Below are 461,373 nucleotides of genomic sequence, written 5' to 3' on the forward strand. Positions count from 1 at the left end.
AGCTCTCGCAACCGAAATTGATCGTGCAATAAAGTTCATGGCTGCGTGTGGTGCAGATTTTGATGCCCTGCGCACAACCGAGTTCTTTGTTTCGCACGAGGCGCTGCTCATGGACTACGAGCGCCCTATGACACGCATCGACTCACGCACGGGCACTCCCTACAACACCAGTGCTCATTTCGTGTGGATTGGTGAGCGCACCCGTGAACTTGATGGTGCACATGTCGACTTCCTTTCTCGAGTGCGCAACCCGATCGGTGTGAAGCTTGGTCCCACGACTGATGTCGACACCATCAGGCAACTCATTGACAAGCTTGACCCCAACCGCGAGCCTGGTCGCCTGACCTTCATTACACGGATGGGTGCAGGTAAAATTCGTGACGCACTGCCGCCCCTCCTGGAGGCAGTCAAGGCGAGCGATGCAAATCCCTTGTGGATTACGGATCCCATGCACGGTAACGGCATCACTACCCCTAACGGCTATAAGTCTCGCCGTTTCGATGACGTCGTCGACGAGGTCAAAGGCTTCTTCGAAGCTCACCGTGCTGTGGGAACATTCCCCGGTGGCGTTCACGTGGAACTCACCGGTGATGATGTCACCGAATGCCTCGGCGGTTCAGAGCAGATTGATGAAAATGATCTCGCTACCCGTTACGAGTCATTGTGTGACCCACGTTTGAATCACATGCAATCTCTGGAGCTTAGTTTTCTCATTGCAGAAGAGCTCAAAAAGTCCTAACAAGCACTTAAGCAACTGTGGCCACCATCGAAAGATGGTGGCCACAGTTATGTTTTCAGTGGGTTTTACTTCACAACTTTGTTGAAACCGGTAACTGGCTGAGCTTCGTCGAAACCTGCAACCTGCTTGCGGAATCCACGAGTGAGGATAGCCAAGTAAACGAGACCGATTCCTGCCCAGATCAAACCGCCGGTGAGCGCCTCGGGAGAGAGGTTCACCCACAGGATGATGGTGAGTGCAAGTCCAAGGCCTGGCATGATGATGAACTTGAAAATATCGCCACCTGTCTTGTGTCGGCCCTGGCGAATAGCGAACCAGCCCACAACCGAGATGTTGACGAAGCTGAACGCAATCAATGCACCGAAGTTGATGAAGTGGACGATGTCGGCCAAGGTAAGGAAAACTCCGGTGAGGCAGACGAGGCCGGCCAAGATGACATTGAAGGTGGGAGTGCTGGTTTTAGGGTTCACGAAACCAAAGACCTTCTTGGGGAGAACATTGTTTCGACCCATAACCAGCAACATGCGAGCAACAGATGCTTGTGATGCAAGAAGCGACGCAATGGTGGCGGCAAAGCCAGCTGCTGTCAGGATGACCTTCATGGTCTGACCTCCCACAAGCTCACCAATGATGGGGAGTGTGGAGTCATCTACGTACTGACGGTCACCACCTGGAGCAAAGACGTTCCAGTCGGGAAAGAGTGCTTGCGTGAAATAGGACGTGACGATAAAGATACCGCCACCAATCAGCACGGTGAGCATGATGGCTCGGGGCACAATCTTGGGGGTTCGTGCCTCTTCGACATACATGGTGACTGCGTCAAATCCAATGAAGCTGAAACAGACAATAGTTGCACCGAGGAGGACTGCACTAAAGTCAACGCCTTCGTGAACGAAGGGGTTCAAGGTGACGAGAGTACCGTCGCCCTCACCGCCAAGGAGCTGACCGATAACTACGGCGACGAAGGCAATCATGGCGAAGATTGCTATCACGAGAAGAATCGTGTTGACGTTGGAAGTTCCACGCATAGTGATGTAAATAATGGTCGTGGCGAGAACGCTGAATGCCACTACCCAAATCCAACCGGGAACCTCAGGGAAGAACGACTCCATGTAGCTCGCCACAATGATGATATTGACCAGTGGCAGCAACATGTAGTCCAGCATGGAGGTCCAACCGACCATGAAACCGACGTTGGGATGTATCGCGTTTTTAGCGTAGGTGTAGGCAGAACCCGCAGAAGGGAACTCTGCCGTCATTTTTCCGTAGCTGATGGCGGTGAAGACCATCACAATAAGTGCGACTGTATATGCGAGGGGAACAACGTTGTTTGTCCCTTCGGCAACCATTCCGAAAGTGTCGAAGACAACTGTGGGGGTCATGTAACCCAGACCCAGCGCGACAATTGCCCAGAGCCCTAGGTTTCTCTTCAGGGAAACTCGTTGGGGGCTACCAGGTACAAAAGATTCAGGCATGTTTTCTCTCTTCTTTGAGATCGTTTCCTCCCGCCAGAGTCACACTCTGATGGATTGCACTTACTCTAGTCCTGCTGACACGGCGTGATGAAGATTGATTTCAACATTGATGTTCGTGATTTCCCGTCTACGTCAGATCAAACCGGAGGTCGTTGTTCCTCCTTGTCATCTTCAATACTGTGTTTTTGTTGTGAATGGGTAAAGGATTGACGTGGAGAGCAGAAAGGAAGCTCTCACTTATCAATGAATGGAGGTCATTATGACTTTCGGACAAGCAATAAAAAGTGGATTTCAGAACTTCACCTCATGGAAGGGCCGTGCTACTCGATCAGAGTTTTGGTACTGGACGCTCTTCGTCTGGCTCGTACAGTTGCCCTTTAGTATTTGGTACCAGTCTTCGGTGAACATCAGCGAAAGTGGTAGTTTCAACCTCTTCACTCCCGCTTACTTCGTCCTCATCCTCGTGGCTCTGGTCTTCTTTCTTCCTAGCCTCGCAATGATGATTCGTCGTCTCCATGACACTGATCGTTCAGGCGGCTTCTATTGGATGGGACTCATCCCACTCGTGGGCTGGATCTTCATCCTCGTTTACATGCTTCAGCCAACTACACCAGGTGCTAACCGTTTCGATAGATAGCTCTCACGTCACGAATCCCCAGTGCATGTGCACTGGGGATTCGTGGTTAATCTTCACCGGAGATTTCTCTCTGAGCTAGAGCTTTTTGCTGAAGGCCGCCAAGTGACTTTCGCTCGCACTGCGCAACTTTTCAAGCACGGAGATGATGGTCCCATCCGATGTTGAGTTGATTGCAGAGGTTAGATCAGTGATGTCTGTTTCTTCGATGAGTACGCCCACTTTGTATGCCTCGGTCTGACTGGTCATTCCCTGCGCTACGAGTTGATCGTAAAGTGCCTGCAAATCGGGGTTGGTGAACACTCCGATTTCTTGAGATCGTGGATCTTCTAGTCCGTAGCTGGTGAGCAGTCCGAGAACCATGTCTTGGTGAGTAGTTTCGCTTGCAAGGATGTTAGTGAAAGTATTTCCTCCCCATTGGGTTGAAAGGACTGTGTAGACATCATGCGCCAGTTTTTCTTCCTCAATGAGGTAGAGCAATAAGTCATCGGTAGTTGGGGCGGGTTGTTGCTGTACTACCTCAGCGGTCTGTTCGTCGATTTGTATCTTGTCTGCATCCGTGAGAATTTCTGGGGCTTGAGTGGATGCCGAAGGAGACACCTGTGGCACTTGATTCATGCTGGCCACGCCTATAGAAATCCCGCCTGCCCCCACGAGGACTGCAATAACGCTGGCTGTGATGATTGTTGACTTCTTCATAATGTTCCCCTTCCGAAGGGCTATGACTTCAAGATACCCCCAGGGGTATAGAAAACCTTATGAGTCGCCTATGTAAATCCTATGAATCATGAACTACCGGGTAGGGGTGTAGTTGCAGCTGTCGCCAGGGCAATATTGCGGCGCTGTTCGAGAAAATCGTTTCTGCAGTTCACACCCCACACAGATGCCGAATGCGGTTTCAAGGAAAAGAACTGCCATGCAGATCCCACACATCACGAGAGCAACAGCGTTCGGTGCGTTGAATACGCCCAGTGCCAAACACGTGGGGAGTGCAATGCCAAGTCCCAATCCCCACGCAAAACGTTTCTGAGGTGCGCCGACAAATTCAGGTCGTTGATTCCGGACAATCATTCGTGCTACCGCCAGGGTGGGGGAGTATCGGGGCGTAAGGAAAAGTCTGATTACCATGTCGATCATGAAGAGCATTCCAAACGCACGAAGTGGTTGCATGATGCCCGTCGTCCACGCAATCAAGTATGCGGAGAACCCGATGATGAACAGTATCCCCGCGCTGGCACGCACCTCGCGTTCATTAAAGACGGGAATGTCGTATCCCTCAACAATCTCCCCGAAGGACGACCAGCGGCGCTGAGGATTCATCTGGGGTTCTGCTGTGTTGGTCATGATCTTCTTTCAGTGGGGCAAGATGGAGAAATGAGCGATAAATCTAAAGGTTCAGTTTTAGTAGCGGCGCAGTTCGTGCTGTTGGCCTTGCTGGTTGAACTTCCTCATGGGAGCCTCTGGTTTGTTTCAGATGTGGTCGGGGCGGTTTCTGTCGCAGTGTTGATGATGGGTCTGTTTGTCGCTCTCCTGGGAATTGTGAGTTTGGGAAATTCCCTCACTGCAACGCCAGTGCCTAAACGTGAAGCTGTTTTGCGAACCACGGGAATGTACACACTGGTTCGTCATCCCATTTATTCGGGCCTTATTCTGATTGGGCTTTCGATGATGATTCTTTCTGCTTCTGTGTGGGGCATTGTTCTGTGTGCTGCACTGATCGCAGTGCTGTCCTATAAATCTCGTTTCGAAGAAAAGCTATTGCTGGCAAAATATCCTGGTTATGCGGCCTATGCTTCCCGGGTCGGGCGACTTGTTCCGTTCGTGGGGCGCTTGAGGATCTAACGAATATTCTAAATATACCCCAGGGGGTATTAAAAAGTATGTATAAGATAGTCGCATGGCTTCTGTAGAACTCACCCAAGACAACTTTGACACCACCATTACCGAGAATGACATTGTTGTCGTTGACTTCTGGGCGGACTGGTGTGGCCCCTGCAAGATGTTTGCCCCCACTTTTGAGGCAGCGTCGGATAAATTTCCAGAAATCGTTTTTGGCAAAGTAGATACAGAAGCTGAACAGTCCCTTGCTGGTGCTGCGGGAATTCAGTCCATCCCTACCCTGATGGTGTTCCGTGAAAAGATTCTTCTTTTCTCCCAGGCTGGAGCACTTCCCCCGGCCGCTTTAGATGATTTGCTCGCCCAAGTCCAAGGTTTAGACATGGTCGCTGTTCACGCAGAGGTCGAGAAGCAACGTTCTGAAATGGAAGCCGAGTAGAAGTTTTTTCTTCTTGTTCATGAACACTCACAGGAGTGTTTGAGCCTGCTCTACTTAAACTGGTGAATTATGAGCGTGTTACCGGCAGCAGTGGTGTTCAATCCTGCTTTGCCAACGCTTGACACTTTGCGAAAGATAGTCGCCGCGGCACAAAAGCGGGCAGGACTTCCGGAAACACTCTGGATTCCAGCCTCTTTTGACAACGGCGGACTCCCGGCGTCGGTCGGAAATGTGTTGAGCAAGGTATCCGTGGTTCTTGTAGCTGGTGGTGACGGGCTTGTTCGTTCTGTCGCTGAAATCATCCAGGGCACAGATACACCTCTCGGGATAATCCCGATGGGGACAGGGAACCTCCTGGCTAGAAACCTAGGGCTTCCTGTTGTCGATCGAACGAAATGTGTGTCAATTGCCTTTGGAAAAAACCACCGTCAAATCGATCTAGCTCGAGCAGAACTCGTCGGGGAAGAAACCACGACGCATGTGTTTTCTGTCATGGCTGGAATTGGTTTAGACGCAGACATGGCAGCCGGAGCTAGCATCTCTAAAAAGAAACGTTTCGGTTGGCTTGCCTACGTCCGACCAATAGTGCGGTCCGTTGCTCAAAATCGTCAGCAAGAAATGTCGTTCATTCTGGATGATCAACCACCAGTTATCTTCAAAGCACACACGGTAATAGTGGGTAACTGCGGGACACTTACTGCAAACCTGCTCCTGATGCCTGATGCAGTTCTGGATGATGGCTTGTTGAACATTGTCGTGTTAAACCCGAAGTATCTCTCTGGCTGGACACATATTTGGTCGCGTCTCGCAATTGGGGGAGCACTCAACCAAACGAAAGCAGGTCGACGCATTCTTGATCTCGCCCCTGAAATCAAAACATTGCGTTATGACCAACTTCGATCTGTGACCATCACTCTGAAGGAGCGACAAACTGTCCAGTTAGATGGTGACAGTTACGGGAAGATTAATCGTATGACGGTGAGTGTTTTGCCGAAGGTGTTGACAGTTAAAGTGCCTTCCTAAGCCGAGTCGATAGGCAGGAGTTCTTTGTTATTGAGAGGAAATTTTGTCCACATTTCGTAAACTCAGTGCTGTATTTGTCGCACTCGGTATGTCTGTAGCGAGTTTGTCATTTTTTTCAGCGGTTCCTGCCTATGCCATTTCGTGTGCAGGCACTCCCTCTCAAATCTCCCTGTCAACAAACAATGCAAGTTGTGACTATCGGGGCTGGGATTTCACGGGCATGTCTATTTCTGGCGTTGATTTTTCCACTGCGTACCTCGCAGGAGCTCAATTCGGACCTAATGGACCTACATTCACCACCTTGAGTAGTGTCGCGTTCGGAAATAACTCCAGCCACGGTGTGAATTTCAATCACGCTCACATCACGGGTTCAACTTTCTATCTCTCTGATATGGCAAGTTCAGATTTCGCTGACACCGTTCTCACCGGCTCGACGTTTCACTTCGCCCACTTAGAAGGCTCCTCTTTCATCAATGCTGATTTCACGGGAGTAACAATCATCAATAGTTGGCTTGGTGGCGCAAATCTGTCTTATTCGAACATCACTCAAGCACAACTTGATGACGCCATATTGACCCCAGATACGATTTGTCCAGACACTTATCCTTTAGGTGAACATGTGGGTAATTGCTTTAGTGCGCTCAAAGCACCACTACCCACGGTCACCGCCCCGGTGATTGGATCAAACGGGTTCACCTTTGATATCACGAACAATGATCCGGACTATTACACCTTCACCGTTGCAGTAACTGCTGGCCCTGGTGTAGCAACATTAGGGACCCCTTCGGGTTCCACTCTTCCTGTGAATGTGACCAATGCCCCGCCAGGTTCCCAGACGGTGGTCACCATTACGGGATCTATCGGTTCCGGAGCCTCACAAGTAGTTAGTTCAACGACATACAACTACCAAGAACAGGTTGCCTCTGAGCTTGCTCGAACAGGTCTGAACAATGAAGAGATCCACTCCGGATTACTAGTGGGAGCTAGCCTTCTTGTTCTAGGAATGGGCGCACTAGTTATCTCGCGAAGAATCCGAACCTCAAACTAACCTTTTCGTTGCCATTGCAGGACAGTGTTCTTCGAGTGGGCGGTTTCTAGTCTTCCGAGTGAATACTGATGTAACCATCCGCATCCACTCGGATTGTTGTGCCATCATCCAGTTGAACAACGGGTCGATTCTCTAAATATGTCAGAGTCCAGTACCAGCCAGAAGTGTCCTGCTTGAGTGCAGAAAGCTCGCGTTCCACCTCAGCAATAGCTCCGAGCACAGCATGATCAAGACTGGCTGGTGCAGCTGTGTGGGCTGCCCATCTCGTTCCAAGTTGCATGCTTATTCGGCGACGGGTGCAAGTTCGATGTTGCTCACAGCCAGTTCGTCTGCTTCCACGAAATTGAGCTCTGCGATACGGCCGGTCGCCATGAGGTCACCCTGAGCTTGTTCTAGCAGCGAGATGAGTGCTTCTGGGGCAGCAATCGTTGCGGTCAGAACCTCAGTTTTTTGACTTGCGGAAGCTTCGGTCTTGGAACGTCGAATACCAATCAACGCTTCAGATGCAGCCTTGAGAACTTCAGGGTTTCCGATGACGTCGTTGCCAGGGGTTGGCCAGCTGGCACGGTGGATACTGTCTGTATTGAACCACGACCAAGCTTCTTCGGTAGCAAACGGCAATACCGGTGCAAGCAAGCGCAAAAACACCGTCAATGCTTGGTTGAGGGCGGCGGCAGCGGAGGCTTGTTCCGGGTGATCCTGGTTATAGGCACGTTCCTTGACCAGCTCGAGGTAATCATCAGTGAAGGTCCAGAAGAAGTGTTCCGTCACTTCGAGAGCCTTCGCGTGGTCGTAGTTCTGAAGAGCTTCTGTTGCTTCACGAACGACGTTGTGCAGACTCTCGAGCATGGAGAGATCTAGAGGATTAGTGATCTGCGTTCCTGCAGGTGCTGTGAAGCTCAAAATGAACTTCGATGCGTTGAGGAGTTTGATGGCCAGACGGCGTCCAATTTTGATTTGTGTCGGATTTTGTGGATCAAAAGCCGCATCCGTTCCTAGGCGACTACTTGCCGCCCAGTACCGCACGGCATCTGAACCGTGCTGATCCAACATGTCGGCAGGAGTGACGACATTACCTTTGGACTTCGACATCTTCTTACGGTCAGGGTCGACAATAAAGCCTGAAATGGCAGCGTTTGTCCACGGCTTCGTTCCGGACTGGAGTGCCGAACGCAACATGGTGCTAAACAGCCAGGTACGAATAATGTCCTGGCCTTGGGGGCGCAGGTCGAAGGGGGAGACAAGGTTCCACAGTTCCTCATCGCGTTCCCAGCCGCCTGCAAGTTGTGGCGTCAAGCTGGATGTCGCCCAGGTGTCCATGACATCAACTTCTCCTTGGAAGCCGCCGGGGATTCCTCGCTGATCTTCGGTGTAACCCTGAGGAACATCGGTTGAAGGGTCAACTGGGAGTTGGGCACGGCTGGCAATGAGTGGCTCATCGAAAACGGGGTTGCCATCTTTGTCGAGGGGGTACCACACGGGGATGGGCACACCAAAGAAGCGCTGACGAGAAATGAGCCAGTCACCGTTGAGTCCGTTGACCCAGTTCTCGTAGCGCACGCGCATGAAGTCAGGGTGCCAGGACATTTCTTGACCAAGGTCGATGAGTTTCTTCTTGAGCTCTTCATCCTTGGCGCCATTGACGATATACCACTGGCGGGTGGAGACGATCTCGAGGGGCTTATCGCCTTTTTCGAAGAATTTCACAGGGTGCGAGATGGGTTCAGGTTCGCCCAGCATCTCGCCTGATTCCTTGAGCATCTCCACCATGGCGGTTTTGGCGCTGAACGCAGTCTTACCGGCAAGCTCTGCATACGCTGCCTGAGCAGTGGGGGATTCGAGTCCCTCAGGTGCGTCAGAGATGAAACGGCCGTCGAATCCAATAACTGCACGGGTTGGCAAGTTCAGTTCACGCCACCACACGACGTCGGTTACGTCTCCGAACGTACAGATCATGGCAATACCGGTTCCCTTATCGGGCTGAGCCAGGTGGTGCGCAAGTACGGGAACTTCTACTCCGAAGACGGGTGTCTTCACGGTTTTACCAAAGTAGGGCTTGTAGCGTTCATCCTCTGGGTGTGCCACCAGGGCAACACAGGCGGGTAACAGCTCGGGGCGGCTGGTCATGATTTCGATATGACCACCATCTGGTTTGTGGAATGTCAGGCGATGATAAGCACCTGGCATCTCCTTATCTTCCAGTTCTGCTTGGGCTACAGCAGTGCGGAAAGTGACATCCCAGAGCGTTGGGGCCATTGCTTGGTATGCCTCACCACGTGCGTGATTGTTGATAAAAGCCAATTGGCTCGTGGTGATGGTGTCATCAGAAATCGTGCGGTAGGTCTGTGTCCAGTCCACTGAAAGACCGAGCTGGCGCCACACATCTTCAAACTGCTTTTCGTCTTCAACGGTGAGCTTTTCGCACAGCTCAATGAAATTACGGCGGCTAATGGGCAGTTGATCTGCTGCTTTGGAGCTCTTGTTGTCACCGCCTTCGAACGGAGGAACGAAGTTCTCGACATAAGCCAGGGTAGGGTCGCAGCGCACGCCGTAGTAGTTCTGAACGCGACGCTCGGTGGGTAGGCCGTTGTCATCCCATCCTGCGGGGTAGAACACTTCTTTGCCACACATGCGTTGGAAGCGTGCAATGACATCAGTGTGGGTGTAGCTAAAGACGTGGCCAATGTGAAGAGAACCAGAGGCAGTGGGTGGGGGAGTGTCAATCGAGTAGACAGTTGAACGGCTCTGGCCATCACGACGGAACCGGTAGAGACCCGTGTCTTCCCATTTCTTATCCCAGAGAGTTTCGAGTCCTTCTAGAGCCGGCTTATCAGGAACGTTGGCGGGCGTCATGGTCACAGGTATTTCTCGCTCTCTATGGGCGGCATCGTGTCAATGCCTCAGCAGGATTGCTGTGGCCTGATGCCTCAAATGGTGATGTTCCTACTGTACTAAAGCCCGTAGAATGGTCAGTAACGACACCGATCCGGCTATCACCGGGGAGTTTTCGGAAGAACGGCCTTCTGGGTCTAGTAGAACCGAACGGGACGAGCCCGTTATTGCTCACGAACAAGCGGTGAGATTCCTCACAAGCTCAGGTGGTACCGCGGAAGAAATTTCGTCCTGGCACAGTGTTTTACTCAAAAATAACTGGAGCTTCCCGTGACGTATCCCCGCCGTAACCCATTCGGTCAACAGGCAGACATTGTTCCTTCGCCCTCTTTCCCCGCTATCGAGGAGCAGATCCTTTCATTCTGGGAACAAGACGGCACCTTTCAGGCCTCAATAGACCAGCGTGCAGACGGTGATGAATGGGTTTTCTATGACGGTCCTCCGTTTGCTAACGGTCTTCCTCACTATGGTCACCTCCTCACCGGCTATGCCAAGGACCTGTTCCCTCGCTACCAAACCATGCGTGGCAAGAAAGTTGATCGACGTTTCGGGTGGGACACTCACGGTCTGCCCGCTGAGTTGGAAGCTATGCGCCAACTCGGCATCACAAAGAAGGAAGAAATTGAGGAGATGGGTATTGCTGCGTTTAACGCAGAAGCTCGTTCTTCCGTCCTTCGTTACACCGGGGAATGGCAACAGTATGTGACCCGCCAGGCCCGTTGGGTTGACTTTGAGAACGACTACAAAACACTCGATATCTCTTTCATGGAGTCCGTCATCTGGGCCTTCAAGCGTCTCTATGACAAGGGACTTGCCTACGAAGGCTTCCGTGTTCTGCCCTATTGCTGGAACGATGAAACCCCTTTGTCGAACCATGAACTGCGCATGGATGATGATGTCTACAAGATGCGTCAGGATCAGTCGGTCACCGTGACCTTCCCTCTGGCGGGGGACAAAGCAGCAGCGCTGGGCGTCGCTGGCGTCCGCGCTCTCGCGTGGACGACCACGCCCTGGACGTTGCCCACCAATGCTGCTCTGGCAGTAGGTCCCGCGATTCACTACGCAGTTGTTGCAGCAGGCCCCAACGGAGCAGCAGACGGTGCTTCCTCTGGTGATGCGGATTACCTCATCGCGGTCGATTTACTGGGCAACTATGCCAAGGACTTGGGTTATGAAGATGCGGCATCTGCGAAGGAAGCCGTCAAGGTCACAATTGTGGGCGCCGACTTAGAGGGTGTGACGTATCAGCGACTGTGGCATTACTACGCAGATGACGAGGAATATCAAGCCAACGCGTGGCAGATTCTCGTCGCTGACTATGTCACCACAGCAGACGGTACAGGGATCGTTCACCAGGCCCCTGCATATGGTGAAGAGGACCAAAAGGTCTGTGAAACCGCAGGAATCGGCGTGCGCGTCTCCGTCGATGACGGTGGAAAGTTCCTGTCACGATTCGCAGAAGTTGCCGGCTTACAGGTTTTTGAAGCAAATAAGCCCCTCACTAACCTGCTGCGTGAACAGAGTCGATTGATTCGTGTTGCCTCTTACGAGCACAGTTACCCTCACTGCTGGCGCTGCCGCCAACCCTTGATTTATCGTGCCGTCTCGTCGTGGTTTGTTTCTGTCACGACGTTCCGCGACCGCATGGAGGAGCTCAACCAGCAGATCAACTGGGTTCCCGACAACGTCAAGGATGGTCAGTTTGGTAAGTGGGTGGCCAATGCACGTGACTGGTCTATTTCCCGTAACCGTTATTGGGGTTCTCCGATTCCTGTGTGGAAATCAGACAACCCGGAATACCCACGTATCGATGTGTATGGATCACTCGATGAACTCGAGCGTGACTTTGGAGTGCGTCCCACCGACTTGCACCGCCCCTTCATTGACGAATTGACCAGGCCAAACCCCGATGACCCCACGGGTAAGTCCACCATGCGCCGCATCGAAGACGTCTTGGATGTCTGGTTTGACTCCGGTTCTATGCCCTTTGCTCAGGTTCACTATCCATTTGAAAACCAGGAATGGTTTGATAGCCACAACCCTGCAGATTTCATTGTGGAATACATCGGTCAAACCCGTGGCTGGTTCTACACCCTCCATATTCTTGCCACAGCACTTTTTGATCGCCCGGCATTCAAGAATGTAGTTTCACACGGAATTGTCCTGGGCAACGATGGGCAGAAAATGTCCAAATCCTTGCGAAATTACCCCGATGTTTCTGAAGTATTTGACCGTGATGGCTCGGATGCCATGAGATGGTTCCTGATGAGTTCCCCCGTGCTTCGAGGGGGCAACTTGGTTGTTACCGAAGAGGGCATTCGTGAGGGAGTTCGTCAACTTCTTTTGCCGTTGTGGAACAGTTACTACTTCTTTACCCTTTATGCCAACGCAGATAACTACGAAGCAACATGGCGCACAAACAGCCCACATGTATTGGATAAGTACCTGCTGGCCAAAACCCGTGACCTGATTGTAGAAGTCCAGGAACACTTGGATGCACTCGACTCCACCAATGCTGCAGAATCGTTGCGTAACTTCGCAGATGTACTCACCAATTGGTATGTTCGCCGTTCACGTGATCGATTCTGGACGGGCGGTGTTGCAGCGTTCGACGCGTTCGACACGTTGTACACCGTGCTGGAGACACTCTGCCGCGTCGCAGCACCTCTCCTCCCGCTCGTCACAGAGAACATCTGGCAAGGCCTCACGGGTGGGCGTTCTGTTCACCTCGAGGATTGGCCTGATGAGACGCTATTCCCCGCCGATCCCACCTTGGTGGCCTCGATGGATACTGTTCGTGAGATTACTTCCACAGCTCTGGCGTTGAGGAAGAAGGAAGGACTGCGTGTCCGACTTCCATTGGCCGACCTCACCGTGGTTTCTGAGTTGGCTGGTTCGCTCTTCCCCTTCAGCGACATTCTCCGAGATGAGTTGAACGTCAAACAGGTCCGGGTGGTCCTGCTCACGGAAGACTCCGCAGAGAACTATGGAATTACCCAAAAACTGAGCATTAATGCCCGTGCTGCAGGACCACGCCTTGGTAAGCAAGTTCAACAGATCATTCAAGCTGCGAAAGCAGGAGACTGGTCTGAATCTGGTGGTGTTGTTACTGCAGGCGGGGTTGAACTCGTCGAAGGCGAGTATGACCTCACGTTGGAAACAGGTGATACTGGGGAATCTACTCAGGCACTCGCGTTGCTTCCCAGTGGCGGATTTGTCCTGCTCAACACAGAGACCTCGGTCGAACTCGAAGCTGAGGGGTTGGCCCGCGATGTTATTCGTGCCGTACAAGACACCCGTAAGGCCGCAGGTTTTGAGGTTTCTGATCGAATCCACCTCGATGTGATTTGTTTCTCTAATGCCGATGCCGCTGCATTGCGACTCGAGACCTCTGCGGATATTGCTGGAGATACTCTTGCTTCAGAATTTGCGGTGCACGACACCACGTTCCATTCGGAGCTTGCTGGATACGCAGAAATTTCTCCTGCAGAGTGGCTCCCTTCTATAGCATCCACACCTGCAGAACACTTTGCTGTTATTCCTGCGGGGCAGTATGCCAACGAAGGTAGTTTCGTGGTGGCTGTATCCCGAGTGAATCGAGTAATTAATGTCTAGTGATGACCTCACTCCTGGCGGTTTTGCCAACGGTGATTTCTCTTCGGATGACGACTACGAAGGTCTCGATCCTGCTGAACAGGACGAATATGCCCGTGCTGCTCAATTAGTGTTTGCAGAACTCCAGACTCGCCTTGGTGAAGGTATGCCCCAGCCTAGGCTGGAACCCACCAGACGGGTCGTGGAGCTTTTGGGCGATGTTCACCGTGCCTATCCCGTTATCCACATTGCAGGAACAAATGGAAAGACCACGACGGCACGCCTTATCGAGAGCATTCTGCGTTCTTATGGCCTGACAACCGGCGTTTTCACTTCTCCACATCTTGTTTCCTTCAACGAACGCATCCTGCTCGACGGGGTTCCCGTTCGTGATGATGTGCTGGTGACGAACTGGTTGGATGTGAAGCCCTATGTCGAGTTAGTAGATAGCGAGCTGGAAAAGAAAGGTGAGCCACGTCTGACCTTCTTTGAAGTCATGACGATTTTGGCGTATGGCACCTTCGCGGACGCTCCCGTTGATGTTGCGGTGGTTGAAGCTGGACTGGGGGGCGAGTGGGATTCCACCAACGTCGCTGATGGTGTGGTTGCTGTCTACACTCCGATTGCTTTGGATCATACAGATCGTCTGGGGAAAGATCTAGATACTATTTCGCGAACCAAATCAGGAATTATCAAGCCTTCCTCGATGGTTGTCTCAGCTGCTCAAGATCCCATCGTGCAAGCAGTTTTAGAAGAAGCTGTTGACCTCACGGAATCGACCCTGACATTCGTCTCTACTTCTTCCTCCCCAGAAGTCGGTAACCCCATCGCGGTTGTATCCCGCGCCGTTGCTGTCGGCGGACAATTGGTGACCATTCAGGGTGCCGCAGGGCGTTACGAAGACTTGTTTCTTGCACTCTATGGTGATCACCAGGCTGAAAATGCAGCGCTGGCCATTGCTGCAGTGGAAGCATTCTTGGGTGGTGCCTCACAAGCGCTCGAGCAAGAAGTGTTGGACGAAGCCTTCGCAACAGTCACATCACCTGGTCGACTGCAGCTTGTCGCTGCTGAACCGACGGTGCTCGTGGATGCGGCTCATAACCCTCACGGTGCTCACTCGCTATCACGGGCACTGGGTACCTACTTCACTTTCGACGACGTGACCGTTGTGCTTGCCATCCTTGAAGATAAAGATGCTCAGGGGATTATCGAGGCGCTGGCTCCTGTTGCTTCGCGTTTCATTGTGACTACTGCTCCTACGGAGCGCACCAGGCCTGCCCGGGACTTGGGTTTTCTTGCTGCTGATCTGGTCGGAGAAGGCAACGTAATTATTGAGCCAGATCCAATTGTGGCTTTGGCCATGGCACGTGGTTATGCTGCCAACTCCGAACAGGGGGCAGTGGTTGTAACCGGTTCCATTACTTTGGTGGGTCTGACCATTGGTTTGGCTGCAGAGACGCAAGGATGGACATTGTGACTGAGACCTCAGAGCCCCCACAAGAACCCCGACGAGTTCGTTCAGCCCAAGCTTCCTTGGGGCAGGTAGTACTCGGGTTTGAGCTTATTGTTGTGGGTTTAGCTGCCCTCACGATTTTTGGACTGGGTGCTCTGCCAGCGTGGCTTGCTCTAGGTGGCGGTGCCGCATTATGTGCGCTGATGGTGTTCACCATTGCTTTGATGATGAAATACCGCTGGGCATTCATTCTCGGCTGGGCCGTTCAAGCCATTCTCGTTCTCAGTGGTTTTGCTGTGACCATGCTGTTCCTCATCGGAGCAGTCTTTGCAGGTATTTGGGCTTTCGCCATGACGGCGGGGGCAAAACTGGACTCTCAAAAGAAAGAAAAATAATGACTGCTATTGAAGAAACACTTGTTCTAGTTAAGCCCGATGGCGTTGCTCGAGGACTTACCGGTGAAATCTTGTCTCGCATCGAAGCCAAAGGTTATGCCCTCGTCGACATTCGCTTGGTGCAGGCAGATCGCGAACTCCTCGGCAAGCACTACGAAGAACACGTTGGAAAACCCTTTTATGAGCCACTGGTGAACTTTATGGAATCTGGTCCCGTTGTCGCGATTCGTCTTGCTGGTAACCGAGTAATCGAAGGGTTCCGTTCCTTAGCGGGGACAACCGATCCCACCACTGCAGCGCCAGGAACTATTCGTGGTGACCTAGGTCGCGACTGGGGTGCAGCAGTTCAGCAGAACCTCGTTCATGGCTCAGACTCCCCAGAATCTGCTTCTCGCGAATTGGCGCTCTGGTTTAAATAAATCAGTAGAGAATACAAAGAAAGCCCAGCATGTGCTGGGCTTTCTTTGTATTTGCGGTCACTGTTAGTGCATCAATTCTGCGGCTCGCTCTTCTGCATTAGCTGGTCGCTTGAGAATTAACGCGACAACAATCAGACCGAGAGACAGGATGGCACCAATGAGGAAAGCTGCCTGAATGCCTCCGGCCAATGCGGTGATCTCTGAGGCGCCACCTTCAGAGAGGTTGACCGATATCAACGTCATGACAGTGATGAATAACGCCGTGCCTGCAGCACCGGCAAGTTGCTGCAGAGTGCCAATTGTTGCACTGGCGTGGCTGTAAAGCTGAGGCGGTACTGAGCTCAGGGAGAGAGCAAAGAGGGGAGTAAAGAGGAAAGCTAACCCCAAACTCAGTAGCGTGTAGCTGGCGAAAACCATCCAGACTGATGTGTTCTCCGTAAACGACACCATGGACCAGAAGGCAAGGCTGACCACGATGGCTCCAGGAATCAACAAAATTCGTGGTCCACGATTGTCATAGATGCGGCCAACGACAGGTCCCAAAAGTCCCATGGCCAGACCGCCAGGCAACATCATGAGGCCGGTAACCAATGGTTCAACCAAGAGAACATTTTGCATGTATATGGGGATGAGGATGCCAGCACCGAAAAGAATCAACATTCCAATTGCGAGCAGGAACATTGCTTCGGTGAAGGCGCGCGATCGGAAGGTACGCAGGTCAAGAAGGGCACTATCCGTCTTCTGAAGCTTGGTCTGACGCAGAATAAACAGAACGAAGAAAATGATTCCAAACGCGAGTGGAATCCATGGCGAGAGTGAACTTACACCTCGGGCGGCATCCGCAAAAGCGCTGAGACCATAAATCAAGCCAGAGAATGCGAAAGCAGAGTAGACAACGGACCGGACATCAATAGGGATTCGCCGAGGTTCTTGGCTATTGGAGATATTGATCGCTCCAATGATGAGGGTCACAATTCCAATAGGAAGCATGATCCAGAAGAGCCATCGCCAGTCCAAGAAGCTTAAGACGATACCGCTGAAGGCAGGACCTAGTGCGGGCGCTGCAGAGAGCACCAAAGAAATTGTTCCGTTGATGCGGCCACGGAGATGTTCGGGAACAATCACCATGACGGTAGTCATGAGCAAAGGCAGCATGATGGCAGTGCCCCCAGCTTGCAGAATCCGTCCCAGCAGGAGGAATAAGAAATCTTGGGACAGGGCTGCGACGAGAGTGCCTGTAGTGAACAGAAGCATCGCCGCGATATACATACGTTTAGTACTGAAACGCTGGAGCAGGAATCCTGTGGTGGGGATGATGACCGCCATGGTCAGCATGTATGCCGTGTTGAGCCATTGTCCGGTGCTGGGCGCAATACCCAACTGGGTCATGATCTGAGGAAGTGCAACGCCGAGGGCTGTTTCGTTCAGAAAAACGACAAAAGTAGAAACCAATATGACGGTCAAGATGACCTTGTGTCGGGAGTCAAGTTTGTCGGAAAGTGGGAGGGACATTTCCGGGGAAGTCATTACTACAGAGTACCTATCCAGTCGAGTACGAGTTGAGCAATGAGGGCTTCAATGAGAAAGCTCACCAGAATGATCAACCCAACCCAGCTCAATAAAAGTGAACCGAGTTTTTGAGCATTTATTCCCCACACGCCGTGTTTCATGTTCCAGAAGGTTATGACCCAAAAGAAAGGGATGGTTGCAAACCACGTCACCATGCACCAGGGGCAGAGAGTTCCTAAAACGAACACGGACTGGCTAAACAGCCACAGGACAAACCCCAGTGCACCAGCAGCACCGATGTTGAGCCCACGCCAGAACCACGGAGCACAACGTGCTCCAGCGAGAAGTGCAATCGCCAAGGTGATGACTACGGACCACCCCATCAGACCTATGAGTGGGTTCGGGAAACCCAGAAGTGATCCTTGCCACGATGCAAGATTCTTGCCGCACTGAACAACGACACCAAAGTCACAGGAGGCGCTCTCGTCAGGGAACTGGAGCTGATGGATCTTTTCAACCGAGAGTGCGAATGCGGCTGTGAGTCCTATAGCCCCGGCAATGAGCATGAAGAACGCGAGCCCAGTCGGGCGTTTGGACTCGGCGATGGGAATACTCACCTTCTCATTATGGTCGTGGACTGGAATCTTTCACTCAGGAATCACGCAGGCTGTCCAAACCTGACATACTGGTAGAAGTGCGACGACAGCGTTCTCGTGCGACGTGACAATCAAGACTTTGCATAACAACGGTTATGCGCACGGGGAATCACCGCGATTGCCCGCCACAGTTCCAGAGCTACAAAGCCGGATTCTGTGGGAAGAATAAAAGATTTATAGCCCGAAAGCCTCGAGTCTTCGGCAAAAGAGAATAGTTACACCCCAGGTGGCGCGGTGACGCAGGGGGTAACGGGAAGCACACCACCCATGGTGAAAAACAACGAAGAAAACGTAAGCCTCGACTCCGACGCTGTCGAAGAATTGGTCACTGAAGTCGTGACCGAAGCTGCGGATGTCGCTGCAGAAATCATTGCCGAGGCTGTCTTGGTAGCCGAGGAGATTGTCGCTGAAGCTGTTGCCGAAGCCGAAGTTATCGAGGTAGCCGCAGAAGTTCTTGCTGAAGCTGTCCTCGAAACCGTTGTCGAAACCCAGCCTGTTGTCGCTGCGGTTGAATATCCCACCTTCGTGGCGAAAGACATCACGGACATCTTTTTCTTCGCACCCACTCTGCCAGGCTCTGAAGATCGGATCCCTACCCGTGACGGTCGTGACCGCATGGAAGATCGCCGCAACAACCGCACAAACCGAACGGAGCGCCCAGAGCGCGGTTCGTTTGGTCAACAGATTGACGACGATTCTGAAGAAGGTAGTTCAACACTTCGCCGCCGCGCCCGTCGCCGTCAGGGAGAAGACCGACCCGGTCAGGACGATCCTGCGAACACAGTAGTCCGCGTTCGCACTCCTCGTGCACCTGAACTCATTACCGAGCCACAGCGGATCAAAGGTTCTACGCGTTTAGAGGCAAAGAAGCAGCGACGACGAGATGGTCGCGATGCAGGTCGACGTCGCACCGTGGTGACCGAGAGTGAGTTTCTCGCACGCCGAGAGGCAGTGGACCGCGCCATGATTGTGCGGGAAATGGAAGACCGAGTACAGATTGGTGTTCTAGAAGACAACGTACTCGTAGAGCACTATGTCGCTCGTGCATCAGAAGCAAGCCTGATTGGCAATGTTTACCTCGGTAAGGTTCAGAACGTATTGCCGTCGATGGAAGCAGCCTTCGTTGATATTGGTCGTGGCCGAAACGCCGTACTTTACTCGGGTGAAGTTGACTGGGATTCGGTAGAAACCGGTAATCAGGCTCGTAAGATCGAGCACGCGCTCAAGCCTGGTGACAAAGTTCTTGTGCAGGTAACTAAAGACCCGGTTGGTCAAAAGGGTGCTCGTCTGACTTCTCAAGTTTCACTTCCAGGCCGCTACTTGGTTTACGTACCTAACGGTTCTATGAATGGAATTAGCCGTAAGTTACCCGATACCGAGCGCACCCGCCTCAAGCGCATCCTCAAGGAAGTACTTCCTGAAAACGTGGGAGTTATTGTTCGAACGGCCGCCGAGGGCGCTACAGAGGAACAACTCACCGTAGACGTCCAGCGCTTGACCCAGCAGTGGGAAGAGATTTCTCGCAAGGTAGAGACCGACAACGCGCCTGCGTTGCTCCACAGTGAATCTGATTTGCTCATCAAGATCGTTCGTGATGTCTTCAACGAAGACTTCCACCGCATGATCATTCAAGGCGAGATGGCCAAGAGCACTATTGAGAGCTACCTCAATCAGGTTGCACCGGAGCTGTTGGAACGTGTCTCTGCATATGAGGGAAATCGTGACAGCTTCGAGGAATACCGCATCACCGAACAGATTGAAAAGGCGTTAGACCGCAAGGTTTGGCTCCCTTCTGGTGGTTCTTTGGTTATTGACCGTACGGAAGCAATGACCGTAGTCGATGTCAACACGGGCAAGTTTGTTGGCTCGGGTGGAAACTTAGAAGAGACCGTCACAAAGAACAACTTGGAAGCCGCAGAAGAAATCGTTCGCCAGCTTCGACTCCGCGATATTGGTGGCATCATCGTGGTCGACTTCATCGATATGGTGCTGGAGACCAACCGCGACTTGGTCCACCGTCGCCTGATCGAATGTCTCTCTCGTGATCGCACGAAGCACCAGGTTGCTGAAGTCACGTCCTTGGGCTTGGTCCAAATGACGCGTAAAAAGTTGGGTCTGGGTCTTCTGGAAACTTTCTCGGAGGCCTGCCAGGTCTGTGCTGGTCGTGGCGTGATTGTTCACCACGAACCTGTTACTCGAGCTGGGAACAACGGTGAATCTAATGCCGCTGAGCCTCGTCGTCGCAGCAAGGGTCGTGGAAATAACCAGCCTGTAGCCCCTGCAGTGGTGGCCCACCCCATCCCTGAAGGCGCCAAGAACGCTTTAGCGCAGATCGCTGCCAGCACGTTGGGACACACCACTGAGGAACATGACGAAACTCAGGACGTTGAAGAAGTTGTCGAGATTCTCGATATCCCCGTGAAATCTGGTCGTGGCCGTAAGCCACGAGTCTCGGCAGAAAAGGCCGAAGTCATTCTCGAAAATGTTCTCGATGCACTGCCAGAGCCTAAAAAAGCTGGTCAGGGGAGAGGGCGTTCACGTCGAGTTTCTACTGCAAACATCTCGACAGGAGCCGACGGTGACGTCACTTCTGTTCCTCATGAGGCAGTAGGGGAGTAAATCGGTTGAAACCGTTGGTCGTGTTGGTTTGACCACGGTCTCAGATACGGCTATTCTTGAACCTTGGTGCGCATTCGATTCTGAATGTCCACGCACCAATCTTCTGCGGATAGTCCGGTTTGCCCAGGAATACAACGCAGAAACAATTCATTAGCTTTAAGAAATTAGGTAGCAAAGTGGTTTACGCAGTAGTGCGCTCCGGCGGTCGCCAGGAAAAGGTTGAAGTCGGCACCATTGTCACAATGGACCGTGTGAAGGCTGACAAGTCTGGCTCCATCGAGCTGCCCGCAGTCCTCCTCGTTGACGGTGACAAGATCACCGCTGACCAGGCTTCGCTGGCAAAGGTCAAGGTAACCGCAACGGTTCTCAACGACCTCCGCGGCCCCAAGATCATCATCCAGAAGTACAAGAACAAGACCGGTTACAAGAAGCGCCAGGGCCACCGTCAGGAGCTCACCCGCGTTCAGATCACCGGCATCAAGTAAGGCCTAGGAGAGACTCAAGATGGCACATAAAAAGGGTGCGAGCTCCACTCGCAACGGTCGTGACTCTAACGCACAGCGCCTCGGCGTCAAGCGCTTCGGGGGTCAGAAGGTTCTTGCCGGTGAAATCATTGTTCGCCAGCGTGGAACTCACTTCCACCCCGGCGTTAACGTCGGCCGTGGTGGCGATGACACTCTCTTCGCCCTCGCAGCTGGTGCTGTTGAGTTCGGTAACAAGGGTGGCCGCAAGGTCGTCAACATTGTGACTGTCTAACCACAGCGCATACAGCTTTAGAGGAAGGGCGAGCTTTTAGCTCGCCTTTTCTTTTTACTCGAGTATTACAAACGCCTGAGCATCGGCAGAAAGGTTTGCAGTCATGGCAACATTTGTTGACAAAGTAACTCTGCACCTCAAAGCCGGTCACGGTGGTAATGGTTGTGTCTCCGTCAAGCGTGAGAAGTTCAAACCACTTGCCGGCCCCGATGGCGGCAATGGCGGAGACGGTGGAGACATCGTTCTGTTTTCAGATCCACAAGTTACAACTCTCTTGAGTTTTCACCGTTCCCCTCACGTCAATTCACCTCATGGCGGCCCTGGAATGGGTGATCACCGTCAAGGGTTCAAGGGCGAAGAACTCGTACTTTCTGTACCCGTTGGGACCGTCGTGAAGGATCCTGACGGAACCGTGATCACTGACATGAACATTCCTGGAATGAGAGTTGTCATCGCTCCCGCTGGTCAAGGTGGTTTGGGTAACTCTGCACTGTCCTCGACTAAACGTAAAGCGCCCGGTTTCGCTCTCCTTGGAACAAAGGGTTTTGAAGGCGATGTAGTTCTTGAGCTCAAGACGCTGGCAGATGTTGCTTTGGTTGGCTATCCCTCTGCAGGTAAATCTTCTCTCGTCGCAGCACTGTCTGCTGCTCGTCCCAAGATCGCTGATTACCCCTTCACCACGCTCCACCCCAATTTGGGCGTTGTGCAAGCTGGAGACGTGAGGTACACCATCGCTGACGTTCCTGGCTTAATCGAGGGGGCATCTGAAGGTAAGGGATTGGGACTTGAGTTCCTCCGTCACGTTGAGCGGTGTACGGCTCTGCTGCATGTCATTGACTGCGCCACCATGGAACCAGGTCGCGACCCCCTCGCTGATTTGGATGTCATCTTGGGTGAACTTGCTGCTTACCCCGTTCCTGGAGACCAGGTTCCACTGTTAGAACGACCACAACTCATTGCTCTTAACAAGGTTGACGTCCCCGATGCCAAAGACATGGCAGACATGGTTCGTCCATTCCTCGAAGAACGTGGATATCGAGTCTTTGAAATTTCTGCCGTTTCTCACGAGGGGCTGCGTCAACTTTCTTTTGCACTTGCTGAACTTGTTGAAGCAGGACGTAAAGAAGCTGCCGCAAACGAGGTAGTTCCTGTCATCATGTTGCGTCCACGTGCCGTGGATGATCAGGGCTTCACTATTCGTGTAGAAGGTGGTTCAGGCGGAAATATATACCGTGTGATTGGCGCTAAGCCTGAGCGCTGGGTAGAACAGACCGACTTCAATAACGAAGAAGCTGTGGGTTATCTAGCTGATCGACTGAATAAAGCCGGCGTAGAAGACATGCTGTACAAAAAGGGAGCCGTTGCCGGTTCAACCGTCATCATTGGTGAAGGAAATGGACTTGTCTTTGACTGGGAGCCCACCATGACGTCTGCTGCAGAACTCATGACGGGACCTCGTGGAACAGATGAACGCCTTAACCAAAACAATCGTCGCACCAACAAGGAACGTCGAGACGACTACTACACTCTGATGGATGCAAAGCAGGAAGCCCGAGAAGAGCTTGTGCGTGAACGTGATGCTGGTATCTGGCAGGTGGATGAAGAGATCGCTGATGAGCATTAAAAGTCGTTCTGACATTCCTGCGGCACGCAGGATTGTGGTGAAGGTGGGTTCCTCTTCAATTAGTGGTGAGAACGCGCATCAGATTGAAAAGTTGGTTACTGCGCTTGCTGAAGCTCACGGGAGAGGTTCAGAAGTTGTGCTTGTTTCTTCCGGAGCGATGGCGACTGGTTTCCCCTACATCAACCTGACCAGTCGACCAACTGATCTCCCTACCCTGCAGGCTGCAGCTGCTGTCGGTCAGAGTCGCCTAATCTTCCGCTATCAAGAGTTGTTGGACAACTGGAACATCGTTGCTGGTCAAGTTCTCCTGACATCCGGTGATTTTGACAATGAGTCCACACGCTCGAATGCGGCACTGGCCATGGAGAAGCTTTTGGAGCTCCGTGTCCTCCCCATCGTGAACGAAAACGATACGGTGGCCACGCAAGAAATTCGCTTCGGGGATAATGACCACCTTGCAGCACTCGTCGCTCAACTGGTCACTGCAGATGTCTTAATCTTGCTTTCGGATGTCGACGGTATTTACACAAAGCCTCCTCATGAGCCGGGGGCAGAACGCATCGAACATGTTTCCTCTGGAGAACTCTTGGAACACGTTGAGTTTGGATCTATTGGTGCTGCTGGTGTGGGAAGTGGGGGAGCGGGCACAAAAGTTGCCGCGGCCCAATTTGCTGCCCAGTCTGGTACAGCAGTCTTGATTACCAATGCTGCACTTGTTTCTTCAGCTCTTCGTGGTGAGAACGTGGGTACCTGGTTCGACGCGGCCTCCAGCTAGTCCAACGAAGTAACATTGTGAAATGGTTGTATCCACACTTAGTCCTGCCCTCGTTTCGAAGCTAGAAGCTGCTCAGCGTGCCTCTCGTGTCCTCGCTACGCTCAGCACAGCGCAGAAAAACACAGCTTTAGCGGCGATTGCAGATGTTATTGATGCCAATCATGTGGCCATCCTTGAAGCAAATTCACTCGACATTGCTGCTGGTGAGAGCTCAGGTATGACGACGGGGCTCCTTGATCGCTTGCGTTTCACCCCCGAACGACTCACCGCATTAGCCGAGGCGGTGCGTGATGTGATCGGGTTGCCCGATCCCGTCGGGGTTGTCGTACGAGGTAATGACATGCCCAACTGCATCCATTTGACCGAGGTACGCGTTCCTTTTGGTGTGATCGGAGCTATCTACGAAGCCCGCCCTAACGTGACGGTCGATATTGCGGCCTTGTGTGTCAAAAGCGGCAATGCGTCGGTATTACGTGGGGGGAGCGCCGCAGAAAACACAAACACCGTTACCGTTGCGTTGATGCAAACTGCCCTTGCCGCAGCAGGACTCCCCGCTGAAGCGATTCAGAGCATCGATGATCTGGGGCGCGAAGGGGCTACTCAGCTCATGACTGCCCGTGGGTATGTCGATGTGTTGATTCCCCGTGGAAGCGCCAACCTCATCAACGCGGTTGTCTCTGAATCCAAAGTTCCTGTTATTGAGACAGGTGCTGGTGTAGTTCATATCTTCATTGATGACAGTGCCGATATTGCCCAAGCGGTGGAGATTGTTCACAATTCGAAGGTTCAACGCCCCAGTGTATGCAACGCCCTAGAGACGCTCCTCGTCCTCGACAGCGTGGCTGAAACTGCCCTACCACCTATTCTGAATCGTCTCGCTGAAGCAGGGGTCACACTTAAGGGTGATGATCGGACGCGTGAGATATATCCTGCAGCAGGAATAGTCACACCAGCGGATTACGCGACAGAACATATGTCGTTGGAGATGTCTATTCGGGTCGTTTCGAGCGTCGATGAAGCCATCGAGCACATTCGTATGTACTCCACCAAACACACTGAATCCATCCTGACGAACAATGTCACAAACGCAGAAAAATTCCTCGCGGAAGTAGATGCAGCTGTTGTCATGGTGAACTCTTCTACTCGTTTCACCGACGGGGGAGAATTTGGATTCGGTGCCGAAGTGGGCATCTCTACCCAGAAACTTCATGCCAGAGGTCCTATGGGTCTTCCGGAACTTACCTCCACTAAGTGGTTGGTCCGTGGTTCTGGTCACATTCGTGGCTAGAATTGAGTGAGATCACACCGAACCTTTGTGGAGTAATGATGAATGCACTAATTCTTGCTAGCGAGTCCGAAGTAACTTACCCACTCGTCATTCCGGCAATCGCATTCGCCATTATTGCTGCAGGAATCTTCACTTTCCTCGGCTTGGCTATGTACAGCTATAAGAACGTCGCAAACCGACACAGCCAGAAGTTCTCGTCGGCTGAAGACCACGGTGCTCACCACTAAACGAAGCACCCTGTGACCGTGACAGGTCCACATCGCCGGATTGGCATCTTGGGTGGCACCTTTGACCCTCCGCAAAATGGCCATATTGCCGTCGCACTTGAGGTTATACGCCGACTCGAACTCGAACTAGTACTCTTTGTACCTGCTGGATCTCCCTGGCAAAAAACTGAGGCTATCTCCGCTCAGCACCGTGTTGCGATGTCCCGTTTAGCAATCGCAGGACATAACTCGCTTGCACTGAGCACTGTCGATGTTGATCGTGACGGTCCGACCTTTACGGTCGATACGCTCCGTGACCTACGCCGTGAATACCCTGATGCAGATCTGTTTTTCATCCTTGGTGACGAAGCATTTGAAGGTATTGAAACGTGGAAATCCTTCGAAGAATTAGCTAACTTGGCTACCTTTGTTGTCGTTTCTCGCACCGGAACACCCGTAAAGGTTCCCGCGAAGCTTTCACCCAGCGTAAACTTGCTAGAAATAACGACGCTTCCCATTTCATCCACGCTGTGCCGTGAACGAATACAGGAGGGTAAGGCTCTCGAAGGCTTAGTCCCGTCAGCCGTCGCAGATTATATTTTTGACCACCAGTTGTATCGGAGACCACAGTGAGCGGTGACATGCCAGAAATCGTGCTCAACGAATTTGGTGACCTCTCGCGCAAGGCTCGACGAGAACTAGAAGCAAAGGGCATAGACCCCGACACGGCGGTTATCGAATACATCGCAGCCACTGGTCAAATTCCCGTTATTTCCGAAGAAGAAGCTGCGGCGGCCAAAGCTCACGCCCAGGTTGCGGCAGCAGAAGCCGCTCGTGAAACGACAGCGTCAGTTGAAGAACCTGCTCCTGCGTTGAGTGAAGAGGTCGTCGTTGAAAATGCTCTCGAGGCTTCAGCGGTGCCTCCGGTTTCTGACGCACTGGTTTCAGGTGAAACTGGACCGATTGAGCCCTTGGCTGTTTCTCCTGCGCTAGATTCTTCGACGCTTTCTGCAGTTGATGAAACTCTGGCCGCCGTTTCAGAGCACACAGGTGAGATTTCTACAGAATTTGATAACCTCGTCACGGCAGAGGAAGTAGAACCTTCCAAGGGGCCAACGTGGATCGAAAGCTTCCGCACTTCCCGCGAAGCGAAGAAAGCTGCGACTCTACTTGCCAAGCAAGAGAAGGCTGAAGCTGCTGCTACCGCTGCTGCCGCTGCGTTAGTTACTGCTCAAGCAGCAGAACAAGCAGAAGCTGTTCGCCTCGAACACGAGGAAGCAGACCGCATTGCCGAGCAAGAAAAGATGCTTGCGGAGCAAGAGGCAGCTGCAGAAGCTGCTGCGATCAAGCTCGCTCGGGAAGCCGAAGAAGCAGAACTTGAGGCACAGGCACTTTCTGTTGCAGACCAAGTAGCTCTGCATGAGACTGAAGTCGAGATAGTCGAGGTTTCTGACGACGTAGTTGAAACAGAAGCTCAAGCCCGTCCAGACTCTGATGCATCGGATGCAGATCTCACACTCGAATCTGAAATTGGTGAGGATGAGCGTGAAGAAGAGCTCGAGCCACAAACTATTTCTGAAGCCACTGCTGCTATTGCGATAGCAGAAGCAGTGGCTGCTGCTGAGGCAGTTGTAGAAGCCGGCGAAGTCAACATCGAATATGGCAACCTAGCTTCCGCTGTTCCCACAACCACGGGTTCAATTCCTGCAATCAGTAATGCATTGATTTTGCCTTCTCTTCCAGAAACAACGGGTTCTATTGCTCCGGTAAACCCCACAGGTGAAATTGTCATCACCGGATCGATTTTGATTCCATCCGCCGTCTCTCAGACAGGTGCCCCTTTTGATTCCATTGACACTTCTGAAATCGACGTCATCGCTGACGACGCAGAAGTTGCTCCCACGCAGGGGATGTCTCCTGTCAGTGCAGCATCTGCTGTCAGTGCATACAACGTCTCCAATACTGTCGTGACAACCCCGCGTGGTCTCAACGAGCGTTTGCCATTCATCCTCTCCATCACAGCTGCCGGTCTGGCTGTCGGAGTGGTTGCTCTATTCATTGCCGGTTATTTCTTAGGAATGTTCTAATTGGCTGCTACTGAAAACGCCCACCGTCTCCTCCAGATTGCTGCTACCGCTGCAGATGAGAAGGGCGGCTTCGATCTCGTTGCTCTGGATATCTCCGAGCCTCTTCCGCTCGTAGATATTTTTCTCCTCGTCACCGGTCGAAACGAACGAAACGTCATCGCAATTTCGAATGAAATTGAAGACAAAATGATCGAAGCTGGGGTGAAGACCATCCGACGTGAAGGCCGTTCTGAGGGGCGCTGGATTCTTCTTGACTTCGGAGACTTAGTCGTTCACGTCTTCCACGAAGAAGAGCGCATGTATTACGGCCTCGAACGCCTCTGGAAGGACTGCCCTGCAATCCCTCTTGAGTTCGCTCAGCACACAGAGGTGTAGTAATCTAAACAAGTTGTCTTGCTGAGAAGCGAGGTTACGGGTCTGTGGCGCAGCTGGTAGCGCACCTGCATGGCATGCAGGGGGTCAGGGGTTCGAGTCCCCTCAGATCCACCATGAAACGAGTGATCCTATGAACACTCTGGTGGACTTCGCTCTTTAGCTGGCCGGCTCTGTAATAGCTTCTAAGCCTCTTTTAGGGAACCAAGGAAAGAGCATGCTCACCCGACGCTGATACTGCGCGTATTCAGGGTATTTCGCCAGAGAAATCTCTTCGGTGAACTTGGTCGACCCGATAAATAAGATGGTGAGCAAGAAAGCTCCTACGACTGTCCACTGAGCAAGACTTCCCGCGGCTGCAGCCCCGAAGAGAAAAACAACCCACCACTGTGCTTGCTCAGAAAAGAAGTTGGGGTGACGTGAAATTCCAAACAACCCCGTGCTCATGAAACCAGGGTTGGGGATTCTTCCTGCTGCTTTTTCAGCACTCTTCCATTTGTGGAAGTTCCACTGTTGCTGATCCGCTACCGTCTCCATCAGCAGCAGGCCTAGGAACGCGATGGTGAGCCAAAAGTCGATCGGACTAAAAGGCGCTATTCCAGACTGGAGAATTGTCCATGCGGGCAAGGTAATCATCAGAAGCAGTGCGTTCTGGTAAATCACGATAAAAAATATGTTGAAGATTTCATACTGCCACCGTGGCATTCGCTGACGGAGTATTTCCCATCGGTAATCTTCGCCGCCCTTGGCATAGCCGCCCTTGCGTGCGAAGTTGAAGGTGAGGCGAGCTCCCCAGAGCGTCACAAGTACAGCTAAGACATTCAGGCGAGCGTCTGCGAAGTTAGCTCCTGCAGCGAACACCCACATGTACACAATGGGAATAATCGACCAAATGCGGTCTACCCACGAATGTTCGTTGGTGATGACTGACATGACCCAGGTCATGACGCAAACTGCTGCGCAAATCCACAGGTTAATGGTGAACACGTCCATGTGTTGAACCTCCTGAGAAGATTTTATTGTTGGTTTTACACAAAACCGGGCATTGTTGAGCTTTTGAACAGGGTGGGTTGCAACCAGTGTAGGCAGGGCTGCGTGATATGTTTTCGAGGTTCAAAGGATTGAAATGTCAGAAACTCTTCCCGCTTGCCCTCTCTGTTCTAGCGAATACACCTACGAAATGGGTGCTTTGCTCGTATGCCCAGAATGTGCACATGAATGGAACGTTGAGGAAGATCAAGCACATGATCCTTCCATCATCAAAGACGCTGTCGGCAACGTTCTTTCAGATGGAGATACGGTCACCGTCGTGAAGGGGCTCAAAGTGAAGGGTTTCCCACAAGACATCAAGGTAGGCACCAAAGTTCGTAATATCCGTTTAGTGCCCGGCGCTTCTAACGGTCACGACATTGACTGCAAAGTTGATGGCTTTGGTCAGATGCAACTCAAATCCAGCGTGGTTAAAAAGGTTCTCTAACCTCTAAACCAGATCGCGCCAATCCCGCACAGGTTCGTCTGCCCCGCGGGGGAGTACTGGTTCATCGAGATATTCAAAATCGGAATCATCTTTAATGATGCTGATGTTGGTAGAGATTGCACCTGTAGCAGGATGGATAACCAGTTCTTCATCTCTGCGGTATTGCAAAATGTTTTCAATGTAGTCACGTACTGCCTCGTTCAGAGGGACATCCCGTGCTTGCTGTTGGGAGATAAACCAGCGGTGTTCGAGAACTTGGTGAAAAACCTCTGCAGACTCCAGTTTGCTATCGAGATTTTCTGGAACACTGCGAATAACCGGTTCGAATACCCTGGTGAGCCACAGGTGAGCTACGACTTCCTCATCTAGGTTGAGCAAACTTACGGTTGCAGCATATGCATCGAGATCATTGAGAAGTCTTCGTGCTTGATTTTCTTCAGTGTCGAGCCCGGTGAGCCGTAACAATCTTCTGGCATGATGGCCCGCATCCACGACCTTCGGCTGAATTTTGACTTTGGTCCCTGTCTCATCCGTTTTGATAGAAAGTTCTTCGATATCAAAACCCAGCTCATTGAGCCGTTGCACTCGTTTGTTTATCTTCCACAATTCGTTCTGTTCGACGAGTTCAGGATCATTCAGTTCATGCCACAGGGTTTCGTATGATGCCATGATCCGGTCACTTGTGGCAATGGGATCTATGTTGGCGTCTAGCTTTCCACCGGCCTGGATATCCATTAATTCACCGGCAATATTAACGCGAGCGATGTCGAGGTCATGGTGACGTTGACCGGTGGTCAAGCTGTCATAGAGTCGGCCAGTTTCTGCATCGACCAGGTACGCCGCGAATGATCCGGCATCTCTCCGGAAGAGGGTATTTGAGAGGGAAACATCTCCCCAGAAAAAGCCAATGTTGTGAAGACGTACAAGCAAGAGCGCCAGGGAATCCACGAGACGCTGAGCAGTCTCAGGGCGCAGTGTGGTCGAGTACAGGGCACGGAAGGGCATTGAAAACTTGAGGTGCCGTGTGACGAGAGCTGAAGGCAACGCATTGCCTTCTTCATCTGTTCTGTTTTGAACAACAGCCACCGGTTCCACACACGGAACTTCGATTTTCAGAAGATTTCTCAGCATCGCATATTCGCCCTGGGCCATCTCATCCGTTGTTTCTTTGATGGCAATCACGGTTCCGTCCAATTGCGCAAAACGAACAATATGACGAGAAATTCCTTTAGGGAGAGCGGTGATGGTGTCTTCCGGCCAGCTCTCGAGTGGAATATCCCAGGGAAGAGTCAAAAGCCCAGGTTCAACGGTGGACGCGGTGATGTTCAAGGAGCCGCTCATCTGTGTCCTTAGGAATTAAGACTGTTGCCCGCGACCTTGAGCTAGATCGCGGGCAACAGTGCGTGTGATGGCGTGAAACGAGGTTCGTTTAGAGGACGACAGCGTCTGACAGGCGTTCACCGGAAGCAGTATCGAAGACGTGAATGTGCTTCTCAACAGGCATCACGTACACCTCGTCACCGCGGAGTGGGTGTGTGCGTCCATCCACGCGAATAGTAATGGTTTCTTCAGTCCCGTTGATATCGGTGTGGCCGTAGAGGTATCCATCAGCACCCAGTTCTTCGACGACATCGACAATAACTTTGAGGCCCTGGTCCTGTGACAGTGTGAGATCCTCGGGACGAATACCGAGTGTCACAACGCCGGTGGCCTTTTTGAGAACTTCAGGATCAACTGTGACTACAGCATTTCCGAATTTGACACCCTTGCCCGAAACCTCGGTAGGTAACAAGTTCATGGCGGGGGAGCCGATGAAGCCTGCCACAAAGGTATTGGCGGGGCGTTCGTACAGATCACGAGGAGTTCCAACCTGCTGCAGGATTCCATCTTTGAGAACCGCAATGCGGTCGCCCATGGTCAGTGCTTCAATCTGATCGTGGGTGACATACACAGTAGTGACACCGAGACGACGTTGCAGGGAAGAAATCTGGGTACGAGTCTGGACGCGCAGCTTTGCATCAAGGTTTGACAGAGGCTCATCCATCAGGAATACCTGAGGCTTGCGTACGATCGCACGGCCCATGGCCACACGCTGTCGCTGACCACCGGAAAGTGCCTTGGGCTTGCGGTCCAGGTACTGCTCGAGATCAAGAAGCTTGGCGGCTTCAAGCACGCGCTCTGCACGTTCTTCTTTGTTGACGCCGGCAATCTTGAGAGCAAAACCCATGTTTTCTGCCACAGTCATGTGGGGATAAAGGGCATAGTTCTGGAAGACCATTGCGATATCGCGGTCCTTGGGCGGGATATCGGTCACATCACGGTCGCCGATCAGAATGCGCCCGGAATTCACCTCTTCCAAGCCTGCAAGCATGCGCAGGGTCGTTGACTTGCCACAACCCGAAGGTCCGACAAGGACGAGAAATTCACCGTCAGCAACCTGGAGGTTGATGTTATCTACAGCCGGTTTATTGGTCCCGGGGTAGAGGCGAGTGGCGTTATCAAATGTAACTGTAGCCATGACTAATACTGCTCCTTCACCGGCAGGTACGTGCCGGACGATCCGTTGTGAATGGAATGTGGTAACCGTCGTTGGGAACCACAATATAAGTCTGTCACAAAAGCTGCTGATGGGAATATATCTGGGGTACCCCGACTTATCCTTGATGTATCTGTTGGGGATGAAGAATTGGGTGTTGCGTGGTGCATGAGGTTGAATTTGGTCTCAATACTTTTGGCGATGTGACGGTTGATCTGGAGGGACATCCCGTAGCTCCGGACCAAGTGCTTCGTAACGTAGCTGCCGAAGCGGTTCTCGCCGATGAGATTGGTCTCGATTTCTTTGGAATCGGGGAACACCATCGTGATGATTTCGCAGTGTCTGCCCCTGAAGTACTCCTCGGTGCGATTGCGTCGCAAACGTCCCGTATTCATTTAGGTTCAGCAGTGACTGTGCTCAGTTCTGACGACCCCATCCGAGTTTTCCAAAGATTTTCTACCCTCGATGCTCTTTCTAACGGTCGCGCTGAGATTATTGCTGGCCGCGGTTCCTTCACAGAGTCGTTCCCTCTATTTAGCTTTGATCTGTCAGAGTATGAATTGCTCTTTGAGGAAAAGCTGGACCTCCTCTCGCACCTTGTTCAAGGTGGACCTGTGACCTGGACTGGTTCAATCCGTACGCCACTCGAGGAACAATCGGTCTTTCCTCCCACTGCCTCCGGCAGGATTAAGACATGGATAGGTGTGGGTGGCAGCCCCCAATCTGTCGTTAGAGCTGCGCAGTACGGGCTGCCTCTAATGTTGGCAATTATTGGGGGAGATCCACTTCGCTTCCGCCCCTTTGTAGATTTGTACCACCAGGCACTGGCTCAGCTACAGGTTGACGTATTGCCCATTGGTCAGCATTCACCTGGTTTCATTTTTGATACAGATGATGAAGCTAAAAATCTGATGTTTCCGCATTATGCCGCGATGCATCAGCGGATTGGTCGTACACGTGGCTGGCCTCCACTTACCCGTGCACAGTTTGAACATGAGGCGAGTATGGATGGTGCCCTTTTCGCGGGTTCTCCAGAAACGGTTGCCCAAAAAATGGCGCGCAGTATTCATGGTCTCGGAATTTCCCGGTTTGACCTGAAATACAGCTTGGGAACCCTGCCCCACGAGCACCTTATGCGCAGTATTGAACTGTATGGAACTGTTGTCGTTCCACGTGTGCGTGAATTGCTCAGCGAGATGTCAAAATAACCCGCGTCATACTTGGTAAAGATACCCCTGGGGGTATATCATTGGGTTATGGAAAGACCTCGCAAGATAGTAGTAATTGGTGGAGTTGCCGGCGGAATGTCCGCGGCAACTCGTCTTCGTCGCCTGGACGAGAAGGCAAACATCGTTGTGTTGGAGCGGAGCGGTTTCGTCTCCTACGCCAACTGTGGGCTTCCCTATCACCTGAGCGAAACCATTGAAAAGCGTTCACTTCTTATCTTGCAAAACCCTGTCTCCTTAGGTGAGCGTTTCAACCTCGATGTTCGCGTACGACACGAGGTCGTATCGATTGACCGCGATGCGAAAACCGTCACTATCTATGACCGGGTCTGGAAAGTCACGTATGTCGAGAAATATGACTTTCTCGTTCTTTCCCCCGGTGCTGCTGCAACCATGCCCCAGGGGCCAGACTCCAAATGGATTTTGGCTATGCGCACGGTGGAAGACATGGATAAAGCAATTGCGTGGCTTTACCCCAATCCTTCTTCAGCTATCGTTCTCGGCGGTGGATTTATCGGCTTAGAGGTAGCAGAAAACCTTCTCAAGCGGGGCATGTCCGTAACTCTCATTAATCGCGGTCCACAAATCCTGAAACATCTTGATCCAGAAATGGCAGTTGCCTTGACGCAGCGTGTTCGCAATTCGGGAGTAGATCTTCGTGTGGGTCGCACCGTCGAAAGTTTCACTCGAAATTCAGTCACATTGGATAACGGTGATGTCATTGAAGCAGATGTAATTTTCTCAGCTATGGGTGTACAGCCTGAGATCAATCTTGCAGTTGAAGCTGGTTTGAAGATTGGCGCCAACGGGGGAATTTGGGTCGACGACCATCAACGCACTAGTGATCCTTCCATTTTTGCCGTGGGTGATGCTGCAGAGAAAATTGATGCCATCAGCGGCGATGAGAGGCTTGCTACCCTCGCGGGTCTGGCAAACCGACATGGTCACTCAGTGGCTAACGCCATAGCTGGAGCCACCACTATTCCTGCAACTCCTGCTCTTGGAACATCGATTCTTAGTTTCGATGGCATGGTTGCAGCCAATGTGGGCTGGAGCGAAAAATCACTTCGCACTGCGGGGCGGAAGATGCGAATCATTCATACTCATCCGTCGGATCACGCTGCGTACTATCCAGGGGCCCAAACCATGCGTTTGAAACTCCTAGTTGATCCTGAAACGGACCTTATTCTGGGAGCTCAGGGTGTCGGAGGGAATGGAGTCGACAAGAGAATCGACGTCATTGCAACCGCGATGTTTGCTGGAGTCACGGCTAGTAACCTTGCGCAACTCGAACTTGCGTATGACCCCCAACACGGTTCAGCCAAAGATCCGATTAATATGCTCGGATACGTCAACCGAAATATTGCAGAAGAACTCACCTCAGTTGTGGAATGGCACGAATTGGAAACCCTGCGTAACGACGGCGCCCTGGTGGTTGACGTTCGTACCGAAGGTGAGCATAAGTACGGCCATATCCCGGACAGCCTGAACTTTCCACTTGATTCATTGCGCGAACACATCAATGAGCTCAGAGGCAAGAACGTCATTGTTTATTGCCAAGTAGGCCAGCGAGGTCACACTTCTGCGCGTTTGTTAGCTCAAGAAGGAATACACGTAGCCAATCTCAATGGTGGCTACCTGACATATAAAGCCGGTTTGGCTTCAAAGGAGATGAAGTAATGCCCGAGATCACTGCTGCAGAACACAAGGCCATTGTTAACCGTCTCAAGCGCGCGCAGGGTCAGCTTGCCGCGGTGATTACCGCGGTGGAAGCTGGTGGAGACTGCCGTACCGTTGTCACTCAGCTCTCTGCTGTGTCAGGAGCTATCGATAAGGCTGGCTTTGCCATCATTGCCAAGGCAATGCAGGAATGTATGGCGACAGGGTCAGAGCAGGACGCCAACGCACCGACCGTTGCAGAGCTAGAAAAGCTTTTCTTGTCCCTGGCCTAGCTAAACTCCGAAGTGTGGGATCACGACGACGCCGAATACTTCGATGGCTGGGAGTCCTGACCGCTGTTGTATTGATTCTGGTCGGCATTGGTCTGCTCAATGTTCCGCGCGTGGAACCCCTTCGTTTCGGGGACCCTTCTGAATATATTCAGATGTCCGAACCGGTTAGCTACGAACCATGGGGATCTCACCCCGTCGACTTTTACGTCACGGAGACGTTGTCCGCTATGTCCCTGGAAGACAAAATCAGATCCCTCCTGATTGTGAACTACCCGGGTACTGATCTCGTAAACCTGCAGGATTACCTCTCTCGTTATCGTCCAAGTGGTTTCATTCTGATGGGCAGCAATATTCCGGCTACTCCTGAAGAACTCTCTAATTTGACCGCTGGCATTCGGGGGAGTGCAGAACTACCTCTCTTCATCGGAATCGATGAAGAAGGTGGCCAAGTGAAGAGATTGCCCTACGACGTCTTTGCTGGTGCTGATTTACTTCGTAACGAACCTCCCGAGGCTACAACTGCCGCTTTTCAACAACGCGGAGAGCTGCTCAAAAGAGTAGGTACGAACCTCAATTTTGGCGTCGTTGCGGACGTATCGGCAGATCCGCTTTCCTTTATCTATGGACGATCATTTGGTGCTGAAGGTGTGTCCGCGGGAGAACGTGTAGCTGCAGCGGTTGAGGCAGAAAATGTTTCCGTACTCTCGACGATTAAACATTTCCCCGGTCATGGAAGTGCGCCAGGCGATTCGCACGTTGGCGTTCCTTCATCCCCATTGACATATGAGCAATGGATAGCTTCTGATGCGCTGCCGTTTGAAGCAGGGATTAGTGCAGGTGCAGACATGGTGATGTTTGGACACCTCTCGTTCCCAGCAATCGATCCACTTCCTTCTTCTCTCTCACCTGCTTGGCACAGTATTCTCAGGCAACAATTGGGTTTTACCGGCATCATCATCACCGATGATATGACCATGCTTGAGAATTCCTCGCTTCCTGAGTACTCAGATCCCGTCACTAACGCTGTATGGGCAATAGCGGCCGGCAACGACATGTTGCTTTACGTTCCATCGGTCAGTTTTGATCCAGACACAGTTGTTGCAGGGGTTGCAAGCGCCGTGAGATCTGGTCGAATACCTGAGAGTCAAATTACCGATTCAGTAACCCGAGTGCTCACTCAACGTCGATTACTGTTTCCCGATGCAGAGAGATGGATTCCGCCCTGTGACGAGCGTTGCTTTGTATGGGGATATGTCGAGGTGAAAAAGGAAAAGGGTTAGTCCTCGAACCCTTCGGTGATTTCATCGCGTATTCGTCGAAGATTTTCCATGAGAAAACCGATAAGTACCCAGTTCAGTCCGGAAGGTGGACTGAGTTGAATGGGTTCTGTGAGGGCAGGAAGTTCCTCGGTGTCTGGATGGGATTGATTCGTAGCGGGTAACCCAGCATCACGCACCAACAGGCGGAGGTCATGACCTGAACGCATGAGCTCTTCTGCAATTTGAGCTATACCAGGCTCCGCGATCACGGAATCGTCGTAATGGTCTCGAACGCCGTGGGCTACCCCAATAACGCGCGTCACGATGATGGAAAGTTGCTGCAGGAGTGCAGCTTCCTTTTCAAGTTCCTCGGAATGCTTCCCTTTGAAAACATTAAAGCGGAGACCTTCTTGAGCATTGCGAAGGGTTGCTTGCGCGCTGTTGAGCTGGGGGCGGAGATCGCGTGCTCGGATGTATATGTTCTGAATGACCTCGTGGCTTGTGGACCTTCTGAGTACGCTGCCAATGTCCTCAAGGACTTCTGCGATGTTTGCACCGAGCGTAGCTATTGCCTTCTGGGAAGGCTCGATGTCGATGGGAGGAACGATGACGGCGTTAATCACGAACGCAATGGACGCCCCGATGAATGTCTCCACGATGCGACCTAATGCATATTCAGGTGTCGCCGAACCGATTGCTATCACCAGCATGGCTGAAATTGCAATTTGGTTTGCTGTTCCAGGTGTGAATTTGAAAGCCCATCCGGCAATGAAGGCAACGATGATGGCTAGGAGAACGAGCCATCCCTGACTGCCAAAAGCAAGACTTGCACCCAGGGCAATGGCCACCCCTAGAATGACGCCAGTACTACGTTCCAAAGCCTTTCCCAGCGATTGGTTGATGCTGGGTTGGATCACGATAATCGCCGCGATTGCAGCGAAGATGGGCTGCTCATGAGGGTAGATCGCAAGTGCAGCAAACCAAGCCAATAACGTGGCAACAATCGTTTTGACGAGTTGCAAAATCGGAATGCGCTTTTTCAGCTGAACAGTGGAAACAAGACTCACAGGTTCACCATATTCAAAGTGGTGGTGTGTGCATCGAGGGCTCGCGACGTGACGCCAATCTCAAGTCCAAGTATTCGTTCACAACTGAATAGATTTTCGGTGCATCCACAACAGTTTGTTGGTCCTCTGTGCACCGTGGTTACTTGCCTAGCATGCAGGTATGAAACGCCCTGTTGAAATATTCCGCTTCTTATGTGGACTAGATGATCGTGAACTTGCGGAGGGTTCCCGAGCACGTATTCGAATCCGTGTTGGGTCGGGTGCGGCGATTACAGCTGCACTACTTGTGCTCTCTGTTTCTGTTGGCATTGCTTTCGTTACCAATGCTCAGTCAACAAATGATTTACCAACAGAGCTATTGACAACAGCAACCCCGCAGGATGTTGAGCACATAACAGTAGAAACTTCACTGCTCACAGTCCATCTCAGTGGAGGCGTTACCGCACCTGGCATCTATTCACTGTCTTCTGGAAGCAGAGTCATCGACGCGATCATGGCAGCTGGCGGACTTCAAAGCGGTGTTGACGACTGTGGCGTGAACCTTGCCCGCGAAATTCGAGATGGTGAGCAAATTACCTTGGGGGGTGAATGTGCGGAGAACACGCAAAGCTCCTCGGACGTGGTGTCACTCAACGATGCGTCCGGAGAGGAACTTGATTCGTTACCTGGAATTGGCCCCACTCTTGCTCAACGGATAATTTCATGGCGAGACAGTAACGGAGGTTTTGCTTCTATTGAACAACTCAACGAAGTCCCAGGCATTGGTGACAAGTTATATGCAGGTGTGGCTGAACTCGTGACCTTGTGAAAATAGATCTCCGTCTTGCAATACCGGTTGTGAGTTCGTGGAGTGCAGTCGCACTTCTCCTACTGTTCCATGCCGAGCAGTCGGCTTCCCTGGTCATGTGGACCTGGTGCGTGGTCGTCCTCGCGTTCTTTGGTGGATTGTTGACATTTCGACATATTCCACACCTCTCGTTGTCTTTGTTGTCAATTGGGGCCGTCTGTATATCCCTCCTGATTCAGTTGCCATTTCATCCCCATGTTTCACCGTGGCAGGAGAACGTTGCCTCGACAAGTGGTACCCCAGATTGGGCTGCACAACTTCGGCAAAAATTTGTACTCGCCTCACAAGAGATGCCGGGGGTGGGTGGACAGCTCATTCCGGGACTGGGCATTGGCGATACCACGACGGTTTCACAATCACTCAGCGATGCCATGAAAATGGTCTCACTCACGCACATCACGGCTGTTTCTGGAGCCAATTGCATCATTGTTACGGCAGGTGTCTCGATGATTGCAGGCATGTGTGGTGCAGGGCGACGCATCAGGATCATCCTTGGCTTGTTGGCGTTAGTTATTTTTGTAGTTATTGTCACTCCACAGCCAAGTGTCATGCGCGCATCTGTCATGGCAGTTCTTGTGTTAATTGGTATGTACATTGGACGGCCTGGCACAGGAGTCGCGCTACTTTCTACCGCAGTGCTGATCCTGTTGCTCTGGAATCCATGGTGGGCACTTGAATATGGATTCATCTTGTCCGTCCTTGCTGTTTTCGGGCTCTTAGTCTTCTCGCAACCACTAGGACGTTCACTATCCAAGTGGATGCCGAGCCTCTTGGCGGAATTGATTTCAATTCCTTTAGCTGCGCAATTGATGTGTCAACCGGTCATCATTCTTCTCGCTCCAGCAATACCCGTTTATGGATTACTCGCAAATATCCTGGCCACTCCTGCCGCACCAGTTGCTACTGTGTGTGGACTTTTGGCTTTCCTCTCACTTCCTTTCTTTCCCGTCATTTCTCAGCTTTTGCTGTGGTGTGCATGGATTCCAGCACAATGGATTGGCAGTACAGCAGAGTTTCTTGCAGCTCTTCCAGCGGCTGCTATTCCGTGGATGAGTGGTCCGCTCGGACTTGTTTGCGCTGCCGCTGGCAGTGCACTGATGTTTCTCGTGTTGATTGCCAGAACGGCTTTTGTGCGAAGACTGTCCACTCTCGTGCTTGTCCTCTGCTTTGGCTGTGTCGTCGTATTTTCTGGAATATCAGGCATTCCTCGGGGTAACATTCCCCAGGATTGGAGTATCGCGGCATGTGATGTGGGACAAGGCGATGCCCTGATAGTGAAGAGCGCCAACGCTATTGCTGCTATTGATGTAGGCAGACGTCCTGCGCAGATGCAGAAGTGCCTGTCGACCTTAGGAATCACACATCTCGATCTGCTCGTGCTGACACATTTCGATAAGGATCATGTGGGTGGGCTTTCTGCCGTGACGGGAAAAGTGGATCACGTCATCTCGGGAGGTCCCGAAAATAGTGAAGATGAGGGATTACTGCGGGATTTACGGAGCCATGGCGCGACGGTTGAACGTGGCAGGAAGGGTATGTCTGGCACACTCGGTTCAGCCCAATGGAACATTCTGTGGCCTCAACCGGGTCAGACGGAAATGCAACAAGGGAATCCTGGCTCCGTCACCGTTGAAGTCGTCTTTCCTGAATTCAATGCTCTATTTCTTGGAGATCTCGGAGAAGAATCACAGCGTGCTTTACTGGAGGCCAACCCGGTCGGGCAGGTCGATGTCGTCAAAGTTGCCCACCACGGATCGGCAGATCAATACCCCCAGCTCTATGAGCGATTGAGGCCGTCCATTTCACTACTTTCAGTGGGAGCGGAAAACGATTACGGTCATCCACGCAAAGAGATACTAGAACTTCTTGAGAAATTAGATTCCAAGGTTCCACGAACGGACCATGATGGTCTGATTGTGATAAGTCCCGCTCCAGGCGGCTTGAGTATCTGGACAGAGCATTAGGCTGAAAACATGGCGGGAAAATCCAAGAATGCGATTGCTCAATACATTTGGAGTGATGCCATACCCGCACCCATCGTACTGATTACGGGTGCAGAGGGGTTTCTAGCCGACCGCGCAACGCAGAGGTTGCGTGAAAGCCTTAAAGTTGCCGATCCCTCTCTCGAAGTCAGCGATCTCGACGCAAGTTCTTATGTGTCAGGTGAACTTTTGACTCTCGCCAGTCCGTCGCTTTTTGGGGAACCGCGACTCATCCGCGTCAGTAACGTTGAGAAATGCAATGACGAATTTCTTCAAGAAATGTTGGATTACGTTACCTCACCGGACTCAGACACGACTGTCATTCTTCGACATGCTGGGGGAGTCAGAGGAAAGAAGCTCCTGGACACACTTCGTTCTGGTTCAGGGGGCGCTGTGGAAGTTGTCTGTGCTGAACTCAAAAGCGACAACGAAAAATTCGACTTTGCAGCCGCAGAGTTTAGGCTGGCCGGGCGAAAAATAGCTCCGAGTGCTCTTCGTGCTCTTGTCCAGGCCTTTTCAGGTTCTGGATCAGAACTTGCTAATGCATGTCAACAGCTCATCGCTGACGCTGAAGGTGACATTACTGATCGAACAGTTGAGGATTACTACGGAGGTCGAGTTGAAGCCACAGCTTTTAAAGTCGTGGATTCAGCAGTTGCAGGTCGCATGGGGGATGCACTGGTGACACTACGTCATGCCCTGCAATCGGGTGCAGATCCTGTCCCTATCGTGGCAACATTCGCCGCAAAGCTGCGCCTCATGGCCAAATTATTTGGAGAGCGACGCAGCTCAGGGGAGCTAGCTGGAGCACTGGGTGCTGCGCCCTGGCAGATTGATCGTGCACGGAAAGATCTTCAAGGGTGGACCGAATATGGGCTCGGTCGCGCGATTGAAGTAGTTGCAGAAACGGACGCCAACGTGAAGGGCGCATCGCGTGATCCGATTTACGCTCTGGAACGTATGGTCAATGTTGTGGCGAGCTACGGCCGCAGATAGTTAAGCGAAGAGGCCCCCACTTTCGTGGAGGCCTCTTCACAAGTGTTTCTTCTTAGAGAGAAGCTACCTGCTTCGCAATAGCTGACTTGCGGTTCGCAGCGTTGTTCTTGTGCAGAACACCCTTGCTTACAGCCTTGTCGAGCTTCTTGCCAGCGTTCTTCAGAGCTGATTCGGCTGCTGCCTTATCGCCTGCTGCAATAGCGGTCTTGGTTGCACGAACGGCGGTCTTGACTTCTGACTTCACGGCCTTGTTACGCTCGTGAGCCTTTTCGTTGGTGCCAATTCGCTTGATCTGCGACTTAATGTTTGCCACGTTAACCGTGTCTTTCACTCGTTGTATGTACGTATGGATTGTGTCGCACTAGAGGTAGAGGGCTCTTCGCGACGAATCATGTAGGGGAACTACACGTAAGCCAAGAATCAACACTACCAGTAAAGCAGTCAGTTGCTAAAACTGTGTCGTAGTTCGTGGGAGACTAGAGGTTCTATGTCTCCACGTTCAACGAACCCCCTGCAGCCTGCGTCCACGCAGCCAGCGAAGATTCGCAACTTTTGCATCATCGCTCACATCGACCACGGCAAATCAACCCTGGCCGACCGCATGCTCCAAATCACAGGCATCGTGGATGATCGGTCGATGCGTGCACAATACCTAGACCGCATGGATATTGAGCGTGAACGTGGCATCACCATCAAGAGCCAGGCAGTACGGATGCCCTGGGAGGTGGAGGGACAAACATATGCCCTCAACATGATCGATACACCAGGACACGTTGACTTCACATACGAAGTCAGCCGTTCTTTGGCGGCCTGTGAAGGAGCAATTCTACTCGTTGATGCAGCCCAAGGCATTGAGGCTCAGACTCTCGCCAACTTGTATTTAGCCATGGAGAATGACCTCACCATCATTCCCGTTCTCAACAAGATAGATCTGCCCGCTGCTGACCCAGAGAAATATGCCAAGGAATTGGCTGATCTCATCGGAGGGAAGCCAGAAGACGTGCTTCGCGTTTCCGGGAAAACGGGAATGGGAGTTGCCGAACTTCTAGACCTGGTCGTGGAGAAAATCCCTGCTCCGACCGGTGATGCAGATGCACCAGCACGCGCCATGATTTTTGACTCCGTCTACGACGCATATCGTGGCGTCATCACCTACGTACGTGTAATTGATGGGATGCTCAAGCCACGTCAGCGCATTCAGATGATGAGTACGAAGGCAACACACGAACTTATTGAGATTGGAGTTAGTTCACCCGAACCGATTCCCTCTCAGGGGTTGGGTGTCGGTGAAGTGGGGTACCTCATCACCGGCGTTAAGGACGTCCGTCAATCCAAGGTGGGCGATACAGTTACTGACTTTGCAAAGCCAGCTTCTCAAGCACTCCCGGGCTACACAGACCCCAAGGCTATGGTTTTTTCTGGCCTATACCCCATAGACGGTTCTGATTATCCGGTGCTGCGTGAGGCGCTCGACAAACTGAAGCTCTCCGATGCTTCTCTAAATTATGAACCCGAGACATCTGTGGCACTTGGGTTTGGTTTCCGCTGTGGATTCCTCGGTCTTCTTCACCTCGAGATCATCACAGAGCGCCTGGAACGCGAATTCGGTTTAGACCTCATCGCAACAGCACCTTCTGTGCCTTACGAGGTAACCACAGAGGATAAGAAAACCGTGACCGTCACAAACCCCAGTGAGTACCCCACTGGCAAGATCACTAGAGTGTCAGAGCCGTTAGTTCGTGCTGGAATTTTGACGCCCAAAGACTACGTGGGCACCATTATGGAGCTGTGTCAAAGTCGTCGAGGAAATCTGCTGGGCATGGAGTACTTCGGTGAAGATCGTGTCGAAATGAAGTACGAGATTCCCCTTGGTGAGATCGTCTTTGACTTTTTCGATCATTTGAAGAGCCGAACGCAAGGTTATGCCTCTCTCGATTATGAAGAGGCGGGCGAGCAAGACTCGGATCTGGTCAAGGTCGATATCTTGCTCCAGGGTGAACAGGTTGATGCGTTTAGCGCAATTGTTCATAAGGACAAGGCGTATGCCTATGGCCTCATGATGACTGAACGCCTCAAGAAACTCATCCCTCGACAGCAATTCGAAGTCCCTATTCAAGCTGCGATTGGTGCCCGCATCATCGCGCGTGAAACCATTTCTGCTATTCGCAAGGATGTTCTTGCGAAATGTTATGGCGGTGACATCACTCGTAAGCGCAAACTTCTGGAAAAGCAGAAGGAAGGTAAGAAGCGCATGAAGATGGTCGGCCGTGTGGAAGTTCCTCAAGAAGCCTTCATCGCAGCACTTCAGGGTGACGAAGAAGTGAAGAAAAAATAGTGACTTCTCCCAGAAGACGCACCTATAGTGGCGAGCGCGTTGTGAGCTACGGTTCTGTTGGTGCTACCCAAGCGGCTGACGTATTAATTTTCCCACCCGCAGGGTTCACTGCGGCTCAGCAGGAATTTCGGCTGGGCAGTGGTCAAGAACGTTTTGAAACCGCCAGCGCTGCTTTGATGACCTGGGGTGTTCCTCAGGGGGCACACCTCGAATTGATCTCTATAGATGAAGCGCAATCTGAAGGTTACAGCGGTTTACTGTTTAACGAGTTTGGTGCGCCCATTGCACCTACAGCTGATGCTTTAGAGCAGTTATTTGCATCCGATGGAACCCCCTATCTCTCGGCGGGAACCACCGTCGAACTCGGAAAGATGTGGTCACCGTCTCCGTTGGTAACCAGTCACCGAGTGATTTATGTGCAACGCGAAGAACGACGAATTGGCTATGCACTGGGGACGCTCGATTCCGCTCCTGTTATTGGCGAAGAATATTTCTCAGTTGAATGGCGCGAGGATGATTCTGTGTGGGCCGTGATGCGCAGTGTGACAGCGGTTGCGGAAGGGCGTAAGTATCGCTTCCTCGCTCCTCTGATCCGTTTTCGACAGTTGCTTCAGCGTCGACAATACGTTCGTTCACTTCTTCCTGCTAGAACGGCCTAGTTATGGCTGGGCCATTACCTGAGGGTAACCCCATGCCAACGGATGGCACACTGCCCGATGGTGTGAGCGTTGGTGCAGATCTGCGCTCGATGAGTGCATATGTGCACGTGCCGTTTTGTCGTGTTCGATGTGGCTACTGCGATTTCAACACTTATACCGCGACAGAACTTTCTGGTGTTTCGCAGGCAACATATGTTGATGAGCTCGAGAAAGAAATCATTCTCTCCGGTCGAGTTCTTGAGCGTGCAGGAATCACTGGAAGGCCGTTGAGTTCAGTCTTTTTCGGCGGAGGAACACCAACTTTGTTACCGGCTACCGATTTGGTTCGTGCGTTAGAGAGCCTGCGGGAGTTACATGGTGTTGTTCCTGGTGCGGAAATAACTACCGAAGCAAATCCCGACACCTTGACTTATGAATACGTTGAAGAACTCGCCCGTGCAGGGTTTACCCGAATCAGCATAGGCATGCAATCAGCCGTTCCTACTGTGCTTGCCACGCTCGATCGCACACACAATCCCCAGTCAGTAGCACCTGCTGTCGAAGCAGCGAGGGCCGTGGGACTTCAGGTCAGTGTGGATCTGATTTATGGCACCCCGGGCGAAACACTGTCCCAGTGGCGTGAATCATTAGAGTCAGCAATTGCGTTAGACACCGGTCATATTTCTGCTTATGCCCTCATCGTGGAGGACGGGACAGCTCTTGAACGACGTATCCGGCGGGGAGAGCTTCCTGCCCCTGATGACGACCTTGAAGCGGACATGTATGAGCTTGCAGATCAGCTGCTTGGAGCGGCCGGCTTCGAATGGTATGAAGTGAGTAATTGGGCAAAGTCACCAACTGAACGTTCTGTGCATAATCTGATGTATTGGCAAGGCCAGGACTGGTGGGGGTATGGCCCAGGCGCACATTCCCACATTGGTGGCACCAGGTTCTGGAACGTCAAGCATCCCGCGGCATATGCTCAGCAACTAGCACTGAATAACTCTCCATCAGCCGGCTGGGAACAGCCAGATCACGACGCCCGTGAATTAGAACGAATTTTGCTCGGCAGTCGCCTACGTGAAGGAATTTCAACCGATGGAATTCATCCAGAGACGTTGGTTCGCCTGAGTGGGGACGGTCTCATCGATTCTGATGCAGCCTCTCGCGGATTGTTGATTCTGACCTTGACTGGCAGGCTACGCGCGGATGACGTCGTACGTCGAGTAGCGTTTGAATAACTCAGAATTTATAGTCTCCTCCGGGTAGTATTAGCACTCAGAACTGTCGAGTGCTAGAACGTGGTGAAGGAGGCTTTCATGGTTTCGCAGCGTGGACTTGAAGTGCTGAGAGCCATCGTTCAGGACTATGTCTCGTCCCGAGAACCCGTCGGTTCTAAAGCTATTGTGGACCGCCATCAATTTGGCGTCTCAGCAGCCACGATTCGTAACGATATGGCTCTCCTCGAAGAAGAAGAGCTGATCGTTGCCCCGCATACTTCCAGCGGCAGAGTGCCCACAGATAAGGGCTATCGACTATTTGTGGATCATCTTGCAGAAGTCAAGCACATCAGTCCGGGGCAAAAGCAAGCCATTGATCGTTTCTTAGATGAATCCGTTGATTTTGACGAATTACTGGGTCGCACAGTCCGCCTGCTCTCTCAACTAACTAATCAGGTCGCCATTGTTCAGTACCCCACACTCGGTGCAACTCGTGTTCGCCACGTCGAGCTTGTCGCCTTGGGGAATCGTCGAGCATTGTGCATTGTGATCACCGACAATGGACGAGTCGAACAACGGCTCTTGGACTTAGATTCTGACCTTTCAGAAGAAGAACTATCTGATCTGCGGGCAAGTATCAATGCCCAGGTTTCAGGCAAATTACTTACCGAACTTTCTTCCTCTGTGGGGCTGCTCACAGCGACCGTGGGATCATCCTTGGTTTCTGCGACGCAACACATTGCTGAAGCGTTGACGGATAGTATTCAGGCCAACCGTCAGCAAAAACTTGTCATGGCAGGTACGGCAAACCTCGTTCGCACCGAAGATGATTTCCAGGGAAGCATTTATCCTGTGCTGGATGCCATTGAGGAACAAGTAATCTTGCTGAAATTGCTGACCGAGATGAAAGCTGATGCACGGGAAGTTGCTGTGAGTATTGGTCATGAACACAGCAATTCCGGCTTAGAACAAACGAGCTTGCTCGCTATGGGCTATACCTCGTCAGGTGAGTCAGCAACACTCGGTTTACTCGGACCCACACGCATGGACTATTCCAACAACATTGCCTCAGTTCGGGCTGTAGCTCGCTACCTCACTCGCGTTCTTGACGCACACTAATTTCAACCCAAAGGAGATGGCCGTTCGTGGCTGATCATTACGACGTACTCGGAGTTTCCCGCGAGGCAACCCCTGACGAAATCAAGAAGGCATATCGTCGGCTTGCCCGTGAGTTGCACCCGGATGTAAACCCAGATGCAGCAGCGCAGGAAAAATTTAAGCTCGTGACTCATGCCTACGAAGTGCTCAGTGACCCTGTTCAGCGCCAGCAATATGACCTCGGTCCACAAGCAGGTTTTGGCGGGAACTTTGGCGGTCAAGGATTCAACGATTTTGGAGATATTTTCTCCACCTTCTTTGGTGGTGGCCAGCAACGCGGTCCACGCTCTCGAATGGAGCGAGGGCAGGATGCACTTCTTCGTGTTGAGGTGACTCTTGCGGACGTAATTTTTGGTGTCCACAAGGACATCGACATCGATACCGCCGTCACGTGTGAAACCTGTTCGGGAACTTGCTGTCAGCCTGGTACCTCACCGCAGACGTGTGAGATTTGTGGCGGATCTGGCATGATTCAACGCGCAGTTCGTTCCTTGTTAGGTAACGTCATGACCACCAACCCGTGTGGTTCATGCCGCGGGTATGGAACAACAATCCCGGCTCCCTGCAGCACTTGCCAGGGGCAAGGTCGTGTTCGTGCGACCAAGAACATTCCCCTGGACATCCCTGCTGGCGTAGACACAGGAGTGCGACTCCACATGGCTAATGCAGGTGAGGCAGGACAGGCTGGTGGAGCCAACGGTGATCTCTACTTTGAGATTAAGGTCGCGCACGATGATGTTTTCTCACGTGACAACGATGACCTGTTATGCACTCTTGAGGTTCATATGACAGATGCCATCTTGGGAACAACCGTAACTGTGCCTGCCCTTGACGGTGATGTTTCGATTGAGGTGAAGGCAGGGACACAGGGTTCTGAGGTCATTACTGTCAAGGATCGCGGGATTACCCGACTTCGTGGCAGTGGACGTGGCGACCTCAAAGTAGGGGTACATATCGTGACTCCGACGAAACTTAATTCGAAAGAAAAAGAACTCATTCAGAACTTTGCACAGGGGCGAAAGCAGAATGCACCTCAGCTTTCTCACTTCCAGCAAGGTATGTTCTCCAAACTTCGAGATCGCTTCTTCAGTAACTAAATATGGCTCACTTCTATTTACTTGAAACTCTTGAGGTCACCACACCTGGATCTCTGGTCACACTCGATGGGGCAGAAGGTCGTCATGCGTCAACAGTTTCGCGCGTGCGCGTCGGTGAGTCCTTACTGGTGGGAAACGGTCGTGGGCTGACACTCTCGGGCACTGTCACAGATACCTCGAAAGATATCGTCATACTCAAGGTCGATTCCGTCGACCATGCTTCGCAGAGCAGTCCCCAGATCACCCTCGTACAAGCACTAGCAAAAACAGACCGAGACGAGCGAGCTATTGAAGCCTCCACTGAACTAGGAGTTGATGTTGTGCTCGCGTGGGCAGCTGAGCGCAGTGTGTCAAAGTGGGAAGGTCCCAAAATTGAGAAGGGGCTCGCTCGCTGGACCGCCATCGTTCGTGAGGCAACAAAGCAGTCCGTTCGGCCGTTTCTCCCTGTTGTCGAATCCCACGTTACGACAGCTCAAGTCTGTACACGGCTAGCTGGGTGCAATCTTCTGGTACTGGATCCGACTGGGGATGTGTCCTTGGGTTCTCTTGAGATCGATGAGCGTGACATTGCTCTGATTGTGGGGCCTGAAGGGGGGATTTCACCAGCTGAAATTTCTCGCTTCCGAGAAGCTGGTGCCACGATCGTCACGATGGGGGCGAATATTCTACGTACCTCCACCGCTGGTCCGGCAGCCCTTGCCATTCTCAACGCCAAGCTTGGCCGTTGTTAAGCTAGAACCATGACTGCAGACGCCACCTCCATATTCACAAAAATTGTGAACCGAGAAATCCCAGCAGACATTCTCTTTGAGAATGATCGCCTCATCGCTATTCGTGATATTGCACCTCAAGCTCCTGTGCATCTGCTCGTCATTCCTAAAAGCACAGAATTCGCAAACGTAACCGAACTTGGACTGGGTGATCCAGCACTTTTGGCAGAAATTGTGGCTACTGCTCACAATCTGGCCACACTCCACTCGAATGGGGAATATCGACTCGTATTCAACACGGGTGGCACAGCAGGTCAGACGGTGTTCCACGTTCATGCTCATGTGCTTTCTGGCGGTCTGGAGGAGCACACGCTTGCCTAAATCACCCTCCGATACCGATGTCATCACCATTGATGGCATTGACATGGTGCGGCTGCTGGGTGCTCAAGATCGCCTACTGACCAATCTGGAACGGCAATACCCCCTCGTGGATGTCCACGTGCGGGGTAACGAAATTCGGCTGACTGCACAGACCGATGAACCCCATGCGGAAGAACAGCTTGCAGCTGCTCGTTCCCTTGTGAAAGAACTACTCGCCATGGTGCGAAATGGCCAAGATTTGACTCCTCGTGATGTTGACGAATCGAAGTTCATTCAAGATGCCCACCCGCATACATCTCCTTCCGCGGTCCTCGGTGAAGACATTCTTTCCACGCGCGGAAAGACATTACGCCCGAAAACTGTAGGACAACAAGAATATGTTCGTGCAATTGAAGACCACACCATTACTTTTGGTATTGGTCCCGCGGGTACAGGAAAGACATATCTGGCCATGGCGAAGGCTGTTCAGGCTTTGCAGCGTAAAGAAGTTGAACGCATCATCCTGACCCGACCTGCCGTGGAGGCTGGTGAAAGATTAGGTTTCCTCCCAGGAACACTCACTGACAAGATTGACCCTTATCTTCGCCCCCTGTTTGATGCGTTGAATGAGATGTTGGATCCTGAGGTTGTTCCCAAACTAATGGCGCTCGGCACCATCGAAGTCGCACCTCTGGCCTACATGCGTGGTCGCACGTTGAACAATTCTTTTATCATTTTAGATGAGGCTCAAAACACGACTCCCGAACAGATGAAGATGTTCCTCACCCGTCTAGGCTTCGATTCCAAAATGGTCATCACCGGTGACATCACTCAGGTCGACCTTCCTGCTGCTGCGAGTGGTTTGCGCCTCGTGACAGGAATATTGAGTGAGATTGAAGATATTCATTTCGCTCGTTTGACCAGCGCCGATGTTGTTCGACACTCACTCGTCGGCCGCATCGTCGATGCATACAGCGAATACGACGAGAAATCGCTTGCGGCACGTCAGCGCAGAGAAACTAAGGAACGCAGCTCGTGAGTATTGAAGTAAATAACGAATCAACGTATGACATTGATGAAGCAGCTCTTCAACGTCTAGCCAGTTACTGTCTCGACGCCATGCGTGTGCACGCGGATGCAGAGATTGCCCTCGTGCTCGTAGATGAAGCCGCTATGGAACAACTCCATGTGCAGTGGATGGGGGAACCAGGGCCGACTGACGTATTGAGTTTCCCGATGGACGAACTTCGTCCAGGAAATGATGACAACATCACTCCTGCGGGCGTGCTGGGTGATGTCGTGTTGTGTCCACAGGTCGCAGAAGTTCAAGCTGAGGGTGCGGGACACAGCACCATGGATGAACTTCTTTTGCTCACCACGCACGGAATTCTGCATCTACTTGGCTTTGATCACGCTGAACCTGACGAAGAGAAAGAAATGTTCAGTTTGCAGCGCGATTTGCTTATCGGCTTCTCCATGTCAGAAAAGAAACGCTAAACCACGTGTCCATATTTTTGACCGTCCTCGGGCTGATTCTCCTCATCGGCTTCGGCGGTTTGATGGCAGCCACAGACTCTGCTCTGAATGTACTTTCCACCGACGATATCCGTGCGTCTGCACAAGGAAAAAAAGCAGAACGGTCGTTGATTGCCATTTCTAAAGACTTAGGTCCACACCGAACAATCACAACATTTGTGCGCATTCTTGCTGAAACGAGTGCCGCAGTAGTTGTCACTGTTTCACTTGTTTCCTCCGGCATCGATACCGGGTGGGCGTTACTTCTCGCCATTTTGATTATGAGTGTGGCCAGTTTTGTCTTGGCTGGATCTAGTCCACGCTCTGTTGGTCGTGCACATCCGGAAGCAGTTCTTTCTGTTTCGGCGCCCCTCATTCACTTCTTTCGGGTGATTCTGGGTCCTTTGGCTAATTTTCTTGTCACGATTGGTGACAAAGTTACCCCGGGACGTCCGGGCACATCATCATTTGCTTCAGAAGAACAGTTGCTGAGCATGGTTGATGAGGCGGTGAAGCACGACGTGCTAGAAAGTGAAGAGCGTGAGTTAATTCACTCCATCTTTGAATGGGGGGACACGATTGCACGTGAGGTTATGGTTCCCCGGATCGATATGGTGACGGTGGACGCCAGGGAAACTCTCTCTCATGCGACCAAAATATTTCTTGATTCTGGGTATTCGAGGCTTCCGGTCGTGGCTGACGATGTTGATGAAGTAGTGGGTGTGTTGAATCTTCGTGATGTTTCTCGTAAAACTTTTGAACATCCGGAACAACTTGCTTCTTTGTGTACCCAGGATTTAGCGCGGCCTGCCATGTTTATTCCGGAATCAAAAAAAGCAGATGACACGCTCAAACAAATGCAAGCAGAGTCCACTCATATTGCACTTGTTGTTGATGAGCACGGTGGAATTGCTGGCTTAGTCACACTTGAAGACCTCATCGAAGAGCTTGTGGGCGACATCTCTGATGAACATGACCGTGGTGCTCCAGAAGTCGAAATACTCGGCGAATTTCGATTCCGTGTCGCCACACGTCTACCTCTCGATGAGCTCGGTGAACTGTTTGGTCTGGAGTTAGATGATGTGGACGTTGACTCAGTTGGCGGATTACTTGCAAAAGAACTGGAACGATTGCCCGTCGTGGGCGATAAGGTCGTCGTGAGCGGTCTCATCATTGAGGCAGATCGCAGTGGTTCCCATCGGAAACGCGTCACGCGCGTGATTGTGGAACGGGATCAAGATTTGATTGATGCACAGAATGCCTTTGCGGCGGAGGGAAACTAATGGCTCGTCCGTCTAAAGCTGAAAAACGGGGAGATCTTCCTGAAGGTACTCTTCGTTCAGGATTCGTCTCTCTCGTCGGCCGTCCCAATGTGGGGAAGTCCACTCTGACGAATGCATTGGTGGGGGAGAAGGTAGCTATCACCTCTTCAAAACCACAAACCACACGTCACACGATTCGTGGAATCACGAACCGTCCGACAGGACAACTCATTTTGGTGGATACTCCGGGTATTCATCGTCCCCGCACATTACTCGGCGAACGTTTGAACGCATTGGTTCAGGCCACCCTCGGTGATGTTGATGTCATTGGGATGTGTTTTCCAGCTGATGAACCCGTCGGTCCTGGTGATCGGTTTATCAATGAACAGCTTGATAAATATCCCCGTGCGGTCAAGATAGCAGTCATCACGAAAACCGATGTGGCTTCAAAAAAGGCTACTGCTGCACGATTGTTAGAAGTTCAAGAACTCCGTGACTGGGCAGCCATCATTCCTGTCTCCGCTGTTGGTGATGATCAGGTCGATCTCCTTGCCGATGAGTTGATTGAACTTTTGCCCGTGGGGCAGGCGCTGTATCCAATGGACACCAACACTGATGAAGATATCGAAAAGCGAATTTCTGAGCTCATCAGAGAAACAATTCTTGAAGGTGTTCACGAAGAATTGCCCCACTCTCTTGCCGTCACCCTCGACGACATGATTCAAAGGGAAGACAAAGACCTTCTTGAAATCTATGCCAATGTCTTTGTGGAGCGAGACAGCCAAAAAGGCATCATCATTGGCAACGGTGGAGAACGTCTCAAGGACATCGGTCAACGATCACGAGCAGCGATTGAACCGCTCGTCGGCCAAAAAGTTTTCTTGAGCATTCGTGTGAAAGTAGCCAAGGATTGGCAGCGCGATCCTAAGCTCCTGCAACGATTGGGCTTCTAGTCCGTCAGTGGTAGCCTTGAAGTATGTCCTTTGGTCTGCTTCTTCTTAGCTGCCGCGACGAGTCTAAACTCTAGGCCCCACTCGTCGCGGAGATGCCCTATGGCTGACCACCACTCGCGAGGAGAATGAGCATGAAGAACACACAGACCCCCAGCACAATGCCCGTGCACAAGTACCGTCCGTATCACGAGTCTCTCGGCATTGATCTGACTGACCGCACCTGGCCTGGAAAGCGTATAGAGAAGGCACCCATGTGGTGTGCTGTCGACCTGCGTGATGGAAACCAGGCCCTCATTGATCCCATGAGCCCAGAACGTAAGCGAATTATGTTCGATCTTCTGGTGAAGATGGGGTACAAGCAAATTGAGGTTGGTTTCCCCTCTGCCAGCCAGACTGATTACGACTTTGTCCGCTCACTCATTGAGAAAAACGCCATCCCGGATGACGTCACTATTCAGGTGTTGACGCAGTCTCGTGAGGCACTCATCGAGCGCACATATGAATCAATTCGTGGTGCTAAACAGGCCATTGTTCACCTCTACAACTCCACCAGCATTCTGCAGCGTGATGTTGTCTTTAATGAAGACCGTGACGGCATCAAAGACATTGCCCTCTCAGGTGCACGTCTCTGTCGCGCAATGGAAAAGAACATTCCCGACACCACAGTGTTCTATGAGTACTCTCCAGAGAGCTTCACCGGAACTGAGCTGGAATACGCCGTTGAGGTGTGTAACGCCGTCCTTGAGGTGTTCGAACCTACCCCGGACCGCAAGGTCATCATTAACCTTCCGGCGACCGTAGAAATGTCTTCGCCGAACATCTATGCCGACTCGATCGAGTGGATGGGGCGTCACCTCGCTCACCGAGAGAACGTCATATTGTCGCTGCACCCGCACAACGACCGTGGGACTGCCGTTGCGGCCGCTGAGCTTGGCTATATGGCAGGTGCAGACCGCATTGAGGGCTGCCTCTTTGGGAACGGTGAGCGCACAGGAAACGTCGACCTCGTTGCGCTGGGAATCAACCTGTTTACTCAGGGCATTGATCCTCAAATCGATTTCAGTAACCTCGATGAAGTTCGTCGCACTGCCGAGTACTGTAACCAGATTAAAGTTCACGAAAGAAGCCCCTGGGCTGGCGACCTGGTATATACCGCTTTCTCCGGTTCACACCAAGACGCCATCAAAAAGGGTTTTGAACGCATGGCTTCCGATGCAGAGCAGCAGGGTGTCCATGTAGATAGTTTGGTTTGGGCTGTCCCTTACCTCCCTGTAGATCCTCAGGACCTGGGCCGGACCTACGAAGCTGTCATTCGTGTCAATTCACAGTCAGGCAAGGGCGGTGTTGCGTATTTGCTCAAGAAGGACCGCAATCTCGACCTTCCTCGTCGTCTTCAAATTGAATTCTCGGGCGTAGTGCAGCTGAAGACAGATGATGAGGGTGGTGAAATCACGAGTGACGAGCTCTGGACAATTTTCCAGGACGAGTATCTGCCCTCTGCAGATGTGGCACATAAGTGGGGCCGTTTTGAACTCACCGGAAGCCGCACTGAAAGTGATTTCAACGGAACCCTCAAGCTGTCCGTAGATTTGCGAGATGGTGAGACTATCTCCCGTCAGGACTCTGTCGGTAATGGTCCCATTGATGCTTTCCTCAAGTTGATGACACAGCACGAGATTGCTGTTGAGCTCTTCGACTATGTTGAACACACTCTGTCAGCTGGGGGAGACGCCAAAGCTGCCGCTTATGTCGAACTCAATGTCAACGGAACTCGACTCTGGGGCGTGGGAATCGATTCGGATATCTCAACAGCTTCACTGAAGGCCGTCGTGTCCGCGATTAACCGCGCAATTCGCTAGCTTCTCCTGTCGAGAATGGCATCTTCGATGTCCTCCTCGGTGGGTTGTGCCTGTCGCTTCTTTGCGTAAGCTGCAGCTGCTTTTTTGCCCTCTTCGGTGTCTTGGTTTTTGATACGTATTTCATTCCGCACTGCCCATCCAAGTCCGATGAAGGCAAGTACGCCAAACATGATCCATTGCAGCGCATAACTGAGGTGAGCCCCTTCATCCAGACTTGGTTTCAAGGCTGTCAGCGGAGCGTCATCACGCGGTGATGGATTTTCAGAATCAAGGAGTCCATAGGCGCCTATATAGGTGGGCTCTCCAAGTACTTCTGCGATGAGGGGGAGCTCAACCGTGGCTACCTGGTCATCGACCATGCCTCGACCGGGAATGCTGGGTTCACTTGCTTTGAGCCTTGCCACAACGGAGACTTCACCTTGTGGAGGCTCTGGAAGGAGGTAAGGATCCGTGGAGTCTGCATTTGCAGGAAGCCATCCCCGGTCCACGATGAAAATTTCTCCTGAATCAGTGCGCAGGGGCGTCAAAACTTCGACTCCGGCCTGCTGTTCTCGCGGGCGCGAACGGACAATCAGCTGTTCTTCCGGTAGATAGACGCCCGTCACCAGAATTGGTTTCCATTTGTCGTCTTCTGAGTACGAATATAGGTCGGGGAGTGCCTCAGAAAGGGGGACAGGTTTTGTCTCGTAGTTGGAAAGAACCCGTTCAATTTCAACTTGTGCTTCTTCACGACGTGCAAATTGCCACATCGAGAGAGCAACACAGGTACCTGCAAATATCGCTGTCACGAGGAGATAACTCAGCCAGCGACGAGTGAGTGCCACACGATACCAAGGAACACGTGGAGGAGGTGAAGCTGGTGTCAAGATGACTTCTCTTGATAGATCACGATAGTACTGGGACGCTCTACCGCGTGGTTTTTAGGCGCCATGCGGACATTGGCCGCGATCATGGCGAAATAGGGTAGGAATATTGCACCCGCGGCACAAACCACCAGCCACCAGCCACTCACAAACAACATGGCAATAATGCAGACCATACGGATACCCATCGTGATGGAGTATTTGATCATACGAATACGACGCTCGTCTGTAGGAGAGAGCGGAAGTGTTGTTGCTGACTGAAGTTTCTTCTTCATTGTCGGCCAAATCCTCACGGTTGGTGTGGTGTTACTAGCCTACGGCTAAGCTGGCTGACAGTACATCCGACTGGAGGAATAGTGACCGTTCGTACCGTTCTCATTACTGGTGGAAACCGTGGCATAGGTTATGCACTGGCTGAAGAGTTCATCGCTCAAGGTCACCGGGTTGCCGTGACTGCTCGCTCTGGAGAAGGTCCTGCAGGTTGCCTTACCGTTCGTGCGGATGTCACCGATGGTGCATCACTTGACAAGGCTTATGCGGAGGTGGAGGCGTCACTTGGCCCCATTGAAGTTGTGGTTGCCAATGCGGGAATTACCAAAGACACCCTTGTCATGCGGATGTCGGATGAAGAGTTTGATTCTGTAGTTGACACTAACTTGGGTGGAACGTTTAAGGTTGTCAAACGTGCTGTCAAAGGAATGCTCAAGGCACGATTTGGTCGAATCATCCTCATTTCCTCAGTTGTGGGGCTGTATGGTTCTGCCGGACAGGTCAATTACTCAGCTTCTAAGAGCGCACTGGTTGGTATGGCGCGTTCGCTCACCCGCGAACTAGGTGCTCGTGGCATCACGGCGAATGTCGTCGCACCTGGCTTTATTGAAACCGATATGACCGCAGCGCTCCCTGAAGATCAGCAGGAGCAATACCGCAAGAACATTCCAGCTGGTCGATTCGCACAGCCATCGGAAGTTGCCAAAGTGTGTGCATGGCTTGCTTCAGATGATGCTGGATACATTTCCGGAGCAGTTATCCCCGTTGATGGGGGATTGGGTATGGGACACTAAAGTCCAAACAGCGCCAACGCTTTGCTCAAATCTCGTTCGTTGAGAGCAACGTCTGCGTGCTCCTGAACGATAGGTTTTGCGCAGAAGGCAATACCGAGACCAGCGACACTCATCATGGTGAGGTCATTTGCGCCGTCACCGATGGCAACGGTTTGAGCGAGGGGAGTATTGGTCTCTTGGGCCCACGCGGCCAGAGTATCTGCCTTGGTTTGTGCATCAACAATGTCTCCGAGTACTTTTCCGGTCAATATTCCGTCGACAACTTCTAGTCGATTTGCTTTCCAAAAGTCCAGTCCCAAATTTTCGGCTAGTGGGTCCAGTAGCTCATGAAAACCGCCGCTGACTACACCCACGTGTCCACCGTGTGATTTAACGGATGTGATGAGTTCTTCTGCACCTCGCGTGACAGTAATCTGTCCTCTCACAGTGTCGAATACGCTTTCTGGGAGACCAGCAAGTGTGGCCACACGTTCCCGCAAGCTTTCGGCGAAATCCAGTTCGCCACGCATGGCCCGTTCTGTGACAGCGGTAACAAGTTCTAACGAACCTGCCTCTGCGGCAATAAGTTCGATGACTTCGTTCTCAATCAACGTGGAGTCAACATCAAGGACGACGAGGAAGCGCTGTGAATCCGTAGCGTGGATATCGTTACGGAACTCGGTCATGGCGCTACTCGTACTCCCTTACCAACTACGGTAATTCCTGATTCAGTCACGGTAAATCCACGAGCCCGATCACGATCGTGATCAACTCCAATGTGTGCACCGTTTTCAACAAAAACTTCTTTGTCCAGAATAGCCCGGCGAATATCGACGTCGGCCCCGATCTGCACATGGTCGAAGACGATGGAATCAGAAATTGTGGAACCTGAATCAACCTTGCACCAAGGCCCTAAGACACTGCGTTCAATAGTTGCACCGGAAAGCAGGGAACCCAACGACACAATCGAGTCCACGGTCGAACCCACACGTCCCTTGGCATCACGAACAAACTTTGCGGGAGGCGAATTCACCTGCATGGAGTAGATCGGCCAGTCGGTGTTGTAGAGGTTAAACACGGGCAATGTGGATATGAGGTCCATGTGTGCATCAAAGAAACTGTCGATACTTCCCACATCGCGCCAATAGTATTTGTCTCGATCGGTTGAGCCTGGAACCTTATTGCGATTGAAATCGTAAACTCCAGCCTGACCTTTGGCAACGAAGTAGGGAATGATGTCGCCACCCATATCGTGACTAGAATCTGGCAATTCGCCATCTGATTCAACGGCTTCAATTAGTGCATCAGCATCGAAGACATAGTTACCCATAGAGACGAGGACTTCTTTAGGCGAATCGGGCAATCCGAGGGCGTCCTTCGGCTTCTCACGGAAACGACCTATGGAGGTGACATCACTCTGGTCCACTTCGATGACACCAAACTGATCTGCAAGTTTGATGGGCTGTCGAATAGCTGCAACAGTTACTTTTTTACCGGAGTCAATATGAGCCTGGACCATCTGATCAAAGTCCATCCGGTACACGTGATCAGCACCGACAACAACGACGATGTCCGGTTTTTCGTCACGGATAAGGTTCAAACTCTGCAGTATGGCGTCAGCGCTTCCCGAAAACCACCTTTTTCCCAGACGTTGTTGTGCGGGGACAGAAGCAACGTAAGCACCCAGTAAAGAGGACATGCGCCAAGTCTGTGAAACGTGGCGGTCGAGTGAATGTGATTTGTACTGAGTCAGTACAACTATTTGTCGAAGCCCTGAGTTGATCAGGTTAGAAATTGCGAAGTCCACGAGTCGGTACTGGCCGCCAAAGGGCACAGCAGGTTTCGCGCGGTCTTCAGTCAGAGGCATGAGCCTTTTTCCTTCGCCGCCGGCAAGAACTATTCCGAAAACCTTCGTTGGCATGTCTTCACAGTAAAGCAACTATGTAACGGTTGTGAAACATCCAGTGAAAAGATTTCAAAAAGTCACTTTTTCTCTGTCCTGTTGTAGCGTTCTTCACATGCGCGTTGATTTGCTTACCAAGGAGTATCCACCTGAGATTTACGGAGGGGCAGGTGTTCACGTCGCCGAACTGGTGAAAGCACTTCGAAACTCCATTGACGTTCAAGTCCGGTGTTTTGGTGCACCTCGCGACGAATCGGGTGTTTACAACTACAGAGTTCCAGCCGAAATGTCATCGGCTAATGCTGCTCTACAAACCATCGGTGTAGATCTCCTCATGGCAAATGACACTGCCGGGGCAGATCTGGTTCATTCACACACCTGGTATGCAAACGAAGCGGGACGCGTCTCACAGTTGCTCCACGGCATTCCCCACGTCATCACAGCCCACAGCCTCGAGCCCTTACGCCCCTGGAAGGCCGAACAGTTGGGTGGGGGCTACCGGGTCTCCAGTTGGATCGAAAAAGCAGCGTATGAATCTGCTGATGCGGTCATCGCTGTGAGCGGTGGAATGCGAACAGATATTCTTCGCAGCTATCCCACCGTAGATCCAGCGAAAGTTCATGTTGTTCATAACGGTATAGATGTCACGGCCTGGGCGCCCACCAGTAATCCTGAACTCCTTCAACACTGGGGCATTGATCCAGCACGACGCTCGATCGTTTTCGTCGGCCGCATTACTCGTCAGAAGGGCCTGCCGTATCTCTTGGAGGCGGCTCAGCAGCTCCCTGAGGATGTTCAATTGATTTTGTGTGCAGGTGCACCGGACACTCCTGAAATACTCGCAGAGGTCACCACACGTGTTCAACAGCTTCAACAGAGCCGGGAGGGTGTGATTTGGATTTCTGATCATCTTCCTCGACACGAACTCGCCGCAATTTTGAGTTCAGCAACATCCTTCGTCTGCCCTTCGATATATGAGCCCCTCGGCATCGTGAATTTAGAAGCTATGGCATGTGGAATCCCTGTTGTAGGTACAGCGACAGGGGGCATACCCGAGGTGATAGATAACGGTGTGACCGGATGGCTCGTCCCCATCGAGCAAGTCCAAGATGGCACCGGTACACCGTTGAATCCAGAACTCTATGTGAATGACCTTGCACAAGCGATGATTTTTGCAGTGTCAGATCCACAACGTGCACAGCAGATGGGCGTCGCTGCGCGTGAACGTGCACGACTTCATTTTGATTGGACGGCAATTGCTGACCAAACACGGGCCATATACGACCTCGTCTGTCGCTAACTCTCGTTAGCATTGAGTCATGGTTCAAGTTCTGTCTTTCAACAATGCTTCTCTCGAGCGCGAGGGCAACACTCTCGTTAACAACTTGAACTGGCTTGTAACCAGCGACCAGCGTTGGATTATTCTTGGTGCAAATGGAGCAGGTAAAACCTCTGTTCTTGACCTCGCCGCAGCCTGGGACGTGCCAACTTCTGGACACGTCACAGTATTGGATGAAGATCTCACATCTGCTGATCCTGAATGGCTTCGCCCACGTGTCGGTTTTGCATCCTCGAGCATGTCCAAGCGCATCCCTGCAACAGAAACTGTCGAAGATGCCGTCGTGACCGCAGCTTATGCTGCTGCAGAACGTCGCGGTGAAGAATATGACGAGCTAGACCTGCGCCGCGCCCGCCGCGTTCTTAACGAATGGCGATTAGGAGATTTGGCCAACAGGACAGTGCTTTCACTCTCAGAAGGAGAAGCAAAACGTTTACAGATTGCTCGTTCCATCATGACGGACCCTGAGCTTCTGCTTCTCGATGAGCCCACAGCGGCCTTGGATCTTGGTTCACGCGAAGAGATTTTACAGATGCTTGGTTTCTTTGCTGGTAATCCTTCAGCACCGGCCATCGTCATGGTGACGCACCATGTGGAAGAGATTCCTTTGGGGTTCACTCACGTTCTTCTCATGAAAAATGGGTCAGCTGCCTACGCGGGACCGCTTGCCACTACTTTGACGAGCGAGAACCTCAGTGATGTTTTCGGAGTGAAAGTGACCGTGTTCAACAATGCTGGTCGTTATTCTGCACAAGCAACGCTCTAAGTTTCTGATAACATGGTGAGTCGGCCTCGTTCGATTCACGAACGGCTGAAAGTTTTTGTTCTTCACACCATGTGCTGAACAGTCTCCCTATTGAAGGAAATTTCCATGAAGTCTGACATTCACCCCGAATACGCACCCGTCGTTTTCCACGACCTTGCTTCGGGCGAGTCGTTCCTTACCCGTTCCACCGTGACCAGCTCGAAGACGGTGACCTGGACTGATGGCAACGAGTACCCCGTTATTGACGTGGAAATCTCAAACGCTTCTCACCCCTTCTACACCGGAAAGCAGCGCATCATGGACTCTGCCGGTCGTGTGGAGAAGTTCAACAAGCGTTTCGCTGGGTTCGGTCAGTAGGCTCGCACACCAGTATCAAGAAAGCCCGGTCATTGACCGGGCTTTCTTCTGTTAAGTCTTAGCGAACTGGCCAGAGACCGTCGCCCGGATAGACCGGCAAATTTTGGCTTCTGCGCCAGTTTGCGTAGCTTTCTGCTTGCTCCTGCGCCCAAACAACTTGAAGGTCGTGCAGCTCAGTGGCCGGATATGCAAGATCAGCCGCATATTTCTTACCAATTGCCTGTGCGACACGACCAGCAGCGATGGCATCGGCAGAAGCATCATGTGCATCAATGAGCTCAACTCCATAGTGGGCAGAGGCAGCTTCTAGAGTTCGTTTTCCCTTGCGATATTTGTCAACTTGCTTATCAATAATGAGCGGGTCAATAATCGGGCGGGGGAGTTCGAGAGGGTCGAAACCGTATCGTTTTGCTTCGCGGTCCAAAATGGTGAAGTCGTAAGCAGCGTTGTAAGCGACAACACCAATACCGGCATTCAAGAAGGCTTGGATCTTCGTTAATATTTCAAAGACAGAATCAGCTGCGGGGGCGCCCTCAGCACGCATTCGTTCCGTCGTAATCCCGTGCACCGCAGTAGCTTGTTCCGGGATATCGATTCCGCAGTTTATGAGCCAATCTGTGCGGTCTTCAACTTCGCCATAGGGGTTGAGGACACTCACATGCGCTGACACAATTCTGGTGGTATCAGGTTGGATACCGGTCGTTTCTGTGTCGAAAACGGCTAAAACATTGGCCCATTCGGGCAATCCTGTGTTACTCACCAGTTCACTCTAGGCTCTCCCACCGACATGAAGGTTGAAATAGCACGGTGCGCCTACACTTGAGGCAATGCCTGCTGTATCTCCCTTTGCTGCCACACTCGCTTCTATTCCCACCGCCGAAGCGTCCGTTGTGGTGAACGGCATCACAACCCAGTACTGGGAATATGGTCCAGCTACAGCACCTCTCCAGCTGGTGATGATTCATGGATTTCGAGGAGATCATCACGGTTTAGAGCCGATCGTTGCGGAGCTGGGGCCAGAAGTTCACGTGATCATTCCTGATCTGCCAGGTTTTGGTTCCTCGCAAGCACTCCCTTCGCCTGCGGATATCAACGCATATGCAGCGTGGCTGACCGGATTTCTTTCGGTAGTTCCCGGGGGAGAGCAAGCTGTTGTCCTTGGCCATTCTTTTGGTTCGATTGTGGTTGGCGCAGCGGCAGCCTCAGACTTAGTCAATCAACGCATCATTTTGATTAATCCCATCGCAGCTAATGCACTCACAGGTCCTCGTGGTGTGATGACTCGCTTAGCCGTCCTGTATTACAAAATCGCTGCAGCCCTTCCTGAAAAAGCAGGATTTTCTTTACTGAAAAACAGACACATTGTGCGCATTATGAGTAACACTATGGCTAAAACTCATGATCCCAACCTGCGCGAATGGATTCATGAACAGCACGATGCGTATTTCAGTGTTTTCGAATCCCGGGACTCCGTATTGGAAGCCTTCGAAACATCCGTCTCAAACGACGTCAGCCAATTTGCTCGCCGAATTCATCAGGATGTGTTGATGCTTGTGGCAGATCGTGACGATATCACTGCACTCCCTGAACAATATGAGCTTGCTGCTCGTATCCCTGGAGCCAGAATGGAAGTAGTCGCCGGTGTGGGCCACCTCGTTCACTACGAAGCCCCGGACTTTGCTGCGAAGCACATCCGAGAATTCTTGGGCATAGGTCGATCTTCATGAAGATTTTTTTCGACTGCAGATACGTCCGCACGGATCACCATGACGGTATTTCTCGTTTCAGTGCTCGTTTGGTGGAGGAGTTAGCTCCCCTTGCTCAGCAGGACGGCCACTCTTTAACCATGCTCATTAGTGATGAGCGTCAACTCTCACTTCTTCCACCCCTGGCCTGGGAAAAAGTATCTGGACCTACGAGTGGCCGTGAACCCTTCGTGGCTCGTCAGATCAACACCTTTTCGCCAGATATTGTTTTCAGCCCTATGCAGACCATCGGTGCTCGCGGAAAAAAGTATCCCCTCGTTCTCACCGTTCACGACCTCATCTATTACGCTCATCCCACACCACCTCGCCAGTTCAATTGGGCTGTTCGTGCGTTATGGCGGTTGTATCACACGGCATGGTGGCCACAAAGAATGCTTTTAGGACGCAGCAATGCCGTCGTAGCTGTCTCTGAGACAACAAAAAAGCTCATCGCTCAACACAAGCTGACGACAAAACCTGTGTATGTGGTTCCTAACGCTGCAGATTCTGCAGATTCCAATCACTCCACAGCCTCTGCTTCACACCGCGACAAATCCATCATCTACATGGGGTCTTTCATGCCCTACAAGAATGTGGAAACACTTGTTCGCGCCGTGGCGCTTTTGCCTGAATTCACCCTGCACCTCCTCAGTCGCATTTCTGACACAGACCAACGTCGCCTGAGCGCACTCGCGCCCTCAGCGCAGATTAACTTCCACAACGGCATCAGTGATGAAGAGTACTTTGAACTCCTCGGCCAGGCCACAGCACTTGTGACAGCTTCACGGGATGAAGGTTTCGGTATCCCGCTCGTGGAGGCAATGAGTGTGGGAACCCCTATTGTTGTCTCAGATATCGCAATATTTCATGAGATTGGTTCAACCGCAGCGTTATATGCGCCCTCGGATTCACCGGAAGAATTCGCCGAGCATATTCGCGCTCTCACGGATCCACAGTTGTGGCGCGAACGTTCTCAAGCCTGTCTTCGCCAGTCAGCACAGTTCAGCTGGAAAAACTCTGCGCAGAAACTACTCGATGTCCTCGTAGAGGTTGCTCGCGCCTAGTTTCGTTGCGAGCTCGCTCAGCACATCACTCGTGCCGTTTTCAATCTTGATAGTGGCTTTCTTGTCGCCTTTCGTTTCACCACGGTTCACGATGATGACGGGCATACGTTTGCGACGCGCCTGCTCCAATAGACGTAGTCCTGAGTTGACGGCGAGCGACGAGCCGGCAATGAGAAGAACATCAGCTCTTTTCACCAAGCTTGCTGCGGCGCCGAATATTTTCAGTGGGACGAACTCCCCAAAAAATACAACATCAGGTTTGAGAATTCCACTACACACCGTGCACTGGGGAATCACAACGTTGTCAAAATCTGTGACGTTCACGTCCCCATCCGGTGCCAACACAATGTTTCGCAGTTCGTCTAGCCAAGGATTGAGTGAACTCAGTGTTGTTTCGATGCCGGAGCGGTCGAATTGTTGACCACAATCCAGGCAAATGACGCGATCTAGACTGCCATGAAGATCAACAACGTGTGCGCTTCCAGCGCGGCGGTGAAGACCATCTACGTTTTGGCTGATGACTCCTTCAATAATGCCGGCTTGTTCCATAGCGGCCAATGCAAGGTGACCCTGGTTGGGCTCTGCCTCAGAGAAGTGCTTCCACCCCACGTGTGCACCAGCCCAGTAGCGCTGACGTGAACGGGGCGAGCTGAGGAAGTCCGAGATATTCATTGGAGTGCGTTTGGACGCACCTTTACCTCGATAGTCTGGGATTCCTGAGTCAGTAGAGACACCCGCACCCGTCAAAACCGCCACTCTTCGGCCAGCAATGAGCTCAACGAGAGAGTCAATACCCTCAACATGAGTACCCTGGGTCAAAATTGCGGCCATGGCCGCAAGCCTAAGACACCCGCGTTTCATTCATGTTTCGTCTTACTGGCAGACTGAACGCATGGCTTCCATCGTTCACATCGCTGATCTCGAACACGAGGGGCTGCAGGACTATGTCGGGTTGACGGACGTTGCACTGCGGAAAAATACTGAGCAGAGCAATGGTCTGTACATTGCAGAATCAAGCAAAGTTATCGAGCGTGCACTCCACGCAGGTCACCGCCCACGTTCTGTACTGCTGCAAGAACAGTGGTTGTCAGCTATTGAACCGCTTCTGAGCGATTTCCCTGAATGTACTGTTTTTGTTGGGTCGTCAGAGCTCATCGAGCAGATTACTGGTTTTGACGTTCATCGCGGGGCACTTGCATCGATGGAACGGCCAACTCTTCCTAATCCCGCTGATCTACTCGCTGCTGCGACTCGGGTAGTAGTTCTCGAAGACATCGTTGACCACACTAATGTGGGTGCAATTTTTCGTGCAGTTGCCGGCTTAGGCGCTGATGCCGTTTTCGTCACACCTCGGTGTGCTGATCCTTTGTATCGCCGCTCTGTTCGCGTTTCAATGGGAACTGTCCTTCAGGTGCCGTGGACGAGACTTCCGGAATGGACAGATGCGCGTGAGTTACTGCATGACGCTGGTTTTCATATTGCTGCTCTCGCCCTTGCGGAAGATGCTGTCACCTTAAGAAGTTTCGTGCTCAACCCGCCACACAAGGTTGCATTGGTTTTAGGGTCTGAGGGTGATGGTTTATCTCGTCAAGCTCTGGAGGTAGCGGACACCGTTGTGACTATTCCGATGCTGCACGGCGTAGATTCACTCAATGTGGCTTCGGCGAGCGCCGTCGCGTTATACGCACTGAACTCCTAGTCTTCAGTAAAGTTCTGGAGGTGCCTTCTCCTGCTGTATATCGTCGTCGCCGACAAGTGTTCTTTGGTGCTCTTTCGCTGCTTATAGGTTTTAGTGCCTTTCTCCTGATCGTAGCTCTGGCCCCGTTACCACCAGCGCTTGTGACCCTTTCTGTGCCCTCAACTATTTCTCAAGCACCTTCAAGCGTTGTATTGCCGCCTGTGGGCACTACTCAGGTTGTTGCGGATGGATTTGGTGTTATTGCTGAGTTCGGGCCTCTGGAAAAGCGCCCCATAGCCAGCATCACGAAGACAATTACCGCACTCGTCGTCCTCGATGCGAAGCCGTTGAGCGACGCAGAAGATGATGGTCCTTCTATCACTTTCACGGAAACGGACGTGGAAATCCTCCGCGAAACGAAAGCTATGTTGGGTTCATATGAAGAGCTCAGTGCTGGTCTCACTCTGAGCGAAAAGCAGGCGATGACGGTCATGATGCTGTCCAGTGCCAATAACTATGCAACAAGCTTGGCCGTGTGGGCGTATGGTTCGATGGATACATACCTTGCAGCGGCGCACGAATGGCTTGATGCCCATGGATTAACGGGGACGAGCGTCTCTGATGCAAGTGGACTCGACGATGGTTCAGCAAGCACGCCGTCAGATCTCGTCACCATTGGTCAGTTGGCCATGGAAAATCCTGCACTTGCCTCCATTGTTGGTACTGTTTCCGCCGAGATTCCAGGGGTAGGGCTCGTTCGCAATGGCAACAAGTTGCTGGGTACACATGGTGTCGATGGCATTAAAACAGGAACCACGCTTGCTGCTGGTGCGTGTCTGTTGTATTCCTCACATTTCGCAGTTGGTGATCACGTTATCCATGTCACAGGAACCACTCTTGGAGAAGACACTCATGCACAGTTGCGTGAAGATGTAGGGGCAATGCTCGACAGCATCCAGCAGAATTTCCACGAAGTTCCCGTACTTACTCAAGGCTCTGAGGTGGGGACCTTCACCACAGCGTGGGGCGAAACGGGAACACTGCTCGCCGCAGATTCACTGACCGAGCTTGTGTGGGCGGATACACCCATATCCGTTTCTTCAGAGTTGAATACTTTCTCCGGGGGAGAGTCGGGGAGCGCACAAGGCTTACTGACCATTTCATCAGGTGTCTCTTCACGGAGTGTTTCGGTTCTTCTGGGAACCTCAATTCATGACCCTGGTCTGAGTTGGCGCCTGTCACACCTGGGCGAACTGTTCTGATCTGTTTAGGATGGACACATCATGACGGCTGAATCGACTCACATTGGTTCCTTCGCCGCAGAACATCTCTCACCTGCGTATCCTTCCCGTGCACCTTGGGGAACAGCAGAAAACCTTCGTGCGTGGCAAACGGAAGCACTGGACGCATATTTCCTTCATCAGCCGCGAGATTTCCTTGCCGCCGCTACCCCGGGTGCCGGTAAAACTACGTTCGCACTCCGCCTCGCAACAGAATTACTGCGGCGTCGAGAAATTGACCGCATCACCGTAGTCACCCCCACAGAGCACCTCAAATCTCAGTGGGCTGAAGCTGCGCACAAGGTTGGCATTAAACTCGATCCGCATTTCACCAACGCGCATAAGCGCCACAGTAAGCAGTTTCATGGCGTTGCCGTGACGTATGCGCAGATTGCCATGAAAGCTCATGTTCACAAGGAGCTGACCGAATCTGGCAGAACTCTCGTGATTCTTGATGAAGTCCATCATGGTGGGGATGCACTGAGCTGGGGCGATGCCATCAGAGAAGCATTTGACCGCGCCACCAGACGCCTTTCCCTGACTGGTACCCCCTTCCGCAGCGATACCGCCCCGATCCCATTTGTGAGTTATCTTCCTGATCGGGATGGTGTCCTCGTCTCGCAAACTGATTATGACTATGGATATGGACGTGCACTCAGCGATGGTGTTGTTCGGCCTGTGATGTTTATGGTCTACGCCGGTTCTATGCGGTGGCGCACCAGGGCTGGTGAGGAGATGGAAGCTCGCCTGGGGCAGGACAACACGAAAGACGTCACTACGCAGGCATGGCGTGCTGCACTCGCACCTACAGGGGAGTGGATACCTCAGGTTCTACAAGCGGCGAATACACGTTTATCGGAAGTTCGGAACAATATTCCTGATGCTGCGGGTCTCATCATTGCCACTGATCAGGATGACGCCCGCGAGTATGCAAAAATTCTCCGCACCATCACCGGTGAAGAACCCACTGTTGTTGTGAGTGACGAGTCTGGTGGTAGTCAGAAAATTGACGATTTCTCTGCAGGAAGTTCTCGGTGGATGGTCGCCGTGCGTATGGTGTCGGAAGGCGTTGATGTTCCTCGATTAGCCGTCGGTGTCTATGCCACCAGCGCAGCAACACCTTTGTATTTTGCGCAAGCTATCGGTCGTTTTGTTCGTGCACGTCGTCGTGGTGAGACGGCAACAGTTTTTCTGCCAAATGTTCCTAGCTTGATGCAACTTGCAGAAGAACTCGAAATCCAACGTGATCATGCACTCGAACGTCGACTGAAACCTGGAGAAGATCCCGAGTATCCGGAAGCTTCAGAATTTGATCAAGCTCAACGCGAAGAATCAGCCTCTGATGAGCTGGGGGACGAGCTCAACGAGTTCGCAATATTAGGTTCAGATGCCAGTTTCGAGAGGGTGATGTATCAAGGAGAAGAATTTGGTGGTTATGCAGAGCCCGGCAGTCCGGAAGAATTTGATTTCCTAGGCATCCCAGGGATTCTCGAACCAGAGCAAATTTCAGAGCTTCTGCTTCAACGCCAACGCCGCCAGGCTCAGCGAGGAGCTCAACGCTCCTCAGATGTTGCGACTGCTCGAAACATCCCCTTGCATCGCAATCTTAAAGAACAACGCGCACTGCTGAATTCCCTCGTAGCTCTTTGGAGCAAACAAACGAACACCCCCCATGGAATCGTTCATACGGATCTTCGGCAAAGTTGCGGCGGTCCTGCCGTCGCGCAGGCGACCGTGGCGCAACTTCAAGCACGAATCGACCTCATGCGTCGACGCATTTACAGTCCACGTTCCTAACTAGATATAGAACTACTTTCTCAACACGCCACAACATCAAGTAGTTATCGAATGTTTTTCCCTTTCCCGGAGGTACTATTTCTGCATGTCTTGTATTCGATTTAACACTCCTGCACAACGTGCACAGCTCGATCGTTTGCGTGCAGATAAGCAATTAGCAGATACTGCAGTTGCTCAATTCCTCGGCCCTGAGTTTGGTGAAACGAAAATTAACCGCCTCAGGATTATGGCTGAAGATAAGAACCCCAAAATCCGTGAAAGCGTGGCGTTGAGTTACCACGTACCTGAAGAAGTGATGTGGGCATTAGCAAAAGACAAGAACGAAGGTGTTCGAATTTGTGTTGCCCGTAATGAGACCACTCCGTGTGACATCTTGAGATACCTCGCGTCCGATAAGAGTGAACAGGTGCGCAGTTGGGTCGCCGTAAATTTCTTCGTCCCGCAAGACACTATGGAAGCGCTTGCAGGAGATCAGAGTGAATCCGTGCGGAAGCTAGTGGCGTGGAAAGCTGATCTCGCTGAACAAGAGCTCGTTTCTCAGCATTAGGCAGTGTTATAACGCAAGAAATCCCCGACCATTCAACCGGGGATTTCTTATTGTGCGCGAAGGGGGACTTGAACCCCCACGTCCTTACGGACACTAGCACCTCAAGCTAGCGCGTCTGCCATTCCGCCACCCGCGCAGGTGTTGGTGTTTAACCACCGAATGACAACATTAGCACGAAGAAATATGCTCAATGTTCACGTCGCTGCGTCGAATGGACTTTGCCCCCGATAGTCTCGCCGGTATGGGTTTCTTTGAGGCGATATTTCTAGGCTTTATTCAGGGCCTGACAGAATTCATTCCGGTTTCTAGTTCAGCTCATTTACGAATTGTTGGTGAATTACTGCCGAGCGCTGTTGACCCTGGCGCAACTTTTACAGCCATTACCCAACTTGGAACTGAAGCAGCCGTCGTTGTGTACTTTTGGCGGGATTTGGTACGTATCGTGAAACAGTGGTTGTTCTCACTCGTGCGCAAGGTTCCACGCAATGACCCTGATGCTCGCATGGGCTGGCTCATCATCGTAGGTTCCATCCCCATCATTGTTCTAGGGCTTGTTTTTCAAGATCAGATTGAAACTACTTTGCGGTCACTGTGGATTGTGGCAACAATGCTCATTGTTTTTGGAATTTTGCTCGGAATCGCAGATGTTGTGGGGAAGAAAACAAAAAACCTCCAGCAGCTCACGGTCGGGAGAGGAATCATCTTTGGTTTCGCCCAAGCTCTTGCTCTCATTCCGGGCGTGTCCCGCTCTGGGGGAACGATTACAGCCGGTTTATTTATGGGCTTCAACCGTAGTTCTGCCGCTCGATACTCTTTCCTTTTGGCGTTACCTGCTGTCTTTGGAAGCGGCCTGTACCAACTAGTTAAGAGCTTTAATGAGCCTCAAGTATTCACGGGTATTGAAACATTAGCTGCCACCGTTGTTGCATTCATCGTAGGGATCGGTGTGATCGCATTCCTTATGAACTGGTTAGGAAAGCACAGTTTCTGGCCATTTGTTATCTACCGCATCGCGCTGGGGAGCACCCTCTTGGTGCTGCTTGGTGCAGGAGTTCTCCAAGGCTAAGGACCAGGAGGATTTTCTGGCGTACCGTCTAAAGGCTTATCTGTAGACCTCAGGAATCTTTCGAACTCTTGGGCTAGCGATTCACCTGACGCCTCGGGGGAGTCGACCATATCTCGAGCTTGTTCAAGCTGCGCAATATAGGCGGACATGTCTTCGTCTTCGGACGCAAGCTTGTTGATGTTTTCTTCCCAGGTTGCTGCCTCTTCGACAAGTTCACCGCGGGGAATCACGACATCGACAATTTCTTCGAGTTTGTCGATGAGAGCCAATGTTGCTTTGGGGCTTGGTCCCTGGTGAACGTAGTGGGGGACAGAAGCCCATATAGCGAGGGTGGGAATGTCTGCCTCTTCGGCAGCAGCGGCAATGACGCTCAGAATTCCAACGGGTCCTTCATAGGTGCTGCGTTCAACCTCAAGGGAGTGTCTCACCCCAGCATTTTCACTAGACACAAAGGTAGAGATTGGACGGGTATGTGGAACATCAGCGAGCATGGAGCCCAAGAGAACAATCGCCGAAATATCAGCGGCAAGTGCGACATCTAAGATTTCGTTTGTGAATGTCAACCAGTTCCTGCTGGGTTCGACTCCTTGGAGCAAATATATATTTCCAGCGTTTGCGCCGGTGACATCGAGGAGAGCATCTTCAGCAATGGAAGGAACAACATCAGCGGGGACCATGGGAGCATACAAAATCGATGTAGGCCAGGTCAGAGCGCGATTTCCATCATCATCGAAACCGATGGTCGGACGGTTGAATTGAAAGTCGTAATATGTTTCTGGATCGACGGTGTGTAGAGGGAAAACATCCAGCTGCTCTTGAAGAGTTCGCACGGCAGAGCTAGCAGCTTCACCCGCGTCATTCCAACCTTCAAAGGCAACGACAAGCAGCCGCCCCCGGAATGGATTGTGTGTTTCGCTCACTGCAGTGAACCCCGTTCTTTTCATCTCCAGAATACCGGGCTCATTGGACAAGTAGTCTTGAGATGTGAACACATCTGAATTTTCTGTTGAACTCCCAGAAGCCGTGCTCTGGGATATGGATGGAACAATCATCGATTCAGAGGAATACTGGATTCTTGCTGAAACAGAGCTTGTAGAACTGTTTGGTGGTTCTTGGAGCCATGAAGATGGTCTCAAGCTAGTTGGAAATGGACTTCCATTCACTGCTAAGCAACTTCAAGAAAGTGGCGTCACACTCAGCATTGATGAGATTATCCAAGCTCTGACAAGTCGTGTTCTTGAACTGTTAGACGAAGCAGTGCCCTGGCGTCCGGGTGCGGTTGAGCTCATGCATCAGATACAGTCACTGGGGATCCCGCAAGCGTTGGTCACGATGTCCATACAACGGATGGCGCGGACAGTAGCTGGATACATCCCCAACGCCCCGCTGGGAATTGTTATTGCCGGTGATGATGTGATGGAGCCTAAGCCTGCTCCAGAGGCCTATCTGCTAGCTGCCGAAAAGCTAGGGGTGGACATCACTCACTGCGTAGCAATCGAGGATTCACCCGCCGGATGTCGATCTGCAATTTCAGCAGGAGCGGTGACCCTTGGTGTGACTCACCTTGTGAGTTTAGATTCTGTGCCCACTACTCACACACTTCCCACCCTGGTTGGTGTCACCGCTTCAGATGTACTCGACCTCTTTGCCGCAACCGAGAAAGCTTCACGATGACTCATCACGAGACGCCCCGCTACATGCCTGGTCCATTTCGTGCAGGAGACAGATGTCAGCTGACCGATCCCAAGGGAAAAATCAACACGGTCTCACTCAAGCATGGAGATGAGTTTCATACTCACCGTGGTGTCGTTAAGCACGACGACATTATCGGCCTTCCAGATACCTCCGTTGTCCTCAATACTTCGGGGGTTGAATACCTCGTCATGCGTCCCCTTCTCATCGACTTTGTAATGTCGATGCCCCGTGGTGCAGCCATTATTTATCCCAAAGAAGCTCAGGCAATCTTGGGGCAAGCAGATATTTTCCCTGGTGCACGCGTTGTGGAAGCAGGGGTTGGCTCAGGAGCACTTTCGCTCTGGCTGCTGCGTGCTATCGGACCAACCGGATTTCTGTACTCTTTTGAACGACGAGAAGAATTTGCCGACATTGCCCGTGCAAACGTGTCCACATTCCACGGATACACACCTGAAAACTGGTCAGTTACAGTAGGTGATCTTCAAGATGCACTCCCCAAGACAGTCGCAGCTGGCCAAGCCGATCGCGTGGTTTTAGACATGCTCGCACCCTGGGAATGTGTGGAGATGGCAGCTGACGCACTGGTCCCGGGCGGAGTTGTTCTCATGTACGTCGCCACCGTGACTCAACTCTCACGTGTCGTGGAAGCTTTACGTGAATCAGGCCAATTCAGTCACCCACAATCAAGTGAAACCATAGTTCGTGGTTGGCACGTAGAAGGTCTGGCAGTTCGCCCAGAACATCGAATGATTGGCCACACGGCATTCCTTGTCTCTGCAAGGAAATTAGCTCCCGGAACTGTTCTGCCCGATCTCAAGCGACGTGCTTCGAAGAGCGACTTCAGTGCTGAAGACCTGGAAGCTTGGACTCCGGGAGTGCTGGGTGGGAGAGAAATTAGCGCGAAGAGTTTACGTAAACGCGTGAAGAATGCCACTGAAAGTGCTGAACTTTCTCAGGCAGCAGACAGCTAGTCTCCGCTTTTTCACAGGTTAATCACTTTATGCTGGACTCGTTCATAACAACCCGTGATGAACTTCATTTTTTGCGAGGAATTGTGCGTCGTACTATCGGAATTATTGCTGGAGTAGCTCTCATTGCTGGTCTCACAGCATGTTCGTCAGGCTCTGCAGCGGATCAATGCACGTCCCTCGCGAGTGAAGGATCGGCGGTGCAGTCCGTCAAGGTCACGGGAGAGTTTGGTGAAAAGCCAACTGCAGACTTCACAGCACCCTTATCGGCTGAGTCCACCGAACGCATGATCCTTTCTAAGGGTGACGGAAACCTTGCCGTCCCCAATGGAACTATTCAGGCGGACTTTACTTTTTACAACGGCACAACAGGTGAACAGTTAGGCCAAACCGCCTATGACGGTTCAACACTCAATCCCTTGCCGCTCAATGACGACAATATGATTCACGGAATGGTTGCAGCCTTTCAATGTGCACCGGTAGGGAGCCAAATCGTCGCAGTTATGGCGCCCAATGATTTGCTCGATCCCTCCGGCAACCCTATTGCCGGTCTTGATGGAAAAACCTCTATCGTGATCGTTGCCGATTTGGTTTCCGCCAGTATTTCTCGCGCTAACGGTAAAGATCAGACTGCTCCTGATGGGCTCCCCAAGGTTGTCCTCGATCCTAATGGGGTTCCCGGGATTACTATCCCATCTACAGATGCCCCCAAGGACTTGAAAGTAGCTGTACTCAAGAAAGGCGACGGAGCTGTTGTCACGGCTGACTCTACGGTAACCGTGCACTACACAGGCGTGACATGGATAGACGGCAAGGTATTCGATTCCAGCTGGGCCAAAAACACACCACTGACTCTTCAACTCTCAAACTTTGTTCCTGGATTCCAACAGGCACTTGAAGGACAGACCGTTGGATCTCAGATTCTTGCGGTTATTCCTCCCGATCTTGCTTATGGCGAAAACGGTCAAGGGACCATTCCTGGTGGAGCGACATTAGTCTTTGTTGTTGACATTCTGGCGACGACTCCCTAACAGATATGTCACGCGCGGGAGCATCTCAAGTCAAGAAAGAAGACAGACTTTTTAGTCTGATTCTTGCCCTTGTGTCTTCCCGCGAAGGACTTACGAAGTCCGACATTCTTCAGACAGTTCGCGGCTACAGCGATGTGTACGACTTCAACGTTAATTCGGCGCTCGACAAAATGTTTGAACGCGACAAGTCAGAACTTCGTTCCATGGGAGTCGTTATCGATACTCTCGAGCTTGCTGAGGAAGAAGGCGAAACACACAACATTCGCTATTCCATTTCTCGAAATAATTATGACTTGCCTGACACGATTCGGTTCACCCCCGAGGAACTTACCCTCCTCAATGTTGCGGCAACGGCATGGCAAGAGGCATCTTTGTCCGCAGACTCTCGTCACGCGCTAACGAAGATTAAATCCTTGGGGATTTCTGCAAACGATCCACTCATTGGTGTTGCACCGCATATCCGTACCGATGATGTAGCTTTTGAAGTTATTGAGGATGCTCTTCAAAATGAGCTCATTCTGAGATTCAGCTATCTCAAACCGGGACAGTCACAACCGCAGACCCGAACTGCCGCTCCGCTGGCCATGTTGAATTGGCGGGGTCAATGGTATGTGCTCGCTCATGACCTCGATGCAGATGCACAACGAACATTCTTACTTCGTCGAATCGTTTCAGCTCCACAGCGCATTCCACAACGGACGTTTCCTCGGATTCCTGCTTCATATGCCCAGCAGCTTGAACAGGAACTTGTAGAGCGTTCTTTGGCCAATAAGGCGACGATAACCGTCATTTCAGGGTCGGATGCTGAAGTCAGACTTTCCTCACTGCTAGATGTCAGCATTTCCGGAACAAAATTGACATTTGGATATTCAGATCTTGAATTGCTTGCCGAAGAACTTGCTTCGTATGGTGACGAAGTAAACATCGCGTCACCCGAAGAATTGAAAGTAGCTGTCCAGCGTCGTTTCCAGGCCGTTCTCCTGGCACATTCGGAGAGTGGACTATGAGCGTTTCACGGCCGCGTTTAGAAGCTGCGGATCGCGTCACGCTTCTCATGTCTTTTGTTCCTTATCTTTTAGATCAGGGACCCGTCAGCGTTGACCAGATAGCTGAACACTTTGACATTTCCACCACTGAAGTTTCAGGACTCGTTCAACTCCTTGCCCTTTCAGGTTTGCCCGGTGGTGACGGTCTGTATCAACATCAGGACCTCTTTGATATCAATTGGGACCTTTTTGAAGAAGAGCAGATTGTTGAACTCTGGAATCACGTAGCTGTGGACGCAACTCCCAAGTTTTCATCTCGTGAGGCTGCTGCACTTGTTGCAGGCCTGCAGTACATCTCAGGCATCATTCCAGATTCCGACAAGTCCGTACTTCAGGCGTTACTCGCCAAGATCGCAGAGGGTGCTTCCGCTCACCCAGAAAACATTTTAATTTCGGCCGCACCTGTCCCCGTTGATTTAGAAATTATTCGTGATGCAGTTCGCACTGACAAAAGCATTACGTTCAGTTATCTCAATAGCCGAAGTGAGCGTCTAGACCGTGCCGTAGATCCGATCCGTCTCGATCTTGTTGGTCAGACGTGGTATTTACGTGGATGGTGTCACGCGCGTTCAGCACTGAGAACCTTTCGTCTTGACCGAATGAATAACCTCGCCTTATCCGGTGAACCACGTGTCTCTACTCTCACCGACGCGGATTTACCTGCTGAGTTGTTTGATGTTTCAGCAACAGATATTGAAGTGATTTTCCTCGTCAATAAGAAAGCATTGCCTTTTCTTTCCCCCTATAAACCACGAGTAGTTGCCTCTGTCAGTGATGACGAAGTCACAGTTGCAGTTGGTTTTGCAGATATGGGGGCTGTTCCTAGATTTGTGATGCAACTCCCAGGTGCCATCACCGTTCAATCACCTCCAGAGGCGAGAGAGCTGGTTATTTCCTGGGCGAAACGCTCACAGAGAACCGATACCCCGTAAACTAGAACAACACCTCGCAACTCAAAGGAAGACACGATGCTAGGAAATCTCTCCGGATGGCACTTGCTCATCATCATCGCCATTGTTCTGTTGCTTTTTGGTGCACCCAAGCTTCCTGGTCTAGCACGTTCTCTTGGTCAGTCCATGCGTATCTTCAAGTCTGAAGTGAAGCAGATGAAGGATGACGAGAAGCCTGCAGACACCGCATCTGAATCAAGCGACTCGTCCAAGTCCGCTTAATACGTTCGTGGCGGCCCGTCAGCGTCGTACGAACGACAAAGGAAGAATGTCCCTGGGTGGACATCTAGTTGAGTTGCGAAAAAGGCTCTATTTAGCTGCCGTATTCATCGTCGCCGGTGCAGTTGTCGGTTGGTTTCTGTCTGACTACATTCTGGATCAACTTCGAGAACCTGTTTTTATGGTGGGAGTCGACCAATCACGTGTTGCGACGCTCAACTACGACAGCATCACCGGAGCCTTTGATCTCAAACTCCAGATAGCTTTGACCGTGGGGCTAATAATCTCGAGCCCCTTCTGGCTTTACCAAATATGGGCCTTTTTTATGCCCGGCCTCACGAAGAAAGAATCAAAGTACACACTTGGATTTTTCTTCAGTGCAATACCCCTATTTATAGCTGGCTGTGCTGCAGGATGGTATGTCTACCCCCACATTGTGGTCCTGATGACCAGTTTTGCGCCGAGTGAAGACGCAACCATCCTGACGGCTAAGGGATATTTCGATTTTGTCCTCAAACTCGTCATTGTTGTGGGCATAGCATTCGTTTTGCCTGTGTTTCTCGTGTTATTCAACTTCGCTGGAATAATTAGCGCCAAGAGCATCCTGAAGTCCTGGCGGATAGCTGTTTTGCTTATTGCTCTATTCACAGCAATTGCTACTCCTGCCGCTGACATACTTTCGATGTTCCTCTTGGCTATTCCGATGGTTTTGTTATATTTCATGGCCGCAGGAATAGCCTGGCTTCACGATCGCCGCCTGGCAAAGAAAAGAGCCATTATGGAAACCGATCTTCCGAGCCAGCTCCCACCCACAGAAAAGCTGTCAGCCTAGTTGTGGCTGAGCTTTCTGCAGCTGAGCGTTTTGCGCAGGCGCAAGTTCGCAACAAAACACCATTAGTTAATGCGTTTCGGGAGAAGCGACCCTTTGATCTTGACCCCTTCCAAATAGCGGCCGCCAATGTGTTGGAAGCGGGAAATAGTGTTCTTGTAGCGGCTCCTACGGGTGCTGGTAAAACAGTGGTCGCTGAATTTGCCGTGTACCTCGCTATGAACAGCACCAGTGACAAGGTTTTTTACACAACTCCCATGAAGGCACTATCGAATCAAAAATACAACGAGTTTGTAGCGGAGTGGGGTGCTGAAAACGTCGGTATCTTGACCGGGGACACCAACGTCAATTCCAGCGCTCGAATCGTGGTGATGACCACGGAAGTTTTGCGAAACATGCTTTATGCAGATAGTGACCTTCTGACCAATCTCCGGTTTGTCGTGATGGATGAAGTTCACTATCTCGCAGATAGATTCCGGGGTGCTGTCTGGGAAGAAGTGATCATTCACCTGCCTGAGTATGTGCGCCTTGTTGGTTTAAGTGCGACCGTTTCGAACGCGGAAGAATTCGGTGATTGGCTCCAAGCAGTTCGCGGAAATACTGACATCATCGTCTCTGAGGACAGGCCTGTTCCACTCGACCAGCATGTATTAGTCGGAAATAAATTTATTGATCTCTTCGATTCAGCAGGTGCTGCAGCTACACATCGAGTGAATCCGGAACTCATCAAGCTTGCACATTCCACTCAACGCGCTCCACATATCCGCGGAGGAGGACGAAATTCACATCGTGGCGGAAAACAAAACCGTCACAATTTCTCACAGAATGCTCCGATTCAGGGTCGTATGGATCGTGCGGACATTATTGAAATGTTGGGGGAGAAGAACCTCCTTCCCGCCATTTCCTTCATTTTCAGCCGTGCTGGTTGCGATCAAGCAGTGTCTCAGGTGCTTCGCTCAGGCGTGAAACTTACAACAAAAGAGGAACGCGAAGAAATCCGGGACATCGTCGAAGAGCGTTGTCGCTCCATTGCAGACGAAGACCTCGGTGTTCTGGGCTATTGGCAATGGCTCGAAGGTTTGGAACTTGGTGTTGCCGCACACCATGCCGGTCTCCTTCCCGCCTTCAAAGAAGTTGTCGAAGAGCTGTTTCAGAAGAAACTCGTCAAAGTAGTTTTTGCCACAGAAACTCTCGCGCTGGGCATCAATATGCCGGCTAGAACGGTCGTACTTGAGAAGCTTGAAAAGTTCAACGGAGAAGCTCGTCTTCCTCTGACCCCCGGTGAGTACACTCAGCTCACCGGTCGTGCTGGACGTCGCGGTATCGATGTGGAAGGTCACTCCCTCATTCAGTGGTCACAGACCCTTGACCCACAAACGGTGGCCAATCTCGCAAGTCGTCGGACGTATCCCCTGAACTCTAGTTTTCGCCCAACTTACAACATGGCAATCAACCTGATTGAGCAGTTTGGTCGCTCTCGAACCCGAGATATTTTGGAGAGCAGTTTCGCTCAATTTCAAGCTGACCGTGCTGTTGTTGATCTCGCAACCAAGGTGAAGCAGCACGAGACCACTCTTGAAGGCTATGCAGAACCTATGCGTTGTCATCTCGGGGATTTTGCCGAATATGCAGCCCTTCGCAGGCAGCTCACAGATCTTGAAAAGCAAACGGAAGCCGGCTCTCGTGCGGCAAAGGAGAAACGCAGTACCCAACTGAATTCCTTGCGTAAAGACATGAAGTCACATTCGTGTCATCACTGTCCCGATAGAGAGCAACATGCTCGTTGGGCCGAACGGTGGTGGCGCCTCAAGCGAGATATTGACAAATTAGTTCAACAAATCAATACCCGCACGGGAGCAGTGGCACGCATATTTGATCGAGTGTGCTATGTTTTGGTTGACATGGATTACCTCATGAAGGATCCCCAAGGCACAGAATTTTCTCTTACTCCCAAGGGTGAATCTCTGGGAAAAATATACGGCGAGCGTGACCTTCTCATCGCAGAGAGTATTCGCCTCAAACTTTGGGAAGCGCTCGATGCACCCGGACTTGCGGCCATGGCGTGTGCAATTGTTTTCGAACCTCGACGTGAGGAAGGAATCATCAACGAACGATATCTGCCACGGGGCACCTTTATCGATGCACTTCATCAAACCCAAGAACTCTGGTCTGATCTAGAGGAACTTGAAAATTTCCATAAACTGCCCGGGACCAACCCCGTCTCAACTGGGCTCTGTTTAGCAATGCACAAATGGGCGAAGGGTTCTCGTTTAGATGATGTCCTTTTCGACGCAGATATGCCTGCTGGTGACTTTGTGAGATGGGCTAAACAAACTATCGATCTACTTGATCAACTTTCTCAAGTAACCAGTGGTCAGCTTCAGAAAACAGCTCGTCTTGCTTTGGATCAAGTTCGACGCGGCATCGTTGCATACTCCACGGTGGGCTAATGAGAAAACTCAATCTCTGGCTTGCACTGGCAGTGGCAACACTCTCAGGTTTTGTCTTGCAGAGTGCCTTTCCTGCCCTCGGAATATGGCCCTTGTCCATTCTGGGTGTTTTCCTTGTGCTGTGGACGTTGCTGGGACGTAAGTTTTGGATGAGTGTGTTGTTAGGCACGATCGCCGGAGCGAGTTTCTGGCTTTCCCTCATTAACTGGCTGACCTTATATCTTGGACCTGTTCCCTGGTTGGCACTCGCTCTCTTACAAGCAATTTTTTTTGGATTCGGTGCAGGCCTCATCTCTCTAGTTCTCAATCGAGGTCCACAGCGGTGGCCGTCACGATGGGGCCGTGTCGGTCTTGTCAGCATCGTGATCGCTGGTCTCTGGGTACTTCGTGAGGGTGTAACCAGTGTGTGGCCCTACGGTGGTTTTTCCTGGGGAAAGATAGCGCAGGCTCAATCTCAGAGTTTTTATGCCCATGATGTGGCTTGGGTAGGTACGGCAGGGCTGAGCTTTCTTGTCGTGCTTGTAGCCACCTTAGTTTTTCAAGTACTTCGCGAGCGTTCGATCAAACTTCTGTTGATTCCAGCTCTTCTCATGGTGGTGATGATTGTTTTTCCCACCTTTGCCATTACCGAAATCGGATATTCCAGAATTCTTGCTGTTCAAGGCAATTCCAAAGCTGGTCTCTTTGATGAACACTACCCCGGTGAAATTTTCCAAGATCACGTCTCCGGTACCCTTCCTTTTGCCGGTGAAGATATCGACATGGTGGTGTGGCCTGAAAATGCTACAGATATTTCACCTGACAAGTCCGCGCTTATCTCTCAGACACTGACCGCAGTTTCCAACCGAATGGATGCCCCTCTCGTTACAGGGGTCATCACTTCGAACGACAAGGACGAAAATTTCAATTCCTCCATCGTCTGGACTGATTCTGTGCAATCTCAATACGACAAAATCCACCCTGTTCCTTTTGCTGAATACATGCCTGATAGGCCATTCTGGAGAACATTCCAGCCGGAACTTGTTGATTTAGTCACGCGAGATTATTCCTTCGGTACACGCCCAAATGTTGTCGACATCGGAGGAACTGTGGCCGGTATTTCAATTTGCTTCGACATCACAGATGATCAACAGGCCTATGACATGATCGCGGGGGGTGCCGAGGTTATTCTGGCCCAGACAAATAATGCGGACTTTGGAAAAACATCGGAAAATCTTCAGCAATTGGCTATAGCTCGATTAAGAGCTATAGAGACGGGTCGTTCAGTCGTGAACATTTCCACGGTCGGAACTTCCGCCATCATTTCACCGACGGGGGAGACGATGGATAGTATCCCTGCCTATGAACCAGGTGCCATGTTAGACAACGTCCCGCTCAGTACGACGATGACACCAGCAATGTCTTTCGGTAGAACAATCGAGTGGTTACTTTCGATGGTTGGTCTCGTCGGCTTGGCGCTGTGTCTGCTGCCGCGCAGACCCTAGAATTGGAGTCTGAGAGCTTGACGAGACTGGAGTGAAGATGGCGAAGGAAAACGATTCATTCGTTCACCTCCACGTTCACTCTGAGTATTCGATGCTCGATGGTGCGGCACGGGTTAAGCCCCTCATTGAGGCAGCAGTTCAGGCAGAAATGCCAGCTATCGCCATCACCGACCACGGAAACATGTTCGGCGCATATGACTTCTGGAATGCGGCCACCGATGCAGGAATAAAACCGATCATTGGTACGGAAGCGTATCTCACACCGGGCACACACCGTTCAGATAAAACAAGAATTCGCTGGAACAACGGTGGAGACGATGATGTTTCTGGCGGTGGCGCGTATACGCATATGACCATGTTGTCCTCCTCGACCGAGGGTATGCACAACCTGTTCAAGATGTCTTCTCTGGCCTCCCTCGAGGGCTATTACTTCAAGCCACGTATGGACCGGGAACTTCTCAACACCTACGGCAAAGGACTTATCGCAACCACCGGTTGTCCGGGTGGCGAAATCCAGACCAGACTTCGGATCGGACAATACGCCGAGGCCCGTGAAGCAGCAGCTGAATTTCGGGATATCTTCGGCGCCGAGAATTTCTTTGTCGAAATTATGGATCACGGTTTAGATATCGAACGTCGAGTTGTGACCGACCTCATCAAGCTATCCAAAGACCTTGGCTTACCTTTAGTTGCAACCAATGACCTGCACTACACACACGCTCACGATGCAGATGCACACGCAGCTCTGCTGTGTGTGCAGTCAGGTTCCACACTGGATGATCCCAACCGGTTCAAGTTTGAATCAAACGAGTTCTATCTCAAATCTGCAGCTGAGATGCGCCGACTATTTTCTGAATATCCCGAAGCATGCGATAACACGTTGCTTATTGCTGAGCGGTGTGAAACGAGTTTCACTAAACGAGACCTGATGCCACGCTTCCCCGTCCCTGAGGGGGAGACCGAGGCTACTTGGTTTGCAAAAGAAGTCGATGCTGGACTCAAGCGCCGGTTCCCTCAAGGCGTCTCAGATGCACACCTCGCTCAGGCCAAGTATGAAGTTGATGTCATCATCCAGATGGGTTTTCCCGGCTACTTCCTAGTTGTATCAGACTTCATTGCCTGGGCACGAAATCAGGGCATCCGGGTTGGACCAGGTCGTGGTTCGGCAGCTGGTTCCCTTGCGTCCTATGCCATGGGCATCACTGAACTCGATCCGATTCATCACGGACTCATTTTCGAACGCTTCCTCAACCCTGAACGAGTCTCCATGCCCGATGTGGATGTCGACTTCGATGATCGTCGCCGTGGGGAAGTCATTCGGTATGTCACAGAGAAGTATGGCGATGACCGTGTTGCTCAAATTGTTACCTACGGAACAATCAAGGCAAAACAGGCGCTCAAAGATGCCTCACGTGTTCTGGGTATGCCCTATTCCGTCGGGGAAAAGCTGACCAAAGCAATGCCTCCTGCCATTATGGGCAAAGACATTTCCCTGACCGAAATCATGGATCCGCAGGCAGCTCGATATAAAGAAGCGGCAGATTTCCGTTCTGTACTCGAATCTGATGTTGATGCACAAACTGTATTTGCAACAGCTCAGGGCATTGAAAACCTCAAGAGACAATGGGGTGTTCACGCAGCTGGTGTCATTATGTCCGCAGAACCTTTGATGGACGTTATACCCATCATGAAACGTGAAGACGACGGCGCCATCATTACCCAGTTTGATCAGCCACCCTGTGAGTCGTTGGGCTTGCTCAAGATGGACTTCCTCGGGCTTCGAAACCTCACCGTTATTCAAGATGCTTTGGTGAACATACAAAACAACAGAGGGATCACTGTCGAGCCAGAAGGCCTTGATCTTGATCTCGATCAGCCCACCTACGATCTTCTTTCTCGCGGAGATACTTTGGGAGTATTCCAGCTTGATGGTGGCCCGATGCGTGCCCTGTTACGTCAGCTCAAACCAACGTGTTTCGAAGATATTTCTGCAGTTATTGCGCTCTACCGCCCCGGCCCCATGGGCATGAATTCTCACACCAACTACGCGTTGCGTAAAAATGGTCTTCAAGATATTGAACCCATTCACCCCGAACTGGAAGAACCACTTTCAGAAATTTTGGGCACCACGTATGGCCTCATTGTCTATCAAGAACAGGTGATGGCCGTTGCCCAAAAAGTAGCCGGATTTACCCTCGGGCAAGCCGATGTTCTTCGTCGCGCTATGGGAAAGAAGAAGAAATCTGAACTGGATAAACAATTTGCTGACTTCGAAGCAGGGATGTTGACCAACGGATACTCTGCACCTGCAGTGAAGATTCTCTGGGACACATTGATGCCCTTCGCTGACTATGCCTTCAATAAGGCACACTCGGCTGGGTATGGTGTTTTGAGCTACTGGACTGCGTATCTCAAAGCCAATTATCCAGCCGAGTATATGGCTGCGTTACTCACGTCCGTGGGGGATTCCAAAGACAAATTGGGCATCTATCTTTCAGAATGCCGTCGTATGGGTCTCAATGTTCTGGCGCCTGATGTCAACGAATCAGATGGTGTGTTTTCTGCTGTCGGTTCAGACATTCGTTTTGGCATGGGTGCTATTAGGAACGTGGGATTTGGTGTCGTTGAACACATCAAGTCATCCCGAGCTAAAAAGGGACGATTCAGTACTTTCCACGATTTTCTGAAAAAAGTACCAGTCCAGGTTGCGAACAAGAAAACGCTTGAATCTCTCATCAAGGCAGGTGCATTTGATGCCATGGGAAACACTCGACGTGCATTGGTTGAAATCCACGAAGAAGCAGTCGAATCTGCCGTAAGTCTGAAACGTAATGAAGCGTTGGGCCAGGTAGATCTATTCGGTGATCTGTTTGAATTCGCAGAGGAAAATTCTCAAGTTCCAGAACGACCAGAGTTCACTAAACGCGACAAACTCGCCTTCGAACGTGAAATGTTAGGCCTCTATGTCTCTGACCACCCCCTGGCGGGTCTTGAACTACAGTTAGCTAAGCACGCCACCGTTACCATCAACGATCTCACCACAAGCGATCAAACTTTAGATGGAGATATCGTCACCCTGGCCGGGCTTGTAACTGAAGTTCAACGACGCATTGCTAAAAAAAGCGGAAATGCTTACGGAATTATTAAACTTGAAGACTTTGGTGGCGAAATGGACATCATGCTTTTGGGGCGAACGTATCAAGAATTTGGGCCCATGTTAGAAACTGACATGGTTCTCGCCGTCAAGGGCAGGGTAAACGTTCGTGATGACGGTTTGAACATCCAAGCAATGAGTATGTTTGTCCCGGATGTCGGACCGGTTGCCGGCGTTCAGGGACCACTAAATCTCGTCATACCTGAAATTCGCGCGACCAGTTCGACGATTGGTGAACTCTCAGCGGTCCTTGGACGTCATCCAGGGGAAAGTGAGGTTCGTCTTCGTCTGACCCGTGGAGCCACAGCACGCGTCTTTGAACTTCCAGCACGTGTGAGTGTCTCCAGCGATTTGTATGGGGAACTCAAGTCCCTCCTCGGTCCTGGCTGCCTCGGTTAGTCCCTTTAGACTAGGTATCTGATGATTCGTACCCTTGATCTGCGTGGTTCACGGCCTTCTCGTGCAGAATTTCTTTCTTTGATTCCCCGCAATGCTATCGATGTAGATGTTGCATCTGAGGTGGCTCGAGATCTTATTTCTGCAGTAATTGCCGAGGGATCTTCGGCGTTGAGAGAACAAGCTGATCGTCTGGATAAGGTTACCGACCACAACATACGTGTTCCCGCCGAACACATCTCTGAGGCACTCTCCGAACTTTCACCAGAACTTCGCGATTCTCTCGAGACAGCAATTGCGCGTGTTCGCTTAGGTTCGGCCGCACAGGTTCCGGCGTCAGTGGAAACCACTGTCGCTCCTGGCGCACGCATCCTACAAAGATGGCAACCTGTCGAACGGGTGGGTCTCTATGTTCCTGGCGGAAAGGCTGTCTATCCCTCTAGCGTGATCATGAATGTGATCCCCGCGCAAGTTGCCGGCGTTAACTCCATAGCTCTCGCTTCACCACCACAAGCGGCATTCGGGGGTCGGATTCACCCCACCATCCTTGCCGCAGCCGGATTACTAGGGATTGCTGAGGTCTACGCGATGGGGGGTGCTGGAGCAATTGGTGCATTTGCTTATGGCGTTCCCGATCTCGGCCTGGAACCAGTCAATGTCGTAACCGGACCAGGAAATGTTTATGTTGCTGCCGCAAAACGAGTTGTACGTGGTTCGGTCGGTATCGACTCAGAAGCTGGTCCAACAGAAATATTGGTGATTGCGGACAGCTCAGCACAGCCTCGCCTGGTTGCAGCAGATCTTATTTCACAAGCTGAACACGATGAGCTTGCGTCGGCTGTTCTCGTAACTGACTCGGAAGAGCTTGCCACAGCTGTTGCAGCAGAAATAGATCTTCAAGCATCGGGAACTGCACATGCTCAACGTGTTCACACCTCGCTAGGGGGAGTTCAGTCTGCCCTCGTGCTCGTCGATGATCTCGATGTAGCCGTTGATTTCTCTAATGCTTACGGCCCTGAACACCTCGAAATTCACACATCTCAAAACGCTGAGCTTGTTACCAAGATCACAAACGCAGGTGCCATATTTCTCGGGGACTTCACTCCCGTTAGTTTGGGCGATTACTCTGCGGGTTCCAACCACGTCCTTCCTACAGCCGGACAGGCACTTTTCTCCTCAGGTTTAGGGGCATATACCTTCCTTCGCCCTCAACAAATCATCGAATACAACAAAGAAGCCTTGAATGAAGTTGCTCAAGGAATTCGTGTTCTTTCCAACGATGAGGATTTGCCTGCTCACGGCGATGCTGTAGATATCCGCTTCCGTTCTGAGGACAATTAGAGACATGTATTGCCCCTTTTGCCGCCACTCCGATTCACGCGTGATTGATTCACGCACGAGCGATGATGGTTTATCTATTCGTCGTCGTCGCCAGTGCCCAGAGTGCAACGGTCGTTTTTCAACACTTGAAACTGCGTCACTTTCCGTGATTAAACGTTCCGGAGTTGTCGAAGCATTTTCTCGCGAAAAAGTAGTTGCTGGTGTTCGAAAAGCATGCCAAGGTCGACCTGTCACAGATGCAGATCTAGCAGTGTTGGCTCAAAAAGTTGAAGAAACTATTCGTGCAACTGGAGCTTCGCAAATTGAAGCAAACGAAATTGGTCTGGCTATTTTGCCCTCTCTCCGCGAACTCGACGAAGTTGCCTATCTTCGGTTCGCCAGTGTTTACCAAGCTTTTGAATCACTCGAGGACTTTGAAGCAGCGGTTGAGACCCTTCGTGGAGAACGAAAGAACAGTGACACTCCCGAATAATGGCTTCTCACAACGGCCAGCATGGCTTCTATAACTTCCTGTTTTCCAGTGTTCTTCGGCATTTTGATCCTGAAGATGCGCATCATCTCGGTGCCATCATCATCAAGTTAGCCGGCCTGCCCGGAGTTCGGTCAGTCAAGCATGCGTTCACACGGTCTAGTCCGGAACTTCACGTCCAGGCCCTGGGCCTGAACTTTGAGACACCTTTTGGCATGGCTGCAGGTTTCGATAAAGATGTCACGATGGTTTCGGGTCTCTACGCACTAGGTTTTGGCCATGTGGAGGTAGGTACTCTCACAGCACACAAGCAACCGGGCAATCCACGCCCCCGGCTCTTCCGCCTTATCGAAGACCGTGCTGTCATCAACCGTATGGGGTTCAATAACGGGGGAGCAGCGGCAGCAGTTTCACGTTTAGAGAAACTCCGACGACACAAACACAGGCCTGTCATCGGTGTGAACATTGGCAAATCTCGAGTCGTGGATGTTGAACACGCAACTGCAGACTATGTGAGCAGTGCCAAATTACTCGCACCTCTTGCCGACTATCTCGTTGTAAACGTCAGTTCCCCTAATACGCCTGGACTTCGTGGTCTTCAAGAATTGACACAACTAGAGCCACTTCTCTCTGCTGTCAAACAGGAGTCTGGATCTACACCGCTGTTAGTCAAGATTGCTCCCGATCTGACGGATGAACAACTCGATGAAATTGCGGCCCTCGCAGTTAAACTTGGCTTGGCGGGGATCATTGCAACCAACACAACTATTTCTCGAACTGGACTTAAGTCAGATCCAGACAAGGTTGAGAACATTGGTGCCGGGGGTCTTTCTGGAGCACCACTTGCTGCCAGATCTCTCCAAGTACTCAGACGACTTCGTTCAGTTGTGCCTTCTGAAATGTGCATCATCAGTGTTGGTGGAATTGAAACAGCAGAACAAGTCCAAGAAAGACTGGACGCGGGTGCAAACCTTGTTCAGGGCTATTCCGCCTTTATCTACAACGGGCCACTGTGGGCAGCCACAATTAACCGTGGTTTGAAAAAGATTGCGCGTTCGCGCTAGCTATTCAGGGTATTGGCGACGCGCTACCTGAGGCTTAGGGAGACGTAAGGGGCGCATCTGGAGACTGCGCATGCTGGCATACCAGCGAACTCCGCGGTCGATAGTTCCAAATTTCGCTTCCATACGCTTACGAATTTGGATGTTAAGAACTAGAACATCAAGCAGTGCGATGAAGAAGAACGCCCACAAGACAATGAACGAACTTTCCTGAACAGCAAGAATGGGGAGGAAAGTCATGATGATCACGATAAACATCAAGGGCACCATGAGCTCTCCCACGTTATAGCGGGCATCAACGAAATCACGGGCAAACTTTTTTTGAGGTCCACGGTCACGCAGGGGGAGGAAACGTTCGTCTCCTGAAGCCAAGCCGATACGTGCTTTGTTTCGTGCTTCATTTGCCCGTGAACGTTCCATACGAGCTGCTTCTTTGCGATCGTTGGGAACGAGAGGGCGCTTATTTGCCGCTTCACGCTCTTTGCGACTGGGTGTGGCGTGACCCTTACCGGCAGCGGTCTCTTCAGCAGAGAATTCTGCGGTGGGAGTTTCTTCAGACTTCTTGGCCACAATTTTCCTTTGTTCGTCGGTGTCGAACATAAGATTACCGGCATGGGCAGTTCATTTCCTGACGTAAAGACCGTAGTTGACGAAGCATTTCCTCATGCTCTGAGCGAACTGTGCAGGCTCGTCAGAATTCCTTCTGTTTCCTGGCCATCATTCGGACCAGAAAACGTAGTTCAGTCTGCACAAGAAATAGCACAACTCGCTCAAGGTACGGGTCTCTTCGAAAAAGTCGAAGTTCTTAGATCACTCACTTCTGATGGAGAGACTCTAGGTCAGCCTGCGGTCGTTGCACGACGAAACGCTACAGCTGGCATGCCCACGATCTTGCTCTATGCACATCATGATGTTCAGCCACCAGGGGATTCTTCGCTCTGGCTGAGTTCAGCCTTTGAACCAGTCGAACGAGATGGTCGTCTGTATGGTCGCGGTGCCGCAGACGATAAAGCAGGAATCATGTCCCACATCACAGCGTTACAACTTTTGCCAACAATCGTGGATTCACTGGAGGTTGGAATCGTTCTCTTCATCGAAGGGGAAGAAGAATTCGGGTCTCCCTCCTTTGATCGGTTCCTTGTTGATCATCACGACATGCTCGACGCAGATGTGATTGTGGTGGCTGATTCAGGTAACTGGGACACGACAACGCCCGCGTTGACCACCTCCTTACGCGGCAACGTGACATTTCAATTGACGGTGAGAACGTTAGATCATGCCCTGCACTCCGGAATGTTTGGCGGTTTAGTCCCCGATGCATTTTTGGCACTTACCAAAATTGTGAACAGTTTCTATTCAGAATCCGGCACCATTGCCGTCACAGGCTTGCTTCACACCGCACCAGAGACACCTGAATTCAGCGAAGAGCGAGTAAGAGAAGAAAGCGGTTTGCTTTCACACGTAACCACCATTGGGGAGGGAAGTTTTCTCAACCGTTTGTGGCACCAGCCATCGATCACCATAACCGGACTTGATATGCCAGACCTTGCTCACGCTTCAAACACCTTGATTCCTTCTGTCACAGCACGAGTTAGTGTTCGTGTTGCACCGGGTCAGTCTGCAGAAGAAGCGTTTAATGCTGTTAGCCAGCACATCAACCAACATGCTCCTTTCGGTGTACTCGCCGAGTTTTCTGAGGTCAGGTTGGGGGAGCCGTTTACCGCTGATGCAACTGGATGGGCATCTCGCGCTTATGCGACAGCACTTTCTGAGGTGTGGGATACATCCCCCGTTGAAATGGGAGTCGGAGGCTCTATTCCGTTCATCAATAGTTTCGTTTCTTCTTTTCCGGATGCTCAAGTACTTGTCACCGGCGTGGAGGATCCCGATTCACGTGCCCACAGTCCTAATGAATCTCTGCATATCGACTCATACAAAAAAGCTATAGAAGCAGAACTTCGATTTTTGGTCACGTGCAACTCCTTTTCGAACTAGCGTTCAGGAATATTTCAGGCCACTGCTAGGTTCACGAAATAGAATGTTAACGACACCCAAATGTTCTTCCAAGGAGTGGAAATGACTGAAACCGTCACCTCAAATACCAAAGCTCATGGCGTTGGACTCACAGACGCTGCGGCAGACAAAGTTCGCGCACTCCTGAGCCAGGAAGGTCGCGATGACCTCCGCCTGCGTATAGCTGTTCAACCTGGTGGTTGTTCCGGCCTGATTTACCAGCTGTATTTCGACGAACGCAGCATGGATGGTGATGCCATCGTTGACTTCGGTGGAGTTGAAGTTGCCGTCGATAAAATGAGTGTTCCCTATCTAGACGGCGCAACGATTGATTTTGAAGACACCATTCAGAAGCAGGGTTTCACTATCGATAACCCCAACGCTGAAGGCAGCTGCGCTTGTGGAGATTCCTTCCACTAACAATCTTCATTTTTGATTCTGGCGAGCGAAAATCGAGCACGTTGTTACACATTCACAGCTCTTTCTGAGGGTAGAGTTGAACATATTCGAAGCGTTGAGTTTTCGAATTTGAACAAGTGTTTGTGAAAGGCCAATGGTGCGTTCTACACGTCGAATCCGATGGGCAGCTATTCCTGTTGCTGCAATGCTCGTACTCGCTTTAACGGCGTGTACCGACCAGGAGCTCGCTGGCTACATGCCTGGTTTTATCTCTGGTGAGTCTCCTGTTACAAACCACACTCAGCTCATTACTGACTTTTGGGTCAACAGCTGGATTGTTCTATTCGCGATTGGTTTCATCACCTGGGGCCTGATGCTCTGGTCGATGGTCGTTTACCGTCGCCGCAAAACCGACACCGGTTTGCCCGTTCAACTTCGATACAACATGCCTATCGAAATTCTCTTCACCGTTATTCCCTTCATTCTTATCCTTGGTCTTTTCGCACTGACTGCACGTGACCAAGAAGTCATCGAACAGCGCTTCGAAAAGCCAGAGGTCACTATTCAGGCTTTTGGTAAGCAGTGGGCGTGGGACTTCAACTACACGAACGAAGATGTGTACTACTCCGGTATTCAGGTTCAGCCTGACAAGACCGAGGGAGCTCCTCAGGGCTCGATCGATCAAGCAACACTTCCAACCCTCTACTTGCCCGTTGGCAAGAAGGTTGAGATTCAGCTCAACGCACGCGATGTGATCCACTCCTTCTGGGTCATTGACTTCTTGTATAAGAAGGACATGATTCCCGGCAAGACCAACTACATGTCGATCATTCCTGAACGTGAAGGTACGTACGCTGGAAAGTGTGCAGAGCTCTGCGGAGAATTCCACTCTCAGATGCTTTTCCAGGTCAAGGTTGTTTCTCAAGCTGAATACGACGCATACATCGAAAGCTTGCGAGAGCAAGGCTTCGAAGGTCAACTCGGAACAGAGTATGACCGTAACCTCAACCAGGCGAATGTCGTTGCATCCGCTAACAAGTCCGAGTAGTAGGAGAACATTATGAGCGCAACTCTCACTCCCACACCTGTCGTCACCACGACCCAGAAACCTCAGACTGTTGGTGTCACACGTTCAGTCTCCAAGGGAAACATCGTTGTTCGTTGGTTGACATCAACTGACCACAAGATCATCGGTCATATGTACAACATCACAGCCGTGTTGTACTTCCTGCTCGGTGGCGTGATGGCACTGATCATTCGTGCTCAGCTCTTTGCACCTGGTCTGAATGTGCTTCAAACAAAAGAACAGTACAACCAGATGTTCACCATGCACGGCACAATCATGCTGTTGCTTGTTGCCACCCCATTGTTTGCTGGTCTGGCTAACGCAATTCTGCCGCTACAAATTGGTGCTCCAGACGTGGCATTCCCACGTTTGAATATGCTTTCCTTCTGGTTCTACTTCTTTGGTGCACTGATCACTGTTGGTGGATTCCTCACCCCTCAGGGTGCTGCAAGCTTCGGCTGGTTCGCATATGCGCCACTCTCAACATCGACCTTCTCACCAGGAATCGGTTCGAACATGTGGGTGATGGGTCTTGCCCTCGGTGGTTTCGGTACCATCCTTGGTGCCGTGAACTTCATCACCACCATCATCACGATGCGTGCCCCCGGCATGACCATGTTCCGCATGTCAATCTTTTCGTGGAACATTCTCATCACCTCAATCCTGGTGCTGCTTGTATTCCCTATTCTCGCTGTTGCCCTGTTCGCGCTTGCAGCTGACCGAATCTTCGGCGCACACGTCTTCGACGCCGCCACTGGCGGTGCCATCTTGTGGCAACACATGTTCTGGTTCTTCGGACACCCCGAGGTATATATTTTGGCTTTGCCATTCTTCGGTGTTGTCTCTGAGATCATCCCCGTGTTTAGTCGCAAGCCAATATTTGGTTACAAAACTCTTGTCTACGCGACTATCTCTATTGGCGCACTTTCCATGACCGTGTGGGCTCACCACATGTATGTCACCGGTTCGGTGCTTCTTCCCTTCTTCGCATTGCTCACCATGCTGATTGCTGTGCCAACCGGTGTGAAAATCTTCAACTGGGTTGGAACCATTTTCCGAGGCTCTGTCACCTTTGAGACTCCGATGATGTTTGCACTTGGATTTGTGTTCAACTTCGTCTTCGGTGGTCTGACGGGAATCATCCTGGCATCCCCAGTTCTTGACTTCGGCTTGTCTGACTCTTACTTCGTCGTGGCTCACTTCCACTACGTCATCGTCGGCGCTCTGATCTTCAGTCTTTTCGGGGCTTTCTACTTCTGGTGGCCAAAATGGACTGGAAAGATGCTCAACGAGCGTTTGGGCCAGTGGCACTTCTGGTTGTTCTTCATCAGCTTCCACATGACATTCCTCATCCAGCACTGGCTCGGTGTGGTTGGTATGCCTCGCCGTTACGCGACCTACCTTCCTGAGGATGGTTTCACCTGGATGAACCAGCTGTCCACTATTGGAGCCTTCCTCATGGCTGTCTCTTTTCTGCCTTGGGTGCTCAACGTGTACCTCACTGCACGTTATGGCAAGAAGGTAACCGTGGATGACCCATGGGGTTATGGACGTTCACTCGAGTGGGCTACGTCTTGCCCACCACCACGTCACAACTTCACCTCAATCCCACGCATTCGTAGCGAGTCTCCTGCGTTCGACCTGAACCACCCTGAACTCGCACCTAGCGGCTACGTCACTAGTAAGCCAGAACTCGTTGGAAAGGCCTAATATCCCATGAAAAGTAACGTTGTTATTCTTTTGGTCCTAGGTGGCTACTTCCTACTCTCTGGTGCCGCATACATCATTTGGAACGCCTTAGCAGGCAATGAATTTGAAGCAACTGGTTCGCTTGGACTTCTGCTGTCTGCGATTCTGGCCGGATTTATCGCGTTCTTCCTGAACATGGTCAATCGCTCTCAGGGCGGAATACTTCTGCCTGAGGATCACCCCACTGCAGATATTGATGATGCAGATCCAGACCTCGGACACTTCAGCCCTTGGAGCTGGTGGCCACTAGTTCTTGGATTCGCTGTTGCTCTGGTATTCCTCGGTCTTGCTGTTGGTTTCTGGATTATCTTCCTTGCGATTCCGTTCGTTTTGGTAGCAATTACCGGGTGGACTTACGAGTACTACCGCGGAAACTTCGCTCGCTAAACTCAAAACTTCATAGGGCCTCAGTTTCATTTCTGAGGCCCTATTTATGTTCCTAGTAAGAACCTCTCCAAATTTGTATTTGGCCCCCTAAAAACGCAGGGCATTGCTATTCAGCACATTTGTTCGGTTAAGTACTCAGCATCATGAAGAATGTGTGGTTTGGAGTATCTATAACTACTCCTCGGAACAATTCACTAGGCCAGATTGCAATGAATCAAAGTAGTTTGTTGATGTCCAACCGACTTCATCCTTAGCTGCAAGAATTCATTTCAGGTCTCTCACATATATTCTTTGACAGATTCTTCCATAGAGCATCACCTGAGAATTTGGACAGATTACATAACTCAGTGATGACAAACATTCCACACAATCCTGATTTCATAATGAATGAAGTTTGTACAAGTCATATATTGAACAGAAATTTACTGTACGGATTCCTTGAAACTACATTCCTGTTAGTTCGAAATGAACATTCAGACCCTGAGTACTAACTGGAAAATCTTTCAGTCAAACTTTGAGCACATATGTGTCACTACACATCTAAGCCCACTGGTTAACGAAGAATGCCCCTCCGGAGAGGGGCATTCTTTATGAACAGTTAGTGGTGTGAGTGCTCGAGAGCTAGCTTGTATTCGTTTTCCGTAACTGGTGCAATACGGTCTTCGAAGAAGAAGCGAGACAACGATGCACGCATGCGCATTCCACCAGTGATTTTGCCCTTGGGGTTAGGGCGAAGCATGATGGGTGCATTGTCGTTGTAGGAGACAAGCTGCCAACGGTCGTAAGCATCGAGTTGCTGGTGAACTTCAATGAACTCACCACCAGGAAGACGAACAATGCGACCTGTCTCGAAACCGTGAAGGAGAATCTCACGATCCTTCTTCTGCAGAGCTAGGGCAATGCGCTTGGTTACCATAAAGGCAATGATGGGCCCGATAATCAAGAGAATCTGGAGCGTGTTGATTACACCTTCCATCGTCACCTTGAAGTGGGTCGCAATGATGTCCGAGGATGCTGCAGCCCAGAGGACGGCGTAGAAGGTAACACCCGCAGCTCCAATTGCAGTTCGTACAGGAGCATTTCGAGGTCGATCCAGCAAGTGATGTTCGCGCTTGTCACCAGTTACCCACGCTTCCACAAACGGATAGGCGAAGGCGGCGGCAAGGAACAACACGAGAACAAGCACAGGAATGATGATGTTCCATGACCATGTGTACCCGAACCAATAAGTTTCCAGGTGCGGAGGCATCAGACGAAGAGCGCCATCGGCAAAACCGATGTACCAGTCGGGCTGTGTTCCAGCAGAAACAGGGGAGGGGTCGTAGGGGCCGTAGTTCCAGATCGGGTTGATTGTGACTGTTGCTGCAATCAATGCCACAACACCAAATACCAGGAAGAAGAATCCGCCCGCTTTCGCTGCGTACACAGGAAGAACTGGGAATCCAACAACGTTTTCTTCAGTCTTACCTGGGCCGGGGTACTGAGTGTGCTTGTGAATGATGACGAACATCAAGTGAAGCACGATAAAGATCAGAACAAAGGCAGGCAAAAGAAGGATGTGGAGAGAGTACAGACGGCCCACAATGTCATTACCAGGGAATTCTCCACCGAACAGCAGGAAGGTGATCCAGGTACCAACAACGGGGAGACCAAGAACCATTCCGTCAATAATGCGCAGACCGTTTCCGGAAAGAAGATCATCGGGTAGTGAGTAACCGGTGAAACCTTCTGCCATAGCCAGCACGAAGAGAACGAAACCAATCGACCAGTTCAGTTCGCGTGGCTTACGGAACGCACCGGTGAAGAATACGCGGAGCATGTGCAGACCGATGCTGGCAACGAAGAGCAGAGCAGCCCAGTGGTGAACTTGACGCATCAGAAGTCCGCCACGGATATCAAAGGAAATATCTAGTGTCGACGCCATAGCAGCAGACATTTCGATTCCCTTGAGGGGGACATAGGAACCCTCGTAGTGGACCGGAGTCATTGAAGCCTGGAAGAAGAACGTCAAGAAGCTACCAGAGAGCAGAATGATGACGAAGCTGTAAAGTGCTACTTCTCCCAAAAGGAATGACCAGTGGTCGGGGAAAACTTTACGACCAAACTCTTTGACAGCACCAGAAATACTGGTTCTCTCATCGAGGTAGTTGGAGAACTTGCCGACTACTCCGCTCTGTGCGGGTGCAGTTACGCTACTCATTTAGAACGCTCCCAGAAGCTAGGACCTACAGGTTCGGTGAAGTCACTCGTTGCGACAAGGTATCCCTCAGCATCAACGGTGATAGGAAGTTGGGGCAAGGGACGTGCGGCGGGGCCAAAGATCACAGCACACTCATTCGCAATATCAAACTGTGACTGGTGGCAAGGGCAAAGCAGGTGGTGCGTTTGCTGCTCGTACAATGCAACAGGGCAACCCACGTGGGTACAAATTTTGGAGTACGCGACAATGCCGTCGTAGGACCAGCTTTCACGCTCAGCACTGGTCCAGTTGAGGTCCTCTTTTTTCAAGCGAACAAGAAGAACAGCTGCCTTTGCTTTTTCATCGAGCATTTCGTGCTCAGGGAGATCAACAAGACCTTCAGGAATGACCTGGAATGCAGAACCGATAGTCAACTCGGATGCCTTGATAGGTGTTCCCTGCGGGTCACGAGTCAGGCGGGTGCCCTTCTTCCACATGGTGTGCTTGAGAAGATTGTTGGGGTCTTGGTCCATAGGAGCGAGACCACGGAAAAGTGCAATTGCAGGGAGTGGGAATGCAATGAGTGCACCAATAAGTCCGTTACGAATCAAGGTACGGCGGCTAAATCCTGATTCTTCGTCAGATTCACGGAAAATCTCTACAGCTCGAGCTCGAGTTTCCTCGGTTCCACGCACTGGGTGACGGTAATCAATCGCTTCCTTGTCGGCCATGACAGCCTTACCCCAGTGCACAGCGGCAATACCGATGGCCAAGAGAGAGAAGGCAATACCCAAGCCTAAGTACAGAGTGTTCATTCGAACTGAGTGAATGTTCTCAGGTTCGATGGGGAAGAACATGTAGGCGTACACAGCGAAAACACTGGCTGCAATAGAAATGTAGAACAACCAGTAGACAACACGCTCAGCGCGCTTTGCCGCCTTGGGGTCAAGATCAGTAATGCGTGGGCGGTGTGGGGGTAAGCCTGGGTTGGTGAATGCATCGGGGGATACAACACCAGTACCGGTTACTTCTGCACTACCTGCAGGAACGATGTCGGCTGTGCCGTTCTCGTTCTTAGCCATGGTTCTCCTTCAGGTTCTTTCTCAAAATTTCGAAAGTCTTAGTTGGACTTCGCTGTAATCCACACAGTGAGTGCAACGATTGCGCCCAAACCGAATATCCAGAGGAACAAACCTTCGGAAACTGGTCCGAGGTTGCTCAACTGAATACCACCGGCCGAGGGGTTTTCTTCAATGTAAGAGAGGTAAGAAATGATGTCTTTCTTCTCTTCAGGTGTGAGGTTGAGGTCGTTGAAAACAGGCATGTTTTGAGGGCCAGTCAACATTGCTTCGTACACGTGAACCGCAGCCACACCGGTGAGTTCAGGAGCGTACTTACCTTCGGTAAGAGCTCCACCTGCACCTGCCACGTTGTGACACATTGCGCAGTTGATTCGGAACAGCTCTCCACCGTTAGAAACATTTCCACCTTCAAGCTGTGATGCAGTGGGAATAGAGGGGCCCGGAGCAAGGGAGGCTACATAGGCAGCCAAAGCTTGGGTTTGCTCATCAGTGAACTGAACAGGCTTTTGTTCGGCTTGAGGACCTGACATCTGCATAGGCATTCGACCGGTGCCTACTTGGAAGTCAACTGCAGCTGAACCAACACCAATGAGACTTGGGCCATTCTCTGTGCCCTGTGCCTGCTGTCCGTGACACGTTGCACAGTTTGCGGCAAAGAGTTTCTGGCCTTCCTCGATGACAGCAGGGGAGGTAAGGTCCACAGCTGCATTTGCAGAGGCAGAACTAAATGCCGCATAAGCGCCGCCTGTTGCGACGAGACCCACCAGGATCAATGCAACAGAAGCAATTGGCCCGCGACGTCCGCGACGTCGCTGTGCTTTGTTGTCAGACATGTTCTTACGCATGAACTTCAATACCGTCCGTTAGTTATCTGAGTACGTAGATGACGAGGAAGAGGCCAATCCAGACCACGTCCACGAAGTGCCAGTAATAGGAAACAACAATCGCACTCGTTGCTTCTTTGTGTCCAAAGTTCTTGACCGCGAATGCGCGACCAATAACCAAGAGGAATGCAATCAGACCACCCGTTACGTGGAGACCGTGGAAGCCAGTGGTGAGGTAGAAGGCGGTTCCGTATGCATTTCCGTTGAGCGTAATTCCTTCGCTCACCAGCATGGCGTATTCGTATACCTGGCCGGTTACGAAGATCGCACCGAGTACATAAGTGAGGAAGAACCACTCCACCATGCCCCACTGAGAGGGCTTCCAACCGGTAGAACGTGACTGCAAACGCTCAGCAGCAAACACACCAAACTGAGCCGTCACGGAGGACGAAACAAGGATGATGGTGTTCGTCAAAGAGAACGGAAAGTTCAACAATGCCGAGTCAGTTGCCCACATTTCGGGGACGGCGGAACGCAGTGTGAAGTAAATCGCGAAGAGGCCTGCGAAGAACATAACTTCGCTGCCAAGCCACACGATTGTGCCGACCGCAACAGGGTTGGGTCGATTCACAGTTGCCGTTAGGGATGCTGGTGTAATAGTCGCTGCTGTCACCCTTCCATTATGCCGGAATACGAGTTGGGCTGGGCAGCAATCGACGTCCGCCACGCTGTGCAAGTACCCTGATAGACATGGTTCACTCATCTGCCTGGCCCGATCTCATCGCACAGCTCATCGACGGTAGTGATTTATCGATTGAACAGGCGGACTGGGCCATGAACCAGATCATCACGGGAAACGCCACAAACACTCAAATCGGAGCATTTCTCACCGCACTGCGCGCAAAAGGTGAATCAGTGGATGAAGTCTTAGGTTTTCGCGACGCCGTTCTTTCAAATGCACTCGAACTCCCTGTTTCGTCACGTGCTCTGGACATCGTGGGCACCGGGGGAGACCGTCACAACAGCGTGAACATCTCAACAACTGCATCCATCGTCGCTGCAGCTGCAGGAATACCTGTTGTCAAACATGGCAATAGGGCTGCAAGTAGCGCCTCTGGCTCCTCAGACGTCCTGTCTGAGCTTGGAATCAATCTGTCTCTCACGAATGTTCAAGTAGCCGACGTACTCGAAACTGCTGGCATTACATTTGCCTTTGCTGCCGCCTTTCATCCTGGATTCCGCCATGTTGCAGAAGCACGACGAGAACTCGGAATCCCGACAATTTTCAATGTTCTGGGGCCACTGTGTAATCCTGCCCGCCCTGACGCTTCCGCCGTGGGAGTAGCTCAACTCGACAGGATTCCCTTGGTAACAGGGGTTTTCCAATCGCGGGATGCGACGGCACTGGTATTTCGTGGAGACGACGGGTTGGACGAACTGACAACAACCGGTCATTCACATATCTGGGAGATCTCTCGAGGACAAATTGTGGAACATGATCTTGATCCACTAGAACTTGGTATTCCTCGAGCAAATCTTGCTGATTTCCGCGGGGGTGAACCTTCTTACAATGCAGAAGTCTTGAAAGACACCCTGACCGGAACGACAGGCCCAATTCGTGACATCGTTTTGCTCAATGCTGCAGCAGGAATGACAGCATTTGAACTGGCTCAAGATTCAACTCAGGTCCTTCGCCCCATCAAGCTCCGTCTCGCTGAACAGCTTGAACGTGCTGCTGCGGTCATCGATTCGGGTGCAGCAACATCAAAACTGGAGCAATGGGTTTTGGCGACAAATAGCTATAGCTGAACAGAATCTTCGTCGATCCAGTTCAAGCTTCGTTGAACAGCTTTATTCCACACCCGAAGCCGTGATTCTCTTTCTTCCTGAGTGAACTGTGGAAGCCAGCGTTTTTCTTCTTTCCACAGAGTACGAAGTTCATCTGTAGACGACCAGAACCCCACAGCCAGGCCAGCTGCATACGCCGCGCCTAACGCAGTTGTTTCAGCCACGACAGGTCGAATAACGGGAACCCCCAAGATGTTGGCTTGGAACTGCATCAGGGTTTCATTCGCGATCATTCCGCCGTCAACACGCACTTCAGAAAGGGGGACACCCGTATCAGAATTGGTTGCCTGAAGTACTTCCTGCGTCTGAAAAGCAACTGCCTCAAGCGCTGCACGGGCTATGTGCCCTTTGTTCACAAATCGAGTAAGTCCAACGATGACACCACGGGCATCTGGACGCCAATGGGGAGCGAAGAGACCACTGAAGGCTGGCACGAAGTAGGCACCACCATTGTCTTCGACACTGAGTGCAAGGGTTTCGACTTCTGCAGCAGAAGAAATAATTCCTAAGTTGTCACGGAGCCACTGTATGAGAGAGCCAGTGACGGCTATTGAGCCCTCAAGTGCGTAATGTGCTGGTTGAGTACCGAGCTTGTATGCGACTGTGGTCAACAATCCATTTCGTGAATGAATAATTTCTTCGCCCGTGTTGAAGATCAGGAAATTCCCAGTGCCGTAGGTGTTTTTTGCTTCTCCAGCTGTAAATGCAGCCTGACCAAACGTGGCTGCTTGCTGGTCTCCAAGAATCCCAGAAACAGGAACGCCTGGGAGAATCTCAGAACAATGACCATAAATCTCAGATGAAGATTTAATTTCGGGGAGCATTGCGCGGGGGATCGAAAACGCCTCAAGGAGCTCTTCCTCCCACTGAAGCGTTTCAAGGTTCATCAAATACGTGCGGGAGGCATTGGTGACATCAGTAATGTGAACCCCACCGTTGATTCCACCAGTTAAGTTCCAGACAAGCCAGGAATCAATAGTTCCAAAGGCTAATTCGCCTCTCTCCGCTGATGTCCGTGCACCCGGGACGTGTTCTAATATCCATGCGATTTTGGACGCAGAGAAATATGTCGCAAGTGGCAGGCCAGTAACGGAGGAATATCTTGATACATCTGAAACTTCTGAACCATGCACCGTCGCTACATCATCAACTATGTACTGCGATCGCGTGTCCTGCCAGACAATAGCGTTATAGACGGGACGTCCAGTTTGTGTGTTCCACACCACTGCAGTTTCGCGCTGATTGGTGATCCCGACAGCAACTATTGCAGAACTTTCCATACCCGCTTGGGAAACCGCTTCAGTAATAACTGTTTGCGTATTCGCCCAAATCTCGAGGGGGTCATGTTCGACCCATCCACTTTTAGGAAATATTTGGGTTGTTTCAAGCTGACCAGTGCCGCGTTTCATACCATCATGATCAAAAACAATGGCCCGAGTGCTCGTGGTGCCATTATCAATTGCGAGGACATATCGCTCAGTAGTCATGCCGAGACGCTATCAGGACTCACGCCAAATAGCTCTCTGCTTCTTGAGTATTCACGGGACGAGCCGCTCCTGCAAAAAATACAGCGGCCGCGACGCAAGCTGCCAGTAAGTAAAACATGTTGAGTAAACCCCACGATTGACCGACGAAGCCAAGTAGAGGAGGGCCGACTAGAAAAGCGATGTATCCAAAGGTGGTTACTGTTGCTACGCGTCCAGACGAGTTTTCGCCGTCTGCAGCTGCAGAGATGAACAAAGGGAATCCCAATGCGACGCCAGCACCCCAGAGGCCGGCACCTACCCATGCCAGATAAATAGTGGGGGAGAGGATCACTACAAGTATCCCCACCACTCCCGCGAGTCCGAAGGCCCGGAGGGCAAAAACACGACCAAATCTATCCACTAGCTTTCCACCAGTAAACCGAGTAACAACCATCGCAGCGGTCATGATGGCAAAAGTTATTCCTGCAGTGGTTGTGTCCAATTTGTAATCATCAACAACAGAGAGGGCTAGCCAGTCATTTGAACCGCCTTCTGCCAGTGAAAGTCCCATGATTCCGAGCCCCAAAAAGACAATCCGCTTGTCAAGCAGAGGCGTTTTTCTCACAGTCCTCGTTGAAGGCAAAATATTTACTGACTTCTCTAGGCGACCAGTTGCTACAGGTAGTTTTTTGTAGGTCCACCACGCAATTACTGTTGTTCCGATTGCTAAAACGAGTACCTGGAAAACTAAGGGAAAATCGGTGACAATCGCCGCTGTTCCAATTCCGGCTCCGGTCAGGGCACCCAAACTATATGCACCATGTAACTGGGGAAGCAGACTTTTGCCTCGACGCTTTTCTAGTTCTGCACCCTCAACGTTGATACCGACGTCGCCAATTCCGTAACCTAAACCGCTGATAAGTCCACCGAAAGCAACACCGACCGGGCTCGCTATAACGAGTGACAGACCTTGAATTGTTTGTCCGATACCTAAAACTGTGAAACCGAGTATTACAGCAGTTCGTGCTCCAAACCTTGCAATAAATCTGCCGGCTAGTAAAAGCGATGTCATTGCACCCACGGAACTGGCAAACAGGACCCAGCCGAGAATCGCTATCGAGACTTGAATCGAGCTTCTCACTTCAGGAAGTCGAACCAGCCAGGCTGACATTCCAATCCCAAAAATATAGAAATAACTTGTCAGCACAGTTATAGATCGCTGAACAGACGGGGTGACCGTCATGATTTTTGATCAATCTGTTGAACGTGTTCTTGTGTGGATTTGTTGGCAAATAATCCAGCTAGGACCAATAACGCAGGAACGATGAACGCCGTAAAGAGTCCTAATGACTGACCAATGAATCCAAGAATCGGCGGTCCTGTCACGCCCGTTACGTTGCTGGAAACAACAAGAACATTAACTCGCGACGACGAAAGACGAGGTTCTCGAGACACTGCTGCGACCGACATGGGGAAACCAAGTGAATTACCTAACCCCCAGAGTGCAGCTCCTATGAGGGGGAGAGCAATGAAGTTTGTAGCCACCACGATGAAAATACCAACTGCGGTAATCACACCAAAGATCGCTAGAGCGCGAGATCTTCCGAGGCGGTCAACAACTGGTCCACCGGTCAACCTTCCGATCATCATTGTTCCTGCAAATACGGTGTATGCCCCTGTCGCAATGGCAGCACCGAGGCCAGCATCAACCAATGCGATCGGTAGCCATGAACTTGCGGTTGCTTCTGCGAGTGTAAAGCCGACAACAATAAAGGCGACTGCCAACGTTCGGGGTTCTTTCCACACTGAGAGCCGTTCCGTTCGTGAAGGGATCGTTTGAATGTCAGAGGTACTCATGTCTGAGGCAATGTGACGCCCAGAATCACGGGGGAGTCTCACACTCACAACAATGGCGAGTATGGACAGCGCCACTGAAATGACAGTAAACATCAGAGAAAATGAGAGGTTGAGAATGATTGCGAGGGTTCCCAATGCACCACCTACAAGCGTTCCAACGCTAAACGCACCATGAATAGAGGGAAGAAGGCTTTTCGAGGACGAACGATCAACGTTTGCACCCTCGATATTGATGGCTAAACCCGTCGCACCGCCAGCAATACCAAATATTGAGATGAATACAGTGGCAGAGAAAACATCACCTTGTTCAGCAGCGAAACCTACTCCGGCAAGAGCAGCTCCCGCAAGAGGAAAACCAATCAATGTGGCAATTCGGGTACCAAAACGAGCAATAATTGGCCCACAAAGAAATAGGCCGAGTAGTGCACCTGCAGACATAACAAAAGCAAAGAGCCCCATTTGTGCCGTATCAAAGCCAAGTTTTTGTTGAACTTCAGGTGTTCGAGCAACCCAGGTGGCAAAGAACAAACCCTGTATTCCAAAAATAGTAAAAACGAGCCAGTACCAGGACCGGCCGGATGTCTCTGTGCGTCTCTTCACCGCTCAAGCTTAGGTGAGAGGGGACAACCTTGGGATCGAGGGTGCTACTCGTATAGAAATCTAACTGGGTAGCCTAGTTATCGCTTTCCCGGCCATTCCTTCCTCCAGAAGGTGCCAGAGACTCACAACGTCAGCTTCATCGGAGGTCGCAGCGTGCCTCGAAGGGTCGAAGTGGCGCCACCGTCGTTCCGACTTCACCGCGCCGCCCATTGCGCCGCGGGTGTCTCTAGTGACGAACTACTTGCCTTGCCGTCAGGCATCGGCACGCGAAGCAGAGTGGAGTTAGGGGCTCTCGCGAAGATTCGCATGAGGCGGGAGTTACGCGCAGACCATCGGATGAGCCTGAAGGCCACTATCGGGGTGTCTGGACTTGCTACTGATCGCAGGGAATCGTTCCTGGGTCGCAATCGCGATCCGTTTCCGCGGTGGTGGCGTGGATGAGTATTGTGTGTCCGACGTGTTCGAGGCCGATCTCCAGGAGATCACGCACGTGGGAGTCCGCAATCGTGTAGTGGGCGACGCGACCGGTTCTGTGGACTTCGACGACTCGGTGGGCGCGGAGCAGCCGCAGTGCATGCGACACGGCGGATTCGCTGAGGTTGATGGCTGCTGCCAGGTCACGGACGCACATTGGTCCGTTCAGCAGTGAGATGAGGATGCGCGCCCTGTTAGGTTCGCCGAGTAGTCCGAACACGTCGGAAAGATCCGCGACGTCCTCAACGGATGGCATGCTTGCCCGGACTAGAGCGACGTGTTCGGCGTCAATCGTTCTCATCGGAGCGAGCGAATCGCGCCCGTTCTCCGTTGGTTTTGCCTGTACCCTGCCCATAGTCACAGCGTATCGGTTCCGGTCAGACCGGGTTATCTGCCTCTGCGAAGTTGGCAGGCTCACATTGGATCGTGGCATGGGACACGTGATACCGGTCTCGCAGTAACAGGACCACGGAGTCCAACACCTCACTGTAGTCCGCGCCGGGCTTGACGACTACGTGCCCGCTGGCACTTTCCATACCCGACGTGATGGTCCAGATGTGAAGGTCGTGCACCGCCGCGACTCCGGGCAGCTCGGCAATTTCAGCTCCGATTTTGTCAATGTTCAGGTTCGGTGGGGCAACTTCCATGAGGATGCGTAGTGCTTGGCGGGTGAGCTTCCATGAGCGGGGCAGGATGAACAATCCGATCCCGACCCCGATGATGGGGTCGGCGTATGGCCAGCCGGTCGTGAACAGGATGATGGCCGCGACAATGACCCCGACCGAACCGAGCAGGTCGCCCATCACTTCAAGGTAAGCACCTTTGAGATTCAGGCTCTCTTTGGAGCCGGCCGTCAAGAGTCGGAAGCTGATCAGGTTGATCATCAAGCCGATGACGGCTAAGACCAACAAGGGAAGGCCGGGTACCGAGGGCGGGTCGCTGAAGCGCTGGATGGCTTCGAATAGCACGTACCCGGCTACGGCGAACAAGAGGATTCCGTTGGCGAGTGCAGCGAGCACTTCCAGCCTGTAGAACCCGTACGTCCTCTGGCTCGTGGTGCGCCGTGAGGCCAGGGTGATCGCGGCGAGTGCCATGCCGAGTCCGAGGACATCTGTGCCCATATGTGCGGCATCGGAGATCAACGCGAGAGAGTTGACTTGGAAGCCGACGACGAATTCCACGATCATGTAGGCAGCGGTGAGGCTAAAGGCGATGAGCAGCGGCTTGCGATGTTTGCCGCCGGCGCTCACAGCGGAGGGGTGTGCGTGTTCAGATCCCATCAGCGTCTTTCTCCTTCACAGCGTCCGCACGGCTTTTTGCTTTAGACTACCTTTACGTATGAACAGTCTTGCATACATTGTGCGCGAGCTTAAAATGCCCTCGCGCTCTGGAATGCACAACGAGAGGACGACGAGATGCAATGCCCAACCGACGGCTCGACGCTGGCTATGAGCGACAGGTCCGGAGTGGAAATCGACTACTGTCCCCAGTGCCGGGGCGTGTGGCTTGACCGAGGCGAGCTGGACAAGATCATTGAACGTTCGGTGACGGAGTCATCCGGCCGCTTCGGTGATCCGTCACCTGACAGGCGGTCCCGCGACGATCACGGTGGTCCTGGCCACGGCGACTCGGGGCGAGGCGGATACTCCTCCGGTCGAGGCCGAAAGAAAGAGAACTGGCTCGGCGAACTTTTCGGATAGGCGAGAATCAGTCGACCGAAAGTCCGGGGCTGTCGCACGACTGGGGTATCGGCGCCTGTCTCCGGTGCGGGAGCTGGTTGGCCTCGCGTGCCATCTGCGGCAGGGGCTGCCAGCAAGCGGGTTCCCGGATGGGTCGAATGGGTCCTTCTACCCGACGGGACCGATATAATCGATACATGACGATTATATCGATGCAGGAAGCGGTTGATCTGGGGCCGGCGGTCGCGTTGTTCCGATCTCTCGGGGACCCCGCCCGGTTGGCTATTGTTCAGCGTCTTGCGCGGGGTGAGGCGACCGTGAGCGACTTGATAGTGGATCTGGGACTGGCTCAGTCGACTGTATCCGCCCACGTCGCGTGCCTTCGCGATTGCGGTCTCGTGGCGGGCCGGCCGGAGGGGCGGAAAGTGATTTACTCACTGACCCATACCGAGTTGATCGATCTGCTTGCGCAAGCCGAGACCCTGCTGGCGGCGACCGGCAATGCGGTCAGCCTGTGCCCGGTCTACGGGACACTCAGCGCTGGGGCGGATAGCGCCGCCTCCACTGTCGGGCTGGCGAACCGGTGAGTACGGCACCGGACCACGGCAGTGGTGCCCTCTCGGACGGCGAGGTCGATTCAGACGAGGAGCCGACAAGTTTCTGGCAGGTCACCGAGTTCCGGGCAGCTGCTCTCGCCGGTGTTCTGCTGCTCGCGGGGTGGATTGCCACACTGGCCGATGCCCCAGTGTGGGTATCCCTGCCGCTGGCGGTAGCCGCACTGCTGATCGCCGCCTGGACGTTCGTCCCGTCCACACTGAAGGATCTCCTCAAGGGGAAGATCGGCGTCGGGACGCTGATGACCATCGCCGCCGTCGGCGCCGTCGTCTTGGGTCAGGTCGAGGAAGCGGCCACTCTAGCGTTTCTGTACGCGATCTCGGAGGGGCTCGAGGAGTACTCGCTGGCACGAACTCGACGGGGACTGCGGGCTCTCCTTGACCTGGTGCCCGCCGAGGCCCGGGTCCTGCGGGCTGGTACCGAGGTCTCCGTCGCACCGACAGACTTGATTCTGGGGGACCGGATGGTGGTCCGCCCGGGCGAACGGCTCGCAACGGACGGTCGCATCCTGATCGGCCGCACCTCGGTCGACATGTCCGCGCTGACCGGCGAGTCCCTCCCCATCGAGGTTGGTCCCGGCTCCCAGGTGTATGCCGGGTCAATCAACGGAACAGGACCCCTCGAAGTCGAGGTCACCAGCACCGCGGACGACAACTCTCTGGCGAAGATCGTGCATATTGTCGAGGCAGAGCAGTCCCGCAAAGGTCCAAGTCAACGCCTGGCCGATTCGATTGCCAAACGCCTCGTACCCGGCATCCTCATCGCTGCAGCCCTCATCGCCGCCTACGGATTCATCGTTGGGGATCCGCTGCTGTGGATCGAGCGGGCCCTTGTCGTCTTAGTCGCAGCTTCTCCGTGCGCCCTGGCTATCGCTGTTCCGGTGACGGTGGTCGCTGCAGTCGGTGCAGCCAGCAAATTTGGTGTGCTGATCAAGGGTGGTGGGGCGCTCGAAGCGCTCGGGAAGATCCGCACTATCGCCCTGGACAAGACCGGCACCCTCACTCAGAACAAGCCCGCTGTGATCGAAGTCGTGACGAAACCTGGGACGACCACGGAGCGCGTGCTGGCGATTGCTGCCGGGCTGGAAGAGCGCAGTGAGCACCCGCTGGCCCGCGCTATCCTGACGGCCTCGCCAAATCGAATTGCCGTGTTGGAGGTAAACAGTGTTCCCGGTGCCGGCCTGGAAGGGACCGTTCACGGCAAGCAGGTCCGCCTCGGGCGGCCGGGCTGGATTGACGCCGGTAGCTTGAGCGACGATGTCACGCGGATGCAGCAAGCCGGTGCCACGGCCGTTCTGGTTGAGGAGGACGGTGAACTTCTGGGCGCAATCGCCGTCCGAGATGAACTGCGACCAGAAGCCGCGACTGTCATTGCCCGGCTCACTGCGGCCGGCTACCGGACAGCCATGCTCACGGGGGACAACACGCTCACGGCGCAGGCCCTGGGGTCCGCGGCCGGGATCACTGAAGTTCACGCCGAGCTTCGCCCGGAAAACAAAGCGGACATCATCCGCGCTCTGCAAATACGCCAGCCGACCGCGATGGTAGGCGACGGTGTCAACGATGCCCCCGCTCTCGCGACGGCGAATGTGGGCATTGCGATGGGCGCAATGGGTTCAGACGTTGCTATCGAGACCGCCGACATTGCTCTCATGGGCGAGGACCTCCAGCACCTTCCTCAAGTCCTCGAACACGCCCGGCAGACCCGGCGCATCATGCTGCAAAACGTGGGTATGTCCTTGCTCCTGATCGCGGTTCTGATCCCACTTGCGCTTTTCGGTGTCCTGGGTTTGGCAGCCGTCGTGCTGGTCCACGAGCTCGCGGAGATCGTCGTCATCGGTAACGGCGTCCGCGCGGGACGGATCCGAAGAACCATCATCTCGGACCCCGCAACGACCAACAGCTCACGCACGCTGACGGCGACATTGTGACCGTTGCGAAAGCCGATACGGCGCCCGACCTGCGACGGCTGGGGCTCGTCATCGGGGCGGCGAGCCTCGCCGCCGGCGTTGACCTAACAGTGAAAGCCGTAGTCAGCACCCAGCTGGCCAGCGGGACGGTCATCGACTGGGGCGTGCTGAGCATTCAGCTCGTCTACAACCCTGGGGTAGCCTTCAGCCTCGGTTCCACTTTGCCATCCTGGGTGATTTCAGTTCTTACCGGAGCGATCATTGTCGCACTCGGTGGATATCTGATCACCCGATCACAGACCTTGACTGCGCTCTCCAGCCTGGGCGCAGCTCTCCTTCTGGGCGGTGCTCTCGGCAACTTTATTGACCGCCTCGATGGCGGAGGCGTGGTCGACTACCTGCACACGGGATGGTTCGCCACATTCAACCTCGCGGACGTATTCGTCACCGTCGGAGTCGCAATGCTCACGCTGGGCACGCTCGTTGGTCAACGGAATCCGACACGCACCCTTTCCGGGCAAAACGCCGGCTCTCGGCCCTCGCGCCGGTGAACTCACAAGTGCCCTCGTGCCACACGCTTTGAAGTCGCGACGTAGGGGACACTCGACAGCGCTGGCCACAACGCCCGTCGGACAACTCGAGGTCTGTGCCGTGCTCGTGAACGGTTGGTGAGCGCGAGTTCGGCTGTTCGTGGGGACCCCCACCGAGGACGCACCTATAATGCTTTGCCTGGAGACAAGTCCGCAAGGCTCGTTCGCTGAAGATGCCCGCTGAGCGGGCGCCGACCACAGAGACGGGCACTGTCTTCACTTTGTCCGAACCAGGTGGCAGATCTGGACTGTCACGTCACAGGAGGACGCTCGTTGGCGAATCGCGGGTTCTTGTCGATGACGTAGCTGGACCACGGGACTGTCGCGGCAGTCGCATGCTTGGACATGATTTGTTTGCTGTAGCCGAGCATCCGAGACAGCGATGTGGGGTCGATCTCCTCGACGAGTCCTCGTATGGTCGTGTTCCGGACGCCCTGAATGTCGATTCCGATGCCGCGCAGCTTCAGCACCAGAGTGTTGGGGGAGCGGGGCTTGCCCGCCCGCTGCCCTGGGAATAGCCAGTTCGTGCCCGAGTTGACTGTGCCTTGGTGTTCACGGCTCTCCAGGTGCGCGAGGAACAAGGGGATGAATGGCTCCGGGATCGGCGCCGGGTAGCGGCCGAGCTTGAGGGTGACTCCGGTCGGCTTCACTTCGACATCGTCGAGGGTGAGCATGCAGAGCCGGCCGATTGGGACGCCATACAGCAGGAAGATGAGGGCGGCGACTCGGATTGACTCGCTGATGTTGACGGCCTCGATGAGTGTCTTGATGTGTTTCAGTCGCTCGTCCTGGGTCAGCATGGGGGTCGTCTGAGCGAGGCGTACTGGAACATCGACGCCTTTCACCGTCCGTTCCTTGCGGAGATATCGGACGAAGTTCCGAATCTGCTTGCGGGTTGAGGGTCCCTCAGAGAGGTATTCGTCGATGTGGACCTGACCCATCGTCGCGGCAGTTCGCCCGTGTTCGTCCAGGAGCCAGCGGAGGAACTTTCCGGCCTCGGTGATCTCCTGCTTGGCGCTACGCGCGGCGTAGTTCATGTTCTTCGTTTCGGAGGACTCGCTCTTTAGCCTGCGGAGGTGGTGCCACTTCGCGAACCGCTCAATCGGGGAGTGAATCTCCGGACTGCCTTCGAGCTCGTGGAGCCGTTCGTCGAGCCACTGCTCGAAGATGGCAAGCTGCCGGTCATCCTGCGCCGGGAGCATTCGATTGTGGGTAAGGATCGCCCGGAGGTGCTCGACGGAGTGAGTCTTTGGCAGAGTGTCGAACGCCTCGTGGGACAAGCTGACTTCCCGGTTCCCGATGCGGCGAAGGAGGTCGGATGACGCCCCTCCATTGCTGCGGAGCCAGGTGTAGATGCTTTCCGGCCGCCCGACAGAGGTCAGAACAGCAATCAGCCGTTTCAAGCGCAAGTCCGGAGGTTCATTCGGCTTGAGTAACGCGGTCAGGTCTGCGGTGAGAACGCAGACGATACAGTGCCCGCCTCGGAAGCGCTCGGCCTCGCGGCCGCAATTAGCACAAGTCAAATTGGTCGTGATCCCGGCGCACTCCCGGCAGATGTCCTTGCCCGTGTCAAGACGGCCGGGCAACATCCGGTGTTCACCGCAGAGGGGGCATTCGCCGTAGGTGTGGGAAGCCTCAGTGAAACAAATGCCGCAGATGCGTCCGTCGGGCCAGCGAACCCGGATCTTTCCAACCTCGCGCCCACACCTGTCACAGGTATAGCCGGTCCTCGCGCTCCGCGGCCGTCCGCGAGGCTTGAAGTCAGTCATCTTCTGGGCGACGAATGCGCGCCCGGACCGGACGGTACGCCTCCAACAAAGGGACATCCGTGCCCTGGCCAACAGCAGCTCGGTCCCGCTTGGTCTTCACATCGACACTGGTGTACGTGAACATGTCGCTGGCTTCGACCGCGAAGATGTCGCAGAGGGCTGCCAACACCTGGAACGCGATCCGGTCCGGGTCCTGAGACACGAGCCTGTAGATCTGTGACTCGGACAAGGTGATGCCGCGGTCGCGGAGCGGGTCAACCAGGTCACGGCTGTTGCGCATCCCAGCACGTGCCATCAGCTCCCGAACTCGGAACTTGTACTCGATCTGGCGTTTCATCGCGCTACCTTTCCGGTTGACCGCTTTGGTTTGAGGAGAAGGCTTCCCCTGCTGTTAAGCATGTCCTTGGTGAGGACTCTTTCCATCTCCTTCACGGCGAAGTCAGCCGAGGGGAGTGTGTAGATGGTCGTAGTGGACGTGTTGACATGGCCGAGCTGCATCGAGATGAATTTCTCGTCATAGCCATAGACCGTGATCATGTGCGTGGCGTAGGAGCGCCGAAGGCCGTGGATGTCAAGACCGGGTTCCAGCCCCAGCTCCTTCACGTAGCCCTGGAACCGAAGGAGCAGATCATTCTCGGCGACGACACCGCCTGTCGAGGTGGGGAACAGGTGTGTCATCGGTTGACCGAACCGGGGGAGTCCGTTCTCGACCCAGTCGGCAACTGCCTCGGCGGCCCAGTCGACCAGCGTGAGGACGGAGCGTTGCTTCTTCGGAGCGCCCTTGTTCGACTTGCCATTGCGAACCCTCACGATCCCATAGTCGCCGAAGTACGGAGCCTTGGCGCTGCGGGAGAAATCGACCAGGTCCAGCTTGCGCATCTCGTCATGGCGAAGCCCCCAGCCATAAACAACTTTGAGGGCGACGGCGTCTCGCCACGCTGCCAAGCCACCCTTCCTCCTTGACCTGAGGATGCGTTCGACCTCATCATCGGCTAGGTCGAAGAAGTCCTGAAGCTCGGCCATGTCGAATGCCCGCTTCTCGGGGCCCATGGTCGCTTCCTGGGTGTGCTTCGCCTTGTTCAGGTCGGTGATGACCTGCGACATGGACGTACCGAACATCCGGCCACACGTCTCGTTCCACTGGTATATGTCGCTCGTGGCGTAGGCGCAGAACAACGAGATGTCGCTCTGGTACGCACGCGCCGTTTCCTGGGAAAGGTTTTTCACCCCGCGCAGGTGAGCGAAGTAGTCGTCCGCGTCCCTGGGCGTCCACTCCCACGGGAACTTGCCACTGAACTCGGCAAAGCCCACAACGGAGGCAATCCGGCGCTTGACCGTCTTCTCGGTGAAGTTCTTGGTGAACTGCTGTCGCTTCCAGCCGGTCAGGACCTGCTCCAGGAACGCGTCTCGGTCGGGCCCACGATCCGGAAACTGAAGGAACGACAGTCCGCCCATTTTGTCGACCAAAATGCCTCCAAGTCGTCTGCAGTTTTTGCAGTCTAAGAGCAAAAAATGCAGAGCACAAGAGGGAATGCCTGATCAAATTTGGTTTCAGGGCTCGCACTGTGAAGGACAATTCGAAGCAGTTGCGAAGCGCCTACGCGGCGCACATTGAAGAAACAAGTCCTGATCAACATGCTTTAATGCGAACCAGTGGAGGGGATACCGGATTTCCGGTCAAGAGCATACTTTGCTAATACCTATTTTACTAACTGACATAATGTGTATTATCGGATATTACAAGCTCAAATACTGTGGGCCACACACGCCACCACGGTAAGTCTGAGACCAACAGAATTCTTCACGGTACTGAAAGTATCCGAAAGCTTCAAACAGGCCGCGCCTGGCATTAATGCGCAGCAATTCAAATTCCTTTTGGTACAAAGATGCCCAAAGGAAGTTCCGTCAGGAGCGATTCTTTGACCATGTTGTGATCAGTGTGGATCCTTCGAGCCGAACACGTGGGATTACCTCCGCCCCCGCCATATCCAGACCACAATCCGGACAAACTGACATAATTCGAAAATATAGAACAGGGCTTTTGGGCATACGAGTTCATCGTAGATTTTGCGAGACAGTGGGTACCGCTTGTTGGAGCAGGAGGTGAGGGAGAAACCACTGCCTGAACACCTCAAGAAGTATTCTCGTGTATCAAATACCAATAAACACGTTCTGAGGGATTTATAGTGTGAGGTGCGAACTTCGCAACAAAAGGAGTTATATGTCTACCCCATCCCCTCAATCAGGCTTCACGTTCTACGGTGATGGCCACGAAACCTCCAAGCAGGCTGTCAAGGTACTTCAGACTGGACTGTGGATTGGTGCTGTTCTTGCTGGAGTTTTCGGTGTGATTATTCTCGCCCAGCCCAAGGCTTCACTCATCTTGATCGCCATCTTGCTAGGACTCTATTTCCTTATCCGCGGACTCGTTCGACTTGTCGTTGGAATCTTTGCACCCGGTCTCACTGCTGGTGGGCGCACATTTAGCATCATCCTTGGTGTGATTTTAGGCGCAGTCGGCATCATTGCGCTCAGTAACCCTGGCACAGCAATTGAAATCCTGGGCATCCTCATTGGTTTGTCATGGATCCTGGACGGTATCGCCGCCCTGATTGAATCAGGTCGAGCAGCATCCCGCGGTTTTGCAATCTTCGCCGGCATCGTTGGAATTATTGCTGGTGTTGTGATGCTGTTTGCACCCATTATTGGGGTCGCAGTAATCATGTACATCGTCGGTATCTTCCTAGTACTGCTGGCCATCATTCAGATCATCGGCGCCATTGTTTTGGGCGTCAAAGCCAAAAAAGCTGGAATCTAAACTCAACCTTCATAAGAAAATGCCCCCGGTCCTCCGGGGGCATTTTCTGTATGTTCATTAGAAATCTTTGAGAGCACGCTCTACTAAATCTGTGAGGGGCTCGGGTGAATATGGCTCGCCCGAAGATTTCAACTCCTCGATATGCCACCAGCGCACAGAAGAGATGTCAGTAAATTCATTTTCCATCCAGTTGTCACTGATTGGCTCAAAAGTTGGTGTGCGAAGAACGAAATATTCACTGTGTGTGGTCTGAACGTGTCCATCGTTGAAGACAGAGGTACCTTCAGTGGTCCAGAACGGCTCCCCCACACTGTCGACCCTGAGACCTGTTTCCTCAAAAAGCTCACGAACGGCCGCTTCAGCATGAGTTTCATGATCCTCCACTCCCCCGCCGGGTGTGATCCACCGCGTGTGTGGAACCATCAAATTGGGGGAATGAGTCAAGAGCAACAAAAGGCGGTCAGCATCATCTAGAAGAATGACTCGAGAAACGCGTCGATGCGCAGGACGGGACATGATCACTCAGCGACGAAGGAACTTACGTCGCCCACAAGGCGCGTGTTGTCAGCTGGAACGGGTTCAACTGCAGCGAGGGCTACTTCTGCAGCGAATTCGCTCACGTTGTACAGCTTTCCTGCAGATTCCTTCCGGGCGTTGATCGCACCAGGGTTGGCTCGCTCAAGAAGTGTGGCGGTGATGGTGCCTTCAATCATGTCTCCGGAAACCACCGTGAAACCGATGCCACGTTCTTCAAGTTCGGGAATCATGTCACGGAGAGCATCTTCACCTGCACGCTTGGACAGTGCGACGGGAAGGTATTCATCCATAGTCGGTGTTGTCCTAATAAAGTGGGCTTGGTGGCTGGTGACGAAGACCACACGTGCTCCATCAACGAGAACTTTGAGAGCTGCCCTGAGAAGATTGACTTGGGAATCCCGATTTAACTTCATGGCATAGTCTTCGCCCATGCCGGATTCCATGCCGCCTGAAGCGTTCATGACAAGAATGTCGAGCCCACCAAAAGCCTGCTGAGCTGCAGAAAACATCCCTTCTACAGATGCAAGATCAGTTAGGTCTGCCCCCACAGCTATCGCCTCTCCCCCATTAGCCTTAATGGAATCGACAATCTTCTGTGCACGTGCCTCTTTGTTCCGAAAGTTCACAACCACTGAAGCGCCAGCTTCAGCAAAATAATTGACAGTGTCAGCACCAATTCCGCGGGAAGATCCTGTAACAAGCACACGCTTTCCAACAAGTGAACCAGCAGCTAATGGGTTAGACACATTCGTCTCCTTCTTAAAAGTTTTCCTCATGCAGACTATCAAGGACACTGAGTGTTACCCTCGAGCCGTGCACCCCTATTTTTCTGGCCCCGTTCCACACATCTTTGCTCATCGAGGTTTAGCTGTGGATTGCAAAGAAAATACACGTGAAGCATTTGCTGCCGCGCTTTTGGCTGGTGCTACTCATCTCGAAACAGATGCGCACGGAACTGCGGACGGTGTGGCAGTACTGTTTCATGACGACGTACTGGACAGCAAGGAAATTTCCTCTTATACCCACGCCGAATTACCGGACTACATTCCAACCTTAGAATCTGTGCTCAACGAATTTCAGAGCGCACGATTCAATATTGATGTAAAGAACGAAGCGGCTATTGTTCCTGTTTCACAGGTGATAAAAAAACTTTCTTCAGAGGATCGAATCCTCATTTCTTCGTTCAGTAGTAGTCGACGTCGCAAAGTAGTTCAGAACTGTCCGGGGGTTGCGACTTCAGCATCAACTTTGCAATTTGCCCCGGCATTTATCGGCGCATTACTAGGGCAACAATGGATGGTGAACATCGTGCTCAAAAATTGCGATGCTGTACAAATTCCTGCTCGAGCTCTGGGCAGATCAACAGTGACACCTCGGCTTGTGCGTGCGTACCATCGTGCAGGTGTGCAGGTTGATGTATGGACGGTTAATGACGCTCAACAGATGGTCGAGCTTGTCGGGGCAGGAGTCGATGGCGTGGTGACAGATCGCGCAGATGTGGCCCGGGAAACCTTCCCAAAATAGTGACTATTTCTGTGCGAGCGTGCTTTTAATTGCCTGAGCTAATGCGGGACTTATCTGCGGAATAGCAGCAACTTCCTCAACCGATGCTTTTCGAAGCTGGGCTACCGAACCAAAATGGGAAAGAACAGCTTTAACCTTGGTGGGCCCCATGCCGGGAACTTCAGAAAGAACTGTATTGATGTCTTTCTTTCGGCTGGCGCGCTGGAACGAAATAGCAAAACGGTGAGCCTCATCACGGAGTTGTTGAAAAAGAAACAACGCTTCTGAATTTCGAGGAAGAATGATCGGGAACTTCTCCCCCGGCAACCACAATTCTTCGAGTCTTTTCGCGAGACCGACGAGGGGAATATGTGAGAGCCCAGCCTCAGATAAAGCTTGTGCTGCGGCATTGACCTGAGGTAGCCCGCCATCAACCACAAAAAGCCCCGGTGGATAGGAAAAGCTGGATGCTTTCTTCTCCTCATCAATGTCTTCACCGGTGAGATACGCAGCTCGACGAGCCAAAACTTGATTCATCGCATCAGTGTCATCTCGAGCCGATGCGATGGAAAACTTTCGATAATCAGACTTCTTGGCGAGTCCATCCTCAAAAACCACCATAGAAGCCACAATTTTGGTTCCACCCAAGTGTGAAATATCAAAGCATTCAATTCGTAGTGGAGACTCTGGCAGACCCAATGCTTCTTGGATGTCTCCCAACGCCTTTGTTCGTGTGACATAGTCAGCTCGCCGTTTTGTTTTGTATAACAAAAGCGCTTGTTGAGCATTATGAGTCACCGTAGCTGACAAAGCCGCGAGATCGCCTCGCTGGGCCACACGAAGTTTGACGGCAGCCGCACGTGAATCTTCTAAGCGTTCTCGTCTGAGTTCAGTGAGCCACGTAATGATGGCGGAACTGTCTAGGGGTAACTCAGGAACAATGACTTCACGAGGAGGAATGTCGGAATCGTCATATGCTGTTCGGAGCATATTATCAACCAGCTCACCAGAACTGACATCGAGTTCGGTATCTACATTCCACGAATGAACACCACGAATTCTGCCTTCTCGCACCACAAACATCTGCACGGCTGCAGAAAGTTCATCTCGGGCGAGGCCAAATATGTCGGTATCTACATCGTCCTCAAGGACAACAGAACTCTTTGACGCCACCGTTTCAAGAGCTTGTATGTTGTCCCTATATCGCGCTGCCAATTCATAGTCTTGCGCCTCTGAGGCGGATGACATCTTTTCTCTGAGCTCACGCACATGGCCGTCGTTTTTGCCTGCCATAAAGGCAGCGAGGTCGAGAGCAATGGAGCGGTGCTCTTCTGGTGTAACACGACTAGCGCAGGGCGCTGCACACCTGCCAATGTCTCCCAGAAGACATGGCCGCCCACTACGTTCAGCTTTCTTATAGACACCATCTGAACACGTACGTACGGGGAATACAGGAAGTATGAGATCCAAAGTCTCGCGAATGGCCCATGTTTTTGTGTAGGGACCGAAGTATCGAGCGTTGTCCATCTTGCGTGTTCTCGTCACGAGCACACGGGGAATTCGCTCCCCCAGGGTGATGGCGAGATAGGGGTAACTTTTATCATCACGAAACTGAATGTTGAATGGCGGATCAAATTCCTTGATCCAGGTGAACTCTAACTGCAGTGCTTCAAATTCTGAACCGACAATTGTCCATTCGACGCTCGCGGCACTCGTCACCATACGTTTTGTACGCTCATGCAACGTATGAAGTGGAGCAAAGTAACTTGTCAGTCGGGCTCGGAGATTTTTGGCCTTGCCTACATAGAGAATGCGACCCGTCTCATCCCGAAATCGATACACTCCTGGACTGGTGGGTATGTCCCCCGTTTTAGGGCGATACGGAACAGTATCTGCCATGACTATGCAGAAATAATTTCTCTGAGGAAAGTTGCTGTGTGGCTCACGGTGCTCTTGGAAACTTTTTCGGGTGTACCCACAGCAATAATCTCACCGCCACCGGCGCCACCTTCTGGACCTAAGTCGATAATCCAGTCCGCGCTCTTGATCACGTCGAGATTGTGTTCAATCACGATGACCGTATTTCCCTTTTCAACAAGGGAGTTCAGTACCAGAAGAAGCTTGCGAACATCTTCGAAATGAAGACCCGTGGTTGGTTCATCAAGGACGTAAATTGATCGACCGTTACTTCGCTTTTGAAGTTCTGTGGCTAGTTTTACACGTTGTGCTTCACCGCCCGACAAAGTCGTAGCACTTTGACCCAGTCGAACGTATCCAAGTCCGACATCAACGAGGGTCTGTAAGAAGCGATGAATTGAACTAATGGGTTGAAAGAATTCCGCCGCCTCGGCGATAGGCATCTCTAATACTTCGGAGATGTTCTTGCCCTTATAGCGAACCTGCAATGTTTCACGGTTATAGCGCTTCCCGTGACACACTTCACAGTCCACATAGACGTCAGGAAGGAAATTCATCTCGATTTTGAGGGTTCCATCCCCGGCACACGCTTCACAACGACCGCCTTTAACATTGAAGCTAAATCGTCCTTGTTGGTATCCCCGCGTCTTCGACTCTGTCGTTTCTGCAAAGAGTGTGCGGATCTTGTCGAAGACACCCGTATAGGTAGCTGGATTGGAACGTGGTGTGCGACCAATGGGATTCTGGTCCACGTGAATGACCTTGTCGAGATGTTCAAGACCAGTCACACGAACATGCTTACCTGCGACTGTCCTCGCACCGTTGAGCTTGTTAGCTAAGACTTTATAGAGAATGTCGTTGACGAGGGAAGACTTACCTGAACCTGAGACACCTGTGACGGCGGTAAATGTTCCCAGAGGAAAGTCCGCAGTAACTTTTTTCAGGTTATTTGCCTCAGCACCGACAACAGAGATCATGCGATCTTTATCGAGTGAACGACGCTTCTTGGGGATTTCAATGACAGTTCGTCCTGAGACATAGTCGGACGTCATCGACTCGGTGTTCTTCAGAAGGGACTCGTAGTCTCCTGAGTGAACCACGCGACCACCGTTCACTCCAGCGCCCGGTCCGATATCAACAATCCAATCCGCAGTGCGGATAGTGTCTTCATCGTGCTCCACGACAATCAAGGTATTACCAAGATCGCGAAGCTTGATCAGGGTATCAATGAGACGACGATTATCTCGCTGGTGGAGGCCAATAGAAGGCTCATCGAGTACATAGAGAACTCCTGTCAGCCCAGAACCAATCTGAGTTGCAAGACGAATGCGTTGCGCTTCTCCGCCAGAAAGAGAACCTGCAGAACGAGCAAGATTGAGGTAAGTCAAACCAACCTCGATGAGGAAGTCCAAACGAGCTCGAATCTCTCTGAGAACTTGTGCGGCAATCATCGCGTCGCGTTCGGACAGTGTCAAAGTGTCCATAAAATCTCGAGCTGCAGAAAGAGGAAGTTCGGTCATATCGGCTATCGACAGCCCATTGATTTTGACGGCAAGAACTTCATGTTTCAAACGCTGGCCATGACATTCCGCACAGGGAACTTCCCGAAGATATTCTGCCCAGCGTGCACGCTGAACATCAGTTTCTGCCTGCATGTATTGACGCTCAATATACGGAACAACACCTTCAAAACCTGAGCTGTACTGGACCTCACGGCCGTATCGATTTTTCCATTTCACTCGAACGTTGAAGTTATTTCCCGTCATCACTGCTTCACGTATCTCTTCGTCGAGTGATTCCCACGGAGTATCCAAGGAGAAGTCAAGATCTGACGCAAGACCCAGGAGAAGCTTTTCGTAGTACTGAAACAATCCCTTTCCTTGTGTGGCCCAGGGAATGATCACGCCGTCATTGATGCTCAATGACGGATCTCCAAGAAGTAAATCTTCGTCGACAGACATCTTTGTGCCCAAGCCAGTACACACCGGACATGCACCAAAAGGTGAATTGAACGAAAAAGTTCGTGGTTCAATCTCAGCAAGTTGAATGGGATGTGCGTTGGGGCAAGATAACTTTTCGCTAAACGATTGCCACGCTGCATCACCTGATTGATCAACAAAATTGATATCTACAGTCCCATTGCTCAATTTGAGAGCTGTTTCTAAAGAGTCAGTGAGACGAGAAAGTAAATCAGGGCCTGCGACGAGACGGTCGATCACGACAGAGATGTCGTGCTTGTAGCTCTTTTTGAGCGGAGGAGCTTCAGCCAGTTGTACAACGTCACCATCAACCACAGCGCGTGAATACCCACTGGCCATCAGCTCTGCAAAAAGGTCAACAAATTCTCCCTTTTTCTGGGATACCACAGGTGCCACAACCTGATATCGCGTTCCTTCTTCGAGATTCATGAGTTGATCAGCAATTTGCTGCACCGTCTGTGACTGAATGACTTCACCACACTCCGGGCAGTGAGGTACTCCGATACGCGCCCAGAGCAGACGCATGTAGTCGTAGATTTCGGTGATGGTGCCGACAGTAGATCGAGGGTTACGGTTCGTAGATTTCTGATCAATCGAGACGGCAGGAGACAGGCCTTCAATGAAATCAACATCTGGACGATCAACTTGCCCCAAGAATTGCCGAGCGTAAGCGGAAAGTGACTCTACGTAACGTCGTTGTCCTTCAGCAAAGATGGTGTCGAAAGCCAGGGACGACTTCCCCGAACCTGATAAGCCCGTGAAAACAACGAGGGAGTCTCGTGGAATCTCTAGGTCAACGTTCTGCAGGTTGTGCACGCGTGCGCCCTTCACACTGAGATGTGAGTGAGCGTAGAGGGGCTTAGGCATGTCCTGCTTCTTTCATAATGCGGAGTTCACGTTTGAGTTCGGAGAGTTCATCGCGCAATCTGGCAGCGAGCTCAAACTTTAACTCTGCAGCGGCAATAAGCATTTGTTCGTTGAGATCACCAATAATGTTTTCGAGTTCGGTTGCTCCTGCTTCTCCAATGCGAGGAGTGAGGAGTGTAGAAATACTAGGCCTGGTAGCACCCGACTTTGTCTTCTTGTTACCTCTATCAGATAGCAGCTCTGCTGTATCAGCTTCTTCGCGTTGCAACATTGCTGTGATGTCGGCAATTTTCTTTCGCAGGGGCTGAGGATCAATACCTCGTTCAAGGTTGTAAGCAATCTGCTTGTCTCTCCGGCGTGTAGTTTCGTCAATTGCTTGAACCATCGACTTTGTCATCACATCGGCATACATGTGCACTTCACCAGAGACGTTACGGGCAGCACGACCGATTGTCTGAATGAGTGATGTCGCAGAGCGGAGGAATCCTTCTTTGTCTGCGTCCAGTAAGGAGACGAGGGAAACCTCAGGAAGGTCAAGACCCTCGCGGAGCAAGTTAATGCCCACGAGAACGTCATAAACGCCTTGACGGAGTTCTGTGAGAAGTTCGACCCTGCGCAGCGTATCGACATCTGAATGCAGGTAGCGCACTCGAACACCTGCTTCGGTCAAGAAGTCGGTCAGTTCTTCGGCCATCTTCTTCGTCAGAGTGGTCACAAGAACTCGTTCATCTTTGGCCGCACGAACGCGGATCTGCTCCAAAAGATCATCGATTTGGCCTTGGGACGGCTTCACAACAATTTGTGGGTCGACCAGCCCTGTCGGACGAATAATTTGTTCGACAACTCCGTCGGCAATACCCATCTCATATTTTCCGGGGGTCGCCGACAGATAGACCGTTTGCCCCACACGTTCTTTGAACTCATCAAAACGTAAAGGCCTGTTATCCATTGCAGAAGGGAGACGGAATCCGTGTTCAACAAGTGTGCGCTTGCGTGACGCGTCCCCTTCATGCATTGCGCCAATTTGTGGAACAGTCACGTGCGACTCATCGATGACGCACAAAAAGTCATCAGGAAAGTAGTCCAGTAAACACTGGGGTGCTTCTCCCGGTTCGCGTACATCGATATGCCGGGAGTAGTTTTCAATTCCGGAACAAAAGCCGATCTGCTGCATCATTTCAAGGTCAAAAGTTGTTCTCATGCGCAAGCGCTGAGCCTCGAGGAGCTTGCCCTGTTTTTCGAACTCGGCCACACGTTCTTCCATCTCTTCACGAATAGTGATGATGGCTTTCTTCATGATGTCTTCACTGGCTACATAATGCGAGGCAGGAAAGACAGAAATCATCTCGAGTTTTTCTACCACATCACCTGTGAGAGGGTGAAGGCTATAGAGGGCTTCAATTTCATCACCAAACATTTCAATGCGAACAGCAAGCTCCTCGTACATCGGAATGATTTCAATAGTGTCTCCGCGCACACGGAAGTTTCCTCGTGAAAAATCAATGTCATTTCGGGCATATTGCATTGCGACAAACTGGCGAAGAATAGCTTCCCGTGGAATGCGCTCGCCTACTACGAGGGTGATCATTGCATCTAAGTACTCCTGAGGAGCTCCCAGCCCGTAAATACAGGACACGGTAGAAACAACAACCACATCACGACGTGTGAGCAAAGAATTGGTTGTTGAGTGGCGCAGACGTTCTACTTCCGCGTTGATCGAACTATCTTTTTCAATGAATGTATCGGTCTGAGGAACGTACGCCTCTGGTTGGTAGTAGTCGTAGTAAGACACAAAATACTCAACGGCGTTGTCGGGAAGTAATTCACGAAATTCGGTGGCAAGTTGAGCTGCAAGAGTTTTATTGTGGGCCAAAATCAACGTGGGGCGTTGGACTGCTTCAACAAGCCAGGCAGTGGTGGCGGACTTACCTGTTCCTGTGGCTCCAAGTAGGACGACATCAGTTTCACCGGCATTGACTCGTCCAGCTAACTCAGCGATAGCAGTGGGCTGATCGCCACTTGGGGAATATTCAGAAACGACCTTGAAAGGCTTCTCAGATCGTCTCGGTTCCACTCCCCTAGTCTATGTTCGCTAGCTGGTTCCAGAGAGCGTCAACTTGAGCATATGTGTGGTTGATGTTCCCCGACGTATCAATCACGTGATTGGCAATTTTGAGGCGTTCTTCTTCCGGCGCTTGCGATTGAATGCGGGACAACGCCTCGGACTCCAACATGCCACGATGTTCCATCAAGCGTTCAACGCGAATACTTTCGGGAGCACTAGCTACAACTATCGCATCGAAGGAATATCTTGAGTTAGCCTCCACTAAGAGGGGAACGTCGTAGACAACTACGCTCCCCACAGGAGCTTGGGCAAAGAGTTCTGAGGTACGGCGGTGAACAGCAGGGTGAACGATTGAATTGAGCATTTCTCGTTGTGTCTCATCTGTAAAAACAATTTCTCCCAAAGCACTTCTGTTGAGGCTTCCATCCGAGTTCAGCACTCCAGCTCCAAAATGGGCGATGATTTCCGCTAGGGCAGGTGTCCCCGGTTCAACAACTTCACGAGCAATCTGGTCTGCGTCAACAATATGAGCACCATGTTCAGCTAAGCGACGGGCAATCGTCGACTTCCCCGAGCCAATTCCACCAGTGAGACCAATCAACGTCATGGCATCAGCTTAAACGAGTAATGGGTGGACCCTGTAAAGGATCCACCCATTAGCTTCATATTGTTAGTTGTTTGCGAGCTTCTCTCGAAGTGCAGCAAGTGACTCGTCATCTGCAAGCGTTCCAGCTGAAGCTGCTTCGCTCGAGAAGGAGGTACTTTCTGCTGCCGCAGCTGGTGCGTCAGGAATGTTGGCTTCGGCCTCGTTCGTTGCCTTGACCTGTAGCTTGTGCTGCTCCCAACGAGCCTGAGCTGCTGCGTAGTCCTGTTCCCACTTCTCACGTGCAGCATCAAAGCCTTCACGCCATTCGTTGGTCTCAGGGTCAAAGCCCTCAGGGTACTTGTAGTTGCCGCTCTCGTCGTACTCAGTGAGCATTCCGTAGAGAGCAGGGTCAAATTCGGTACCTTCGGGGTCAACACCCTCGTTAGCCTGCTTGAGGCTGAGCGAGATGCGACGACGCTCGAGGTCGATGTCAATGACCTTGACGAAGACGTCATCACCCACAGAAACAACCTGCTCTGCGAGTTCAACGTGCTTGCCAGAGAGCTCAGAGATGTGAACAAGACCCTCGATGCCATCTGCAACGCGGACGAACGCACCAAAGGGAACCAGCTTGGTGACCTTACCTGGTGCAACCTGACCGATTGCGTGAGTGCGAGCGAATACCTGCCATGGGTCTTCCTGAGTTGCTTTGAGCGACAGCGAAACGCGCTCGCGGTCCATGTCAACTTCGAGAATCTCGACGGTAACTTCCTGACCAACTTCAACAACTTCAGAAGCGTGCTCAATGTGCTTCCAGGAGAGCTCAGAAACGTGGACGAGACCGTCTACGCCACCAAGGTCAACAAATGCACCGAAGTTGACGATCGAAGAAACGACACCCTTGCGGATTTGACCCTTCTGGAGGTTAACCAGGAAGGTGCTGCGGCTTTCGGACTGAGTCTGCTCAAGAAGTGCACGGCGAGAAAGAACAACGTTGTTACGGTTCTTGTCCAGCTCGAGGATCTTGGCCTCAATGTCCTGACCGAGGTAAGGAGTGAGGTCGCGAACGCGGCGGAGTTCAATGAGAGATGCGGGAAGGAAGCCACGAAGACCGATGTCTACGATGAGGCCACCCTTGACAACTTCAATAACCGAACCGGTTACGATGCCATCTGCATCCTTGATCTTCTCTACATCGCCCCATGCACGCTCGTACTGTGCGCGCTTCTTGGAGAGGATGAGGCGACCTTCTTTGTCTTCCTTCTGAAGAACGAGTGCCTCTACGGTGTCGCCAACCTTGACGACTTCGGAGGGGTCTACATCGTGCTTGATAGAAAGCTCGCGTGAAGGGATAACACCTTCGGTTTTGTATCCAACGTCGAGGAGTACCTCGTCGCGGTCTACCTTGACAACAGTGCCTTCAATAAGGTCACCATCGTTGAAAAACTTGAGGGTCTTTTCGACAGCGGCGAGGAAATCCTCAGCAGAACCGATGTCGTTGATTGCAACCTGAGTGGCTGCTTTCTTTGCTACAAGCGTCATGTAAAACGTGCTCCAGTATTTACTTACTTCAGGCCTTCAGACACAGCTAGCTGGGTAATTGTCTTCAGGGCAGGCGAATAGTGCGCACAAATGTGCATCTCTCAGGTTACTTGAGGAACGCTATCCGCACAAACTCGCGGAAAATGACGTTAGTGAGCTGCGTCGTTCCAGTTCAGTCCGATGCCCAACTGAACATCGAGCGGGACCCTGAGCTGGGCAGCATGAGCCATCCGTTCAACAACAATCTTTTCGACTTGCTCACGTTCGCTTTCGACAACTTCAAGAACGAGTTCATCGTGAACTTGAAGTAGTAGTTGGGATGTGAGTTCTAAAGCGATGAGATCCTGTTCAATCCCGACCATCGCAATCTTCATGATGTCTGCTGCGGTTCCTTGCATTGGAGCATTCAGCGCTGCACGCTCAGCATTATCCCGGAGTACACGGTTGGGGCTAGCTAAGTCAGGGAATGGACGCCTCCGTCCAAACAGTGTCTCGGTATAGCCCTGAGACCTCGCCTGTTCGACGACACTGCGCAGATAATCTCGTACTCCCCCGAAACGTTGGAAATAGTCAGCCATAAGTTTTTTTGCAGCACTGTTATCAATACCGAGCTGACGAGCAAGGCCAAATGCACTGAGGCCATACGCCAAGCCGTAACTCATCGCCTTCACCTGACTGCGCATCTCGGAAGTGACATCTTCCGGGGCAACACTGAAGACACGAGCGCCGACAAAGCGATGGAGGTCCTCTCCCGAGATAAAGGCCTCAATGAGACCCTCATCTTCACTGAAATGAGCCATGATGCGCATTTCGATCTGTGAATAGTCAGCGGTCACGAGGGTATCGAAGCCTGAACCCACTTCAAATGCCTCGCGAATCCGGCGACCATCAGCTGTGCGGATAGGAATGTTTTGCAAGTTGGGGTTTGCAGATGACAAACGCCCCGTGCTCGTTCCTGTTTGTCCATAGGTCGTGTGAATTCGACCGTCTGGACCGATTGCTTGGATAAGCGTTTCCACGATCTGCTTGAGTTTGGTGACATCTCGATGCTCAAGCAAGAGCCCCAGGAATGGGTGCGGGTTTGTCGCCTGCAAATCTGCCAACGCCGTGGCATCTGTGGTGTAGCCCGTCTTGGTCGCACGCGTCTTCGGCATTTCTAGTTGATCGAAGAGAACTTCTTGGAGCTGCTTCGGAGAGGCAAGGTTTACCTCGCGACCAATCACCGTGAAAGCTTCTTGTTTTGCCTTCTCTGCTCTGTCACATAGTTCAGCTGACAGGGATTCAAGTTTAACTTTATTGACAGTAACTCCACGATTTTCCATCGCAGCGAGGGTAACAAGGGTGGGTATTTCGATTTCAAGGAAAAGAGCCAGTGTGGCAGCATTCATCTGCGCTCGGATAGCTGTATCTAATCGCTGAATGAACCAAGCACGACCAGCAACATCAAGTCCATCGTCATCAGGCACAAGCTGATTCGGATCTGGGATAGGCACAATTTCAGAGAGGTAATGGCGGACAAGATCAGCAAACTCACGCTTTGAAGAATCTGGACGAAGTACCCAGTCGGCTATCTCTGTATCAAATCCGAGGTTCTCGACAACAACACCCAGCCGAAAGAGTGCTTTTATCTGATCCTTTGCCCCCTGGAATATTTTGGGCGTTGGTCCTGCAAACCAATCCACTAGCGGTTGAATATCTGCTAAAACTGGTGACCACGGAATCACAACTGTCTCGGTTTCGGTGGCTAGACCAACGGTTGCAATGGTGTTGTTGAAAATTTCAAGTTCCACACCAATGCCCTGCGGAGAGGCATCTGAAGCACGATGAAGCCAGGCGCGGAGTTCTTCATCGAGGAGGGTCTGAGACCGCGGGGCCGAAGGAGCGGGTTGTGGTTCTCGAACGACATCATCAAGTGATGCCACGCTAGAAGCAACAATGACAGCGGGTTTCGTGGACGACGAAGCCGACACAACCTCTGAGCTGAGAGAAAGAACCCGAGTCAACAAAGATTTGAATTCAAGTCGACCAAACACTTCACGCACAGCATCTGCGTTGATGTCGTGCAATTCAAGATCTGTAGGACCTACCGGAAGTTCTACATCATTGACGAGACGGTTGAGTTTCCGGTTCCGAATGGCGTTGTCTTTGAATTCACGCAGACTTTCACCGACTTTGCCACCGATCTCATCGGCTCGACGCAAAATCTCATCTAATGAGCCAAATTCGTTAATCCATTTAACGGCCGTCTTCTCTCCCACCTTGGGAACACCGGGAAGATTGTCGCTGGTCTCTCCGACAAGCGCAGCGATTTCAGGATATTGATGGGGCTGGATTCCATACCGTTCAAAAACCTTCACCGCGTCGTAGCGAGTGAGCTCAGAAACTCCCTGCTTCGACGGATACAGCAAGGTGACATTGTCATCGATGAGCTGAATAGCGTCGCGGTCACCTGACACCACCAAAACCTTAAAGTTTGATGCAGAGCCCTGGGCCGCAAGGGTGGCAAGAATGTCGTCGGCTTCGTAATCTTCCTTGGTTACCGTCGTAATGCCCATGGCGTGCAAAGCATCCTGAAGTAAAGGAACCTGACCAATAAATTCGGGGGGCGTCTCTCCCCGTGTTCCTTTGTAGTCGGGATACTCCCGTGTGCGGAAGGAAAACCGGGAAATATCGAAAGCAACAGCTAAATGGGTGGGCTTTTCTTTCGCGAGAAGATTCAACATCATCGAGATAAAACCATGTATGGCGTTGGTGTGTTGACCGTCAGCCGTTTTGAAGCTGTCTACCGGGAGGGCGTAAAACGCCCGAAAAGCAAGCGAGTGCCCATCAATAACCATGAGGGTAGGCTGGGCATTATTCGACACGTTCCCAGCCTACACAGCGCACAAGTCCCAGCTCACGAGGAATATCTATGTCTTCCACCTACGTTCGCCCACCTGCACTAGATCTCACTCAATTTCGTGGATTCACTGCAGGACCCCTGATGGACAAGATGGGTGTTCAATTCCATGAATTATCTGCTGAATATTCCGTCGCCACCATGCCGGTTGAAGGAAATACTCAGTCAATTGGAATCCTTCACGGTGGTGCTTTTGTCGTCCTCGGGGAAGGTTTGGGATCGATTTCTGCGACCATTCATGCCGGTGAAGGAAATGGTGCCGTCGGTATTGAAGTGAGCGCGACACACAGCAAGAGTATTTCTTCCGGAATTGTGATCGGGACGTGCCGCGCACTTCACCTAGGAAATACCCTCACGACACACGAAATTGTGTGCACGGATGAGAATGGTAACCGCCTGTCGACGGTGCGCATCACGAACTATCTCAAAAGACGCACGGCGTAGTTACTTCTTTTTCTGCTCTCCACCAAGCTGGTCAACGATGGTGACCGCAACATCCTTCATGGTGAGACGACGATCCATAGAAGCCTTTTGAATCCAACGGAATGCTTCAGGCTCGGTTAAGCCCATCTTTTCGTTGAGTATTCCCTTTGCAATGTCGACAATTTTGCGCGTTTCGAAGCGCTCAGAGAGATCTGCGACCTCGTTTTCTAATGCAACTATCTGTGCCCAACGAGACAAGGCAATTTCCACTGCAGGAAGCAGATCGTTGGGCGTGAAGGGCTTCACGACATATGCAAGTGCACCGGCTTCCGTTGCGCGCTCAACGAGTTCTTTTTGGCTGAATGCAGTCAGGAGTACGACCGGAGCAATATGCTCCTTGTTGAGCAAATCAGCAGCTGTGATGCCGTCCATTTTGGGCATTTTCACGTCCATAATGACCAAATCAGGAAGCAATTCCTTGGCCAGTGCGACTGCAGCTTCACCATCACCTGCCTCACCGACGACATCGAAGCCGTTATCACGGAGAGTTTCGACAATATCCATACGGATAAGTGACTCATCTTCGGCAACAACAACACGTCGTTTGGTGGGAGTCTGGATCTCTTGGTCAGCCATAGCTCAAGCCTAGGATATTCTTGAAGAGTTACGAGCCGAATTGGCGGAATGGCAGACGCGGAGCACTCAAAATGCTTTGTCTTCGGACGTGTGGGTTCAAGTCCCACATTCGGCACCAGAACAACAAATGCCCCTCAGATGAGGGGCATTTGTGTTTCACAATGTTTGACCTTTACAAATTTGCATAGGCAGGGGCAGCCTGGTTGCGTGCATCTCCGACCATGTGAACACGAAGGTCATTTGTGGAACCAGCAATTCCCGGAGGGGAACCCGCAATAACAACAACCTTGTCACCTGGTTCAGCCAAACCCTGACCAAGAAGAAGCTCATCTACCTGGCCAAACATGGCGTCGGTGTGGGTAACTGGGTCTACCAAGAACGACTTCACCCCCCAGGTCAATGCCATACGGCGACGAATGTGTTCGTGTGGGGTGAGAACAATCATGGGGATATCCGAGCGAAGGCGGGCCATGCGTCGTGCAGAGTCGCCTGATTCGGTGAAGACACACAGGTATTTCGCGTCGACGAACTCTGCTACTTCCTTGGCAGCGAGGGTAATGGCCCCGCCCTGCGTGCGTGGCTTAGTTCCTAGTTCAGGAATGCGCTCGAGACCGTGATCCTCAGTTGACTCAATGATGCGTGCCATGGTGGCGACAGTGATGGTGGGATAGTCACCGACGCTGGTCTCACCGGAGAGCATGACAGCGTCAGTACCATCAAGGACAGCGTTTGCACAGTCAGATGCTTCAGCACGGGTAGGACGCGGGCTAGAAATCATGGATTCAAGCACTTGTGTTGCCACGATAACGGGCTTAGCCCACCGACGAGCAAGCTCTACAGCACGCTTTTGAACAATAGGAACAGCTTCGAGGGGAAGTTCAACACCGAGGTCACCACGGGCAACCATGATGGCGTCAAAGGCATCGACGATTTCTTCGAGATTATCGACGGCTTGAGGCTTCTCGATCTTCGCAATAACAGGAAGGCGAATTCCCTCCTCATCCATGATTTCGTGCACACGCTTAATGTCTGAAGCATCACGCACAAAGCTCAGAGCGATAAAGTCGGCACCAAGTCGGAGCCCCCACCGAAGATCTGCCTCGTCCTTATCGGAAAGGGCAGGAACGTTCACGGCGACGCCAGGTAGGTTGATGCCCTTGTTGTTTGAAATAGGACCAGCTACTTCAACGACGGTGGTCACGACGGTGCCATCGGTTTCCAGAACGCGGAGGGTAACCTTGCCATCGTCGATCAGCAGAGGATCACCGGGCTTCACGTCATGTGGGAGTCCCTTGAAAGTGGTGGAACTCAATTCCTTGGTGCCGATGATGTCATCGATAGTGATTTTGAAGATGTCACCCTCAGCAAGGTCGTACGGACCACCTTCAAACTTTCCAAGACGGATCTTGGGTCCCTGAAGGTCGACGAGAACAGCGACAGGCTTTCCTAGATCGGAAGCAGCTTTGCGTACGTTGTTATAGACCTCTTCGTGCACGTCATACGTGCCGTGAGAGAGGTTCATGCGTGCAACGTCAACACCAGCCTCAATAATTGATTTGAGGCTGTCATAGCTGGAAGTTGCAGGGCCAAGGGTTGCAACAATTTTGGCGCGTCTCATGAAATGTCTCTTTCTTTCAGTTGTGCCATGCCGTGGAGGGATACGGCGAGTGAGTTACAGGATTGCGAAACCGCGATCTGTGGGTGAAACAGGTGAGGGAAGCAATGTGTCTCCTTCAAGGTAGCGGTCAACCGCAGCTGCTGCGGCACGACCCTCGGCGATAGCCCAGACGATGAGTGACTGACCGCGGCCAGCATCACCTGCGACGAAGACGCCTTCTTCAGCTGTGGCGTAATTGTCGTCACGGCTGATGTTTCCGCGATCGGACAACGACACGTCGAGTGTTGAGGCGGCAATGTCACGTTCCGGGCCCGTGAAGCCGAGTGCAAGGAGAACGAGATCTGCGGGGATTTCACGTTCTGTTCCTGCTTTAGGAACACGTGCGCCATCCTTGAATTCCGTTTCAGCAACGCGAACGGCTCGAACATTACCCTTGCCGTCGTTGAGGAACTCGACAGTAGATACGAGGAACTCGCGAGTTCCGCCTTCTTCGTGTGCGCTGGAAATCTCAAACAAGTTGGGGAAAGTGGGCCATGGCTGGTTGGACGGGCGTTCTGCGGGTGGCTGCTGACCAATAGCAAGGTTCGTCACTGATGCAGCGCCATGACGGTGTGCCGTACCAATGCAGTCCGCACCGGTGTCTCCACCACCAAGAACAACAACATGCTTACCCTGCGCGTGAATCTGGTCTTCGACAGTTTGTCCGTCAACCGCACGGTTGGACTGTACGAGATAGTCCATCGCAAAGTGAACACCGTTGAGGTCTCGGCCTGGAATGGCGAGGTCACGAGGAATCATCGCGCCAGTTGCCACAACAACAGCGTCATATCGCTGCTTGAGGTCTTCCCAGCTGATATCCGTACCGATGTTCACGCCTGGACGGAAGCGAGTTCCTTCAGCTTCCATCTGCTCTATGCGGCGATCAATATGAATCTTTTCCATCTTGAAATCAGGGATGCCGTAACGCAGTAGTCCGCCAATTTTTTCGTCTCGCTCATAGACGGCAACTGTGTGACCGGCACGGGTCAATTGTTGTGCAGCAGCAAGACCGGCAGGACCAGAACCTATTACTGCAACGGTCTTTCCAGACAAACGCTCAGGAATAAGTGGAGTGACCCAGCCTTCTTCAAACGCCTGGTCAATAATCGAGACTTCAACCTGCTTAATGGTCACCGGAGGCTGATTGATACCGAGCACACAAGATGATTCACACGGTGCTGGACAGAGGCGGCCAGTGAACTCTGGGAAGTTATTGGTTGCGTGCAGTCGATCAATTGCGTCGTGGTCATCTCCACGCCACGTCAGGTCGTTCCATTCGGGGATGAGGTTCCCCAAAGGGCATCCTTGGTGGCAGAAAGGCACACCACAGTCCATGCAACGTCCTGCTTGACGCACGAGTGTGTCACGATCACCAGCTTCGTAGACTTCTTTCCAGTCCATCAAGCGGATGGGAATAGGTCGACGAGCAGGAACTTCACGCTGTTGGGTTTTTAGAAAACCTTTGGGATCAGCCACCGGTCACCTCCATAATCTTCTGCCAGGTTGCATCACCATCGGGATCAATACCGGCAGCTTCAGCCTCCTGACGGACTTCGAGCACAGCTGCATAATCGCGAGGAACGACCTTGACGAATTCGCCCACGGTCTGCGAGAAGCCAGCGAGAAGTTCGGCTGCACGAGGAGAACCCGTTTCTGAAAGATGGTTTTCCAAAACATCCTTGAGAATCTCTGCATCTGCAGATCCCAGTTCTTCCAGGCGGAGTTCGCCTGAGGTGAGGGAGTCTGCATTGACTTTGTTGGTGTCGAGTTGGTGAATGTATGCGGTTCCACCAGACATACCAGCGCCGAGATTACGACCTGTCATACCCAAAATTACGGCAAGTCCACCGGTCATGTATTCGAGAGCGTGGTCACCTACACCTTCAGCAACAGCGGTGGCACCAGAGTTGCGAACAAGGAAGCGCTCCCCTACCAAACCACTGATGAAGATTGATCCGCTTGTTGCACCATAACCAATAACGTTTCCGGCGATGACGTTCTGATCGGGCGCAAATGAAGCTTTCTCAGATGGCTTCACAACGATACGTCCACCAGAGAGACCTTTACCGACGTAGTCGTTCGAGTCGCCGATCAAACGCAGTGAAATGCCTGCAGGAACGAAAGCACCAAAGGACTGACCTGCGGTTCCCGTCAACGTAATGTCGATGGTTCCCTGAGGAAGACCGTTTTGACCAAACTTCTTTGTCAGTTCGTGGCCCAGCATGGTTCCTACAGCTCGTTCTGTGTTGCGGATAGGAAGTTCGATCGAAACTGGTTTTCCATCTGTGAGCGCAACACGAGACAAGTTAATCAATTCGTTGTCGAAGTGCTCTTCCAGTTCGTGATCTTGTGCACGGCCACGGATACGAGGCTCGTCTTCAGCAAATGAAGGTCCAACCAAGATGGGTTCGAGCTCGAGTCCATCTGACTTCCAGTGTTCGACAGCAGCGTTGATGTTCAAAAGGTCGTTACGACCGATGATTTCATCGAGGCTACGATAACCGAGTTCAGCAAGGTATTCACGAACCTCCTGAGCAATGAATTCAAAGAAGTTCACCACGAATTCAGGCTTGCCCGTGAATCGTGCACGTAGTTCAGGGTTCTGTGTAGCGACACCCACAGGACAGGTGTCCAGGTGGCACACACGCATCATGACGCAGCCCGAAACAACCAAGGGCGCGGTAGCGAAACCAAACTCTTCCGCACCCAACAGGGCTGCCACGATAACGTCGCGTCCAGTCTTTAGCTGGCCATCAACCTGAACCGATACGCGGTCACGCATGCCGTTAAGCATGAGAGTCTGCTGGGCTTCGGCGAGACCAAGTTCCCACGGAGTACCGGCGTGCTTGAGTGAGTTCAGAGGACTTGCTCCGGTGCCACCGTCGTGTCCAGAGATCAGAATCACGTCTGCCAGTGCCTTGGAGACACCAGCAGCGACAGCACCAATACCGGATTGGCTAACTAACTTCACGTGAACACGTGCTGCAGGATTTGCTCGCTTCACATCGAAGATAAGTTGCTTGAGATCTTCAATGGAATAGATGTCGTGGTGGGGAGGTGGTGAAATCAGACCTACACCGGCTGTCGCGTGACGAGTACGAGCAATCCACGGGTACACCTTGTTGTTAGGGAGTTGTCCGCCTTCACCCGGCTTTGCACCCTGTGCCATTTTAATTTGGATGTCATCAGCATGAGTCAGATACATACTGGTGACGCCAAAACGGCCAGAAGCAACCTGTTTGATGGCAGAACGACGAGTGGGATCGAGTAGACGTGCAACGTCTTCTCCGCCTTCACCCGTGTTGCTCTTGGCGCCAATCGAGTTCATGGCAATAGCCAAAGTCTCGTGAGCTTCAGGAGAAATCGAACCGTAACTCATCGCCCCCGTGGAGAAACGCTTCACGATGGATTCGATCGATTCAACTTCATCCAGGGGAACAGCTGGACGATTGCCGCTCTCAAGTGCAAAAAGACCACGAAGTGTCATGAGTTCACGGCTCTGATCGTCGACAAGTTTGGTGTATTCGCGGAATACATCGAAACGACGTTCACGGGTGGAGTGCTGGAGCTTAAAGACTGTTTCTGGGTTGAACAGATGCGGTGCACCGTCGCGACGCCACTGGAACTCTCCACCGGTGGTGAGGCGTTCAGTAGTGAGAGGTGCACCATCCGAAGGATAGGCAGATGCGTGACGCGACAGGTTTTCAGCAGCGATGACATCAATGCCGACACCACCGAGCTTGCTGTTAGTTCCGGTGAAGTATTGGTCAACCAATTCCTGAGACAGGCCTACAGCTTCAAAAGTTTGTGCGCCAGTGTAGGAAGAAACGGTAGAAATACCCATCTTGCTCATCACCTTGAGCACACCCTTACCCAGTGCTTTGATGACGTTTTTTGTTGCTTTCTCTGCGGTTACCCCGGTGACGTATTCGTCACGTACGAGCTGCTCACAGGTTTCCATGGCGAGATAGGGGTTCACAGCAGAAGCGCCGTATCCGAGCAAAACAGCAACATGGTGAACTTCTCGCACGTCACCGGCTTCAACCACGATGCCAACCTTGGTGCGGTTTTCAGTACGAATGAGGTGGTGATGCACAGCGGAAAGCATCAAAAGGGATGGAATAGGCGCCAAGTCTGCGTTCGAATCGCGGTCTGAGAGCACAATGAACTTAATGTCGTGAGCGATGGCAGCGTCTACTTCTTCACAGAGTTGCGCAATGCGCTTTTCCATGGCTTTGGGGCCTTTGTCAACGCGGTAGAGACCACTGAGCTTGATAGCTTCACGAGTGCCACCTGCAGAGTGGATGTGAAGAATTTTGGCCAGCTGGTCGTTATCAATGACCGGGAAGTCAAGGACTACCTGTTCAGTGTGTGCTGCGGTGGCGTCCAACAAGTTACGCTCGGGACCGAGACCTAGCTTCAGGCTGGTGACAACCTCTTCACGGATCGAGTCCAGTGGTGGGTTGGTGACCTGGGCGAATTGCTGCACGAAGTAGTCAAACAGCAAGCGTGGACGTGAGGAAAGAACAGCAATAGGAGTATCGGTTCCCATGGCGCCCAGAGGCTCAGCGCCCGTCTTGGCCATGGGGGCAAGCATGATGCGGAGCTCTTCTTCGGTGTAACCAAAAGTTCGCTGACGACGAGTCACTGAGGAACGAGTGTGAGCAATATGTTCACGTTGTGGCAGCTCTTCGAGATCAATACGAGATTCGTCAATCCACTCCTGCCAAGGACCAGATGAAGCGAGTTCTGACTTGATTTCGTCATCGGAAATGATGCGGCCGGCAACAGTGTCAACCAAAAGCATCTTTCCAGGCTGCAAGCGGCCCTTCTGGACTACCTTGGCCGGATCAATATCGTAAACGCCGATTTCAGATCCCACAACGATGAGGCCGTCATCGGTGACAAGATAACGTCCGGGACGAAGGCCATTGCGGTCCAGTGTTGCACCCACCAAAGAACCATCGGTGAAACAGATGGCAGCAGGTCCATCCCAGGGTTCCATGAGGGACGAGTGGTATTCATAAAACGCACGTCTGGTGGGTTCCATATCGGGCTGGTTTTCCCATGCCTCTGGAACCATCATCATGATGGCGTGAGGAAGTGGGCGTCCTGCCAATGTGAGAAGCTCAACAACTTCATCAAACGAGGCTGAGTCAGAAGCACCAGGGGTGCAAATAGGAAGTAAATCCTTGATGTCGCCCAGTAGCTCAGATTCCAGTTGGGACTGACGCGCACGCATCCAGTTGCGGTTCCCCTGAACAGTGTTGATTTCACCGTTGTGACAAATGAAACGGAACGGGTGAGCCAATGGCCATGAAGGAAAAGTGTTCGTGGAGTAACGAGAGTGCACGAGGGCAAGCGTGGAGGCAAAACGCACGTCACTGAGGTCAGGATAGAACGGCTCGAGCTGAAGCGTCGTCACCATACCCTTGTAAACCATGGTGCGAGAAGACAGCGAAGCGAAGTAGATTTCACATTCTCGCTCAACTCGCTTACGCAGACGGTAGACCAAACGATCTAATTCGATGCCGGAGAGTGATCCCTGGGCAGCTGTGACAAAGGCCTGTTCAATGGCAGGCATCGCTTCACGAGCAAGCTTTCCCAGGTTGTCCGGCGCAGTGGGAACAACTCGCCAGCCCAAGACCTTCAAACCCTCCGAGTGAGCGAGTTCAGAAAAACGTGCCTGGATAGCCTCGCGTGCTGCTGTGTCGAGGGGAAGGAAAGCGTTTCCGACCGCATACGTACCCGCAGTTGGGAGATCGAAACCTGCAACCTCACGCAAGAAAGCGTCAGGAATTTGGGTCAAAATTCCGGCACCGTCACCGGTACCAGCATCGGAACCAACAGCACCACGGTGCTCAAGATTACGAAGGGAGCTGAGTGCAACATCAATAATGTCGTGACCGGGAATACCGCGAAGTGTCGCGACCATGGCGAGGCCACAGGCATCTTTCTCTAGAGCGGGGTCATAGAGACCTTGGGCAGCGGGTGCCAATGAAAAGCGTTGATAAGGAGTCGCGAGCGACATAGGAACCCTCCTCTCGAAAACGGTTACTCGGGAGGGACGACATTGGCCCTAAAGTCATCTGGAAAAGTGAAGCTAGTGAGAGCTTGTCGCCCTTTGAACTTCTTGACCGCTTGTGGCAGAAGAAGAGTTGAAGTGTGAGCCTTGACGGGGGCTACGTTGCCCTGATCCGTTTGCCGATACTTACCCTTCTAACTTTACAGTAGGAGCGCCATCAACATACACACTGAGCTCTCTACCTGGGTGGCGTCTGTTCTGGATCAGAATGATCAACAGGCCGATCAGAATTGCTGCTAAAGCAGCCCACACATTCGTTCGAATCGTCAGGAAAGTATCGCTGGGGTCAAGACGGTACGTTTCAAAGATTGATCGACCAATTCCATACCAAATCAGGTAAACACCAAATGCCTTACCCCAACGCAAGTAAACCTTCTTTTCAAGAGCGACGATGATGATCACACCGACCAAGTTCCAGATAATTTCATACAGGAACATGGGGTGAAAGAGAGTTCCTTCGGGCAATCCTGCGGGGAAAGCAGCATTGGTCGCTTCGATTTCCAGCCCCCAGGGAAGAGTTGTAGGAACACCGAATAATTCGTGGTTGAAATAGTTCCCGAGACGACCTGCCGCTTGGGCCACCAGCATGGCTGGGGCAAGAGCATCTGCAAATGACCAGAAACGAATACCCGTCTGTTTGCAACCAATCCAGGCGCCTACAGCTCCACCTAAGAGTGAACCGAAGATGGCGTTGCCGCCCTCCCAGATGTAGAACACCCGAAGAAGGTCAGCACTCTCATAAAAGTAATCGCCACTGTGAGTGAAGACGTGGTAGAAACGTGCACCGATAATCCCTAGAGGTACCGCCCAGAGAATGATGTCGAGAACAGATCCACGTGCTGCACCGCGACGGGTGAGCCGGACGTCAGTAATCCAGGTAGCCAAGATAATGCCGAGCAAGATGCACAGCGCATAAATGTGGACCCGGATAGGACCCAGATCAAAGAACTGAATATCTGGACTGGGAATACTGGAAAGAATATGCACGTGCTTAGTTTAGAGAACGCAGGGCGGTTACGAAGCGGAAGGCTTGCCGTGAGCGAGTCCTTGAGCAGTCAGGGCAACTGCGGCAACTCCCCCATCATTGAGCGACTTCACAAGAGCGGAACCGACAATGGCGCCGTCACCGTAGCTGAGGACTTCAGCTACCTGTTCACCGGTGGAGATCCCTACACCGACACCCACATACTCAGCACCAACTGCACGAAGACGTTCGACGAGGGTTTGTGCTGCAACATCAACATCAGCACGTGCACCCGTGATCCCCATGGTGGAGACCGCGTAGACAAAACCGCGACTCAGTTCGACGGATTGCCGCAGACGTTCGTCAGTAGATGACGGGGCCGCTAGAAAAACGCGGTCGAGGTCATATTTTTCGGATGCAGCGATCCATTCAGCTGCCTCGTCTGGGATGAGATCTGGCGTAATGAGTCCTGCTCCGCCAGCTGCAGCAAGATCTGCGGCAAACTTGTCAACACCATATTGGATGACGGGGTTGAAATACGTCATGAGCAAAACTGGAGCAGACACGCGCTCAGTAATCTGCCGGACAGCTTCGATAGCTTGAGGAAGCTTAAATCCCTGTGCGAGGGCAATCTGCGTTGCTTCCTGAATTACGAGACCATCCATCACGGGGTCAGAATAGGGAACTCCGAGCTCCAGGATGTCTACGCCACTCTCGACCAGCGCGACTGCTGCTTCGACACTTTCTTCGAAGTTGGGGAAACCGATGGGGAGGTAACCAATGAGAGCTTTGCCTTTATCGAGCTGGGCTTCTACTTTCGAGCTCACTGTTCAACTCCGTCCAGAATGCCGAAGTATTTGGCGGCAGTTTCCATGTCTTTGTCACCACGACCAGAGTTGTTCACCAAAATGATGGCTTCAGGCCCCAGTTCTTTACCGAGTTGAAGTGCACCAGCGAGACCGTGTGCCGTCTCAATTGCAGGAATGATTCCTTCAGTGCGTGAAAGCAAACGTAACGCATCCATAGCTTCCACATCCGTGATGGGACGGTAATGCGCACGACCAAGATCCTTGAGCCAGGAGTGCTCAGGACCAACGCCTGGATAATCCAAACCTGCTGAAATCGAGTGCGACTCAACGGTTTGCCCATCTTCATCCTGCAGCATGTACGAGCGTGCACCATGGAGAACACCGGGTCGTCCCATAGTCAACGTCGCAGCGTGTTCGGGGGTGTCCACTCCACGACCTGCAGCCTCGAAACCGTAGAGCGCGACTTCTGGATCATCCAAGAAAGCATGGAAAATACCAATGGCATTAGAACCGCCACCCACGCATGCAGCAACAGCTGTAGGGAGTTGACCAGTGAGAGCAAGGACTTGCTCCCGAGCTTCTTCGCCAATAATTTTGTGGAAGTCGCGAACCATAGAAGGGAACGGGTGCGGACCAGCAACCGTTCCGAGCAGGTAGTGCGTGTTGTCAACATTGGTCACCCAGTCACGAAGGGCTTCGTTGATGGCGTCTTTGAGAGTCTTCGAACCGGTGGTCACAGGGATGACGGTTGCGCCCAACAGGCGCATTCGGGCGACGTTCAGGGCTTGACGCACCGTATCGACTTCACCCATATAGACAACACATTCAAGCCCAAATAGTGCTGCTGCTGTTGCACTCGCAACACCATGCTGACCAGCGCCAGTTTCAGCAATAATGCGGGTTTTACCCAGTCGCTTCGCAAGAAGCGCTTGGCCCAAAACATTATTGATCTTGTGGCTGCCGGTGTGGTTCAAATCTTCACGCTTGAGAATAATCCGGGCGCCACCTGCATGCACAGCAAAACGGGGAACCTCAGTAATGATCGAAGGTCGGCCCGTGTAGGTGCGATGTAGATCAGCTAGTTCTGCTTGGAAGCTCGGGTCAAGCTTGGCTAGTTCATAAGCGGCAGAGAGTTCATCCAAGGCGGCAATGAGCGATTCAGGAACGAAGCGACCGCCGTATTCACCGAAGTATGGTCCGAGTTCATCGCGCAGTGCCATTAAATCTCCAAGAAAGACGTCAAGGTTGCAGCAGGATCAGACGTTACAAGTGCCTCGCCGACGAGCACGACATCCGCACCTGCTTCACGGTAATGACGAACATCGTCCGCATTGCGTACGGCGGATTCTGCAACCTTGATGGTGCCTGTGGGAATCTCATCGACCAGAGTACCGAAGAGGTCCCTGTCGAGTTCAAAGGTGCTGAGGTTTCGAGCGTTCACCCCAACAAGTGCGGCTTCAATCTCGAGAGCACGATGAAGCTCTTCTCTGGAATGGGTTTCCACCAGAACGGTCAGCCCGAGCGAGAGTGCGAAAGTGTTGAGTCTGGAGAGGACGTCTTGTTCCAGAGCGGCAACGATGAGGAGGACGAGATCAGCACCCGCTGCACGAGCCTCGAGGATTTGATATTCCTCGGCAATGAAATCTTTACGCAAAACAGGAATATCAACCGCAGCACGTACGGCTCGAAGGTCTTCAAGTGAACCTTTAAATTTGCGGCCTTCTGTCAAGACACTGATAGTCGAGGCACCATGTGCAGCATACGTCTGAGCTAGAGCAGCAGGGTCAGGTATTGCAGAGAGATCACCACGCGACGGACTTGCTCGCTTAACCTCAGCAATAACCTTGATGCGGTCTGCAGGTGCGAGAAATTCAAGTGCATTGAGTGCAGGGATCTGATCTAAAGCAGCGCGTTCCACGTCGGCATAACTTACCGACTCTCGACGGGCAGCTGCATCTGCGAGAGCGCCAGCTGTCAGGTCGCTGAGCATTTAGTAGTGGTGAGGCTTAGGGGTGAACTTAGGACCCTTGACGCCGTACCCCATCTTGGCGAGAAGGAAGCCCAAGCCCCAACCGACGAAGACCAATACAACGGAAGCCCATACAAGCCACACAATTGCCAAAACAAAAGCAATAGTGCCGATAGCAAATGCTGCCAGCATGACGATGACAGCAGTCCATGCTGCGGGCGAGTGGCCCTCTCCGGGATCAACGATGTCGTTGCTCATGACGCTCCTCAGTGCGAAAAAGTACTCTTTTACTCTACTTGATAGTGGGGTCGTCGCCGTGGCTCAAAGAGTCCCACGCGTCAATATTTTGTGCAGAAATGTCTTCCATGAGCCCGGGTGATGAGGCATCTAGCTTCTGGAGTGTTGGTGTGGTCGAATTCTTCGAGGTTCGTTCGAATTTTCGACTAGCGGTTCCCCACTTTCCGGCGGTGAAGAAAATCAGGATGCCCAGCGGGAGAAATAACAACCCGATGACCGCAGTAACACCCGGCCATGCGGTCATAGAGGTTGAAACAACGAATGTACGAAGTGTTTCAACATCAGAGATAGCCGACAGAGTTGTCAAAGCGGGCGCTGCAGCCGAAATAGGATCTGCCCAGGGGGAAATAGTTGCCCAGAAAATTCCCATGCCGAGCAAAAATAGTAAAACGCCAAGAATTCGACGGAGCAGTATTCCCGCGAGTGCGAGTGCTGCAGTCAACGCAAAACCAGTTAATCCCAGGGCGCTCAGAGCACCAGCAACCTGTTGACCTGAGATATCGAGTGGCTGAGATTGGCCATCGGCAAAAGATACTTCGAATATGAACCAGGTTTGACTCCAGCCAATCAGAACCATGGCGGACAACAGGACTGCTGTCAGGAGACTCAGGCTCTTGAATCGGCGATAGTTCATGTCTACAACTTCTTCAACTGGTTTGCTATGGCAACCGCCCGTAATGGGGCTGCCGCTTTATTCTGAGTTTCGATGTACTCGGTTTCGGGAACAGAGTCCATCACAAGTCCTGCACCGGCCTGAACGTAGGCTTTGTGACCCATTAAAGTGACCGTGCGGATAGCGATCGCGAGGTCAGCATCTCCTGAAAAGTCGAAATATCCGACTACTCCCCCATAAACACCTCGCTGCGCAGGCTCTAAAGCATCGATAATTTCCAAGGCACGAGGCTTGGGTGCACCACTGAGTGTTCCTGCGGGGAATGTTGCTTTGAAGGCATCCACAGGTCCTAAACCAGGAGAAAGGTTTCCCTCAACAGAACTCACGATGTGCATGATGTGGGAAAAGCGCTCCACGCGCATAAATTCAGTAACTTCTACAGATCCTGCATCACATACTCGAAGTAAATCGTTTCTGGCCAAGTCAACCAACATGAGGTGTTCAGAACGTTCCTTGTCATCGGCAAGAAGATCATTTTCCAGTTCAAGGTCATCTTCTGGAGAGACGCCTCGCGGGCGTGAGCCAGCTATGGGATGTGTGAAGACGCGACCAGAAGCAACCTTAACCAAAGCTTCAGGACTAGAGCCGACGATAGAGAAAGCCTCCCCCGAGGGGGCCTCTAGAGCCAAAAGGTACATATAGGGGCTGGGGTTGAGGCTTCTCAGAACGCGGTAAACATCTTCCGGCGTGGCAGAATTTTCTACATCAAAACGCTGAGAAATGACGACCTGGAAGACATCACCGTCAACAATGTGGGCCTTAGAGGAGACAACCGACTCAAGAAATTGCTGCTTGGGAGTTCGCAAAGTAGGCGTAGGCATAACATCAAGATCAATGGTGGCTAAGCCGACCGAGCCGGCTTGAGCGAGTCGACTTTGCAACTCGTCCAAACGGGTTTGTGCAGCGTCAAAAAGTTCCTCTGGAACAGCACCATTTTCGAGAGCTAACACATTTGTGATCAGGGTAACAGTGCCGTACTTGTGATCGAGCACAATCACTTCACGACTAAAGCTCAAGGCTTGGCGTGGAACAGAGAAGTCAGCAGGCGGAGCATCTGGAAGATTTTCTAATTCTCGAATGGCTTCCCACCCTATGAAGCCTACGAGAGCGCCGGTCAACGGCGGCAGACCTTCGATTCGAGGGGTCTTCCACCGTCGATATAACGCGTCCAATGCATCAAGACCCGTGTCAGGAATACTGCCACCAAATGCTTGATCAGTATCGAGTTCGCTCGACATCCACACAGGAGTTCCCTCGTCATCTGTAAGCACTCCATAACTACTCACCCCTACAAAAGAGAACCGTGACCAAATACCGCCCTGCTCTGCAGATTCCAGCAGGAAAGAACCGGGAACGCCTGATGCGAGTTTGCGGTAAATGCTGATGGGTGTTTCTGCATCAGCAAATAAAGTCCGGGTAACAGGAATGACCCTGTATCCCTGAGCAGTGAGTTTAGAGAACTCGGAAAAAGTAGTGTCGTGAGTCATGAATCAAACTCCTGAACAGGTGAAACATCAGTGGTGGCATGCATTTCGTAGTCATCGAAACAGCTGCGAGCACCGGTATGGCAGGCAGAACCAATTTGCTCCACAAGAACGAGCAAAGTATCCGCATCACAATCATGACGTACTTCACGTACATATTGCGCATGACCACTCGTGTCGCCTTTACGCCAGTATTCCTGACGTGACCGAGACCAAAACGTAACGCGTCCTTCGGTGACCGTTCGACGAACAGCCTCGGCATTCATGTATCCGAGCATGAGGACATCTTTCGTGTCTACATCTTGGATGATGGCTGGCAGAAGACCGCTGTCATCGAATTTCATGTTGTTGGTCTCTCCTGCACTCATACCCTCACCTCGTATCCTGCTGCTGCGACAAATTCTTTCACTTCACCAATAGTGACAGCTCCTGTGTGAAAAATACTTGCAGCCAGGGCTGCATCCGCACCAGCCGCAAAGGCTGGTGCAAAATCAGCAGCTGAACCAGCTCCACCACTGGCAATTACTGGAACAGAACTCATCTCACGCATCGCGGAAATAAGTTCTATATCGAAGCCATCCTTCGTTCCATCGGCATCAATCGAATTCACCAACAGTTCGCCAGCACCCCGTTCAATAGCTTCCTGAGCCCATGCAAGGGCGTCAATATCCGTGACCTGTCGTCCACCATGCGTCGTGACAACAAAACCAGAAACTGTCTCGGTACTGCGCGTAATGTCCAAGGACAGGACTAATACCTGGGCGCCATACCGTGTGCTGATGTCATCGATCAGTGATGGACGACTGATGGCGGCGCTATTAACCCCCACCTTGTCTGCACCACTGGCCAAAAGTTTGGACACATCCTCCACGCTGCGAACACCCCCACCAACAGTAAGGGGAATGAAGACAGCATCAGCAGTGCGAGCAACAAGATCAAACATGGTGGAGCGATTGTCCACCGTTGCCTTGACATCTAAGAACGTGATTTCATCCGCTCCTTGCTCGTAATATTTCTGAGCAAGTTCAACAGGGTCGCCCTGATCACGAAGGTTAAGAAAATTCACTCCCTTAACCACGCGACCTTCAGCCACGTCAAGACACGGGATGATGCGAACTGCGACAGACACGATTACAGGCGTGCAGCGTGAATAGCGGACACCAAAATGGCACGTGCTCCTAGGTCATAGAGCTTATCCATAACGTCATTTCGGTCGGCACGTGGAACCATGACGCGCACTGCAACCCACTCGGGGTCGTGCAATGGGCTCACTGTCGGAGATTCAATTCCCGGCGCAATTGCACAGGCAGCATCCAAGAGTTTCTTAGGAACGTCATAATCCATGAGTACGAACTGCTTCGCAACAAGTACGCCGTTAAGACGACGCATCAACGTGGAGATGCCGTCTATGCTTTCATCCCGGCTCACTAAGACTGCTGTGGATTCCAGAATCACTGGGCCAAAGATCTCGAGACCTGCCTTTTTGAGAGTTGACCCCGTGGATACCACATCGGCCACGGCATCGGCCACGCCGAGTCGAACGGCAGACTCCACTGCGCCATCGAGCTTAACAAGCTGAGATTGGACACCTGCCTGAGCCAAGAAAGTTCCCACCAATCCGGGGTAACTAGTGGCAACTCGCTGACCAGCAAGATCGGAAAGATCCTGGAATTGGCCTGCTGGTCCAGCAAAGCGGAAAGTTGAATCCCCAAATGACAGTTCGGCAATCTCCTGGGCTTCGGAGTGCGAATCGAGAAGCAAATCGCGGCCGGTGATACCCACATCCAGCGCACCAGAACCCACATAGGTGGCAATGTCCCGGGGACGCAAATAGAAAAATTCAACTCCGTTGCGCAGATCGGAGTAGTGCAAGTCGCGTGGATCGCGACGACCGGAATATCCGGCTTCGTAGAGCATCTCTGCAGAAATTTCTGCCAGAGAACCCTTATTGGGAACTGCTACACGCAACATATAAAAAACCTTAGAACGAGTGGAAAAATGATCGGAAGCGTTTAAAGATGATGGTTTACATCATCAAGAGAAATACCCTTAGCAATCATCAAAACCTGAAGGTGATAGAGCAACTGAGAGATCTCCTCGGCCGCAGCTTCCTTTGTTTCATACTCTGCAGCCATCCAAACTTCAGCTGCTTCTTCGACAATCTTCTTACCTATTGCGTGGACGCCTGCATCTAACTCGGCAACAGTGCGAGAACCGGCGGGGCGATTAACGGCCTTCTCGGTCAGTTCTTCAAAGAGAGAATCAAAGGATTTCACTCCTTAAGGCTACCCTGTGTGAACTAGTGATGGTGAGCAGAGTGTGCAGCTGAGCGTAAAGAAGCAATCGCTGCTTCAGGATTTCCTGAGTTGTAGACGCTAGAACCGGCAACAAACGTGTCTGCCCCTGCCTCTGCAGCGATAACAATCGTGTCGAGAGTGATGCCCCCGTCCACCTGAAGCCACACGTCAAGTCCCAGTTGGGCACGGGCCTCTCTCAATAAACCTAGTTTTGGCATGACATTCGCAATAAATGACTGGCCTCCAAAACCAGGTTCCACGGTCATCACCAGTATTTGATCGAATTCTGGCATCAGTTCCAGATACGGCTCAATGGGCGTTCCCGGTTTGACCGCGAGACCTGCGCGTGCGCCAATGTCGCGCAGACGCCGGGCAACAGCTACTGGGTTTTCGGTTGTTTCTGCGTGAAAAGTAACGGAGTAGGCACCTAACTCTGCATAACCAGGGGCCCATCTCTCAGGATCCTCAATCATGAGATGAACGTCGAGTGGGAGAGGAGAAACATCCTGGATCCTGCCAACCATCTGTGGGCCAAAAGTGAGGTTGGGAACAAAATGGTTATCCATGACGTCGACGTGGGCCAGGTCCGCCGTAGAGATTGCCTCAAGACCATCTTGCATGTTCACAAAGTCAGCAGAGAGAATGCTGGGATTGATTCGAATACCCATAGAGCGAGCCTATTCTGACTTAGTCAGCAAGGCGATGAACATGGCATCTGTACCGTGTCGATGTGGCCACAGCTGAACGGATTTCGAATCTCCGGCCAGGTCTAGGGCACTCATCGTTACTCCTGAAATGGCCTGACGCGCATCAAGTTCGGTAACTGTCGGGTATTTACGAAGTGCCCCCTCTACGACCCCCCTGGTCTCTGCTAAATGCGGAGAACAGGTCACATAAGCCAGCGTTCCACCCGGCTTCAACGCAAGAATTGCACTGCGCAGCAGTTCAGCTTGAAGCCCGGTCAGATCACCCACATCTTTCGGTGATTTGCGCCAGCGTGCCTCAGGACGGCGGCGCAAAGCACCGAGGCCGGTGCAGGGAGCGTCCAGAAGGATGCGGTCAAAAGTATTCGGCATAGTTTCACCGATCTCACGGCCATCCCCCGTTATCACTTCAACCCCTGGCAACACATCGAGTGCGTGACGGACAAGTTCTGCACGCGCAGGTATGACTTCATTAGCGATGAAGATAGCCCCAGACTCTTCTGCTTCAGCAGCAAGAAGCGCGGCTTTACCTCCCGGGCCAGCACACATATCGAGCCATTGTTCATGTTCGGAAGAATCAACACCTCGCGACAAAGTCAAAGCCGCTAACTGTGAACCTTCGTCTTGAACCCTGACCACACCCTCTCGTACACGAGCAAAACGTGTGGGGTCCCCGCCTGTGTTCAACGACATACCGACAGGTGAATAGGGAGTTGGTTCACCCTCCACTTCATCGTTCGTGTCGACGAAGCCAGGCAATTCGACGAGAGTGACTCGGGGATTGACGTTATCTGCTGCAAGAAGTGCTTCTAGTTCTTCACCACGACCTTCAGCCTCCAAACTCTGCTTGAGCGACCGCACAATCCACACGGGGTGGGAATACAGAACGGAGAGACGCTCTTCAGCATTAGAAATGTCACGAGTGACAAAGTCTTGCCAATCTTCCAGATCGTGCCTGCTGGTTCGTCGAAGAACCGCATTCACAAAGCCCACCGCGCCTAAAGAAGCCATATGTTCCGCCAGGTTGACACTCTCATCAACCGCGGCATGGGTTGCAACACGCATATTCAAGAGTTGATGAACACCGAGTCTGAGAATGTTCAACACAACTAAATCGATAGTTTCAATATCGCGTGCGGAAGCATTAGCAATGACTGTGTCGTAGAAGCCTTGCATGCGCAGGGTTCCATACGTCAGTTCAGTTGCAAGTCCTGCATCATTACTTGTCAGGCCAAACTCTTTAATCTTGGCGGGCAACGCAAGATTGGCATAGGCGTCGTCTTCATCGACGGCCATCAAAACTTCGAAGGCAACGAGGCGAGCTGGAGTGATGGGTCTCGAGCGTCGTGGTTGCTTTTTGCGCGGGCGTGTCTCTTCGGTCATGAAACTTCCACTTCTTTCACACGAAGTCCGCGGAACCAATCCGAAGCAGACATTGCTTGCTTTCCTGATGGTTGGACGGTGATGAGTTCGAGTGCTCCATCACGACACCCCAGAATGGCTGATTTCTCGAGGAAGCGGATGACACCTTCTGGCGCGGATATATTGCTTCGTGCCATCGAAATGATCTTGAGTCGTTCCGAGTTCAGCAGCACATATGCACCCGGTTCGGGCGTCACACCACGGTAGAGGTTATACACAACCTCAACCGGTGCGTGAGTGTCCAGATGACCGTCTTCTAATGAAAGCTTTCGCGCATAGGAGCTCTCTCCCGACTGAGGTGTGGCCACAGCCACATCTCTGTCGAGCAAGTCAACAACATCAAGAACCTGCGCAGAACCATGCTCACTCAACCGGGCAAGCAGTTCACCACTCGTCTCATCCGGATCAATGGCGAATGTTCGAGAATCAAAAACATCTCCAGCGTCCAATTCCTGAACGAGAGAGAACACCGTGGAACCCGCATCGGTTTCGCCAGAAATGATTTGCCACTGGACCGGTGCCGCACCACGCCAATGTGGGAGCTCCGAGAAGTGGAGGTTGATCCAACCCAAACGCGGGACATCCAGGGTCGCTTGAGGTAATAGTGCGCCATATGCGACGACAACTCCCAAATCTGCACCACTCGCTGTGATCTGTTTCTGGATGTCGTCATCGATCTTGTTGGCATACAACAGAGGAATTCCGGCATCGTGTGCAAGTTGTGCAACTGGAGATGGAGTGAGAACACGTTTACGACCTACAGGAGCATCAGGCCTCGTCAGAACAGCAACCACATCATGGGTACTATCGAGTAAAGCCCTCAGAGAGGGAACCGCTGCTTCTGGTGTTCCGGCAAAGATAATCTTCACGACACCAGCCTCACTACTTTTCTAGAGCGCATCGATATCCGGATCATCGAAACGCACTCTCAGTCTAAGGACTCGCTGTGCGTGTGTATTCCCAGTAGATGGCTTTTTCGATCGGGTGGCTGACCTGACGACACACGAACGCAAATAACTGGCCAAAGTTTCACCATCTTTGTATTCGAACATGATCAGTGCCCGGGCAGAACCATCGCCTAAACCAACAGGTCCCAATACTTTACTGCCCGTCAACAGCGGAAGTTCGTCACATGTCTTAGTCACAACGTCGTGTGCACCAGTAACCGAAGCAACCCGAACCACAGGCGGAAGTTTCAGACTGTGACGATCAGCGAGTTCTCGTTGAGCCCACGATGGCTGAGACCACTCGAGAAGCGTTGGTCCAAGTATGGGGCCTGCACCTGTGATGTAAATCGTGGAGTCTGTTCGAGCCAGCGCGATGGTGTTACTCCAATTGCGGAGGACGTCTTCCTCTGCACGCATCGCCTCACGACCACGCAGTCGTTCACCGTCCAACAACAAAACGGCTGAATATCCATGCTGCGCACGGGGCTCTGCTCCCGGGGTGGCGATAACTATGACTGGGGAGTCAGAAACTTGAGTCACAGTATGGTTACCGTCTGCAACGATAATCTGGACCCCAGGAAATGCTCGGCCAATTTCATCAGAGGTACGTTCACTTCCAGCAGCGACAGGTCGAAGAACGTGCGAACCACAGCCTGTGCAGGACCACGTGGAGGCCATTTGCCCACACCACCGACAACTCGCTACGCTCCCGCGCCTCGCGACGTGGAGGGGGCCTTGACAGGAGAGACAACGTGCTCGCTCACGGCATCCCCCACAAACCATCGCTGGGGCAAAACCAGGACTTGCCACCTGAATGAGAACAGGCCCTTTTTCCAGTGCTTTCTTGGCTCCAAGAAGTGCCTGTGCAGGAATTCTTGCGGAGGTGCCATCTTCGGAGAGATGATCAGCATCCGTCAGAACAACATGCATGGAGTGGGACGGAAAGACATCACATTCGGTCAGCCAACCTAAGTCGACCAATCGCTGAACTTCCAAAGAACGAGTATGACTGGCAAATATCAAGGAACAATCTGTCTGAGTTTGCCGTATCAATGCAACATCGCGGCTGTGCGTATAAGGAGCAAGGGGTTCTTCAAAATTGTGGTCACCATCATCCCAGACGACAATCAATCCGAGGTTCTGCGCAGGCGCCAGTACCGCAGAGCGATTGCCCAGAATGACGAGGGGTTCTGAGAGAGAACGAAGATAATTCGCGTAGCGTTCCTGCCCACTCAATCGGGCATCTACCCGAATGAAATGTGTTGCTAGCGTTGAGGCCGTGATGGCTTGTTCGAGCAGATCAATATCCCGAAAATCAGGGACAGAAATGATTGTGCTTCGATCTTGTGAGAGCTCACTCGCAGCGAAATGAATGAATTGTCGAACCCAGTTTGGGAATGATTCAGGCTCTCTAGGTGAGTTCTTGCCAGGAGGGACGTGGAGCGCATATCGACCGCCGAAATCTAGTTCGGCCCCTTTGAAATCTTCGCTTCCGGCGGGGACTGCACCTGTAAAGGGAATACGTTCTGCACGATTGGCGACGAAGGCTTTTTCAGTTCTAACGTAACGGGGTGCAACTGCCAGCCTGAGAACATCACTAGCTGAGCCAGCTTGACGGTCAGCTACTTGCCGGGCGAGTTCCAGAGTCTCGGGAAGAACAATCGGTATTGAGCTCACGAGTTTGTTAACAGACTGAAGCTCACCAGAAAATTCTGCTTTGTCGGAGACAGCAGTGACATAACCTTCAGCAAAGCGGCTGCCCCCACGGAGGGGAACTGAAACTTTGAAGCCCGGAGAAATCTGACCTATGAGATGTTCAGGAACCCGATATTCAAAGATGTGGTCAAGCTGAGGTAGTGGTGTGTCCAACAACACACTCACTACCTCAACTGGGGAGGGCAACTCCTAGAGACCGGCCTTGCGGCGCAGTTCGTCTACCTTGTCGAGCTTTTCCCATGTGAAATCAGGAAGTTCACGGCCAAAGTGACCATAAGCCGCAGTTTGACGGTAGATCGGACGCAGCAGGTCAAGTTCACGAATAATGCCCGCAGGGCTGAGATCAAATGAGTCTCGAATTGCGTTGATAATGATGTCATCATCAACCTTGCCTGTGCCGAAGGTTTCGACGTAGAGACCAACAGGCTGTGCAACACCAATTGCGTAAGCAATTTGAACTTCGAGCTTTTCAGCAAAGCCAGCTGCTACAGCGTTCTTGGCCACGTGACGCATGGCATATGCAGCAGAACGGTCAACCTTTGAGGGGTCCTTACCGGAGAACGCACCGCCACCGTGACGGCTTGCTCCACCGTAGGTGTCCACGATGATTTTACGACCAGTCAAACCAGCGTCACCCTTAGGTCCACCGATTTCGAACTTACCCATGGGATTCACCATGAAGCGAGTGTCAGTCGAATCAAAACCTGCTTCAGACAGAACAGGCTTGATGACGGCTTCCAGAACATCCTTTCGCAGCGAATCAAGTGATTCATCTGCCTGTGGAGCGTGCTGCGTAGAAACCACAACTGTCTCGACGGTGCGAGGAATAATTCCCTCGTAACCAATAGTGACCTGTGTTTTGCCATCTGGTCGCAAGTATCCGAGTTCACCGTTCTTGCGAACTTCAGTAAGGCGTTCTGCGATGCGGTGGGAGAGATAGATCGGTAGTGGCATTAACTGTGGAGTCTCAGTCGTTGCATATCCAAACATGATTCCCTGGTCGCCTGCACCCTGCTCCTCCTGGCCGAAAACCAAGTTGGCGATGTCGGGTGATTGCTGACCAATAGAAACAGAAACTCCACAACTCTCGCCATCGAATCCGATGTCAGAAGAGGTATAGCCGATGTCTTTGACAACGTTTCTGACGATGTCAGGAATTTCTGCATAGCCGTCGGTGGTTACTTCACCGGCTACATGAACCAGTCCAGTAGTGACGAGTGTTTCCACTGCAACGCGTGATGCGATGTCTTGGGAAAGCAAATTATCCAAAATGCTGTCGGAGATTTGGTCGCAAACTTTGTCTGGGTGACCCTCAGTGACAGATTCGGACGTAAAAAGGCGAAGTTCGCTCATTAATCCAGATATTTCTCAATACGTTCGGACAGTGTTGTTAGGCGAACGTGTCGAGTACCTTGTCCGCCACGGCCAGTTTTGACCCCGAAACTTCACTCAGGATATCGCCTGTGGAGTCCAGTACGGTCACAACATTACGTTCTGTGCCGAATCCTTGATCCCACCCCACCTGGTTAAGCACGAGAAAGTCACATCCTTTACGGGCAATCTTTGCTTGCCCTAACTCAAGAACAGATTTTCCAGGTTCACCGGTTTCTGCCGCGAAACCCATAATGATTTGGGACTGAGGCTTTGTTTTCACGAGCTCAACGAGAATATCGGGGTTTTTGACCAATGTGAGGTGAAGATGTTCGGAAGTTACGTCTTTCTTCAGTTTGTTTTCACTGACATCTTCTGCCCTGAAATCTGAAACCGCGGCAGCCATGATGACGATATCCATCGAGTTCCGTAATCTCATGACGGCATCTTGCATTTCTGCTGCTGTTGAAACTTCCTGAAGGGTGACCCCGGAAGGCGCAGCAACTTCCAGATGCGCGCCAATAAATGTCACGTTCGCGCCTCGCCGAAGTGCGCGTTCTGCCAACGCAACCGCTTGCTTCCCCGAAGAACGGTTGCCTATGAAACGAACTGGGTCCAGGGGCTCGCGTGTTCCACCACCGGTAATCAAGATGCGTTTTCCAACAAGATCTTGAACAGAAGGCACCACAACGCTATAGACAGCCTGAACTATCTCTTCAGGCTCGCTCATCCGCCCCGCACCGGAGTCAGAACCGGTCAGCTGACCAACCCCTGGTCCCACAACGATGACCCCGCGTTCACGCAAGACAGCAATGTTGGCCTGCGTCGAAGGGTTATCCCACATCTCGGTGTGCATAGCAGGGGCGACAACTAGAGGTCCACGGCGCGCAAGAATTGTGTTTCCCAGTAAGTCGGGTGCAAGCCCAGATGCTATCTGCGCAAGAGTATTAGCTGTTGCAGGGGCAACGACAACGACATCTGCCTGTTGCCCCAGCGCAACGTGCCGAACCTGAGCGACATCGTCATAGAGCCCAACATATACAGGGTTTCGACTGATTGCTTCGAGAGTGGGGCGTCCCACAAATTGGAGTGCAGCCTCTGTCGCGATGACGTCAACGTGATGCCCGTCTTTGACAAACTCCCGGACGACCGAAACTGCCTTATACGCAGCAATGCCGCCGGTAATACCGACGACAATGCGAAGTTGCGTGTGCGACACGAAGTGTCGATTCAGTGATTAGACCGCGAGAGGACGAGCGATGAGCTTGTCTTCGTTGATCTCGTGCATAGCTACGGACAGGGGCTTGTCGTCGATGTTGGAGTCAACAAGGGGTCCAACGTTGTCGAAGAGGCTTCCCTCGTGCAGGTCGGAGTAGTAGTCGTTGATCTGACGAGCACGCTTGGATGCAAAGATAACCAGTGCGTACTTGGATTCAACCTTCGAGAGCAGATCGTCGATGGGTGGGTTGATAATTCCTTCAAGCTTGGTAGCCATGTTTACTCCTTGTTAAGTCCCATTAAGTCTACGACCTGTTGGGCTGCTTCGCTGACGTCTCGATTAATAACTCGAACATCAAATTCTTCTTTCGCTGCTAACTCGCCATAGGCGGTCTGCAAACGTCGTTCTATTTCTTCCTCTGACTCTGTTCCTCGTTCGCGCAATCGACGCACTAATTCATCCCAATCTGGTGGAAGCAGGAAGACCAGACGTGCTTCGGGCATGCTGTGTCTTATTTGGCGAGCACCCTGGAGATCTATCTCGAACAGGACGCTCTTTCCCTCAGACAAGGCATTTTCAATGGGCCCACGGGGCGTGCCGTATTTATTCTGGCCGTGAACTTCAGCCCATTCCAGCAGGGATTCCGAATAAATCATGGCGTCAAATTCACCATGATCAATGAAGTAGTAATTCACTCCATCAATTTCGCCAGGGCGAGGATCCCGCGTCGTCGCAGAAATAGAAAGGTGAACTTGGGGGTGATGTTGCTTGATATGGTTGACCACTGTTCCTTTGCCCACTCCCGAGGGGCCAACAAGAACGACGGCTTTGGCGGGCCATGATTCGTTTCGTTTGCGCTGATAACTCAGAATCCAACGATGGAGTGTGGCTTTCTGGTGCTTTCCCAGACCCCCCAAACGCTTGCGTGGTGAGACATCCAACTCTTCCAAAATCCGGGGGATCTTGTTAACACCGACTCCGCGAAGAGACTTCAGGAAATCCGTGACGCGGATCGTGGCTTCCGATGAAGAAGGATCGATAGTGGCCACCGTGAAAACATCTAATGCGGAGCGACGTCCCTCAAAGACATCTGATTTGATGACGGCGCGCTTGCGCCTGGCAACAACTCCTGCTTGAGCTGCTGCCTGGCGGTCTACTTCCGGCATCACGTTAGGCAAGGGCAGAAGCTACCTCAGCTGCACGACGAAGCACGGCCTCCCCTACTTGTTCCCGACCCGCAGAGAGCACACTGCGGGTTTCAGAAACAATCAAATTTGTGGCTAGATTTCCGAATAAGCGCTGTGCATCTTCCACGCGAGCTCCCTGAAAACCGAAGCCTGGAGCCAAAACGGGCAGGGCTGGATAATCGTCAGGGTTGATACCCAAAGATTGAAGATCCAGCGTTGCACCCAAAACTGCACCAACTGAGTTAGCTGGTGTTGAGTCGGTTGCCCACCGAGCTACGTCACTGAGTTGGGCTGCTGCTACCGTCTTACCTTCGTGGATTCCTGAGGTCACACGTGCGCTCTGGAGCACAGCAGCCTCAGGGTTACTGGTAGCGGCGAGAACAAAGACGCCCTTGTTGTTACCAAGTGCATAGTTCACCGTCTGCGCTAGTGCGCCAGAACCAAGGTAGGGACTGACCGTGATGGCATCAGACTCAAGCGACCAACCTGGGGTCAACCAAGCCTGCGCATAGGCCTCCATGGTGCTGCCGATATCTCCTCGTTTGCAGTCAGAGATCACAAGAAGATCGGCTTCCCGAGCACGTCGAATGATGTACTCGAGTGCTTCCATACCCCGAGCACCGTGACGCTCATAGAAGGCTACCTGTGGCTTGATAATGCCCACCTGTCCTGCACACGCATCAATCACACGTAATGAAAACTCTCGCAGGCTGACTGCGGAGTCGTCATATTCCCATTCGTTAAGTAGGAAAGGATGTGGATCAATACCTACACACAGGTGCCCAAACTGCCCGAATGCAGTCTGAAGGCGATCACCGAAGCCGAGTTCACTCATGCGCGCGCCAAAGCCTCACGACGCTTGATGGCGTATTCCTGCAAACTGCACACATCAAAACCTTCGCGGATGGTGTCGATGGATGCAACTGCTGCGCTGACTTGAGCCATATTGGTGAACAATGGCTTGTCTGCAGCAATCGCTGAAGCACGAATCTCGTAGCCATCTGCACGAGCGGCAGAACCGCTGGGAGTATTGATAACGATGTCCACTTCGTTGCGATTGATAAGTTCCACAATCGTGTCATCACCAAGCTTGGCGCTGACCTTTCCAATTACCGTCGTGGGAATACCGTTGCGCTGCAGAATTTCTGCGGTGCCTTCGGTGGCCACGATGCTGAATCCCAGTTGCGCAAAGCGCAAAGCAGGCAAGATGATGTTGCGCTTGTCACGGTCCGCTACCGAGATGAACACAGTTCCAGAGGAAGGCAATCCACCGTAAGCGCCTGCTTGCGCCTTAGCGAATGCAATCGGGAAGTTCACGTCCATACCCATGACTTCACCGGTCGAGCGCATCTCAGGCCCGAGTAGCGAATCAACAACCTTGCCCTCTGGAGTGCGGAAGCGTTTGAAGGGAAGAACAGCTTCCTTCACAGCGATCGGTGCATCCATGGGCACTACTGAGCCATCTTGGATGGGGAGAAGTCCTTCTGCGATGAGATCACGGATGCTCTCCCCCACCATGACACGGCTTGCAGCTTTGGCGAGCGGAATACCCAATGCCTTAGAGACGAATGGGACGGTGCGCGATGCACGAGGGTTTGCCTCGAGCACATACAAAACACCCGCACCGATAGCGAACTGGACATTGAGAAGACCTTGGACGCCAATCCCTTGCGCAATGGCTAACGTTGCGTCACGAACACGATCCACATCCTTCTTACCCAAAGAAATCGGTGGCAAGGTACACGCCGAGTCACCTGAGTGCACACCGGCCTCTTCGATATGTTCCATCACACCACCGATATACAGTTGCTCTCCGTCATAGAGGGCATCCACATCAATCTCGATGGCGTCATCGAGGAAACGGTCCACCAGCAAGGGCGAATCCGGTCCAACAATGGCTTGACCATCAATGCGCACAAAATAGTCGCGCAATGTTGCAGTGTCGAAGACGATTTCCATTCCGCGACCACCGAGAACATAAGAGGGGCGGACCAGGACGGGATATCCAATTTCTTCAGCCACTGTGACAGCGGTATCGACGTCTGTCGCAGTTCCATTGCGTGGTGCAAGGAGGTTGGCTGCATCGAGAATACGACTGAATTCACCGCGTTCTTCAGCAAGGTCAATAGCCTCGGGCGTTGTTCCCAGGATGGGGACACCCGCAGCCTTCAGGCCTTTCGCCAATCCCAGTGCAGTTTGACCACCCAACTGAACAACTACACCAACCAGTTCACCTGATGCGCTTTCTGCATGAATGACCTCGAGAACGTCTTCGAGGGTCAACGGCTCGAAGTACAGGCGATCACTCGTGTCATAGTCCGTGGAGACGGTCTCTGGGTTGCAGTTAATCATGATGGTTTCATATCCAGCATCTGAGAGTGCAAACGATGCATGGACACAGGAATAGTCGAACTCCACACCTTGACCGATGCGGTTAGGACCTGAACCCAGAATGACGACCTTCTTGCGATCGCTGGGTACAACTTCCGTCTCGAGGTCATAGCTCGAGTAGTGATACGGAGTGAGCGCAGGGAATTCTCCCGCACAGGTGTCGACCGTTTTGAAGACGGGACGAATGTTCAATGAGTGACGCAGATCACGCACTTCCTGTTCGCCAAGACCTCGAAGTTCCGCGATCTGAGCATCCGAGAAACCAAAGTCTTTGGCATACCGAATGACAGAAGCATCAAGGGTGGTGGCGGCGTGAACTTCTGCCGCCACTTCATTGATCAGAATGATTTGGTCAATAAACCAAGGGTCAATCTTGGTTGCCTCGAATACCTGTGCGTTCGTTGCACCCTTCCGCAAGGCTTGCTGAACGGTCACGATACGACCGTCGGTGGGCACCTGAGAAATGGTGAGTAGCTCATCCATCGATCGAGTTTCCTCACCCCAGTGGAACGAGCTGCCCCGCTTCTCTAAAGACCGCAGTGCTTTCTGAAGTGCAGTTGCGTAGTTTCGACCGATAGCCATAGCCTCACCCACTGATTTCATGGTGGTGGTGAGAGTGGCATCTGCTGCGGGGAACTTCTCAAACGCGAAACGAGGAACCTTGACCACGACGTAGTCCAGAGTGGGCTCGAACGACGCAGGTGTGACTTTGGTGATGTCGTTGGGAATCTCGTCCAGACGGTAGCCAATAGCGAGCTTGGCGGCGATCTTGGCGATGGGGAAACCTGTTGCCTTAGATGCCAACGCTGAAGAGCGAGAGACTCGAGGGTTCATCTCAATCACAATCACGCGACCATCCGCGGGGTCGATGGCGAACTGAATGTTGCAGCCACCGGTGTCGACGCCAACGAGGCGAATAATCTCGATTCCAATGTCACGAAGGTTCTGGTACTCACGGTCGGTGAGTGTGAGTGCCGGGGCAACAGTGATCGAGTCACCGGTGTGCACGCCTACGGGATCAACGTTTTCAATCGAGCAGACCACGACAGTGTTATCAGCGGTGTCTCGCATGAGCTCAAGTTCGTATTCTTTCCAGCCCAGAATGCTCTCTTCGAGAAGAACTTCACTGGTGGGGCTGGAATGAATGCCATCGCCTGCTATGCGGAGAAGGTCTTCTTCGTTATATGCAAAACCGGAACCCAGTCCACCCATGGTGAACGAGGGTCGGACGACGAGGGGATATCCCAGGTCTTGTGCTGCAACGAGACATTCCTCAAGAGTGTGTGCGATATATGACTTGGCCACATCGGCACCGGAGGCAAGCACAAGATCCTTGAAGATCTGGCGATCTTCACCCTTTCGGATAGCTTCAACCTTGGCGCCTATGAGTTCAACACCGTGACGCTCCAGTGCGCCATTCTCGTGCAGTGCGATGGCTGCATTAAGGGCAGTCTGACCACCAAGTGTGGGAAGAATCGCGTCAGGTTTTTCCTTGATAATGATGGCTTCAATCACCTCAGGAGTGATGGGCTCCACATATGTCGCATCAGCGAAATCAGGATCGGTCATGATGGTGGCAGGGTTGGAGTTCACCAAGATGACGCGAATACCTTCTTCGCGCAGCACTCGGCAAGCCTGGGTGCCGGAGTAATCAAACTCACAGGCCTGACCGATGACGATTGGGCCTGAGCCGATGACAAGGACGGACTTAATGTCTGGACGACGTGGCATTAGTTCGATGCTCCCGTGGTAGTAGCGGACGCGAGGACCATGTCGCGGAAACGGTCAAAGAGATAGTTGCTGTCGTGAGGACCCGACGCAGCTTCAGGGTGGTACTGGACAGAGAATGCGTTGAGATCGAGGCAGCGGAGACCTTCCACAACCTGGTCATTGAGGCTGTAGTGGCTTACTTCGACGCGGCCAAATCCGGCAGGAGACTCGAGAACACCGTCGATGGGTGCATCGACGGCAAAACCGTGGTTTTGACTGGTAATTTCGACACGGCCCGTGGCCTTATCCAGCACAGGCTGGTTGATTCCTCGGTGACCAAAAGGAAGCTTGTAGGTCGAGAAACCAAGAGCACGTCCTAAAAGTTGGTTTCCAAAACAGATCCCGAAGAAGGGAATGCCTTCCTTGAGGACCGCTCGGAGCAGCTCGACGTGCTTGTCACTTGCAGAAGGGTCACCCGGGCCATTCGAGAAAAACAGTGCAGAGGGCTTCATAGCTAAAATTTCTTCCGCAGTAATACTCTGTGGAAGCACGTGAGCATCAAAACCGCGTTCTGCGATGTAGGTGACGGTGGATGTCTTCACACCCAAGTCCAGGATGGCAACGGAGCCTACCTTCTCCCCTACAGCAGGAACAATATATTCCTTGTCGGTGGAGACTTGTGCAGACAGGTTCTTGCCGGCCATCTGATCTGCACTGAGGACCTCTTCAAGCTGTTGCTGAGTATCACGTTCCGCTGCAGCGCCAGAGAAGATTCCTGCGCGCATGGCCCCTTTGGAGCGAATATGCCGGGTCACTGCACGGGTGTCAATGCCCTGGATACCCACAATGCCTTCGTGTTCGAGGTCATTGTCTAGGCTGCGCTCTGCACGGAAGTTAGAAACAACACGGGATGCATCACGCACGACATATCCGGCTACCCAGATACGGCGTGATTCCATGTCGGCATCGTTCATTCCGGTGTTGCCAATGTGGGGAGCTGTCATCAGAACAATCTGACCTGCGTAGGAAGGATCGGTCAGGGTCTCCTGATATCCGGACATACCGGTGGCAAAGACGATCTCACCAAAAGTTGTTCCCTCAGCGCCATAGGCTCGGCCTTCGTATCGGGAACCGTCTTCAAGGACGAGTACGGCATTGGGTGTCGTGAGACTCACGAGGAAACCTCTTTCGATGTTGCGTGCGGGAAGGTGGTCGTCAATGCGTTTTCACACGCCAGACGAATTTCTGGAGAGGAAATGCGGAAGTAGGAGGTAAATTCAACGGGTTCGCCCAGAGCGCTATCAAAGGCAGTCCAGGACAACGCGGTCAAGCCATCCTTTTCAACGACGCGATCAATGGTGACTTGTGATCGGTGAATTTGGACAATTTGGGCAGCAGGGATAAAGGTTTCTTGTTCACCACGGGGGGCGATGGTGAGTCCATCCGCACTGACCAAGAGCTGAGCATCGGCACGGAAACCAAGTCCTGGCAAGGCAACGCGCTGGAGGGGATCTGTAGCCGGAGTTGTTGACACATAGAGGCCAGAAAATTCCTGTGGAGCAACACGATGTCCGTTAACTTTCGCTCCCGGAAGAAGAACGTCGAACCGAGCATCCCGAGCAACACGCTTGCGCCAGGACATCAACATTCCAGTAATGGCCAGTCCGATAAGAACGACAACGACGACGATCACGAGAACCTTATCCACGGAGTACCTCCACAGCTCGAGCAGCGACAATCTCAGCATCGATCACGGTGCGGTTGTCAGCGGTCAAATACCCCTGATGGATGGTGGCGACGACCTGCCCCATCAGGTCAATGCCTAAGTATGGAGAATTGTGAGAAAGGCTAGCCAAATCTTCCACTCCGAAAGTGCGCTGTGCTGTGGGGTCTACCAAGACCAGTTCAGCTTGAATTCCTGCAGCAATCTTGTGGCCGTGTGAGGTGAGGCCACCGATGCGTGCTGGAGCCTCAGAAAGAACGCGGGCAACATCTGCCCAGTTCATCATTCCGGTCTCCACCATGGTTGTCTGAACAACCGCCAGAGCCGATTCCAAACCGACCATGCCAAACGCGGCAGCTCCCCATTCGCACTCTTTTGTCTCGACGGGGTGAGGTGCGTGGTCAGTCGCCACGATGTCGATGGTGCCGTCTGCCAATGCTTCACGAAGAGCATGAACATCTTCAGAACGGCGCAGTGGTGGGTTCACCTTGAAACGTGCGTCAAAGCTTTCAGCACGCTCATCGGTGAGGAGCAGGTGATGGGGGGTGACTTCAGCGGTGACGTTGATTCCACGTTTTTTAGCCCATCGAATGACATCAACGGAACCGGCAGTCGAGAGGTGACAAATATGAAGTCGTGAACCCACGTGTTCGGCGAGGAGGACATCACGAGCAATGATGGATTCCTCCGCCACAGCCGGCCATCCGGCAAGACCTAAACGTGCAGAAACCTCACCCTCGTTCATCTGTGCGTCGATCGTCAGACGAGGCTCTTGGGCGTGCTGTGCAATGACACCGCCAAAGGTCTTTACATACTCCAGTGCACGGCGCATGATGAGCGGATCAGAAACACACTTGCCATCGTCAGAGAAGACACGAACTTGGGCACGAGAGTGCGCCATAGCACCCAGTTCGGCAAGCTGAGTTCCTTCTAGACCTTTGGTGACAGCACCGATGGGTCGAACGGTCGCATATCCAGCCTCATCACCGAGGCGAAGTACTTGTTCAACCACACCCGCAGTATCCGCAATGGGTTGTGTGTTTGCCATAGCGAAAACGGAGGTGAAACCTCCGAGTGCTGCAGCCTGAGTTCCAGTGAGAACTGTTTCAGACTGTTCGAAACCTGGCTCTCGAAGGTGGGTGTGGAGATCTACAAGACCGGGCAAGGCGATGAGTCCCTGTGCATCAATCTTTTGAGCCCCAGCAGCAGAGAGTCCCATGCCGACTTCAATAACCTGCGTACCCTTAACCAGAATGTCTGCTTGAGTCCCATCGGCCAGCGTTGCGCCCTGAACCAACAGAGTGGGATTAGTCATGAGATACCTCGCGTTCGCCGGTGAGAACCATATATAAAGCTGCCATCCGGACTGAGACGCCGTTGGCGACCTGATCCAGAACAGTGGATTGGGGTGAATCTGCGGCGAGAGATGAGATTTCAAGGCCGCGGTTCATAGGGCCAGGGTGCATCACCATGGTCTTCTCCGGCAGTGACAGGAATCTTTCTGCGGTGAGTCCCCAGAGGTTTGAGTATTCTCGCTCATTCGGGAAGAACGCATCTTTCATGCGTTCCTGCTGTATGCGGAGCATCATGACGACATCAGGCGCAGTGGAGGCGAGAGCCTCATCCAGGTCATAACTCACGGTCACAGGCCACGTGTCAACCGCAGAGGGTAACAGCGTGGGTGAGGACACCAGTTGCACATGGGCGCCCAAGGTTTGTAGAAGCCAGATATTCGAGCGGGCCACTCGAGAGTGAAGAATATCTCCCACGATGGTCACAGAGACGCCGTCTAAGCCCTTGCCACGTGAACCGGCACCGTGCAGCCTACGACGCATCGTGAATGCATCAAGCAAAGCTTGTGTGGGGTGTTCATGAGTTCCGTCACCAGCGTTGATAACAGGGGCATCAATCCAGCCGCTGTGGGCCAACACCTGAGGTGCACCTGAGGCACCATGGCGTATGACGACGGCGTCGATCCCCATAGCTGCCAGAGTCTGAGTGGTGTCCTTGAGGCTCTCACCCTTAGAAACACTTGATCCCTTGGCGGCAAAGTTGATGACATCTGCAGACAGACGTTTTTCTGCAGCTTCAAAAGAAATGCGGGTACGGGTCGAGTCCTCAAAGAAGAGGTTGACGATCGTCTTTCCGCGGAGAGCTGGAAGTTTCTTCACTTCACGCTCATTGACGGCAGCCATGTCTTCTGCAATGTCGAGCAGCTGAATGGCGTCCTCGCGACTGAGGTCACGCGTACTCAGTAAGTGCTTCATGCAGACACCACTTCCTCAATTTCGACGCCGTCGACACCGTCGTGTTCTGTGAGGAGCACGTTGATACGTTCACCGTGGGCAGAGGGAAGATTTTTGCCTACAAAGTCGGCACGAATGGGAAGTTCCCGGTGACCCCGATCAGCCAACACTGCAAGTCGGACAGCCTGGGGTCGCCCCAAGTCAGTGAGAGCATCGAGTGCAGCGCGCACTGTGCGACCGCTATAGAGCACGTCGTCAACCAGGACGACGGTCATGTCATCGATAGAGACAGGAACCTCTGTCGGCGCTGAAGCGCGGGTGGGGTGCTGGTAAAGATCGTCGCGATACATCGTGACATCGAGTGAACCAACGGGCACAGATACGCCTGGAACGATGGATTCAAGAATTACCGCGAGACGGTGCGCCAGTGTCACACCACGAGTAGGGATGCCGAGAAGAACGAGGGACTGGGCTCCACGGTTAGATTCAAGAATCTCGTGAGCGATCCGCGTGAGTGCGCGGTGCATGTCAGTCGCCTGCATGATGGCTCGTGCAGTCATTCTGACCTCCTTCCCCGCCTCTCTGGACGGAAATTAAAGGATGTCGGTGTTGTTAAAAGTGTATCAGTTTGCGGTGGAAGCGATAGTAGCAAGCAGTCCATTGACGAATCCAGCGGATTCATCTGTAGATAAAGTCTTTGCAGCTTCGACCGCCTCATCTACCGCGACAGGCCCCGGAACCTCGGGGTTGTAGAGAATTTCCCACACTGCAATACGAACAATGGCGCGGTCTACAGCCGGCATGCGCTCTAACGACCAGCCACGAGCATACGTTTCGATAGTTTCATCGATTTCCACACTGTGGTCGATGACGCCGTCTAAAATTTCGCGTGCATACATCCATGATGCGGAACGCTCTGGTTCGCTTGCAGCACGAGCTGCCTCAGCTTCTAAAGCTTCCGAGACGGGGATATCCCGCACATCTGCAGAGAAAAGCACATCAAGAGCGCGCTTGCGCGCTTTAGTTCGTGCGCTCATGAATTAGTCGTTTACTCGACCCTGGTAGGAACCATCACGAGTATCGACCTTGACCTTGGTTCCCATTTCGAGGAACAAGGGAACTTGAATTTCGAAACCAGTTTCAACAGTTGCAGGCTTGTTACCACCGGTTGCGCGGTCGCCTTGCAGGCCAGGCTCGGTGTAGGTGATCTCGAGCACAACAGTTGCGGGGAGTTCTACATACAAGGGAGACTCTTCGTGCAAAGCAATCTGGACGTCCTGGTTTTCGAGCATGAAGTTCTTTGCATCACCCACAACAGCAGCGGACACAGAGAGCTGTTCATAGTTTCCCTTGTCCATGAAGACGTACTCGTTGCCGTCGTTGTAAAGGTACTGGAAATCACGACGGTCAACATTGGTGATGTCGATCTTGGTACCTGCGTTGTAGGTCTTGTCAACTACCTTGCCGGTCATGAGGTTCTTCATCTTGGTGCGGACGAAGGCACCGCCCTTGCCAGGCTTGACGTGCTGGAATTCGATAATGGTCCACAGACCACCATCAATGTTGAGAACGATGCCGTTCTTGATATCAGCAGTAGATGCCATGGGTGTTCCTTTACAGGCTAAAGATGTGGGCAAGTGGCCCAAGGGACAATTCTACGGTCTATTTAGCCGAGTGATGTTCAGTTCTGGCGGGTGAGCTGGGCGAGCGCCAAGCGGTAGGAATCGAAGCCGAAGCCGGCTATCACTCCCGATGCTACAGCGGAGATCACGCTGGTGTGACGGAACTCTTCACGGGCGTGTGGGTTCGAGATGTGGACTTCGATGAGGGGAATCTCTGCCTTTGTAACCATGGCGGCAGCATCACGCAAAGCATAAGAGTAATGAGTAAAAGCCGCCGGGTTCAGAATCACTGGTGTTGAGGTATCGACTGCTTCGAATAACCAGGACATTAGTTCAGGCTCAGAATCTGTTTGACGAAGATCAATCGTCACGCCGGGTGCATCTGCTTCAAGAAGAGCTCGCAGAGCATTCAAATCCTGATTTCCATAGACATCCGGTTCACGTGAACCAAGGCGACCTAAATTAGGGCCATTGAGGACAAGAATGCGTAACATGCTTCCAGCCTAACGGGAACTTAGGCGCAGATCTCTTGGTAGGCAGTGAACAGAATGGACGTGTCTGGCACGTTGAGGATTGTTGTTTTGCCTTCAGCAGTCAGAACGACAAAACGCAACATGGAGCCACGAGACTTTTTGTCCCGCTTCATGGTGGTGAGCAAGTGCTCCCAAGCTTCCGCCGTGTAGGTGATGGGGAGTGTGAGCGAAGAAAGGATGCGGCGGTGGCGCTCCACCACTTCATCAGGGAGGTTCTGCGTCATGCGGGAAAGTTCCGCGGCAAAGACCATTCCGATAGAAATGGCCGCACCGTGACGCCAGGTGTAACGCTCTGCGTGCTCTATCGCATGCCCCAGTGTGTGGCCGTAGTTCAGGATCTCGCGCTGTCCATTTTCCTTAAAGTCTTCGGAAACAACACGAGCCTTGAGTCCAACAGACAACTCGATGAGCCGCTTGAACTGGTCAGAAGTGGGGTCTGTAGCCACGTCCACATCTGCCTCAATGATGTCGAGAATTTCTGGGACTGCAATGAAACCGCACTTCACAATCTCCGCAAAACCAGCCAGAATCTCATTACGTGGCAGATTCTCCAACACATCTAGATCACACAAGACCGCATGAGGGGCATAAAAGGAACCCACCAGGTTCTTACCCTCCGCGGTGTTGATACCCGTTTTGCCCCCTACAGACGCATCCACCATCGCTAAAACAGTGGTGGGAACCTGCACTAATCGGACACCCCGGAGCCAGGTTGCGGCTACAAAACCAGCGAGGTCAGTAATCGCGCCACCCCCCAAGCCAATGACCGCATCAGATCGGGTGAAATCTGCTTGTCCGAGCACCTGCCAGCAGAACGCCGCTACTTCAATGCGCTTGGCATTTTCAGCATCGGGTACCTCTGCCAGGAGTACTTCCCGCTCCCCCATCAGCTGATCACGCAGTTTGTTGGCAACAGCGCCCATGGTGGGGGGATGAATGATGAGAACCTTGTTTACGCCAGCGCCGAGTGCTTCTGCAAAAGTACGTTCGGGGTTTGAAAGCATGCCACGACCGATGCTGACGGTGTATTCGCCGCCACCGGTGACACTAATTTTTGTGGTCGTCATGCTCTATTTTTCTCCTGCGGGATAGCCGGCGTTAATCCATCGTGAAACTTCTTCGGCAATTCCATCGAGATCACCACTAGAGGTGTCCCAGCTGACGTCTGCCAGCTTTTCATAGATCGGAGTGCGTGCTGCAACCAATCTCTTCCAGGATTCAACACCTCCCGAGAGCAGTGGCCGTTTGTCCCCACCAATGCGTTCTGCAACAGCTTCTTCACTGACAGTCAAGAGGACAACATGACTGCGAAGGAGATCGGATTGAGTATCTGGATCCAAAACAGCACCTCCACCCAGACTCACGACTGCTGATTCCGCAAGGGCGCGTTTAACGGCAGCACGCTCCAATGCGCGGAAGGCTGGCTCACCCTGGTTCGCAAAGATGTCTGAAATGGCGCCGTGTGTGGCCACGATTTCTTTGTCTGTATCAATGCGCTCTACACCCAACAACGCAGCAACGCGTTTAGCAATCTTTGACTTCCCAGAAGCAGGCGCCCCAATGAACACCACGAGTGCGCGGGGTTCAGTCATTAGTTGCTCTGGACGGTGTGAACTGAAGTAGGGATGTGTGCAAGGTAACTGTCGAGGTTGCGCTTGGTCTCACCAATGCTGTCGCCACCAAACTTTTCCAGCACCGCGTTGGCCAGAGTGAGAGCGACCATGGCTTCAGCCACAACACCGGCAGCAGGAACTGCACACACGTCTGAGCGCTGGTGATGGGCTGGAGCCGCCTCACCGGTAGAGGTGTCAATAGTGCGCAAAGCGCGCGGAACTGTCGCAATGGGCTTCATGCCAGCACGAACCCGCAGAACGGTTCCCGTCGACATACCCCCTTCAATACCGCCGGCACGATCGGTATCACGAGCAATACCTTCCTCGGTGGCAAAGAGTTCATCATGTGCTGCAGAACCGCGACGACGAGTGGTTTCGAAACCGTCTCCGACCTCCACGCCCTTGATGGCTTGAATACCCATCAGCGCTGCGGCGAGCTGAGAATCGAGACGACGATCCCAATGTACGTGTGAACCAAGTCCAGGGGGAAGACCGTAGGCCAACACTTCAACGACTCCTCCAATGGTGTCGCCTTCATCATGGGTCTTATCAACCTCGGCATACATCACATCACTGGTTGCCTTATCAAAGCAGCGCAGTGGATCAGCGTCCAGCGCACCAACATCGGAAGGTGTGGGGAGATCAGCTTCATCTGGCACAGAAATAGGACCAATAGCGACGGTGTGACTCACCAACTTGATGCCGAGTTCACTGAGGAATGAACGTGCTACGGCACCCAAGGCAACACGTGCTGCCGTCTCTCGAGCGCTTGCTCGTTCCAAAATGGGTCGAGACTCATCGAAGTCATACTTCTGCATGCCCACCAAATCAGCATGGCCGGGACGAGGGCGGGTTAGAGCTGCACCGCGTCCAGATTCGAGGACAGAATCATCAACGGGCGCTGGGTTCATAACCTCAGTCCACTTGGGCCATTCGCTATTTCCGACACGCAACGCGATGGGGCCACCCAAGCTTTTTCCGTGCCGAACACCGCCAGAGATATTGAGCTCGTCCTGCTCGAACTTCATCCGAGCACCGCGGCCATAGCCGAGGCGTCGACGCTGCAAATCAGCCTGAATATCTTCGGCTAGAACAGGGACACCGGCAGGCAATCCTTCGAGAACGGCAATAAGTTCTGGTCCGTGCGATTCACCTGCGGTAAGCCATCTAAGCATGTAACAAGTTTGTCATAGACCGGAGCTACCCTGATTCACTTTAGAGCGATGAGAGTCCAACTGAGGCAAACATTGCGTTCTTAATCACTTCTTCACGGGGTAGAACATCCACGGGCGATCCCGTCACGAATATGCGCACCTGAATCAATGCTTGATGCGCCAACATGCGTAAACCACTGACAGCTTCTCCCCCAGCAACATTCCATGCCGCACTTCGCGAACTGGGCCACGGGCTATATGCCACATCAAGCAACGTTGCCCGTGCCGTTCGCGGAAGTTGGTCCAAGCTGAAAGCAACTGTTCCGGGGAGCGTCGAGATCACGACATCTGCAGGAGTCAGAGATGACATGTCTTCCAGAAGATGTACTGTCACGTTCACCCCACAGTCCTGTCCAACCTGTTCCAAAAAGAAAGCTTTGGCAGGCGTCCGAGCAAGAACAGAAATGTGCTCAGCGCCCATTTCCGCAGCAGCCGCAACAGCAGAGGATGCTGTTGCTCCCCCGCCGACGATGACAACATGCCTGGCATGGGTTACTCCAGCATCCTGAAAAGCGTGAACAATCCCCGCCACATCGGTATTAAACCCAAGAATTTGATCAGGTGAGGCAAGGAAAAGCGTATTCACTGAGAGCGTTCTTTCCGCGAGAAGATCCAGTGAGGTGGAAGCCTCCAAGGCTGCAGTTTTATGGGGCATTGTCACGGAAATTCCACGAAGTTGTGCACCTGGACCGGCTAGAAAAGCTGGAAATGCATCTGGTTCCACGTCGATGGCTTCATAGGACCAGTCCAAACCAAGCACGGAGTATGCGGCGTGATGCAACGCAGGTGACTTGGAGTGTGCAATGGGATGTCCCACAACTGCCAACGATTGTGAACTCATAGGTTCAACCTACCCAACAGCGTCTGGGTTTTCTTCAAGCCACTGGTAATACTGCTCCACAGCAACTTCGTGCTCTGCAGCTGTTTCCGTGAACACAGTTTCACCGGTAGTGAGGTTGACCGTGACAAAGAAAAGCCATGGCCCGTCAGCGGGATTGTATGCAGCGTCAATGGCGACTGCACCGGGGTTTGAAATCGGTCCTACAGGAAGCCCTGGCAAGATGCGGGTGTTGTAGAGGTTTGATGTGTCGTCCAACGCCTTCTGGGTGATCAGCAAACAATCTTTGCCCACAAGTCCCGCGCCGTAACAGGTTGTCACATCAGAGCCCATGTTCATGCCCTGTTCGAGACGGTTATAGAAAACCCGAGAAATCTTGTAAGCGTCGTCAGGGTTAGGTCCCATTTCGCGCTGAATCACCGACGCCAGTCGAATGACGTCCCAGCGCTGCTCTAGTGGAACACCAGCAGCATCAAGTGCGGCAAAACATTCGTTAACCATCTGCTGGAGTACTTCGGTGGGGGTTATCCCAGGCGAAAAAGTGTACGTTGCGGGGAAAAGGAAACCTTCAAGGGTGGTGGCTTCGGAGGGTAGGCCATATTGTGCAGGATCAGCTGCCGCGGCTTGAAAATCAGCCAGCGGAATATTCAAGCTTTCGGCAAGAATTTTGAGGACATTCTTTTCGGTCGTTCCCTCCGGAATCGTCGCGGAGAGCTCAACTCGATTTGCAGGATCAAGCAACCCCTCAAGGGCGGACTGTGCAGACATCTCAAGCTTGAGGCGATAGACACCGGGAGTAAAGACAGGTTCTGGTTGTGTTTCAAGCAGCAATTGATAGAAAGCATCAAAAGTCTTGGTTACGCCAGCTTCGACCAAGTTGTTGGCGATTTGATCGCCAATTTCCCCCTCGTTGATGGTGAAGAGAACTTCTCCATGACCACCACCGGCATAATCATTTTGACTACCGCCCAAGAAACCCGAAAAGAAGAGTCCGCCCACGATGGCGCCCACCATGGCAACAAGAGCAAGGATCGCGCCGGCCACAATGAATGGTTTTTTCTTTCGAGGCAATGAAACGTCATCTTCCTCACGAAGCGATGCGCGGCGTGACGTGCGAGAAATCAGCTCTTCAGGGATGGGCTCTGTTGGTGCGGGGAAATTTTCGTCTGACATCACAGCCTGTTTCGGGGATTGGACTCGTTCGAGCCTACACAGCCTCGGTTCTACTGAGCTGGAAACTCGCTGAGCTCTTTTCCGGGAAGATTTCCCGAAGATCGCTCAGAATCCAGTGCGTGCTGCAAAATCATCACCGCTGCTACCTGATCAATCACTGAACGGGTCTGCTTTTGTTTTTTGCCAGCCGAGCGAAGAGCACTGTGAGCAGAGACTGTGGTGAGTCGTTCGTCGATCACACGACATGGCGTGTCCGCCTTCAGTGCAAGTTCACGAGCGACAATCAACGCATCTTCTGTTGAGGCGGTGTGCGCACCGCTCAAAGACAAGGGAAGTCCAATAATGACTTCCACGGCTTCGAGCTCTGTAATGATGGCAACAAGTTCCGCAATGGGTGCATCTCCCGTGCGTTGAATTGTCTGTACAGGTGTTGCAAGCAACCCATCACGATCGCTCCGAGCAACACCAATGCGGAGGGTTCCCACATCAATGCCGACACGAACTCCAGGACGCATTAGAGGCTTCGTAACTCCACAAGAATGCTTTCTAGTGCCGCACCAAGCTGTTCAGCCTGGGTGCCACCGCCCTGAGCCATATCGTCACGGCCACCACCGCCACCACCCAAGGTATGAGCAGCGAGCTTGGCCAATGCACCTGCTTTGGCACCAGCACTTCGAGAGGCTTCTGTCGTCGCAACAATGACAGCAGGTTTACCGTCAACGACAGCGCCCAGAGCAATAACAGTGTTCGTGGACTGGACCTTCTCGCGCACACCGGTGACCAAATTGCGTAAATCATCCACAGATGCAACTCCGGAAACGGTCTCCACAATTCCCGTCACTGCACCCACAGGTGCGGCTTTGGAAACAAGCGACGGAATTTGTTCACGAACTACTGCTGCTTCAAATTCTGCAATCTTGCGCTCTGCCGCCTTGAGGCTCGAAACTAGATCCGCGACTCGTGCTGTGACTTGTTCTCGGGGTGCTTTGAGTGACGAGCTGAGCTCGTGCACAATGGCGCGCTCCGCAGCAAGTGACTTGAACGCATCAGCGCCAACGAGTGCTTCAACACGTCGGTTGGACGAACCTACTGATGACTCTGAGACAAGGTTGATCAAACCAACCTGTGAGGAATGAGCGACGTGGGTACCCGCACAGAGTTCACGGGACCAGGGCCCCCCAATGTCTACCATGCGGACTGTCTCGCCATACTTCTCGCCGAAGAGAGCCATTGCACCCATCTTCTTCGCGTCGTCGAGTGCCATTTCACGGGTGACAACGTCATAGTCGGCGAGAATCGCATTATTCGAGATTTCTTCAATCTCAGAACGAGTTTCCGTAGAGAGTGCTTCGTTCCAGGAGAAGTCAAAACGCATATAGCCGGCTTTGTTCATGGAACCTGCCTGGTGGGCAGTCTCGCCGAGAACTTCACGCAGAGCTGCGTGAACAAGGTGAGTTGCCGAGTGGGCAGCAGCTGCGGCTGCACGGTAGTTCTTGTCCACAACCGTTGTGGCAGGTGCTCCAGCGGTTACGTGTCCGCTGCGCACCTCTACGGTGTGACTGACGAGACCCTTGACAGGCTTTTGAACATCAAGTACTTCGAGATCGAATCCATCACCGATGATCGAACCAGCGTCAGAAACTTGACCTCCGGATTCTGCATAGAGAGAGGTTGCTCCCACGATGACTTCAACCACATCACCGGCAACCGCAGACTGAACGGGCAAACCGTCTTTGAGAAGACCCAAAATACTGGTCTCTGTTTCGAGGTCAGAGTACCCGGTGAAAACAGTTTCACCCTTAGCTCGCAGGTCGGTGTAAATCGACAAATCGGCCAAGATGGACTTCTTTGCCTTGGCATCGGCCTTTGCGCGGGTGCGCTGATCCAGCATGAGCTTGTCAAATGCGGCACGATCGACGCTGAGGCCAGCCTCTTCAGCCATCTCGAGAGTGAGGTCGATGGGGAACCCGAAGGTGTCGTGCAACAAGAATGCGGTATCACCTGCTAGCGAGGGAGATCCGGCCTTTTTTGTATCTGAGACAGCAGTGTCCAAAATCGTGGTTCCAGATGCAAGGGTCTTGAGGAAGGTTTCCTCTTCGCCATAAGCAATCTGAGAAATACGTGCGTATTCGTTCTCCACGTCGGGGTATGCCGTCTTCATCGCATCGCGAGAGGTCGTGAAGAGCTCAGGGAAAGTTGCTGCATCAACGCCGAGCAATCGCATGGCGCGAACAGAACGGCGTAACAAACGACGCAGGATGTAGCCACGACCTTCGTTGGAAGCCTGAACGCCATCTGCCATCAACATCAGTGCTGAACGGACATGGTCCGCTACGACACGCAGACGAACATCGTTGTCGTGGTCTGCACCGTAGGTCACACCAGCAAGTTCAGCTGCGCGGTCGAGTACCGGGCGGACCTGGTCAATTTCGTACAGGTTTTCAACACCCTGTTTGAGGAATGCAACACGTTCGAGACCCATACCGGTATCGATGTTCTTGTTGGGGAGTTCACCTAAAATCTCAAACTCTGTCTTGCTCGTACCTTCACCACGGAGATACTGCATGAACACAAGGTTCCAGATTTCGATATAGCGATCCTCGTCGGCTACCGGGCCGCCTTCAATACCGTAAGCGGGACCACGATCGAAATAGATCTCCGAGCAAGGACCCGCAGGTCCAGGTTGTCCCGTGGACCAGTAGTTGTCTTCCTTACCACGGCGCTGAATGCGCTCGTCAGGGAGGCCTGCAGTTTTCTTCCAGAAAGCAATTGCTTCGTCATCGTCTTCATAAACGGTGACCCAGAGATCCTTCTCAGGAAAACCGAGACCCCCCTCGTTCTCGGAAGTGGTCAGCAACTCCCAGGCATACTCGATGGCCTGTTCCTTGAAGTAGTCACCAAATGAGAAGTTTCCATTCATCTGGAAGAACGTGCCGTGACGTGTGGTCTTTCCCACTTCTTCAATATCCAGGGTGCGAATGCACTTCTGGACACTGGTTGCACGGGGGTATGGAGGAGGTACAACACCGGAGAGGTAGGGAATGAAAGGAACCATTCCTGCAACAGTGAAAAGCAAAGTGGGATCATCGCTTACCAGCGAAGCCGAAGGAACTACCGTGTGACCACGGGCAGCAAAGAAGTCAAGCCAACGTTGGCGAATTTCAGCGGTCTGCATTATGAGTTGTTACGAGCTGCGCGGAGCTCTGCCTCACGCTCTTTGTAACCATCGATAAGCGCCTCTGTGAAGTCACGCGTCTTCGCATCGATGTTGGCAAAGAAGGCCTTGCCCTGTTCGGTCTGGTTGACCTTGTGGGCAACAACGAAGCCGGCGAGGATGCCGACAATGAGCCAAAAGAACTGCTTCATGATTTCTCCAGATGAACTGAGCAATTGCGAGCTCTCAGTCTACGCGAGCAATGGCTCAGGGTTAAAACGAATCAGGGCGCTGATTCCGTGAAGAATCAACGCCCTGATGAAGTGTGCTGTATTAGCGAGCTGCGTAGTACTCAACAACGAGCTGAACGTCACAGGTGACGGGAACTTCAGCGCGCTTGGGACGACGGACCAGCGTTGCGTGGAGCTTGTCGAGCTCAACGTCGAGGTATGCAGGCACGGGAGGAAGAACCTCTGCGTGTCCACCTGCAGCAGCAACCTGCAGTGGCTCGAGAACCTCGGAGCGAGGCTTGACGTGAATGAGCTGTCCTGGCTTCACACGGAAAGAAGGACGGTCAACGAGCTGGCCGTCAACCAAGATATGACGGTGAACAACGAGCTGACGAGCCTGTGCTGTGGTGCGAGCAAAACCCGCACGGAGCACGAGTGCATCGAGGCGCATTTCGAGGAGCTCAACCAAGTTTTCACCGGTCAGGCCCTGCGTCTTGCGAGCTTCCTGGAAAACGTTGCGAAGCTGTGCTTCGCGGATTCCGTACTGTGCGCGTAGACGCTGCTTCTCACGCAGACGAACTGCGTAGTCAGAATCAGCCTTGCGCTTGGTGCGACCGTGCTCACCTGGAGCATAGGGACGCTTCTCGAGGTACTTAGCTGCCTTGGGGGTCAGGGCAATGCCCAGGGCACGCGACAGACGGGTCTTGCTACGGGTACGTGACTTAGTAGACACAATTTCCTTTTCGATTGAACAAACAAAATGAACACGCTCAGTAAGAGCGAAAATCGAGGGGTTTGTCATGGTGCCCGGCTACAGGGCTATCCAGTTCTCTCGATCCCGTGTTGCAGCCGCGCTTCACGGTCGAAATAGACTCTGAAAGCTTATCACCCTCAGGAGTGTGGCTGTGACTTTCGCTTCGTAATGGCACGCAGTTTCTCTAACCGCGCCTTAACTTCTCGTTCAGCACCATGATCGGTGGGGTCGTAATAGATGGAAGCTTTCAATGTATCGGGCAAATATTGTTGTTCCACAACACCCAGGGGTGCATCATGCGGATAGAGATAGCCCTTTCCATGTCCGAGTTTCTTTGCACCTGCATAGTGGGAATCTCGCAGATGTTTCGGAACAGAACCAGATTTACCGTTTTGAACATCAGCTAAAGCAGCATTGATGGCATTGTAGGCGGCATTGGATTTGGGAGCCGTGGCCAGATAGATGACCGCTTCCGCCAGAGGAATCCGCCCTTCGGGCATTCCAATCAGAGCGACCGCTTCCGCGGCCGCTGTAGCCACACTGAGAGCATGAGAATCAGCTAAACCGATATCTTCGGCGGCTGAAATAATCAGACGCCTCGCGATGAATCGAGGGTCCTCCCCTGCAGAAATCATCCGAGCAAGGTAGTGAATAGCTGCGTCAGGGTCTGAACCCCGTATGGATTTGATGAAGGCACTGATCACGTCATAGTGCTCGTCACCGTTACGGTCGTATCGCAGCAATGCTCGATCAACTGCCGAAGAAACATGTTCAGCAGTGATGGCAATGACGCCGGTCTTCTTTTTACTCAGTTGCTGAGCAATACCTGCAGAGGCTTCTAAAGAGGTCAACACACGGCGCGCATCGCCAGAGGCAAAGCCAATAATGGCGTCCCGTGCTTCATTCTCGACAGAGAATTTTCCTGCTAAACCGAAGGGTTCATCCAACGCTCGTTGCAAAAGCGTGGCCAAAGCTTCGTCACTGAGGGGTTCTAAACGCAGCAACAAGGATCTGGATAGGAGCGGGGTAACCACACTGAACGAAGGATTCTCTGTGGTTGCGGCGATGAGAGTGACCCACCCATTTTCAACACCGGGCAGCAGCGCGTCTTGCTGTGCCTTACTGAAGCGGTGAATCTCATCAAGGAAAAGAAGAGTACGAACTCCGTACAGATCTTGTTGACTCTGCGCTTCCTCCATGACGGTTCGAACGTCCTTAACGCCTGCCGTCACCGCGGAGAGCTCTACACAGCGACGATCTGAAGAAGAGGCAATGGCATGTGCTAAAGAAGTCTTTCCTGTACCGGGTGGGCCCCACAGGATGACGGACACGGCGCTCTGTGATCCTGGAGCCGCCAAGGCCTGAAGCGGAGAACCAGCGGAGAGCAATTGATCCTGCCCAGCTACCTCACTCAGGCTCCGTGGACGCATACGAACAGCAAGCGGAGCGGTGTTTCCTCCGAGTGTCGATTCGCCTTGAGCCATGCTCTCAGATTAGCGTTGCTTGCTATGGCCAAGACCAATGACAACCGCGTATCCAAAGAAGCTCGGGACCGGATCAGTTCCTATGAAGCACGTAAAGCCGAGTTCGAACGAAACCGCAAGCTAAAAAAACGCCGGAACGGCATCATCGTAGGCTCCGTGAGCGGTGTTTTTGCCCTCGCTATCGGAATCGGTGTCACCGCAGCTGTTGTGACCGCGGTCAACCCTGCGCCCGTTCCTGTGCCCACAGCAACCGGAGTAGACCAAACAGCTCCCGACCCCTCCCTGAGTGAAAATCGAATCTGGACTGGGTCGATGAATATTGGCGGAGTTCCTGTCGGCTTCGAACTTGATGGAGCCGCTGCGCCACAAGCAGTCGCCAGCACCGTCTCTCTCATCACCTATGGCTTCTATGAAGGCATCAGCTGCCACCGCCTGACAACTGAAGGCATTTATGTTCTGCAATGTGGCGACCCCAACGGTGATGGTTCAGGCGGACCAGGTTATAGCTACGGTCCCATCGAGAATGCACCTGTCGATGATTTCTACCCCGCCGGGACGATTGCAATGGCTCGACAGGGAGGTAACGGAGAATCAATGGGGAGCCAGTTCTTCATTGTTTATGAAGACAGCATCATTCCTAGCGATGAGGCTGGCGGGTACACCGTGATCGGGCACATCACCAGCGGTTTACCTCAACTCATTACGGATATCACCAGCAAGGGAACAGCAACGGGCGGCCCCGATGGAGCACCTGCAGTTCCAGTGACGATGACCGCGGTTACCGTTCAATAACCTCACATTCCCCAGTTATCAGCTCGTGCCCTAGGCTTGAGGCTGGTTGTTCCCTATCCCAACGAGGTGGATTGTTATGTCTGAGAAGACAACGGCACGTGTCGACGAAGCCGGCCATGTATATGTCGTCGAAGCTACGGGTGAGCGTCTCATCGGCCAATATGCCGATGTGAGCCCTGAAGAAGCACTTGCGTTCTTTGAGCGCAAGTTCAATGACACAAACTCCGCACTCGTCCTTCTTGAACAGCGCGCAAAGCGTGGAGCTCCAGCTGCTGAACTCGCTGAGAGCGCCGGCAAGCTCAAGGATCAAATCGAATCTCGTAATGGCATCGGAAACTACGATGCACTTTCAGACCGCCTAACAAAACTCGTTGACTCCCTCGGTGAACTGACCGCAGCCGAGAAGGAAAAGAATGCAGCTGCGCTTGAAGAAGCCAAAGCAGCTCGCATGGTCATCGTTGAGGCAATCGAAAAACTTGCCACAACCGACCCCTCAAAAATTCAGTGGAAGCAAACAACTGCTCAGGTTGACGAGCTTTTTGCGCAGTGGCAGGCCTCTCAGAAAAACGGCCCCCGCTTGTCCAAGTCTGATTCCAATGAACTCTGGAAGCGTTTCCGCGATGCTCGCCAAAAACTAGACCAGCACCGCCGTGCATTCTTTGCCGACCTTGACTCGAAGAACAAGGGTGCGAAGTCCGCTAAAGAAGAACTCATCACCAAAGCAGAAGCTCTTTCCAGCCAAGGTGCTGGCGGAGTAGTCGCCTACCGCGCTCTACTGGACCAGTGGAAGCTGGCACCACGTGCCGGAAAGAAGATTGACGATGCCCTGTGGGCACGGTTCAAGGCTGCTGGTGATGCTCTCTATGCCGCAAAGAAAACTGAAGACGAAGCTGAAGATGCGTCGTTCGCTGGGAATCTCGAAGTTAAGCTCGCGATTCTGGCGGAAGCTGAAGGCCTTATCAACGCAACCGATCGTGTGGACGCTCGTGCCAAGCTGAACGCACTTCAGAGGAAGTGGGATGCTGCAGGGAAGGTTCCTCGTGCACAGCTCAAGCCCACCGAGGAACGCATGCGTAAAGTCGAGCAGGCAGTTCGAAAGTTGGAAGACTACCACTGGAATGCTTCTAACCCTGAAAAGCAGGCTCGTTCCGAAGGCCTCGCCGGACAGATTGAAGAGAAGATTGAGAAACTCCAGGCTGAACTGACCGCTGCACAGGCAGCCAAGAACTCCGCCAAGGTTACTGAACTCGAAGCTGCCATCACCACACAGAAGGAATGGCTTGCTGTCCTGAAGTAAGAGTTGTCCACACATCTTCTTATGAGGATGAAAAGGATTCAATCCATGCTGCACACTGTGCGCATGGGCTTCCTTTTTCATCCCCTCAACTTCGCCCCCGCAGAAATTTCGGCAATGCGACTCGACGGAGATATCACTCCAGAAGGGACATTTGTCGACACCCCAGATGATTGGATTTCCAGGGTTAACCGGGCACTCTGGGGCCATAGCAGGAATGCTGTACTCACCGGCTTATCAGCTGCCTGGGCGCTGGGGGGACATTCTGAACCCGAGATGCACACCGTGACAGCACTCCCTGGACACAGTCACGGAATGACTCCACGTATGAATTTCCGTTCAGAAGAGCGGACTCTCGGCAAGGAAGACGTGTGGTCAGTGGATGGACTCGGAGTAACCACTCCCCTCAGAACACTCAGCGATCTATTGAGGGATCCAGATGTCAGTCCGGAATACAGTAAACAGGTTTCTCGTGAAATCATGCAGGCACATCACATCACAGCAACACAATTACGCAACTACATTCTCGATATGAAATACGTTCCCTACAGTCGCTGGGCTCTCAAGCTCACTGACGCGATGGAGACGAATTAACCTTCGGAGACGCGATAGACGTCATAGACCGCATCAATACGGCGTACAGCGTTCAGTACACGATCAAGGTGAGTGACATCGCTCATCTCGAAAACAAAACGACTGAGTGCAAGACGGTCCTGAGAAGTACTCACTGTGGCAGAAAGGATGTTGACGTGGTGCTCAGAAAGGACACGAGTGACATCCGAAAGTAGACCTGATCGGTCGAGGGCTTCAATCTGAATCTGCACCAGAAAGACGCTCTTAGACGAAGGTGACCATTCGACTTCAATCATCCGCTCTGGTTCAGCAAGCATGTTGCTGACGTTGTGGCAGCTTGTTTGGTGGACGGAAACACCTTGACCTCGGGTAACAAAACCGGAGATAGCATCACCTGGAACAGGAGTGCAGCATTTGGCTAGTTTGACCAGAATGTCTGGAGCACCTCGCACGAGGACACCAGAGTCACTGTGACGGAGCGGCTTGGAGGGGCCTCGTGAGGGAAGAACGAATTCGACTTCTTCGGTATCTCCATCTTCGTGGATGCTTGCCAAGATTTTCTCGATGACAGACTGGGTCGATACATGCCCCTCTCCCACTGCTGCATACAACATAGAGACGTCCTCATACCGCAAAGTGCTCGCAACTTCCGAGAGGGAATCTTGAGTCATCAGCTTCTGAAGTGGAAGGTTCTGCTTGCGCATGGCACGAGCAATCGCATCTTTGCCCTGCTCAATGGCTTCGTCGCGTCGTTCCTTCGTGAACCATTGCTTGATCTTGTTTCTAGTACGAGTGCTCTTGACGAAGTTGAGCCAGTCCTGCGAAGGACCCGCATCGGGGTTTTTGGAGGTCAGAACCTCCACCACATCACCACTGGATAGTGTGCTTTCCAATGGAACAAGACGACCATTCACTTTGGCACCCATGGTGCGGTGACCTACTTCGGTGTGGACGGCATACGCAAAATCGATAGGTGTTGCCCCAGCAGGCAGTCCAATTACTCGACCCTTAGGAGTGAAGACATACACTTCCTTGGCGCCGATTTCGAAGCGGAGGGAGTCAAGGAATTCTCCGGGGTCTTCAGTTTCTGCCTGCCAATCAGAAATATGCGCCAACCACGCCATGTCTGTGTCTTGAACCGAGAGAGAGTCTTCGGTCTTCCCGTTATTCATCCGGTCTTTGTACATCCAGTGAGCCGCAACACCAAACTCGGCACGGTGGTGCATCTCTGGGGTACGAATCTGGATTTCGACGGGACGACCAGAAGGCCCCATCACGGTGGTGTGCAGAGACTGGTACAGGTTGAATTTTGGTGTGGCGATGTAGTCCTTAAACCGACCTGGAATCGGGTTCCAGCGTGCGTGTATAGAGCCCAAAATGCCATAGCAATCACGAACGCTGTTCACGATGACGCGGATACCAACAAGGTCATAAATCTCATCGAATTCGCGACCGCGGAGAACCATTTTTTGATAGATCGAGTAGTACTGCTTGGGACGCCCCTTGACTTCACCTCGAATACGGGCAGCTTTGAGGTCGTTCTCAACGTCAGCAATGACGGACCGAACAAAGGACTCTCGCTGAGGTGTGCGCTGAGCAACGAGGTTTTCAATCTCTTGATAGATCTTGGGGTGGAGCACGGCAAAGGAAAGATCTTCCAGTTCCCATTTCACGGTTTGAATACCGAGTCGGTGTGCAAGGGGGGTGTAGATCTCGAGGGTTTCGCGCGCCTTCTTTTGAGCAGATTCAACGGGCATGAAGCCCCAGGTTCGGGCGTTGTGTAAACGGTCAGCAAGCTTAATCACAAGAACACGGATGTCCTTGGACATGGCCACAATCATCTTGCGGACAGTTTCGGCTTGAGCACTGTCGCCGTACTTCACCTTGTCGAGTTTGGTCACTCCATCAACCAGCATGGCGACTTCTGCGCCAAACTGTTCCCGGCATTGCTCCAAGGTGTAGTCAGTGTCTTCGACCGTATCGTGCAAAAGTGCGGCAATGATGGTTTTCGGGCCAATGCCAAGTTCTGCAAGAATCTGTGCCACAGCTATGGGATGCGTGATGTAGGGCTCACCCGATCGGCGCTGTTGACCTTCATGCGCCTTTTTTGCGACTACATGAGCTTCTTCGAGCTGGAGCAGGTCTGCTTTGGGATGGTGCTGGCGTACGGTCTTCAGAAGTCGTTCAAAACCACCCGTGGGTTGTGCGCGGCTGAAAATTCTGGGCACAAGGCGGCGCAGAGAAGTTGAACCCGTTGTATCAACCATGGCACCTCCTAGAGGATTCCATTATGACGGGATTCCTCAGGCCTAGGCGGTAACGGACTCGGCCGCACCCTCTGTTTTGGCCTGAGCAGCGAGAACTTTCTTATCCGCTTTCTTGATGGAAGGCTCATTTTCACGCAATTGAACATACAGAGGAGTAGCCAAGAAAATGGTCGAGTAGGTTCCGATGAAGATACCGATCAGCAAAGCCAACGAAATATCGCGCAGCGTTCCGGCACCGAGCACAAATGCGCCGATGAAGAGAATTGCTGCCACGGGCAGGGCTGCAACGACCGAAGTATTGATGGAGCGTACCAATGTCTGGTTGACCGCCAAGTTGACCTGGGACGCAAATGTCATCCCTGCTTCCTTGGTAGTTCCCTGGGTATTTTCTCGAATCTTGTCGAAGACCACCACAGTGTCATAGAGCGAGTAACCCAGGATTGTCAGCAATCCGATGACAGCACCAGGAGTTACTTCAAATCCGGTGATGCCATAAATGCCGGCGGTAATGATGAGGTCATGCAGCAGCGCAATAATGGCCACCATCGACATCTTCCAGGTGCGGAAATATAAAGCCATGACAAGTGCAGCAAGCACAATGAAGACTAAAAGACCACGAATAGCCTGAGTGGTGATATCAGCACCCCAGCTCGCGCCAATAAAGGAACTTGTCACGTTGTCTACAGGAACTGCGTAGGAATCAGCTAACGCGACTCGAATTTCACGCGTCTGCAGAGCAGTGAGCTGTTCGGTTTGAACTCGGATAGCTACATCACCCAGAGTTGACACTTTAGGAACCATGCCAGGCTCAACTGATTGAACCGCTTGCGTTGCTTTGTCCTGCGACAAGTCAGAGACTTGAGAGACGACGAACTCACTACCACCAGTGAACTCAATACCGAAGTTGAATCCGCCCTTGAGAATGGGTCCAATGATGCTCACGAGAACAAGCACAATTGAGATGCTGTACCAAATCTTGCGACGACCAACAATGTTGATCGAACGTTCACCACTGTAAAGCTGGTTACCAAAACGAGTGAAACTAGCCATTAGTTCGCCTCCTTCGATCCCGAGGATTCCTGGGCTTTACGCTCTGCAATCGTTTGACGCTTGAGAGCTTCTTTCGAAGATTTCGCAATCTTTCCGGAGGTTACAGTCGCAGCTGGGGCAAATTGTGCTCTGCCACGATACACAGCACCCAATCCTTGGGGGTCAAGTCCTGACCACTTGTTCCCACCAGAGTAGAACTTTGTCTGACCCAGAATCTGGAGCATGGGGTGGGTAAACAGTGCCACCACAAACAAGTCCACGATCGTAGTCAAACCGAGAGTGAGGGCGAAGCCGCGCACGTTACCGACCGCCAAGATGAACAAGACCACAGCGGCCAAGAAGTTCACGGCGTCAGAAGCAACGATGGTGCGGATCGCACGCTTCCATCCCGCATCAACCGCTGATTCAAGTCCTCGCCCATCACGGAGTTCGTCTCGAACACGCTCGAAGTACACAATGAATGAGTCAGCTGTAATTCCAATGGCCACGATCAAACCAGCAACACCAGCAAGTGAGAGACGGTAACCCTCGCGCCAGGAAAGGATCGTCACCAAGAGGTACGTAATGATGGCTGCGATGGTCAACGACGCAACGGTAACAAGACCGAGTGCACGGTATTGAATCAGCGAGTAGATAACAACAAGGATGAGACCGATGGCGCCTGCTAACAGACCACTCATCAATTGGACGGACCCGAGTGTCGCCGAGATAGTGTCCGAAGACTGCACCTGGAAACCAATGGGTAACGCACCATACTTCAACTGGTCAGCCAGAGTCTTTGCGCTGTCCTGAGTAAATCCACCTGTGATTTGCGCATTTCCTGTCGTGATCGCAGCGTTTGTGGTGGGTGCAGTGAGCACCTTGCCATCCAAGACAATCGCGAACTGGTTCTGTGCGCCGGTCAGGCCATTCAATCGAGAAGTGACGTCACCGAAAGCAGCGGTTCCCTCCGCATTGAAGGAAAGATCAACTGCCCACTGCCCCGTGCTAGCACCGGTTGACGATGTGACCATACTGGCACCAGCGTCAGAGATATCAGAGCCGGGTACTTCAACAGGGCCGAGCAAATACTTTACTGTGTCGGAAAAGTCGCAGGTAATCAAAGGCTGATCTGCGGGAGCCGCGGCGTTGTTGTTGGACGAATTTGCCGCACAGTCATAGGCGTCATATTCAGCCTGAAGTGCAGGGGTGACCCAGTTGAGGTCACTACCGTTTGAGGGAGCAACAGCAGGGGTCGTAGAAAGGGTGGGGTCGACCGGAACAGGAGTCGCGGTTCCGTCAGCCCCGACCGCAGTGGATGTCGGCGCACCCGACAGCAAAACGGCACGGAAATCCAACTTTGCCGATGCCTCGATGCGAGCAAGTGTTGCATCATCAGGTTGACCGGGGATGGAGACAACAATGTTGTTGTTTCCTTGGGTATTGATTTCAGCTTCCGAAACTCCGGCAGCGTCTACACGCTGACGAATGATGGCAACAGCTTGAGTCATCTGTTCTTCAGAAACTGTTTGTCCACTTTCGAGCTGTGGAGCAAGAACAATCTGTGTTCCACCCTCAAGATCGAGAGCAAGCTTGGGCGTCCACGAACCACCACCCCAGATAACACCAGCACCATTGATAGCGATGAGACCTGCGATGAGGACTAGAAGCCACGTCAGAGAGCGCAATCCCTTGCGCATCGGTTGTGACTTAGCCATTACTTAGATTTTTTAGGCTTACGCTCACCGAACTGAGGGTCAATTTCAAGTGCGCCAGCTTCTGCCTCTGGGTTGAGTGCAAGGTTAGTGAGATCAGCACCAATTGCTTCACCTGCGGTGGGTGCAGCATCCTGCTTGTCTTCAACAACACGAGCGACGGCCTGACGGTGCATCTTGAGTGTGCTCTTGGGCGATGTCTCGAGAACAATAATGTTGTCGACATCATCGATGGACTTGATGGTTCCGTAGACGCCAAAAGTGGTCATGACGTGGGCACCCACAACAACCTTCTTCTGGAGCTCTGCAGCGTCCTTCTTACGCTTCTGTCCGTTGCGGAACATGAAGAAAACGAGAACGGCAAGTACAGCCACCATGAACAGTGTCATTGGATCCATGAAAAGTCCTTATTTCGTGCGCGGGGTACGGAATGTACCGCTTATTGAGTATAAGTCACAGAAGGGTCTGGTCGGCCGCCGGTGGCGTGAGATTCAGGTGTTTCCAAGCTTCTGAGGTTGCAACGCGTCCCCGAGGCGTGCGCACCATCAGCCCTTCACGAATGAGAAACGGTTCCACCACGGCTTCAATCGTCTCCGCATCTTCACCCAAGGAAACTGCGAGAGACGACACACCGACCGGTCCCCCGCCAAAGCGTTCCACGAGAGCACGTAAGACAGAAGTATCTAATCGGTCAAGTCCGCGAGGGTCAACGTCATATAAAGCCAGGGCGCTATCGACCGCCGTTCGAGCTTCTTCGTGTGGATGAACAGTCATGTAGTCACGAACACGTCGGAGCAAGCGGTTGGCAATACGTGGGGTACCCCGGGAACGCCCTGCAATCTCAGCGAGAGCAGGCTGGGGTATGTCCAGTCCCAGCAGGGACGCAGATCGAGTCAATACCTGCAGGAGTTCATCTGTTTCGTAGAACTCTAGATGACCGGTGAAACCGAAACGATCCCGCAGGGGATTCGCCAACAGTCCCGTTCGTGTAGTTGCACCCACCAACGTGAAAGGAGGAAGTTCCAGAGGAATCGAAGAAGCTCCCACTCCTTTGCCGACCATAATGTCTATCCGGAAGTCCTCCATGGCGAGGTAGAGCATTTCCTCAGCAGAACGTGCCATGCGATGAATCTCATCGATAAAAAGCACTTCACCGGGAACAAGGGAGGACAGCAATGCAGCGAGATCACCCGCGTGTGAAATCGCAGGACCACTCGACATCCTCAGAGCACGACCGCTGTCATGAGCAACAATCATGGCCAGGGTTGTCTTCCCCAAACCGGGAGGGCCAGCTAGCAGAATGTGATCAGGCGTGCGGGAATCCATCTCCGCAGCCCTGAGAAGAAGATCCAACTGTCCAACTACACGTCGCTGTCCCACGAATTCGCTCAAGGAAGACGGACGAAGTGCGCCCTCAAAATCTAATTCAGCAGGGTCGAGCGGTTCGGCGGAAGTCAGTTCGGAGGTCATGTTGCACTCCGCGACAGGGCAGCTAGGGCACGTTTGAGAACTGTCGATGTGTCTTCACCTGCAGAGATTGTTAGCGATTCAAGAGCTTCTCGAGCAATCCGTTCGTTCCACCCCAGACCAACCAAAGCCTGAATAACGGCAATAGCAACATCTGATTGGGCAGACACTTTCTGACCTGATGAAGAAGTCAACGTTAGCGCAGTGAGCTTTCCTGCGAGTTGAACCACAATGAGCTTGGCGGTTTTGGGCCCGATGCCCGAAACTTTCCTGAAGGCAGCATCGTCCTCGTTCACCACGGCAGTCAGGATTTCTGCCGGAGCTAATTCAGCCAACACCGCTAATGCAGAACGAGGACCCACTCCGGATACCGAGAGCAGCGCATCAAAGAGTTCTAAACTTTCAGGGTTTTCAAAACCAAAAAGAGTCATCGAATCTTCACGCACAATCAGTGAGGTCACAAAGGTGCATTCACTTCCGACGTCTAAATGTGTGCGATGGGTGGGAGTGATATGCACCGCGTAACCCACACCGTGCACATCAAGGGTGCAGACGTTTTCTCGCACCGCCACAACGGTGCCACGCAAAGAGGCGATCACCTGCCCAGCATAGGGTTCCTACCCGCGTTTCTTGGCCTGACGCTCCGCTTCACGCCAACGCTGTTGAGCAGGGGTGAGTGCTCCTGGGGAAGTCGTGACGGGTCCCCCACGCCACGCGTTACAAATAGCCAAAGCGAGAGCATCCGTCGCATCGGGAAGAAGTTTTCCTTCGGGAAGTATCAGCAGTCGGCCAACCATGGATGCAACCTGCACTTTGTTCGCTCGACCTGTTCCCGTCACCGACGCCTTCACTTCACTCGGAGTGTGTAAATCCACCGGAATCCCTCGTGATGCTGCCTCCACAAACGCCACGGCACTAGCTTGAGCCGTCCCCATGACAGTGCGAAGGTTGTGCTGAGCAAAGACTCGCTCCACAGCAATGCGCGCAGGTTGAAACTCGTCGATGAGGAGAGCCAGTTCTTTCTGCAGTTGGAGCAGACGCATGGGGAGCTCAAGGTCTTTATCGGTTGTGATGACGGTGACGTTTACCAAACGTACAGATCGATCTGCCAACGAGTCGATAATTCCCACACCACACCGGGTGAGACCCGGATCTACTCCGAGAATGCGCAAACTAGTCCTGCTCGAGCTCAGCGAGCACAGACTCACTCAGATCAAAGTTGCTGAACACGTTCTGGACATCGTCAGAATCTTCCAGGGCATCAATCAGCTTGAAGACTTTGCGTGCCGTGTCGGCATCAACTTCAACTTCAAGATTGGGGACGAATTCAGCATCAGCTGAGTCATAGTCGATACCCGCGGCTTGAAGAGCTTCACGCACCTTGACGAGGTCCTGTGGCTCTGATGTGATTTCGAACGATCCATTGTGTGTTTCGACATCTTCTGCCCCAGCATCGAGCACTGCCGACAGAATGGAGTCTTCATCAATACCTGCCTGGGCAGAGACACGAATGACGCCCTTGCGGCTGAAGTTGTAGGCCACGGAGCCGGGGTCCGCCATGTTGCCACCATTGCGGCTCATTGCAGTACGTACCTCGGCAGCTGCGCGGTTCTTGTTGTCCGTCAGACATTCAATGAGCAGCGCAACACCATTGGGGCCGTAACCTTCGTACATGATGGTGGCGTACTCTACAGAGTCACCGCTGAGACCAGCACCACGCTTGATCGCGCGATCAATATTGTCGTTGGGAACACTGGTCTTCTTAGCCTTCTGAACCGCATCTACGAGGGTGGGGTTTCCAGAAAGGTCAGCACCGCCGAGTTTGGCCGCTACTTCAATGTTCTTAATCAGCTTGGCAAACGACTTGGCACGACGCGAGTCAATAATCGCTTTTTTGTGCTTCGTGGTTGCCCATTTGGAATGTCCAGACATGCCTTAGATACTAGCTTTCTTCTCTGTGACGTATTGGGCTACGCGCCCAAGGAAGTATTCGTGAACGCGAGAATCTCCATTGACTTCTGGGTGGAATGAGATTCCCAACAGATTGCCCTGTTCAACCGCGACGATCCGGCCGTCGGGAAGTGCAGAAATAACACGTACGCCCTCCCCCACGCGCTCCACAATGGGAGCCCGAATGAATGTTGCAGGGACAGGATCCTTGGTTACACCTGGCATGTCGAGTTGAACTTCGAAGGAGTCAATCTGGGTACCGAACGCATTCCTCCGGACATCCACATGGAGGCCACCGAGTGATTCCTGCTCGGCAATGGCGTCCACAATGTTGTCGGACATCATGATCAACCCAGCACAGGTTCCAAATACGGGCATCCCGGCTGCAATCGCATCACGCAGGGGTTGCTGCATTCCGAACATCCGGACAAGTTTGTCCATGACGGAGGACTCACCCCCTGGAATGACCAATGCGTCAACCGTGCCAAGTTCCTCGGGACGACGAACTTTGACTACCTGAGCACCCAGTCCTTCGAGAACGTGAATGTGTTCACGCACATCACCTTGGAAGGCGAGAACACCAATCCGGAGGTGGCGGAAATTACCAGCCACGATCTGCGAGGCGGTGTGGTGCAGGAATGTCAGATACGTTGATGCCCACCATTGCCTCACCCAGTCCACGAGAAGTCTCGACGATGACCTTGGGGTCGTCGAAGAAGGCAGCAGCCTTCACGATGGCCTTGGCGCGTGCTGCAGGATCACCGGACTTGAAGATACCGGAGCCAACAAACACACCATCAGCACCGAGTTGAAGCATCATGGCGGCGTCAGCGGGGGTCGCGACACCACCAGCGGTGAACATAGGGACAGGGAGCTTACCCGCAGCAGCAACTTCGACCACCAGGTCGTAGGGGGCCTGGAGTTCCTTCGCGGCGACGTAGAGCTCGTCTTTGGACATCGAGGACAACCAGCGCAGTTCAGAGTTGATCTTGCGGATGTGCTTGGTGGCTTCAGATACGTCACCGGTGCCCGCTTCACCCTTGGAACGAATCATGGCCGCACCTTCGTTGATACGACGCAGTGCTTCACCCAGGTTGGTTGCACCACAAACGAAGGGGACATCAAATGCCCACTTGTCGATGTGGTTGATGTAGTCAGCAGGACTAAGAACCTCAGACTCATCGATGAAGTCAACGTTGAGCTGCGCCAACACCTGCGCTTCAACGAAGTGCCCAATACGAGCCTTAGCCATGACAGGAATCTTGACAGCTGCCTGGATACCTTCGATGAGATCGGGGTCACTCATACGAGCAACACCACCCTGCGCACGGATATCTGCGGGGACGCGCTCCAGCGCCATGACAGCAATCGCACCAGCGTCTTCAGCGATACGTGCCTGCTCAGCATTGACAACGTCCATGATGACGCCGCCCTTGAGCTGTTCTGCCAGGCCGCGCTTGACGCGGGTGCTACCGGTGAGAGGAGAGTTCTGCTTTTCAGTCATTTTCTACTGCTTCTTGTTAGGAGGTGAGAGGTGAAAGTTTAGTTCTGTTCGCGCCAGGCTGCGGCAACCGCATTGCGTACATCGCCGAGTAAAAGTGTGATCGCTTTGCTCTTGGCAATGATGGGGAAGAAATTCGAGTCAGTAGCCCAACGTGGCACTACATGCTGATGGAGGTGATCGGCGATACCAGCACCGGCTACCCGACCCTGATTCATTCCGATGTTGTACCCGTCATTCCGGGACACCTTCTTCAGTACGCGCATTGCTTCCTGTGTCAGACTAGCGATTTCTGCGGTCTCTTCAATAGTTGCCTCGTCATACATCGCAACGTGACGATAGGGGCAGACGAGCAAATGCCCGCTGTTGTAAGGGTAGAGATTCAACAGAACAAACGCGTGGGTTCCTCTGTGCACAATAAGGGCGTCCTCGTCAGACATTCCTGGAGCGAGACAGAAAGGGCAGTCTGCTTCGGCTGGTTGCTGGCCATTTTCGATGTATGCCATGCGGTGTGGGGTCCACAAGCGCTGGAATTCGTCGGGCACTCCAGCGAAAGTTGACGCGGCGCGGAGGTCCTCGCCGTCGAATTCACCCTCACCATAATGGGTCATAGATCGTCTGCCGTCATGATCTGACGGTGGTCTCGAACTGCAGCCACCAATAATGCAATTGCCTCAGCTACCGGAATCCCGTTGCGCTGAGTTCCATCGCGGAAACGGAAACTGACCGCACCGCGAGCTCGGTCTTCTTCCCCGGCAATAATCTGGACTGGAATCTTCTGAGCGGCCGCATTGCGAATCTTTTTCTGCATGCGGTCATCACTCGCGTCCAGCTGAACGCGCAAACCTTCAGCGGACAACTGGTCCAGAACACCGGCTAAATACTCTTTGTATTCATCTGCGACAGCAATTCCAATAGCCTGCACAGGAGAGAGCCACATCGGGAAGGCCCCGGCGTAGTGCTCGGTGAGCACGCCGAAGAAGCGCTCAATGGAACCGAACAATGCTCGGTGAATCATCACGGGGCGGTGACGGTTCCCATCGGGTCCGGTGTACTCAAGGTCAAAACGTTCCGGCAAGTTGAAGTCAAGCTGAATAGTGGACATCTGCCAGGTACGACCAATGGCATCACGTGCCTGAACGGAAATCTTGGGGCCATAAAACGCTGCACCACCAGGATCTGGAACAAGGGTCAATCCGGAGTCTTCTGCAACCTGGCGGAGGGTCTCGGTTGCTTCATCCCAGATGGCGTCGTCGCCGACATACTTCTTGGGGTCTTTGGTCGAGAGCTCGAGGTAGAAGTCATCCAAACCGTAGTCCCTCAGGAGCGAGAGGACGAAATTGAGTACCTGGGTGAGCTCTTCTTTCATATTTTCACGCGTGGTGAAAATATGTGCATCATCCTGCGTCATCCCGCGAACACGAGTGAGCCCGTGAACAACACCGGACTTTTCATAACGATAGACCGAGCCAAATTCGAACAATCGTAAGGGAAGTTCACGGTAACTCTTTGAACGTGACTTGAAAATCAGAATGTGGAATGGGCAGTTCATGGGCTTGAGGTAATAATCCACACCCTGGCGGGTCACCTCACCGGCCTCATTACGAATCTCATCCAATTTCATGGGCGGGAACATGCCGTCGGCATACCAATCCAAGTGCCCACTGGTTTCAAAAAGGTTCGACTTGGTGATGTGAGGTGAATACACAAACTCATATCCGCCTTGTTCGTGGCGCCGGCGTGAGTAATCCTCCATCGTGCGACGAATCACTCCACCCTTGGGGTGGAACACGGGCAATCCAGAACCAATTTCTTCCGGGAAACTAAACAGGTCAAGTTCTGAGCCGAGTCGACGGTGGTCGCGCTTGGCGGCTTCTTCCAGTCGTTCCTGGTAGGCGCGTAGTTCTGCCTTACTAGGCCACGCAGTGCCATAAATGCGCTGGAGCTGGGGGTTGTGTTCTGAACCACGCCAATATGCAGCTGCCAAGCGCGTCAGGGCGAACCCGTCCCCGATCATGCGAGTGTTGGGCACGTGTGGTCCTCGACACAGGTCCTTCCAGACTGTCTCCCCGGTTGCGGGATCGACGTTGTCATAGATGGTGAGCTCGTGACCGCCTACTTCAACGCTCTCGTTGTCATCGCCGGTGTTGCCACCCTTGAGACCGATCAATTCAAGCTTGTAGGGCTCTGCAGCAAGTTCTGCACGAGCTTCGTCCTCCGTAACGACGCGGCGCATAAAACGCTGTCCGGCACGGACGATACGAGACATGGCCTTCTCCAATGACTTCATGTCTTCAGGAGTGAAAGGTTCTGCCACATCGAAGTCGTAATAGAAGCCATCGGTCACGGGAGGACCAATGCCGAGCTTGGCCTCCGGGTTCACGCTCTGAACGGCTTGAGCGAGGACGTGAGCCGCTGAGTGACGCATAATACTCAGACCATCAGGAGAGTCCACAGAAACGGGCTCTACGAGGTCCCCCGGGGTCAGAACGTGTGCAAGGTCACGCAATTCACCGTTGACGCGCATGGCCACAATGCTGCGGTCTGTGTACAGCGCAAAGCCATCGCTGGAAGCTTGAACGGTTAGTGCACCGGAAACATCAGACACGAAGTGAACTCCTCTAGGAACTATCTCGACTACCCAGCCTAGCCAAAAGAAAAACCCCCGGAAATCCGAGGGTTTTCAGTGAGCGATACTGGGATCGAACCAGCGACCTCTTCCGTGTCAGGGAAGCGCGCTACCGCTGCGCCAATCGCTCAAAGCCACGTCCGAAAACGTGGTTTGGAGGTGGATACCGGATTCGAACCGGTGTGGACGGCTTTGCAGGCCGCTGCCTATCCTCTCGGCCAATCCACCGTAGGTGCTTTCACACACTAGATGAGTAAGTCTTAGGAATGACCACACTCGAGCGGATGACGAGATTCGAACTCGCGACCCTAACCTTGGCAAGGTTATGCGCTACCACTGCGCCACATCCGCGTTGCACTCTAATGAGTACTTTGGAACTTTATCGAGAAGTTACCTCGAACGCAAAACCTGACACGCAGGTTTAGTAGTCGTAGCCTTCTTCGCCGTGCATGACGCTATCGATACCGGCAAGTTCATCCTCGTTCCGAACACGGAATCCCATGGACTTATCGATAATCCAGCCGATGGCGAAGGAGAGCACGAAGGAATAGATCAGCACGCTGAACGATGCAATAGCTTGCTTACCCAGCTGGTCAAAGGATCCCGAGTACAGCAGTCCGACTTCGGTAGCAAAGAATCCCAGGAACAACGTTCCGATCAGTCCACCAACAAGGTGAATTCCCACAACGTCGAGGGAATCGTCAAAGCCAAATCTAAATTTCAATTCCACAGCCAGCGCACACAGCACACCAGTAATAAAACCGAGAACCAAGGCCCAGGTTGGTGTCAGATACGCACACGAAGGAGTAATGGCCACAAGCCCTGCTACCGCACCAGAAGCAGCACCCACAGAGGTTGCTTTACCGTCCTTGACTCGCTCCACGATCAGCCAGCCGATGATGCCGGCTGCAGGAGCAGCCATGGTGTTGATGAGAGAAATGGCGGCAATACCGTCTGCAGCAATGGCTGACCCAGAGTTAAACCCAAACCACCCAAACCACAGCAGGCCTGCACCTAACAGCACGAAGGGCACATTGTGTGGTTTGTGTATGCCCTTAGCAAAGCCGATCCGCTTTCCCAATACCAGAGCTAATGCCAACGCTGCGGCACCTGAGTTGATCTCTACTGCAGTACCTCCGGCGAAGTCTAGAGCGCCGACGTTGTAGACCAGCCAACCACCACTGACCATCTCACCGTCCACAATGGTGAAGTTGAAAATCCACGAGGCAACGGGGAAATACACCAGAGTTGCCCACACACCCGCGAAGACCATCCAAGCGCCGAACTTGGCTCGGTCGGCAATAGCGCCAGAGATGAGTGCAACGGTAATAATCGCGAAAGTGGCCTGGAAGGCCGCGAAAACCAAGGGGGGAACTGTTGCTCCGTCAGGGATCTCAATGAGGTTTTCAAGCCCAATGTGGGAAACATCAATACCGAAAACACCGGGAATACCGAAGAAGCTTGAGCTGTCATAGACAGGAAACGCAACCGCATAGCCATAAATAATCCAGAGCACGCCCACAATCGCCATCGAGCCGAAACTCAGCATCATCATGCTGATGACGCTCTTAGCGCGAACGAGACCGCCATAGAAGAAAGCGAGGGCTGGTGTCATCATCAGGACGAGAGCCGTGCTGATGATCAGAAAAGCGGTATTACCTGTATCCATGAGAGAACCTCCACAGGAGATTCAATGACACATGCGTTTCATCTGTGAAGCGAATATGTTTCGAACAGATTAACGCAGCCAGACCCTGCAGTACTCTGCAGGGTCTGGCGCTTGTGATTGTTTTTGCGTTGGAGGCTTACGCTTCCTGGAGCGAGTAACCCTCTTCACCGTGAACGATGGTGTCGATTCCGGCTAGTTCATCTTCATTCTTGATACGGAAGCCCATGGTCTTCTCAATGATGAGACCAATGATGTAGCTGAGTACGAAGGAGAAGATCAGGACGGTGAAGGCTGCAATAGCCTGCTTGCCGAGCTGGTCGAACGAACCAGAGAACAGGAGTCCCACGTCGGTTGCGAAGAATCCGAGGAACAGGGTTCCAATCAGACCACCGATGAGGTGGATACCCACTACATCGAGAGAGTCATCGAATCCGAACTTGAACTTGAGCTCGATAGCCATGGCGCAGAGTGCACCAGCAACCAAACCAAGAACGATGGCCCACATAGGAGTCAGAGATGCACATGCAGGGGTAATGGCCACCAGACCAGCAACCGCGCCAGAAGCCGCACCAACCGAAGTTGCCTTGCCTTCCTTGACACGCTCAACAACCAACCATCCGAGGACAGCAGCTGCAGGAGCAGCAATGGTGTTGATGAAGGCCAGCGACGCGATGCCATCAGCCGCAAGCTCGGAACCAGCGTTGAAACCGAACCAGCCGAACCACAGCAGACCTGCACCGAGCAAAACCAGAGGAACGTTGTGAGGCTTGTCAACGCCCTTAGCAAATCCGATGCGCTTGCCGAGAACCAATGCGAGTGCAAGAGCTGCAGCACCGGCATTGATGTGAACAGCGGTACCACCGGCAAAGTCAATCGCGCCGAGGTTGTAGGCGATCCATCCACCGTCTACGATTTTGCCGTCCACGATGGTGAAGTTGAATACCCACGATGCGACGGGGAAATACACAACAGTTGCCCAAATACCAGCGAAGACCAACCATGCACCAAACTTCGCACGGTCAGCAATGGAACCGCTGATCAGTGCCACGGTGATAATGGCGAACGTTGCCTGGAAAGCAGCGAAAGCAAGTGGTGGGAAGAACGCACCCTCAGGTGTCTCGAGGAGGCCTTCAAGACCGATGTAGGCGGTGTCAATACCAATTACGCCATCAATGCCGTAGAAGGTGTCCGTGCCATAGTTTGCAAATGCAATGGAGTAACCGTAGATAACCCAGAGCACGCCGATGAGTGCAAGTGAGCCAAAGCTCAGCATCATCATGCTGACGACACTCTTAGCCTTGACGAGACCGCCATAGAAGAATGCCAGGGCGGGGGTCATCAGGAGCACGAGTGCTGCGCTGATGAGTATAAAGGCGGTGTTGCCTTGATCCATTTCAACCTCTTTCACGAATGGTGACGGATGTTGCACCGTCTCTATTCATGAGTGTGAGGGGTGGGAGTTTCCGCACGAGTTCATTGAGGTGTCGTGCAGGTTACAAAATCACGTGTTGTGTTTCGTTCTGATTTCGCGTTAAGAGTTTGTCAGGGCGATCAATCGAGAGACGCAACGGAGATACTTCTTACGATAACCGCCGTGGACCATATCTCCGCCGAATACCTCAGACAGAGGAGTGCCAGAAGCGATGAGAGGGATCTGTGCGTCATAGACGCGGTCGATAAAGGCGACGAGACGCAGCGCATCTGTTTGATTCATAATGACGTGAACGTCACTCAGCGCGATCACGTCGATGCCTTCCAAGAGGCGAACATAAACAGAGGGATGCACGGTAGCAAGATGTGCCAGGAGTCCATCGAAGTTATCTTCCGTGACGAAATCCCCCACCTCCCGAGCGCTGCCAATCTGCGCAGCAAGTTCTGCAGGAGTGAGGACGCGAGAAATTCCCTCAGCCGTGCGCTGACGGTAGTCCGTACCGTCAATACGTAAGGTACGGAAGTTAGAGGCGAGGGCTTGAATTTCGCGGAGGAAATCTGCCGCCGCAAATCGACCCTCTCCTAAAGCGGCAGGAGGCGTATTACTCGTAGCTGCGATACGAGTGCCGCCGGCAACGAGCTCCCCCAGCATGCGGGTCATCATCATGGTGTCGCCCGGATCATCGAGTTCAAACTCATCAATACAGATCAAACTTGCACCTTTGAGCGCTTCGACTGCTTTGACATAGCCCAGCGCTCCGACGAGAGAGGTGTATTGCAAGAAGGTTCCAAAATACTTTTTACCTGAGGCAACGTTCCACGCAGCAGCGAGCAAGTGTGTTTTGCCCACACCGAAACCACCATCGAGGTACACGCCAGGGGGAAATTCTTCAACTTTCTTTGATCGCCCGAAAAGCTTGGCCTGCTTGATCACGGAGGTGTTTCGGCCCGCGAATTCTTCCAAGATCGTTCGTGCTTCTTCTTGGGAAGGGTAATCAGGATTCGGAATGTAGTTATCGAACCGGGCTTGCGTGAATTGAGGGGGTGGCACCAATGAGCTGACAATAGAACCCGCATCCAGGGTCGGATGGCGTTCAACTAGGGACAGGGCAGAAGTCATTGCCTGAAATATTCCTCAACATAAGCTACAAATTGGAGCAACGGGGTTGGCACAGTTCAGATGAGTACGTAGTCTCGAAGGTGCAGCACAAGCCTATTGGCAAAACCAAAACCCTCTTGTGTTGTCTTTCCCTTGAGATACGAAACTGGAGCCATGAGCGTACCCACTGATAGCAACGCAAAGTTCGCCGAATACGCACACCCCGAAGCAATCGTCAGCACAGAATGGCTGGCTGCCAATCTCACCAACCCAGATGTGGTTGTTGTGGAGTCTGATGAAGATGTTCTGCTCTATGAAATTGGGCATATTCCTGGTGCCGTCAAGATTGATTGGCACACTGACCTCAACGACCCTGTCCTCCGCGACTATGTCCACGGGGAAGCTTTTGCTGAACTTTTGAGCTCAAAGGGAATCACTCGGGATAGCACAGTCATTATTTACGGTGACAAAAGCAACTGGTGGGCAGCTTATGCACTCTGGGTTTTCAAGCTTTTCGGTCACGCCGACGTTCGCCTCCTGGACGGCGGCCGCGACAAGTGGATTGAAGAGGGACGCGAGCTCACATCAGAACAGCCTCCACTAACTCGGTCTTCCTACCCCGTCATTGAACGCAATGATGCTCCCATACGTGCTTTCCTGGCAGATACTCTGGCTCACATCGGCAAGCCCATGATTGATGTGCGGAGCGCAGAAGAGTACTCCGGAGAGCGAACCCACATGCCCGCCTACCCCGAAGAGGGAGCTCTTCGCGGTGGACACATCCCTGGAGCAGCAAGTGTTCCCTGGGCAAAAGCTGCGAATGAAGACAGCACGTTCAAGTCACGCGCCGAGCTCGAGGCTATTTACCTCGACGGTGCTGGCTTGAAGCCAGGTGACGACGTCATTGCCTACTGCCGCATTGGTGAGCGCTCGAGCCACACCTGGTTCGTCCTCAACTATCTCCTCGGCTTCACCGGTGTTCGTAACTATGACGGTTCCTGGACAGAGTGGGGTTCGGCTGTGCGCGTCCCCATCGTCAAAGGTGCGCTACCCGGTTCTCTCTAAGGACTAAGCAAGGTGGGAGTTGGCTTATGGCAACTCCCACCTTTCTTTATCCATCGAGATCTTGTGAACCTGAGAAGATAGAACCACCATGACTGATCTCCCTACTGTTCTTGCCCAAACCAAAGAAGATTTCCTCGATCTCGGCGACAAGGACAAAATCCAGCTGCTCATTGAATTTGCAGAGGAGCTGCCTGAACTCCCCGCTGAATATCAGGATCACCCTGAGCTGTTGGAAAAGGTCGAGGAATGTCAGTCTCCGGTTTATATCTTTGTTGACGTCACAGACGGGCTGGTTGCCGTGCACGCTACCGCACCGATCCAAGCTCCGACGACTCGTGGTTTTGCCAGCATTCTGGTTCAGGGGCTATCGGGCCTCAACGTTGAAGAAGCACTCGGGATACCAGATGACTTCCCCAGCACATTGGGCCTGAACACGCTGATTTCCCCCTTGCGTGTTCGCGGCATGACAGGAATGTTATGGCGTATGAAACGACAGATTCGCGAGAAAACATCCGCATAATGCTGGACAGCGCTGACAAGTCTGACCAGGCGCTCAGAGACATCTATGCCTGGCCCGACACACAGACTTTTAGACTCAACCTGCTAGCCACGCCAGATGGGATTGTAGGACCAGACGGCACTTCACATTCCCTGACGAATCCAGAAGACCGAAGAATCCTGCGCGCCATCCGAGCAGAAGCCGATGTGGTGATCGTCGGGGCAGAATCTGTCCGCACAGAAGGATGGTTCCTCCCCCCACACGGCAGGCTCATGGTCCTCTCCTCGACAGGATTTCTCCCTTGGGACACCTGTCCTGACTCCACCCGCGTGTTTGTGGCACCGAGCGCCTCCGCCATTGTCCATAACCTCGCGAAAACAGAAACACGCGTGTTATGTGAGGGCGGCCTCGAAACGGCGAAACTTATTGCAGAACGCATAGGTTTCGATGAGATTGCTCTTTCAACCACCGGTGACGATATCCCTCCGATGCTCAGCTTTCTCCACATCCAAGACGATTTTGCTCTCGCAAGCCAACTCATTAATTCTTTGCATCAGATGACTTTCCGTTATTGGCGGCGAGCCGTGGAGGGCCGCTCGTAGCTGGACTTTAGGGTCAGAGTGTGACTGATGAGCAGAGCCTTCCTGAGGCTTTCCGCCGTGCCGTGGAGAGCATCTCTGCAGTCTCTTTCCGTGACGAGCTCACCGTTCGAGAGATAACTTCACCAGCAGGTGTCGCTCCGTATAGCTTTGCTCTCGCTGCTGATGTCCTCATCGCTGAGCACGAACATGAATCTCAGCACGGTACAGGTCGCTTCATTTTGCTCTATGACCCCGAAGAACCAGAATCCTGGGGCGGTCCTTTCCGGGTCGTCGCCTATGCCCAGGCACCACTGGAAGCCGATATCGGACTGGACCCATTTTTAGCCAACGTCGCGTGGTCCTGGCTAGTGGACGCCTTAGAAAGTCGTGAAGCCCACTATTTCAACGCGTCGGGAACAGCAACCCGGATTCTTTCTTCTGGTTTTGGAGAATTAGCGGATGCTGGTGACGGCGCCCAGATTGAACTTCGCGCTTCATGGTCACCTGCCACACCCGAAATGGGCGATCAGGCTGATGCCTGGGGTGAGTTGTTGTGCATGTTGGCAGGGCTTCCCCCCACGGCCGATGCCGTGAGTCTCACCGCACGACGCAGGGAGCGTGGTTAGCGTTCGCGTTATCGCTTCTGCCGCAGAATTCCAGGAAGCCTGCGCCGTCATTGCAGCAGGCACAGGGCCTCTCGCCATTGATGCCGAACGAGCATCTGGTTTTACATACTCACAGCGCGCATACCTCATTCAGGTTCACCGCCGGGAAGCTGGAACATTCCTTTTCGACCCTCCTGCCATCGGGGACATGTCCGCGCTCTATGAACAAAATGCAGAACAAGAGTGGGTTCTGCATGCAGCAAGCCAGGATCTTGCCTGCTTACGCGAAGTGGGGATCACCCCCCAGCGCATTTTCGATACCGAACTTTCAGCACGGTTGTTGGGCATGGAACGTGTTGGTCTAGGCCCTGTCGTAGAGGCTTTATTGGGAATTCATCTTGCGAAAGAACATAGCGCGGCAGACTGGTCGACGAGGCCACTTCCTGAATCATGGCTCACCTACGCCGCCCTCGACGTTGAACTTCTTGTGGACGTTCGAGATGAAATTGAGAAGCTACTCACCGAAAGCAACAAGCTTGCCTGGGCGCACGAAGAATTCCAGGCAACACTCGACAAGCCCGAAAAACCTCTGAGCGCCGAACCGTGGCGACGTATCTCAGGTTTACACACGTTGCGCTCCCCCAAGCAGCTTGCAGTGGCACGCGCACTATGGAATGCCCGGGACGCTGTTGCACAAGCAAAAGATGTCTCCACAGGTCGACTTATTCCTGATGGATCTATCGTGGCCGCGGCACGAACCCACCTCACTTCCAAATCAGATTTGGCAAACCTCAAAGAGTTCAACGGCCGAGCAAGCCGCAGCATGATCGACACCTGGTGGGATGCCGTCCTGGTGGGACAGCAGGATGAGGAACTGCCTGTGATGCGCGTTCCCAGCGATACGCTTCCACCTCCACGTGCATGGGTCGATCGCAAGCCAGAAGCACTCGAACGCCTCCAGACAGCTCGCGAAAAACTCTCAGTTCATGCTGAGGAGCTCTCAATGCCCGTAGAAAACCTCCTCACACCGAGCATTTTGCGGGAACTTGCCTGGGCACCTCCTGAGCCCATCACGGTCGTCAGCGTGAGCGCAGCATTGAAGAAACATGGAGCCCGAGCGTGGCAAATTGCGCAAACATGTGCGCTGATTTCGAACGCGTTTGTGGAAGCAGACCAAAAACTCCCTGAGGAAGCTCCGGTTTCTTCGTAGGGTGTCACAGCGGGGTTTCACAGCAGAATCCCACGAATTAGCATCAAGATAGCAATGACGCATCGAGAGGACATCATGACTGCCGGAAATCGTGTCGTATTTGTCGACGGAGTGAGAACTCCTTTTGGACGTGCCGGCGAAAAGGGCATGTATTGGAATACCCGCGCTGACGATCTTGTCGTGAAAGCAATGTTGGGGCTTATCGAGCGAAACCCCACAGTTCCTCTCGACAAAATAGATGAAGTCGCCATTGCAGCAACAACCCAACAAGGCGACCAAGGTCTCACCCTTGGTCGCACAGCAGGTATTTTGGCCGGTCTCCCCCGTCACGTTCCTGGATATGCCATCGACCGCATGTGTGCCGGTGCAATGACTGCGGTTACGACGACCGCTGGCGGTATCGCGATGGGAGCATATGACATCGTTATTGCCGGTGGGGTCGAACACATGGGTCGCCACCCCATGGGCTTTGGCGCCGACCCGAACCCTCGATTCCTTTCTGAACGTATTGTGAGTGCCGATGCACTCAACATGGGTGCCACCGCAGAACGTCTCCATGATCGCTTTCCCGCACTTACCAAGGAGCGCGCAGATGCCTATGCACTGCGTTCCCAGCACAAGGTTGCTGCCGCATATGCTGCCGGACACATTCAGGCAGACCTGATTCCAGTCTCCGCAAAGACACCTGCCGGCTGGACCCTTGCCACTGTTGACGAAGCACCGCGTCCTGAAACCACACTGGAAGGTTTGGCTGGCTTGAAAACCCCATTCCGTTCACACGGAAGAGTTACTGCCGGTAATGCCAGTGGCTTGAATGACGGCGCGACGGTATGCATGCTGGCAAGTGAGCAGACTGCAACTGAGCTGGGCTTGAGTGTCAAAATGACGATGGTCTCTTTCGCCTTTGCCGGCGTAGAACCTGAAGTGATGGGTATCGGTCCCGTTCCCGCGACGGAAAAGGCTCTGCGCAAAGCGGGGCTGGAAATCTCAGACATTGGGTTGTTCGAAGTAAACGAAGCGTTTGCCGTTCAGGTGCTGGCATTCCTGGATCACTTTGGAATCGCAGATGATGACCCACGCGTCAACGAATACGGTGGCGCCATCGCATTGGGACACCCCTTGGCTAGCAGCGGGGTCCGCCTGATGATTCAACTTGCCCACCAATTCCAACGACACCCCGAAGTTCGCTACGGCATGACAACGATGTGTATTGGTCTTGGCCAAGGTGGCACAGTTATTTGGGAAAACCCACACTGGAACGGAGCCCGCTAATGTCGCAGTACGATTCCATTGATTTCACCGACCTCCTTGCCCTCAGTGACGCAGAGGTCGTGACGCACAGTTACGTGCATGATGTCCCCTTGCCCAGTGGCAAGGTTCTTGCCCTTGTCACACTGGACAATGGGATGGATTACAAGCGGCCCAACACCCTGGGTCCACAGAGCCTGCTCGAATTTGATCGCCTTCTCGTTACTCAAAGGGATCGTGCGGCAGCTGGAGAGATCCACGCAGTTGCCGTAACCGGCAAAGAATTCATCCTGGCAGCTGGTGCGGACCTCAGCCGCGTGAGCGCAGTCCCCAGTAAGGCCGTTGCGGTCAAGCTTGCCCAGCTTGGTCACCGTGCTCTGGGGCGTCTGGGGCAACTTGGTGTTCCTTCATTCGTCTTTATCAATGGCCTCGCACTGGGTGGCGGACTCGAGATCGCCCTCAATGCGGATTATCGAACCATTGATGCCAATGCCAGCGCAGTCGCCCTCCCCGAGGTGTTCCTAGGCCTCATTCCAGGCTGGGGTGGTGCGTACCTGCTTCCCAACCTGATCGGCATTGAAAATGCTCTCAAAGTGATCATTGAAAATCCTCTCAAGAACAACCGCATGCTCAAACCCCGAGATGCTCTGGAGCTTGGTATCGCAGACGCCATGTTTGGCTCCGCGCGCTTCTTAGAAGAGTCACTTCTCTGGGCGGACGCAGTCCTCAACGGGCAGCCCGTCTCACGCCCCAACCAGCCTGGCAAGATTGAACGCTTGGCTAAATGGAACATCGCCGTCAATATCGCGAGAAAGAGTGTCGAGGAGAAACTAGGGATGGTAGCAAAGTCCCCCTATCTCGCTCTTGAACTACTCGAGCAAGCACGTAAGGTCGACAAAGAGGCAGCTTTTGCTCGCGAAGACGAGGCAATTGCCAGTTTGATTGTCGGAGACCAATTCCACGCGTCAATGTATGCATTTGATTTGGTTCAAAAACGGGCGAAAAAGCCCGCTGGTGCTCCGGATTCGTCGCTTGCTCGCCCTGTTGGCAAGGTGGGAGTGATTGGGGCGGGACTGATGGCGCGCCAGTTTGCACTCCTCTTTGTGCGCAAGCTCAAAGTTCCTGTCGTGCTGACCGATATCAACCAAGACAAGCTTGACGAGGCGTTGGCCTACATCCACGCTGAAATTCAGGCCACCCACGACAAAGGTCGAATCAGTTCTGATGAAAACCAACGTCTTCAGGCACTCGTGAGCGGAACAACCAATCCTGCTGAATTCTCTGACGCTGATTGGGTGATTGAAGCAGTTTTTGAGGAACTCACTGTCAAACAGGATGTCTTCGCTGCCATTGAACAACATGTGTCTGAAGATGCCATTTTGGCCACCAACACTTCCAGCCTCTCTGTGGCCGAGATTGGTGCCAAGCTCTCCCACCCAGAACGTCTTGTTGGTTTCCACTTCTTCAACCCCGTAGCTGTGATGCCCCTGGTTGAGGTTGTTAACGCTCCTCAGACCAACGAGACAAGCCTTGCCACAGCCATGGCCGTGGCGAAGGAATTGGGCAAAACTGCCGTCATTACGACGGACTCCCCTGGTTTCGTGGTGAACCGCTTGTTAGCCCGTCTGCTGGGTGAAGCAATGCATGCAGTTGACCTCGGAACACCATTCAAAGTCGTGGATGAGTCTGTGGCACCTTTTGGCATGCCCATGGCACCGTTTGAGTTGCTTGACCTTGTCGGACTCAAGGTCGGTGCACACGTCTTAGACACCCACTTCGCGGCGTTTCCCGATCGTTTCTTCCGCAGCGATAACTTGCATAAGCTCGCCGAACACGGTTCTCTTATCGTGCGCGGACGCACCGACAAGATCACCGGTTACGACCGTGGTGCTGAAGCCATCGTGAAGGGCGGAACCACCCCGCTGACTGCTGAGGAGATTCGCTTGCGTATCGAGGATGGTCTCGCTGACGAAATTCACCGCATGTTGGAGGAAAAGGTTGTCTCGGCACCGGAAGATATCGATCTCTGCATGATCATGGGTGCGGGTTGGCCTTTCCAAATGGGTGGTGCAACACCATTCCTCGACCGTATCGGCGCAAGCCAGCGCGTGTTCGGGGGAACTTTCCACACCCCACTTATTGCAGGAACGAACGCTTAACGGTTAGTTGGAATCGGTTCGGAGCGACTGGTTCACTGAAGCTTCCTCGGGAAGTGGCCTGGCCACAGGGATTTTGCTTCCCAGAACCTGTGCAACCACATCTCGGGCAATGTCCTGTGCGGTGAGGCCTGCCTCAGCCAAAATCTCGTCACGTGTGGCGTGATCGAGGAATTCATCTGGAAGTCCAAGTTCATCAACGGCGGTGTCCACACCTGCACTGCGCAAATCTTGACGAATTCGGGTACCAATACCAGCAACACGAATACCGTCCTCAATCGTGATGACCAGGCGGTGGTCTCGCGCCATCTCGATGATGCTGGCGGGAACGGGAACAACCCACCGAGGGTCAACAACAGTGGCACCGATCCCCTGCTGCCCCAAACGTGCTGCAACGTCGAGACCCAATTTCGCAAAGGGGCCAATCGCCACAATCAGCACATCTTTGTGAGCGGCCTCGAGCAGAACGTCGACGCCATCCTCGCAGCGGCGCACAGCATCAATATCGGCGCTCACGGAGCCTCTGGGGAAGCGAACGACAGTAGGTGCGTCATGTACTGCAATTGCTTCTGCCAACTCCTCACGCAGGCGCGTAGCGTCGCGAGGGGCTGCCAGGCGAATGTGAGGCACAGTCTGCAGGATGGACAGATCCCACACGCCATGGTGGCTGGGACCGTCTGGGCCCGTCACACCAGCGCGGTCGAGAACAAAGGTCACGCCGGCCTTGTGGAGGGCAACATCCATCAGAATTTGATCAAAAGCGCGGTTCATGAATGTGGCATATAGCGCGACGACAGGATGCATGCCACCAAAAGCAAGTCCCGCAGCTGAGGTGACCGCATGCTGCTCGGCTATGCCGACGTCGATTACACGCTCAGGGAAACGCTCCTGAAGTTTGTGCAAACCGGTGGGACGGAGCATGGCGGCGGTAATGCCTACGATCTTGTCGTTACGTTCCGCCTGTGCAACGAGTTCTTCGGCAAAAACATCCGTCCAGCCCAGCGAAGTGGAAGTACTCAATGCTTTACCGGTTGCTGGGTCTATCTTCCCGACAGCATGGAATTGATCGTCGACGTCTTGGCGGGCAGGTTCATACCCTTTACCCTTTTCGGTAATCGCATGCACGATCACAGGTGCGCCATAGTTCTTGGCCTGCGTGAGAGCTGCTTCAAGCGCTTTGATGTCGTGGCCGTTGACCGGGCCTAAGTATTTGATATCTAGGTTGGCATAAAGGTCTTGGTTGTTGGTGAAACGACTGAGGAAGCCGTGCACACCGCCGCGCATACCGCGATAAAAGGCACGGGCATAAGGTCCCATTTTTGCAAACATGCGACTACTGGTGAAGTGGAGCTTGCGGTAGCTCGTGCGCGTGCGCATCTTGTCGAGGTAACGTGCCATTCCTCCAATAGTGGGGGCATAGCTTCGACCGTTGTCATTGACCACGATGATGAGGTTGCGCGCATTGTCGTGGCTGATGTTGTTGAGCGCTTCCCACGTCATACCACCGGTGAGAGAACCGTCGCCCACCACAGCAATGACATGACGATCAGTTTGACCGGTCATCGAATAGGCGCGTGAAATTCCATCTGCCCACGACAACGAGCTCGAGGCATGGGAACTTTCGACAATGTCGTGAATGGATTCAGAACGTTGAGGGTAACCAGCAAGACCCCCCTTTTCCCGCAGATGAGAAAAGTCTTGTCGACCAGTTAGAAGCTTGTGCACATAGGACTGGTGTCCTGTATCGAACACGATGGAGTCGTTGGGCGACTCAAAGACACGGTGAATAGCAATCGTCAGTTCCACGACACCTAAGTTGGGGCCGAGGTGTCCCCCAGAACGGGCCACTTCGCGCACCAAAAACTCCCGGATTTCTCCGGACAGTTCACTCAGTTCATCATGGCTGAGCTTGTCGAGGTCCCTGGGTCCGTGAACCGTTTCAAGAATTGCCATGCTGTGAGTCTATGAGCAATTGCTCAAGATTCGTGCTGTTAATCTCTCGACTAAGCGACAAGCGAACGCAGGACGTACTGGAGAATTCCACCGTTGCGGTAGTAATCAGCTTCACCAGGGGTGTCGATGCGCACTACTGCGTCAAATTCGATGGTCTTCTTCCCTGCGGGAGAGTTTTCCGACGGAATAGCCGTCACACGAACAGTCTTGGGCGTCACGCCGTTGTTGAGTTCCTCAACACCAGCGATGGAGACGATTTCAGTACCGTCAAGTCCCAACGAAGCCCAGCTCTGACCTGCGGGGAATTGAAGAGGAAGAACACCCATACCGATGAGGTTGGAGCGGTGAATACGCTCAAAGCTTTCGGTAATAACTGCTTTCACGCCAAGAAGAGCGGTTCCCTTAGCTGCCCAGTCACGAGATGAACCAGAACCATATTCTTTGCCACCAAAGATAACCAGAGGGGTTCCTGCAGCCTCATAGTTGGCACTGGCATCGTAGATGAAGGACTGAGGACCATCAGCCTGAGTGAAGTCGCGGGTGTAGCCACCCTCGACGCCATCGAGAAGCTGGTTCTTGAGACGGATGTTCGCGAAGGTTCCACGAATCATGACTTCATGGTTTCCACGACGAGAACCGTAGGAGTTGTAGTCCGCACGTGCAACTCCGTGCTGGTCGAGGTAGACAGCCGCAGGGGTGCCTGCCTTGATGTTTCCAGCTGGGGAGATGTGGTCGGTTGTCACCGAGTCACCCAGGGTTGCCAACACGCGAGCACCTGCAATGTCGGTTACTGGAGTGGTTTCTTTCTTCATGCCTTCGAAGTAAGGAGGCTTGCGGACATAGGTCGACTTGGCATCCCACTCGAATGTCGCACCAGTCGGAGTGGGCAGATTACGCCAGCGCTCATCACCGTTGAACACCGAGGAGTACTCGTGGTCAAACATGGCGGTGTCAATGGATTCTCCAATGACCTTCTCGACCTCAGCGGTGTCAGGCCAGATGTCCTTGAGGAAAACGGGGTTGCCATCGGAACCAGTTCCGAGTGCATCCTTTTCGAAATCGAAGTCCATGGATCCTGCAAGTGCATACGCGATAACAAGAGGGGGGCTTGCGAGGTAGTTCATCTTGACGTCGGGGCTGATACGACCCTCGAAGTTACGGTTACCGGAGAGAACTGCAGTTACGGCAAGGTCGTTGTTGTTAATGGCAGCAGAGATTTCGTCCTTGAGTGGACCCGAGTTACCGATGCAGGTCATGCAGCCATATCCAACAGGGTAGAAGCCAAGCTGGTCGAGGAAGGGAGTAACGCCTGCCTTTTCGTAGTAGTCGGTGACTACCTTGGAGCCGGGAGACAGGGTGGTCTTAACCCAAGGCTTCGTCTTGAGGCCTTTGTTGACGGCGTTACGAGCCAGGAGACCAGCTGCCAGCATGACCGAAGGGTTGGAGGTGTTGGTGCAGGAGGTGATCGCAGCGATGGTGACCGCACCGTTCTTGAGCTCGAAGGGCTCTCCCCCGTCAACACTGACGTTGACCGCGTCACCGTGAGTGTAGTTCTTCACATCTTCAGCGAACTGAGTCTGCGCTTTGGTCAGCTCAATGCGGTCCTGGGGACGCTTGGGACCAGAGATCGAAGGCACAACCGTCGAGAGATCAAGTTCCATATATTCAGAGAAGTTGGGCTCGTTCGAGGGATCGAACCAGAGACCCTGGGCCTTCGAATATGCCTCGACAAGAGCAACCTGCTCTTCAGAGCGGCCGGTCAAACGCAGGTAGTCCAGAGTGACGCTGTCCACAGGGAACATAGCTGCCGTAGAGCCAAACTCAGGGCTCATGTTACCGATGGTGGCACGGTTTGCCAGCGGAACGGAGGAAACACCGGGGCCGTAGAACTCGACGAACTTGCCCACGACGCCCTGCTTGCGCAGCATCTGGGTGATAGTCAACACGACGTCGGTTGCGGTTACACCAGTAGGGATGGAACCCGAGAGCTTAAAGCCCACTACCTTAGGGATGAGCATGGAAACAGGCTGACCAAGCATTGCTGCTTCGGCTTCGATGCCACCCACGCCCCAGCCCAGGACACCCAATCCATTGACCATGGTGGTGTGAGAGTCGGTACCCACACAGGTATCGGGGTAAGCCTGCAGCACGCCAGCAACTTCACGAGCCATCGTGACGCGTGCCAAATATTCAATATTGACCTGGTGGACGATACCGGTTCCGGGAGGAACAACCTTGAAATCATCGAAAGCAGTCTGGCCCCAGCGAAGGAACTGGTAGCGCTCACCGTTGCGCTCGTATTCGATTTCCACGTTCTTCTCGAGCGCATCGGCAGAACCATAGAGGTCTGCAATAACAGAGTGGTCGATTACTAACTCGGCAGGAGCGAGGGGATTAATCTTGGTGGGGTCTCCGCCGAGTTCGGTCACTGCCTCACGCATCGTGGCAAGGTCAACGACACACGGAACACCGGTGAAGTCCTGCATGATGACGCGAGCAGGAGTGAACTGAATTTCAGTGTCAGGTTCTGCAGAGGGAACCCAGCTTCCGAGAGCCTTGATCTGCTCTGCAGTGACGTTGGCGCCGTCTTCGGTGCGCAGCAGGTTCTCCAACAGAACCTTGAGGCTGTAGGGCAACTTGTCGTGACCTTCAACCGAATCCAAGCGGAAAATCTCGTAAGACTTTCCCGAGACGTCAAGAGTGCTCTTGGCTCCAAAGCTGTTTACTGCCGACACGTGCTGCTCCTCCACTAGGCGGATTACTCAGGGAATTAGTCCCCAATCTCGGTGAGGACCAAAAGTCTCTCGATATCAAGATATATCTTAGCGAGAAATTTGTGTAGTTCTTTATTTGGCGGGTGCTGTTTTTTCCCGGTAAAGAGAGCGCACAATCAGCCACGTCAGGGCTAAGACTGGAACGTACAACGGGAGACCTAAAACAAGTTTGGCCACACCCAGACCAGCAACATTGCCACTGGCATACAGCGGGTACTCAATAGCAAGACGCAGAACAAACATGAACAGCCACATCGCCGTAACGCCCGTATACACGCGCTTGTGGTGGCGGTTCTGTCGCCAGCTCGTTCCCTCTCCCCGTATGAGCCCCACCACAACACCGATAATGGGCCAGCCAACAAGGATGGAGATGAGGAACACAAGTCCGTACCCGGCGTTGGTGAGCATGCCCACCACGAAATTGTCTTCAGGTCTGTTCGACATCAAAGCCAGCACCGCAGAGGCAACGACGCCAGCGAGACCAACCAGAGCCTGCGTTGCAGCTTGACGGCGAATGAGGCGATATGCGGTAAAACACACAGACACTGCAACCGAGATGCCGATAGCCAACCAGGGGTTGAGCGTCAGCGAAAACGTGATCACAAAAACGAGTCCTGGAACAACCGTCTCGACAAGACCCAACACACCACCCATTGCCCGCCAGAGCGGGTGTGGGGCGCCTTCTTCAGGTTCTAATTGTGACGCGAGTCCCGCTAATCCTTTTTTGTCTGTCATGACTATCGCTGCGTGGGCGCGATACCAGAAGCTTGTTCAGGCACCCGCAAAGGGAGAAGCTCACGAGGAGGCATAGGCTGCTGTCCGCGAACGACGACAATGTCTCGGAAAAGTTCAACAAGCTTCGCGCCCTGTTCAGGGTCCTTTGCTGCCGGCCCGGCGATCACACCGCGGAGGAACCAGCGGGGCCCGTCCACACCAATGAAGCGAGCATCCTGCAACACGTGAGAACCCTCAACAACTGCGGGTACGCGACCCTGAAGTTCGGGACCAAGTTCGGTCAATGCTTCGGTGACAGTGCCACCCTGAGCAACAATTTGCTCTGCAAGCTGATTGCGCACCTCATGCCAAAGGCCTGATGAGCGGCTCGTGGAATATGCCTGGACCTGCAAAGTGGAGCCCAAGTAATCCATCCCCACTGCAACAACTCGACCAGATCCCTCTTCAACCTCGAGTCGGAGGTTAAGCCCCTCACGTGGGATGAGCTTGAGTGCACCGAGATCCACCCAGGGGCGAACACCGCTCACTTCGGACTCATCGTAGGGTCCGGTCGTTTCACGATCCGCGGGTGCGCTCTTGGCGTCAGATATAGGTCCGGACATTATTTACTCTCCGCGTGTGCTGCGAGCCCCGTGGATCCGAAACCGGAATCTCCACGTTCGCTCTCTGGAAGTTTTTCTACTGAAACAAATCGTGCCTGAGCACACGGCATCACAATCATTTGTGCGATGCGGTCACCGACAGCGATAGCGAATTCGTGGTCTGAATCCGTATTGAGCAAGGTTACTTTGATTTCTCCTCGATACCCCGCATCCACGGTGCCCGGCGAATTGACCACAGTAATTCCGTGCTTAGATGCAAGCCCTGAGCGGGGAACAATGAAAGAGACATATCCCGCCGGCAGGGCGATAGAAACTCCTGTGCCCACTGTTGCGCGCTGTCCTGGCGCGAGCACAAGTTGCTCGGCTGACGATAAATCAGCTCCTGCATCACCAGGGTGCGCATACACGGGAACGTTTTTTGCAGAAATGAGAACTTCAACTGTTTCGGCCACGTGTCGAGGGTAGCCCACAATCAGTGGTCGAATAGAGGTATGACAACGTTTCGCGAAGTATTACGTCCCTCTGCGTGGATGTACCTCATTGCAGCCTTCATGATTCCGACCACCATCTTGGTGCTGGCTCCTTTCAGCCTGACACTCGGAATCATCCTTTCTATCGTTGTCTACGTCGCTATCGTGATCCCCATGGTGACGACGTCTCCCGTCATTACGGTGACGGAGACAGAACTTCGTGTCGGTAAAGCACATATTTCCCGTGAACTCATCGGTGCGGTCAGCGCATACTCTGGTGATTATGCGGTCGCAGCACGCGGAACTCAGCTAGACGCCCGAGCATGGATCTTCTTGCGTGGATGGATTAACCCTGTTGTTCGCGTCGACATCACAGACTCCCACGATCCCACGCCCTACTGGCTCTTTTCCTCGCGGAAACCAGAGGAGCTGGTTGCAGCACTGCGTGCACGCTAACCATCTGATGTTAAACAACTCAGGCCGGGATTTCTCCCGGCCTGAGTTCGTTAAATCCTAGAAAGCACATTCCTTACAGACAGGACCGAGCTTCTCTTCGTGGTCAACCTGTGAGCGGTGCTTCACCAGGAAGCAGCTCACACACGTGAATTCGTCTTCCTGAGGTGGAAGCACGACAACGTCGAGTTCGAGATCAGACAAATCTGCGCCACCGAGCTCAAAACCACCAGGGTTGTCAGCGTCTTCAGCATCTACCGCGCCAGAGAGCTTGTCGGGGACACGCTCTTTGAGCGCTTCGATAGATTCAGTGTCGTCGTTGTCAGTTTTACGCGGTGCGTCGTAGTCAGTCGCCATGTGTATATCCCAAATTCATAGTCACCGGTTTTTCAAATCCCCCGGCGCGGACAGTTTGCCCCATAGACGACAGAAACACAAAAACCTCTGTGGCGTGTTGCCGTTGAGAAAACCAATAGGCCGGCACGCCCTGTTGCTGCAGGGAATTCTGTGAATTTCGTGGAATTCTCAATTCAACAGAATTTGGCCAAGGAGCACACTGTTATGCGAGAACTCAAAGTTGTCGATGTCGACGGAGCTACGCTCATCGTTTCTGGCGATGAGGGAGAAGAGTTTCGAGTCCTCGTGGACGAAACCTCTCTACGTCGCCTGCGTCACAAGCGTGACGAGTCTGATGGCCCTCGCGTCTCCCCCAAGGACATCCAGGCACACTTGCGTGCCGGTCTCTCCAATGACGAGATTGCTGCGTTAACTGGCGCCTCAATCGATCTCATCGAACGATTCGAAACTCCCGTCCTTGCCGAACGTGAATTCATCATTTCTTCTTCTCTTGCTGTACCGACACAAACAACCATAGAAACGGAGACGGGCTCACTGAGCACCGCGTTTGGCACGGTGATTACGCACCGGCTCCATGCTCTTCAGGCTTCTGGAGAACGATGGGCTACCTGGAAAGAAGATAACGGCAGCTGGATTGTGAAACTCGAATTCACGGCCAATGGCATCGACCACGACGCGCGCTGGTCATTTGAACCACGCAAGCGAACGCTGGCGCCTGTCAATAGTGATGCTTCTACCCTCTCTCAGCGTGGGGAACTGACAACCGGACTCATCCCCAAGCTCCGTGCCGTTGCGACAGAACAACGTGCAGACACTGCTCCCGCGGAAACCCTGGGTGACGAGGTAAACGCCACTTTCGAATTATCTGCTGTTCCGTCCGGAGTTTCTGAACTTATTCCTGAGGAAACCCGCGATCACAGCCCCACTGCTGACTTACTTGAAGCGCTGCGTAAGCGTCGAAATGACCGGGATACCACTCCGGCGTGGCTTCGTGATGAGGTCAGTAGTGCAACAGGACCTCAGAATGTTCCCAACGATGACACTGTGATTCGGGCGGAGACAGTTGATTTTGATGCCACCCTCAACTTCACAGAACCTTTTGAGCTTGACTCTCTAGCCGAGGCTCCTCAGGCCACGGGTGAGGTTAGCCGCAATGATTCCAAGCAGGTGGGTCGCAATGGGCGTCCCAGCATGCCCTCCTGGGACGACATTGTGTTCGGAACTCGCTCCGACGACGATCCGGCCTAGCTAAATCCGCCTGCCCGCAAAAGCGGAACCGTAAGTTCTGTTGCCGACATTCCACCGTGCTGGCCAATCATGGACCGACCTTTCAGCGCGGTGTCGCGGGCGTCATAGAAAACGACGTCTTTTCGAGCGAGAACCCAAATATCACCGATGCGTTCGACATTACCTTCAGAGATATTGCCCAACAGCCCTTGTGTCATGACGGTTTCTTTTGTCATGACCCAGGCAATACCGCCCATATCTTCTGTCCAAGCTGAGAGCACCCTAGCCTTTGTTTCTGAAGAGGCGTCTCGTTCAAAATAAAGCTGCAGACAGCGGGGTTCTCCCCCAACATCGGAAATGCCCTCTATCAAGCGAGGATCATCCCCGTACAACACATGTTTGTGGTCCGGGATATCTACGACCCCGTGGTCGGCTGTAATCAGAACACCTACATCATCAGGCAAAGAGGCCACCAAAGTTTTCAGCGCACTGTCGACTGATTCCAACAACATAGCCCAGTCTGAACTGGTCACCCCCTTGTTATGGGCACACTCATCAAGTTCCGAAATATACAGAACAATCAGTTGCGAACCAGGTTCACATACAAGTTTGCGCACCGCAGCAATGCGTTCATCGAGAGTTCGAGCCGGTACGTGGTTGGCACCATGGTGAATAAGCTTTGTCAACGGAGTATCAGCAAATCGTGGATGCGCGACAATAGCCGGTTGCATACCGGCCTCACGTGCGGCCACATAGAGGGGGGTAGCTCCCAGCCACTGGGCCGGGTCATGCAGGGAAGAAATTCCTGTCAGCTGATTGATCACCTGCCCCGTGGCAGGGTCCTTGATTCGATATCCCAACATGCCGTGTACACCCGGCATGGTCCCGGTTGTCAGGCTGGCCAGTGCTGAGGCGGTGGTGCTCGGAAACACAGTTTGAATGGTGTCCGCTTTGCCACCGAGAGCAGAAAGATAGCGCGCATGCGCAGATACCTGAGCGAGATTCTGCACTCCGAGACCGTCCACCACCACGACAACAACAGATCGAACTGACGGCAGATTCAACGTGTTAGGAAACGCTTGCGCACCCAACGCAGCAAAGCAACTTGGCAACACGTCGGCAAGGCTCGACTGGCCAGAATTGAGGCTCGGTAGCATGAGTGACATCGACGTCAGTCTGCCATAGTTGCGCCCCAAGCCAGTTGTGATTCTGACGTTCGGTTCGGACGAAAGTACACACCCATGGCCCCCACCTCTTCTTCGCCTGCTGCAATAGAACGCATCGATGATATTGATGTCTCTACGGAGATGCGGGACTCCTTCTTGGAGTATGCCTATTCGGTTATTTATTCCCGCGCACTGCCTGATGCGCGTGACGGCCTCAAGCCGGTTCAACGACGCATCTTGTTCATGATGAGTGAGATGGGGTTGCGTCCGGACAAAGGTCATGTGAAGTCCGCCCGTGTCGTCGGCGAAGTCATGGGGAAGTTGCATCCACATGGAGATGCGTCCATATATGACGCCTTGGTTCGTCTGGCTCAAGACTTTTCACTTCGCCTACCCCTCATCGATGGCCACGGAAACTTTGGCTCACTAGATGATGGCCCCGCAGCGGCCCGCTACACCGAAGCCCGACTTGCTGCCTCAGCCCTAGCCATGACAGCAAACCTGGATGAAGACGTCGTAGATTTCGTTCCCAACTACGACAACCAGTTCCAGCAGCCAGATGTTCTCCCCTCGGCATATCCGAACCTTTTGGTCAATGGGGCAAGCGGCATTGCGGTCGGTATGGCCACCAACATGGCTCCCCACAACCTCATTGAGGTAGTTGAAGCATCCATCCACCTCCTCCGCAATCCGCAGGCGTCGCTGGATGAACTGATGGCTTTTGTTCCAGGGCCGGATTTGCCCAGTGGTGGCATCATCATGGGTCTTGATGGAATACGGGAAGCCTACGAAACAGGACGTGGAAGTTTCCGCACCCGCGCCCGTGTGAGTATCGGCAGTATTTCCCCGCGAAAAACCGGAATCACAGTGACTGAGCTTCCCTACCTTGTCGGGCCGGAGAAGGTCATCGACAAAATCAAGGATGGTGTGACGAGCAAAAAGCTCAGTGGTATTTCCAACGTCATCGACTTGACTGACCGACACCACGGCCTCAAACTCGTTATCGAAATCAAAACTGGTTTTGATCCAGAGGCTGTCCTTGAACAGCTCTACCGCTACACCCCCCTCGAAGACTCGTTCAGTATCAACAACGTCGCTCTCGTCAACGGTGGTCCCCAAACCATGGGTTTGCGGGAAATGCTGTCGGTGTATGTGGATCACCGCAAGCAGGTCGTACTGCGCCGCTCCCAGCATCGACTGCGCAAACGTCAAGAACGACTTCACTTGGTCGATGGGCTACTCATTGCCATCGTAGATATTGACGACGTCATCCAGCTGATCCGCCACAGTGATGACACGGAGCAAGCACGTGCACGTCTGATGGATGTTTTTGAACTGTCCATCGCGCAAGCCGATTACATCTTGGAATTGCGTCTGCGTCGACTCACTAAATTCTCACGGGTTGAGTTAGAGGCTGAAGCAGACTCGCTCCGCAAGGAAATTGCTGCCCTGGAAGCAATTTTGGCCAGCGACAGCAAACTCATCAATGTCGTTGCAGATGAACTTGCAGAAGTCTCGCGCACGCTGGGCACACCCCGCCGCACGGTGCTGTCCACCTCAACCGTGGCCCCGACAACTACCGCGGCTCGCGTTGCCGCTGCACAACCAGCTGCGTTGCAGCTCGAGGACACTCCTTGTCGAATTCTTCTCTCGGCCAGCGGCCGTTTAGCTCGCGTCGACTTGGGAGAGCCCACCGATGAGATTAGCCAGGGAACACATCGCACAGCACATGACGGCATCGTGGCTAACGTGGTCACCACGCGCCGCGGACAACTCGGTGCGGTGACGAACACTGGTCGTCTCGTCCACTTCTCCCCCGTCTCACTTCCAGGAGTTCCCGCCTCGAGCGTCTCCTTAGCTGCTGCGGTCAACGCGGGCGACTACATCGAATTCGAGTCCGGCGAAAAGATTATTGGGCTCGTCACACTCGGGGGGGACACGACCTATGCCCTGGGAACCGCAGAAGGCGTGGTTAAACGTATTCAAGCTGATGCATTCCCCGTAAAGTCTGGAAACACCATCATCAGCCTGAAGGATTCTGACCGTGTGGTTGGTGTGGCACCCGCTGCGGAAACCGATGAACTTGTCTTCATCACCTCTGATGCTCAACTCCTCCACTTCACTGCTGACGCTGTACGTCCACAGGGCGCCACAGCTGGAGGCATGGCAGGCGTTCGTGTCACGGACGGATCTCAGGTCATCTTCTTTGGTGCAACACCGCAGGAAGGCGCCCAGGTGGTCACGGTGTCCACGAGCCTCAACACCCTGCTGGGCACCGATGCTGGCCGAGCAAAGATTTCGGCACTGACGGAATTCCCCGCTAAGGGCCGCGGGACAGGCGGTGTGCGTGCACAAACGCTCCTCAAGGGCGAAGATGCGCTTGCCGTGGGCTGGGTAGGTGTGGGCACACCTCGTGCGTCGGCACTCGATGGCATGCCGAGAGAACTTCCCGCAGAACGTGCCAAGCGCGACGCTTCTGGCACGCTACTGGACGGTGACGTTGCCTTCGTTGCAGCAGCAGTGAACTAAACGTCGATGCGGTCGCGGGTCATCCCCGCTGAACCTTCAATGATGAAGTCTCGCCGTGGGCCAACGTCGTTGCCCATCAGCAACTCGAAGACGGTGTCTGCCATGGCGGCATCTTCCACCCGAACACGGCGCAACGTGCGCGCAGCGCGATCCATCGTTGTCGTTGCGAGCTGGTCAGCATCCATCTCACCCAGACCCTTGTAACGCTGAATAGGTTCTTGGTAGCGCTTGCCTGATTTGGCGAGTCCAGCCAGAACGGATTGAAGCTCTGCTTCGGAGTAGGTGTAAACAGTCTCGTTGGGCTTCGTTCCCGGGTTGAGCACAACCACACGGTGCAGAGGTGGAACGGCGGCAAAAACCCGTCCAGCCTCAATGAGGGGACGCATGTAGCGGAAGAACAACGTCAGCAACAGGGTACGAATATGGGCACCATCAACATCGGCATCCGACATCAGTATGACCTTGCCATAGCGGGCAGCATCAAGGTCAAAACTGCGACCAGAGCCCGCTCCAATGACCTGAATGATCGAAGCGCACTCGGTGTTGTTGAGCATGTCGGAAACAGAGGCCTTCTGCACGTTAAGGATTTTTCCTCGAATCGGCAAAAGTGCTTGATATTCACTATTGCGAGCCAGCTTGGCCGTGCCCAGCGCGGAGTCACCCTCCACGATAAACAGTTCGGAATGTTCCACATCGTTGCTGCGGCAGTCCACAAGCTTGGCGGGCAGGCTCGACGTTTCTAGCGCATTCTTGCGTCGTTGAGTTTCCTTGTGTGTCCGAGCAGAGATTCTGCTCTTCATTTCGGAAACAATCTTCTCTAGTAACAGCGAAGATTGTGACTTGTCATCGCGCTTGGTGGAAGTGAGACGCGCCGTGAGTTGTTTCTGCACGACGGAGGCAACAATGGCTTTGACAGCAGGGGTACCCAGAACTTCTTTGGTCTGCCCTTCGAACTGCGGCTCAGGAACACGAACAGTCACAACAGCAGTCAATCCGGCGAGAACATCGTCCTTTTCGACCTTGTCGTTTCCAGCCTTGAGCTTGCGAGAATTTGCATCAACCTGGGCACGGATTACTTTGAGCAAAGCCTGTTCGAAGCCCTGTTGGTGGGTTCCACCCTTGGGCGTGGAAATGATATTTACAAAGCTATTGACGGCGGTGTCATAACCGGTGCCCCAGCGCAATGCAATATCTACGCCACAACTGCGTTCAACCTCTGCCAAGGTCATGTTGCCGTCAGTACCGAGGACTGGAACAGTCTCCGTGAAGTTCCCTTCACCGGTCAGACGCCACGTGTCCGTCACGGCGTTGTCAGGAGCCAAGTAATCGGCGAATTCACTAATTCCGCCGGAGAACTTGAAAGCAGAAACGAGTGTTTCAGGTCCCCGCTCATCCGTGATCTGCATTTCCAGGCCTGGGACCAAAAAGGCGGTTTGCCTAGCCCGGGCAGCTAAGTCCTCTGTTTGGAAGGTGGCTCCGGGAGTGAAGATTTGTTGATCTGCCCAATAACGCACGCGAGTACCGGTGACACCCTTGGCAACTTTGCCCTTGATTGTGAGCGTGCTGCCATCTTCAAAAGGTGTGAAGGGATTGTTCGGTGCAATTCCTTTGCTGTCATCGAACACACCCGGTTCACCGCGACGAAAGGACATCGCCCAGATCTTTCCATCTCGATCGACCTCAACATCCAGTCGTTCCGACAGAGCATTTACAACAGAGGCCCCCACCCCGTGGAGACCACCGGAGGCAGCGTATGAACCAGAGCCGAATTTTCCACCGGCGTGCAATTTCGTGAACACTACTTCCACACCGGTGAGCCCCGTTTTGGGTTCCACATCCACGGGAATACCACGAGCCTTGTCTCGTACTTCCACGCTGGAATCTTTGTGGAGCTGAATCTCGATGGTGCTGCCGTGTCCCCCGAGCGCTTCATCTACGGAGTTATCAATGATTTCCCACAGACAATGCATGAGGCCACGTGAGTCGGTAGTACCGATATACATACCGGGACGCTTACGAACCGCTTCAAGTCCTTCAAGAACGGACAGATGGCGAGCGGAATACTCAGATGAACTCACGCGACTCCTCAATTACTTCGTGGCGCTCTTGAACAGTAGTTTGTTTGGGGCCAATCAGCCCGGAGGCACGCGTCACCTTACTGATACGCGGTCAGCGAAATACCTACACAACTCGGCATTATTCCCAGCGGTTCATGGTTATATGTCATCAGTAGTTCTTTACACACCCAAGGAGCAAAAGATGACCACAGCAACGACTGAGGCTGCACCAACCGGGGCCCAGAACGAACTGACCGGCCTAGACCGCTGCGACAGCTGTGGTGCACAGGCATATGTTCGCGCAACCATGCCCGCCGGGGGCGTGCTCCTATTCTGCGCACACCACGCCACCAAACACCGTGACAAGCTCACTGGTCTCGGCGCAGAGTGGCATGATGAAACTGCGAAGCTACACGCAGCAAACGATCGCTCGATCTAACACTTACGACTTAACTCGTTCAGGCCCGGAAATTCTTCCGGGCCTGAACTTGTTTAAACTCTCGATTTATTCGAGGTAGTCACGTAGTGACTGTGAACGCGAAGGGTGGCGAAGCTTCGCCATCGTCTTTGACTCAATCTGACGGATTCGTTCACGGGTCACACCAAAAGTGTCACCAATCTGGTCCAGAGTCTTGGGAATGCCATCACCCAAACCAAAGCGCATACGAATCACACCTGCCTCGCGCTCAGAGAGCGAGTCCAGGAGTGACTCCAACTGCTTTTGAAGCATGGTGAAGCCAACGGCATCTGCGGGAACAACGGCTTCGGTGTCTTCGATGAGGTCACCAAATTCACTGTCACCATCTTCACCCAGGGGCGTGTGGAGAGAGATGGGCTCTCGGCCATACTTCTGAACTTCGACAACCTTTTCAGGGGTCATATCGAGTTCACGTGAGAGTTCTTCAGGAGTCGGTTCGCGTCCGAGGTCCTGCAGCATCTGGCGCTGAACACGAGCAAGCTTGTTAATGACTTCAACCATGTGCACCGGAATACGAATGGTTCGAGCCTGGTCAGCCATGGCACGAGTGATGGCCTGACGAATCCACCAGGTTGCATAGGTCGAGAACTTGAAGCCCTTGGTGTAGTCGAACTTCTCCACCGCACGGATCAGACCGAGGTTACCTTCCTGGATGAGGTCCAGGAATTGCATGCCACGACCGGTGTAACGCTTGGCAAGGGAGACCACCAAACGAAGGTTTGCACCCAAGAGATGGCTCTTTGCGCGCTGACCGTCACGGGCAACCCAGCGAAGTTCACGCTCGAGCTGCTTAGGAATGCTCTTGGTTGTTGCAAGCTTGTCTTCAGCAAACAAACCAGCTTCAATACGAAGGGCGAGTTCCACTTCTTCAACTGCGTTGAGGAGTGGGACTTTACCAATCTGCTTGAGGTAGTCCTTGACAGGGTCAGCAGTTGCACCGGTAATGGCAGTTGAAATGACAGGGATGTCATCTTCATCATCTGCCATGGAAAGTACTAGTGCACCAGTGGGGAGAGGCTCTTCAAGAACCGCTGATCGTGCAGGCTTGTCCTCGTCCTCCTCGGCGGCATCTTCATCCACAACGTCGATGACGACTGCTTCAATAACGACCTCTTCGACGTCTCCTTCGTCTTCTTCCTCAGCGTCTACAGCCTTAGCCCGGCCACGACCACGCTTAGGAGCGATCTCTTCAGGAGCTTCTTCTGCAGTGAGGAGAGCGTTAGCCATCTTTTCCAATTCGGCCTTGGTGGGCTTCTTAGCTTTCGTAGCTGGTTTTTCCTCAACTGCTACTGCTTTGGTCGCTGCTTTGGCAGGAGTCTTGGTTGCGGTCGCAGCTTTCGCGGGAACCGACTTAGTGACAGGCGCTTTCGCAGGCTCTTTCGCAGGGGCTTTCGCAGACGCCTTTGCTGGAGCTGCCTGAGCTGCAGGAGTTTTAGCCGCGGAAGCCTTTGTTGGAGCTGCTTGAGTTGCAGGAGTTTTAGCAGCGGGAGCCTTAGTCGATGCTTTCGCCGTGGCCTTTACCGCCGGCGCAGCCTTCGTGGCAGGAGCGGATTTAGGAGCTGCGGCCTTCGCAGCAGGAACCTTACTCGTAGCAGCGGCCTTTGCCGGTGCTTTTACTGCAGCTGCTTTGGCTGCAGGTGTTTTAGCAGCAGGAGCCTTTGCAGGAGCCTTTGCAGGAGCAGTTTTTGGAGCAGGAGTCTTCGTGGCAGGAGCCTTCACTGAGGGAGCACTTTCCGGAGCAGGCTCGACAACAGAATCTTTGGACTTACTGAAGAAGGACGCGAAGCGTGACTTCTTTTGAGGGGTCTTGTCTGTTGCCATGAGCAGATTTCTCCTGTTCGGGGGCATAACTAGGACCCTTGTCAAGTCCCCTTGGAAGGGAAAGACTGGGTCCGGTTTCTATTATCGCATGTCGCCAGGCTCTTCCGTACCACGACGATACGCAAGAAATTCTTCTAGTTCAGCTGCGATTTCATCAGCCGTCGGGAGCTCACCTTCGAGATCCGTCAGGGGTGAACGAAGTGCATTGTCTTTCATATACGAGTCATAACGCTGTTCGAGCGTAGTGACGAGTTTGCTGAGCTCCTCATTGGTCTGGACTTGCTCATCAATTTTGGAGATGAATTCACGCCCTTCTTCACGCAGGCGATCTGTCGGGAAGATCAATCCTGTGGACGAGCTGATGCTTTCAAGGGCAGTCAGCGCCGCCGCAGGGAATTCTGAATCTGCGAGGTAGTGAGGCACGAGTAGAACGAATCCCACAACTTCATGATCAATCTCCTGCAATCGGTATTCCACCAAATGCATCGCATTTGCGGGGACTTGAGTGTGTGGGCGCCAAACGGAGTATTGCTCAATGAGATCTGCCCTGTTGCCGCTCACGGTCGTCCCGATAGGACGGGTGTGAGGGACGGGCATGGGAATCGAGTGGACCCACGTGGTTGAAGAAACATCGAAGCGTTCGATGAAGTTGAGAACTTCAGTCGAGAATGCTTCCCAGCGAAAATCTGGTTCATAGCCCGTCAAGAGGATGAATGGTTTGTTGATTTCATCTCGGACGAGATGAAACGCCAACATGGGTGGCTCAAAACCAGTGAGGTGATCTTGGTCGAAATAAATGATGGGTCGGCGAGCGCGGTAGTCGAGCAACTCATCTGCATCAAAGACCGCAATGACTTCTGAATCCATCGTGTCCACGATGTAGTCGGTGAAAGCAGTGACCGCAGAACCGGAATCTGCAAAACCTGTGAGTCCAGCGACCAGAGGTAGTCCACGCGGAACTTGAGCAGGTTCAAGCACGTAAGTGAGGAGGCTGGGTCTCTCGGACATAGCTTCAGTCTATGTTCGGTTGTTTGTCGGGTTTTGCACGCGTGGCAGTCTGAGCCAGCGGACTACTGCAACCTAAGCTGACTTCGTGACCATTCCTCAGCTTTCTATTTCCGTCGTAGCTCCGTCAGATTCTGTTCTCGTGGTGGGGGCACGGTCGGTTAAGAAACAGATCGAACTGATCTCTTCCGAAGATCTTTCAGCTCTTCACCCAGTGGTCACTGCTCTGGATGTTTCTGGGGCCACAGACGCCCTGACAAAAATCACTGACCCCACTAACCCTGCCCGCATCATCGCAGTCGTCGGTTTGGGTTCTGACCCGTTGACTCCCGCAATTTTGCGCAATGCGGCAGCCTCCGCTGTCCGTCGCCTCCAAGGGAACCCTTCTGTTGCGATTGATTTGAATGCTCACTCCTCTGAGGAAACTCTTGCCATTGCAGAAGGAGCACTCCTCGGGACGTATTCCTTCGACTCGTACAAATCGACCCCTAGCCCTAAAACATCAATTACTGAAATAACCGTCATTTCTGGCAATTTAGACGGGACCATTGTTGACCGTGCCCGTGTCGTGGCAGAGGCTTTGTCTTTAGTCAAAGACTTGGTAAATACTCCCCCGAACGATATGTATCCCGCTTCTTTTGTCGAGCACGCAGAAGCTGCCGTCAAAGGTTTGCCCCTTGCAGTAACTGTGTGGGACGAAAAGAAACTTGCCAAAGATGGTTTTGGCGGAATTGTTGGTGTGGGTCAGGGGTCTTCTCGCCCCCCACGCATGATGAAACTCGAGTATTCCCCCACGGGTGCCACCACATTTATTGCCCTCGTAGGGAAAGGCATCACCTTCGACACGGGTGGCCTGTCTTTGAAGAGCGGCGCTGGCATGATCGGCATGAAATACGACATGACCGGCGCTGCATCGACACTGGCCATCATTCGCGCTGCGGCTCAGCTTGGCCTGGGTGTGAAGATCACCGCGTGGTTGTGCCTTGCAGAAAATATGCCCTCCAGTACAGCAATCCGACCCAATGATGTGCTGACCATTCGTGGTGGTAAAACTGTCGAGGTTCTCAACACTGATGCCGAAGGGCGCCTCGTACTTGCAGACGGTCTAACTGCAGCTAGCGAGGAATATCCAGACATCATCATTGACATGGCTACCTTGACGGGTGCAGCCACAACTGCTCTTGGTACCCGCTACACCGGCGCCATGGGTGATGCTCAGATTATTTCCCAGCTTATGGAACTCGGTACTTCAGCTGGCGAACAGTTCTGGCACATGCCCCTGCCTGACGAACTACGTGCATATTTGAACTCTGATGTGGCCGATATCGCTAACGTCAAACCAGGCAATACTGCTGCAGGAATGCTGGTAGGAGCCACATTCCTGAAGGACTTCATTGGGAAAACTTCTGATGAGGAGGATGCTCCACAGATCCCCTGGGTCCACCTCGACATAGCCAATACTGCAAACAACGCAGGCGCTGCGTATGGCGTAACCGGAGCAGGCCCAACAGGGGTCGCAGTCAGAACTCTTCTTAACCTCGCAGAGACCTACGCTTCGGCGTAGTAGTCTCAATGAGGTTAACTTCACCGAAAGTAACGCAGGATTTTCACGTCCACACGGCGTGAACGTACCCTCTCAAAAGGAGAATAACGTGGCTGAACTCAACTTTGACCTTGTCGTACTGGGCGGCGGAAGTGGTGGCTATTCTGCTGCCATCCGCGCAACCGAGCTCGGGATGAACGTCGCACTCATCGAGAAAAACAAGCTCGGCGGCACCTGTCTTCACGTGGGCTGTATTCCCACCAAGGCCATGTTGCACGCTGCCGAAGTGGCCGATGTAGCCCGCGAAGGCCACATCTGCGGCATCAACTCCAGCTTCAACGGCGTGGACATGGATGCAGTCAATGCATTTCGCGAAGGCATTGTTTCGAAGAAGTTCAAAGGTTTGCAGGGCCTCATCAAGGCACGTGGCATCACCGTCATCGAAGGTGAAGGACGCCTTGTCTCCCCCACCACTATTGCTGTGGGTGCAGACACGATCGTGGGCAAAAACATCGTTCTAGCAACCGGCTCCTACTCCAAGTCACTGCCTGGACTCGAAATCGGTGGCCGTGTGATCACCAGCGAGCACGCACTCCAAATGAACTACGTTCCCAATAAGGTTGCCATCTTGGGTGGTGGCGTCATCGGTGTGGAGTTCGCTTCTGTCTGGAAGAGCTTTGGCGCTGAAGTCGTCATCATTGAAGGCTTGCCTCACCTCGTTCCAAACGAAGAAGAAAGCATTTCAAAAGCCCTCGAGCGTGCGTACCGCAAGCGTGGAATCGACTACAAGCTTGGCGTTCGGTTCCAGGGTGTGACCCAGAACGACTCGGGTGTTGTAGTGACCCTAGAAAGCGGCGAAACCGTTGAGGCTGATCTCCTCCTCGTTGCAGTTGGACGTGGTGCTGCTACCGCCGGCTGCGGTTTCGAAGAAGTCGGCATCACCATGGATCGCGGCTACGTGATCACGAACGAGCGCCTCGCAACCAACATCCCTGGAGTGTATGCCGTTGGTGACATTGTTCCTGGCCTGCAGCTTGCCCACCGCGGTTACCAGCATGGGTTCTTTGTTGCGGAAGAAATCGCGGGACTCAACCCTGTTGTCATCAGTGATGTCAACATCCCTAAGGTCACGTACTGTGAGCCAGAAATTGCCTCCGTTGGTTTGACTGAAGCCAAGGCTGCTGAACAGTACGGCGCTGAGAAGATCTCCTCGTACGACTACAACCTTGCAGGTAACGGTAAGAGCGAAATCCTCGGAACCGCCGGTTCCGTCAAGGTGGTTCGTGTCGTGGACGGCCCCGTTGTCGGTGTTCACATGATTGGTGCTCGCGTTGGCGAACTCATCGGTGAAGCACAGCTCGTTGTCAACTGGGAAGCACACCCCGAAGACATTGCACCTTTGCTGCATGCTCACCCCACTCAGAACGAATCTTTGGGTGAAGCATTCCTATTCTTGGCTGGCAAGCCACTTCACACGCTGTAAGAGAACTGCGCAGCATTAGTAAGCTATTCAACGCAGCAGCTATCAAGGAGACAAACATTTCATGAGCGAGTCAGTCAGCCTCCCCGCACTGGGTGAAAGCGTCACCGAAGGCACCGTTACCCGGTGGCTCAAAAACGTCGGTGACCGCGTAGAGGTCGATGAGCCTTTACTCGAAGTATCAACCGACAAGGTTGACACCGAAATCCCTTCCCCTATCTCAGGAGTTGTTGAAGCAATCCTGGTTCAGGAGGACGAGACCGTAGCCGTGGGCACTGTGCTCGCTCACATCGGTGATGGTTCTGGTGCTGGCGCCGCCCCGGCAGCTCCCGCAGCTGAAGCAGCACCCGTTGCTGCACCTGAGCCAGTTGCTGCACCCGTAGTTGCTGCACCCGTAGTTGCTGCACCCGTAGTTGCGCCTCCTGTTGTAGCGCATCCTGTTGTTGCGCCTCCTGTTGTCGCGCCCCAGCCTGTTGCCGTAGCACCTGCAGCCCCTGCAGCCCCTGCAGCTTCTCACTCGAGCAGCGCCGGATATGTCACCCCTATCGTTCGTAAGTTTGCGAACGAAAATGGCGTAGATCTCAATACCGTTGTGGGCACCGGCATCGGTGGCCGCATCCGCAAAGAGGATGTCCTCTCCGCACGTGGCGGCGCATCTAACGCTCCTCAAGCTCGCACTCCCCTGGCTGTTTCACCTCTGCGCGGAACCAGCGTTCCGATGACCCGCTTGCGCAAGGTTGTTGCAGAGCGTGCCGTGATTTCCATGCAGAGCACCGCTCAGCTCACCAGCGTTGTCGAGGTGGATGTCACTCGCGTGGCAGAGCTGCGCAAGCGCGTTCAGAACCAGTTTGTTGCGGCAACCGGCGGCAAGCTCAGCTTCATGCCCTTCTTCGCACTGGCAGCAACGGAAGCCCTTCAGGCATTCCCTGTCATCAATGCCACTGTAGATGGTGACAACATCGTTTACCCCGGTTACGAAAATGTCTCCATTGCTGTTGACACGGAGCGTGGCCTTCTGACCCCGGTGGTCAAGAACGCTGGCAAGTTGAACATCGCGCAGTACTCTCAGGCCATTGCGGATGTTGCAGAGCGTACTCGCGAGAACAAGCTGCAGCCTGATGAACTCGCAGGTGGAACCTTCACACTGACCAACACTGGCTCACGTGGTGCGCTGTTCGACACACCTGTTGTGTTCTTGCCTCAGCTAGCCATCTTGGGCACCGGTGTTGTCACCAAGCGTCCGGTGGTCCTCAACGTGGACGGTCAAGAAGTTATCGCCGTTCGTTCAATGGTTTACCTGGCTCTGTCTTACGACCACCGCATCATTGACGGTGCTGATGCTGCGCGCTTCCTTGGTGCAATCAAGGAACGCCTCGAAGAGGGTGCGTTCGAAGCCGACCTCGGCATCTAGTTATTTCGGGTCGAAGACCTGACGTATTCGCCACGCCGCTCCTGATTTCTGAAGGAGCAGCGTGGCGAATGTCGTTAAATTCCCCGCAGCATCGCGTTGCACCTCGACCAGAACAATCTCTCCGCTGCGACTGACCACATGCGCCGACAACTGATCCTTAGCTACTCCTTCTCCCAGCCCGACTCCCTCCACTTGGCCAGATAGAACAAAGTCGATCGCTGCCTGCTCGGGTTCATCCGCGGGAATAGTGACTTCTGTTCTTGGAGGATCGATAGCAACCGGAACACTTTCTTGATCAGGGTGAGGTGAACTGATCAATGTCATCCCGACCACGGTTGCAATAACTCCCACTCCGGCAGCGAAGAGAATTTTGCGAGGAATTCGACGAAGTAATTCCCAGACTGAGTGAGCACCATCTTGCTTACTGACAACTGTTTCGTGTAATTCTGACACTCTCGGCACGTGTTCTTGAGGAGGATCAAAGATCGAAGGAGTCATGCTGTCAGAAGCTGAAAAGTGGAGGGTTGCGCGTGGTTTGTTATCTTCGAGTATTTCGGGATGAACCCACACCAGCTCATTACCCTCATCGCGCCCTACATCGCAGGCGTTCTCTCTCCGGATACACCGCGAGAGCTGATGGGAGACTTGCTCCCCATTAAGTTCTGCTTCGCCGTGCAGAATGTCTGCAAACGACGAATAGTGTGTCACCACATAGCCGAGAAACTTGCGTTTTGTACTATCTGAATCCATAGCAGAAGTGTGGCGCGTAGCTGGCACGGATAACCCAGGCTAGGAGGTGGTTGTGGGTCATACTTCCTGAGTTTTATGTGTGGAAGAGCACTTGGAGCACAGCGATAGACTGGAGCAATGTTGGATGTGGTCATTCTCGGTCTCGGAGATGACGCTGTTGCCTACCGCGATGCGTGGGAAACCCAACGCGAGATTCATCGTCAAGTTGTGAGCGGAGAACGCCCCAACACGCTACTTCTCCTCGAACACCAGTCTGTCTACACCGCCGGTAAGCGCACAGAAGATTCTGAGCGACCCGTGGACGGCACAGAAGTGATTGATGTGGACCGAGGTGGCAAAATCACGTGGCACGGACCAGGGCAGCTTGTGGGCTACCCCATCACTCGTCTCCAAGAACCGATGGATGTTGTGGCATATGTCCGCACCATCGAAGGGTTACTTATAGATGTCGCAGCCGAATTCGGTGTAACTGGTGAACGAGTAGATGGCCGTTCCGGCGTGTGGGTCAACCGTGGAGTGTCCCCTGACAAAGTAGCCGCTATCGGTATTCGCATTAGTGAAGGCGTTTCCATGCATGGCTTTGCGCTGAACTGCAACAACTCTCTCCAGGCTTACGAAAACATCGTCGCTTGCGGCATCCGCGATGCCGGAGCAACAACGCTTTCTCAGGTAGCGGGAAGAAACATCACCCCGGGAGACGTTATCCCCACTGTGACTCGACTTTTTACTCACTATTTTGAGGACGTACATGTCAGCTGACGGACGTAAGCTTCTTCGCCTCGAGGTTCGCAACAGCGAAACCCCGATCGAAAAGAAGCCGGAATGGATTCGAACCAAGGCCAAGATGGGTCCTGAATATCAGCACCTCCAAAAGCTGGTGAAGAGCGAAGACCTCCACACGGTGTGCCAAGAAGCAGGGTGCCCCAACATCTACGAATGCTGGGAAGACCGCGAAGCAACCTTCCTCATCGGTGGATCACAGTGCACACGTCGGTGTGACTTCTGCCAAATCGACACGGGTAAGCCAGCTGCTTTTGACCGCGACGAACCACGTCGCGTTGGTGAATCTGTCGCGCAGATGAATCTTCGCTACGCCACAGTCACCGGTGTTGCTCGTGATGACTTAGAAGACGAAGGTGCTTGGCTGTATGCCGAAACCATTCGCCAAATTCACCAACAAAATGCCAACACTGGAGTGGAGATTTTGGTTCCAGACTTCTCCGGTAATCCTGAACATTTAGCTCAGGTTTTTGACGCTGCCCCCGAGGTCTTTGCCCACAACGTAGAGACAGTGCCACGCATTTTCAAGCGCGTGCGCCCCGCATTCACCTACGAGCGTTCACTGGATGTGCTTACCCAGGGACGTAACGCCGGAATGATTACCAAGTCCAACCTCATACTTGGCATGGGCGAGACCCGCGAAGAAGTGAGCCAGGCTCTCCAGGATCTGTTCGATGCGGGTACGGACATCATCACCATTACTCAGTATTTGCGCCCCAGCGCACGCCACATGCCGGTTGACCGCTGGGTCCATCCCGAAGAGTTCGTCGAGCTCAAGGAAGAAGCAGAAGGCATTGGGTACCTCGGCGTGCTCTCTGGACCATTGGTGCGCTCCTCCTACCGAGCCGGCCGGCTCTATGCCCAATCCATGCGCGCAAAGGGTCGTGAAATCCCCGAGAGCCTCAGCCACTTAGCTGATGCGGAGATGGGTTTCTCGCAGGCCGTTTAATCTTCATCCGATGCACCGCCACGTGGCGGTCATCACAACTGCTCCACGATAGGTATTCTTTTCACCATGGCACGTACTAAAAAGCCCAAAGGTTCTTCACGTCTAGCGCAGATGTGGCAGGTCTTCCAGATGACTCGTCGTTACGACAAGTCCATCGTTGGCCTGCTCCTGCTGTCCGTCCTCGGCCCCTCAGCCGCAGGTGTAGCCCTGGGTATTTGGGCCAGCAACGGCAACGTGCTCTCGCTGGTCATCTGGATCCTCATTGGCGTACTCGCCGGTGTACTTATCGGTTTGGTCGTTTTGGGGCGACGTGCAGAACGCGCCGCTTACTCACAAATTGAGGGACAGCCTGGGGCTGTGGGTGCCGTTTTAAAATCTGCTCTGAAGCGCAGTTGGATTGGCGATGAAATGCCTGTCGCCATCAACCCCAAGACCAAGGATGCGATTTATCGCTGCGTCGGACGTGGTGGAGTAGTCCTCATCGCCGAAGGCCCGCTGTCCCGCACTCAGCGCCTCATTGACGATGAGCGTCGCAAGACTGCAAAGATTCTTCCGAATGTTCCCATTACCGTGCTCACCGTCGGTCCAGACGAGAAGTCCGTGAAGCTGCACCGTTTGGGTTGGCAGCTGACCAAGATCAAGCACGCTCTGACAAAATCCGAGGTACGTGTTGTGTCGAGCCGCCTGAGCTCACTGGGGACAAACGTTCCTATTCCCAAGGGCATAGACCCATACAAGGTGCGCCCGACCCGCGCGCGCTAAAAACATCGTCAAACACGAATGCCCACTCAGTGAGTGGGCATTCGTTCTTGGATCAAGAGGATCTGAGGAGTAGGGTCCCTGCGATTTTGTCGTGGAAGCCCCTCTGATCCGAATCCCAGACCAATGCGGGTATGACGAGTGCCAACAGCACACTGCGCACGATTGGTCTCCAGAAGTCCAGACGACCACCATGCACGTTGACCATATAAAGACGCAGCAATCGGTGCCCGATACTGCCCCCAATTGCCCAAATACCCAGGATTTGGAGTGCGACAAAAACTCCTAACAACTGAAGTTGTCCGATTGCACTCGAAGAAATCTCAAAATAACTTCTGCCTGAAATTAAGATGAGAACGAGGGCAGAAATAACCCAATCGACCGTGATAGCAGCAAATCGACGCCCCACCCGCGCAACGGATTGCGGACCCTTTTCAGGCAGACCTAAACGCTCTCCTGGGTATTTACTCAGAGGTAAATCGGGGCGCTTTCCGGTCCCTGAACTATTCGATGCCATACCCATGAGTTTACGGTCCAAAAAGCTTGTAACATGGTTGAAACAATTGCGATACAGCTACGCAACGCCAGACTCGTACATTGGACCCTAGGTTGCACTCACGCTTCCGCTTTATTCCAACTATTTTGGAGCTATCTAAGCATGTTCAAAGATTCCTCTGAGGTTCTGAAGTTCATCAAGGACACGGACGTAAAGTTCCTTGACATTCGCTTCACCGACCTTCCCGGTGTTCAGCAGCACTTCAACATCCCTGCATCCACAGTTGACGAAGAATTCTTCACTGTGGGCCAGATGTTTGATGGTTCGTCGATCCGCGGCTTTGCCTCGATCCACGAGTCGGACATGCAGCTCATCCCAGACCCCACCACCTGCTACATCGATGAGTTCCGCACCGAACGCACTCTCGTCATGCTTTTCGACATCTACAACCCACGTACCGGTGAGATCTACCACCGTGACCCCCGTCAGGTTGCGAAGAAGGCTGAGAAGTACCTCGCCTCTACCGGCATTGCAGACACCGCGTTCTTCGCACCTGAAGCTGAATTCTTCATCTTCGACGACGTTCGCTATGAAGTCAGCCAGCAGACCTCGTTCTACAAGATCGACTCCTCCGAGGCCCCCTGGAACTCTGGCAAGGAAATCGAAGGCGGAAACCTCGGAAACACCACCCCCTACAAGGGCGGCTACTTCCCCGTCTCCCCCGTTGACCAGCACGCTGATCTTCGTGATGACATCTGCCTCAAGCTCATCAACGCAGGACTCATCCTCGAGCGCAGCCACCACGAAGTGGGTACCGCAGGTCAGGGTGAGATCAACTACCGCTTCGACACCATGGTCAAGGCTGCAGATGACATTCTGAAGTTCAAGTACATCGTCAAGAACACCGCTAACGAGTGGGGCAAGACGGCAACATTCATGCCTAAGCCACTCTTCGGTGACAACGGTTCGGGTATGCACACCCACCAGTCGCTGTGGAACGATGGCAAGCCACTGTTCTACGACGAGAACGGCTACGGTGGTCTTTCTGACCTCGCACGCTGGTACATCGGTGGACTGCTCAAGCACGCAGGTGCTGTGCTGGCATTCACCAACCCCACCGTGAACTCCTACCACCGCCTGGTACCCGGTTACGAAGCTCCCGTAAACCTCGTTTACTCCGCTGGTAACCGTTCCGCTGCGATCCGCATCCCCTTGACCGGTAACAACCCCAAGGCAAAGCGCATCGAATTCCGTGCACCTGATGCGTCTGGTAACCCTTACCTCGCATTCGCTGCCCAGATGATGGCTGGCCTTGACGGAATCAAGAACCGTATTGAGCCACACGAGCCTGTGGACAAGGACCTCTACGAGTTGCCCCCTGAGGAAGCCAAGAACATCCCTCAGGTGCCCGAGTCTCTCGAGCACGCACTGCAGGCTCTCGAAGCAGACCACGAATTCCTGCTCGCAGGTAACGTGTTCACCAAGGACCTCATCGACACCTGGATTTCGTACAAGCGTGACAACGAAATCAAGCCTCTGTCGCTGCGTCCTCACCCCTTCGAGTTCGAGCTCTACTACGGCGTCTAATCGCCCTAGCTACGTCTCCTGGCCGTCACCCTATGGTGGCGGCCAGTGTCGTTTAACTCGGGCATCCGTGCAGAGTAGTTAAAAGCCGAAGAACACGCGCTCGACAACTTGCCGAGACTTTCGAGTAATGGTGAGGTAATCCTCTTCAAGGCGGGCGGCAGAGCCCGGAGGATAATCAAGCAACCGCGCAATACCTTCCAAGTCGCTGGTATCTGAGGGGAGAACATCAGTCGCTTTATCTGCCCAGATCGTGATGGCAGAGCGCACACGGGACGCAAACAACCATGCATCGATCAACTTCTGTACATCCGCTGCACTCAGCAATCCCACCTGAACCGCAGCGCGAAGTGCCCCGACTGACGAAGTGGTCTGGAGCTCAGGGTGAGAAAAAGCGTGCTCCAGCTGGAGGAGCTGAACAGTCCATTCCACGTCACTGAGTGAGCCACGGCCCAATTTGACATGTCTGGTGGGGTCAGCTCCCTGAGGGAGACGTTCGGCCTCCACGCGGGCTTTGATCCGCCTAATCTCTCGCACATCATCGGCAGTGATGGCTTCTGGATAGCGCACCTCGTCAACAAGGGTCATCATGTCGTTCAGGAGGCCCTCAGAGCCGCAGGCAGGGCGTGCACGCAATAAAGCTTGTGCTTCCCAGAGCAGTGACCATCGAGCGTAGTAGGCACGATAGGAGTCCAGTGAGCGGGCTATCGCACCATTCTTGCCTTCAGGCCTGAGATCTGTGTCAATCTCGAATGGCAAGCGGTGGTCTTCGGAAAGCTCCTTAATCCGGAGCACAATCCGTTCGGCACGCTTCTGTGCGGCTTCTCCGTCACACTCCGATGTGCCGCGATAGACATAGACCACATCCGCATCGCTATCGAATCCCAGTTCTTCTCCGCCGTACCGCCCGAGGGCGATAATGGCGAACTCTGGATTCTGTTCTGCTTCACGGAGTGCAATACCGAGATACCCACTCAATGCTGCCGTCGTGACATCGCTAAGTCCTTGACTGATCTGGCTGATGTCCACAACCGACAAAATTCCACCAATAGCGAGACGAAGTACTTCACGTCGACGCATCGCCCGCACAGCTTTGCGTGCGGCTTCGTCGTCGTTGTGATGACGGGCCAGAATGGCCAGCACTTCCGCTTGCAAAACCTCTGCTTCGGTAGGGAGGAGTTCGTCATCCCCATCAAACCATGCAGCTGATTCTGGGATCAATTCCATCAGATCAGAGACATACTTTGACCCGCTGAGCACTTTGGTCAGTCGCTGCGCAGCGCCCGCAGAATCTCGAAGCATACGCAAGAACCAAGGCGACTCCCCTAGTTGTTCGCTGAGTAATCGGAAGGTCAGCAAACCATGATCGGGGTTTGCACCTTCCGAGAACCACTGCAACATCACCGGGAGCAACGTTCTTTGTATGGCCGCACGGCGAGAAACACCCGTCGTGAGAGCTGCGATGTGAATAAGAGCGCCCTTGGGATCACGGAAACCAATAGCTGCCAAACGCGCCTGCGCCTGGTCATTAGTGAGCTGATGAGTTTCTTCCGGTAACTTCGCCACTGCAGCGAGGAGGGGGCGATAGAACAATCGTTCGTGCAGTTCTCGCACATCCAACTTGGTCTGCTGCCAGTGGCTGACGACCTCCGAGGCATTCGCCCACAAACCTGTTGCGCGGGCAAGAATGCGCTGTCCGGCGTCATCCCGAGGCATGAGGTGGGTGCGCGACAGATCCCGGAGTTGCATGCGGTGTTCCAACAGACGCAAGAAACGGTAGTTTTCCGCGAAACGTTGTGCTTCGTCTCGACCGACATATCCGCCGTCCGAGAGTCGATCTAGTGATTCCAGAGTCCCACGGGTGTGCACGGAGTCATCGATGAGACCATGCACAAGTTGAAGGAGTTGAACAGTGAATTCAATATCGCGCAAACCACCAGGACCAAGCTTGATCTGGAATTCCACATCGTCGCCAGGGATATTTTCCGTCACACGTTCGCGCATGCGCTGGACTTGTTCGACAAAGTTTGCACGGCTCGCACTCGACCAGACCTTGGGCGCGACGCCTGCTACATATCGCTCTCCAAGTTCGACTGATCCGGCCAGCGGTCGTGCTTTGAGAAGTGCTTGGAATTCCCAATCTTTTGCCCAGCGGTCGTAGTAGGCAAGGTGAGAATCTAGGGTGCGCACGAGGGCGCCATCTTTGCCTTCAGGTCGCAGGTTGGCATCTACTTCCCACAGGCCCGGCTCTTTGGATACTTCATAGATTGCCCGGCTGGTGTGTTGAGCAAGACGGGTAGCAATGGTCAATGCTTTTTCGGTCGAGAGCTTTTCTTCATCGTGTGACTGAGCAACGAAGATGACATCCACGTCACTGAGATAGTTCAGCTCCCGTGCACCACACTTCCCCATGCCGATAATGGCGAGGTCGACGAGTGCCACTTCTTCAGCACTAAAGTTCTCAGCTACTTCTGTTCGCGCAATGGCCAACCCGGCTTCTAAAGCCGCGCCCGCAATATCTGAAAGTGCGCCTGTGACAGCTTCAATCTGTGTCATAGGTTCTGGGTGAGAAAGATCCCAGAGTGCGATGCGCAGAAGGAGCTCTCGGTAGTGAATGCGGAGAGCATCGCGAGCAGCATCGCCCCCCGTGGCCGCAAAACCTTCCTTTTCTTTCACGCTGGCACACAAACTGGCGCGAAGTTGTTCCTGAGAACCTGGGAGTGCAGGATCTTTCGTCAAGAGTGCGAGGGATGCTGGATGGCGTTCGAGAAATTCAGCTAAACCGCGGGAACCCCCCAGAATCCGAAAGAGTCTGGTTGCTGTTTCTGGTTTCGCTACGAGACCGACTAGTTGTGAATGAACTGCTGGTGAGTGCTGGCTCAAGCGAATGAGCCAGTAGAGAGCCCGATCAGGATCAGCACTGTAGTGAATTGCCTCCAACAGAAGTTCAGGATCTGCTTTCAGCTCAGAAGAAATGGCTTCCAGCAGCACCATTGCTTCGCTGAGGTCGGTAAAACCGGCCTTAGCAATTTGTGTGCGCGAGAGTGCCACAGCGGTGCAGGGTGAGAACTAGAGCGTTTCGAGGTTGGAACGCAGCTCGTAGTTGGTGACCTGGTTGCGGTAGTTGGCCCACTCTTCCTGCTTGTTTCGCAGGATGTAGTCAAATGCCTTAGTGCCCAGTGTTTCAGCGACGAGTTCAGACTCTTCCATCAGTGCAATGGCATTGCTTAAGCTGGAGGGCAGAGGGCGGTATCCCAATGCCTTGCGCTCGACATCGGTGAGCTCCCACACATTGTCTTCTGCCTCGGCAGGAAGTTCCATGCCCTCTTCAATACCCTTCAGGCCGGCTGCGAGCAGAACCGAATAGGCAAGGTAGGGGTTAGCAGCAGAGTCAATCGCACGGTATTCCACGCGCGCACTTTGACCCTTGCCGGGCTTGTAAACAGGAACGCGGACCAGTGCTGAACGGTTGTTGTGACCCCAGGTAGCGAAGCTCGGAGCCTCACCGCCGCCCCACAGGCGCTTGTAAGAGTTTACGTACTGATTGGTGACTGCTGTGATTTCAGGTGCGTAGTGGAGCAGACCAGCAACAAACTGGCGGCCAATAGCCGAGATCTGATACTTCGAACCTGCTTCGTAGAACGCGTTGTTGTCGCCTTCGAACAGCGACATATGCGTGTGCATTCCGGAACCGGGGTGCTGCGCAAAAGGCTTCGGCATGAAGGTGGCGTAAACACCCTGCTCCATAGCAACTTCCTTGATCACGGTACGGAAGGTCATGATGTTGTCCGCGGTCGTGAGAGCATCTGCGTAACGGAGATCAATTTCGTTCTGCCCGGGACCAGCTTCATGGTGGCTGAATTCAACAGAAATACCAATGTCTTCGAGCATGCGCACCGAACGGCGACGGAAGTCGTGAGCGGTTCCACCGGGAACGTTGTCAAAGTATCCGGCAGTATCAATGGGCTGTGCGCCGCCGTTAGCCCAGTCGTTGTCTTTGAGGAGGTAGAACTCAATTTCAGGGTGGGTGTAGAACGTGAATCCACGCTCTGCCGCCTTCGCCAGAGTGCGCTTAAGCACGTTACGGGGGTCCGCAATCGCAGGAACACCATCAGGGGTATTAATGTCGCAGAACATACGGGCGGTGGGGTCAATTTCACCGCGCCACGGCAGGATCTGGAAAGTGGAGGGATCAGGATGTGCGAGCACATCGGCTTCGTAGGAACGTGTCAATCCTTCGATGGCGGAACCGTCAATTCCGACACCTTCAGCGAAGGCCCCTTCGACCTCTGCTGGAGCCACAGCAACAGATTTCAGCGTGCCCACAACATCGGTGAACCACAAACGTACAAACTTGACGCCACGCTCTTCAATCGTGCGCAGCACGAAGTCCTGTTGCTTGTCCATGAGAACCCTTTCCTATCGCTACTAGGCTACTTGTTATGCCGATTCTTCGCTTGGCTCTTGCCCAGACAAACCCACGTTTAGGGGATTTTTCACGCAATTCTTCACAGATTGTTAATACAACCATCGAGGCCTATGCCCAGGGTGCAGATCTGGTTGCCTTTGGTGAAATGAGTTTGACGGGATACCCCATTGAAGATTTGGCGACCAGGCCAGAATTTTTACGCCAGTGCCGCACAACGTTGGAAAATATTGCACACGAATTAGCGGCCCGTGGCGCCGGCCAGATCCCTGTCATTGTGGGCTTTCCTCATGGTCCGTTAGATAACCATGCGTTGAATGCCTTTTCCCCCACAGCCATCGCACACAACTCGGCCGCCGTTTTACAAGACGGCCGCGTCATCGGAATCTATAACAAACACCACTTACCCAACTACTCGGTCTTTGATGAATACCGCATCTTTCACCCCGGCACGGATGCACTCGTGATCCACGTAGCAGGCGCTGATGTTGCCCTTGCTATTTGTGAAGATATTTGGCGGGAGGGCGGCCCCGTTGCCGCTATTGCTGAAGTCAAGCCCAGTGCATTGCTCGTGATCAATGGTTCGCCCTTTGAACGCGAGAAAGATGCCGTACGCCTGCCCCTCGTTCAACGCAGGGCAGAACAGGTCAATGCACCGGTTGCATATCTCAACCTGGTAGGCGGCCAGGACGATCTTGTGTTCGACGGTGGCAGCTTTGTTGTCAGCGCTGCTGGCAAGCTACTAGCCCGTGCCCACCAATTTGCGGAACACACCATCTTGGTAGACATGACCGTTTCTGATTCTCACTCCCACGGTCGCCAAAGTGGTCCTGGAGTGGTTGTTGTCGAAGCAGGAAACGGTCACCCTGACCGCGCCACTCGACCCGCCTTATCCCCGGGTGATCTAGCTCCGCAGCTGTCCATTAATGAACAGATCTGGGATGCCCTCGTTTTGGGAATGAGAGACTATGTCGAAAAGAACGGCTTTAAGTCCGTCATTCTGGGTCTTTCTGGGGGTATCGACTCGGCTGTGTGTGCTGCTCTTGCAGTCGATGCCATCGGTCCAGAACGTGTCTTTGGCGTGTCCATGCCTAGCAACTACTCCAGCGACCACTCGCGAACTGATGCGGATGATCTTGCCGAACGACTGGGTATCGATATTCGGACGGAAGCGATTGCGCCCCTTGTGGAGCCGATAGAAACACAGCTCAACCTGGTAGATGTGGCAGCGGAAAATCTACAGGCTCGTATCCGAGGCATCATTTTGATGGGGCTGAGTAATGCCGAAGGACACCTCGTGTTGACCACAGGCAACAAGACAGAAATTGCTGTCGGATACAGCACCATCTATGGCGATAGCGTGGGGGGCTTCGCTCCTATTCGTGATGTTCCCAAGACCTTGGTGTGGGAATTAGCCAGGTGGCGAAACGAACATGCGCGCCGTCAGGGTTTGACTGCCCCTATCCCCGAAAACTCGATAACGAAACCACCCTCCGCGGAATTGCGTCCGGGGCAAGTCGACCAAGATACCCTGCCCGAATACGACGACCTCGACCAGATGCTCGATGCGTACATCACGCATCGACGCAGTGCCGAAGAGATTGTTGCACTGGGTTTTGATCGTGCAACAGTGGAGCGCGTCATTTCCTTGGTGGATCGTTCAGAGTGGAAGCGCCGTCAGGGCGCAATCGGACCCAAAATTTCCGAAATGGCCTTTGGTCGTGACCGTCGCCTGCCCGTCACTTTCACCCGCTAACTAGACTGAAATCATGAGCGTTCACCCAGATCCCACTTCCGAGGCCGTCCTCAAACGTGTCCGCACCCGCCACTTTGCTCAGGCAAAGGCCAACGGAATCAAAATCACGGGCCTCACCAGCTATGACACACTCACTGCGCAAATCTTTGATGAAGCAGGGATCGACTTCCTTCTGGTTGGCGACTCTGCCGGAAACACCGTTTTGGGTTATGACTCCACGTTGCCCGTCACCGTCGATGAACTGATTCCCCTGACTCGTGCTGTAGCGCTGTCCGCCAAACGTGCTTTTGTGATTGCCGATATGCCTTTTGGTTCGTATGAGGAAAGCGCGGAGCACGCACTTCGCACCGCAATGCGGTTCATGAAGGAAACCCACGCTCACGCCGTCAAGCTTGAAGGTGGCGTGCGCAGTGTGGATCAGATCCGCCGCATCGTCGAATCAGGCATCCCCGTCATGGGCCACGTGGGCTTTACTCCGCAGAGCGAACATGGCCTCGGCGGCCACATGATTCAAGGACGTGGCGAGGCTGCTGACGCAGTCCTAGCCGATGCCCAGGCCGTTGAAGCTGCGGGGGCGTTCGCGGTTGTGCTGGAAATGATTCCTGCGGAACTTGCTGCACGCATCACGGCAGAACTCACGATCCCCACCATCAGCGTGGGTGCAGGTGCCGACACTGATGGTCAACTCCTGGTCTGGACAGACTTTGCAGGGCTTAACACCGGTCGCGTACCCAAGTTTGTCAAGCAGTATGCAAACCTGTCAGGAGTGCTCAGCGACGCCGCCAAGGCATTCAAAGTAGATGTGGAATCAGGAGCCTACCCAGGACCTGAACACAGCTACGAAGACAACTAAGGCTTAGTGGCCTTCGCGCTCAGCGCGCTCTTCCGCTTCCCAGCGGTCACTGTTCTCACGAAGCTTCTCCATGGCGTGCTCTGCTTCGTGTGCAGTCTCAAAAGGACCGACGCGGTCACTCGAGGGTGAGAGGAAACCCTTCTCCACCGACTTGGTGTGCAGGTTGTACCAAAACATTTCACTGGGCTTGTCAGTCATAGACTAAATCCTATGCCTAGAGACGCAGCAGGGGTTTTAATTCCCGGAACATTAAGCCCTGAGCGTGCCGTACCCGGCACCATCGCTCGTCCGCCCTACGTCGGCAAAGCAACTCCCCCAGCCCATCAGGGCGGGGATGTGTACGACGCCGAGATGATCGAGAAAATTCGTCGCGCTGGAAGAATATCTTCCCAGGCCCTTGACCTCATCGGCACACAGTTGGTCCCCGGCATGACCACGGACGAGATTGACCGCATGGGGCATGAATTTGTTCTTGATCACGGCGCGTACCCGTCCACACTGGGTTATCGCGGCTATCCCAAGTCATTGTGCACAAGCCTCAATGAAGTTATTTGCCACGGCATCCCTGATGACACTGTCCTTCAGGAAGGTGACCTCGTCAACGTAGACATCACCAGCTATCTCGATGGTGTGCATGGCGACACCAACAGAACGTTCATTGTCGGAAACGCTTCCCAGGAAGTCGTAGACCTCGTAGAACGCACTGAGGAAGCCTTACGTCGGGGAATCAAGGCTGTTGCGCCAGGCCGTGAAGTCAATGTGATTGGCCGCGCAATCGAGTCCTACGCCAAGCGTTTTGGCTACGGCGTTGTGCGCGACTTCACCGGACATGGTGTGGGAACCAGCTTCCACTCTGGTCTCATCATTCCCCACTATGACTCTGCGCCGTTGTATAACGACGTGATGGAAGTAGGGATGGTTTTCACCATTGAGCCCATGTTGACCCTCGGGACACACGAGTGGGATCAGTGGGCAGATGACTGGACCATCACGACTCAAGACAAATCGTGGACTGCCCAGTTCGAACACACCCTCGTCGTGACCGAAACCGGCGCCGACATCCTGACACTCTCGTAGTGAGACAACACAGTAGGAGTGATTTGTGCGCGCACTAGCTATCGGCATTGACATTGGCGGAACCGGCATCAAGGGCGGCCTGGTTGATGTCATCTCCGGGGAACTCGTAGGAGAGCGCGTCCGCATAGCTACTCCGGCAGGCGGCGAACCTGAAGACATTGCCCGGGTTGTCGCCGACGTCATCGACGAGCTGCATGCTCCCGCCCATGTTCCCGTGGGAATCTGCTTCCCCAGCTCTATTCGCCATGGCATCACCATGTTGGCAGCCAATATTTCACAGCGCTGGATTGGTTTTGAAGCAGAGAAGTTCTTCGAGGAACAATTAGGACGCAACATTCACTTCGTTAATGACGCCGATGCTGCCGGGTATGCAGAAGTGGTCTACGGCGCAGCCAAAGACCAGGAAGGGCTCGTCATCATGACTACTCTAGGAACCGGCATCGGTGGGGCCATGATTTACAACGGTGTGCTCATTCCCAACGCAGAACTCGGACACCTTGAACTTGATGGCTTCGATGCCGAAAAGCGTGCCTCCGGCGTTGTGAGGGAACGAGAAGGCCTGAGCTACCCTGAGTGGGCGACGCGTCTCCAGCGCTACTACAGCCACCTAGAGATGCTGTTCTCCCCGGAACTGTTCATCGTCGGTGGAGGAGTATCGAAGAGTTACGAGAAATTCCTACCACTACTGGACCTCCGGACACCCATCGTGCCAGCACAGCTGTTCAACAAGGCAGGCATCATGGGTGCTGCTCGCTTGGCCTACGACTTGGCCTAAAGGAATGGGCCGGCTATTACGCCGGGTTCTGTACGGTTTCCCGTGACGGCCATCTATCTCGGAATTACGTTGCCGCAATTCTCTAGCGGTCTACCCGAGAACTCAGCGAGTAGCTTCACCGTTCTCTGTCTGACCTTGCTCCGGGCGAGGTTTACCTAGCCAGCCTGGTCGCCCAGACTGCTGGTGGTCTCTTACACCACCGTTTCATCCTTACCTCCGGCGAACCGGAGGCGGTTTACTTTCTGTTGCACTGTTCTCGCGGGTTACCCCGGGTGGGAATTACCCACCGCCCTACTCTGTGGAGCCCGGACGTTCCTCGGGGATGAAGCGAACTTCACTCACGCGACCGTCTTGCCGACCCATTCGAAATAAGTCTACGACTCGAAGGATTCCCGAATGTCCATGGATTTGTTTGCCGCAGCATCGGCCAAGGCGTTTTGCAGGCGAGGAACCCACTCATACGTCACCGCACGGTTCCCAATGATGTCACGAGCTTTCGCCGCGAGCACAGCCATATCGGGGTGCTTGATTTTCCACCGGCCTGACATTTGTTCCACAACGAGCTTGGAATCCATCCGCACGTGGACGAGGGCGCCGGGATCAATGGCGTATGCCCGTGTGAGGCCCGCAACCAGGCCGTTATATTCGGCCACATTGTTCGTGGCGATGCCAACATAGACACCGACAGAGCTGAGCACCTGCTGGGTTTCGCCATCGATCACCACAGCACCTCCGGCAGCAATGCCAGGGTTACCTCGGGAGCCACCATCGGCTTCAATAATGAGCTGGCGGGGCATTACAGTCCAGATTCACTCGTGCGAACAAGAATGCAGGAACTGTCAGGGCATATCACCACGTCATCCGGCGCTGCTGCACGAATCGCATCCAAATCGGTGGATGTTAGTTCAACGCCGCTTCCGCCCGTGACTCGCCGGGTAAGCAGAGCAGCTCCGATCCCATAACGTGCACGCTGACGTTCATAGAGCTCAATGAGCTCAACGGGCAGACCAGCTGCGAGTTCGGTGCGCGCAAATTGTTCGCGAGTATGTTCTGCATCTATCTCTGCCTGGCGGGCTTCGATCGCGCTAGCAAGTGCAGCACGGCGAGCGTCAATGGCATCGCGCTCCACGACCACATCCGCCACAGAAACTTCAGCATCTTCCACGTTTTGCATCACGATGAGTTCTGCTTCTTCGAGGTTGCCCTTGCGAGTGGCCAGTGAAGCTAACTCTGCTTCGAGTGCTTGGAGCTCTTTGGCAGAGGCAGCACCGCTTTCGCGTTCTTTGTCCTTGGTGATGCGTTCGTCGACGACCCGAACATCATCTTCGAGTCGTGCGAGTTCAATCTTGGCGTCCTCGAGTACTCCCTGGGCTGCAACCAACGACTGAGAGAATTCTTTGAGCGTGACCAGCACAGCGTCAAGCTCAGCCTGTTCGGCAATGTTTTTGCGCGAGTGGGTCAACTGTGTAATGCGGTTATCGTGCTCCTGCAGTGCGAGCAGAGCGAGTTGATCTTCGGGGCGTGCTTTCACGACACTTCTCTCGTTGAGTTATAGGTGGTACGGGTGGAACGTATATCTCTACTGTACGACGAGGAAGTCCCACGGATCAGTCCGCAGGTCACTGACATCGACCTCAATATCTGGGAATTCGGTCTTCAGTTGCGTTGCAGCGACGTCGAGCCAGAGCCATTCCGACGCCCAATGCGAGACATCAATTAGCGCAGGTCCTCCCGTCACACATGCTTGTTCTCTCGCTTCCTGCGCAGGGTGATGGCGAAGGTCCGAGGTGATGTAGACATCAGAGCCCACAACAGCCTCTGTGGAAAGGAGTGAATCCCCCGCCCCGCCACACAAGGACACACGGTTCACAACAGCGTTGAAGTCCCCTGAAACCTTTACTCCGCCTGCGGTGTTGGGGAGTAGTTCGGCCAGTTGACGCGCCAGTGCACCCAATGTGAGGGATTGCGAGAGGTTTCCCACACGGCCAATACCCGTTCCCGGTGCACTACCCGGGGCCAGCGGCGATGTGTCCTGGAGACCCAGGTGGCGTGCAATCACGTCAGAGACACCCTGCTCGACCACGTCTGCATTGGTATGAGCCGCAAGGAGAGCAACATTACCCCGAATGAGTTGGCCGATGAGCTTGCCCTTATAGCGTTCTTCCGCGACGCTCGTGACACCACGCATGAGTAGGGGGTGGTGAGTGAGCAGAAGATCTGCCTGAACATCCAGTGCCTGCTCCACGGTGGAAGACACAGCATCCACCGCGAGAAGAATACGTTTCACCGGCTGATCAAGATTCCCCGAGACAAGGCCTGGGGCATCCCACTCTTCAGCGCCAGAAAGTGGCCAGAGGGTGTGTGCATAGTGCACGACGTCGCGAAGTATTGTCACGAGTCGAGCCTAGTCTTCTGCGCTTACTCCGAAAACGAGTTCGTCGAAGCTAGGTCGCGGAGCAAAGGAGCTCACCGGCGACGAGGAGCGGAAAACTGGTGAAGTGAACTCTTCGGCCACGACCTCGACGCTTTCTTCCTCAACTACGGGAGCGTAGAAGGCGGGTGCAGGTTCTTCCACAGGTTCTAAGTGCGGAACAGCCTCAGTAACCGCCTCCGAAGTGAGGGGTTCCGCACTGACGGTTTCTGCAACAACAGCAGCTGTAAAAACTTCGGCAAAAACACTGGGTTCTTCAACAGGTGGAAGCACGTGATCGACGGACGTAACATCACCGAACATGTGTGGAATCGGGTCGACGCCTGCAGTCGCTGCAACCGTTGTTGCCACTACTTCCCCATCGATACTAATTTCTGACATCACTCGCGCAGCAACGACGTGTGCGTCTTCCACGACAACCCCATCAAAAATGACAGGTTCAGTGAAGACTTCTTCCACGACAGTGTCTTCCACGATGAGGTGCTCATCCACTACTGATGCAGTGACTACTTCTTCAGCCAGGTAGGTGATCGGTTGTGTGTGACCCAGAGAATCAAAATCGACGACCTCAGAGACGACCGTCTTTTCAACAACGATGTCAGAAACCTGTTCGAGTTCCGTCGTGTCTTCCAGTAGGGCGCCAAACAGCGCGGCAATTCCCTCATCCTCTTCCTCATCCTGAATCTGAGGAAAGATCTCTTCGACAGCGGGTTCGAAAACAGGAGCAGGTTCTTCGACAGTGCTCAGTGCATAAACTTCGGGTGCTGGAGGTGCAGCGGGGGCATCACCGCGCAGGACACGCATCTGGTCTTCCAGAAGGCGTGCAAGTTGCTCATCAGACAAGGGTTCAAAAGATGAACCGGTGTTCTCGGTCATACTTTGCCTCCTTGCGTGTGCCGAGGGAAAATCCCCTCAGAGCACACTACTTGACCCATTCGGTTAACCCAAAAGCTTAAAGCCAATAACTCACAGCGCTCGAGAAACAGAAAGAGCGTCACGCTTTTGCGTGACGCTCTTTCGCACGAGTGGGCCCTACCGGGCTCGAACCGATGACATCCACGGTGTAAACGTGGCGCTCTACCAACTGAGCTAAAGGCCCGTGCTCGAAATATATTACAGGGTTTCGAGGACTGCTTTGTACGCAGCCAGGTCTCGAGGCTGTCCAGGCTCGGTCACGAACTGAGCAACGAGGTTTCCATCGGTGCCCACAACGAAGGTTCCGCGGTTCGCAAAGCCCTTGTCCTCAAGGAATACACCGTACTGTGATGCAACCGCACCGTGGGGCCACATGTCAGACAGTAGCGAGAAGTCATACTTTTCCTGTTCAGCGAAGACGCGCAATACGAAGCTCGAGTCCACCGAGATGGCGAGAAGTTCGACGTTCTTATCTTGGAAGGCGCTGAAGTTATCACGCAGTTCGCACAGTTCGCCCGTGCAGATGCCAGTAAACGCCAGTGGGTAGAAAACAACCACGACAGGCTTGACGCCACGGAACTGGGACAGTGTGACAGCTTCACCGAACTGGTTATTCAGGGTGAAATCGGGGGCTGGTGCGCCAATAGTCAAGCTCATCAGGGAAACTCCTTGTTTTGTGGGAAGACAACAGCACAATCATAGATGCGTTGAGACTTTATCCATATGAGTTGTGATTTCAGGGGAAAGTCCACTGCTCGATAGAGTGTTCTCATGCCAAAAGCTGTAACCCAGCAGGTATTTCCCTCCACTACAAAATACGGACATGATCTGTCCAGAAGAAAGAGGTTGTTGTGACGGTTAACGACCAGGATCCCTACTCAGTCACCAACTACGACGCCGATCCGCAAGAGACTGCGGAATGGAACGAATCACTTGATGGCGTTGTCGCCTCACAGGGACACGAACGTGGTCGCGAGATCATGCTCAGCCTGTTGCGCAGATCGAAGGAACTGCACCTGGGTGTGCCGATGGTTCCCACCACCGACTACCTCAATACCATTGCGCCCGAGAACGAACCAGAGTTCCCCGGTGACGAAGAAACCGAACGTCGCTATCGCGCATGGATCCGCTGGAACGCCGCCATGCTCGTGCACCGCGCACAGCGTCCCGGTATCGGTGTCGGTGGACACATCTCGAGCTATGCCTCATCGTCTTCACTCTACGAAGTTGGGTTCAACCACTTCTTCCGCGGCCAGGATCACCCTGGTGGTGGAGATCAAATCTTCGTGCAGGGCCACGCCTCCCCCGGTGTGTATGCACGTGCGTTCCTCGAGGGTCGCCTGAATGAAAGCCAGCTTGATGGCTTCCGCCAAGAGAAGTCCCACGCGGGTGGTGGACTCTCGTCCTACCCACACCCTCGCCTCATGCCTGACTTCTGGCAGTTCCCCACTGTGTCGATGGGTTTGGGCCCCATCAACGCGATTTACCAAGCACAGCTCAATCGCTACCTCACCAACCGTGGCATCAAGGACGCATCTGACCAGCAGGTTTGGGCATTCCTCGGCGATGGCGAGATGGATGAGGTTGAAGCGCGTGGACAACTCCAGGTAGCAGCCAATGAAGGTCTCGACAACCTTAACTTCGTGATCAACTGCAACTTGCAACGCCTCGACGGCCCCGTGCGCGGTAACGGAAAGATTATCCAGGAGCTCGAAAGCTTCTTCCGCGGTGCGGGCTGGAACGTCATCAAGGTTATCTGGGGTCGCGAATGGGACTCGCTATTAGAGAAGGATGATGAAGGTGCCCTGCGTACTCTCATGAACGTCACTCCCGATGGCGACTTCCAGACCTATAAGACCGAAGACGGCGCCTTCGTTCGTGAAAACTTCTTTGCACGTGATCCTCGTGCACTCAAACTCGTCGAGCACATGAGTGACGACGATGTCTGGAAGCTCAAACGCGGTGGCCACGACTACAACAAGGTCTATGCCGCATTCAAGGCTGCCTCCGAACACAAGGGCCAGCCCACTGTCATCTTGGCGCACACCATCAAGGGTTACGGTCTGGGTAAGCACTTCGAAGGCCGCAATGCGACCCACCAGATGAAGAAGATGAAGCTTGATGACCTCAAGCTCATGCGTGACTTCCTCAAAATCCCCATCACGGATGCTGTCCTCGAGGCAGATCCGTACATGCCTCCCTACTACAAGCCTGAAGACAACGATCCTCGCATGCAGTACCTGCACGATCGTCGTCGTGCACTCGGCGGCTACGTTCCTGAACGCCGCACCACCTATACCCACGTTCCACTTCCGGAACAGAAGACCTATGACATCGCAGCCAAGGGTTCGGGTGTTCAAGAAGTTGCCACCACCATGGGCTTCGTGCGTCTTCTCAAGGACATGATTCGGGACAAGGAATTTGGTCCCCGCATCGTGCCCATCATCCCTGATGAGGCTCGCACCTTCGGTATGGATGCGTTCTTCCCCAACGCCAAGATTTACAACCCCAACGGTCAGCACTACATGTCTGTGGACCGCGACTTGCTCCTGGCCTACAAGGAAGACCCCGCTGGAACAATTATCCATGTGGGTATCAACGAGGCCGGCGCGTTGGCAGCCTTCACCGCAGTGGGTACCTCGTATTCCACACAGGGTGAATTGCTGATCCCGATCTATGTCTTCTACTCCATGTTCGGTTTCCAGCGCACAGGCGATGCTCTGTGGCTTGCGGGTGACCAGATGGCGCGTGGTTTTGTGATCGGTGCAACCGCTGGTCGCACCACCCTGACGGGTGAAGGTTTGCAGCACGCCGATGGCCACTCGCCCATCCTCGCGGCGACAAACCCCGCAGTAGTTACCTACGACCCTGCCTACACCTACGAAATCGGACACATCATGCGTGATGGTCTGCAGCGTATGTATGGGGGCACTCACCCAGACCCCAACGTGATGTACTACATCACCGTCTACAACGAGCCCATTGTTCAGCCTGCTGAACCTGAAGGTCTCGACGTTGAGGGTGTCCTCCGCGGTATTTACAAACTCAAGGCCAGCGAGACCGCAGGCACCAAAGCTCAGATCCTTGCTTCAGGTGTATCTGTCCCCTGGGCTCTCGAGGCACAGCAGCTACTGGCGGATGACTGGGGTATCTCTGCAGATGTCTGGTCAGTGACGTCATGGAGCGAGCTCCGCCGCGACGGTGTCGCAGCAGATCACTTCAACATGATGAACCCTGACGCCCCCGAGCAGGTCCCCTATATCACCACCAAACTTGCTGGTGCTGAAGGCCCTTTCGTCGCGGTGACTGACTACAACCACATGGTTCCTGACATGATTCGCCCCTATGTCCCTGGCGATTATGCAACCTTGGGTGCAGATGGTTTCGGCTTCAGTGACACACGTGCTGCAGCTCGACGCTTCTTCACCATTGACGGTCCTTCTGTCGTGGTTCGTACCCTCGAACAGCTTGCAAAGCAGGGCAAGGTTGATCGCAGCGTGATCCGTCAGGCAATCGAGAAATATCGACTCTACGATGTGACTGCAGGAACTACCGGCTCTGTCGGCGGCGAAAGCTAACCTCAGCGGATGACCGCAGGACGAACCAAGGCGGAAACGCTCGCGTGGTTGCGCACCATCTCGGGTGAGCTCTCCACGCTCACGGTCAAACGCTTGGAAGAGGACCTTCCGTGGTATCGGGATATGCCTCCCGGTCGTCGTTCTGCTGTCGGGCTGGTAGCTCAGAACGGTATTACATCGTTCATGAGTTGGTTTGATGACCCGTCGACCACCCCGTGGATTGCTTCTGACGTGTTTGGAGGTGCTCCACGCGAACTGCTGCGTTCGGTCACTCTGCAACAAACTCTGCAACTCATTCGCTGCACAGTCGAAGTTGTTGAAGAACGCATTAAGGGACACGGTGAGGAACTTCGCGAAGCGATCCTTCTGTATTCCCGCGAAATTGCATTCGCAGCCGCGGACGTCTATGCCCGCGCGGCAGAGGCCAGAGGCCTCTGGGATGCTCGTCTCGAGGCACTCGTCGTGGACAGTATTCTCTCCGGAGAATACGACGATGAGTTGCCGAGCCGCATAGCGGCCTTGGGCTGGCAAGGCCGAGGTGAAGTCTGTGTTGTTGTAGGACGAGCGCCCAGACAGCTTGATGTTGACCGGCTTCGTCGCACTGCTCGCCATCTCCATGCAGACATTTTGATTGGCGTGCAAGGCAACCGACTCGTCGTAGTGATTGGCCGGGCAGAGCCCCTCGACGATGACGCCGAGAATTCGACCATGAGCTTCATGGACATCACCACTCAGCTTGAAGCTGACTTTGGTGAAGGTCACCTCGTGGTCGGCCCCGAAGTTCGTTCCCTCGTAGATGCCGTCAGTAGTGCGCGCGCTGCACTCGCCGGCTACTCGGTTGCTGGCGCGTGGCGGGGTGCAACGACACCCATTGCTGCCGACGATCTGCTTCCCGAACGTGCACTGGCTGGTGACCCGCTAGCTCGGGCCACGCTCATTGAACGTATCTACTTACCCTTGAGCGACCAGTCACCTGAACTACTCACCACGCTGCAAAGCTACTTGGATAACGGTCGTTCTCTCGAGGCAACTGCACGCGACTTGTTCGTTCACCCCAACACAGTTCGCTATCGCCTCAAACGCGTGACCGAGGTTATTGGCTGGGATGCAACCGGTCCTCGTGAGGCCATGATTTTGCAATGTGCGTTAATTTTGGGGTCGATCAAAGAGCCACTCAAGCGTGCACGACGCATCGCCTCAACAGCACTGTCTGCAGAGTAGTTTTTTCCGCGGAATCTCGGGGGAATGTAGAGACTCCACAACGAATACCGCGATAGTGTGTCGATGAGTGCACAGCGCTTCGTGTCATCGATTGGAAGACTTAACTCGTGATTGTTGTCGTATGCCCTGGACAGGGTTCGCAGACCCCCGGATTTCTTGAACCCTGGCTAGCCACCCCCAGTGCTCGTGCATTGGTGGAAAGTTTGTCCGACGCTGCAGGTGTTGACTTGGTCACGCACGGCACCATCAGTGATGCAGACACGATCCGTGACACTGCAATTGCACAGCCGCTTATTGTGGCTGCGGGAATCGTGACACTCGATGCGTTGGCAGAAACGGATCACCTGGCCAAAACAGCTGGCATTGCAGGTCACTCAGTGGGCGAATTCACTGCTGCAGCAGGTGCAGGAATCCTTGATGCCACCGACGCTGTGCGCCTCGTGGGCATTCGTGGTCGCGCCATGGCAGATGCTGCTGCCATTGTGCCCACTGGGATGAGCGCCGTGATTGGCGGAGAAGAATCTGACATTCTGGCCGCACTCACCCAGCTGGGTCTCTTCCCTGCCAACTACAACGGTGGCGGTCAACTCGTTGTTGCCGGCGAACTTTCCGCCCTGGCCTCACTCGCCGAAGAGCCCCCTGCAGGATCTCGCGTGATTCCCCTTCAGGTTGCGGGGGCTTTCCACACGTCATACATGCTGGACGCTGTTGAAACCTTGCGTGAGGCCGCAGCAACCGTCAATACTTCGGATGCAACCAAAACCTTGTGGACGAACAAAGATGGTTCCATCGTCACTAAGGGTCAGGAATTCCGTGATCTTCTGGTTGGCCAGGTTTCGTCTCCTGTGCGCTGGGATCTCTGTATGGAAAGCTTCGCCACTGCCGGCGTCACTGGAATCATTGAACTTGCTCCAGCAGGCGCCTTGGTCGGATTAGCGAAGCGTGGCCTCAAGGGCATCCCCACCGTGGCCATCAAGTCACCTGAAGATCTGCCCGCTGCCCGCGAACTGATTGATTCGGTCGCGTAAGCGCCCTGAGTAGAAAGATCCATCATGGCTCACGTGAACCTGAAGCAATCTGAAGGCGCCAAGTTCTCCCGTATCTACGCAATGGGGGCGGCTCGTGGTGACCTCACCGTCACCAACGATGACATAGCCGGACCCATCGAATCTAGTGACGAATGGATTCGTCAGCGAACCGGTGTGATCACTCGTAAGCGTGCATCCAAGAACATCACCGCAGCCGATTTAGCGACAGCTGCCGCCAAGGAAGCAATCAGCAAAGCTGGAATCAGCCCTGAACAAATCGATGTTGTCCTCATCTCGACCATCAGCAACACTGTTCAAACCCCTTCCATGGCCTCGCTGGTAGCTGAGCGCGTAGGAGCTAACCCTGCTGCGGCCTATGACATTTCTGCCGCATGCGCCGGCTACACCTACGGCATCGCCCAGGCCGACTCATTTGTGCGGTCTGGACTTGCCAAGTTTGTTCTCGTCATCGGTGCAGAAAAGCTCAGCGAAATCATTGAGCCCACTGACCGCACTATCTCCTTCCTCTTGGGCGATGGAGCAGGTGCTGCAGTTGTCGGCCCCAGCGACTTTCCCGGTATTTCCAAGAGCGTGTGGGGGTCCGATGGATCTAAGTGGGACGCGGTCGGCATGAACCACACCCTGCTTGAATATCGCGATGGTCACGGAGATGTGGCATGGCCTACGCTGCGTCAAGAAGGCCAAACCGTCTTTCGTTGGGCCGTCTGGGAAATGGCCAAAGTCGCCCAGAAGGCACTGGAAGAAGCCGGAATCACGAGCGACCAGCTTGCCGCCTTTATTCCCCACCAGGCCAACATGCGGATCATCGATGAGTTTGCCAAACAGCTCAAACTTCCTGAATCAGTCGTGATAGCCCGCGACATTGAGACCACGGGAAATACGTCAGCAGCATCCATCCCCCTGGCCACTCACCGCCTGCTCGAGGAACACCCTGAGCTCAGTGGTGGTCTTGCGCTCGAAATCGGTTTTGGTGCCGGTCTGGTCTATGGCGCCCAGGTGGTCGTACTTCCCTAATAAAGCCCCATTTGGCGGGTAAACTAAACCCGGTCAAACGAACCCCCAACAAGGAGATAACAATGGCACTGTCCACCGAAGAAGTACTTGCAGGTCTGGCTGAGCTCGTTAACGATGAAACCGGCATTGCAACCGACACAGTGCAGCTGGACAAGTCGTTCACTGACGACCTCGACATTGACTCAATCTCGATGATGACAATCGTCGTGAACGCAGAAGAGAAGTTCGACGTCAAGATCCCCGACGAGGAAGTAAAGAACCTCAAGACCGTCGGCGACGCAGTTAACTTCATCGTTTCTGCATCCTAAGGATTTCGTAGGCAAGGGCCGGACTGACTGTTCCGGCCCTTACTACAATCCCTCCAGCTCCACCTCCTCTCCCACAGAAAGACTCCACTCATGAGCAAGAAGATTGTCGTCACCGGTATCGGTACTACTTCTCCTCTCGCGGGCAATGCCCCCGAAACGTGGGCTGCCCTGCTCGCCGGTAAGTCCGGTGCACGCAAGCTCGAACAAGAGTGGGTCGAAAAGTGGGAAATCCCCATCAAGTTCGCCGCTCAGGCTGCAGTCCCTGCCGTAGAAATCCTGGAGCGCGTTGAAACAAAGCGCCTCGATCCGTCGTCGCAGTTCGCTCTCATCGCTGGACGTGAAGCCTGGGCAGATGCCGGCAGTCCCGAGGTTGACCCCGGCCGCCTCGCAGTTGACTGGTCAACCGGTATCGGCGGCGTGTGGACGCTCCTGGATGCCTGGGATACTCTGCGCGAAAAAGGTCCTCGCCGCGTTCTACCCATGACGGTCCCCATGCTTATGCCTAACGGCCCCGGAGCCGCAATTGGGATGGACCTTCACGCCAGAGCTGGTGTTCGCACCGTGGTCTCAGCGTGTGCCTCCAGCACAGAAGCCATTGCCAACGCGTATGAACACCTTCAGGCCGGTCTGGCTGATGTCATCATCGCCGGTGGCTCTGAAGCAGCTATCCACCCACTTCCCATTGCATCTTTTGCCGCCATGCAGGCATTGTCTAAGCGCAACGACGACCCTGCCACTGCGTCTCGCCCCTATGACGTCAGCCGTGATGGCTTCGTCCTCGGCGAGGGCGCTGCAGCCCTTGTACTGGAAACCGAAGAGCATGCACTTGCTCGTGGAGCAAAGATTTATGCAGAAGTTGCCGGCGGTGCCGTCACCTCAGATGCGTATCACATCACTGCTCCCGACCCCGAGGGTTCTGCAGCAGCACGAGCCATGCTTCAAGCCCTCGAGCAGGCCGGGGCAACAATCGAAGACGTTGTGCACATCAATGCTCACGCAACCTCAACCCCTGTTGGCGATATTGCGGAATACAACGCCTTGCGTCGCGTATTCGGTGACCACCTGGACAACATCGCTGTGTCAGCGACGAAGTCCTCTACCGGCCACCTCCTTGGTGGCGCTGGTGCGATTGAAGCCATGTTCACGGTATTGGCACTTCACCACCGCACCGCTCCCCCCACCATCAATCTGGAGAACCAGGATCCAGAAATCAAACTCGACGTTGTGACGAGCCCCCGCGCACTGCCCACTGGCGACATTCTCGCCATCAGCAACTCGTTCGGTTTCGGTGGACACAACGCCGTGGTTGCCTTCCGCAGCTATAACTAAGTTCCCCATACGATGCCTCCTGCGTTTTGCAGGTGGCATCGTGGGCTTAACGATCTAGCCGACTTGATGCAGCCAGCGCACGGGTGCCATATCGGAGGCGTAACGGAAGACATCTAATTCTGCATCCCATTGCTCACCCAACGAACGGGTGATGCCGGTGCGAAGTAGATCCGCATCTTGGCCGGCAAAATCCAGGACTGCACGTAAACGGTTCTCGGAAATAATCATGTTCCCTGCAGCGTCTACTGCGCTGTGAAAGATTCCCAGAGAGGGCGTGTGACACCATCGGCCTCCGTCAGTCCCCGGTGATGCATCTTCCGTGATTTCAAACCTCAGGTGATCCCAGCCCAATAACTCACTGGCCAACGCCGCCCCTGAGCCTACTGGCCCTTGCCAGACATACTCTGCCCGCTGCGCACCCGAAAGGATCGGCTGAGGGCTCCAACTCAGGGAGATACCTTTACCCAATACACGACTAATAGCCCACTCAACATGTGGGCTCAGCGCACGAGGCGAAGAGTGGATATAAACCACTCCGGTCGACACTGCCGTCATTTCTTCATCCTTTTCTTGTGTGGTGCGTCTTCCCCTACGACCACATGGATGAATCAATACGTGCGTTTTGAGTTGTGAGTCCAGTGTGACACAGCTTGCAGGCCTCTCACAACGGGGATTTTGACCTTTCAGGCAGTTCACAGAGTGCTGTCTACTCAGTAGAGTGTTTTTATGGCCGTCCGCGAATCTCTCCTTGGATTACTGACCCTCGGCCCCGCCTATGGATTACAGCTTCATGCTGAACTAGCGTCACGTGCACCCCACCGCGCCAAAACAAACGTTGGCCAGGTCTATGGCACTCTTGACCGTCTCAGCACAGCAGGGCTTGTTATTCACGACGGCCTCACCCCAGACGGTTTACCGCTCTACGCGCTGACTTCTGCCGGGAAGAGTGATGCACACACATGGCTTCGTGGCGATGAGCTCACTACCGTTCCTGAATGGGCCGATCTGCAAGACATGGTGCTGATCAGCGCCAGCATAGACAGCAGGGACGCCGAGTTTCTCCTGACTGTGGTCGACAAGTTTTGTCAGCTAGCCTCAGAGCCCTCAGGAAGCACAGAAGCTGACACACTGCACCACCTGGCACATCTGAGGTACCTGGAAGCCGTCCACAACTGGATCAGCGATGTGCGCAGCGCACAAATCCAGCCACAGGCGGGATACGCACTGGGTCGCCCCAAACGAGGACGCCCAGCTAAGTCCTAGCTAGTGCAGAAGCTCACCGGCTTTATTGAGAACATTCTTCTCCCCGGCTTCCACCGCAAAAGGGAATCGATTCTCAGCAGGTGGCATGGGGCAGTTGAAGTTGTAACTAAATGCACACGGTGGCAAGTATGCACGGTTGAAGTCAAGTGTGATGGTGCCATCTGGGTTGGGCGCAACCATCAAAAAACGTCCCACGCTATAGCTAGTGTCACCACTGGTTGCATCAGAGAAAACAATCATGAGCGCCCGGCCTTCTTTGAAGGCAGAGGGCGCGTACTCAACACCCTCGTAGGTGAAGCGGATATCCCCAGGAATCACTTTGTCGCGGCTCGCACCTTGATCTTTAAGGTGAGAGACCTCGACCGCACGACCGCCCTCGATGGGCGTGAACGTTCCGGTAATTACCCAGTTGGGGTTGTAGTCAAAGGCATCAATTGAGCCAAAGTTTTGCAAGTCATCCGAGTTGGAATCCCAGACTCGAAGCGCATAGGCACCGTCTTCGCCTTTGATGATGGTTCCGGTTGTGGTCTCGGTAAAGACGATGGAAGAAGCTGCCTCAGCGTCCTTACCCGTCACGGTAATGAGTCCGTCGACCACGACACCGTCGACCACGATGTTGTCGGCTGCGGTTGCTGTGAGTTGGACACCCTTTTCACCTGTAGGGAGAGCAGACCACAGACCGTTGACCCCCCAGACACTTTCGGTCTCCCCCGGCGCACCATAGAACCACTGGGTATTGACCAAAGCTAGGGAACCTTGGGGCAACACCGCCATCTCGTGGCGTCGACTCCGGAAGAAGGCATAAGCCTCTTGAGGAGTATGAGGAGTGGATGGGGAGGCAGTCGTCTCAGTCACAGTTTTAGATTAGTTCTGAGAAGAAGATCGAGTGCTCAGGCACACCCAAAGGCCGTCAGTGATTCTGGCCATGTGCATCGTGCGAGGTGACCGGAAGTTTGACGACAAGCCGCACACCTCGGCTGTAGTTCTCGAGTTTGTAACTCAGCGAGACACTCTTGAGAAAATGTGAGCCCAATCCCCCCTCCGCAGATGTGTCAAGACGATGCCCGTTATTACTCATGGCTGCCTGAAGTACGCCCACTTCTGGGGAAGTCAAAATAACCGTAGTTTCCGTTGCCTGTCCATGTTTGAGCGAGTTGTTTTGGAACTCGCTGAGCACATCCTCCAATACTCCGAGGGTGACGAGGTCATTGTGGAGTGACTCCAAGGTTTCTTCTGCGGCAGTGTATTTCATCTGGATGAGGCCAGCCCAGTTCTCGTTGATACGGGAGATTGCATCTGCCAAAGATCGCTGTTCAGGGGCAGCAGTAGCAAAATTGATGCTTCGAGAAATAAGTTCCTTGACTTCGGGCATCACGGCATCCGCAGAAATTTTTCCCCCCGAAAGTGAGGCTTTGAGCTTGAGAGCTGCAGCCAACAGGGTTGCCTGCACGTCGTTATGCAACGTCAATGCAAGATTCTTCTGATCAAGCCAGAGTTCAGACTGCAGTCGGACATTGAGCCAATACAACTGGTCGTTGATCTCGGAAACTTCCGTCAACATGCGAACTCGGGAGGCACGCATCCCGCCAGAGGTAGAGACCAAGATCCCGAGCGCCAAACCAAGCGCTGTTCCATAAAGTACGGTACTCCACCCCGTCACCACACCACCAGAGAGGCCAGAAAAGACGACAAAGGTAAAGATCACAGCAGGAATGGAGAAAACAATTCCGATCACCACAATGCGGATTAAATAAGGCAATCGGGACAATTGGGGCGCAATGAATTTCTTAGCCCCCCGGATGAACACATAGAAGATCAGGAGCGAAACCGACCAAGCCAACAGATACGTCCACGAAGCAACCAGAAGTAAAGACGGGGTCGTGAGGAGCGCCGAAATGAGCACCATCACGCCAGGACGGAACGGTGATGCGATTGAGCTGTCGGTGAGATAGGTGCGAAGAGGCACTCGAGGAACTTTAGTTGCATCCTCACCAGAAACAAGGGCCATGGGGTTATCAAAAAGATCGTGACTCAATGGACGCACGACATCCTCGGTGACGTGGAAAAGATCATCCACGATGCTCGAATACGAAGGCGCCGCCTTATCTACTTCGCTCAGCGCGGCTCCCAAGGCAGCAGATATTTGAGCACGGGCATTCTGGATGAGTTGATCACGTGTCCTCAGCAAGTTTTCTTGAGAGGCGTTAATCATTGCTTGAAGCTTGAGCCTCTGGTTGATCAACTCACGATATGTGGATGCATAGGATGCCGAATCGTTGAGCACAGTGGAGACAATTCCAAACAGGACAATGCCGGTACTCAGGCTTCCTGTAATACGAAAGAGCCAGTCAGCCACCGTAGGCAGTCCAACTGCAACAGAGAGCCAGTACAGTGCCACAGCGCGCAACATCTCCGTCGTGGCATACAAAATGCCCACAGCCCAATTTCGTGAAGTCCCCAGGCGTGGAAAGAGGCGATTGATGGCTAACCCCAGCATCGTGAAATAAAACCATGCACCCACAAATGCTGTGGCAGTTATCTGCAAAAGCAGCAACTGGCTCGCAGAGGTATCAGCGATACCGGCGGTGCCAGAGTTGAGGGAAAGGAACAAAAGTACCGGAATGACGATCCACTGAGAAGTTGCCCGTGGACCGCCGAAACGGATGGACCTGCTCCACGAATCCCCACGTGCAAGGTAGGGCTCAGAAACCGGCAGAGTGCTCACAATGGATTAAGCGTACGACGCTGGGCGCGTGGTGTCTTGAAGGAATTCAAGTACCGCGGCAACGCGGGCATTCTTTCCATCCGGAATCCCCAAGGTGTCATAAATTGCGATGAGATGGTTCCCCACCGAGTTGACGGCGATACCCAAGTCATCGGCAATGGTCTGATTGCTATCTCCCCGCGCAACTGAACGCAAGACTTCGAACTGACGGTTAGTCAATGCGGCAACGCCTGTTCCCGAACGGGCCTGTGACCGATTTACGAGCACAGGATCAATGACCGTTTGCCCAGCTGCAGTTGCACGGATAGCAGAAGCCAAAGCATCAATAGATTTGGTTGCACCTTTTGTGAGATAGCTCCACCCCGCCCGGACATCGGTGGGCAACCCCAGGAGCAGTTCAAGCATGTCGCGATCCGAGAGCAACAGCACACCCAGTGTGGGATTGGTTCGACGGAGAGTGATCCCCAGCCCCACTCCATTACCGTCTGGTAATTCGATGTCAAGAATGACAACATCGAGTGCCGCAGAATCAAACCACTTCTTTGCTTCGGCGACGTTGTCAGCAGTGGCCACAACCTCGATGTCTGGCACTTCGGACAGGGCAGCACTCATCAGTTCCAAGAAGAGGGTGTGGTCTTCCACAATCCCCACGCGTATCGACTTTGAAGTGCTCACACTCCTATTATCCGGAGGTCCCGGAGGGGTTTTCCCCTGTCTTGCCTCACTCTTCCAAGAAAAGTGCCGCTCGTGTGAGCGGCACTTGTGTCGTAGGGCGGACGGGACTTGAACCCGTGACCGACGGATTATGAGTCCGCTGCTCTAACCAGCTGAGCTACCGCCCCTTGCGGTGGTACCTGTAAAAGTTTAGTCGTCTGTGAGTTCAGGGTCGGGGTCGACAACCTCGTGGCCCCGATACAGCGCCTCAAAAGTGTCCAAGGTCCGGGTGATGTCATGTCCACGAATGAACTTCAACGAGTTGTTTTTCATACGCAGCAACTCCTCATCATCCGCAGTGAGGACAGTGACAAGCTTGTCGCGAAGATCATCGACGTTATTGGGCTCGAAAAGGTAGCCGTTTTCTCCGTCGTGAATGAGGTGTGGAAGTGCCATCGCGTTTGCCCCCACAATGGGCAAGGCGGTTGCCATGGCTTCCATGGTGGCAATCGATTGCAGCTCGGCTATCGACGGCATGGCAAATACCTTTGCTCGCGTCAGTGATGCCTTGAGTTCATCATCCGAGACATAGCCGGTGAACGTGACTTTATCTGTGATGCCCAGCTGAGCAACCTGTTGTTTCATGGGTTGGAGCTGGTCACCGCCGCCCACGAATTCTAAAGTTGCGTTGAGCTCGGGAGGTAATTTACGGAATGCCTTCAGGAGGACATCGAGTTTCTTTTCACCTGTGATACGCCCGACAAATACGATGCGGTTTTCAACATGTGTGTCGAAATTGGGGGTGTAGTGGTGAGCATTTATTCCACACGAGATGGCATGCACGTCAGTGAGATGCGTGTATTCCTCGAGGAAATTGGCCGCGCGTCGAGTCGGGGTGGTGACCGCCTCTGCCCGCCCAAAGGTACGTGCAGCTGCCTTCCACACCAGGCGAATGACGCTTTTTTGCGTGGGCTTGGGCAACAGCGTGAACTGCAACATGTTCTCTGGCATGAAGTGGTTGGTGCCAATAATGCGGATACCCCGCAATTGTGCTTCCTTGGTGAGGCCACCGCCCACAATGATGTGGGACTGAAAATGCACCACATCTGGTTTAAAATCGTCGAGTACTCGTGCGCTGTTCTGCCGCACACGCCAGGGCAGCATGTAGCGTAACCAGTCGTGGGGGTACCAACGCCAGCTCTTGATCCGATACATGGTCATGGGTTGACCTTCGTGGGTTTCCACCCATGTGCCGGACTTTCTGCCGGCGGCAGGGGCCATCACACGAACATCATGTCCACGTTCAACCAGGCCAGCTGCCAGACGTTCGGCAAATTTAGCCGCACCGTTGACATTTGGACCGAAAGTGTCACACCCGATAAGGATGCGTAAGGGCTTCGGCATAGTGCCTTTAGTTTACGGACTTGGACTTGTTCAGAGCCTCTTTAGCCCCGTGTGCCGTGGCTTTAACCTTGGCCTTTGATTCTTCCGTCGCGTTCTTCAAGCCTTGCTTAGCTTCTGCCGTAGCTTCCGCAACGGGGTCGTGTGCATCAGGGTGGTATTTGGCTAACATGAACACGCCAATGATGGCGAGCACACCCGCGACGATATACCCGACAGCCGCCCACATGGGCGCCTGAGAGGCTTCGTCCAGAATGACGATACCGATCGTGACCGCCACGATGGGGTCAATCACCGTGAGACCGGCGATGACCAGGTCTGGTGGTCCCGACGAGTAGGCGTTCTGGACAAAGAGTGCGCCCAAAATAGTTGCTGCAAGCAATGCGGCCAGGCAAGCCCAGGTGAGCCAATCCATAGTGTCGTGCGTAATGCTCGTAATGACAACCTTGGCCAAGGTAGCGACAAAACCGTATAAGACTCCGGCACCCACGATGTAGTAGAGCGCGGAGAGGTGCTTGCGATAGACCAGGAACAGTGCACCAAAGACGGCCAGCACACAGACCAAAATGATCAAAATCTCAGCGAGATCAGCTGATGACATCGGTGCATTAACTGCGGTAAATGCCGCAATGGTCACGAAAATACCGATACCACCGACCGACAATGCAATGGCAATGATTGATTCTTTATTGAGCTTCGTTTTCGTCACACGCGAGTTCAATACCGCAGTGATCACAAGAGCTACAGCGCCAATGGGCTGCACGACAATAAGCGGTGAGAAACCCAAAGAAATCAGCTGGAAAACAATAGCTGCACCTAACAGAAGCGTTCCGGTCAACCACGAGGGCCGCTTGAACAAGGCCATGAACTGTGTGAAGTTCAGCGAGGTGGAAGGTGCTTCAGAATCCCCGACTTTATTGACGCCACGGTGTTGGAGCTGTGCTCCAACAGACATCAGGATGGCCCCCACCAAAGCGAACGGGATACCGATCAACTGTGCTGGTTCTACCGTCACCTGCGCCAGATCAGGTAAATCGGAGAAATGCATAGCTCAACGCTATCGCCCCTCGTTGCAAATAGGCTGGAGGCATGACCGTTCTTCCCATTGTTATCTCCGGCGAACCTGTACTTCACGAACCGGCAGCACCCGTCACTGCATTTGATGACACCCTGCGCCAGCTCGTGGCCGATATGTTCGACACGATGGATGAGGCGCCTGGTGTGGGCCTCGCAGCACCCCAGGTGGGGGTCGGTTTGCAAGTTTTCGTCTATGACTACGCCGAAGATGACGGAACGCCCCGACGGGGCGTGGCAATCAACCCGGAACTCTTTATATCCCCCCTCGAAATTCGCGACACCACGGATGCAGATGATGAGGGGTGTCTGTCCTTCCCCGGTGAGCGCTTTCCTCTCGTCCGTGCCGAAAAGGCGATTCTGCGTGCTGTAGATCTGGACGGAAAACCCTTCATCATCGAATGCGACGGCTGGTTTGCGCGCATCCTGCAACACGAATTTGATCACTTACTGGGCTATCTCTATATCGACCGCCTCGATTATGAATTCAACAAGCAGGCCAGCAAGATCGAGCGCAAGCGCGGCTGGGGCAAGCCTGGCAAGAGCTGGATGCCCGGTGTCGATAACCTCGACGACTAAGCCATCCAACCGAGTTGTCGCAACACAACGGCAACGATGCCCGCTGCGGCGACCACGATAATGAATGGCACACGCAGGGCAAACAACCCCGCAGCAACGAGCACTGCCGGAACACGGGCATCTAAGACGACGTCCTGACCTGCACCCAGTGTCTGCACAGCAACTAAAGCTGCAAGCATTGCCACCGTCAACAAATTGGTCACCCGGGTAAAGCGGGGCTTTTCCAAGAATCGTTGAGGGACGAGATAACCGGTGTATTTGAGCGCAAACGCCAAAACAGAAGCAATGATAATGATGGGCCAGAGGTTCATCGGGTACCCTCCCCGTGCTCGGGGTGGAAACTCGGGGTATCCCCCGGGTCCGGAGAATCATCGGGTTGAACGCCGTGAGAGTAGGGACCTGACGGGGGTTCCCGGTGTAGCCAGTTTGTGAGGCCAAACACGAGCGCGACGACGGCAGCGGCAAGAACGGGAACTCCCGGTGCACTCACGGGGATCAGCACTGCGGCAAGAACTGCAGAGACCATGGCAACGACCGAGGCCTGCAGCTGCTTCAACCTGGGCCACAACAATCCCACAAATGCAGCCGCTGCGACGGCATCCAGGCCAAATTGGCTAACATCCCCGATGAGATTACCCAGCAGAGCCCCTGCAAAAGTGGCGACGTTCCAGCCGATATAGATAGCAATACCGGTAGCCCAGAAACCGACTTTTTGGGCACTAGGTTCCTCTTGGGCAATAGCGACAGCAGTTGATTCGTCAATGGTGATCTGAGCTGCAGCAATTCTGCGCCACCATGGCCCCCCACCGACGATCGGTGCTACCCGCATGGAATAGATCCCATTGCGCAGACCGAGGAAAGTACTCGAGACGATGGCTGGCACTCCCGCTGCGGCTCCCCCCGAAGCAAGGATGCCAATGACAGCAAACTGTGACCCGCCAGAGAACAGCACAAGGCTGAGGAAACAGGTCTGCCAGATATCGAGACCCGCAGCGACGCTGAGGGCACCAAAAGACACCCCGTATGCGGCCACAGCGATACCGACCGAGATTCCTGTGCGGAGGGCACGCTTATCAGCAACAGTTAGTGCCACAACGCCTCCTTGGGATGATCAGCTCCCACGCTAGCGAGCATCTGAGGCAATGTAAAAAGCCCCCGGTCGTGGAGGACCAGGGGCTTCGCTCCCCGACATGGACTCGAACCATGAACCTACGCATTAACAGTGCGTTGCTCTGCCAATTGAGCTATCGGGGATTGCTTTTAGGCGTTTTTATATTACCCCAAATACTCGGGCGCAAAAACCGCACAGGGTCCACCTGCCACTAATAACCGGCAGAGGGGTCCACAACCCCTGTGAAACGTTCGCCTGCGAGGAAAGCGGTGACATTTGATCGAATACGTTCCGCCAACAGCGGGGCTGTCATCTCGGGTGTATCAGCCATATGCGGGGTGATCAGAATGTTTTCTGCGGTCCACAGTGGATGACCATCAGGAAGTGGCTCCGGCTCTGTGACATCGAGCGCCGCACCAGAAATCTTTTCTGCATTCAGCGCAACGACCAAGGCATCGGGATCGACCAGCGGACCCCGGGCAATATTGACCACAACTGCTGACTTTTTCATCAGTGCCAATTCTTTTGCCCCGATGAGATGACGGGTCTCACCGGTTAGCGCCGCCGCAATGACGACAACATCTGCACTGATGAGGGCTTTGTCGAGGCGGTCGGTCGTGACGGTACTGAACGCTCCGGGAACCTGCCCCGCAGAGCGCCGAACCACCGTGATGGTGACGTCGAAAGGCTCTAGCAATCGAATCAACTCGCGTGCGATGCCTCCGGCACCAATGATGGTGATGTTTTTTCGATACAACGAGATGCCGCGAGGCACTGCATCCCAGCTGGTGGCGCGTGCACGGCGGGGCAAGGCGCGCAGCAGCGCCAACGTCATCGCCAGGGCATGTTCTGCTACCGGCTGAGCATATGAGCCTTTCGCGCTGGTAAAGACCAGTCCTGGCCTGGCACATCGTGTCAACACGTCCGCATACGCATCCACCCCAGCCCACGGTAATTGCACCCAGGTCAACTGGGGATTGGCGTCCAGTACTTCACCGAGTTCGGCAGATTTTTTATAGGACAGCCAGATGAGACCACGAGTCTCGGCATTGAGCTCTGAAACCACTCCCCCTGCAGACTCCACAGCGTCGAGAAAAACTGTGGTGCCTCCGGGCGTGCCATTGTCTCGTCGTTCCGGCAAAATAGCGATCGGCCCTGACTCAACTCGTGGAGCTAATTCAGCAGCATGCTCATCACCTAACACAGCGGCATGCTGTGGAATCTCACAAACACAATCCTTTTGGCGAATCTTCATGCTTAATCCTGACGCAGGGAACGGCGTTTGGTTTCAAGTTCGAGCAGTTCCCGCTGAATTTCACGGCTTACTTCGCCCTGATCCACGCTGGTGCGCTGCAGACGACCGACCAGTTCTGACTTCCGTCGAACCAAATCCCGTTCGATCAAGGAGATGACGACGCCCCGGCAATAGACCTCTGTCTGATCTGCTCCGTTTTGTGGCAAGGGGGCAACTGCCAGCTGGGTGAGAAGAGGCTTGAAATCTTGTGGAAGATCGCTCTGGATCCTGTCAAGCCAAGTTTCCCCTCCTAATTGCGTCACATTCGCACCAATGGCATCCCGCAGTGTGGCTAGGTTGGGATCCATAATCGCTACCTGCGTGGCATCAACAGCCAACTCGGCTCCTACCAGCTCAGGGAATTGGATGAGAGCCATCAGTGCATCTCGCTCAAGCCTGGTTGAGGGATCATTCCTCAGTTCAAAGACTCGAGGCCCTGTGGGTTCACTAACCGGACCAGACAAACCCGTCACAGGCTCACCCGAGACGCCTGAGGGCCGGGCAGAGGCTGCACCGGCGTAGCCTTGGCGCGCACCCTCAGAGGTGGTTTGCATCCCCTTAGATCGCGAAGCTTTAACCGCGTTTGACACTGCGACCTGCGCTTCGGAAACGTCCACACCGGTTAACCGTGCAAGCTCACGGGTGTAACCAGGGCGCAGCGCCGAATCACGAATATCTGCCACAACCGGAGCAGCTTCACGGAGGGCAGCTACACGACCCTCTACGGTGTCGAGGTTGTAGTTCTTCAACATCTGGCGGATCACGAACTCGAACATGGGTACCTTGGCATCCATGAGATCGCGAACAGCTTGTTCTCCTCGGGCAAGACGAAGATCACAGGGATCCAGGCCTTCGGGGGCCACCGCAACAAAGGTCTGTGCCGCAAAACGTTGCTCTTCAGCAAAGGCCCGCATCGCGGCCTTTTGACCAGCCGCATCAGGATCGAAAGTGAAGATCACTTCACCGAGACCTGAGTCATCTCCCATGATGCGGCGTATGAGTTTGATGTGCTCGACGCCAAAGCTGGTGCCACAGGTAGCCACTGCCGTCGTCACGCCAGACAAGTGGGCAGCCATCACATCGGTATACCCCTCAACCACAACCACTTGTCGCGTCTTGGAGACATCTCGCTTGGCAAGGTCTAACCCATAGAGCACCTGCTGCTTGTGATACACCGGAGTCTCCGGAGTATTCAAATACTTTGGTCCAGGATCATCATCGAAGAGTTTGCGCGCACCAAAACCTATAGTTTGACCAGTCACGTCACGAATAGGCCAGATCACACGACCACGGAAGCGGTCGTAGACACCCTTTTCACCCTGAGAAAGCAAACCTGCCTGAAGTTGTTCTTCCTCGGTGAAGCCCTTCCCTTTGAGGTGGTCGCGCAGCTCATTCCAGGCCTTGGGGGCAAAACCTAAGCCAAAACGTTCTGCAGCAGCTTTGTCAAAGCCCCGCTCGCCGAGGAACTTGCGTCCCTCTGCAGCACCTGGCGTGGCCAGCTGAGCAACAAAGAATTCCGCAGCTGCAGTGTTGGCTGCCAGGATGCGGGAACGATTGCCCGATTCACTGGGCTTCCCGGAACCTTCTTCATAGTGCAGCTCAAAATTGATGCGTTGCGCCAAACGCTCGATGGACTCGGTAAAGCTGAGATGGTCCATCTTTTGAATGAAGGTGTAGACATCTCCCGATTCCCCACAGCCAAAGCAGTGAAAATATCCCACCGTGGGGCGCACGTGAAAGCTCGGAGAGCGTTCATCATGGAAGGGACACAAGCCCTTCATTGAGCCCACACCAGCGCTTTTGAGAGAGACGTAATCTCCCACAACATCGGCAATATTGACGCGTTGTTTGAGTTCTTCCACGTCTGCTTGACGGATACGGCCGGCCATTAGGCAATCACCTGTGAATTCGATCTGCCAGTGCACAGGCGGTCATGCCAGGCAAAGGCAGACTGGTCGGTCAAGCTGGCCACTTGGTCGATCACAATCCGGCGGCGCACTGCCTCATCGGTGGTGTGGTTCCAGTCATCTGCAAAGTGGCGATCAAGAACAGCAGGCCCTTGCTCAAACAGCGTGTTGCACAAATCCGTGAGTACTTCACGCTGCCGGGTGTACACGGGCTGGCGAGAGTTCGTCGTCATGACATAAGCCGCAACGATGCCTTTGAGCACAGCAATCTCGGCACGAACTCCCGCAGGCACGATGACGTTTCCGCCAAAGCGCACGAGGTTTTGCTGTGGATGCTCCTCGCGAGTGGCATGGACAGCAGCGTGTGCAAAGCGGCCAATGAGCTGACTCGTGAGGTTTTTGAGCTTGGCTTGAGCCACACGCGACCCATCCCAGTTATCTACCCACACATCCAGGTTGTCGAGGCGGTCGAATGCGGCGACGAGTTCCTCATGCGTGAACTCTCCCCCAATCCACTCAAACATGGAGTCGACGAGTTCATCATGATTGACACGTGCACCCAGCTCTCCTGCGTCGACGTAGCCGTTGAAGATGGCGTCCTCGAAGTCGTGCACGGAGTATGCGATGTCATCGCTGAGATCCATCACCTGTGCTTCAATACACCGTTGTCGATCAGGTGCGCCCTGTCGCATCCATTCAAAGACATCGAAGTCATCGGCGTAGAAACCAAACTTGGCACGGCCAGTGGGGTCCATCACTGCCTGTTGCTCAGGCCAGGGATACTTCGTGCTGGCGTCCAGGCTGGCGCGTGTCAGGTTGAGTCCAAAACTGCGCCCGTTGGTGCCAAAGACTTTAGGTTCGAGACGCGTGAGCAACCGCAATGTTTGAGCATTGCCTTCAAATCCACCAATATCCGCACACCAGGCATTCAACGCCTTTTCACCATTGTGACCAAAAGGTGGATGGCCAATATCGTGAGCCAAACTTGCCGTATCCACGACATCTGGATCGAGACGCAGGCGACCCGCAATTTCACGGCCAACCTGGGCAACTTCCAAAGAATGCGTCAGACGGTTGCGCGCAAAATCTAGACCTGCCGTAGGGCTGAGCACCTGAGTTTTGGCAGACAGTCTGCGCAACGCACTGGAGTGCAGCAGGCGTGCCCGATCACGGGCAAAGTCACTGCGCCTGGAGGAATGCGTCTCGTTCAACATGCGCTCTGCATCGAACTCGGAATACCCCGGGGTGACAACCGAAATTGATGCCGTTTCGTGAATGTGGTCAGCCACGGCTAGCCACCACTCGCATCGATTTCTGCGTGAGCGACAACCTCTTGCTCGGCCGCACTGAGTTCCTGGGATTCCAGCCACTTATCGGGCAAAGAAGGCCGTTTCGGGCTCCCCTGCCGGCCACGCTGACCTTCAGCGCCAGCCCCAGGATAGGGCGTCGCCCAATCCAGCTGGCCGAGGAGATCATCCAGGTGCTGCAGGCTGGACACCTGAGCAAGCTGAGCACGAACATCTCCTCCGACGGGATAACCCTTGAAATACCAGGCCATGTGTTTCCGGATATCGCGACTGGCGTGCTCTTCGCTATCGAAGAATTCGATGGAGAGCTCGAGGTGTCGTCGCAGAGTCTGGGCTACATATCCCAATGTGGGCTCAATCCGGTTACCGGGTTCTTGAATGCCGGCACGTTCACGGAAGGCTGCATCCAGTTCAGCAAACAGCCACGGGCGACCCAGGCAACCTCGGCCCACCACCACACCGTCGCATCCGGTTTGATCCATCATCCGAATGGCGTCTTCAGCTGACCAAATATCACCATTGCCCAGCACGGGAATGCTCGTGACGGCTTCTTTGAGCTGGGTTATCGCATTCCAGTCCGCATGGCCCGAGTAGTACTCACTGGCCGTGCGAGCATGCAGTGTGACTGCAGCCACACCCGCATCTTCTGCCGCTTTACCGGCATCGATGAAGGTGAGGTGATCGGCATCAATGCCCTTCCGCATTTTGATGGTCAGCGGCACATCCCCCGCGGCTTTGACAGCCTCCTGGACGATTTCGCGGAACAGGCTGTGCTTCCAGGGAAGCGCCGATCCGCCACCCTTCCGCGTGACCTTCGGAACAGGGCACCCAAAGTTCAAATCAATGTGATCAGCGCGGTCTTCAGCGACCAGCATGGTGACGGCTTCGCGGACCGTCTTAGGGGCAACACCGTAGAGCTGAATGGAGCGAACCTGCTCACTGGGGTGAGTCTGGATGAGGTGCATGGAACCCGGTGTGCGCTCGACGAGTGCACGAGAGGTGATCATTTCAGAAACGAAGATCCCCGCACCCTGTTCACGGCACAAACGACGGTAGGCCATGTTGGTAATCCCAGCCATGGGGGCAAGTACGACAGGAACCTCGACCTCTATGGGTCCAATGTTGAGATTGCCCGCTCGGGCGCCCGTCTTCACACTCGTCATCGTCATTCGCTCCTGTGTATCTAGTATCCCACTAACTTCCCGCTTCGGAAGAAGTCAGACACTGACTATTTAGGTGCGATTCTCACGGGCTTCTCTGAGCGCCGCAGCGAAGGTTTCAGGATCTTGCGCTCCGGAAATTCCATACTTTCCATCAATAACGTAGAACGGCACCCCTGAGATGCCGTAGGCCTTTGCCTGGGCGGTGTCGCCTTCCACAGCAAACACATACTCACCATCTGTCAATGAGCGGGTGACATCCGTCTCGTCCAGGCCAATCTCAGCAGCAAGCCTCGCCAAATCAGGAATACGTCCCACGTGCTCGCCTTCGATGAAATACGCACTGAGAAGGCGTTCTTTCATCTCCAGTTGCTTTCCACGTGCTTTGGCGTAGTGCAGAAGTTCGTGAGCCTTGATGGTGTTGGTTTGATGCACCGCGTCATAGTTGTAGTTCAGACCCACACTTTGAGCAATACCGGTGACGCGCTCCAGCATCTGGTGCACCTGTTCGACAGGAATTCCTTTGCGTTCGCTGAGGTATTGAACAGGGTCACCTTCATAGTCCACGGGAGTATCGGGAGAGAGCTCGAAGGAGTGGTATTCAATTTCAACAGGGCTGCCATAAAGTTCAACGCCCTTCTCGAATTTGCGTTTTCCGATGTAGCACCAAGGGCACTGAACGTCAGACCAGATATCCACTTTGAGGGGTTCGTTCATGAGGCATCCTTCACGATGAGGTCAATGATTGTTTCTGCGGCAGAGTGCGGCTGTGGCCGCACCGCAGTAATAAGTTCTTGTATCTGAGTCGAGCGATCTGGCAATGTTCCTGCACGCGCCTGATCGAGTGCGTGTTCGACCTCCCCCATGCTGCGCACGGTAACTGTGCTCGCGGCGGCGAGCGCGCCGAGTGGCGAGAACTCCCAATGGTCGGGCTTTTCCCAGAAGATGGCTGGTTTACCCGTCACAAGCGGATATTCAGCGAGAAAGGACACTCCATCGGTCACCATCGCGTCAGAGGCCAACAGGAGAGCCGGCATGTGCACGCCAAGGTCTGTAGAGGTGTTCGGTAATGCATCCCACCGTGAACGCCAGGAATCTACCTGCTCCTGGGTCATGACTTCACGATCTGTCATGGTTCCAAAAAGGAAGGGGTGGGGACGGAACACAATATCCATCTTCGGGTGATTCTGTGCATATGCCAGCATCGGTTCACACTGCTCCACGAAGTGGCCAAAGTTCAACCATCTATCGGCATAGGTGTGGTGTGGTGCCCAAATGAGTTTGAAGGGTTCTTGCCCCGCGGGATGTTCCCTAACGATAGGCCAGAAGCTCTGGACCTCCTCGCGGGCCTCCAGAAGTGCATCAATCTTGGGAGTGCCCGTGAGGAATGCGTGATCGGCACGGCCGCTGGCATCAAAAGCTGCCTTGGTGTCTGCGTCCTGCAGGAAGACCATGTGCGCCAACTGGTGTGTGGGCTGGGTGTATTGATGTGGGGCAACACCCGACTCCCCCGGTTCTTGCACGAGTGAGGTTGAGAAGTAGGGGACGTAACAGACCTTGGTAAATTCGACGAGCTTGTCGATCTGGTAATTCTTCTTATAGTTGCGCTGCCACGGGTAGTTGAGAAAGAGGTAGTCCGGGGCAAGCTCCTGGAGGCGAGCTAGACCTTCTTTACTCTTTTTGTAGCGGAATCGCTCGTGCTCAATCTCTCGAGCATCCAGAAAAGCACTGACCTTTTTCTCATCCCGGAACTTGTCATAGCCGGTGAGCTTGCGCGGAATAGTAATCACGATCGGTTCAAACCGTTCATCGGCGAGCATGCGCCGATAGATGGCGTCCAGAGCGTCCCAGGCTTCGAAATAGAAGACCAGGAACACTACGCGGATGGGTCTGTCCATTTCTTGACTGTAAAGGCAGAAAACTCGAAATGTATGGCTATTTCGCCGACGGCTTATCTACCGCTCCACCAAAGCGGCGGTCCCGGCCGATGTATTGCTCGATGGCGTCCCACAGGTCCGTGCGTGAGAAGGCCGGCCAGAGCTGGTTGAGAAACACCATCTCGGCATAAGCCGATTGCCACAGTAAGAAGTTGGAGGTGCGCTGTTCCCCACTGGAGCGAACAAATAAATCAACATCTGGCATATCAGGAATGTAGAGATTCTTAGCCAGATATTTTTCGGTCACCTTGCTGGGATTGATCCTGCCCGCAGCAAGATCTTCCGCGATCTTCTTGACCGCATCTGCGATTTCTGTCCGGCCACCATAGTTGACACACATGGTGAGCGTGAGAGTCTTGTTTTTCTTGGTGAGTTCTTCTGCATATTGCAGTTCCTCAATCACCGACGCCCAGAGCTTCGGTTTACGCCCAGCCCACCGGACGCGCACATCCCAGTCGTTGAGTTGGTCCCGCCGGCGGTGCAGAACATCGCGGTTGAACCCCATCAAGAAACGCACTTCATCCGGAGAACGCTTCCAGTTTTCGGTACTAAATGCATAGACGCTTAAATGCTTCACCCCGGCCTGGATGGCACCTGCCACCACGTCCAGAAGCGCGGCTTCGCCAGCCTTGTGGCCTTCCACACGGGTGAGTCCTCGTTGGTTTGCCCAGCGGCCATTGCCATCCATCACGATTGCAACGTGGTTGGGCACTGCACCAGCTGGGAATTCGGGTGGGTAGACACCAGTCCAGTCCAGTGGGCGATATTCCACGGCGTCTGTGTGGGTATAGGGCTTACTCATCTGGCTACGTGCTCCAAGGATCGAAGGCCCCGCTCAAGGTGCCATTGGGTATAGGCCGAAACGAGGGAATGTGCTCGGTTCCAATTCTCCTGGGTATGCGCTTCTGCAGATTCCCACTCGCCACGAACGAGCGCATCGAGGAGCACAACAACCTCCGGAATGATGTGCGGTGCCCCCGGAGGAGCACATGTGACGCAGACCATGCCTCCCAGTTGGACGACAAAGCTTTCGTGGGGCCCTACCTCGCCACAGCGAGCACAACTGTCAAAGGTGGGCGCCCAGCCCGCAAGGCTCAGTGCGCGAAGTAGGTACGAATCAAGAGTGAGTTCGGTGGGATGTTCTTGACGGGAAAGCGAACGTAAGGCACCTACCAGCAGCAGATATTGCTGCGGGGAGCCTTCGAGCTCGGTCACCTTGTCAGCGGTTTCCACCATCACGCTGGCTGCTGTGAAGCGTGGATAGTCATCCACGATGTCCGCACCATAGGACGCAATCGTTTCTGCTTGCTGAATGGTGTCGAGACTTCGGCCCTCATAAAACTGAATATCCGCCACCATAAAAGGCTCGAGACGAGCACCGAATTTGGAGGATGTGCGACGAACGCCCTTTGCCACGGCCCGCACCTTGCCATGCCCCTTGGTCAGGAGGGTGACAATGCGGTCGGCTTCTCCGAGTTTGTGCGTGCGAAGAACCACACCCTCGTCACGATAGACCGGCATCAGAGATCACGTTGAGTGTCGATAGGGCCGGTGAGATCTGCAGGGCGGATTAACTTCGGGTTACGCAACGACTTGAGCATGCGTTGCTCGGGCAAAGACCAGCCAAATCGCACGGCCAACAAACGCAGGACAACGGTGACAGAAATACACAGCGGAACACTGATTTCGAGTCCTATATTTGCTTCGTTGCACAACAACAGTGCAAGGGAGCCGGCCGCTGCCGCTACGGCGTAGAGCGAACCAACATGCATTACAGAGATGGGCATATTCAATAAAACATCTCGGATAAAACCACCGCCGACGGCAGTAATCACGCCCACAAACAAGGACGGAACAAACGGTAATCCGGATACGAGTGCCGCCGTGGTTCCTAGCGCCGCAAAGAGACCGAGTGCCAGAGCATCCAACACGGTAATCATCCAGTCAACCCGGCGGAACATGCGCGCAAGGAGCATACCCAGCAGGGCTGCCACGATAGCCACGAGAATGTACCAATTCTCTGTCAATGCAACAGGAAGTCGGTTCAGCAGAAGATCACGAAGGAAACCGCCACCGAGGCCGGTTGCGATACCGATAACCGCCACACCGAAGAGATCCAGTTTGCGATCGCGAAAACCAGAGGCATAGGTTGCGCCTTGAACACTGGCAACACCAATAGCCAGACCATTAACCCATTCGGGTAAGTCGAGTGGCTCCGCAATCAGCATGAGTACAGGCTACGCCCTGCAATTTTTCAGCTGCTGTGTACTCGCCGTTATTGAACCTGTTGCACCGTCACAATGAGCGATGGAATCTCTGGTCTGACCGGGTTAGTTTGGGGGCCGCTGGCCAGAATACGCATGTTCACGTCTGGGGTTGACCACATCAATTGAACGTTGTCACCTGCATGGACAGAGATCATGAAATTCCACGCCGCAACATTTCGCTTGGTTTGATCCAAGGTGAGCTTGGTCCCTGACCAAGGAACATCGGTGCCATTCTGTCGAAGCCAGATACTCGCATCGTCAGAGCCGGCATCTGTTTTATCTAGTTGGGCAGAGAACTGAATGTTGTAGACACCGGCATTCTGAAACGTAATCTGAGAACCAGCAACAACACTCACGCCTTGTGCAATCACACCTCCAACACCATTGGTTGCCTGATTGAGCGTCATCGCTTGAATGGCATTTGCAGAGGTCAATACCTGAGTAGTCGTGTCATAAAACGATCCGTAGGCAAAAGTCGGTGTCAGCCCGATCGGCCCCTGAGGTCCTATTGCTCCTGTGGCCCCCGTCACACCAATGGGTCCTTGGGGCCCCATAGGACCCTGCAGCGTCGCTGAGGTCTGAGTCGAACCATCAGGGAATTTGATTCCTCTGGAAGGTGCCAAGAAACCTAAGTCGCCAAAGTTCCCGATATTGATGTCTTGCCCAGTCAAAATAGATTCAAGACCTGTTGACGTCAGTCGGACGTTACCAATACGAAGCGAGTCGGCCCCGTCGACCAACAAACTACCGTTATCGACAGAGATACCAGCTTGTGAACCAGTTGTAGTGTCCTGGATATATATCGTGCCGGGTCCGAGTTGAAGACTCTTCCAACGTTTGTCTGGAAGTCCAAGAGTATAGAAATTATCTACCGAGGGAACTACATTCCCAGAAATAGAACCGAGTGTAGAGGCATCACACACACCTGCTGAGCCTGTCGCTCCTGTAGGCCCTATCGCACCCGGCGTCCCATCGGTACCGTCAACACCATCGGTACCGTCAACACCGTCAACACCATCGGTACCATCGGTACCATCGGTACCATTCGTCCCGTCGGTACCATTCGTCCCGTCGGTGCCATTTAGGCAAGTACCAATCGAACCAGAACCAATGCTTGAAGTCGAAGCATTAAGCCCAATACCTAGAGCAAAAACAACAGCCGCGCCAACTGTTGCAGCAACAGAAGCTACAACTACATCCCGAGTCCCCATTTTTGAAGCTTATCGAAATGCGTAAAAACTGACGTTATGCAAGCTCAATCAGGTCGGCGTATTCCTTGTTCCAGTGGTCTTCAATACCATCGGGAAGAATCAAGACACGTTCTGGGTTGAGCGCTTCAACGGCACCGGGGTCGTGAGAAACCAAGACGACCGAACCCTTGTAGCTGGCCAACGCACCCAGGATCTCTTCACGAGAGACAGGATCCAAGTTGTTGGTGGGCTCATCGAGGAGAAGCACGTTTGCACTCGACACCACGAGCATCGCCAAAGCCAGACGCGTCTTTTCTCCACCAGAGAGAACTCCCGCGGGCTTGAGCACATCATCTCCGGAGAACAGGAAAGAGCCGAGCACCTTGCGGCATTCCGTCTCGGTCATGTGGGCAGCAGCAGAAACCATGTTTTGAAGTACGGAATCCTGCACGCGCAAAGTTTCGTGCTCTTGGGCGTAGTAACCAACCTTGAGACCGTGACCTTCAATCACTTCGCCTGTGTCGGGCTTGTCCACACCGGCCAAGATACGCAGCAGCGTAGTTTTACCGGCACCGTTGAAGCCGAGGATTACTACTTTCGAACCACGATCAATGGCCAAATCCACTGCGGTAAAGATTTCGAGGGAACCATAGGAACGCGAAAGATCGGTCGCCATCAAGGGAGTTTTTCCACACGGAGCAGGATCCGGGAAGCGCAGCTTCGCCACTTTGTCACTCTGACGCACTTCGTCCAAACCAGCCAACAGGGTCTCTGCACGACGGGCCATTTGTTTTGCCGCCACAGCACCGGACGCTCGAGCACCCATCTTGGCGGCCTGGGTCTGCAGGGTGGACGCCTTTTGCTCTGCATTTGCGCGTTCACGCTTACGTCGCTGCTCGTCCTGTTCACGCTGCTTCTGGTAGTTCTTCCAGTTCATGTTGTACACGTCAATAACCTGACGGTTGGCATCGAGATAGAACACACGGTTGACGGTCTCCCCCACGAGCTCCACATCGTGACTGATAATGATCAGTCCACCCTGGTAGCCCTTGAGGAATTCCCGCAGCCAAACCACAGAATCAGCATCTAAGTGGTTGGTGGGCTCATCGAGCAGCATGGTTTCTGCACCCGAGAACAAGATGCGGGCCAGCTCAATACGCCTACGCTGACCACCTGAAAGTGTTTTCAGCGGCTGGTCAAGAATACGGTCAGGTAGTTGCAGGTTGGACGCAATAGACGCAGCTTCAGCTTCCGCAGCATAGCCACCCAGAGCATCGAACCGGTCAGCAAGTTCGCCATACTTTCGCATAGCCTCGGCGGCGACCTTCTCATCGGAATCACCCATGAGCAGACTGTTTTCCGTCATGCCCTGCACAAGAGAACCCAAACCTCGGGCGTTGAGGATGCGCGTGCGCGCAAGCTCCTCAGGATCACCGGAACGAGGATCCTGGGGAAGGTATCCAATCTCTCCACCGACCTCGATGGTTCCATCAGCTGGTTGTAGATCGCCTGCGAGTGTCTTGGTCAGAGTGGTTTTACCGGCACCATTACGGCCGACCAACCCAATCTTGTCTCCGTTGGAGACGCGGAAGGAAACTTCCGACATGAGCACTCGGGCGCCTACGCGCAGCTCAAGGTCTTGGACGTTGAGCACAGGCTTTTCCCGATTCTTTGGTACATCTTGGCTAAGCCATAAGGCTCTTTACTTCCTTTAGTATATTTCTATGTCGAACATCACTTTCTCTGCTACCCGCCCCGTGCTTGTCGACCGCCTCGGCGCTCGCAGCATTGTCAAAGACATTTCCTTTATTGCCGCAGGCGCAGCGCTCACCGCAGGTGCTGCTCAGATTGTTATTCCGATGTGGCCTGTTCCTATCACCGGACAGACTTTCGCTGTCCTTTTTGTCGGTGCAACCCTCGGCTCTCTCCGTGGCGCACTGTCCATGCTTCTCTATGTCGGTCTCGGTGTCGCCGGTCTGCCGATCTTTGCTGAGGGTGGTGCTGGCCTCGCTAAGGTGATGGGCCCCACCGGTGGTTACCTCCTCGGTTTCGTTCTCGCTGCTGCCCTCGTGGGCTGGCTTGCGCAACTGCAGTGGGACCGGAAGGTGCTGGGCACCATCGGCGCCTTCCTTGCTGGTACTGCTGTGATCTACGCCGTGGGTCTTCCCTGGCTCTCAGTAGCCCTGGGCCAGCTGGGTCTGCCTAACGACGTCAACGCAACCCTGCAGGCCGGTCTCTACCCCTTCATTCCGGGTGACCTGCTCAAGGCTGCTGTCGCTGGTGGTCTGCTTCCCTTGATCTGGAAGCTCAGCAACCGCGTGAAGTAAGAACCTATGACGAAGGCCCCTGACTGAACTGTCAGGGGCCTTCGCCTTTTATACAGGTACCTGTCGCAGGGGTGCGACGAACAGAACTACCTGTAGGTCGTGACGCGTAAGCGCGATGTTTGATTACAGCAGAGAATCCAATGCCTGCACAAGGTCTGGAATGAGATCATCGATATCTTCAATTCCCACGCTGAGACGAACCAGATTGGCTGGAACCTCCAAAGCTGTGCCCTCGACCGAGTGGTGTGTCATCAGGCCAGGGTGCTCTATGAGGGATTCCACTCCCCCCAGTGACGGAGCAAGAGTAAACACTGAAGTGCGGGTGGTCAACGCAGTAGCGGCCTTCTCGCCGCCGGCCAGCTGAACGGACATCATTCCGCCGAAGAGGGACATCTGACGTGTGGCCACCTCGTGACCGGGATGTGAGGGAAGTCCTGGGTACAACACACGCTCGACAGCCTTGTGCCCCTCAATCGCTTCAGCCAATGCCTGAGCGTTGCTGGAGTGGCGCTCCATTCTCACTCCGAGTGTCTTGATACCGCGCATCGTCATATAGGCGTCGAAAGGTGACGAGATTGCACCCATCCAGTTCTGGATCTGGGCAATCTTTTCTGCCAACTCGGCGTCTGTGACGACGATTGCACCGCCGACAACGTCGCTGTGACCGCCGAGATACTTGGTGGTGGAGTGCAGAACGACATCGGCACCGAGCTCGAAAGGTCGCTGCAGGGCAGGTGTTGCAAAGGTGTTGTCCACTAACACCAGCGCACCATGCTGATGCGCAATGGCAGAAACGCCTTCGATGTCCACGATGGTCATCAACGGGTTGGTGGGTGTCTCAATACGGACAACGCGAGGCTTTGTCGAGGAAATCACTTCTTCCACGTGGGAGAGGTCCGTGAAATCTATACACGTATTAGTCACGCCCCAGGGGCCGTAGACCTGCTCGATGGCGCGGTAAGCACCGCCATAGGCGTCATTGCCTAAAACAATGTGATCGCCGGGCTGAAGAACAGCCCGGAAGAATGCATCTTCCGCGGCCATGCCACTGGCAAAGGAATAGGCCAGCACGCCACCCTCGAGCGAGGCAAGGTTTTGCTGGAGTGCGGTGCGCGTGGGATTGTCGCAGCGCGAATATTCAAAGCCAGCCAGTGGCTCCCCCGCGACCTGCTGCTCGAAAGTTGAGCTGAGGTAAATCGGTGGAACGACAGCACCCGTCGTCGGATCTGTTGCCTGTCCAGCGTGAATTGCACGCGTATTGAATCCCTGAGCCATACACACAGGCTAAAGGCTGGGGAGAAATACTGAAAAATTTCTCCCGAGAAATGTTACGACGACGCCTGGCCTAAATAGAGAAGCCGAGGGCGCGCATCATTTCGCGGCCGTCGTCGGTGATCTTCTCAGGACCCCATGGTGGCATCCACACCCAGTTGATCCGGAACGCGTCCACAACAGCATCAAGCGCTTCCGCGGTCTGCTCTTCGATCACATCGGTGAGTGGACAGCCAGCGCTGGTCAACGTCATGTGAATGATGAGGGCGTCGTTCTCGTCGTCCCACTTGAGGTCATAGATGAGCCCGAGATCAACGATGTTGATCCCCAGCTCGGGGTCCATGACCTCTTTCAACGCGTCAATGCACGCGTTGTATTTCTCGTCAGAGAGTTCTGAAGACATGTTTAGGCGATCTCGAGGTAACGATCGTAACCTTCGTTTTCGAGACGGTCAGCCAATTCCGGCCCACCTTCTTCTGCAACCTTGCCGTTGACGAAAACGTGAACGAACTGGGGCTGGATGTACCGCAGGATGCGGGTGTAGTGGGTGATAAGGAGAACACCCATACCGGTAGCTTCCTTGGCGCGGTTGACGCCCTCGGAGACAATCTTCAGTGCGTCGACGTCCAGACCAGAGTCTGTCTCGTCGAGAACAGCGAACTTGGGCTTGAGCAGTTCCATCTGAAGAATCTCGTGACGCTTCTTTTCTCCACCGGAGAAGCCTTCGTTGACGTTGCGCTCAGAGAAGCTGGGGTCCATTTTGAGATTGGCCATAGCTTCGCGCACGTCCTTGATCCAGGAACGAAGTGCGGGTGCTTCACCATCGACAGCGGTCTTTGCGGTGCGGAGGAAGTTCGTTACGGTCACGCCAGGAATTTCGACGGGGTACTGCATCGCCAGGAACAAACCTGCCTTGGCACGCTCGTCCACGCTCATCTCGAGGACGTCTTCGCCATCAAGAGTGATAGAGCCAGACTCGACGGTGTACTTGGGGTGACCCGCGATTGTGTAAGCCAGTGTGGACTTACCTGAACCGTTAGGGCCCATGATGGCGTGGGTCTCGCCCGAGTTGATCTCCAGATCTACACCGCGCAATATCTGCTTGGTGCCCTGGTCGGTCTCGACGCTGACGTGCAGGTCGGTGATCTTCAGTGTTGACATGGGTTAGATCTCTTTCGTGACGGTGGGGTCAATGAAAATCTCGCCGTCGATTACTTCGACGATGAAAACGGGGACCGGCTCAAAGGCTGGCAAGGTCAGGGGCTTTCCGGTGGTGAGTTCGAATTTGGAGCCGTGTGCCCAGCATTCGAGGGTGTCATCTTCCACGAAACCCTCTGCCAGGGAAATGTCACCGTGAGTGCAGGTGTCTCCAATGGCGTGAATCTCTCCCGCGGAATCTAAAACGAGAGCAATCGGTATTCCACCGACGATGACGCGCTTGGCGGTGTCTTGAGAGAGCTCACTGGCTGCGCATACTTTTTCTGCCGCCATTAGTTCACCCCTGCCTCGAGTTCGGCAACCAGGGAAGCTTCGATGCGTTCGGCTAGTGCAGGAACGCCCAGCTGCTGGACGACTTCGTTGAGGAAGCCGCGGACAACGAGGCGACGAGCCTCTTCTTCGCTGATACCACGAGCCTGAAGGTAGAACAACTGCTCGTCATCGAAGCGTCCTGTTGCCGAGGCGTGTCCCGCACCGGCAATGTCACCGGTTTCAATTTCGAGGTTTGGAATCGAGTCTGCGCGGGTACCTTCGGTCAGAACCAAGTTACGGTTCTGCTCGTAGGAGTCCGTTCCCACGGCCTTGTTTCCAATCAGTACGTCACCAATCCACACGGTACGTGCACCGGCGCCCTGGAGTGCGCCCTTGTAGGTCACCCGGCTCTTGGACTGGGGCGCATCGTGGTTGACATACACCTGCTGCTCAATGTGCTGGTGCGCATCGGCAAAGTACACGCCGTTCATCACGACCGAGGAACCATCTTCAGCTAGCAGGGTGGAAGGGTTCACGCGGATGACTTCTCCACTGAGCGATACAAGGGTGTGCTTCAGTTCTGCATTGCGGCCCACGCGGGCAAAGTGACTGCCGAGGTGGAGTGCGTCGTCATTCCATTCCTGCACGGAGATGACGTTGAGCTGGGCTTCTGCGCCGACCAAGATCTCGACATTCTCCACCAGGCGTGCGTCACCGTTGTTTTGCAGAATGACGGTTCCCTTAGAGAAGGGTGCTGCCTCGATCACAATGTGAGCGGCACGAGCGGTGGTGCCCAGTGCATCCCGGGTAATGGTGATTTCAGAGACATCTTCTGAGGTAATCGACACCAACAGAGCTTCCGTCACCGCTGACCATGCATTGGCGGAGGAACGGTCTTCGGGGATTCCTGCCGTGCCGATGCGTGCATCGGTAACCGGAATCCAACTCAGTGAAACTCCCGCTGCTTCGGTCGCCGTGTAGGCAAAACGAGAACCATCGAGTTCACCCGAGATGAGCTCTTGGAGTTTGGCGACAGGAGAAAACTTCCAGTCGAGTTCACGACCGGTGACGGCGGCAAAATCTGCAGGATTTGTGGATTTCGGGCGCGCAGAACGAACTTGTACGGGAACAGACACTTAGCCCACGGATCCTTCCATGCCGATTTCAATCAGCTTGTTGAGCTCGAGTGCGTATTCCATAGGCAGCTCACGTGAGATGGGTTCAATGAATCCACGCACGATCATGGCCATGGCTTCGTCTTCTGCCATACCGCGGCTCATCAGGTAGAAAAGCTGGTCTTCACTTACTTTCGACACGGTTGCTTCGTGTCCGAGCTGAACGTCGTCCACACGAATGTCGATGGCGGGATATGTATCAGATCGAGACTTGGTGTCGACCAATAGCGCATCACAGCGAACCGTGTTCGCCGAGTGGTGCGCGTTGGCATCGACGCGGATCTCACCACGGTAACCGGCACGTCCACCGCCACGAGCAATCGACTTAGAAACGATGGAGCTCTGAGTGTGTGGAGCCATGTGGATCATCTTGGCGCCAGCATCCTGGTGCTGACCTGGGCCTGCGAAAGCGATGGAGAGCGTTTCGCCCTTGGCGCCTTCACCCACGAGGTATACCGAGGGGTACTTCATGGTGACCTTGGAACCTAAGTTGCCATCGATCCACTCCATGGTTGCGCCTTCGTGTGCAATGGCACGCTTGGTCACCAGGTTGTAGACGTTGTTGGACCAGTTTTGAATAGTTGTGTAGCGCACGCGAGCGTTCTTCTTCACAATGATCTCGACGACAGCAGAGTGCAACGAGTCGCTCTTGTAGATCGGTGCCGTACATCCTTCGATGTAGTGCACGTAGCTTCCCTCGTCCGCGATGATGAGGGTGCGTTCGAACTGTCCCATGTTTTCCGTGTTTATACGGAAGTAGGCCTGCAGTGGAATCTCGACGTGTACACCTGGTGGCACGTAGACAAAGGATCCGCCCGACCACACAGCAGTGTTGAGCGCTGCAAACTTGTTGTCTCCGGAAGGGATGACAGTACCGAAGTACTCTTCAAAGAACTCGGGGTGCTCTTTGAGCGCCGTGTCGGTGTCCATGAAGATAACGCCCTGGCGTTCGAGTTCTTCGTTGATCTGGTGGTACACCACTTCAGATTCATACTGGGCAGCAACACCGGCAACCAAGCGCTGACGCTCTGCCTCAGGGATACCCAACTTTTCGTAGGTGTCCTTGATTTCATCGGGGAGATCTTCCCAGGTTTGGGCCTGACGTTCCGTTGAACGGACAAAGTACTTGATGTTGTCGAAGTGAATACCGGTGAGGTCTGCACCCCAGTTCGGCATGGGCTTACGACCGAAAATCTCATAGGCCTTCAGGCGCAGCTTGAGCATCCACTCTGGCTCATTTTTGAGGCCAGAGATGTCTTTAACGACGTCGTCATTGATGCCACGGCGAGCGCTCGCACCGGCTGCATCTTTGTCGTGCCAACCGAACTCGTACTGGCCAATGCCCTCAAGTTCGGGCCGGTCAATCAGGATGTCTGACATGACACTCTTCCTCACGAATCTAAACTGAGAAGAGAACGCACGAACTGTCGCGAAAACCGCGGCAATCTCGCATGTTCTCGCCTTCGAGATATCGGCTTACGCACGATCACATTGAACTTACTTAGCCTAGCCTTACTTCATTGATTTAGACAGGGTTAATGCGTTCTTCATCAGCGAACAACATTTATCACCTAAGGACTTTCCCCGTGACTGCACTTCTGAACTGGTTCCCCACCATGGTTGACCGCAAAGTACGCATTGCAGCATGGACAACTTTTGCGGTGCAAACGCTGATTGTGGTGACCGGCGGTGCCGTTCGACTCACCGCCAGCGGATTAGGTTGCCCGACCTGGCCGCAGTGCACAGCAGATTCCCTCGTGAACACACCTGAAATGGGTATCCACGGAATTATCGAGTTCGCTAACCGTCTCCTCACCTTCCTTCTGGTGATCGTCGCCATTGCAACGTTTGCCCTGGTTTTCCGGATGCGCAAGCAGCGTCGTGACCTCTACTGGCTTACGCTTCTCATCGGCTTGGGAATCCCTGCACAGGCCGTCATTGGTGGAATTTCTGTTCTTACCAAGCTGGACCCCTATGTCGTGGGCCTGCACTTCATTGTCTCGATTGCCATGGTCGTCCTCTCCACCGTTCTGGTCTACAAGGTCTACTTCGGCAGGGGGCCTTGGAAGACGGTCGTCTCCGGTATCACTGTTGCCGTTGCCTGGGTCATGGCTGTTTTCCAGTTGATCACCATCAGTGTCGGAATCCTCACGACTGGTTCTGGACCCCACGCTGGCGACGCTGAGGCACCCCGTAATGGCCTGGATAGCGAACTACTCCAGCACATCCACTCCTACCCTGCATACATAGCCTTGGGGCTGACGGTATTGGCACTGCTCTTGTCCATTACTGGACGCGTCATTCAATTACGCAATGCCATCGTGCTGTTGTTGGCGGTTAACATTGCCCAAATCGTGGTGGGAATCGCCCAGTCCCGCATGGGCCTGCCTGAACTACTGGTTGGGCTGCACATGTTGCTGGCCTGCTTGGTCAGCGCTGCCGTGACGAATGTTCTACTGAATCTTCGCCAGAAGGCTTAGAACGGCAGTAGCGCGTCAATGGCTATCGCGAGGAAGATCAGCGAGAGATAGCCGTTAGAAAAGTGGAACAAGCGCATGGGCTTGGGGTCTTCGTGGCGCAGTGCGCGCGAATACAGCAGGTGGCTTTCCACGACGAACCAGACGCCTGAAACCAGTGCCACTGCGCTATAAACCCAGCCCATGTTTCCAATGGGCACCAGCAGTAATGTCGCTGCGAAAGTTGCCCAGGCATACAAAACAATCTGCAGTCCGACGGTGACACGTCCGCGCACCACGGTGAGCATCGGGACGTTCGCGTTTTTGTAGTCTTCGCGGTAACGCCAGGACAGTGGCCAGTAGTGCGGTGGAGTCCACAAGAAGATGATCATGAACAACACAACGGGAGTCCAAGTCAGCGAACCCGTGACGGCCGCCCAGCCAATCAGCACGGGGAAGCCCCCGGCAGCTCCGCCCCACACGATGTTTTGTGGGGTGCGGCGCTTGAGAACCAGCGAGTAAATGATCACGTAGAAGGCGATCGCAGAAACTGAGAGCGATGTTGCCAGCAGGTTTGTAAAGAGCCAGAACCACAGGGTAGAAACCACGGCGAGAACCCAGGCGAACACAATTGCTTCGCGGTCAGAAACTTCACCGGTGACCAGAGGACGGCCCTTGGTGCGATTCATCAGACGATCGATATCACGGTCGATATAGCAGTTGAATGCACCGGCGGAACCGGCGCTCATCATTCCACCGATCAACACCGCGAGGACCAGCCACAAGTTGGGGATGCCTTCTTGCGCTAAGAACATGGTGGGGACGGTCACTGCCAAAAGCAGCTCCATCACTCGCGGCTTCGTCAGGGAGACGTAGGCAGCAACCTTGCGCTTAAAACCGACCTTGGACACTGCAGTAGTGCCAGATTCGGAAGAGATCATGAGTCCTCAATAAGGGTGCGCGCGGGAACCCCAAGTCTACGGGAGGTCATGCGTCGACATCTGGCACGTTCCCTGCAGGCTTAAGGCAGGCATTGCCTATACTTAGAGGAGTCGTCTCAGGACCACTGTGGCTATAAATTCCAGCCACCGTAATTATTTCCCACCCTGACCTCACCGCACACGGAAGGCCACATTTCAACATGGCGCAACTCGACTGGTCCGAACTCGATAACAAGGCAGTTGACACCGCGCGTGTACTCGCCGCTGACGCGGTAGAGAAGGTGGGCAACGGTCACCCCGGAACAGCCATGAGCCTCGCTCCTGCGGCATATCTGTTGTGGAACAAGGTCATGCGACGTGACCCGCTGGATGACCAGTGGATTGGCCGCGACCGCTTCATTCTTTCTGTCGGCCACTCCTCGCTCACGCAGTACGTTCAGCTCTACTTGAACGGCTACGGTCTGGAACTCGACGACCTCAAGGCACTGCGCACCTGGGGCTCTCTCACTCCCGGCCACCCTGAATATGGCCACACCAAGGGTGTGGAAATCACCACCGGTCCCCTCGGCCAGGGTTTGGCTTCTGCCGTTGGTTTCGCCTACGCATCCCGTTTCGAGCGAGGCCTGTTTGACCCCTCCGCCGCTGCTGGAACGAGCCCCTTCGATCACTTTGTCTACGTGATTGCCGGAGACGGAGACCTGCAAGAAGGTGTCACCGCTGAAGCATCCTCGCTTGCTGGACACCAGCAACTGGGTAACCTCATCGCAATCTACGACTCCAACCAGATCTCCATAGAAGACGACACCACGATTGCCTTCACCGAAGACGTCGCGAAGCGTTACGAATCCTACGACTGGCATGTCCAGACGGTGGACTGGAAGAAGACCGGTGTTTACGTCGAAGACGTTGCCGCCCTCAATGACGCTATTGAGGCAGCCAAGGCCGTCACCGACAAGCCGTCTCTCATCATTTTGAAGACCATCATCGGCTGGCCTTCGCCGAAGAAGCAGAACACCGGAAAAATCCACGGTTCAGCTCTGGGCGCTGACGAACTCAAGGGGCTCAAGGAAGTACTTGGGTTTGACCCTGAGCAAAGCTTCGAGGTTTCCGATGAGGTCATCGAGCACACCCGCAAGGCTGTTGCCAAGGGCGCAGCTGAACGTGCCGAATGGCAGAAGGGCTTCGACGCCTGGGCTGCAGCTCACCCTGACAACAAGAAGCTGCTCGACCGCCTTGAAGCTGGTCAGCTTCCTGACGGCGTGGAAGCAGCACTCCCTGTGTTTGACGGTGGCACCGAAGTATCCACCCGTGCCGCATCCGGCAAGGTACTCAACGCTCTGGGCGCCGTCATCCCTGAACTCTGGGGTGGGTCTGCTGACCTCGCAGAATCCAACAACACCACACTGGACGGTGCGAAATCATTCGTTCCAGCCCAGTGGTCCACCCACGAATGGACCGGCGACACCTACGGTCGAGTTCTGCACTTCGGTATCCGCGAGCACGCCATGGGAGCGATTCTCAACGGTATTGCTCTGCACGGAAAGACCCGCGCCTACGGGGGAACCTTCCTCATCTTCAGCGACTACATGCGCCCCGCAGTTCGACTGGCTGCCCTCATGAAGGTGCCCTCGATCTTCGTCTGGACTCACGACTCCGTCGCCCTCGGTGAAGACGGACCCACACACCAGCCCATCGAACAGCTCGCCACACTGCGCGCTATTCCTGAGCTAGACGTGGTTCGCCCCGCAGACGCGAATGAAGTTGCCTACGCCTGGAAAACCATCTTGGAACGTCGCAACGGACCGGCCGGTATTGCACTGACCCGACAAAACATCCCTGTGTTCGTCCGTGGAGAGGGAACCGCCTCTGGCGACACCTTCGCCCATGCGCGTGAGACCGCCAAGGGTGCGTATGTTTTGGTCGATGCAGCTAACGGAAAGCCCGATGTGATCTTTATCGCAACCGGTTCTGAAGTTCAGCTCGCGGTTGCCGCTCGCGAACAGCTCGCCGGTGAAGGCATCCACGCTCGCGTGGTGTCTGTTCCGTGCCTCGAGTGGTTCTACGAGCAGACTGCTGCCTACCAGGAGAGCGTCTTGCCTTCCACTGTGAAGGCACGCGTGTCGATCGAAGCTGGCCTGTCTCTGACCTGGGACAAGATTGTCGGCACTGCAGGACGCAGCGTTTCGATCGAGCACTTCGGTGCATCAGCTGACTACAAGACCCTGTTCACCAAGTTTGGAATGACAACGGAGGCTGCTGTGGCAGCTGCCAAGGATTCCATCGCAGCTCAGTAACACCTCAGGTGAATCCCGGAAGCTAACCACCGGGCCTCACGATACAACTTCACATCATCGCTTCACCTATCCCTCAGGAGAATCACAGTTCATGTCGAACACCCCCACCGCACAACTGTCCGCAGCCGGCGTCAGCATTTGGCTGGACGATCTTTCTCGTGAGCGCATCACCTCGGGGAACCTTCAGGCATTGATAGCTGAGAAGAACGTCGTCGGCGTGACCACAAACCCCACCATCTTCGCGGGTGCTCTCACCAACGGTGAAAGCTATGCCGCACAGGTCAAGAAGCTCGCCGCTGCAGGTGCTGATGCGGAAGCCGCAGTTTTCGACATCACAACAGATGACGTAGCAGACGCGTGCGACATCTTCCGTGGTGTATTCGACGCCACCAACGGTGTGGACGGTCGCGTTTCCATTGAGGTCTCCCCCACCCTGGCCCACGATGCTCCCGGCACTATCGATGAAGCCAAGCGTTTGTGGGCAAAGGTGAACAAGCCCAACGCCCTGATCAAGATTCCCGCCACTTTGGCTGGACTGGACGCTATTACCGACGTCATCGGTGCAGGTATCTCCGTCAACGTCACGCTCATCTTCTCGCTCGAACGCTACGAAGCAGTGATCAAGGCATACCTGGCCGGTTTGGACAAGGCGAAGGCCAACGGCCACGACCTCTCGGCCATTCACTCCGTTGCGTCATTCTTCGTCTCCCGCGTCGACACAGAGGTAGACAACCGCCTCAACGCTATTGGCACCCCTGAGGCTCTGGCCCTCAAGTCCAAGGCAGGCCTGGCCAACGCTCGTCTGGCCTACGAACTCTTTGAACAGCAGTTCAACACTCCTCAAGCTGTGTCCTTGCTGGCCGCTGGTGCAAACGCACAGCGTCCACTCTGGGCCTCCACTGGTGTGAAGGATCCCGTACTCCCCGACACCTTGTATGTCACCGAGCTGGTTGCTGCAGGAATCGTCAACACCATGCCCGAAAAGACTCTGGACGCCACTTACGACCACGGCGTGGTCACCGGCGACACCATCACCACCAACTACGCAGATGCGAAGGCCGTTTTCGCGGCATTGGCTGCCGTGGGCATTGACTTCGAGGACGTGACCAACCTCCTCGAATCTGAGGGTGTTTCGAAGTTCATCATTTCGTGGGGCGAACTCCTCGAGACCGTCAACACCGCACTGGCTGGAGCATAAATGTCTTTCCGTATCAAAGTTTCTGGAGCAGCAGAAGCAGCCGTCAACACGCACGTTCCTCAGTTGGTGGAGGACCTCGTTGCCTCCAGCATCACGGCACAAGACCCTGCCCTGTGGGGACCAGCTGCGGAAGCAGAGTCAGCGATTCGCTTGGGATGGACTGAGTCCGTCGCCCTCTCACGCCCCCTCGTTGCTGAAATTGACGCACTGCGCGATGAACTTCGAGCACAGGGCGTGAACCACATCGTCCTCGGCGGCATGGGTGGTTCTTCTTTGGCCCCAGAGGTCATCACGGCAACGATGCAGGCTGATTTGACCGTGTTGGACTCGACCGAGCCCGGCCAGATCAAAGCAGCCATTACTGACCGCTTGGAAACTACCGCAGTCGTCATCTCCAGCAAGTCGGGTGGCACTGTCGAAACTGACAGCCAGAAGCGCATCTATGAAGCTGCTTTTGCCGCGGTCGGCATTGACCCCCTCGAGCGCATCATCATTGTGACTGACCCCGGGTCTCCCCTGGATAAGTCCGCCCGTGAGGCCGGATACCGCGTCTTTAATGCTGACCCCAACGTGGGTGGCCGCTTCTCGGCTTTGACCGCATTTGGACTTGTCCCCTCCGGACTTGCTGGCGTGGATCTCACCGAACTGCTCAACGAGGCAGAGGCCATCTCTCTTGATCTTGCCGTTGACCAAGCTGAAAACCCAGGCCTGATTCTCGGTGCCGCCATTGCGGGAACTTCACCTCTCAAGAACAAGCTCGGTTTCGTCTCAGATGGAACCCACCTGGTTGGCTTCGCCGACTGGGCAGAGCAGCTCATCGCTGAGTCCACCGGTAAGGAAGGCACGGGAATTCTTCCCGTCGTTCTTGACGTAGTCTCCCCCGAGCTTTCCGCCGGGTATGAAGATCTCCAGATCATTCGCCTCGTCGACGATGCGCACGAATTCCACCTCCTCAAGCATGATCGTCACGAGGGTGAAATCCTTGTCTCAGGCACCTTGGGCGCCATGTTCTTGGTCTTTGAATACGCCACCGCTGTGGCAGGACGAATCCTGGGCATCAACCCCTTTGACCAGCCTGACGTGGAGTCGGCCAAGATTGCTGCGCGGGCATTGCTCGACAACCGTCCAGCACCCACCGAGCCCCTCTTCACCAACCACGGCATTGAGGTTCGTGCCCACGGTGATCTGGGAGATGCTTCGACGGTGCGTGAGGCCATCACTGCTGTTCTTGAGCAGCTCCCTGCCGACGGATATGTCTCTATTCAGGCATATGTCGACCGGGCAAACTTCCCTGAAGTTGCTGGTGTTCGCGACCTCGTCGCCGCCCGTGCCGGTCGCCCCGTGACCTTCGGGTGGGGACCTCGCTTCTTGCACTCCACCGGACAGTTCCATAAGGGCGGTCCAGCTGTGGGTGTCTTCATTCAGATTCTGCAGGCACCCGAGGGTGACGTTGTTATCCCTGAGCGTCCCTTCACCTTCGGTCAGCTCATTGCAGCGCAGGCTGCCGGAGATGCCAACGTCCTTGCAGAGCACGGTCGTCCCGTTCTCACCCTGACAATGACGAATCCGAACAAAGAACTCGAAGCCCTCTTCGCGGCGTTCAACTAGTAAGGAACATGCATGTCTCCTGCTGACATCACTGCTGGGCACAACCCTCTTCGGGTTGCCGAGGATCGTCGCCTGAACCGCATCGCAGGCCCCTGTGGCCTGGTGCTGTTTGGCGTCACCGGTGACTTAGCGCGCAAGAAGCTCATGCCGGCGGTGTATGACCTGGCCAACCGTGGACTCCTGCCTCCAGGCTTTGCCCTGGTGGGTTTTGCCCGCCGTGATTGGGAAACTGAAGATTTTGCACAAATTGTGCACGATTCGGTCAAGCAATACGCCCGCACCGAGTTCCGTGAAGATGTTTGGGAGCAGCTGGCCAAGGGTATTCGCTTTGTTCAAGGTGAATTCCATGACGACAAGGCCTTTGATCGCCTGAAGAAAACCATTGCGGAACTCGACGACAAGCGCGGAACCATGGGCAACCACGCGTTCTATCTCTCTGTCCCACCCCGTTCGTTCCCTGAAGTGGTTGCGCAGCTCAAGCGCGCAGGTCTCGCTGATGAGGTCGAGGGTCAATGGCGTCGGGTTGTGATTGAGAAGCCTTTCGGAAGTGATCTCAAAACCGCTCGTGAGCTCAACGATGTTGTGGAATCAGTATTCCCCGCCGACTCGATCTTCCGCATCGACCACTACCTCGGTAAAGAAACGGTGCAGAACATCCTGGCTCTGCGTTTTGCAAACCAGCTATTTGAACCGCTGTGGAACGCCGAGCACGTCGACCACGTCCAGATCACCATGGCTGAAGACATCGGTGTGGGTGGTCGTGCTGGCTACTACGACGGCATTGGCGCTGCCCGTGACGTGATTCAAAACCACCTGCTTCAACTCCTCGCCCTCACCGCGATGGAAGAACCCATCTCCTTCGATGCTGATGATCTGCGAGCAGAGAAGGAAAAGGTCCTAGCCGCCGTCCGCCTGCCAGAGAATCTGGCAGAGGCGACCGCCCGCGGTCAATACGCCAGTGGCTGGCAAGGTGGCGAAGAGGTTGTGGGCTTCCTTGATGAAGAAGGCATGAACCCTCTGTCGGTGACAGAGACTTACGCTGCGATGCGTCTCGACATTGGAACCCGCCGCTGGGCCGGTGTTCCGTTCTATCTGCGCGCAGGTAAGCGCCTGGGCCGTCGTGTGACGGAAATTGCCGTGGTGTTCAAGCGAGCACCCCAATATCTCTTTGCTGACCACCAAACGTCCGCACTGGGTCAAAATGCTCTCGTGATTCGCGTGCAACCGGATGAAGGTGTCACGATTCGTTTCGGCTCCAAGGTACCCGGTGCTGGCATGCAGGTTCGCGATGTCACTATGGACTTTGGTTACGGCCACGCTTTCACCGAAGCAAGTCCCGAAGCTTATGAGCGTCTCATTCTGGACGTCCTCCTCGGTGACCCGCCCCTGTTCCCCCGTCACGAAGAGGTGGAACTCAGCTGGAAGATTCTTGACCCCATAGAAGAGTTCTGGGAAACCCAAGGGCAACCAGAACAGTATGCGCCCGGAACCTGGGGCCCCGCTTCTGCCGATGCTTTGATGGCCCGTGACGGCCGAGTGTGGAGACGTCCATGATCCTCGAACTTCCCGACACCACCACGGCCAAGGTTGCCAAAGAACTGGTCAACCTCCGTGAAGAAGGTGGCGCCGTAGCGCTGGGCCGCGTGCTCACGCTCCTCATCTCCACCACGCTGGGCCACGAGGAGGAAGCGATTGCTGCGGCGAACGAGGCTTCCCGGGAACACCCCATGCGGGTGATTGTGCTCTCTGTTATTGAGCCTGAGCATTCCATCTCGAACCGTTTGGACGCGGAAGTCCGCGTCGGCGGTGACGCTGGAGCTAGTGAAGTCATTGTCCTGCGCGCCTATGGCCAAGTTGGTTCTGACGAGCAAGGCCTTGTGACAGGCCTGCTCTTGCCTGATACTCCTGTGGTGGCCTGGTGGCCGGGCATCGCGCCTGAGAAGGTCTCTGAATCTCCTCTGGGCAAGATCGCGCAGTGCCGCATCACCGATGCCTCCACCCACGAGAACCCTCTTGCAGCTCTCGCGTCCCTCTCCTCCACCTATGCTCCCGGTGACGCCGATTTTGCCTGGACACGGTTGACGCTGTGGCGGACGCAACTGGCTGCGGTGTTGGATCAGCCCCCCTTTGAGCCCATCACCGAAGCACATGTGACCTCAACACCTGACTTTCCTGCAGCCCAGATGCTTGCCGCGTGGCTTCAGCTCCAGCTGCAAGTTCCCGTGACCTGTGACCTCACCAAAACCGGGTTGAGTTGGAAGGGCGTTCACGGCGTTCGCTTGGTTCGTGCTTCTGGTGAGATTGAGCTGACCCGTATTGAGCAGTCCATCGCCCGCCTCAAACAGCCCAACCAGCCCACCCACGATATTTCGATGCCCCTGCGCAGCTTGCGCGATTGCCTCTCGGAAGAACTCAGACGACTTGACCCTGATGAGGTCTATGGTCGCGTGGTGACTGAGGGTCTGCCCCAAATCTCTGTGAGTGCCTAATGTCTGAAGAAACGACGCTTGAGGCATATGCCGATAAGCAAGAACTCATTGACAACATCGACGAGATTTTTGAATCCACGGTGAAAGACCTCCTCGTGGAACAAGATGCTGTTCACGTCGTCCTCACCGGTGGCACCGTCGGTATCGCGTTGTTAGAGAACATTGACCCGGGACACGTTCTCGACTGGTCACGCATTCACCTGTGGTGGGGAGATGAGCGTTTCGTTCCTGCCGGTCACGCAGATCGCAATGAGGGTCAGGCAACCGCCGCCCTCATCCACCGCCTACCCATCCCCGCAGAAAATGTCCACCGCATGCCCGCCTCCGATGCTGGTTTGAGCTTGGACGAGGCCGTGGATGCGTATGACGACGAGCTGGCCAAGTATTGGCCGGAGCTTCCCGAATTCGACATCACATTCCTTGGCGTGGGACCCGATGCCCACATTGCCAGTCTGTTTCCTGGGCTGGAGGGTATTGAGGTGGATGATCGTGCCGTCATTGCTGTGCGGAACTCCCCCAAACCACCTGCAGAACGCATCAGCTTGACCCTGCCCGCACTCAACAACTCTAAGAACGTCTGGGTGGTTGCTGCGGGCGCAGACAAGGCAGATGCGATCTATGCCGCATTCACCTCCGAAAACCCTTCAGAAGCGCCTGTGAGCGCCGTGGAGGGCACAGAAGAGACCGTGTTCTTCACTGATGAGGCAGCCGCCGAGCGCCTGATCGAGGAAGAAGAATAACCACAGACTCCACAAGAAAACCCCCGCTGATTCAGCGGGGGTTTTCTTTTTCACAATTTACTTGGTGGGCTTGACCGTGCCACGACGAACGCGGAGTTGGTGAAGTGCATCCTCGAGGATTTGCTCAGCTTCTTCAGGGGTGCGACGTTCCTTCACATAGGCCAAGTGAGTCTTGTAGGGCTCGAGCTTGGCCAGCTCCGGCGGGTTTTCCTTGTCGCGACCTGCGGGAAGACCAGACTGAGGGCAGTCGATGATCTCTGGAATTTCTTCCTCAGGAAGGTTTGCCGCGAAGTGGCGAACGGTTTCGTTGCCGAGTGCATCCCAGTAAGAGATAGCAATACGCTCTGCGTGGATACCGTGATCTTGTTCGCCCATGGGGCCTGCGCCTACGCGCGAGCCTCGGATTGCACTGCCTCCAGATGCCATGTTTAAGCTCCCTGGAACTTCGTAATGAGACCCAGACCCACGATGGACGCGATCCAGATCAAAGCCAAAATAATGGTGATGCGGTTGAGGTTGCGCTCAGCAACACCGGAAGAACCCAGTGTTGAGCTCATGCCGCCACCGAACATATCGGAGACGCCACCGCCACGACCCTTGTGAAGGAGGATCAGCAGGGTGAGAAGCAGGCTCGTCAGGCCGAGCAGCACCTGCAGAACAATCTCAAGAATTACCATAAGGGACAGTCTACCGGACTAGATCACGTGCTTCTGGAACCTGGCGATGCTGGAGAACTCCGCGACGTCGAGGCTTGCACCACCGACGAGCGCACCGTCGATGTTGGGCTGACGCATGAAGCCAGCAATGTTGTTGGCCTTGACCGAACCGCCGTAGAGAATGCGCGTGCGCTGCGCAGCGGCATCGCCCAGAACTTCACCCAGAGCACCACGAATCGCGGCACACACTGCTTCTGCCTGCTCTTCGGTAGCGACCTTACCGGTGCCAATAGCCCAGACAGGTTCATAGGCAATCACGATGTCTGCGTCCTGCGAGACACCCTCGAGCGCCTTCTTCAGCTGAGCAACAGGAACAGCCGAAGGGCCGAATTCTTCGAGCTCTGCCTCGGTTTCACCCACGCACAAAACAGGAACAACGCCGTGCTTGAGGGCCGCTTTGACCTTATTGCCCACGATCTCATCGTTTTCGCCGTGGTATTGACGACGCTCAGAGTGACCGATGATGACGTAGGAGCAGCCCAGTGCCTTGAGGAATCCACCCGGAATTTCACCGGTGTACGCACCGGAGTCGTGCATGGATACATCCTGTGCACCATAGGCAAGCTCCAGCTTGTCTGCCTCAATCAGATTCTGCACAGAGCGGATGTCAGTGAAGGGAGGGAATACTGAAACTTCAACGTCGGTGTACTTGTGGTTGGCGTCCTTGAGCGTCCACGCCAATTTCTGCACGAAAGCAATTGCCTGGAGGTGATCCAGGTTCATCTTCCAGTTACCCGCGATGAGCGGGGTGCGAGTGTTTACCATCCGAGGACCTCCAGGCCAGGCAGACGCTTCCCCTCGAGGAATTCGAGGCTTGCTCCACCACCGGTTGAAATGTGACCGAATTGGTCATCTGAAAAACCAAGAATGCGCACCGCAGCAGCGGAATCGCCACCACCCACAACGCTGAGGCCGTCGACCTCCGTCAGTGCCTGAGCAATCGCTCGGGTTCCCTCGGCAAATGCGGGGATTTCGAAGACACCAGCAGGGCCATTCCAGAACACGGTCTTGGATGCTCTGATCTGCTCTGCAAAAGCCGCGCCGGTCTCAGGACCAATGTCGAGGCCCATGCCTGTTGCACCGAAGGGGGTTTCTTCGAGAGAATCCGCTGGAGCCACCACGTGCTCGGCATCGGCGCCGAACTTACTGGCCATCACAATGTCAGTCGGCAGAATGATCTTGACGCCACGAGCTTCGGCATCGGCAATGTATCCGCGCACAGTGTCGAGCTGGTCGACTTCCAGCAGGCTGGCCCCGACTTTATAGCCCTGGGCTGCGAGGAAGGTGAACACCATGCCACCGCCAACCAGAATCGTGTCAACGCGGGGCAGGAGGTGAGAAATTACGCCGAGCTTGTCGGAAACCTTTGAGCCACCCAGCACAACCGTGTAAGGGCGTTCGGGCTTCTCGGTCAGGCGGTCTAGAACATCAAGTTCGGTTTCGATGAGCAGACCTGCTGCGCTGGGAACCAGCTTGGCCAGGTCGTAGACGGAAGCCTGCTTACGGTGAACGACACCGAAACCGTCGGAGACGAGCACGTCTCCCAATTCTGCGAGCTGAGCGGCGAATGCGCCACGCTCTTCCTCGTTCTTACTGGTCTCCCCTGGATTGAAACGCAGGTTCTCCAGCACGGCAATCTGACCATCTGAAAGAGCCGCAACTACAGCCTGAGCAGAGTCACCAACAGTGTCGGTGGCGAACGCAACAGGCTTGCCCAGCAATTCGCCGAGGCGATGTGCTGCAGGTTCGAGGCTGTACTTTGCTTCAGGTGCGCCGTCAGGACGCCCGAGGTGGCTCATCACCACAACACGGGCGCCCTGATCCAGCAGAGAATTCAATGTCGGCAACGAGGCGCGAATGCGACCATCGTCGGTAATCACACCATCCTTGAGCGGAACGTTGAGGTCACAGCGGACCAAAACACGCTTGCCAGCAAGCGAACCGAGCGAAGAGAGAGTGCGAAGTGCCATATTGAGTGTCTTTCTTTAGAGCTTGGCGCCAACGTATTCAGCGATGTCGACGAGACGGTTGGAGTAGCCCCACTCGTTGTCGTACCAGCTGGAGATCTTAACCTGGTTGCCCAGAACACGGAGCAGACCAGCGTCGAAGATCGAGGAGTGCGGGTCAGTCACGATGTCACTCGAGACGATTTCGTCTTCGGTGTACTTCAAGATGCCCTTGAGGTGACCCTCTGCAGCAGCCTTGAATGCAGCCTTGACTTGCTCCTCGGTCACGGGCTTCTCCACCTGAATGGTGAGGTCGGTGATTGAACCGGTGGGAACGGGAACGCGCAGCGCGAAGCCATCTAGCTTGCCGTTGAGTTCAGGAAGAACCTTACCGATTGTCTTTGCCGCACCGGTCGAGGAAGGAACGATGTTGATGGCAGCAGCACGAGCACGGCGAAGGTCTGTGTGGGGACCGTCCTGCAGGTTCTGATCAGCGGTGTAGGCGTGAACGGTGGTCATCAGACCAGTAATGATGCCGAATTCCTTGTCAAATACCTGAACCAGAGGTGCGAGGCAGTTCGTGGTGCAGGACGCGTTCGAGATGACGTGGTCAGTAGCCGCGTTGTAGGTCTCGTTGTTTACGCCCATCACGAAGGTAGGAATGTCGTTCCCGGTGGGAGGAGCAGAGATGATGACCTTCTTGGCACCCGCAGCGATGTGCTTTCCCGCAGAAGCGCTGTCGGTGAATCGTCCGGTGGACTCAATTACGATATCTACACCGAGCTTGCCCCAGCCGAGGTCTGCGGGGTCGCGTTCTGCAAGAACTTTGATCTTCTTGCCGTTCACGATGATGTTCTCAGCGTCGTGAGTAACCTCAGCGTCCAGACGACCGGTAACCGAGTCGTACTTCAGGAGGTGCGCGAGCACCTTGGTGTCGGTGAGGTCGTTGACGGCAACAATTTCGATGTCGGCACCCTGTGCGAGTGCGGCACGGAAGAAGTTACGTCCGATACGGCCGAAGCCGTTGATTCCAACTTTGACAGTCACTTCGTCTCCAAGTGATGTTAGGGAGCGTGGAGCTCCGGATGGTGATGGTGGAGGGATGGTATTGCTGGGGGAAAACAAGTAGAACGGGTGCCCCGAAAAGCTTCAGGACACCCGTTGTCAACTACTAAGAGAATAGCAGGACGCTGGATGCGCCCTTGCGAGCTGCCTCGAAACGCGCCGAGACATGAGCCCAGTTGATGATGTTCCAGAACGCGGTGACATAGTCGCCCTTCACGTTCTTGTAGTCCAGGTAGAAGGCGTGCTCCCACATGTCGAGCATGAGCAGAGGAATGGTTCCTGCTGCGATGTTGCCCTGCTGGTCGTAGAGCTGCTCAATGATGAGGTTCTTACCCAGCGCGTCCCACGCGAGGAAAGCCCATCCAGAGCCCTGCAGGCCCATGGCCACAGCGTTGAACTGTGCCTTGAATGCTTCGAAGGAACCAAAGTATTCGTCGATCGCGGCAGCAAGCTCGCCGGTGGGACGCTCTTCGGTACCAGGAGTCAGGTTCTTCCAGAAGATCGAGTGGTTGGTGTGACCGCCGAGGTGGAAGGCGAGGTCCTTCTGGAGCTTGTTGATGTTGGCGAAGTCATTCTTGTCGCGCGCTTCTGCCAGCTTCTCGAGAGCAGTGTTTGCACCGTCAACGTAGGCCTTGTGGTGCTTGCTGTGGTGCAGCTCCATGATGGTTGCACTGATGTAGGGCTCCAGTGCTGCATAGTCGTAATCGAGCTCGGGCAGTGTGTAGTTAGCCACGGGGTGTTCTCCTTAGTACGTGGTTGGGTAGTACTTGTGATAACCGTCTCGGCATCAAGTTTATTGCCGAATCCGGAAGTATTTACTGGTGTTACGCGTCGATATCTTCTGGTACAGCTGACTCTGTGCCGGGGACACCGAGTTCCTGCGCTCGCTTGTCGGCCATGGCCAATAAACGACGAATACGGCCGGCAACTGCATCCTTGGTCATCGGTGGGTCAGCATGGTGACCGAGTTCGTCCAAACTGGCGTCCCGGAAGTTCAAACGCAGTTCTCCCGCGTATTTGAGGTGTTCGGGGATTTCCTCACCGAGGAGTTCCAGCGCACGCTCCACTCGCGCACAGGCAGCCACTGCGGCCTGTGCCGAGCGTCGGAGGTTCGCGTCGTCGAAGTTAACCAAACGGTTTGCCGTGGCACGCACTTCACGGCGCTGACGAAGTTCTTCCCAGTTCTTGACTGTCTCGGTTGCACCCATGATGCTGAGCACGGCAGAGATGGCCTCGTCTTCGCGGATGACGACGCGGTGAACACCACGCACTTCACGTGCCTTGGCCGCAAACTGCAAGCGGTTTGCCGCACCGACGAGAGCCATGGCGGCCTCATTTGTCGGGCACACGATTTCTAGGGCGGCCGAACGGCCTGGATCGGTCAACGAACCAGCCGCGAGGAAGGCACCGCGCCAGATGGCGGAAAGGTCTTCGAGGTTTCCGGTGGTGAGCTTATTCGGCAGACCACGAATGGGGCGGCGTCGCGCATCCAACAAACCAGTCTGGCGGGCCAGGGTTTCACCGTCGAGAACACGAACGAGGTAGGTGGGAAGGTTCTTGCCACCAGAGTTGGGTGACAGACGACCTTCAGAGCGAACACCGTAAATCTCTGCCAAGTCTTTCCGAACGCGCGTTGCCAGCTCCTGCGAGTCCAGTTCTGCCTCGACAGCAATGCGGCCGGAGATGGTGTGGAGACCGCCTGCAAAGCGCAAGATGGTCGCGAGCTCCGCCGTGCGGACACTGGTTTTTCCAGCCCCCACAGTGATGAGTTCTTGTTTGACGTTTTCGGTGAGACCCATTTCCCCTAAATCCTCTGTACTTCGTCTGTCGTGCGTAATTAGTCGTGTTCTGTCGGGCGCTATTCGCGGCCGAAATCTCTGTGCTTGATGCGAACCACCACGCCGGGCAGTTTCTCGAGTCGCGTGGCGAGCTCCTCAGTCAGCGCAACGGAGCGGTGCTTGCCTCCGGTGCAGCCAATTGCGATGGTGGCGTGGCGCTTGTTCTCGCGTTGATATCCCGCCAGAACTGGTTCGAGTGCCTTGGCGTAGGTTTCAACGAATTCCATAGCGCCAGGTTGCCCCAGGACATAGTCCGAAACGTCTGAGTCCATGCCGGTATGACCGCGGAGTTCCGGAACCCAAAAAGGATTGGGCAAGAAACGACCATCAGCAATAAGATCAGCATCCGTGGGAGTGCCGTATTTGAACCCAAAGCTCATCAGGTTGAGGCGAACACCCGCAGTGTCCTCTTGAGCGAATTGTTCGGTGATCAACGTGGAGAGCTGGTGAATGTTTAAGTCGCTCGTATCCACGACGATGTCGCTGCTTTCACGCAGTGCCGTCATGCGGGAGCGTTCAGCCAAGATGCCATCCAGAATCGTGCCATCGCCTTGCAGAGGGTGGGGCCTGCGCACGGATTCAAAGCGACGCACGAGTGAGGCATCGGTGGCGTCTAAGAACAGAACGCGCACCACGGTCTCATCGGGCATGGATTGGATGATTTCTTGGAGGTTCTCGAAGAAGTCACGACCACGCACGTCCACAACGGCAGCAATCTTGGGCAGGTTGCTGCCTGCCTTATCTGCCAGTTCCACCAGGGGGCGCAGCATCTGCGGTGGGAGGTTATCCACGACATACCAGTCGAGATCCTCCAGCGCGTTACCGACCGTGGAACGACCCGCACCAGACATACCGGTGACGATGAGCACTTCCTGCTTTTGGCGGGATTGCTCAGGCATGGTCACTTCCTTGAAATCTGGGGCGTGTTACGGCGTGTCGTTCTAGCGTAGTCATATCCGACACGCCGGAAAACTCCAGAGGCATAAACCCTGTGGCAGTGCTTGAAGGTTAACCCGCGGCGAGAATGTCGAGTGCGTGTTGCAAGTCGGCGGGATAGGGAGAGACAAACTCGACATACTCGCCCGTGGAGGGGTGCACAAAACCAAGCTTGTGGGCATGCAGCCACTGACGTGACAATCCCAAACGGGAACTGAGTGTCGGGTCCGCGCCATAAAGGCTATCTCCCACGCAGGGGTGTCGCTGTGCTGCCATGTGCACACGAATCTGATGAGTTCGACCGGTTTCCAGCTTGATTTCCAGCAAAGACGCGAAGGGGAACGCTTCTTGCGTTGTGTAGTGCGTCACCGCGTGCTTGCCATCGTTCGTGACGGCAAATTTCCAGTCCGAACGTGGATGACGGCCAATGGGAGCATCAATGGTGCCAGCGAGAGGGTCTGGGTGGCCCTGCACGACGGCGTGGTAGATCTTGTTGACCTCTCGGTCATGGAAGGCCTGCTTGAGGGCGCTGTAGGCCTTCTCGCTCTTCGCAACAACCATCAGGCCTGAGGTACCTACATCAAGCCGGTGAACAATCCCCGCGCGCTCTGCGGCCCCGGAGGTCGCAATGGTGAAGCCAGAAGCCGCCAGGGCGCCCAAGACAGTGGGGCCCTCCCAGCTTGCGGCAGGGTGAGCAGCCACACCCACGGGCTTGTCCACGACCACAAAGTCTTCGTCGTCATAGACAATGCCGAAATCAGGAACCATCATGGGAATGATCTCAGGCCCGCGCTTTTCTTCCCACTCCACGGTGAGAGTAGCTTCAGCCCGGAGCTTGTCAGATTTACCCAAGGTCATGCCGTTTTGCTGAACTCCGCCAGCTTCGGCTATCTCTGCCGCTTGGGTTCTGGAAAAACCAAAGAGTCGGGCAAGTCCCGCATCAACACGAACACCATCTAGTCCGTCAGGTACCGGTGTGGATCTAGTCTCCACTGCTACCACCATCCGCACCAGAATCACCAGGCGTACTGGGGTGGACATCGGAACCAGTAGATGCAGTGATCAGCGTGCTCTCTTCTTTGCCTGAGCGAGAGGTCTTCTTCTTCCGTGGCTCACGGGTTCCATCCAGACGGATACCCAGAACTGTCAACAACACCAGCAAAATCATGCTGGAGACAATGGCCATGTCCGCCACGTTATAAATAGCAGGCATCATCCAGGGGGTAGAGATGAAGTCGATAACGTGACCGTTACCCACCACCACAACACCATCCCCGTTGGGCTTTGTTAGGCGATCGGTCAGGTTGCCGAGAGTTCCGCCCAACAAAAGGCCAAAGACCAATGCCCACGCAATCGAACGAATGCGCTTGGCAAACACGATGATGACCACGGTGATGACCGCAGCCAAGATGGTGAAAATCCAGGTGGACCCAGATGCCATCGAGAACGCAGCACCGGGATTACGCACGAAATAGAAGTGCAGGAAATCTCCCAGGACAGGTTTACTCACGCCCTCTTCGAGAGTGTTGATCACCCAAAGTTTGCTCAGTTGATCAGCGGCATAAATAACGGCCGCGGCAACACCGAGTAAAACTAATACAGCCCAAACGGGCCGCTTCACTGCCACTACTTAGCGTCTGGCGCGCCAGAAGCGTCGAGCTCATCGAGCTCGGTCAGCTGGGTAGTGATGTAGGTGCGCAGCTTCTCGCGGTATTCCTTCTCGAAACCAGCGAGTTCAGCAATGCTGGCCTGCAACTTGGACTTGTCCTTCTCGAGGGTGCCCAGCTGAGACTTCACGGTGGCTTCTGCTTCAGAGACGAGGCGGGTTGCGGTCTCGTGACCTTCTGCGATGAGTGCATCACGCTTCTCGACACCTTCGCGGACATGCTCTTCGTGCAGGCGACGTGCGAGGGTGAGGAGGTCGTTTGCGCTTGCGGTAGCGGCAGAATCGTCGACAACAGCAGCAGGTGCAGGAGTGCTGGCGGGGCGGGCTGGTGCACTGCCCTCGGAGCCGTCAAGACGCGCTTCCGCAGCTTCTAGCTTGGTGCGCAGTTCTTCGTTCTCGGCGCCGAGGCGGCGGAGCTCGACAACGATTTCATCGAGAAAGTCATCGACCTCATCCTGGTCGTATCCTTCGCGGAACTTCGTCTGCTGAAAGCGCTTGTTTACTACGTCTTCTGGCAGTAATGCCATGGCGTGCCATCCTCAAGTGAGTGATACAAAAAATTGTTGTCGGTGGAGACAACTTTCCTAACGCTACCAAAATACTGCGAGCGGGTGGAAACCCCTGGTGAGATTCTGAGTAACCGAACTTACAAAATCGTGATGTATTCGGCGATATACATCGCAACGATGGCGGCCAACATCACCACTGTCCAACCGAAATCAAGTGCAATTTGGCCGATGCGAACGGGTTTAATAAACCGGCGAACAAATTTCAGGGGTGGATCGGTCAGCGTGTAAATGATGCCACTGAGAACGAGGAAGACGGACGCTGGACGCCAACCAGGTCGCATCGAACGGATGAAATCAAATATTAAACGTCCCCACATGGCAAAAACAAACACCAGGAGGGCGTAATACAAAATGGTGCCGATGATGAACATGGTTTCACCTCACGAGCAATGCCACGAAGTGGCAGAGCTCTACTCGCCGAAGAACGTAGTGTCGACTTCAGCAGTTTCAGCTGCTGCATCACCAGAAACGGCAACGTGTGCGGGAGAAAGCAGGAATACCTTGCTGGTCACGCGCTCGATCTTGCCGTAGAGACCTTGTGACAGGCCGGAAGCGAAGTCAATCAGACGACGAGCGTCGGTCTCGGTCATCTGTGAGAGGTTCATGATGACGGGAACGCCTTCACGGAAGTTCTCTGCGATGACTTTTGCGTCGGAGTACTGCTTGGGGTGGACGGTCACGATTTCGTTCATATCGCTAGCTGCCTGGTTCTTTGCGGTGTTGCGGCGAAGGGGGGTTACCTGTGCGCGTCCAGCGGAGACAGGGGCAACCTGGGGGGTTGCAGCGTAGGCGGGGGCGTCGTAGCTCGTGTCCTCATCAGCGAGACCGAGATAGACCATGGTCTTCTTGAGTGGGTTGGACATTGAGTACCTCCAGTTGGAAAAAGCTTCTTAAGTGAGATTAACCGGCAACAGGCCCGTTACCCGTGATTGCCGAGCCAATTCGTAGGTGTGTCGCGCCTTCTGCGATCGCTTCGGCATAATCGTGAGACATGCCAGCAGAAATATAGGTTGCGGTGGGGATCACCGAGCGCACTCGGTCTGAGGCAGCACGAACCCGGGCAAAGGCTACTCGAGGCTCCTCCTCCAGGGGCGCAACCGCCATGACGCCCCTTAAGTTCAGGCTGGGTTCCGCTGCCACGAGCTCCGCAAGCTCCACCACATCAGCAGGCTGGACTCCTCCGCGGGCCGGGTCCTGGGTGAGGTTGAGTTGCACAAAACAATCCAGTACGGGTACGACGTTGAGTTCTGGTTCTCCACTGGGAGTAAATGCTGCGTTTCCGAGCGCCGTCACGAGGCTGGAGCGGTCGACTGAGTGCACTACGCTGGCATATTTGCGAGCAGCACGGGCCTTATTGGACTGCAATTGCCCAATAAAGTGCCAGGTCAGATCTAACTCTGCGAGTTCAGCTGCTTTCGCTTCAGCTTCCTGGTGGCGGTTTTCGCCGACATCCCGGACGCCAAGATCGTAGAGATCTCTGACGAGCTGTGCAGGATGGAATTTGGTCACCACAATCATGGTGATGTCTTTCTCATCACGGCCAGCACGCGTGGCGGCATCTGAGATGCCCTCGGTGACGAGCGCTAGACGCTCGGCGAGGGACATCGTGACCTACTTGAGGAAGTCGGGGATGTCGAGGTCGTCATCCTCGTCTACATAGGAGGGAGTGACCGAAACATGCGAGTTGACGGCAGGAGTTGACAGCACAGCAGCAAGCTCATCATCGGCGAATACACCCGTGGTTGAGGTCACTACTGTCTCTGAATAGATGCTCTCACCGGCTGGGAGAACTGAGCCGGTATCAGTTGAGGTAAATGCACGACGTGGCATGGGCTTGTGTGAAGGTTCTCCGCCATCGAAGCCAGCGGCGATAACCGTGACACGAACCTCATCGCCGAGAGTGTCATCAATGACCGCGCCGAAGATGATGTTTGCCTCGGGGTGAACTGCTTCACCGACGAGTGCGGCTGCATCGTTGATCTCAAAGAGACCAAGGTTAGATCCGCCCTGGATGGAGAGGAGCACGCCACGGGCGCCCTCAATGCTGGCCTCAAGCAGGGGTGAGGCTACGGCCAGCTCGGCTGCCTTGATCGCGCGGTCTGCACCGCGCGAGGAGCCGATACCCATCAGGGCGGATCCAGCGCCCTGCATGACCGACTTCACATCAGCGAAGTCGAGGTTGATCAGACCGGGAGTAGTGATGAGGTCTGTAATTCCCTGAACACCGGCCAGGAGAACCTGGTCTGCGGTGGCAAAAGCTTCCTGGACAGAAATGCTGCGGTCGCTAATTTCGAGCAAACGATCGTTGGGGACAACGATGAGTGTGTCGACCTCCGCACGAAGAGCTGCAACACCGGAATCTGCTTGTGCAGCGCGGCGCTTACCTTCGAAGCCGAAGGGCTTGGTGACGACACCGATGGTCAAAGCGCCAATGGACTTTGCGATCTTTGCCACGATGGGTGCTGCACCCGTTCCGGTACCACCACCTTCACCTGCAGTGACGAAAACCATGTCAGCACCGGCGAGGGCTTCTTCGATTTCTTCAGCGTGATCCTCGGCAGCCTTACGGCCAACTTCGGGGTCTGCACCTGCGCCGAGTCCACGTGTGAGCTCGCGACCAATGTCAAGCTTGATGTCTGCTTCACTGAGCAGCAATGCCTGAGCATCGGTGTTGACTGCGATGAATTCAACACCCTTGAGGCCGAGCTCAATCATGCGGTTGACAGCGTTGACGCCACCACCACCGACGCCGACGACCTTGATCACGGCGAGGTAATTCTGATTCATTGACACGTTATGTCCTCCGCTAGAACCCTAAAGTTCAAGTCGAACCTTAAAGTTATGCTCAGTATGCATTTCTTGATTTGAGAGTAGGTCGGAACCGTGGACTCCCCCGCGCGACACGCCTAGAGAAATCAGAAACCAAAAATTATTAACGAACGACGGCCGTCTTGGGGGACGAAACGTCATACTCGCTGACCGAACCGACGGGGTTCACCGCCAGAAGTTTGGACAGGACGTGATTCTTAAACGCTGCATTCTCTGGCCCACCCCAAAACACGCGAGCTCCCCCGGTCAAAACGAGGGTGACGTCATCTGTGGTTTTCGCAATGACCTGATCAACCTGACCGGCCAGGCTGGAGGGCAGTGATTCCAGCACATCCACTCCTGCACGGAAGCCCGGAGATTGAGTACTGTCTCCCTCGACAGTGAACAACGGGATTCCAGGGATACGTTCCTCGGAATTCTCCATCACCACACCCGCAGGGTCAACCATGGTGAACCCGGTTGCGCTCGGCACATAGCCAATGGGTGAACGCTCCACGATCTTGATAACCAGCGTGTGCGGGGGTGACGCCACCGTGGAATAACTTTTCACCAAGGGCTGTGCTTCAACGGCCTTTCGGACTGAATCCATATTCACCAGCGGCAGGGGCTTATTCATTTCGGGCTGAAGAGCTGTCACAATCTGATCCGCCGGCACACGCGCCGCTCCCTCGACCGTGATCGTCTGCAGGGCCAAAATAGGCGTGAAAACACCTATCCCGACGAAGATCAGAACAGCGACCAGAGAACCCGTAATGGATAACCACATCACTCGACGTCGACGCAGGTGAGCGGTAAAGCGACGAACTTCATCACGTTCGAACGCTTTTCGCGCCTTGACCGCTTCTTTGAGCTTGAGTTTGGCCTCGGCGGCATCACGCTGAACCTTGGTCAGACGAGGAGTGCTTTTTTCTCTCACTTTTTTCTCGGGCACTGCCTCGGCACGCGGAGCGAGAGGAACAGGTCGAGGCGGCTGATGGATGGGGCGCCTGGTTCCCTGGATCCGGCTTGTGGGCTCGGTACTCGACGCCGCAGTAACTCGCTGAGCCTTCTTCTCGGCTTTACGCGTTTTGGCCGGCTTCGGGGCCTTTGCTGGCCGAGGGGGCTTTGGGGTCTTCGGCGCCTGTGCAGGCTGAGCTTGTGGGGCGGCCTTCGCGGAAACACCTGGTTGAACTGGTCTCTGGGGTGCACGAGAAGGAAGCGAGGAAGCGCTTCCGGCGGGGCCCTGAGGTCTTTTCATGTGTGACTAGTTTTTCGCCTCGAGAGAGCCGAGAATCTGAGGAATAATGCGGTACACGTCTCCACAACCCAGAGTGATGACGTAATCTCCAGGCTGGGCTATTTTCGCGATGTGGTCAGCGGCAGCTTGCCAGTCTGCAATGAAAGCAACCTTGCTCTGGTCACGAAACTTTTCCGACACGAGTGCCCCGGTCACTCCAGGAACGGGATCTTCCCGGGCGCCGTACACATCGAGAACGACAGTGAGGTCTGCATCATTTTCAAGTGTTTGCGCAAACTCCCCACAGAAGTGCTGAGTGCGACTGTAGAGATGAGGTTGGTGCACAGCAATGATGCGTCCCGATCCCACCACAGTACGTGCTGCCGTCAGAACGGCATTGACCTCGGTGTGGTGGTGGGCATAGTCGTCAAAGACACTCACGTCGCGGCGGATGCCGTGCAGCTCAAAACGACGCTCTGTGCCCCCGAACTCAGAAATCCCCGCGAGGGACGACGCGGGATCAAAACCCAAACCCACCAAAGTGGCAAAAGCACCTGCTGCGTTGAGGGCGTTGTGACGGCCCGGAACGCTCAGCTGTGCGGTGTATTTGGTCCCGAGATACTCCAGAGTGAATGTCACACCACCTGTCGTGGTGTCGATGTGCGCCAAGCGAACATCTGCGTTCGAGGCTTCACCAAAGGTCATCACCTGCGGACCAGAAATCTTGCCTGTGACACGAATGGCACCCGGGTCATCGCTCGAGATCACAACAAGCTCGGTTGCCGCGGAAGCAAAGTCAACAAAAGCCTGGTCGAATGCTTCTAACGAACCGTAGTGGTCCAGGTGATCGGCATCTACGTTCGTAATGAGTGCAACGGCAGTGTTATACAACAAGAACGAACCATCCGACTCATCTGCTTCCACAACGAAGAGTTCGCCCTCACCATAGGCAGAGCTCAGACCATACGACTGCACCACTCCCCCGTTGACAAAGCTGGGATCAGCACCGAGTTCGCGTAAACCTGTGACGATCATGCCGGTCGAGGTGGTCTTACCGTGTGCTCCCGCAACGGAGACTAAACGTGTCCCCCGGGTGAGCCACTCGAGTGCCTGCGAGCGGTGCAAAATGGTGAGGCCCTTCTCCAACGCGAGGAGATACTCGGGGTTGTCCTGCCAGAGAGCACCGGTGACCACCATGGTCTGAGCTTCTCCCACGTTGGCTTCATCGTGACCGATATGAACCGTCACGCCAAGCGCACGTAAAGCTTCGATATTCGACGAGTCGCGCACATCAGAACCCGTCACCGTGATCCCGTTAGAGAGAAAGAGGCGAGCGATTCCGCTCATGCCAGAACCGCCGATACCCACCATGTGCACGGTACCCAAATCGGCAGGGGCAATAACGCGGGGGTCTGGCTTAATCACAGGGCAACTCTCTTCTGTAGTGTGCGCATGCGTGCCACACACCTCGTTCCGTTATAACGCAGAAAGCTGAGCCTTGGCCGATGACAGGGCGGCATCTATGAGATTCATCATGCGCGCAGTTCCGTCCCGCATGCCCACACTGCGTGCCGCCGAGCTCATCTTTTCCAGAGCAGCCTCATCACGCAACAATGGAATGAGTGTCTGGTTCACCCATGAGGCAGTGAAATTCTTGTCTTCTACGAGCACTCCGCCACCAGCCCGGACAACACCGGCAGCGTTGAACCGCTGCTCACCGTTTCCGACAGGGTAAGGCACATACACGGCAGGAATTCCGAGTGCACTGAGCTCTGACACCGTTGCTGAACCCGCACGTGAGACGACCGCAGATGCTGCAGCAAGTGCGAGGTCCATCCGGTCGCAGTAGTCCAGGGACACATAACCGGGAAGATCGGGCAGTTGTGCAGGTTTGTTCTGACCCACAATATGCAGAATCTGATATCCCCCCGCGATGATGTCGGGGGCAGCGGCCGCAATAGTGGTGTTGATGGAACGAGCCCCTTGAGAGCCACTGGTCACGATCAGAACGGGACGATGAACATCGAGTCCGAAATGGTGGCGGGCTGCTGCCTGCGTGGCCGGGATATCGAGAATTTCAATTTCGTGACGCAGCGGCGTGCCCACGGTGGTGGCATGTGGCAAGGGCGTACCCGCAAAGGTCACTCCCACAAACGGGGTGTGACGCGCACCCCACCTGTTTGCTAGACCTGGCTTCGCATTGGCTTCGTGGATGACGTACGGAACGTGTGCGTTGCGAGCGGCCGCATAGGCGGGCGCAGACGCGAAGCCTCCCACACCGATAACAACGTTGACGCCACGAGCTGCGATCAGCGATTCAACTGCCTTAACCGCTTTCGGCCATCCCTTGGCAAACCGAAAAGCTGCAGGTATGAGGTTTCGTGGACGAGGAAAAGGAATACGTGGAATTGTGACCAGTTCATAACCTCGAGCTGGCACGAGGGTTGCTTCGAGTCCTTCTGCTGTTCCCACGCAGACAATCTGGGCATCTGGTTCACGGCGGCGAATTTCGTCAGCGAGTGCCAGCATCGGATTAACGTGCCCTGCCGTGCCACCACCGGCGAGGAGATAGCTGGTCATCGTCGCCTACTCGGGGCTTTCTTGAGCGGTTGTTCTTCCTTGGTGAAAGACAACACCACACCAATGGCCAGCAAGGACATGATTAATGCTGAACCACCCGAACTGAGCAAAGGTAACGGAACACCCAGAACAGGAAGCACCCCAACAACCACACCGATGTTGACGAACGCCTGGCCGACAATCCAAATCATGATTCCACCGGTCACGATTCGAACCAGAGGGTCTTGAGCCTGGCGAATGATGCGTGTGAAAGCTACCGCCAAGAGCACGAACAAAAGAATGACGACCATGCACCCAATGAGTCCAAGTTCCTCGCCGATGATGGCAAAGATATAGTCGTTGTCTGCCGCCGGCAGCCAGGACCATTTCGCTTTGGACTGCCCCAGACCTACGCCGAAGATGCCGCCGTTCGCGAGAGCCCACTTCCCATGCAATGGCTGCCAACATGCATTGGTGTAGTCGGTGCAGTTCTCGTTGAGGAAGGACATGATGCGTGCCATGCGGTTGGGACTCACCACGGCCAACATGATCACACCGAAAGCACCCACGATCAGTGGCACGATCACCATTCGAGCCGCGACGCCGGAGAAGGCGATACAACCCAGGATGATGGCGAAGATAATGATTGCTGTTCCGAGGTCCTGCCCCAACAACACAAAAAACATCGCGATATAAATCGGATAGATCGCGAGAAAGATGCGGAAGCTATAGGGACCCACGCGTTTGATGATGGTGGGCAAATGAACACCCAGCCACACCGCAATGGTCAGCTTGATGAGCTCAGAAGGCTGGAACTGAACACCAATATCGAGCCAGTTACGGTTACCACCGGACTCCACACCCAGCGGGGTAAAGACCAGCAGCTGTAACCCAATCGTGGCGAAGAGTGCAATGGTGGCCCATTTGCGATAAAACACGAGAGGTAAGCGACTAATGCCCAGCATGAGCGGAATCGCGATGATTGCGGAACCTGCCTGCGTGAGGAATCCAGCAAAGAATCCGCCATTTTGCAGAAACGAGTCCACGGCCGAGGCAGACAGCACCATAATCAAACCAAGGATCACGGTGAACAAGGTCACTCCGGCAAGGAGATAGAAATTAGGCGACTCTGCGCGGAAAGCTGTTCCCAAATTAAACCTGGTAGCCAAGCCACCAGCACGAGTTTTCTGCGATGCCGCAGGAGTATTCGACCGGGGCGCAGATCGCGGTGAAGCCGCTGGTCTGCGGGTGTTAGGTGTGCGAGGCGGATTCGCCATCCGCCTCACCTCCAACTAAGTCTTGAACGGCCTGGGCGAAGAGGCGTCCTCGCTCGGCATAATCAGTGAACTGGTCCATCGAAGCCGCAGCTGGAGCCAACAACACCACGTCACCGCTGTGTGCTGCTTCTGCGGCCAAGTTCACGGCGTGAACCATGACATCACTAGTGTCATCCGTTCCAACCTCTCGGGCCGTGACCCCGGGCGCGTGTCGTTCGAATGCCGAAAGGACGGGTTCACGGTCAACACCGATGATGATGGCTGCCCGCAGGCGATGCGCGTGCTTCGCGACGAGCTCGTCGATGTTCACACCTTTGAGTAATCCGCCCACAATCCACACAATAGATTGATTCGCCGTGAGGGAAGCGTCTGCCGCATGCGGGTTGGTGGCCTTGGAATCGTCGATCCAGGTGATGTTGCCCACCCGGGCCACCACCTCGTTGCGATGGGCATCTACACGGAAGCTCTGCAGTGCAGAAGAAATAGCTTCGGTGGACGCACCGAAAGACCTGGCCAAGGCACTTGCGGCCAAGATGTTGGCGACGAGGTGAGGAGCCGCAAGTCCGTGTTCTTCGAGTTCTCGAACCGTGGTGATTTCGAGCGCGGTGCTGTGACGATCCTCGAGGAAAGCACGGTCACACAGGATTCCATCCACCACCCCGAAGTCGCTCTTGCCCGGAGCGCCGAGGTCGAAACCAATAGCTCGCGCACCTTCCATCACGTCAGCATTTTCGACCATACGTTCGGTGACTTTATCCGCTTTGTTATAGACGCAGGCAACCTGGGTGTTCTCAAAGATCTTGGCTTTCGCAGCGACATATGCGTCAAAGGAACCATGCCAGTCCAAGTGGTCATCAGCGATGTTGAGTACCGCTGCGGAATAGGGGTGCACCCCCTGCATCCAGTGCAGTTGGTAGCTGGAAAGCTCGACGACTAGGACGTCAAAACCTTGAGGATCACGCACAGCATCCAAGACGGGAACACCGATATTGCCACACGGAGCGACACGGAAGCCTGCTTCGGCGAGCATGGCCGCGGTGAGCTGAACCGTGGTCGTTTTACCGTTGGTTCCGGTAACCATCAGCCACTGCGCGGTGGTCACTTTGTCCCGGACGCGCCACGCCAGTTCGATATCCCCCCAGATCGGAATGTTCCGTTCCGCTGCCCACATCACGATGGCATGGTCAGGGTGATAGCCCGGTGAAACAACTACGAGTTCTGGGTCAAACTCCACGAGTTCGTGAGGATTATCTTCCCCCGAACGCTCTTGCACATAGATCGCTCCGATGACCTCTGTCATCCGAATACGCAGATCATCGGCACCTGCGGCAACGACCATCACCTGAGCACCAAGCTCGGCCAGGGTGTCTGCGACGGAAAAGCCGGTCACGCCCAGACCTAGAACAGCCACGCGCAAACCTGACCAGTCGGCATGCCAACTCGTCAGGGTATTCAGATCACGCGGAGTAGTCATCACTCAGCGGGCTAGCGGGTCAGCCACTCGAGGTAGAACATTCCCACACCGGCGACAACGAACAGTGCGGAAATAATCCAGAACCTCACCACGACAGTAACTTCTGCCCAGCCTTTGAGCTCAAAATGGTGGTGAATCGGTGACATGAGGAAGATGCGCTTGCCTTTGGTGACTTTGAAATATGCGCGCTGCACGATGACAGAACCGGTATCAATCACAAACAGTCCCGCAAGGATGACCAGAAGAAGCTCAGTCTGGCTGAGGATTGCCAGCGCAGCGAGTGCCCCGCCAAGAGCCATCGAGCCAGTATCGCCGAGGAAGATTTGTGCGGGTGAGGTGTTCCACCACAGGAAACCAATCAAACCGCCCACGATGGCTGCGGCCACGATGGCAAGATCCAATGGGTCGCGCACTTCATAACACTTATAGGCAACTTGAGGATCTAATCGACCGCTGAAGCAGGACTGGTTTTGCTGCCAGAAGTTCATAATGACGAAGGAACCAATGGTGAAGATGGAAGCTCCCGTAGCCAAACCATCTAACCCGTCCGTGACATTCACGGCGTTAGAGGTACTCGTCACGATGAGGATAATCCACACCAGGAATGCGGCAATGGCAAGCCAACCACCCAGAGCAGCAAACGTGAAGTGCGTGTTGCGGATGAACGAAATGCTCATCGACGCCGGGGTGATGCCGTTTTCATCAGGGAAGTTGATGGCCAACAGGGCAAAGATCACGGCGACAATAACTTGTCCCAAAATCTTGGGCCAACCGGTCAGACCGAGGGAGCGCTTTTTGTGGGTTTTGATGAAGTCATCAATGAATCCCACCAGACCAAGCCCAGTCATTAAGAACAACACCAGAATGGCCGGCAACTCGATTGTGGAACCCGTCATCCAGGACGCGAGGAAGTAGGAGAGGATGACACCGACCACAACGACGATGCCGCCCATCGTGGGCGTGCCTTTCTTGGCGTGGTGTGCATCGGGACCAATTTCATTGATGAATTGACCCCAGCCAATACGGCGGAAGAGCTTGATGAACACTGGCGTCATCAGCAGGGTGAAGATGAGCGAGAGTGCGCCGGCGAGAAGAAGGGTACTCACGCGTATGCCTCTCCTAGTCGATCACCCAAGAACCGGAGATTCGCCGAGTTCGACGATTTCACCAGAACGATGTCCCCTGCTTTCAGCAGGCTCGATAGGTAATCGTAAGCCTCATCGGGGGTGGAATAGAACTTCGACTCACCATCCCAGGAACCCTCGTTGATGGCGGAGATGTGCAATCGACGAGCGCCATCGCCCACGACCACGAGTTCGTTGATTCCTAAACGCACGATCAGCAGCGCCAGGTTATCCATTTCTTCCCCGGCATACTGGCCCAGTTCAGCCATTTCACCGAGCACTGCAATGGTGCGGTTTTCAGGGCCAGCCACTTGACGCAGGGTTTTCAGCGCAGCTGCCATCGAGTCGGGGCTGGCGTTGTAGGCGTCATTGATAATGGTGATGCCGTGCCCACCCATCAGTTCCATACGCCAATGTTCCGCGCGGGTGATGGACTCCAGTGATGAGACGATGAGTTCCATATCACAACCGAGGGTGAGCGCAACAGCGGTGGCCGCTGCCGCATTCATGACGTGATGTTCGCCCAAAACACTGAAATTCACATGTGCTGTTTTTCCGCCAGGTACATGCAGATCAAAAGAAGTGCCCTGAATGCTGGAGGTGACATCGCTGACACGCACGGTTGCCTCGGCTGCATAGCCAAAGGTGATGACCTCCCCCGGTGCCGCAGGAGCCATCGACATGACGCGTGGATCATCGGAATTCAGAATGGCTATGCCGTGGGCACCGAGCGCTTCTACAAGTTCCCGCTTGGACTCAATCGTGACCTCAACTCCACCAAATTCTCCGGCGTGAGCAAGACCCACCATGAGCACCACAGCAATATCGGGCTGCACCATAGTGGTCAGGCGAGTGATGTGACCGCGTCCACTGGCACCCAGCTCAAGAACCAAATACCTGGTGTCTTCGGTGATTTTCAGCATTGTGATGGGGGCACCCACCTCGTTGTTGAAGGAATCTCGGGGATAAATTGTCGGACCAACCTGAGCACACATCGTGGCAACCAGATTCTTTGTTGTGGTCTTTCCGTTAGATCCGGTAATGCCCACCACGGTGAGGTTTCCGAGGGCACGGACGCGAGCGACGACCTCGGTAGCCAAAAGACCCATGGCAACTACCGTGTCCTCAACCACAATCTGGGGAACACTCGATTCCACCTCGTGATCGACGATCAGAAGTGCTGCACCGTTCTCGAGTGCTGCCGGCACGAAGAGGTGACCGTCGGTCACCTCACCGGGCTTGGCGACGAAAATATCCCCCGGGGTGATCAACCTGGAATCAGTATCCGTGAGCCCCGATACACGTGTGTCCTCGGTTGCAGTACCGGCTAGAACGAGTCTGCCCTGCATCGTGGTGGCAATATCTGCCACGGTCATCGCGATCATGCTGAACGCTCTCCTCGGGGTGGGTAGCCTGCCTCACGCAACGCGTGCTGTATTTCTTCGCGGAAGTTAAACGGGATTTGTTCCCCGGCAACTTCGCGCACTGTTTCGTGACCAGGGCCGGCATAAATAATGGCATCGCCAGAGGAGGCGAGAGAAATTGCGGTGGCTATCGCTGCACGCACATCTGCCACCTCGTGAACTTCTGCTCCCCCAGGGACATCTCTGGCGCCAGCGATCAGGGCCGCGCGAATAAGCGCTGGGTCCTCGGTGCGGGGGTGGTAGTCCGTAATCACCACAACATCAGCACCCTCTGCAGTTATCTGCCCCATCGCATGACGCTTGGTGGTGTCTCTGTCTCCATCTGCGCCAAATAAGAAGACAACTTTGCCGTCTGTGACGTGTCGTACTGCACTCAGCAAACTCGCAAAGGCTCCTGGTGTGTGACCATAATCCAAATAGAACACAGGGCCTGTGTCACCGGAGACAATCTCGGTTCGACCGGGAACAACCACGTCGATACTGCCCGTTGCGCTCAACGCGTGAGCAATATGGTCAAGATCAAATCCTGACTCGACGAGCATCACGATCGCGAGAGCGGCATTCGAAGCCATGAAACTCCCCAGCAGTGGCACAGAAGTACTCAGCTTCCGATTCTCGGGGCCCGTCAGGGTGAACTCAGTGGAACGGGGAGTCTCCTGCGTAACGTGCATACGCCACTGAGCAAATTCCCATCCCACGGAGTCGGGAATCGTGGCCAGAGTTGCGACAGGAATGCGAGAATTCTCCGCAAGACGGATACCCCACTGGTCATCTACAGTCACGACACCTCGTGAGGCACGTTCAGGGGTGAAGAGTTCAGCCTTTGCGGCAAAATAGTCCTCGTAGGAGGCGTAATCATCGAAGTGATCGTGGCTGAGATGAGTAAAGCCCACCACGTCGAAATCGATTCCATCTACGCGGCGTCTACTCAGTGCTTGCGCTGAGACTTCCAGACACACGGCACGGACGGAGTTTTCTTCCATGCGTGCCAACAGGGCATGAAGTTCCGTGGATTCGGGGGTGGTCAAACCACTCACCACAGCCACGTCGCCAATGCGACGTTCTGCTGTGGAGCTCAGCCCGTTCTTGACACCGAGCTGGGCAAGAATCGCAGAGAGGATATAGACCACGCTGGTTTTACCGTTGGTACCGGTAACACCAAAAACAGTGGCATCTAACTCTGCTGAGCGATACACCCACGCAGAAATCTCTCCCATCGCCTCACGGACGTGGGGCACTGTAATAACAGGCAGGCCGCAATCCCCCGCAATCTGAGCACCGGCGTCATCGGTCAACAGGGCAACAGCTCCTGCTTCCCGTGCGTTCTGCGCAAAGCGTGCCCCATGCACCGTGGCGCCGGGAAGTCCCACGAAGATATCGCCTTCGCGCACATCTGAAGTAGTCATGGTGATGCCGGTCACATCAATGCCCTCGAGTGAAACGGACGACGAGAGGGAAAGCTCGTTGACGAGGGAAGCAAGTGCCCGAATGCGAGGATGCTCAGGTCTCAGAGACCCCACAAAAGCACCCACTCGAGCACCACCTTTCTTCTGCTCAAGTCTAGGCCGGCAGGAGATTAGAACCGGATAGGCAACACGGGTGCTTCACCCTGTGAAGGCTTGATTCTGTAACGCTTAATGACTTGCTGCTCGATGGCCTTGAACACGGGCGGACAAACGGCATAGGTCGCGGTTGTTTTCGGTTCAGCAATAATCACGGAAATGATGTATTGGGGATCATCTGCGGGGATCATGCCCATGTTGGAGACAACGTATTCAGCCTTGTAGCCGCCCTCACCGTTGGGTTGCTGGGCGGTACCTGTCTTCATGGCCACGCGGTAACCAGGGACAGTGACTTCCTTGGTGATCCAGCCCTGGGTCACAAAGTTTTCCATCATGTCGACCGTGGTTCGAGCACTTGTGGGGGAAATGACTTGAGTGGCTTCGGGAACTTCGGGCTTGACTACCGTCCCATCAGCCATGGTGCAGCTTTCCACCAGCGTGGCCGGAATGAGCTTGCCGTTGTTGGCGATGGCTTGATAGGCGTTGGACATTTGAATAGCTGTCGTGGCCACACCCTGACCAAAAGTTACGTTGTAGTACGTCTGGTTATCCCACTGGTCCCAGGGATACAAGATGCCAGATGACTCAGCGGGGTAGCCCGATGCCGTGGTGGAGGTGAGGCCGTATTTGACCATGTAGTCGTAACGCTTTTCGGCAGCGAGTGTTTCACCCAGCTGAGCCATCCCCACGTTGGAGGACTGTTCAATAACTCCGGTCAAAGTGAGGGGCAACGTGGCATGTTCCTTCGCATCGGTGAGTTCAGCACCGTTGGGGAACTTCATGTAATAGGGGTCCCAGACTTGGGTCTCTGGCGTTGCAACTCCGGCATCGATGAGCATAGAAGCGGTGATGGGCTTCATGGTCGAACCTGGTTCGAACGGGTTCATGAAGGCGCGGGAACCGCGGTTCTCATCCGAGGTGGCATCTACGTTGTTGGGATCCAGTGAGGGGTAGTCGGCAACAGCTAGGAGCTTGCCCGTTTTTGCTTCCTGCACAACGGCCATCCCCCACTCCGCAGAGAACTTATCAACCTGCTTGGCTAACGTCTGCTGCACAAACCATTGAAGATCGGAGTCAATTGTGAGCTTGAGGGTTCCACCGTCTTGTGCTTTCACACTCGTGACGGTGCTCCCAGGAATGCGCACACCGTCGGCCCCGCGCTGGTACATTTCTTCACCGTTGATGCCGGAGACACACGCGTCCCAACCAACTTCCAGTCCTGCCTGTGCTGCACCGTCTGATCCCACAAAACCGATGAGGTTACCGGCAACAGCACCATTGGGGTATGTGCGGCCCGGCGCTTGTTCATAGAACAGCCAAGGAATCTCGAGGGCGTTGAGGGCACGGAAGGTATCAACATCCACTGCCTTCTTGATGTACGCGAAGTCAGATTTTGGGTTCTCCGCTAGGGCATCAGCAATCACCTTGAGAATTTCTTCAGGCTTTTGCCCCGTTAACGTTCCAATTTCCACCGCAGCTTGCTGCGGGGTGACGGTCACTTCAGAGCGATCTGTCTGACGAAGAAAGTCTTTCGCGTTCTTGGGCGAGACCGTGACGTTGTAGCGCATAACGCTATCGGCCAGAACGTTGCCGTCCTTATCTGTTATTTCTCCCCGCTTGGAATATACCGTGGCGGGAATAGAACGTTTATCGACCGAGTCTTGTGTCAGCGCCGCAGCTCGAATGACTTGAATATCCACCAGTCGAACAACAAAAAGTCCCACGAGAGCAACCACCACTGCCATCACCAGAACGGTGCGGAATTTGATGGGATTCTTCTTCACTCGTAATCCTTAGCCTGCGTACACTCGACGAAAATTCCCGGCGGAATTAGCGCGTTGCTACGCCGGGGAGACCGTTGGTCAACGCTACTGGCCCTGCAGGAATAGCGGCAGCAGGCGCGCTGGCGGGTGCACCTGTTTCAGCTACAGGTGCTGCCTTCGCTGCTTCCTCAGCTGCCTTCTTTGCGGCGGCTGCTTTTGCTTCAGATTCCTTTTTTGTAACCAAGGAAACACCGGTAAGGAGCGAGTTAGGGACGGCGCCTTCGGCCCCTGCAATCACTCCTGCATTAGCGGATGCTGGCTCAGGAGTTCCCAATACAGCCCCATCGGACAGGCGCAGATACACCGGAGTGCTGTTGTTGACCATGCCGAGCGCTTCCGCGTTGGCGGCTAAGTTCTGTGGCGAAGCCAGGCGATCCAGGTCTTGATTCATGGTTTGGTAGGTGCGACCTAGTTCCTTGTTGGACTGCTGGAGTCCTGCAATTTCATAAGCACCGGATGCGACTGCTACCGAGAGAAGGAGGTTCGCGATGATGATGCCGAAAACGACAGCGACCGTCACGATTGCGTAAAAGACGCGTGGACGTGCCTTCCGTTGTGCTCGGGTCGCGACAACTTGGATAGAAGGACGCCACTCTGCGACCTTGTTCAGTGAAGTACGCGCCTTGAGGGCCAGGTTGCCTTGGACGGTGGGGGCCGAACTTCCACGCTGAGATGCAGAACGAGCTGTATGAATACGCTGTGGCCTCACCTGAGGTCGAGTAACGCGAGTGGTGCTCATGCTGCCTCCTTGATTCGTTCTGCGGCACGCAGACGAACGGGTGTTGCTCGGGGGTTACGCTGCTTTTCTTCATCACTGGCCAGTTCGGCACCACGGACGAGAAGTCGAAGTTCAGGTTTGTGCTGTTCCAACTCGACGGGAAGTCCAATCGGCGCCGAAGTGGTTGCAGCCGCCTGGAGGAATCCCTTGACGATGCGGTCCTCGAGTGACTGGTAGCTCATCACGACAATGCGACCGCCGAGGGCGAGTGAGCCCAGTGCGGCTGGGATCGCAGCTTCCAGAACGGAAAGTTCCTGGTTGACTTCAATGCGGAGGGCCTGAAAAACGCGCTTCGCCGGGTGACCTGAGTGCGAGAGCGCTGCAGGGGTTGCCACGGTGAGGATGTGAACCAGCTGTCCAGAGCGAAGAATGGGCTCGAGTTCACGCTGAGCGACAATTGCCTTGGCATAGCGTGCGGAAAGTTTCTCATCTCCGTACTTGTGGAAAATGGTGCGCAGTTCCTGCTCGCTGTAAGTCGCAATGACATCTGCCGCGGTCATTCCCTCGGATTGGTTCATTCTCATGTCCAGAGGTGCATCCTGTGAATACGCGAAGCCACGTTCTGCTCTGTCGAGCTGGAGGGACGAGACTCCCAGGTCGAAGAGGATCCCGTCCACCGAGTTGATACCCAAGCCGTCAAGCGCTTCTGCAATCCCGTCGTAGACAGTGTGGACAAGGTGAACACGGTCGCCGAAACGGGCCAGACGCTCCCCAGCAATTGCCAGAGCATCCGTGTCGCGGTCGAGACCGACCACGGTCAGTTCAGGAAAACGAGTCAGGAACGCTTCGGAGTGCCCCCCCATTCCCAGGGTCGCGTCCACAAGAACAGCACCGGGCTTGTCGAGTGCGGGTGCAAGCAGTTCAACACAGCGCTCGAGCAATACAGGGGTATGGATGTCGTTGAGAGTCATGATCTGAAGTGGACTGGCCCTGAATTCTGATCCCCATCCAGTTCGACCTGCTTCCGGGGAAGTGGAGTCAGGGCGCTCAGGCTGGGAGTCAGAACCAAGGGACTAGAAAAGTCCAGGGATCACCTCCTCCGTGGTGTTGGAGAAGGCAGTTTCGTGTTCGTCCAGGTAGGTGTTCCAGGCTGCGGTGTCCCAGATCTCGACGCGGTTTCCCGCACCAATGACAGTGAGGTCACGGCCCAGCCCCGCGTACTGACGCAGATTGGCAGGCAATGTAATGCGGTTCTGGCTGTCAGGAGTTTCAGCACTTGCCCCCGACAGGAAAACGCGCAAGAAATCACGAGCCGACTTACTGGTGACGGGTGCCTGGCGGATTTTCTCGTGCAGGTCAGAGAACTCGGAGGCGCTGAAGACGTAGAGGCAGTTTTCTTGTCCGCGGGTAACCACGATTCCTTCAGCCAATTCATGGCGGAATTTGGCGGGCAGGATGACGCGACCCTTGTCATCAAGTTTGGGCGAGTGGGTTCCTAGGAACATCTGCGTCACCCCCTTTCACTACCGGCCTTGTGGTGATATCTCCACTTTACTCCACTTCTCACCACAAGTGTTAAAAATACTCCAGAAATTCCCCACGGCGTGTCGAGTTATCCGCTAATTTACAGGGTTTAAGCGGGTGGAGGGAAATGGAGGCACTTGGATAGCATCGGCTCGTTTGTGCGCACAAAAAAACCGCCCCGAAAGGCGGTGAATTAAGGGGGTTCGGAGAGGCTAGAGGCGACCCTCGTCGCGCTCATCCCAGCGCTGTTCCATGCGCTGCATGAAGGAGTTGCCGCGGGAAGCAGATCGGCGAGGTGCCGCTGCTTGCGCAGCTGTTGGAACTCCCGGCTTCGCTGCGACGAGAACCCCCACGAACATCACGGCAAAACCTGCGATGCCAATGAAAATCATCTGCGTCATGACACCGGCGATGAGGCCACCCAGGCCAACCAGGGCAAGCAGGACACCGAGAGTAATTGCGCGGTAGTTGGGACGCGGCATCCCGACAAAGGCAGTGGACGTGACATCTGCATCATTGCCGTACAGGTTTCGCTCCATCTCATCGAGAAGGCGCTGCTCATGCTCAGATAGAGGCATTAGAACTCCTAACTCGTGTGGGGCGAAAACTAGCTCGACATCTCAGTGTACCTTCGTCTGCCTCGATAGGCTAGGCGCATGCGTGACCAAGACCTGTGGGTAGAGCGAGTTAACACTCGTCTCGATCAGTTCATCACTGACCGTGAATCCATTCTGCGGGAAGTCTCCCCTGATTTGGAACCCTTTATCCAGTTTTCCCGGCAGTTTCTCAGCGGGGGAAAACGTTTCCGCGCCCGCTGTGCACTCCTCGGCTATGGCACCCAGCACGACAACACGCCCGATCACGTTATCGACGTGGCGAGTGCCTTGGAAATCTTTCACGCCGCAGCACTTGTGCACGATGACATCATGGACAAGTCCGACACACGTCGCGGCGCACCGTCAGCGCACCGCCGCTTCGAGCGACTCCACCGTGAATCTGGCTGGAGTGGCACCTCTGAAGATTTCGGTACCTCCTCTGCCCTCCTCCTGGGCGATCTCCTTCTGGCGTTTAGCGACGAGCTCTACTCCACAGGTATCGCGATCGAACAGAACAGACCCGCCGTTCGCGCATCGCGAATTGAGTTTGACCGCATGCGCATTGACGTCACAGCGGGGCAATACCTTGACATCGTCGAAGAGCGTGCGTGGCCTGTCATCGACAAACTCGATGCTCTCACCCGCGCCCAGCGTGTGGTGGTCTATAAATCAGCGAAGTACTCGATTGAAGCTCCCCTTGTCATTGGAGCTGCACTGGGAGGGGCAAGCGCCGGTGAGCTCGACGCTCTGCGAGCTGTTGGGCTGCCACTGGGGATTGCATTTCAGCTCAGGGATGACCTCCTCGGCGTTTTCGGCGACCCTGCTATCACGGGGAAGCCAGCAGGCGATGATCTGCGTGAAGGCAAACGCACCATGCTGATTGCTTTGGCGCAGCAGGAACTTCCCAGCTCTGCAATCCGTTTGATGGATGAACTCCTGGGTGACCCTGAACTGGATGCCGCACAGATTTCCACTCTCCAGGCGACGCTGAAAAACACCGGTGCTATCACTCAGCTCGAAGAGATCATCGATGAACAAGTTGCGTTGGCGGACGTCGCCATCGCTCAGGCAGGTTTCTCTGAACTAGCCACAGCTGGTTTGAGACAGCTTGCAAATCTAGTCTCGCAGCGAGCTTCTTAACAAGTTTTAGAGCAGGGCCTGTGCAATACGTCGCACTTCTGCTTTGCGTCCTACCTTGAGAGCATCTACTGGGGAGACTCCGAGACTTTCCTCAGGTGTAATCAGCCAGTCCACGAGGTCATCGCCGTCAAAGCCGCAGTCACGCAAAAGAACAATGGTTCCCTGAAGCTGATGCATGGGTTCACCGTCTTCGATGAAGACCGCAGGAACTTTGAGGACTCCTTCAATGCGGGCAGCGGCGAGAACATTGTCCTCAATTAATCGACGAACGTTGCTGTGAGAGACGCTGAGCACATCCATGAGATCGGGGATGGTGAGCCACTCGGTTACGGAAGGGTTGGTAATAGCCACACCTCAAGCGTGCCACAGGAAAGACCGTGTTGTGAACAGAACGCCTTTTCTTCGACACGCCGGGTTCACTCCACGTTAACCTTCAAGCTGAACTACAGACTTAGCGAATCTTTTAATGGGGAGAGGAGTAGCTCATGGCCGGACAACATTTTCGTTCCACCCACGAAGCTATGACAGCGTCGACCCCTAAAAAAGCCCGCAAAATCAAGAAAGTAGCAGCATTTCCCATCGCTCTTGCGGCTGTCACCAGCATGCTGTTCTCCAGCCAAGCTGCGCATGCAGACCAACCCCAGCGAATTGAAAAGCTCCCCAAAGCGAAAGCTGACAATTCTCCCCGACACGTCGCGGTCAACCACAACTCCACGGCGCCTATCTTGACGGACCGATACACCGTGGCAGAAGGTGACACGTTGCGAAGCATTGCGCAACGTCACGGAGTCTCGTCTGCAGAGCTCCTTGCCGCTAATGGTTTGAGCTGGAAAACAATGATGTTTGCTGGACAGCAACTCAACATTCCTGCCTCCACCAGTGGCACCGAACCTGCAGAAATTGGCGAAAGCATCATTCGCCACTCTGTATCTGCCGGAGAAACTTTGGAAGCCATTGCTCGCAGCTACGGCGTGCAACCTCGTGCCATCATGACGGCCAACGGTCTCGACCGTTCCAGCCGTCTGGTTGTCGGACAGCGTCTTGTCATTCCGGATGCCAGCCTGATGAGTAGCCTGCCCGCCGCCGTGAGTGCATAGAAAAAGACTCTCGAGCCACAAAACTGCGGTGTTTCACAGCGTTTTAGCTCGATAACCTCCATAGACTCGCGTTGTGACTCCTGCTCCTGAAGACCCCATGATTGGTCGTCTTATCGACGGTCGATACCAGGTCAAGTCACGCATTGCTCGCGGCGGCATGGCAACGGTCTATCTGGCCACCGATTTACGGCTGGAACGTCGCGTCGCGGTCAAGATCATGCACGGCCACCTCGCCGATGACAGTGCCTTCAAGGCACGCTTTGTGCAAGAAGCACGTTCGGCCGCTCGCCTGGCACACCCCAACGTGGTCAACGTCTTCGACCAGGGCCAAGATTCCGACATGGCCTACCTCGTCATGGAATACCTGCCCGGTATTACCCTGCGAGATCTGCTCAAGGATTACGGCAAGCTCACCCCCGAACAAACAGTTGACATCATGGATGCCGTCTTGCGTGGCCTCGCAGCTGCACATGAGTCGGGCATTGTTCACCGTGACCTCAAGCCTGAAAACGTGTTATTGGCCGATGACGGACGCATCAAACTCGGTGACTTTGGGCTCGCTCGTGCCACAACCGCCAACACCGCATCTGGACAGGCGCTGCTGGGAACGATTGCTTACCTCTCCCCCGAGCTCTTGACTCGCGGCGTGGCAGATGCACGCAGCGACATCTATGCCATTGGCATCATGATTTACGAAATGCTCACGGGAGAGCAGCCCTTCAAGGGTGAACAGCCCATGCAGGTGGCTTACCAGCACGCCAACGACAAGGTACCGGCGCCTTCGAGTGCAAACCCTGCCGTCCCCACTGAGCTGGATGACATCGTGGCCTGGGCGACGACGCGCTCCCCCGAAGGTCGCCCGGAAAATGCGGGCATTTTGCTGGACAAACTTCTGCAGGCAGAAAAGGGTATTCGAACCGGATCCACCTATTCAGATCTCTCCACACAACAGACCATGATTATGCCCGCAGGAATGCTCGTGGGCTCAGATGATGAAACTGCTGCGTATTCCACCGGTGCGTTGGCAGGTCTCAATCGTAAGATTTCGGTTGATCACCCCGTTGAGGCACTCAAGGAAGTATCTGCCGGACGCAGAACGAAAGGGTTCTGGATCTTTGGACTTACCATCGTTCTTGCACTCCTGGGTGCGACAGCGGGCTGGTTCTTTAGCTCGGGCCCTGGCTCCCTCTCGGTCATTCCTGCCGTTGCAGGTCTTGCCCCTGCCGATGCGCAAGCAGTCATAGAAAAACAAGGCTTCACCACCGAGTTAGCTGAGCAAAACGACTCCACTGTGGCCAAGGGCAAGGTCATCGGCACCGATCCGCCCGAGGGTACTGCTGTGCGCAATGGCTCCACCATTAAAGTGATTGTGTCCGCCGGTCCCAAGATTATTGACACCCCTGCGTTTGCCGGCATGAAGGACACAGACGCTACTGCCAAAGCCAAAGAAGTGGGCTTCGTGGTGAAGGATCCGGTGACACAGTTCTCGGCTGACGTCGCCACCGGCGTGGTCATTTCTGCACTCGGCCCCGATGGTGCCGCACTTCCTGCGCAATATCCTGTGGGTGGAGAAGTTCAGTTTGTGGTCTCCCTCGGCGCGGTTCCCACCGTTGCCGGCATGAGTGCCGCTGATGCGACCAAGACTCTGACAGATGCAGGACTTGTTGTCGGTAGCACGTCGGAGGAATTTAGCGACACAGTGGCCGCTGGCTCTGTCATATCGCTCTCTGTCCCAGAAGGTGTTGTCACTCCTGGCACCAACGTGAGCTTGGTTATCTCCAAGGGCCCTGACCTCGTCCAAGTACCCAACGTGTCCACTGGCAGCATGGACTTCAACGAAGCCATTGCAGCATTACAGGCTGCCGGCTTTAGCTACTCGACTGATGTTGACCCCGGACTCTTTGATCGTCGGACCGTCAAAACTCAAACACCGGCAGCGGGCAAAATGGAGAAGCGCGGCTCCAACGTCTTCATTTCCTTCTAGGGAAACCTCCTCGCAGCTGAGTTACTCACGTGCGAGGAAGTCACGAAAGTCCTACGCCGTAGGCTTGCTGGCGATGCTCACAATCTTGGGTGCTCGCACAATCACGTTCACAATCTCGCGACCTTCGAGTGCGCGTTCCACACCGGCGAGAACGCGGGCCTGTGATTCGAGGTCCGCTTCTGAAATATCAGGAGAAACGTCGAGACGATCACGAACCTTGCCATCGACCTGAACGACACAGGTCACCGACTCCTGCACCAGGAGGGCGGGATCTGCAGCAGGCCACACGGCGTGCGCCACGGCTGGCTGGTGTCCCAGTGCTGCCCACATGTCTTCTGCAGTGTAAGGGGCGTAGAGATCCAACATCATGGCGATTGTTTCCGCTGATTCCCGCACTGCAGGATCAGCTGCGCCCACGCCAGAGTCAATCGCCTTGCGGGTCACGTTCACGTGCTCCATCAAACGTGCCACGAGAACATTGAACTTGAAGCTCTCGATCAATCCGGGCGCTTCAGCCAAGAGGTGGTGAGTTGCCTTGCGCAGCGTCTTGTCTCCGCGAGCAAAGTCAACACCGGGAGCACTCGTCACATCCTGAGCAATACGCCACGCACGGCCCAAGAAGCGGTTGCTGGCTGCAGGGGAAACATCTGCCCAGTCAATGTCGTCCTCAGGAGGACCTGCGAAGGCCATGGTGAGACGAACAGCATCAACACCGTGCTCTTCCAGCTGCTCAGAGAGTTTCACAATGTTGCCCTTGGACTTGCTCATTGCAGAGCCTTCCATCAACACCATGCCCTGATTGAGGAGGTTCGTGAAGGGTTCTTCGAAGTCGATGTGGCCCAGGTCAAAGAGCACCTTCGTAATAAAGCGCGCATAGAGCAGGTGAAGAATGGCGTGAGTCACACCACCGACATACTGGTCAACCGGTGCCCACTTCTTTGCTTCCGCAGGATCAAAAGCCTGAGTATCGTCATTGGGCGAAAGGAAGCGCAAGAAATACCAAGAACTATCCACGAAGGTGTCCATGGTGTCGGGGTCACGGCGCGCAGGAGTGCCATCAAGAGGGTTGGCAACATTGACCCAATCCTCGGCAGCGCCCAGAGGAGACGATCCCTTGGGCTGCAGGTTAAGGCCCTCTGTGGGAGGGAGCACAACAGGAAGTTGGTCCATCGGAACGGGAATTTCCGTGCCATCAGCGGCGTGGATGATCGGGATAGGTGTCCCCCAGTACCGCTGACGAGAGATAAGCCAGTCGCGCAGACGGAAGTTCTTGGCAGCCTGACCGGTGCCGCGGGCTTCGAGTATTTCGATCGCCCGAGCAATCGCATCCTTCTTCGTCAGACCATCGAGTTCACCAGAGTTGATGAGCTTGCCTTCACCGCCGGTGGCGATACCGGTTACCACGGGGTTGTTATCCAGTACGTTGCCGTCCTCATCCACACCCGCGGGCACATCCACAACAATCTTGACGGGCAGGTCGTAGGTGCGAGCGAAGTCAAGGTCACGCTGATCATGGGCAGGGACAGCCATGACCGCTCCGTGGCCGTAGTCTGCCAGGACATAGTCGGCAGCCCAAATAGGAAGACGCTCACCGTTGACGGGGTTGATGGCGTAACGACCCAGGAAAACGCCTGTCTTGGGACGGTCAGTAGCCTGACGCTCAATTTCTGTGGCCTTCTGCACCTCAGTGAGGTAGTCAGCAAAGGCCTTCTGGATTTCTGGATCCACCGTGGTGACCAGCTCAGAGGCGAGGTCAGCATCAGGAGCCACAACCATGAAAGTTGCGCCATGCAAAGTGTCAGGGCGGGTAGTGAACACGGTGACGGGGGTGTCTCGACCTTCGATCACGAAGTCCACATCGGCACCAATGGATCGACCGATCCAGTTGCGCTGCATGGTGAGCACTTTGGAGGGCCACTGACCTTCGAGAGTATCGAGGTCATCAAGCAAACGGTCCGCGTAATCGGTGATGCGGAAGTACCACTGGGTGAGCTTTTTCTTCACCACGATGGCACCCGAGCGCTCAGAGGTGCCATCGGGCATGACCTGCTCGTTGGCTAGAACGGTTTGGTCTACGGGGTCCCAGTTAACCCAGCTGTCCTTGCGGTAGGCAAGTCCCTTCTTGTACATCTCGAGGAACAACCACTGGTTCCACTTGTAGTACTCAGGGTCCGAAGTATGAATGACTCGAGACCAGTCAAAACTGGTGGCGTAGCGACGCATCGAACGCTTCTGCTGGTCGATGTTGTCATACGTCCAGGTGACCGGGTTCAGTCCACGCTTGATCGCCGCGTTCTCAGCAGGAAGTCCGAAGGAGTCCCAGCCGATGGGGTGCAAGACATTGTGGTCACGGTGGCGCCAGTAACGGGCAATCACGTCACCGAGGGCATATGCCTCGGCATGGCCCATGTGAAGATCACCCGACGGGTAGGGGAACATGTCCAGCACATACTTGCGTGGACGTTCATCTGTGGGGTCGTCAGAACGGAATGGCTGGATCTCATCCCAGATCGGTAGCCACTTTTCTTGAATTTCCGCGAAGTTATAGGTCGCGCCCTCGTTCTCAGACATCCTTCTAAGAATACTCGGTTGACTCCACCCCGAGTGCGCGCAGCAAGGGAGCAACCTTGACCCAAGTCTCCTCTAATTCCGCTTGGGGGATAGATCCACTTGTGATTCCACCGCCGGTGCCGATTGAGGCCCCCTGGGAGGTCAATACGATACTGCGAATCACCATGGCTAGATTAGCTGTGCCATCGATACCGAGGTACCCAAAGGCACCGGCATACATCCCACGCGGACCTTGTTCAAGTTTGTGCAAAATGTTCATAGCGCTGATCTTGGGCGCCCCCGTCATAGAACCGGCAGGGAAACACACCTCGATGGCGTCGACAGCGCTGAAACCTGCGGCCAGTTGGGCGGAGACCGTCGAGACGAGCTGGTGGACATTTTCATAGCTTTCGACTTCGAGCAAGGTGTCCACGTGGACGCTTCCTAGCTCGGCCACACGGCCAACGTCATTACGCATGAGATCGACAATCATGAGATTCTCCGCACGTTCTTTGTCGCTGGAGATCAATTCCGCGGCGAGCGCGTCATCGAGAGCTTGGTCGTGGCTTCGCGCCCTGGTGCCCTTGATGGGCTTGGTGGTGAGGTGACCTGATGCATCTACACGAAGGAACACTTCTGGGCTGGAGGACAGCAACGCAACCCCTCCGATGAGAAGCAAACCGCCATGGTGGCTGGGGTTTTCTTGTCGAAGCCTGAGATAGACCTCGAGTGCAGTGAACTCACCTGAAACGTGGACTTCATTGGTCAAACAGAGTTGATACGCATCTCCGGCCGTGATGGCCGCAAGACAGGCGAGCACAAGTTCTTGATATCGAGTGGCCGAGTGACGCCATCTCACACGCTCAGGTGTGACGGCTGAAGCAGGCAGTGGCGTCGGGGGGAGTGCATCTGCCAGCTGTGTTTCAAGATTCCCGAGTTTCCGCGCGCACTCATCGTGACTGCCCAGCAGGATCAGATCACAGGTGCGGAACTCATGATCAAACTCGAGGGCCCAGTCAAGATAGACAAACGCCGCATCAGGAGTAGCGGCTTCAGAGGTGGGAACCCCTGCGGTGTGCGATGCCAGTTCATACCCGAACCAGCCCACCCAGCCGAGCGCAAAACCATCTTCGCGAGCGACAGTGGTATCCACTGCGGAATCGTGCTCGAGTGCAGCACGAAGACGCTCAAAGATCGTGACATCACCGTGCTCAACAGATTCAGTGAGGGGCGCAGTGGAAGGAATTCCGATGTAAGACAGACCATCTGTGGCATAAGGGCCGGCGTCCAACCACACGGCTGCGACCGCTTCCGCGGCGAGCTCGGCATAGACAGCGGCGGGATCTCGCCATTGCGCCAGTCTGGCTCGCTGTAGTTGCCGGGTCACCGTACTAGCCTAGGGCTGTGGATGTCTTACGTTATCGCTGGAACGGCAGTGAGCTCGTTGACATCTCCGGCGCACCCATGATCCCGCTCTATGTGGCTGATTCTTTTCTGTTGCGTGCAGGACAGGTTGCGGGCTTCGCCCGTCATCTGGACCGTTTCGCCACCTCCGCCACAACCCAAGGTCTTGTCCGCCCCGTGGATACTTTCCTTGACGCGGTCACCGTTACTCTGCCGAAAACGGGTGTGTACTTCCCCCGGATTGACCTCACAGAACGCGGCGAGCTGGAACTCTGGGTTCGTCCCGCCCCCGCTCTGAAAGAACACATCGTTCTTGCCACCGCAACGTGTGACCCCCGCACCGAGCCAGCTCTCAAAGGTCCTGACATTCCTGCGCTCACCGAGCTGCGCAAACTCGCGCAGGCCCAGGGTGCTGATGACGCCGTCATAGTGGACGCTCAGGGCAGGGTTATTGATGGCAGCACAACATGTCTGCTGTGGTTTGACGGGGATACAGCTGTGATTCCACCGGCTGAAGCTATTCGCGTAGACAGCGTGACCGTGGCACTCGTTTCTGAACTGTTGAAAGCCGAAGGCACATCCCTCACCGAACGTTGGGCAACACCTCAGGATTTATCCAACAGGGAGATTTATGCTCTGAATGCACTTCACGGAGTCCGCGCTGTCACTCAGTGGAGAGAGGGACCACTGGTCGCACTGAACCCCACCCGGTTTGCTGCTCTGCGTGAAAGTTACGAGTCCCAGTTCGAGAACATATCTGAGGCCTGATGAACGAGATTATTAACACCATTCTGAGCACTGTGGCGTCGATTGACCCCGTGACCAGGACGTTACTTTCTGCCCTGTTCATCATGCTAGAAACATCCTTTCTGGTCGGGTTAATCATTCCCGGAGACACCGTTGTTCTGGTCTCGAGTACCGCCATCACGAACCTGCCGGAATATATTTTCATGGTGGTTATGGTGATTGTGGGCTCCCTCACAGGAGAAACCATCGGATTTTTCGTCGGCAAATACTTCGGTCCTCGAATTCGAAAGAGTTGGCTGGGACGCAAAATCGGTCCCCACCGTTGGGAACAGGCGGAGAACTACATCGACCGTCGTGGTGGGATAGCGGTTTTTCTCAGTCGCTTCCTGCCTATTCTGCATTCGCTTGTGCCGTTGACCGTGGGCATGACCAAGATGACCTACAAGACATTCATCCTGTGGACCGGGGCTGCCTGTATCCTCTGGACCTTTGTATATGTCACCATTGCCGCCGTGCTCAAGGATCAATACCAAGCATTTGCGAGTAAGTATGAGTGGGCGGGGTGGGCATTCATCGGCATCATCGTGACGTTCATTGTGGTGGTCTCTCTGATCAAGAAGCGGATAGAGAAAACCCAAGAGCAGTACATGGACGAGCCCGGCGACAAGGACGCTCGGACTGTCGAAGACCCTCTGGGTTCCTAAAACTCTGACAAACTAAACGTCGTGACCTCGAGAAAAACTTCCAGCGCTGCAGAGCTGTCTCAAGACGTCATGCACCGTGCAGCTCGCATCGAGGACCGGATGCATGCATACCGGGAAAAGCGTGTACGTAAACGTAATTATGCGGTCACCGTTGTCCCCTACCCCGGTTATGGCAACACCGAGTGGGTTCGGGTCTTAGCCCGTGTACTTCTCACCAAAAACCCACGGCCTGGTTCTCGTGCAGCACGCAAGATGCGCAAGCGTTCAGAAAGTGTTCGAGGGTGGCGTTCGTTTACCTCTGTGCCCATCAACGAAGTCATTGTCACCATCCGCATCAACGGCCACGAAATGGTTGTCAAGGCTGACCGTGGTGGCGTGGTGGATACCCATATCGAAATGAGCCTCTCCCCCGGAATGCACACCGTGCAACTCCAGGCAGAAGATTCTGAAGTGGCCGAAGCACAGATTCACGTGGTTTCCCCCGACGCCAGGATTGGCCTTGTCTGCGATGTCGACGACACCGTCATGGTGACGGCTCTTCCACGTCCATTCTTGGCGGCCTGGAATTCTTTCGTGCTCGATGAGCATGCCCGCGTTCCAACCCCTGGCATGGCAGTATTCCTGTCTCGGGTCGCCCAGATTTCAGAAGGGATGCCGGTTGTCTATCTGTCGACAGGGGCATGGAATGTGGCGCCGACGCTGCGCCGATTCCTGGGACGCAACCTCTACCCCCAGGGCACACTTCTTCTCACCGACTGGGGTCCCACGCGCGACCGTATGTTCCGTTCGGGCCGGCAGCATAAAGAAACACAACTCCGTCGCCTAGCGAACGAATTCCCTCACATCAAGTGGATTTTGGTGGGCGATGACGGCCAGCATGACGAAGCAATCTATGCAGAGTTTGAAAAGGAATACCCCGCGAGCGTGAAAGCTGTCGCTATTCGCCAACTCTCAAACGGTGAAGCAGTACTGGCCGGTGGACGCAAGAAGGCGGAAGAACACATTCAAGCCGGAGATGCGCCCTGGGTGTATTCCCCCGATGGCGCAGGGTTAGCTGCACAATTCAAAGAATTTAAGGTCCTGTAGAGATCTAGTCCACGAATTCGTCGAATTGGGGCAGGTCAGCATGCTTGACCCTGACATGAAGCCTGGTTCCGCCCTCTTCATACTCGGTGGAGTCCACCACTGCACGTGCGTGCAGGGCAGAAACCACGTCACCGCGCTCATACGGGACAAGCAAGCTCAAGGGAACGTCAGGGGTGGGAATACGTTCAGCGATGATGCGCAGAACCTCCTCAATCCCCTCACCCGTGCGGGCAGAAGCAAAAACGGCAGTGGGTTCCAGCCCGCGCAATAACAAGCGGTCATTGTCATCGATCAGATCACTCTTGTTGAACACAACAAGCTCTGGAATATCAGAGGCCCCTGCTTCACCGATCACGTCGCGCACGGTGCGAATTTGGGAGGCAGGATCCGGGTGTGAACCATCCACGACGTGCACGATGAGGTCTGCATCAGCGACCTCCTCAATGGTGGAACGGAACGCCTCGACGAGCTGGTGGGGAAGGTTACGAACAAACCCCACGGTGTCGACCAAGGTGTAGTTGCGACCGTCTTCCGTCTTGGCCTGGCGCACGGTGGCATCCAATGTGGCAAACAGAGCGTTCTCCACCAACACTCCCGCGCGGGTAATGCGGTTGAGCAGTGAGGATTTTCCGGCATTGGTATAGCCGGTGATCGCAACGGATGGAACACTGTTTCGTTTGCGATTAGCGCGCTTGGTATCGCGCGCTGGTTTCATTGCTTCTATTTGCTTGCGTAATTTGGCCATGCGCGTATTGATGCGTCGGCGGTCGAGCTCGATCTTGGTTTCACCAGGACCACGAGATCCCATACCGGCACCCGCGCTACCCACCTGTCCACCAGCCTGGCGAGACATGGATTCACCCCACCCGCGCAGGCGGGGAAGCATGTATTGCATCTGGGCAAGTTCCACTTGGGCTTTACCCTCACGGCTCTTGGCATGCTGGCTGAAGATATCCAGAATGACCGCGGTGCGGTCAATCACTTTGACCTTGACCTCGTCTTCCAGCGCACGGCGCTGCGAGGGAGCCAATTCGGTATCTGCCACAACAGTGTCAGCGCCGAGAGCGGCAACAAGGTCAGCTAGTTCAGAAACTTTTCCACGACCTAAGTAGGTTGCAGGATCTGGCATGGGGCGCATTTGCATGACACCGTCCAGAACCGTGGCACCAGCTGTTTCACACAGTGCCGCAAGTTCGCGCAACGAATTTTCGCCTTCCTCCACCTGTCCCTTGGGATAGACACCTATCAGGACAACATTCTCCAGACGGACCTGGCGATATTCAACCTCGGTAACATCCTCGAGTTCGGTGGAGAGCCCCTGAACTCGGCGCAAAGAAATGCGGTCTGCAAGATCTTGCTGTGCCCCATCAAAGCTTTCATCATGACGAATATCCGAATCATCACTGAGCGCCTGAGCTTTGCCGGAAGAAAAAACGGACACCCGAGCCCGATCACTCTTTCCGGCGCGCGCGAGCACGCGGTCGATGACATCGTCGGTGGGTTCTGTACTCATTACTTCAAAGATAACGGTGCTAGCTGGGAATCCCCACCGCAGTACTCGGCTAGTGTGTGGCTATGTTGCCTGAGACCACAATGACCCCCGCATCTTGTCCCCACTGTGGAGCACTCCTGGTGCCGATTGTGTATGGTTTCCCTGCCCCCGATGCTTTTGAACAAGTTTCCCGGGGTGAAATCGTGTTGGGTGGGTGCATGATGTACCCCGGTGCTCCCGATGACGGCTGCCCCACCAAAGGGTGTGCCGGGCCACCAACCCCCGAGTTACTTACTCGCTAACATATTCATCGGGCGGTCACATATCGAGTCCGCAATGAGGAGCAACTGACATGAGTAACACAACACCCACAAACTCGTCTTCCCGGATGGCATGGATTATTGTCAGCGCCATCATCGCCGTCATCGTGATTGTGGTTGTCAGTATTTCGGTTGCAAACTCACAGAAGCCTTCCCCCACACCAACGAACACAGGCATACCCACGGTTACGCCAACTCCACACCCCACGGCCACGCCGACCAAATCCGCTACACCTACCGTGACGCCGACGCCGACACAGACCCCCACGGTAAAGCCAACACCCACTCCCAGCCCGACTCCCACCATCGTCCCCATTTCGACGTGGGCTGATAAGACCTATGGAACCTTCACGCCGGTAAGCAACAGGAACCTGACCAACAGTCACGTCATCAACTTCGGGGATAACATCACCGCCGGTGTCGTCAAGATTGACACCACCAGCATTGTGAACGCCCCTTTCACTGTTGAAGTCATCACGAAAGACGGAACAGTCATCGACACGTTGGTGGATAGTGACGGCTCCTATACCGGAATCACCGCATTTGGCCTGACCACAACTGCCGGTCAGGTACCCGACGCCCTCAAGGTCACAACCACCGCAGACGTGACCTGGTCGGTATTAATTTCTCCGGTGTCTTCGGCGCCACAAGGCCCCCTGACCACCGTGAGTGACACTACCAACGACATGGTGTACCTCTACCCCGGAGCCGCAAGCACACTCCGTGCACAGACCTTCACCCCGAACCAGGGAATTGTCGTGACCCAATACTTTGGTCCAAATGTCACTGCCCTGACATTGGTGAACTCTCCCACAATGGTCAACCAAACGAGCCCCATTTCGGCGGGACCCTCTGTTGTCACCGTTCAGGCATCGGGTTCCTGGAATGTCACAGTGGGTTAGCCTGTAGTCATGCCCGAAGAGAAGACCGAACACTACTTTTCGGCACAACCCGCAGGTGAGTTCCGATCCACAGAGATCTCTGTGCGTCTCGCCCATGCTGATTACACGGTAGAAACCGCGGGGAGCATCTTCAGCCCCGATCACATTGATGCAGGTACCGAACAACTGCTCTACAGCGTTCCCGTACCGCCCGAGTCAGGAACATTCCTCGATCTGGGTTGCGGCTGGGGTCCCTTAGCGCTCACGTTGTCCCTTGAGGCCCCTGGAGCACAGATCTATGCTGTGGACGTCAACGAGCGCGCGCTCGAGCTCACGAGGCGCAACGCAGCCCGTTTGGGCCTCGAGAACATCGTTGTCTGCACGCCTACAGAGGTTGCTGCAGATCTTCGCTTTGACCTCATCTGGTCTAACCCACCCATTCGCGTGGGCAAGTCCGAGTTACACGACATCATGACGACCTGGCTCCCCCGCCTCAACCTCAATGGGGAGGCATATCTGGTGGTAGCCAAGCACCTGGGTGCAGATTCGTTCGAGAAGTGGCTGGGTACCGAGTTCGCAGCCACGCACGCCGTGGTTCGGGAAGATACCCGTAAAGGCTTCCGCATCATCAAAGTGACGCGCAACGCCTAAGGGAGCTGAGGTATCTCCAGATTCACCGCAGCCCCGAGAACAGCACAGCGAGCAGAAATTCCTACTGCCGAGCTGATAATTCCGGGCAGATCTGGCTGATTTCCAGCGACGACGAACTCCGCATTTGCTTTCAGGCTGGTCAATGCGGCAGCAAGAGGCTTATCTGTGGCTAGGGCCAGGGCCTCATCCACTTGACCAGGAAGTGCAGCAAACGCCGTGGGCAACTGCAAAAGATCTCCGGACTTCAATGCGGCGTTTGCGGTTTCCCACGTTTGAGCAATGGATTCACACGCAGCAGTGTTGGATGCCCTGTCATCTCCGTTGAAACTGGGGACCTGGTCACAGGCAGACAGTGTCAATACGGCGGCAACCGCAACACCCATCGCGGCGGTTCGGAACACGCGGTGACTACGCAATTTCGACCGTTCCGGTGTAAACCAATTCAGCAGGTCCAGACAGGGCAACGTGTTCGCCCTCTTCCGTGGGGAACATACGAACAGCCAAAGTTCCCCCCGGAACATCCACACGCCAGTTGTGGGGCGCACCTTCCCCTGCCCAGTGTCGTGTCGCCAGCGCTGCAGCAACAACTCCAGTACCGCAGGATAATGTCTCACCGGAACCACGTTCGTGAACGCGCATACGAATATGGCCAACCCCGTCTTTGACCAGAGGGTCGCGTGGAACAACGAGTTCCACATTTGCGCCATCAGGCAATACAGGCTCCAGACGTGGTGCCGTGCTCAAGTTCGCAGCATCTAGCTCACCGTCATCCGCAAACGCGGCAACAACATGGGGGTTGCCCACGCTGATTCCAATACCGGGGCGGGCAACAGGAACACCCTCCACCTTGACCACCGGTTCTCCGCCTTCAAAACTCCAACGCCCCATATCGACCTGGAACTGAGTTCCTTGGGCAGTGAGGTCCCGGACACCGGCACGCGTACCAATGGGAAGAGTTTCTCCGGGATTGATCGAGGCAAGCCCGGTCTCGAGCAGGTATTTGGCATACACGCGAATACCGTTGCCACACATCTCACTCAGAGAGCCATCCGAGTTGTAATAGTCCATAAACCACTCAGCAGCCGAGTCTTCAGCCAAAGCGTGTGCACCGGCGGGATCATCCACGATTTGGCCAGGTTCATGTTTGCGATTGAGCTTGCTGCTTTTCACCGCACGAATCAGCCCATCTGCACCGATTCCGAAGTGGCGGTCACACAGGGCCGCAATTTGGCTTGGAGTCAGTGGTAATTCGCCCTCGGGGTCGCTATAGAGAACGAAATCGTTGCCGGTTCCGTGTCCTTTAGTGAAATGTAGCGAGAAGGCCATACCTCTTAGCCTAAAGGCTCAGCGCGGCCAGAACGTGTGCCACATTCTGTTTGTCACCGGCAGGAAGCCACTGCAGGTCTGCATAGCGCTTGAACCAGCTCACTTGCCGCCTTGCATAGCGACGAGTGATGGACTGTGTCTGTTCGATCGCCTCGGCTTCAGACATGGTTCCAGCAATCTGTGCCAGTGCTTGGGCATAGCCGATAGCCCGTCCAGCGGTGACACCTCGCTCAATACCGGCAGGGATAAGACCTTTCACTTCGTCGACGAGCCCCTGTTCCCACATCTTCAGAACACGGTGGTCCAAGCGCGAGGTGAGGATGTCTCGTTCCTCCTGGAGTCCCACGATCACGGCGGGCTTCCAATAGACAGGCTCTTCGGGCAGAGTGCCCAGAGCTGCCGTGTTGCCGGTAACTTCCAGTACCTCTAACGCGCGAACCACGCGACGACTGTTGTGCTCATCAATGCGGGCAGCCGCCTCCGGAGCACTCTGCTGCAAGCGTTGAAAAAGGATTCCAGGGCCCAGTTCTGCTAACTCTGCTTCGAGACGCTCCCGAACAACGTCGTCATGGCCAGGGAATTCAAAATCAAAGAGCACACTGCTCACATAGAGCCCCGAGCCGCCGACCAGAATGGCAACGTTTCCTCGTGACGTAATTTCTTCGATAACTTCACGTGCTTGAGCTTGATAGTCGGCAACGGCAGCTTCCCGGGTGACGTCCCAGACGTCCAGCATGTGATGCGGTATCCCCCGACGTTCAGAAACGGAAAGTTTGGCCGTTCCAATATCCATGCCTGCATAAAGCTGCATCGCATCCGCATTGACAATCTCTGCGCCCATCCCCCGCGCTGCAAGTGCCCCAGCAATGTCGAGTGACAGATCCGACTTTCCCGTGCCGGTGGCTCCCACAATCGCCAGAATGTGGGCCGAAGCATTCACGCTAGCGCTGCCCGTCTTCGGGATCGTAGATCGGCGTGGTTGCCACTCGGATGGTCGGCATCCCGAGACCCACGAGTGGAATCGAGGTAGAACCAAGGTTCTTTGCCCCACCTGTACTGGGAACTCCACAGCTCTCCGCTTGTTCACGATCCCATGCATCTCCGGCAATGGTTCGACGAACTTTAATGGGTGCGCCCGAGGGGTCATCTGCAAGAAGGTGGAATGGAGCTGCTTCTGTAATCGTGACCGTGACAATGTCACCGGGACGAGGAATCTCACTGCCCGGGGTCACTTCAAAGTGAACCAGACGAGAATCTTCTGCACGGCCACTCATGCGTTCTGTGGCGCTGTCTTTACGGCCTTCGCCATTAGCCACGAGAACATGAACCTCTCGGCCAATCTGCGCCTTATTTTCTTGCCAGGCGATGTCGTTTTGCAGTGCAAGGAGACGTTCATAACGTTCTTGGACAACCGCCTTCGGGAGTTGTCCTTCCATCTCCGCTGCCGGCGTTCCGGGGCGCTTGGAATATTGGAAAGTAAACGCTGTGGCGAAGCGAGCTTCCCGCACCACTCGCAAGGTCTCTTCGAAATCTTCCTCGGTCTCTCCGGGAAAACCCACGATGATGTCGGTGCTAATGGCAGCGTGTGGCATTGCCACCCGCACCTTCTCCAAAATGTTGAGGAACTTCTCACTGCGATAGCTCCGGCGCATGGCTTTGAGTACTCTGTCTGAGCCAGACTGCAAGGGCATGTGGAGCTGGGGCATGACGTTAGGAGTGTCGGCCATGGCCTCAATGACATCATCGGTGAATGCCGCCGGGTGAGGACTGGTGAATCGAACCCGCTCCAACCCTTCAATCTGGCCACAGGCTCGAAGCAGCTTCGCAAAAGCACCCTTGTCGCCAAATTCAACACCGTAGGTGTTGACGTTTTGACCAAGCAAAGTGACCTCAATCGCACCTTGATCAACTAAGGCTTTGACTTCGTTGAGTACCTCGCCGGGACGGCGGTCACGTTCCTTGCCTCGCAAGCTCGGCACAATGCAGAACGTGCAGGTATTGTTACAGCCCACCGAGATCGATACCCAGCCGGAGTAGGTGGAATCTCGCTTCGTCGGCAGCGTAGATGGGAACGTCTCTAGAGATTCCAGAATCTCGAGCTCTGCTGTGTGGTTATGGCGCGAACGCTCCAACAACCGCGGCAGAGAACCCATGTTGTGTGTTCCAAATACGACGTCAACCCAGGGAGCCTTCTTGAGAAGAAGCGCTTGATCTTTCTGGGCTAAACATCCACCCACAGCAATCTGCAGACCTTCGTGTTTTTCTTTGACACGAGCCAGGTGACCTAGGTTTCCATAGAGCTTGTTATCTGCGTTCTCACGAACCGCACAGGTGTTGATCACAACAACATCGGGCTGAGCAGAACTTGCACTGCGCTTGAGGTCAGGGTTTGCCTCAGCTTCGGCAGCAAGATCAAACTTCACATAACCAGCAGCTTCCATGGCACCCGCCAAACGTTCACTATCGTGAACGTTCATTTGGCAACCGAAAGTGCGCACCTCGTAGGTGCGAACGCGGCCAGATTCGTCCACAGCAGCATCCGAATGAGGGATGAGGGTGGGTGTTTCACTGACGTTGGTCATAACACCTCAAGTTTACGACCGATAGCGCACGGCTAGTGCCGTGTGGCAAGAGCGAGCTTGCTCGCTTCACGCACGGTCTGGCCGGAATAGCCTCGTCGAGAGAGAAAGCCCACCAGCCTGCGTTCTGCCGTTGCATCGTCGAGCTTGCTGAACTGTCTCACTCTGTTCAGGGCAAGTTCAGTAGCTTTGCTGAGTTCATCCCCTTCATCCAATGTGTCGAGGGCAGCGTCAATGAGGGAAGACGAGATCCCCCGTTGACGCAATTCGCGTCCAATGACGCTCTTGCTCTTTCCGCGGCGCTCACTGAGACGGATCACAAGTTCGTGCGCCAGTCGTTCATCATTGAGATAGTTGAGTCGTTCGAACTTATCGACCAGGTTTGCCGCGTCTCCTTCAGCCGCATCGCGCGAACGAAGCCACATCATGACTTCGTGCACCGTCATATCGCTCGTGTTGAGCTTGCGTAACAGGGTTTGTTCGAGTGCGTCAAGATCCAGAGCTGCAACAGATTCTGTCTCTTCTGCGGGTTCTTCGGGTTCGTCAACATCGGTGAACATGACTGAGCTCAATCGCTGCACACCGGCAGGAATTGTTTTCTCCTGAGTTGCCTCGCCTGGAAACCCAGGCGAGGCAACAGGAGCATTCTGTTCGGGATCAACCCACGGCAGAAAAGTGACATTGGTCACGAGGATCAGGCTCCCTTACGAACCTCATCGAGTTCTGCAAAGTCTGGTTCAACCTCAACGGCTGTCGCAGCGGCCTCGAGCGCTGCCGCTTCTGCGGCAGCAGCACCGACTCCAAGTTTGGCCAGAATCTTCTGCTCAATCTCAAGTGCGATGGCGGGGTTTTCGAGAAGGAAGTTACGAGAGTTTTCCTTGCCCTGACCGAGCTGATCTGCTTCGTAGGTGTACCAGGCACCGGACTTCTTAACGATGCCGTGATCGACACCAAAGTCGATGAGGCTACCCTCACGTGAAATACCGGTTCCATACAGAATGTCGAATTCTGCCTGCTTGAAGGGTGGCGCCATCTTGTTCTTGACGACCTTGACGCGGGTGCGGTTACCCACTGCATCGGTACCGTCCTTGAGAGTCTCAATCCGACGAATGTCGAGACGGACCGAAGCATAGAACTTGAGCGCCTTACCACCGGCGGTAGTTTCGGGGCTTCCGAAGAAGACACCGATCTTTTCACGCAGCTGGTTGATAAAAATCATGGTGGTGTTGGTGGAGTTCAATCCACCGGTGAGCTTGCGCAGTGCCTGAGACATCAGACGAGCCTGGAGACCCACGTGAGTGTCACCCATTTCGCCTTCGATTTCAGCACGGGGAACCAGGGCTGCGACCGAGTCAATGACGACGAGGTCAATGGAGCCAGAACGCACGAGCATGTCTGCGATTTCCAAGGCTTGCTCACCGGTGTCTGGCTGGGACACGAGCAGCGCGTCGATGTCGACACCCAGCTTCTTGGCGTACTCGGGGTCGAGTGCGTGTTCCGCATCGATGAATGCGGCGATACCCCCCTGCTTCTGCACATTCGCAATCGCGTGCAGGGTCAGGGTGGTCTTACCGGAAGATTCTGGACCGTAGATTTCGACGATACGGCCACGAGGTAGTCCGCCAATACCGAGGGCAACGTCCAATGCGATAGATCCTGTCGGAATCACCTCGACGGGAGCGCGGTCTTCGCTTCCCAGGCGCATGACGGACCCTTTACCGAACTGGCGGTCGATCTGGGCTAGTGCTGTTTCTAGTGCTTTTTCGCGGTCAGCGGCAGATGCCATGGCCGTCTCCTTTACTTATCGAGGGTGATTCGCCTATCGACTGCCGTGCTACTCCTCCGCTACCGGCCGGCCGGTGAAGGCGGGACGGGCGCTGCGGGGCGCTTACGACAAGGCGCATGCTCCTATCTGGACGTGTTTCACCATAGAAGTGACCACGGACATTGACTGTCGGTACCGCTTCTGTGTGGATAACACGTGCAAACGAGTGCATGTGTAGGAGACTAGCTCTTTTCGAATACATATTCGAACACGCATCGGCGTGTTGTAAATTCACACGCCACGAAAAGGAGACTATTTTTTGGGCTCGGGGAGGCCCACGCCATACCAGCGGGTTCGCGGAACATCTGCTGACTTACACAGGGCAAGCCAGACGTCACGGGCAGGAATTCCCTGACGCAACGCTTCTGCTGAGGTCACGGAACCAAGATCGGAGAGGACAAGATCATTGACAAGAACGCGGCCATACCCCTCGCCGAACTCATCTGAGACGGCGCGCCAAAATTCGCTGAGGCGCACGAGGCCTAGCGGGTTGCGACGAAGTCGTTGACGAACTCGTCTGGAACGGTGTCGGGGAATGCGCGCATTGGCTCAAGTCCCTCAATCACAGCAAGACGATCTCCTACTTCACGCATAATCTGCGAGATCGGAGTATCCAGAGCATCTGCTACAGCAGCGAGAATTTCTGAGCTTGCTTCCTTTTGGCCACGTTCTACTTCACTCAAGTAACCGAGTGCGACGCTGGCCTTGCTTGCAACCTGTCGCAGTGTGCGACCTTTCTGCAAACGGTAGTCGCGCAGAACATCGCCGATTTCCTGTCGTACAAGAATCATGGTGCCTCCCTACGCTTGTGAACCTTCAGGTTCCTCTACTTCACACTCTCATGTTAGCTCCAGAAACCTGAAAACCAGATGTGAGTCTGCTTGTATCAACTTAGGTTACGACAGATTTATTCCCAGCATGTTTCAGGTAGCTAGGAAACAATGCTGGCCAACAGGCCTAAAGCCTTGTGCACAGTGAGGGACCGGATCTCATTTCGAGTTCCCGCAAGGGATAATTCCTCGACTTTGCGGGTATTCCCCCAGCTGCAGGCAATAAATACCGTTCCCACAGACTTTCCACCCTGTGGGTCTGGACCGGCAACTCCGGTGGTAGACAAGCCAATATCTGCACCCAGACGCTGCGCCACCCCTTCTGCCATCGCAAGTGCCGTATCCGCGTCTACAGGCCCCGCAGTTGCTAGCAAATTCTCATCGACACCCAACAGGCGTGACTTCAAGTCGGTGGCATATGCCACGACTCCCCCGCGCACAACTGCCGAAGCCCCGGGGACCTCTGTAAGCGCCGCACAGAGCAATCCCCCCGTCAGGGACTCTGCAACGGCCAGCGTCAGCCCTCTGGCCGCTAAACGTTCAATGAGTTCGCTGTGCATAGAAGTTATTCTGCAGAAGCGGAACGTAGTTTCTTGCTCTGCTTCCAGGCATCGACGAGGTAGTCCACGCCAGTCCACACAGTGAGTACGGTCGCAGCGGACATCAAGACGATGTTGATGATGTTCGCTGCATCACCCCAGAACAGTTGCATCGGAAGCAACGCGAACGAAATAGCCACGAACTGCATGATGGTCTTGAGCTTGCCTCCACGCGAGGCAGGAATCACATGATCGCTGAGCACTGCCAGTCGGAAGATCGTGATTCCGACCTCACGTACAAGAATCACAATCGTCACCCACCAGGGCAATTCACTCAGAATCGAGAGCGTGATGAGCGCTCCACCAGTGAGGACTTTGTCCGCAATCGGGTCGAGCAGTTTGCCAAAGTCTGAGACCACGTTGTATTTACGGGCGAGATAGCCATCAATACCGTCGGTGGCCATTCCGATGATGAACAGCGCAGCACCCCACCAGCGCAGGGGTGAGTTGAGGTCGCTTCCTGCGGTCAGCAGCATCCAGATGAATACTGGCGCAAAGAAGATGCGCACAATCGTGATGGTGTTGGGTACGTGCTTCATAACTCTCAGGTTAGTCGCGCCCGGTCAAACCCCAGGCATCTTCGCTGCCTTCGTCGCCGTCAACTTCTTCATAGCCTTCCGTCATGGCTTGAACGGGGTCCTGGCCATAGGGGTCAGCAGCAGGCGGCTTCACAGCGGGCGCAGGGACTGCAGCATCGCCACGGAGTTGCGCAAGGACGTTGGGAAGTTGCTCTTGGGACACGAGCACATCGCGAGCCTTGGAACCTTCTGACGGGCCCACAATATTGCGGCTTTCCATCAAGTCCATCAAGCGACCCGCCTTGGCAAAGCCCACCCGGAGTTTACGTTGCAACATCGAGGTGGAACCGAACTGGGTCGACACGACCAGCTCGACAGCTTGGAGAAGAACGTCCAGGTCATCTCCGATGTCTGCGTCGATTTCCTTGCGTTCTGCGGCAGCAGCAACATCGGTGCGGTATTCAGGGTGTGCTTGCCTCGTGACGTGGGTGACAACCTTGTGAATTTCTTCTTCACTCACCCAGGCGCCCTGCACACGGATGGGCTTGTTAGCCCCCATGGGCAAGAACAGTGCATCACCTTGACCGATGAGCTTGTCAGCGCCGGGCTGGTCCAAGATCACACGGGAGTCCGTCACACTCGTCACCGCAAAAGCAAGACGTGAGGGAACGTTAGCTTTAATCAAACCGGTGACAACATCTACCGAGGGACGCTGGGTGGCTAATACGAGGTGGATACCCGAGGCTCGTGCAAGCTGGGTGATGCGAACGACCGAATCTTCGACGTCACGCGGTGCAACCATCATGAGGTCTGCGAGCTCATCCACCACGACGAGGAGGTAAGGATAGGGACGCAACTCCCGTTCGCTCCCAGCAGGTAACACGATGTCATTGTTCACGACGGCACGGTTGAAGTCGTCAATGTGACGGAAGCCGAAACTGGCGAGGTCGTCATACCGCATGTCCATCTCTTTCACGACCCATTGGAGAGCTTCAGCAGCCTTCTTGGGGTTCGTGATGATGGGCGTGATGAGGTGAGGAACACCAGCATAGGGAGCAAGCTCCACACGCTTGGGGTCAACCAACACCATGCGAACTTCTGCAGGAGTGGAACGCATCAGAATGCTTGTGATCATGGAGTTTACAAAACTCGATTTACCAGAACCGGTGGAACCCGCGACGAGCAAGTGTGGCATCTTGGCCAGGTTGGCCACCACGAAGCCACCTTCGACGTCCTTGCCCACGCCAATAGTCATGGGGTGTTCACTCGAGGTCGAGGCATTGGATCGAAGCACGTCACCGAGGGTCACGATCTCGCGGTCGGTATTCGGAATTTCAATACCGATGGCGCTCTTCCCGGGAATTGGTGAGAGGATCCGCACCTCGTTCGATGCAACGGCATAGGACAGGTTCTTGGAAAGCGCAGTGACGCGCTCAACTTTGACGCCGGGACCCAATTCAATTTCGTAACGGGTTACGGTGGGGCCACGGCTAAAGCCGGTCACTGCGGCATCAACCGAGAACTGCTTGAGTACCTCCGTGATAGCGCGTACAGCCTCATCATTTGCGGCAGAGCGCGTCTTCGCAGGTGCACCAGCTACCAAAGCATTTGCAGCAGGCAAACGATAGACCGCAGGGGCAGCCCGAGGTGTGGGCGCAGCGGCAACGACAGACTCTTCGACCCCGGCAGCTTCAGCCGTCACGGGGAGAACAACGGGAGCGGTTTCCACGTTGTCTTGCAGGGATGTTTCGCCTGCAAGAACCTCACCCGTGTGGAAGGCACGCACGGCTTCCTCAGCTGAGGTGAGTTCTTCGACGATGTCCAGGTCCGTCATCTCGCGTGTTGCAGCAAGGTCAACAGCGTGAGCAGCAGGATCTGTAATCACGGGTGAATCAAAGGCGGCTTCAGTCTCCCGGCGACTACTGTTGCGGCGCCACCACGGCAAGGCTGAAGCTTCGACAGGATCCAGGTCAAGGATTTCGATCTTTCCTGTCTCTGCTGAATCCTTCTCAACGCTGGCACCAAAGAGATAGGCATAGAGCTCACGGAACCGGGCGCCAATGCGGTTAGGCGGCGTCTTCGTGATGATGAGCAGGGACAGTGCAATGATCGCAATCATCACAATGACCGCGCCCACTGGAGTAATAACCATGGCCAACGGTGCGGCCATGACCCACCCGAGCAATCCGCCTGCATCAGCAAGAGCCGCTACACCCATAGAAGGATCTGGTTGGCCGCCGAATATTTGCGCCAAGCCGGCAGAAGCCATGAGTAACAACGTGAGCCCAACCCCGATGCGGTTGTTGTCATTGACCGAGCTAGGGTGACGGAAGAGCCAAATGGCCATCAAAATCATGACCACGGGCAGGCCATATGCGATACGACCAAACAGACCTCCGAAGGTCCAGTCGTTGATCGTTTGAGCAATCTCATTGTTGGGCAGGAACCACTGGGTGATCGCTCCCACAATGGCGAAAACAACCAGCGTGAAGGGAACGCCATCACGGCGTTCATCTTTACTGAATTTTTCCGGACCGAGCATCCGGGCAGCTCCACCGGTCAGATGCGCAAGAGACATCCAGAGCCAGGCAATACCTGTGTAGGTCTGTCCACCGTTGCTCGTGGAACGTGAGGAGCGTGTCGTACGCGTGGAGGTCTTGGGCTTCTGGGCGCGCGCACGCGAACCACTGCTCGAGCGGGAACGCGAATTGGAGCCAGTAGCCATGCCTCAAAGTTACGCGAGCAGGCCACTTATCCCCGGTATTCCGGGCGAGTGTTCAGATATACGAAACCCCGCAACCAGCGAATGGCTGCGGGGTTTTCGAATGGAGGGAGGGATCTCCTAGACAGTGATCCACGCGGTGGCATTGCCCGGAAGCTTGCCATCGACGAGTGGGGCACTTGTGAGTTGAACCGTGCCCTCGGGAAGCGCAACTGGCTTCTTCCCGAAGTTTGTAATGTTGTGCCATCCATTGGCACGCTTGAAGTGAACGACCTTGCGAGGACTCGTCACCCATTCCAGGGTTTCAGTGCTCAACAATTGCTTGCGCAATGCCAGGGCGGCCCGATACAGCTTGAGGGTGGAATCTTCCTGGACTTCTTCGAACTCCACCGAGAATCCAGCAAACCATGAGGGCTGTGGTAAGTGTGCGGACGCGGAACCAAACCCAAAGGAGCTTCCAGTCTTCTCCCACGGCAGCGGAACTCGGCACCCGTCCCGGCCCTTACGAGTCTTGCCATCACGCAGCCAAATGGGGTCTTGGAGAACCTCACCCGGCAGGTCTGCCACTTCGAACAAACCTAATTCTTCACCCTGATACATGTAGGTACTTCCCGGCAACGCCAGCAGCAACATCGTTGCTGCACGGGCGCGGGAGAGACCTAATTCACGATCGAGCTCGGGGCTGGTGCCATCGGTGACCAGCCACTTATCGTAGTTTGTCTTCTTTGGCAGACCGTATCGGCTTGCATGACGGACAACATCGTGGTTGGAGAGAACCCAGGTTGAGGACGAGCCCGACTTCTCCGAGAGCTTGAGATTGAATTCAATGGTTTTCTTGAACTTCTTGGCCGACCACGGTGCTGCAAGGAGGTCAAAGTTGAAGGATTGTCCGAGGGTTTCTGGACTGGCATAACGGTAACGACGCTCAGCGGGAACCCAGGCCTCCGCCACGGCCACACGAGGCGGGTTATAAGAGTTGAAGATCTCTCGCCAGCCCCGGTATACCTCGACCAATTCTTCGCGGTCAAAAAGATGGTGGGAGCCATCGAGTGGGATGTGCTTCGGGTCGTAGTCGACAATGGTGGGGTATGGCTCAGACATGTCCTTCTTCAAGGCGTGAGCGACGTCAATACGGAAGCCGTCCACGCCACGGTCGGACCAGAAACGAAGAGTCTTCTTGAAGTCCTCGATGACCTCTGGGTTATCCCAGTTGAAGTCGGGCTGTTCAGGAGCGAAGAGGTGGAGGTACCACTGGCCTGGAGTACCGTCAGCAGTGGTGGTGCGTGTCCAGCTGGTGGGGCCAAAGTGGGAAGGCCAGTCATTGGGTGGAAGCTCGCCGTGAGCGCCCTTACCGTCTCGGAAAATGTAACGGTCGCGCGCAGCCGACCCGGGCTCTGCAGCGAGAGCTTCTTGGAACCACACGTGCAAGTCTGACGAGTGGTTGGGCACGACGTCAGCGAAGACACGGATTCCCTTGGCGTGATAAGCCTGAATCATGTCGTCGAAGTCGGCCAGAGTGCCCAGTTTGGGATCAACATCACGGTAGTCAGCCACGTCATAGCCACCGTCAGCTAACGCAGAAGGATAGAAGGGGCTCAGCCAAATCGCGTCCACACCGAGTTCAGCGATGTAATCAACCTTCGAGGTGATGCCCTTGACATCACCGAGGCCATCCCCATTGGAGTCTTTGAATGACCGGGGATAAACCTGATACACGACAGCTTGGCGCCACCAGTTTTCATCACCGGCGAGGAACACAGACTCTGTCATCTTGACTACTTTCCTAGGTTGTTCGTAAGGCTATTGGGGCAATTTTTCCATTGTGTTTCAGAATTATCGACGCGCGTCGATAATATGGCAGTATGGCCACTTTTGCAACGCACGAGGCCGTGAAAGCTCCAAAGCAGTGAACAACCTCGAGACAAGGAAAATACTGTGCTCTCTCGCGAAAATGAGTGGATCTGGGATTCTTGGTACGTCGTCAACGGTGACGACCTCCATGCGTTCTATCTGATGGCTCCGAAGTCATTGGGTGATCCAGATTTGCGTCACATCAATGCGCGCATCGGTCATTCCATGACCCGCAATGGAACAGACTGGACACACCTTCCTGAAGCCTTCGGACCTTCCGAAGGGGACGCATTCGACAACCAAGCCATCTGGACCGGAAGCATCATCCGCGATGGTGGCGTGTGGCACTTGTTCTATACCGGCATCACCCGCGAAACCAAAGAACGCGTCCAAGCTGTCGGTCATGCCACCTCTCAAGATTTGATGACGTGGACGAGAGTGTCCTCCTCCCCCATCGTGCGTGCCGAGCCTCCGTATGGCACGCTGACCATCGATGGCGTCGAACACTTCCGCGACCCGTGGGTTTTCAACTTTGAGGATCGTTGGCACATGCTGGTTACCGCGAATGAAGGATCCGACTGGGGAACGGTGGCTCATGCCACCTCTGGCGACCTCTCGGAATGGACTCTCCATGCCCCTCTCGTCCAGGACAGCAGACTGCGTCAAATTGAAGTGACAGAAACCATCTTCATTGACGGAAAGTGGATGCTTCTGTTTTGTGCGAGTGGACCCGATATTCAGCGAGAGGGAATCCACAGTGGCTTCGGCACGTATTGCGCGCCCGCTGTCGGTCCGGCGGGTCCGTTCGATCTCGACAAGATTGAATTCTTTGCCCCCGGCATCTATGCCGCACGTGCTGTCGAATTCCAGGGAAAGTGGCTCTTGTTTGGGTTCCTTGACAGCGGTGAGCCTGGTGGCTTCCAAGGCGTGATTGGAGACCCGCGTGAGCTTCGACTCACGTCCGGTGGAACTCTCGAACTGATCTAGGTATTACACCGAGGACTTCGGCTTAACGTCAATGGCCACCAGAGTGCTGGTGGCCATTGACGTAGGGGATTTACTTGACTGCTCCCGCAGAGATACCGGAGATGATCTTGCGCTGCATGATGAAGTAAAAGATCAGAATCGGAATGATGGACAGCAACAGGCCAGCCATCGCTAGGCCGTAGTCAGAGGTGTACTTGCCGTAGAAAACGAACGTTTTCAAAGGCAGGGTTTTCTGATCAGTTTCGATGAGTACGACGGAGGGCAACAGGAAGTCGTTCCAAATCCACAGTGCGTTGATGATGGCCACCGTTGCGGTGACTGGACCCAGCATGGGGAAAATGATCTTGCGGAAGGTCTTGAAAGGTGATGCCCCATCAATTGCAGCTGCTTCATCCAACTCGTAGGGGATATTGGAGATAAAGCCGTGATACAGGAATGTCGATAATGCCACGCCAAAGCCGACATAGAAGAAAGCAATGGTGAATTGGTTACCGGGCATGTTCAAGCCGCGTTCACCGAAGAGTCCCACAAAAGGAATCATGAGTGCCTGGAAGGGCACAATCATGGAGGCAACCAGGACAAGGAAGGTCACGGTGGAGAACTTTGATTTCGACCGGGCCAGGTAATACGCCAGCATCGACGAGGTAATGATGATTGCCACCACACTAATCACGGTGATGATGAGCGAGTTACCGAGAGCCTGCCAGTAGTCCATCTTCTTGATGGCATTGGTGAAGTTTTCCCACATGAACTCTTGCGGGAGAGCAAGCGGTTCATTTCTGACCGACCGCTTGTCCTTGACCGAGTTGATCAGAACGAGAAGGAAGGGGAAAGCATAAAAGACTGCGAGGACGCAGGCGACCAGGAAAAAGAAGAGATTTATCCGCTTTGCACGCTTCATCGCTGGACCTCCATTCGCTTCGAAATGATGACTTGTGTAAGGGCGGCGATAGCAATCACGATAAACATGAGCACAGCTTGGGATTGTCCAGCCGCGAAGTTGCCATAGCCAAAGGCTTCCCTAAACACATGCAAGGAAATGAGTTCTGTCGTTCGATAGGGATTACCACCGGTCAACGCCAGGTTGAGGTCATAAGCCATAAATGCGTTACGCATGGTGAGGAAGAGCGAGATGGTGAAGGCCTGTGCCATCAAGGGCAGCTTGATATAGAACAACGTCTGTGAGTTGTTTGCGCCATCAATAAAGGCAGCTTCTAGAACGTCACGCTCAATACCCATCAAAGCGGTGACGTAAATAATCATCATGTAACCGGACATCTGCCACACGGTCACGATCACCATCGCCCAGAACGCGGTCGATGTATCGAGTAGCCAGTTCTCTTGGAAGATCGGAATACCCGTGGTTTCAGCAATGACCGGGAGTGCTTGACCGAACAAGAACTGCCAGATCAAACCAAGGATCACACCACCGATGAGGTTCGGAACAAAGAAAGTGGTTCGAAGAAAATTGACGCCACGAAGAGGAATAGTGACGAGAAGAGCAAGACCAAAGGCGACGATGTTGACCAGAATCAACGAGGCTGCAACATAGGCGAGGGTCAGCAGGAGAGAGGACCAGAATGCCTGGTCTTGCATGGAAGATATGTAGTTATCGAGGCCGACGAATTTGGTGACATCGAATCCGTTCCAGTCGGTAAAACTGAAGAACACTCCTCTGGAGAAGGGAACTACCAGAACCAGAACAAAGATTGACAGCGGAATCAGTGCGAACACCAAGAAGCGCTTGATCTCTTGATTACGGAGTCTCATCGTCATTGACCTTAACTGTTGTGTCGAGTTGCCCGGGGCTTTCGCCCCGGGCAACTCGGATTACCACTGTAATTTCAGGAGTTACCTGAACTCAAGAAGCAGATTACTGCTTCCAGGCGGCCTCGAGCTCAGCAGCAAACTGAGCACGGTCGATCACGCCGTCGTAGTACTTCTGTGCGGCAGCACCGTATGCTTCCTGCAGACCCGAGGGGTATGCACTGTTGACCCACTGGAGGGTCTTGCCGTCAGCGATGTACTTCGCAATTTCCTGAGCCATGTAGGTGGTGGGCTGAACCGAGAATCCGCTGTACACAGGGATGAAGTTCATGCCGCCATCTTCAACGGGACCAGCCCAGTAGCCCTGACCCTCAGGAGTGGTGAGGAACCAGGTCAGGAGCTTGACTGCAGCTTCCTGCTGTGCAGGGGTGGACTGCTCGGTGTCGATCATGACGTAGAAAGGAACACCAACCGAGATGGAGTCGTTGCCGTATGCGCCAGCAGTGTCGCTGGTGGGGACGGGCATGATTCCGAATTCACCATCAGGAGTGGTGGTGAGGAGGTTGGGCTCTGCCCAGTTACCCATGAACCAGAATGCAGATTCACCGGTTGCGAGGTTCTCAACGCCGAGGTCATAGTCGGTGTCTGCGATAGTCGCGGTATCGATGGTGTTTGCCTTCATCAGGTCAAAGGTGTCGAGCCAGTTGTTGAATACTGGGTCAGAAGCCAGACCGTAGGTGCCTGCCTTGAGCTGGTCGAGGATAGCCATGCGGCCATCTGCGTTCTCGGCTGCGTTGGTGTGGTAGATGTTGGTGAAGTGTGCACCGAGTGACCACCAGAGACCAGAGAAGTGCATGGGGGAAACGCCCGTTGCTGCAACTGCGTCAAATGCCTTCTGGAGATCGCTGCGGGTCTTGATGTTTGCAGGGTCTACACCAGCCTTGTCGAGTACTGCCTTGTTGTAGAGCAGACCGAAAGCTTCAGCAGTAACAGGAATACCGACCTGCTTGCCGTCGATGTTTGCAACGTCAAGGGTACCCTCGGCTGCAAGCTCAGCAAGTGGCTGGCCGGACCAGTCCATCACCTTGTCTGCCATGTCAGGAAGTTCCTGCAGCGCAGTCATGATGGTGGGAGCGTCACCAGCTTCGTACATAGGGGTAACGGTCTGGAGGAAAGGCTGGTCCTGAGGAGCCTCAATCAGAGTAACGCTGGTGCAATCGGTGTTGGTTGCGTTGTAGTCCTCGATTGCTGCGGTGAACTGGTCCTGAATCTCAACCTTGATGGTTCCGAGCCAGCTGATCTCCGTAACTTCCTTACAGTCAGCAAGGTTGGCCTGGGATGAACCAGATGCACAACCGGTGAACAGCACCGAAGCTGCAAGGGCGGTGAGGGCCACGCCAGCAACGACTGCTTTCTTACGGCGAATAACTGCCATAGTCATTTCCTTTCAATTGTGGAAGAGCTTGTATTTTCAGCGAGGTATCCGCTTCGATACGTGCTTTTCTTCCTTGATGTGATTGGCGGCCATGGTGGCCACGCAACTTCTGTGATGCTTAGGGTTTTCAACGCGCGTCGTCGACGCGCGTCGATACAGAGAAATCTATCTAAAGTTCAGAAAGATTGTCTACCCCAAAAACCGTGTTTTTAGTTTTCGTAACCTAATCGTGATTCTAGGCAGGCCGCGAAGTCCTTACTTCTGCCCCAGAGGGGCAAGTCCGGTGCTTCCCCGATCCACGAATTGTGGCTGGGTGAGATATTGCAGAACAGACTTTTTATCCCCATTGAGTCGGGCAACCAAATACTGAGCTGCCATACGACCGAGCTCACGTCCGTCTACTCCGATAGTTGTCTGTGCAGGCACCGTCATATTTTCAGCCTCATCGGAGATACCGAAACTCAGCATCGACAGATCCTCAGGGATGTTGATACCCCGGGCACCGGCCACTTCAAGGGCCCCGATGAGTGCTGGTTCATTGAACCCAATGAGTGCAGTGATGTCAGGCTGTTCTGCAGTGAGCTCTTCAAAAGCTTCGCGGCCAGCACGAATAGTTGCTTTCGCGTGCTTGATAGTGATGGTGATCCCCAAGCGCTTCGCGAGATCCAGCAATGGCTTCTCGGTTCGCACACCTGGACCATAGCCAGCTTCCAAGAGATCGCTGCTCATGGATATCACACCGATGTTGGTGTGACCAAGATCGAGCAAATGGTGCAAGGCCATGGGACCCCATTGAGAGAAGTCCGCATCCACAAAAGTGAGGTCCTGAGAATCATCTGTTCGGCCAATCAAGCAGAACGGGGTGCCACTGTCTCGGAGAACCTCCACTCGGGGATCCTGAGCTCGGACCTCCATGAGAAGTACTCCCTCAACGAGTCCCTGGGCCACAATCTTGCGCAAGGAGGCAACGTCCTCCACGGCGTTTGGCCAGAGCAGAAGTTGATAGCCGTCTTCAGCTGCTGCGGCGGTAGCTGCTTCAACGTATTCAAAGTCTGTTTCATCGAAGCCGCGCTCCCCAACCGGGAACAGCAACGCCAGCAAACCAGACTTCTTACTCGCCAATGCCTGGGCCATCGCATTGGGCACATAGCCCAAGGTCTTCATGGCTTCTTCAATACGCTCACGCGTTTCATCGCTGATGGGGCGCACGCCGGTGAGGGCGTAGCTCACCGTACTTTCGGAGACGCCGGCCATCTTGGCCACGTCCGCACGGGTTGCCTGCTTGGGCTTCTTTGTCGAACTCACTCCCTAAGAGTAAAGGACAATGTCGACACGCGTCGACTACTTATTCGATGAATTTACGCTTCAATCACGAGAGGGATAATCATCGGGCGGCGGCGGTAGCTCTTCGAGACCCACTGTCCCACCGTACGACGAATGACCTGCTGCAAGGAGTGCGTATCCCGAACGCCATTGTGAGCAGCCTCTTGCAGGCCCTTCGCAATGGCGGGTTTGATCTCATCAAACACGGCATCATCTTCCGCGAAACCCTTGGCGTGAATCTCGGGGCCGACAATAATCTTGCCGGTCGCAGGATCAACCACGACGATGATTGAGATGAAGCCCTCTTCCGCGAGGATGCGGCGGTCTTTGAGGTCGTTGTCCGTGATTTCACCGACACTCGATCCATCGACATACACATAGCCAATGTCGAGTTGACCCACAACGCGTGCAATGCCGTCCTTGAGGTCAATCACGGTGCCGTCTTCACCCAAAATGGTGCGATGTGCATCGACACCTGAGTCAATAGCAAGGTTCGCGTTTGCTACCAGGTGACGGTATTCCCCGTGCACCGGGAAGACGTTCTTAGGCTGCAAGATGTTGTAGCAATACAGCAACTCCCCTGCCGCAGCGTGACCAGAGACGTGCACCTTGGCATTGCCCTTGTGAACCACCTTGGCACCCAGTTTGGTCAGGCCATCAATCACGCGATACACAGCGTTCTCGTTACCGGGAATCAAGCTAGAGGCCAGAATGACCGTATCGCCGGGTCCCACTTCGATCTGGTGCTCTAGATTCGCCATGCGAGCTAACACGGCCATGGGTTCACCCTGTGATCCTGTGGACATGTAGACCAGACGGTCATCGGGAAGATCCGCCGCCTTCTTGGCGTCAATAATGACACCTTCAGGAACATCTAGATAGCCCAACTCTGAGGCGATACCCATGTTGCGCACCATCGATCGCCCCATCAATACAACGTGACGGTTGTTTGCTACTGCGGCGTCAATCACCTGCTGTACACGGTGCACGTGAGAGGAAAAGCTTGCCACAATTACGCGACGCTTGGAGCGGTGAATGACACTTTCGAGAACAGGGCCAATTTCACGCTCGAGCGGAGTGAATCCAGGAACGTCCGCATTCGTAGAGTCAGGCAGGAAAAGGTCAACTCCTTCTTCACCGAGGCGCGCGAATGCGCGCAGATCGGTGAGACGGCCGTCCAGTGGGAGCTGATCCATTTTGAAGTCACCGGTGTGCAGTACCACGCCAGCTTCTGAACGGATAGCGACAGCCAAAGCATCCGGGATGGAGTGATTGACCGCGACGAACTCGAGCTCGTAAGGGCCGAACTGTTCCTTATCGCCCTCTTTCACCTGCAGTGTGTAGGGCTGCATGCGGTGTTCTTTGAGTTTTGCTTCAATGAGAGCAAGCGTCAGTCCAGACCCCACAAGAGGAATGTCTTGCTTGAGACGAAGTAGATACGGAACGGCACCGATGTGGTCCTCGTGGCCGTGGGTGAGCACGATCGCGAGAACGTCATCCATCCGATCGCGAATGTAACTGAAGTCGGGCAGAATCAGGTCCACACCAGGCTGGGTCTCTTCAGGGAAAAGCACACCACAGTCCACGATGAGCAACTTGCCGTTGAGCTCGTAGACGGTCATGTTGCGACCGATTTCGCCCACCCCTCCGAGGGGGACAACACGCAGCGTTCCGTGTTCGAGTGCGGGTGGGTCAAACAGTTCGTTAGGCATATTCCTCTTACGAGCAGGGGTTCACAAGAACCCTATTCACGCCCGAGCAAATGCACTGGCGAGTGTGGCGCTACCTGGTAGTGCCGGCGATTTTGGGCAATGCTCCGCCAGCGGCGGCATTGCGGTCGGGACGGAAGTTTGAGAAGTCCAGACCTGTAATGGCGCCCACGAGAGAGATCTCGTCCTCGATCTTGGCTGCTTCCCACTCTTCAGGTCCGACGAGGGGCAAACGAACCCGGGGGCTGCTAATGCGGCCCAGTCCGTGCAGTACATACTTCGTGGCAACCGTTCCAGGAACGTGTGTCATGATGGCGCGAACCAGCGGCTCCAGCGCTTGGTGCTCCGCTGTTGCCGCCTGAAGGTCTCCGCGGTTAACAGCATCGACCATGGCGCGATAAGGGGCAGGAGCAATGTTGGCGGTCACCCCGATGAGACCCGAAGCACCAATGGCCATGTGGGGCAAGACATTGGCATCATCACCAGAGAAGTAGAGCAAATCGGTCTGGTTGAGCACACGGCTGACTTCGCTGAAGTCACCCTTGGCATCCTTGATAGCAACAATGTTGGGGTGCTTGGCCAAACGAAGAATAGTTTCGTACTGAATAGGGATTCCTGCACGGCCTGGAATGTCATAGGCAATGAAAGGCAGGTCCGTGGCGTCCGCGATCATGCGGAAGTGCGTCAACACGCCGGCTTGGGTCGGCTTGTTGTAGTAAGGGGTAACGGCCATGATGCCGTCAGCGCCTGCCTTGGCAGACTTCTTCGCTAATTCAATGGCGTGTGCGGTTTCGTTCGAAGGGCCGCCCATGATGATGCGAGCACGATTGCCTGCAACCTGCTTGCCCACCTCGACGAGCTTGACCTTCTCATCGTCGGTCAAAGTGCTAGTTTCACCCGTGGTTCCGGTGACAACAATGCCATCAGCACCGTTGGATACAACGTCGTCAATGAGCTTCTCGACATCGTTCCAGTTCACTTCGCCATCGGCGGTGAACGGAGTTACGAGCGCGACAAGTACTTGTCCGAAGGGGTTTTCGCGTTGAGCCACGACTTAAGGGTATCGCGCTGCAGGATTACGGCGAAACGCGGCCGTGCTCATTGAACGCTGAATAGGTCAGCGGCATGAGTGCAGCCCAGAAATCTTCCATCTTTTCGGCGACCATTTCGATCTCACGCTGAGGGAAGGAGGGGAAGTGTGTGCCTTCACGCTTGGTGCGCAGTGACAGGAAGTTCATCAGCGAGCGAGCGTTCATGGTGACATACATGGAGGAGTAGGTAGCAACGGGAAGAACACCGCGAGCAACCTCACGAGCGATGCCCGCGTCGAGCATGCGTTCGTATTCTTCATATGCGATGGTGACAGCACGCTTGGTAGCTTCCTGGGTCAACGCAGTCTGCTCAGGAGTTCCAGGGACAAAATCGTAAGCTCCGGGCTTACCCACCTGAATGAGGTTACGGTCATCACCGGGGACGTAGAACACGGGGTTGAGTTCACGGTAACGAGCAGACTCTTCGTTGTAGGAGGCAATGCGGTGACGCATGAACTCACGGAAGACAAAGATAGGCGCCTGCACATAAAACGTCATCGAGTTGTGCTCAAAGGGGGATCCATGGCGGTCACGCATGAGGTAGTTGATCAAGCCCTTGTCGCGCTTCTCATCTTCTGCACGGGACTCAGGCGTGTGCATGCTCTCTTCTAGAGTTTGCTCACCCTGGGTCGACACACGCGCTGCAAAAAGCACATCGGAGTCGTGGGCGCTCGAGCGCACCAGTTCGACGGTTACATCTGAACGAAATTGAATCTCAGCCACAAGTAAAACCTTACCCGTCGTCACGATACGTCATACTCGGCGCGACGGGGTTGAACAGAAATAGTCTTATAAAACCATGGACCTTTCTCTCATCCTTCTCCTCATCGGTGGACTCGTCGTCGTTTCCACCGCTGTGGGCTTTCTCGTGAAAGCACTCGAAGGTCGCGTCAAGAAAGAAGACGGACTCACCCGGGTGGACCCTCAGACCCTTGGGGAGAACATCAGCTTTGGTTCCATTGGAACCCTGTTGCAGTTCAGCTCAGAATTTTGTACCAAGTGTCCTGGTACCCGAAAGTTTCTTGCTCAGGTTGCAGAACACCATCCTGGAGTCACGCATGTGGATGTTGATCTGACCCATCGCCAGGATTTGGCTCAACAGTTCAACATTCTGCAAACCCCCACCACTTTCATCCTCGATGACAGCGGCGCCATCGCCGCCCGCATCGGAGGATCCCCTCGTCCCGAAGCAGTTTCCGCTGGTTTGGAAATCGCAATTAAGAGAGAGCACGACAGCTATGTCATCTAAGAAGCCCAACCCCCTCGCAGCACAGCCCGGCACTCAGGGCATTGACCCCCGCGGTCCTCGCTTTGGCGCCACTATTACGCTCATCACACTCACCGTGGAACTGATTTTCCTCCTCGCCAGCCCCGATGCACTCTCCGCCAACAACTCGATTGTGCAAAACTTTGCAACTCCTGCCGGTATTTTGCTGAGCCTGATCGTGATCGTCTTCGCTATTGGTGCCTTCGCGGGGATTGGGAAGCACCCCTATGGCGCCATCTTCAAGGCGCTCATTCGCCCCCGCCTGTCTGCACCCGAAGAACTCGAAGACCCCAAGCCACCTACCTTCGCTCAGTTGATTGGTTTCATCATCACACTGGTCGGCCTCGTCCTTGCCCTCCTCGGTGTTACCACCGGTGCTGTCATTGCCGTGGCCTTTGCCTTCGTCGCAGCATTCTTGAACTCGGTATTTGGGTACTGCTTGGGTTGCCAAATCTATGTCCTGCTCGTACGCGCAGGTATCGTGGGACGTGGAGGCGCGTCCGCCTAGTTCGACACTTTTTTCGAGCCACGGCCGCTTCCTGTCTAAGGAGGTAGTCGTGGCTCGTTCGTTACACGTGCTCATTGCAGGCGGCAGCGGCATGATTGGCACCGCTCTCACCACGGAATTGCGCGCCCAGGGCCACACTGTTCGCTATCTCGCTCGAGCTGGGAGCCCTCTGATTGATAACACGTGGTGTTTCGCTTGGCGACCCGGTGTGACCGAGGTCAATCTTGATGAGCTCGAAGAGGCAACGGGAGCACCTTTTGACGCAGTAATTAACCTGGCTGGTTCAACCATCAGCAAAATGCCGTGGACAAAGAAAACCAAACATGTGATCCTCAGTTCTCGCCTGAACGCCACGGCCACTCTCGTGGACGCCATCAATCAGGCCTGCCATAAGCCCGAGGTTCTTCTCAACGGCTCTGCAGTTGGGTTCTACGGCGATCGTGGCTCCGAGGTACTGACAGAGTCTTCACCCCGTGGGTCAGGTTTCTTGGCCGACGTCGTTGCCTCGTGGGAGCATGCTACCGAACACCTGGATCCACAGGTCCGCCTGGTCTTCGCGCGCACAGGGCTTGTGCTGGGCTCCCAAGGAGCCCTCGGTCCGTTACGCCTATTGACCAGATTCTTCGTCGCAGGACCTCTTGCCGGCGGCAAAGACTGGTGGCCGTGGATTAGCCTCCGGGATGAAGCTCGTGCACTTGTCTTCTTACTAGATAACAAGATTTCGGGACCCGTGAACCTGGTCGGGCCACAGCCTGCCACCTCTGGCATGGTGATGAAAGCTGTGGCGAAGGCTATGAAGCGCCCCTTCTGGCTTCCAGCTCCCGGCTTCGCCATCAAGATCCTGCTGGGCCAGGCCGGAAAAGAACTCCTGCTTTCCAGCCAAAAGATTTCACCTGACGTTCTGTTAACTTCTGGTTTCACTTTCCTCGATGCGGACGTCACGGAGGGAGTGCACTCCGCTCTGCGCTAGGTTGGAGGTATGGGTGTACGCATCGAAAAAATTGACCTACCTGGCATGGGGGTTCGTCACGACGTTGTGACTGCTGCCGGCCAGCACATTGGTGTCCTGAGCTATCGCAATGGAACCCGTGAAGTGGCTCTCTACGACCCGGAAGATCCCGATGCCAGCTTGGCATCTGTGGCATTGACCGCCGCCGAAGCCGCCGCCTTCTCAGACCTGCTCGGTCACGCCGCACTGCTCAGCCAGCTTTCTGGCCTGGGCGGTGGCACGATCGGCCTCTTTACCGAACAACTCGTTCTCCCGGCAGACTCTCGCTATCTCGACCGTCCCCTCGGAGATACGGAAGCACGCACGAAGACGGGCACGTCTATCGTCGCCATCCTGCGCGGCAAAGAAGTGATTCCCTCCCCCACTCCCTCCGAGATTCTCCGCATGGACGACCTCATCGTTGCAGTGGGAACACGTGAAGGACTGGACAAGCTCGACAAACTCTTGGCACACAGTCAGGTCTAGCCATGCATGACGAGACCTGGATGCTGATTGAGGTGGGAGCCTTGCTCCTGGGCCTCAGTTTGCTCGGGCGCCTCGCCATCAAGTTTGGCCAGTCTCCTATTCCGCTCTATATGACCGCAGGTCTGGTCTTTGGTGCGGGGGGACTTCTTCCTCTCCAGGCCAGTACAGACTTCTTGAGTTCAGGTGCTGAACTGGGCGTAGTGCTGTTGTTGGTCATGCTCGGTTTGGAATATTCTCCTTCCGAGCTCGTGGGAAACCTCAAATCTTCCGCCAGAGCCGGGGTGTGGGATGCCCTCCTCAACGCCATTCCTGGTGCATTGTTTGCCCTCGTGATGGGATGGGGCCCGATCGCAGCCCTCGTAATGGCAGGCGTAACCTGGGTGTCTTCCTCGGGGGTCATTGCCAAAGTACTGCGGGACCTTGGCCGACTCGGTAACCGCGAGACTCCGATAGTTCTCTCGGTGCTGGTTCTCGAGGACCTCGCCATGGCCTTCTATCTTCCTATCCTCTCCGCGGTGGTTGTGGGTGCAAGTCTGTTGCAGGGTGCCATCACGGTAGCAATCGCGGTGGGCTCGGTCTCCATCGTGTTGTTCTTGGCCGTCCGTCACGGTAAGAAACTCTCGCGCATCTTCCATTCAGAGCAGCCGGAGACTCTGCTCATGGGTGTACTAGGCCTCACCATGTTGATTGCCGGCCTGGCCTCAGAGGTTCAAGTGTCCGCCGCTGTGGGGGCATTCCTGGTGGGTATCGCGCTCTCGGGACAGGTCGCCCACAATGCCGAGAAACTTCTCGCTCCATTGCGTGACCTCTTTGCCGCCATCTTCTTTGTCTTCTTCGGGTTGACCACCAACCCTGCCGATATCCCCGAAGTGTTGTTGCCTGCACTCGCGTTGGCTGCCGTCACGATGTCCACCAAGGTTCTCACGGGCTACTTGGCCGCCAAGCGGGCAGGCATTGGGCGTCCAGGTCGATGGCGTACGGGGTTGGCCCTGATGCCCCGTGGAGAGTTCACGGTCATCATTGCTGGCCTTGCGGTCACCGCAGGTGTTCAGCCCCTTATTGCGCCCTTGGCGGCCACCTACATGCTCATTACAGTCATCTCTGGCCCCATTCTGGCCCGCGTGACAGATACCACGTGGTTCAAGGCCAAGATGAAGGCCGCTGCTAAGCGCGAGGGTGCGCTTGCTGGTAGCTCGACGTAAGTCGCTCCATCGAGACGTGGGTGTAGATCTGCGTCGTCCCCATGCTGGCGTGGCCCAGCATCTCCTGCACAATCCGCAGGTCAGCACCACCATCCAGCAAATGTGTAGCTGCAGTATGACGGAGCGCATGCGGACCCGCTGGTCCAGAACCACCTAAGGGTTCCAACAAGGACGCCACCAATCCATAGACGGCACGGGTGCTGAGCTTTCCACCCCTGGCACCGACAAAGAAATTCTGTGTCGGCACTTTCTTCGCCACCAACAGAGGTCGGGCCTGAGTGAGATAGTCCGTCAACGCGGACGCGGCTGGAGCCCCAAAAGGAACAATCCGTTCTTTCGACCCTTTACCCATCACCCGAACCGTGAGGCGATCGAGGTCGAGATCTCCTAATGCCAAACCAACAAGTTCAGACACGCGTAAACCGGAGGCATAGAGCAATTCAATAATTGCCTGATCACGCAGTGCACCTGGGCCCCCTTCGGATGCGCGCTCAGAAAGGCCCGCAAAGATGCCTTCCAGCTGGGGCACGGTGATGACCCGAGGTAAGGATTGTTCCGCCTTGGGTGACTTTAATCGAGCACCGGGATCGCTCTCCAGTTGCCCTTGTCTGCGCAGCCAGGACGTGAAACTGCGCACACTTGCTGATCTGCGCGCCAGAGTGGTCTTACTGAGACCTTGCTGTGCTGATTCATAGAGCCAGTCCCGCAAGAAATCGAGATTAAGTTCCTGCACCGTTTTCAGATTTCGGCGCTCGGCGTACTCGGCCACCGCGGAAAGATCAGACGAGTAGGCCTTGACGGTGTGCTGGGAGTATCCCCGCTCAGCACTGAGATAGGCCATGAAGCCATCACGAGCTGAGTCGAAGTCCATAACTCAAGGATGCCTCACTCAGGGGATTCCGGGTTGAAGCCGGGCAGAAGTTCCAGCATCTCAGATGCTGTTGTGACACAGACGGCATCGTATTCGCGCAGCAGACGGTGACACCCTGCCGAGGAAGCGGAGGTCACCGGCCCGGGGACGACACCTAATGGCCGGTTCAAACTCGCAGCATGGTTCGCAGTATTCAACGAGCCGGACCGCCATCCTGCCTCCATCACTATGGTGGCCTGGGTTGAGGCGGCAATGAGGCGATTGCGCAGCAGGAATCTCCATTTTGTGGGGGCGTAGCCGCAGGGTAATTCAGCGAGGATCACACCGGAGTCCATGATTCGACCCAGCAATGCGTCATGTCCACTGGGATAGAAACGGTCGACTCCCCCGGCGAGAAAAGCCATGGTGATGCCCCCCACTGCCAAGGCCGAACGATGCGCCATCCCATCAATGCCATAGGCCGCCCCCGACACAATAGCCACACCTCGTTCGGCGATAGCTGAGACTGCTTCCATGGTGACGTGTTCGCCATAGCCCGTGGATGCTCGTGCACCCACCACTGCTAAGGAATTGTCGAAACCTGCCAGGGCAGATCTCTGGCCGCGCCCCCACAATGCCAGAGGCATGTGGTGACCGAGGTCGTTGACACCTCCAGGCCAGCCTTCCTGTTCAGGTGTGAGGAGAAAAGCTCCCAGCTGCGCTGCATGGTGGACGGCGTTGAGGGCATCGGCTGAGTTCAAGCGAGGTATCCAGCGTTGGAGGCCTTCGGCGATATCTTCTTCACAACTCTGGTTGTCATCCTTGCTTTCGTCGAGAAGAGCGCACTCCTGCATGATTTCTTTTGCCGTGAAACGATCGATGAGGAATTGGAGGGCGCGTTCAGCGCCACACATCTGAATCAATTTACCGGCAACGCGGTCACCTGGCTCCACGAGAGTTGTCCAGGATGCCCGGGCGAAGGCGGCGCGCATGACGTCGAGATCCGCCCCGTCAACCAGGACCCTGCTGATTTGTTCTTTCACGGCGAGCGCGGGTAATCCACACACTGTTGTCATGATGACCTCCTACAGGAAGCATCACGAAATAGTCACCCTGCATGGGGTGAGCGCTGAGTCCTGGTGGAGAAACCTGGCGCTAGCCAGATTGGGGAGGACTACTCGTCGAGGGCCAGTTCCTTGGGCAGCTCAAACTCCTTGGAGGAAAGCTCTTCCACATTGACATCCTTGAACGTGAGTACTCGCACGCTCTTGACGAAACGGTCAGCGCGATAGACATCCCACACCCAGACATCCGTCATAGTGAGCTCAAAGTAGAAGTCATGCTCCGCATCGACACGCTTCACATCTACTTCGTTCGCGAGATAGAAACGACGTTCTGTTTCAATGACATAGGAAAACTGACCGACAACGTCTCGATACTCACGATAGAGGGCAAGCTCTGCCTCGCGGTCGTAGTCGTCGAAGTCTTCTTCATCCATGGTGACTCAATCCTATGTCGAGTTGGACCCGACTACTTCACCCAGCTTGCACGGTGATGGGGAGTCAGGCCCACTGTCTTGATGGCGTCCATGTGGACAGCTGCACCGTAACCCTTATTCGACGCCCATCCATATTCCGGGTGGGTGCTATCGAGCTCCATCATGAGGCGATCACGGGTGACCTTTGCCACGATGGATGCTGCAGAGACAACCGCACAGTCTTGATCTGCCTTAACCCGCGTCACCACGGGCAGTGGCTGAGCGAGCGCCGGATTTAACCAGTTGTGTGATCCATCCAAGAGGACCGTTGCGGTGCCCACCTGCACACCGGCTTCATGTAATTCGATCAGGGCACGACGAGCAGCAAGGCCCAGGCATGCGGTGATTCCCAGTTCATCTATTTCGCCCGCGGAGGCTTCTCCCACTGCGGTTGGAGCCCACTGCTGCACCTCTGGAAAGAGGGCGAGGCGCTTCTTCTCAGAAACCAGCTTGGAATCTCGTAGACCCTGTGGAAACGAGTTCACACCAGGGCCGAGCGCACACACGCCCACCATGACGGGCCCTGCCATGGCGCCTCGTCCAACTTCATCGATTCCGATGATGAGGGGGATGCCGGAGGCGAACATCTCCTGTTCGACCGCCAGAGTGGGTTCTGCAGGCATGATTACTGAGCAGCCTTGGGCACGTCAGCAAAGACTTCTGGGTAGTTGGAGAGCCACCCCCAGTGGCTCATGGGCCAGCTGAGCACGAAGGCGCGGCCAACAACAAAGTCCATCCCGACAAAACCACCGCCTGGCTTATCGGTGTTATAGCGAGAATCCTTCGAGTTATAGCGGTTATCCCCCATCACGAACAGAGACCCCTGGGGCACCGTCACAGTAAAGTCGATGCCCGAGGCTCGGCTTTCACCGTCCGGGATGGTGATGTAGGGCTCGGTGATGGGAACGCCGTTGACAATGATCTTGCCATCAGCAGAACAGCACTGCACGGTATCACCGGGTAGACCGATCACGCGCTTGATGAGGTGATCATTGCTGTCAGGGGACGCCAGGCCGAAGAGGGAAAGCACCCAGTCGGTAGCTGCCTGCACACCGGAGGTTTGCACCTCAGGTCGCGCTGGTAACCAGCCACCAGGATCTTGGAACACCACGATGTCACCGTGGTCCACGCCGACGAGGTCGGGGACAAGCTCATTCACAATAACGCGGTCATCGATCATGAGCGTTTGTTCCATCGATGCAGAGGGAATGAAGAAGGAACGAACGAGGAAGGTCTTGACGAGGAAGGAGACCAGAATCGCGATGCCAAAAATGACCACGACGTCACGCACAAACAACAGCACAGAACGCCCCATTGTTCGTTGCGTGCGCTGCTCAGTGGCTTCTGGCGCGGTGTTATTTGTCATGAAATCGTGTCTACTCCCCTGCCTTGACAGTCTAAGCCGGAGCGCTGCCACCAACCCTGAGAGTGCCCTGCAAAACGCGGGAAACCACAGCAAAAAGCCCCCGAAATATTCGGGGGCTTTGAGCGAGAGTCGACTTAGAAGTCGCGCTTCTCTTTGATCTTTGCCTTCTTACCGCGAAGGTTACGCAGGTAGTACAGCTTGGCGCGACGTACGTCACCACGCGAGACGAGCTCGATGTGGTCGATGACGGGCGAGTGTACGGGGAACTTACGCTCCACACCTACCTGGAAGGAAACCTTACGAACGGTGAAGGTCTCACGAACGCCCTCACCGGAGCGACCGATAACGACACCCTGGAAAACCTGGATACGAGAGCGGTTACCTTCGATGATGTTTACGTGAACCTTGACGGTGTCACCGGCGCGGAATTCTGGAATGTCGTTACGTAGCGACGGAGCGTCTACGGCGTCAAGAATGTGCATGATTTATCTCAATCTGTACAAGCCACAGGTCTCATACGTGAATGATGAAAAGAGAGTGTGCTGAATATGAAAGTCTCAGTGCCCCCTGTGGCAGGGTAAGACCAACGGCACAAAGGTCAATTCTGCCAGAAATTTACTCAGGAAGTAAATCGGGGCGAATACGGGTGGTGCGCTCGAGCTGTTGTTCATGTCTCCACGCCGCAATAGCACCGTGATTTCCTGACAACAGCACCGGGGGAACCTCAAGTTCACGCCACAATGCAGGCTTGGTATAGCTAGGGTATTCGAGCAATCCATCCTCGTGGCTTTCTTCCACCAACGACTCAGGGTTTCCGACCATACCGGGGATGAGACGGCCGACGGCCTCAATAATGGCCAAAGATGCCACCTCACCACCGTTGAGTACATAGTCACCCAGGGAGAGAGGGCGCACGCGAATACGCGACGCAAAGTGATCGCTCACACGCTGGTCAATACCTTCATATCGACCGCAGGCAAAGATGAGTTGTTCTTCTTCGGCCAGTTCTTTCGCTATTGCCTGCGTGAACTGCTCCCCCGCGGGCGAGGGAACAATAAGCACAGGTACCGACGAGCTGTCAGGGTCCGCCAGAATCGTGTCCAGCGTCTCCCCCCACGGTTCAGGCTTCATCACCATGCCGGCACCGCCGCCATAGGGAGTGTCATCGACCGTGCGGTGCTTGTCCGTGGTGGCATCCCGCAGGTCGTGTACACGCGTGTCAATCAGACCCGTTTGCCTGGCCTTGCCCAGAAGGGAAACATCGAGAGTGTCGAAGAACTCTGGAAAAATCGTGACGATGTCGATGCGCATTTATGCCTCGGCAGGAGCCTCAGCAGCGTCATCATCCTCGTCAGGAAGCTCTTCGAACAGTCCGCCGGGAGGAGTGAGGGTTACGATGCCCTTTTCAATGTCGACCTCGGGGACAATCGCCTTCACAAAAGGAACCATGACGTCGCCCGTGGCAGTTTTTACAACGAGGAGGTCTTGAGCGGGGAAGTGATCCACGCGGGAAATCGTTCCCACCTCGACGCCATCTCGCACAACCTTGAGCCCCGTCAACTGGTGGTCGTACCAGGCTTCGGGATCATCTGGCAGAACACTGCTGTCGTGATCGACCCAGAGAATAGCTTTGATGAGCGACTCAGCAGCGGTGCGGTCCGGAACATCTTTGAAGAACGCAACGGGGTGGCTGTTGTACCAGCGCAGTTCAATCAGTTCAATGTTCTTGCCATGCCAGGGTGATTCTTCTGGCACCTGAACAGAGAAAATGGCCCCGGGCACAAAGCGCTTCTCGGGCTCATCTGTGTAGAGCTCAACTTTGATAGCACCTTTGAGGCCGTGGGCCTTGGTGAGACGACCGACGCGAAGTTGGGTCTGTCTAGATTCAGTGGTCACGTTAGGCGTCGGTGTCGACGACGTCGACACGAACGTTGCGACCATCAGCCAGGGCGTTCACAACAGTGCGAATGGCCTTGGCCGTGCGGCCTGAACGGCCAATAACGCGGCCAAGGTCCTCGGGGTTCACATGAACCTCGAGGACCTCACCACGATTGTTTGAGCGCACAGCAACCTTCACGTCATCGGGGTTCTCAACGATGCCCTTGACGAGGTGCTTGACTGCTGATGCGAGCATGTTGGTTAGGCCTGTTCCTCGCCAGCTGCTTCTTCAGCAGCCTCAACGATTTCCTCAGCCTCGGCAACAACTTCAGCTGCTACCTCTTCAACAACGGCTTCCGCGACAGCTTCTTCCACAATTGCTTCGACAACTGCTTCTTCAACTGCGGCTTCTTCAGCAGCTTCAACAGCTGCTTCTTCCTTCTTAGGAGCCTTCTCGGTCTTAGGGACGAGAACTGGCTTCTTCTTAGCGTCAACAACGAATGCAGGCTTAGGCTCTGCAGTCTTGATGGTGCTCTTGGCACCCTTGTCGCCCTTGAAGATGCCCCAGTCGCCCGAAAGCTTCAGAAGTGCAGCAACCTGCTCAGTTGGCTGTGCGCCAACGGAGAGCCAGTACTGTGCACGGTCTGACTTGATTTCGATGAACGAAGGGTTCTCGGTGGGGTGGTACTTACCGATCTCCTCGATAACACGACCATCACGCTTGGTGCGTGAGTCGGCTACGACGATGCGGTAATAGGGCGCACGGATTTTACCCATGCGCTTCAAACGAATTTTGACAGCCACAATTCTCCTGTGAGTGATGTGTAACGGATGAACTGACGACCGTGAGCGTGGGGGCACACTCGGTACAAGCTCTAAGGGTTTCGAGACATATCTGATTAGAGGGTCGGATATGAAACGAACTCGACTTCCTATTCTGGCAGGTTTTGCCTCGTTTTGGCTAATCGAGGGCTTAGCGGTGCTGCTTCTTGGCGCTGATCACACCAGTGTCGAAGCCCAGCAGGTGAAGTCCGCCATGGAAACGGGCATGTTCGACCTTGATACAGCGGTCCATCACGACCGTGAGGCCCTTTTCTTCGCCATAGCGAGCGGCCTCTTCGTTGTAAATACCGAGCTGAACCCACACCGTGGAAGCCCCGATAGCCACAACCTCGTCGATGACGGCAGGGATATCGCTGGCTTTGCGGAAAACATCGACGATGTCGGGAACTTCCGGCAATGAGGCGAGGTCAGGGTAGACCTTCTCTCCCAGAATTTCATCTGCGTTGGGGTTGACGAAATACACCCTGTAATCGCTGGACGACAACAGGTAGGTGCCGACAAAGAAGCTGGAGCGTGCAGGGTTGGGTGATGCCCCCACGATGGCAACGGACTTCGCATTATTGAGAATGCGTTGACGAGCCTTGGCATCTGGACCCACCCAGGTGCGCTGGGACTTGAGTAACTTCGCCAGGGGCGAGTTTGCGGGCAGTTCACAGCTCAGGCCGTTGGCCAGCTGTGCATTGATAACTTCAGCCATTACTTTCCTCCCACAGCCTTCGTCAGCGCCTGGTCGAGGTCGTAGATGATGTCATCGACGTCCTCGATACCGACAGACAGGCGCACGATGCCTGGCAGAACACCGGCATCTAGCAGCTGCTGGTCAGTGAGTTGAGCGTGGGTAGTGGAAGCAGGGTGAATAACCAAGGTCTTTGCATCACCGATGTTGGCCACATGGCTGGCGAGTTCCACCGATTCGATGAACTTGCGCCCCACGTCACGGCCGCCCTTAACGGAGAAGCTGAACACAGAACCGGGACCCTTGGGCAGGTACTTGAGCCCGCGTTCGTAGTGGGGGTGACTGGGCAGACCTGCCCAGTTCACAAACTCAATACGGCTGTCTTGAGCCAACCAATTGGCAACCTCACGGGCATTATCGATGTGTGCCTGCATGCGATAGGGCAGCGTCTCCACACCCTGGGCAAGAAGGAAGGCCGAGTGGGCCGCCAGAACGGGGCCGATGTCGCGGAGTTGTTCGGCACGCAAACGAGTGAGGAACGCGTATTCACCGAAGTTTCCGCCCCAGGTGAGACCGCCATAGGACGCCACAGGCTCATCAAAAAGGGGGAACTTATCGGTGTTCCAGTCGAAACGACCAGATTCCACGACCACACCGCCCAAGGTGGTGCCATGTCCGCCCAAGAACTTGGTTGCGGAGTGAATCACAACATCCGCACCAAACTCGATGGGGCGACAGAGGTAGGGGGTGGCAATGGTGGAGTCAATGATGAGGGGAATACCGTGGGCGTGCGCCACGTCGGCCAGGCCTTCAATATCCGCAATTTCACCGGAAGGGTTCGCGACGGTTTCGGCATAGATCAGCTTGGTTTTGTCGGTAATGGCCGCCGCGTAATCTTCAGCGTTTGCCGACTGCACGAAGGTGGTGTCCACACCAAAACGACGCAGGGTGATGTCGAGCTGCGTGATCGAGCCACCGTAGAGGTTGGCAGAAGAGACAATGTGGTCTCCTTGACCCACCAGTGAGGCGAAGGTGATGTACTGCGCGGACAGGCCACTGGCCGTCGCCACAGCACCGAGACCACCCTCCAAGCTCGCTACACGCTCTTCAAATGACGCGACGGTGGGGTTGGAGACGCGGGAGTAGATGTTCCCGTACTTCTGCAGCGCAAAGCGAGCTGCAGCATCAGCAGTGTCGTCGAAGACGAACGCGCTGGATTGGTAGATAGGAAGTGCCCGTGCACCCGTCGTTGCATCGGGGATATTTCCTGCGTGGATGGAGCGGGTCTTGAACCCGTATTCGCGATCTGCCATGCATCCAGAGTATTGAGTGCCCCCATGCCACGCACTTTTGCTCTGTCACAGAGCGTCATATGAAATCACGAAAACAGAGCGTGTTCCCTCAGAATGGAGTCATGGAACAGACCCGCTATCAAGTACGTTTCGATTGGGCAGCCGAAGGCGCACACGCCATTGGGTCAGATGCTGACGTCATTGTCTGGGTCGATGCCATCACCGAGCCCGGTGCGGACCTAGATCTCTCCTTACTCCCGAGTGCTCCCGCAGTGATCCGAGTCGATCTCCCCTCTGCCCAAGCAGCCGCACAGTGGATTATTGACCTCCAGGTCAAACTAGCCAAGCGAATACTGATTGCCGTTGTTGCGGCAGGATCTACCCGTGATGGACAGCTGCGCGTCACAACGGAAGATCTCCTTGCCGCCGGCGCGGTGATCGACCACCTGGCAGCTCTGGGATTGGACGCCACATCCCCGGAAGCAGCAGCCGCAGAGGCAGCTTATAGAGGGCTTGCCCGGGCAACGTCACACCTGATGACTGCCGTTAGCACAGCAGCAACAACAGCGCCAGAAAACTACCAGCTCAAAGTTGATGCAACACTGACCCCAGCTGATGTGCAGGTCGTGCGGGGCTGATTACTCGCCCGTGGCCTCGAAGTTCAACGAGATTGAGTTCATGCAGTAACGGTCACCGGTTGGCGTGCCAAAACCATCGGGGAATACGTGACCCAGGTGTGAACCACACTTCGCGCAGAGAACTTCAGTGCGCTCGATGCCCAGGCTGAGGTCAGGACGCAGCTCAACTGCTTCTGGTCGAACGGACTCGTAAAACGAGGGCCAGCCACAACCAGAGTCAAACTTGGTTCCTGCAGTGAAGAGCTCGTTGTTACACGCCTTGCAGGTGTAGACACCAGAACGATCTTCATCGAGGAGTTCGCCTGACCATGCGCGCTCGGTTGCTGCTTCGCGCAGTACTGCGTATTCCTCGGCAGAAAGCTCTGCACGCCACTGGTCGTCGTTCTTCTCTACGTCGTATGCCATAGTCACAGTTTACGGCTGATATCCGCTGGGGTTAAGCCCAGCGACGAACAGCCCACTTCTCAAACAGGCCCAGGAGAGCATCGGTGGTCTTGCCGAATACGGCAAGCAAAATAATGGCCAGAATCACACGGTCTGTGCGACCGTTGTTCTGGGAATCCAGCAGTAAGAATCCCAGCCCTGCAGAGGATGCGATGAGTTCTGCGGCGACCAGGAACAACCACGACTGGGCGAGCGCAAGACGCAAACCGGAAATAACCGAAGGAACCACTGCAGGCAATTGCACGGTAGAGAACAGCGTAAAACCGGAGAGACCAAATGCACGGCCTGCTTCAACGAGTTGCTTGTCCACGTGGCGCAGAGCAGCCGCCACAGTGGTGTACACCGGGAAGAATGCTCCGATGGCAATGAGGGTGATTTTGGATTCTTCACCGATCTTCAGCCACAACAGGAGAAGGGGAACCCAAGCCAGCGAGGGAACGGCACGAATAGCGCCGAACGTGGACCCGAAGAAGAAGTCCCAGATTTTTGCCAGGCCCACGATGGCCCCAAAAATCAGGCCCAGAGTTGCACCGATGGCGAAACCGATGAGAACGCGTTGGACGGAGATCGCGATGTAGGGACCCAGCAGTCCGCGTTCAATCAGATCAATGAATGCAACCCAGACCATTGCGGGGGAAGGAAGCTGACCAACGGTAAAAATACCGAGCATGGTCGTGACCTGCCAGAGAATCAAAATAACAACCGGCAGGATGGCGCTGATGAGGAAACGTCCGCCACGTGTGGACGTGAAGCGAGTACGACGAACTGACCTGCCACCGGTGCGGGTAGCTGAACCCCCGGCGTGTGCCGCTGGTGTCAGATCAGTCGTCGTACTCATGCTTCGTATTCCTTTGTGCGCGCGTGAGCTAATTACTGAGCTTCCGCGGCTTCAGTCGCCTTCACATCGATGTCCTTGTAGGACTTCTTGATGAAGGTGGTGTCGTAGAGAGTCTTCAGAGCCTCGTCGACCTGGGCCTGACTGGCCACGTCACCGTTAGCAACAAATACCTTGCCGATTCCCTTGAGAAGCGTGGTCTGCTTCTTTCCTGGAATGGGGTTGATGTCGATGACGGTGCGCTCGGTGATCACAGTCTTTGCAACTGGCACCGTGAGACCGGAAGCTGCTGCGAGAACTGCGTAGGTAGCGTCAGGGTTAGCAATGGCATACTGTCGAGCCTGCTCGTAGACGTTGGTCACAACCTGAGCGATATCAGGGTTTTTCGAGAGGAAAGACTCAGTAGCGTTGAGAAAACCGTAGCTATTGAAGTCCACGTTGCGGTAGATCAGCTGCGCACCTTCGTTTTCAGCACCAGCCATGATGGGATCTAGACCTGCCCAAGCATCGACCGAGCTGTTGAAGAGTGCAGCCTTACCGTCCGCGTGAGCCAAGTTTTCGATGGTCACAGTTGCGGGGTCAACACCAGCCTCTTCGAGGGCCTGGAGCAGGAAGAAGTAGGGGTCAGTACCCTTCTTTGCAGCAACAGTCTTGCCTTCAAGGTCAGCTACATCCTTGACCTTAGAGTCGGGGCCAACAACGAGTGCAGCCCATTCAGGCTGGTCAAAGATTTCGATGGTCTTGATGGGAGAACCGTTGGAGCGAGCCAGCAGTGCTGCCGAACCGGCGGTTGAACCTACGTCAATTGCGCCTGCAAGGAGCTTGCTGTTGGCGTCTGCCGACGACTGCGACTGAACCCAGTTGACTTTGATGCCCGTTTCTGCGAGTTCCTCTTCCAGCCAACCGTAGTTCTTGATGAGCAGCGAGAGAGGGTTGTAGGTTGCGAAGTCGATGTTGAGGGTTTCGCCGGTGTGGTCGATAACCGCCGCTGCAGCTTCCTCCGTGACTACTGGCTTCGATTCGCCAGCACAACCGGTGAGAACAAGAGCGAGTGCAGCAACGCCTGCGGTGACAGAAGCGAGTAGAGATGTTTTCTTCATGGTGTGTTTTCGTATCTTTCGTAATTTGTAAAGAGCAAGAGAAGTTTTAGATGCTGAAAGTGCTAGTCGTGTGACGATCAACACCGAGACCTTCGAGCAGATGCGCTCTCAGTTCAGCCAATTCTGCGGAGCCACGGTCACGAGGTCGGCCACCAGGAACTGTTACCAGTTCAGAAATGGTCGCACCGGGCTCCCCCGGCATTCGTCCCAGCAGAATGACGCGGTCTGCTAGTTGAAGAGCCTCATCCACGTCGTGGGTGACGAGAAGGACAGTTGTGGGGGCTGCGTCATGGATGTCCAGCAGCAGATCCTGCATCTTGAGACGTGTCAACGCATCCAAAGCGCCAAAGGGCTCATCCAGCAGCAACACTCCGGGGTTTCGAGCAAGTGCCCGAGCCAGGGAAGCGCGCTGAGCCATTCCGCCTGAGATCTCGCGAGGACGGTGCTGCGCTGATGCAGTGAGCCCGACAAGCTCGAGAAGCTCTGCAACACGTGCCGAACCTTCTGTCTTGTCGGTGCCAAGGGGCAAACCAAGTTCGACGTTCTGAGCGACTGTACGCCAGGGCAACAGACGTGGCTCTTGGAACGCAAATGCACAGCGTGAATCAATGCCTTCGACCGGAGTTCCCTCGATGCTGACGTTTCCGGTGTATCCCGTATCTAGACCAGCAGTAATGCGCAGAAGAGTCGATTTACCGCAGCCACTCGTTCCCAGGATGGCGACCAGTTCACCGGGCTTAACGGTGATGGTGATGTCGCGCAGCACCACACGAGGTTCCACAGTGGCCCCGCGACGAGTATCGGCAGCGGCAAAGGTACGGCCAACGTTCTCAAAGCTCACTTCAAACGCTGTGTTTGTCACAGCGTGAAGTGGAGAGGTGGAAGTGGCCATGTTTCGAGAGTACGGAGCCGAAAGTGAGCGCGCCAACCGAAAAGAAATGTGACGTAACTCAGTTACGCAAAGTTACGAAATGAGAGACTTTCCGCCCAATTCTTGGGTTATGTCAATAATCCGATGCGGTACAGACTCATCCTGCAACGAGGTCGTATCGCCCAGCGGACGACCTTCACTGAGGTCCACCAGAAGCCTGCGCATAATCTTTCCTGACCGAGTCTTGGGAACATCAGGCACCACAACAATGTGCTTGGGCTTGGCTATGGCGCCAATTTCATGGGCAACATGTTCTCGAAGTTGCTGCTGCAACTCATGCGTCAGACGAACCCAGGTCTGTGTATCTGCCCGCTCCGAATCAGAAAGCGATAGAGACGGAACGACAAAGGCGGCAACGGCTTGCCCTGTGGTTTCGTCAGAAACTCCCACGACACCAGCCTCCCCCACCAGGGGGTGGGAAACCAACGCAGATTCGATCTCAATCGTGGAGAGCCTGTGCCCTGAAACGTTGATGACGTCATCCACCCGGCCTAACAGCCAGATATATCCGTCCTCGTCATACTTCGCACCGTCCCCGGCAAAGAAATAGCCCTGCTGGGCATACTTCGCCCAGTAAGAATCGAGGTAACGCTGGGGATCTCCCCACACAGTGCGAGCCATGGATGGCCAGGTTCCGTCAATCACAATGTAACCGCCTGAGCCCCATGGCACTTCTGTGCCCTCGTCATCCACGATGCGCACTGTCATTCCTGGCACAGGAAAGGTCGCAGAGCCTGGCTTGAGCGCGGTAATTCCGGGCAGCGGAGCGACGACGGCAGATCCAGATTCTGACTGCCACCAGGTATCCACGACGGGAGCCTGGGACTTCCCGATCTGCTCATAGAACCAGATCCACGCCTCCGGGTTGATGGACTCTCCCACCGTTCCCAGCAGCCTGATGCTGGAGAGATCGAACGAGGAGGGCACGCCCTCCGGGAACCAGGTCATCAGGGTGCGAATGAGTGTGGGAGCGGTGTAATACGTGGTCACGCCATAGCGCTCGATGATCTCGAAATGCCGCGCGGTGTGAGGCGTATTGGGTGTCCCCTCATAGATCACGCTCGTCATGGCATTAGCAAAAGGACCATACAAAACATAGGTGTGGGCCGTAACCCAGGCGAGGTCTGCGGTGCACCAATAGACATCTGTTTCAGGTTTGGCATCAAACAATGCCCAGTGACTCCAGGCCGCCTGGGTCAGATATCCGCCCGAGGTGTGCACGACACCCTTGGGCTTTCCGGTTGTGCCGGAGGTGTAGATGATGAAGAGCTCTGTCTCCGCGTCAAAGAATTCGGGGACATGCACGTCACCAGCAGTATCGACGACCTCGTGCCACCACACATCACGTCCTGAAGTCCACGGAATATCTGGAGTGAGGTCACCAGTGCGACGCACCACCAGTACGTGTTCAATCTCGTTCTCTCCAGCCACCGCGAGATCCGCGTTCTCTTTCACTGGAACAGCAACACCGCGACGGTACTGCCCGTCACTGGTAACCAGCAACTTGGCTCCCGTGTCTTCCACCCGGAACTTCAATGCTTCGGCAGAGAATCCCCCAAAAACGAGCGAGTGAATCGCACCAATGCGCGCAATGGCCAACGTAACCACGATGGTCTCGGGGATGACGGGTAAATACACGACAACACGATCACCCTTGCCGATTCCCAGATCGGTCAGTGCATTGGCAGCTTTGTTGACCCGCGCCTGGAGTTCGGCATAGGTAATGCTTTCCCGATCACCTGGCTCACCTTCAAAGTGAATAGCAACCCGGTCACCCAGTCCTGCTTCCACGTGTCGATCCACACAGTTGACGGCAACGTTGAGCTTTCCGCCGGCAAACCACTCGGCGACAGGAACAGTAAGTTCACCGCCCGCAGACTGAGCGGGTGTCCACGAGTGTGCCGTGTGCCAGGGGGTATTCCAACTCAGTCGTGTTGCTTGCTCTTCCCAGAACGCAACAGGGTCGGGTTGTGGCTCTAGCCACTTCTCACCCTGCAGATTGGCCTGTGTAACAAACTCAACAGATGGAGAGAAAACCCGGTTTTCTTTTCCTAGGTTCGCAATCGTAGACATCATTCCACGTTAGAGAGCGAGAAACTTTGTTGCAGGACTTTGCGTCACAAGGAGTAACCGAACCAAAGATTCGACACGACGGGGAACATTTGTTACGTCACAAACCTGAAATTCGAATTGTGACGTAACAATTCTCACCAAAGTTTGTTGAGTGGTTGTGCCCTGCTACTTTCATCTCATCGTGATTACTTCTCGTCTCTGTTGTTGTTGTCGCTAGTTCCTTTTCTGAACTAGCTCTTCAGCGTGCCTCTGAGCGCACGCACCCCCTCACCACAACATCGAGATGATTCTGCGCATCTGCAGAACACTCCTCTTCACTTAGGAATGAACAATGAAGTACGCACACTCTGTCACCGACGCCATCGGCAACACTCCCCTCATCAAGCTCAACCGAGTAACTGCAGGCATTGCAGCAACCGTGCTCGTCAAAGTCGAATTCACCAACCCCGGCGGTTCAGCCAAGGACCGCATCGCGGAACGAATCATCGATGCCGCAGAACGTGAGGGAAAACTCAAGCCCGGCGGAACCATTGTGGAGGCGACCTCGGGTAATACCGGAGTGGGTTTGGCTCTCTTTGCCCAACAGCGCGGATATAAAACCATTTTTGTCGTTCCGGACAAAGTTTCCATCGACAAGCAGAACACGATGCGCGCGTATGGCGCAGAAGTGATTGCCACCCCCACGAACGTGGAGCCCAACGATCCACGTTCCTACTACTCCGTAAGCGACCGTTTGGTTGCTGAAATCCCTGGCGCGTTCAAACCCAACCAATACGACAACCCCAATGGCCCCGCAAGCCATTACGCCACGACAGGTCCCGAGATTTGGCGTGATACCGAGGGGGCAGTGACCCACTTCGTCGCCGGTATTGGGACCGGTGGCACCATTACCGGAACCGGCCGTTTCCTCAAAGAAGCTTCCGAAGGTGGCGTCACTGTCATTGGCGCAGATCCCCAAGGATCGATTTATTCCGGCGGACCTATTCACGGTTACAACGTCGAAGGTGTCGGTGAGGATTTTTGGCCACAGGCCTTCGACCCGAAGATTCCTGACGAAGTCCTCATGGTCACTGACGCTGAATCCTTTGCCATGACCAGGCGTCTCGCCCGCGAAGAAGGTCTTCTCGTCGGTGGCTCCTCCGGGATGGCCGTTGTTGCCGGTCTGCGCGCAGCGCGAGAACTCCCCGATAGTGCTGTTGTTGTCATTCTTCTTCCAGATTCTGGCCGCGGCTACCTGGGCAAAATCTTTAGCGATGACTGGATGCGCGAGAAGGGCTATGAGGTCAATGAATCAGATGACCAGCTCGAACTCCGTGCACGTATTGCCGCCATTACCGAATCTCTCCACGTCTAACCCCTCACAGAAAAGGACTCCCATGTCAGGCTTCAATACGCGTGCTGTGCACGCCGGTCAGCACCCCGATGAACTAACCGGTGCAGTTATTCCCCCCATCCACCTCTCGTCAACCTTCGCCCAAGATGGCGTGGGGAATCTCCGAGCTGGGTATGACTACTCTCGAAGTGGAAACCCCACCAGGGATAATCTGCAAGAAAGCCTTGCAGCTCTGGAGGGCGGTCACCGCGCATTTTCCTTTGCAAGTGGACTTGCAGCAGAGGACGTTCTCCTGCGCACAGTACTTCGCCCTGGCGACCATGTCGTTCTGGGTAACGATGCATACGGCGGAACGTACCGTCTGATCAATGGCGTATTTGGCGACTGGAACATTGGTCATACGGCGGTTGATCTCGGTGACCTCACAGAAGCACGAAACGTTATTCTGCAGTCAAAGCCTAAAATTGTCTGGGTTGAAACACCCTCCAACCCGTTACTCAAGATCGTGGACATCACTGGACTCTCGGAGATCGCTCATGAAGCTGGTGCCCTCCTTGTTGTAGACAACACGTTCGCCACCCCCGCCCTGCAACAACCCTTGAGCTTGGGCGCAGATATTGTCGTTCATTCCACGACCAAATACATCGGGGGCCACAGTGATGTGGTCGGCGGTGCACTCATCGTGAAAGACGACACCTGGGCAGACCGCATCGCCTACCTCCACAATGCAGCCGGGGCTGTGTCGGGACCCTTCGACGCATATCTCACGAGTCGTGGAATTAAGACCTTGGGTATTCGCATGGATCGCCACTCTGCAAATGCTCAACTCATCGCAGAGGCACTCCTAGCTCACCCGGCTATCGAGAATGTTTACTACCCGGGACTTCCCAGCCACCCCGGCCACGAGATTGCAGCCCAGCAGATGAGCCAATTCGGCGGAATGCTCTCCGTCCGGGTGAAGGGCGGCCAGAAAGCAGCTTTGGATTTTGTGGCAAACACCAAAATCTTTACCCTGGCCGAATCTCTCGGCGGCGTGGAGTCACTCATCGAATATCCCTATTCCATGACCCATGCATCTGTGGCAGGAACGGAACTTGAGGTTCCCGACAACCTTGTTCGTCTCAGCGTGGGTATCGAAGAAATCGCTGACCTCCTTGATGACCTGACAAGTGCTTTAGCTTCCCTTTCCTGAAAGACAAGATCATGACAACAACACAACTGACAACCCTGCCCATTCTTGATTTATCCAGAACTCTAGAAAGTGAAGAGGAACGTGCTGCCTTTCGCGATGAGATGCGACGCGTTACCCATGAAATCGGGTTCTTCTACCTCACAGGTCACGGCATAGATCAAGATTTCATTAACGAATTCATTGAAGTATCCCGAGAATTCTTTGCGTTGCCCGAGGAAAGAAAACTACGCCTGGAGAACACCTACAACCCCCATTTCCGGGGATACACCCGAGTCGGTGGAGAGCTCACGCAGGGACAAGTGGACTGGCGTGAGCAGCTAGATATCGGCCCTGAACGTCCTGCCCTCGACAGGACTGTTTTTACCGAAGACTTCTGGGCTCTTCAAGGGCCAAACATGTGGCCGGAAGAGCTCCCTCGCCTCAGAGAACTTTCCGAACGATGGATTGCTGTCCAAACTGAACTCAGTCAACGACTGCTGTCTGAGTGGGCGGCATCGCTGGGGGAAGTCGAAGACTACTTTGCAGACTCTTTTGATGATCTTTCTGCACCTCTCCTGAAGATTGCACGATACCCAGGCATGCCGGGGGAAAACAGCCAGCAGGGAGTGGGTGCCCATAAAGACCTCGGCGTGCTGACCTTGCTCTATATCGAAGACGGGAAGACCGGACTTCAAGTGGATTACGAAGGTGAATGGATTGATGCACCGCCCGTGACAGGAGCCTTTGTGGTGAATATCGGCGAGATGCTTTAACTCGCAACCAACGGATACCTCAAAGCAACCCTGCATCGTGTTGTGTCGCCGCCCGAGGGAGAAGACCGCATCTCTTTCCCCTTTTTCTATGCCCCACGACTCGACGCCAGCATTCCTGAGGTGAAATTACCGGAGGAGCTTCAAGTAGAGGCTCGAGGTGTTACACAGGATCCATCAAACATCTTGCACCCCATCTTCGGCGAAAACTCACTGAAGAGCCGGGTCCGCGCTCATCCCAATGTTGTGGAAGCACACCACCCACACCTCATGAGTTAACAACTTCCCAGAGCTGGGTGAACTAACGCGTTGTTCTGGAGCTCTGGGAAAACTACGGCCCTCCGCGTCAGCGGAGGGCCGTAGTTCAATATGTTTTGTTAACCGCGACCCAGCATCTTCTGGAGTGCTTCAAGTTCTTCGGGGCTTGGACCATCAGCACCTGGCTTGGCAAAACCGAAACCAGCACCGCCACCAGGCTTGCTGGCACCGGCAGCGAGCGCTGCATTCTCTGCGGCACGCTTTGCGGGGTTACCAGACTTGGACCCCTTTTTCTTGGTCTGCTGTTGTTTCTTACCGCCACCGTGGCCCATACCTTGCATGGGGCCCATTCCGGGCATCTGAGGAACACCGCCCTTCGCAACTGTTTTCATCATCTTTGCGGCTTGTTCGAAGCGGTTGACCAGTGCGTTTACATCGGTCACCGTCATACCCGAACCCTTTGCAATGCGCAGTCGGCGTGAACCATTGAGTAGCTTGGTGTTCTGGCGTTCAGCCTTCGTCATGGACTGAATGATTGCTTCGGTGCGAACAAGTTCCTGTTCGTCAAAGTTTTCTAGCTGCTCTTTCATGGCACCGGCACCAGGAAGCATGCTGAGCATCTTCTTCATGGAGCCCATGTTCTTGAGCTGCTGCATTTGCTTGAGGAAGTCCTCGAGCGTGAACGAGTCCGTAGCGAACTTCTCTTGAAGTTGAGCTGCTTCCTCCTCGTCGAAGGCTTCCTGCGCCTGCTCGATCAGGGTGAGGATGTCACCGAGGTCGAGAATACGGCTGGCCATGCGGTCAGGGTAGAAGGGCTCAAAGTCATCCAGGGTTTCACCCGTGGATGCAAACATGATGGGGCGACCTGTTTCTGAAACGACGGAGAGCGCAGCACCACCGCGGGCATCTCCATCGAGCTTCGTCAAGACAACACCTGTGAAGTCCACGCCATCTTGGAAGGCCTGGGCAGTAGAGACTGCATCCTGTCCAATCATGGCGTCAATAACGAAGAGGACTTCATCGGGACTTGTGGCTGTGCGAATATCTGCCGCCTGCTTCATCAGCTCAGCGTCAACACCCAAGCGACCGGCGGTGTCAATGATGACCACGTCATATTGCTTGTCTGTGGCGAACTTGATGGAATCCTTGGCCACCTGGACGGGGTCTCCCACCCCGTTTCCTGGCTCAGGAGAGTAAACAGCAACACCCGCATTGCCGGCCACAACTTCGAGTTGCTGAACAGCGTTGGGGCGCTGAAGGTCACAGGCCACGAGCAGTGGAGTGTGCTTGTCCTTCGCGAGGTATTTCGCGAGCTTTCCTGCAAGAGTGGTCTTACCAGCACCCTGCAAACCAGCCAGCATGATGACGGTGGGTGGCTTCTTGGCAAACTCAAGTCGTCGCTGAGATCCACCCAGAATCGCGACGAGTTCGTCATTCACAATCTGAACGACCTGCTGAGCAGGGTTCAGTGCCTTGTTCACTTCATCGCTGAGGGCACGTTCACGAACATCACCGGTGAACTTCTTGACCACGTTCAAGGACACGTCAGCATCCAGCAGGGCCCGACGAATCTCGCGAATAGTGCCGTCTACATCGGCAGCAGAAAGCTTGCCTTTGCCTCGAAGGTTCTTGAGGGACTCAGTAAGACGTGTGGAGAGTGTTCCGAAGGTTGCCATAACCCCTCTAGCCTAGCCAACGAGCTGGGCTGCGAAGGCGTGTGGCGTGAAGCCCATGAGGTCGTTAATGCCTTCGCCATTACCCACAAGCTTGACCGGAATACCTGTGCGCTCTTGTACTGCGAGTACAAAACCGCCCTTGGCTGAACCATCGAGCTTGGTCAGCACCAAACCAGTGACCCCTGCATGCTCCAAGAACGCCTCTGCCTGCGAGAGTCCGTTCTGCCCGGTAGTCGCATCGAGAACGAGCAAAACTTCCGAAATAGGAGCCTGCTTTTCAATGACGCGACGAATTTTCGACAGTTCATCCATCAGACCGCTTTTGGTCTGCAGGCGACCTGCTGTGTCAATAATGACAATTTCTGTGCCTTTATTGATGGCCCACTCAATAGTTTGGTATGCCACGGCGGAAGGGTCTTGACCTTCCATCTGGGGACGAACAACATCGACACCCGCGCGCTGCGCCCACGTGGCCAGCTGGTCGACGGCAGCAGCACGAAACGTGTCGGCTGCCCCGACCACAACAGATTTGCCTGCATTGGCAATGTATTTCGCAACCTTGCCAATGGTGGTGGTTTTTCCCACTCCATTGACGCCGACGACCAGAATCACGGCAGGTCGCTCGCTGAGCTTGAGCGTAGTGTCGAACTTGTTTAGGCGATCTTCAATTGCTTCGCGCAAGAGACGAACGAAATCTTCTGGATCGTTAGTTCCATATTTGGCCACATTAGCCCGCATGACATCAATGAGTTCTTCGGTGATATCTGGTCCGAAGTCCGCACCCAACAGGGTTTCTTCGAGTTCTTCCCAGGTGTCTTCATCAATCGTGATTTTGCGCTGTGTTGCTTTTTTAGCAACCGGCTTCACCTTGGAAGGCTTTGCTTCTTCAACGACGTTTGCTACGACAACTGGAGCAGCAACCTCTGCTTCAACATTTGTTTCAGGTTCTACTAACGGTTCCGGCTCAACAATGGATTCGGACACAACTTCTACAACTGGCTCTGGCTCTGGCTCTGGCTCTGGCTCTGGCTCTGGCTCTGGCTCTGGCTCTGGAACAACGATTACTTCCTGAACTAGTTCAGGAACAACAACAGGTTCCAGAGTTTCTTCTGTGAGTACCGGCTCAGGAATTACTGCTTCGGGTATTTCCTCAGCAAAAACCTCTTCGTTTCGAGGCAGCGAACGACCACCATCGAAATCGTCGAGTACCTCGTCGTTATCGCTACCGCGCGCAAAGAGTCCTTTGAGCTTGGCGCCAAGCGACCACCGAGATTTTTCTGCCATACCTACAGCGTATTAGGCGCCTTGCAGATACTTCGCCACGACGTGGGGAACGTAGGGACGAACATCTCCACCTAAGGATGCAACCTGACGCACCAGCGAGCTGGAAACGTAAGAATGTCCAGGCTCAGGCATAAGGAACACTGTCTCAATGCCGGCAAGATTGCGGTTCACCATGGCCATGGGGGTCTCATAGGTAATGTCGAGCTGGGTGCGGATGCCCTTGATCAGGACAGTTGCTCCGACATCGGTGCAGTAGTCGACCAACAGACCCATGCTCCACGATGAAACGACAACGTTCTCAGAGATGCCTGCCTCTTCAATGGCTTCTTCAATGAGTGTCACGCGCTGGGCGATGGGAAGCAAAGCGTGCTTATCGGGGTTGTGCACCACGACAACATGTACTTCATCGAAGAGCTTCGTTGCTCGAGCAATGACATCCATGTGACCTAAGGTGACGGGGTCAAAAGAACCAGGGACAACGGCGATCCTGCGCATGGCTCAAGACTACGCAGAATCTCTGGGAGCGTGCTGAATATTTCGCCAGATTGCTCAGTTTTTGTTCAGAAATTCTCGTTCACTCTCACTCAAGCGCCGAGATATTGCATTCTGGAGCGCCGGGTGATGAGTGAGAGTGGGGTCTAATTCCAGTATTTCTGCAGCTGCTTCGCGAGCGTCGGCGATCACATCGCCGTCTCGCGCAGCCCTTAGCAAACGCAGAGATGACCGCCCACCAGACTGACTAGTGCCAAGAACGTTACCTTCACTGCGAAGTTCTAGGTCGATGCGCGCTAGTTCAAAGCCGTCCGTCGTACTAGCTACTGCCTCCACCCGTTCATACGCGGTGGTTTCAGGCTGAGCGTGGGTGACGAACAGCGCCAGCCCGGGCACTCCCCCTCGTCCCACACGGCCACGCAGCTGGTGAAGTTGCGAAACTCCGAATCGGTCGGCGTCCAACACAACCATCGTCGACGCATTCGGAACGTCCACACCCACCTCGATCACAGTGGTGGCGACAATCACGTCAATATTCCCAGCCGCGAAGGCCTGCATGACGGCGTCTTTGTCCTCGCTCGACATTCGGCCGTGCAGGGCAGCTATCCGGCGCTGGCCGAGCTGAGGGTGCTCTTTCAGCAGTGCCGTTACCGCTTCAACAGAAGCTTTCTCCGGTGTGGGCTCATCGGGGTCGCCTGATTCTTCCTCCACGAGAGCATCGAGATTATCTTCAGGCTCACCTGCAGCATCAATGGCCGGGCACACCACAAAAGCCTGACGCCCTGCACCAAGTTCTTCTTCGACGCGTTCCCACACCCGAGTCAACCAGGTGGGATGTTCAGCTAATGCAACGGCATGACTGGTGATCCCAGCACGGCCTTCTGGCAAACCCGCAATAACCGACACATCAAGATCACCGAAGACGGTCATCGCAACCGTTCGAGGAATCGGGGTTGCGGTGAGAACCAACACATGCGGTGTGAGTTCCGTCTTCACGCGCAACGCCTGGCGTTGCTCCACGCCAAACCGGTGCTGTTCATCCACAACCACCAGTCCCAGGTCAAAGAATTCGACTTTGTCGCTGAGCAATGCATGGGTGCCAATCACAATGCGGGCCTGACCAGAAACCGTACGCAGCAGTGCCTGCCGTTTTGCTGCAGCAGGGAGCTGGCCCGTGATCAACGTTGGCATCAAGATGGCAGAAAGATCAGGCCCCAACATGGTGGTGATCGAGCGCAGGTGCTGGGCAGCGAGCACTTCAGTGGGCGCCAGCAAGGCTGCCTGGCCGCCGGAGTCGGCCACCTGCAGCATTGCGCGCAGCGCCACGAGGGTCTTCCCCGACCCCACCTCTCCTTGAACTAAGCGGTTCATGGGATGGGTGGAGAGCAAATCTTCGCTGATTTCAGCGCCCGTGATGCGTTGGTCCTCGGTCAGAGTGAAAGGAAGCCGTTGATCGAGTTGTTCAAGAAACCCACCAGGTTTACCGGGTCGGGGGGTCGCCGCTTGGGCTTTAGATTTGGCTCGCTGATCCAACAGAGTTGCTTGCAAGACGAAAGCTTCGTGAAAACGCAGGGTTTCCCGCGCCAGTTTCCAGTCCTCGTCGGTTTCAGGCTGATGAATCTTGAGGACAGCTTCGGTGAGGGTCAGGAGTTTTCGTACATCGCGCACGTCATCGGGAACTGGATCGGGCAATAGCGCTCCCCCGCGCAATGTTGCCAATGCCAATTCCATTGTTTTGGCTATTTGCCACGATGCCACAGTGCTGGTGGCGGGATAGATCGGGATGGGTTGCTGCGCCCATTTGGCAGCATCACTGTCCGCAGTGTCGCGGTCGTCTTCACCGTCAAAGAGTTCGTAATCGGGATGAGCAAGCTGCAAGGCGCCACGATAGGCCCCGACTTTGCCGGCAAAAATTCCTCGGGCCCCGGCCTTGAGATCTTTGGCTCGCCAGGCCTGGTTAAAAAACGTGAGAGTCATGATGCCGCCTGAGCGACCATCTGTGATGCGCACTTCCAGAATGGACCCCTTGCGCGCACGCATCGGACGTTCTCGCACATCCAGCACTTCGGCCACGAGGGTGACGCTCTCATTCAGAGGAACGTCAGAGATAGTGGTGAGCTCACCGCGCTTGGCATAGCGGCGAGGATAGTGGGCAAAAAAATCGCCCACAGTAATGATCCCAAAGGCTTTCTTGAGGGCCGCCGCAGTTTTACTGCCCACCACAGGCTCGAGCTGTGCATCAAGCAAGGCATCTGAGCTGGGCATGACTTCAGTTTATGGTTGCGAAGCGACTAGACCCGGGAGAGCCAGTGGATGGTCGTCTCGCCATAGGCCTTGGACTTATCCAACACAATTTCTGCAGGAAGTTCCGGGAGTCCCGTTCGAGTGCTCCGTTCGAGCACAATCTCAGCATCTTGAGCCACGTGTGGAACAAGGAGCTGCAGGGCATGCCCCACCTCGGCTTCACTGAGGTCATAGGGCGGGTCGATAAAGACAATGTCGAACAGTTCTGACGACGGATTACCGAGATAGGCGGCGACGGAGGCAATCACAACTCTGGTGGACAGTGCATCGAGTTTGCCCGCAGTGCGAATGAGCTCAGCATTGGCTTTGAGGAGCGCACCGGCCTGAGGAGCTTTCTCCACCATGGTCACACTGCGAGCGCCGCGGCTGAGCGCCTCCAGCGCGAGAGCACCAGAACCTGCGAAAAGGTCGAGCACCACAGCACCCTCAATAACATCACGGGCTTCTAATGCAGAGAAGATAGCCTCGCGAACACGGTCACTGGTAGGTCGAGTACCTGACTTAGGGACTTTGAGTTCACGAGATCCTGCAAAGCCAGAAATAATCCGGGTCACGAAATTTCCCCGTTCCAGTCGGTATAAGGATTCCAGCCGTTTTCTGGCATAGCGCCTTCGCCCATGTTCACGTGGGGATGTTCTTCCGCGCCCACAGTCTTCACCGTTCCCAACACGGTAAACCCCGGGGGAAGAAGGACATCTGCGGGGAACGTCATGAGCAATGCGTGGTCTTCCCCGCCATACAGAATCGCTTGGCGAGCCTTCGCCGCATCCACGCCAATCTCAATGGCCAGATGGGCAGCAAGATCGTCAAGAGCCTGTTCGGAGAACTCAATGATGACCCCACTGGCCTGCGAAATGCGACCAGCATCCATCATGAGGGAATCCGAAATATCCATGGCAGATGTTGCCCCACCAATGGCACCAGCAACACCTTGAGAAATAGGTGGCCAGGGAGCAAGCTGCGCGGTGAGCGCAAGTGGGTGACCTGCGTTCTTGTTGCCTGCAAACAATTCAGCCAATCCAAGACCGGCAAGACCTAATCGTCCAGAAAATGCAATGACATCACCGGGTTGTGCTCCGGAACGCAGTAGGGGCTCTCGGCCTTCTAAATCGCCAAAGGCCGTCACGCTGATGGCGAGAGTATTCGAGACGGAGAGGTCTCCCCCCACAACTCCACACCCCGGTGCAAGTTCCTCACAGGCATCCTTGAGTCCGTCCGCGATGTGCTCCAGGAATTCCACAGTGGTGTCCTTGGGCGCAGCGATGGAAACCACCATGCCGGTTGGTTTAGCGCCCATCGCCGCCACGTCTGACAGGTTCGTAGCCGCCGCCTTGATTCCCAGCTGGTGAGGAGTGGACCACTCAAGACGAAAGTCTGGCCCATGCACCATCATGTCCGTCGTGACGACAAAACGTGAATCAGGAGCACGCATGACAGCGCAGTCGTCACCCGGGCCAATGATCGTGGCATCCGAGTGTGGAAGTCGGGGAAAAATGCGAGCAAGAACTGCAGACTCGGGCACAGAACCCAGGGTCGCATTCTCAGGAAAATCACTCACCCTCTCACGGTAGCCTGAAGAGGATGAATATTCGCATTCGAGCACTCGCCCTCACCACGATTTCTGCTGTGGTGAGCTTGGGTGTGGTTGGTTGTGCAGGACAGGTTCCCATGAAACCTGCTGCCGATTCCAATAACCCCGAATGCGCAAATGTTTCCGTGCGCCTGCCCGACACCGTTGCCGAATTACCTCAGCGTGAAACGAATGCTCAAGCCACAGGAGCGTGGGGAACTCCTGCTGCCGTGCTGCTCACCTGCGGCGTGGACATCCCCGGACCCAGCACGCTTCCCTGTGTCTCCATCAATGACGTGGACTGGATCGAAGACGACAGCCAAGCCCCGCTCTACAGATACACAACTTATGGCCGCACGCCTGCTGTGGAAGTTGTAATTGACTCGGACGCGGTGAGCGGAACGACGACCCTCGTTGATCTTGGTCCTGCGGTGAGCGTCCTCCCTGTAGATGCCACATGCACCGACTTTGCGGACGTTTTTAGTACTGAGAAAAATTAGTCTTCAGCGTGATGCGCCAGAGCGACCTGGATGAGTTCGTCGATGAGCTCGGGATAGCTCAGTCCACTCTCCTGCCAGCACCGGGGGAACATCGAGATCGGGGTGAACCCGGGCATGGTGTTGATCTCGTTAAGAACAAAACCTTCCTCGGTCAGAAAGAAGTCCACCCGAGCTAATCCGGCACCATTGATGGCTTCAAACGCGCGGATGCTCAGGCGTTGGAGTTCAGCGAGTTCGTCTGCACTCAGCGGAGCGGGGCAGACCAGATCGATCCCGTCAGCTCCGAGGTATTTGGCTTCAAAGTCATAAAACTCACGGCCAGAAACGACGATTTCACCGGCGACAGAGGCGCGTGCAGGGTGACCGGGCATGCCCTGCAATACGGCGCACTCCACCTCGCGGCCTGGAATACCTGCCTCGATGAGGACGTGGTCGTCCTCGAGAAAAGCAACGTCCATCGCGGCCGCGAAGTCATTCCAGTCAGACACCTTGCCCACGCCCACGCTGGAGCCGGCACGCGCAGGTTTGATGAAGACGGGGAGAGGCATTTGTTCCGCCATGGCACGAATGGCTTGGGGGCGCTTATGCCAGTCATATCGCTTGATGGTGCGCCACGGAGCAACCTCAATACCAGCAGCTTGGAGAACAGTCTTTGTGTAGTGCTTGTCCATGCCCAAACTTGAGGCAAGAACGCCGGAACCGACATAGGGAAGCCCAAAAAGTTCCAGCATTCCTTGGATGGTTCCATCCTCGCCATAAGGTCCATGCAGAATCGGGAATACGACGTCCACAGATCCCAGGGAGCGATCAGGGCCATCTCCAGAAACCCAGAGCTCCGAAGAGGTAGCCGTTTCCGGCCACATAATTCTGGTGCCGTTATCTTCTACTTCAGGCAGTTGATCTGCACGGAGCACGTAGTCATCCGGGTTGGCACTGGCCAAGGTGAACGCACCATCACGAGTGATACCGATGGGGACAACTTCGTAACGGTCAGCGTCAATCGCCTGAAGGACTCCCCGGGCTGTCGCGCAGCTGATTGAATGCTCGCTTGAGCGCCCCCCAAACAACACCGCCACCACGAGCTTGGTAGTCATCGAGGCTCCTTTCGCCCTGAGGCTCATCCGTATCCGTTGTGAGGTGAGGTGCAATGTCCTTGGGGTCGAGCGTACCGGCCAAAACCTGGGCTACTTGTTCCACAATAGGCATGTCTACTTCACGGGCTCTGGCCAGTGTCAGCACCGGCGCCACCGAGGCAAGGCCTTCCGCGGTCTGCTGCATCTGGTTGGTCACTTCTTTGAGGGTGTATCCCTGGCCCAAGAGGCGACCTGCTGTGTTGTTTCGCGACAGAGGTGACTCGCAGGTGGCAATGAGGTCTCCGAGACCCGCAAGACCCGACAGGGTCTCCGGCTGGGCTCCATAGGCAACCGCGAAGTCGGTCATTTCTGCCAAACCACGAGTAATGATGGACGCTTTAGTGTTGTGGCCATAGCCCACACCATCCACGATGCCGACAGCCACCGCGATGAGGTTTTTGAGTACGCCACCAAACTCTGTGCCGGGGACATCGGTGTTGACGAAGCAACGGAAGTAGCTGTTGGAAACTGTGAGAGCAACAGTGCTCGCGGTTTCCAAGCTTTCGGAGGAAATAACTGCGGCAGTAGGCTGCTCTTTCGCAATTTCGAGTGCCAGGTTAGGACCAGAGGCAACCGCCACCATCTCCGGGCTAATGGGAAGCTCTTCAGCGATGACCTCGCTCATGCGCAGGCCGGTCTTGCGCTCCACACCCTTCATCAAAGAAATGACAATCTGATCTTCACGGAGCAGAGGTGCCAGCTGAACGAGGTTCTCCCGGAGCGTCTGGCTGGGAACACAGAGATAAACCTGCTCGGCGAGTTTCACCGCATCTGCCATCGAGCTGGTAGCAACAAGGTTCACTGGCAAGCGAATTCCACGCAGGTAGTCGCTGTTGCGGTGCGTGTCGTTGATGTCTTGGGCGAGTTCTTCACGACGGGCCCAGAGCATGACATCGTTACCGCCGTCGGCCAAAATCTTGGCGAAGGTGGTTCCCCAGCTCCCTGCGCCGAGAACGGCGACCTTACGAGCGGGCGGAGTGACGGGCTTCTTACTCAAATCGCCCCGTCTCGCTCTGGTTGTGTTCGGCAGGATTCCAACGCGTTGCTGGAGCCTTCTCTCCGCGCAAGTCTTCCAGCAAAACGGTAATGGCGTCCATTACCTTCGATGTTGCAGCAGTGAGAGTCTTATTATCCAAGGGTTTGCCTGCGAACTCGCTGAGGTCGACCGGATCCCCTACCTTGACATCAATGGTGTGACGGGGAAATGCATGGAGCTTCGTGGAATAGCGCGCCATGAGTTGCTGCGTTCCCCAGTGGGCGACTGGAATGACAGGGATGTTGAATTCCAGAGCCAAGCGCACGGCACCGCTCTTGCCGCGCATGGGCCATATGTCTGGATCTCTGGTGAGGGAGCCTTCGGGGTAGACAATGACGGCTCGTTCTTTGCGCACCAGATCCTTTGCTGCGAGCAGTGCAGCAGAACTGCGGGTTGACCCACCTCGTTCCACCGGAATCTGTCCAGATTTACGCAACAGCCAGCCGATGACGGGAACACGAAGAATACTGGCCTTCGCCATGAAGCGCGGGAGGCGACCTAGGTACCACGTAGCCACACCAATGACCACAGGGTCAATATTGGAGTAGTGGTTAGGCGTAATCACGAGTGCCCCTGTACGCGGCATTTTTTCACGGTCATGGAATCGAAACTTGACCATCATTCCCATGATGGGCAAAGCAATTGCCCCCAGGAACCAGAAAATAGAAGGTTTACTGCGTTCACCCACGAGGGAGTTACTCGCCCTCGAATTCGAAGTCAGCACCGAGCTGGCGCAACTTCGTGATGAAGTCGCCATAGCCACGGCTAATGATGCCGACATTGCTCACTCGGGATGTTCCCTGTGCCGTGAGCGCAGCAATGAGGTGACTGAAACCACCACGTAGATCGGGAACTTCGATGTCTGCACCGTGGAGTTCGGTGGGACCAGAAATAACGGCCGAGTGCAGGAAGTTACGCTGGCCGAAACGGCAGGGGTGGCCACCCAAGCATTCGCTGTGCAGCTGAATGTTGGCCCCCATTTTGATGAGTGCGTCCACGAAGCCAAAGCGCTGTTCGTAGACGGTCTCATGCACGATGGACACACCTTGAGCCTTGGTCAGCGCAATCACGAGGGGCTGCTGCCAGTCGGTCATGAAGCCAGGGTGAACATCAGTCTCGATCACAACAGGCTTGAGTTCCCCACCAGGGTGGTAGAAACGGATGCCATCTTCGTGGATTTCGAATGCACCACCGACTTTCCGGAAGATGTTGAGGAAGGTGAGCATTTCTGCTTGCTGGGCACCGCCAACAAAGACGTCGCCGCCGGTAGCAAGGGCGGCAGAGGCCCAGCTGGCTGCTTCATTGCGGTCAAAGAGTGCGCGGTGGGTGTAGCCCTCTAGCTTGTCGACACCCTCGATGCGGATGACGCGGTCGGTGTCAACAGAAATCACCGCTCCCATCTTCTGCAGGATGTTGATGAGGTCCATGATTTCTGGCTCAATCGCAGCGCCTGAAAGTTCGGTCTTACCTTTAGCCCGCACAGCGGTGAGCAGTACCTGCTCTGTTGCACCCACCGATGGGTAGGGAAGTGAAATCTTGGTTCCGACCAGACCTTCGGGAGCAGACATACGAATACCGGTGGGAAGTTTCTCGATCACAGCACCAAAGCTGCCGAGAACTTCGAGGTGGTAATCAATAGGGCGGTCACCGATGCGGCACCCACCCAGGTCTGGAATGAAGGCTTCACCGAGTCGGTGCAGCAGCGGTCCACAGAACAGAATGGGAATACGACTAGAACCTGCATGGGCATCAATGTCCACCATGTGTGCCGACTCCACACCCACAGGATCGAGCTTGATAGTTCCTTCAGCAACGTTGTGTTCGACTTTCACGCCATGGACTTCCAGCAAGCCCTTGACAACACGAACGTCAGAAATATCGGGAACATCACGCAGTTCGCTGGGTGATTCCCCCAGGAGGGCAGCAACCATCGCCTTGGTGACCAGGTTCTTTGCACCCTTGACTTCGATACGACCCGTGAGGGGACGGCCACCGTTGATGGTGATGGTGTCGCCGGAGAGGCCTACGCGTGCACCAGCGGCGCGTGCGTCATTTGCAACAGTATTCATGCATGCCTCACAGGAAGAGTCGTGGGACGCCAGCCGGCACGCTTCGCTTCGAAGTCCGTGATCGCCTGCTCGTTACGCAAGGTTAGCGCGATGTCGTCGAGACCTTCGAGCAAACGCCAGCGAATGTAGTCGTCGACCTCGAAGGGGACAACGAGATCACCGAGTGTGGCCTTCTTCTCTACAAGGTCGACCGTCAGTTCAACACCGGGCTGTGCTTCGAGAGCGCTCCAGAGCTTTTCACAATCTGCTTCTGAGATCACACCGGTCAGCAGTCCCTGCTTACCGGAGTTTCCGCGGAAGATATCTGCAAACTTGGGGGCAAGTACAGCATCAAAACCATAGTCGCGCAGCGCCCAGACAGCATGCTCCCGGGAGGAACCAGTCCCAAAATCAGGTCCCGCAACGAGGACGCGCGCACCCTGATATTCCGGCTGGTTAAGAATGAATTCTGGTTCTTGACGCCAGTTCGCAAACAGTGCGTCATCAAAGCCGGTCTTAGTCACACGCTTGAGATAGACGGCAGGAATGATCTGGTCGGTGTCTACGCCACTGCGACGCAGAGGAACACCAACACCGGTAACGGTTGTGAACTTCTCCATGACTAACCTTCCAGATCCGAGGGGCTTGAGAGCGTGCCACGGATAGCGGTCGCTGCGGCAACAAGGGGCGAGACCAGGTGGGTACGCCCACCCTTTCCTTGGCGACCTTCAAAGTTGCGGTTTGACGTCGAAGCGCAACGCTCCCCCGGTGCCAGCTGGTCGGGGTTCATACCTAGACACATCGAGCAGCCCGCAAAGCGCCACTCTGCACCGAACTCTTCAATAATCTTGTCGAGGCCTTCCGCTTCCGCTTCGATGCGCACACGGGCAGATCCGGGCACAACCATGACTCGAACACCATCTGCCTTTTTCTTACCCTGAATAATCGAGGCAAAAGCTCGGAGATCTTCGATGCGGCTGTTGGTGCAGGAGCCCATGAACACGGCATCCACGGGAATGTCCTTGAGTTTGGTACCCGGGGTGAGATCCATGTATTCCAAGGCGCGTTCTGCAGCCGCACGGTCGTTGGGATCTGCGAAGTCGGCGGGAGAAGGAACCACGTCGCTGAGGGAAACACCCTGACCAGGATTGGTTCCCCAGGTGACAAAAGGTTCGAGCTGATCTGCATCAAGTAATACTTCGGCGTCGAAGACAGCACCCTCGTCGGTGGGCAGTGTCTTCCAATAGGCCACCGCTTCATCCCAGTCAGCACCCTGCGGAGCGTGGGGACGACCTTCAAGGTAGTCAAAAGTGGTCTGGTCGGGAGCAACCATTCCAGCACGTGCGCCGGCTTCGATAGCCATGTTGCAGATGGTCATACGACCTTCCATGGACAGCGCGCGAATGGCAGAACCGCGGAATTCAAGAACATACCCTTGGCCACCATTTGCCCCAATTTTAGCGATGACAGCCAGAATGATGTCCTTCGCCGAAACACCTGTCTTGAGTGTTCCGTCGACGGTAATGGCCATCGTCTTGAATGCTTTGAGAGGAAGCGTCTGGGTGGCCATCACGTGCTCCACCTCGCTGGTGCCGATACCGAAGGCCATTGCGCCAAAAGCACCGTGAGTGGAGGTGTGCGAGTCACCACACACCACGGTGATCCCGGGCATTGTTAATCCGAGTTGGGGTCCGACCACGTGCACAATGCCCTGGTCGATATCACCGAGTGAATGCAGTCGAACACCAAACTCCTCGGCGTTGTTACGTAGAGTCTGAATCTGGATCCGGCTGGTCTCATCTGCGATGGGCTTATCAATCGCCAGAGTGGGAGTGTTGTGGTCCTCGGTCGCAATGGTGAGGTCGAGGCGACGCAGCGGCCGACCTGCCTGACGCAGGCCGTCAAAGGCCTGAGGGCTGGTTACTTCGTGAACAAGATGCAGGTCGATGTAGATAAGGTCGGGAGTTCCGTCTTCACCTTTGACGACGAGGTGGTCGTCCCATACTTTTTCCGCAAGAGTTCTTGGTTTGTTCACCTTGTAATTCTACTTCGAACCAACAGAGGGTTGGTTTGATTCAGATTCATCGCGGCGCATCTTGATCACGCTGGCAATGGTGGCCACAGCCATCGAGGCCACGATCACGAGAAGTGACGTAACGGTGCTGATTTCTGGTGCCCAGGCAATGGGTTCGCCGCCGTTGATGAAAGGAAGTTCGTTTTCATGCATGGCGTGAAGAACGAGCTTGACCCCAATAAAGCCCAGGATGAACGCAATTCCGTATTTGAGGTATTCGAGCTTGTCGAGCAGTCCGCCAAGTAAGAAGTACAGCTGGCGCAGTCCCATCAACGCAAAGACGTTCGCCGCAAAGACCAGGAATGGACTTGTGGTGATTCCAAAGATCGCCGGAATGGAGTCAAAAGCGAAGATGACGTCGGTCACCGCGATTGTGATAAATACCACAATCATGGGGGTGAACATCTTGTGGCCATTATGCACGGTACGAATCTTGGCACCGTCATAGTCCGGAGAAATCTTGATCCGCTTGCGCAGGAAGGCAATCAGTTTGCTTTCCGTTTCTTCCTCATCTTGGTGGGAACGGAAAGCCTGGTGCCAGGCGGTGTAGAGCAGGAAGAGGCCAAAAATGTAGAAGATCCAAGAGAAGTTCTCGATGAGGGCTGCGCCCAGCACGATAAAGATTCCACGCAGTATCAGCGCCATGATGATGCCCACCATGAGGACTTCCTGCTGATACTTTCTCGGCACCGCAAATCGGCTCATAATGATGACGAAGACAAAAAGGTTGTCAATGCTCAAGCTGTATTCGGTGAGCCAGCCGGCATAAAACTGCCCCGCATGCTCGGGGTCACCCAGAGCAAGAATGGCCAAACCAAACAACACGGCAAGCAGAGCGTAGAAGCCCACCCACAGGGCAGCTTCTTTCATGGAAGGAATATGGGGACGCTTGAAAATAATCAGCAAATCCGCCAGAAGAATTCCGGTGAGAACAACGAGCGATGTGATTTCAAACCACGCGGGGAGGGCACCATCCATAGTGCTTCAAGGCTATCGGTGTTCAGCCTGAAAATTAGCCGAGAAAAGCCAGAAACCCCCGCCAATAGGCGAGGGTTTCTGTTCTCTGTGACCCCAACGGGATTCGAACCCGTGTTACCGGCGTGAGAGGCCAGCGTACTAGGCCGCTATACGATGGGGCCGTTTGCGACTTGTCAATAATGCCACAACTGGCGACCCCTCGCATAATCGGGAAATAATGCCTTAGACGAAGACCCTAACCGCAGCAGGAACAATATCTACGTGCACAGGCAAAGCCCACACGCGCTCCCCATCCGCATAGGCCACGATGCCGGGGGCATCCAGTGTGATCTGCGTGCAACGCTCAATCACAACCTCAGGTTCAGTGATGTGGGTGCCGGCAAATACGCGGGGAAATAACCGCAAAAATCTCAGTCGACTCAAGGGCCTCAAGACAAAGACATCTAACAACCCGTCACACATGCTGGCTTCGGGAGACACTTTCATCCCCCCGCCCATGCTGGAGTTATTTGCAAGAGAGATTAACATGGCATCTTCGTGGCGAGTGTATTCGCCCACGGTGAGTGAGTAGGTGACCGGCTTCAAGGCAACGAGTTCTCGAAGTAAAGCCCAGGTATAACGCGACTTCCCCTTGGGCCATCTCATGGCATTTGCCCGTTCATTCACGATGGCATCAAACCCTGCAGAAAGGATGCTGGCAAACCATCGAACTTCAGAACCATCCGAAGACGTAATCCTGCCCAGGTCTATGCGCATTGGTTCACGGGACAACGACTCAATCAGGTGGGCAATGGCAGCAGACACATCCCCCACAGGCAGGCCGAGACCGCGGGCAAGATCATTACCGGTTCCCGCAGCCACAACCGCGAACGGAATCGAGGTCTGAGCCACGGCGTTGACCGCCAGTGAAACCATGCCATCTCCGCCGACGACAACGACAGCGTCAGGGGTGAGAGCGAGCGCACGATGGAGTTGGCCCGTGAGGAGTTGAAAATCTGCTGCCCGCAGTTCCGTCACCTCATACCCTGCTGCCCGCAGTGCAGAGACAGTGTGCTCCCCCGCACCCGAGTTCTTCCCAAATGCAGCACTGGGATTAATGGCCACAACGATGTGGCGAGGTAAAGAGCTCACGTGATGATTATGACGGTTAAATACTGTTGCCCACCTCAACAGAGGTGGGCAACAGTCAGGCTCGGTGCGTTATGCAGCCTTACGCCCAAACATTTTTCCATAGGTCAAACCAGCAATAATGCCACCGGCCAATGGCGCCACGATAAATACCCAGAGTTGTGACATGGGTAGTGCCCCACCATAAACTGCTGTCGCCAGCGAGCGGGCAGGGTTGACCGAGGTGTTACTGACGGGAATGGTCACGATATGGATCACGGTCAAGGTCAGACCAATAGCCAGAGGTGCAAAGCTTGCAAGCGATGCCTTATCCGTCGTGCCCAGGACGACCCATACCAGAATTGCCGTGAAGACAACTTCTGTGATGATGACAGCGAGTAAACCAAATCCCTCCGGAGACCCTGCATCGTAACCATTCGAAGCAAATCCGGCTGCCTGAGCGTTGACGAGGAAACCATCTGGCCCATCAGAAGCGATAGCAAAGAGCACGGTGGTTGCTAACAATGCGCCAATTACCTGAGAAACGAGATAACCAGGAACATCCTTCCAGGAAAAACGATTGGCCACTGCCATACCGATGGTGATTGCTGGATTGAGATGAGCTCCCGAGATTCCGCCTACGGAATAAGCTGCAGCCAAGACGGCTAGTCCAACCGCAAACGCAACACCTAGGAGGCCCACGCCGTTAGTTTCGGCATTGAAGCCCGAGGCAAAAAGTGCCGCACCAATCAAGCCAATTACGAGAACAAAAGTTCCCCAAATTTCAGCAAACCAGCGAGCAATATTGGATACCGCTACCTTTTCTTCAGCCACTTTGGCCATGGTTCCTCCAAATAGATAATCAAAACCGTGCTCAACGGTAATGAATACACACGAAAACGAAGCGAACCAACGCCGAAAAAGATAAAGATGCCCCTCAATACAGGGAAAAACCCCCGCATGGAGCGAGGGTTTTTGTTTGCTGGGGTACCTGGACTCGAACCAAGAACAAAGGAACCAGAAACCTTCGTGTTGCCAATTACACCATACCCCACCGGGTCAAAGCTGGGCCTTGAGCCGACTCCCTAGCCTAACCCACGAAGGGCTGAGCAAACAAACTCAGCCAACCATGAATGTTCTAGCGTTCGTTGAAACGAACGAGGCGCTTAATGGTGTCCGCCTTACCCAGAATTTCCATCGACTCGAACAGGGGTGGCGAAATGCGGCGACCAGAAATTGCAGTACGCAGCGGTCCAAACGCAATGCGTGGCTTGAGTTCCAGACCTTCGATCAGCGCCTCATTGAGGGCGGCCTGAATAGCATCGTGCGTGAACTCAGCCTGAGGGATGAGCTCGAGGGCACCAACGGATGCGGCAATGACTTCGCCCGCATTCTCGGGCAAACCCTTGAGTGCGTCTTCCGCATAGGTGATCTGTTCTGCAGGGGTGAACAAGAACTCCAGAAGCTCTGGAGCCTCGCTGAGTACGTTCATTCGCGTCTGCACCAAAGGAGCTGCCGCGGCAAGAATATCGAGCTGCTCATCAGTGGGGTCGTTACTCAGAACATTGCCTGCCTGGAGGTAGGGAATCATTCGAGCGGTGAAGTCTTCCAGCTCAAGCAAACGAATGTGGTCTGCATTGATGGCGTCTGCCTTCTTCTGATCGAAGCGGGCAGGGTTCGGGTTCACGTTGACCACGTCGAACGCCTTCACCATCTCATGGATGGTGAACACGTCACGGTCGTGCGTCAATGACCACCCCAGCAAAGCGAGGTAGTTGATCAGTCCCTCGGGGATGAAGCCCCGATCACGGTGGTGGAAAAGATTCGCTTCCGGGTCACGCTTCGAGAGCTTCTTATTGCCCTCCCCCATGACATAGGGAAGGTGACCAAAGCGGGGGATGTGCGTGGTGAATCCTGCGTCAATGAGAGCGTGATACAGCGCAATCTGTCGCGGGGTAGAGGACAGCAGGTCCTCTCCGCGCAATACGTGGGTGACCTGCATGATGGCGTCATCGACAGGGTTCACGAGTGTGTAGAGCGGGTCACCATTGGGGCGAACCACGACAAAGTCTGGGAATGAACCCGCGGGGAACGTGATCTCACCGCGAACAAGATCATCAAAAGTGATGTCCTCGTCGGGAACGCGCACACGAAGAGCAGGCAAACGACCTTCGGCGCGGAAGGCAGCTTTCTGCTCCTCGGTCAGGTCACGATCAAAGTTGTCATAGCCAACTTTGGGGTCTTTACCCGCAGCGAGATTACGAGCTTCAATCTCTTCGGGAGTGGAGTAGCTTTCATAGACACGACCGGTTGCTTTGAGCTTCTCAATAACCTCTGCGTATATGTCAGACCGCTGGGACTGGCGGTAGGGCCCATGCGGTCCACCGACGTTAATTCCTTCATCCCAGTCCAGATTCAGCCACGAGAGTGCATCAATGATTTGCTCGTAGCTTTCTTCCGAGTCGCGAGCGGCATCGGTGTCTTCGATACGGAAGATGAACTTTCCACCCGTGTGGCGCGCATAGGCCCAGTTGAACAGGGCGGTACGAACCAGTCCTACGTGAGGGGTGCCTGTAGGTGACGGGCAGAAGCGAACGCGGACGTCGCTCCCCTCCGCAGTGGAGTAAGGGTAGTTAGTGGTCATGCGTCGAGTCGAACCATCCAGCCGTGACGGTCAGGGAGGCGACCGTATTGAATATCAGTCAGTTCCTTGCGCAGGCTCATGGTGAGCTCTCCGGCAGGAGCATCAGGGTTACCCACGGACAGACCGTTGGCTCCCATGAGCTGACCAATGGGGGTAATGACTGCAGCGGTGCCACAGGCAAAGACTTCGGTGATCTGACCGGAAGCCACTCCTTCTTGCCATTCAGCGAGAGGAACAGTGCGCTCTTCCACGGTCAATCCACGGTCCTTGGCCAGAGCAATCACGCTTTCACGTGTGATGCCTTCCAAGATGGTTCCGGTGAGCTTGGGTGTTACGAGAGTGCCGTCTTTGTGGACAAAGAAGACATTCATGCCGCCGAGCTCTTCCACATTGGTGTGGGTTTCAGAGTCAAGGAACAGTACCTGGGCGCAACCGTTTTCATAGGCTTCAACCTGCGCGGTGAGTGACGAGGCGTAGTTTCCGCCACATTTTGCCGCACCGGTTCCACCCTTGCCTGCACGGGAATATTCCGTAGTGAGCCAAATCTTGACCGGAGCCACACCCTGCGCGAAGTAGGCACCTGCCGGGCTGGCGATGAGGTAGTACCCCACCTTGTGTGCGGCACGAACACCGAGGAAGGTTTCGTTGGCAATCATGAAGGGGCGCAGGTAGAGGCTGGTCTCTGGCGCTGAAGGCACCCAGTTACCGTCCACTGCGATGAGCTGCTTGATGGATTCAATGAAGTCGGGTACTGACAGCTCAGGGAGCGCCATGCGGCGAGCTGAGCGCTGCAAACGCAGAGCGTTTGCTTCGGGACGGAACGTCCAAATGGAGTTATCGGCGTGACGGTATGCCTTCAAACCTTCAAATATTTCCTGGCCGTAGTGCAGTACCGACGCGGCGGGGTCCAAAACAAGAGGGCCATAGGGCTGCACGTGTGCACCATGCCACCCTTCGTCAATGGTCCAGTCAATCGAAACCATGTGGTCGGTGAAGTGCTTCCCAAAACCGGGATCAGCGAGAATCTCCTCGCGAGCTGCCTCCGCGCGGGCAGCCTGTGAGGGGGTTAGGGCGAAGCTCAGCGGAAACGTCGATGTTTCGTTGCTCATGATCTTCCTTCGTTTTCTAGGCCAGGCGGGCGACGATAGCGTCACCGATGTCGCTGGTGCGGCGGACCGTAGTTCCACGTTCTGACAGATCAGCAGCGACGGCGTCGTTGACGCGCGCTGCCGCCTCGGCATAACCAAAGTGCTCCAGCAACAGGGCCACAGACAGGATTGCTGCGGTGGGGTCTGCTTTCTGCTGGCCTGCAATATCTGGTGCAGAACCGTGGACGGGCTCAAACATGCTCGGGAAGGCATTGGTGGGGTTGATGTTTCCACTGGCAGCCAGTCCGATGCCACCGCTGATTGCGGCGGCCAAGTCGGTGAGGATGTCACCGAAAAGGTTATCTGTCACGATGACGTCGAAACGTGCAGGGTCGGTGACAAAGAAAATGGTTGCAGCATCGATGTGCAAGTAGTCAACTGAAACCTGAGGGTATTCGTTTGCGACAGCGTCAACGATGCGGCTCCACAAGGAGCCGGCGTTGACCAACACGTTGGTCTTGTGAACAAGCGTCAACTTCTTGCGTTCACGCTTGGCGGCGAGTTCAAATGCGTAGCGAACCACACGCTCTACGCCGAACGCAGTGTTGACGGATAGTTCGTTGGCAATTTCGTGGGGAGTTCCCTGACGCAGTGCGCCACCGTTACCCACATAGGGACCTTCGGTACCTTCGCGGACCACGACAAAGTCCACGGTGCCGGGGTGAGCAAGGGGGCTCACCACGCCGGGGAAAATCGTGGTGGGACGCAAGTTCACGTAGTGGTCCAAGCTAAAGCGAAGCTTGAGCAGAAGACCACGCTCAATGATGCCGGCAGGAATACGTGGATCTCCCGGCTTGCCGCCCACAGCCCCCAGCAAAATCGCGTCGTGGCGTGAAATGGCGGCGAGATCGTCCTCGCTGAGAACATCGCCCGTTTCCAGGAAACGCTCCACACCCAAGTGGAACGGGGTCTTCTCGATGACGAGGTCAGTGGAGGGAACAACAATATCCAGCACCTTGACGGCCTCTGCAATAACCTCGGGACCAATACCGTCACCGGGGATAACCGCGAGCTTGAGTGTGCGGGACATGTTCTTCCTTACGTGTTACGAGTGAGACGAATTATTCGGTGATGTCTACTTCGAGCATGACATCTGCATCAATGGCCTTGCGAACCTTCTCGAGCAACGATGCAGGAACGGGTGAATCCACGGTGAGGACGGAAAGCGCCTTGCCACCGAGGTTCTGGCGCGCAATCTGCATCCCTGCGATGTTGATCTTGGCATCGCCGAATTCCTTGCCGTACACAGCAACAATTCCGGGACGGTCAATGTACTGCATCACGATGAGGTGGTCATCAATGGGAACGTCAACCTCGTAGCCGTTGATTTCTACGATCTTCTGAACCTGCTTGATCCCCGCCAAGGTACCTGAAACAGACAACTGGGTACCGTCGCTGAGTGCGCCACGCAAAGTGAGCACGGTGCGGTATTCAGGAGATTCTTCTTCGCTGAGGGAACGCACCTCGATGCCGCGCTGTTCTGCCAGCAGTGGAGCGTTGACGTAGGAAACACTTTCGCTCACCACGTTGGTGAAAATTCCCTTGAGCGCAGCAAGCTTGAGAACTGAGGTGTCGAACTGGGTGATTTCACCACGCACTTCCACATCAACGGAGGTTAGGGGGCTGGTGTGTGCCAGTCCGGAGAACACCTGACCGAGCTTCTCGATAAGTGGGATAGCGGGGCGAACGTAGGGGTCAATGACACCCCCGGCCACGTTGACGGCGTCAGGAACGAGCTCACCGCTGAGGGCGAGACGAACTGACTTGGCCACCGAGATACCGGCCTTTTCTTGGGCTTCATCGGTCGATGCACCCAAGTGAGGGGTGGTGATGACGTTGGGTAGACCCAGGAGCGGTGAACCGGTGGGAGGTTCAGAGACGAACACGTCGAGACCGGCACCAGCAATGACGTTATTGGTCAGCGCCTCGTAGAGTGCTGCTTCGTCGATGAGGCCACCACGTGCCACGTTGATGACATAGGCGGTGGGCTTCATGGCGGCGAGCTGAGCAGTTCCGATCATGCCGGTGGTCTCAGGGGTCTTGGGCATGTGGATGGTGATGAAGTCAGCGGTTGCAATGAGTTCATCTAGGGACAGCAATTGAACGCCCAACTGCTGTGCACGTGCTGAGGTCACGTAGGGGTCATACGCAACAACCTTGGTTCCAAATGCCTGCATGCGTGCAGCAATGAGCGCACCGATGCGACCCAGACCAATGATTCCGATGGTCTTTTCGAACAGCTCCGTACCGGTGTAGGCACTGCGCTTCCACTTGCCTTCAGCAAGAGCGGCGTGTGCCGCAGGAATGTGACGAGCAAGACTCAGAATGTGACCACAGGTCAGTTCTGCAGCAGAGATGATGTTGGACGTTGGTGCGTTGACCACCATGACGCCGGCAGCAGTTGAGGCCTTGATGTCCACGTTATCCAGGCCAACACCCGCGCGGGCAATGACCTTGAGGTTGGGGGCGGCTGCGAGAACTTCAGCGTCAACCTGGGTAGCAGAACGAACCAAAATAGCGCTGGCCGAGTGCACTGCTTCCAGCAGGGCGGGGCGGTCGGTGCCATCCACAACGCGCACGTCAAAATCGGGGCCGAGTGCCTCGATTGTGGCGGGCGAAAGTTCTTCGGCGATCAGGACGACGGGCTTAGTCACGAGTATTAATTCCTTAGATAACAGCGCACGGGAAGACTCAAGTCTATCCGAGCAGTTCGGGTCCGTTTTTGCTCTAACTGACGCTAAAAACGAGGAAAGCATTGGTACCGAGTGCGAGGTCGACCCCGATCACGGCAGAGATGGTGAGGGCAACGAAGAATATTGCCAGGGTTGGACCGACACTCTTCGACCGAGTAATGAGCAGAGCGCCGAGGAACAATGCAATCGGAGCGAAAATTCCGATCAGGATGGCCGCCCAGCCAAAGGCGCTGATGCCTATTCCCAAACTTAGGCTTTGGGCCTGGATACCCAGAAAGTTTCCGATGCCTTCCCAGACGTCATAAGCGAAGAAGAGGGCAAAGATGCCAATGAGGATCCACGTGCCCAACTTGCGGGAGCTTTTTTCCAGAGTCGATGCCATGACTAGCCTGCCCACGCCACATAGGGCCACGGAATGAGCACAGCGACGCCGAGGAGTAGGAACAAGAGCTTGGAAGCTACTGTTCTGTTTCGCCCCAGATAAAGCACTGCGCCAAACCAGATAGCCGGAGAGGCAACCGCCGACCACAGGCCCAGCTGGAACATCGCGTTACCCAGTGGATCAAGAATCTCTGTCGGGTTACGCAGAGCGGTAATCAACCACGCCACTGAAAACAGCAGATACACACCGCCGAAAATACCGAAGCCAACCAGGGCAACGGAACTCAGGCCCGAAGGGGCCTCGGGAGAGGCTGACTCCCCCGCGGCATGTGGTGCGTTAACGGAAGAAACGCCACCCGCGTCCCGCTTCGCACTCTGTGGAGAGCCCGTTGTCAGGCGATCATCGTCGCCTGCCCAACTGAGGGCATCTTCTTCATGAGTACTCATGCGTGACGCGCGTGGCGCATCCTCTCTAAAACGTGTGACTAGCGAGCAGCAGAACCCTCGGTGTAGTCCTTGTCCTGTGGACGCCATGCGAAAAGCTCGCGCAGCTTACGACCGGTTGCCTCGATGGGGTGAGATGCACCCTTTTCGCGCAGTGCGAGGAACTCGGGAGCTCCTGCGTCCTGGTCGTTGATGAAGCGGGTTGCGAATGCGCCGTTCTGAATGTCGTTGAGAACTTCCTTCATGTGCACCTTGACCGAAGGGTCAATCACGCGAGGACCGGAGACGTAGTCACCGAACTCTGCAGTGTCGGAAACCGACCAACGCTGCTTGGCGATGCCACCTTCCCACATGAGGTCCACGATGAGCTTGAGTTCGTGCAGAACCTCGAAGTAGGCGATCTCGGGCTGGTAGCCAGCCTCAACCAGAGTTTCGAAGCCGTACATCACGAGCTGCGATGCGCCACCACAGAGAACAGCCTGCTCGCCGAAGAGGTCAGTCTCGGTCTCTTCGGTGAAGGTGGTCTTGATACCACCGGCACGCAGACCACCGATTGCCTTGGAGTAGGACCAGGCGAGGTCCCATGCCGAACCGGTTGCGTCGTTCTCGACGGCAACGATGACAGGAACACCACGGCCTGCGAGGTATTCACGACGCACGGTGTGACCGGGACCCTTAGGGGCAACAAGTGCAACGTCCACGTTCGATGGTGCAGTGATGTAGCCGTAACGGATGTTGAAACCGTGACCGAAGATGAGGGTCTTACCTGCAGAGAGGTTAGGAGCAATGTCATCTGCGTAGAGGTGACGCTGGAACTGGTCGGGAGCGAGGATGACAATCACGTCACCCCAAGCTGCAGCCTCAGCAGTGGTCATGACCTTGAGGCCTGCCTCTTCTGCCTTAGCAATCGACTTTGAGTTCGCCTTCAGACCAACAACGACGTCAACGCCGGAGTCGTGCAGGTTCAGTGCGTGTGCGTGGCCTTGTGAGCCGTAACCGATGACAGCAACCTTCTTGCTCTTGATGAGTTCGAGGTCAGCATCCTTGTCGTAGTGAATTTCAGTCACTTTGGGTTTTCTCCTTGTTTGTAGGTATGGAAAATCTGTAAAGGGTTAGTTCTTGAAAACGCGCTCAGTAATGGACTTGCTACCGCGACCGATAGCCAGAACACCAGATTGAGCAATTTCCTTGATTCCGTAGGGTTCAAGAACCTTGAGGAAAGCAGAAATCTTTGCCGAGTTGCCGGTGACCTCAATCACGAGGGCATCGGTGGCCACGTCTACTACGCGAGCGCGGAACAGACTGACGGCTTCGAGGACCTGGGAACGAGTGGAGTTGTCCACACGCACCTTGATCAGCATGTGCTCACGAGAGACAGACTGCTCGGGATCCAATTCCACGATCTTGATCACATTGACAAGCTTGTTCAGCTGCTTGGTGATCTGCTCGAGGGGAAGGTTATCTACGTCTACCACCACGGTGATACGAGAGAGTCCTTCAATTTCGCTGTGACCTACCGCGAGGGATTCAATGTTGAATCCACGACGGGCGAACAGGCCAGCAACACGAGTCAACAGACCCGGCTTGTCCTCAACAAGGAGGCTCAGAACGTGTGTGCTCATAATGTCACTCCCCTTATTCGTCCGTGTCCCAGGTGGGCGCGTGGTCTCTGGCGTATTGAACGTAGCTGTTGCTGACACCCTGCGGTACCATGGGCCACACCATGGCGTCTGCGCTCACGACAAAGTCGATCACGACGGGACGGTCATTGGTTTCCAGCGCCAGCTTGATCGCGGCGTCAATTTCTTCTTCCTTGGTCACACGAATACCCAGGGCACCGTATGCATCTGCAAGTTTGACGAAGTCGGGAACACGAACGGTGTCGTGACCGGTGTTGAGGTCAGTGTTGGAGTAACGACCGTCATAGAACAGGGTCTGCCACTGGCGAACCATACCCAGCGATGAGTTGTTGATAATGGCGACCTTGATGGGGATGTTGTTGATGGTGCAAGTGGCCAACTCTTGGTTGGTCATCTGGAAGCAGCCATCGCCATCGATTGCCCAGACCACACGGTCAGGCTCGCCGACCTTTGCACCCATCGCGGAAGGCACGGAGTACCCCATGGTTCCCGCGCCACCAGAGTTCAACCACGAGTTAGGGCGGTTGTACTTGATGAACTGGGCAGCCCACATCTGGTGCTGACCGACTCCAGAGGCAAAGATCGCGTCTGGACCTGACAGCTCACCGATGCGGGTGATGATGTGCTGAGGGGCAAGGAGTCCATCGGTGGGAGTGGAGTAACCCAAGGGGTATTCCTTGCGCAATGAATTCAGTGTTGACCACCATTCGGTGATGTCCAGATCCTTCGCGGCAGGAGTTGCCTTGTACGTATCGATCAGGTCGCTGATGACATCCTTGAGGTCTCCCACGATAGGAACTTCAGCGGCACGAATCTTGCCAATTTCAGCAGGGTCAATGTCGACGTGAATCACCTTGGCGTTCGGAGCGAACAGCGAAGCTTTACCGGTTACGCGGTCATCAAAACGTGCACCCAAGGTGATGAGCAGGTCAGATTCCTGCAGTGCCAACACAGCAGGAACGGTTCCGTGCATACCCGGCATACCCAGGTGGTTCTCGTGGCTGTCGGGGAATGCACCACGGGCCATCAGAGTGGTCACAACGGGTGCACCCACCAACTCAACGAGTTCGAGCAGTTCCCTCGACGCGCCGGAACGGATGATTCCACCACCGACGTAGAAGACAGGCTGCTTCGATTCCACGATGAGGTCCGCAGCAGCTTGAATCTGCTTGCCGTGTGCCTTGGTGACGGGACGGTATCCCGGCAGATCGAGCATGGCAGGCCAGACGAAGGGAGCTTCTGCTTGCTGAGCATCCTTGGTGATGTCCACCAAGACAGGACCTGGACGACCCGTTGAGGCGATGTGATACGCCGCAGCAATCGTGCCGGGAATGTCTTCAGCTTTGGTCACGAGGAACGAATGCTTCGTGATCGGCATAGTGATACCGACAATGTCTGCTTCCTGGAATGCATCGGTACCCATGAGGTGGGAGAACACCTGACCAGTGATGGCCAGCAGAGGGACGGAGTCCATGTAGGCATCGGCGATAGCAGTCACAAGGTTTGTTGCCCCGGGACCAGAGGTCGCGATGCAGACACCGGTCTTCCCCGTGGCCGACGCATATCCTTGTGCGGCGTGGCCCGCGCCCTGTTCGTGGCGCACCAGAATGTGACGCAACTTTTTGGAGTCCATGAGCGGGTCATAGACCGGGAGGATGGCACCACCGGGCAGACCGAACACATCGGTCACACCGAGCAGTTCCAGCGTGCGAACAACTGCCTCTGCACCTGAGATTGCAGGCGCGGTGGAAGCCGCAGTGGGCGTCGTAGTGGGGAGTGATTCCGTAGACATCGTGAATCCCTTAGTAGGAAGGCGAAAAGTGATGGGGCGTCGTTACCCGGTAATCGCACCCTCGGATGCGGAGTGCACCAACTTGGCGTACTTAGCCAGTACACCGCGGGTGTAACGCGGAGGGAGCGGAGCCCAGCCGATTCGGCGAGCTTCGAGCTCTGATTCGTCGACGAGTAAGTCGAGCGACCGAGCTGCGATATCGACCCGTATGAGATCACCATCGCGCACGAGGCTGATGGGTCCACCATCAACTGCCTCGGGAGCTATATGTCCGATACACAGTCCGGTTGTGCCGCCTGAGAATCGTCCGTCTGTTAATAGTAGGACATCTTTACCCAGGCCTGCACCCTTGATCGCTGCCGTGATGGCAAGCATCTCTCGCATACCGGGGCCACCCTTGGGGCCTTCGTAGCGAATAACGATGATGTCACCCTTGTTGATCGCGCCTTCGGTGAGAGCATCCATGGCTGCACGTTCGCGCTCAAAAACGCGAGCGGGGCCTTCGAATAGTTCGAGGTCGAAGCCCGCGGTCTTCACCACAGCACCTTCGGGAGCAAGTGTTCCGTGAAGAATTGAAATACCACCGGTTGCGTGAATGGGGTTGTCCAGTGTGCGGATGACTTCCCCATCAAGTGGCATGAGGTTCATCTCAGCCAGGTTCTCAGCCAGGGTTTTTCCGGTCACGGTCAGGGCATCCCCGTGCAGCAAACCTGCATCCAGCAGAGCCTTCATGACAACAGGGACGCCACCTACGCGGTCCACGTCGTTCATGACGTACTGGCCGAAAGGCTTGAGGTCACCAATGTGGGGAACCTTGTCCGCAATGCGGTTGAAGTCTTCAAGAGAGAGATCAACTTCTGCTTCACGTGCAATAGCCAAAAGGTGAAGCACAGCGTTGGTCGAACCCCCGAAAGCCATCACGACGGCGATGGCATTTTCGAACGCCTTCTTGGTCATGATGTCGCGGGCGGTGATGCCGTTGCGGATCATGTTGACAACTGCTTCACCTGACCGGTGGGCGTAGTAGTCGCGGCGGCGGTCTGCGCTGGGTGGAGCTGCAGAACCAGGCAGGCTCATTCCGAGAGCTTCGGCAACAGAGGCCATCGTGTTGGCGGTATACATACCGCCACAAGCGCCTTCTCCGGGGCAGATGGCGCGCTCAATACGGTCGAGGTCTTCCTCGCTCATGGTGCCAGCCTTGCAGGCACCCACAGCTTCGAACGCATCGATGATGGTGACGTTCTTTTCTGTGCCGTCGGAGAGTCGAACCCAACCAGGAGCAATCGTTCCTGCATAAAGGAATACGGAGGCAAGATCGAGGCGCGCAGCGGCCATCAACATGCCGGGCAGCGACTTGTCACAACCTGCAAGCAATACCGAACCATCGAGGCGTTCTGCCTGCATGACGGTTTCGACGGAGTCAGCAATCACTTCACGAGAAACCAGAGAGAAGTGCATGCCTTCGTGGCCCATGGAAATACCGTCAGAAACAGAGACCGTACCGAACTGCAGTGGGTAGCCACCACCAGAGTGGACACCTTCTTTAGATGCCTGTGCCAGACGGTCCAAGCTGAGGTTGCAGGGGGTGATCTCATTCCATGAGCTCGCGACACCGATCTGGGGCTTGGCCCAGTCTTCGTCACCCATACCCACGGCACGGAGCATTCCGCGCGAAGCGGCTTTCTCGATACCGTCTGTGACGTCGCGACTACGGGGTTTCATGTCGTGTTCTGGCATAAGGATAAGTCTACGCCGTTCAAACTCTCGGTGAACTCCCAGCGCGCGGAGGGAAAACACCCCTGATTCATCCAGAAAGCAGAACTAGGCTGGAACAAATGATTCAAGTTGGCATGAGCGCATCCTGCGTATATCCCCTGGCCTGTGAAGATGGCTTCCGTTTTGCGCGCAAGGCTGGCTATGACGGCGTTGAGGTGATGGTGACGCGCGAGACAGTTACCCAAAGCACCGAAGGCCTCCAGCAGCTCATGGACACCTACGAGATGCCCATTCTCTCTATCCACGCACCAGTGCTCCTGCTCACCCACTTTGTATGGGGACGAGACCCTCAGATCAAACTCGAGAAGTCCGCAGAGCTCGCTGCCAGCGTCGGCGCCACGACCGTTGTTGTTCACCCGCCATTCCGTTGGCAGTCCACCTATGCCGAGAAGTTCCTCGACATCGTGCGCCAGACCACCGCGAATACCGGCATCACCATTGCGGTCGAGAACATGTTCCCCTGGAAGGTACGGAACTCCCAGATGCAGGCATATGCACCCGGCCCAGATCCCCGCGAACTGGACTGTGACGCCATCACACTCGATTTTTCTCATGCGGCGCTCTCCGGTCATGACAGCCTTGAGCTTGCACTCGACTACGGCGATCGCCTCCGCCATGTCCACCTCACCGATGGTTCACATGCCGATGATGGAAACCGCATCTTCGACGAGCACCTCCTGCCGGGCTATGGCAAACAGCCGGTGGCTGAAGTACTTCAACACCTCGCTGCCCGCGACTGGGATGGCCACGTCGTCGCAGAAGTGAACACTCGTAAAGCCAAATCGGAAGAAGATCGACTTGCGTTGCTCGTGGAGACGTTGAATTTTGCCCGGTTACATCTGGGACAAGCAGCACTCGTCCCCGACGGGGGCAGCAATTCCCTCCCGGTCGAGCAGTAAACCCTCCCTTCCCCCAGTCGGGAATCAGTGAACACAGCAGACTTCCGAAGAGAGTTCTTTGGTAGCTTGAGTACAGATAAAGGCCTGGTTGACAGAGGTCATCACAGAATCAAATCAATGGAGTAATTGTGGATACAGCAGGAAAATGTCCCGTCGTTCATGGGGCACACACAACGACGGGCACCTCGAACATGTCCTGGTGGCCTAATGCCCTCAACCTCGAGATTTTGCACCAACACGACACGAAGTCAAACCCTCTCGGAGCAGACTTCGACTACCGCGCCGAGCTCAAGAAGCTCGATGTTGATGCGCTGAAGCAAGACCTCACCGCCCTCATGACAGACAGCCAGTCCTGGTGGCCAGCCGACTGGGGTCACTACGGCGGACTCATGATTCGTATGGCATGGCACGCTGCCGGCTCCTACCGCACGGCCGATGGCCGCGGTGGAGCTGGAACGGGTAACCAGCGTTTCGCTCCCCTGAACTCTTGGCCAGATAACGGCAACCTCGACAAGGCTCGCCGTCTACTGTGGCCCATCAAAAAGAAGTACGGCAACAAAATCAGCTGGGCTGACCTCATGATTCTTGCGGGAAACGTGGCGTATGAGTCCATGGGCCTCAAGACGTTTGGTTTCGGTTTCGGACGCGCTGACATCTGGCAGCCCGAGCTCGACATTTACTGGGGCGCCGAGAAGGAATGGCTCGCACCCAGCGATTCTCGCTACGGAAACCTCGAGGATCCTTCCACGATGGAGAACCCCCTCGCTGCAGTCCAAATGGGTCTGATCTACGTCAACCCTGAAGGTGTGAACGGAAAATCTGACCCGCTCAAAACTGCCGCACAGATTCGTGAAACTTTCGCTCGCATGGCGATGAACGATGAAGAAACCGTCGCTCTCACTGCCGGTGGCCACACCGTGGGTAAAGCTCACGGAAACGGCGATGCTGCACTGCTGGGTCCTGCACCTGAAGCAGCAGATATTTCCGAACAGGGTCTGGGCTGGATGAACCACACCACGCGAGGTATCGGTCGGGACACAGTCACCAGCGGTATTGAAGGTGCATGGACCACGCACCCCACCACCTGGGACAACGGCTACTTCACACTCCTCTTTGGATACGAATGGGAGCTGACCAAGTCCCCAGCCGGTGCATCACAGTGGGCGCCCATCAACATCAAGGAAGAGGACATGCCAGCCGACGTCGAGGATCCCTCGATGCGCGCCATGCCCATGATGACCGATGCAGATATGGCGATGATCAAGGATCCCGCCTACCGCGCAATTTCGGAACGCTTCTTCAACGACCCTGCTTACTTCTCCGAAGTATTTGCGCGTGCATGGTTCAAGCTCACCCACCGCGATATGGGCCCCAAGGTTCGTTATTTCGGTCCAGAAGTTCCTGCAGAAGACCTCATTTGGCAAGACCCCATCCCTGCCGGAAATGCCAGCTACGACGTGGCTGCTGTTAAGGCCAAGATTGCAGCCGCCGGGTTGTCTCTCTCCGACATGGTGAGCACCGCGTGGGACAGCGCCCGCACCTTCCGCGGATCTGACATGCGCGGTGGAGCAAACGGTGCTCGTCTTCGCCTGGAGCCTCAGAAGAACTGGGAAGGAAACGAGCCAGAACGTCTGGCGCGCGTCCTTTCCGTCTTGGAGCCCATCGCGGCAGAAACCGGCGCGAGTGTGGCGGATGTCATTGTCTTGGCCGGAAACCTTGGAGTTGAGCTGGCTGCACACGCAGCAGGACACTCCGTCACGGTGCCCTTTGCCCCAGGTCGCGGCGACGCCACCCAGGAGCAAACCGATGTTGAATCGTTCGAGCCTCTCGAACCCATCAGCGACGGCTACCGTAACTGGCTGAAGAAGGATTACACCGTCAGCGCTGAGGAACTCTTGCTGGACCGCACCCAATTGCTGGGCCTCACAGCTCCAGAAATGACCGTGTTGGTTGGTGGAATGCGCGTGTTAGGAACTAACTATGGCGGCACCGCCGAGGGTGTTTTGACCGATCGCGTCGGACAGCTCACCAACGACTTCTTCGTGAACCTGACGGACATGACCTATGTCTGGGAGCCCGCGGGAAGCAACCTCTACAACATGCGTAACCGCACAAACGGCCAGGTGAAGTTCACTGCAACCCGTGCAGATCTCGTGTTCGGTTCAAACTCCATACTGCGTTCCTACGCAGAGGTCTATGCCCAAGATGACGCTCAGGAGGCCTTTGTGGAGGACTTCGTCGCCGCATGGGTCAAGGTCATGAACGCAGATCGTTTCGATCTGAACTAAATCACGACAAGGGCGTGGGGCGTTGGGAAACCAGCGCCCCACTTCTCGTTAACCCTCGCGGTGAGCTACTGAGATTCCGCTGACTTTCGCCAGCGAATGCCGGCGGCAATGAAGCCATCTAGATCTCCATCGAACACGTTCGAGGGGTTATTCACTTCGAACTCAGAGCGGAGATCCTTCACCATTTGGTAGGGAGCAAGCACATAGCTGCGCATCTGGTCACCCCAGCTTGCGGTGATATTGCCGGCAAGTTCTTTCTTCTTCGCGTTCTCTTCCTCGCGCTGCAACAGCAGCAGACGAGAAGTGAGAACGCGCATGGCAGCAGCACGGTTTTGAATCTGGCTCTTCTCGTTCTGGCAACTCACCACCAGACCAGTCGGGATGTGAGTAATGCGCACAGCCGAGTCGGTCGTGTTCACAGACTGTCCACCAGGGCCACTGGAACGGAACACATCCACGCGAATGTCATTTTCTGGAATTTCGATGGCCACTGACTCCGGCATCAGTGGAACAACTTCTACCGCAGCAAATGAGGTCTGGCGTTTACCTGCTGAGTTGAACGGGCTCATTCGCACCAAGCGGTGAGTTCCAGCCTCGACCGAAAGTGTTCCAAAAGCGTAGGGAGCATCCACTTCGAAGGTGGCGGACTTAATACCCGCTTCTTCGGCATAGCTCGTGTCGAGCACGTTGACCTTGTAATTGTGCTGTTCTGCCCAGCGCAGATACATCCTCAAGAGCATCTCAGCAAAGTCGGCAGCGTCAACCCCACCAGCGCCGGATCGAATAGTGATGACGGCGGGATAGGAATCGTATTCTCCGTTGAGCAGGGTTTGAACTTCTAGCTCACCCAGCACGGCAGTAATGCTGATGAGTTCTGCTTCAGCTTCTTTGGCGGAGTCTTCATCGCCAGCTTCATTGGCCAATTCGATCAGCACTTCAAGGTCGTCCAGACGCGCCACAATACTGTTGATCTTGGTCAGCTCGGCCTGGCGGTGGCTCAGTTCACTGGTGACTTTCTGAGCGTTTGCGGTGTCATCCCAGAGATCTGGGGCTTCCGCTAATTCGCTCAGTCGGGAAATCTCCGCAGAAAGACGGTCGACGTCAACGACAGCACGAATGTCGGCAAACGTGGAGCGCAGAGCACGAATCTGCTCGGAGAGATCAAGGTCAAGCATTGTGAGACCAGCCTACCGGCGCGAGTGAGAGACGTAGGCTCGTACACGAGATGAGCAATTCCAGCGCCCCCTTCCAACTGCGACAAGCAGCGCTGCCGGTCTATCTGCCGACCTTGTTGTTCTCGGCTGGCGAAGCTGCCTTTATCCCGATTGTTCCCGTCATTGCCCAGAACGTGGGAGCCAATCTGGCAACAGCTTGATTAGTGGCCGGCATGCTCACCCTCGGAATCGTTTTCGGCGATATCCCGAGCGGCTGGATCATTTCCCGCATCGGCGAGCGCATGGCCATGCTGTGGTCGACATTGATCGCCCTGATTGGTGGCGGTCTTGCTCTTGCTGCCATGAATCCCTTCATGTTGGGGGTGGGCATTTTCTTTATCGGCCTCGCTACGAGTGCTTTTGCCCTTGCCCGGCATGCTTTCTTGAACACTTTTGTGCCTTTTGAATACAGAGCTCGAGCACTCTCCACCTTGGGCGGCATGTTCCGCGCTGGTGCAGTGATGGGGCCTCTTCTCAGTGCAGCTGTGCTGGCAATGACCCACACTCCCCTGGCCGCTTTCTGGCTCATGGTGATCTTCACCCTGGCTACTGGAGCAGTTCTACTGTTCATGCCAGATCCTGAGAAGTCTTTTGGTCGCGCCACCCGGATGAGAGATAGTTCAGGGCACTCTGTGACCTCAGGTGAACTCGAAGTGGAACAGGAAACCAACGGTCTGTTCTCGACCATTGTTCAGAATAGAAAAGTTCTCGTACGTCTCGGTGTCGCATCAGCTTTGGTAATGGCGTTACGGTCAGGACGAACCGTGATTTTCCCACTCTGGGCGGTAAGCATCGGCATCAAGGATGCGGATACTGCCTTGATTATTGGCCTGGCCACTGCGATTGATTTCTTGTTGTTCTTCTCGAGCGGTCAGATCATGGACAAATGGGGACGTTTGGCATCGATTGTGCCGTCCATGATTGTGATGTCCTCTGCACTTTTCGTTTTGTCCGTCACGCATGATGTGAGCACGAATGTGTTCTGGTTTGTGGCCACTGCGTTCTTGTTTGCCGTGGGAAATGGCATCGGCTCAGGAATCTTGCTCACCTTGGCGTCAGACCTCGCCGATAAACGAAACCCTGCACCTTTCCTCGGAGCATGGAGATTTATCACCGACTCCGGTGCTGCACTTGCCCCGATGGGCATAGCTGCAATTACTGCTGGACTCTCATTGGCTCTTGCATCTGCGATTACGGGAGTTGCTGGTCTCGTGGGTGTCGTCATGATGTTGATTTACGTGCCACACTTCTTGCCTCGAAACAAGTAGCTAATTCAGAGTCAGCTTTGATGTCACTAATGTGTCGGGGACAGGAACGTGAGAAATCACAATGACTGCGCGGTGAGCTGATCTACTTGCCTCAAGCACGTCCCGCATGAGTGCATCGGCTTGACCAGGATCAACATTGGCAGTGGGCTCGTCCAAAATGAGAACCGGGAAATCATGCAGCAGTGCGCGCGCTAAACCAAGACGCTGCGCTTGGCCGCCAGATACCAAAGCTCCCTTTTCACCAACTTGGGCATCCAATCCCCCTCGTTGGGTAACCCACCCTGATAAGCCCACACGGTTCAAGGCGCTCATGAGTTCTTGGTCATTCGCAGTGGGGCGTGCAAAGAGCAGATTTTGACGGATGGACTGAGAGAACATGTGAGGTGATTGTTCAACCAATCCCACGTATTGCCGCACTTGCTCTACTGAGAGTGAGCGAACATCAACACCGTTGATCGCATACTGGCCAGAGTGATCTAGGAATCTAACCAGCACGTGGGCAAGCGTCGTCTTCCCCGAACCACTGTGGCCTTCCACCAGCAAGCATTCTCCAGCGCGAAGCGTGAACGAGAGGGGATGAAGGGCCGGAGTGCCTGCCCCTGGCCAGGACGCCGACACACCAGATAACTCGAGCGAGTCAAAGCTTCCCAGGTTTGCCATCGGGAGTGTCGTGTTTTCGCGTGGGATTTCTGAAGGAATTGTTTCCGGAGTCACCTCAGCAACTCGTGTTGCACTGGTTTTCACAGCTCGCCAGACGCCCAAAGCTTGAGGCAAAGTTTGGAAAACCTCAAAGACGGCCATCGGAACTAGAACAACGATGGCTAAATAGGGGCCACTGAAGACTCCCAAGCCCAGACCAGGTGTTTCATTGGCATCTGCGGGGAATACAAGATGTGGAACGCTGATCCACAGCGCAATGAGTGTTGCCAGACCCGCAATCAGCGAAAGTACAGCCGCGACAGCCCCCGATGAGACCGCTCGACGAAGTTGAACATCTCTGAGCTCACGATCTGCTCGAGCAACATCTGTCACGCGACCATCCAAAGCCCCAAAGGCTGAAAGCACATCAAGTCGTGACACGACATCCATCACGGTGTCATCCAGCTGAGCTCTCACACCGGCTAATGCCCGGTCAGATCCAGAGGCGAGCATCGATTGGAGCACAGTCCCCGCAAGACCGGCTAAGGCGAGAGCGATGAGCAATGCGAACCCAGCTGGTGGCAAAATCATCCAAACCGCAATCACGCTTCCTAGGCTCACCACTAGTGTGATCACAACAGGCTGAATAACTCGAAGCGGGAGATCTTGGAGTTGATCAACATCTGCCACGAGACGTGAAAGAAGATCTCCACGACGAGTTCTCGCTAACCCGTCAGGCGCTAACGGAACTAATCGGCGATACATAGCCACTCGCAATGTTGAGAGTGAGCGGAATGCAGCATCGTGGCTTGATAGACGTTCTACATATCTGAATGAGGCTCGAGCGAGCGCAAAGAATCGAACCCCCACAATGGCCATATTCAAATACATAATGGGGGGCATATCGCCGGCACGAGTGATCAACCAAGAGGAGACGGCCAGCAAAGAGACAGCTGCTCCTGCAGAGAAAATGCCAAAAATAACGCCTGGCGCAAATTTACTCAACGGAGGTTGAGCTAAACGGAGAACTTCCTTCACCCCACTCACGAGCTCACCTCCTCAGATGCAAGTTTGAGCTGACAAATCGCGTCTGCGGCAGCAATGACTGCAGGCCGGTGACTGACCACAATCACGGTGTGACCGCTCTCGGCAAAGGTGCGCATTCCTTCAACAACACGCTTTTCTGTTGCTGAATCCAAAGCTGAGGTGGGCTCATCTAAAACAAGAATGGGCGTGTTGTGAGTCAATGCTCGGAAATACGCACGTGCCAAAGACACTCGCTGAGCTTGACCTCCAGAAAGCCCAGCCCCTGCCACACCCAGCACAAGTTCACGGTCTAAGTCTTTGACTGCTGCGAGTTCACAAGCATGTTGCACCAGCTTTGAGTCGATTGTCCCCTTGGAACCCAAGGAGATGTTCTCGAAGATAGACCCAGCGACAAGACTGGCGGATTGGGGGGCCCAGGCAATTTCTGCCCGGGCAACACCACTACCAGTGAAGAATGTGTCGCCCCACCCGATATCTCCTCGAACAGGTACAAACCCCATGAGGGCATTCACCAACGTGCTCTTGCCTACCCCACTCGGTCCCACCACTGCGGTGATGGCGCCAGGTAAGAACTCTGCAGTCAGGTTGTCCAGAATTTGTCGGTCTCCCAGGCGAACACTGAGTCCCCTCACCGTGAAGGCAGGACCTTGGTTAAGTTGGGTCGCGGGTGTTGGTCCCGAAAGAGTAACCATGAATTCTCGACCGTTTGCACTGAGTTCGCGATCATCACGGCGGATTCCATTATCAACAATGGCCGAATCTAATGAGCCCTGAGCTCGAGGAGTGTGCGCAGATTCGTGATCTGCCGAGTCCAGGATGTCGAAGACATCATCAGCCGCCGCGACACCTTCCGCTGCTGCATGGAATTGAGCACCAACGTTTCGAATGGGCAGATATGCCTCAGGAGTGAGCAAGAGCGCAAACAATCCCACGGAGAGGGCAAGACTTCCATCAATCAATCGAATGCCGATAGAGACGGCAACAAGTGCGACCGATAACGAAGCAATTAATTCCAGGGTGAACCCGGAGAGGAAGGAAATCCTCAGCACTTTCATCGTGCGCTTACGGTAATCCTCTGTCAGCGACTCAATGTGTTCAGACTGTCGCTGAGCACGACCAAAGATCTTGAGGGTTGAGAGTCCCTCGACAACATCGAGGAATCCTGAAGACAGAGTGGTCAATTGGCGCCATTGTTGTTCTTGAACACTCCTAGTTGCCCAGCCAATCAGAATCATGAACAGCGGGATAAGGGGCAACGTGATGAGCACAGTCAGCCCCGTAACAAAATCAGCGCTGAACAGAACGACCAACAGAACCGGTGTTGCTAACCCCGTCAGAATCAGCTGGGGCAAATACCGAGAAAAATAGGGGTCCATTGCCTCTAGGCCGCGACCGATGATGGTCGTGAGCTGGGCAGAGTTGTGTGTTGCCATCCACTGAGGTCCAAGTTTGGCTATTGCAGCCATCACACGTAAACGCAGCTGAGATTTGGCCTTCGCCGCTCCGCGGGTGGCGGCAAGATCCATCAACCACAACACCACAGCACGGACTGCCACAGACGCCAAGATGAGTTGAAAAGAGGGAATCAACTCGTGAAGGGACTTTCCAGAGACAGCACCGCTAATTCCCTGTGCGACACCCCACGCAAATCCAATTGTGGTAGCCACCTGCGCGAGCGCGAGAAAGGCGCCGGCGACGAGGAAGAACCTCGCCGCCGACGCGTATCTCAATAACCGGGGATCAACCGGTCCAGTAGCCATAGGCGAAAGCCTAGTGAGCTGCCGCCAGAACACTCTGACGTGTCACGCGCTTGCGGAAAACCCAGTAGGTCCAGCCTTGGTAAACCAACACGACAGGCATGAAGATTAAGGCGGTCCACATCATCACTGTGAGCGTGTAATCCGAAGACGACGCATTCTCAATGGTGAGACTGTAGGCAGGGTTGTTTGATGCAGGCATCACGTCAGGGAACAGTGCAAGGAACAAGCTCAACACGGCAGTTGCAACCGTGACTGACATGAATGCGAAGGACCAGCCTTCACGTCCACGCAGGTTAAGCAAGTAGGCAGTAATCAGTGCCAGAGCTGCAATAACAGCGACAGCGCCTGAGAGTACCGATCCAAAAGCAATCGTGGTCCACACCAAGAAGGTGGCAGCAACCACAATCGTGACGAGGCCTGACTTGATGGCCAGCTTGCGTGCTCGCTCTTTGAGCTCACCCTCTGTCTTCAAAGTGATAAACACAACTCCGTGAGTAAAGAACAAGACGAGAGTAGTGATTCCACCCAGAAGGGCATAGGGGTTGAGTAGTGGCAAAAGACCACCAGTGTAGATGTGGTTTTCACTCAGAGCCACACCTTGAACGATGTTGGCAAAAGCAACACCCCAGAGCAGTGCGGGCAGCGCTGATCCGACGATGATCATTCCGTCGAACCACTTCTTCCACTTAGACTCAGGGTTCTTGTGGCGGTATTCGAATGAAACACCACGAACGATGAGCGCAAGAAGAATCAGCAACAGTGCGAGGTAGAAGCCACTGAAGAGTGTTGCGTACCACTCAGGGAAAGCAGCAAACAAGCTGGCACCTGCAACGATGACCCAGGTCTCGTTAAGGTCCCATACGGGGCCAATGGTGTTGATGAGGACACGACGATCCGTGTCATCTTTACCCAGGAAGGGCAGAGACATTCCAACGCCAAAGTCGAAGCCATCAAGTACGAAATACCCAATGAAGAGGAATCCAACGATAAAGAACCAGAGGTATGCGAGATCCATCGTGTCCTCCTAGTAGACAGTTCCGACGAGGACGGGCTGCTCTTCATCAGAGCCATCCACCTTCGTCATCTCAACGGGAGCAGGACCCTTTTGGGCTGCCTTGAGGAAGAGTTTGGCTTCAACTACAGCCAGCACTCCATAGATTGCCGTAAAGGCCACGAGAGAGATCAGTACTTCCAGTCCTGTCACTCCAGGTGAAACGCCGTCTTCGGTCTTGAGAAGCCCAAAGACAATCCAAGGCTGACGACCCATCTCGGTGAAGATCCACCCGACAGTCATTGCGAGAAGTGGCAGTGGCCAGCTCCACGTGGCAGCCTTCCATGCCCATTTGCCAGGGTTGCGGTTTCCACGAGTAAGCCATAGACCCACAACAGCGACAAAAGCAGCAAGTGCTCCGAGGCCAATCATCCAACGGAAGGACCAGTAGGTCACCCAGATCAGTGGTGCATAGTCACCAGGGCCGTAGGCAGCAGTGTATGCAGCCTGGAGGTCGTTGATGCCTTCAACCTCACCGGTAAAGGTGTGGGTGGACAAGAATGACAAGAGTCCTGGGACGCGTACCGACCAGATTTCAGATGAACCGTCTGGTGTTCCGATTGAGAACACCGAGAAGGACGCATTTGCTGAGGTTGTGTAGAGAGCTTCTGCAGCTGCCATCTTCATGGGTTGTGCTTCAACCATGGCAAGACCCAGAGAGTCACCAGAGATGAACATCATGATTCCTGAACCCAATAATGCCCACAGTCCAAATTTCAAAGCAGGACGCATGGTGTCGAGGTTCTGGTTTCGGGAAAGGTGCCATGCCGAAACAGAGACAATGATTGCAGCAGCAACCATGATCGATCCCAGGATGGTGTGTGGGAATTGGTTTGTTGCAATGGGGTTAGCCAACACGGCAACAATGTCGACCAGTTCTGCGCGACCCTTTTCCGCGTTCATTTCAAACCCAACTGGGTTTTGCATGAATGCGTTCGCGGCAAGGATGAAGTACGCGGAGAGAACCGTACCTACCCAGGTGAGCCAAATCGTTGCGAGGTGGAGACCTCGTGGAAGCTTGTCCCAACCAAAGATCCACAATCCGATGAAGGTAGCTTCGAAGAAGAACGCCATCAAGCCTTCAAATGCCAGGGGTGCTCCAAAGATGTCACCTACGAAGCGTGAGTAGTCAGACCAGTTCATACCGAACTGGAATTCTTGAACGATTCCCGTCACGACGCCCATAGCGAAGTTGATGAGGAATAAGTTTCCAAAGAAACGTGTGAGTTGCAGGTAGTGAACTTTGTCAGTCCGGTACCACGCGGTCTGGAAGAGGGCTACTGAGAGAGCCATACCAATCGTGATGGGCACGAACAGGAAGTGGTAGACCGTCGTCAAACCAAACTGCCATCGTGCCAAAGCTAACGGGTCAAGCCATTCCATGGCTGCCTCCAAGGCATTGTGCGGTGTCTCTGATTGCTTTTCGGCTGAAAAACAATAGGTTCGATATACCCCTGAGGGTATTTTTGTTCCTATTTCAACGCTACGCTCGTTCGTATCCGAATGAGATGTTTGAAGGCCCTGATTTTTCTAACTATCGGAATTTATTCTCAGGAAACTCTCAGATAAGGTTAGGCAACCCTAACCTTATACAGAGAGACTTTCCCAGAAATAAAGGGAATTTACTGAGCCGAAGCGGCAAGCGCCCGAGTGAGGGCTTCCGTCAATGCTGCATCTGCAGCACCATAGGCAGCCCAGTCACCAGCGATACGAGCTGCTTCACGGTCTGCAAGTGCAGCCTTGGCAGCTTGGAGCGCCTGGTTCAAGGTTTCGTTCGTAGTAGGCGCATTGCCACCGTTGTCTGCTGCTGGATCAGGTTCCGGCGCTACGGCTCCCCCGTTTGTGGGGTCATCCACTCCAGCATTTCCACCGAAGAGGGCGTCAAGTGCAAGTGGCAGGGTGTCTTCGAAGGCAATCTTGTCACCGAAGGCGACCAGGATCTTCTTCAGCAGTGGGTAACTGGTGTTACCGGTGGACTGAACATAGACAGGCTGAACATAGAGCAGACCGCCACCCACAGGGAGGGTCAGCAGGTTACCCTTGAGGACGTTGGTTGAACCCTGCGAGAGCAGGTTCAGTTCCTTCGAGACATCAGGGTCGGCGTTGAAGTTGTTCTGCACCTGACCAGGTCCCGGCACGGTGACAACCTTCGGCAATGTGAGCAAACGAAGTTTGCCATAGCCGTCGGCCTTCTTTCCATTTTCGGAGCCCGCATCAGCGTCTGCAACGAGGTAACCGGTCAACACGTTACGGCTGGAGGTTCCTGAGGCCTTCGGAATGAAGGTGGAGTAGATGGAGTAGGCGGGAGCCTCTGCACCAGGAACCTTCATCGTGAGGTAGTAAGGCGACTGATACTTGGTGGCATCCGAGGTCGCAGTGGGATCGTTGGGGGTCACCCATGCGTCATCACCGGAGTAGAAAGAGCCAGCATCAGTCACGTGGTACTGACCCAAGATTGATCGCTGTGCTTTGAACAGGTCTGTGGGATAGCGCACGTGGCTCATCAGCTCACCCGACATCTTGCTCAAGGGCTGCAGGTTTGAAGGATAAATCTTCTGCCATGTCTTTAACACCGCATCGTTCTCATCCCAGGCATACAGCGTGACAGAGCCGTCATAGGCATCCACGGTGGCTTTGACCGAGTTACGGATGTAGTTGACGTTATCCATGACGAATGCGTTGGCAGACTGCGCCTGGTCGCTGATGACCGAGGACAGGCTTTCCATCTTGGAGTAGGGGTAGTTAGCGCTCGTGGTGTATCCGTCTACAACCCAGACAACGCGACCATCCACGACGGTGGGATAGGGGTCAGAGTCCAAAGTCAGATACGGTGCAGCCTTCTGAACGCGCTGGAGGGGGTTACGGTCATAGATGATTTGTGAATCATTAGTGACAGCGTCGGAGAGCAGAATCTCTTCACTCTGGAACTTCAGGGCATAGACCAAACGGTTGAAGATGTTTTCGAGCTTCGGTCCAGCCTCACCTTGGAATGTGTTGTAGACCTGCTCGTTTTCACTTCCTGATGCAGGGTAATCAAGTTCTACCGGTTTGGTACTAGATGTTCCACCAATGATCGAGTAGAGCGGTGAGTTCTCGCCAAAGTAAATGCGGGGTTCAAATTCACCGAGTTCACCGCTGGAAGGAATGCCTGCCTCAAGGAAGACGGGCTGACCATCGGAGGACCGCTCGGTTCCATAGGCAGCGACAAGACCGTAACCGTGGGTATAAACCAGGGTGTTGTTATACCAACTCTGGTTACTTCCCACACCAGCCTGGTTGAGTTCACGAACTGACACAACAGAGTCTTGGCTCTTGCCATCAATGGTGTAGCGGTCAACATCAAGCTCCTGGGGGAAGGAGTAGTACTGCTTGAACTGTTCCAGCTGGGCAAAGGATGCGCTGACCAACGCAGGGTCAATAATGCGGATGCTCGCAGTGGTCTCTGCGTCCGAACGCAGCGCACCCGGAGTGGCATCCGTGGTGGCGTTATAAGGAGTTGCATCAATTTCATCAACGCCATATGCCTGACGCGTCAGGTCAATGTTGCGTGCGATGTAGGGCTCTTCAAGCGAGCGCTCCGAGGGGTCCACAATAAAGCGCTGCATAATCCAGGGGTACCCCATGGTGAGGATCAATCCGGAAATAACGAGCATTGCGGTGCCCACCAGCGGCAAGCGCCAACGGCCGGTGAATGCTGTCACGATAAACAGAAGTGACACCAAGATGGCAATCAATGACAGTATCTGCAACCCAGGGATGGTGGCGTTGACATCGGTGTAGCTTGCACCGGTAATCAAGCCCTTTGCACTGGTCATGGTGGCGTATTGGTCCAGCCAGATGCTCACTGCCTGAATCAGAATGTAGATCGCACCGATGATGGCCAATTGAATGCGTGCGGCCTTCGCAATGCGAAGCTCACGACGGGCAACAGCAATCGAACCGTAGACATAGTTCGTGATCAGCGCAGCAATCGCAGAGAGCAAAACAATTGCCGAGAACAGCGCGACGACTGCGCGGTAAAAGGGCAAATCAAAGAGATAAAAAGAAATATCGAGGTTGAACTGAGGATCCTTCTCCCCCGTGGGTGTGCTGTTGAACCACAGCAATGCCATCTGCCAGCGGGTAGCCGTGGACAACCCCGCGAAGATTCCCAGGAGAGCCGGAACGCCCCAGGTCAGTAACTTACGCAGAGGCTCGATGACATCCTGATAGCGGTCAAGCTGCGAGTTGAGACGCGCATATACCGGGCGTCGACGATAGGCGATCTCGATTGATAGCCACACGGGGACAGCCATCGCAATAAAACCGGCGATGAAGAATCCGGCGGCAGCAAACCACTGAGTTGTCAGAACGTTCAGGAAGCCGAGCTGCTGGTACCACAACACATCTGAGTACACGCTGGCGAAAGCAAAAAAGACAATCAGCAACACAACCAAAACAACAATGGTGACGACCAAAGGTCGTCGGTTACCTTGCCGGCGTGCGGGGCGGGGTGATGCGTTACTCACAGTGTGACCTCAATCATGGGGCGGGGGTTGTGCGTGCTTAATTCTGGCATGTGGGGAACATTCCCATTGTGGCGTTCATGGCGGCCGCTTTTTCACCGTGCATTTCGACGTAGTTCATGACGTTCAGCGCCTCATCGAGAGTGGAAACAGCAAAGACATCGAGGCCCGCGGGAACGTGTCCCACCACCTCGTCACAGTTATCGGCAGGGGCGAAGAAGTAGGTTGCTCCGGCTTTCTTCGCGCCATACAACTTCTGACGAATACCGCCAATCGGTCCTACATTTCCGGCCGCATCAATAGTTCCGGTGCCGGCGTAGTGATTGCCATCCGTGGTTTCGTGGGGCGTGAGCTTGTCAATGATGCCGAGAGCAAACATCAGGCCAGCACTGGGGCCGCCCACGTCATCGAGACGAATAGTTACGTCGAAAGGGAACTCATACTTGGACTTTGCGCCAATACCCAAAACAACATTCCCGTCGACGTCCATCGGCGTGATCTGGGCTTGTGCTGCAATGCCTGCCCGGGTGTAGTCAATGGTGCCGGCAACTTCCGTGCCGTTCGCATCGAGAAGTTCCCGGAGTTGAGGCACACTCTCCACAGCCGTTCCGTTGAACGCCGTGATGACGTCGCCTTCGTGGAGAACACCCTTGGCAGGAGAGGCATCGGTAAATCCGAGAACTTCCACACCAACCACAACGTCGTATCCCAGATTTGTCAAAGCAGCTGCGATGGCATCCTGCTGAGAATCAACCATCAGAGCAGTGTTTGCGGCTTCGCGGTCTGTCGTGGATTCGTTGGGCGGGTAGATCGCTTCCAAGGGAAGCACTGCTTTGGAAGGGTCGAACCAGGCACTGGCTACTTCCAGCCAGGACGGCGTCTGCTCGGGGTTGCCTAATACGGACACCGTGAGCAAATCAAGCTCACCTGTGGTGGGAAAAGTTTGAGCACCCTCAATGGTGATGAGGGGAATCTTGATTTTCTTCTCGTCATCCTGAGGATCAGGCACGGAAACGGTGCCCAGAGTGTCAAACCAGGGTCCTGGTTGTTCAATCACGTACGCCGAAGGAACAGCGGCTAATCCGACAACAAGTACAAGGGATCCCACCAATAAGGTCACGCCAAGAGATCGACGACGTTGAGCCCTGGTCTTCTTGGGTTTCTGAGAACCCTCTGGTACGCCATGCTCGTCAGCACGAAACAGTGTCACGGCAGTGGCTACCTTTCGTTGCGCTGAACTGGACTACAGACTCCAGCGTGTCAGGTATTGCTGAGTATTTCCCTCATGTTCGCGCCCAGCGCACGCAATTCTGTCCCGTTATCAGGAGAAATAAAGGCTTCGGGGTTTAGCGTTGTTGTACCGAGACAAAGGAAGAGCCATGGCGGACGAGAACGAACGCAGTCCCGAGGACGAGTTCCGCGATATGTTGCGTGACATTCTCGCGGGCAAGGAGGGCGTCGACCCCAGCCAGCTCGCTGCTGCGGCCGGACTTCCCAACGACCCGGCCAGCCTGGCCAAGATCATGAACCAGTTCCAAGCGGCCATGAATGCCAGCGCATCTGGAGACGGAATCAACTGGAATACCGCGATGGAACAGGCCAAGTCTTTGGCGCTCTCTACTGTGAAACCTGTCGGTGCGATCGAACGTGCTGAAATCGATCAAGCATTCCACATTGCGAACCTGTGGTTGGCCGAAGCCACCAACATTTCCGAGCTCTCCACCACCCCAGCACTCATCACACGGTTGGAGTGGATTGAGCGGACCATGCCGCTGTGGACACAGTTGGCAGAACCGGTAGCGAACAGCATTTCCACCGCACTAACTAGTGTTCTTACCGAGCAAGCACCAGAAGAAATGAAAGGCATGATTGCCGGGGCCTCTCAGCTGATGAAGCAGATCGGTGGCAGCCTTTTTGCCATGCAGCTTGGTCAGGTCGTCGGTCAACTCTCCTCAGAAGTTGTCTCTGGCGGCGATGTTGGAATCCCCCTCCTCGATGAAGGCCAGGCTGCTCTGCTTCCCCAAAATATGGGGGAATTCGGTGCTGGACTTGATATTCCGATGGATCAGGTCCACCTCTACTTGGCCGTTCGGGAACTCGCACACGCACGCCTGTTCCGTCATGCCCGCTGGCTGCGCTTGAACCTGATTTCAGCCATCCAAGACTTTGCACGTGGCATCACGATTGATCTCTCCCGCGTGGAAGATATCGCCGGAAACTTCGACCCACAAAACCCTGACGAATTGCGCGAAGCACTCCAGAGTGGGGCACTGATACCACCGAAGTCCCCCGAACAGCTTGCTGCCCTAGCACGACTAGAAACTCAGCTTGCGCTGATTGAAGGGTGGGTTGATGTGGTCACCGGTCACGCCACCACTCGCCTGCCACGCGCAGATGCACTGTCCGAGACGGTGCGCCGCCGCCGCGCCTCTGGGGGACCGGCAGAATCTGCTTTTGCCACCCTGGTTGGCCTAGAACTGCGTCCTCGTCGCCTCCGCGAAGCGACCTCGCTCTGGCAACAAGTTACTGACGCTGTGGGTGCAGATGCCCGGGATGCGCTGTGGTCTCACCCCGATCTGATGCCCGGTGCAGATGATCTCGACAACCCTGCAGCCTTGATTGCACGCATGGAAGCCACTGCGCGTGGTGAGGTTGCCGAGCCAGACGACATGGACCGCGCCCTGGCGGACCTGCTGGATGGCAACATCCCCCCTGTGGACGATTCAGAACAATAATTGCTCTCATGCAGCATCCTGCGCTGCATGTACAAACTCAATCCTGATCTCCCCCTCGTCTGGCGCACCCCCACCTCCCTGCAGTTTGGGGTCACTACCGTTGTCTGCACTCTCACCGACCTCGCCGTGGAATACGAACGCTTGCTTTCCCTCCTCCAGAAGGGATTTAGCGATCATTCACTTCCCCTCCTCGCACGGGAATGTGGGCTTTCACTCACCGCAGCACGGTCCTTTCTCTCTGACATTGAACCTGCACTGCGAGAAACACCTCGTCCCCAGAGTGTGCGGATTGTGCTGGATGGCCAGGGCTCGTTTGTTGACCAGTTAGGCAACCTGCTTGTGCAGTGTGGTCATCGCGTGGTCAACGCTTCTGCCCGTTCGGCAGGACAAACCGATCTCGCCATCGTGGTGGGCAACTTTGCCATCGCACCTCATCGCACCGGTGACTGGTTACGACGCGGAATCCCCCACCTCACCGTGTGCTGGAGCGACTCCCACGTTCAGATCAGCCCCGCACTGGGAACAACCCCGGAACCTGGAGCGGATATCTCGAGGTTTCCCTGCGCAGAATGCCTCGAGCTTCACCACCGGGATGTCGACGAGGTCTGGCCTACGATTGCGAGCCAGGTTGTGGATCGGCCCGCGTCAAGCCTCACCCCACTGGCTCGTTATGAGGTTTCGACCATGCTGAGCCGCTGGATCTCGACACCAGAGCAGATACCGCTGACCTCTGAGAGTGGCATCCGGATGGACACCATCACGGGAGAAAGGGAAAAGGTTACTTACGCCCTGCACCCGGATTGTGCATGCCAAGCTCTGCCACGAAACGTGAGCGTTCTCGGTTCGTCGCACGGCCGGTTCCCTGCTGTGCCCAGGAGAGAGAAAGTTGCTGTCGTGCCCTCGTAATGGCCACATACAGCAAACGACGCTCTTCTGCGATGGCTTCTAAATCCTGCGCATAGCTAATTGGGAACAGTCCTTCAGACAGCCCAATCACATGGACGGAGTCCCACTCCAAACCCTTCGCTGAGTGCACGGAGGCGAGTGTGACGGCATGCAGGGTGGGTTCGTGTCGAGCTGCCTGGCGCGCCAAGAGTTCATCCGTAAACGCACGGAAGCTCGTTCCTTCCGGGGCCTCGTCTGCCATCACCATGAGGGCATTAAGGGCTTCCCACTTAGCCCGTGCTGCACCGGTGGTGTGAGGAGCCTCTTGACTCCACCCCACCGAGCGCAGCACATCACTGACGGACTTGAAGAGGGGTTCGCCAGCAACCGATACCGATGCTCCGCGCAGAGCCATGATGGCTTGCTTGACTTCAGGGAGGTCATAGAAGCGCTGTGCCCCATGGATGGTGCTACTGATACCCAGATCAGAGAGGGCTTGCTCCAGCGCGACACCCTGGACATTGATGCGATACAGCACCGCAATATTTTCGGGTTGCGTGCCGGCAGCAATCTCAGCAGCGATCTTGGTTGCCACGCCCCGCGCTTCGGCAGCATCGTGGGGATATTCACTCCACTGTGGGGCTGGGCCGTCTGGCGTTGCCGCAGTGAGCGTCAACGCTCCAGGCCGATCCCGCATGAGTGCATTCGCCGTTGCCACAATCGGCGCGGTCGAGCGATAGTTGGTTTCCAACTTCACAATGTGTGCATCGGGGTAGGCCTGGCCAAAGTCGAGCAGATAATCACTGGTTGCCCCGGTGAACGAGTAGATGGTCTGGCTCGCATCACCCACCACACACAGATCCCGGTGGTCACCCAGCCACAGACTCAAGAGGTGGTGTTGCAGTGGTGACACGTCCTGATATTCGTCCACGACGAAGAACCGATACCGCTCCCGAACTTCCATCGCTGCGGCAGCTTCCGATTCCAATAAACCTGCTGTCAACAAGAGAACGTCTTCCATGTCGATCTGACCGCGATCGTCTTTCAGATCTTCGTAGCCACTCATCACGGAGAGAACGTCTGAGACGGCAAGGTTTCCCGGCATGGGACGCGCATAAGCGCGCTTCTCATAGGAACCAAGATTGAGATTGCTCGTCTTGCGCCATTCCACTTCGGAGGCCAAGTCGCGAAGTGTGGCCGTGTCGAGTTTGAGGCCCAGTTTGGTGGCAACCTCTGCCAGTGGCCGTGACTTAGAGTCAAAGACCTTGGGTGCATCCCCACCCACAAACAATGGCCAGAAATGTCCGAGTTGTCGCAACGCTGCGGCGTGAAAAGTCTGGGCCTGGACCGGACCTGCACCTAATTGACGCAGGCGGGTTCGCATTTCACCCGCGGCGCGGTTGGTGAAGGTCAATGCCAGGACACGGTCGGGTGCATAGGTTCCTGTGGCCACTCCATAGGCAATGCGATGGGTTATCGCACGGGTCTTTCCCGTTCCTGCACCGGCGAGAACACAGACTGGACCGCGCAGTTCTTCCGCAACGCTGCGCTGGTCGTCATCGAGACCAGCGAGAAGTTCTTCGGGAGTGGCAGCAACGATGCCGGAAGCTCGTGAGGTCACCAGATGGCTTCCTGATCGAGCGGACCACCAAACCATTCTTCGATGAGAGCACGGGCGATCGAGACATGACCGGGCAGGACAATTTCGTCCAAACTGGCGACCAGCTCCTCCCGGGTAAACCAACGCAGTTTAAGAATCTCTTCCCCGTCCGCAACCGTGTTTTCGGCATTAAATCCTGGTGCAACACGGGCTTTGAAGCCCAACATGAGTGACTGTGGGAAAGGCCAGGGCTGTGAACCCAGATACATCGGGTCGACAACTTCGATGCCGGACTCTTCGCGAACTTCCCGGATCACAGCTGCTTCGAGCGACTCCCCGGGTTCGACAAAGCCGGCTAGCAAAGAAAATCTATTGGATTCCCACATCGCGTTGTTGCCCATGAGGAGGCGATCCTGGTCATCGGTCACCATCACGATGATGGCAGGGTCTGTGCGAGGGAAATTTTGAGCTCTGTCATCCTCTGGACTGTGACGAACCCAGCCAGCCTGACCAGAGACAGTTGCGAGCCCATCCACGGGAGAATGCGGGTGGCTGCGGTGCCAGTTAGCCAGGGCAAGCGCTTGGGTAAACAGTCCTGCATCGCGGTCAGAAAACGCAGTTCCCAGAATCCGCAGATCACCCCAACTATTTTCTTCTGGGCCCAGGAGCTGTGCCACCTCATCGCTCACCGTCACCGCAAGAAACGGAGTGCCCACAGGTTCATGGGGAGCCGCCTCGGTGGAGACTCCGAGGAAAAGGATTTCCTGAGTGGCAGCAGGGGCCACAGCTTCCAGCTGATCCAGTGAAACAGTGGTCAATTCCGCACCGGAGACGAGGGCTTTACCCTGGTTCAGCACAATCACACGGGTTCTGGCGTCAGCTGCGAGTTCATCGAGTAGTTCTGGGCGGGTGCGCAGCTCTGCACGACGGTCTGTGGCATGACGGGCCAACGTGAGACGTTGGGTAAATTCGTGGTTCATGTCACTCGCTTAGCAGTATGAGTCGGGCATTCGATGCGTGGCGTTAGAGCCCACAAGCACATCCGCGACTTAGCCTGTATTTCATGGCCAGATCTCATATCACTCTAGCGGCGTTGGCAACAGCAGCTGTGCCCGGTTTTGACCCCGTACAAGCTCAAGCTTTCTCCACTGGAATGCACGGAGATTTCTTCGCTGCACTCGTCACAGACGCCACCGGTCGCGAGGTCATTGTCCGCGTTCCCAACTCTGCCGAAGCTGAAGCACAGCTTGGTGCAGAGAAATACGCCCTCGAGACGATGACCGCGGGTATTCGCTCCCGCCTCACCTTTGATGTGCCCAGCTTGGTGGGCCGCGCAAGTATTGGCAAAACTTTTGGTCTCGTGTTTGAATTCCTGCACGGCCACCAACTCACACTGGCAGATTTCACTGTGGAATCAGGACTTCCTGTATCCATCGGATCTGGAATTGCATCCATCCACTCACTCCCCACACACTTTGTTTCCGATGCGGGTTTACCTTTCTTCGCAGCGGCGGATATTCAGCGCCAAACAAGGGAACTTGTTTCACAAGCACAGGCCACAAACCTTCTGCCCGCTGCCCTGTCTGCTCGCTGGCAGGAAGCGGTGAACGACAGCAACCTGTGGATGTTTGAACCCACCGTGATTCATGGCTCCCTCGGCATTGACTCTTTCATTGCCGGAGAAGACTCCATTTCTGGCGTGCTCGGATGGGCAGCACTGCGCGTGGGTGACCCCGCCGCAGATATGCACTGGATTATCAACGCCCCCATTGACGCTCAAGATGCGGCATTCACCGCGTATGGTGACTCTCGCCACTCGCTGGTGGACCCCAAGCTGCGTCAGCGGGCAACCCTCTATTCAGAACTTGAATTGGCCCGCTGGCTCCTGCACGGTGTGGAGCACAAGAGCACCGACATCGTGGATGACGCTATCGACATGCTGGATCGACTCGTCGACAGCGTGCACCAAGAGAACAACAATTCCATTGGCACGGATACCGAACCCATTCTCACCGTGACGGAAGTTGTGGAGCTCCTCGACGAGACTCCCGGTGATTCTTCGGGTCGTTACCCCGGCATGAAGCCGGTCACTGACGACCAGCGCTCTTCCAACTCCCTCTCGGAGTAAATGCGTTCAGGTCGAATGACCTTATCTTCTGCCACAAAGTAGAAGGCGGCAGTGATGTTCTCTTCGGGAACTCCGGACCACCGTGCATACGCCATTCGATACAGCGCAAGCTGAAACTGTTTGAGTTCCAGATCAGCTGCATCCTTGGGCGCTTTGCCCGTTTTCCAGTCGACGATTTCGAAACGTGTTCCGTGTGAACCTTCAATTTCATAGATTGCGTCGATCTTGCAAATCACCACGCTGTTTCCGAAGGGAACGTTGACTTCGAGCTCTATCGCGACGGGTTTGCGGTGTGCCCATTCACTCTGCTCAAAGGTTGCTTTGAGCGCCTGAAGTGTCTGTTCATCTCCGGCAACACGTGAATCGGGATCCCTTCCATCAAGTTCACCGGGATGCGCATCGAGAACCTCGAGGTGTGAGCTGATCTGTGAACGTTCTTCCACCCAGGAGTGGAACAGCGTCCCCAGTGCTGTGGCGCGATAGGGGCGCTCGGGCAGGGGCCTGCGAAGCGCCTTGGCGACTGCTTCTGGGTTGTCAATAAAATCTTTGAAGCGAGAGGCAGGGATGCGCTCGGGCAGTGGAATGAGCAGGTCTTCGCGGCCACGACGTGCTCGTTCAGCCAAAAGAAGTTCTATCTCGGCATCCCAGGGCGTCTCGAATCCAGGGTCGGCGAGATACACAGCCTCGGCGGCACAGTGCACAACATCTCTCCGTGTGCCCAGTGGGTCCAGTGGCCACTGAACGAGTTCTTCGTTGTCCCCCAGGGGGTTTGCTGAATTATGCGGCGCGTCGGGGATCTGTGAACCGACCACTCCCGCAGCACAAAGCTCCTGCACGAAAACACCCACAGGTCGTGGCGACACTTGAGAAGCCCAGAAAGATGCCGACAGTAGCAGGCTCTGCTTGGCGCGGGTAATGGCAACGTAGGCCAATCTTCGTTGTTCATCGTCATAGCGTTGACGAACAGCTTCCCGAAATTCTTCATACTGTGCAGCCAGCTCAACCTGCGTAGTGGCAGCACGCCAGTTGAACGCGGGCAAATGGGCAGCATCTCCCCGGAAAGGGAACGGGAGCCGGCCAAAGCCCAACCACGTTTCTGCTCGGGTGCGATCGCCGGGCAGTTCGTCTTTGACCATGCGGGGAATGGTCACAACGTCCCATTCCAAGCCTTTCGAGCCGTGGATGGTCATGATTTGAACTGTTCCTGGCTCGGCAGGAGCGGACTGCGGGCTCAGGCGCTCCCGGCGTTCTGCTTCACGCAACCAGGAAAGGAAACCGCCCAGAGTGGCACGATCTTCGCCATCCACATAAGCCGACAGCGGCTCCATGAACGCTTCCAGGCTCGACAACGCCGTGGCTGCCGATTCGTTCGCCACAGCTTCAATATCGAGCAAGAGCTCTTGTTGAACAATCGTGACCAGTTCCCGAAGGTCGACACCCACGCGGCGGCGCAGCAGAGCCAGCTGCTCCCCTGCTTTTTTGAGACGGCTCAGCCCAATGGCGGAGATTCGTTCCAGCGCACGGTGTGAATCGGGGGCGGTCACAACAAAGTCGAGTGCATCCACCAAAGAGGCGCCATCTTCAGAGAGCACTGAGTTCTTGAGGGCAGACCGGACTTCATCGGTTAGTTTTTGTTGGCGGTGATCACGTTCGGAGATCCACCGCGCGACGGCGTTCAATCCGACGATATCTTTCGGAGCTATCGCCCAGCGAGCTCCGGTGAGCAGGCGCACCAATTCAGAATCTGCAGTGGCATCGTGCAGGACGCGAAGGGTACACACCAGATCCACAATCACGGGTTCATCGAGCAAACCACCTAAACCAACCACGTGGTAGCGCACACCCTGGGCCTCGAGTGCTCTCTTGAACGGCTCTATGCCCTTGAGTGAGCGGCACAGCAGTGCAGCTGTGGTGGAGTCGGAAACTCTCTCCGAGAGCCAGTGCGCGACTGCTGAGGCCTCCTCGAGGATTGTCTCGGCCACGACGAGCTCCAGCTCACCTTGCCCAGCACCCTCGCGGGAATGGAGCTGTTCCACGGGGATGCGGGTTTTGGCGGTCAGCGGAGTAACGAGGACATTGGCTGCGTTCAGAACAGAAACAGGATTGCGCCAACTTGTCGAAAGCGAATAGGTCGGAGTGGAGTCAACTCCGGAACCAAAGGCGGCACCAAATTGTTCGATGTTGTCCGCAGAGGCGCCGCGCCAGCCATAAATCGACTGGTGGGGATCTCCCACGGCCATGACAGGTGTGGAAGAGAACAGAAGAGACAACAACTGGGTTTGCACCACGGAAGTATCTTGGTATTCATCGAGCAAAATGACTTTGAACTGGCTTCGGAAATCCGCCACAACGCTGTCATAGCGTTGACAGATTTCCAGAGCTAACGCGACCTGGTCGCTGTATTCAATGAGGCCCTGTCGGCGCTTTGCGGCAGCAAATTCGATAGCGAGATCGGCCAGCACAGGAAGGGTCGTTCCCACTTCACGGGCCTTCAGCCACGAATCGACCGGGGAGGTTTTCTTAGAGCCTGGGTCAATGGGCATATTGACAGTGTGTGCGTCGAGCTCACGTGCATACGAGGCCACTTGCGCCGGGTCTGCCACGTTGTCTGCCAGAGCACGTGATAACCGCAGAATTGCCTCGGTGAGCACGTCGAGGCTCTTGTCCATATCTGCGAGCGCATCCCCGGTACCTTCACGGGCAATGGTTCGGGCTAGTTGCCATGCGGCAGCCTCTCCCAGAACAGTGGCATCCGGATCCCGGCCAATCAACACGGCGTATTGGGAGTAAATCCGATTCGCAAAAGAGTTATAAGTCGTGACGGTGGCCTGGTCGAGTTCATCGAGATCAAGGGGAACAACCTTCTTCTCCACCAGAGTGGCCACACGGTGACGAATACGTTCGCCCAGTTCACCGGCAGCCTTGCGTGTGAAGGTCATACCCAGGATTTCTTCCACACGAACGAGACCATTTGCAACTAACCACACGACACGATTCGCCATCGTTTCGGTCTTTCCACTGCCGGCCCCGGCGATCACCAATGCGGGCTCGAGTGGAGCTTCAATAATGCGTTGTTGTTCTTCGGTGGGGTCTGGCAATCCCAATGCACGGGCTAATTCGAGTGCGCTAATCTGAACGGTCATGAGGAGCTCACCGCCGGTGCGGTGTGGATGCGGAACTCATAGCGCGAGTGAGGATCGCCTTTTTCTTCCTGAATAACCAGTGGCGCAGAAAAAGAATGTCCAGCCATACCGGCAGCGGCTGCCTCAATGCGCTCTCGGATACTCGCAAGCGCTTCTTCGTCGTAGGTATCTTGGATGATCTCTCGATAGAGCTTGCCGCGCACGCCGTTCGTGACGTAGAGCAGCTTTGCCCCGCCTGGTGTTGCCCCTTCAGGCACTTCTTCGAGAGCACCCTCGGCAACAGCCAGCTGATAGCAGGCCAGTTGTGCATGCTCAGGAACATCTTTAGCGGCAGGAAAATACTTCCCTGTTTTCAAATCGACAATGACAACGTGACCGAGCACATCCTGCTCGATGCGGTCAATATATCCCCGCACGGTGGCATGCCCCATCTCCAGGGTGAATCCGCCCTCTGAAGCCAAAAGGGTTTTCCCCTCATTTCTGAAATTCTGTAAATACTCCGAGAGGGCAGCAACCATTTTGCGCACCCGGCGACGTTCACCTTCGCTGAGCCACGGGGCATCAAAGCTCAATTCATGCCATCGCGCGTCAACGGCTTGCCAGAGCGTATCCGCATCTAGGGGGGCCTCGGCGTCCGCGCTGGCATCTTCCATGACGGCGTGCACGATGGTGCCAATACCTTGCGCGGAGGTAGACGTTCTTCCCACAACCGATTCAATGAACCAGGCCAGCTGGTTCTTCTCCCACGTTTCCAGACGCGAGGGAGAGACTGAAACCTGCGCGTCTGGCACGGTGAGATCAACCACAGGCTCAGATGTGGAAGGTTCCATCATGCCGTACCACTGCGTGGGAGCTGCGCCGGGCACCTCCGCTGCCGTGAGTTTCGCGAGGGCAGCAGCCACTGTGGGGTCTGGTGTTGCACCTGGTCGCAGGGACAAGGTGAGAGCCCGGCGGAGCGATCCCACGAGACCGCGCAAAGTGAGGGGATACTCTGCCAGGCGGGATGGTGCGGATGCCCTCTTTTCTGCTGGAGCGACAAAAGCGTGAGCGCGGCGCACGAACGCAGAGGGCAGAGTGTCATCGTTGGCCGTTGCCGTGACGATGACATGTGAAGTGGCTCGGGATACTGCGAGTGCAAACATTCGAAGCTCGTCTTCGAGGACCTCCTTGCGGGCGGCCGCGAAATCCTGACTCATTCCCACGGTCTCCGTGGACAGTTCTTGCGCATGGAGAAGAGAACCCCGAGGTCGCAGATTAGGCCACACGTTCTCTTGCACGGCAGCGAGAGCAACCACTTCGAACTCTATTCCGATTAGAGCGGAAGGGGTGCAGACCAACACAGCTTCAGCCTGCGCCTGAGGTGCCAGGGTGTCCTCGGGCACATCAGCTTCTAAGAGTTCTGCGATGTATTCAGCGGCCGGGCGATCAGGAAACCGTTCCACATAACGCTTGGCAGAAGTGAACAGTGCCATGACACCATCGAGGTTGCGGTTGGCATCATCCGCGACGAGTCCTGAACTCAGAGCATCCTTGCCCCAGGTTTTTGCCAATCCACTGCGATCCCATGCGGTCCACAACAACTCTTCAATTGAATGCCCTGCGGCACTTTCTCGGGAAAGTTGGGCCAGGGTCTGAGCGAAATGTGCCGCGCGACGGGCCGGAGCAAAATCTAGGGTGAGGAGATCTCCCGGGCTGGTCAACGCAGCTGTCAGCAGTTCTTCTCCGGTTCGCACTCCGCCCTGAGCAAGTTCATCATGGCGCAAAGCTTGTCGAAGCCGCCGCAGGTCCAACACCGTCAACCCCACCATGGGACTTTGCAGGAGGTCGTGAGCTACAGCGGGAGTTAATTCCATCCGCCCCATGGCCACCGCAATAGCAGCGATGAGATCCAGTGCAGCGGGATGCTCTTTGAGGGAACGTTCGGACAAGAGCGTTCTCGTGGGTACTTCGGCCACCGCTAATGCGCGGGCGATCTGAGGTACGAGGGAACTTGTGCGAACGACGACAACCATCTGGGACCATGACATTCCACGCAGAATGTGGTGTTCCCTCAAGGAACGAGCAAGTGCCGTGGTTTCAGAAACCCGTGAACCACGTTCACATACCTCGATGGGAATATATTCTGCATCAGGGACAGTAGAAACAGCTCTGCGCTGTTGCCCCGCGTGGGCAGAACCCATTTCGGTAACTTTACTGACGAGGGCGCGAAGTGCCGGGCCATGGCGATACACCTGGGGCAAGACAAACGTGGTAGTTCGAGTTGGATCGATTCCGATTTCCGTAGCAAAACGTCCCAAAAACTGTGGCACTGCGCCCCGGAAACTGGTCGACGTGATGTCGGGATCGCCCGCGACAACGATGGGAACGCCTCGAGTTGCAAAGGCCCTCAGCATTCGAATAGCACCCTGAGTGATTTCTTGCGCGTCATCCACCACCACAAGTTGGACATCGGGCATCACCTGAGGATCTCGCAATGCGGTGGCACCCACAGCCAACAATTCTGCCGAATCGAAGGACGTGGCTCTGAGGCTGGCGATCACCGTACGATATTCTTCCCAGAATTGCGCTGCCGCTCCCCATTCGGGGTGTTCACGGAGGAGTCCTTGGTCACGAAGTTGGGCTGGGCCCCACCCACATTCTGTGGCCCGCGCAAAGAGATCACGGAGTTCACTGCGAAAAGCGCGGCGAGATCGCACTTCGGGCACGAGCGGGTCAGGCCACAGCGGACCTGTGCCATCTGCGAGGTGGCCGGCGAGGAGTTCTGAGATGATGCTGTCTTGCTCGCTACCTGTCAGCAATCGTGGCTGTTCGTCACCGTGGGCATAGGCCTGTGCCTGTGCAAGTGCAAAGGCGAGCGAACCTGGAGTGCGCGCGAGGGCACCATTGGTGGGAATTCCCAGCCGCAGCGCCAGCGCAGTGCGCAGGCGCCCCGCGGCCACACGGTGTGGGGTCAAGACCACAATGTTGTCAGGATTGACACCTGCAGCAACACGTGTGGCTACGAGCTCAATCAGAAGCCGGGTTTTACCTGAACCAGGAGCACCAATAATGGCGGCCGAGGCATCGAGAGGCAGGGCTAGGATCTGTTGCTGAATCTCGTCCGGAGTCCAGGCAGGCAGGTGCGTACGTTCACGCTCAACAAACCCCGCTTTAGCCACGATTCCACGTTACTGGGAACCACCGACAGCCCCGAGGAAGCCAGCGGTGCGCGGGACTAATCGCTGTCGTGTTCGTGCAACATGGCGTTCTTTTCCCATTCATTCATGAGGTGGGAAATAGCGTCATGGAAGCGCTGCGTGGGCACGCCTGGAGAGATGTCCCCAAAATAGTGGGTGCACCACCGATCCAGACGTGCCTGTGCTTCGGGATCATGTTCGAGCTGATCAATGAGGGAGACGATCTTGCCTGCGTCGGCCGCCTGCAGCCATTCACAATCGCTGAGGTAACCACCCGTGTCGATTTCTGCCCCTGGGTTGACCGGCTTGGTAATGATCAGTGGCTTTCCTGCCGCCAGACGGTCGTACACCATGGCCGAAATATCCACGATGGCCATATCCGCTACTGAGAGTTGCCACCCGAGCTCTGCTCCCTCATCGACAACGTGGTGAGCGCTGCGGTCATGAGCATTTGCCCGACGCAGCAGTGACTTAATCTGGTCGTTGGCTTCGCCATATTCAAAATCAACGGCCCCGCTTCGGGGGTGGGGACGGTAGATCACACGGTGACGACCGGTGGCAATAAGTGCTTCCACCAGTGCAAGCCCGTGTGTGGCCACCGAGCCGTAGGCCGCGGCCGCACGGTCACCTTCCCAGGTGGGTGCATAGAGCACCACTTCCCGTTCGTCCGGTTCAAAAGGAATCGTTCCGGTGTAGTGATCTGCTTGCGGACGCCCAATAGGAATCGCACGCTTGTTAAAGTCGTAATCCCAGAGAACCTTGCCGAGACGTTCACGAGCGGCTTGCCCGGCAATCAAACTGTAGTCATAGGCCTTGAACTGGTTCGTGGTCATGTACATCTTGTCCGATTCACCATGGTTGATGAAAACGTGGAATCTAGATCCGTAGCGGAACATTTGGAAGTTCCGGGTGTTCTGGTTGACGTAGAGAATAATTTGCAGATCTTGCTCTGCGATGAAGTATTCAAGGTCCACAACTGTGCGCACGAAAGCAACCGGAAGTGGCGATTCATCCAGCAGCTTAAGCGCGCCGAGGGTATTTCTACTCAGAATGACAACCGGCCAGGTTTTGGCAAGAACCTCGAGCGGTTTGTACCACTGCCGCACCTGATACATGTTGACTTCACCATCAGCGAAGTAGACACCAATCTTGAACTGGTGGGGCACAAATGCGGGTTGATCATGTAACTTACGTGAAAGTTCACGCCGCTTCAGTCGTGCTTTCAGGGCATTCGAGACCAACGTACTGGCCGACCTGGCATCTTGAAACAAACCCATAACTTTTAGCCTAACTTGATGAGAAAAATGTTCGTGTCCCCCTGAACGCGAACTAAAGAATCGGGAAACGACCCGCTGAGGTCATGCGCGCCACGGTCTTCCAGCTCATGCCCACTCGGCCCCCCGGGTTCTGCGCCCAGCCTTGCCCCCACCCTCGGAGCCACGAGCCAAGCCCAGTTCCGCCGGTGCGAATGGAGCGCACGAGCTGAACTCCTGTCCAGGACAACACATAAAACGGAACCAGAATCCAGGGAAGATTTCGTTTGGCTAGCCAGACCCTGTTGCGGGCATTGAGACGGTAGTACTCTGCGTGCCTCGTGGGAGAGGTAACCGGGTGCTGCACCACGAGTTCACCGTCATACCAAACCGTTTTTCCTGTGTTCCATACTCGCCAGGCGAGCTCGATACCCTCATGCGCGTAAAAGTAGGGATCTCCCCATCCGCCGATGGCGTCACACACTGCCCGAGGCATCACCACGGCTGCCTCGAGCACCGAGAAGACAAAACTCGAGTGCGTTGCCTCACCTTTACGGAGACGAGGAATCCAGCGTCGGGGGGTTTGCCCGCCGAGTGGATCGGCAATGCGGGGCTGGAGCAATCCCACGTTTTCGTTTGTAACAAATTTCGCGACGGCATGGGAAAGGAAAAGGGGATCCGGAATGAGCGCATCGTCATCGAGGAAGAACAGGTACTCCCCCGTCACCGCAGGAATTCCCGCATTACGGCCGGCAGGAATACCGAGGTTTTCAGGGAGATACACGCCCTTTACCCCCGCGGGCAGCGGCTCTGGCTTCCAGCCGTTACCTACCACCACCACATCAAGACTGACCAGCTGTTGCGCCAGAACGCTGTGGAGCGCTCGAGAAAGATCCTCGGGGCGAGAACCCATAGTCAGCACCACCACACCCACGGTTGGTTTGTTGTTGAACATCACGCTACGCAGGACGAACGCGAGAGCTGGTCATGATGGCCACGAAGTGACCAACCAGGGCCAGCAGTGACAGCGGGAGCAAAAGTGCAACGAGCACTTGACTGATTTCCAGTTGACCTACGAAAAGTCCAACTACTGCGGCAAGAAAGGAAATGATGGTCAGTTCAACCGAGTGATAAATCCTGTGGAAGGGGAAGAAGCGCGCCAGGCGGCGAAGTTTCGCCACGACACCCGGGCGGGGCGCATTCGCTCCCTTTGCATCAGCCAACTTGGGCAGGTCAGACATAGCGCGAGCCACACGAACCAAATCGTTTAATGCCTTGTTCCAGATAATGACGATGGAGAGGAATGCACCGAGTGCAACCCAGAACCAGTCAATCTCTGTTCCCCCCTGAGCAAAACCGGCGGCGCGCAGACCCAAGGCAACAGGAATGAGGCCCTCGGTTGTGTAGTGCCCTACGGCATCGAGGAAGTGCCCGGCAGGACTCTTCGTCTTTCTCCAGCGTGCGACTTCACCATCACAGCAGTCGATCAGCATTTGCAACTGCCCCAGAATCAACGCCAACACGGGGCCCCAAATTCCGGGGATCAACAAGGCCGCAGCGGCGGCCCAGCCCGTGAAAATCATGAGTGCGGTGACCCCGTTGGCGGAGATGGGGGTTTTAAGAAGTAACCAGGTCACGTACGGCGATAAATCACGCAGATAAAGATGGGCGACCCAGTGCTCAGCATTGGCACGGGTTCGCACTTCTGGGGGCTGTGTCACTGCACGCAACTGTGCGAGAGAGGTCGGTTTTTCCACCGTTTACCTTCCGCTCTGTCCGGCAATGTTCGAGGTGAGTCTGGTGTAACTCATGATGAAACCTACACCCCATGCGAAGTGAATACAGGGAAGCACGAGGGGGAACCACGCAGCCCCCTTGGCGCCCATTCCGCGCCCATAGACAGTCGTGGAAAGAAGAACGAAGATGACATAAGTTGCGGGAATAATCCAGCCCATGAGTGCCCAGGCAGGGCTTCCGTTCGCCAGTTGCACTACTCCACCGAGACCGAATAGCGCACCAATCAATGTGGCCATCACCATCACGGGAGGGATGAAGTAGCGCACACCACTGCCGAAACGGCGCGAGAGCTCCCCGCGCCACAGACCTGTGGAATACATCTGCTTCACGAGCGCCTTCACAGAAGTTCTGGGGCGATAGAGAACTTTCAGGCGGGGGGTAAACCACACCAAGCCTCCGGCGTCACGGAAGCGACGGTTGAGTTCCCAGTCCTGGCCACGACGAATCTCTTCGTTAAACAACCCCACAGCAAGGAGGCTCTCACGATTGAATACCCCGAGATACACAGTGTCCACTGGACCTTCTTTGCCACCCACGTGGAAGGGTGTTCCACCCAAACCCACTTTGGTGTCATAGGCCCGCGCCACAGCGCGCTCAAAGGGCGAGGTACCCTGGGCATCCATGATTCCGCCGACATTGTCTGCTTGGGTGCGCAGCAACGTTTCAACGGCGATGCTGGCGTAGTCCTGGGGAAGAACAGAATGGGCATCCACACGAATAACGATGGGATATTGCGAAGCACGGATAGCAAGGTTCATGCCGACCGGCGTCGCGGCGGCAGGGTTATCGACCCACTTGATGCGCTGATCTTCGCTAGACATCTGATGCACCAGCTCCGAAGTGCCATCTGAACTGGGCCCGAGTGCGAGCGTGACCTCCATGGGGCCTGTGTAGTCCTGCTCCAGCAAACTGGCCACCGCGGCACGAATATGGGTGACTTCGTTGAGTACAGGCATCACATAAGAAACACCCGGGAGGGGCGTTGCCGAGATAGGCGCGGAGCCGAGTGCAGACATAGAGTCCTTGTGAATGAAGGCCGGCTTCTAGGTTACCAAGAGCCGGCCCTTCACAGGCTTACTTCAGCGTGCCGAGTGTGACCTTAACTGTCTGGCTCTCTCCGCCACGATTCACCACGATAGTGGCAGATGAACCACCTGCAGCTGTTCGAACCTGGGCCGTGAGGTCATTTGCATCAGTTATGCGCACACCGTTGAACTGGGTGACGATGTCACCCTTCTTGATTCCAGCGTTGGCAGCAGCGCCATCCTTGACAGCTTCTTCAATGAAGGCACCCACTGCGGTGCTACCTTCCTTGGCAGCGGCATCGGAAACCTGAGCACCGAGAAGGCCATGAGTTGCAGCCTGGTTGGCAATGAGCTCAGCGGAGACTCGCTTCGCCAGATTCGACGGCAGGGCAAAGCCCACACCAATACTTCCCGAACCCTCTGAAGATCCTGCACTGGCGATCGCCACGTTGATACCGATGAGGCGACCCTGTGAATCCAACAGTGCACCGCCTGAGTTACCAGGGTTGATCGCAGCGTCGGTCTGAATGACGGGGATGGAGATCACGGCACCTTGGGTCTGTGTTTGAGTCTGACCTTGGCCAAAGTCGAAGTTGAAGGGGTTAGAGCCATCTGAACCTGGAGCTCCAGAGTCGGATCCGGAAGACTCAGGTACTGCAGAACTGGCAATCTGAATCGAACGGTTGAGTGCAGAAACAATGCCGGTGGTGACGGTGCCCGCCAGACCAAGTGGTGCACCCAACGCAATAGTGAGGTCACCCACGTTGAGCTTGGAAGAGTCAGCCCACTCAATCGGGGTGAAGGTGCCCTTTCCCTCGATCTTCAGAACGGCCATGTCGACGGTGGGATCGGTCCCGACAATCGAGGCAGGGTAGATATTCCCATCGTTGTCCTGAACAGTAATCGTGACGTCCGTGGCTGCGCCATCCATGGTGGCCACATGGTTATTGGTCAGCACATAACCCTCGGAGTTGAGAATCACACCCGACCCGGTTCCACCACCGGTGGAGCCGTTCACGGAGATTGTCACCACAGAGGGCGATGCTTTGGCCGCAACGGCTGTCACCGTCGACACCTCGTCAGTGTCGTTGATCGTGATGCCTTGAACGGCAGTAGTGGCCGAGGTGGTGCTGTTCTGGTTACTGAAGTAGATGGCCATTCCTGCACCGGAAACACCGCCTACCAGTGCGGCAGCTACGGCAACAGCAACGAGAGGCACGAGCTTGCTCTGTGTGTTCTTGCGAACCATGGCTGGGCCTGCAAACGTCTCCGGAACTACCTGCTCTGCCACCGGCGGCACTGGTGGCGCTGCACCATCACCCACGGGTGGGAAGTAGTACTCAGGAATTCCTTTGTCACTGTTCTCAGTCATCTGCTCATGCTCCTTTCAAGCCCCTTCAGCATTGCGGACGAATCTGGGGGAATCCTATGCTCTGGCTGAATGTTGTCTGAGTGTTTCATCACAGCATTGAGGCCAAGCATTTCTCAGGCTAACAGCGACTTCAGCGCCAAATAGTGTGCACGCTCAGTAGCGTCCAAATGCTCGATGGCATACCGCAACATTGTGCGAGGCATCACGGTTGCATACTCGTCGAGAAAGCGTCGCAGAACCCCACGATCACGCCGCCCAATTTCTCGCAGCATCCATCCCGTGGCCTTGTGAATGAGGTCGTGTGGATCACCGAGCAGATCTCGGCACAGTGTGAGTGTCGGCTCGAAAACATCCAATCGAATAAGTCCTCCGGTTAACATCACCGCAGTCCTGCGTTCCCAGAGATTTTCGGACCGAGCCAGCGAACTCAGTAACGCTTGGTAATCCTTGATCTGGAGTAAGTAGCTTCCGACATAGGGAGCGGACGTATCCACCAGATCCCAATTGTTCACACGTTCCTCTGTGACCAGCGTAAGAAGAAGGTGAAAGAGCTCTTCTTGTTGTTCACGATGTCGGGAACGCTTGAATTGATTGGCCAAGATTTGAACAGCACACAACCGGTGCTCGTGCAGGGGCGACTGAGCTAGTTCATAGATTTCGTCGGGTGAAAGATCTCTAAATCTCTTTCCCACCGACCGAACAACGGGCACTCTCACCCCGATGAACACATCGCCCTCGCCGTATTCACCTGGGCCGGTCTTGAAATACCGCTGTGAATGTTCAGCAATAACAGGATCACCCAACTCGTTGAGTTCTTCCTGGAGCTCGAGGACACGATTGCTGCTGTTGTTCACCACTCCACGCTAGCCCAGAGCCTTAAGGGCAGCTCCTCGCATCACGCGCAGTGATGCAATCACCCTTGGTTAAAACTGTGTCCGCGCTGAGAACCAGAACCAGAGATGTGGACGCATCGCGACTAAGAACTCCTGAAACAGAAGACCAGCCACCAGAACCTATTCGATACTCAACGCCATAACGGACGGTGACCGAAGCGGTGAATGTTCCTGCGTGATCAAACACGTGGCTGGTCGAAGTAGTCGAGAAGTCTGCCACTCCCAATTGTTCCCAGCGCGAACCACCCTGTGAGGTAGTTGTGGCCGTTCCATCTCCAAAACTCCACTCAAATGTGTGAGGAGTGAATCTCACCTCAGTCGCTTGACCAAACAAACCTCCAGAGACGACATGAGTAGACGAAGATGCAATGAAATTCACGGGTAATGCAACCACTCCCCAGCCAGCTGGTTGTGAGCTCAGGGAAATAGTTTGAGGTGAGAAGCTGGCTAGATCTGCCAGATCGATGGGGTCATAGACGACTTCAACGGGCGTGACCGGAGCGGGCACTGCAGGTGCTGCAGGTTTACAAACATTGTCGACCTTCAATAGCCCCATGCAGAACACATATCGCCAGGGTGAAACGATGGGGGCGGTAGTTCTCACCCCAGTTCGACGTACGACTGCCGGTGAGCTGTTGCCTGGTTGAACCACAGTCCTCCCAGGAGTAGTCGTTCTCGCCCAGACGTCTACGGTGTCGGTGTTGGTTTGGGCGCCGGTGCATGTGCCATACAGCGAGGACGAAGAAGAACAATTTGTAGGGATTGCGAAAGCAGCTTGCTCACTCAAAAAAGCGAAACTAATGGCTAATGCACTACCTAACAGAAGTTTTCGCCAACCCACGTTTCGCTCGATTCAATTTTGAAATTGGTTCCATCTTCAAGAGCAAAAGTCACCTGAAGTGGATATCGGTCAATGCGAGAAGGGCTCGTAACATCCGTGGAGGTCTTATCGAAAAGCCGAATTCTGGAATGGTCTATGCATAGATAAGTCGTGAGCTTGGATCCCGACTTAACTTGCATTGCAAAGTTGTCAAAAAAAGAGTTGCCTTCGGCATGCCAAGCATTATTTTCGATTACTTGAAATCCTGTAATTTCATCTTTCAGTAGTTCTGGTGAAACGTATGGCTCCATACGTTCAGGATTCACCCCGCCCTCCTGAGCAATGAGATCAGACATTGCCAAATACTCTGCATAAGCGCTCTGCGCAGCTTCAAGTGCTTCTTGTTCTGTCATCTCGATTGGCAGTACAGAAGATTCACTATTCTCCAGCGCGGGCTTTTCTGCAGGCTGCTGTGCGCACCCCACAATCCCGAACAGCACAACTGGTGCGATGAGTGTGGCGCTGAGCGCACTCTTGGAAATACCCATGCCGAGCAAGGTATCTGAGTCGAGTGGTCACTGGCAGGAGTTATCCACATCGCTTAAATGTCGAGTGGGAAGGACCCGAAGGCCCTTCCCACTCATACGAGGAGTATTCGGTGGTGTTAGCCGCCGAATGCTGCCTGGATCGGCGCAGCTACGAAGTAGAGCACGAAGCCCGCAGCAACAATCCAGAGCAGTGGATGAATTTCTTTTGCCTTGCCCGAGAATGCGCGGACGATAACCCAGGTGATGAACCCGATACCAATACCGTTTGCGATCGAGTAAGTGAAAGGCATGATGATGATCGTCAGGAAGGCAGGGAATGAAGTACTCCAGTCCTTCCAGTCGATGTCTACAACCTGAGCCATCATGAGTGCACCCACGATGACCAGTGCCGAAGCGCCAACCTCAATAGGAACAACAGAGGTCAGTGGAGTAAAGAACATCGCAACGAGGAACAGCACACCTGTGAAGACGGTGGCCAGACCCGTGCGAGCACCACCGGCAATACCTGAAGCCGACTCGATGTAGACGGTGTTGGAAGAGGTCGAGGTGAAACCACCAACAACAGCACCCGCACCTTCAACAACCAGTGCGGACTGCAGACGTGGGAAGTTTCCATCCTTGTCCGCAAGGCCAGCCTGCTTAGACAGACCTGTCATGGTTCCCATGGCGTCGAAGAAGTTCGAGAACACGAGGGTGAAGATCAGCATGATGGCAGCAAGTGCACCAATGCGACCGAAGGAACCGAAGAGGTCAACCTGACCAATGGTCGTGAAGTCAGGAAGAGCGAAGACGCTGGTTGGCAGGCCAGGAACGGTGGTGTCCCAACCGAAGGGAGTGACGAATTCACCCTTGACGAACTTGCCGCCTACCTTGAAAATCGCCTCGGCAATGATGGCGATCACGGTGGTGGAGATCAGACCGATCAGGATTGCAGCACGAACGCGCAATGCCATCAATACAGCAATGGTGAGAACACCAATGATGAAGATGGTGGTGGGGAGACCAATTCCGTGGTCCGTGCCCACACCCAAGTTCACGGGGACTGGACCAGCGTCATTGATGCGAACCAGACCACCGTCAACCAGACCGATGAATGCGATGAAAAGACCAATACCTACGGTGATGGCGGTCTTCAGTGCGGGAGGTACTGCGTTGAAGATCAGTCGTCGAAGACCAGTCAGCGCCAGGATGAGGATGATAATACCGTCGATGACGACGAGGCCCATGGCCTCCTGCCAGGTAACATCCTTGACGATGGTGACGGCCAGGAACGAGTTGATACCCAAACCAGCCGCGAGCGCGAAGGGCAGGCGTGCAACAAGACCAAAGGCGATGGTCAACACACCTGCGGCAAGTGCTGTTGCCGACGCAATTGCTACTTGGTTGGGTGCACCTCCGCCGATAACGTTGCCGTTAACGTCAGGGCTGAAAGCCAGAATGATGGGGTTCAGGATGATGATGTAAACCATCGTCATGAAGATGACAAGACCGCCACGGAATTCCGTACCAATCGTGGATCCACGTTTGGCGATTTGGAAGTAGCGATCAAGGGACGCTGCGAAGCCTGACTTTGGCTTCTCGGTGGTCGAAGACGACAAACCGATCTCCTTTTTGAGTAGGGATAAGGGAACTACGAGACTGACAATACCTTTTCTTAGAATTTGCTTAGAGTTTTCGTGCGGAAAGTCTTAAGCATGACTTGAAGTGCTATTCGGCACTTTTCACGAGAATTGCTCGTCATCTGCTTGTCGTAGCATGGAGCCATGACGCAGAATCTGCCTCCCAATGGTGTTGAACTTGAAGCCCAAGGCATCCACGCCGCCGCTCAGTTTCCCTCTCGTGCAGTCCGTGGCACGGTCATGGTGGATGGCTATGCCCTCGCCACAACACAGATTGAGGCAGTGGGAAAACCGCGTGGACAGGCTCTCCTCATCCCCGGATACACCAGCTCCGCAGACACGTTCAACTGCCTCCTCGAACCGCTGTCCCAGCGGGGATACTCCGTCACCGCGTTCTCTCAGCGGGGGCAAGCACTCTCTGCAGGACCCGACACGACAGATGGTTATTCCCTCGAACGCCTGGGTCAGGATGTGCACGACGTCATGGAGGAACTTCAGCTGGGGACGAATGTGCATCTCCTCGGCCACAGCTTTGGCGGAGTTGTCTCCACTGCCGCTGTACTGCGTGATCCCTCCCCTTTCGCCAGTTTGACGATGTGGAACTCAGGCCCTCGCACTATGGGTGGAGATCTGCTGGAACAGAGATACGGCCTCTTGGAACATGGTCCTCGTGCCTTCTATCTTGGGGTGCGCATGGCAGCAGGCCTGGACCCTGATGCCGACCTCAAAGGTGAACTCAACGTGATCGAGCAGTACTACTACGACCGCTTAATGAGCACGAACCCCGCACAGCTCGAGGCGGGAATCAACATTCTCATTGATCAACGTGATCGAACCGCCGAACTTGCGAACACAGGGCTCCCCGTTCTCGTCTCCCACGGCGCCAACGATGACGCCTGGCCGATCGAGATGCAACGCGAGATGGCCGAACAACTCGGAGCTGACTACTGGGTTATTGCCCACGCGGGACACTCTGCACACGCAGATCGCACACATGCCTCAGCTCAGCTCCTCGCCACCTTCTGGGACGAGCACTCGGCCTAAACCAGTTCGTGAATGACGAGGCTCACCAAAAAGCCAAGCGTCACCAACAGGCCCGTATAGTTGTGAGCTTTCCGGAATGCTTCCGGAATCATGGTGTCCGTGACCATCGCCAGCATGGCGCCAGCCGCTAAGGAAGTGATGAACCCTGTGGTTTCAGGCGTGGCATCTGCCAGGATCGTGAAACCAATCACACTGGAGAGCGCGGCGGCAAGAGCGATGCCGCCCCACAACGTGAAGACATACTTGGCAGACTTTCCTGCTGTTTTGAACTCTGCGGTACTGGAAAGACCTTCAGGGAAGTTCGAGATGGCCACGGCTACGAGGATAGGAATACTGACGCCCTGACCTCCGACCATGGACAAACCGAGGACCATAGATTCGGGCACACCGTCGAGCAGGGCTCCCACCGCAATACCGACGCCAGTTCCTGGATGCTCTCCCGTTCCACGGCGATTACGTGCGTTGCGGTAGTCGAGGAAGATATTGGTAAACACATAGACGAGGGCGCCGACAGAAAATCCAGCAATGGTGGGCCAGAGGCCCGCCTCGGCGATGGCTTCACCCACCAAGTCGAAGGCCAGTGCGGAGATGAGCACACCCGCGCCGAAGGCCATAATGCTGACCACGAGTTTGCCCGGAACGTTGACGAACCAGGCGATGAGTGCACCCACGAACAGCATGCCGCCGGCAAATAAGCCAGCCCCTGCTGCCGTGAGCACATCGAACATAACTACAGGCTAGGCGTATTGCGCAGCGATCGCGCGGTTCAAAATGTGAACCAGCGCATCGAGCTGGATCGAATCCTGCGATCCAGCTTCAATTTCTTCACCCTCAAGTGCTCGTGCAGCAAGGCCGCGTTTGCTATCGATGAGTTCAGCGATCTTGGCATCAATTGTTTGCGCTGCGATGATGCGCCATGCGGTAACCGGCATTTCTTGCCCGATACGGTGAACGCGGTCAATGGCCTGGGTCTGCTCTGCAGAAGTCCAGGACAATTCAGCGAGTACCACGTTAGAGGAAGCTTGCAGGTTCAAACCCACACCTGCTGCGGTGAGTGAACACACGGCAACCTGGACGGACTCGTCCTTGTTGAACGCGTCGATAGCTTCTTGGCGTGCGGCAGTGGTCTGGTCCCCACGAATAGAGACAGACGTGATGCCTTGCGCCGCAAAAGCGCGCTCTGCGGTGTCCATCACGTCGATGTGCTTGGCAAAGAAAACAACCTTGCCCACTGAACGTGCCAGCTGTGCTGCGTAGTCGGACGCAAGGCCAGCCTTGGCTTGTCCAATCTTGCGCACCATGGTGAAGACGTTCTCGCCCGTCTTTTGGCCCTTGGATTCGTCGAGTTCTTGTTGGGCCACCATGCGGATGAGTTCTGTCGTGGAGCCACGGAAGTTACCGGAGACAGAGAAGCGGTTGTAGCGCTCGAGCAGGCGCTTGGCCAACTCTGCCTCGGCGGCCTTGATCGAGTTGCCCAGTTCGTCATCGAGTTCAACAGGCAGATCCACCACGCGCTTGGCGGGGAGGTCCTTAGCCACATCAATCTTGCGTCGACGAACAATACCCATCGACACCACAGTGTCACGGGCGGCTGCATAAAAGGCTTGGTCTGCTGGGGTCAGGCCTGTTTCTTCCAGTTTGGCGGTGAGCTGGGCCGAAGGCTTCTCGCCGTCAATCCAGCCCAGGAACTTCCAGATAGCGCGGAAGTCGTCAATGTCGTTGATGAGCGGAGTACCCGTGAGTGCAATGCGGAGAGGGTTGTGACCGGGCGTGCGTGCCACAATTTTGTCCGCCAGCGCCAGTACGTGCTTGGAACGCTGCGAGGTGAGGTTCTTAATGAAGTGCGCTTCATCAACGACCATGCCTTTGAAGCCCATCTGTCCAATCCAGGACAGGTGACGGTCGAGTACTTCGTAGTTCACGATGAACACATCGGCGAAAGCGTCCACATCTGTTCCATCACCGTGGATCACGGTGGCCTTGCGGCCTGGAATCCAGCGTTCAACTTCTCGTGCCCAGTTCATCTTCACCACGTTAGGAACGATGGCAAGCAAGGGGAAAGCATTGGCGACGGAAGCGGCAATGAGGCTTTGTGCAGTTTTACCCAAACCAGGCTCATCGGCCAGCAGGAAAGTACGGTGACCCTCGCGCACACTTTCAATGAAGCGGACCTGGTGCGGCATGAGCTCTCGGCCCTGCGGAGAGAAACGGTCATAACGGGGCACTGCCGGCATCTCCATGCAGGCTGATCCACCACCGGCGCCGGTTTCAAAAGACTTGAACAAAGGACCCAACAGTTCCCAGTTCGACAAACGCATGACGGGAATAGATCCCGTGACGGGCTGACTGAAGTCTGGCTCTAAGAAGGGGGTCGACTTCAAGCGTGCCTTGACTGAAACGGGAAGGACCTGCTTCTCAGCAAGCTCGGGAGCAAACTCCTGAACAGGCTTGACGACCTCGGTGGTGATAATAAGGTCTTCAGGGTTAATTTCTGCGCCCGATTCAACCAACCAGTCACGTCGCATTTTCTGCGCAACAGGGCTGGTGGCGTGGTCGACCTCGAGAAGCTGAATCAGTGAGGTATCCCGGGCTGCCGTCTTCGCCAGAATCGTGGCCACGCCATCTAAGCGCTTGAGCTGTTCTGCCCGAGATACATCAGTCAGGGTGGTGTCGGTTTTGACGCGGGCGCGCTCTTCGCGCACGAGGAAGGCGATGACCTGGAACTTCGTCCGGTTGGTGGGTCCGACCTTCTTACCGGTTTGAGCTTTAGCTTCTACCTCTCGAACCTTGCGGGCGAGGATAGGAATCAACCCCGAATTATCGAGGGTGTTACGACGAGTGCCTGTACGGGCCACTTGGTCTCCATGACTAACGAAACGACGACATCCCCCTCCGAGCAGAAATGCCCGAACTGTGATGCCCCAAACTGCACCTCACCCGAGTAGGTCACGCATCACGCATAAGCGCCGGCGACGAGAAAACGGGGATGTGGTGCGTCTTAACTCTACTACTTCGGAGCGGGTGTCTTAATCATGAAGCCGCCGAGGAAGAATATGGCAGCGGCAAAAGTCTGCACGAGCATCCACCACTGAATTCCGGGGGTGAATCCATCGGTCAGACGGAAGATGGGATTCCAGAACACAGCGATGGCAACAAAGAGGGGAAGGAAGATCCATTTCTTCTTATCCACGGATTGCCACGAGAACACCACCATGATGGCCGCAAGAATACTGATCGCGAAGAGTACGGTGATGTACCACTCGGACTCATAGACGCCCATGCCAATAAACATGGCAATGACGCCGGCAAGACCGGGAACTATTCCCGGACGAATGTACTCAGGCTGCTGTTGCTTCTTTGTGGCCACGGGACAAGTTTAGCGGCGACGCATCCGGTCGGCTTCCGGGCAATCAAAGGGGTCACGTGCTGCAAGTCCCACCTTGTTGAGGTAGTCCACCACGATGGCGTAGGAATGCAGCAACGTTGTCTGTGTGTAGTTAATGTCTTCGGTCCGGCAGTGTTCTTGCACAAGCTTGCTGGCACGCTTGAGATGAGGCCGAGACATGCTGGGGAACAAGTGGTGTTCAATTTGGTAATTGAGTCCACCCATCAGCGCGGTGGTCCCACGGCCTGTGATGTTGCGTGAGGTCAGAACCTGCTTGTTCAGGAAGTCCACACGAGCAGTTTTCGGAATCAAGGGCATGCCTTTGTGGTTGGGTGCAAAGGATGCCCCCATGTACACACCAAACACAGCGAGCTGAACTCCCAGGAACGCAAATGCCAACCCGAGAGGAAGCACCCAGAAGATGATTGCAACATAGACGCTGAGTCGCAAAGCAATCAGGCTCAATTCCACGGCACGACCTTCAAGACGTTCTTTCCGGAAGAGGGTTGCGATGGAGCGGAAGTGAAGATTGATGCCCTCGAGGGTGAGGAGGGGGAAAAAGAGGTATCCCTGGCGTTGGGTCATCCATCGCAGCATGCCCTTTTGTTTGCTGGCGTCTTCTTCGGTGAAAGAAATGGTGTCCCAGGCGATATCTGGATCTTTCCCCACAGTGTTGGGGTTTCCGTGGTGACGTGTGTGCTTGGTCATCCACCAGGCATAGGAGATACCTACGACTGCCGTTGCCAGAATCCGACCAATCCAGTCGTTGACCTTGCCAGATTTGAACACCGCACGGTGCGAAGCCTCATGAGTGATGAAGGCGAACTGGGTCAGCAAAATGCCGAGACCACCTGCGATGAGCAGCTGGAACCAGGAATCCCCGATCAACACAAAACCGGTGATGAGGCCACCCAGCGCCAGGCTCAAACCAACGAACAGCCAGATATAGAAAGCCGGCGAGCGCTTGAGCAATCCTGCATCGGTGACCGACTTCAACAAGGCCGAATAGGTACTCGTCATCGGCCGGCGAGAAGGGTCTTTCCGCTCTGTCAAACGGATAGGACCAAGGGTAGAGCTCAGCGTCATTTTCGCCACTTCTGAAAAGTCAGGTCGACTTCACAGCCGGCGAGATATTGCGTAATGCAGTTAAGTCAATCTATCGTGCGAACCTGCGAAGACGCAGTGAATTGAGCACGACGAACAAACTCGAGAAGGCCATGGCGGCACCGGCGATCATGGGATTAAGAAATCCCAGCGCAGCTAAGGGGATAGCGGCCACGTTGTAGGCGAAAGCCCAGAACAAATTCCCTCGAATAATGCCTAGTGTCCGGCGCGCCAGACGGAGCGAATCCACTGCGGCACTGAGAGTGCCCCGCACCAGCGTGATGTCACTAGCCGCAATCGCCACATCCGTGCCGGTTCCCATTGCAATACCCAGATCAGCCTGAGCTAAGGCTGCAGCATCGTTGACGCCATCGCCCACCATGGCCACACGGTGACCTTGGGACTGGAGCTCCATAATCCGTGCAATCTTGTGTTCTGGACTGGCCCCTGCAATGACCTGCGTAATACCAACCTGCGCAGCAATCGACTGTGCGGCGTCCTCATGATCTCCCGTCAGGAGAAACACATCTAGTCCCAGGGCGCGGAGTTCGGCGATGGCGAGCGCCGAGTCTGGCTTGATGGTGTCGGAAACTTCGACAACCATGCGGACATGATCATCCCACCCTGCCAATACTGCAGTTGCACCGTGTGACCGGGCAGTCTGCACTGCGGCGTGCATTTCCACACCGAGAGAAAGTTTCTGGCTCTGCATCCACGCCTCGGTCCCCACGACAACATCGTGACCTGAGACAGTGCCTCGAACCCCCTGACCAGCGGTAGAGCGGAAATGCTCAACCTCGAGCAGGATGTCTTGATCTGCCTCTCTCACAATGGCTTTCGCAATGGGGTGTTCAGAACGTGCCTCCACGGCTGCAACGAGCGCACGAGCTGTCAATCCCTCTGTCCCCGGAGCCAGCGTTACCTCCGTCACACTCATGACCCCGGTCGTCACCGTGCCCGTTTTGTCCACCACGATGGTGTCGATGTGCGAGGAGCTTTCGATGGCGTCTGGTCCTGAAATGATGATCCCCAACTGCGCAGCGCGACCTGTACCCACCAACAGGGCAACAGGTGTGGCCAGACCGAGTGCACACGGACAGGCAATGACGAGAACGGCGATGGCGGCTGTGGCACCGGCAGCAGCTCCCCCACCCAGCAGTATCCAAGACACAAGTGTGACCAGCGCAATGCCCATCACGATGGGAACAAATACAGCAGAAATACGGTCTGCGAGCTTTTGCACGGCGGCTTTATGGAGCTGTGCGTCCTCCACAAGTGCAGCTAACTGTGCTATCCGAGTGTTACGGCCGACCTCGGTGGCTCGGATAGTGAGCTGCCCATCCAACACGATGGTTGATCCTGTGACACGAGATTCAGCTGCCACGTCAACCGGCAGTGATTCACCTGTCAGGGCACTTTCATCAACCGCTGCTTCACCGTCGACAACAACTCCGTCCGTCGGGATGATTTCTCCCGGGCGAACAATGAACACATCGCCGACTGCCAGGGACTGAGCTGGAATGAGCTCCTCAACCCCGGAAATAATGACGCGAGCCTCGGTGGCCTTCAGCTCTCCCAGTGCACGAAGGGCTGCCCCGGCACTGCGCTGGGAACGCTCTTCGAGATATCGGCCTAACAACAGAAAAGTGGTGACACCTGCAGCAGCTTCGAGATAAATGTTGTGGGTGGGGTCTGCTTGCCACGCGAACAGCTCCATGTCATGGCTCATCCCCACCATGCCTGCTTCACCAAAGAAAAGGGCATAAAGCGACCAGCTATACGCGGCGAAGGTTCCCATGGTGATGAGGGTGTCCATGGTGAGGGTGCCATGGCGAAGATTGATAAATGTCGCCCGGTGGAAGGGGTAGCCACACCAGAACACGACGGGCGTAGCCAGCAACAGAGAGATCCACTGCCAATAATCAAACTGCCACGCGGGAACCATAGCGAGAACAATGACGGGAACGCTCAGCACGATTGAAATAATCAAACGCTCGAGCAGACTTACTTTTCCCGCGCCAGCGTGCTCATGTTCCGAAGCACTGTGTGCGCTCGTGGGCAAAATGGCCGAGTAACCCAGCTTCGTCACTTGCGCAACCAGAGCTGTTTCGGGCGTATTTGATGGAAATTCGACCTTGGCGCTCTGTGTCGCCAGGTTCACAGAAGCGTGAACACCCGGGAGTTCATTGAGGCTTTTTTCAACTCGAGCCACACAGCTCGAACATGTCATTCCCTCAATACCGAGAACTATCGTCGAGGTGGTCTGATCTGCCATGGCATCCTCATTCCTGTGCTCGATATAACGCTCGTCAGCCCCAGAATATTCCTTTCCGCGCACAAAAATGCCGCCCGGTGTGGGGCGGCATTTCTGCGGGGGCTTTAGTTCGTTGTGGACGGGGTTGGTGCTGTGGTGTTGTACCCCTCAGGAATGATGTCCTCACCGTTCTCATCGTGTTCGTGAGGAACGTTACCGGGCATGGAGCCATCAGCTTCCAGGCCGCCCTTCATCGGACCACCTGGCTTGTGTTCACCCTTGGGGCCGTGCTGACCACCTTCGCGTGGACCGTCATCGTCCATGTCGCCCATGTGTGCTTGGGGGCCTGCCTGACCAACCTGTCCGACCTGACCCATGGGTGGAGGGCCGGAATGGGCTACGGCGTTCGCGGTTGCAACACCGGCGCCAAAAATACCGGCGAGCAATGCCACACCGGCGGCGGAGATGCCAATGATGGCTCCAGTGCCGAGGCTGCGCTTGCGAGCGGAAGCAATCGGGGTTACAGCTGCGTCGGCTTCAGTTGCGGCAGCTTCTGTCTCCGGAGTTGGGGTGTACTCAGCAGGAGCCTGAGTTGCCTCTGCGTTGTCGAGGTTCTCGGTGTTGTCGTCTTTAGGCATCTGCATGCCTCCTAACTTTCGTCGATTCTGTGGTGAGGTTGGGATCCTCCGACCGTCTGGCCGATAACTCCACAATGCAGAGGGTTCCTATGAGGACCCTATGAACGACTTAAGAAAGAGCAGAGAGTTTTGCGTGGATTTTTCGTTCAAGAAAACGTTGTTCAGCAGTGGCCACAATCTTGTTAGCCATGCCGTTGAAGATAATTCCATGGGCCGGCAGGATCGACAGCCAATACAAGCGCCCACCCAAACCTCGAGGGAAGAAAATTGCGCGCTGAGTGTAGTGAGAAGTTCCGTCCGGGAGAGCAGTTGCCGTGAGCTCCAGCCAGGCAAGCCCCGGAACTTTCATCTCTGCACGCAACCTCAAGAAGCTTCCGTGATCGATGCGTTCGACCCGCCACCAGTCCACGGCCTCCCCCACACGCAAATGAACGGGATTGATCCGGCCTCGGCGAAGCCCCACCCCTCCGACTAGCTTGTCGGCGAATCCTCGAGCAGCCCAGGCAATGGGGAGGGAATACCAGCCGTTTTCTCCACCGATTCCTTCAATCAAGGCCCATAAATCTTCAACGGGTGCGTCACAGTCCCGCTGTTTGAGGTCGATATAGACCCGGTGCCCAGCCCACTCAGGGTCGCTCGGCAGAGGGTCGCTGGGAGCACCCTCCACGCTCGCGTTTTGCCAACTGGTTTCAATATCTCCCTCTTTCATCTTGCCCAGGGCAAGATGCACAGACCGGCGATAGGTCAACAAGCCCTCTGCGGGCGGGGGGATAAGGGAATCCACATCATGTTCGTTCATGATGCAGTCGTGTTGCAACGACGCAATGATGGGCACCGCAAGTGTCCGCGGGATGGGGGTGACCAGGTTCACCCACTGACTGGCCAGATAGGGAGTCAGCACGGGAAGTTTGAGAATAGCCCGTTCTTTCATGCCGGCCTCGACCGCGTAGCCATTCATCATTTCCGAATACTTCAGAACTTCAGGCCCGCCAATATCGATGGTGCGATTGACAGTGGGCGGCAGATCTGCCGCTTTAATGAGGTAATACATCACGTCGCGCACGGCAATGGGTTGAATCAGATTGCCCACCCACTTAGGGGCCGTCATGACCGGGAGAACATCGGTGAGGTGACGAATCATTTCAAAACTTGTTGAACCTGAACCAATGATCACCCCAGCTTGTAACGCCGCGGTGGGAACCCCCGAGTCCAAAAGAATCTGTCCCACCTCAGCACGTGAGCGCAGATGTTTGGAAAGTTCACCCTGTGATGGGTGAAGACCACCGAGATAGACAATGCGAGAAACACCTGCTGCTTTCGCCGACTCCGCCACGTGATGTGCACCCTGGAGTTCTTTACTTTCAAAGTCACCCTTTTGCCCCATGGCATGCACGAGGTAGTAGAGCACGTCGATTTTGTGGCAGGCACGTTCCACGGCCGCAGCATCGAGTAGGTCGCCCTCGTGAATTTCAACCTGTGCTCGCCAGGGGACATCTTTGAGCTTTTCTGCATTGCGCACGAGGACGCGGACGGTAAATCCAGCCTCGAGAAGACGAGGCACAAGACGTCCACCGATATAGCCCGTAGCTCCGGTGACAAGTGCTCGTTTTAGCGCCATTCTCAGACTCTACGCCCTGCGCTTGATACCTTCTATGCAGGGAGGAAAAATGCCTGCGAAAAATCGCATCTGGCTCGTCGGCACCTTTGCTGTGCTCATCCTCTTGGTTATCCTCGCCATTGGCTCCGCGGTCAATGCTGTGAAGTCGATGCAAACCGTGACGGCCGTGGAATCTCTCGAGAAAGCCCTCCGTGGCACGGAAGCTCCGATAGATATTGCCGTTCCCACAGAAACAGCGTCCGCGGCGCCCTCTACTGTGCCTGCAGACACAACATCTCACTCGGTGAGTGCGTTCTATGCTCTGCTGTCTGAGCTGCCCACGGATGATGCCCTTACGTCACATCCTGGCTATAACCGGGATTATTTCAACGCGTGGATTGATGCAGACAGCGATGGGTGCAACACCCGTGCCGAGGTACTCATGATGGAGTCGAATGTCGCGGTGAGTACTCGGGGAACCTGCACCGTGACCACCGGGTCCTGGTACTCGGCGTATGACGGCTCGAGTACGACGGAGGCAAGTGGCCTAGATATTGACCACTTTGTCCCCCTCAATGAGGCGTGGGTTTCCGGAGCTGACACCTGGGACGCCGCCACCCGAGTGCAGTTCGGCAACGACCTCGGTTATGACTATTCCCTCCTTGCGGTGAGTGCGTCATCGAACCGGTCGAAAAGCGATCAAGATCCGGCAGAGTGGATGCCCGCACAACGGGATTATTACTGCGACTATGTCGCCACGTGGATCTCTGTGAAATGGCGTTGGGGTCTCAGCGTGGATTCTCTGGAACGGCTTGCGTTGAACTCCGTGTTGGAACAATGTTCTGGCTTCGCGATTGACCTGCCAGAAAAAGCGAATGTGGTCACCGGCGCCCCCTCAGCCGAGGAACCAGTTCCCCCCTCCGACGGGGTTCTCGATCCGAATTACGGAACATGCTCTATCGCCCAAGCCAATGGTGCCGGTCCCTACCGTCAGGGGGTTGACCCTGAATATGACTGGTATCGCGACCGCGACAAAGACGGGGTTGTCTGCGAGTAGACACACAGCAAGGGCTCGACTTCTCACGAAGTCGAGCCCTTGTGCGCTGTGTGGATGCTTACTTGCCGCCGCAGCACGCGCCGCCGCAGCAGCCGCCCTCTTCGCCGCCACCAACGGTTGCGGAAGGGGTCTCAAGCTTGATGTTCGCGGTTGCCATGTGTTCTCCTTTGATTAAGGGTGATTGTCACAGCGAGGCCGGGCAATCGAGGTCTGTAATAAGTGTGCGCTTGTTTGCTCTTCCCGTCAACGCAGCAGAGGGGCATGTCGCCCACAGCGTAACTAGTTGTGCGAGCTGCCCATCTCCAACATCACGACACCGATAATGATGAGAGCGATACCCACAAAGCCCCACACGTTGAGGGTTTCTTTGAACAGGAAGATACCTAAGATAGCCACCAGCGCCGTGCCGGCGCCTGCCCAAATACCGTAGGCGACACCCATGCTGAGACCTTTGGACAGGCCCAACCCCAAGGAGGCAAACGCTGTGAGGTAGCCGACAAACACAAAGATCGTGGGGACCACTTTGGTAAAGCCCTCACTCATTTTGAGCGCCAGGGTTCCCACCACTTCAGCAATGATGGCAAGGGCGAGAAGTAAATATGCAACAACCATGGCTCTACTTTAACTTTCGAGACTATTTCGACGAGGCAGAATCGGCGGCCTTGGCCGCTTTCTGCCCCTGAACACCGGCGAAGAGAACACCCACCACCAGAACGCCAAGTGCCAAAGAAATCAGCGGTACTCGGAGCTGGAGCGGAACGAACAACGCCACAATCATGAGTACCCCGTTGGCTATTGCAGTGTCACGCATGATCGGATACGCCACAACGTGGGCGGCGAGCCATGTTTTGTCATTCTTGCGAGTGGTTCTCGTGCGAATTCCTGCCCACGCGTTTGGGCCAACTTTGCCGGTTGCCGCTCGGGCCACAACCCCATAGAGCACAATGTCCGCCACGATCGACAGCGAAACGATGAGGTAGAGGGCGCCGGAATCCATAGTCTTAGGCTACTTCCCTAGCGAGGATGAGTGAGGTCAATCTCTTCACCATGATGAGGGGCCCGGACATTCCATTTCAACTCGGTCGCCACTCTCCATCGCATCCGATCTGACGCATCCATTTCCCCGTGCGTGATGTAGGTCATGGTGGGAGCCTGCGGTGCTGCTTTCATCCAGGCCACCATTTCATCTGCATCGGCATGACCAGACATGCTTTGGAGCTGAATAACCTCTGCACGAATGGGGACATCTCGGCCAAAGATCCGAAGTGTCCGATCCCCTGCGGCAAGGTAAGCGCCTCGCGTCCCCCCTGCTTGGTAACCAGATAACACAATGGCGTTATTGGGATCTTCCCCGAAAGCTACTAAATGGTGCAGCACGCGACCGCCCGTCATCATGCCGGAGGCGGCAATGATAATCATGGGCCCATGCCTCTCATTGAGGGCCTTGGATTCCTCGACGGTACCCACCATGTGCGCAACGTCATAGACGGCTTCAAACTCCTCAACGGGAATCGTGTGCTCCTCCTGATGCTTGTGATACATCCGCGTTGCACTAGCTGCCATCGGCGAGTTCACATAGATCGGAACACGAGGAATAAGGCCCTGGTCCATCAACCGCCAGATGTGCAACATCAACCCTTGCGTACGGCCCACGGCAAAGGCGGGAATGACCACCACGCCACCACGCTCCAACACAGGCTTGAGCGCAGGGCCAAGTTCTTTCTCGGGATCGATGTTGGGATGTGACCTATTTCCATAGGTTGATTCAGCTATCAGAATCTTCGAGCCTTCAAAAGGTCGAGGTGGTTTCATCAAAGGATCATGCTGTCGACCCATGTCCCCCGTGAAATGCAGACTCGTTCCTGCCACCTCAAGATGCAGTTGTGACGCACCCAAGATGTGACCTGCAGGTAAGAAGGTTGCGGTGACACCGGGTGCGATGTCGAGTACTTCATCAAAGCGTGCGGTGCGGAACTGACTAAGTGCCTGTTCCACATCTTGGATTGTGTAGAGAGGTGTCGGTGGGGTGTGTTTCGAATATCCCTTCCGTGCTGCGTGGTGCGCTTCCTCTTCCAATAAGTGGGCAGAATCGGGCAGCAGGATGGAACATAACTCTGCGGTCCCCGTGGTGGAAATAATCTGTCCACGGAAACCGTCACGCACGAGGGCAGGGATATACCCCGAGTGGTCAAGGTGTGCATGCGTGAGCAACACGACGTCAATAGTGTCAGGCGGGACAGGGAACGGCTCACGGTTGCGTTCCCGCAAAGACTTGTATCCCTGAAACAAACCACAGTCAACAAGAATGCGTGTTCCTGCACTCTCGATGAGGTATTTACTTCCCGTGACAGTTTCGGTTCCGCCTAGGAATTTCAGTGTGTGCTCTATCTTCCCCATACGTCGAAGCCTACGCCTGTGGTCAGAGCAACACACCAGCCGTGGTAAAGTTGAACTACCGACGCGGGGTGGAGCAGCTCGGTAGCTCGCTGGGCTCATAACCCAGAGGTCGCAGGTTCAAATCCTGTCCCCGCAACACAGATCACAAGCCCTTCCTGATTCAGGAGGGGCTTGTGTGTTTCTAGCCGGGTATCGTTGAGCTGTGACCAGAAGCCACTTCACTATGAACGAAGACCTCCAACTCGCCCTCGAGCTTGCGGATGCTGCAGACGCTATTTCGCGCACCCGTTTCCTCGCACTCGACCTTGAGGTAACGACAAAGCCTGATAAGACACCCGTCACAGATGCTGACCGTGCAGTCGAACAGGCCATTATCGACATTCTGAGCCGCGAGCGCGGTAACGACTACATGCTCGGGGAAGAATTTGGCGAGCAAGCAGGCTCCGTGTCGGAACACCCCACCGGCACCGCTGATCACCCTCACCGCCAGTGGATTATTGATCCCATTGACGGAACCTCTAACTTCCTTCGCGGCGTTCCCGTCTGGGCAACCCTCATTGCCCTCGCCATCGATGGGGAACCCGTCGTCGGAGTGGTCAGTGCACCAGCGTTGGGCAAGCGCTGGTGGGCATCTAAAGGCAATGGGGCATGGGTTGATGAGTCACACGATCCCCTCGCCACTGTTCCCCTGCCCTTTGAACTGGCAGACGTCGTCGAACAGCCGATGGTTGCTCTTGGGACGCCTCGTCGTCTCGAAGTTTCTGGTGTGAGCGAGCTGGCAGATGCCAGCATCAGCTACAACTCCCTGCAGCAGTGGGATCAGGCTGGCTACCTCGACGAGCTTGTTTCCCTGAGCCGTAAAGTCTGGCGCACGCGTGCCTATGGCGACATGTGGTCGTACATGATGGTTGCTGAAGGCATTCTGGATGTGGCAGGAGAGTTTGATCTGAAGCCCTACGACATGGCTGCCCTGATGCCCATCGTGACAGAAGCAGGTGGTACCTTCACTTCCATCGATGGTCATGCAGATGTGTGGCACGGCAGCGCCCTGGCTACCAACGGACAGCTTCACGCAGCAATCCTGACAGAGCTAGCTCGCTAGCTTTCCTTCAACTTCCAGTCGTGCAATACGCACCCGGGCTGCATCTTCCGAGGTGGAGGAAGGCCCGAGAAGTGCACGCAACAGTCCCAAAATGAGTCCGGTCAGCCACTGTGCAGGCCACCACGGCTTTTTGAGACCCAAAATCCGCCGGTATTCCTCCGGAATCGAGGCCACAGCGCCGGCAAACATAATCCGATAAAACGGCAGCATGCTTCTGCGCAGAGGTGGCTTACGCAGGAACGCAATCGTTTCTTCTACCCGCTCATCGTGTTTGAGGATCCCCTCCACGTTGAACTGGTGCATGGCGGAAATCAGTTCCGCCTCGGAACGTGGCGGGTTCGCAACCCCCACTAACTCGCCGGCTTTGGACCACTCCCGCACATACTGATCAGCCCCACCGGGGATGTCATCTCCCCACGCTTGGTGGCAGCCGAGGAAGGCATCGGTGAAGACAACGTGCACCCAGTAGAGCAGTTCCGGATCTCCTGCTGAATACGTCCGTTCGATTCCTTGGGCATCCAGGTAGGTACCCTTCACACGGTCGTGAAAGTGAGAAACTCGAGAAGATTCATATTCAGCAAGCGCCGTGTCACCAAAGGTGACGGTAATCAGCCACTGAATAGTTCCTGCCAGTCTGCCCAGAGGATCTTCTTTATAGCGAGACCAGTCGTGCACGCCGGCCATTGCCCCGGGATGCAGTGTTTGCATGAGAAGAGCACGAATGCCGGCAACCATGGTCGGCATTCCGCCATGCACTGCCCAAGAGGCTGAACCAGGACCAAAGAAACCGACATCTTCACCGGCTTCAATATTCTTCACCCAGTAGGGAGTTCCCGCCGTGTCACCGGAGAATGTCTCGAGCAAATGCGAGCGCATGCTGTCGCTGAATTTAGACAAGACGTGCTCCGAACACAACACATGGAGAAGCAGGGTTCTCTGCAGGCGAAAGGATTCTCATGGTGTCCTCATTGTTTCACCGTTAGCCTCAAGATATGAGCCTCTCAGAGATCGCAGTCACGACCCTTGATGGTCGTCCCACCACATTCGGCGAGTATGCAGACAAGGTTGTCCTCGTCGTGAATGTGGCGTCCAGGTGTGGACTCTCACCGCAATACCAGCAGCTCGAAGAACTCCAGAAGGAATACGGCGAGCGCGGCTTCACCGTGCTGGGAGTGCCTTCCAACCAGTTCCTACAAGAACTCAAGACCAGTGATGACATCGCTGAGTACTGCTCGACCACCTGGGGAGTCACGTTCCCCATGCTGGAGAAAGCAAGCGTCAATGGGCGCAAGCGCCATCCACTTTATGTCGAGTTAGTCAAAGCCAAGGATGGTTCTGGCAAGGCAGGACCCGTGATGTGGAACTTTGAAAAGTTCCTCGTCCTTCCCACTGGTGAAATAAAGCGTTTCCGCCCCACCACGAAGCCCGATGATCCTGCGGTTATTTCGGCCATCGAGTCGGCTCTAGGCCACTAGTCCCTTAACCACAACAGCCCCGTTTTCACGGGGCTGTTGTCGACTCTGCAGCGCATGATGTGCCAACCCACAAGTGGTGGAGATGGGGGGAATTGAACCCCCGTCCACTGCTGAAATTGTGAGTCTTCTACGGGTGTAGCTGATTAGAGGCGTTCTACTTGGCTCCGACCTTTGTTACCAGCATCTAAGTCGACAAGCCCAGTCTGAGTTAAAGTCCCGCAGTGCCCTCAGGCATAACACTGCAGCAAGTTTCCTAAGATGATGCCAGGACACGGGTCGGAAACACTCCCGGTCTGACAGACTTCAGGCTCGCTTAGGCAGCGAGGGCGAAGTCGGCGCGGTTAGATTTTGCACCTATTGTTTGCAGAGGTCGTTAACGAGATATCCCTGCATCCTCGACCCGCTTCTCTCTCGCTCGCAGGCAATGTCGAATCCGATCATCCCCCTGAGAGTGCGTTGTCACATCATGCGCTGTTGAGTTGTGAGTGCAGGATTTTCACCCTACTCAGGCGCGTATTTCAGCGCTCTTGAAGTGTATAACGCGAAGCTGGGAAAAGTTATTCCTTCACTCCACAGAATGTGCTTTCTAGTCGCCGACGTTTTTGCGGGCAGACATGGCCCGGTCCGCTTCACGCTTGTCCTGGCGTTCACGCAAGGTCTGACGCTTGTCATATTCCTTCTTACCCTTCGCCAATGCCAGTTCAACTTTTGCGCGGCCATCACTGAAATAGAGGGAAAGAGGAATAAGGGTGTAGCCACCCTCTTTTACTTTGCTGTGCAGTTTGAGAATCTCTTGCTTGTGCATCAAAAGCTTGCGCTTGCGCCGGGGCGCGTGGTTATTCCAGGTTCCCTGCGTGTATTCAGGGATATGGACGGCATCCAGCCACGCCTCACCGTTCTCAATAAAGGCATACCCATCCGTCAGGGACGCACGTCCTTGACGCAGAGACTTCACTTCCGTCCCCCACAGAACGACGCCAGCTTCCACTGTGTCGATGATGTTGTAGTCGTGGCGGGCTTTACGGTTGGTGGCAACAACCTTCTGGCCTTTTTCCTTGGGCATTGCACACCTCCTTCAAGCTCGTTGCGCAAAGCATCAGTTTACGCGCCTGTGAGGCTCGACTAAATCTTGAGGTATCGGGTGATGGCGAAGTTGGCCGAGATAGCCGCTAAGAGTGAACCCACCACAATCAGAACCGGCACCACAATGAGCGCTTCGGGGATCCCCACGAAGGAGGTCAGTGGAATGTTGACCGCGAGGTAACCCTGGACAAAGAAGTGCACGATGCCCACAATGGCCGCACCGGCCAAGATTGAGCCGATGAAGGCAGCAAAGACACCTTCCAGGATGAACGGAGTCTGAATGAACCGGTTCGAGGCACCCACGAGGCGCATAATGCCGAGTTCACGTCGGCGCGAGAAGGCCGAAAGTCGAATGGTCGTCGCAATCAGCAGCACAGCCGCAATGAGCATCAAACCCGCCACACCAATGGCTGTGTAACTGGCGGAGTTCAAGATCGCGAAAATTTGGTCGAGGTAGCTGCGCTGATCCGTGACAGACTCCACACCCTTTTGTGACGAGAGTGCTTCGACCAGGACGGCGGACTGCGAGGGGTCCTTGAGGTTGACCCAGAAGGTCTCGTTGAGCTGTTCAGGGGTGACGTATTCCGCGACAGGGTTTCCCTTGAACTGTTCCTGGAAGTTGGCATATGCCTGGTCGTGATCTTCGAAGTAGTACTGGTCAATGAACGGCGCGAGAGTGGGAGACGACAATGCGTCATCCACTTCAGCTATCTGTTCAGGCGTGGCCGCCCCGTCGAGGCAGTTCTCCCCCGCCGACACATCGGTGCACATGTACACGGCAACCTGCGCCTTGTCGTACCAATAGTTCTTCATCTGGCCAATCTGCATTTGCAGCAAAATGGCAGTTCCGACAAAGGTCAAAGAAATGAAGGTCACCAAAATGACCGAGACAACCATGGAGAAGTTCCGGCGAAGACCGTTAGCGACCTCCGACCAAATCAGGGCGAACCTCATCGAACAGGCCCCACATTCTGGTCATTCTCGCCAGCTTCTTTTGCACGTGCTTGAGCCTGGAGGCGCAGACGCTCGGCCAACGGCAAGCTTGAGGTGTCCACCGGAGGCTTGGTCAAGGGATCAGGAGCTGCTGGGGCTTGATCGGCAAATGCAGAGGGATCTAAGCGCTGAACAGGCTTGGATTCGTTCATGTTAAACAACTCGTTGAGATCGCCCAAGTCATCAATCTCACCAGTGTCATAGGCACTCGGGATCGCGGGAACCGCATCCATGGTGATTTCGTCAACAGGTTCAAAGACGGGAGTGGGAACCACGATGTCCGTGGTTTCAATAATCTGTGGCTGTTCGGAAGCCGTCACGATGCCCTGCGGGCGTGTGGTCGCTGCCACAGCTGCGGCCGCGGCCGCGGTGTGGTCACCGGTGGAGTTGATGGAGGTATCTGCCCCAATGATGGGGAGGGCGGCGGTGTTACCGTAGCCCGATTCGCGTTCGTCACGCACAATCTGTCCGGCAACCAGCTCAATCACGCGCTTTTGCATGCGGTCCACGAAATCTGCCGCGTGGGTTGCCATCACGATGGTGGTTCCACCAGCGTTAATGCGCTCCAGAAGTGCCATGATGCCGGCGCTGGTTGCGGGGTCGAGGTTACCGGTGGGCTCATCAGCCAACAGCAATGCCGGCTTGTTCACAATGGCGCGGGCAATGGCCACACGCTGCTGTTCACCACCGGAAAGTTCATGGGGGTAACGCTGGGCCTTACCGGCAAGACCCACCATCTTGAGGACGTCCGGAACGGCTTCCTGGATAAATCCACGGGACTTCCCAATGACCTGCAGAGTGAACGCCACGTTGTCGAAGACGGTCTTGTTAGGAAGCAGGCGGAAGTCTTGAAAAACAACGCCCAAGTTGCGACGGAAGTACGGCACCTTGCGGTTCGAAATGGACCCCAGATCCTGACCCAAGACATGAATAGAACCAGAGTTGGGCTTGTCTTCTTTGATCATCAAGCGCAGGCAGGAAGATTTGCCCGAACCCGAGGCGCCCACAAGGAAGACAAACTCGCCGCGCAGAATCTCAAAATCAACGCCGTTGAGGGCGGGACGCGAGGAACCTGCGTACTTTTTGGTGACCGTACTAAAGCGAATCATGACTCAATGAGCCTAAGCGGGCAGCACTCGAATGGGCTGAAAGACGCGGGCGTGCCGACGAACCGGTAACCTTGAATTGAGGGAGGTTTCCATGCGCAAATTCATTTTCAACGCCAGTGTGCTCGGTGCCATTTTTGGTGGATTCAGTGCCTTGCGTGCAACGCTGCGTGGGCCTCGAGATTGGCGCCTGATTTTGGTCTGGGTTGGCTGGGGAATTTCCCTCGCACTCGCCATTGCGGATGTAGCTAAAGAACACAAGGAAGAAGAGCTCGAAAACGAGCCCTACGACTTCTAAGGGGCTACGTCGATGATTTCCACTCCCCTCAAGGGCGCCGATCCCCACGACTATGACCATTCCCACCCCGATCTCTCCGGCGGCTGGTTGCGTGCGTCCGTTTTCGGTGCCATGGATGGCCTTGTTTCCAACATTGCCTTGATTGCCGGTATTGGTGCAGCAGGGGCAAACCCACAGACCGTGGTTCTCACTGGTGCTGCTGGCCTCGTCGCAGGCGCATTTTCCATGGCGTTGGGTGAATACGCCTCCGTCAAGACTGCCAATGAACAGGTTGATTCAGAGCTTGAAGTCGAACGCCAAGCCCATGCTCGCAACCCCCAGGGTGAAGAAAATGAACTCGTGCTCAACTTCATTGACATGGGCATGACGGAGAAGACTGCAAAATACGCTGCCGCGGAGGTTCACCTCAATACCGAGCAGGCTGCGCGCATTCACATCACCCAAGAATTGGGTGTCGATCCAGACTCTAAGCCCTCCCCCTGGATTGCCGCTGTTTCTTCCTTTGCCATGTTTGCGACCGGCGCGTTTATCCCCCTGATCCCCTATGCCCTGGGCTTTGAGTCACTGTGGCTCGGACTTGGTGTCGGTGGAGTAGGTCTGCTCATCGCCGGTGGCATCGCGGCCCGCTACACCCGGAAATCGTGGTGGAAAAGCGCACTTCGTCAGCTCTTCTTTGGTGCTATCGCCGTGGGAGCCACCTATCTGGTTGGTTCACTTCTCGGCGTGGGTGCGCACTAACGTCACACTTAACCAACTGTGCCCCACACCAGTGGTGTGGGGCACAGTGACGTGAAAACTAGAAAGCAACCTTGCCTGTGGTGGGGCCTGCTACTGCCTTACGGGGACGAGAACGCAGGTACTGGTGAGGCCAGTAGTCAATCTCGATATCCAGCTCAGCTGCTGCACGCAGTGCAAAGTGAGGGTCGCGCATGTGCTCGCGGCCCAGCAGGACTGCATCTGCCTGACCGGCAACGATGATGTCGTTGGCCTGTACAGCGTCGGTGATGAGGCCCACAGCAGCGGTCGGAACGTTTGCGTCGCGCTTGACCTGGTCGCTGAAAGGAACCTGGTAGTTAGGACCAGTCGGAATGGTCACACCGATGACATTTCCACCGGTGGAGATATCAAAGAGGTCGACATCACGGTCATAGCACCAGGTGGCCACGGTGGAGGTCTCCTCGGGAGTCCAGCCGCCGTCCTTCCAATCCGTTGCAGAAAAACGAACGAAAACAGCAATGTCTTTGCCCGCAACTTCACGAACGACGTCCACAATACGAAGCAGCAGACGGGCACGGTTCTCGAGAGATCCACCGTATTCGTCAGTGCGAGTGTTGGAGAGGGGCGAGAGGAACTCGTGCAACAAGTAGCCGTGGGCTCCATGAATTTCGAGAACCTTGAAACCTGCGTCAACCGAACGCTGTGCAGCGGTCTTGAAGTCTTCTACAACACGGTCAATGTCTTCCAGGGTCATCTCACGAGGAGTAGAGGACGTGTCATCGAAAGGAATCGCGGAGGGCGCGATAGGAATCCAGCCACCCTCTGATTCAGGCATGGGTCCTGCAGCGCCTGCAAAGTTCCAGTCAGGGCGCACAGATGCCTTGCGGCCTGCGTGAGCAAGCTGAATACCTGCGACGGCACCGTGCTCGGTGATGAACTCCACAATGTCGGCCCAGGCGTCACGCTGTTCGTCGTTCCAGATACCGGTGTCATGGACGGTAATGCGGCCATCGAAGGAGACGGCTGTTGCCTCCACGATGATGAGACCGGCGCCACCAACTGCCATGGAACCGAGGTGAACCATGTGCCACGAGGTGGGCACGCCATCACGGTTGAAAACCGAGTACTGGCACATGGGGGGAACCCACACGCGGTTACGAATCTCAACGGACCGAATCTTCATCGGCGAAAACAGGTTGATGTCAGACATGACTCAATTTTAGGTCAGCACAGTAGGCCCATTTTTCACGGTGTTCAATCTCACAACACGCGAGAAACAGGGGTGGGGCCTGGCAAATGCCAGACCCCACCGCGAAGAAACAATCCTTAGATGCGTTCCCAGACTGCTGCCAGACCCTGGCCGCCACCAATACACATTGTTTCGAGCATGAAGTTTCCACCGCTCCGCACGAGTTCGCGCGAACCGGTCGCAAGGATACGAGCTCCGGTCGCACCAATGGGGTGACCGAGCGAAATTCCAGAACCCAATACGTTGGTGCGGTCCCAGTCGCTGTCGGTGAATCCCCACTCGCGAGAGACAGCCAGAACCTGGGCTGCGAAAGCTTCGTTGAGCTCAATCATGGACATGTCCGCTAAGCCCAGACCAGCACGATCGAGTGCCTTGTAGCTGGCAGGAACAGGACCGATACCCATCCGGCTGGGCTCGACACCGGCACGTGCCCAGGAGCGCAGCTTCACAATAGGCTTCAAGCCCAGCTCAGCAGCAATCTCGGGGGTGGTGAGGATACAGGCAGCAGCAGCATCGTTCTGGGTGCTGGCGTTACCTGCAGTTACCGTCGCCTCTGCATCGCTCTTGAGCATGATGGGGCTGAGTTTCTGCAAATCTTCAATGGTGGTTGCGCGAGGAGTCTCGTCAGCGTCGATGAGCTTTTCGCCACCCTTGACCTTGACAGAAATAGGAACGATCTCATCGGTGAACTTTCCCGCTTCTACAGCAGCTGCTGCGCGAGCCTGTGAACGCAGTGCGAGTTCATCCTGCTCCTGGCGAGAAATACCGAACTCACGGCGAAGGTTTTCCGCCGTTTCGATCATGCCGCCGGGGACCGGGTAGAACTTTCCACCGGCAGTCTGGCGGGCACGGCCGAGAGAGTCTTCCATCTTGTAGCCATCGGTGCCCCGGATGCCCCAGCGAGTGTTCACGGTGTACATCGGAGCCTGGCTCATGGTGTCCGCGCCACCAGCGATGACAACATCGCTGACGCCGGTTTGAATCTGCATGCAGCCATCGAGAATGGCCTGCAGGCCAGAGCCACAGCGGCGGTCAACCTGTGAGCCACCCACGGTGACGGGCAGTCCTGCGTTGAGTGCAGCAACACGGCCGATCGGCGCAGCTTCAGCGCTGGGGTATCCCTGACCAAAAATGATGTCATCGATGCGGCTGGTGTCAATACCGGTGCGCTCAACGAGCGCGCTGATGACAGCTGCAGCGAGATCGACGGGGGCAATGGTGGAAAACATTCCACCGAACTTGCCAATGGGCGTGCGAAGTGGTTCGCAGACGACAACTTCCCTCATGGTGTGACCTTTCATTCGTTCACGTAAATCAAAACCTCTTCTCACTTTAGAGCGAGGAGGCAGACGGCGTTCGAAAACGCTCAATCTCTAAACACTGCACAGTTCGCAGTGCTGGGGGTTAATCACGAATGGGCGGACCACAAGGATCCGCCCATTCGCACACGAGAATTACGCCTCGGAGGTCGCAATCTTTCGTAATTTTTTCTTTCGGTCATTTTCGGCAATTGCACCAATGAGGTAGTCGAAGACCAGCACGACCAGCAGCAGGACACCGGTGAAGAGTTCGGCAACGAATGCCTTCGCTCCCATAGCGGAAAGACCTGCGGACAGGATCGCGATGATGGCGAAACCGAGGAACACGTTGACCATGGTTCCGCGGCCACCAGCGAGGCTGATACCACCGACGAGAACAACAGCCAGTGCGCCCAACAGGAGGCTACCGAATGCGGTGGGCGACGCAGATCCCCCCAGTGCACTGGTCATACCACCGGCAACTGCACCCAAACCACCGGAGATGGCGAAGGCAACAATCATGCCGCGCTTGTAGCGCACACCAGCTGCAATAGCTTCGTTACGTGCGCCACCGAGAGCATAGATCTCACGGCCCCATCGGGTGTAGGCGAGGAAGATACCCAAAGCAATGAAGATGAGGATACCTGTCAGCGACAGAGGGGTCAGGAAACCAATCTTGTCGCGGAACACGTCGGTTGCGGTGACATCGGAAACACGAACCGATACACCGTTGGTGACAACCCAGGTCAGACCTCGGAACAGAATTAATGTTCCGATTGTAAAGACCAGCGAGTTGATTCCGAGCTTGGCGATTGCCCAACCTTGCAGTGCACCCAGTGCAGTACCCACGATGATCGAGATGATCAGTGCAGGGACAAGACCGATAGGCGAAAGAACGATGGTCAAAGCGCCCGAGAAGGCTGCCATGGATGCGATGGAAAGGTCGAACTCTCCAGCAATCATGGTGACCGCAAGACCCGCTGCGACCACACCGAGAGGCATGATGCGCTCGATGGAGGACTCAACGTGGAAGCGGGGGTAGAACGCGTACATCGAGGCAAGCACGATGACGAGAACAATGAACTGAAGCAGGTATCCCTTGAACCAGGTGCCTATAGCCCTCATCGTGAACCAGCCTTTCGTAGAACGTGAAGAATGACGACCAGTGCGACCACGACGATACCGAGGATGAGTTGCTTCAATCCGTCTGGCACCGAGGTGAGAACCATGATCTGAGCGATAGTTGCGATGAACAACGCACCAATCGCAGACTTGATGGGCGAACCATCTCCACCTGTCACGGCTGTTCCACCAACCAGCACAGCTGCGACGGTGTCGAGTGTGAGGTTAGGCAGCTGGTCAGCCTGGACAGAGTGAATTTGAGCCGAGGCAATAACCGCAGCGATACCGAATCCGAGAGACATTGCGATGAATGCCCAGACGGTGGTGGCGCGAGGCGAGATTCCGCTGTTGCGAGCAGTTTCCTTGTTTGCACCCAGCAGGTGAACGTTACGACCAATCAGAGTGTGTTCGGTGAGGAACCACGCCAGAGCGGTGAACACGATGAACACAACGATGGGAAGTGGGATACCAAAGATGTCGAAGGTTGCGAAGCCTGCGAGGTCTACTTTTTCGCTGGGCTCCACAAGAGCACCCTTGGTCACAATTGCGGTCACACCGTAGATCACAGAACCCACGGCGAGCGTCACGATCACGGCATTCAATCCCAGGCTCACGATGAAACCCTGAATGATTCCGAGAATGACAACAACAATGATTGCGGCAGCGGCACCGAGCCACATGCTTGTGGTGCCTTCACCAACCCAGATGTAGACCATGGCCCCGAGGATGACTGTTGGTGTCACACCGAGCGAGAACATGTTGCCCGACAAGGTCAATGCGGTCATACCCACCGCAGCGATACCAATTAAGGAGGCCTGCAGGAAGATAGCGCGGATGGTGGTCAACTCTGCGAACTTCGGAACAAGGAAGATCGAGAGAACGAACAACAAAACAACGAGAATAGGCAATGCCCAGTTACGCAGGAAGTTGATCAGCGAGCGGGTTCCAGCACGATTCTGGAAACCGACGGAAATGGTTTCAGTAGTTGTCATGATTCCTAATCCTCACGGTGCATAACTTCGCGAACGAGCGCAGGCTCGGTCCACTCTGTTGCAGGTTTGATAGTTGTCTGCTTACCCCGGTAGTAGGTGGCAATGGTGTCGGATAGACCGAGGATTTCGTTGGTGTCAGAAGAGACCACAACGACGCCAACGCCCGAGTCGCACAGGCGACGCAGCTGGGTGTAAATCTCGGCACGAGCACCGACGTCCACACCACGGGTTGGCTCTTCAACAAGAAGAACGCGGGGACGGATACCGACCCACTTGCCCAGTGCAACCTTCTGCTGGTTACCACCAGAGAGGTTACCCACGAGAGCGTTGAGACGATTCACGTCGAGTGCAAAGTTGGTTGCACCGCGAAGGGCTTCGTCATTCTCCTGCTTGCCACTGACGAATCCCAGAGAGGAAACCCTGCGCAGCCACGGTGAGGAGAGGTTACGACGGATCGACAGGCCGGCAAAGATACCGTCCTTCTTTCGGTCAGGCGAGCAATAGGCGATACCGGTGACGATTCCGCGACGGCGACCGCGAAGGTCAACGGGTGCACCCTCGAGGTAAACTTCACCAGCAAGGACGTCGTTGGTTCCAGCCAGAGCTTTGAGTAGCTCGGAGGTACCCGAACCCAACTGACCGGTCAGGCCCAGGATCTCTCCACGGCGAACGGTGAGGTTGACCTCGCCGCGGATGCCGGGAACTTTGAGCGCACGAGCTTCCAGGACAGGCTCACCGTGAACGCCGGAACGCTCTGGGTAGAGGTGACCAAGTTCGCGACCAATCATCTTCGCGACAACGGTGTCCACGGTCAGATCTGACACGTTT

At 54.6% G+C, this 461,373-nt stretch carries 425 protein-coding genes, 12 tRNA genes, 2 other RNA genes and 1 pseudogene (2 of these 440 only partly in view); 153 read left to right on the top strand and 287 right to left on the bottom strand.

What is annotated here, in order from left to right:
• Positions 1–739: the 3' portion of a class II 3-deoxy-7-phosphoheptulonate synthase gene (locus M2119_RS05505; protein ID WP_280803940.1), read on the top strand. It extends 632 nt beyond the left edge of the window; 739 of the gene's 1,371 nt are visible here — the last part of the coding sequence; its start codon lies off the left edge, out of view; the stop codon is at positions 737–739.
• Between the two features lie 65 nt (positions 740–804).
• Here M2119_RS05505 and M2119_RS05510 read toward each other — a convergent pair whose 3' ends face one another.
• Positions 805–2,214: an APC family permease gene (locus M2119_RS05510; RefSeq protein WP_280803941.1), complete on the bottom strand. Its 1,410-nt coding sequence runs from the start codon at positions 2,212–2,214 to the stop codon at positions 805–807.
• 259 nt (positions 2,215–2,473) lie between these two features.
• Here M2119_RS05510 and M2119_RS05515 point away from each other — a divergent pair, with 259 nt between their 5' ends.
• Entirely contained in the window at positions 2,474–2,851 is a 378-nt protein-coding gene (locus tag M2119_RS05515; protein WP_280803942.1) for a DUF805 domain-containing protein, read from the top strand.
• Positions 2,852–2,926: 75 nt separating this feature from the next.
• Here the strand turns inward: M2119_RS05515 and M2119_RS05520 are convergent, their stop codons facing one another.
• Positions 2,927–3,547 carry a DUF2202 domain-containing protein gene (locus M2119_RS05520; RefSeq protein ID WP_280803943.1) on the bottom strand — a complete coding sequence of 207 codons (621 nt, stop codon included), beginning with the start codon at positions 3,545–3,547 and terminating at the stop codon, positions 2,927–2,929.
• A gap of 93 nt (positions 3,548–3,640) precedes the next feature.
• Entirely contained in the window at positions 3,641–4,192 is a 552-nt protein-coding gene (locus M2119_RS05525; RefSeq protein WP_280803944.1) for a DUF4395 domain-containing protein, read from the bottom strand.
• 30 nt (positions 4,193–4,222) lie between these two features.
• On the opposite strand from M2119_RS05525, the gene M2119_RS05530 reads away from it, so the two are divergent.
• The 4 genes from M2119_RS05530 to M2119_RS05545 all read left to right on the top strand — a co-directional run bounded on the left by M2119_RS05530 (position 4,223) and on the right by M2119_RS05545 (position 7,194).
• On the top strand, positions 4,223–4,690 hold the full coding sequence (locus M2119_RS05530; RefSeq protein ID WP_280803945.1) for a methyltransferase family protein: 468 nt from the start codon (positions 4,223–4,225) through the stop codon (positions 4,688–4,690).
• A 55-nt stretch (positions 4,691–4,745) separates the two neighbouring features.
• Positions 4,746–5,123, top strand: a complete 378-nt coding sequence (trxA, locus tag M2119_RS05535) for a thioredoxin (RefSeq protein ID WP_280803946.1) — start codon at positions 4,746–4,748, stop codon at positions 5,121–5,123.
• Positions 5,124–5,192: 69 nt separating this feature from the next.
• Positions 5,193–6,146 (top strand): diacylglycerol/lipid kinase family protein, encoded by a 954-nt coding sequence (locus tag M2119_RS05540; RefSeq protein ID WP_280803947.1) that lies wholly within the window; start codon positions 5,193–5,195, stop codon positions 6,144–6,146.
• Positions 6,147–6,366: 220 nt separating this feature from the next.
• Positions 6,367–7,194, top strand: coding sequence for a pentapeptide repeat-containing protein (locus tag M2119_RS05545; protein ID WP_280803948.1), 828 nt, complete (start codon positions 6,367–6,369; stop codon positions 7,192–7,194).
• 46 nt (positions 7,195–7,240) lie between these two features.
• Here the strand turns inward: M2119_RS05545 and M2119_RS05550 are convergent, their stop codons facing one another.
• A complete protein-coding gene (locus M2119_RS05550; RefSeq protein ID WP_280803949.1) occupies positions 7,241–7,474 on the bottom strand; it encodes a hypothetical protein in 234 nt (77 codons plus the stop codon).
• A gap of 2 nt (positions 7,475–7,476) precedes the next feature.
• Positions 7,477–10,047: a valine--tRNA ligase gene (valS, locus tag M2119_RS05555; RefSeq protein WP_280804462.1), complete on the bottom strand. Its 2,571-nt coding sequence runs from the start codon at positions 10,045–10,047 to the stop codon at positions 7,477–7,479.
• A 309-nt stretch (positions 10,048–10,356) separates the two neighbouring features.
• Here valS and ileS point away from each other — a divergent pair, with 309 nt between their 5' ends.
• From ileS to ndk, 4 genes are read left to right on the top strand one after another with little or no spacing between them, the layout of a single operon-like run.
• Positions 10,357–13,701 (top strand): isoleucine--tRNA ligase, encoded by a 3,345-nt coding sequence (gene ileS, locus M2119_RS05560; protein ID WP_280803950.1) that lies wholly within the window; start codon positions 10,357–10,359, stop codon positions 13,699–13,701.
• Positions 13,694–15,157, top strand: coding sequence for a bifunctional folylpolyglutamate synthase/dihydrofolate synthase (locus M2119_RS05565; protein ID WP_280803951.1), 1,464 nt, complete (start codon positions 13,694–13,696; stop codon positions 15,155–15,157). The genes ileS and M2119_RS05565 overlap by 8 nt, the downstream gene beginning before the upstream one ends.
• Positions 15,154–15,528, top strand: a complete 375-nt coding sequence (locus M2119_RS05570; protein WP_280803952.1) for a DUF4233 domain-containing protein — start codon at positions 15,154–15,156, stop codon at positions 15,526–15,528. Before M2119_RS05565 ends, M2119_RS05570 begins: the two co-directional genes overlap by 4 nt.
• Entirely contained in the window at positions 15,528–15,947 is a 420-nt protein-coding gene (gene ndk, locus M2119_RS05575) for a nucleoside-diphosphate kinase (protein WP_280803953.1), read from the top strand. Before M2119_RS05570 ends, ndk begins: the two co-directional genes overlap by 1 nt.
• A 63-nt stretch (positions 15,948–16,010) precedes the next feature.
• On the opposite strand, the gene M2119_RS05580 is transcribed toward ndk, so the two are convergent.
• Together M2119_RS05580 and M2119_RS05585 are read right to left on the bottom strand one after the other, a co-directional pair.
• Positions 16,011–17,474: a DHA2 family efflux MFS transporter permease subunit gene (locus M2119_RS05580; RefSeq protein ID WP_280803954.1), complete on the bottom strand. Its 1,464-nt coding sequence runs from the start codon at positions 17,472–17,474 to the stop codon at positions 16,011–16,013.
• 2 nt (positions 17,475–17,476) lie between these two features.
• Positions 17,477–18,073: a vitamin K epoxide reductase family protein gene (locus M2119_RS05585; RefSeq protein WP_280803955.1), complete on the bottom strand. Its 597-nt coding sequence runs from the start codon at positions 18,071–18,073 to the stop codon at positions 17,477–17,479.
• Between the two features lie 306 nt (positions 18,074–18,379).
• Between M2119_RS05585 and M2119_RS05590 the strand changes: the two genes are divergently transcribed.
• The 11 genes from M2119_RS05590 (at position 18,380) to M2119_RS05640 (ending at position 27,956) form a co-directional block, all read left to right on the top strand.
• A complete protein-coding gene (locus M2119_RS05590) occupies positions 18,380–20,731 on the top strand; it encodes an Rne/Rng family ribonuclease (protein WP_280803956.1) in 2,352 nt (783 codons plus the stop codon).
• 176 nt (positions 20,732–20,907) lie between these two features.
• The gene (gene rplU / locus M2119_RS05595) at positions 20,908–21,216 is read left to right on the top strand and encodes a 50S ribosomal protein L21 (protein ID WP_110233480.1); all 309 of its coding nucleotides are present in this window, start codon (positions 20,908–20,910) and stop codon (positions 21,214–21,216) included.
• Between the two features lie 19 nt (positions 21,217–21,235).
• Positions 21,236–21,487 carry a 50S ribosomal protein L27 gene (rpmA, locus tag M2119_RS05600; protein WP_096381303.1) on the top strand — a complete coding sequence of 84 codons (252 nt, stop codon included), beginning with the start codon at positions 21,236–21,238 and terminating at the stop codon, positions 21,485–21,487.
• A 103-nt stretch (positions 21,488–21,590) separates the two neighbouring features.
• Complete coding sequence (obgE, locus tag M2119_RS05605; protein ID WP_280803957.1) at positions 21,591–23,111, top strand: GTPase ObgE; 1,521 nt, start codon at positions 21,591–21,593, stop codon at positions 23,109–23,111.
• The gene (gene proB, locus M2119_RS05610; RefSeq protein ID WP_280803958.1) at positions 23,101–23,886 is read left to right on the top strand and encodes a glutamate 5-kinase; all 786 of its coding nucleotides are present in this window, start codon (positions 23,101–23,103) and stop codon (positions 23,884–23,886) included. The genes obgE and proB overlap by 11 nt, the downstream gene beginning before the upstream one ends.
• A gap of 22 nt (positions 23,887–23,908) precedes the next feature.
• Complete coding sequence (locus M2119_RS05615; protein WP_280803959.1) at positions 23,909–25,174, top strand: glutamate-5-semialdehyde dehydrogenase; 1,266 nt, start codon at positions 23,909–23,911, stop codon at positions 25,172–25,174.
• A 35-nt stretch (positions 25,175–25,209) separates the two neighbouring features.
• Positions 25,210–25,401 carry a hypothetical protein gene (locus M2119_RS05620; RefSeq protein ID WP_280803960.1) on the top strand — a complete coding sequence of 64 codons (192 nt, stop codon included), beginning with the start codon at positions 25,210–25,212 and terminating at the stop codon, positions 25,399–25,401.
• Positions 25,402–25,419: 18 nt separating this feature from the next.
• Complete coding sequence (gene nadD / locus M2119_RS05625; protein WP_280803961.1) at positions 25,420–26,013, top strand: nicotinate-nucleotide adenylyltransferase; 594 nt, start codon at positions 25,420–25,422, stop codon at positions 26,011–26,013.
• Positions 26,010–27,467, top strand: a complete 1,458-nt coding sequence (locus M2119_RS05630; RefSeq protein WP_280803962.1) for a hypothetical protein — start codon at positions 26,010–26,012, stop codon at positions 27,465–27,467. Before nadD ends, M2119_RS05630 begins: the two co-directional genes overlap by 4 nt.
• Entirely contained in the window at positions 27,468–27,842 is a 375-nt protein-coding gene (gene rsfS / locus M2119_RS05635; protein WP_280803963.1) for a ribosome silencing factor, read from the top strand.
• Positions 27,843–27,880: 38 nt separating this feature from the next.
• A tRNA-Ala gene (locus M2119_RS05640) sits at positions 27,881–27,956 on the top strand.
• A 42-nt stretch (positions 27,957–27,998) separates the two neighbouring features.
• Here the strand turns inward: M2119_RS05640 and M2119_RS05645 are convergent.
• Entirely contained in the window at positions 27,999–28,832 is an 834-nt protein-coding gene (locus tag M2119_RS05645; RefSeq protein WP_280803964.1) for a DUF1295 domain-containing protein, read from the bottom strand.
• Between the two features lie 133 nt (positions 28,833–28,965).
• Between M2119_RS05645 and M2119_RS05650 the strand changes: the two genes are divergently transcribed.
• Positions 28,966–29,316, top strand: coding sequence for a zinc ribbon domain-containing protein YjdM (locus M2119_RS05650; RefSeq protein ID WP_280803965.1), 351 nt, complete (start codon positions 28,966–28,968; stop codon positions 29,314–29,316).
• Between the two features lie 3 nt (positions 29,317–29,319).
• Here the strand turns inward: M2119_RS05650 and M2119_RS05655 are convergent, their stop codons facing one another.
• Positions 29,320–30,657, bottom strand: coding sequence for a DUF4032 domain-containing protein (locus M2119_RS05655; RefSeq protein WP_280803966.1), 1,338 nt, complete (start codon positions 30,655–30,657; stop codon positions 29,320–29,322).
• Between the two features lie 88 nt (positions 30,658–30,745).
• Positions 30,746–31,834 (bottom strand): ABC transporter ATP-binding protein, encoded by a 1,089-nt coding sequence (locus M2119_RS05660; protein ID WP_280803967.1) that lies wholly within the window; start codon positions 31,832–31,834, stop codon positions 30,746–30,748.
• A gap of 179 nt (positions 31,835–32,013) precedes the next feature.
• Here M2119_RS05660 and M2119_RS05665 point away from each other — a divergent pair, with 179 nt between their 5' ends.
• The 4 genes from M2119_RS05665 to M2119_RS05680 are packed head-to-tail and all read left to right on the top strand — an operon-like array spanning position 32,014 to position 36,310.
• Positions 32,014–33,060, top strand: coding sequence for an LLM class flavin-dependent oxidoreductase (locus tag M2119_RS05665; protein WP_280803968.1), 1,047 nt, complete (start codon positions 32,014–32,016; stop codon positions 33,058–33,060).
• 48 nt (positions 33,061–33,108) lie between these two features.
• Entirely contained in the window at positions 33,109–34,758 is a 1,650-nt protein-coding gene (locus tag M2119_RS05670; RefSeq protein WP_280803969.1) for an FAD-dependent oxidoreductase, read from the top strand.
• Positions 34,758–35,030, top strand: coding sequence for a metal-sensitive transcriptional regulator (locus M2119_RS05675; RefSeq protein ID WP_280803970.1), 273 nt, complete (start codon positions 34,758–34,760; stop codon positions 35,028–35,030). The genes M2119_RS05670 and M2119_RS05675 overlap by 1 nt, the downstream gene beginning before the upstream one ends.
• Positions 35,031–35,044: 14 nt before the next feature.
• Entirely contained in the window at positions 35,045–36,310 is a 1,266-nt protein-coding gene (locus M2119_RS05680; protein WP_280803971.1) for a glycoside hydrolase family 3 N-terminal domain-containing protein, read from the top strand.
• On the opposite strand, the gene M2119_RS05685 is transcribed toward M2119_RS05680, so the two are convergent.
• On the bottom strand, positions 36,307–37,356 hold the full coding sequence (locus tag M2119_RS05685; RefSeq protein WP_280803972.1) for an FUSC family protein: 1,050 nt from the start codon (positions 37,354–37,356) through the stop codon (positions 36,307–36,309). The genes M2119_RS05680 and M2119_RS05685 overlap by 4 nt on opposite strands.
• Before the next feature lie 160 nt (positions 37,357–37,516).
• Here M2119_RS05685 and M2119_RS05690 point away from each other — a divergent pair, with 160 nt between their 5' ends.
• The 3 genes from M2119_RS05690 to holA all read left to right on the top strand — a co-directional run bounded on the left by M2119_RS05690 (position 37,517) and on the right by holA (position 41,181).
• Positions 37,517–38,164, top strand: coding sequence for a ComEA family DNA-binding protein (locus M2119_RS05690; protein ID WP_280803973.1), 648 nt, complete (start codon positions 37,517–37,519; stop codon positions 38,162–38,164).
• Positions 38,165–38,274: 110 nt separating this feature from the next.
• Positions 38,275–40,167, top strand: a complete 1,893-nt coding sequence (locus M2119_RS05695; RefSeq protein ID WP_280803974.1) for a ComEC/Rec2 family competence protein — start codon at positions 38,275–38,277, stop codon at positions 40,165–40,167.
• A 9-nt stretch (positions 40,168–40,176) separates the two neighbouring features.
• Positions 40,177–41,181 (top strand): DNA polymerase III subunit delta, encoded by a 1,005-nt coding sequence (holA, locus tag M2119_RS05700; RefSeq protein WP_280803975.1) that lies wholly within the window; start codon positions 40,177–40,179, stop codon positions 41,179–41,181.
• Positions 41,182–41,233: 52 nt separating this feature from the next.
• Here holA and rpsT read toward each other — a convergent pair whose 3' ends face one another.
• Positions 41,234–41,494: a 30S ribosomal protein S20 gene (gene rpsT, locus M2119_RS05705; protein ID WP_280803976.1), complete on the bottom strand. Its 261-nt coding sequence runs from the start codon at positions 41,492–41,494 to the stop codon at positions 41,234–41,236.
• A gap of 174 nt (positions 41,495–41,668) precedes the next feature.
• Here rpsT and lepA point away from each other — a divergent pair, with 174 nt between their 5' ends.
• The 12 genes from lepA (at position 41,669) to leuA (ending at position 54,288) form a co-directional block, all read left to right on the top strand.
• Positions 41,669–43,516: a translation elongation factor 4 gene (gene lepA, locus M2119_RS05710; RefSeq protein WP_280803977.1), complete on the top strand. Its 1,848-nt coding sequence runs from the start codon at positions 41,669–41,671 to the stop codon at positions 43,514–43,516.
• Entirely contained in the window at positions 43,516–44,175 is a 660-nt protein-coding gene (locus tag M2119_RS05715) for a DUF1990 family protein (protein WP_280803978.1), read from the top strand. The genes lepA and M2119_RS05715 overlap by 1 nt, the downstream gene beginning before the upstream one ends.
• 2 nt (positions 44,176–44,177) lie before the next feature.
• On the top strand, positions 44,178–45,395 hold the full coding sequence (hemW, locus tag M2119_RS05720; protein WP_280803979.1) for a radical SAM family heme chaperone HemW: 1,218 nt from the start codon (positions 44,178–44,180) through the stop codon (positions 45,393–45,395).
• 78 nt (positions 45,396–45,473) lie between these two features.
• Positions 45,474–46,493 (top strand): heat-inducible transcriptional repressor HrcA, encoded by a 1,020-nt coding sequence (hrcA, locus tag M2119_RS05725; RefSeq protein ID WP_280803980.1) that lies wholly within the window; start codon positions 45,474–45,476, stop codon positions 46,491–46,493.
• A gap of 26 nt (positions 46,494–46,519) precedes the next feature.
• Complete coding sequence (dnaJ, locus tag M2119_RS05730) at positions 46,520–47,629, top strand: molecular chaperone DnaJ (protein WP_280803981.1); 1,110 nt, start codon at positions 46,520–46,522, stop codon at positions 47,627–47,629.
• 2 nt (positions 47,630–47,631) lie between these two features.
• Complete coding sequence (locus M2119_RS05735; protein ID WP_280803982.1) at positions 47,632–48,360, top strand: 16S rRNA (uracil(1498)-N(3))-methyltransferase; 729 nt, start codon at positions 47,632–47,634, stop codon at positions 48,358–48,360.
• A gap of 9 nt (positions 48,361–48,369) precedes the next feature.
• A complete protein-coding gene (locus tag M2119_RS05740; RefSeq protein ID WP_280803983.1) occupies positions 48,370–48,720 on the top strand; it encodes an HIT domain-containing protein in 351 nt (116 codons plus the stop codon).
• Between the two features lie 43 nt (positions 48,721–48,763).
• Entirely contained in the window at positions 48,764–49,738 is a 975-nt protein-coding gene (locus M2119_RS05745; RefSeq protein WP_280804463.1) for a PhoH family protein, read from the top strand.
• Entirely contained in the window at positions 49,735–50,196 is a 462-nt protein-coding gene (ybeY, locus tag M2119_RS05750; protein ID WP_280803984.1) for an rRNA maturation RNase YbeY, read from the top strand. The genes M2119_RS05745 and ybeY overlap by 4 nt, the downstream gene beginning before the upstream one ends.
• A 5-nt stretch (positions 50,197–50,201) precedes the next feature.
• The gene (locus M2119_RS05755) at positions 50,202–51,497 is read left to right on the top strand and encodes a hemolysin family protein (RefSeq protein ID WP_280803985.1); all 1,296 of its coding nucleotides are present in this window, start codon (positions 50,202–50,204) and stop codon (positions 51,495–51,497) included.
• Positions 51,497–52,429: a GTPase Era gene (gene era / locus M2119_RS05760; RefSeq protein WP_280803986.1), complete on the top strand. Its 933-nt coding sequence runs from the start codon at positions 51,497–51,499 to the stop codon at positions 52,427–52,429. Before M2119_RS05755 ends, era begins: the two co-directional genes overlap by 1 nt.
• A 131-nt stretch (positions 52,430–52,560) precedes the next feature.
• Positions 52,561–54,288 (top strand): 2-isopropylmalate synthase, encoded by a 1,728-nt coding sequence (gene leuA, locus M2119_RS05765; RefSeq protein ID WP_280803987.1) that lies wholly within the window; start codon positions 52,561–52,563, stop codon positions 54,286–54,288.
• Here the strand turns inward: leuA and M2119_RS05770 are convergent.
• Together M2119_RS05770 and M2119_RS05775 are read right to left on the bottom strand one after the other, a co-directional pair.
• Positions 54,285–55,112: an SURF1 family cytochrome oxidase biogenesis protein gene (locus tag M2119_RS05770; protein WP_280803988.1), complete on the bottom strand. Its 828-nt coding sequence runs from the start codon at positions 55,110–55,112 to the stop codon at positions 54,285–54,287. The two genes, leuA and M2119_RS05770, sit on opposite strands and share 4 nt — an antisense overlap.
• 38 nt (positions 55,113–55,150) lie before the next feature.
• Positions 55,151–55,426, bottom strand: a complete 276-nt coding sequence (locus M2119_RS05775; RefSeq protein ID WP_280803989.1) for a DUF3099 domain-containing protein — start codon at positions 55,424–55,426, stop codon at positions 55,151–55,153.
• A gap of 78 nt (positions 55,427–55,504) precedes the next feature.
• Between M2119_RS05775 and fabG the strand changes: the two genes are divergently transcribed.
• Positions 55,505–56,215: a 3-oxoacyl-ACP reductase FabG gene (fabG, locus tag M2119_RS05780; protein ID WP_280804464.1), complete on the top strand. Its 711-nt coding sequence runs from the start codon at positions 55,505–55,507 to the stop codon at positions 56,213–56,215.
• Here the strand turns inward: fabG and serB are convergent.
• Together serB and glgC are read right to left on the bottom strand one after the other, a co-directional pair.
• On the bottom strand, positions 56,212–56,880 hold the full coding sequence (gene serB, locus M2119_RS05785; RefSeq protein WP_280803990.1) for a phosphoserine phosphatase SerB: 669 nt from the start codon (positions 56,878–56,880) through the stop codon (positions 56,212–56,214). The genes fabG and serB overlap by 4 nt on opposite strands.
• On the bottom strand, positions 56,877–58,115 hold the full coding sequence (glgC, locus tag M2119_RS05790) for a glucose-1-phosphate adenylyltransferase (protein WP_280803991.1): 1,239 nt from the start codon (positions 58,113–58,115) through the stop codon (positions 56,877–56,879). Before glgC ends, serB begins: the two co-directional genes overlap by 4 nt.
• 97 nt (positions 58,116–58,212) lie before the next feature.
• Between glgC and glgA the strand changes: the two genes are divergently transcribed.
• From glgA to M2119_RS05805, 3 genes are all read left to right on the top strand, one after another.
• Entirely contained in the window at positions 58,213–59,397 is a 1,185-nt protein-coding gene (gene glgA, locus M2119_RS05795) for a glycogen synthase (protein WP_280803992.1), read from the top strand.
• A 19-nt stretch (positions 59,398–59,416) separates the two neighbouring features.
• Positions 59,417–60,202 carry an ABC transporter ATP-binding protein gene (locus M2119_RS05800; protein ID WP_280803993.1) on the top strand — a complete coding sequence of 262 codons (786 nt, stop codon included), beginning with the start codon at positions 59,417–59,419 and terminating at the stop codon, positions 60,200–60,202.
• A gap of 105 nt (positions 60,203–60,307) precedes the next feature.
• Positions 60,308–60,559, top strand: coding sequence for a type B 50S ribosomal protein L31 (locus M2119_RS05805; protein WP_280803994.1), 252 nt, complete (start codon positions 60,308–60,310; stop codon positions 60,557–60,559).
• A 58-nt stretch (positions 60,560–60,617) separates the two neighbouring features.
• On the opposite strand, the gene M2119_RS05810 is transcribed toward M2119_RS05805, so the two are convergent.
• On the bottom strand, positions 60,618–61,319 hold the full coding sequence (locus M2119_RS05810) for an exonuclease domain-containing protein (protein WP_280803995.1): 702 nt from the start codon (positions 61,317–61,319) through the stop codon (positions 60,618–60,620).
• Between the two features lie 67 nt (positions 61,320–61,386).
• Here M2119_RS05810 and M2119_RS05815 point away from each other — a divergent pair, with 67 nt between their 5' ends.
• Both M2119_RS05815 and M2119_RS05820 read left to right on the top strand, forming a co-directional pair.
• Positions 61,387–62,286, top strand: coding sequence for an alpha/beta fold hydrolase (locus M2119_RS05815; RefSeq protein ID WP_280803996.1), 900 nt, complete (start codon positions 61,387–61,389; stop codon positions 62,284–62,286).
• Positions 62,283–63,368, top strand: coding sequence for a glycosyltransferase family 4 protein (locus M2119_RS05820; protein ID WP_280803997.1), 1,086 nt, complete (start codon positions 62,283–62,285; stop codon positions 63,366–63,368). The genes M2119_RS05815 and M2119_RS05820 overlap by 4 nt, the downstream gene beginning before the upstream one ends.
• Here M2119_RS05820 and M2119_RS05825 read toward each other — a convergent pair.
• Positions 63,333–64,199, bottom strand: a complete 867-nt coding sequence (locus M2119_RS05825; protein WP_280803998.1) for a Sir2 family NAD-dependent protein deacetylase — start codon at positions 64,197–64,199, stop codon at positions 63,333–63,335. The two genes, M2119_RS05820 and M2119_RS05825, sit on opposite strands and share 36 nt — an antisense overlap.
• Positions 64,200–64,260: 61 nt before the next feature.
• Between M2119_RS05825 and M2119_RS05830 the strand changes: the two genes are divergently transcribed.
• The 4 genes from M2119_RS05830 (at position 64,261) to M2119_RS05845 (ending at position 68,670) form a co-directional block, all read left to right on the top strand.
• On the top strand, positions 64,261–65,067 hold the full coding sequence (locus M2119_RS05830; protein ID WP_280803999.1) for a TrmH family RNA methyltransferase: 807 nt from the start codon (positions 64,261–64,263) through the stop codon (positions 65,065–65,067).
• Positions 65,068–65,267: 200 nt separating this feature from the next.
• Positions 65,268–66,308, top strand: coding sequence for a D-alanyl-D-alanine carboxypeptidase family protein (locus M2119_RS05835; protein WP_280804000.1), 1,041 nt, complete (start codon positions 65,268–65,270; stop codon positions 66,306–66,308).
• A 21-nt stretch (positions 66,309–66,329) separates the two neighbouring features.
• Entirely contained in the window at positions 66,330–68,123 is a 1,794-nt protein-coding gene (locus M2119_RS05840) for a DEAD/DEAH box helicase (protein WP_280804001.1), read from the top strand.
• An 85-nt stretch (positions 68,124–68,208) separates the two neighbouring features.
• Positions 68,209–68,670, top strand: coding sequence for a hypothetical protein (locus M2119_RS05845; protein ID WP_280804002.1), 462 nt, complete (start codon positions 68,209–68,211; stop codon positions 68,668–68,670).
• Between the two features lie 53 nt (positions 68,671–68,723).
• Here the strand turns inward: M2119_RS05845 and M2119_RS05850 are convergent.
• A tRNA-Leu gene (locus M2119_RS05850) sits at positions 68,724–68,806 on the bottom strand.
• Positions 68,807–68,911: 105 nt separating this feature from the next.
• Between M2119_RS05850 and M2119_RS05855 the strand changes: the two genes are divergently transcribed.
• Positions 68,912–69,736, top strand: coding sequence for an undecaprenyl-diphosphate phosphatase (locus tag M2119_RS05855; RefSeq protein ID WP_280804465.1), 825 nt, complete (start codon positions 68,912–68,914; stop codon positions 69,734–69,736).
• On the opposite strand, the gene M2119_RS05860 is transcribed toward M2119_RS05855, so the two are convergent.
• Positions 69,733–70,656, bottom strand: a complete 924-nt coding sequence (locus M2119_RS05860) for a proteasome assembly chaperone family protein (protein ID WP_432418516.1) — start codon at positions 70,654–70,656, stop codon at positions 69,733–69,735. The genes M2119_RS05855 and M2119_RS05860 overlap by 4 nt on opposite strands.
• Positions 70,657–70,720: 64 nt before the next feature.
• Between M2119_RS05860 and M2119_RS05865 the strand changes: the two genes are divergently transcribed.
• The 13 genes from M2119_RS05865 (at position 70,721) to M2119_RS05925 (ending at position 86,832) form a co-directional block, all read left to right on the top strand.
• Positions 70,721–71,410 (top strand): HAD family hydrolase, encoded by a 690-nt coding sequence (locus M2119_RS05865; protein ID WP_280804003.1) that lies wholly within the window; start codon positions 70,721–70,723, stop codon positions 71,408–71,410.
• Between the two features lie 23 nt (positions 71,411–71,433).
• Positions 71,434–72,402 carry a tRNA (adenine-N1)-methyltransferase gene (locus M2119_RS05870; RefSeq protein WP_280804004.1) on the top strand — a complete coding sequence of 323 codons (969 nt, stop codon included), beginning with the start codon at positions 71,434–71,436 and terminating at the stop codon, positions 72,400–72,402.
• 83 nt (positions 72,403–72,485) lie between these two features.
• Entirely contained in the window at positions 72,486–73,430 is a 945-nt protein-coding gene (locus tag M2119_RS05875) for an FKBP-type peptidyl-prolyl cis-trans isomerase (protein ID WP_280804005.1), read from the top strand.
• A gap of 5 nt (positions 73,431–73,435) precedes the next feature.
• Positions 73,436–74,437: a helix-turn-helix transcriptional regulator gene (locus M2119_RS05880; protein ID WP_280804006.1), complete on the top strand. Its 1,002-nt coding sequence runs from the start codon at positions 73,436–73,438 to the stop codon at positions 74,435–74,437.
• Positions 74,434–75,408, top strand: coding sequence for a helix-turn-helix transcriptional regulator (locus M2119_RS05885; RefSeq protein ID WP_280804007.1), 975 nt, complete (start codon positions 74,434–74,436; stop codon positions 75,406–75,408). The genes M2119_RS05880 and M2119_RS05885 overlap by 4 nt, the downstream gene beginning before the upstream one ends.
• Positions 75,409–75,444: 36 nt before the next feature.
• A complete protein-coding gene (tatA, locus tag M2119_RS05890) occupies positions 75,445–75,648 on the top strand; it encodes a Sec-independent protein translocase subunit TatA (protein ID WP_280804008.1) in 204 nt (67 codons plus the stop codon).
• A 46-nt stretch (positions 75,649–75,694) separates the two neighbouring features.
• Positions 75,695–76,477, top strand: coding sequence for a twin-arginine translocase subunit TatC (tatC, locus tag M2119_RS05895; RefSeq protein WP_280804009.1), 783 nt, complete (start codon positions 75,695–75,697; stop codon positions 76,475–76,477).
• A 2-nt stretch (positions 76,478–76,479) separates the two neighbouring features.
• On the top strand, positions 76,480–78,924 hold the full coding sequence (locus M2119_RS05900; protein ID WP_280804010.1) for a DEAD/DEAH box helicase: 2,445 nt from the start codon (positions 76,480–76,482) through the stop codon (positions 78,922–78,924).
• The gene (gene lnt, locus M2119_RS05905) at positions 78,924–80,408 is read left to right on the top strand and encodes an apolipoprotein N-acyltransferase (RefSeq protein WP_280804011.1); all 1,485 of its coding nucleotides are present in this window, start codon (positions 78,924–78,926) and stop codon (positions 80,406–80,408) included. Before M2119_RS05900 ends, lnt begins: the two co-directional genes overlap by 1 nt.
• A 37-nt stretch (positions 80,409–80,445) precedes the next feature.
• A complete protein-coding gene (gene dnaE / locus M2119_RS05910) occupies positions 80,446–83,961 on the top strand; it encodes a DNA polymerase III subunit alpha (protein WP_280804012.1) in 3,516 nt (1,171 codons plus the stop codon).
• A 21-nt stretch (positions 83,962–83,982) separates the two neighbouring features.
• On the top strand, positions 83,983–85,299 hold the full coding sequence (hisD, locus tag M2119_RS05915) for a histidinol dehydrogenase (RefSeq protein WP_280804013.1): 1,317 nt from the start codon (positions 83,983–83,985) through the stop codon (positions 85,297–85,299).
• A 4-nt stretch (positions 85,300–85,303) separates the two neighbouring features.
• A complete protein-coding gene (gene nrdR / locus M2119_RS05920; RefSeq protein ID WP_280804014.1) occupies positions 85,304–85,771 on the top strand; it encodes a transcriptional regulator NrdR in 468 nt (155 codons plus the stop codon).
• Complete coding sequence (locus M2119_RS05925; protein ID WP_280804015.1) at positions 85,771–86,832, top strand: quinone-dependent dihydroorotate dehydrogenase; 1,062 nt, start codon at positions 85,771–85,773, stop codon at positions 86,830–86,832. The genes nrdR and M2119_RS05925 overlap by 1 nt, the downstream gene beginning before the upstream one ends.
• Here M2119_RS05925 and M2119_RS05930 read toward each other — a convergent pair whose 3' ends face one another.
• A complete protein-coding gene (locus tag M2119_RS05930; RefSeq protein WP_280804016.1) occupies positions 86,833–87,399 on the bottom strand; it encodes a DUF3043 domain-containing protein in 567 nt (188 codons plus the stop codon). It lies immediately after the preceding gene.
• 42 nt (positions 87,400–87,441) lie between these two features.
• Between M2119_RS05930 and M2119_RS05935 the strand changes: the two genes are divergently transcribed.
• From M2119_RS05935 to M2119_RS05955, 5 genes are all read left to right on the top strand, one after another.
• Positions 87,442–88,824, top strand: coding sequence for a M20/M25/M40 family metallo-hydrolase (locus M2119_RS05935; protein ID WP_280804017.1), 1,383 nt, complete (start codon positions 87,442–87,444; stop codon positions 88,822–88,824).
• Positions 88,825–88,905: 81 nt separating this feature from the next.
• Positions 88,906–89,262, top strand: coding sequence for a HesB/IscA family protein (locus M2119_RS05940; RefSeq protein ID WP_280804018.1), 357 nt, complete (start codon positions 88,906–88,908; stop codon positions 89,260–89,262).
• 136 nt (positions 89,263–89,398) lie between these two features.
• Positions 89,399–90,289 (top strand): aa3-type cytochrome oxidase subunit II, encoded by an 891-nt coding sequence (ctaC, locus tag M2119_RS05945; RefSeq protein ID WP_280804467.1) that lies wholly within the window; start codon positions 89,399–89,401, stop codon positions 90,287–90,289.
• A gap of 12 nt (positions 90,290–90,301) precedes the next feature.
• Positions 90,302–92,017, top strand: coding sequence for an aa3-type cytochrome oxidase subunit I (gene ctaD, locus M2119_RS05950; protein ID WP_280804019.1), 1,716 nt, complete (start codon positions 90,302–90,304; stop codon positions 92,015–92,017).
• 6 nt (positions 92,018–92,023) lie between these two features.
• Complete coding sequence (locus tag M2119_RS05955) at positions 92,024–92,443, top strand: cytochrome c oxidase subunit 4 (protein ID WP_280804020.1); 420 nt, start codon at positions 92,024–92,026, stop codon at positions 92,441–92,443.
• Between the two features lie 598 nt (positions 92,444–93,041).
• Here M2119_RS05955 and qcrB read toward each other — a convergent pair.
• From qcrB to ctaE, 4 genes are read right to left on the bottom strand one after another with little or no spacing between them, the layout of a single operon-like run.
• Positions 93,042–94,643 carry a cytochrome bc1 complex cytochrome b subunit gene (gene qcrB / locus M2119_RS05960; protein WP_280804021.1) on the bottom strand — a complete coding sequence of 534 codons (1,602 nt, stop codon included), beginning with the start codon at positions 94,641–94,643 and terminating at the stop codon, positions 93,042–93,044.
• Complete coding sequence (qcrA, locus tag M2119_RS05965) at positions 94,640–95,704, bottom strand: cytochrome bc1 complex Rieske iron-sulfur subunit (protein ID WP_280804022.1); 1,065 nt, start codon at positions 95,702–95,704, stop codon at positions 94,640–94,642. Before qcrA ends, qcrB begins: the two co-directional genes overlap by 4 nt.
• Positions 95,705–95,742: 38 nt before the next feature.
• The gene (qcrC, locus tag M2119_RS05970) at positions 95,743–96,537 is read right to left on the bottom strand and encodes a cytochrome bc1 complex diheme cytochrome c subunit (RefSeq protein ID WP_280804023.1); all 795 of its coding nucleotides are present in this window, start codon (positions 96,535–96,537) and stop codon (positions 95,743–95,745) included.
• Between the two features lie 34 nt (positions 96,538–96,571).
• A complete protein-coding gene (ctaE, locus tag M2119_RS05975; RefSeq protein ID WP_280804024.1) occupies positions 96,572–97,201 on the bottom strand; it encodes an aa3-type cytochrome oxidase subunit III in 630 nt (209 codons plus the stop codon).
• 77 nt (positions 97,202–97,278) lie between these two features.
• Between ctaE and trpD the strand changes: the two genes are divergently transcribed.
• Complete coding sequence (trpD, locus tag M2119_RS05980; protein WP_280804025.1) at positions 97,279–98,337, top strand: anthranilate phosphoribosyltransferase; 1,059 nt, start codon at positions 97,279–97,281, stop codon at positions 98,335–98,337.
• Here trpD and glpK read toward each other — a convergent pair.
• From glpK to M2119_RS06005, 5 genes are all read right to left on the bottom strand, one after another.
• On the bottom strand, positions 98,328–99,863 hold the full coding sequence (glpK, locus tag M2119_RS05985; protein WP_280804026.1) for a glycerol kinase GlpK: 1,536 nt from the start codon (positions 99,861–99,863) through the stop codon (positions 98,328–98,330). The two genes, trpD and glpK, sit on opposite strands and share 10 nt — an antisense overlap.
• 19 nt (positions 99,864–99,882) lie before the next feature.
• Positions 99,883–101,013, bottom strand: a complete 1,131-nt coding sequence (locus M2119_RS05990; protein ID WP_280804027.1) for an MFS transporter — start codon at positions 101,011–101,013, stop codon at positions 99,883–99,885.
• Positions 101,014–101,081: 68 nt separating this feature from the next.
• On the bottom strand, positions 101,082–102,299 hold the full coding sequence (locus M2119_RS05995; protein ID WP_280804028.1) for an MFS transporter: 1,218 nt from the start codon (positions 102,297–102,299) through the stop codon (positions 101,082–101,084).
• Between the two features lie 373 nt (positions 102,300–102,672).
• A complete protein-coding gene (locus M2119_RS06000) occupies positions 102,673–103,074 on the bottom strand; it encodes an ArsR/SmtB family transcription factor (RefSeq protein ID WP_280804029.1) in 402 nt (133 codons plus the stop codon).
• Between the two features lie 76 nt (positions 103,075–103,150).
• Positions 103,151–104,053 carry a cation diffusion facilitator family transporter gene (locus tag M2119_RS06005; protein ID WP_280804030.1) on the bottom strand — a complete coding sequence of 301 codons (903 nt, stop codon included), beginning with the start codon at positions 104,051–104,053 and terminating at the stop codon, positions 103,151–103,153.
• A gap of 135 nt (positions 104,054–104,188) precedes the next feature.
• Between M2119_RS06005 and M2119_RS06010 the strand changes: the two genes are divergently transcribed.
• The 4 genes from M2119_RS06010 to lspA (M2119_RS06025) all read left to right on the top strand — a co-directional run bounded on the left by M2119_RS06010 (position 104,189) and on the right by lspA (M2119_RS06025) (position 107,527).
• Positions 104,189–104,473: a zf-TFIIB domain-containing protein gene (locus tag M2119_RS06010; protein ID WP_280804031.1), complete on the top strand. Its 285-nt coding sequence runs from the start codon at positions 104,189–104,191 to the stop codon at positions 104,471–104,473.
• Positions 104,474–104,649: 176 nt separating this feature from the next.
• Positions 104,650–105,039 carry an ArsR/SmtB family transcription factor gene (locus tag M2119_RS06015; protein ID WP_280804032.1) on the top strand — a complete coding sequence of 130 codons (390 nt, stop codon included), beginning with the start codon at positions 104,650–104,652 and terminating at the stop codon, positions 105,037–105,039.
• Positions 105,036–106,997, top strand: coding sequence for a heavy metal translocating P-type ATPase (locus tag M2119_RS06020; protein WP_280804033.1), 1,962 nt, complete (start codon positions 105,036–105,038; stop codon positions 106,995–106,997). The genes M2119_RS06015 and M2119_RS06020 overlap by 4 nt, the downstream gene beginning before the upstream one ends.
• Positions 106,994–107,527: a signal peptidase II gene (gene lspA, locus M2119_RS06025; protein WP_280804034.1), complete on the top strand. Its 534-nt coding sequence runs from the start codon at positions 106,994–106,996 to the stop codon at positions 107,525–107,527. The genes M2119_RS06020 and lspA (M2119_RS06025) overlap by 4 nt, the downstream gene beginning before the upstream one ends.
• A gap of 290 nt (positions 107,528–107,817) precedes the next feature.
• On the opposite strand, the gene M2119_RS06030 is transcribed toward lspA (M2119_RS06025), so the two are convergent.
• The 3 genes from M2119_RS06030 to M2119_RS06040 all read right to left on the bottom strand — a co-directional run bounded on the left by M2119_RS06030 (position 107,818) and on the right by M2119_RS06040 (position 110,802).
• Positions 107,818–108,969, bottom strand: a complete 1,152-nt coding sequence (locus tag M2119_RS06030; RefSeq protein WP_280804035.1) for a hypothetical protein — start codon at positions 108,967–108,969, stop codon at positions 107,818–107,820.
• 358 nt (positions 108,970–109,327) lie between these two features.
• Positions 109,328–109,672 carry a helix-turn-helix domain-containing protein gene (locus M2119_RS06035; protein WP_280804036.1) on the bottom strand — a complete coding sequence of 115 codons (345 nt, stop codon included), beginning with the start codon at positions 109,670–109,672 and terminating at the stop codon, positions 109,328–109,330.
• Positions 109,669–110,802 carry a site-specific integrase gene (locus M2119_RS06040; RefSeq protein WP_280804037.1) on the bottom strand — a complete coding sequence of 378 codons (1,134 nt, stop codon included), beginning with the start codon at positions 110,800–110,802 and terminating at the stop codon, positions 109,669–109,671. The genes M2119_RS06035 and M2119_RS06040 overlap by 4 nt, the downstream gene beginning before the upstream one ends.
• A 754-nt stretch (positions 110,803–111,556) precedes the next feature.
• On the opposite strand from M2119_RS06040, the gene M2119_RS06045 reads away from it, so the two are divergent.
• Complete coding sequence (locus M2119_RS06045; RefSeq protein WP_280804038.1) at positions 111,557–112,153, top strand: HdeD family acid-resistance protein; 597 nt, start codon at positions 111,557–111,559, stop codon at positions 112,151–112,153.
• A gap of 57 nt (positions 112,154–112,210) precedes the next feature.
• Here M2119_RS06045 and M2119_RS06050 read toward each other — a convergent pair whose 3' ends face one another.
• Together M2119_RS06050 and M2119_RS06055 are read right to left on the bottom strand one after the other, a co-directional pair.
• Complete coding sequence (locus M2119_RS06050; RefSeq protein ID WP_280804039.1) at positions 112,211–112,669, bottom strand: NUDIX domain-containing protein; 459 nt, start codon at positions 112,667–112,669, stop codon at positions 112,211–112,213.
• Positions 112,670–112,671: 2 nt separating this feature from the next.
• Positions 112,672–113,436 (bottom strand): SDR family oxidoreductase, encoded by a 765-nt coding sequence (locus M2119_RS06055; protein ID WP_280804040.1) that lies wholly within the window; start codon positions 113,434–113,436, stop codon positions 112,672–112,674.
• Positions 113,437–113,503: 67 nt separating this feature from the next.
• On the opposite strand from M2119_RS06055, the gene M2119_RS06060 reads away from it, so the two are divergent.
• Positions 113,504–114,214 carry a glycerophosphodiester phosphodiesterase family protein gene (locus M2119_RS06060; RefSeq protein WP_280804041.1) on the top strand — a complete coding sequence of 237 codons (711 nt, stop codon included), beginning with the start codon at positions 113,504–113,506 and terminating at the stop codon, positions 114,212–114,214.
• 3 nt (positions 114,215–114,217) lie between these two features.
• Here the strand turns inward: M2119_RS06060 and uvrC are convergent, their stop codons facing one another.
• The 6 genes from uvrC to polA all read right to left on the bottom strand — a co-directional run bounded on the left by uvrC (position 114,218) and on the right by polA (position 125,986).
• Positions 114,218–116,092, bottom strand: coding sequence for an excinuclease ABC subunit UvrC (gene uvrC, locus M2119_RS06065; protein WP_280804042.1), 1,875 nt, complete (start codon positions 116,090–116,092; stop codon positions 114,218–114,220).
• 2 nt (positions 116,093–116,094) lie between these two features.
• The gene (uvrA, locus tag M2119_RS06070) at positions 116,095–118,956 is read right to left on the bottom strand and encodes an excinuclease ABC subunit UvrA (protein ID WP_280804043.1); all 2,862 of its coding nucleotides are present in this window, start codon (positions 118,954–118,956) and stop codon (positions 116,095–116,097) included.
• Complete coding sequence (gene uvrB / locus M2119_RS06075; protein WP_280804044.1) at positions 118,949–121,030, bottom strand: excinuclease ABC subunit UvrB; 2,082 nt, start codon at positions 121,028–121,030, stop codon at positions 118,949–118,951. Before uvrB ends, uvrA begins: the two co-directional genes overlap by 8 nt.
• 4 nt (positions 121,031–121,034) lie before the next feature.
• Complete coding sequence (gene coaE, locus M2119_RS06080) at positions 121,035–121,628, bottom strand: dephospho-CoA kinase (RefSeq protein WP_280804045.1); 594 nt, start codon at positions 121,626–121,628, stop codon at positions 121,035–121,037.
• A 63-nt stretch (positions 121,629–121,691) separates the two neighbouring features.
• On the bottom strand, positions 121,692–123,149 hold the full coding sequence (rpsA, locus tag M2119_RS06085) for a 30S ribosomal protein S1 (protein WP_280804046.1): 1,458 nt from the start codon (positions 123,147–123,149) through the stop codon (positions 121,692–121,694).
• A gap of 149 nt (positions 123,150–123,298) precedes the next feature.
• Positions 123,299–125,986: a DNA polymerase I gene (polA, locus tag M2119_RS06090; RefSeq protein WP_432418517.1), complete on the bottom strand. Its 2,688-nt coding sequence runs from the start codon at positions 125,984–125,986 to the stop codon at positions 123,299–123,301.
• A gap of 74 nt (positions 125,987–126,060) precedes the next feature.
• Here polA and M2119_RS06095 point away from each other — a divergent pair, with 74 nt between their 5' ends.
• Complete coding sequence (locus tag M2119_RS06095; protein ID WP_280804048.1) at positions 126,061–126,492, top strand: hotdog fold thioesterase; 432 nt, start codon at positions 126,061–126,063, stop codon at positions 126,490–126,492.
• Here M2119_RS06095 and M2119_RS06100 read toward each other — a convergent pair whose 3' ends face one another.
• Positions 126,493–127,107, bottom strand: a complete 615-nt coding sequence (locus tag M2119_RS06100; RefSeq protein WP_280804049.1) for an ANTAR domain-containing response regulator — start codon at positions 127,105–127,107, stop codon at positions 126,493–126,495.
• A 34-nt stretch (positions 127,108–127,141) separates the two neighbouring features.
• Between M2119_RS06100 and M2119_RS06105 the strand changes: the two genes are divergently transcribed.
• Positions 127,142–127,225 (top strand) — tRNA-Leu (locus M2119_RS06105).
• Positions 127,226–127,279: 54 nt separating this feature from the next.
• Here M2119_RS06105 and pyk read toward each other — a convergent pair.
• The 42 genes from pyk to M2119_RS06315 form a co-directional block, all read right to left on the bottom strand.
• The gene (gene pyk, locus M2119_RS06110; protein ID WP_280804050.1) at positions 127,280–128,725 is read right to left on the bottom strand and encodes a pyruvate kinase; all 1,446 of its coding nucleotides are present in this window, start codon (positions 128,723–128,725) and stop codon (positions 127,280–127,282) included.
• A 54-nt stretch (positions 128,726–128,779) separates the two neighbouring features.
• The gene (locus M2119_RS06115) at positions 128,780–130,240 is read right to left on the bottom strand and encodes a glutamate synthase subunit beta (protein WP_280804051.1); all 1,461 of its coding nucleotides are present in this window, start codon (positions 130,238–130,240) and stop codon (positions 128,780–128,782) included.
• Positions 130,233–134,795: a glutamate synthase large subunit gene (gene gltB, locus M2119_RS06120; RefSeq protein WP_280804052.1), complete on the bottom strand. Its 4,563-nt coding sequence runs from the start codon at positions 134,793–134,795 to the stop codon at positions 130,233–130,235. Before gltB ends, M2119_RS06115 begins: the two co-directional genes overlap by 8 nt.
• A 180-nt stretch (positions 134,796–134,975) precedes the next feature.
• Positions 134,976–135,830: a prolipoprotein diacylglyceryl transferase gene (gene lgt, locus M2119_RS06125; protein ID WP_280804468.1), complete on the bottom strand. Its 855-nt coding sequence runs from the start codon at positions 135,828–135,830 to the stop codon at positions 134,976–134,978.
• Between the two features lie 33 nt (positions 135,831–135,863).
• A complete protein-coding gene (trpA, locus tag M2119_RS06130) occupies positions 135,864–136,640 on the bottom strand; it encodes a tryptophan synthase subunit alpha (RefSeq protein WP_280804053.1) in 777 nt (258 codons plus the stop codon).
• Positions 136,637–137,842 carry a tryptophan synthase subunit beta gene (gene trpB, locus M2119_RS06135; protein ID WP_280804054.1) on the bottom strand — a complete coding sequence of 402 codons (1,206 nt, stop codon included), beginning with the start codon at positions 137,840–137,842 and terminating at the stop codon, positions 136,637–136,639. Before trpB ends, trpA begins: the two co-directional genes overlap by 4 nt.
• Positions 137,842–138,612 (bottom strand): indole-3-glycerol phosphate synthase TrpC, encoded by a 771-nt coding sequence (gene trpC, locus M2119_RS06140; protein ID WP_280804055.1) that lies wholly within the window; start codon positions 138,610–138,612, stop codon positions 137,842–137,844. Before trpC ends, trpB begins: the two co-directional genes overlap by 1 nt.
• Complete coding sequence (locus tag M2119_RS06145; RefSeq protein WP_280804056.1) at positions 138,613–138,849, bottom strand: DUF6704 family protein; 237 nt, start codon at positions 138,847–138,849, stop codon at positions 138,613–138,615.
• 34 nt (positions 138,850–138,883) lie between these two features.
• The gene (locus M2119_RS06150) at positions 138,884–139,522 is read right to left on the bottom strand and encodes a Trp biosynthesis-associated membrane protein (RefSeq protein WP_280804057.1); all 639 of its coding nucleotides are present in this window, start codon (positions 139,520–139,522) and stop codon (positions 138,884–138,886) included.
• A gap of 2 nt (positions 139,523–139,524) precedes the next feature.
• The gene (locus M2119_RS06155; RefSeq protein ID WP_280804058.1) at positions 139,525–141,048 is read right to left on the bottom strand and encodes a chorismate-binding protein; all 1,524 of its coding nucleotides are present in this window, start codon (positions 141,046–141,048) and stop codon (positions 139,525–139,527) included.
• Positions 141,045–141,413: a phosphoribosyl-AMP cyclohydrolase gene (hisI, locus tag M2119_RS06160; protein ID WP_280804059.1), complete on the bottom strand. Its 369-nt coding sequence runs from the start codon at positions 141,411–141,413 to the stop codon at positions 141,045–141,047. Before hisI ends, M2119_RS06155 begins: the two co-directional genes overlap by 4 nt.
• On the bottom strand, positions 141,410–142,174 hold the full coding sequence (gene hisF, locus M2119_RS06165; RefSeq protein WP_280804060.1) for an imidazole glycerol phosphate synthase subunit HisF: 765 nt from the start codon (positions 142,172–142,174) through the stop codon (positions 141,410–141,412). The genes hisI and hisF overlap by 4 nt, the downstream gene beginning before the upstream one ends.
• A 2-nt stretch (positions 142,175–142,176) precedes the next feature.
• Positions 142,177–143,016, bottom strand: coding sequence for an ATP phosphoribosyltransferase (gene hisG / locus M2119_RS06170; RefSeq protein ID WP_280804061.1), 840 nt, complete (start codon positions 143,014–143,016; stop codon positions 142,177–142,179).
• A gap of 41 nt (positions 143,017–143,057) precedes the next feature.
• Positions 143,058–143,321, bottom strand: a complete 264-nt coding sequence (locus M2119_RS06175; RefSeq protein ID WP_280804062.1) for a phosphoribosyl-ATP diphosphatase — start codon at positions 143,319–143,321, stop codon at positions 143,058–143,060.
• 23 nt (positions 143,322–143,344) lie between these two features.
• The gene (gene rpe, locus M2119_RS06180) at positions 143,345–144,010 is read right to left on the bottom strand and encodes a ribulose-phosphate 3-epimerase (RefSeq protein ID WP_280804063.1); all 666 of its coding nucleotides are present in this window, start codon (positions 144,008–144,010) and stop codon (positions 143,345–143,347) included.
• Between the two features lie 9 nt (positions 144,011–144,019).
• Positions 144,020–145,429 carry an RsmB/NOP family class I SAM-dependent RNA methyltransferase gene (locus tag M2119_RS06185; protein WP_280804064.1) on the bottom strand — a complete coding sequence of 470 codons (1,410 nt, stop codon included), beginning with the start codon at positions 145,427–145,429 and terminating at the stop codon, positions 144,020–144,022.
• A complete protein-coding gene (gene fmt, locus M2119_RS06190; RefSeq protein ID WP_280804065.1) occupies positions 145,426–146,337 on the bottom strand; it encodes a methionyl-tRNA formyltransferase in 912 nt (303 codons plus the stop codon). Before fmt ends, M2119_RS06185 begins: the two co-directional genes overlap by 4 nt.
• Before the next feature lie 21 nt (positions 146,338–146,358).
• Positions 146,359–148,290, bottom strand: coding sequence for a primosomal protein N' (locus M2119_RS06195; RefSeq protein WP_280804066.1), 1,932 nt, complete (start codon positions 148,288–148,290; stop codon positions 146,359–146,361).
• A gap of 30 nt (positions 148,291–148,320) precedes the next feature.
• On the bottom strand, positions 148,321–149,484 hold the full coding sequence (metK, locus tag M2119_RS06200; protein WP_280804067.1) for a methionine adenosyltransferase: 1,164 nt from the start codon (positions 149,482–149,484) through the stop codon (positions 148,321–148,323).
• 37 nt (positions 149,485–149,521) lie between these two features.
• Positions 149,522–150,721, bottom strand: coding sequence for a bifunctional phosphopantothenoylcysteine decarboxylase/phosphopantothenate--cysteine ligase CoaBC (coaBC, locus tag M2119_RS06205; protein WP_280804068.1), 1,200 nt, complete (start codon positions 150,719–150,721; stop codon positions 149,522–149,524).
• Positions 150,722–150,739: 18 nt separating this feature from the next.
• A complete protein-coding gene (gene rpoZ, locus M2119_RS06210) occupies positions 150,740–150,997 on the bottom strand; it encodes a DNA-directed RNA polymerase subunit omega (RefSeq protein ID WP_280804069.1) in 258 nt (85 codons plus the stop codon).
• A gap of 2 nt (positions 150,998–150,999) precedes the next feature.
• Positions 151,000–151,887 carry a guanylate kinase gene (gene gmk, locus M2119_RS06215; protein WP_280804469.1) on the bottom strand — a complete coding sequence of 296 codons (888 nt, stop codon included), beginning with the start codon at positions 151,885–151,887 and terminating at the stop codon, positions 151,000–151,002.
• Between the two features lie 4 nt (positions 151,888–151,891).
• Entirely contained in the window at positions 151,892–152,743 is an 852-nt protein-coding gene (gene pyrF, locus M2119_RS06220) for an orotidine-5'-phosphate decarboxylase (protein ID WP_280804070.1), read from the bottom strand.
• Positions 152,740–156,030: a carbamoyl-phosphate synthase large subunit gene (gene carB, locus M2119_RS06225; protein ID WP_280804071.1), complete on the bottom strand. Its 3,291-nt coding sequence runs from the start codon at positions 156,028–156,030 to the stop codon at positions 152,740–152,742. Before carB ends, pyrF begins: the two co-directional genes overlap by 4 nt.
• Complete coding sequence (gene carA, locus M2119_RS06230) at positions 156,030–157,184, bottom strand: glutamine-hydrolyzing carbamoyl-phosphate synthase small subunit (RefSeq protein WP_280804072.1); 1,155 nt, start codon at positions 157,182–157,184, stop codon at positions 156,030–156,032. Before carA ends, carB begins: the two co-directional genes overlap by 1 nt.
• On the bottom strand, positions 157,181–157,717 hold the full coding sequence (locus M2119_RS06235; protein ID WP_280804073.1) for a hypothetical protein: 537 nt from the start codon (positions 157,715–157,717) through the stop codon (positions 157,181–157,183). Before M2119_RS06235 ends, carA begins: the two co-directional genes overlap by 4 nt.
• Positions 157,710–159,047 carry a dihydroorotase gene (locus M2119_RS06240; protein ID WP_280804074.1) on the bottom strand — a complete coding sequence of 446 codons (1,338 nt, stop codon included), beginning with the start codon at positions 159,045–159,047 and terminating at the stop codon, positions 157,710–157,712. The genes M2119_RS06235 and M2119_RS06240 overlap by 8 nt, the downstream gene beginning before the upstream one ends.
• Positions 159,040–159,999: an aspartate carbamoyltransferase catalytic subunit gene (locus M2119_RS06245; protein WP_280804075.1), complete on the bottom strand. Its 960-nt coding sequence runs from the start codon at positions 159,997–159,999 to the stop codon at positions 159,040–159,042. Before M2119_RS06245 ends, M2119_RS06240 begins: the two co-directional genes overlap by 8 nt.
• Positions 159,996–160,538 (bottom strand): bifunctional pyr operon transcriptional regulator/uracil phosphoribosyltransferase PyrR, encoded by a 543-nt coding sequence (gene pyrR, locus M2119_RS06250; RefSeq protein ID WP_280804076.1) that lies wholly within the window; start codon positions 160,536–160,538, stop codon positions 159,996–159,998. Before pyrR ends, M2119_RS06245 begins: the two co-directional genes overlap by 4 nt.
• Before the next feature lie 63 nt (positions 160,539–160,601).
• A complete protein-coding gene (gene nusB / locus M2119_RS06255; RefSeq protein ID WP_280804077.1) occupies positions 160,602–161,015 on the bottom strand; it encodes a transcription antitermination factor NusB in 414 nt (137 codons plus the stop codon).
• Positions 161,016–161,018: 3 nt separating this feature from the next.
• Positions 161,019–161,582 carry an elongation factor P gene (gene efp / locus M2119_RS06260; RefSeq protein WP_280804078.1) on the bottom strand — a complete coding sequence of 188 codons (564 nt, stop codon included), beginning with the start codon at positions 161,580–161,582 and terminating at the stop codon, positions 161,019–161,021.
• Between the two features lie 77 nt (positions 161,583–161,659).
• Positions 161,660–162,094, bottom strand: coding sequence for a type II 3-dehydroquinate dehydratase (locus M2119_RS06265; protein WP_280804079.1), 435 nt, complete (start codon positions 162,092–162,094; stop codon positions 161,660–161,662).
• Between the two features lie 20 nt (positions 162,095–162,114).
• Complete coding sequence (gene aroB, locus M2119_RS06270) at positions 162,115–163,200, bottom strand: 3-dehydroquinate synthase (RefSeq protein WP_280804080.1); 1,086 nt, start codon at positions 163,198–163,200, stop codon at positions 162,115–162,117.
• A 3-nt stretch (positions 163,201–163,203) separates the two neighbouring features.
• Positions 163,204–163,725 carry a shikimate kinase gene (locus tag M2119_RS06275; protein ID WP_280804081.1) on the bottom strand — a complete coding sequence of 174 codons (522 nt, stop codon included), beginning with the start codon at positions 163,723–163,725 and terminating at the stop codon, positions 163,204–163,206.
• Positions 163,725–164,921: a chorismate synthase gene (gene aroC / locus M2119_RS06280; RefSeq protein WP_280804082.1), complete on the bottom strand. Its 1,197-nt coding sequence runs from the start codon at positions 164,919–164,921 to the stop codon at positions 163,725–163,727. The genes M2119_RS06275 and aroC overlap by 1 nt, the downstream gene beginning before the upstream one ends.
• Before the next feature lie 40 nt (positions 164,922–164,961).
• Positions 164,962–165,801, bottom strand: coding sequence for a shikimate dehydrogenase family protein (locus M2119_RS06285; RefSeq protein ID WP_280804083.1), 840 nt, complete (start codon positions 165,799–165,801; stop codon positions 164,962–164,964).
• Between the two features lie 9 nt (positions 165,802–165,810).
• Positions 165,811–166,971: an endolytic transglycosylase MltG gene (gene mltG, locus M2119_RS06290; RefSeq protein WP_280804084.1), complete on the bottom strand. Its 1,161-nt coding sequence runs from the start codon at positions 166,969–166,971 to the stop codon at positions 165,811–165,813.
• Positions 166,972–167,021: 50 nt separating this feature from the next.
• The gene (gene ruvX / locus M2119_RS06295) at positions 167,022–167,486 is read right to left on the bottom strand and encodes a Holliday junction resolvase RuvX (protein ID WP_280804085.1); all 465 of its coding nucleotides are present in this window, start codon (positions 167,484–167,486) and stop codon (positions 167,022–167,024) included.
• Positions 167,486–170,146, bottom strand: coding sequence for an alanine--tRNA ligase (gene alaS / locus M2119_RS06300; protein WP_280804086.1), 2,661 nt, complete (start codon positions 170,144–170,146; stop codon positions 167,486–167,488). The genes ruvX and alaS overlap by 1 nt, the downstream gene beginning before the upstream one ends.
• Positions 170,146–170,337, bottom strand: coding sequence for a hypothetical protein (locus M2119_RS06305; RefSeq protein WP_280804087.1), 192 nt, complete (start codon positions 170,335–170,337; stop codon positions 170,146–170,148). Before M2119_RS06305 ends, alaS begins: the two co-directional genes overlap by 1 nt.
• A 121-nt stretch (positions 170,338–170,458) precedes the next feature.
• Positions 170,459–171,088 (bottom strand): 30S ribosomal protein S4, encoded by a 630-nt coding sequence (gene rpsD, locus M2119_RS06310; protein ID WP_280804088.1) that lies wholly within the window; start codon positions 171,086–171,088, stop codon positions 170,459–170,461.
• Positions 171,089–171,246: 158 nt separating this feature from the next.
• Positions 171,247–172,593: a replication-associated recombination protein A gene (locus tag M2119_RS06315; protein WP_280804089.1), complete on the bottom strand. Its 1,347-nt coding sequence runs from the start codon at positions 172,591–172,593 to the stop codon at positions 171,247–171,249.
• Positions 172,594–172,617: 24 nt separating this feature from the next.
• Between M2119_RS06315 and M2119_RS06320 the strand changes: the two genes are divergently transcribed.
• The 3 genes from M2119_RS06320 to M2119_RS06330 all read left to right on the top strand — a co-directional run bounded on the left by M2119_RS06320 (position 172,618) and on the right by M2119_RS06330 (position 175,273).
• The gene (locus tag M2119_RS06320) at positions 172,618–173,385 is read left to right on the top strand and encodes a peptidylprolyl isomerase (protein ID WP_280804090.1); all 768 of its coding nucleotides are present in this window, start codon (positions 172,618–172,620) and stop codon (positions 173,383–173,385) included.
• A gap of 76 nt (positions 173,386–173,461) precedes the next feature.
• The gene (locus M2119_RS06325; protein WP_280804091.1) at positions 173,462–174,682 is read left to right on the top strand and encodes a DUF349 domain-containing protein; all 1,221 of its coding nucleotides are present in this window, start codon (positions 173,462–173,464) and stop codon (positions 174,680–174,682) included.
• A 45-nt stretch (positions 174,683–174,727) separates the two neighbouring features.
• Positions 174,728–175,273, top strand: coding sequence for a hypothetical protein (locus M2119_RS06330; protein WP_280804092.1), 546 nt, complete (start codon positions 174,728–174,730; stop codon positions 175,271–175,273).
• On the opposite strand, the gene M2119_RS06335 is transcribed toward M2119_RS06330, so the two are convergent.
• From M2119_RS06335 to zapE, 18 genes are all read right to left on the bottom strand, one after another.
• Positions 175,270–177,519: a RelA/SpoT family protein gene (locus tag M2119_RS06335; protein WP_280804093.1), complete on the bottom strand. Its 2,250-nt coding sequence runs from the start codon at positions 177,517–177,519 to the stop codon at positions 175,270–175,272. The genes M2119_RS06330 and M2119_RS06335 overlap by 4 nt on opposite strands.
• Before the next feature lie 42 nt (positions 177,520–177,561).
• Positions 177,562–178,569: a protein translocase subunit SecF gene (gene secF, locus M2119_RS06340; protein ID WP_280804094.1), complete on the bottom strand. Its 1,008-nt coding sequence runs from the start codon at positions 178,567–178,569 to the stop codon at positions 177,562–177,564.
• Complete coding sequence (gene secD, locus M2119_RS06345; RefSeq protein ID WP_280804095.1) at positions 178,569–180,266, bottom strand: protein translocase subunit SecD; 1,698 nt, start codon at positions 180,264–180,266, stop codon at positions 178,569–178,571. Before secD ends, secF begins: the two co-directional genes overlap by 1 nt.
• Positions 180,266–180,661: a preprotein translocase subunit YajC gene (gene yajC, locus M2119_RS06350; protein ID WP_280804096.1), complete on the bottom strand. Its 396-nt coding sequence runs from the start codon at positions 180,659–180,661 to the stop codon at positions 180,266–180,268. Before yajC ends, secD begins: the two co-directional genes overlap by 1 nt.
• A gap of 55 nt (positions 180,662–180,716) precedes the next feature.
• On the bottom strand, positions 180,717–181,733 hold the full coding sequence (gene ruvB, locus M2119_RS06355) for a Holliday junction branch migration DNA helicase RuvB (protein ID WP_280804097.1): 1,017 nt from the start codon (positions 181,731–181,733) through the stop codon (positions 180,717–180,719).
• The gene (gene ruvA, locus M2119_RS06360; RefSeq protein WP_280804098.1) at positions 181,730–182,329 is read right to left on the bottom strand and encodes a Holliday junction branch migration protein RuvA; all 600 of its coding nucleotides are present in this window, start codon (positions 182,327–182,329) and stop codon (positions 181,730–181,732) included. The genes ruvB and ruvA overlap by 4 nt, the downstream gene beginning before the upstream one ends.
• A gap of 18 nt (positions 182,330–182,347) precedes the next feature.
• The gene (gene ruvC / locus M2119_RS06365) at positions 182,348–182,902 is read right to left on the bottom strand and encodes a crossover junction endodeoxyribonuclease RuvC (protein WP_280804099.1); all 555 of its coding nucleotides are present in this window, start codon (positions 182,900–182,902) and stop codon (positions 182,348–182,350) included.
• Between the two features lies 1 nt (position 182,903).
• Positions 182,904–183,662, bottom strand: coding sequence for a YebC/PmpR family DNA-binding transcriptional regulator (locus tag M2119_RS06370; protein ID WP_280804100.1), 759 nt, complete (start codon positions 183,660–183,662; stop codon positions 182,904–182,906).
• A 3-nt stretch (positions 183,663–183,665) separates the two neighbouring features.
• Positions 183,666–184,292 carry a pyridoxal 5'-phosphate synthase glutaminase subunit PdxT gene (pdxT, locus tag M2119_RS06375; RefSeq protein WP_280804101.1) on the bottom strand — a complete coding sequence of 209 codons (627 nt, stop codon included), beginning with the start codon at positions 184,290–184,292 and terminating at the stop codon, positions 183,666–183,668.
• Positions 184,282–185,184, bottom strand: coding sequence for a pyridoxal 5'-phosphate synthase lyase subunit PdxS (gene pdxS / locus M2119_RS06380; protein WP_280804102.1), 903 nt, complete (start codon positions 185,182–185,184; stop codon positions 184,282–184,284). Before pdxS ends, pdxT begins: the two co-directional genes overlap by 11 nt.
• 38 nt (positions 185,185–185,222) lie before the next feature.
• Entirely contained in the window at positions 185,223–185,792 is a 570-nt protein-coding gene (locus tag M2119_RS06385) for an HIT family protein (protein WP_280804103.1), read from the bottom strand.
• Positions 185,789–187,708, bottom strand: coding sequence for a threonine--tRNA ligase (gene thrS, locus M2119_RS06390; protein WP_280804470.1), 1,920 nt, complete (start codon positions 187,706–187,708; stop codon positions 185,789–185,791). The genes M2119_RS06385 and thrS overlap by 4 nt, the downstream gene beginning before the upstream one ends.
• Before the next feature lie 160 nt (positions 187,709–187,868).
• Positions 187,869–187,940, bottom strand: a tRNA-Val gene (locus M2119_RS06395).
• A 24-nt stretch (positions 187,941–187,964) separates the two neighbouring features.
• Positions 187,965–188,038: transfer RNA gene (locus M2119_RS06400), tRNA-Cys, on the bottom strand.
• Positions 188,039–188,089: 51 nt separating this feature from the next.
• Positions 188,090–188,161, bottom strand: a tRNA-Gly gene (locus M2119_RS06405).
• A gap of 70 nt (positions 188,162–188,231) precedes the next feature.
• Positions 188,232–189,479: an ammonium transporter gene (locus M2119_RS06410; protein ID WP_280804104.1), complete on the bottom strand. Its 1,248-nt coding sequence runs from the start codon at positions 189,477–189,479 to the stop codon at positions 188,232–188,234.
• Positions 189,480–189,615: 136 nt separating this feature from the next.
• Positions 189,616–190,872 carry an ammonium transporter gene (locus tag M2119_RS06415; protein WP_280804105.1) on the bottom strand — a complete coding sequence of 419 codons (1,257 nt, stop codon included), beginning with the start codon at positions 190,870–190,872 and terminating at the stop codon, positions 189,616–189,618.
• A 138-nt stretch (positions 190,873–191,010) separates the two neighbouring features.
• Positions 191,011–192,030, bottom strand: a complete 1,020-nt coding sequence (gene zapE, locus M2119_RS06420) for a cell division protein ZapE (RefSeq protein WP_280804106.1) — start codon at positions 192,028–192,030, stop codon at positions 191,011–191,013.
• 153 nt (positions 192,031–192,183) lie between these two features.
• On the opposite strand from zapE, the gene M2119_RS06425 reads away from it, so the two are divergent.
• From M2119_RS06425 to M2119_RS06455, 7 genes are all read left to right on the top strand, one after another.
• On the top strand, positions 192,184–193,074 hold the full coding sequence (locus tag M2119_RS06425) for a sulfurtransferase (protein WP_280804107.1): 891 nt from the start codon (positions 192,184–192,186) through the stop codon (positions 193,072–193,074).
• 88 nt (positions 193,075–193,162) lie between these two features.
• Positions 193,163–193,594, top strand: coding sequence for a SufE family protein (locus M2119_RS06430; protein WP_280804109.1), 432 nt, complete (start codon positions 193,163–193,165; stop codon positions 193,592–193,594).
• On the top strand, positions 193,594–194,175 hold the full coding sequence (locus M2119_RS06435) for a hypothetical protein (RefSeq protein ID WP_280804110.1): 582 nt from the start codon (positions 193,594–193,596) through the stop codon (positions 194,173–194,175). The genes M2119_RS06430 and M2119_RS06435 overlap by 1 nt, the downstream gene beginning before the upstream one ends.
• A gap of 20 nt (positions 194,176–194,195) precedes the next feature.
• Positions 194,196–194,780: a DUF3000 domain-containing protein gene (locus M2119_RS06440; RefSeq protein WP_280804111.1), complete on the top strand. Its 585-nt coding sequence runs from the start codon at positions 194,196–194,198 to the stop codon at positions 194,778–194,780.
• Positions 194,773–195,969: a ribonuclease D gene (locus tag M2119_RS06445; RefSeq protein ID WP_280804112.1), complete on the top strand. Its 1,197-nt coding sequence runs from the start codon at positions 194,773–194,775 to the stop codon at positions 195,967–195,969. Before M2119_RS06440 ends, M2119_RS06445 begins: the two co-directional genes overlap by 8 nt.
• A gap of 54 nt (positions 195,970–196,023) precedes the next feature.
• A complete protein-coding gene (locus M2119_RS06450) occupies positions 196,024–197,241 on the top strand; it encodes a thiolase family protein (protein WP_280804113.1) in 1,218 nt (405 codons plus the stop codon).
• Positions 197,241–199,376 (top strand): 3-hydroxyacyl-CoA dehydrogenase NAD-binding domain-containing protein, encoded by a 2,136-nt coding sequence (locus tag M2119_RS06455; RefSeq protein ID WP_280804114.1) that lies wholly within the window; start codon positions 197,241–197,243, stop codon positions 199,374–199,376. Before M2119_RS06450 ends, M2119_RS06455 begins: the two co-directional genes overlap by 1 nt.
• Before the next feature lie 3 nt (positions 199,377–199,379).
• Here the strand turns inward: M2119_RS06455 and dxs are convergent, their stop codons facing one another.
• The 5 genes from dxs to dut all read right to left on the bottom strand — a co-directional run bounded on the left by dxs (position 199,380) and on the right by dut (position 205,889).
• Positions 199,380–201,326, bottom strand: coding sequence for a 1-deoxy-D-xylulose-5-phosphate synthase (gene dxs / locus M2119_RS06460; RefSeq protein ID WP_280804115.1), 1,947 nt, complete (start codon positions 201,324–201,326; stop codon positions 199,380–199,382).
• Positions 201,327–201,376: 50 nt separating this feature from the next.
• Positions 201,377–204,061, bottom strand: a complete 2,685-nt coding sequence (gene acnA / locus M2119_RS06465; protein ID WP_280804116.1) for an aconitate hydratase AcnA — start codon at positions 204,059–204,061, stop codon at positions 201,377–201,379.
• Positions 204,062–204,172: 111 nt separating this feature from the next.
• Entirely contained in the window at positions 204,173–204,835 is a 663-nt protein-coding gene (locus M2119_RS06470; protein WP_280804117.1) for a DUF3159 domain-containing protein, read from the bottom strand.
• 2 nt (positions 204,836–204,837) lie between these two features.
• Positions 204,838–205,437, bottom strand: coding sequence for a DUF3710 domain-containing protein (locus tag M2119_RS06475; RefSeq protein ID WP_280804118.1), 600 nt, complete (start codon positions 205,435–205,437; stop codon positions 204,838–204,840).
• On the bottom strand, positions 205,437–205,889 hold the full coding sequence (dut, locus tag M2119_RS06480; protein WP_280804119.1) for a dUTP diphosphatase: 453 nt from the start codon (positions 205,887–205,889) through the stop codon (positions 205,437–205,439). The genes M2119_RS06475 and dut overlap by 1 nt, the downstream gene beginning before the upstream one ends.
• Positions 205,890–205,928: 39 nt before the next feature.
• On the opposite strand from dut, the gene M2119_RS06485 reads away from it, so the two are divergent.
• Positions 205,929–206,363, top strand: a complete 435-nt coding sequence (locus M2119_RS06485) for a DUF3093 domain-containing protein (RefSeq protein ID WP_280804120.1) — start codon at positions 205,929–205,931, stop codon at positions 206,361–206,363.
• A 57-nt stretch (positions 206,364–206,420) separates the two neighbouring features.
• On the opposite strand, the gene M2119_RS06490 is transcribed toward M2119_RS06485, so the two are convergent.
• Positions 206,421–206,717 carry a DUF4193 domain-containing protein gene (locus M2119_RS06490; RefSeq protein ID WP_280804121.1) on the bottom strand — a complete coding sequence of 99 codons (297 nt, stop codon included), beginning with the start codon at positions 206,715–206,717 and terminating at the stop codon, positions 206,421–206,423.
• A gap of 204 nt (positions 206,718–206,921) precedes the next feature.
• Between M2119_RS06490 and sepH the strand changes: the two genes are divergently transcribed.
• A complete protein-coding gene (gene sepH, locus M2119_RS06495) occupies positions 206,922–207,965 on the top strand; it encodes a septation protein SepH (protein WP_280804122.1) in 1,044 nt (347 codons plus the stop codon).
• Here sepH and M2119_RS06500 read toward each other — a convergent pair.
• Complete coding sequence (locus M2119_RS06500; protein WP_280804123.1) at positions 207,962–209,110, bottom strand: alkaline phosphatase family protein; 1,149 nt, start codon at positions 209,108–209,110, stop codon at positions 207,962–207,964. The genes sepH and M2119_RS06500 overlap by 4 nt on opposite strands.
• A 75-nt stretch (positions 209,111–209,185) precedes the next feature.
• On the opposite strand from M2119_RS06500, the gene M2119_RS06505 reads away from it, so the two are divergent.
• On the top strand, positions 209,186–211,639 hold the full coding sequence (locus M2119_RS06505; protein WP_280804125.1) for a DNA gyrase/topoisomerase IV subunit A: 2,454 nt from the start codon (positions 209,186–209,188) through the stop codon (positions 211,637–211,639).
• Here M2119_RS06505 and M2119_RS06510 read toward each other — a convergent pair.
• Positions 211,636–213,717, bottom strand: coding sequence for a DNA gyrase/topoisomerase IV subunit B (locus M2119_RS06510; protein ID WP_280804126.1), 2,082 nt, complete (start codon positions 213,715–213,717; stop codon positions 211,636–211,638). The two genes, M2119_RS06505 and M2119_RS06510, sit on opposite strands and share 4 nt — an antisense overlap.
• 181 nt (positions 213,718–213,898) lie before the next feature.
• On the opposite strand from M2119_RS06510, the gene M2119_RS06515 reads away from it, so the two are divergent.
• Positions 213,899–214,135 (top strand): DUF7455 domain-containing protein, encoded by a 237-nt coding sequence (locus M2119_RS06515; RefSeq protein ID WP_280804127.1) that lies wholly within the window; start codon positions 213,899–213,901, stop codon positions 214,133–214,135.
• A 66-nt stretch (positions 214,136–214,201) separates the two neighbouring features.
• On the opposite strand, the gene M2119_RS06520 is transcribed toward M2119_RS06515, so the two are convergent.
• A complete protein-coding gene (locus M2119_RS06520) occupies positions 214,202–215,995 on the bottom strand; it encodes an RNA polymerase sigma factor (RefSeq protein ID WP_432418502.1) in 1,794 nt (597 codons plus the stop codon).
• 81 nt (positions 215,996–216,076) lie between these two features.
• On the bottom strand, positions 216,077–217,003 hold the full coding sequence (locus M2119_RS06525; protein WP_280804128.1) for a proteasome assembly chaperone family protein: 927 nt from the start codon (positions 217,001–217,003) through the stop codon (positions 216,077–216,079).
• An 85-nt stretch (positions 217,004–217,088) separates the two neighbouring features.
• Here M2119_RS06525 and M2119_RS06530 point away from each other — a divergent pair, with 85 nt between their 5' ends.
• The 3 genes from M2119_RS06530 to M2119_RS06540 all read left to right on the top strand — a co-directional run bounded on the left by M2119_RS06530 (position 217,089) and on the right by M2119_RS06540 (position 221,434).
• Entirely contained in the window at positions 217,089–218,564 is a 1,476-nt protein-coding gene (locus tag M2119_RS06530) for a leucyl aminopeptidase (protein ID WP_280804129.1), read from the top strand.
• Between the two features lie 88 nt (positions 218,565–218,652).
• Positions 218,653–220,026, top strand: a complete 1,374-nt coding sequence (gene lpdA / locus M2119_RS06535; protein WP_280804130.1) for a dihydrolipoyl dehydrogenase — start codon at positions 218,653–218,655, stop codon at positions 220,024–220,026.
• Positions 220,027–220,087: 61 nt separating this feature from the next.
• Positions 220,088–221,434, top strand: a complete 1,347-nt coding sequence (locus M2119_RS06540) for a 2-oxo acid dehydrogenase subunit E2 (RefSeq protein WP_280804131.1) — start codon at positions 220,088–220,090, stop codon at positions 221,432–221,434.
• Here the strand turns inward: M2119_RS06540 and M2119_RS06545 are convergent, their stop codons facing one another.
• The gene (locus tag M2119_RS06545) at positions 221,435–222,184 is read right to left on the bottom strand and encodes a hypothetical protein (protein WP_280804132.1); all 750 of its coding nucleotides are present in this window, start codon (positions 222,182–222,184) and stop codon (positions 221,435–221,437) included.
• A 117-nt stretch (positions 222,185–222,301) separates the two neighbouring features.
• Here M2119_RS06545 and lipB point away from each other — a divergent pair, with 117 nt between their 5' ends.
• The 3 genes from lipB (at position 222,302) to M2119_RS06560 (ending at position 224,675) form a co-directional block, all read left to right on the top strand.
• A complete protein-coding gene (gene lipB, locus M2119_RS06550; protein ID WP_280804133.1) occupies positions 222,302–222,943 on the top strand; it encodes a lipoyl(octanoyl) transferase LipB in 642 nt (213 codons plus the stop codon).
• On the top strand, positions 222,933–223,913 hold the full coding sequence (gene lipA, locus M2119_RS06555; RefSeq protein WP_280804134.1) for a lipoyl synthase: 981 nt from the start codon (positions 222,933–222,935) through the stop codon (positions 223,911–223,913). Before lipB ends, lipA begins: the two co-directional genes overlap by 11 nt.
• A gap of 66 nt (positions 223,914–223,979) precedes the next feature.
• Entirely contained in the window at positions 223,980–224,675 is a 696-nt protein-coding gene (locus tag M2119_RS06560) for a DUF4191 domain-containing protein (RefSeq protein WP_280804135.1), read from the top strand.
• Positions 224,676–224,727: 52 nt separating this feature from the next.
• Here M2119_RS06560 and M2119_RS06565 read toward each other — a convergent pair whose 3' ends face one another.
• On the bottom strand, positions 224,728–225,189 hold the full coding sequence (locus M2119_RS06565) for an RDD family protein (RefSeq protein ID WP_280804136.1): 462 nt from the start codon (positions 225,187–225,189) through the stop codon (positions 224,728–224,730).
• Between the two features lie 141 nt (positions 225,190–225,330).
• Here M2119_RS06565 and glnA point away from each other — a divergent pair, with 141 nt between their 5' ends.
• On the top strand, positions 225,331–226,755 hold the full coding sequence (gene glnA / locus M2119_RS06570; RefSeq protein WP_280804137.1) for a type I glutamate--ammonia ligase: 1,425 nt from the start codon (positions 225,331–225,333) through the stop codon (positions 226,753–226,755).
• Between the two features lie 78 nt (positions 226,756–226,833).
• On the opposite strand, the gene M2119_RS06575 is transcribed toward glnA, so the two are convergent.
• Both M2119_RS06575 and M2119_RS06580 read right to left on the bottom strand, forming a co-directional pair.
• Positions 226,834–229,803 carry a bifunctional [glutamine synthetase] adenylyltransferase/[glutamine synthetase]-adenylyl-L-tyrosine phosphorylase gene (locus M2119_RS06575; protein WP_280804138.1) on the bottom strand — a complete coding sequence of 990 codons (2,970 nt, stop codon included), beginning with the start codon at positions 229,801–229,803 and terminating at the stop codon, positions 226,834–226,836.
• An 18-nt stretch (positions 229,804–229,821) separates the two neighbouring features.
• A complete protein-coding gene (locus M2119_RS06580; protein ID WP_280804139.1) occupies positions 229,822–231,159 on the bottom strand; it encodes a glutamine synthetase family protein in 1,338 nt (445 codons plus the stop codon).
• 35 nt (positions 231,160–231,194) lie between these two features.
• On the opposite strand from M2119_RS06580, the gene M2119_RS06585 reads away from it, so the two are divergent.
• Positions 231,195–232,934, top strand: coding sequence for an NAD+ synthase (locus tag M2119_RS06585; protein WP_280804140.1), 1,740 nt, complete (start codon positions 231,195–231,197; stop codon positions 232,932–232,934).
• Between the two features lie 13 nt (positions 232,935–232,947).
• The gene (gene panB / locus M2119_RS06590; protein ID WP_280804141.1) at positions 232,948–233,787 is read left to right on the top strand and encodes a 3-methyl-2-oxobutanoate hydroxymethyltransferase; all 840 of its coding nucleotides are present in this window, start codon (positions 232,948–232,950) and stop codon (positions 233,785–233,787) included.
• Between the two features lie 3 nt (positions 233,788–233,790).
• Here panB and M2119_RS06595 read toward each other — a convergent pair whose 3' ends face one another.
• Entirely contained in the window at positions 233,791–233,985 is a 195-nt protein-coding gene (locus M2119_RS06595) for an SPOR domain-containing protein (protein ID WP_280804142.1), read from the bottom strand.
• Between the two features lie 12 nt (positions 233,986–233,997).
• On the opposite strand from M2119_RS06595, the gene map reads away from it, so the two are divergent.
• Positions 233,998–234,864 carry a type I methionyl aminopeptidase gene (gene map / locus M2119_RS06600; protein ID WP_280804143.1) on the top strand — a complete coding sequence of 289 codons (867 nt, stop codon included), beginning with the start codon at positions 233,998–234,000 and terminating at the stop codon, positions 234,862–234,864.
• Positions 234,865–234,889: 25 nt separating this feature from the next.
• On the top strand, positions 234,890–235,639 hold the full coding sequence (gene ppgK / locus M2119_RS06605; RefSeq protein WP_280804144.1) for a polyphosphate--glucose phosphotransferase: 750 nt from the start codon (positions 234,890–234,892) through the stop codon (positions 235,637–235,639).
• Position 235,640: 1 nt separating this feature from the next.
• Here ppgK and rnpB read toward each other — a convergent pair.
• The 7 genes from rnpB to M2119_RS06640 form a co-directional block, all read right to left on the bottom strand.
• Positions 235,641–236,001: RNase P RNA component class A (gene rnpB, locus M2119_RS06610), an RNA gene on the bottom strand.
• Between the two features lie 12 nt (positions 236,002–236,013).
• A complete protein-coding gene (locus M2119_RS06615; protein ID WP_280804145.1) occupies positions 236,014–236,436 on the bottom strand; it encodes a reverse transcriptase-like protein in 423 nt (140 codons plus the stop codon).
• On the bottom strand, positions 236,436–237,170 hold the full coding sequence (locus tag M2119_RS06620) for a zinc ribbon domain-containing protein (protein WP_280804146.1): 735 nt from the start codon (positions 237,168–237,170) through the stop codon (positions 236,436–236,438). The genes M2119_RS06615 and M2119_RS06620 overlap by 1 nt, the downstream gene beginning before the upstream one ends.
• Before the next feature lie 48 nt (positions 237,171–237,218).
• A complete protein-coding gene (locus M2119_RS06625) occupies positions 237,219–238,034 on the bottom strand; it encodes a Nif3-like dinuclear metal center hexameric protein (RefSeq protein ID WP_280804147.1) in 816 nt (271 codons plus the stop codon).
• Between the two features lie 9 nt (positions 238,035–238,043).
• Positions 238,044–238,946 (bottom strand): hypothetical protein, encoded by a 903-nt coding sequence (locus M2119_RS06630; RefSeq protein ID WP_280804149.1) that lies wholly within the window; start codon positions 238,944–238,946, stop codon positions 238,044–238,046.
• A 150-nt stretch (positions 238,947–239,096) separates the two neighbouring features.
• Positions 239,097–239,169 (bottom strand) — tRNA-Val (locus tag M2119_RS06635).
• A 14-nt stretch (positions 239,170–239,183) separates the two neighbouring features.
• The gene (locus tag M2119_RS06640; RefSeq protein ID WP_280804150.1) at positions 239,184–239,642 is read right to left on the bottom strand and encodes a peroxiredoxin; all 459 of its coding nucleotides are present in this window, start codon (positions 239,640–239,642) and stop codon (positions 239,184–239,186) included.
• Between the two features lie 194 nt (positions 239,643–239,836).
• Between M2119_RS06640 and aceE the strand changes: the two genes are divergently transcribed.
• The 6 genes from aceE (at position 239,837) to M2119_RS06670 (ending at position 247,484) form a co-directional block, all read left to right on the top strand.
• A complete protein-coding gene (aceE, locus tag M2119_RS06645) occupies positions 239,837–242,563 on the top strand; it encodes a pyruvate dehydrogenase (acetyl-transferring), homodimeric type (RefSeq protein ID WP_280804151.1) in 2,727 nt (908 codons plus the stop codon).
• Between the two features lie 9 nt (positions 242,564–242,572).
• Positions 242,573–243,784: a PucR family transcriptional regulator gene (locus M2119_RS06650; protein ID WP_280804152.1), complete on the top strand. Its 1,212-nt coding sequence runs from the start codon at positions 242,573–242,575 to the stop codon at positions 243,782–243,784.
• A 107-nt stretch (positions 243,785–243,891) separates the two neighbouring features.
• Positions 243,892–244,812, top strand: coding sequence for an ACP S-malonyltransferase (locus M2119_RS06655; RefSeq protein ID WP_280804153.1), 921 nt, complete (start codon positions 243,892–243,894; stop codon positions 244,810–244,812).
• A gap of 24 nt (positions 244,813–244,836) precedes the next feature.
• The gene (locus M2119_RS06660; protein ID WP_280804154.1) at positions 244,837–245,847 is read left to right on the top strand and encodes a beta-ketoacyl-ACP synthase III; all 1,011 of its coding nucleotides are present in this window, start codon (positions 244,837–244,839) and stop codon (positions 245,845–245,847) included.
• Between the two features lie 62 nt (positions 245,848–245,909).
• Positions 245,910–246,155: an acyl carrier protein gene (locus M2119_RS06665; RefSeq protein WP_110233182.1), complete on the top strand. Its 246-nt coding sequence runs from the start codon at positions 245,910–245,912 to the stop codon at positions 246,153–246,155.
• A gap of 90 nt (positions 246,156–246,245) precedes the next feature.
• On the top strand, positions 246,246–247,484 hold the full coding sequence (locus M2119_RS06670) for a beta-ketoacyl-[acyl-carrier-protein] synthase family protein (RefSeq protein WP_280804155.1): 1,239 nt from the start codon (positions 246,246–246,248) through the stop codon (positions 247,482–247,484).
• A 54-nt stretch (positions 247,485–247,538) separates the two neighbouring features.
• On the opposite strand, the gene M2119_RS06675 is transcribed toward M2119_RS06670, so the two are convergent.
• On the bottom strand, positions 247,539–248,039 hold the full coding sequence (locus tag M2119_RS06675; protein WP_280804156.1) for a DUF3145 domain-containing protein: 501 nt from the start codon (positions 248,037–248,039) through the stop codon (positions 247,539–247,541).
• Between the two features lie 171 nt (positions 248,040–248,210).
• Between M2119_RS06675 and M2119_RS06680 the strand changes: the two genes are divergently transcribed.
• Complete coding sequence (locus tag M2119_RS06680; RefSeq protein ID WP_280804157.1) at positions 248,211–248,747, top strand: PadR family transcriptional regulator; 537 nt, start codon at positions 248,211–248,213, stop codon at positions 248,745–248,747.
• On the opposite strand, the gene M2119_RS06685 is transcribed toward M2119_RS06680, so the two are convergent.
• The 6 genes from M2119_RS06685 to M2119_RS06710 all read right to left on the bottom strand — a co-directional run bounded on the left by M2119_RS06685 (position 248,748) and on the right by M2119_RS06710 (position 254,575).
• Positions 248,748–249,602 carry a DUF1684 domain-containing protein gene (locus M2119_RS06685; protein ID WP_280804158.1) on the bottom strand — a complete coding sequence of 285 codons (855 nt, stop codon included), beginning with the start codon at positions 249,600–249,602 and terminating at the stop codon, positions 248,748–248,750.
• 55 nt (positions 249,603–249,657) lie between these two features.
• Entirely contained in the window at positions 249,658–251,472 is a 1,815-nt protein-coding gene (locus M2119_RS06690; RefSeq protein ID WP_280804159.1) for a hypothetical protein, read from the bottom strand.
• Positions 251,473–251,478: 6 nt separating this feature from the next.
• Positions 251,479–252,147, bottom strand: a complete 669-nt coding sequence (locus M2119_RS06695; RefSeq protein WP_280804160.1) for a response regulator transcription factor — start codon at positions 252,145–252,147, stop codon at positions 251,479–251,481.
• Positions 252,148–252,240: 93 nt separating this feature from the next.
• Positions 252,241–252,314, bottom strand: a tRNA-Ile gene (locus M2119_RS06700).
• Positions 252,315–252,336: 22 nt separating this feature from the next.
• Positions 252,337–253,530, bottom strand: coding sequence for a glycosyltransferase (locus tag M2119_RS06705; RefSeq protein ID WP_280804161.1), 1,194 nt, complete (start codon positions 253,528–253,530; stop codon positions 252,337–252,339).
• 7 nt (positions 253,531–253,537) lie between these two features.
• Complete coding sequence (locus M2119_RS06710; protein WP_280804162.1) at positions 253,538–254,575, bottom strand: DMT family transporter; 1,038 nt, start codon at positions 254,573–254,575, stop codon at positions 253,538–253,540.
• 41 nt (positions 254,576–254,616) lie between these two features.
• Between M2119_RS06710 and def the strand changes: the two genes are divergently transcribed.
• Positions 254,617–255,180 (top strand): peptide deformylase, encoded by a 564-nt coding sequence (def, locus tag M2119_RS06715; RefSeq protein ID WP_280804163.1) that lies wholly within the window; start codon positions 254,617–254,619, stop codon positions 255,178–255,180.
• Here the strand turns inward: def and M2119_RS06720 are convergent.
• From M2119_RS06720 to M2119_RS06785, 14 genes are all read right to left on the bottom strand, one after another.
• Complete coding sequence (locus tag M2119_RS06720; RefSeq protein ID WP_280804164.1) at positions 255,177–255,491, bottom strand: AzlD domain-containing protein; 315 nt, start codon at positions 255,489–255,491, stop codon at positions 255,177–255,179. The two genes, def and M2119_RS06720, sit on opposite strands and share 4 nt — an antisense overlap.
• Positions 255,488–256,273 carry an AzlC family ABC transporter permease gene (locus M2119_RS06725; protein WP_280804165.1) on the bottom strand — a complete coding sequence of 262 codons (786 nt, stop codon included), beginning with the start codon at positions 256,271–256,273 and terminating at the stop codon, positions 255,488–255,490. The genes M2119_RS06720 and M2119_RS06725 overlap by 4 nt, the downstream gene beginning before the upstream one ends.
• Before the next feature lie 88 nt (positions 256,274–256,361).
• A tRNA-Asn gene (locus M2119_RS06730) sits at positions 256,362–256,434 on the bottom strand.
• 68 nt (positions 256,435–256,502) lie between these two features.
• Positions 256,503–257,546 carry a D-isomer specific 2-hydroxyacid dehydrogenase family protein gene (locus M2119_RS06735; RefSeq protein WP_280804166.1) on the bottom strand — a complete coding sequence of 348 codons (1,044 nt, stop codon included), beginning with the start codon at positions 257,544–257,546 and terminating at the stop codon, positions 256,503–256,505.
• 2 nt (positions 257,547–257,548) lie between these two features.
• Complete coding sequence (gene dnaG / locus M2119_RS06740) at positions 257,549–259,474, bottom strand: DNA primase (protein ID WP_280804167.1); 1,926 nt, start codon at positions 259,472–259,474, stop codon at positions 257,549–257,551.
• Positions 259,474–260,781, bottom strand: a complete 1,308-nt coding sequence (locus M2119_RS06745) for a deoxyguanosinetriphosphate triphosphohydrolase (RefSeq protein ID WP_432418503.1) — start codon at positions 260,779–260,781, stop codon at positions 259,474–259,476. The genes dnaG and M2119_RS06745 overlap by 1 nt, the downstream gene beginning before the upstream one ends.
• Before the next feature lie 2 nt (positions 260,782–260,783).
• Positions 260,784–261,968: a tRNA dihydrouridine synthase DusB gene (gene dusB, locus M2119_RS06750; protein WP_280804168.1), complete on the bottom strand. Its 1,185-nt coding sequence runs from the start codon at positions 261,966–261,968 to the stop codon at positions 260,784–260,786.
• Between the two features lie 63 nt (positions 261,969–262,031).
• A complete protein-coding gene (locus tag M2119_RS06755; RefSeq protein WP_280804169.1) occupies positions 262,032–262,676 on the bottom strand; it encodes a DsbA family oxidoreductase in 645 nt (214 codons plus the stop codon).
• A complete protein-coding gene (locus M2119_RS06760) occupies positions 262,673–263,857 on the bottom strand; it encodes a hypothetical protein (protein WP_280804170.1) in 1,185 nt (394 codons plus the stop codon). Before M2119_RS06760 ends, M2119_RS06755 begins: the two co-directional genes overlap by 4 nt.
• A 37-nt stretch (positions 263,858–263,894) precedes the next feature.
• On the bottom strand, positions 263,895–264,698 hold the full coding sequence (locus tag M2119_RS06765; protein WP_280804171.1) for an isoprenyl transferase: 804 nt from the start codon (positions 264,696–264,698) through the stop codon (positions 263,895–263,897).
• Entirely contained in the window at positions 264,695–265,417 is a 723-nt protein-coding gene (gene recO / locus M2119_RS06770) for a DNA repair protein RecO (protein ID WP_280804172.1), read from the bottom strand. The genes M2119_RS06765 and recO overlap by 4 nt, the downstream gene beginning before the upstream one ends.
• Positions 265,417–266,124, bottom strand: coding sequence for a trimeric intracellular cation channel family protein (locus M2119_RS06775; RefSeq protein ID WP_280804173.1), 708 nt, complete (start codon positions 266,122–266,124; stop codon positions 265,417–265,419). Before M2119_RS06775 ends, recO begins: the two co-directional genes overlap by 1 nt.
• Before the next feature lie 47 nt (positions 266,125–266,171).
• Positions 266,172–267,374 carry a hypothetical protein gene (locus M2119_RS06780; RefSeq protein ID WP_280804174.1) on the bottom strand — a complete coding sequence of 401 codons (1,203 nt, stop codon included), beginning with the start codon at positions 267,372–267,374 and terminating at the stop codon, positions 266,172–266,174.
• Positions 267,375–267,408: 34 nt separating this feature from the next.
• Positions 267,409–269,007 (bottom strand): ABC-F family ATP-binding cassette domain-containing protein, encoded by a 1,599-nt coding sequence (locus M2119_RS06785; RefSeq protein ID WP_280804175.1) that lies wholly within the window; start codon positions 269,005–269,007, stop codon positions 267,409–267,411.
• 70 nt (positions 269,008–269,077) lie between these two features.
• Here M2119_RS06785 and M2119_RS06790 point away from each other — a divergent pair, with 70 nt between their 5' ends.
• Positions 269,078–269,680 (top strand): biotin transporter BioY, encoded by a 603-nt coding sequence (locus M2119_RS06790; RefSeq protein WP_280804176.1) that lies wholly within the window; start codon positions 269,078–269,080, stop codon positions 269,678–269,680.
• A gap of 123 nt (positions 269,681–269,803) precedes the next feature.
• Here the strand turns inward: M2119_RS06790 and M2119_RS06795 are convergent, their stop codons facing one another.
• The 6 genes from M2119_RS06795 to sufB form a co-directional block, all read right to left on the bottom strand.
• Positions 269,804–270,955 (bottom strand): cystathionine gamma-synthase, encoded by a 1,152-nt coding sequence (locus M2119_RS06795; protein WP_280804177.1) that lies wholly within the window; start codon positions 270,953–270,955, stop codon positions 269,804–269,806.
• A 70-nt stretch (positions 270,956–271,025) separates the two neighbouring features.
• Entirely contained in the window at positions 271,026–271,355 is a 330-nt protein-coding gene (locus M2119_RS06800) for a metal-sulfur cluster assembly factor (RefSeq protein WP_280804178.1), read from the bottom strand.
• Positions 271,356–271,357: 2 nt separating this feature from the next.
• Positions 271,358–272,113 carry a Fe-S cluster assembly ATPase SufC gene (sufC, locus tag M2119_RS06805; RefSeq protein WP_280804179.1) on the bottom strand — a complete coding sequence of 252 codons (756 nt, stop codon included), beginning with the start codon at positions 272,111–272,113 and terminating at the stop codon, positions 271,358–271,360.
• Positions 272,114–272,116: 3 nt separating this feature from the next.
• Positions 272,117–272,443 (bottom strand): non-heme iron oxygenase ferredoxin subunit, encoded by a 327-nt coding sequence (locus M2119_RS06810; protein ID WP_280804180.1) that lies wholly within the window; start codon positions 272,441–272,443, stop codon positions 272,117–272,119.
• Positions 272,443–273,558: a Fe-S cluster assembly protein SufD gene (gene sufD / locus M2119_RS06815; protein ID WP_280804181.1), complete on the bottom strand. Its 1,116-nt coding sequence runs from the start codon at positions 273,556–273,558 to the stop codon at positions 272,443–272,445. Before sufD ends, M2119_RS06810 begins: the two co-directional genes overlap by 1 nt.
• A complete protein-coding gene (gene sufB, locus M2119_RS06820) occupies positions 273,559–274,977 on the bottom strand; it encodes a Fe-S cluster assembly protein SufB (RefSeq protein ID WP_280804182.1) in 1,419 nt (472 codons plus the stop codon).
• Positions 274,978–275,183: 206 nt separating this feature from the next.
• Between sufB and M2119_RS06825 the strand changes: the two genes are divergently transcribed.
• On the top strand, positions 275,184–276,077 hold the full coding sequence (locus tag M2119_RS06825; protein WP_280804183.1) for a COX15/CtaA family protein: 894 nt from the start codon (positions 275,184–275,186) through the stop codon (positions 276,075–276,077).
• Here M2119_RS06825 and M2119_RS06830 read toward each other — a convergent pair.
• On the bottom strand, positions 276,074–276,994 hold the full coding sequence (locus M2119_RS06830) for a heme o synthase (RefSeq protein ID WP_280804184.1): 921 nt from the start codon (positions 276,992–276,994) through the stop codon (positions 276,074–276,076). The two genes, M2119_RS06825 and M2119_RS06830, sit on opposite strands and share 4 nt — an antisense overlap.
• A gap of 200 nt (positions 276,995–277,194) precedes the next feature.
• Here M2119_RS06830 and tkt point away from each other — a divergent pair, with 200 nt between their 5' ends.
• From tkt to pgl, 6 genes are all read left to right on the top strand, one after another.
• Positions 277,195–279,288, top strand: a complete 2,094-nt coding sequence (tkt, locus tag M2119_RS06835) for a transketolase (RefSeq protein ID WP_280804185.1) — start codon at positions 277,195–277,197, stop codon at positions 279,286–279,288.
• A gap of 91 nt (positions 279,289–279,379) precedes the next feature.
• Positions 279,380–280,486, top strand: a complete 1,107-nt coding sequence (gene tal / locus M2119_RS06840; protein WP_280804186.1) for a transaldolase — start codon at positions 279,380–279,382, stop codon at positions 280,484–280,486.
• Positions 280,487–282,094, top strand: a complete 1,608-nt coding sequence (locus M2119_RS06845) for a glucose-6-phosphate isomerase (protein WP_280804187.1) — start codon at positions 280,487–280,489, stop codon at positions 282,092–282,094. It begins immediately after the preceding gene.
• Positions 282,095–282,106: 12 nt separating this feature from the next.
• Positions 282,107–283,648, top strand: a complete 1,542-nt coding sequence (gene zwf / locus M2119_RS06850) for a glucose-6-phosphate dehydrogenase (protein ID WP_280804188.1) — start codon at positions 282,107–282,109, stop codon at positions 283,646–283,648.
• On the top strand, positions 283,645–284,583 hold the full coding sequence (locus M2119_RS06855) for a glucose-6-phosphate dehydrogenase assembly protein OpcA (protein WP_280804189.1): 939 nt from the start codon (positions 283,645–283,647) through the stop codon (positions 284,581–284,583). Before zwf ends, M2119_RS06855 begins: the two co-directional genes overlap by 4 nt.
• Positions 284,583–285,323, top strand: coding sequence for a 6-phosphogluconolactonase (gene pgl, locus M2119_RS06860; RefSeq protein ID WP_280804190.1), 741 nt, complete (start codon positions 284,583–284,585; stop codon positions 285,321–285,323). The genes M2119_RS06855 and pgl overlap by 1 nt, the downstream gene beginning before the upstream one ends.
• 57 nt (positions 285,324–285,380) lie before the next feature.
• On the opposite strand, the gene M2119_RS06865 is transcribed toward pgl, so the two are convergent.
• From M2119_RS06865 to M2119_RS07000, 28 genes are all read right to left on the bottom strand, one after another.
• Positions 285,381–285,749, bottom strand: coding sequence for an RNA polymerase-binding protein RbpA (locus tag M2119_RS06865; RefSeq protein ID WP_280804191.1), 369 nt, complete (start codon positions 285,747–285,749; stop codon positions 285,381–285,383).
• A gap of 2 nt (positions 285,750–285,751) precedes the next feature.
• On the bottom strand, positions 285,752–286,000 hold the full coding sequence (gene secG / locus M2119_RS06870) for a preprotein translocase subunit SecG (protein WP_280804192.1): 249 nt from the start codon (positions 285,998–286,000) through the stop codon (positions 285,752–285,754).
• Between the two features lie 18 nt (positions 286,001–286,018).
• Complete coding sequence (tpiA, locus tag M2119_RS06875) at positions 286,019–286,804, bottom strand: triose-phosphate isomerase (protein ID WP_280804193.1); 786 nt, start codon at positions 286,802–286,804, stop codon at positions 286,019–286,021.
• Positions 286,798–288,009, bottom strand: coding sequence for a phosphoglycerate kinase (locus M2119_RS06880; protein WP_280804194.1), 1,212 nt, complete (start codon positions 288,007–288,009; stop codon positions 286,798–286,800). Before M2119_RS06880 ends, tpiA begins: the two co-directional genes overlap by 7 nt.
• Positions 288,010–288,024: 15 nt before the next feature.
• Positions 288,025–289,032, bottom strand: a complete 1,008-nt coding sequence (gene gap, locus M2119_RS06885; protein ID WP_280804195.1) for a type I glyceraldehyde-3-phosphate dehydrogenase — start codon at positions 289,030–289,032, stop codon at positions 288,025–288,027.
• Between the two features lie 124 nt (positions 289,033–289,156).
• Positions 289,157–289,783 (bottom strand): superoxide dismutase, encoded by a 627-nt coding sequence (locus tag M2119_RS06890; RefSeq protein WP_280804196.1) that lies wholly within the window; start codon positions 289,781–289,783, stop codon positions 289,157–289,159.
• Positions 289,784–289,874: 91 nt separating this feature from the next.
• Positions 289,875–290,849, bottom strand: a complete 975-nt coding sequence (whiA, locus tag M2119_RS06895) for a DNA-binding protein WhiA (RefSeq protein ID WP_280804197.1) — start codon at positions 290,847–290,849, stop codon at positions 289,875–289,877.
• A gap of 59 nt (positions 290,850–290,908) precedes the next feature.
• Positions 290,909–291,787: an RNase adapter RapZ gene (rapZ, locus tag M2119_RS06900; RefSeq protein ID WP_280804198.1), complete on the bottom strand. Its 879-nt coding sequence runs from the start codon at positions 291,785–291,787 to the stop codon at positions 290,909–290,911.
• A 109-nt stretch (positions 291,788–291,896) separates the two neighbouring features.
• A complete protein-coding gene (locus M2119_RS06905; protein WP_280804473.1) occupies positions 291,897–292,817 on the bottom strand; it encodes an RluA family pseudouridine synthase in 921 nt (306 codons plus the stop codon).
• A complete protein-coding gene (gene lspA, locus M2119_RS06910) occupies positions 292,807–293,445 on the bottom strand; it encodes a signal peptidase II (RefSeq protein ID WP_280804199.1) in 639 nt (212 codons plus the stop codon). The genes M2119_RS06905 and lspA (M2119_RS06910) overlap by 11 nt, the downstream gene beginning before the upstream one ends.
• A 5-nt stretch (positions 293,446–293,450) precedes the next feature.
• The gene (locus tag M2119_RS06915; RefSeq protein WP_280804200.1) at positions 293,451–294,017 is read right to left on the bottom strand and encodes a DivIVA domain-containing protein; all 567 of its coding nucleotides are present in this window, start codon (positions 294,015–294,017) and stop codon (positions 293,451–293,453) included.
• Between the two features lie 119 nt (positions 294,018–294,136).
• Positions 294,137–294,430 (bottom strand): YggT family protein, encoded by a 294-nt coding sequence (locus tag M2119_RS06920; protein WP_280804201.1) that lies wholly within the window; start codon positions 294,428–294,430, stop codon positions 294,137–294,139.
• Positions 294,431–294,469: 39 nt separating this feature from the next.
• Positions 294,470–294,922 carry a cell division protein SepF gene (locus tag M2119_RS06925; protein ID WP_280804202.1) on the bottom strand — a complete coding sequence of 151 codons (453 nt, stop codon included), beginning with the start codon at positions 294,920–294,922 and terminating at the stop codon, positions 294,470–294,472.
• A gap of 37 nt (positions 294,923–294,959) precedes the next feature.
• Positions 294,960–295,664, bottom strand: coding sequence for a YggS family pyridoxal phosphate-dependent enzyme (locus tag M2119_RS06930; protein WP_280804203.1), 705 nt, complete (start codon positions 295,662–295,664; stop codon positions 294,960–294,962).
• 6 nt (positions 295,665–295,670) lie between these two features.
• On the bottom strand, positions 295,671–296,852 hold the full coding sequence (gene ftsZ / locus M2119_RS06935; RefSeq protein ID WP_280804204.1) for a cell division protein FtsZ: 1,182 nt from the start codon (positions 296,850–296,852) through the stop codon (positions 295,671–295,673).
• A gap of 139 nt (positions 296,853–296,991) precedes the next feature.
• Positions 296,992–298,125: an FtsQ-type POTRA domain-containing protein gene (locus M2119_RS06940; protein WP_280804206.1), complete on the bottom strand. Its 1,134-nt coding sequence runs from the start codon at positions 298,123–298,125 to the stop codon at positions 296,992–296,994.
• Positions 298,126–298,131: 6 nt separating this feature from the next.
• A complete protein-coding gene (gene murC / locus M2119_RS06945; RefSeq protein ID WP_280804207.1) occupies positions 298,132–299,529 on the bottom strand; it encodes a UDP-N-acetylmuramate--L-alanine ligase in 1,398 nt (465 codons plus the stop codon).
• 51 nt (positions 299,530–299,580) lie between these two features.
• Entirely contained in the window at positions 299,581–300,684 is a 1,104-nt protein-coding gene (locus M2119_RS06950; protein WP_280804208.1) for a UDP-N-acetylglucosamine--N-acetylmuramyl-(pentapeptide) pyrophosphoryl-undecaprenol N-acetylglucosamine transferase, read from the bottom strand.
• Positions 300,681–301,940 carry a peptidoglycan glycosyltransferase FtsW gene (locus M2119_RS06955; protein ID WP_280804209.1) on the bottom strand — a complete coding sequence of 420 codons (1,260 nt, stop codon included), beginning with the start codon at positions 301,938–301,940 and terminating at the stop codon, positions 300,681–300,683. Before M2119_RS06955 ends, M2119_RS06950 begins: the two co-directional genes overlap by 4 nt.
• Positions 301,915–303,414 carry a UDP-N-acetylmuramoyl-L-alanine--D-glutamate ligase gene (gene murD / locus M2119_RS06960; RefSeq protein ID WP_280804210.1) on the bottom strand — a complete coding sequence of 500 codons (1,500 nt, stop codon included), beginning with the start codon at positions 303,412–303,414 and terminating at the stop codon, positions 301,915–301,917. The genes M2119_RS06955 and murD overlap by 26 nt, the downstream gene beginning before the upstream one ends.
• 11 nt (positions 303,415–303,425) lie before the next feature.
• Positions 303,426–304,520 carry a phospho-N-acetylmuramoyl-pentapeptide-transferase gene (gene mraY / locus M2119_RS06965; RefSeq protein WP_280804211.1) on the bottom strand — a complete coding sequence of 365 codons (1,095 nt, stop codon included), beginning with the start codon at positions 304,518–304,520 and terminating at the stop codon, positions 303,426–303,428.
• The gene (locus tag M2119_RS06970) at positions 304,517–305,923 is read right to left on the bottom strand and encodes a UDP-N-acetylmuramoyl-tripeptide--D-alanyl-D-alanine ligase (RefSeq protein ID WP_280804212.1); all 1,407 of its coding nucleotides are present in this window, start codon (positions 305,921–305,923) and stop codon (positions 304,517–304,519) included. The genes mraY and M2119_RS06970 overlap by 4 nt, the downstream gene beginning before the upstream one ends.
• Complete coding sequence (locus M2119_RS06975; protein WP_280804213.1) at positions 305,920–307,482, bottom strand: Mur ligase family protein; 1,563 nt, start codon at positions 307,480–307,482, stop codon at positions 305,920–305,922. The genes M2119_RS06970 and M2119_RS06975 overlap by 4 nt, the downstream gene beginning before the upstream one ends.
• A gap of 56 nt (positions 307,483–307,538) precedes the next feature.
• Complete coding sequence (locus M2119_RS06980; RefSeq protein ID WP_280804214.1) at positions 307,539–309,308, bottom strand: peptidoglycan D,D-transpeptidase FtsI family protein; 1,770 nt, start codon at positions 309,306–309,308, stop codon at positions 307,539–307,541.
• Positions 309,309–309,354: 46 nt separating this feature from the next.
• The gene (locus M2119_RS06985) at positions 309,355–310,086 is read right to left on the bottom strand and encodes a hypothetical protein (RefSeq protein WP_280804215.1); all 732 of its coding nucleotides are present in this window, start codon (positions 310,084–310,086) and stop codon (positions 309,355–309,357) included.
• A complete protein-coding gene (gene rsmH / locus M2119_RS06990) occupies positions 310,083–311,036 on the bottom strand; it encodes a 16S rRNA (cytosine(1402)-N(4))-methyltransferase RsmH (protein ID WP_280804216.1) in 954 nt (317 codons plus the stop codon). Before rsmH ends, M2119_RS06985 begins: the two co-directional genes overlap by 4 nt.
• Before the next feature lie 102 nt (positions 311,037–311,138).
• Positions 311,139–311,570 (bottom strand): division/cell wall cluster transcriptional repressor MraZ, encoded by a 432-nt coding sequence (mraZ, locus tag M2119_RS06995; protein WP_280804474.1) that lies wholly within the window; start codon positions 311,568–311,570, stop codon positions 311,139–311,141.
• A gap of 231 nt (positions 311,571–311,801) precedes the next feature.
• Positions 311,802–312,167 carry a DUF3040 domain-containing protein gene (locus tag M2119_RS07000; protein WP_280804217.1) on the bottom strand — a complete coding sequence of 122 codons (366 nt, stop codon included), beginning with the start codon at positions 312,165–312,167 and terminating at the stop codon, positions 311,802–311,804.
• A 78-nt stretch (positions 312,168–312,245) separates the two neighbouring features.
• On the opposite strand from M2119_RS07000, the gene M2119_RS07005 reads away from it, so the two are divergent.
• Positions 312,246–313,325 (top strand): polyprenyl synthetase family protein, encoded by a 1,080-nt coding sequence (locus tag M2119_RS07005; RefSeq protein WP_280804218.1) that lies wholly within the window; start codon positions 312,246–312,248, stop codon positions 313,323–313,325.
• A 6-nt stretch (positions 313,326–313,331) separates the two neighbouring features.
• On the opposite strand, the gene M2119_RS07010 is transcribed toward M2119_RS07005, so the two are convergent.
• Positions 313,332–313,676 carry an Rv2175c family DNA-binding protein gene (locus M2119_RS07010; protein ID WP_348520944.1) on the bottom strand — a complete coding sequence of 115 codons (345 nt, stop codon included), beginning with the start codon at positions 313,674–313,676 and terminating at the stop codon, positions 313,332–313,334.
• A gap of 134 nt (positions 313,677–313,810) precedes the next feature.
• Here M2119_RS07010 and M2119_RS07015 point away from each other — a divergent pair, with 134 nt between their 5' ends.
• Positions 313,811–314,422 (top strand): LysM peptidoglycan-binding domain-containing protein, encoded by a 612-nt coding sequence (locus M2119_RS07015; protein ID WP_280804219.1) that lies wholly within the window; start codon positions 313,811–313,813, stop codon positions 314,420–314,422.
• Between the two features lie 73 nt (positions 314,423–314,495).
• A complete protein-coding gene (gene pknB / locus M2119_RS07020; protein WP_280804220.1) occupies positions 314,496–316,406 on the top strand; it encodes a Stk1 family PASTA domain-containing Ser/Thr kinase in 1,911 nt (636 codons plus the stop codon).
• A 51-nt stretch (positions 316,407–316,457) separates the two neighbouring features.
• On the opposite strand, the gene leuS is transcribed toward pknB, so the two are convergent.
• A complete protein-coding gene (gene leuS / locus M2119_RS07025; RefSeq protein ID WP_432418518.1) occupies positions 316,458–318,989 on the bottom strand; it encodes a leucine--tRNA ligase in 2,532 nt (843 codons plus the stop codon).
• The gene (locus tag M2119_RS07030) at positions 318,982–320,343 is read right to left on the bottom strand and encodes an anthranilate synthase component I family protein (RefSeq protein WP_280804222.1); all 1,362 of its coding nucleotides are present in this window, start codon (positions 320,341–320,343) and stop codon (positions 318,982–318,984) included. Before M2119_RS07030 ends, leuS begins: the two co-directional genes overlap by 8 nt.
• A gap of 17 nt (positions 320,344–320,360) precedes the next feature.
• On the opposite strand from M2119_RS07030, the gene M2119_RS07035 reads away from it, so the two are divergent.
• The 3 genes from M2119_RS07035 to M2119_RS07045 are packed head-to-tail and all read left to right on the top strand — an operon-like array spanning position 320,361 to position 322,897.
• The gene (locus tag M2119_RS07035) at positions 320,361–321,128 is read left to right on the top strand and encodes an aminotransferase class IV (protein ID WP_280804223.1); all 768 of its coding nucleotides are present in this window, start codon (positions 320,361–320,363) and stop codon (positions 321,126–321,128) included.
• Positions 321,128–321,811, top strand: a complete 684-nt coding sequence (locus M2119_RS07040) for a DedA family protein (RefSeq protein WP_280804224.1) — start codon at positions 321,128–321,130, stop codon at positions 321,809–321,811. The genes M2119_RS07035 and M2119_RS07040 overlap by 1 nt, the downstream gene beginning before the upstream one ends.
• Positions 321,812–321,832: 21 nt before the next feature.
• A complete protein-coding gene (locus M2119_RS07045) occupies positions 321,833–322,897 on the top strand; it encodes an App1 family protein (protein ID WP_348520945.1) in 1,065 nt (354 codons plus the stop codon).
• Positions 322,898–322,901: 4 nt separating this feature from the next.
• On the opposite strand, the gene hflX is transcribed toward M2119_RS07045, so the two are convergent.
• Positions 322,902–324,410: a GTPase HflX gene (gene hflX / locus M2119_RS07050; protein WP_280804225.1), complete on the bottom strand. Its 1,509-nt coding sequence runs from the start codon at positions 324,408–324,410 to the stop codon at positions 322,902–322,904.
• Between the two features lie 80 nt (positions 324,411–324,490).
• On the opposite strand from hflX, the gene M2119_RS07055 reads away from it, so the two are divergent.
• From M2119_RS07055 to M2119_RS07065, 3 genes are read left to right on the top strand one after another with little or no spacing between them, the layout of a single operon-like run.
• Entirely contained in the window at positions 324,491–324,691 is a 201-nt protein-coding gene (locus M2119_RS07055; RefSeq protein ID WP_280804226.1) for a hypothetical protein, read from the top strand.
• A 50-nt stretch (positions 324,692–324,741) separates the two neighbouring features.
• On the top strand, positions 324,742–325,611 hold the full coding sequence (locus M2119_RS07060; RefSeq protein ID WP_280804227.1) for a hypothetical protein: 870 nt from the start codon (positions 324,742–324,744) through the stop codon (positions 325,609–325,611).
• Positions 325,612–325,620: 9 nt separating this feature from the next.
• A complete protein-coding gene (locus M2119_RS07065) occupies positions 325,621–326,241 on the top strand; it encodes a class I SAM-dependent methyltransferase (protein ID WP_280804228.1) in 621 nt (206 codons plus the stop codon).
• On the opposite strand, the gene M2119_RS07070 is transcribed toward M2119_RS07065, so the two are convergent.
• The 12 genes from M2119_RS07070 to M2119_RS07125 form a co-directional block, all read right to left on the bottom strand.
• Positions 326,238–326,642 (bottom strand): hypothetical protein, encoded by a 405-nt coding sequence (locus M2119_RS07070; protein WP_280804229.1) that lies wholly within the window; start codon positions 326,640–326,642, stop codon positions 326,238–326,240. The genes M2119_RS07065 and M2119_RS07070 overlap by 4 nt on opposite strands.
• 7 nt (positions 326,643–326,649) lie before the next feature.
• Positions 326,650–327,567: a diaminopimelate epimerase gene (gene dapF, locus M2119_RS07075; RefSeq protein ID WP_280804230.1), complete on the bottom strand. Its 918-nt coding sequence runs from the start codon at positions 327,565–327,567 to the stop codon at positions 326,650–326,652.
• A 10-nt stretch (positions 327,568–327,577) separates the two neighbouring features.
• Complete coding sequence (gene miaA, locus M2119_RS07080; protein ID WP_280804231.1) at positions 327,578–328,507, bottom strand: tRNA (adenosine(37)-N6)-dimethylallyltransferase MiaA; 930 nt, start codon at positions 328,505–328,507, stop codon at positions 327,578–327,580.
• A 1-nt stretch (position 328,508) separates the two neighbouring features.
• Positions 328,509–330,149, bottom strand: a complete 1,641-nt coding sequence (gene miaB / locus M2119_RS07085; RefSeq protein WP_280804232.1) for a tRNA (N6-isopentenyl adenosine(37)-C2)-methylthiotransferase MiaB — start codon at positions 330,147–330,149, stop codon at positions 328,509–328,511.
• Positions 330,150–330,181: 32 nt separating this feature from the next.
• Positions 330,182–330,835, bottom strand: a complete 654-nt coding sequence (locus M2119_RS07090) for a regulatory protein RecX (protein ID WP_280804233.1) — start codon at positions 330,833–330,835, stop codon at positions 330,182–330,184.
• A gap of 5 nt (positions 330,836–330,840) precedes the next feature.
• Positions 330,841–331,932, bottom strand: coding sequence for a recombinase RecA (gene recA / locus M2119_RS07095; RefSeq protein ID WP_280804234.1), 1,092 nt, complete (start codon positions 331,930–331,932; stop codon positions 330,841–330,843).
• Between the two features lie 291 nt (positions 331,933–332,223).
• Positions 332,224–332,448 carry a DUF3046 domain-containing protein gene (locus M2119_RS07100; protein WP_280804235.1) on the bottom strand — a complete coding sequence of 75 codons (225 nt, stop codon included), beginning with the start codon at positions 332,446–332,448 and terminating at the stop codon, positions 332,224–332,226.
• Between the two features lie 5 nt (positions 332,449–332,453).
• Complete coding sequence (locus M2119_RS07105) at positions 332,454–332,762, bottom strand: helix-turn-helix domain-containing protein (protein ID WP_280804236.1); 309 nt, start codon at positions 332,760–332,762, stop codon at positions 332,454–332,456.
• A gap of 140 nt (positions 332,763–332,902) precedes the next feature.
• Positions 332,903–333,361: a CinA family protein gene (locus tag M2119_RS07110; RefSeq protein ID WP_280804237.1), complete on the bottom strand. Its 459-nt coding sequence runs from the start codon at positions 333,359–333,361 to the stop codon at positions 332,903–332,905.
• 5 nt (positions 333,362–333,366) lie between these two features.
• Complete coding sequence (gene pgsA, locus M2119_RS07115) at positions 333,367–333,939, bottom strand: CDP-diacylglycerol--glycerol-3-phosphate 3-phosphatidyltransferase (protein WP_280804238.1); 573 nt, start codon at positions 333,937–333,939, stop codon at positions 333,367–333,369.
• Between the two features lie 10 nt (positions 333,940–333,949).
• Complete coding sequence (locus M2119_RS07120; RefSeq protein WP_280804240.1) at positions 333,950–336,643, bottom strand: FtsK/SpoIIIE family DNA translocase; 2,694 nt, start codon at positions 336,641–336,643, stop codon at positions 333,950–333,952.
• 117 nt (positions 336,644–336,760) lie between these two features.
• Positions 336,761–338,410: a glycoside hydrolase family 13 protein gene (locus M2119_RS07125; RefSeq protein WP_280804241.1), complete on the bottom strand. Its 1,650-nt coding sequence runs from the start codon at positions 338,408–338,410 to the stop codon at positions 336,761–336,763.
• A gap of 165 nt (positions 338,411–338,575) precedes the next feature.
• On the opposite strand from M2119_RS07125, the gene M2119_RS07130 reads away from it, so the two are divergent.
• Positions 338,576–339,478 carry a hypothetical protein gene (locus tag M2119_RS07130; RefSeq protein ID WP_280804242.1) on the top strand — a complete coding sequence of 301 codons (903 nt, stop codon included), beginning with the start codon at positions 338,576–338,578 and terminating at the stop codon, positions 339,476–339,478.
• A 70-nt stretch (positions 339,479–339,548) separates the two neighbouring features.
• Here the strand turns inward: M2119_RS07130 and M2119_RS07135 are convergent, their stop codons facing one another.
• The 7 genes from M2119_RS07135 to thyX form a co-directional block, all read right to left on the bottom strand.
• Positions 339,549–340,379, bottom strand: coding sequence for a carbohydrate ABC transporter permease (locus M2119_RS07135; protein WP_280804243.1), 831 nt, complete (start codon positions 340,377–340,379; stop codon positions 339,549–339,551).
• Complete coding sequence (locus M2119_RS07140; protein ID WP_280804244.1) at positions 340,376–341,254, bottom strand: carbohydrate ABC transporter permease; 879 nt, start codon at positions 341,252–341,254, stop codon at positions 340,376–340,378. The genes M2119_RS07135 and M2119_RS07140 overlap by 4 nt, the downstream gene beginning before the upstream one ends.
• Positions 341,255–341,351: 97 nt before the next feature.
• Positions 341,352–342,680, bottom strand: coding sequence for an ABC transporter substrate-binding protein (locus M2119_RS07145; RefSeq protein WP_280804245.1), 1,329 nt, complete (start codon positions 342,678–342,680; stop codon positions 341,352–341,354).
• Between the two features lie 255 nt (positions 342,681–342,935).
• Positions 342,936–343,985: a LacI family DNA-binding transcriptional regulator gene (locus tag M2119_RS07150; protein WP_280804246.1), complete on the bottom strand. Its 1,050-nt coding sequence runs from the start codon at positions 343,983–343,985 to the stop codon at positions 342,936–342,938.
• Between the two features lie 53 nt (positions 343,986–344,038).
• Entirely contained in the window at positions 344,039–345,715 is a 1,677-nt protein-coding gene (locus tag M2119_RS07155; RefSeq protein ID WP_280804247.1) for a ribonuclease J, read from the bottom strand.
• A 70-nt stretch (positions 345,716–345,785) separates the two neighbouring features.
• Complete coding sequence (gene dapA / locus M2119_RS07160; protein ID WP_280804248.1) at positions 345,786–346,763, bottom strand: 4-hydroxy-tetrahydrodipicolinate synthase; 978 nt, start codon at positions 346,761–346,763, stop codon at positions 345,786–345,788.
• Positions 346,764–346,788: 25 nt separating this feature from the next.
• Positions 346,789–347,526, bottom strand: a complete 738-nt coding sequence (gene thyX, locus M2119_RS07165) for an FAD-dependent thymidylate synthase (RefSeq protein ID WP_280804249.1) — start codon at positions 347,524–347,526, stop codon at positions 346,789–346,791.
• Between the two features lie 76 nt (positions 347,527–347,602).
• On the opposite strand from thyX, the gene M2119_RS07170 reads away from it, so the two are divergent.
• From M2119_RS07170 to M2119_RS07190, 5 genes are read left to right on the top strand one after another with little or no spacing between them, the layout of a single operon-like run.
• Positions 347,603–348,052: a TlpA family protein disulfide reductase gene (locus tag M2119_RS07170; RefSeq protein ID WP_280804250.1), complete on the top strand. Its 450-nt coding sequence runs from the start codon at positions 347,603–347,605 to the stop codon at positions 348,050–348,052.
• Positions 348,042–348,578 (top strand): DUF4395 domain-containing protein, encoded by a 537-nt coding sequence (locus M2119_RS07175; RefSeq protein ID WP_280804251.1) that lies wholly within the window; start codon positions 348,042–348,044, stop codon positions 348,576–348,578. Before M2119_RS07170 ends, M2119_RS07175 begins: the two co-directional genes overlap by 11 nt.
• A gap of 49 nt (positions 348,579–348,627) precedes the next feature.
• The gene (locus M2119_RS07180) at positions 348,628–349,548 is read left to right on the top strand and encodes a TIGR01777 family oxidoreductase (RefSeq protein WP_280804252.1); all 921 of its coding nucleotides are present in this window, start codon (positions 348,628–348,630) and stop codon (positions 349,546–349,548) included.
• A 9-nt stretch (positions 349,549–349,557) separates the two neighbouring features.
• Positions 349,558–350,052, top strand: coding sequence for a cation:proton antiporter regulatory subunit (locus tag M2119_RS07185; RefSeq protein ID WP_280804253.1), 495 nt, complete (start codon positions 349,558–349,560; stop codon positions 350,050–350,052).
• 2 nt (positions 350,053–350,054) lie between these two features.
• Positions 350,055–351,254, top strand: a complete 1,200-nt coding sequence (locus tag M2119_RS07190) for a cation:proton antiporter (RefSeq protein WP_280804254.1) — start codon at positions 350,055–350,057, stop codon at positions 351,252–351,254.
• On the opposite strand, the gene M2119_RS07195 is transcribed toward M2119_RS07190, so the two are convergent.
• From M2119_RS07195 to M2119_RS07250, 12 genes are all read right to left on the bottom strand, one after another.
• Positions 351,217–352,125 carry a tyrosine recombinase XerC gene (locus M2119_RS07195; protein WP_280804255.1) on the bottom strand — a complete coding sequence of 303 codons (909 nt, stop codon included), beginning with the start codon at positions 352,123–352,125 and terminating at the stop codon, positions 351,217–351,219. The genes M2119_RS07190 and M2119_RS07195 overlap by 38 nt on opposite strands.
• 14 nt (positions 352,126–352,139) lie before the next feature.
• Positions 352,140–353,180 carry a DNA-processing protein DprA gene (gene dprA, locus M2119_RS07200; RefSeq protein ID WP_280804256.1) on the bottom strand — a complete coding sequence of 347 codons (1,041 nt, stop codon included), beginning with the start codon at positions 353,178–353,180 and terminating at the stop codon, positions 352,140–352,142.
• A gap of 98 nt (positions 353,181–353,278) precedes the next feature.
• A complete protein-coding gene (locus tag M2119_RS07205) occupies positions 353,279–353,602 on the bottom strand; it encodes a DUF2469 domain-containing protein (protein ID WP_280804257.1) in 324 nt (107 codons plus the stop codon).
• A 32-nt stretch (positions 353,603–353,634) separates the two neighbouring features.
• Positions 353,635–354,264: a ribonuclease HII gene (locus M2119_RS07210; RefSeq protein WP_280804258.1), complete on the bottom strand. Its 630-nt coding sequence runs from the start codon at positions 354,262–354,264 to the stop codon at positions 353,635–353,637.
• Positions 354,265–354,266: 2 nt separating this feature from the next.
• Positions 354,267–355,007, bottom strand: a complete 741-nt coding sequence (gene lepB, locus M2119_RS07215; protein ID WP_348520946.1) for a signal peptidase I — start codon at positions 355,005–355,007, stop codon at positions 354,267–354,269.
• Positions 355,008–355,141: 134 nt separating this feature from the next.
• Entirely contained in the window at positions 355,142–355,489 is a 348-nt protein-coding gene (gene rplS / locus M2119_RS07220; protein ID WP_280804259.1) for a 50S ribosomal protein L19, read from the bottom strand.
• 133 nt (positions 355,490–355,622) lie between these two features.
• Complete coding sequence (gene trmD / locus M2119_RS07225; RefSeq protein WP_280804260.1) at positions 355,623–356,318, bottom strand: tRNA (guanosine(37)-N1)-methyltransferase TrmD; 696 nt, start codon at positions 356,316–356,318, stop codon at positions 355,623–355,625.
• The gene (gene rimM, locus M2119_RS07230; RefSeq protein ID WP_432418504.1) at positions 356,319–356,948 is read right to left on the bottom strand and encodes a ribosome maturation factor RimM; all 630 of its coding nucleotides are present in this window, start codon (positions 356,946–356,948) and stop codon (positions 356,319–356,321) included.
• Complete coding sequence (locus M2119_RS07235) at positions 356,905–357,141, bottom strand: RNA-binding protein (RefSeq protein ID WP_110233068.1); 237 nt, start codon at positions 357,139–357,141, stop codon at positions 356,905–356,907. Before M2119_RS07235 ends, rimM begins: the two co-directional genes overlap by 44 nt.
• Positions 357,142–357,146: 5 nt before the next feature.
• Positions 357,147–357,689: a 30S ribosomal protein S16 gene (gene rpsP, locus M2119_RS07240; RefSeq protein WP_280804262.1), complete on the bottom strand. Its 543-nt coding sequence runs from the start codon at positions 357,687–357,689 to the stop codon at positions 357,147–357,149.
• Positions 357,690–357,858: 169 nt separating this feature from the next.
• Positions 357,859–358,425: a CoA-binding protein gene (locus M2119_RS07245; RefSeq protein WP_280804263.1), complete on the bottom strand. Its 567-nt coding sequence runs from the start codon at positions 358,423–358,425 to the stop codon at positions 357,859–357,861.
• Positions 358,425–359,717, bottom strand: coding sequence for an O-acetylhomoserine aminocarboxypropyltransferase/cysteine synthase family protein (locus M2119_RS07250; RefSeq protein WP_280804264.1), 1,293 nt, complete (start codon positions 359,715–359,717; stop codon positions 358,425–358,427). The genes M2119_RS07245 and M2119_RS07250 overlap by 1 nt, the downstream gene beginning before the upstream one ends.
• Before the next feature lie 101 nt (positions 359,718–359,818).
• On the opposite strand from M2119_RS07250, the gene M2119_RS07255 reads away from it, so the two are divergent.
• On the top strand, positions 359,819–360,334 hold the full coding sequence (locus M2119_RS07255; protein WP_280804265.1) for a hypothetical protein: 516 nt from the start codon (positions 359,819–359,821) through the stop codon (positions 360,332–360,334).
• Here M2119_RS07255 and msrB read toward each other — a convergent pair whose 3' ends face one another.
• The 5 genes from msrB to acs form a co-directional block, all read right to left on the bottom strand.
• Positions 360,335–360,739, bottom strand: coding sequence for a peptide-methionine (R)-S-oxide reductase MsrB (msrB, locus tag M2119_RS07260; RefSeq protein WP_280804266.1), 405 nt, complete (start codon positions 360,737–360,739; stop codon positions 360,335–360,337).
• A 31-nt stretch (positions 360,740–360,770) separates the two neighbouring features.
• Positions 360,771–361,616: an ABC transporter permease gene (locus tag M2119_RS07265; RefSeq protein WP_280804267.1), complete on the bottom strand. Its 846-nt coding sequence runs from the start codon at positions 361,614–361,616 to the stop codon at positions 360,771–360,773.
• Between the two features lie 32 nt (positions 361,617–361,648).
• Positions 361,649–362,713, bottom strand: a complete 1,065-nt coding sequence (locus M2119_RS07270) for an aliphatic sulfonate ABC transporter substrate-binding protein (RefSeq protein WP_280804268.1) — start codon at positions 362,711–362,713, stop codon at positions 361,649–361,651.
• 46 nt (positions 362,714–362,759) lie between these two features.
• Positions 362,760–363,605 (bottom strand): ABC transporter ATP-binding protein, encoded by an 846-nt coding sequence (locus M2119_RS07275; protein ID WP_280804269.1) that lies wholly within the window; start codon positions 363,603–363,605, stop codon positions 362,760–362,762.
• 72 nt (positions 363,606–363,677) lie between these two features.
• Positions 363,678–365,720 (bottom strand): acetate--CoA ligase, encoded by a 2,043-nt coding sequence (gene acs, locus M2119_RS07280; RefSeq protein WP_280804270.1) that lies wholly within the window; start codon positions 365,718–365,720, stop codon positions 363,678–363,680.
• A 328-nt stretch (positions 365,721–366,048) separates the two neighbouring features.
• Between acs and M2119_RS07285 the strand changes: the two are divergent.
• From M2119_RS07285 to M2119_RS07295, 3 genes and pseudogenes are all read left to right on the top strand, one after another.
• Positions 366,049–366,994, top strand: a pseudogene (locus M2119_RS07285) (pyridoxal-phosphate dependent enzyme); the annotation flags it as partial.
• A gap of 99 nt (positions 366,995–367,093) precedes the next feature.
• Positions 367,094–368,242, top strand: coding sequence for a cystathionine gamma-synthase (locus tag M2119_RS07290; protein ID WP_280804271.1), 1,149 nt, complete (start codon positions 367,094–367,096; stop codon positions 368,240–368,242).
• Positions 368,243–368,253: 11 nt separating this feature from the next.
• On the top strand, positions 368,254–368,994 hold the full coding sequence (locus tag M2119_RS07295; RefSeq protein WP_348520947.1) for an isopenicillin N synthase family dioxygenase: 741 nt from the start codon (positions 368,254–368,256) through the stop codon (positions 368,992–368,994).
• A gap of 374 nt (positions 368,995–369,368) precedes the next feature.
• Here M2119_RS07295 and ffh read toward each other — a convergent pair whose 3' ends face one another.
• The 6 genes from ffh to thiL form a co-directional block, all read right to left on the bottom strand.
• Positions 369,369–370,925 carry a signal recognition particle protein gene (ffh, locus tag M2119_RS07300; RefSeq protein ID WP_280804272.1) on the bottom strand — a complete coding sequence of 519 codons (1,557 nt, stop codon included), beginning with the start codon at positions 370,923–370,925 and terminating at the stop codon, positions 369,369–369,371.
• Positions 370,926–370,937: 12 nt separating this feature from the next.
• A complete protein-coding gene (gene ftsY, locus M2119_RS07305; protein ID WP_280804478.1) occupies positions 370,938–371,792 on the bottom strand; it encodes a signal recognition particle-docking protein FtsY in 855 nt (284 codons plus the stop codon).
• A gap of 429 nt (positions 371,793–372,221) precedes the next feature.
• On the bottom strand, positions 372,222–372,704 hold the full coding sequence (gene coaD, locus M2119_RS07310; protein WP_280804273.1) for a pantetheine-phosphate adenylyltransferase: 483 nt from the start codon (positions 372,702–372,704) through the stop codon (positions 372,222–372,224).
• Positions 372,705–372,758: 54 nt separating this feature from the next.
• On the bottom strand, positions 372,759–374,966 hold the full coding sequence (locus tag M2119_RS07315; RefSeq protein WP_280804274.1) for an ATP-dependent DNA helicase RecG: 2,208 nt from the start codon (positions 374,964–374,966) through the stop codon (positions 372,759–372,761).
• A 26-nt stretch (positions 374,967–374,992) separates the two neighbouring features.
• On the bottom strand, positions 374,993–375,559 hold the full coding sequence (gene rsmD, locus M2119_RS07320; RefSeq protein WP_280804275.1) for a 16S rRNA (guanine(966)-N(2))-methyltransferase RsmD: 567 nt from the start codon (positions 375,557–375,559) through the stop codon (positions 374,993–374,995).
• Complete coding sequence (gene thiL / locus M2119_RS07325) at positions 375,556–376,563, bottom strand: thiamine-phosphate kinase (RefSeq protein ID WP_280804276.1); 1,008 nt, start codon at positions 376,561–376,563, stop codon at positions 375,556–375,558. The genes rsmD and thiL overlap by 4 nt, the downstream gene beginning before the upstream one ends.
• A 23-nt stretch (positions 376,564–376,586) precedes the next feature.
• On the opposite strand from thiL, the gene M2119_RS07330 reads away from it, so the two are divergent.
• Positions 376,587–377,075 (top strand): DUF3515 domain-containing protein, encoded by a 489-nt coding sequence (locus tag M2119_RS07330; RefSeq protein ID WP_280804277.1) that lies wholly within the window; start codon positions 376,587–376,589, stop codon positions 377,073–377,075.
• Here the strand turns inward: M2119_RS07330 and M2119_RS07335 are convergent.
• From M2119_RS07335 to ilvD, 21 genes are all read right to left on the bottom strand, one after another.
• Positions 377,072–378,169, bottom strand: a complete 1,098-nt coding sequence (locus tag M2119_RS07335) for a D-alanine--D-alanine ligase family protein (RefSeq protein WP_280804278.1) — start codon at positions 378,167–378,169, stop codon at positions 377,072–377,074. The genes M2119_RS07330 and M2119_RS07335 overlap by 4 nt on opposite strands.
• Positions 378,072–379,205, bottom strand: a complete 1,134-nt coding sequence (locus M2119_RS07340) for an NAD(P)H-dependent glycerol-3-phosphate dehydrogenase (RefSeq protein WP_280804279.1) — start codon at positions 379,203–379,205, stop codon at positions 378,072–378,074. Before M2119_RS07340 ends, M2119_RS07335 begins: the two co-directional genes overlap by 98 nt.
• Entirely contained in the window at positions 379,198–379,932 is a 735-nt protein-coding gene (locus M2119_RS07345) for a lysophospholipid acyltransferase family protein (protein WP_280804280.1), read from the bottom strand. Before M2119_RS07345 ends, M2119_RS07340 begins: the two co-directional genes overlap by 8 nt.
• 7 nt (positions 379,933–379,939) lie before the next feature.
• Positions 379,940–381,313 (bottom strand): UDP-N-acetylglucosamine 1-carboxyvinyltransferase, encoded by a 1,374-nt coding sequence (gene murA / locus M2119_RS07350; RefSeq protein ID WP_280804281.1) that lies wholly within the window; start codon positions 381,311–381,313, stop codon positions 379,940–379,942.
• On the bottom strand, positions 381,310–381,912 hold the full coding sequence (gene leuD, locus M2119_RS07355) for a 3-isopropylmalate dehydratase small subunit (protein WP_280804282.1): 603 nt from the start codon (positions 381,910–381,912) through the stop codon (positions 381,310–381,312). The genes murA and leuD overlap by 4 nt, the downstream gene beginning before the upstream one ends.
• A 2-nt stretch (positions 381,913–381,914) precedes the next feature.
• Positions 381,915–383,327, bottom strand: coding sequence for a 3-isopropylmalate dehydratase large subunit (gene leuC, locus M2119_RS07360; RefSeq protein WP_280804283.1), 1,413 nt, complete (start codon positions 383,325–383,327; stop codon positions 381,915–381,917).
• 9 nt (positions 383,328–383,336) lie between these two features.
• Positions 383,337–384,344, bottom strand: a complete 1,008-nt coding sequence (locus M2119_RS07365) for a TerC family protein (protein ID WP_280804284.1) — start codon at positions 384,342–384,344, stop codon at positions 383,337–383,339.
• A gap of 88 nt (positions 384,345–384,432) precedes the next feature.
• A tRNA-Glu gene (locus M2119_RS07370) sits at positions 384,433–384,505 on the bottom strand.
• Positions 384,506–384,566: 61 nt separating this feature from the next.
• Complete coding sequence (locus tag M2119_RS07375; protein ID WP_280804285.1) at positions 384,567–385,475, bottom strand: diacylglycerol kinase family protein; 909 nt, start codon at positions 385,473–385,475, stop codon at positions 384,567–384,569.
• Positions 385,476–385,544: 69 nt separating this feature from the next.
• Positions 385,545–386,294, bottom strand: coding sequence for an aquaporin Z (gene aqpZ, locus M2119_RS07380; RefSeq protein ID WP_280804286.1), 750 nt, complete (start codon positions 386,292–386,294; stop codon positions 385,545–385,547).
• Positions 386,295–386,433: 139 nt separating this feature from the next.
• Positions 386,434–386,505, bottom strand: a tRNA-Gln gene (locus tag M2119_RS07385).
• Positions 386,506–386,589: 84 nt separating this feature from the next.
• Complete coding sequence (gltX, locus tag M2119_RS07390) at positions 386,590–388,095, bottom strand: glutamate--tRNA ligase (protein ID WP_280804287.1); 1,506 nt, start codon at positions 388,093–388,095, stop codon at positions 386,590–386,592.
• Entirely contained in the window at positions 388,092–389,204 is a 1,113-nt protein-coding gene (locus M2119_RS07395; protein ID WP_280804288.1) for a branched-chain amino acid aminotransferase, read from the bottom strand. Before M2119_RS07395 ends, gltX begins: the two co-directional genes overlap by 4 nt.
• Before the next feature lie 16 nt (positions 389,205–389,220).
• Positions 389,221–390,273 (bottom strand): 3-isopropylmalate dehydrogenase, encoded by a 1,053-nt coding sequence (locus M2119_RS07400; RefSeq protein WP_280804289.1) that lies wholly within the window; start codon positions 390,271–390,273, stop codon positions 389,221–389,223.
• Positions 390,274–390,304: 31 nt separating this feature from the next.
• Positions 390,305–391,897, bottom strand: coding sequence for a phosphoglycerate dehydrogenase (gene serA, locus M2119_RS07405; RefSeq protein WP_280804290.1), 1,593 nt, complete (start codon positions 391,895–391,897; stop codon positions 390,305–390,307).
• Positions 391,898–391,970: 73 nt separating this feature from the next.
• Positions 391,971–392,318: a hypothetical protein gene (locus M2119_RS07410; RefSeq protein ID WP_280804291.1), complete on the bottom strand. Its 348-nt coding sequence runs from the start codon at positions 392,316–392,318 to the stop codon at positions 391,971–391,973.
• Positions 392,319–392,320: 2 nt separating this feature from the next.
• The gene (locus M2119_RS07415; protein ID WP_280804292.1) at positions 392,321–392,764 is read right to left on the bottom strand and encodes a hypothetical protein; all 444 of its coding nucleotides are present in this window, start codon (positions 392,762–392,764) and stop codon (positions 392,321–392,323) included.
• A 38-nt stretch (positions 392,765–392,802) separates the two neighbouring features.
• Entirely contained in the window at positions 392,803–393,828 is a 1,026-nt protein-coding gene (gene ilvC / locus M2119_RS07420) for a ketol-acid reductoisomerase (RefSeq protein ID WP_280804293.1), read from the bottom strand.
• 45 nt (positions 393,829–393,873) lie between these two features.
• Entirely contained in the window at positions 393,874–394,383 is a 510-nt protein-coding gene (gene ilvN / locus M2119_RS07425; RefSeq protein ID WP_280804294.1) for an acetolactate synthase small subunit, read from the bottom strand.
• A 13-nt stretch (positions 394,384–394,396) separates the two neighbouring features.
• Positions 394,397–396,193, bottom strand: coding sequence for an acetolactate synthase large subunit (locus tag M2119_RS07430; protein ID WP_280804295.1), 1,797 nt, complete (start codon positions 396,191–396,193; stop codon positions 394,397–394,399).
• A gap of 42 nt (positions 396,194–396,235) precedes the next feature.
• Entirely contained in the window at positions 396,236–397,930 is a 1,695-nt protein-coding gene (gene ilvD / locus M2119_RS07435) for a dihydroxy-acid dehydratase (protein ID WP_280804296.1), read from the bottom strand.
• 98 nt (positions 397,931–398,028) lie between these two features.
• On the opposite strand from ilvD, the gene M2119_RS07440 reads away from it, so the two are divergent.
• Both M2119_RS07440 and katG read left to right on the top strand, forming a co-directional pair.
• On the top strand, positions 398,029–398,868 hold the full coding sequence (locus M2119_RS07440) for a sugar phosphate isomerase/epimerase family protein (RefSeq protein WP_280804297.1): 840 nt from the start codon (positions 398,029–398,031) through the stop codon (positions 398,866–398,868).
• Between the two features lie 128 nt (positions 398,869–398,996).
• Positions 398,997–401,156, top strand: coding sequence for a catalase/peroxidase HPI (gene katG, locus M2119_RS07445; RefSeq protein ID WP_348520948.1), 2,160 nt, complete (start codon positions 398,997–398,999; stop codon positions 401,154–401,156).
• Positions 401,157–401,221: 65 nt separating this feature from the next.
• On the opposite strand, the gene prfB is transcribed toward katG, so the two are convergent.
• The gene (gene prfB / locus M2119_RS07450; RefSeq protein ID WP_280804298.1) at positions 401,222–402,331 is read right to left on the bottom strand and encodes a peptide chain release factor 2; all 1,110 of its coding nucleotides are present in this window, start codon (positions 402,329–402,331) and stop codon (positions 401,222–401,224) included.
• Positions 402,332–402,381: 50 nt separating this feature from the next.
• Between prfB and M2119_RS07455 the strand changes: the two genes are divergently transcribed.
• Complete coding sequence (locus M2119_RS07455; protein ID WP_280804299.1) at positions 402,382–402,531, top strand: hypothetical protein; 150 nt, start codon at positions 402,382–402,384, stop codon at positions 402,529–402,531.
• 12 nt (positions 402,532–402,543) lie between these two features.
• Positions 402,544–403,638 carry an MFS transporter gene (locus M2119_RS07460; RefSeq protein ID WP_280804300.1) on the top strand — a complete coding sequence of 365 codons (1,095 nt, stop codon included), beginning with the start codon at positions 402,544–402,546 and terminating at the stop codon, positions 403,636–403,638.
• Here M2119_RS07460 and cydC read toward each other — a convergent pair whose 3' ends face one another.
• The 6 genes from cydC to M2119_RS07490 all read right to left on the bottom strand — a co-directional run bounded on the left by cydC (position 403,639) and on the right by M2119_RS07490 (position 413,850).
• Entirely contained in the window at positions 403,639–405,324 is a 1,686-nt protein-coding gene (gene cydC, locus M2119_RS07465) for a thiol reductant ABC exporter subunit CydC (protein ID WP_280804301.1), read from the bottom strand.
• Entirely contained in the window at positions 405,321–407,084 is a 1,764-nt protein-coding gene (gene cydD, locus M2119_RS07470) for a thiol reductant ABC exporter subunit CydD (RefSeq protein WP_280804302.1), read from the bottom strand. Before cydD ends, cydC begins: the two co-directional genes overlap by 4 nt.
• 10 nt (positions 407,085–407,094) lie before the next feature.
• Entirely contained in the window at positions 407,095–408,099 is a 1,005-nt protein-coding gene (cydB, locus tag M2119_RS07475) for a cytochrome d ubiquinol oxidase subunit II (protein WP_280804303.1), read from the bottom strand.
• 9 nt (positions 408,100–408,108) lie between these two features.
• Positions 408,109–409,518, bottom strand: coding sequence for a cytochrome ubiquinol oxidase subunit I (locus M2119_RS07480; protein ID WP_280804304.1), 1,410 nt, complete (start codon positions 409,516–409,518; stop codon positions 408,109–408,111).
• A 239-nt stretch (positions 409,519–409,757) separates the two neighbouring features.
• Complete coding sequence (locus tag M2119_RS07485; protein ID WP_280804305.1) at positions 409,758–412,643, bottom strand: UPF0182 family membrane protein; 2,886 nt, start codon at positions 412,641–412,643, stop codon at positions 409,758–409,760.
• A gap of 37 nt (positions 412,644–412,680) precedes the next feature.
• A complete protein-coding gene (locus M2119_RS07490) occupies positions 412,681–413,850 on the bottom strand; it encodes a YlbL family protein (protein ID WP_280804306.1) in 1,170 nt (389 codons plus the stop codon).
• 169 nt (positions 413,851–414,019) lie between these two features.
• Here M2119_RS07490 and M2119_RS07495 point away from each other — a divergent pair, with 169 nt between their 5' ends.
• Entirely contained in the window at positions 414,020–415,375 is a 1,356-nt protein-coding gene (locus tag M2119_RS07495) for a zinc-dependent metalloprotease (RefSeq protein WP_280804307.1), read from the top strand.
• Positions 415,376–416,153: 778 nt separating this feature from the next.
• Here M2119_RS07495 and M2119_RS07500 read toward each other — a convergent pair.
• Both M2119_RS07500 and nudC read right to left on the bottom strand, forming a co-directional pair.
• Positions 416,154–417,881 carry an ATP-dependent helicase gene (locus M2119_RS07500; RefSeq protein WP_280804308.1) on the bottom strand — a complete coding sequence of 576 codons (1,728 nt, stop codon included), beginning with the start codon at positions 417,879–417,881 and terminating at the stop codon, positions 416,154–416,156.
• A complete protein-coding gene (gene nudC / locus M2119_RS07505; protein ID WP_280804309.1) occupies positions 417,878–418,840 on the bottom strand; it encodes an NAD(+) diphosphatase in 963 nt (320 codons plus the stop codon). Before nudC ends, M2119_RS07500 begins: the two co-directional genes overlap by 4 nt.
• An 83-nt stretch (positions 418,841–418,923) precedes the next feature.
• On the opposite strand from nudC, the gene M2119_RS07510 reads away from it, so the two are divergent.
• A complete protein-coding gene (locus tag M2119_RS07510) occupies positions 418,924–419,988 on the top strand; it encodes a phosphotransferase (protein ID WP_280804310.1) in 1,065 nt (354 codons plus the stop codon).
• Here the strand turns inward: M2119_RS07510 and M2119_RS07515 are convergent.
• The 11 genes from M2119_RS07515 to M2119_RS07565 form a co-directional block, all read right to left on the bottom strand.
• Positions 419,928–423,131, bottom strand: a complete 3,204-nt coding sequence (locus M2119_RS07515; RefSeq protein ID WP_280804311.1) for an ATP-dependent DNA helicase — start codon at positions 423,129–423,131, stop codon at positions 419,928–419,930. The two genes, M2119_RS07510 and M2119_RS07515, sit on opposite strands and share 61 nt — an antisense overlap.
• The gene (locus M2119_RS07520; protein WP_280804312.1) at positions 423,128–426,289 is read right to left on the bottom strand and encodes an ATP-dependent DNA helicase; all 3,162 of its coding nucleotides are present in this window, start codon (positions 426,287–426,289) and stop codon (positions 423,128–423,130) included. Before M2119_RS07520 ends, M2119_RS07515 begins: the two co-directional genes overlap by 4 nt.
• 56 nt (positions 426,290–426,345) lie before the next feature.
• Positions 426,346–427,584 carry a hypothetical protein gene (locus M2119_RS07525; protein ID WP_280804313.1) on the bottom strand — a complete coding sequence of 413 codons (1,239 nt, stop codon included), beginning with the start codon at positions 427,582–427,584 and terminating at the stop codon, positions 426,346–426,348.
• A 52-nt stretch (positions 427,585–427,636) separates the two neighbouring features.
• Positions 427,637–428,515 carry a glycosyltransferase family 2 protein gene (locus tag M2119_RS07530; RefSeq protein ID WP_280804314.1) on the bottom strand — a complete coding sequence of 293 codons (879 nt, stop codon included), beginning with the start codon at positions 428,513–428,515 and terminating at the stop codon, positions 427,637–427,639.
• Positions 428,516–428,519: 4 nt separating this feature from the next.
• A complete protein-coding gene (locus M2119_RS07535) occupies positions 428,520–429,317 on the bottom strand; it encodes a CDP-alcohol phosphatidyltransferase family protein (protein ID WP_280804315.1) in 798 nt (265 codons plus the stop codon).
• 3 nt (positions 429,318–429,320) lie between these two features.
• Positions 429,321–430,373 (bottom strand): glycosyltransferase family 2 protein, encoded by a 1,053-nt coding sequence (locus M2119_RS07540; RefSeq protein ID WP_280804316.1) that lies wholly within the window; start codon positions 430,371–430,373, stop codon positions 429,321–429,323.
• Between the two features lie 58 nt (positions 430,374–430,431).
• Entirely contained in the window at positions 430,432–431,754 is a 1,323-nt protein-coding gene (locus tag M2119_RS07545) for a S1C family serine protease (RefSeq protein WP_280804317.1), read from the bottom strand.
• A gap of 113 nt (positions 431,755–431,867) precedes the next feature.
• Positions 431,868–432,608, bottom strand: coding sequence for a DNA alkylation repair protein (locus M2119_RS07550; RefSeq protein WP_280804318.1), 741 nt, complete (start codon positions 432,606–432,608; stop codon positions 431,868–431,870).
• A gap of 22 nt (positions 432,609–432,630) precedes the next feature.
• The gene (locus M2119_RS07555; protein WP_280804319.1) at positions 432,631–433,203 is read right to left on the bottom strand and encodes a PKD domain-containing protein; all 573 of its coding nucleotides are present in this window, start codon (positions 433,201–433,203) and stop codon (positions 432,631–432,633) included.
• A 260-nt stretch (positions 433,204–433,463) separates the two neighbouring features.
• Positions 433,464–434,015: a hypothetical protein gene (locus tag M2119_RS07560; protein WP_280804320.1), complete on the bottom strand. Its 552-nt coding sequence runs from the start codon at positions 434,013–434,015 to the stop codon at positions 433,464–433,466.
• A 116-nt stretch (positions 434,016–434,131) separates the two neighbouring features.
• On the bottom strand, positions 434,132–435,613 hold the full coding sequence (locus M2119_RS07565; RefSeq protein ID WP_280804321.1) for an NCS2 family permease: 1,482 nt from the start codon (positions 435,611–435,613) through the stop codon (positions 434,132–434,134).
• A 165-nt stretch (positions 435,614–435,778) separates the two neighbouring features.
• On the opposite strand from M2119_RS07565, the gene M2119_RS07570 reads away from it, so the two are divergent.
• Positions 435,779–436,678 (top strand): alpha/beta fold hydrolase, encoded by a 900-nt coding sequence (locus M2119_RS07570; RefSeq protein ID WP_280804322.1) that lies wholly within the window; start codon positions 435,779–435,781, stop codon positions 436,676–436,678.
• Here the strand turns inward: M2119_RS07570 and M2119_RS07575 are convergent.
• The 7 genes from M2119_RS07575 to M2119_RS07605 form a co-directional block, all read right to left on the bottom strand.
• Positions 436,675–437,406, bottom strand: a complete 732-nt coding sequence (locus M2119_RS07575) for a ZIP family metal transporter (RefSeq protein WP_280804323.1) — start codon at positions 437,404–437,406, stop codon at positions 436,675–436,677. The genes M2119_RS07570 and M2119_RS07575 overlap by 4 nt on opposite strands.
• Positions 437,407–437,415: 9 nt before the next feature.
• Positions 437,416–439,533 carry a DEAD/DEAH box helicase gene (locus M2119_RS07580; protein ID WP_280804324.1) on the bottom strand — a complete coding sequence of 706 codons (2,118 nt, stop codon included), beginning with the start codon at positions 439,531–439,533 and terminating at the stop codon, positions 437,416–437,418.
• 152 nt (positions 439,534–439,685) lie between these two features.
• On the bottom strand, positions 439,686–440,045 hold the full coding sequence (locus tag M2119_RS07585) for a DUF6804 family protein (RefSeq protein ID WP_280804325.1): 360 nt from the start codon (positions 440,043–440,045) through the stop codon (positions 439,686–439,688).
• Between the two features lie 9 nt (positions 440,046–440,054).
• On the bottom strand, positions 440,055–441,149 hold the full coding sequence (locus M2119_RS07590; RefSeq protein WP_432418505.1) for a fatty acid desaturase family protein: 1,095 nt from the start codon (positions 441,147–441,149) through the stop codon (positions 440,055–440,057).
• Positions 441,150–441,219: 70 nt separating this feature from the next.
• Positions 441,220–443,442, bottom strand: coding sequence for a heavy metal translocating P-type ATPase (locus M2119_RS07595; protein ID WP_280804326.1), 2,223 nt, complete (start codon positions 443,440–443,442; stop codon positions 441,220–441,222).
• 104 nt (positions 443,443–443,546) lie between these two features.
• Positions 443,547–444,059, bottom strand: a complete 513-nt coding sequence (locus M2119_RS07600) for a hypothetical protein (RefSeq protein WP_280804327.1) — start codon at positions 444,057–444,059, stop codon at positions 443,547–443,549.
• 109 nt (positions 444,060–444,168) lie between these two features.
• Positions 444,169–445,677 (bottom strand): SDR family oxidoreductase, encoded by a 1,509-nt coding sequence (locus M2119_RS07605; RefSeq protein ID WP_280804328.1) that lies wholly within the window; start codon positions 445,675–445,677, stop codon positions 444,169–444,171.
• Positions 445,678–445,726: 49 nt separating this feature from the next.
• Between M2119_RS07605 and M2119_RS07610 the strand changes: the two genes are divergently transcribed.
• Positions 445,727–446,713, top strand: a complete 987-nt coding sequence (locus tag M2119_RS07610) for an excalibur calcium-binding domain-containing protein (RefSeq protein WP_280804329.1) — start codon at positions 445,727–445,729, stop codon at positions 446,711–446,713.
• A 279-nt stretch (positions 446,714–446,992) separates the two neighbouring features.
• Here M2119_RS07610 and M2119_RS07615 read toward each other — a convergent pair whose 3' ends face one another.
• The 3 genes from M2119_RS07615 to M2119_RS07625 are packed head-to-tail and all read right to left on the bottom strand — an operon-like array spanning position 446,993 to position 449,110.
• Positions 446,993–447,325, bottom strand: coding sequence for a DMT family transporter (locus M2119_RS07615; RefSeq protein ID WP_280804330.1), 333 nt, complete (start codon positions 447,323–447,325; stop codon positions 446,993–446,995).
• A gap of 22 nt (positions 447,326–447,347) precedes the next feature.
• The gene (locus tag M2119_RS07620; protein WP_280804331.1) at positions 447,348–447,710 is read right to left on the bottom strand and encodes an SdpI family protein; all 363 of its coding nucleotides are present in this window, start codon (positions 447,708–447,710) and stop codon (positions 447,348–447,350) included.
• 17 nt (positions 447,711–447,727) lie between these two features.
• Entirely contained in the window at positions 447,728–449,110 is a 1,383-nt protein-coding gene (locus M2119_RS07625; RefSeq protein ID WP_280804332.1) for an MBL fold metallo-hydrolase, read from the bottom strand.
• 62 nt (positions 449,111–449,172) lie between these two features.
• On the opposite strand from M2119_RS07625, the gene M2119_RS07630 reads away from it, so the two are divergent.
• Positions 449,173–449,246: transfer RNA gene (locus M2119_RS07630), tRNA-Met, on the top strand.
• Between the two features lie 87 nt (positions 449,247–449,333).
• A complete protein-coding gene (locus tag M2119_RS07635; protein ID WP_280804333.1) occupies positions 449,334–450,212 on the top strand; it encodes an inositol monophosphatase family protein in 879 nt (292 codons plus the stop codon).
• Here M2119_RS07635 and M2119_RS07640 read toward each other — a convergent pair.
• On the bottom strand, positions 450,201–451,088 hold the full coding sequence (locus M2119_RS07640) for an oxygenase MpaB family protein (RefSeq protein ID WP_280804334.1): 888 nt from the start codon (positions 451,086–451,088) through the stop codon (positions 450,201–450,203). The two genes, M2119_RS07635 and M2119_RS07640, sit on opposite strands and share 12 nt — an antisense overlap.
• A 116-nt stretch (positions 451,089–451,204) precedes the next feature.
• On the opposite strand from M2119_RS07640, the gene M2119_RS07645 reads away from it, so the two are divergent.
• Positions 451,205–451,687: a glutathione peroxidase gene (locus tag M2119_RS07645; RefSeq protein WP_280804335.1), complete on the top strand. Its 483-nt coding sequence runs from the start codon at positions 451,205–451,207 to the stop codon at positions 451,685–451,687.
• A gap of 74 nt (positions 451,688–451,761) precedes the next feature.
• On the opposite strand, the gene ssrA is transcribed toward M2119_RS07645, so the two are convergent.
• From ssrA to ftsE, 4 genes are all read right to left on the bottom strand, one after another.
• Positions 451,762–452,132: a transfer-messenger RNA gene (gene ssrA, locus M2119_RS07650) on the bottom strand.
• Positions 452,133–452,273: 141 nt separating this feature from the next.
• Complete coding sequence (gene smpB / locus M2119_RS07655) at positions 452,274–452,750, bottom strand: SsrA-binding protein SmpB (protein ID WP_280804336.1); 477 nt, start codon at positions 452,748–452,750, stop codon at positions 452,274–452,276.
• A 59-nt stretch (positions 452,751–452,809) separates the two neighbouring features.
• Positions 452,810–453,724: a permease-like cell division protein FtsX gene (gene ftsX, locus M2119_RS07660; protein WP_280804337.1), complete on the bottom strand. Its 915-nt coding sequence runs from the start codon at positions 453,722–453,724 to the stop codon at positions 452,810–452,812.
• Positions 453,721–454,872, bottom strand: a complete 1,152-nt coding sequence (ftsE, locus tag M2119_RS07665; protein ID WP_280804338.1) for a cell division ATP-binding protein FtsE — start codon at positions 454,870–454,872, stop codon at positions 453,721–453,723. The genes ftsX and ftsE overlap by 4 nt, the downstream gene beginning before the upstream one ends.
• Before the next feature lie 91 nt (positions 454,873–454,963).
• On the opposite strand from ftsE, the gene M2119_RS07670 reads away from it, so the two are divergent.
• Entirely contained in the window at positions 454,964–455,167 is a 204-nt protein-coding gene (locus M2119_RS07670) for a hypothetical protein (RefSeq protein ID WP_280804339.1), read from the top strand.
• Between the two features lie 12 nt (positions 455,168–455,179).
• Positions 455,180–455,905: a VIT1/CCC1 transporter family protein gene (locus tag M2119_RS07675; RefSeq protein WP_280804340.1), complete on the top strand. Its 726-nt coding sequence runs from the start codon at positions 455,180–455,182 to the stop codon at positions 455,903–455,905.
• Between the two features lie 58 nt (positions 455,906–455,963).
• Here M2119_RS07675 and M2119_RS07680 read toward each other — a convergent pair whose 3' ends face one another.
• From M2119_RS07680 to M2119_RS07700, 5 genes are all read right to left on the bottom strand, one after another.
• Positions 455,964–457,094 (bottom strand): NADH:flavin oxidoreductase/NADH oxidase, encoded by a 1,131-nt coding sequence (locus tag M2119_RS07680; protein WP_280804341.1) that lies wholly within the window; start codon positions 457,092–457,094, stop codon positions 455,964–455,966.
• Positions 457,095–457,210: 116 nt separating this feature from the next.
• Complete coding sequence (locus M2119_RS07685) at positions 457,211–458,419, bottom strand: acetyl-CoA C-acetyltransferase (RefSeq protein ID WP_280804342.1); 1,209 nt, start codon at positions 458,417–458,419, stop codon at positions 457,211–457,213.
• Positions 458,420–458,587: 168 nt separating this feature from the next.
• Entirely contained in the window at positions 458,588–459,556 is a 969-nt protein-coding gene (locus M2119_RS07690; protein ID WP_280804343.1) for an ABC transporter permease, read from the bottom strand.
• The gene (locus M2119_RS07695; RefSeq protein ID WP_280804344.1) at positions 459,553–460,545 is read right to left on the bottom strand and encodes an ABC transporter permease; all 993 of its coding nucleotides are present in this window, start codon (positions 460,543–460,545) and stop codon (positions 459,553–459,555) included. The genes M2119_RS07690 and M2119_RS07695 overlap by 4 nt, the downstream gene beginning before the upstream one ends.
• A gap of 5 nt (positions 460,546–460,550) precedes the next feature.
• Positions 460,551–461,373: the 3' portion of a sugar ABC transporter ATP-binding protein gene (locus M2119_RS07700; protein ID WP_280804345.1), read on the bottom strand. Its footprint extends 677 nt past the window's final position; the window shows 823 of its 1,500 coding nt (coding positions 678–1,500); its start codon lies off the right edge, out of view — the gene reads right to left on this strand; the stop codon is at positions 460,551–460,553.

Origin of the sequence: Aurantimicrobium minutum (genome assembly GCF_029894165.1) — a bacterium.
Classification (GTDB): Bacteria; Actinomycetota; Actinomycetes; order Actinomycetales; family Microbacteriaceae; genus Aurantimicrobium; species Aurantimicrobium minutum_A.

What these genes read in the sequence shown, in the direction of transcription:
- M2119_RS07040 (WP_280804224.1), top strand. Translation starts at nt 321,128, where the DNA reads ATGAACGAGATTATTAACACCATTCTGAGCACTGTGGCGTCGATTGAC.
- pgl (WP_280804190.1), top strand. Translation starts at nt 284,583, where the DNA reads ATGTCTGAAGAAACGACGCTTGAGGCATATGCCGATAAGCAAGAACTC.
- M2119_RS06705 (WP_280804161.1), bottom strand. Translation starts at nt 253,530, where the DNA reads ATGCCGAAGCCCTTACGCATCCTTATCGGGTGTGACACTTTCGGTCCA.
- M2119_RS07140 (WP_280804244.1), bottom strand. Translation starts at nt 341,254, where the DNA reads ATGACGATGAGACTCCGTAATCAAGAGATCAAGCGCTTCTTGGTGTTC.
- M2119_RS06415 (WP_280804105.1), bottom strand. Translation starts at nt 190,872, where the DNA reads ATGGATCAAGGCAACACCGCCTTTATACTCATCAGCGCAGCACTCGTG.
- lepA (WP_280803977.1), top strand. Translation starts at nt 41,669, where the DNA reads ATGTCTCCACGTTCAACGAACCCCCTGCAGCCTGCGTCCACGCAGCCA.
- pyrR (WP_280804076.1), bottom strand. Translation starts at nt 160,538, where the DNA reads ATGACTGCACGAGCCATCATGCAGGCGACTGACATGCACCGCGCACTC.
- M2119_RS07525 (WP_280804313.1), bottom strand. Translation starts at nt 427,584, where the DNA reads ATGGGTTTGTTTCAAGATGCCAGGTCGGCCAGTACGTTGGTCTCGAAT.
- M2119_RS07560 (WP_280804320.1), bottom strand. Translation starts at nt 434,015, where the DNA reads ATGGGTATTTCCAAGAGTGCGCTCAGCGCCACACTCATCGCACCAGTT.
- glgC (WP_280803991.1), bottom strand. Translation starts at nt 58,115, where the DNA reads ATGCCAACGAAGGTTTTCGGAATAGTTCTTGCCGGCGGCGAAGGAAAA.
- obgE (WP_280803957.1), top strand. Translation starts at nt 21,591, where the DNA reads ATGGCAACATTTGTTGACAAAGTAACTCTGCACCTCAAAGCCGGTCAC.
- pyk (WP_280804050.1), bottom strand. Translation starts at nt 128,725, where the DNA reads ATGAGACGCGCCAAAATTGTTGCAACCCTTGGCCCTGCAACTTCCAGC.
- recO (WP_280804172.1), bottom strand. Translation starts at nt 265,417, where the DNA reads ATGCCGGTCTATCGTGACGAGGGTGTGGTTCTTCGCACGCACAAACTC.
- hisD (WP_280804013.1), top strand. Translation starts at nt 83,983, where the DNA reads ATGATTCGTACCCTTGATCTGCGTGGTTCACGGCCTTCTCGTGCAGAA.
- thrS (WP_280804470.1), bottom strand. Translation starts at nt 187,708, where the DNA reads ATGCGCGTCAACGGTGAATTGCGTGACCTTGCACACGTTCTGACCCCG.
- ilvN (WP_280804294.1), bottom strand. Translation starts at nt 394,383, where the DNA reads ATGAGCACACACGTTCTGAGCCTCCTTGTTGAGGACAAGCCGGGTCTG.
- M2119_RS06955 (WP_280804209.1), bottom strand. Translation starts at nt 301,940, where the DNA reads ATGGCGAATCCGCCTCGCACACCTAACACCCGCAGACCAGCGGCTTCA.
- M2119_RS06650 (WP_280804152.1), top strand. Translation starts at nt 242,573, where the DNA reads ATGACCGCAGGACGAACCAAGGCGGAAACGCTCGCGTGGTTGCGCACC.
- M2119_RS06145 (WP_280804056.1), bottom strand. Translation starts at nt 138,849, where the DNA reads ATGAGCAACGACATCGTTGATCCCGGAGAGGGCCACTCGCCCGCAGCA.
- smpB (WP_280804336.1), bottom strand. Translation starts at nt 452,750, where the DNA reads ATGCCCAAGGAAAAAGGCCAGAAGGTTGTTGCCACCAACCGTAAAGCC.
- M2119_RS05870 (WP_280804004.1), top strand. Translation starts at nt 71,434, where the DNA reads ATGCCTGGTCCATTTCGTGCAGGAGACAGATGTCAGCTGACCGATCCC.
- M2119_RS06505 (WP_280804125.1), top strand. Translation starts at nt 209,186, where the DNA reads ATGGCCCCCACCTCTTCTTCGCCTGCTGCAATAGAACGCATCGATGAT.
- M2119_RS07675 (WP_280804340.1), top strand. Translation starts at nt 455,180, where the DNA reads ATGATTTCCACTCCCCTCAAGGGCGCCGATCCCCACGACTATGACCAT.
- M2119_RS07605 (WP_280804328.1), bottom strand. Translation starts at nt 445,677, where the DNA reads ATGGCGCTAAAACGAGCACTTGTCACCGGAGCTACGGGCTATATCGGT.
- M2119_RS05885 (WP_280804007.1), top strand. Translation starts at nt 74,434, where the DNA reads ATGAGCGTTTCACGGCCGCGTTTAGAAGCTGCGGATCGCGTCACGCTT.
- ilvD (WP_280804296.1), bottom strand. Translation starts at nt 397,930, where the DNA reads ATGCCAGAACACGACATGAAACCCCGTAGTCGCGACGTCACAGACGGT.
- M2119_RS05655 (WP_280803966.1), bottom strand. Translation starts at nt 30,657, where the DNA reads ATGAGCGGCTCCTTGAACATCACCGCGTCCACCGTTGAACCTGGGCTT.
- M2119_RS07315 (WP_280804274.1), bottom strand. Translation starts at nt 374,966, where the DNA reads ATGCCCAGCTCAGATGCCTTGCTTGATGCACAGCTCGAGCCTGTGGTG.
- M2119_RS06735 (WP_280804166.1), bottom strand. Translation starts at nt 257,546, where the DNA reads ATGAAGATTCGCCAAAAGGATTGTGTTTGTGAGATTCCACAGCATGCC.
- M2119_RS06765 (WP_280804171.1), bottom strand. Translation starts at nt 264,698, where the DNA reads ATGAGTAAGCCCTATACCCACACAGACGCCGTGGAATATCGCCCACTG.
- murD (WP_280804210.1), bottom strand. Translation starts at nt 303,414, where the DNA reads ATGACTACTCCGCGTGATCTGAATACCCTGACGAGTTGGCATGCCGAC.
- M2119_RS05690 (WP_280803973.1), top strand. Translation starts at nt 37,517, where the DNA reads ATGAAACGCCCTGTTGAAATATTCCGCTTCTTATGTGGACTAGATGAT.
- leuA (WP_280803987.1), top strand. Translation starts at nt 52,561, where the DNA reads ATGAAGAACACACAGACCCCCAGCACAATGCCCGTGCACAAGTACCGT.
- M2119_RS07145 (WP_280804245.1), bottom strand. Translation starts at nt 342,680, where the DNA reads ATGGCAGTTATTCGCCGTAAGAAAGCAGTCGTTGCTGGCGTGGCCCTC.
- M2119_RS07540 (WP_280804316.1), bottom strand. Translation starts at nt 430,373, where the DNA reads ATGTCTGCACTCGGCTCCGCGCCTATCTCGGCAACGCCCCTCCCGGGT.
- M2119_RS07330 (WP_280804277.1), top strand. Translation starts at nt 376,587, where the DNA reads ATGAATATTCGCATTCGAGCACTCGCCCTCACCACGATTTCTGCTGTG.
- dxs (WP_280804115.1), bottom strand. Translation starts at nt 201,326, where the DNA reads ATGGCAATTCTTGAAACGGTTCACGGACCCAGGGACCTCGACAAGCTC.
- M2119_RS05840 (WP_280804001.1), top strand. Translation starts at nt 66,330, where the DNA reads ATGACGGCTGAATCGACTCACATTGGTTCCTTCGCCGCAGAACATCTC.
- tatC (WP_280804009.1), top strand. Translation starts at nt 75,695, where the DNA reads ATGTCCCTGGGTGGACATCTAGTTGAGTTGCGAAAAAGGCTCTATTTA.
- M2119_RS06265 (WP_280804079.1), bottom strand. Translation starts at nt 162,094, where the DNA reads ATGTTACGCATTCTTGTCCTCAATGGCCCTAATTTAGGTCGCCTTGGT.
- sufB (WP_280804182.1), bottom strand. Translation starts at nt 274,977, where the DNA reads ATGTCAGACATCCTGATTGACCGGCCCGAACTTGAGGGCATTGGCCAG.
- M2119_RS06500 (WP_280804123.1), bottom strand. Translation starts at nt 209,110, where the DNA reads ATGTCACTCATGCTACCGAGCCTCAATTCTGGCCAGTCGAGCCTTGCC.
- M2119_RS05990 (WP_280804027.1), bottom strand. Translation starts at nt 101,013, where the DNA reads ATGTCAGCCTGGCTGGTTCGACTTCCTGAAGTGAGAAGCTCGATTCAA.
- M2119_RS07000 (WP_280804217.1), bottom strand. Translation starts at nt 312,167, where the DNA reads ATGCCTCTATCTGAGCATGAGCAGCGCCTTCTCGATGAGATGGAGCGA.
- M2119_RS07005 (WP_280804218.1), top strand. Translation starts at nt 312,246, where the DNA reads ATGCGTGACCAAGACCTGTGGGTAGAGCGAGTTAACACTCGTCTCGAT.
- M2119_RS05735 (WP_280803982.1), top strand. Translation starts at nt 47,632, where the DNA reads ATGGCTCACTTCTATTTACTTGAAACTCTTGAGGTCACCACACCTGGA.
- M2119_RS07460 (WP_280804300.1), top strand. Translation starts at nt 402,544, where the DNA reads ATGCTCACCCTCGGAATCGTTTTCGGCGATATCCCGAGCGGCTGGATC.
- M2119_RS06425 (WP_280804107.1), top strand. Translation starts at nt 192,184, where the DNA reads ATGAGCGTACCCACTGATAGCAACGCAAAGTTCGCCGAATACGCACAC.
- M2119_RS07265 (WP_280804267.1), bottom strand. Translation starts at nt 361,616, where the DNA reads ATGAGTACGACGACTGATCTGACACCAGCGGCACACGCCGGGGGTTCA.
- M2119_RS07495 (WP_280804307.1), top strand. Translation starts at nt 414,020, where the DNA reads ATGGCGGACGAGAACGAACGCAGTCCCGAGGACGAGTTCCGCGATATG.
- M2119_RS05775 (WP_280803989.1), bottom strand. Translation starts at nt 55,426, where the DNA reads ATGAAGAAGAAACTTCAGTCAGCAACAACACTTCCGCTCTCTCCTACA.
- qcrC (WP_280804023.1), bottom strand. Translation starts at nt 96,537, where the DNA reads ATGTCTGACAACAAAGCACAGCGACGTCGCGGACGTCGCGGGCCAATT.
- M2119_RS07170 (WP_280804250.1), top strand. Translation starts at nt 347,603, where the DNA reads ATGGACCTTTCTCTCATCCTTCTCCTCATCGGTGGACTCGTCGTCGTT.
- M2119_RS06335 (WP_280804093.1), bottom strand. Translation starts at nt 177,519, where the DNA reads ATGGTTGATACAACGGGTTCAACTTCTCTGCGCCGCCTTGTGCCCAGA.
- proB (WP_280803958.1), top strand. Translation starts at nt 23,101, where the DNA reads ATGAGCATTAAAAGTCGTTCTGACATTCCTGCGGCACGCAGGATTGTG.
- M2119_RS05820 (WP_280803997.1), top strand. Translation starts at nt 62,283, where the DNA reads ATGAAGATTTTTTTCGACTGCAGATACGTCCGCACGGATCACCATGAC.
- nrdR (WP_280804014.1), top strand. Translation starts at nt 85,304, where the DNA reads ATGTATTGCCCCTTTTGCCGCCACTCCGATTCACGCGTGATTGATTCA.
- ctaD (WP_280804019.1), top strand. Translation starts at nt 90,302, where the DNA reads ATGAGCGCAACTCTCACTCCCACACCTGTCGTCACCACGACCCAGAAA.
- trmD (WP_280804260.1), bottom strand. Translation starts at nt 356,318, where the DNA reads ATGCGCATCGACATCGTCACGATTTTTCCAGAGTTCTTCGACACTCTC.
- M2119_RS07275 (WP_280804269.1), bottom strand. Translation starts at nt 363,605, where the DNA reads ATGGCCACTTCCACCTCTCCACTTCACGCTGTGACAAACACAGCGTTT.
- recA (WP_280804234.1), bottom strand. Translation starts at nt 331,932, where the DNA reads ATGGCATCTGCCGCTGACCGCGAAAAAGCACTAGAAACAGCACTAGCC.
- whiA (WP_280804197.1), bottom strand. Translation starts at nt 290,849, where the DNA reads ATGGGTCTCACCGAAAACGTCAAACAAGAACTCATCACTGTGGGGGCT.
- M2119_RS06450 (WP_280804113.1), top strand. Translation starts at nt 196,024, where the DNA reads ATGACGCATCGAGAGGACATCATGACTGCCGGAAATCGTGTCGTATTT.
- M2119_RS06315 (WP_280804089.1), bottom strand. Translation starts at nt 172,593, where the DNA reads ATGGCTCAAGGCGAATCGACACTCGGAGGAAACACCGCTCCGCTTGCT.
- M2119_RS05620 (WP_280803960.1), top strand. Translation starts at nt 25,210, where the DNA reads ATGATGAATGCACTAATTCTTGCTAGCGAGTCCGAAGTAACTTACCCA.
- valS (WP_280804462.1), bottom strand. Translation starts at nt 10,047, where the DNA reads ATGACGCCCGCCAACGTTCCTGATAAGCCGGCTCTAGAAGGACTCGAA.
- acs (WP_280804270.1), bottom strand. Translation starts at nt 365,720, where the DNA reads ATGATGTCTACGATTGCGAACCTAGGAAAAGAAAACCGGGTTTTCTCT.
- M2119_RS05800 (WP_280803993.1), top strand. Translation starts at nt 59,417, where the DNA reads ATGGTTCAAGTTCTGTCTTTCAACAATGCTTCTCTCGAGCGCGAGGGC.
- def (WP_280804163.1), top strand. Translation starts at nt 254,617, where the DNA reads ATGACCGTTCTTCCCATTGTTATCTCCGGCGAACCTGTACTTCACGAA.
- M2119_RS06455 (WP_280804114.1), top strand. Translation starts at nt 197,241, where the DNA reads ATGTCGCAGTACGATTCCATTGATTTCACCGACCTCCTTGCCCTCAGT.
- M2119_RS05935 (WP_280804017.1), top strand. Translation starts at nt 87,442, where the DNA reads ATGGGCAGTTCATTTCCTGACGTAAAGACCGTAGTTGACGAAGCATTT.
- M2119_RS06780 (WP_280804174.1), bottom strand. Translation starts at nt 267,374, where the DNA reads ATGGGGACTCGGGATGTAGTTGTAGCTTCTGTTGCTGCAACAGTTGGC.
- dusB (WP_280804168.1), bottom strand. Translation starts at nt 261,968, where the DNA reads ATGACGATGACGAGTGTGAAGACGGGCGCCCGAGCGGGCAATCTCAAC.
- prfB (WP_280804298.1), bottom strand. Translation starts at nt 402,331, where the DNA reads ATGCTTGACCTTGATCTCTCCGAGCAGATTCGTGCTCTGCGCTCCACG.
- rpsA (WP_280804046.1), bottom strand. Translation starts at nt 123,149, where the DNA reads ATGACGCTTGTAGCAAAGAAAGCAGCCACTCAGGTTGCAATCAACGAC.
- M2119_RS07175 (WP_280804251.1), top strand. Translation starts at nt 348,042, where the DNA reads ATGTCATCTAAGAAGCCCAACCCCCTCGCAGCACAGCCCGGCACTCAG.
- sufC (WP_280804179.1), bottom strand. Translation starts at nt 272,113, where the DNA reads ATGTCAACACTGAAGATCACCGACCTGCACGTCAGCGTCGAGACCGAC.
- M2119_RS06630 (WP_280804149.1), bottom strand. Translation starts at nt 238,946, where the DNA reads ATGACCGAGAACACCGGTTCATCTTTTGAACCCTTGTCTGATGAGCAA.
- M2119_RS07625 (WP_280804332.1), bottom strand. Translation starts at nt 449,110, where the DNA reads ATGGGGAAGATAGAGCACACACTGAAATTCCTAGGCGGAACCGAAACT.
- aqpZ (WP_280804286.1), bottom strand. Translation starts at nt 386,294, where the DNA reads ATGGCCAAAGTGGCTGAAGAAAAGGTAGCGGTATCCAATATTGCTCGC.
- M2119_RS06320 (WP_280804090.1), top strand. Translation starts at nt 172,618, where the DNA reads ATGGCCAAGACCAATGACAACCGCGTATCCAAAGAAGCTCGGGACCGG.
- M2119_RS05880 (WP_280804006.1), top strand. Translation starts at nt 73,436, where the DNA reads ATGTCACGCGCGGGAGCATCTCAAGTCAAGAAAGAAGACAGACTTTTT.
- alaS (WP_280804086.1), bottom strand. Translation starts at nt 170,146, where the DNA reads ATGCAGACCGCTGAAATTCGCCAACGTTGGCTTGACTTCTTTGCTGCC.
- M2119_RS06940 (WP_280804206.1), bottom strand. Translation starts at nt 298,125, where the DNA reads ATGAAAAGACCTCAGGGCCCCGCCGGAAGCGCTTCCTCGCTTCCTTCT.
- M2119_RS07620 (WP_280804331.1), bottom strand. Translation starts at nt 447,710, where the DNA reads ATGGATTCCGGCGCCCTCTACCTCATCGTTTCGCTGTCGATCGTGGCG.
- M2119_RS07575 (WP_280804323.1), bottom strand. Translation starts at nt 437,406, where the DNA reads ATGTTCGATGTGCTCACGGCAGCAGGGGCTGGCTTATTTGCCGGCGGC.
- M2119_RS06240 (WP_280804074.1), bottom strand. Translation starts at nt 159,047, where the DNA reads ATGACTAATCCCACTCTGTTGGTTCAGGGCGCAACGCTGGCCGATGGG.
- M2119_RS06410 (WP_280804104.1), bottom strand. Translation starts at nt 189,479, where the DNA reads ATGGATACAGGTAATACCGCTTTTCTGATCATCAGCACGGCTCTCGTC.
- uvrA (WP_280804043.1), bottom strand. Translation starts at nt 118,956, where the DNA reads ATGCCTAAGCCCCTCTACGCTCACTCACATCTCAGTGTGAAGGGCGCA.
- dnaE (WP_280804012.1), top strand. Translation starts at nt 80,446, where the DNA reads ATGGCGAAGGAAAACGATTCATTCGTTCACCTCCACGTTCACTCTGAG.
- M2119_RS07135 (WP_280804243.1), bottom strand. Translation starts at nt 340,379, where the DNA reads ATGAAGCGTGCAAAGCGGATAAATCTCTTCTTTTTCCTGGTCGCCTGC.
- M2119_RS05670 (WP_280803969.1), top strand. Translation starts at nt 33,109, where the DNA reads ATGGAAAGACCTCGCAAGATAGTAGTAATTGGTGGAGTTGCCGGCGGA.
- M2119_RS05660 (WP_280803967.1), bottom strand. Translation starts at nt 31,834, where the DNA reads ATGGCTACAGTTACATTTGATAACGCCACTCGCCTCTACCCCGGGACC.
- M2119_RS07690 (WP_280804343.1), bottom strand. Translation starts at nt 459,556, where the DNA reads ATGAGGGCTATAGGCACCTGGTTCAAGGGATACCTGCTTCAGTTCATT.
- M2119_RS06595 (WP_280804142.1), bottom strand. Translation starts at nt 233,985, where the DNA reads ATGACTGACAAGCCCAGTGAAATGTTTTGGTACAACCTGCACACCAAG.
- rsmH (WP_280804216.1), bottom strand. Translation starts at nt 311,036, where the DNA reads ATGACTCTCAACGACATCCATACCCCTGTATTGCTCGAGCGCTGTGTT.
- M2119_RS05815 (WP_280803996.1), top strand. Translation starts at nt 61,387, where the DNA reads ATGCCTGCTGTATCTCCCTTTGCTGCCACACTCGCTTCTATTCCCACC.
- M2119_RS06790 (WP_280804176.1), top strand. Translation starts at nt 269,078, where the DNA reads ATGTCGAACATCACTTTCTCTGCTACCCGCCCCGTGCTTGTCGACCGC.
- M2119_RS06245 (WP_280804075.1), bottom strand. Translation starts at nt 159,999, where the DNA reads ATGAAGCACTTACTGAGTACGCGTGACCTCAGTCGCGAGGACGCCATT.
- M2119_RS06540 (WP_280804131.1), top strand. Translation starts at nt 220,088, where the DNA reads ATGAGCGAGTCAGTCAGCCTCCCCGCACTGGGTGAAAGCGTCACCGAA.
- hisI (WP_280804059.1), bottom strand. Translation starts at nt 141,413, where the DNA reads ATGAGTGCAGGAGAGACCAACAACATGAAATTCGATGACAGCGGTCTT.
- M2119_RS06385 (WP_280804103.1), bottom strand. Translation starts at nt 185,792, where the DNA reads ATGACCCATTATGGTGAGGGTGAATTCGACGGCGAGGACCTCCGCGCC.
- tkt (WP_280804185.1), top strand. Translation starts at nt 277,195, where the DNA reads ATGGCGCAACTCGACTGGTCCGAACTCGATAACAAGGCAGTTGACACC.
- M2119_RS06155 (WP_280804058.1), bottom strand. Translation starts at nt 141,048, where the DNA reads ATGACTCACGACACTACTTTTTCCGAGTTCTCTAAACTCACTGCTCAG.
- M2119_RS06880 (WP_280804194.1), bottom strand. Translation starts at nt 288,009, where the DNA reads ATGGCACTTCGCACTCTCTCTTCGCTCGGTTCGCTTGCTGGCAAGCGT.
- M2119_RS06150 (WP_280804057.1), bottom strand. Translation starts at nt 139,522, where the DNA reads ATGAACTATCGCCGATTCAAGAGCCTGAGTCTCCTGACAGCAGTCCTG.
- M2119_RS06640 (WP_280804150.1), bottom strand. Translation starts at nt 239,642, where the DNA reads ATGAGCTTGACTATTGGCGCACCAGCCCCCGATTTCACCCTGAATAAC.
- tal (WP_280804186.1), top strand. Translation starts at nt 279,380, where the DNA reads ATGTCGAACACCCCCACCGCACAACTGTCCGCAGCCGGCGTCAGCATT.
- M2119_RS05615 (WP_280803959.1), top strand. Translation starts at nt 23,909, where the DNA reads ATGGTTGTATCCACACTTAGTCCTGCCCTCGTTTCGAAGCTAGAAGCT.
- rimM (WP_432418504.1), bottom strand. Translation starts at nt 356,948, where the DNA reads ATGGTCGCAACGTTCGTGTCGACGTCGTCGACACCGACGCCTAACGTG.
- M2119_RS05510 (WP_280803941.1), bottom strand. Translation starts at nt 2,214, where the DNA reads ATGCCTGAATCTTTTGTACCTGGTAGCCCCCAACGAGTTTCCCTGAAG.
- M2119_RS07195 (WP_280804255.1), bottom strand. Translation starts at nt 352,125, where the DNA reads ATGGACTTCGACTCAGCTCGTGATGGCTTCATGGCCTATCTCAGTGCT.
- M2119_RS05645 (WP_280803964.1), bottom strand. Translation starts at nt 28,832, where the DNA reads ATGGACGTGTTCACCATTAACCTGTGGATTTGCGCAGCAGTTTGCGTC.
- M2119_RS07640 (WP_280804334.1), bottom strand. Translation starts at nt 451,088, where the DNA reads ATGCGCTCGCATTTGCTCGAGACATTCTCCGGTGACACGGCGGGAACT.
- M2119_RS07600 (WP_280804327.1), bottom strand. Translation starts at nt 444,059, where the DNA reads ATGCCTAAAGACGACAACACCGAGAACCTCGACAACGCAGAGGCAACT.
- zwf (WP_280804188.1), top strand. Translation starts at nt 282,107, where the DNA reads ATGTCTCCTGCTGACATCACTGCTGGGCACAACCCTCTTCGGGTTGCC.
- ffh (WP_280804272.1), bottom strand. Translation starts at nt 370,925, where the DNA reads ATGGCAACCTTCGGAACACTCTCCACACGTCTTACTGAGTCCCTCAAG.
- M2119_RS06675 (WP_280804156.1), bottom strand. Translation starts at nt 248,039, where the DNA reads ATGACGGCAGTGTCGACCGGAGTGGTTTATATCCACTCTTCGCCTCGT.
- pdxS (WP_280804102.1), bottom strand. Translation starts at nt 185,184, where the DNA reads ATGACTGAAAAGCAGAACTCTCCTCTCACCGGTAGCACCCGCGTCAAG.
- M2119_RS06045 (WP_280804038.1), top strand. Translation starts at nt 111,557, where the DNA reads ATGTCTACCCCATCCCCTCAATCAGGCTTCACGTTCTACGGTGATGGC.
- M2119_RS07635 (WP_280804333.1), top strand. Translation starts at nt 449,334, where the DNA reads ATGAACGAAGACCTCCAACTCGCCCTCGAGCTTGCGGATGCTGCAGAC.
- M2119_RS06585 (WP_280804140.1), top strand. Translation starts at nt 231,195, where the DNA reads ATGCCGATTCTTCGCTTGGCTCTTGCCCAGACAAACCCACGTTTAGGG.
- gmk (WP_280804469.1), bottom strand. Translation starts at nt 151,887, where the DNA reads ATGCCGGAAGTAGACCGCCAGGCAGCAGCTCAAGCAGGAGTTGTTGCC.
- glpK (WP_280804026.1), bottom strand. Translation starts at nt 99,863, where the DNA reads ATGACTACTGAGCGATATGTCCTCGCAATTGATAATGGCACCACGAGC.
- ruvX (WP_280804085.1), bottom strand. Translation starts at nt 167,486, where the DNA reads ATGCGTCCTGGAGTTCGTGTCGGCATTGATGTGGGAACCCTCCGCATT.
- M2119_RS06545 (WP_280804132.1), bottom strand. Translation starts at nt 222,184, where the DNA reads ATGGATTCAGATAGTACAAAACGCAAGTTTCTCGGCTATGTGGTGACA.
- M2119_RS05580 (WP_280803954.1), bottom strand. Translation starts at nt 17,474, where the DNA reads ATGACTTCCCCGGAAATGTCCCTCCCACTTTCCGACAAACTTGACTCC.
- rplS (WP_280804259.1), bottom strand. Translation starts at nt 355,489, where the DNA reads ATGCACATTCTTGACGCCGTAGACGCTCCGTCGCTACGTAACGACATT.
- M2119_RS07210 (WP_280804258.1), bottom strand. Translation starts at nt 354,264, where the DNA reads ATGCCTGCAGAACCCACTCTGGCGGTCGAACAGGAGATGTTCGCCTCC.
- M2119_RS06915 (WP_280804200.1), bottom strand. Translation starts at nt 294,017, where the DNA reads ATGGCATTACTGCCAGAAGACGTAGTAAACAAGCGCTTTCAGCAGACG.
- M2119_RS07685 (WP_280804342.1), bottom strand. Translation starts at nt 458,419, where the DNA reads ATGAGGGAAGTTGTCGTCTGCGAACCACTTCGCACGCCCATTGGCAAG.
- M2119_RS07120 (WP_280804240.1), bottom strand. Translation starts at nt 336,643, where the DNA reads ATGGCTACTGGCTCCAATTCGCGTTCCCGCTCGAGCAGTGGTTCGCGT.
- M2119_RS07235 (WP_110233068.1), bottom strand. Translation starts at nt 357,141, where the DNA reads ATGCTCGCATCAGCAGTCAAGCACCTCGTCAAGGGCATCGTTGAGAAC.
- M2119_RS07125 (WP_280804241.1), bottom strand. Translation starts at nt 338,410, where the DNA reads ATGACAGAGTCTGTGTTCCTCGCCGGTGATGAAAACTGGTGGCGCCAA.
- M2119_RS07510 (WP_280804310.1), top strand. Translation starts at nt 418,924, where the DNA reads ATGGCCAGATCTCATATCACTCTAGCGGCGTTGGCAACAGCAGCTGTG.
- M2119_RS06100 (WP_280804049.1), bottom strand. Translation starts at nt 127,107, where the DNA reads ATGGCTGACCAAGAGATCCAGACTCCCACCAAACGACGTGTTGTTGTT.
- qcrB (WP_280804021.1), bottom strand. Translation starts at nt 94,643, where the DNA reads ATGAGTAGCGTAACTGCACCCGCACAGAGCGGAGTAGTCGGCAAGTTC.
- M2119_RS06435 (WP_280804110.1), top strand. Translation starts at nt 193,594, where the DNA reads ATGCTGGACAGCGCTGACAAGTCTGACCAGGCGCTCAGAGACATCTAT.
- M2119_RS06470 (WP_280804117.1), bottom strand. Translation starts at nt 204,835, where the DNA reads ATGACAGACAAAAAAGGATTAGCGGGACTCGCGTCACAATTAGAACCT.
- mraZ (WP_280804474.1), bottom strand. Translation starts at nt 311,570, where the DNA reads ATGTTCCTAGGAACCCACTCGCCCAAACTTGATGACAAGGGTCGCGTC.
- M2119_RS07695 (WP_280804344.1), bottom strand. Translation starts at nt 460,545, where the DNA reads ATGACAACTACTGAAACCATTTCCGTCGGTTTCCAGAATCGTGCTGGA.
- M2119_RS06330 (WP_280804092.1), top strand. Translation starts at nt 174,728, where the DNA reads ATGCTGCACACTGTGCGCATGGGCTTCCTTTTTCATCCCCTCAACTTC.
- dnaG (WP_280804167.1), bottom strand. Translation starts at nt 259,474, where the DNA reads ATGGCCGGCCGTATCCGTCAAGCAGACGTGGAAGAACTCAAACAACGC.
- M2119_RS06520 (WP_432418502.1), bottom strand. Translation starts at nt 215,995, where the DNA reads ATGGCAACAGACAAGACCCCTCAAAAGAAGTCACGCTTCGCGTCCTTC.
- M2119_RS06680 (WP_280804157.1), top strand. Translation starts at nt 248,211, where the DNA reads ATGGCCGTCCGCGAATCTCTCCTTGGATTACTGACCCTCGGCCCCGCC.
- rapZ (WP_280804198.1), bottom strand. Translation starts at nt 291,787, where the DNA reads ATGCCTGAGCAATCCCGCCAAAAGCAGGAAGTGCTCATCGTCACCGGT.
- M2119_RS05545 (WP_280803948.1), top strand. Translation starts at nt 6,367, where the DNA reads ATGTCTATTTCTGGCGTTGATTTTTCCACTGCGTACCTCGCAGGAGCT.
- M2119_RS06800 (WP_280804178.1), bottom strand. Translation starts at nt 271,355, where the DNA reads ATGTCTTCAGAACTCTCTGACGAGAAATACAACGCGTGCATTGACGCG.
- M2119_RS06305 (WP_280804087.1), bottom strand. Translation starts at nt 170,337, where the DNA reads ATGAAGCAGTTCTTTTGGCTCATTGTCGGCATCCTCGCCGGCTTCGTT.
- M2119_RS06710 (WP_280804162.1), bottom strand. Translation starts at nt 254,575, where the DNA reads ATGCATTTCTCCGATTTACCTGATCTGGCGCAGGTGACGGTAGAACCA.
- M2119_RS07365 (WP_280804284.1), bottom strand. Translation starts at nt 384,344, where the DNA reads ATGGATGGTGCCCTCCCCGCGTGGTTTGAAATCACATCGCTCGTTGTT.
- metK (WP_280804067.1), bottom strand. Translation starts at nt 149,484, where the DNA reads ATGAGCGAACTTCGCCTTTTTACGTCCGAATCTGTCACTGAGGGTCAC.
- M2119_RS06095 (WP_280804048.1), top strand. Translation starts at nt 126,061, where the DNA reads ATGTCTTCCACCTACGTTCGCCCACCTGCACTAGATCTCACTCAATTT.
- dprA (WP_280804256.1), bottom strand. Translation starts at nt 353,180, where the DNA reads ATGACAACAGTGTGTGGATTACCCGCGCTCGCCGTGAAAGAACAAATC.
- dapF (WP_280804230.1), bottom strand. Translation starts at nt 327,567, where the DNA reads ATGGCCTTCTCGCTACATTTCACTAAAGGACACGGAACCGGCAACGAT.
- M2119_RS06670 (WP_280804155.1), top strand. Translation starts at nt 246,246, where the DNA reads ATGAGCAAGAAGATTGTCGTCACCGGTATCGGTACTACTTCTCCTCTC.
- M2119_RS06485 (WP_280804120.1), top strand. Translation starts at nt 205,929, where the DNA reads ATGACAACGTTTCGCGAAGTATTACGTCCCTCTGCGTGGATGTACCTC.
- M2119_RS06970 (WP_280804212.1), bottom strand. Translation starts at nt 305,923, where the DNA reads ATGATCGCGATGACCGTGGCAGATATTGCCACCACGATGCAGGGCAGA.
- M2119_RS06015 (WP_280804032.1), top strand. Translation starts at nt 104,650, where the DNA reads ATGACGATTATATCGATGCAGGAAGCGGTTGATCTGGGGCCGGCGGTC.
- M2119_RS07270 (WP_280804268.1), bottom strand. Translation starts at nt 362,713, where the DNA reads ATGAAGAAAACATCTCTACTCGCTTCTGTCACCGCAGGCGTTGCTGCA.
- M2119_RS05650 (WP_280803965.1), top strand. Translation starts at nt 28,966, where the DNA reads ATGTCAGAAACTCTTCCCGCTTGCCCTCTCTGTTCTAGCGAATACACC.
- M2119_RS06795 (WP_280804177.1), bottom strand. Translation starts at nt 270,955, where the DNA reads ATGGCTCAGGGATTCAATACGCGTGCAATTCACGCTGGACAGGCAACA.
- M2119_RS06050 (WP_280804039.1), bottom strand. Translation starts at nt 112,669, where the DNA reads ATGTCCCGTCCTGCGCATCGACGCGTTTCTCGAGTCATTCTTCTAGAT.
- M2119_RS06720 (WP_280804164.1), bottom strand. Translation starts at nt 255,491, where the DNA reads ATGAACCTCTGGCCCATCATTATCATTGCTTCTGTTTTGGCGTTTGCG.
- M2119_RS05805 (WP_280803994.1), top strand. Translation starts at nt 60,308, where the DNA reads ATGAAGTCTGACATTCACCCCGAATACGCACCCGTCGTTTTCCACGAC.
- M2119_RS07615 (WP_280804330.1), bottom strand. Translation starts at nt 447,325, where the DNA reads ATGGTTGTTGCATATTTACTTCTCGCCCTTGCCATCATTGCTGAAGTG.
- pgsA (WP_280804238.1), bottom strand. Translation starts at nt 333,939, where the DNA reads ATGAAGCACGTACCCAACACCATCACGATTGTGCGCATCTTCTTTGCG.
- M2119_RS07670 (WP_280804339.1), top strand. Translation starts at nt 454,964, where the DNA reads ATGCGCAAATTCATTTTCAACGCCAGTGTGCTCGGTGCCATTTTTGGT.
- ftsX (WP_280804337.1), bottom strand. Translation starts at nt 453,724, where the DNA reads ATGAGGTTCGCCCTGATTTGGTCGGAGGTCGCTAACGGTCTTCGCCGG.
- era (WP_280803986.1), top strand. Translation starts at nt 51,497, where the DNA reads ATGGCTCGTCCGTCTAAAGCTGAAAAACGGGGAGATCTTCCTGAAGGT.
- M2119_RS06930 (WP_280804203.1), bottom strand. Translation starts at nt 295,664, where the DNA reads ATGTCCCTCGCCGAGCGTCTAGCGCTCGTCACCGAGGGCATCTCAGAT.
- M2119_RS06985 (WP_280804215.1), bottom strand. Translation starts at nt 310,086, where the DNA reads ATGAGCACCACTCGCGTTACTCGACCTCAGGTGAGGCCACAGCGTATT.
- aroB (WP_280804080.1), bottom strand. Translation starts at nt 163,200, where the DNA reads ATGACGACCACAAAAATTAGTGTCACCGGTGGCGGCGAATACACCGTC.
- M2119_RS07110 (WP_280804237.1), bottom strand. Translation starts at nt 333,361, where the DNA reads ATGCACAGCGAACTCATTGAACGTTTAGCGGCCAGAGGGCTGACGCTG.
- M2119_RS05745 (WP_280804463.1), top strand. Translation starts at nt 48,764, where the DNA reads ATGGTGCGGCTGCTGGGTGCTCAAGATCGCCTACTGACCAATCTGGAA.
- M2119_RS07250 (WP_280804264.1), bottom strand. Translation starts at nt 359,717, where the DNA reads ATGGCAGATCGCGAATACGGGTTCAAGACCCGCTCCATCCACGCAGGA.
- map (WP_280804143.1), top strand. Translation starts at nt 233,998, where the DNA reads ATGCCTAGAGACGCAGCAGGGGTTTTAATTCCCGGAACATTAAGCCCT.
- M2119_RS06760 (WP_280804170.1), bottom strand. Translation starts at nt 263,857, where the DNA reads ATGGACAGACCCATCCGCGTAGTGTTCCTGGTCTTCTATTTCGAAGCC.
- M2119_RS07545 (WP_280804317.1), bottom strand. Translation starts at nt 431,754, where the DNA reads ATGACTGAGAACAGTGACAAAGGAATTCCTGAGTACTACTTCCCACCC.
- M2119_RS07515 (WP_280804311.1), bottom strand. Translation starts at nt 423,131, where the DNA reads ATGACCGTTCAGATTAGCGCACTCGAATTAGCCCGTGCATTGGGATTG.
- M2119_RS07335 (WP_280804278.1), bottom strand. Translation starts at nt 378,169, where the DNA reads ATGACTACCAAGCTCGTGGTGGCGGTGTTGTTTGGGGGGCGCTCAAGC.
- M2119_RS05520 (WP_280803943.1), bottom strand. Translation starts at nt 3,547, where the DNA reads ATGAAGAAGTCAACAATCATCACAGCCAGCGTTATTGCAGTCCTCGTG.
- M2119_RS05855 (WP_280804465.1), top strand. Translation starts at nt 68,912, where the DNA reads ATGGGTTTCTTTGAGGCGATATTTCTAGGCTTTATTCAGGGCCTGACA.
- cydD (WP_280804302.1), bottom strand. Translation starts at nt 407,084, where the DNA reads ATGGCTACTGGACCGGTTGATCCCCGGTTATTGAGATACGCGTCGGCG.
- hflX (WP_280804225.1), bottom strand. Translation starts at nt 324,410, where the DNA reads ATGAGTACAGAACCCACCGACGATGTCATCGACCGCGTGCTCGCGCGC.
- secG (WP_280804192.1), bottom strand. Translation starts at nt 286,000, where the DNA reads ATGGTAATTCTTGAGATTGTTCTGCAGGTGCTGCTCGGCCTGACGAGC.
- mltG (WP_280804084.1), bottom strand. Translation starts at nt 166,971, where the DNA reads ATGTCAGACGAAAATTTCCCCGCACCAACAGAGCCCATCCCTGAAGAG.
- M2119_RS07595 (WP_280804326.1), bottom strand. Translation starts at nt 443,442, where the DNA reads ATGGCAGATCAGACCACCTCGACGATAGTTCTCGGTATTGAGGGAATG.
- M2119_RS06185 (WP_280804064.1), bottom strand. Translation starts at nt 145,429, where the DNA reads ATGACCGAAGAGACACGCCCGCGCAAAAAGCAACCACGACGCTCGAGA.
- rpe (WP_280804063.1), bottom strand. Translation starts at nt 144,010, where the DNA reads ATGGGTATTCGAATCAATCCCAGCATTCTCTCTGCTGACTTTGTGAAC.
- M2119_RS05940 (WP_280804018.1), top strand. Translation starts at nt 88,906, where the DNA reads ATGACTGAAACCGTCACCTCAAATACCAAAGCTCATGGCGTTGGACTC.
- glgA (WP_280803992.1), top strand. Translation starts at nt 58,213, where the DNA reads ATGCGCGTTGATTTGCTTACCAAGGAGTATCCACCTGAGATTTACGGA.
- M2119_RS07480 (WP_280804304.1), bottom strand. Translation starts at nt 409,518, where the DNA reads ATGGAATGGCTTGACCCGTTAGCTTTGGCACGATGGCAGTTTGGTTTG.
- msrB (WP_280804266.1), bottom strand. Translation starts at nt 360,739, where the DNA reads ATGGCATACGACGTAGAGAAGAACGACGACCAGTGGCGTGCAGAGCTT.
- lnt (WP_280804011.1), top strand. Translation starts at nt 78,924, where the DNA reads ATGAGAAAACTCAATCTCTGGCTTGCACTGGCAGTGGCAACACTCTCA.
- trpC (WP_280804055.1), bottom strand. Translation starts at nt 138,612, where the DNA reads ATGCTCAGCGACCTGACAGCTGGCGCTCTCGCAGATGCAGCTGCCCGT.
- M2119_RS06285 (WP_280804083.1), bottom strand. Translation starts at nt 165,801, where the DNA reads ATGAGTTCACAATCGTTGGCAGTTGTGGGACATCCCATTGCACACTCC.
- M2119_RS07245 (WP_280804263.1), bottom strand. Translation starts at nt 358,425, where the DNA reads ATGGCTGAAGTTATCAATGCACAGCTGGCCAACGGCCTGAGCTGTGAA.
- M2119_RS06755 (WP_280804169.1), bottom strand. Translation starts at nt 262,676, where the DNA reads ATGAACGAACCCCTCAAAGTGGATATCTGGTCTGACGTTCAGTGCCCT.
- M2119_RS07190 (WP_280804254.1), top strand. Translation starts at nt 350,055, where the DNA reads ATGCATGACGAGACCTGGATGCTGATTGAGGTGGGAGCCTTGCTCCTG.
- M2119_RS06325 (WP_280804091.1), top strand. Translation starts at nt 173,462, where the DNA reads ATGTCTGAGAAGACAACGGCACGTGTCGACGAAGCCGGCCATGTATAT.
- M2119_RS06560 (WP_280804135.1), top strand. Translation starts at nt 223,980, where the DNA reads ATGGCACGTACTAAAAAGCCCAAAGGTTCTTCACGTCTAGCGCAGATG.
- M2119_RS07105 (WP_280804236.1), bottom strand. Translation starts at nt 332,762, where the DNA reads ATGATTCTTGTACGACAGGAAATCGGCGATGTTCTGCGCGACTACCGT.
- M2119_RS06515 (WP_280804127.1), top strand. Translation starts at nt 213,899, where the DNA reads ATGACCACAGCAACGACTGAGGCTGCACCAACCGGGGCCCAGAACGAA.
- M2119_RS05740 (WP_280803983.1), top strand. Translation starts at nt 48,370, where the DNA reads ATGACTGCAGACGCCACCTCCATATTCACAAAAATTGTGAACCGAGAA.
- M2119_RS07680 (WP_280804341.1), bottom strand. Translation starts at nt 457,094, where the DNA reads ATGTCTGACATCAACCTGTTTTCGCCGATGAAGATTCGGTCCGTTGAG.
- ftsE (WP_280804338.1), bottom strand. Translation starts at nt 454,872, where the DNA reads ATGATTCGCTTTAGTACGGTCACCAAAAAGTACGCAGGTTCCTCGCGT.
- M2119_RS06830 (WP_280804184.1), bottom strand. Translation starts at nt 276,994, where the DNA reads ATGATCTCTTCCGAATCTGGCACTACTGCAGTGTCCAAGGTCGGTTTT.
- M2119_RS05825 (WP_280803998.1), bottom strand. Translation starts at nt 64,199, where the DNA reads ATGGCCGCAATTTTGACCCAGGGTACTCATGTTGAGGGTATTGACTCT.
- M2119_RS05845 (WP_280804002.1), top strand. Translation starts at nt 68,209, where the DNA reads ATGTCTTGTATTCGATTTAACACTCCTGCACAACGTGCACAGCTCGAT.
- M2119_RS06565 (WP_280804136.1), bottom strand. Translation starts at nt 225,189, where the DNA reads ATGGCATCGAATAGTTCAGGGACCGGAAAGCGCCCCGATTTACCTCTG.
- M2119_RS06865 (WP_280804191.1), bottom strand. Translation starts at nt 285,749, where the DNA reads ATGGCATCTGGAGGCAGTGCAATCCGAGGCTCGCGCGTAGGCGCAGGC.
- pyrF (WP_280804070.1), bottom strand. Translation starts at nt 152,743, where the DNA reads ATGAGTGAACTCGGCTTCGGTGATCGCCTTCAGACTGCATTCGGGCAG.
- yajC (WP_280804096.1), bottom strand. Translation starts at nt 180,661, where the DNA reads ATGGATCCAATGACACTGTTCATGGTGGCTGTACTTGCCGTTCTCGTT.
- zapE (WP_280804106.1), bottom strand. Translation starts at nt 192,030, where the DNA reads ATGACTTCTGCCCTGTCCCTAGTTGAACGCCATCCGACCCTGGATGCG.
- M2119_RS07530 (WP_280804314.1), bottom strand. Translation starts at nt 428,515, where the DNA reads ATGTTCAACAACAAACCAACCGTGGGTGTGGTGGTGCTGACTATGGGT.
- M2119_RS07430 (WP_280804295.1), bottom strand. Translation starts at nt 396,193, where the DNA reads ATGTCTACGGAATCACTCCCCACTACGACGCCCACTGCGGCTTCCACC.
- rpmA (WP_096381303.1), top strand. Translation starts at nt 21,236, where the DNA reads ATGGCACATAAAAAGGGTGCGAGCTCCACTCGCAACGGTCGTGACTCT.
- ruvB (WP_280804097.1), bottom strand. Translation starts at nt 181,733, where the DNA reads ATGACCTCCGAACTGACTTCCGCCGAACCGCTCGACCCTGCTGAATTA.
- gltX (WP_280804287.1), bottom strand. Translation starts at nt 388,095, where the DNA reads ATGACCACTAACTACCCTTACTCCACTGCGGAGGGGAGCGACGTCCGC.
- M2119_RS06855 (WP_280804189.1), top strand. Translation starts at nt 283,645, where the DNA reads ATGATCCTCGAACTTCCCGACACCACCACGGCCAAGGTTGCCAAAGAA.
- M2119_RS07610 (WP_280804329.1), top strand. Translation starts at nt 445,727, where the DNA reads ATGCCTGCGAAAAATCGCATCTGGCTCGTCGGCACCTTTGCTGTGCTC.
- M2119_RS07155 (WP_280804247.1), bottom strand. Translation starts at nt 345,715, where the DNA reads ATGCCTAACGAACTGTTTGACCCACCCGCACTCGAACACGGAACGCTG.
- M2119_RS06845 (WP_280804187.1), top strand. Translation starts at nt 280,487, where the DNA reads ATGTCTTTCCGTATCAAAGTTTCTGGAGCAGCAGAAGCAGCCGTCAAC.
- hemW (WP_280803979.1), top strand. Translation starts at nt 44,178, where the DNA reads ATGGCTGGGCCATTACCTGAGGGTAACCCCATGCCAACGGATGGCACA.
- nudC (WP_280804309.1), bottom strand. Translation starts at nt 418,840, where the DNA reads ATGAACCACGAATTTACCCAACGTCTCACGTTGGCCCGTCATGCCACA.
- M2119_RS07645 (WP_280804335.1), top strand. Translation starts at nt 451,205, where the DNA reads ATGAGCCTCTCAGAGATCGCAGTCACGACCCTTGATGGTCGTCCCACC.
- tpiA (WP_280804193.1), bottom strand. Translation starts at nt 286,804, where the DNA reads ATGGTAAACACTCGCACCCCGCTCATCGCGGGTAACTGGAAGATGAAC.
- M2119_RS06475 (WP_280804118.1), bottom strand. Translation starts at nt 205,437, where the DNA reads ATGTCCGGACCTATATCTGACGCCAAGAGCGCACCCGCGGATCGTGAA.
- secF (WP_280804094.1), bottom strand. Translation starts at nt 178,569, where the DNA reads ATGGCTAGTTTCACTCGTTTTGGTAACCAGCTTTACAGTGGTGAACGT.
- M2119_RS05925 (WP_280804015.1), top strand. Translation starts at nt 85,771, where the DNA reads ATGGCTTCTCACAACGGCCAGCATGGCTTCTATAACTTCCTGTTTTCC.
- M2119_RS07255 (WP_280804265.1), top strand. Translation starts at nt 359,819, where the DNA reads ATGGAACAGACCCGCTATCAAGTACGTTTCGATTGGGCAGCCGAAGGC.
- M2119_RS05590 (WP_280803956.1), top strand. Translation starts at nt 18,380, where the DNA reads ATGGTGAAAAACAACGAAGAAAACGTAAGCCTCGACTCCGACGCTGTC.
- M2119_RS06950 (WP_280804208.1), bottom strand. Translation starts at nt 300,684, where the DNA reads ATGACCAGCTATCTCCTCGCCGGTGGTGGCACGGCAGGGCACGTTAAT.
- M2119_RS07060 (WP_280804227.1), top strand. Translation starts at nt 324,742, where the DNA reads ATGAGTAACACAACACCCACAAACTCGTCTTCCCGGATGGCATGGATT.
- M2119_RS07555 (WP_280804319.1), bottom strand. Translation starts at nt 433,203, where the DNA reads ATGGGGCTATTGAAGGTCGACAATGTTTGTAAACCTGCAGCACCTGCA.
- M2119_RS05675 (WP_280803970.1), top strand. Translation starts at nt 34,758, where the DNA reads ATGCCCGAGATCACTGCTGCAGAACACAAGGCCATTGTTAACCGTCTC.
- holA (WP_280803975.1), top strand. Translation starts at nt 40,177, where the DNA reads ATGGCGGGAAAATCCAAGAATGCGATTGCTCAATACATTTGGAGTGAT.
- M2119_RS07410 (WP_280804291.1), bottom strand. Translation starts at nt 392,318, where the DNA reads ATGGCATCGACTCTGGAAAAAAGCTCCCGCAAGTTGGGCACGTGGATC.
- M2119_RS05515 (WP_280803942.1), top strand. Translation starts at nt 2,474, where the DNA reads ATGACTTTCGGACAAGCAATAAAAAGTGGATTTCAGAACTTCACCTCA.
- M2119_RS05830 (WP_280803999.1), top strand. Translation starts at nt 64,261, where the DNA reads ATGGCTTCCATCGTTCACATCGCTGATCTCGAACACGAGGGGCTGCAG.
- trpD (WP_280804025.1), top strand. Translation starts at nt 97,279, where the DNA reads ATGGTTCACTCATCTGCCTGGCCCGATCTCATCGCACAGCTCATCGAC.
- hrcA (WP_280803980.1), top strand. Translation starts at nt 45,474, where the DNA reads ATGGTTTCGCAGCGTGGACTTGAAGTGCTGAGAGCCATCGTTCAGGAC.
- M2119_RS06775 (WP_280804173.1), bottom strand. Translation starts at nt 266,124, where the DNA reads ATGCTGATTGCGGAGCCACTCGACTTACCCGAATGGGTTAATGGTCTG.
- murA (WP_280804281.1), bottom strand. Translation starts at nt 381,313, where the DNA reads ATGAATACTGTTGCAAATGACGCACGCGCCGCTGGTGCACGCGTAGGC.
- M2119_RS06925 (WP_280804202.1), bottom strand. Translation starts at nt 294,922, where the DNA reads ATGTCCAACCCACTCAAGAAGACCATGGTCTATCTCGGTCTCGCTGAT.
- M2119_RS05525 (WP_280803944.1), bottom strand. Translation starts at nt 4,192, where the DNA reads ATGACCAACACAGCAGAACCCCAGATGAATCCTCAGCGCCGCTGGTCG.
- trpB (WP_280804054.1), bottom strand. Translation starts at nt 137,842, where the DNA reads ATGGCACTGCGCGATGAACTCGGACCATACTTCGGTGAATACGGCGGT.
- miaB (WP_280804232.1), bottom strand. Translation starts at nt 330,149, where the DNA reads ATGACCAACGTCAGTGAAACACCCACCCTCATCCCTCATTCGGATGCT.
- M2119_RS07290 (WP_280804271.1), top strand. Translation starts at nt 367,094, where the DNA reads ATGTCAGGCTTCAATACGCGTGCTGTGCACGCCGGTCAGCACCCCGAT.
- M2119_RS05530 (WP_280803945.1), top strand. Translation starts at nt 4,223, where the DNA reads ATGAGCGATAAATCTAAAGGTTCAGTTTTAGTAGCGGCGCAGTTCGTG.
- rpoZ (WP_280804069.1), bottom strand. Translation starts at nt 150,997, where the DNA reads ATGGCTACCAAGCTTGAAGGAATTATCAACCCACCCATCGACGATCTG.
- M2119_RS07415 (WP_280804292.1), bottom strand. Translation starts at nt 392,764, where the DNA reads ATGAGTACTCATGAAGAAGATGCCCTCAGTTGGGCAGGCGACGATGAT.
- serB (WP_280803990.1), bottom strand. Translation starts at nt 56,880, where the DNA reads ATGACCGAGTTCCGTAACGATATCCACGCTACGGATTCACAGCGCTTC.
- panB (WP_280804141.1), top strand. Translation starts at nt 232,948, where the DNA reads ATGAGCGTTCACCCAGATCCCACTTCCGAGGCCGTCCTCAAACGTGTC.
- M2119_RS07065 (WP_280804228.1), top strand. Translation starts at nt 325,621, where the DNA reads ATGCCCGAAGAGAAGACCGAACACTACTTTTCGGCACAACCCGCAGGT.
- M2119_RS06010 (WP_280804031.1), top strand. Translation starts at nt 104,189, where the DNA reads ATGCAATGCCCAACCGACGGCTCGACGCTGGCTATGAGCGACAGGTCC.
- leuD (WP_280804282.1), bottom strand. Translation starts at nt 381,912, where the DNA reads ATGGAGAAGTTCACAACCGTTACCGGTGTTGGTGTTCCTCTGCGTCGC.
- M2119_RS06525 (WP_280804128.1), bottom strand. Translation starts at nt 217,003, where the DNA reads ATGTCCGAGAGACCCAGCCTCCTCACTTACGTGCTTGAACCTGCTCAA.
- M2119_RS06580 (WP_280804139.1), bottom strand. Translation starts at nt 231,159, where the DNA reads ATGGACAAGCAACAGGACTTCGTGCTGCGCACGATTGAAGAGCGTGGC.
- M2119_RS06275 (WP_280804081.1), bottom strand. Translation starts at nt 163,725, where the DNA reads ATGACTGAACCCCGCGCACTCGTGGTGTTCATTGGGGCGCCTGCTTCT.
- lepB (WP_348520946.1), bottom strand. Translation starts at nt 355,007, where the DNA reads ATGACAAATAACACCGCGCCAGAAGCCACTGAGCAGCGCACGCAACGA.
- hisG (WP_280804061.1), bottom strand. Translation starts at nt 143,016, where the DNA reads ATGTTGCGTGTAGCAGTTCCCAATAAGGGTTCTCTGGCAGAAATTTCT.
- lipA (WP_280804134.1), top strand. Translation starts at nt 222,933, where the DNA reads ATGTCAGCTGACGGACGTAAGCTTCTTCGCCTCGAGGTTCGCAACAGC.
- nusB (WP_280804077.1), bottom strand. Translation starts at nt 161,015, where the DNA reads ATGAGCGCACGAACTAAAGCGCGCAAGCGCGCTCTTGATGTGCTTTTC.
- M2119_RS06000 (WP_280804029.1), bottom strand. Translation starts at nt 103,074, where the DNA reads ATGAGAACGATTGACGCCGAACACGTCGCTCTAGTCCGGGCAAGCATG.
- trxA (WP_280803946.1), top strand. Translation starts at nt 4,746, where the DNA reads ATGGCTTCTGTAGAACTCACCCAAGACAACTTTGACACCACCATTACC.
- M2119_RS07400 (WP_280804289.1), bottom strand. Translation starts at nt 390,273, where the DNA reads ATGTCCCGCACACTCAAGCTCGCGGTTATCCCCGGTGACGGTATTGGT.
- M2119_RS07055 (WP_280804226.1), top strand. Translation starts at nt 324,491, where the DNA reads ATGACCCCCGCATCTTGTCCCCACTGTGGAGCACTCCTGGTGCCGATT.
- M2119_RS07570 (WP_280804322.1), top strand. Translation starts at nt 435,779, where the DNA reads ATGACGCAGAATCTGCCTCCCAATGGTGTTGAACTTGAAGCCCAAGGC.
- tatA (WP_280804008.1), top strand. Translation starts at nt 75,445, where the DNA reads ATGCTAGGAAATCTCTCCGGATGGCACTTGCTCATCATCATCGCCATT.
- lipB (WP_280804133.1), top strand. Translation starts at nt 222,302, where the DNA reads ATGTTGGATGTGGTCATTCTCGGTCTCGGAGATGACGCTGTTGCCTAC.
- M2119_RS06615 (WP_280804145.1), bottom strand. Translation starts at nt 236,436, where the DNA reads ATGCCCCGCCAGCTCATTATTGAAGCCGATGGTGGCTCCCGAGGTAAC.
- cydB (WP_280804303.1), bottom strand. Translation starts at nt 408,099, where the DNA reads ATGGATCTCGCATACCTCTGGTTCTTTATCGTTGGATTCCTCTTCATT.
- sepH (WP_280804122.1), top strand. Translation starts at nt 206,922, where the DNA reads ATGCGAGAACTCAAAGTTGTCGATGTCGACGGAGCTACGCTCATCGTT.
- M2119_RS06370 (WP_280804100.1), bottom strand. Translation starts at nt 183,662, where the DNA reads ATGTCTGGACATTCCAAATGGGCAACCACGAAGCACAAAAAAGCGATT.
- coaE (WP_280804045.1), bottom strand. Translation starts at nt 121,628, where the DNA reads ATGACGTTGATTGGTCTCACTGGTGGAATTGGCTCGGGGAAGTCGACG.
- M2119_RS05955 (WP_280804020.1), top strand. Translation starts at nt 92,024, where the DNA reads ATGAAAAGTAACGTTGTTATTCTTTTGGTCCTAGGTGGCTACTTCCTA.
- M2119_RS05565 (WP_280803951.1), top strand. Translation starts at nt 13,694, where the DNA reads ATGTCTAGTGATGACCTCACTCCTGGCGGTTTTGCCAACGGTGATTTC.
- M2119_RS07440 (WP_280804297.1), top strand. Translation starts at nt 398,029, where the DNA reads ATGATTCAAGTTGGCATGAGCGCATCCTGCGTATATCCCCTGGCCTGT.
- M2119_RS07395 (WP_280804288.1), bottom strand. Translation starts at nt 389,204, where the DNA reads ATGAGCAACGAAACATCGACGTTTCCGCTGAGCTTCGCCCTAACCCCC.
- M2119_RS07455 (WP_280804299.1), top strand. Translation starts at nt 402,382, where the DNA reads ATGAGCAATTCCAGCGCCCCCTTCCAACTGCGACAAGCAGCGCTGCCG.
- uvrC (WP_280804042.1), bottom strand. Translation starts at nt 116,092, where the DNA reads ATGGCAGATACTGTTCCGTATCGCCCTAAAACGGGGGACATACCCACC.
- M2119_RS06430 (WP_280804109.1), top strand. Translation starts at nt 193,163, where the DNA reads ATGACTGATCTCCCTACTGTTCTTGCCCAAACCAAAGAAGATTTCCTC.
- efp (WP_280804078.1), bottom strand. Translation starts at nt 161,582, where the DNA reads ATGGCATCTACTGCTGATATCAAGAACGGCATCGTTCTCAACATTGAT.
- gltB (WP_280804052.1), bottom strand. Translation starts at nt 134,795, where the DNA reads ATGTCGCTCGCGACTCCTTATCAACGCTTTTCATTGGCACCCGCTGCC.
- coaD (WP_280804273.1), bottom strand. Translation starts at nt 372,704, where the DNA reads ATGCGCAGGATCGCCGTTGTCCCTGGTTCTTTTGACCCCGTCACCTTA.
- M2119_RS07185 (WP_280804253.1), top strand. Translation starts at nt 349,558, where the DNA reads ATGGGTGTACGCATCGAAAAAATTGACCTACCTGGCATGGGGGTTCGT.
- M2119_RS06490 (WP_280804121.1), bottom strand. Translation starts at nt 206,717, where the DNA reads ATGGCGACTGACTACGACGCACCGCGTAAAACTGACAACGACGACACT.
- aroC (WP_280804082.1), bottom strand. Translation starts at nt 164,921, where the DNA reads ATGCTTAGATGGCTTACCGCAGGTGAATCGCACGGACCAGAACTTATT.
- polA (WP_432418517.1), bottom strand. Translation starts at nt 125,986, where the DNA reads ATGGTTATTGATGGGCACTCGCTTGCTTTTCGGGCGTTTTACGCCCTC.
- M2119_RS06810 (WP_280804180.1), bottom strand. Translation starts at nt 272,443, where the DNA reads ATGGCGGCAGAAAAAGTATGCGCAGCCAGTGAGCTCTCTCAAGACACC.
- M2119_RS06005 (WP_280804030.1), bottom strand. Translation starts at nt 104,053, where the DNA reads ATGGGATCTGAACACGCACACCCCTCCGCTGTGAGCGCCGGCGGCAAA.
- M2119_RS07205 (WP_280804257.1), bottom strand. Translation starts at nt 353,602, where the DNA reads ATGGATGAAGAAGACTTCGACGACTACGACCGCGAGGCAGAGCTTGCC.
- M2119_RS06660 (WP_280804154.1), top strand. Translation starts at nt 244,837, where the DNA reads ATGGCTCACGTGAACCTGAAGCAATCTGAAGGCGCCAAGTTCTCCCGT.
- M2119_RS06665 (WP_110233182.1), top strand. Translation starts at nt 245,910, where the DNA reads ATGGCACTGTCCACCGAAGAAGTACTTGCAGGTCTGGCTGAGCTCGTT.
- M2119_RS07295 (WP_348520947.1), top strand. Translation starts at nt 368,254, where the DNA reads ATGACAACAACACAACTGACAACCCTGCCCATTCTTGATTTATCCAGA.
- M2119_RS07590 (WP_432418505.1), bottom strand. Translation starts at nt 441,149, where the DNA reads ATGACGCTGAGCTCTACCCTTGGTCCTATCCGTTTGACAGAGCGGAAA.
- qcrA (WP_280804022.1), bottom strand. Translation starts at nt 95,704, where the DNA reads ATGGCTAAGAACGAGAACGGCACAGCCGACATCGTTCCTGCAGGTAGT.
- M2119_RS05540 (WP_280803947.1), top strand. Translation starts at nt 5,193, where the DNA reads ATGAGCGTGTTACCGGCAGCAGTGGTGTTCAATCCTGCTTTGCCAACG.
- M2119_RS06920 (WP_280804201.1), bottom strand. Translation starts at nt 294,430, where the DNA reads ATGTTCATCATCGGCACCATTTTGTATTACGCCCTCCTGGTGTTTGTT.
- glnA (WP_280804137.1), top strand. Translation starts at nt 225,331, where the DNA reads ATGTTCAAAGATTCCTCTGAGGTTCTGAAGTTCATCAAGGACACGGAC.
- M2119_RS07015 (WP_280804219.1), top strand. Translation starts at nt 313,811, where the DNA reads ATGGCCGGACAACATTTTCGTTCCACCCACGAAGCTATGACAGCGTCG.
- ndk (WP_280803953.1), top strand. Translation starts at nt 15,528, where the DNA reads ATGACTGCTATTGAAGAAACACTTGTTCTAGTTAAGCCCGATGGCGTT.
- carB (WP_280804071.1), bottom strand. Translation starts at nt 156,030, where the DNA reads ATGCCACGTCGTCCAGACATTAAGTCCGTCCTTGTCATCGGCTCAGGC.
- M2119_RS06035 (WP_280804036.1), bottom strand. Translation starts at nt 109,672, where the DNA reads ATGAAACGCCAGATCGAGTACAAGTTCCGAGTTCGGGAGCTGATGGCA.
- M2119_RS05550 (WP_280803949.1), bottom strand. Translation starts at nt 7,474, where the DNA reads ATGCAACTTGGAACGAGATGGGCAGCCCACACAGCTGCACCAGCCAGT.
- secD (WP_280804095.1), bottom strand. Translation starts at nt 180,266, where the DNA reads ATGGCTAAGTCACAACCGATGCGCAAGGGATTGCGCTCTCTGACGTGG.